Genomic DNA, 358,674 nt, shown 5'->3' with positions numbered 1-358,674 from the left:
TTTTTTCTTTCTTTTTCTTCTTCTTTCGAATGTTTTTTTGTTCTTGGCGCGGCCCGCGTGCCCCCCCCCCCCACGACCCGTTTCATCAGCCCGCGGCCGCTGCGGCCTTGCGACGCTTGCGGCGACGCCACAGCGCCACGACCACCGCACTGACCGCCCACACCACCACGCTGACCGGCAGCAGGGCCGCCACCGCGCGGATCACGAAGGCGATGCTGGTGGTGAAGATCGCCCCGAACTCGCTGAACGCCTTGCCGATCTCATTGCGGCTGCGCTGCCCGGCCGGGCCTTCGAAGTTCATCGTCACCAGCTGGGTATCGATCCGCCGGCGTTGCTGTGCCGCGTCCTTGTTGGCCTGCTCCAGCCCCGCCTCGATCTCCGCCATGCGCTGCGAGACCGCCAGCAGGTCGGCCACCTTCATGTCGCTGCGCTGCTGATACGCCTGCAGCTGCGCGTGTTCCTTCTGCAACCGCGCCTGGGTCAGCGCGGTATCGGCCACCTGCTGGGCCAGATCTTCGGCATGCGTGTTGCGCGAAGCCACATCGCCGCCTTCACCGGCCAGGGCGATGATCGGTTCCACGCCCTTCGGCGCGATGCGCACGCGGATCGAGCCGGACCGGGTTTCACCGCCCTCCTCGCCCACCTGCAGGACGGCGCAGTCACCGAAGCGATTGCTCTGGCAGGCCTCGGAGACCGCCTTGACCCGCGCGCTGATGCGCTGCGCATCGAGCTGGATGCGGATGTCGTGTTCGTAGGCCAGGAACGCGCCTTCCGGCGACGCGACGGCCCCGGCAGCCGCATCGGCGGCGTAGTTCGGCCCGCTGCGGCCACAGGCCACCAGGCCCAACAGCAGCATCCCTGCCAGCCCGGCGCGGGCCCCTCCTCTCCATCCAGTCACAGTGCAGCTCCATCAACGGCGGTGAATTTCACAGCGCATGGTAATCCAATGGCACGGGGACAAAGGGGGCCATCGGCCCTATGCTCGGGGATTGTCCCCAGTACAGGAACACCGATGCGCCAGCATCTGCTTGCCCTCGCCCTGATCGCCGCCCTTGGTGGCTGCCAGCAGGCCGACTCCCCGACGCCCGCCACCGGCACCGAAGCGGCCACCCCGGCCGGCGATGCCGCGGTCGATGCGGCCTTCGCCGACCTGTCCAAGCGCGCCCTGGACACCTGGATGCAGCTGTCCCCGATCAGCGCCACGCAGATCGGCGACCACCGCTACGACAGCGAGATCGACGACCTCAGCGCCGCCGGCCAGCAGAAGGTGCTGACCGTGTACAAGGCGCTGCTGGGCGACCTGGACAAGATCGATGTCAGCAAGCTCTCGCGCGAAAACCAGGTGGATGCGGCGATCCTGCGCAACCAGCTGCAGTCCGAAGTCTGGACCGCGGAAGTGCTGCAGTCGCCCAAGTGGGATCCGCAGATGTACAACGGCATGGCCGGCAGCGCGCTGTACGGCCTGATGGCGCGTGAGTTCGCGCCGCTGCCCGACCGCCTGAAGTCGGCGACCGCGCGCATGGAGAAGCTGCCGCAGATCTTTGCCCAGGCCCGCGAGAACCTGGACCCGGCCCGCGTGCCGAAGATCCATGCCGAGACCGTGGCCAAGCAGAACCGCGGCATCCTCAGCATCGTCGATACCTTCATCACCCCGCACATCGGTGAACTGCCGGCCGAGGACCAGAAGCGTCTGCAGGCCGCGATCGACGGCCTGAAGAAGGCCGTCGACGAACAGCAGACCTGGCTGGACAAGACCCTGGTGCCGAACGCCAAGGGTGACTTCCGCATCGGCGCCGACCTGTACGACCAGAAGCTGAAGTTCGCCCTGAACTCCTCGCTCTCGCGCGCCGAGATCGGCGAGCGCGCGCGTGCCGAGCTCAAGCGCGTACGCCAGGACATGTACGGCATCGCGCAGACCGTGCTCAAGGACAAGCCGGGCGCCCCGGCGCTGCCGGCCAACCCGAGCGACGAGCAGCAGCAGGCCGCGATCGAAGCCGCGCTGGAGCTGGCGTATGCCGACAAGCCGGCCCGCGACAAGGTCGTTGAAGACGCCAAGGCCGCGCTGGAGCAGTCCACCGAATTCGTGCACAAGCACGACCTGATGACGCTGCCCGATTCCCCGGTCGACATCATCCTGATGCCGGAATTCCAGCGTGGCGTGGCCGTGGCCTACTGCGATTCGCCGGGCCCGCTCGACAAGAACCTGAAGACCTTCTACGCAGTCTCGCCGATTCCGGACGACTGGACCGACAAGCAGGTCGATTCGTTCCTGCGCGAATACAACAGCCGCATGATCCACCTGCTGAGCATCCACGAAGGCACGCCGGGCCATTACCTGGAAGGCTGGCACTCGGGCAAGTTCCCGTCGACGCTGCGCGCGGTGCTGCGTTCGGGCCTGTTCGCCGAAGGCTGGGCGGTCTACACCGAGCGGATGATGCAGGAGCAGGGTTACCTGGACAACGATCCGCTGTTCCACCTGGTGCAGCTGAAGTTCTACCTGCGCACCATCTCCAACGCGATCCTGGACCAGGGCGTGCACGTGGACAACTGGACGCGTGAGCAGGCGATGCACCTGATGACCCATGACGCCTTCCAGCAGGAAAGCGAAGCCTCGGGCAAGTGGGTGCGTGCACAGCTGACCTCCGCGCAGCTGCCGACCTACTTCGTCGGCGCGCAGGAACACTTCGACACGCGCAAGGCCGTGCAGGACAAGCAGGGGGCGAAGTTCAACCTGAAGGCCTACCACGACCAGATGCTGTCCTACGGCGCTCCGCCGGTGCGCTTCGCGCGCCAGCTGATGCTGGACCAGCCGATCGAGTAAATCCACGCCATGCGTGGATGAGCCTGCAGACGGCCCGGGGACCCCGGGCCGTTTTTTTTGTCACGGAACCAGATGCATCCACCCAGGGCGTGGATCTACGCGTCGGCGGCCACGAATCCACCGGTCTGCCGCGCCCACAAGCGTGCATACAACCCGCCCGCCGCGATCAGCTCGGCGTGCGTGCCGGTCTCCACGATGCGGCCCTGGTCCATCACCACCAGCCGGTCCATGCGCGCGATGGTGGACAGCCGGTGCGCGATCGCGATCACCGTCTTGCCGGTCATCAGTTCGTCCAGGTTGTCCTGGATCGCCGCTTCCACTTCCGAATCCAGCGCCGAGGTGGCTTCGTCCAGGACCAGGATCGGCGCATCCTTGAGCAGCACCCGCGCGATCGCGATGCGCTGGCGCTGGCCACCGGAGAGCTTCACCCCGCGCTCGCCGACGTGCGCGTCATAGCCACGACGCCCTTCCCCGTCCACCAGCGTGTCGATGAAAGCCGAGGCACGCGCCTTGGCCACCGCCGCATGCAGCTGGTCCTCGGTCGCATCGGGGCGCCCATAGAGCAGGTTGTCGCGGATCGAACGGTGCAGCAGCGAGGTGTCCTGGGTGACCACGCCGATCTGCCGGCGCAGGCTCTCCTGGGTAACCCCTGCGATGTCCTGGCCGTCGATGCGGATCTGCCCGCTTTCCAGGTCGTACAGGCGCAGCAGCACGTTGACCAGGGTCGACTTGCCGGCACCCGAGGGACCGACCAGGCCGATCTTCTCGCCCGCTTTCACGTTCAGATCGAGTCCGGCGATCACCCCGCCGCTCTTGCCGTAATGGAAATGGATGTGATCGAAATGCACGGCGCCCTGGCTGACCAGCAAAGGCACGGCATCGGCACGGTCCTGCACGGTCAGCGGCTGCGAGATGGTGGTGATGCCGTCCTGCACCGTACCGATATCCTCGAAGATGCCGTTGATCGTCCACATGATCCAGCCGGACATGTTGTGGATGCGGATCACCAGGCCGGTGGCCAGGGTGATCGCGCCCACCGTGATGTGCCCACCGTTCCACAGCCACAGCGCCAGCGCGCACGTGCCCACGATCAGGAAACCGTTGACGACGGCGATGGTCACTTCCAGCCCGGTGGTGACACGGGTCTGGCCGCGGTGCTTGGTCGCCAGTTCCCCGATCGCTTCGGCCACGTAGGCCTGCTCGCGCCCGCCATGGGCAAACAGCTTCAGCGTGGGCACGTTGGTGTAGCCATCCACGATGCGGCCCATCGCCTTGGAACGCGCCTCCGAGGCAAGCCAGGCCCGCTCCTTGGCGCGCGGCACGAAGTACCACATGATCACCACGTAGCTGCCCATCCACAGCGCCAGCGGGATCATCAGCCGCCAGTCGGCCTGTGCGAACAGGTACAGCGCGGTGCCGGTGTAGACCAGGATGTACCAGACCGAATCGACCATCTGCACCGCCGACTCGCGCAGCGAGGTGCCGGTCTGCATCACCCGGTTGGCCATGCTGCCGGCGAAGTCGTTCTGGAAGAAGCTCAGGCTCTGCCGCACCACGTAGTTGTGCATCAGCCAGCGCGAACGGTTGCTCAAGCCCGGCACGATCGCCTGGTTGACCAGCAGGCTGTGCAGCGATACCAGCAGCGGCCGTGCGATCAGCGTGATGCCAGCCATCCACATCAGCGTGTTGGCATGCCGTGCAAAGAAATCACTGCCGGGCTGTTCGGCGACCATGTCCACGATGCGGCCCAGGAAATCGAACATCGCCACTTCGACCAGTGCCAGCAGCAGGCCGGCGATCAACGTGGCCAGCAGCACCGGCCAGACCGGGCGCAGGTAATGGATATAGAACGGCACCACCTTGCGGGGTGGCATGCGCGCGTCGATCGGCGGGAAGACCGGAATAATCGATTCGAACCAGCGGAACATCGCAGTGCACCAAAAACAAAACAGGCCGCGATTATCCCACCGCGGCCTGCCCTTTTACTCTCACCCCCATCACAGGCTGGCGACGGGGTTCAGCCCTTGGCCTCCACGGCGATCGGCATCAGCAGCAGGTCCTGGAAATCGAAACTGAAATCGGTGAGCGAGGACACCGCCTGCATGCGCACCTCGCGGACCTTGCCGTCCGGATCGAGGCTGAAATTCACGAAGGCGTCGGCATTGAGCGAACGATCATCCCAGCGCACCAGGAAGGTATCGTGCTGCCAATGCTCCAGCGTACCGATCAACTGCGCGGTCTTGCCGAAGCGCAGGCGCAGCTTGCCGCCCTGCTGTTCGACGAACACATCGCCGTACCACGCATCGCGGTAACCACCGGCATAGCGCGACAGCGGCAGCGACGGCCTGGATTTCGCATCGCGCGCGGCCTGGTGCCTGGCCCAGCCTTCGTCTGCTTTCTCCTGTGACTTGGCAACGGCAGCGGCATAGGCGGCGACCCAGTCGGTAGCCGGGGCCTGCAGGTAAGCGTCCAGCGCTTCCATCGTGATGGCGTTGAAGGCCGCGCCGACTTCCTGGTTGGTGAGCACCACGATGCCCAGCTTGTGCTCCGGCACCAGGGTCACGCGCGACACCATCCCCGGCCAGCCGCCGGTATGCCAGACCAGCTTCTGGCCGCGGTAGTCGCTGAGGCTCCAGCCTTCGCCATAGCCGGCGAAGTTCGGCCGCGCCGCGGCCAGCTGCGGCACGCTCGGCTCGGGCACGACCTGCGGCGTGATCATCTGCCACATCGCCTGCTGGGTCTTGGCGGTGAACAACGGCTGCCCGTTCTCCAGCGTGCCGTGGGCCAGCTGCACGTTCATCCAGCGCGCCATATCGTGGACGTTGGAATAGATGCCGCCGGCGCCGGCATTGTTGGACCAGGTCAGCGGCGCGACGGTGCGCAGCTGGCTGAAATCGAACTTGGCGTGTCCCACCGCGGCGTTGTCGCCGGGCTGCAGATGGTCGGCGTTGTAGCGGGTGCCGCGCATCCCGACCGGCGTGAAGATGTGCTGCTGCAGGAAGTCCGCATAGGTCTGCCCGGACACCTGCTCGATCACCTGCTGGGCGACCGCGTAGAGAATGTTGTCGTAGGCATAGCGATCACGGAAACCCGCCTTCAGCGGCACCTTGCCCAGACGCTGCACCACCTCTTTGTTGCTGTAGGAGGTGGTCGGCCAGAACAGCAGGTCGCCCGCCCCCAGGCTCAGGCCACTGCGGTGCGAAAGCAGATCGCGGATGCGCATCTCGCCGGTGACGTACGGATCGGACATGCGGAAGCCGGGCAGATGATCGATCACCCGGTCGTCCATCTTCAGCTTGCCCTGCTCGGCCAGCAGGTTCAGCGAGGTGGCGGTGAACGCCTTGGTGTTGGAGGCGATCGCGAACAGCGTATCGGCCTGGACCGGGTCCGGCTTGCCCAGTTCGCGCACGCCGTAGCCGCGTTCCATCACCACCTTGCCATCCTTGACCACCGCCACGGCAATGCCGGGAATGTCGAACTCGGTGCGAGCGCGTTCGATGGTGGCGTCCAGCCGCTGCAGTTCGGCCGGCACGGCGGCCGATGCCAAGGGTGCGCATGCGAGCAGCACGGCGCCTCCGATCCAGGATGTGTTCAAGCAGTGTCTCCGGTTGCGTGTGGCGGGGGCGTCGAGGGTCGCGATGCCCCGGTTTCGCACGATGGTAACGCGGCCCGGATCAGGCTCGCCTGTGCCAGAAGGAGGCCCGTCATGACCGCGCCCGCCGCGACCACCGCCACCATCATTCCCTGCCTGCGCTACCGCGATGCCCACGCCGCGATTGCCTGGCTGCAGCAGGCGTTCGGCTTCCAGAAACACGCGGTGTACGCCGATGGCGATACCGTCCACCACGCCCAACTCGTGTACGGCCACGGCATGATCATGCTGGGCTCGGTGGACAACGCCAGCGAATGGGGCCGTTACAGCGTCCACCCCGATGAGGTCGACGGCCGCCAGACGCAGACGGCCTGCGTCATCGTCGCCGACCCGGACGCGCACCACGCGCGTGCCATCGCCGCTGGTGCGCGGATCGTGATCGAGATCGCCGACCAGCCTTACGGCGGTCGCGGTTACGCCTGCCGGGATCTGGAAGGCTATCTGTGGTGGTTCGGCAACTACGATCCGTGGGCCGACCCCGCGGGCGGCGCATGAGCACACCGCCCGGCGCCATCCGCACCGGCATCGGCGGCTGGGTGTTCCCGGCGTGGCGCGGCGGTACGTTCTATCCCGCCGGGCTGCCGCAGCGCGAGGAACTGGCCTACGCCAGCCAACAGCTGGGCTGCATCGAGATCAACAGCACGTTCTACCGCGCGCAGAAGCCGGCCATCTATGCGCAGTGGCGCGAACAGACGCCCGAAGGTTTCCGCTTCTCGGCCAAGGCGCCGCGCACGATCACCCAGACCCATGACCTCACCACGGTCGGCGAACGTGCCGAGCGTTTCATCGATGGCATCGCAGCGCTGGAAGACCGGCTTGGCCCGTTGATCTGGCAGTTCGGCGACAGCCATCCGGCCGGTGCGGCCGAGTTCGATCGCTTTCTGGCGATGCTGCCGCGCAAGGTCGATGGCCACCGCCTGCAGCACGCACTGGAGGTGCGCAATCCCGCGGCGTGGACGCCCGGGCTGCTGACCGCCGCCCGTGCGCATGGCGCCGCGCTGGTGTTCAGTGGCTCGGACGAGCATCCCAGCTTCGCCGACCCCACGGCGGACTTCCTCTATGCGCGGTTGATGGGCTCGCGCGCCAACCTGCGTGCCGGCTACCCGGCACGTGCGATGGAGCAGTGGTGCCTGCGTGCGATGCGTTGGGCCCGGGGCGAGGACAATCCGGACCTGCCCCATCTCGGCGCCGAGGTGCCTGCCTCGCCGCCGCGCGAGGTCTATGTGCTGTTCATCGGGGCGGCCAAGCAGCGCAATCCCGGCGCGGCGATGGCCCTGCGCGACCAGCTGCAGCAGCTCGGCGGCGGCTGACGCGCTTATCCGCGCCGGCGGCGTTGCGCCAGCGCGCCATCCAGCCACCACAGCAGCCCGCCGCACACGACGAACACCACCGCCACGGCCAGCACGTTGCGCAGGACCAGCACGAGGCCCAGCGTGCCCAGGTCGAGGAAGGGGTACGGGTACTGGCCACTGACCCGGCCGACCAGCAGCGCCCAGCCGAGATAGACCGTCGGAAACGCCAGCGCGCCGAGCAGCCCGCGCCGGTGCAGGCCACCGTGCGTCCCGCTCAGCCAGCCCAGCAGGTACAGCGCCGGCACCGCGTAATGCAGTCCCGCGTCTGCCCACCATTGCGCGCCCTGCGGGTGCCACAACGGGCGCAGGATGATCACGTAGATCAACCCGGTGATGCCGATGAACAACGCCACCGCCGCGCGCGGGACGGGGCCGGCCAGGCCGTCGCCACGGCCGCGGGCCAGCGCCAGGCAGACCGCCGCCACCCCGATGTTGCTGAGGATGGTGAAGTAGCCCAGGTAACGCAGCGTCGCGTCCGCCGCGCCCAGGCCGGGCGTGCGCAGCAGCAGGTGGTACTGCAGCAGCAGGGAGGCCACGGCAATGACCGCGGTCAGGCCGGCCCAGGCGCGCAGCGCGGGGGTCGGTGCGGCACGGACGGGATCGGTGCGGAGGCGTGTCATCGCCGCAGGATGCCACGGCCATGCAGAGGATCGCGTGGAAGGCATCCTTCGCGGCGCGGCTTGCCGCACAATATGCGGATGCCGATGACCGATACCCGCAGAGCCCTGCTGCAAATCCATTTCTGTGTGCTGCTGTGGGGCGTCACTGCCATCCTCGGCAAGCTGATCACCCTGCCCGCCCTGCCGCTGGTGTGGTGGCGCATGCTGCTGGTGGTGGCGATGCTGGCGCTGGTGCCACGCGTGTGGCGCGGTCTGCGCCAGCTGTCGCCGCGTCTGGTGGCCGGCTACTGCGGCGTGGGCGCCCTGGTCGCCCTGCACTGGCTGACCTTCTACGGCGCGGTGAAGCTGGCCAATGCCTCGGTGGCGGCCACCTGCATCGCGCTGGCGCCGGTGTTCACCGCGGTGATCGAACCCTGGGTGGCCAAACGGCCCTTCCAGTTCCGCGAGCTGGCCTTCGGCCTCCTGGTGCTGCCGGGCGTCGCGCTGGTGGTCGGTGGCGTGCCGGACGGCATGCGCCTGGGCGTGCTCATCGGCGCGTTGTCGGCGCTGCTGGTGGCGATCTTCGGCTCGTTCAACAAGCGCTTGGTCAGCCACGCCGACCCGCTGACCGTGACCGCGCTGGAACTCGGTGCGGGTACCCTCACCCTGACCCTGCTGGCGCCGGCGCTGCCGTTCCTGCTGCCGGCCCTGGCCAGCCCGTTGTGGGTGATCCCGGACCTGCACGACGGCCTGCTGCTGCTGGCCCTGGCGGGGCTGTGCACGCTGCTGCCGTTCGCGCTCGCGCTGGTGGCGCTGCGCCATATCAGCGCCTATACCTCGCAGCTGGTGACCAATCTCGAACCGGTCTACGCGATCCTGCTGGCGATGGTGCTGCTCAGCGAGCAGCGCGAGTTGACGCCGCTGTTCTATGCGGGCGTGGCGATCATCGTCGGGGCGGTGTTCCTGCACCCGCTGCTCAACCGCCGCAGGAAGGTCCAGCACCCGGAAATCCTGGCGACCTCCGAGGCGCGCAACATCGCCGAGTGAGGCGAAGGCCCCTCAGTCGGCGCGGATGACCCGGTTGCGGCCGTCGCCTTTGGCCCGGTACAGCGCCGCGTCGGCGCGGGCCAGGGTCTGCTCGATCGCGTCGCCATGGCGGTGCGCGGCCACCCCGATGCTGATGGTCAGCGGCAGGCCCAACGGCAGATCGGCCACCGCCATGCGCAGGAAGTCGCACTGCAGTTCGGCCGTGGCCAGCGGGGTATCCGGCATCAGCACCACGAACTCTTCGCCACCGTACCGCGCGGCCAGGCCGTGCCCGGCGAAATGCGCGCGCAGCAGCCGCGCCAGTTCCGCCAGGACATGGTCGCCGGTGGCGTGGCCGTAGAGATCGTTGACGGTCTTGAAGTGATCGATGTCGAGCAGCGCCACCGCGGTCGCACGCGGTTGGCCATCGGCATCGACCACGGCCGCTTCCAGCGCGGCGCTCATCGCGCGGCGGTTGGGCAGGCCGGTGAGTGGATCGGTCCGGCTCTGCTCGGCCAGGTCGGCGTTCTGCTGTTCCAGCAGCTCGTTGTATTCGGCCAGGCGCTGCTCGTACCAGGCGCGGTCGGTCATGTGCTGCTGGATCTCATGGGCGTAGCGGCGCAGCTCCATCACCAGCGAGACCTGCCGCGACAATGCCGACAAGGCCTCGCGCTGGCCCACGCTGAGGTGCCCCGGGCGGGCATCGAACACGCACAGCGTGCCCAGCGGCAGCCCTTCGCTGCTCAGCAGGGGGGCGCCGGCATAGAACCGTACATGCGGTTCGTCGACCACCACCGGATTGTCGAAGAAACGCGGATCGGCAAGGGCGTCCTCGACCACCATCACCTGGTCCGGCTGCAGGATGGCGTGGCCACAGAAGGAAATGTCCCGGTGCGTTTCAGCCGCCTCGAGCAGCTGACGCGACTTGAACCACTGGCGGTCCTGGTCGACCAGGGTCACCGCGCCCATGCGGGTGCCGCACAGCGCGGTGGCGATCGTGACCAGATCGTCGAAGGAGCGCTCGCGGGGCGTGTCCAGGATCTGGTACCGCTGCAGCGCCAACAGGCGCTGCGCTTCGTTGTCCGGTTTGGACGGCTTGATCATCGTGGCAGGCGGTAGCGTGTGCCTGCGCAGTCTAGCCCGGGTGGCGTCAACACGTGACGCCCGGCATCACCAGTCCAGCTGTTTGGGCAGCAGGCCCTTGAGCTCGGCATCGGTGAGGTTGCGCCACTGGCCCGGCTTGAGCGCGCCGAGCTTGATGTTGTCGATGCGCACGCGGCGCAGCTGGGTGACGCGGAAGCCGAACGCGGCGGCCATCAGGCGGATCTGCCGGTTCAGGCCCTGCTGCAGGGTGATCCGGAAGCCGAACTTGGCCAGTTTGCTGGTCCGGCACGGCAGCGTCACTTCATCACGGATGCGCACGCCACGGGCCATGCCGCGCAGGAACTCATCGGTGACGGCCTTGTTGACCGCGACCATGTATTCCTTCTGGTGGCCGTTCTCGGCGCGCAGGATCTGGTTGACGATGTTGCCGTTGCTGGTGAGCAGGATCAGGCCTTCCGAATCCTTGTCCAGGCGGCCGATCGGGAAGATGCGCTGTTCGTGGCCGACGAACTCCACGATGTTGCCCTTCACCGAGCTCTCGGTGGTGCAGGTGATGCCCACCGGCTTGTTCAGCGCGATGTAGACGTGCTTGCGGCCACCGGCCTTCTTCGCTTCGCGCGCGCGCAGCGGCTGGCCGTCGACCAGCACCACGTCCTGTTCGCCCACCACCGCACCGGTGCCGGCCGGATGGCCGTTGACGGTGACGCGGCGCTCGCCGATCAGGCGGTCGGCTTCGCGCCGGGAACAGAAGCCGGTGTCGGCAATATGCTTGTTGAGTCGGGTTGTCATCGGCCCATTATCGGGCAAAAGGCGGCCGCCGCTGCGTTTTTCCGCGCGCGGGCGGTTCAGGCCGGTACCGGCTCGCCGGCCGTCGTGGTGCGCGCGCCATCATGGATCTGGTTGCGGCCGTTGCGCTTGGCGCAGTACATGGCGTGGTCGGCCCGGCGCAGCAGCCCGGCCAGGTCATCGCTGCCGGGCCTGAGCACCGCCAGGCCGATGCTGGCCGAGACCGTCAGGCCGGGGATGCCGAGCGCCTGGGTGACCGCCGCCACCTGCTGGCGCACCGTCTCCAGCCGCGCCACGGCTGCCGCATGCCCGGCCCCGGGCAGCAGCACCAGGAATTCTTCCCCGCCCATCCGGATCACGTCGTCGTGGTTGCGCACCGACCCGCGCAGCGCGCGCGCCACCGCGACCAGGACCTGGTCGCCCACGTCGTGGCCGAACTGGTCGTTGATGTCCTTGAACAGATCGATGTCGAGGAAGCCGATCGCCAACGCATGCGGCTGCTGATGCGCACGCGCCAGGTACTCGGCCAGCAGGCGCAGGCCGGCGCGGCGATTGGGCAGCCCGGTCAGCATGTCGGTGTCCGCCAGCTGGCGCATTTCATCGCGCTGGCGACGCAGGCGCCCGAGCCGCAGGTTGAGCGCATAGGCGGCCATCATCAGGAACCAGGTGGCCGCCAGCTGCAGCGCTTCGATCCGGTAGGCCACCAGCCAGCGCGCATCCAGCACATCGGCCCCGATCATGATCCACCACGGGGCCAGTGCGGCCAGGCCCGGGAGTGCGTGCGCATCGCGCCGCCACACGCCCCACAGGCCCGCGCCGAGGCACAGCGTGCAGACCGCCAGGAAGCTCCACTCCAGCACGAACGCCACCGCGCCCAGCCCCTCCAGCCCCCACAGCGGTACGCTCAGCCCGATCGCGACCAACCCCCACAGCACGAGATGCTGCGCCGGACGCGAACGCGGCCAGCGCCGGTCGCCGCCACTGAGCCGCCACAGGATCGGCAGCAGCAGCGCCTCGCTGAACGCCGTGAGGGCGACCAGCCACCAGGAGGCACGGTCCTGCACCGGCAGCCAGGGCTCGGGATAGCCGCTCAGACCGCCGAGCACGGCCTGCCACAGCACGAACACGGCACAGGCACCGACATAGACCAGGAAGGATTGATCGCGGGTGGTGGCCCAGCCCATCAGCGCCGACAGCGCCAGGGCGATCGCGACCGCGATGCAGGCCGCGCGCACCAGCAGGCGGGCGGTGTCGTTCTGCTGGACCGGACTGGGCGCGCCGAGCTGGATGGTCGGCACCCAGCGGGCCTTGAGCGGGCGGGTCCAGGAGACCACGATCGGCTCGTGATCGCCGCCCTCGGGCACCACCACCAACCCGACCCCGGCGCGGAAGCGCGAATCGCGCGTGCGGGCATCGTGCATGCTGCCGCAGATCTCGCGGTCGCCGTGGCTGATGCGCACTTCGCCGGTCAGCACCCCGAACACATCCACGGCCTGCGGCTTGCCCGACCAGCCGGCGGCGGGCGCGGGGATCGAGAGCACTTCCTGGTGGCGCGCCAGTACATCCGGCGTGCAGGCACGCTGCGGCGTCACTTCATCGGTCGCCCCGCCGAGCAACAGGAAATCCTGGCCCACGCGCGGGGCCGCCTGCAGGCTCCATGGCAACAGCCACAGCAGCACCATGATCAGCGCCGCCCACCCGATTGAATACCCGCCCCCGTTGCTCACACCTGCGCCCTGCCCGCCCGTGATCGCCCGCGGACACCCTGTCCGCTGCCGCCGGTGGCGATTATCGCATCATGGCATGCCCCGCCAGGCGTCGGACGAGCGCCCTGCCCGCACCGGCCGTATCGCCAGCTGCGTCATCCTTTCCAGCGGAATCGGCCGTTCGATCGCATACCCCTGCAGGCCTTCCACGCCCATCTGGGCCAACTGGTCGGCCACCACCGCCGATTCCACCCATTCGGCGACCACCATCATGTGCAGCTCGCGGCCGACCTCGGTGATCGCCCGGACGGCGGCACGGTTGACCGGATCCACGTTCATGTCGCGCACGAATACGCCGTCGATCTTGAGCATGTCCGCCGGCAGCTGGCGCAGATAGCCGAACGAAGAAAGCCCGGAGCCGAAATCATCCAGGGCCATGCGGCAGCCACGCGCTTTCACCGCATCGATGAAGGCGCGCGCCTGGGCCAGGTTGCTGACCGCTGCGGTCTCGGTGATCTCAAAGCAGAGCTTGCGGGCCAGGCCGCGGTTGCGCTCGAGCAGGTCGGTGACGAACGCCAGGAAGCTCGGCTCGGCGATCGACTGCGCCGACACGTTGACGTTGCACAGGCCCAGCTGCTGCACATGGTTCGGGCACACCTGCAGATGCCGGAACAGCAGCGACAGCACGTGCCGGTCCAGCGCCATGGCCATGCCGTAACGTTCCACCGCGCCCATGAACTCGGCCGGCCCCTGCAACGCCCCTTCCGGGCTGCGCATGCGTACCAGCACTTCGTAATGCAGGAACTCCGGGTCGCCGACCCGCTCGATACGCTGGGCATACAGCAGCATGCGGTTCTCGGCGATCGCGCTGGAGACATTGGCCAGCCGTTCCGCTTCGTGGCGGCGCTCGTCCAGCGCCATGCGGCTCTCGTTGTAACAGTGCACGCGGTTGCGGCCGGCTTCCTTGGCCGCGTAGCAGGCACTGTCGGCCGCGCTCATCAACCAGTTCACGTCCGGTGCCTCGGCGGTCACTTCAACGACGCCGATGCTGCAGCTCACCTTGGGCGCGCCGTCCCCATGCTGGAAGCTGACCTGGCCGAGCGTGCGGATCACCCGCTGCAGCACCTGCTTGGCTTCGTCCTGGCTGGCGTTGGCCAGGAACAGGGCGAATTCGTCGCCGCCCAAGCGGCCGACCCAGTCGCCGTCGCGCACCGCTCCCACCAGGTAGTCGGCGAAGCTGCGCAGGAGCTGATCGCCGGCGGCATGACCGAGCCCGTCGTTGACCAGCTTGAAGTAGTCCAGGTCGATGTAGCACAGCGCGTGGGTACCGCCTTCGGCACGCACCGCCGCCAGCGCCTGGTCCAGCAGCCGCTCGATTTCGCGGCGGTTGATCAGGCCGGTCAGGGGATCGTGGCTGGCATGGTGTTCCACCTCGCGCGCCAGCGCATGGTTCTGCGACACGTCCTCGACCAGCGCGAACACGGTCGGTGCCCGCGCCCGGGTGTGTACCACGGTCCCGCTCCAGCGCCCCCACATCAGGCTGCCGTCGGAACGCAGGAAACGCAGCTCGCCCGGGCGCAGCTGGCGTGGCCAGTCGATCCGCCCGTGCGCGTCCAGGATCAGCTCGCCCTCCACCAGCAGGTCGGCCAACGACAGCCCGAGCAGCGCCTCGCGGCGATGGTCGAGGATATCGGCCATCGTCTGGTTGGCCTCGACGATGCGGCCGCCCTCGTCGAGTTTGAGCATGCCCACCGTGGCCTGGTAGAAGGCCGCTCGGAAGCGGCTCTCCTGCTCGGTCAGGTCGTTGCGCACGCGTCGCGCCAGCAGCACTGCGATCAGGGTGATCGCCAGCACCGACAATCCGCCCACGATGAAGGTCGTCATCCGCACCATCGCCGCGGTGTGCAGCAATGCACTGGAGAATGCACGCGCCTGGTTCTGCATGCCCACGTCCAGCGCCTGCACCCGGCGCAGCAGGGCCTGCTCCACCGCCGGGGTCAGGCTGCCGGCGGCATGCCCGGCCTGGACCCGGTCGGTGATGGCGGCCAGTTGCAGCAGATCGTCATCGGTCCCGCGCCACACGCGGACCGCATCGCGGAAATACGCCTGATCACGCAGGTAGCGGTAGGAGAGGATCAGGCGGTTGATGTCACCGCGGGCGTTGCCGCCTTCGATGAAGCCCTGGCGTGCCGCGGCAATGTCCGGTTGGGCCTGTTCGAGGGCGCGGCGGGCATGCAGATCGCCCAGCGGCACCCGCAGTGCCTGCCGCGTCGCGGCCAGGTCGGCGGGATCGCCGGAGGTGATGTACCGCGACAGCGCATGGGTCGCCTGCTGCTGGCCACGCGACCAATGGCTCTGGCCCATGATCCACGCCGTGGAGGCCGCCTGCAGCTCCTGGATCAGCGCGGAGATGCCAACCAGCCCGATCGCCATGCCGGTCAGCAAGACGAAGCGCAGGGTCAAGCCCCGCGTCGAATACGGTATCGCGGTGCCGACACTCTCCCTGCGACCTCCAGACATCGCCGATCCCCCCGGGGCTGCGGATGTGGAAACTCATTCCATTGGAGCATGGTCCAATCCGCAGGCTAGGGCCAGCACTGTTGAGACCGTGCGAAACCGGCACGGCGGGGATGCGGACCCCGGAAACGACGACGCCAGCCCGGAGGCTGGCGTCGAGGCGATCACCCGGGGGCGATCAGAAGTTGCGCGGACCGCGCGGCTTGAAGCCGTCGCGACGCGGCGGGCGGTCGTTGCCACCCGGGCCACTGCGCGGGCCACCCGGACCACGCGGCTTGCCCTGGCCGAACTTCGGCTTGAACGGCGGACGCGCCGACGGGGTCAGGTCTTCACCCGGCTCGACCTTGCGCATCTGAAGCTGCTGGCCCGAGACCCACACCTTCTTCAGGTGGGTCAGCAGGTCCTGCGGCATTTCGGCCGGCAGGTCCAGCACCGAGAAGTCGTCATGGATGTCGATGCGGCCGATGAAACGGCTTTCCAGGCCGGCTTCGTTGGCGATCGCGCCGACGATGTTGCCCGGCTTCACGCCGTGGACGTGGCCGACTTCGATACGGAAGGTTTCCATGCCCGCCTCGGCGGCACCGCGCGGGGCGATGTCACGGCGCGGGGCGCGCTCGAAACCACCCTCGCTGTTGCCGAAGTCGCCTTCCGGACGCGGCGGACGCGGGCCGCGGTCGTCTTCACGGCGCGGGCCACGCTCGAAGCGCGGCTCGAAACGGGCCGGGCGTTCGCCACGGTCGTTGCTGCGCTCGTTGCGCTGGTGCGGGGCACGCTCTTCACGCGCACCACGGACCGGCGGGGTCAGCAGGAACGGCGAATCGCCCTGCAGCAGCTTGGCCAGCGCGGCGGCGATCTCGATCGCCGGCACGTTCTTCTCGCCTTCCAGGCGCTGCAGCAGGTCGCGGTAGAACTCGGTGCCGCCGGCATCGAGCACATCGCTGATGCGGCTCATGAACTTGGTGATGCGGGTGTCGTTGACCGCGTCCACGCTCGGCAGCTGCATTTCTTCGATCGGCTGGCGGGTAGCGCGCTCGATCGCACGCAGCATGCCCTTTTCGCGCGGGGTGGCGAACAGGATCGCGTCACCGGTGCGGCCGGCACGACCGGTACGGCCGATGCGGTGGACGTAGCTTTCGGTGTCGTACGGGATGTCGTAGTTCAGCACGTGGCTGATGCGCTCCACGTCCAGGCCGCGGGCGGCCACGTCGGTGGCGACCAGGATGTCCAGCTTGCCTTCCTTCAGCATGCCGATGGTGCGCTCGCGCTGGGCCTGCTGCATGTCGCCGTTGATCGCGGCCGCGGCCAGGCCACGGGCCTGCAGCTTTTCGGCCAGCTCTTCGGTGGCGGCCTTGGTGCGCGAGAAGATGATCATCGCGTCGAACGGTTCCACTTCCAGGATGCGGGTCAGCGCGTCCAGCTTGTGCATGCCGCTCACCCACCAGTAACGTTGGCGGATGTTGGCCGAGGTCGTCGTCTTGCTGACGATGGTGACTTCGGCCGGGTTCTTCAGGTAGGTCTGCGCGATGCGGCGGATCTGCGACGGCATGGTGGCCGAGAACAGGGCGACCTGGCGGGTCTCCGGCAGCTTCTTCAGCACGGCTTCGACGTCGTCGATGAAGCCCATGCGCAGCATTTCATCGGCTTCGTCAAGCACCAGCGTCTTCAGCTCGGACAGGTCCAAGGTGCCGCGCTCGAGGTGATCGATCACGCGGCCCGGGGTGCCGACGATGACGTGCACGCCACGGCGCAGGGCCGACAGCTGCTGGCCGTAGGGCTGGCCGCCGTAGACCGGCAGCACGCGGAAGCCGGGGATGCCCGACGAATAGGTCTGGAAGGCCTCGGCGACCTGGATGGCCAGCTCGCGGGTCGGCGCCAGCACCAGCACCTGCGGCTTGGTCTGGTTGAAATCGAGGTTGGACAGCACCGGCAGCGCGAACGCGGCGGTCTTGCCGGTACCGGTCTGGGCCTGGCCCAGCACGTCGCGACCTTCCAGCATGGCGGGAATGGTGGCGGCCTGGATCGGCGAGGGGGTTTCATAGCCGACGGTGGCGACCGCCTGCATGACGGCGTCGGACAGGCCGAGGTCTGCGAACAGCAGCGGCGTGGTGGTTTCTTGGGACATGGGGAACTCCGAAACACTGCCGTTTACAGGCAGTGAGATAAAAAAGGGGGATGGTCCGCGCTTTGGGCGCCCTTTCTTATCGCGTGCCCTAGCGCTGCTCGGTCGGAGGAGAATTCACTCGCTCAGGGCGCGATGATACCGCATCGTTCCTGAACAACGCGTACAGATTCCCGGATGGATGCCGTCCTGCCCCGCGCTGGCGCACAATACGCGCCCTCTTACGGCCCGGCCCAGCGGCCGCGCCCCTTCCCTAGGATACCCGTTCCATGCAGACCCTCGAATTTGAACTGGACCGCGACTATGTCGAGCTCAAGCAGCTGCTCAAGCTGGCCGACCTGGTCACCAGCGGGGGCGAAGCCAAGACCGTGATCGGCGACGGCCAGGTCCTGGTCGATGGTGGAGTCGAACTGCGCAAGGCGTGCAAGATCCGCGCGGGCCAGCAGGTGCAGTTCGCCGACACCGTCATCCATGTGATCGCCGACAGCGACGCGCCCTGACCCTGTGTGACGACCAACGGTCGTCACCTGCCGGTGAGGTGGGCCGCGATCAGCTGGCGGAACGGGGCCACCCCGTGCGCGAGCCGCAGCCCGGCCCGGCGCAGCAGCCGCGCCGGCAGGCGGTCATCGGTATACAGCGTGGTGATCGCATTGGTCGCCTCGTACAACGGGCGCGAGGCCAGACGATGGCCGCGTTCGTAAGCGGCCAGTCCGGACGGTGCGCCGATGTCGCGCCCCTGCCCCGCGGCCTTGCGCAGGATGCCGGCCAGCCGGTGCTGGCTCTGCAGGCCCAGGTTGAATCCATGCGCGGTGACCGGGTGCATGCCGACGGCGGCATCGCCGATCAACGCGCAGCGATCGCCAGCGAACGCGTGGGCATACACACCCACCAGCGGATAGGCCACCGGTGTGGCGACCGGCCGCATCGCGCCCAGCCGATGCGCGAAGAACGTGCTGATGCTGCGGCCGAATCCGCCCTCGTCCTGGGCCATCAGGCCGGCGATCTCGCGCGGCGGCAGGGTGATCACCGCCGAGGCCTGGTCACCGTTGAGGGGCAACAGCGCCATCGTGCGGCCATAGCCGAACCATTCCCAGGCGGTGTGCTGGTGCGGCACCTCGATCTGCATGCGGCAGACCAGCATGGACTTGCCGAAGTCGCGCATCTGCGCACCGATGCCGAGCAGGCGACGGGTCGAGGAGAAGCGGCTGTCGGCCGCGACCACGAGCCTGGCGGCCCATTCGCGGCCATCGGCCAGGGTCACCGTGCTGTGCGTCCTGCCGGGTGTCACGGCCGTCACGCTGGCCTGGTCGACGATCTCCAGCCCGGCCTGGCCCTGCACGCTCTGCCACGCCGCACGGCGGAGCAGATGATTGGGCACCAGCCAGCCCAGGTCGTCACCCGTGCGCGGGTCCGCCGCGAAGGTCAACGCGAACGGCGAGCCGCCGTCCATCACCTTGGCATCGCGCAGCGGCGAGATCTCGGCCGGATCCAGCCGCGCCCACAGGCCCAGCGATTCCAGGATCTGGCGTGAGGCATGGGTCAGCGCGATCTCGCGGCCATCGAACGCGGGCTCGGCCAACGCGGCACGCGGCTGCTGTTCGATCAGGGTGACGCTGAGGCCGGTATCGGCCAGCGCGCGGGCGAAGGACAGCCCGGTCGGGCCGGCCCCCACCACCACCACATCCACTGACTGCATGATTCCCTCCTGCCGTTACGTGTCCGCTGCAGCTTACCGCCGCGGCACCGGCAGCGTCCTTGATCTGGATCAGGGGCGCCAGCGGCGGTTCACAGCAGCGCCCACAGCAGCATCAGAATCCCGAGCAGGGAGACCAGCCAGACCAGGCTGCGCACGTACGGCACGCCGGCCGCGTACAGCGGCAGATAGATCAGGCGCGCCCAGAAGTACAGCTGCACGGCCACGGCGGTCATCCCGTCCTGGCGCTGGGTCAGCACCACCGCCAGCACCGCGGCGGCGAAGAACGGGAACGTCTCCATGAAGTTGCTCTGCGCACGCTGCAGCCGCCCGGCCAACGGCCCCGGCGGCGGCATCGGTTGATCGCGCGCCGACGCATTCCAGCCGATCCCGCGCTCGCGGGTGATCAGCGTGGAAGGGGCGAAGACATGCACGATGCCCAGCAGCATCGACCACACCAGCATCTGGATTTCGATACTCATCTACGCAGGCTCCGGCAATCAGGGGGTGGCGGCACGCACGCTGTAACCGGCCAGGCGCCAGATGCGGTCTTCATCGAACCGGAAGGAGACCAGTTCGCGGACCGGCTGGGCACTGTTGGCGAAGCGCGTGGGGAAACTGACGTTGATGTAGAGGCCCTCGGGCACGGTCGCGCCGGCGGCGTACTTGACCCGGGTCACCACCGGCTGGCCACGCGAGGCCAACGCACCGAGGCGCTGGCGATCCGCGCTGAGCTGGCTGACGAAGGCCTGCTCGGTCACCGATTTCTTCGCCACGGCGGAGGCACCCTTCCAGGCCTCGCCGGCACGGTTGGCGTCGATCAGGCGGGCCACCTGCAATGCGGCGGCGGTCATCTCCGCATCCTGCTTCTGCACCTGCGCCTGCTGCGCCGGACTCAGTGCCGGGCGTGCCGCAGGAGCGGCGGCGGGCGCGGCGGGCGCGGGGCGCGCCGGGGCCGGTGCAGGCGTGGGCGGCGTCTGCGCCAGCGTGGCGAAAGGCAGCAGAGCGGACAACAGCAGCAGCGGAACACGCATCAGGGACACCGTTGGCTGGAAGGAACTGCGCTCCAGTCTACGGGAAGGACGTGAGTCCTCCGTCAGTTGCGCTCGGCCGCGTCCGCCGGTGCCGGGCGGGCATCGCCCAAGGTCTGCTCCACCGCCTCCGGCTGGCCCGGTGCGGTCGTCTCCGGCAACAGCGTGGAGACATCGATCTCCGACAGCGGGCTCTCATCCGGGCAGGTCTCATCCGGGAAACCGAAACGCTGCTTCAGCGCCTGCCCGCAGCTGTTGACGGCGTCCAGCTCGCTGCCCTCGCGCTTGCACTCCTGATCGAAGGCGACCAGGAACGCATCCTTGCGGCGGACGAAGGCATCGCCGCATTTGCGCATCTGCTTGATCCGCTCCAGATCGTCCTGCACCGCATTGGTGCCATCCAGACCGAACTGACGCAGCTCCTCGGCGGTCAGCAGGCGCAGGCTGCGGTTGGGCACGGTCATCATCAGGTCGGCCACGCCCACCGCCACGCCATTGCGCTGCAGGTAATCCTTGACGTTGTCGTAGACCTCGTGGAGCTCGCGGTTGAGCTCGGCGCGCGAGGTCGCCTTCGAGCTGATCCGCATCATGCGATGGATACCGACCTTGCCCGACACCAGCCGGTTGTCGCCGGCCGCCAGCACGAACACGCAGGCGCTGTGGCAGACCGAGCCTTCGCGCACCCAGATCGTCCAGTTGGATTCGCCGATGCGGTCGCCGGCCACGATGGCGGCTTCGACCTGGCCACCGCTGGAATCCAGATCGAGGATGCGGCGGGAAATACGATGCGCATCGGCGACCACGGCCAGCCGCGCCACCAGCTCGGAGAAACCGGGGTTGATCTTGCCCACGTAGCGCACGCGCACCAGGCCGCGTTCCGCACAGGGCTGCAGGGCGGCATCGATGCTGGCCCGATCCAGCGCCTCCAGCGGTGCACCATCGCCCGCATCGCCGGCGTAGTCGGTATCGCAGCTGATCCACGCCTTGCCGTTTTCCAGGGCGGCGCCCGGCCAGTTCAGGTCGCCGCGCTTGGGCGCGGGCGGCGGCGGTGGCGGCGCATCGGCCGCATTGATCGACACCATGTGGTCGCCATCGGCGGTCTGTGCCCGCACGGCCTTGTCGGCGGCAGTGACATTGCCTGGGTTTTCCAGCTGGCTGCAACCGGCCAGGCCCAGGCAGAACAACGGCAACCACCACGACTTGAGCAACATGGACAACCCGGAATCCTTGCGAGGGGGAATGCGCGGCAGAACGAGCGCGGATGCACAGTCTAGTGCGCGGCCGCCACGCCGCGGCAACCTGTCCTGAACCGGGCGGCGCGGGGCTGGCATTGCTGTCCGAAAATGGCGAGCCTGCACCAGCCGGCAGGCATAGACTGGCCCCCATGGAGACCGCCCTGCCCCTGGATCATGCCGCCTGCGAAAGCGCCCGCCTTGCCCGCGATGCGCGCTTTGACGGGGTGTTCTTCACCGCCGTGCGCAGCACCGGCATCTATTGCCGGCCGGTCTGCCCGGCCCCCGCGCCGAAGCCGTCCAACGTGACCTACTACCCGACCGCCGCCGCTGCGGCCGCCGCGGGTTTCCGCCCCTGCCTGCGCTGCCGCCCCGAGCTCGCGCCGGAGGCGCAGGACGCACTCAACAATGAAACCCTGCAGCGCGCGTTGGCGCTGATCCAGGATGGCTACCTGCAGGACCAGCCGGTCGCCGATCTGGCCGCGCACGTCGGCCTGAGCGCCCGCCAGCTGCAGCGCCTGTTCGTCGCCCGGCTCGGCGCGGCGCCGGCGCAGATCCACGCCACGCGTCGGCTGCTGCTGGCCAAGCAGCTGCTGACCGAAACCGCACTGCCGGTCACCGATGTCGCGATGGCCTCGGGCTACAACAGCCTGCGCCGTTTCAACGCGGCGTTTCTGGAGGGCTGCGGCATGCCCCCCACCGCGATCCGCCGCCAGCGCGGCGCGCTCACCGAAGGCGCATTGACCCTGCGCCTGGGCTATCGGCCGCCGCTGGATTTCCCCGCGATGCTCGGCTTCCTGCGTCGCCGCGCGATTCCCGGCATCGAACAGATCGACACCACCAGCTATCAGCGCGTGATCGGCCCGCCCGAGCGTCCCTCGCTGCTGCGCGTCACCGCGGACCCGCGGCGCCCGGAGCTGCTGCTGCAGCTGGGCCAGGTCGACCCGCGCGCGATCCCGGGCATCGTGCGTCGCGTGCGCCGCATCTTCGATCTCGATGCGGACCTGCGCATGGTGCACGCGACACTGGGGCAGGAACCCCTGCTCGCCACGGGTATCGCGCAACGCCCCGGGCTGCGCGTGCCCGGCGGCTGGGACGGGTTTGAAGTCGCCGTGCGCGCGGTGCTCGGCCAACAGGTCAGCGTCGCGGCCGCAGCCACCCTCGCGCGACGGGTGGTGGATCGCTTCGGCGCCACCCTCGAGGGCATGCCGGAGGGGCTGGACCGTCAGTTCCCCTCCCCCGGGATGCTGGCGCAGGCCCCTCTGGAAATGATCGGCCTGCCGCGTACCCGTGCCGCCACCGTGCGTGCCGTCGCCCAGGCGGTGGTCGATGGCCGGCTCGATTTCCGTGCCGGCCAGTCGCTGGCCGGCTTCGTCGACCGCTGCGTGGCGCTGCCCGGGATCGGCCCGTGGACCGCGCATTACATGGCACTGCGCGCGCTGGCCCTCCCCGATGCCTTCCCGGCCGGCGACCTGGTCCTGCAACAGGTGCTCGGCGGTGATGCGCGCTTGAGCGAACGCGCCACCGAGGCACGTTCGCAACCCTGGCGTCCGTGGCGCGCCTACGCCGTTCTCCACCTGTGGCATCTGGCCACACCCTCTTCCGGAGTGACCTCATGAGCCTGCTCTACGACACCTTCGACAGCCCGATCGGCGCGCTCACCGTGGCCGGTGACAGCCAGGGCATCCACCACATCCTGTTCGAGAACAATCGTTACGACGCCAAAGGGCGCGAGCACTGGCAGCGCGATGCCCATGCACTGCGCGACGCACGCGGACAACTGCTGGAGTACCTGCGCGGCGAGCGCGTGCGCTTCGATCTCCCGTTGGCGCCGCACGGCACGCCGTTCCAGCTGCGGGTGTGGAAGGCGCTGGCCGATATCCCGTTCGGCCAGACCTGGAGTTACGTGGCGCTGGCGCGGCATATCGACCACCCCACCGCCAGCCGCGCGGTCGGGGCCGCCAATGGCCGCAATCCGCTGCCGATCGTGCTGCCCTGCCATCGCGTGATCGGCAGCAGCGGTGCGCTGACCGGGTTCGGTGGCGGGCTGGAAACCAAGGCGGCCCTGCTGCGCCTGGAAACGCGGCGCGATTCGCTGTTCGCGTAGGGCATCACGCGTCACCGCAGGCCTGTGCCATCGGTTGTCTTCGACGCGTCACCGCCACGCACTATCATGTCGCGATGATTTCTGTCCGCCTTCCGCTGGCGCTTGCCGCCGCTCTTTCGCTGGCCGCCTGCGCCACGACACCGTCCTCCCCAGCTGCCGCGACGAGCGCGGCGACAGCCCCGAACGTGGCTGCGCAGCAGCAGCAGCAGAAGCTGCTGCTGATCTCCATCGACGGCCTGCGTGCGGACATGCTTGATCGGGGCATCACCCCGAACATCAGCAGGCTGGTCCGCGAGGGCGTGCGCGCGCAATGGATGACGCCGTCCTATCCATCGCTGACCTTTCCCAACCACTACACGATCGTGACCGGCCTGCGCCCGGACCACCACGGCATCATCCACAACAGCATGCACGAGGACGCACTGGGCCAGTTCCAGCTGCACGTGCGCGAATCGGTGGCCGACGCACGCTGGTGGGGGGGCGAGCCGATCTGGGTGGGCGCGGAAAAGGCCGGCGTGCGCACCGCGGTGTGGTCCTGGCCGGGCAGCGAGGCCGCCATCCAGGGCGTCCGCCCCAGCCAGCTGCACGGCTACGACGAACGTGTGAGCCTGCCGGACCGCGTCGATCAGGTGCTGGGCTGGCTGGACCAGCACGGACCGCAGTCGCCGCGCCTGGTCACGCTGTACATGGAGCAGGTCGACAAGGCCGGGCACAATCACGGCCCGGAATCGTCCGAGTACACCGACGCCGTGGCAGTCGCCGACAGCGCGGTCGGTCGCCTGCTGGATGGCCTGCAGGCGCGTGGGTTGGCCGATACCACCAACGTCATCCTGGTCTCCGATCACGGCATGGCGGGCGTGCCGGCCGGCCAGGTGGTGGCCACCGAAGACATGATCGATCCCGCCATTGCCCGGGAAATCTCGGTGGGCCAGTCGATCGGCTTCGCGCCGCTGCCGGGCAGACAGGCGCAGGCCGAACAGATCCTGTTGGGCGCGCACGCCCACTACGACTGCTGGACCCGCCAGACCCTGCCGGCGCGCTGGAAGTACGGCAGCAACCCACGCATTCCGCCGATCATCTGCCAGATGCATGAAGGCTGGGATGCCCTGACCCGCGATCGCATCGCAAAACGTGGCCCGGGCGATCGCGGCTCGCACGGCTATGACAATGCCCTGCCCTCGATGCGCGCGGTATTCGTGGCGCGCGGCCCCGCGTTCAAGCAAGGGCAGAGCCTGCCCGCGTTCGACAACGTGGATGTGTATCCGCTGCTGACCCGCCTGCTCGGGATTCCGACGGCACCCAACGATGGCGACGCCGAGCGACTGCTGCCTGCGCTGCGCTGAGCACGCAGCGGCTTCGTCGCCGGAACGCGGGCACAAAAAAAACGCGGCGCAAGCGCCGCGTTTTTCATGACCCGCCTGGCTGGATCAGCCGGCCTTGGCCACCGCTTTCTTGGCAACGGCCTTCTTGGCCGGCGCCTTCGTCACGGTCTTCTTGGCAACCGGCGCAGCTGCGCCCACGGCCGCCTTGCTCACGACGTGCGAACGCGAATTGCCGTAGCTGGCATTGAAGCGCTTGCCCTTGGCGGTCTTGCGGTCACCCTTACCCATGTCGTAACTCCTTAGTCTGAATGCTGCGAAATCTGATTACCCCGTACTGACACGGGTTCGGCGGGGCCGCCCTCTCAGGCGCCCCCGCGCACGATCGGAAAGCCTACCATGCGCGCTCTCAATGAGCACAGCTGGCGTCATGGACGTGGCCGTGGTTCAGCCGCAGATTCACCAGATGGGCCACACCCACCAGCACGCCACCGAGGGTCATCACCACGGCATGCGGCACCGCCGAATGGTGCAGCGGGCCGTACAGCAGCCCGGCCCACAGCGCGGTCAGGCCGGGAATGAGGAAGCCCAGCGCACGCAGCGCGCCATGCCGGCGCCAGCCCCAGACCAGGCTGAACAGGCCCAGCAGGGTCACGAAGCTCACCAGCGCCAGCTCCACCCCGTCACTCATCCAGACCGACAGGCCCAGCGAGGGCGCAGCGGCCAGCAGCACCGGGAGCACGGCGCAGTGCACGGCGCACAGCAGCGAACCGGTGGCACCGAAACGATCGATCAGATGGCGGAGGCGAGGGAACAAGGGCATGACTTCCAGCAGGGTCGGCGAAGCGTTATGGAATAATATAACATCAATCCTGACGCGCACCCTGCCTCCCCTGACTTGCCCTCCCCCGTTCCGCTACGGGATTCGCGCGCCCCACCATTGATATATTGTAACAATTGACCGAAGGCCCTTGCCCTATGCGCTCCAGCTCCCTCCTGCTCACCCCCCACGCCCTGTCCCTGGCCCTTGCCGCCGCGATGCTGCCCTCGCTGGCAAGCGCCGCCGACGCCCCCGGCAGCCATCGCGACGGCCACCTGACCGAACTGTCCACCGTGAAGGTCACCGCTTCGCCGCTGCAGGGCGATGCCGAATCGCTGGCCCGCCCGGTCGACGTGCTGGCCGGTGAACGCCTGGACGAGCAGAAGGCCGGCACCCTCGGCGACACCGTGGCCAAGCTCCCCGGCGTGCAGAGCACCTTCTTCGGCCCCGGCGTCGGCCGCCCGATCATCCGCGGCCAGGAAGGCCCGCGCGTGGCGGTGCTGTCCAACGGCATGGGCAACATGGATGCCTCGACCGTCAGCGCCGACCATGCCACCAGCATCGAGCCGTTCCTGGCCGACCAGATTGAAGTGCTGAAGGGCCCGGCCACGCTGCTGTTCGGCAGCGGCGCGATCGGCGGCGCGGTCAACGTGGTCGATGGCCGCATCGCGCGCGAACTGCCGGACCGTCCGCTCAGCGGCCGCGCCGAACTGCGTGGCAATTCGGTCAATGACGAGCGCAGCGGCATGTTCCGCCTGGACGGTGTCAGCGGCAACGTGGTGCTGCATGTCGACGGACTGGTCCGCAACGGCGATGACTTCCGCATTCCCGGCTACGCCGTGATCGATGGCCTGGAAGACCACAGCGGCCACGACCATGAGGAAGGCGACACCGACGAACCGCGCCGCGGCCGCCTGGACAACAGTTCGATCCGCACCCGCGCCGGCGGCGTCGGTGCCACCTGGCTGGGCGACGAGGGCTACTTCGGCGTGTCCGCCAGCACCTACCGCACCAACTACGGCATTCCCAACGGCGCGCACGTGCATGCCGACGACGACCATGATCATGACCACGATCACGACCATGGCGACGAGGAAGAAGGCGACGAGCATGACGTCCGCATCGACATGGTGCAGAACCGCTTCGAAGCCAAGGGCGGCATCTACCAGCCGACCTCGTTCCTGAAGAACATCAATCTGCGTACCGCCTACACCGATTACGAGCACACCGAACTGGAAGCCGGCACGCCGGCCACCCGCTTCACCAACCGCGGCATCGAAGGCCGCCTGGAAGCGGTCCAGGAACAGATCGGCGGCTGGGACGGCGCGTTCGGCCTGCAGTTCGGCAACAGCGACTTCGGCGCCAAGGGCGAAGAAGCCTTCGTGCCGGACACCGGGACGAAGAACATCGGCCTGTTCGTGCTGCAGGAAAAGCAGTTCGGCCCGTTCAAGCTGGAACTCGGCGGCCGCCATGACCAGGTCAAGCTCGACCCGACCGGTGACTACCGCGCCCGCAAATTCGATGCCACGAATCTCTCCGCGGCCGGCATCTGGACGCTCAATGACGCCGTCGACCTGCGCTTCGGCATCGACAGCTCCGAGCGTGCCCCGACCAACGAAGAGCTGTACGCCGCCGGCGCGCACATCGCCACCCGCTCGCTGGAAATCGGCGATGCCAACCTGAAGACCGAACGCGGCCAGCGCGTCGAACTGGGCATCCACACCCACAGCGACCGCGTCGATTTCTCGGCCTCGATCTACCAGACCAGGTTCAAGGACTTCATCTACCTGGCCGACACCGGCGTGGTCGAATCGCTGCCGGTCCGCCTGTGGACCCAGCAGGACGCCACCTTCAAGGGGGCCGAAGCCGAAGCCCTGTTCCATCTCTTCGAAGGCAACGCCGGCGACTGGGACCTGCGCGTGTTCGGCGACTACGTCAAAGCCGAACTGGATGGCAGCGGCAGCCGCAGCGTCGATATCGCCGTCCCGCACGGTGACCACAACCACAACTACACCGTGGACCTGGCCAACACCGGCTACCTGCCGCGCATCGCCCCGGGCCGCGTCGGCGCCGACCTGCGCTGGTCCAGGGACGGCTGGCGCGCCTCCGTCGGTGCCGTGCGCTACAGCAGCCAGAAGGATGTCGCCCAGAATGAGGACCCGAGCAACGGCTACACCCTGGTCGATGCCCACCTCGCTTACCGCTGGGACCGGACCGACAGCAACAGCTACGAAGTCTTCCTGGATGGCAACAACCTGACCAACCGCGAGGTCCGTCCGCACACCTCCCTGCTGCGCGACTATTCCCCGCTGCCGGGCCGCGGCGTCGCGTTCGGCATCCGCGCTTACTTCTGATCGTTTGATCGGGCGTTGGTTTTACCCGAGGGGGGCCGCAAGGCCCCCTTTTTTGGTGCGCGGCCATCGGCGTGCTATGCCCTGCCCGCACACTGTGGCAACGTGCATGCCGAGCGTGCCGTTCGGCCACGCCCTGCCTGCCGGAGCCGACGCATGAGCATGTCCACCGCCGCGACCCGCGCGCCTTCCATGCATTGGGGCCTGCTGGTCGCCGCCTCCGCCATCCTCATGGTCACCATGGGCGTCCGCCAGACCTCCGGGCTCTATGTCGACCCCATCCACCGCGGCACCGGCGTCAGCATCGTCGAGATCAGCTTTGCGCTGGCCATCGGCCAATTCGTGTGGGGCGCGGTGCAACCGGTGTTCGGGGCCGTCGCCGATCAGCGCGGCGCCCTGCCCGTGCTCATCTTCGGTGCGCTGCTGCTGGCGGCCGGGCTGCTGCTCGCACCGCTGCTGACCAGCCCGCTCGGCATGACCTTCACCCTCGGCCTGCTCATGGCCGCCGGTGCCGGCGCCGGCAGTTTCTCGGTGCTGATCGGCGCCACCGCCCACCGCCTGCCCGCCGAAAAGCGGTCGTTCGCCGCCGGCCTCATCAATGCCGGCGGCTCGCTGGGCCAGTTCGTGTTCGCACCGCTGGTCCAATGGATCATCGGCACCGCCGGCTGGGCGCGCGCCATGATCACCATGGCGGTGATCACCCTGCTCTCGGTTCCTCTGGCCTGGCCGCTGCGTCGTCGCAGCGGTGACCACGCACCCGCCGTCGGCGCCACCGATGAAGGTGGCCTGCGCGCACAACTGCGCGTCGCCCTGCGCGATCGCAGTTACTGGTATCTGCATCTGGGCTTCTTCACCTGTGGCCTGCACATCGCCTTCCTGGTCACCCATCTCCCCGGCGAGATCGCGCTGTGTGGCCTCTCGCCCACCGTCGCCTCCTCCTCCATCGCGCTGATCGGCCTGTTCAACGTCGCCGGCAGCCTGATTGTCGGCGCCCTTGGCCAGCGCTACCGCATGAAGTACCTGCTGTTCTGGATGTACGCCAGCCGCGCCGTGATGATCGGGGTCTACCTCGTCGCCCCGCCCACACCGCTCACGTTCTACGTCTTCTCCGCCGCGCTCGGCTTCACCTGGCTGGCGACCGTTCCGCCCACCGCAGGCCTGGTCGGCAAGCTGTTCGGCCCGCGTTACCTCGGCACCCTGTTCGGCCTGACCCTGCTCTCGCACCAGCTCGGTGGCTTTTTCGGCGCATGGCTGGGCGGGCTCGCCCTGGCCCACACCGGCAACTATCTGTGGATGTGGTACGCCGACATGGGCCTGGCCGTGCTCGCCGCGTTGATCAACTTGCCGATCCGCGAAGCCCGGATGGGCGGCTGTCACGGCGTGCCCGCCCCGCGCTGAGCTCACCCGCCGTCGACATTGCCCAGCGCGCGCCAACCCGCCCGCGCCAAACCCGACACGCCCCCCTTCCGCGCCGGACAGTTGTGTCCGATGATGCGCGCATGCCTACCCAACGTGCCGACGCGGCCGCCCGCCGCGCCCAGATCCTCGACGCTGCCGATGCCGTGTTCGGCCAGCACGGCGTGACCGCCCCGTTGGACCTGGTCGTCGAGCGTGCCCAGGTCGGCCGCGCCACCCTGTACCGCAACTTCCCCGACCGCAGCGCGCTGGTCGAGGCCCTGCTCCAGCGCACCGTCAACCGCATCGCCCGGCAGGTACAGACCCTGGGCGACCGCGACGACGCGCTGTTCGAGGTGCTTGAGAGCATGGCCAACCGCATCGTGCAGTCACCGGCCCTGTCGGACTACTGGCGCGCCGTCGATCCCGACCAGATTCCGATCCGGGCCGCGCGCGAGACCATTTACGAACTGCTGCGCGAGCCGATCGCGCGCGCGATCGCCGCGGGCCTGTGCCGGCCGGATCTGGAAACGACGGACATTTCACTCATCTCAGGCATGCTGGGAGCCGCGCTGCGTGGCAAGACGCGTGACGAACGCGCCCGGCTGGTCACGCGCGCCCTGCAATTGCTGCGTGGCGGATTGCGGGGGCCTGCCGACGGGGAGGGATGATGTCGCAGTACCTCAAGCCGGTTCCGGACTGGGAGGAGCACGAAAAACCGACCCTGCCGGGCTCGGCCTCGATGCCGTGGCATCCGCCGCACCGACGCGTGGCCTATGCGCTGGTCGCCCTGCTGGTCGGCATCACCGGCGGCCTGGGCAATGCACTGGTCAGCGCCAACCTGCCGTTCCTGCAGGGCCAGCTCGGGCTCACCCCGGCACAGGGCAGCTGGCTGGTGGCGGCCTATGCGATGGTCAACGTGACCGCCAACCTGCTCGCCTTCAAGTTCCGCCAGCAGTACGGCATCCGCCTGTTCGCCGAGATCGGGCTGGGCCTGTATGCCGCCCTCGCGGTGCTGCATCTGTTCGTCGGCACGTTCGAGACCACCGTGCTGATGCGCGCGGCCAGCGGCTTCGCCGGCGCGGCCTGTACCACCCTGGGCACCCTGTACATGCTGCAGTCGCTGCCGCGCAGATACACGGGCAACCTGCTGGTGATCGGCGTCGGCATCTCGCAGCTCGCGGTGCCGATCGCCTGGCTGGTCTCGCCCGGGCTGGTCGACACCGGGCAGTGGCACAACCTGTATCTGTTCGAAGCCGGCCTGGCCCTGTGTGCGTTCGCCGCCGTGGTCGTGCTCAAGCTGCCGCCCGGCGCGCAGATCAAGGCGTTCGAACCGCTCGACTTCCTGACCTTCGCCCTGCTCGCCCCCGCCGTCGGCCTGCTGGTGGTCGTGCTCGCACAGGGGTATACGCGCTGGTGGCTGGACACCCCGTGGCTGGGCTGGGCGCTGGTCGCCTCGATCGCGCTCTCCACCACCGCCTTCATCATCGAGCATTACCGCCGCAACCCGTTGCTGCAGACGCGCTGGCTGGCCAGCCTGCCGGTGATCCACTTCATCATCGGCGCGTTCCTGATCCGCTTCCTGACCACCGAGCAGTCCTACGGCGTGGTCGGCCTGATGCGCACGCTCGGCATGGGGCCGGACCAGATGCGCCCGTTGTTCGCGGTGATCCTGGCCGGGGTGATCACCGGCATGGCCGCCAGCTCGCTCACCTTCGGCCCGAAGCGGCTGATCCCGCAGTTGTTGATGGCGATCCTGCTGCTCGGCAGCGCCGCCCTGCTCGACCAGAGCCGCACCAGCCAGGACCGGCCACACGATTTCTTCGCCAGCCAGTTCCTGGCCTCGGTCGGCGCGGGCATGTTCATGGGCCCGCTGATCATGCTTGGCATCACCCAGGCCTTGAAGCAGGGTGTGGACCACATGATCACCTTCCTGGTCACCCTCTCGATCACCCAGACCCTCGGCGGCCTGGCCGGCTCGGCGGTGCTGGGCACCTACCAGCTGCACCGCGAGCAGGTGTACTCCAGCGCGCTGGTCAGCCAGCTGGACCCGGCCGACAACGTGGTCGCCCAGCGCCTGAAGCAGCAACAGCAGCTCTACGGCCGGCTGATCACCGACCCGGTCCAGCGCAGCGCACAGGGCACCGCACAGCTGGCCCAGATCACCCGCCGCGAAGCCAACGTGCGCGCCTTCAATGATGTGTTCGCGCTCAGCGGCCGGGTCGCCCTGATCTTCCTCGGCTGGTTGCTGCTGCTCGCGGTACGCACCGCCGTGCTCAAGCAATGGCGCAAACGCCACGCGCCGACACCTCCCCTTTCCGCGCCGACGCCTGGCAGCGTCGCGCCCCGATGAGCCCGCCCATGTCGACCCAACCGCCGCACGACGACGCCGCCCCGGAAAACGTCAACCCACCGCCGCCGACCGACGCCGCGCCCGCCCCTGCGCCGCCGCCGACGGCCGCGCCGTCGGGCGTGCCCAAGTACCTCAAACCCAGCCTGCGTGCCGTGATCATCATGATCGTGGTCGCGTTGATCGGCATCGCACTCATCCTCCGCGCCTGGTCACTGTGGCCGTTCGAAACGGCGCGGGTGACCACCGACAATGCCTACGTGCGCGGCCAGATCACCGTGCTCGCGCCGCAGGTCAACGGTTACGTCACCGAGGTGCTGGTCAAGGACTTCCAGCACGTCAAACAGGGCGAGCCGCTGCTGCGCATCGACGACCGCATCTACCGCGAGAAAGTGGTCCAGGCCGAAGCCGACCTGGACAGCGCGAAGGCCGCACTGGCCAACTCCGACCAGTCGCAGGCGCAGAACCGCGCTCAGATCCAGGCCGCCCAGGCCAACCTCTCCGCCGGCCAGGCCGAGCTGTCCCGCTCGCGTACCGAGCTGAAGCGCTACGAGGAACTCGCCGCCCAGCAGCTGGTCGCCCTCAACGACCGCGACAAGTTCCGCACCACCACGCAATCCGCGCAGGCCAGCGTGCAGCAGTCGCAGGCGCAGATCCGTATCGCCGAGGAAACCCTCACCTCCACCCAGGTCGCCCGCAAAGGACTGGAGGCCCGCGTCGAGACGGCCCAGGCCCAGCTGGAACTGGCCAGGATCGACCTCGCCAACACGGTGATCCAGGCCCCACGCGACGGCCAGGTCAGCGAAGCCTCGGTGCGCCTGGGCCAATACGTCACCGCCGGCTCGCAGCTGCTGTTCCTGGTGCCGGACACGCTCTGGGTGGTCGCCAACTTCAAGGAAGGCCAGACCTGGAAGATGCGCATCGGGCAGCCGGCCACCTTCACCGTGGATGCCTTCGATGGCCAGAAGCTGCACGGCCATATCGAACAGATCGCACCGGCCACCGGCTCGGAGTTCAGTGTGCTGCGTCCGGACAACGCCAGCGGCAACTTCACCAAGGTCGTCCAGCGCCTGCCGATCCGCATTTCGATCGACCCCGATCAGCCGCTGGCACCGCGTCTGCGTCCGGGCATGTCGGTGATCGTCAAGGTGGATACCGCCGCGGAAGGACGTGAGCCGGTCGAGGCGACGCCGTGATGCGGCTGCGATGAAGTTCAACGCACTCGCACAGAAGGCCGCCAAGGGCAGCGCACCGGCCTTCAAAGGTGGCGCGCTGGAGGTCGAACACCTGATCATCTTCGCCCTGGCCCACGGCGAGGAAGGCGCGGCGGAAATCGAGCGGCTGTCGGCACTGCATGGCTGGCTGGACGACGGCCTGCTGCCCGATGGAAGCCGCGTCGTGCCCTTTGGCCGATGGGCACGCGCCTGCGCAGCGTTCGCAAGGGGCGGCGTACCCGCAGTGCAGCCACTGCTCGCGGAACCGGCAATGGCAGACATCGCGATCGGCGTGCTCGAAAGCGTGCGGAGCGTCGACGCCGTGGAGGCGCTGCTCGCCTTTGGCGAAGACAGCGACTGGCGTGGCGATGACCCCACGCATCCCGCATGGAAGGCCGTGAGCGGACTGAACCTGCTGCTGTCCTTCGACGACGGGGTGCAGGTACCCGAAACAGCCCGGCAACGATTGCATCGAATCCTCGTGCGCGCCTGGAACGACGCGCCTACCGATCAGCTGCGCAGCCTCTGCCTGTATGCCCTGCGCGGCGCGACCACGCCCGAGGCACTCGCATGGGCACAGGCGCTGGTGTTGGACGCTCCCACACTCATCGCAGCGCGGAAGATGGCCGTCAAAACGATCAAGCGCCGCCTCGATCCAACGTACACGGCGCCCAACGCAATGCAGAAATGGCAGATCAAGCGCGCACGGAACAGCGCAACGTAGCCGACAGGCGTGACGTCGTCCGGCGCGTACGGGTCGAATGCCCTGCGCCCTTCCCCACCCCCATTCCGAAACCGTCGGGAAGCGAGCCGGGCAGCCTGGACCGGGACCGTTGGAGCGGCATGGGCCCGACGCATGCGTCGGGCGGGTTGGGCAGGACGCCCAACCCCGGTCTTGCCGTGTACGCAGGACTGCGTATACGCGCAAGCCGCTCACGAGCCCCCAGGGATGGGTTTACGGCGCGTCCAGCTCCAGGCTGCCCGGCTCGCTTCCGCAGTGGGAAACAGAGTGGCTGCTTTACAGCTGATCTCGCGCAAAAACAAAAAGCCGCGCAGGTGCGCGGCTTTTCAACATCGACAGCGTACCGACCAACGGTCGGTACCTACCCCGCACAGCGCGCGCACAGGCCATGCACTTCCAGCGTCTGCGCCTGCGGCTGGAACCCGAGCTCCTTCGCCCGCTTCTCCAACTGGCTGACAATCTCCTTGTCCTCCAGCTCCACCGCACTGTGGCAGCTGTTGCAGATCAGGAACGGCACCGAATGCTGCGCACTGCTCGGATGGTGGCACGCCACGAACGCGTTCACCGATTCCAGCTTGTGCACGAAGCCATTGGCCATCAGGAAATCCAGCGCGCGGTAGACGGTCGGCGGCGCGTCGGCACCGACGCCCTTGCCATTGCGTACCCACTCCAGCAACTCATACGCCTTGACCGGTTTCCCGGCCTCGGCGATCAGGCGCAGCACGTTCGCGCGGATCGGCGTCAGCCGCAGCCCGCGTTCCGAGCACACGCGTTCGACCACCTTCACGAAGTCGGAGGCATCGTGAACATGATGGTGCGGAGCGGTACAAGCGGTCTTTGCGGACATGCGCGGTCTCCTGTGGTCAGGCCGTCGGTACTTTAGTGAGTGCGACGTCGATGCGTTTCAAGGCCTCTTCACGCCCGGCCAGGAACACCGTCTGCGAAATGTCGGGGCTGACCTGGGTGCCGGTGATGGCCACGCGCAGCGGCTGGGCGACCTTGCCCATGCCGATCTCCAGCGCCGTTGCGACATCGTGCAGGGCGGCCGACACACTCTCCACCGTCCACTCCCCCGCCGCGCCCAACAGCTCGCGCGCCTTGCCCAGCGCCAGTTCCGCGCCCGGCTTGAAGTGCTTGGCCACGGCGGCCTCGTCGTACTCGGTCAGCGGCTGGTACCAGACCACCGCCTTCTCGGCCATTTCCTTCAGCGTCTGCACACGGTCGCGCAGCGCCACCACCACGTCCGCCGGCGCCGGACCGGCGTTCAGATCCAGGCCCAGCTTGTTCAGCTGGTAGACCAGGTGCGGGGCGATGCTGGCGGGGTCTTCCGTCTTCAGGAAGTGCTGGTTGACCCAGCCCAGCTTGGCCATGTCCAGGCGCGCGGCCTTGGAATTGCAGTGGGTCACATCGAACAGATCGATCAGCTCCTGGCGGCTGAACAGCTCCTGGTCACCATGCGACCAGCCCAGGCGGGCCAGATAGCTCAGCAGCGCATCGGGCAGGTAACCGGCGTCCTTGTACTGCATCACGTCGGCCGCACCGGTGCGCTTGGACAGCTTGGCGCCCTGCTCGTCCAGGATCATCGGCATATGGCCGAACTTCGGCACCGGCGCACCGATGCCTTCATACAGATTGATCTGGCGCGGGGTGTTGTTGATGTGGTCGTCGCCGCGGATGACCTCGCTGATGCGCATGTCCCAATCGTCCACCACCACCGCGAAGTTGTAGGTGGGGAAGCCGTCCGGACGGAAGATCACCATGTCGTCCAGCTCGCTGTTGGCGATCTCGATGCGGCCCTTGATCAGGTCGTCGAACACCACCGTGCCCTCGAGCGGGTTCTTGAAGCGGATCACGCGGTTCGGGTCGTCCCTGTACGGCAGGGCCAGATCGCGCGCGGCGCCGTTGTAACGCGGCTTTTCCTGCTTGGCCATGGCGGCCTCGCGCATGGCGTCCAGTTCTTCCCTGGTCTCGTAGGCGTAGTAGGCCTTGCCGTCGGCGACCAGCTGCTCGGCCACTTCCAGGTAACGGGCCACGCGCTGGGTCTGGTAGATCGGGCCTTCGTCATAGCCCAGGCCCAGCCACTCCATCGCCTCCAGGATCGCGTCGATCGCCCCCTGGGTGCTGCGTTCGCGGTCGGTATCTTCGATGCGCAGCACGAACTCGCCGCCGCGGTGGCGGGCCTCCAGCCAGCAATACAGCGCAGTGCGGGCGCCACCGATGTGCAGGTAGCCGGTGGGACTGGGGGCAAAACGGGTGCGGCAGGTCATGGAGGGCTCAGGGCGGGAAACGGAATCCCGGCAATTTTACCCCGCCCCGGCCGCAAACCGGGCACTCGTCGCCCGGCATGGCCGGGACCGCCCTCTCCGGGCGGTCCCGCGGTGCCTCTCAGGGCGCCAGCAACGGCTTGCGCGGCAGCTTTTCATCGCGCATCGCCGCGTTGTACACGAACGAGGCGACGATGGCGGCGGCCTGCTTCAGGTCTTCCGGCTCGGCGTGGTCCCAGGTGTCCAGGTTGCTGTGGTGGACGTTGGTGAAGTAATCCAGCCGATCCTGGATGAACTGGAACCCGGGAAGGCCGACGCGATCAAACGCGATATGGTCGGTGCTGCCGGTATTGCGGGTCGCCACGGTGGTCGCGCCGACATCATGGAACGGGGCCAGCCATGCCTCGAAGATCGGCACCGCGGCCAGGTTCTCCTGCGCATAGATGCCGCGGAAGCGGCCCGAGCCGTTGTCCATGTTGAAGTACGCCGAGAATCTGTCGTAATCGCGCTGGCGCTGCAGGGCGCCGGTCGGCTCACGCATCGAGGCCGGCAGCGTGAGCTGCGCCGGGTCGGTCGGCTCCGGGTAGCGCGCGAAGTGTTTGGACACGTAGTCCTGCGAGCCGATCAGGCCCTGCTCCTCGCCGCTCCACAGCGCCACGCGGATGGTGCGCTTGGGCTTGGCACCCACCGCCTTGAGGATGCGCATGGCTTCCATCATCACCGCCACGCCGGCGGCGTTGTCGGCCGCGCCGGTGCCGGTGTGCCAGGAATCCATGTGCGCCCCCAGCATCACGATCTCGTCGGCCTTGCTGCTGCCGCGGATCTCGGCCAGCGTGTTGTAGCCCGGCTGGTCCTGCGCATCGGTGAAACGCGCCTCGACATTCACGCGCAGCTTGACCGCCTGCTTCTGGTCGACCGCCCGCACCAGCTGGTTGTAGTGCTCGGCCATCATCGCCAGTTCGGGCACGCCGACCGGTTCACCGGCCTTGCGCGAGCCACCGCCGCCGACGCGGATGATGCCGTTGTCCCAACCGCTGATGCTGATCGTGGCCAGCACCCCCTGCTCGGCGAAGAAGGCGTTGGTGGCGCGGGTCAGCGCCTGCTTCTCCAGGTATTCCTTGGCCTTCTTGGCCCGGTCGGCCTTGGCATCGGCGACATCCTTGGGTACCACGAACACCTGCAGCTCGGCCAGGCCGGCGTCATCGTGGCGGTGCGAATCGGACGTGGTAGCCCGCTCGTAGTCACGCGCATCGTTGAGCAGCAGAATCTTGCCGGCCAGCTTGCCCTTGTACTGATCCAGGTCGGCCAGCTTCTTGATTTCGACCTTGATCACCTCGCCTTCGACCGGACCGCTGGTGCCCGGCGTCCAGGCCTTCGGCAGCGCATACAGCGGCGCCACGCGCGGGCTCAGCAGTTCCACGCTGGCGTTGCTGAATTCCCAGCCGCGGCCGAACGCGTCGAACGCCTCGTCGTGCACATTGACCAGGCCCCACTCGTTGAACTTGCTGCGGGTCCAAGTGTTGGCCTCGCCCATCGCGGGGGAGTTGGTCAGGCGCGGGCCGATCTGCTCGGTCAGATGGCTGAAGGTCGCCATCACCTGCGATCGGTGGAAGGCTTCCTGACGGATGCGGCTGACCATGTCCAGGTCCACCGTTTCCTTCGTCTGTGCATCGGCGACGCCGCTCAATGCCAATGCCACGCTCAACATGCCCCACTTGAACACGATTACCCCCGCCTTTCGGCCAGACCACGAACAATCCCCGAGTCTATCGAGCGCTGGCCCGGTACCCCCGGGCCAAGAGTCATGGTCCGTCCATCCAGCCGTACCAGAGCTGGCCGCGGGTCGGTAGCACCAGCAACCAGCGGCTGCGGTCCAGGGAGGCGCTGGCGTAGACCGGCGCATGCTCGGGCCAGTCGCCGGGCAAGCCGCGGATGCCGATCTCGCGCAGGGCCTGGGCACCTTCGCGCCACGGCCGATACTCGCCACACCACTGCGGCAGCGGCAGGCGCCCGCGCGCCTGCCGTGCCTGTTCCAGAAAGCGCAGTCCCTGCGCTGCGATCGCCTCGCAGGTGACCGGGGCCAGCCCGAAGCGGACCAGGCCCGGTGCCCCCTGCGCGCCCGGCAATGCCATCAGCGGCGACGGCCATCCCGGCGCCTCGCCGTCCAGCAGCGAGGCCACCTCCAGCCGGGCGGGGAGCGCCCGGCGCATACGTTCCTGAAGACAACGACGCCAGCTCATGGTCGGTCCTTACTTCAGGCTCGCGCCGAGTTCGTACCAGTCGACCCGGCGGGTCACCCACATCACCGCGGCCAGCACGCCGAACAGCAGCAGCGAGCCCATCAGCAAGGCGTTGTTCTCCGAGATCAGCAGTCCGTAGAGCGCGCCGTACAGTGCGCTGAGCATCAGCGCGAAGCCCAGGCCACGTTTCCAGCTTTTCAACACCCCGGCCAGGTACACGGTCTGGATGCCGATGCACGCCAGTGCCGAGAGCGCGTAGGCCTGCCAGAAGGCGATGTGCTCGGAGAGGCTGAGCAGCAGCAGGAAGAAGATCGCCAGTGCCAGGCCGACCATCAGGTACTGCAGCGGGTGGATGCGCAGCTGCTTGATCAGCTCGAACAGGATGAAGCCGACGAAGGTGAGCAGGATGAAGAGGATGCCGTACTTGCTGGCGCGGTCGGCCTGGGTATACACATCGACCGGATTGACCAGCTCCACGCTGACGGCTTCGGCGTCGATGTCCGGCCGGTTGCGCAGCTGGTGCTGGGCACGCGAGGCCAGCGAAGACACCGCCCACTGCGCGTCGAAACCCTGCGCGTCGACCCTGCGCTCGTTGGGCAGGAAACTGCCACCGAACAGCGGATGCGGCCAGGGCGAGCGCAGCGCGATGCGGCTGTCATCGCCGACCGGCACCACCGACAGCGACCGGGTGCCATCCAGCACCAGCTCCAGCTCGACCTTGCTGCCCTTGAGCAGCCCGCCGCGTGCATCCTCCAGGCCCGGCAGGCCGACATGCAGGCCGGTGCCGATGCCACTGACGCCGCCGGCATCGGGCAGCAGGTTCAGGGCATCGCCATCCACCCGCAGGTTCGGCGAACCCACCAGGCCGCGCACGTCGGCGATGCCCACGGTCAGGAACGGGGCGCCGTAGACGCGGCCCGCCTTCACCGGGTAATCGTCATCGGCGAATTCGGCGGTGACCGTGGCCTTCCAGCTGTAGACCGGCACGCGGAACAAGCCGACGCGGCGCTCGTCCGGCTGCATCACGCCGTCCACCTTCAGCGTCGCCGGCATCTGCAGCCACTGGCCCTGCTCGACCTGCTTCTCCTTCTTCTTGGTGCCGGCCGCATCCACCACCTCGACTTCGCGGGTCTCGGTCCACGGCACCACGCGGATCGGGCCGGTCAGGATCTGCGCGCCGGCGCGGCTCTGCGCCACGCGCTGGTATGCCTCGTCGCGGTACGCCTCGCGTTCGCGGATCACGCCCTTGATCAGGCTCAGCGGAATCAGCAGCAACAGGATCAGCCCGCCCACGATGGCGAACCGCAACAGCATCTTCAGGGATTTCATGACCCGTCCTCGGTTGGGAGGGGGCCAGCTTCCCGCGCGCCGGTGTGCGGGGTTTGTGCCGGGTTTGAAGTCTGTGTGAAGTGTGGCGCGGTGGTCAGCGCCGCGGCGGGACCGCGGGCAGCCGCGACGGCAGCCACAACACCGCCTGCGCGCCGCCGTAATCGCGGTTGCGCAGGCTCACGCGGCCGCCGTGCAGGCGCGCCACTTCCTGCACGAAGGACAGGCCGAGGCCGGAGCTGCGCTGGCCGGTGCCGGGACGCGCCAGCGAATAGAAGCGTTCGAACACACGGTCGAGCGCGTAGTCCGGCACGCCGCTGCCGCGATCGGCCACGGTCAGTGCGATGCCCTCGCCTTCCACACCCGCACCGAGGGTGATGGCGCTGCCGGCCGGCGAGAAAGCCACGGCATTTTCGAGCAGGTTGTTGAGCGCCTGGCGCAGCAGGTAGCCATCGCCCTGCACGCTGTCGGCCCGCACGTCGATCGCGATCCCAACCCCGGCCGCCTGCGCGCGTACCGCCACGGCGTCGGCGGCGGCCTGCAGCAACGGTGCCAGCGCGAGCCGCTCATGCTTCTGCAGCCAGCCGTACTGCTCCACCTCGGCCAGCGCCAGCAGTTTGTCGATGGTTTCGGTCAGGCGCTGCGCCTGGCCTTCGATGCTGCGTGCGAAGTGCGCGCGATCGGCATCCGGCAGCGGCTCCTGCAGCAGTTCCGCCGCGCCGCGGATCGCGGCCAGCGGGCTCTTCATTTCATGCGTCAGCGACTGCACGTACTGCTCGACGTAGGCCTTGCCTTCCAGCTTGCGGCGCATGGTTTCCAGCGCCTGGCCCAGATCGCCGATCTCATCGCGGCGCGGCTTGGGGGGCGGCACCGGCTCACCGGCACTGACCGCCTTGGCATAGCGGTTGAGCCGGCTCACGCCATGCATCAGCCACGCAGTCATCAGCAGGCCGATCAGTGCCGACAGGCCGATCAACCACGCGCCACGTTTCATGATGGCGCGCTGGCTGGCCGCGATGAACGGATCGATGCTGCGGTTGGGCTGGGCCAGGCTCAGCACGCCGATCAATCGTTGCCCATCGGCCGGATCGAAGATCGGCGCGGCCACGTGCATCACCGAGTGGGTATCGTCGCCCGGGGTTTCCGGGCTGGAACGCGCGCCGTATTCGCCACGCAGCGTGCGGTAGACGTCATTCCAGCGCGAGTTGTCGCGGCCGACATCGCGGCCGGTCGAGTCGTACACCACGATGCCCTTGGCATCGGTGATGGTGACCTGATAATCCAGGGTGCGTTTGGGGAACCGCCATACCATCGCCTTGGGGTCGCGCCGCTGCGCCCGGGCCAGGTCGGCGACGAAGCGGCCCTGGCGGATCTGCCCGGCCTTGAGATCGGCCGCGGCCATTTCCGCCAGCACGTTGGCCGCATCGACCAGCGTCGACTCCATCGCCTGGCGCACGCCCGGCTTCACTTCGTTGACGAAGATGCGCATCACGAAGAACGCGGCGATGCCCACGATCAGGAAGAAGCCCAGGAACAGTTTCAGGCCCAGCCGCATGCCTACACCTCCAGTGCGTAGCCCAGGCCACGGTGGGTGCGGATCGGGTCGGTCGCGGCGCCAGCGGCACGCATCTTGGCGCGCAGCGTTTTCACGTGCGTATCCACCGTGCGGTCGGCGCTGTCGGCGTCACTGTCCCACCCGCGGTCCATCAGCTGGGCGCGGCTGAGGATCGCGCCGGGGCGCTGCAGCAGGGCCGCCATCAGCGCGTACTCGTAACGGGTCAGGTCCAGCGGCTGGTCGCCGAAGCGGATCCGGCTGCCCTCGCGGTCGATCGAGAAACGGCCGTATTGCTGCCAGCCCGAGGTCTCCGCGGGCGCCGCCGACCGGCGCAGGCGCGCACGGACCCGCGCCACCAGCTCGCGCGGCGAAAAGGGCTTGGCCATGTAATCGTCCGCGCCCAGTTCCAGCCCGAGCACGCGGTCGAACTCGTCATTGCGGGCGGTCAGGAAGATCACCGGCACCTCGCTGAAGGTACGCAGCGTGCGGCAGACCTCGAAGCCGCTCATGTCCGGCAGGCCGACGTCCAGCACCACCACGTCGAACGCCTGCTGGCGCAGCCGGACCAGCGCCTCCCCGCCGAGCAGGCTGTGGTGGGCACCGTAGCCTTCGCTGCGCAGCGCATACAGAACGGTGTCGGCGATGGCGGTTTCGTCCTCGACCACCAGGACGTTGTGCAGGGGGTGGTTCATGCGCGCAGCATAGCCGCTGGGCCCGCCGCCCCGTACACTGCCCCGATGAATTACCGCCACGCCTTCCATGCCGGCAACCATGCCGATGTGCTCAAGCACATCGTGCAGCTTGCCCTGCTCGACACCTTCAAGCGCAAGGACAGCCCGTTCTTCGTGCTGGACACCCACGGCGGCGCTGGCCGCTACCTGCTGGCCAGCGAGGAAAGCCGCAAGACGCTGGAGGCCGAGGACGGCGTGATGCGCCTGATGGCCCAGCCGCAGCTGCCGGCGGTGGTCGAGCGCTATCTCAAGGCGGTCCAGGCCGACAATCCGGTCGGGGCGATGATCAGCTACCCCGGCTCGCCGTTGCTGACCGCCCAGACCCTGCGCGAGCAGGACCGCATGGCGGTCTGCGAGGTCCAGGATGCCGAAGCCGCCGCGCTGAAGGCGCTGTTCGCCCATGACAGCCGCGTCGCGGTGTACCACGCCGACGGCTACGCCCAGAACAGGAAGCTGCTGCCGCCCAAGGCCAACGGCGTGAAGATCGGCCGCGGGCTGGTCCTGATCGACCCGCCCTACGAGGGCCAGGACGCCGAATACCAGGCCATCATCGCTTCGGTGACGGAGATCCTGGGCCGCTGGCCGCAGGCGAGCTTCGCGATCTGGTTCCCGATCAAGCAGCGCCGGACCATCCTGCATTTCCTCCGCAAGGCCTGCGCCCTGCCGGTGAAATCGGTGCTGACCGCCGAGCTGTTGATCCGCCCGGACGACTCCCCGCTGCGGCTCAACGGCAGCGGCATGCTGCTGCTCAACCCGCCGTGGCAGTTCGACCAGGTCCTGGCCCCGGCGATGCCGGCGCTCAAGCAATACCTGGGCGAGGCCGGCGCCTCGACCCGCCTGCAGTGGCTCAAGCAGGCCGAATGACCCCTCCAGGCCAGACCGGAACCCCGGCCTGGCCGGCTCCTCCCGGCCGGATCGGCGTGAGTGATCCGTTCACGGAACGCTGCCCCCGGGATGCGAGAATCCTGAGACCACCAAGGAATCACCGGTATGGCTACCCGTAACCGCATGCCGCCCTGGCACGAGATTTTCAAGGCACCCAGTGGCCACGAGCTGCTGATCCGCCCGATCCGGCCGGAAGACGGCCCGCCGCTGCATGCTGCCTTCAGTCTGTTCGGTCCCGAAGAGATCCGCGACCGTTTCCTGCAGTCGGTGACCGAGCTGTCGCCGGAAACGACGCAGCGCCTGACCCACCCCAATCCCAAGAGCGAGATCACCCTGGTCGCGGCCGAATCCCTGCCCGCCGGTGAAGCCGTGGTGGGCGCGGTGGCGCGCGCCTCCATCATCCCCGGCACCCGCGAAGCCGAATACGCGATCCTGGTCAGCCGCTTCCTGGTCGGCCAGGGCCTGGGCCGGCAGTTGATGCGCAAGCTGGTGAAGTGGGCGCGCGGCAAGTACCTGGATCGCCTGTACGGCGATGTCGCCGAAGAGAACGAGCCGATGAAGCAGCTGGCCGCCTCGCTGGGCTTCCAGCCGATCCCGCACCCGAACGGTACCCCGGGCCTGGTGCGCATGGTGCTTGAACTCGACAGCTGAAACAGGGCGGATGTCCGCGCCCTGATGGGTAGAGCCGGCCGCTGGCCGGCTCCCCTGAACATCACGGATCGCGTGCAGCCGGCCAGCGGCCGGCACTACCGTTGACTGCCAGCGGCCTGCACGACCGGCAACGTGGCACGGGCCGTGCGTTTGCCCGCCACCGGATGACGCGGCCCGCACGCTGCGGTCTGCTAAAATCGACGGTTCATGTCACGCACCTCCTATCCCGTACCGCCGCTGCCACGTCCTGGACAGCTCCGCGCCTGGTGGCGCGCTCCCGCTTCGGCGACAGCGCTGGCGTGGTACATCGCCCGCGCGGCGCAGTCGCACGACGGGCCGTTGCTGGTGGTCGCGCGCGACAACCACGGCGCGAACCAGATCGAAGCGGACCTGCACACCCTGCTGGGCACGGCCGGCGACGTGCCGATCGTGGCGTTCCCGGACTGGGAAACCCTGCCCTACGACGCCTTCAGCCCGCACCCGGACATCATTTCCCAGCGCCTGGCCGCGTTGCACGCCCTGCCTGCGCTCAAGCGCGGCATCGTGGTGGTGCCGGTGCAGACGCTGCTGCAGCAGCTGGCCCCGCTCAAGTACGTCATCGGCGGCAGCTTCGACCTGACCGTCGGCCAGCGCCTGGATCTGGATGCGGAAAAACGGCGCCTGGAATCGGCCGGTTACCGCAACGTGCCGCAGGTGATGGACCCGGGTGATTTCGCCGTGCGTGGCGGCCTGCTCGATGTCTACCCGATGGGCGCCGACGCGCCGCTGCGGGTGGAACTGCTCGACGAAGACATCGATTCGATCCGCGCCTTCGATCCGGAATCGCAGCGCTCGCTGGACAAGGTCGAGGCCGTGCACATGCTGCCTGGCCGTGAAGTGCCGCTGGATGATCTCAGCGTCTCGCGCGTGCTCAACACGCTGCGCGAACGCTTCGACGTGGATACCCGGCGCAACGCGCTGTACCAGGATCTCAAGGCCGGTATCGCGCCGGCCGGCATCGAGTACTACCTGCCGCTGTTCTTCGACAGGACCGCGACCCTGCTCGATTACCTGCAGCCCAACGTGCTGCCGGTACTGGCGCCGAACGTGTTCGATGCTGCGGCCGCCTTCTGGGCACAGACCCAGAACCGCTACGAGCAGCGCCGTCATGATGTCGAACGTCCGCTGCTGGCGCCGGAAGAGCTGTATGCCAGCCCCGAGCAACTGCGCGGCACGCTCAACGGCCTGGCCCGCGTGGAAGTCTGGCCGCCGGATCACGATCGCATCGGTGATGCACAGCCGCTGGGCGACCAGCCGCTGCCCCCGCTGCCGGTGGCCGCGCGCGATGCCCCGGCCGCCGAGGCACTGAAATCCTTCATCGGTCACTACCCGGGCCGGGTACTGATCGCCGCCGATTCCGCCGGGCGCCGCGAAGCCCTGCTGGAAGTGCTGCTCGCCGCCGAGCTGAAGCCGCCGGTGGTCGCCGATCTGCCCGGCTTCCTGGCCGACGACAGCGTGCGCTTCGGCATCACCGTGGCGCCGCTGGAAGATGGTTTCGCGCTGGAAAATCCGCCGATCGCGGTGCTGACCGAGCGCCAGCTGTTCCCCGAACGTGCCGGCCAGCAGCGCCGCAGCCGCCGCGCCGGGCGCGAGCCCGAAGCGATCATCCGCGACCTCGGCGAGCTCAGCGAAGGCTCGCCGATCGTGCATGAAGACCACGGTGTCGGCCGCTACCGCGGCCTGATCGTGCTGGATGCCGGCGGCATGCCCGGCGAGTTCCTGGAAATCGAATACGCCAAGGGCGACCGCCTGTATGTGCCGGTCGCCCAGCTGCACCTGATCAGCCGCTATTCCGGCGCGTCGCCGGAAACCGCGCCGCTGCATTCGCTCGGTGGCGAGCAGTGGACCAAGGCCAAGCGCAAGGCGGCCGAAAAAGTCCGCGACGTCGCCGCCGAGCTGCTGGAAATCCAGGCGCGTCGGCGTGCGCGTGCCGGCCTGGCGCTGCACGTGGACCGCGCGATGTACGAGCCGTTCGCGGCCGGCTTCCCGTTCGAGGAAACGCCGGATCAGCTCGCCGCGATCGACGCGACGCTGCGCGATCTGGCCAGCAGCCAGCCGATGGACCGCGTGGTCTGCGGCGACGTCGGCTTCGGCAAGACCGAGGTCGCCGTGCGCGCCGCGTTCGCCGCCGCCAGCGCCGGCAAGCAGGTCGCCGTGCTGGTGCCGACCACCCTGCTGGCCGAACAGCATTACCGCAATTTCCGCGATCGCTTCGCCGATTGGCCGCTCAGGGTGGAGGTGCTGTCGCGCTTCAAATCCACCAAGGAGATCAAGGCCGAACTGGAGAAGGTCGCCGCCGGCACCATCGACGTCATCATCGGCACCCATCGCCTGCTGCAGCCGGACGTGAAGTTCAAGGACCTCGGTCTGGTCGTGGTCGATGAGGAGCAGCGCTTCGGTGTGCGCCAGAAGGAAGCGCTGAAGGCGATGCGCGCCAACGTGCATCTGCTGACGCTGACCGCCACCCCGATTCCGCGCACGCTCAACATGGCCATGGCCGGGTTGCGTGATCTGTCGATCATCGCCACGCCGCCACCGAACCGGCTGGCGGTCAAGACGTTCATCACCGCCTGGGACAACGCACTGCTGCGCGAAGCGTTCCAGCGCGAGCTGGCCCGTGGTGGCCAGCTGTATTTCCTGCATAACGACGTGGAGAGCATCGGCCGCATGCAGCGCGAGCTGTCCGAGCTGGTACCCGAAGCGCGCATCGGCATCGCGCATGGGCAGATGCCCGAGCGCGAGCTGGAGCGGGTGATGCTGGACTTCCAGAAGCAGCGTTTCAACGTGCTGCTGTCGACCACGATCATCGAATCGGGCATCGACATCCCCAACGCCAACACCATCATCATCAACCGCGCCGACCGCTTCGGCCTGGCCCAGCTGCACCAGCTGCGCGGCCGCGTCGGTCGCTCTCATCACCGTGCATACGCTTACCTGGTGGTGCCGGACAAGCGCGCGATGACGCCCGATGCCGAGAAGCGCCTGGAGGCGATCGCCTCGATGGACGAGCTCGGCGCCGGCTTCACCCTGGCCACCCACGATCTGGAAATCCGCGGTGCCGGCGAGCTGCTCGGTGAGGACCAGAGCGGCCAGATGGCCGAGGTCGGCTTCAGCCTGTACACCGAACTGCTGGAACGTGCGGTGCGCAGCATCCGGCTCGGCAAGCTGCCCGACCTGGATGCGGGTGAAGAGGCGCGCGGTGCCGAAGTCGAACTGCATGTGCCCGCGTTGATCCCCGACGCCTACCTGCCCGACGTGCATACCCGCCTGACCCTGTACAAGCGCATCAGCAGCGCGCGGGATACCGGCGAGCTGCGCGAACTGCAGGTGGAGATGATCGACCGTTTCGGCCTGCTGCCGGACCCGGCCAAGCACCTGTTCGCGATCGCCGAACTCAAGCTGCAGGCCAACGTGCTCGGCATCCGCAAGCTGGAACTGGGCGAGAACGGCGGCCGCATCGTGTTCAACCCCAAGCCGGAAATCGACCCGATGGCGGTGATCCAGCTGATCCAGAAGCAGCCCAAGCTGTATACGATGGATGGGCCGGACAAGCTGCGCATCAAGCATCCGCTGCCGCTGCCCGAAGACCGCTTCAGTGCCGCCAAGGCGTTGCTGCTGACCCTGTCCCCGCGCTGATTTCACGCCTGGCGCCGGTCGCCAGGCGGTATCTTTCCACCGGCATGGGCGGCATGCCGTCCTGCCAGGATGGCGGTCTTCCGGCCGCCCACTACCGGACGCCCCCATGTTCGAGTCCCCCCGGTTCGACGATGCCCATCCGCAGGCGTGTTCCATCGATGCCCTGTCGATGTCGCTGCAGATGCGCGACCAATACACCCGTTTCCACTGCGACCGCGTCGGCCTGCTGGGCGAACAGCTCGGCCGCCTGTGCGATCTGGATGCGGCGGAGCGCACGCATCTGGCGCTCGCCGCACGCTTCCACGACATCGGCAAGATCGGTATTCCCGACAACGTCCTGCTGCATCCGGCCCGCCTGGATGACAAGCAGCGCGCGATCATGCGCACCCATCCGGAGCGTGGCGAACGCATTTTCGCCGCGACCGGACGCAGCGACGCGGCGGCGGTGGGTCGCCTGATCCGCGCGCACCACGAAGCCTTCGATGGCGGCGGGTATCCGGACGGCCTGAAAGGCAGCGAGATCCCGCTGGGCGCCCGTGTGCTCACCATCGTCGACGGTTACGACGCGATGACCAGCAACCGCCCCTATCGTGGCCCGATGCCCCACGCCAAGGCCATGGGCATCCTCGCCGAGCAGCAGGGCGGCCTGATCGATCCGGACGTGTTCGCCACGTTCACCCGCATGATCTCCACGGCTGTCTAGCGCCACACCCTGCATGGCCCACAAAAAACCCGGCGAATGCCGGGTTTTTTGTTTCACTCAGCCGCGTGCGATCACCAGATCACGACGCGCTTGTCGTCGGCCCGCACCATCGCGTCGCCCGCCTTGCACTCGAACGCCTGCGCGTACGCCGGCATGTTCGACGGCGCGCCGTTGGCACGGAAGTTGGCCGGGGCGTGCGGATCGGTGTTCAGACGCACGCGCAGCTCGCCTTCATTGAAGTTGCGGCGCCACACGGTGGCCCAGTTCATGAAGAAGCGCTGGTCCTGCGAATAGCCGTCGACTTCGACGTTGGCCTTCGGGTCTTCCTTCAGCGCCATCTGCAGCGCGTCATACGCCACGGTCAGGCCACCCAGGTCGCCGATGTTCTCGCCCAGCGTCAGCTTGCCCTTCACGTTCACGCCCGGCAGCGATTCATAGCCGTCGAACTGCGCGACCAGCTGGTCGGTACGCTGGGTGAAGGCGGCACGGTCGCTGTCGGTCCACCAGTTGTCGAAGTTGCCGTTGGCGGCGAACTGGCTGCCCGAGTCGTCGTAGCCATGCATCATCTCGTGGCCGATGACCGCACCGATGCCGCCGTAGTTCAGCGCCGGATCGGCCTTGGCGTCGAAGAACGGCGCCTGCAGGATCGCCGCCGGGAACACGATCTCGTTCTTGGTCGCGTTGTAGTAGGCGTTGACGGTCTGCGGGGTCATGCCCCACTCGGTCTTGTCGACCGGCTTGCCGATCTTGTTGAGCATGTAGCGGTAGTTGAACGTGCGCGCCGCCTGCATGTTGCCCAGGTAGCTGTCGCCGTTGGTTTCCAGGCCCGACCAGTCACGCCACTTGTCCGGATAGCCGATCTTCGGGGTGAAGCTGGCCCACTTTTCCAGTGCCTTCTTGCGGGTGTCTTCGCTCATCCACTCCAGCTTCTCCAGGCGCGCCTTCAGCGCCACCGAGAGGTTCTCCACCAGGTGCTGCATCTGCACCTTGGACTCGGCCGGGAACACAGCGTCGACATACATCTGGCCCAGGCCTTCGCCGATGGCGCCGTTGACCGACTCCAGCACGCGCTTCCAGCGCGGCTGCATTTCCTTCTGGCCACGCAGGGTGGTGCTGTAGAAATCGAAGTTGGCCTTTTCGAAGGCGCTGCTCAGGTACGGCGAGGCGTCATCGATGGTGTGGAAACGCAGGTAGGCCTGCCAGGTGGCGGCCGGGACATCGGCCAGCATCTTGTCCACTTCACCGAAGAAGCCCGGCTGGGCCATCGAGAACTTCTGCGCGGCCGGCACCTTCAGGGTGTCGAACAGGGCGGTCCAGCTGAAGTTCGGGGTCAGCTTGTCCGCGTCAGCGGCGCTGACCGGGTTGTAACGCTTGGCCGGGTCACGCATGTCGATGCGCGACATCGAGGCCTTGGCCAGACGCGTTTCGAAGTCCATCACGGCCTTGGCCTGGGTCTTGGCCTGCGCGGCATCGACGCCGGACAGGGTCAGCACCTGCGCGATGTAGGCAACGTACGCATCGCGGATCTTGGCCTGCGCGTCGTCGAAGTAGTAGCCCTTCTCCGGCAGGCCCAGGCCGCCCTGGCCGACGTAGGCGATGACGTTGGCCGAGTCCTTGTAATCCGCATTGGCGAACAGCGAGAACAGCACGCCCTGGCCCTGTGCCTGGCTGTCGCGCAGATACTGGGTGATGGCGGCGGTGTCATTCAGCGCGGCGATCTTGTCCAGCTGCGGCTGCAGCGGGGTGATGCCGGCGGCCTCGATCTTGGCTTCATCCGAGCCGGTCTTCCAGATATCGCCGATCTTGGCTTCCACCGTGCCGGCCTTGGCCTGGCTGGCGGCGGCCTGCTGGACCAGCGCGTGCTGCACTTCCAGCGAGCGCTCGCGCAGGATTTCGAAGCTGCCCCAGGTGGTCTGGTCGTTCGGCACCGGGTTGGCCGTGAGCCACTTGCTGTTCACGAACCCATTGAGGTCGGTACAGGCGGCGATGGCGGTATCCAGATCGGCAGTGTTGAGCGAGATCAGCGCGGTCTTGATCTGCGACTGGTCAAACGCCGGCTTGGCCGCATCGGCGGTGGCGGCAGGCGCGGTATCGGTCTTGCCGCAGGAGGCAAGCGACACGGCGATGGCGACGGTCAGGCCCAGCGGGACCAGCTTGGAAAACTTCATTCGACTCTCCGGCTACAGATGGATGCATCACCCGGATCACGGGCAATCGGGCAGCGTAGCGCGGGAGGGGCCGGGGCGGACCGGCCAAAGGTCACAGGAGGGAGCGCCTGCGGTCGGTGTGTGCGGACCGTGGGTCCGCACACGCCAGGCAGATGCATCCCTATCGACGGGATGCATCCCCATCAAGGGAATGCATACCCATTAGCGGAATGCACACCCACCAACGGTGGGTATCTACCGCGCTTTACCCTGGTTCGCCACGGCCTCGGCGGCCTTGCGTGCCGCCTCCGGGTCGCCCAGGTAGCGGAACGACTGCACCGTCAGGTCGTCGTTGAGTTCGAACAGCAGCGGGATGCCGGTCGGGATGTTGAGCTCCAGGATCGCTTCCTGCGAAACGTTGTTGAGGTACTTGTACAGCGCGCGCAGCGAATTGCCGTGCGCGGTGACCAGCACGGTCTTGCCGTCCTTGAGCTGCGGGGCGATCGCATCGAACCAGTAGGGCAGCACGCGGTCCAGCGTGGTGGCCAGCGATTCGGTGCCCGGCAGCGCATTGCGGTCCAGCCCGGCATAGCGACGGTCGTGGATCGGGTGGCCCGGGTCTTCGATGTCCATCGCCGGCGGCGGGATGTCGTAGGAGCGGCGCCAGATCTTGACCTGGTCCTCGCCGTGCTTGGCGGCGGTCTCGGCCTTGTCCAGGCCCTGCAGCCCGCCGTAATGGCGCTCGTTCAAGCGCCAGCTCTTGCTGACCGGCAGCCAGTCCTGGTCCAGCTCGGCCAGGGCACCCTGCAGGGTGTGGATGGCGCGCTTGAGCACCGACGTGTGGGCGACATCGAACTGCAGCCCTTCTTCACGCATCAGGCGGCCGGCGGCGACGGCCTCGCGGCGGCCCTGTTCGGTCAGTTCCACGTCCACCCAGCCGGTGAAGCGGTTGTCCAGGTTCCACTGGCTCTGGCCGTGGCGCAACAGTACGAGTTTCCGGGTCACTGCAGTATCTCCGACAGATGGCAAGGCAGGCCCGCATTGTAGCGGCAACCCTGCCCTGCCCGTCCGCCGTGGGGCCCATAAGACAGCCCTCAGGGATGCGGATGCCCGTGATGGCCCTGCGCGTCCGGTGCAGCGCGGCGGCGGACGTCGCTGCCGGCGTGCGCGTGGCCGGCATGATCATGGGCGGCGTGGTCGTGCCCGGCATGGTCATCGGCATGCCGGTCGCGCGGGCTGCCGACGCTGCAGGGATCCCCACAGTGGTCGGCCTCGATCTGCAGGGTCACGTGGTCGATGCCGTACTGCTCGTGAAGATCGGCACCCAGCTCGCGGCGCAGGCGGTCCGCATCCACGCCGGTGCCCATCACCACGTGCGCGGTCAGTGCCGGCGTACTGGAGGCCAGCGCCCACACGTGCAGATCGTGCACGTCCACCACGCCATCGTGCGCGCACAGCGTGCGCCGCACCGCGGCGACATCCATGCCCTTGGGCACGCCTTCGAGCATCACGTTGATCGCTTCGCGCATCAGCACCCAGGTGCGCGGCAGCACCCACAGCCCGATCAGCACGGCCAGGATCGGATCGATCGGCTTCCAGCCCGTCCAGCGGATCAGCAGCGCGCCGAGGATCACCGCGACCGAGCCGAGCATGTCCGCCCAGACTTCCAGATACGCGCCCTTGACGTTGAGGCTCTCGCCGCTGCCCGCGCGCAGCAGGCGCATCGAGATCAGGTTGATGACCAGCCCGAACACCGCGATCACCAGCATGCCGGTGGACGCGATCTCCTGCGGGGCGCGGAAGCGCTGCACGGCTTCCCAGAGAATGTAGCCGGCCACCACGAACAACATGCCACCGTTGATCATCGCGCCGAGCGCTTCCAGCCGTGCGTAGCCGTAGGTGCGCTTGGCATCGGGCGGGCGCCGGCTCAGCCGGACCGCGACCAGCGCGATCATCAGCGCGAGCGTATCGGTGGCCATGTGCGCGGCATCGGACAGCAGCGCCAGGCTGTTGGTCCAGAACGCGCCGGCCACCTCCACCAGCAGGAACGTGGTGGTCAGCCCCAGCGCCCACCACAACGGTTTTTCGTGGCGGATCTCGCTGGGCAGATGGTCGTGGTCGTGACCCATGAAAGCTCTCCTGGACAATGCCCGCAGGTTAAGCAGCGCCTCGTGCGGAGACTATTACACTTACCGCAGCGTTCAGTTTGCAACTCAATAACAACAGCGCCCGGCCGCTACCTCTCGACGGCCTGTGTGGCGGGAAGACAATCGTGCATAACGTTCCAAACCTTGATGATGCCAGCCAGCCGCTCGCGCTGGCCTGGAGCCAGACGCTGGCGCAGACGCCGGCCGCCGCGGCGGCACTGTTGGCGGGCCTGTCGGCGGAAAGCCCGCCCGAGCTGGCCCACCACTTCTACGATGTGCTGCTTGAAGACCCGCGCGCGGGCCGCTTCCTCTCGCACGACCAGGTGCGGCTGCGCCTGAAGCCGGCGATGCAGCGCTGGCTGCAGCAGATCCTCACCGCCACGCCGGACAGCATCAACGCACTGGTCGCCGCGCAGCGGGTGATCGGTGACGTGCACGCCCGTGTCGGCATCCCGGTGGATCTGGTCGCCCGCGGCGCGCGCGTGCTCAAGCACCGCCTGTTCGACCGCATCATCGCGCAGGCCGAGGAAAGCGCCACCGCGTTCGCGGCGATCCACTGTCTCAGCGCGTCGATGGATATCGCACTGGAGGGCATGACGCTCGCCTATACCCATGCACGTGAGCGCTCCTCGCGTACCGATGCGGCATATCGCCTGTTCTCGCTGGTGCAGAACGTCAGCACCGAGCGCGAACGGCAGCGTGCCCTGCTGCTCGACTGGGAAAACGCCCTGCTCTACGCGATGGCCAGCCAGAATGCCGAGGCGGAGCTCACCGGACTGGCGCAGTCCGAGTTCGGCCTGTGGTTCACCCACAAGGGCATTCCCAGTTTCGGCGAAAGCAGCGAGACCGGCCAGGTCGGCGCGTTGGTGGCCGCGGTCGATACGCAGCTGCAGGAAGCCCTGGCGCATGCCGATTTCGCGGCACGCTTCGGCGCCCTGCAGGGCATCCGCGAGCGGCTGGCGCAGATCCGTACGTTGATGGGCATGTTGTTCGAGCGGATCGGCGAACTCGATGCCGGCAGCGATGCGTTGACCAACCTGCTCAACCGACGCTTCCTGCCGACCGTGCTGCGCCGCGAAATCGAACTGGCCAATTCCACGCAGACGCCGTTCTCGGTGCTGCTGCTCGATCTGGATCACTTCAAGGCGATCAACGATGCGCACGGCCACGACGGCGGTGACCGCGCCCTGCAGCACGTGGCCGCCCTGCTGGGCCAGCTCACCCGCGGCAGCGATTATCTGTTCCGCTATGGCGGCGAGGAGTTCGTGGTGGTGCTGGTGGCCGCCACCGACGTGCAGGCCGAAGTGATCGCCGAGAACCTGCGCAAGCACATCGCGCAGAGCCCGGTGCAGCTGGCCAGTGGCCTGACGCTGTCGCTGACCACCAGCATCGGCGTGGCGGCTCATGATGGCCATCCCGACTACGAGCGCCTGATGGCGCGTGCCGATGCGGCGATGTACCAGGCCAAGAAACGCGGTCGCGACCGCGTGGTGCTGGCCAGCGACGACCTGCCCGATGCACCCGGACGGCAGGCCCTGCAGCGCGGGTGAGGCACCTGTTGCGGCATACCGGGCTGACCAATGGCGCATGCCCGGGGCGGCGCAGGCGGCGTAGCATCGCCGCATTGCACTCCGCCACAGGAACACCTCGATGTCGATCCGCCGCGCCCTGACCCGCCCTGCCGTGCTGCTGCTCCAGTCGGCGCTGCTGATGGCACCGCTGCCGGGCGCCGCGCGCGAGGTGGCCGCACCGGCCGAGCACGTCGATGCCGACGGCCCCTATGTGTTCCGCACCGCCACGGGGCTGGAAGCGGCCTGGGTATGCAAGGACCAGGTGATCCGCCGCACACTGCCGGCGCGCGGCGAGGCCACGGTGATCGCGCCCGCGTGCGGCTATCCGCACCCGCTGACGGTACTGCCGCCGCGCACCGCGGAGATCGCCCGGTTCCCGGCCACGCCGCGGATCGTCGCGCTGTCGGACATCCACGGCCAGTACGGCCTGCTGGTGAGGCTGCTGCGGGCGCACCACGTGATCGACAACGAGGACCACTGGGCGCTGGGCGACGCCACGCTGGTGGTGGCCGGCGATGTGTTCGACCGCGGCCCGCAGGTCACCGAGGCCTTCTGGCTGCTGTACAGCCTGCAGCAGCAGGCCGCGGCCGCCGGTGGTGCGGTGCACTTCGTGCTCGGCAACCACGAGACGATGGTGCTCTACAACGACCTGCGCTACGTCAACCCGAAGTACCTCAAATCCGCGCAGCTGCTCGGCCGCTCCTATCCGGCGCTGTATGGCCCGGATTCGACGATCGGCCAGTGGCTGCGCACCCGCCCGGTCCTGCTGCGCATCGGCGATACCCTGTTCCTGCACGGCGGCATCGCGCCGGAGAACCTGGACCTGGTCCGCGGGATGGACGCGACCAATGCCGGTTATCAAGCGGCGGTCGGCCTGCCCAAGGAGCAGGTCAAGGCCGCGCCGGACACCGCCCGCCTGTTCGACGGCAAGACCAGCCCGATCTGGTACCGCGGCTACTTCGATGGCCGCATGGACACCGCCCAGGTGGAGAGGCTGCTGGAACAGCTGGACCTCGCCCGCATCGTGGTCGGCCACACCTCGATGCCGCATGTCAGCAGCTTCCACGGCGACCGCATCATCGCCATCGACAGCAGCATCAAGAACGGCGAGAACGGCGAGCTGCTGTTCATCGAGCACGGCACGCTCAGCCGCGGGCTGCTGGACGGCTCCCGGGTGCCGTTGGCCGAAGGCAGGATCGGCGAGAGCGACTGACCGGTCGTCGACGGCATTGATCCACTTCAGTAACCGCCCTGTTGCATCGTGTGCGACATATGTCGCACACTTGCGACACCTCGCCGAACTTGGAGTCTCATGTCCGCGCTGCCTACCCCCTCCAATGCCGAGCTGGAACTGCTCAAAGCGCTCTGGCGCCAAGGCGCCTGCAGCGCGCGCGAAGTGCACAACGGTGCGGTGGCCACGCTGGACTGGTCCTATTCCTCCACACGCAAGACCTTGGAACGCATGGTCGACAAAGGTCTGGTCGAGGAAACCGTCGAGCACGGCTTGAACATGTACCGCGCGAAGGTGGGCAAGGTCGCCACGCTGGCCGCGCTCAGCACCGACTTCGCGCGCCGGGTGCTGGAGCTCGACGGCGCGTTGCCGGCGCAGGCCTTCGCCGACAGCCGCCTGCTCAGCGAGCAGGAACTTCAGCAGCTCGATGCCCTGCTGCGCGCGCCTGCCCAGGATGACCCGGCATGACCCTGCCGACGCTCGGGTTCTGGGTGGTGCATGGGGCCGGCGCCTTGGCCGGTGGCTGGCTCGCGTGGGCCGCCGGCCAACGTCTCCACCGGCGGCTGGGTCTCTCCCACGCCGCGCAGGGCTACTGGATGGGGCTGTGGCTGCTGGCGGTGATGCCGGTGCTGCTGTCGGCAGTACTGGCGCTGTGGGCGCCCGCACCGCTCGTCTCATTGCCAACGGCGTTGAGCATGCCCTTGCCGCTCGCGCTGGACCTGGGCGATTCCGGTGCGACAGACCGGACCGTAATGGCGTCCGGCTGGACGCGTCCGGCCACCGCCACGTTGCTGGCCGCGCTCTACCTGATCGGCGTGGGTGTCGCATTGCTGCGCGTCCTGCTCGGCACGCGGGCGACGGGCCGGCTGTGCCGCGCGACTACGCCGATCGCGCCGGAAGCCTGGCCAGGCCCGCGCAGTCGGGCTTCAGCGCTTCGGCTGCGGTCGGCCGGCATCGCCTGCCGGCTCAGCACGTTGCCGGTGAGCCCGTGCGCGGTGCGCTGGCCTCGGCCCTTGATCGTGCTTCCGGCCTCGGCACTGCAAGCGCTGGATGATCGCGCCCTGTGCCTGATCCTCGGCCATGAAGCTGCTCACCTGATGCGCTGCGATCCCCAACGCGCCGGGCTGATGGCGGTGTTCAATGCGCTCCTGTGGTTCAACCCGTTCCTGGCGCGGATCGGTGCGCGTGTGCAGCTGGCGGCAGAGCTGCGCTGTGATGCACATGCACTCGCCGGTGATGCCCACGGCGGGCGCGAGTTCGCTGCAGCCTACGTACGCATGCTGCGACTTTCCACGGCGGCCCACAGGCCCTCCACCGCACTGACCCACCGCGATCTGGCCGGGCATGAGATCCGCATCCGCCACATGCTGCATGGCGATGCTGCAAGGCCACTGTCGGGATCACGAGGTGCCATGCTGCTGGGCAGCGCACTGATCATCGGCTGCGCGCTGATGGTGATGCAGGCCAGCACCGCGCGACCGCTGCAAGGCCCTGCCGCCTCGAGTGCCCCGGCGTTGAGCTCGACCACCCACGCCGCATTGCCGCTGCCGCCGATGGGCAACACCCCCATCGAGATCCTGTTCCAGGCGCCATTGGTCACCCCGCGGATCACGGGTCGCTTCGGCGATACCGGCAGCATCCGTCAGCGCCCGCATCGCGGCACCGATTTCGGTGCGCGCCCGGGCACGCCAGTGCTGGCGCCGGCGGACGGCCGCGTCGTGGCCGCAACGACCACCTACCCCGATGGCCCGCAGTACGGCACGGTGGTGGTGATCGACCACGGCCAGGGGTGGCAGACGCTGTACGCCCACCTGCAGAGTGCCGATGTGGCGGTCGGCCAGCAGGTACATGCCGGCGAGCAGATCGCACGGGTCGGCAGCACCGGGCGCGTGACCGGCCCGCACCTGCATCTGGAAATGCTGCGCAACGGTGAGCGCGTCGATCCGCAGGCGCACCTGCCATGACCCGCTAAGCCGCTCCCCCGAAACCACCGCTGCATTTCGTTTTCCTGGCCACAGGAGGGGCGCGTGTTGCCCGGCGAAATGCGTACCTGGCCCTTCTGCACGGATCGCCCATGACTTCTTCGTTCCGCATCGCCCTGGCCCTGGCCCCGCTATGCACCGCGTTCCCGAGCGCTGCGCAGTCACTCCCCGCGCCAGCGACTCCGCCGACCACCGCGCTGGACACCGTACAGGTGCAGGCGCAGGCCTACGACATCCGCCGCGACGACACCGCCACCCGGATCGTGATCGGCGCCGCGGCGCTGCGCCAGTACGGCGACCCCGGCCTGGTCGATGCGCTCAAACGCCTGCCGGGCATCACCGTCGGCACCGGCGCCCCCGGTCGCAGCGGCGCGCTGTCGCTGCGAGGGTTGGGCGCGGGCTACACCCAGATCCTGCTCAATGGCCAGAAAGCGCCCACCGGCTTCGATCTGGATTCGCTCACGCCGGAGATGGTCGAGCGGGTGGAGATCATCCGCGCGCCGACCGCCGACCAGCGTGGCGAAGCGATCGCCGGCTCGATCAACATCGTGCTGGCCGCCGGTGCACGCACGGATGCCGACCAGCTGACGGTGGCCTGGGGCAGTAGCAATGGCCGCAACACGCCCTCGGCCAGCTGGCAGCGCAACCGGCGCGCCGGACATCGCAGCAGTGCGATCACGGCGACCGCATCGCGTCGCGAGTTCCTCGTCGAGGAAACCGGCACCGAACGCGCGTGGGACCCGGAGGGAACCCCGACCGTGCTGCGCGACACCACCCTGCGCGCGGGCGGGAACCGCGATGTGCTCTCGCTGGCCCCCAGCCTGGAAGCCACGCTGGAGAACGGTGACACGCTTGCGTTGCAGGGCCTCGTCGATGCCAGCCGGTTCAACCGCGTCACTGACATCGACTGGATCAGCACACTCGGCGCGCCACTGCGGACGAGTCGGTATCAACAACGCACGCGCATCGATGTCGCCCAGGCCAACGGCAGCGTGACGTGGACGCGCGCCTTCGAACAGGGCGGCACATTCACCACCAGACTGCGCCTCGGCGGCAACCGCGAGCGCTATGCCTACCGCGAGCAGGGTCGGTCACCGGAGGGGCAACAGAACCTGGACGACCACACCAATGCGCGGCTGAGCGTGCGCGACCTCAACAGCACCGGAAAATACACGCTGCCATCCCGCGGGCGTCATGCGCTGCAGCTCGGTTGGGAAGGCAGCGAAGACCGTCGTGACGAGTCGCGGGTGCAGCACCTGCTGCCGGTCGGCGGGGAAGCGGAGTGGTTCAGTGACCTGGCCTTCGACGCCCGCATCCGGCGGCTGGCGCTCTATGCCCAGGACGACGTCACCCTCAGCGAGCGCTGGTCGGTCTATGCCGGGGCGCGTTGGGAGCAGATCGATACGCGTAGTGAAGGCAGCGGATTCAGCGGCATCCATCGGCGCGAGCAAATACTGTCGCCTGTGCTGCAGTCGCTCTGGAAAATCCCCGGCACCACGAGCGATCAGCTGCGCGTCGCGCTCACCCGCACCTACCGCTCGCCCACGCTGGCATCGCTGATCCCCCGTCCGTACACCTCCACCAACAACCGCCCGCTCAATCCCGACGAACGCGGCAACCCTGCGCTGCGCCCGGAGCTGGCGACCGGGCTGGACCTGTCCTACGAGACCTACGGCAAGGAAGGCGCGCAGCTGAGTGTGGGGGGCTATGTGCGACGGATCACGGACGTGATCCGCACCGAGACGCATCTGCAGGACGGGCGCTGGGTGGCCTCGCCGGTGAACGGCGGCACCGCGATGACCTGGGGCGTGGAGATGGATACCGCGTTGCGCCTGGCGCAGGTGATCGCCGCTGCGCCGGATGTAGCGCTCCGCTTCAATGCGACCGCCAACGATTCGCGCGTGGACGATGTGCCCGGTCCGGACAACCGCCTCGATGAGCAGGTGCGCTTCAGCAGCACGCTGGGCGCGGACTATCTGATCCGCACCGGCTGGACGGTCGGCGGCAGTTACACCTACCGGACCGGCGGTTCGGTGCAGGTCAGTCCCGGACAGTTCGAGACCAGCGCCTACGCACGCGAGCTGGACCTGTATTCGCTGTGGTCGCTGCGCGCAGGCAGCAAACTACGGCTGAGCCTCAACAACACGCTGCACCCGTCGCTGCACACCGGGCAATCGCGGATCAGCGACGAAGGCACCGAGCAGCTGCGGCGGCAACGCAGGGCTTCGCCGCTGCTGCGCCTCCAGCTCGAACTCCCTCTCTGATCAGCCCGGCTGGCGACTCGCCTCGCCTACCGCCGGCAGCGCACGCGCGCGGCCCGGCCTGCTCGGGAAGGCATGGCGCACGATCCGCCACATCACCTGGCCGAACTGGCGCGGCAGCGAACCGGTGTTGTAGTGCTGGCCGTAACGCGCGCAGATCTCCTTCACCTCGACCGCGACCGCGGCGTAGCGGTTGGCCGGGATATCCGGGTAGAAGTGATGTTCGATCTGGTGGCTGAGATTGCCCGACATGACGTTCATCAGCTTGCCGCCGGTCAGGTTGGACGAGCCGCGCAGCTGGCGCAGGTACCAGTGGCCGCGGCTTTCATCGCGCACGCATTCCTTCGGGAAGGTCTCCGCGTCCGCGGTGAAATGACCGCAGAAAATGATCACGTAGGTCCACACGTTGCGGATCAGGTTGGCCGCCACGTTGCCCAGCAGCACCGGCAGGAAGAACGGGCCGGCCAGCGCCGGGAACAGCAGGTAGTCCTTGAACATCTGCTTGCCCATCTTGCGGCCGACCGGGCGGAACTGCGTCCCCAGCTGGCGCAGCGTCATCTTGCCGGCGAACACGCGGCCCAGGCGCAGGTCCTGTATCGCGATGCCCCACTCGAACAGCAGCGCGAACACCACCGCGACCACCGGCTGCATCAGGTAGAACGGGCGCCAGCGCTGCTCGGGGAAGATGCGCAGCAGGCCATAGCCGATATCGTCGTCCAGCCCGCGCACATTGGTGTAGGTGTGATGGCGGAAGTTGTGGGTCTTGCGCCAGGCGTCGGCGGTGCCGACGATGTCCCATTCGTAGGTGCTGCCCTGCAGCTGCGGATCGCCCATCCAGTCGTACTGGCCGTGGATGACGTTGTGCGCCAGCTCCATGTTCTCCAGGATCTTGGACAGCGCCAGCATCACCACGCCGGCGATCCACGCCGGGATCAGCACGCTGTGCACGAACGCACCGAGGAACAGCAGCGCACGGCCGGCCACGCCGGTCCAGCGTACGGCGGCAACGACGCGGCGGATGTAGCGCGCGTCGCGCGCACCGAGCGTGGCCAGCTGGCGCGCGCGCAGTGCATCGAGTTCATCGCCGAAAGCCTGTAGTTCGGCCGGGGACAGCGCGCGGTTGTGCACGGAAGACATGGTCACAGCTCCAGGATCAGGTCGGTGCTGGCGCTGTTCACGCACAGCTTTACTTGCGTGGCCGGTTCGGCCGCGTGCTCGCCGGTCAGGGTGTGGCGGGTGACGCCGGACACCTTGCCGCAGACACAGGTATTGCAGATGCCCATGCGGCAGCCACTGGCCGGGCGCAGCCCTTCGGCTTCCAGCGCCTGCAGCAGCGAGGTGCCCCGCGGCAGGGAAAGTGTGCGGCCGCTGCGACGCAGCTCGACCTGCACGGTGCCCGTTTCCGCCGCCGGCAGGACGGGCGGGGTAAAGGCTTCGGACTGCAGCGAGGCGACACGGCCCTGCAGGCGGGCCTGGGCGGCGTCGACAAACCCGCCGGGGCCGCACACCAGGGTACGGGCACTGCCCAGGTCACCCAGCGCCTCGAACGCGAACGCATCCACGCGCGGGGCGGGCGCGGCCGGGTCGCGGGTCAGCGCGATATGCAGCGAGAACGAGGGATGCCGTGCGGCGAGCGCTGCCAGCTCCTCGGCGAAACACAGTTCCTCGCGGCGGCGCGCCCAGTACACCAGGTCCACCGGCGCCGACATGCCGGAGGCGTCGAGTTGGCGCAGCAGGGCGCGCATCGGGGTGATGCCGCTGCCGGCTGCCAGCAGCAACAGGCGCTCGCCGTGCGCTGCGGGCAGGGTCATCTCACCGAACGCCTGGCCGAGTTCGAACACGTCTCCGATCACCGCGGCCCGGGCCAGGTGCTGGCTGACAGCGCCGCCGGCGATCGCCTTGACGGTGATCGCCAGCCGGCCATCGGCCAGCGCGGTGGGGCTGTAGCTGCGCGACAGCCGACGGCCGTCGACCTCCACGCCCAGGGTGATGTGCTGGCCCGGCAGCAGGCCGCGGAAATGGCGGTTGGGTTTGAGCACCAGGGTGACGGCATCCGCGCTCTCGGCGGTGCGCGACACCAGCCGTGCCAACGGGCGACGCAGGGTCCACAGCGGATGCAGGCGGGTGCCCCAGAAGTCGAACAGCTCCTCGGAGACCCAGCGGCGGGGGCTGGCGGCGTGACGGCGGGCGGCGATGCGCGGGACGGTGCTCATGCTGCGCACTATACGGCCGAGCATACGACTGTGTATACAGCTGTATATAGTCGGGACGGGCTATGATTCAGGGACTTGACTCCCCTGCCCCCGATGACCTCCCCAGACCTGCCCCTGCCCGCCTCCGACGACGCCCATCCCGCGCGCAAAGCCTCGATCTCACGCGATGATCTGCTGGCCGCGGCATTGGCCCTGATCGGGCCGCACCGCAGCGTCTCCACGCTGAGCCTGCGCGAGGTCGCGCGTGAAGCCGGGATCGCCCCGAACTCGTTCTACCGTCAGTTCCGCGACATGGACGAGCTGACCGTAGCGCTGATCGACCTGGCCGGGCGTTCGCTGCGCACCATCATCGGCGAGGCCCGCCAGCGCGCGGCCTCCTCCGATCGCAGCGTGATCCGGCTGTCGGTGGAGACCTTCATGGAACAGCTGCGTGCCGACGACCGCCTGCTGCACGTGCTGCTGCGCGAGGGCACGGCCGGCTCGGATGCGTTCAAGCACGCCGTCGATCGCGAGCTGAATTATTTCGAAGACGAACTGCGGGTCGATCTGATCCGCCTGGCCGCCGCCGATGGTGCGCGGCTGCACGAGCCGGCCCTGGCCTCCAAGGCGATCACCCGCCTGGTGTTCGCGATGGGGGCGACCGCGGTCGACCTGCCGCCGGAGAAGGATCCGGAGCTGATCGAACAGCTGACCCAGATGCTGCGGATGATCATCACCGGCGCACGGACGCTGGCCGGCAGTCCGCCGCTGCGCTGATCCGCCCTCGCCTCGATATACGCGGGAACGTGCGCAGACGTACGAGGGATGCTGCAACCGGGTGGCAGAGAAGGCAAAACGAAATGGCGGCCCGGAGGCCGCCATCTCATTCTGCACTTCCCCTTCCCTCAACCGTCGCCCCCATGTGGGGATCGATCAGGACAGGGATGGATCAGCGGTACTGGCGCTCGCAGCGGCGCTCGACCACGCGGTCGCCATTCTTGGACTGCTGGTTGCCCTGGATCTGGCGCCCGGCGGCGCCACCTGCAACCGCACCGGCGACCGTGGCCAGTTTCTTGCCGTTGCCGCCGCCTACCTGGTTGCCCAAGAGACCGCCCACCACCGCGCCGGTCGCGGTGCCCGTGATGCGGTTGGGATCCTTGGAATTACGCTGGACCTCGACGTTATGGCAGACAACCTTGCTGCCGTCGTTGAAGCGGCGTCCTTCGTCCTTGGGGCCGTAAGTCTGTGCGCCGGCAACGGCCGACACCGCCAGCAAACTGCCCAGGCACAACACGCGGATGCTCGTCTTCATGGTCGATCCCTGTTTATGGAACATGGACCAAGTGTCTGCCTGCCGGTGCCAAGCCCGGGTGAATTCAGGTGGAGGCCGCGTCAAGGCCGTTACATTGGTTCAGGAGGCAGCCAGAGAGCGGATGACCGCTTACAGCCGCTCGCGGATCGTCTGGCGCAACGCCTCCAGATCCTTGGCGAACGCATCGATGCCGCTCGCCAGCTTCTCCGTCGCCATCGGGTCGGCTGCCAGATCCGCCGCAAACCGCGCGCCATCGATCGGCGTCACCTGGACGGATTCCGCCGCACCGGCCACCAGCCTGCGCGGCAGTTCGCCGTGATCCGCGTCCAGCTTCTCCAGCAGCTCCGGCGAGATCGTCAGGCGATCGCAGCCCGCCAGTGCCTCGATCTGCGCCGTCGAACGGAACGACGCGCCCATCACCACCGTCGGCGAGCCGCGGCGCTTGAACTCGGCATACACGCCGCGCACGAACACCACGCCCGGGTCCTCATCGATGCTGGCCGGCGCCTGGCCATTGGCTACATACCAGTCCAGGATGCGGCCAACGAAGGGCGAAATCAGGAACGCACCGGCCTCGCTACAGGCCAGCGCCTGGGTCGGGTTGAAGATCAGCGTCAGGTTGCAGTCGATCCCCTCGGCCTGCAGCTGGCGTGCCGCTTCCACGCCGGCCCAGGTCGCCGCGATCTTGATCAGCACCTTGCTGCGCGGCACGCCGGCCGCTTCGTACATCGCGATGAACTGGCGCGCCTTGGCCACCGTCGCCGCCGTATCGTGCGCCTGGTCCGCATCGACCTCGGTCGAGACCCGGCCCGGTACCAGCGTGCTGAGCAGCGTACCCACGCCCACGGTCAGCCGATCCGCCACCGCGTGCACGATGGTCTCGCGCTCACCGCCCTGCTCGCGGCCCCAGGCCAGCGCGCTGTCGATCAGATCGGCGTACACCGGCAGATCCAGCGCCTTCTTCACCAGGGTGGGATTGGTCGTGCAGTCGACCGGCTTCAAGCGCTTGATCGCTTCGTAATCGCCGGTATCGGCAACCACCACGGACAGATCGCGCAGCTGGGAGAGTTTGGACAGCGAAACGGTGCTCATTGCAACTCCTGGGACGAATCGGTGGAACCTGCGCGACGACGCAGCAGGCGGGATCAGGCGTGGGACTGGTGATGGACGGCGGTCACCCGCAGGCGCAGCTTGCGCCCACCCGGGGCCACCCAATCCATGGTCTGGCCGATCGACAGGCCCAGCAGGGCGGTACCCACCGGTGCCAGGATCGAGACCTTGCCCTGTTCAACATCGGCCTCACGCGGATAGACCAGCGTCAGAACGTGCTTTTCGTTCTGCAGCTCATCTTCGCACTCCACGCGCGAATGCATCATGACGGTGCCCTCGGGAACCTCGTCCGGCGCCACGACGGTCGCGCGGTTGAGCTCCTCGGCCAGGGCGATCCCGGCGGGCGTCTGGCTGACAGCGGGAGACTCGAGCATGGCGTCCAGGCGGTCCATGTCGTGGCTTGAAACGATGATCGAGGGGGGCAGTCCGCTGGAAGTGGACATGGTGTAGCTCCTTGCGTTTGTGGAAGACCCATGCAAAAAGGCGGCGCCTGCTGGCACCGCCTCGTTCTATTGTGCTGACAATCGTAGACGGATGCGACCCGTCCGGCGTATCGGCCGCGTCGGCCGGTTCAGGCAGGCTCAGCCGGCGCGTGGCAACGGCGTGGCGGCGGCCACCGGGACATCGGTGGACTCCAGCGCGAACAGGCCCTGCGGCAGCCGTTTGAACTGCTGGGCCAGCTGCTCCAGGAAGCCGGTCATCGCCGAACTGCGGCGCCATGCCATCGCGATGCGGCGGCTGGGGCGGTCATCGCCGCTGAAATCCAGCAGGCGGATGTTGTCCGAGCGGGGCACCGGCGGCTTGACCGAGAGCGTCGGCAGCAGGGTGATGCCCACATCGGCGGCCACCATCTGCCGCAGCGTTTCCAGGCTGGTCGCGCGGAACTCGGATTTCTCGTTGGCCCCGAACAGCCGGCACACCGCCAGCGCCTGGTCGCGCAGGCAGTGCCCGTCCTCGAGCAGCAGCAGCTTCTGCGACGACAGCTCCTGCACGTCCAGGTGCTGGCGGCGCGCCAGCGGGTGCTGCTGCGAGACCGCCAGCAGGAAGGGCTCTTCGAACAGGAATTCGGCATGCAGCTGGTCATCGTCCAGCGGCAACGCCAGCAGGGCGGCGTCCAGCTTGCCCTCGCGCAGGCGGGTCAGCAGCTCGTCGCTCTTTTCCTCGACCAGCAACAGCTCCAGCTGCGGGAAGCGCTCGCGGATGTTGGGGATCACATGCGGCAACAGGTACGGACCCAGCGTCGGGAAGATGCCGAGCCGGACCGTGCCGGCCTCGGGATCGCGACTGCGTCGCGCAGCTTCTTTCATCTGCTCCACTTCGGCCACGATCGTGCGTGCACGCGCGGCGGCCTCCACCCCGGCCGGGGTCAGCATGACTTTGCGCGGTGCGCGCTCCACCAGCGGCAGACCCAGCTCATCCTCGAGCTTGCGGATCTGGGTGGACAGGGTGGGTTGGCTGACGAAGCAGGCAGCGGCGGCCTTGCCGAAATGGCGATGGTCGGCCAGCGCCACCAGATATTTCAAATCACGTAGGTTCATTTCCTTGGACCTCTCACGGCAATGGACCGGGTGATGGCGTGGCTACCCAGCAGACAGACAAGGTTCCCGGCGAACCGGGAACCGGACGTTTCAGGCAGCTTCGGCGACAGCGCCGCTGCTCTTGGGAACGGAGGTGCGGATCAGGTGATCGAAGGCGCTCAGTGCCGCAGTGGAACCGGCGCCCATCGCGATGACGATCTGCTTGTACGGAACGGTTGTGCAATCACCTGCGGCGAAGACACCCGGCACGCTGGTCTGGCCGCGGTCGTCGATCAGGATCTCGCCACGCGGTGACAGGGCCACCGTGTCCTTCAACCATTCGGTATTCGGCAGAAGACCGATCTGCACGAAGATGCCTTCCAGTTCCACCCGGTGCGAGTCGCCCCCGACGCGGTCCTGGTAGACCAGGCCCGTCACCTTCTGGCCATCGCCCAGCACTTCCTGGGTGAGGGCGCTGGTGATGATGGTGACGTTGCCCAGACTGCGCAGCTTCTTCTGCAGCACTTCATCGGCCCGCAGTTTGTCATCAAATTCCAGAAGGGTCACATGCGTCACCAGACCCGCCAGATCGATCGCCGCTTCCACGCCGGAGTTGCCCCCGCCGATCACCGCGACACGCTTGCCCTTGAACAACGGACCGTCGCAATGCGGGCAGTACGCTACGCCCTTGTTGCGGTACTGGTCTTCGCCGGGCACGTTCATCTGGCGCCAGCGTGCGCCGGTGGACAGGATCACCGAACGCGACTTCAGCGACGCGCCGTTCTCCAGCTTGATCTCCACCAGACCATCTTCGCCTGCCGGCACCAGTGCGGTGGCGCGCTGCAGGTTCATGATGTCCACCTCGTACTCGCGCACATGCTGTTCCAGCGCCGCGGCCAGCTTCGGACCTTCGGTTTCCTTGACCGAGATGAAGTTCTCGATCGCCATCGTATCCAGCACCTGGCCACCGAAACGTTCGGCCGCCACACCGGTGCGGATGCCCTTGCGCGCGGCATAGATCGCCGCGGCCGCGCCGGCCGGACCGCCGCCCACCACCAGCACGTCGAACGGTGCCTTGGTGCTGAGCTTTTCGGCATCGCGCCTGGACGCACCGGTGTCCAGCTTGGCGACGATCTGCTCGAGCGTCATGCGGCCCTGGTCGAACACTTCACCGTTGAGGTACACGGTCGGCACGGACATGATCTGGCGCGCTTCGACCTCGGCCGGAAACAGCCCGCCATCGATCGCCACGTGCTGGATGCGCGGGTTCAGCACCGCTGCCAGGTTCAGCGCCTGGACCACGTCCGGGCAGTTCTGGCAGGACAGCGAGAAGTAGGTTTCGAAGCGGTACTCGCCCTCCAGGTTGCGCACCTGCTCGATCAGCTCGGCCGTGGCCTTGGAGGGGTGGCCGCCGACCTGCAGCAGTGCCAGCACCAGCGAGGTGAACTCATGGCCCATCGGCAGGCCCGCGAACGCCAGGTGGATGTCCTGGCCCGGCGTGGTCAGCGCGAACGAGGGCGTGCGCTCGCTGCTGTCGCGACGCACGTCCAGGCTGATCTGCGTCGACAGCGAGGTCAGCGTGTTCAGCAGCTCGAGCATCTCCTGCGACTTGGCGCCGTCATCCACGTGCGCCGTGATCTGGATCGGACGGGTGACACGTTCCAGATAGGTTTTCAGCTGGGACTGGAGGTTGGCATCCAACATCGAAAAACTCCTTGATTCAGGCAAGGGAACAGCGTCGACGAACCCCGCGGGTGCATCTGCGCGACATGGGGGTGAACCGAAACCGGCGCGTGGGGCACCGGCTTGGGTTCACCCCCACCCCCGGCGGGCGGGGATGGGGATGAGAAGCGGCTTAGATCTTGCCGACCAGGTCCAGCGACGGGGTCAGGGTCTTTTCGCCTTCCTTCCACTTCGCCGGGCACACCTGGTTCGGGTTGGCGGCGGTGAACTGGGCAGCCTTCAGCTTGCGCAGGGTCTCGGAGACGTCACGGGCGATCTCGTTGGAGTGGATCTCCAGGGTCTTGATCACGCCTTCCGGGTTGATGATGAAGGTGCCGCGCAGGGCCAGGCCTTCTTCCGGAATATGCACGCCGAAAGCGTTGGTCAGCTGGTGGGTCGGGTCGCCGACCAGCGGGAACTGCGCCTTGCCGACGGCCGGCGAGGTTTCGTGCCACACCTTGTGCGAGAAGTGCGTATCGGTGGTGACGATGTAGACCTCGGCACCGGCCTTCTGGAATTCGGCGTAATGATCGGCGGCGTCTTCGATCTCGGTCGGGCAGTTGAAGGTGAACGCGGCCGGCATGAAGATCAGCACGGACCAGTGACCCTTCAGGGTGGCGTCGGAGACCTTGATGAACTCGCCGTTCTGGTAGGCGTTGGCTTCAAACGGCTGGATCTGGGTGTTGATGAGCGACATCGTTGTTCCTCTTGGTGAAGGGGGTGGGTGAAGCGACCAACACAGGTTAGCGGCTCCGTTCCCATAAGGACAATCCATTGATTGCATCTATGCGATAGCCATAGACTATCAAAAGCAGCTGATCCTGCGATGAAGGGTGGCGGCGCTATCCGTCAGAACCGTTGCAGCGCAATGACCACGCCCGAACAGGCGGCGGGCGGTGCCATAGCTTCTGCATATCCGGGGACACGGCAACCTGAACGGTCGCGCGGCTCGGCTGGCCGGCACCCTCGGATTTCGTGGCGAAATCGATAGCGGCTACAAATCCATATATGAGTGTCGATGCGTGGATTCAATCGGTTGCCGGTCGCGGACAGCCCCGGCGCGGGGCCGGCCCCCAGGGCCCCGTGGACTACACTGCGCGCCCCACCGCTGTTCCGTCCCGCCATGACCGCCGCCGCCCCTGACATCCGCCAGCTGCTCGCCGATGCCGCCGCCCGCCTGCCCGGCGTGGAAGGCCGGCACGAAGCGGAACTGCTGTTGCTGCACGTCCTGGAGCGCGAGCGCAGCTGGCTGTTCGCGCACGCCACCGATCCGGTCGAGCCGGCGCATGCCGCGGCGTTCGAGGCCCTGCTCGCCAAGCGCGTGGCCGGCGCGCCGGTGGCCTACCTGCTGGGCCGCCGCGGTTTCTGGACCCTGGATCTGGAGGTCAGCCCGGCCACCCTGATCCCGCGCCCGGAGACCGAGCTGCTGGTCGAGCTGGCGCTGGCGCGGTTGCCGGAGAACCGCCCGCTGCGGATCGCGGATCTGGGCACCGGCAGCGGCGCAATCGCCTTGGCGCTGGCCAGCGAGCGGCCGCAGGCCACTGTCATCGCCACCGACTTCAGCGAGGCCGCATTGGCGGTCGCGGCGCGCAACGCGCAGCGTCACGCGCTGGGCAACGTCAGCTTCCGGCAAGGCGCGTGGTATGCCCCGCTGGCCGGTGAGCGGTTCGATCTGATCGCGACCAACCCGCCGTATATCGCCAGCGACGACCCGCACCTGGTGCAGGGTGACCTGCGTTTCGAGCCGGCCACCGCGCTGGCCTCCGGCCTTGATGGGCTGGACGACATCCGGCTGATCATCGCCGGTGCGGCAGCGCACCTGCTTCCCGGCGGTTGGCTGCTGATCGAACACGGCTGGGACCAGGGCGCGGCGATCCGCGCGCTGCTGCGGGACGCCGGTTTCCAGTCGGTCGCCACGGAGCGCGATCTGGAACAGCGCGACCGGGTGAGCCTGGGCTGTCTGCCGGCCTGACCGCGTGCCGTCCCTGCGGTGACCCCGAGGCTAGAATGACCTGTCCACCGGGCCGCCGCGCAGCGTGATGCGGCGACTGTCATTCCACATGGAGTTCCTGTCATGCGTACGCTGTATCCCGCCATCACCCCTTACGACGTCGGCACCCTGAAGGTCGATGACCGCCACACGCTGTACTTCGAGCAGTGCGGCAATCCCGACGGCAAGCCGGTGGTGATGCTGCACGGTGGCCCGGGCGGCGGCTGCAGCGACAAAATGCGCCAGTTCCACGACCCGGCCAAGTACCGGATCATCCTGTTCGACCAGCGCGGTGCCGGCCGTTCCACGCCGCATGCGGACCTGGTCGACAACACCACCTGGGACCTGGTCGCCGATATCGAAACACTGCGCGAGCACCTCAAGGTGGATCGCTGGCAGGTCTTCGGCGGCAGCTGGGGCTCGACCCTGGCGCTGGCCTATGCCCAGACCCGACCGCAGCGCGTGACCGAGCTGGTCCTGCGCGGCATCTTCATGCTGCGCCGCTGGGAGCTGGAATGGTTCTACCAGGAAGGCGCCAACCGCCTGTTCCCGGATGCGTGGGAGCACTACCTCGAGCCGATCCCGGCCGTGGAGCGCCACGACCTGATCTCCGCCTTCCACCGCCGCCTGACCAGCGACGATGAAGCCACCCGCCTGGCCGCGGCCAAGGCGTGGAGCGTGTGGGAAGGCGCAACCAGCTTCCTGCACGTGGACGATGACTTCGTGAACAGCCACCAGGATCCGCAGTTCGCGTTGGCCTTCGCCCGCATCGAGAACCATTACTTCGTCAACGGCGGTTTCTTCGAGGTGGAAGAACAGCTGCTGCGCGACGCGCACCGCATCGCCGATATTCCGGGCGTGATCGTGCACGGCCGCTACGACGTGGTCTGCCCGCTGCAGAGTGCGTGGGAACTGCACAAGGCGTGGCCGAAATCGACGCTGGAGATCAGCCCGGCGTCGGGTCACTCCGCGTTCGAAGCCGAGAATGTCGACGCGCTGGTGCGTGCGACGGATCGCTTCGCGGGTTGATGGTGGTGTGCCGACCAACGGTCGCCACCTACCGGGCTGCCCCGTGCGTCGCCCGGCCGATCACGACCGTTGGTCGTGATCCGGCGGGTTACCAATCACCGCCCAACAACGCCTCCGCCAACACCTGCAGCTTCGGCGAGGCCTGCCGCGAGGGCGGGTATACCAGCGACAGCACCCGGCTGCGCCCCTCGAACGGTTGCAGCACCCGCTGCAGCCGGCCGTCGGCGAGCGCATCGGCCACCGCGAAATCCATCACCTGCACGATGCCGATCCCGGCAAGCGCGCCTTCCACCAGCGGGTCGCCGCTGTCGAACACCATCCGCGCCGGCGGGGTGAACTCGCGCAGCTGACCGTCGGCCTCGCGGAACTGCCAGTCCACCAACCGCCCGCTGCGCAGATTGCGCACCGCCAGGCAGGCGTGATCGTGCAGTGCATCGACGCTGGCGGGTTCTCCGTGCCGCGCGATATAGGCCGGCGAGGCGACCGTGACCCAGTTCAACGGGCGCAGGGGCCGCGCCACCATGCGCACATCGCTGATCGGCCCGGTGCGCAGCGCCGCATCGAAACCTTCCTCGACCAGATCGACCAGCCGGTCATTGAGCACCAGCTCGAACTGCAGCTGGGGATGGGCGGCCATCAGTTGCCCCGCCAAGGGCACCAGCACCTTGCGCCCGAACATTGACGGCGCGGTCAGCTTCAACACGCCCGACGGCGTGGACGGCCGATCGCCCAGGCGCCGCTCGGCATCCTCCAGCCCGCTCAGCAGCGGCGCGCAATGTTCGACGAACTGGCGGCCATCCGGGGTCAGGCTGACGTTGCGCGTATTGCGGTGGAGCAGGCGCACACCGAGCGCGCTTTCCAGCCGCCCGATCGCCCGCGACAGCCCGGACTGGCTGATCCCCAGCTGGCCGGCGGCGACCGTGAAGCTGCGCGCTTCGGCCACCTGCACCAGCATGCGCACGGCGTTGAGGTCCATCGCTCCTCCGATTCATGCGGATATACATGACAGATATCGAAGTATCCGGGTTTATTTATGCAGCGTCATCAATGAGACTGCCCACCTTCTTACGTCCCACCGAGTCGGCATGACCTCCCCCCTGTCTCCCGCTGGCGCCCCGGCGCTGGCGTTCCCCCGCCTGGCCCTGGCCCTGCTCGCCACCGCCCAGCTGATCATTGCGCTGGATTCCACGATCATCTTCGTCGCCCTGCACGAGATGGGCGCGCAGCTGCACATCAATGCCCAGCAGCTGCAGTGGATCGTCAGCGGTTACACGGTGGCGTTCGGCGGCTGCCTGCTGCTCGGCGGTCGCGCGGCCGATCTGCTGGGGCGCCGCCGGATCTATCGGCTGGGCATGGCGCTGTTCGCGCTGGCCTCGCTGGTCGGCGGCTTCAGCAACAGCGCCTGGCTGCTGATCGCCGCCCGCGCGGTACAGGGCATCGGTGCGGCATTGCTGTTCCCGGCCACGCTGGCGCTGATCAATACCCTCTACGCCGAAGGCGCGCCGCGCAACCGCGCGCTGGCGATCTGGTCGATGGCCAGCGCCGGCGGCCTGGCCCTGGGCACGTTGCTCGGTGGCGTGCTGACCCAGAGCTTCGGCTGGGCCTCGGTGCTGCTGGTGATCGTGCCGTTCGCCGGCGGCTGCGCGCTGCTCGGTGGCTGGTGGCTGCCGCGCGACCCCGCGCCGCTGGCCGGCCGCTCGTTCGATCTGGCCGGCTGTATGACGGTGACCGTCGGCGGCAGCCTGCTGGTGACCACGCTGGTGCAGGGCCCGGAGTGGGGCTGGCTGGCGCCACGCACGCTGATCTGCCTGGTCGTGTCGGCCGTGATGCTGGCGGCCTTCGTGCAGATCGAACGCCGCAGCCGCGACCCGCTGATGCAGTTCGCGCTGCTGCGCCTGCGCAGCCTGCGTGCGGCGATGCTGCTGACGATGCTGTTCATGAGCAGCTACGGCGTGCAGTACTACTTCCTGGCGCTGTACTACCAGGATGGCTATGGCTGGAGCGCGCTGCAGGCGGGCCTGGCGTTCCTGCCACCGACCCTGGTGTGCACGTTCGGCATCCGCATCGCCGAGCGCATGCTCGCCCGGCGTTCGCCGCGCCAGGTGCTGACGGTTGGCATGCTGGCCGGCGCGGTCGGCATCGCCGCGGTCGCCGTCGCGCTGCCCCATGGCGCGACCTACTGGGCGCTGCTACCGGGCATCGTGGTGCTCAGCCTGGGCCAGGGCATCACCTGGACCTCGATGTGGATCGTGGCCGGGCAGGGCGTGCCGGCCGCGCAGCAGGGCGTGGCCTCCGGCATGGCCGCCACGGCACAGCAGATCGGTGGCGCGCTGGGCCTGGCGCTGCTGGTAATGGTGGCCAATGCCGGTCGTGGCAGCGCGGGTGCCAGCAGTGACGCGGCCCTGCAGGGCATGATCCACGCGCAGTACGGCGCGGCGCTGTTCGCGCTGCTGGGCGTGGGCGTCGCGCTGTGGCTGCGGCCGCAGGAAGATGCCGCGACGCCGGCGCCGACGCCGGTGTGCGCGGGTGAAGGATAAGCCGATGACCGACCTTCTTGCCTTGGGCCAGGCACTTGAGGCCATCGCGGGATGCAGCAACGATCGTGACGTGTGGGACCGGTATGGCTGGGTCTACGCAACCGACGGCGACGAACGTGATGCCCGGTTCTGGTTGTCCGACCATGACGCTGAGCATGACGAGCCCAGCGTTGAGGCCTTCGCCGCCCAGCATGCGCTGAGCACGTACCTGGAGGCCGCCACCTTCGCCGATGTGCTGGACGTGCAGAAGCGCCAGCGTCCGTTGTCCACGCTGGACGACTACGCGCAGGCGCTGGCGTACTACAGCGAGTACGACGCGTTCCTGCAGGTGGCGGGCATCGATGAGGCCCTGGGCGAGGCGACGGCCGAGGCACGACAGGCCGCGCGTGCGCTGGGCGTGGGGCGCGGGATTTTCGCCGCGTTCGACGTGGCGCTGGTGCAGTGCCCGGCATCGAAGGTGAAGGACGCTGCCCGCATCGTTGCAGCGGTGCTGGATGTCCCGGTGGGCCGGGCGTTGGCGTTGTGCCGTGACCTGCCTGTGGAACTCGGTCGTGACCTGGAGCGCCCGCGTGCCGCTGCGATTGTGGCTGACTTCCAGGCGGTCGGCATCACGCTGGAGATGCGGGGATACCGCGCGTTTCCGTGGATGGAGGCGCCTGCGCTGGGCTGATGTCCGGGTGCCGGCCAGCGGCCGGCACTACCCGGGGTGAACGCGTGTCATGCAGGCGGCAACGCGACCAGCTGCGGCTGCAGGGCGGTGAAGATGCGCGCCAGGCGCTGCGCCCAGGCCTGCTGGCCGGCGGCATCGGCAATCAGGTCCTGGCGGATTTCCAGCTCCACGTGCAGCAGCCCGCGGCCTTCGCCATGCACCGGCACGGCATAGTCGCTGGTGCTGCTGACCGCGTAGGGCTGGTTGTCGCCCACCACCAGGTCGCCTTCATCGCGCAGCGCATCCAGCAGGCGATGTGCGAACCGCGTGTCGCGGTGGTACAGCACGCCGGCATGCCACGGCCGCTCGGCGTCATTCATGACAGGGGTGAAGCTGTGCATCATCACCAGCAACGTCGGCCGGGCCTGCGCCTGGCGCGTGTCCAGCTCGGCATCGATGCGCGCATGGTAGGGCGCATGGATCGCCGCGACGCGCTGTTGCCGCTGCAGCGCCGACAGGCCCTGGTTGCCGGGCACCACGGTGAGGTCGCTGACCGCCGGCATCAGCGTGGGGGAGGCCAACGGCCGGTTGCAGTCGATCACCAGCCGCGAGTACGTCTGCGTGATCGCCCAGGCATCCAGCAGGCGCGCCAGTTCCACGGTGACCCCTGCGATACCGATGTCCCAGCCGATGTGGCGGTCCAGTTCGGCCTGCGGCAGGCCGAGCCCGGCCAGTGACGCCGGCACCTGCTGCCCGGCATGGTCGGCGATCAGCAGGAACGGTGAGTGGCCCTGCGCCTGGTGCACGGTGAACGGCGCCGGATCGGCCGGCCCCAGCAGGGCCGTGGCGGTGTCCGGATGGGCGAACGAATCAGCCACGCGGGGTGCCGTCCAGGTGATGTTCGATCATCCACAGGCCGGCCCACAGCTTGGCATCCAGCTCGTAACCCTGGCCCATCTTCTCGACCAGCCATGCCGCGGCGCGGGCGCGCGGAATCTCGTGCACGGTGATGTCTTCGCTGGCATCGCCACCGCCCTCACCCACCTTGCGCAGGCCGGTGGCGCGCACGAAGGCGATCTTCTCGCTGCTCGCACCGGAGGAGGTCGGGCCGATCATCAGCACCTCGGCGTGCTCGGCGGTCCAGCCGGTTTCTTCCTCCAGCTCGCGCACGGCGGAAACCTCGATCGACTCGCCGGCATCGATGTCGCCGACCAGCCCGGCCGGCATCTCGATGGTCCTGGCCTGCAGCGGGATGCGGAACTGTTCGACGAACAGCACGGTGTCTGCCGGGGTGACCGCGATGATGATCGCGGCCAGGCCGCCGGCGTGGGTGCGCTCGCTGTACTCCCAGGTGCCGCGCACGACCATGCGCTGGTACTTGCCTTCAAACACAACCTTCGGGTCTTGCGTAGTAGGGCTCATGCGAACTCGCTGGCAACGGAAGAGGAATCGGACAGGCCGGCGGCGGTGAACAGGCGGCGACGGGTCAACGGCCCGAACCGCAGTGCATCGCACAGGCCCTGCAGCATCTGCGCGTCGGCCACGCCGCGGCTGAAATCAACGGCAGCACCCTCCAGCGGGGCATCCAGCGCGATGGTGGTCAGCTGGCGCCACAGCAGCGCATGCTCGCGCTGTTCGCGCAGCCGCACCGCCATCTGCGCCGCACCGCGCAGGCGCAGGAAGGGCACTTCGTCCAGGCGCTCATACAACACGTCCATGCTGCCGAAATGCGCCAACAGAACGGCGGCCGATTTGGCGCCCACGCCGGTCACGCCCGGGATGTTGTCGACCGCATCGCCGCACAGCGCCAGGTAGTCGGCGATCTGGTGCGCATGCACGCCGTGGCGGGCTTTGACACCGGCCATGCCCCAGCGCTGGTTGCGCGCGTAATCCCACTGCTCGTCATGCTCGAACAGCAGCTGCGAGAGGTCCTTGTCGGCGGAGATGATCACCCCGCGCATGCCGGCGTCGCGGCGCGCGTGCAGGGCGCTGCCGATCAGGTCGTCGGCTTCGTATTCGTGGTGGGCCAGCACCGCCAGGCCGAGCGCGGTGCACAGCGCCTTGCAGTGCGCGAACTGGCGGCGCAGCGCTTCCGGCGCGGGATCGCGGTTGGCCTTGTAGGCGGCATAGATGCGGTGGCGGAAGCAGCTGTCCAGCGCTTCATCGAACGCGATGGCGATGTTCGCCGGCCGCTCGCGCTCGAGCAGGTCGAGCAGGAAGCGCGCGAAGCCGTGCACGGCATTGGTCGGCCAGCCCTGCTGGTCCTGGAACTCATCCGGCATCGAATGCCAGGCGCGGAACACGTACAGGCTGGCATCGACCAGGTACAACGGCGCACGCAGCGGCGGCGGGGCCATGCCGGGGCCGGCAGCAAGGGCGGACATCTCAGCCCTCCCAGTCCTGCAGCAGCGCGGCGGGATCCGGGCGCTCGCGCTCGGGAACCGCGGTCTTCGGTGTGCCGATGTGGATGAAGCCGGCGATCTGCTCGTCCTCGGCCAGGCCGAGGTGGGCGTGCACGGCGGGGTCGAAGGCCATCCAGGCGGTCAGCCACTGGGCGCCGAAGCCCAGCGCCTGCGCGGCCTGCAGCAGGGCGAAGCAGACGCAGCCGGCGGTCATCAGCTGTTCGGCCTCCGGCACCTTGGGGTTCGGGCGCGGGCTGGCGATGACGGTGATGACCAGCGGGGCATGGGAGAAACGCTGGCGGTCCTTGTCCAGCTGGGCCGGCGACACCTGGGGGTCGCGCTGGACGGCGCGCGCGGCCAGGAACGTGCCCAGACTGTGACGCGCATCGCCGGCGATCCGCAGGAAGCGGTAGGGCACCAGCTTGCCGTGGTCGGGCACGCGCACGGCCGAGGCCAGCATCCGCAGCAGGGTCGCCGGGTCGGGGCCTGGCTCGCCGAGTTGCTTGGCGGGGACCGAACGGCGGGCGTCCAGGGCATGCAGCGCGGGGGGAACGGACATGGGCTCTCGATCTGGCTTCACGGTGCCCCGATTATAGTCGCGACCGTTTGTGACACGGTCCTGGGTATCTCGGTGCAATTTGCGACAAAGCGTGATGAACATCACCTAATCAGCGGACTTCCTTCACGTGGCTGTACTCGCTTCCCGGGCCTGCTGCGCTTACGATACAAAGCCTGCCGGGCCACCGGTAACGAGGTTTAAAGTGTCGACTGTTTCACTGTCTCTGACCGGTCGGCCGGCCTACCATCCGAACGTGGGCGCATGGGGTGCGCCGGCGATCGTTGTTTCCATGCTGTACTCAGTGCCTGCGAGGGTGGGGAGCCTTTTCGCATGATTGCCACGCCCAATGTAGGGGGGCACCCGGGCCGTGACCCGGCGTTGTTGAAGATGGCCCGCGAGGCCGTGCTGCCGGGGCTGGTCGAGTCGTTCTCGACGGTGCTGGCGCGCTTCGATGATGTGCTGTTCGACCGTGCCGGCACCGCCGGCGCGTCGCAGTTGCTGTTCCTGGATGGCATGCGCGAACTGCGCCGCCGCCGGGAGGACATCGTGTCCGGCTTCCGCGCCCACCTGGCCCAGGCCTGGGACGCGCTGGAGCGGGGCGAGCCGCTGTCGGCCGAGGCCACCCTGGCCGGCCAGATCGAGGACGGGCTGAGCCTGGTGCCCGAACACGTGCTGGAATCCCGGCTGGCGGTGCGCAACTTCGCCACCGTGCTGCTGCGCGACTTCAAGCCGGTGCTGTCGCGGCTGGACCGCCGCCTGGGCGTGATCGCCGGCGGCCTGGAACTGCAGGCCGATACCAACCCGATCAGCCCCGAGCACCTCGGCGTGGCCATCCATGAGGCCTTCGCCGACTGTGAACTGGCCCCGGAAGTGCGGCTGGTGCTGATCAAACTGTGCGAGCGCGACCTGCAGCAGCCGATCGGCAAGCGGTACGACTATCTGGACGAACAACTGGCCGCGGCCGGCGTGATGCCGCAGATGGCCGCGCGTCGGCCTGCGCCGCGCGCACCGTCGCCGCCACAGCGCGATGACCGCGACGCCTTCGATGGGTTCGAGACCGAGGCCGGGCTGGGCGCGGCGGGCGACGAGGGGCAGGCACCGGCCTGGGCCCGTCGTTTCGCCGACCGCTGGGCCGAGAGCCGTGGCCGCCTCCAGGGTAGCGGAGGCGCGCAGGCCGCGCAGGACGCGCATGGCGAGGGCGGTGAGAGCCTTGGCGGCAACCAGGGCATGCTGCTCGATGCCCTGCATGAACTCCTGCAGCAGACCCGTCACGTGCGCGAGGACGCCACCTCGGCGGCCAGCGTCGCGGTGGGCCAGCAGCGCCCGTTGAGCCAGCGCGAGATGATGTCGGTGCTCTCGCTGCTGCAGGCCACGCCGAGCGCGACCCTGCGCGCGGCGATCGGCGAGGACGGCGAATCGCTGGCGCAACGCCTGAAGAGTGAAGTGCTGTCCGGCGCGACCCGGCTCGGGGTCGATCCCGCGCAGGCGCGGCTGGACCCCCAGGACGAGGATGCGATCGACCTGGTCGGCATGCTGTTCGACGTGATGCTCGACGAGCGCGACCTGGAGGGCCGCTCGCGTGAGCTGATCGGCCGGCTGGTGGTGCCCTTCGTCAAGGTCGCCATGCTCGATCGCCGCATGTTCGTGCAGAAGACCCACCCGGCGCGCAAGCTGCTCAACTCGCTGGCCGAGGCCTGCGAAGGCAATACCGGCGAGAGCCAGGCCGAGCGCGTGCTGATGGGCAAGGTCGAGGAAATCATCGAGCGCCTGGTCGCCGAGTTCAACGAGAACCTGGCGATCTTCCTGACCCTGGAAGAAGAATTCCGCGATTTCCTGACCCAGCACCGGCGCCGGATCGAGATCGCCGAGCGGCGTGCCGCCGAAACCCAGCGCGGTCAGGAAAAGCTCGAAATGGCCCGCCAGCGCGCCAGTGCCGAACTGGACCGCCGCATCGGCGATACCACCTTGCCGCAGGCGATCGGTGAGTTCCTGCGCCAGCCGTGGCAGCACCATCTGACCCTGACCGTGCTGCGCGAAGGCGAAGACGGGGCGTCGGTCGGCGAGGCACTGAGCCTGGCCGATGGCATGCTGGAAGAAGTAGCCGAGGCGCGCCGCCATATCGTCGGCAAGCCTTGGCTGCAGGCCTGGCATCCGGCGCTGCGCAAGGTGTTTGCCAGTGTCGGCGTACATGCCGATGCGGCGACCAGCGCCATCGATGCGCTGCACGACACCCTGCAGGGTATCGCCGAATCGCGCCCCGAGCTGGAACGCGCGCTGCCCGAACTGCCGCAGGTGGCGCTGCCGTCGCCGCCGACGCAGGAATCGGCGGCGGTCGAGCTGGGCAGCAAGGTTGATGTCAGCGATTTCGACAATGCCGATGCCGACCGCTTCCGCGGCCTGGAGATCGGCACCTGGCTGGATTTCGTCGACAAGGACGGCAAGGTCCAGGCCGGCAAGCTGTCCTGGGTGAGCCCGATTTCCCAGCGCCTGCTGTTCGTCAACCGGCGCGGGGTGCGCTTCTGCGTGGCCTCGCCGGAAGAACTGGCGGTGATGGTGCGCCTGGGTCGCCTGCGGGCGCATATCGACGATGGCGCGTTCGACAGCGCCATGCAGGGCGTGATCGATCGGCTGGATACCAGGAACGCCACCGTGCATTGAGCCCCCGGGCCACGCTGGCCCGGCGATCAGGTTACGATCAGCCCACAATCCGCTGATCGTCGGGGACAGGCATGGCTGTCGAGGTGTTGGTGGTAAAGGAACATGCGCCGGGGGAACGGCGCGTGGCAATGACGCCGGAAACGGCGCGCAAGCTGATCGCGCTCGGCGCGGGCGTGTCGTTCGAGCCAAATGCCGGGTTGGCTGCCGGCTTCCCCGATGCGGTGTATCAGGAGGTGGGTGCGCAGCCCGCCGATGACACCCGCCTGGGCCAGGCCGACATCGTGCTGTGCGTGCAGCCACCGTCCAACGACCGCCTTGCGCGGTTGAAATCCGGCGCCAGCCTGATCGGCATGCTGCACCCGCAGGCCGATGCCGAGCGGGCTGGCCTGATCCAGTCGCGCGGCCTGCAGGCGTTTCCGCTGGAACGCTTGCCGCGCACTACGCGGGCGCAATCGATGGACGTGCTCAGTTCGCAGGCCGGCATGGCCGGTTATAAAGCCACGTTGATCGCCGCCCAGCGCGCGCCGCGCTTCTTCCCGATGCTCACCACCGCTGCCGGCACGATCCGTCCCTCCAAGGTGCTGGTGGTCGGCGCCGGCGTGGCGGGCCTGCAGGCGATCGCCACGGCGCGTCGCTTGGGCGCGCAGGTGGAAGGCTTCGATGTGCGCCCGGAAACCCGCGAGCAGATCGAATCGCTGGGCGGCAAGTTCCTCGACCTGGGCGTCAGCGCGGTCGGCGAAGGTGGCTATGCGAGGCCGTTGACCGATGAAGAACGTGCCGAGCAGCAGCGTCGCCTCGGCGAGCATCTGCGTACGGTGGATGTGGTCATCTGTACCGCCGCCGTGCCGGGGCGGCCGGCGCCGAAGATCGTCAGCACCGCCATGGCGCGTGGCATGAAGCCGGGCAGCGTGATTGTCGACCTCGCCGCGGAAACCGGCGGCAATTGCGAGGCCACGCAACCGGGCGAGGTGGTGGACCTGGACGGCGTGCTCATCGATGGCCCGCTCAACCTGGCCAGCCAAGGCGCGGTGCATGCCAGCGAGATGTACGCCCGCAACGTCTACAACTTCGTCGCCCTGTTCCTGAAAGAGGGTGCCGTCACCTTCGACTGGGACGACGAACTGCTCGCGAAAACCCGCTGGGTCGCCGCCTGAAAAAACGGGGACGGAGGTAGTTAATAATCCCCTCCGTCCCCGTTAATTGCCGCCTGAAAAAACGCTCAGCGCTTGGGCGGCGGGGCGGGGTTCGCCTTGAGCCAGGCCTTGCGTTCGTCCGGGGTCATCCGCGCCCAGCGGTCGCGCAGGTCCTGGCGCTGTTCCGGGGTCATGCTGCGCATCTGACCGAACAGTGCGCGCGCCTGCTCGCGCTGCTCCGGCGTCATGTTCTCGAAACGGTGCCGGCCCCGGTGCGCCTGCGCGCGCTGTTCCGGGGGCATGCTCAGCCAGCGCTGGCCGTGCTGCAGCATGCGCTCGCGCTGCGGCGCCGGCGCGTCGTTCCAGCGGTCACGCACGGGCGCGATCAACGCCTCGCGCTGCTGCGGGCTGAGTTTGTCCCAGTCCGGCAGCGGGGCGGTCTGGGCCCAGCCGGCCGCACTCAGCGTCAGCAACACCAGCCCCAGGGGCAGTCGCAGTTTCATCATCACTCCATTGCCAGGTCGGTACTGCCCAGCCACACATACAGATCGGGATTCTCGTCGAGGACATCGCTGCCGTCATCGGCCGCGCTCGCCACGACCGCTGGCGGCGGGGCGGTCGATTCGCCGAGGAGGAAACTGTAGCCCAACGCGAGCGCGACCACCGCCGAACAGGCGGTGGCCATCCACCAGGAGGGGTCATGCCGCCTGGCCGGTGAGGCGGCATGACGCGCGCCGCGCAGCCGCGCCAGCGTAACCGGCGAGAGGGTATCCAGCGCCTGCGCATGCAGCTGCCGCAGGGCGGCATCGTCATGCATCGAAGGGGGTAGGGGGCGGTTCACAGGGCGATCTCCAGAGACTGCTGCAGCGCCTGGCGGGCGCGCGAAAGATGGGTTTTGACCGCGCCTTCGCTGCAGCCCATGGCCTTGGCCGTGGTGGCGCCGTCCAGGTCCTGCAGCACGCGCAGGGTGAAGGCCTCGCGCTGGCGGGCGGGCAGCTCCCGCAGCGCCTGCACCAGCTGCGCGTACTGGTCGCGCTGCTCATGGGCCTGGGCCGGGCCGGGCGCGTGGTCGGCCCAGTCGATGTCATGCTCGCCGCCGGTATCGTCGCTGCTGCGCCAGAACTTCAGGCGGAATCCGCGGCGGCGCTGCAGGTCGACCACGCGGCGGCGCAGGATGCTCCAGAACAGTGGCGCCCACTCGGCGGCGGGTCTGTCGCGGTAACCGAGCATCTTCAACATGCTGTCCTGCACCGCATCCAGCGCGTCGTCGCGCTGGCGCAGGCCGGCCTCGGCGAAACGGAACGCGCGCGGGCCGATCCCGGCCAGGAACGCATCCAGCGACACCGCCAGCGCCACCTCGGGCGTGGCAGGCAGGTCGGCATCCGTCGACGGTAGGGGAGAGCTCACCAGCACAGGGTAGCGTTCCGGCAGGGGGATACCGTGAGAACGCGCCAGGGCGGCTGCGGTTGACCGGCCTGCCCGATTGGTTCAGCGCATGGTTATGATGCAGGGGACGGGATGACCGCCTGGGAGAGTGACTGCAATGAGCGACGGGTTCGTGGCGTTGTACATCTTCATGCTGGCCGCCATTGCCGGCCACGTGATCATTTCACGGGTGCCGGTGATCCTGCATACCCCTTTGATGTCCGGCTCCAACTTCATCCACGGCATCGTGCTGATCGGCGCGATGGTGGTGCTGGGGCACGCACAGACCCCGCTGGAGAAGATCATCGGCTTCATCGCGGTGGTGCTCGGCGCGGGCAACGCGGCCGGCGGCTACGTGGTGACCGAACGCATGCTCGACATGTTCAAGCCCAGCGCCAAGCGCGACGCCGGGGAGAAGACGCCTTGAACGTGACTACCGCGCAACTGCTGCAGTGGCTGGTCCAGGTGAGCTATCTGGTCGCCGCGACCCTGTTCCTGCTTGGCCTGCAGCGCATGGCCTCGCCGATGACCGCGCGCAGCGGCATCCGCTGGGCCGGCCTGGGCATGCTGATCGCCACGGTGGCGACGTTCTTCCTGCCCGAACTGCACAACATCCCGCTGATCCTGGCGGCGGTGGCGATCGGCACCGGCGTGGCGTGGTGGTCGGCCAAGCGCGTGGCGATCACCGACATGCCGCAGATGGTGGCGCTCTACAACGGCATGGGCGGTGGCTCGGCGGCGGCGATCGGCGCGGTCGAACTGCTGCGCTTCTCGTTCCTGGCCAACCGCGATACCACCCATTGGAGCGAGCAGGCGCTGGCTGATCTCGCCGCGCGCCAGCCGTCGGCCACCGTGCTGGCGCTGGCCGTGATTGGTTCGGCGATCGGCGCGGTCTCGCTGTCCGGCTCGATCATCGCCTGGGCCAAACTCGATGGTCGGCTCGACCGCCGCGTGACCTTCCCGGGGCAGCAGGTGTTCAACCTGCTGGTCGCGCTGGCGATGGTGGTGCTGGGCATCTGGGCGGCGGTGACGCTGAGCCCGGTGGCGATCATCAGCTTCTTCGTGGTCGCGCTCGCACTCGGTGTGCTGATGACGCTGCCGATCGGTGGCGCCGACATGCCGGTGGTGATCTCGCTGTACAACGCGTTCACCGGCCTGGCCGTGGCCTTCGAGGGCTACGTGCTCGGCAACGAGGCGCTGATCATCGCCGGCATGATGGTCGGCGCGGCCGGCATCCTGCTGACCCGCCTGATGGCCAAGGCGATGAACCGCCCGATCAGCGGCGTGCTGTTCTCCAACTTCGGCGGCGGCGGGGTCGCGCAGGAAATCAGTGGCGCGCAGAAGCCGATCGAGGCCAGCGATGTCGCCGCGATGCTGGCCTTCGCCGAGCGCGTGGTGATCGTGCCCGGCTACGGCATGGCGGTGGCCCAGGCACAGCACAAGGTATGGGAGCTGGCGCAGCGCCTGATCGATCGCGGCATCAAGGTGAAGTTCGCGATCCACCCGGTCGCCGGGCGCATGCCGGGGCACATGAACGTGCTGCTGGCCGAAGCGGGCGTGCCCTACGACCTGATCGCCGACATGGACGACATCAACCCAGAGTTCCCGAACACCGACGTGGTGCTGGTGATCGGCGCCAATGACGTGGTCAATCCGGTCGCGCGCACCGACCCGGCCAGCCCGATCTACGGGATGCCGATCCTGGACGTGGTCAACGCCCGCAACGTGGTGGTGATCAAGCGCGGCAAGGGCACCGGCTTTGCCGGCATCGAGAATGCGCTGTTCTACGCCGACAACGCCCGGATGCTGTACGGCGATGGTGCCGGTGCGGCGAGCGCGCTGGTGAGCGAACTGAAGGCGCTCGACGGCGGGCATTGAGGCGGATGCAAGGGTCACGACCAACGGTCGTGACCTGCCGGCGTCCGTGCGCGGTCATCCGGTCATCGGTAGCCCACGACCGTTGGTCGTGGGGCGATTACCTCGCCACCCACCAGCCCACGACCAGCGCCACGCCCAGCCACAGCCATTCGACCGCGCCGTTGGCCAGGCCGCTCAGGGTCCAAGCCAGATAGGGCCCCATGCGCAACGCTGATTCCCACGGCGTGAGCCCCATCGCACCGCCGAGGTAGGCCGAGGCGATGCCCCAGTTGGCGGCCAGCGCCACCAGCACGGTGGCCAGCAGGGTCAGTGCCACCCGGGCGGCACCCGCGCGCAGGGTCCCCAGGCGCAGCATGAATGCGATCTCCAATGCCGCAATAACCGCCATCCAGCCGGCCTGGCGGCCGGTGAGCAGGGCGATGAACAACCAGGCCAGCGTGGCCGTGACGACACCAAGCAGAAACAGCGGGGGCCAGAGCCAGTGGCGGCTCCGGACAGGCACGGACGTGGGCGACATGCAATCTTCCTGTAAGTCCGGACAGGATACCGGCTTGCGGCGTGACCGGCGCATGGGCGGCCACTGGGCTAAAATGGTCGCCTTGCGGGAATTGGCCGCGACCCCCATATCGATCCACATGTATTCCCGTAGCAGTGAACCTGTCCACTTCGAACGCGACTGCGAGGCCGTCATGGTCCCGCAGGGCGAAACGGTCACGCTGCCGGCTGGCAGCTATGGCTATATCACCCAGGCCCTGGGTGGCAGCTATACCGTCTTTGTCGAAGGCAATCTGTTCCGCATCGCCGGCAAGGATGGCGATGCCATCGGCAAGGAAGCGCCCCCGGCGCTGGAACTGCCCGCCGATGCCTCCGACGAGGAGGTCGAAAAACTGGTGTGGCAGCAGCTGCGCACCTGCTTCGACCCGGAAATCCCCTTCAACATCGTCGATCTGGGTCTGGTCTATGAAGTGGACCTCAAGCACCTGGACGACGGCCAGCGCGAGGTCGAGATCAAGATGACCCTGACCGCGCCCGGCTGCGGCATGGGCGAGATCCTGGTCGATGACGTGCGCAGCAAGCTGGAAATGATCCCGACGGTGGCCGAGGCCGACGTCGAGCTGGTGTTCGACCCGCCGTGGGGCCGCCACATGATGTCCGAGGCCGCCCGGCTCGAAACCGGCATGCTGTAACCGCCCATCGCCAGCCGGCGTCACGGCGTTCCCCGTAACCAGAACAGGAAATATCCGGTGTCCCAGTCTTCCGTGAGCTTCAACACCACCCGTTCCGCCCAGCCGCGCAGCAGCGAGGAGCGTGAGCGCATCCTGGCCGCCCCCGGTTTTGGTCTGCACTTCACCGATCACATGGTGGAAGTGCGCTGGGACAAGGACACCGGCTGGCACGATGCGGTGGTGCGCCCGTACGGCCCGCTGCAGCTGGACCCGGCCGCCGCGGTGCTGCATTACGGCCAGGAGATCTTCGAAGGCATCAAGGCCTACCGCCACGCCGACGGTTCGATCTGGACCTTCCGCCCGGAGGCCAATGGCCGCCGCCTGCAGCGTTCGGCGCAGCGCCTGGCGCTGCCGGAACTGCCGGTCGAGATCTTCGTCGAATCGCTCAAGCAGATGATTGCCGTGGACGCCAGCTGGGTGCCGTCGGCCGACGAATCCAGCCTGTATTTCCGTCCCTTCATGATCGGCGATGAAGCCTTCCTCGGCGTGCGCGGCGCGCACAAGGCCGGCTACTACGTGATCGCCAGCCCGGCCGGCCCGTACTTCGCCAAGGGCGTGGCCCCGGTGTCGATCTGGCTGTCCACCGAATATGCACGCGCGGGCAAGGGCGGCACCGGCGCGGCCAAGTGCGGTGGCAACTACGCCGCCTCGCTGCTGCCGCAGCAGAAGGCGCAGGCGCAGGGCTGCTCGCAGGTGCTGTTCCTGGATCCGGTCGAGGGCAAGTACCTGGAAGAACTGGGTGGCATGAACGTGTTCCTGGTCTACAAGGACGGCACCCTGGTGACCCCGTCGCTGTCGGGCAGCATCCTGGAAGGCATCACCCGCGAAAGCATCCTGCAGCTGGCGCGCGACCGCGGCATGAAGGTCGAAGAGCGCAAGGTCACCCTTGAAGAGTGGAAGGACGGCGTGACCTCCGGCGAGATCGTGGAAGCGTTCGCCTGCGGCACCGCTGCGGTGGTCACCCCGATCGGCCAGCTCAAGGGCGAAGGCTTCTCGGTGGGCGACATCAACGCCCCGGCCGGCGAAGTGACGATGTCGCTGCGCAAGGAACTGACCGACATCCAGTACGGCCGCCTGCCGGACCGTCATGGCTGGCTGGTCCGCCTGGACGCCTGAGTCCTCGGGGTCTGAGCTGAAGCATCGAAACCCGCCTGGCGACAGGCGGGTTTTTTGTTGCCGGCACTAGTGTCCTGCGGTGGCAGCGGCGTAAGTCATTGATGCGCAAGTGGTGTCCCGGTTTTGTCGCGCGTGACAGCCATTTCAGACAATCCGTGGCGCAATCGGACCACCCGAAAGGCCGTGAGGTCCTTCACTTTCACAAACCCTCGACCCGGAAAGTCTCAGATCCGACATTTCATGTGACTGAAGTGCAGCTGAAACGTTGTTGATCGGCCAGCCAGCCACTAGCGTCGGGTTGGGCGGTTTGATTCAGGGGAACCGATCCACTCACCCGGCCGATCCGCGCCATCGATTTCAGCAGCCCCCGGATCGGACCTGGATTCTCAGCCGCGACGACGGCATTCACTGTCTGAAAGGGAAATCCGATGTCTCATGTCTCGCAACACCGTTTGCGTCACCGTGCATTGGTTGTACTGGGCGCGTCCGTTCTGTCGACCCTGCTGCTGGCCACCCCGGCGTTCGCCGGCGATGTGCAGTTGAGCGGCCTGTCCTCGGCGCCGACCCATCAGCGCTTCATCGTGAAGTACAAGGACGGCAGCACCGAGGTCGCCACCCCGACCGCGCTGGCCAGCTCGCTCAAGGCCGCCGCCGCGGCGGTGCCGGCCGCACAGGGCCGCGCGCTGGGGCTGCAGAAGCTGCGTCAGCTGGCGATCGGCCCGACCGTGGTCAAGGCCGACCGGCCGCTGGACCGTGCCGAAGCCGAGCTGCTGATGCGTCGCCTGGCAGCCGACCCGAGCGTGGAATACGTCGAGGTCGACCAGCTGATGCAGGCCACGCTGGTGCCCAACGACACGCGTTTCTCCGAGCAGTGGGGCTTCGGTACCAGCAATGCTTCGATCAACGTGCGCCCGGCATGGGACAAGGCTACCGGCACCGGCGTGGTGGTCGCGGTGATCGACACCGGCATCACCAACCATCCCGACCTCAACGCCAACATCCTGCCCGGCTATGACTTCATCAGCGACGCGGCGATGGCGCGCGACGGCGGTGGCCGCGACAACAATCCCAACGACGAAGGCGACTGGTACGCCGCCAACGAATGCGGCTCCGGCATTCCGGCCTCCAACTCGAGCTGGCACGGCACCCACGTGGCCGGCACCATCGCGGCGGTGACCAACAACAGCACCGGTGTGGCCGGCACGGCGTTCAATGCCAAGGTCGTCCCGGTGCGCGTGCTCGGCAAGTGCGGCGGCTACACCTCCGACATCGCCGACGCGATCGTCTGGGCGTCCGGGGGCACCGTCAGCGGCGTCCCGGCCAACGCCAATCCCGCCGAAGTGATCAACATGTCGCTCGGCGGTGGTGGCAGCTGCTCCACCACCTACCAGACCGCGATCAATGGCGCCATCTCGCGCGGCACCACCGTGGTGGTCGCCGCGGGCAACAGCAACACCAACGTCTCGTCCTCGGTGCCGGCCAACTGCGCCAACGTCATCGCCGTCGCCGCGACCACGTCGGCCGGCGCCCGTGCCAGCTTCTCCAACTACGGCCCCGGCATCGACATCTCGGCGCCGGGGCAGGCGATTCTCTCCACCCTCAACAGCGGCACCACGGTCCCGGGCAGCGCCTCGTACGCGTCCTACAACGGCACCTCGATGGCGGCCCCGCATGTCGCCGGCGTCGTGGCCCTGGTCCAGTCCGTCGCCCCCACCGCGCTGAGCCCGGCCTCCATCGAGAGCCTGCTCAAGAGCACGGCGCGTCCCCTGCCGGGCGCCTGCTCGGGTGGCTGCGGCGCAGGCATCGTCGACGCCGATGCGGCGGTGACGGCAGCGCTCAACGGCACCGGCCCGGGACCGGGCACCGGCACCGTGCTGCAGAACAACGTCCCAGTCACCGGCCTCGGTGCCGCCAGCGGTGCCTCGCTGGCCTACACCGTGACCGTGCCGTCGGGCAGCAGCCAGCTGAAGGTCACCATCGCCGGCGGCAGCGGCGATGCCGATCTCTACGTCCGCTCCGGCAGCGCCCCGACGGATACCGTCTATACCTGCCGCCCGTACCTCAGCGGCAACAACGAAACCTGCACGATCAGCGCCCCCGCGGCCGGCACCTGGCATGTGCGGGTGAAGGCCTACTCGACCTTCTCCGGGGTCACCCTCACCGCGCAGTACTGATCGCTTTCCCATCGCACCAACGCAGAACGCCCCGGCATGCCGGGGCGTTCGTTCGATCAACATGCTGCGCCAGGGATTACGCCGCTTCGAACCGGTTGGCGGCCACGTTCTTGCGCACCTGCTCCGGATTCCAGATGCGGCCGTTCATCGCAATGTACACACCGCTCGGCAACGACTGCACCGCACCGATCGCACACCCGATGTTGAACTCCGCATCCGAGCCACGGAAGCGCGCCGGGCTCAGCGCACCGGTCATCACGATCGTCTTGTCGGTGATCGACTTCAGCACCTGGCCGGTCTGCACCATGGAGTCGGTCCCGTGCGTCACCAGCACATGCCGCGTCGGCTGCGCCGCGATCGTCGCGCGGATCAGCTCGCGGTCATCGTCGGTGATGTGCAGCGAATCCTTGCGCAGGATCGGAATCACATTGAAACGGAAGGTCACGCCCAGCTCGCGCAGGATCATCCCGATCTGCGGATCACCGATCTGATAGTCCGACTTGTCGTCGAAGTAGATCTTGTCGATCGTGCCACCGGTGGTGATGATCAGTAGTTCTTCCATTGCAAGCATCCTGGGTACCAGACAGAAGGGCACGGAACCGCCGCGCCGACCCGTAGATGATACGGCTGCCGCCCGTCGGATGCAGGCCCGCGACGCCGGACGGTCAGCCAGCCGTTCGCTTCTGCCCGAAGCGCCGCCGCAGCCCGGGCGTGCTCGCCACCGCGATCACGGCCAGTGCAAGCCCGAGCTCGATCCAGGCCCACAGCGCCACCTCCGGATGGCTCCAGGCGCTCATCACCCCGTGGCTGAACCAGAACAGCGCCAGCACCCCGGCCCAGAACATCGCCTTGCCGCGCCGCACCAGCACCCCCAGCGCCAGCAGCAGCGGCGGCAGGGTGAACACCAGCTGGGTGGCCAGCCAATGCTTGTCCTGCGCGAACCAGACCGCGAACAGCACCGCCAGCGCGACCAGCAGCAGGGCAAGCACGATCTCCTGCGCCCGCGTGCTCACGCCAGCCGCCGTGCGATATCGGCCACCCGCCGCCCCAGCGCCCGCGCCAGGATGCTTTCATCCTCGCTCGGCACCGGATTGTCGTCCGCGCCGGCGACATGGCTGGCGCCATACGGCGTGCCGCCGGTGGTGGTGTGGCTCAGCGCCGGCTCGGTGAAGGGAATGCCCACGATCAGGCAACCGTGGTGCAGCAGCGGCACCTGCATCGAGAGCAGGGTCGATTCCTGGCCCCCGTGCAGCGACGCCGTCGAGGTGAATACCCCCGCCGGCTTGCCGGCCAGCGTGCCGTTCACCCACTCCGCGCCCAGCCCGTCCAGGAAATGCTTCACCGGCGCGGCCATGTTGCCGAACCGGGTCGGGCTGCCCAGCAGCAGCCCCGTGCACTCGGCCAGGTCGGCCACGCTCACATACGGTGCGCCATCCTCGGGCACCGGCGGCAGCGCCGTCTGGGTCACCGCCGCCACCGGCGGCACCGTGCGCAGGCGCGCGCTCATGCCCGGCACCTCACCGATGCCGCGGGCAATCTGGCGGGCAAGCCGTGCCACTGAACCGCCACGGCTGTAGTACAGCACCAGGATCTCCGCCATTTCGCTTCCATCTCGTTGAGTCCGATGCGGCCAGTATGGCAACGCAGCCCGCTCAGGGCGAGGTCCGTGCATGCCGCACACCCGTCATCGGGTACCCTTGCGCCGATGGAACCTCTCGATACGATCAACCTGTGGATCGAACGCGTCCGGGACCGCGCGCGCGCGACCAGCTTCGGCCGCTTCCTGTGGCGCCGCTTCCTCGATGACCGCCTGTTCCAGGCGGCCGCCTCGCTGGCCTACACCACGGTGTTCGCGCTGGTGCCGCTGGCCATCGTCGTGTTCGGGGTGCTCTCGGCGTTCCCGGTGTTCGATCGCTGGAGCGATACCCTCAGCGACTACGTGTTCTCGAACTTCGTGCCCAACGCCGCGCGCGCCGCCGAAGGCTACCTGCGGCAGTTCTCGGCCAGTGCCGGGCAGCTGACCGCCGCAGGCTTCATCGCCCTGGTGGTGTCGCTGCTGATCACCCTCAACAGCGTGGAGGAAACCTTCAACCAGATCTGGCGGGTGAGCTCCACCCGGCCGAAGCTGACCCGCTTCCTGGTCTACTGGACCGTGCTCACCCTCGGCGCGATGCTGGCCGCCGCCTCGCTGGCGGTCTCGGCGCGGGTGTTCGCGCTGCCCCTGTTCGGCACCAGCGAAGGCCGCTGGCTGGCCAACGTGTCGTTGACGGTCGCCCCGATCCTGATCGAGTTCATCTGCATCACGTTGGTCTACCGCGTGGTGCCGCACCACACGGTCAAATGGCGGCATGCCATTCCCGGTGCGATCCTGGCCGCGCTCATGCTCGAGCTGGTGAAGTGGGGCATGGGCGCCTATCTGGGCAGCTTCCAGTCCTATCAGAAGCTGTACGGCACGGTCGCCTTCGTGCCGATCCTGCTGCTGTGGATCTACCTGTGCTGGGTGTCGGTGCTGCTCGGCGCCTCGCTGGCCTCGTCGATCGCCGCGTTCCGCTATCAGCCGGCCGACCTGCGCCTGCCGGTGGGCTATGAGATCTACGGCCTGCTGCGCCTGATCGGCCGGTTCCACCAGGCACGCGCCGAAGGCCGCAGCCTGGATGACGACGAAATCCTGAGGCTGGAGCCGATGCTGACCGATTCACTGCTGCAGACCCTGCTCTGCGACCTTGAAGCGATCCGCGTGGTCCGTCGCGACGAGCGCGGCGAATGGCTGCTGGCACGCGATCTGGACAAACTCACCCTGGCCGACCTGTACGAGACCACGCAGATGCGTATCCCGATCAAGGAAGCCTACCTGCCGTATCGCGACGACAGCCTCGGCACGGCCTCGGTGGCCGCGCTGGACACGCTGCGCCTGCCGCTGCGCGAACTGCTCAAGCGGCGCGTCAGCGACATCTACACGATCCCTGGAGAAAAGCCATGACCGCCAAGCCCCTGCTGCTGGCCCTGGGCCTGCTGACGCTGGCCGCCTGCAACAAACCCGCCGCCCAGAGCGAGGCCACCGCGCCCGCCGCCCCGGCGCCGATCGAAGAACCAGCCGCGCCGCCGACGGAGGCCGTCCCGGCCACCGAGCGCAAGACCGTCGAACAGCCCACGCTCAAGGCCAAGGCGCTGGATGGCACCGAGTACGACCTGGCCGCGCACCGCGGCAAATGGGTGGTGGTGAACTTCTGGGCGACCTGGTGCGCGCCGTGCCGCAAGGAAATGCCCGAGCTGTCCGCGCTGCACGCGATGCGCAGCGAGATCGAAGTGGTCGGGCTGGCCTTCGAGGACATCGAACCGGCCGAGATGAAGGCCTTCCTGGAGAAGCGTCCGGTCACCTATCCGATCGTGATCGTGGATACCTACAACCCGCCGGAAGACTTCGCGATCCCGCGCGGCCTGCCGATGACCTACCTGATCGCGCCGGATGGCAAGGTCGCCAAGGAGTTCCTCGGCCCGGTCACCGCGCATGACATCGAAGCGCGGATCAAGGAAGGCTGAGCCTCACGGGCGTGCCGGCGGATACCCGGCACGCCTGTGCCTCGCTGTGCGCGGTAGATCCACGCCATGCGTGCATACGGAATGCATGAAAGCATCCACGCATGGCGTGGATCTACCCGACGACGAAGGGTTCAATCGGCTTCAAGACCCCGAAGTGCTCCTTGTGCAGCTTGCCCTTCAGCGGCGGCAGCGCCAGCACCGGTTCGTCCACGCGGGTATCGGGCAGGCGGTCGAGCAGGTTGCGGATCAGGCCCAGGCGCCCGCGTTTCTGGTCATTGAAGTCGACCAGGGTCCACGGCGCCGCGTCGTTGTGGGTCGCGCGCAGCATCGTTTCGCGGCTCTCGGTATAGGCGCTGTACTTGCTGCGTGATTTGAGATCCACCGGCGACAGCTTCCAGCCCTTGAGCGGATCGAGGTGACGCTCGGCGAAGCGCTTTTCCTGCTGCACCTGGTCCACGCTCAGCCAGTACTTGAACAGCACGATGCCATCGTCGATCAGCAGCTTCTCGAACACCGGCGCTTGCGCCAGGAAGCTGCGGTACTGCGCTTCGGTGCAATAGCCCATGACATGCTCGACGCCGGCACGGTTGTACCAGCTGCGGTCCATCAGCACGATCTCGCCGGCCGCAGGCAGGTGGGAGACATAGCGCTGGAAATACCATTGCGTGCTTTCGCGGTCGGTCGGCTTGGGCAGCGCGACCACCTTGCACTGGCGCGGATTGAGATGCTCGGCGATCGCCTGGATCGCGCCGCCTTTGCCGGCCGTGTCGCGGCCTTCGAACAGCACCAGCACGCGCTGCCCGGTGTGCTGCACCCAGCGCGCCATCGCCGCCAGTTCCAGTTGCATCGGTTCCAGCAGGGCCTGGTACTCCTTGCGCTTGAGCTTGCCCATCGGCGTGCCTCGGTGATCCACGGGGAAGCCCGAGCCTAGCGCAGCCGATGCTCAGGCGATGTGTGGGCCATGCCAGCCACGCTCACGGGCAAGCGCTTCAATCATCTCGGCGATGTCATGCGCGAAGCCGGCCATGTCGAACAGCCCACTGTCCTCGCGCCGGTAGGCCAGCGTGGCGCGCGCCGCCTCCAGTGCAGCCGGATCGTTGCCGAGCCGGACGGCGGTGGCCACGAAGGCCGCGTCGTCGGCCACGTTGAAATCGTGCATGCCCAGGTGATGGTTGAGGCTGCCGGCCACCCGCGAGGCGAACGTCGTACCGGGGCAGGTCAGCACCGGGCAGCCGGCCCACAGCGCATCCGAGGCGGTGGTGTGGGCGTTGTACGGATGCGTGTCCAGGAACAGGTCGGCGTGCTGGTAACGCGCCAGATACTGCGGGTGCGGCAGGCGTGGCATGAACACCAGCCGCGCCGGATCCAGCTGTGCCTGGCGGGCCGCGCTGCGCAGCCGCGCATCCGCATCGCCCGGGCCGGACAGCAGCCACAACACGCTGCCGGGCACGCCCTGCAGCACCGCGAACAGCCGCTGCATGCTGCGCGGGTTGAGTTTGTAGCTGTTGTTGAAACAGCACAGCACCACGCCCTGCGCGGGCAGGCCACAGGCCTCGCGCGCCGGCACCGGCTTCAGCACCCGGGTGTTGTCCGACGGCTGGAACGCACGCGGCAGCCGCCGCACGTTCTCACTGAAGGCCGACGCCAAAGCGTCGGGGAGCACGAAGGCATCGGCCAGCACGTGATCGATCCACGGCGCGCCGGAGGTGCCCGGGTAAGCCAGCCAGTTGATCTGCACCGGGGCCGGGCGCATCGCCAGGACCTGTGGGGTGCCGCCGCCACCCCAGCCGCGCAGATCGAACAGCACATCGATGCCGGCCTCGCGGATGCGCCGGGCGACGATCTGGTGCGGCTGCGTGCTGACATCGTGCAGCGTGTTGGCCGCCTGCTGCAGGCGCTGTCGGATGGGACTGCCGTCGTCGCCAGTGAGCGCGAACAGATGCAGCTCCAGCGTGCCGAGCGCACGCAGCTGCTCGAACAACGCGACGGTCAGCAGGCCGGTCGGATGTGCGCCGAAGCCGTTGGAGAGAAAGCCGACCCGCAGCGTGCCCTGCGGGCGCACCGTGATCGGGGGCAGGCGGACAATGCCCTCGGCGAGGGCGGCGGCGCGCTGGCGGGCGCAGGCGAGCTGCTCGGCGGCGCTGCTGTCTTCGCTGAGGAAGGCGAACGGTTCGACCACCGCCTGGCCCTGCGCGACGGCCTGGTGGACCTGCGCCGACAGCCGCTCCAGATCGCGCCAGTCGCACAGGCGGCGCTGCCAGTTGAGCAGCTGCGCGGTGATGTAGGGCTCGCCCGGCAGCAGGCGATGTGCATGGCGATAGGCATCGGCGGCCGCTTCGGGCTGTCCGGCATCTTCCAGGGCGTGGCCGAGCCACAGGGTGATGCCGGGATGCTGTGGGGCGCGATCCGCCGCTTGGCGCAGCAGCGTGGCCGCTTCGCCGTGGCGGCCCTGCATCCAGCGTGCGCGACCCAGCCGGGCCAGCGCTTCGGGATGGTCGCCGCGCAGCTGCAAGGCGCGCGTGGCGGCCTGTTCGCCCGCCCGCACATCGCCGGCCTCCAGCTCCGCGTCGGCCAGCATCACCCAGGCGATGAAGTCCGCCGGTTGCCGCTGCACGGCCTGGCGCAGCTGCAGGCGCTGCGGATCGACACTCATCGTTGCCGCTCGGCGGCCGCCATGCTCAGTTGCCTTCCGCGAGCCGGGCCAGCTCGTCGGCCTGGTGTTCGTGGGTCAGGCGGCTGACCAGTGCATCCAGATCGCCGGTCAGGATGTTGGGCAGGTCGTACAGGGTCAGGCCTTCCACGCGGTGGTCGGTGATCCGCCCCTGCGGGAAGCTGTAGGTGCGGATGCGCTGGCTGCGGTCGCCACTGCCGACCTGCAACCGGCGGCTTTCGGCCTGGGCTGCGGCCTGCTTGCTGCGCTCGGTATCCAGCAGCTGCGCCTTGAGGCGCTTCATCGCCTTGTCGCGGTTGGCGTGCTGGCTGCGTTCGGTCTGGCACTCCACCACCACGCCGCTGGGCAGGTGGGTGATGCGGATCGCCGATTCGGTCTTGTTGACGTGCTGGCCACCGGCGCCGGAGGAGCGGTAGGTGTCCACGCGCAGGTCGGCCGGGTTGATCACCACGTCCTCGACATCGTCCGCTTCGGGGATGATCGCCACGGTCGCGGCCGAGGTATGGATGCGCCCCTGCGACTCGGTCGCCGGCACGCGCTGCACGCGGTGCGTGCCCGATTCGAACTTCAGCCGCGAGAACGCGCCACGGCCCACCACGCGCGCCACGACTTCCTTGTAGCCGCCGTGTTCGCCCGGGTTGTCCGATTCGATCTCGACCTTCCAGCCCTGGCGCTCGGCATAGCGGGCGTACATGCGGAACAGGTCGCCGGCGAAGATCGCCGCCTCGTCGCCGCCGGTGCCGGCGCGCACTTCCAGGAACAGGTTGCCGTCATCGCGCGGATCGCGCGGTACCAGCAGCAGGGCCAGTTCTTCGTCCAGCTGCTGCAGGCGCTGCTGCGCGGCGGTGATTTCCTCGTCGGCCAGCTCGCGCAGGTCCGGATCGTCGCGCATCGCCTCGGCGGCGGCGAGATCGGCCTTGGCCCGGCCTTCGTCGGCCAGCGCGGTGGCGACCGGCTCCAGCTGCGAGAACTCGCGCGAGAGCGCGCGGAAACGGTCGTTGTCGCCGACCACGGCCGGGTCGGACAACAGGCGTTCGAGTTCTTCGCGGCGCTCGGCCAGCGCTTCGAGCTTACGGCGCAGGGTCGGCGTCATCTTTCCTCGCTGCATCATTACGCACGGCAGGGTGCTGGTAACCCGGCTTGGCCGGGAACAGGCGCTCGGCGGCGCGGGTGAGTTCAGTATCGCCGCTGAGCGCGGCCGCGCGCAGGGCGGCGGTCGGCGGGTGCAGCAGGCGGTTGGTCAGGCCGTGCGCGAGCAGCTCAAGCACTTCCTCCGGCGATTTGCCGTGCGCCAGCTGCTGGCGGGCTTTCTCCAGCATCTCCACGCGGGTCGCTTCGCCATAGGCGCGCAGCTGCCGCAGCGGGGCCTGGTGCGCGCTTGCCTGCAGGGTTTCAACGAAGCGCGCGACCTGCAGTTCGATGATCGCCTCGGCCTCGGCCGCGGCTTCCCGACGGCTGCGGCGGTTGTCTTCGACCGCGCGCTCCAGATCGTCGACGGTGTACAGGAAGGCGTCGGCCAGTTCGCCCACGCCGGCCTCGATGTCGCGCGGCACGGCCAGATCGAACAGCAGCATCGGCTTGTGCTTGCGGGTCTTCAGCGCGGCGGCCACCTGCGCCCGGGTGATCACCGGCTCACGCGCGGCCGTGGCCGAGAACACCACGTCGGCCTCGCCCAGATGGCGGTCCAGCTCGCTCAGCGGCAGGGCGACCCCGCCGTGGCGGCTGGCCAGCTCCTGCGCATGCGCGAGGGTGCGGTTGGCGATCAGCAACCGGCGCACGCGCCCTTCGCTGAGGTGGCGCGCGGCCAGCTCGATGGTCTCGCCGGCGCCGACCAGCAGCACGGTGGAATCCTCCAGCCGCGCGAACGAGTTCTGCGCCAGGCGCACCGCGGTGGAAGCCACCGAGACCGGGTTGGCGCCCACGCGGGTATCGGTGCGGGCGCGCTTGGCCACGGAGAAGGTCTGCTGGAACAGCCGGTCCAGGCGCTGGCCGAGCAGGCCGTGATCGCGTGCCAGGGCCCAGGCATCCTTCACCTGCCCGAGGATCTGCGGCTCGCCCAGCACCATCGAGTCCAGCCCGGTGGCGACCCGGAACAGGTGGCGGACCGCATCGGCGTCGGCGTGCTGGTAGAGGTAGCCGTGCAGGGTGCCGGCGTGCGACTCCAGCCACTGTGCCAGCGCGTCACCGGATTCGGCCACCGCGTACAGCTCGGTGCGGTTGCAGGTGGAGAGCAGGACCGCCTCGGCCACCTGCGGGGTATCGCGCAGCGACGCCAATGCCTGGGGCAGGGCGTCGCCGCCAAAGGAGGCGCGTTCGCGCAGTTCCACTGGCGCGGTCTGGTGATTCAGTCCGAGCACCCACAGGGTCATTGTTCAGTTGCTTGCGATAAGCTGCTGGCCATTCAAGTCGTCATTTTAAGGCTCAGATGCCCCCGATGCCCGCATTGATTCGCATCTCCAGCGTTCTGCTGCTGTCTTTGTTCACCGCCAACGCCTTGGCCGCCCCTCCGGCAGCCCCGGCCAAAGCCAAGGACAGCGCGGCCGAGGCGATCCCCCTGGCCCCGGTCATGGCGGGCGAATTCGCCCTGCAGGCCGGCAAACTGGGCGATGCCGCACGCTGGCATCTGGAGGCGGCCGAGGCCAGCGACGGCGATGCCGGGCTGGCCGAGCGCGCCGCCCGGATCGCCATGCTGGCCAACGATGACAAGCGCGCCGCCCGCGCGCTGGCCCTGTGGGAGCAGCGCGCACCGCGCTCGCTGGCCATGCGCAGCAGCACGGCCGCGCTGGACATGCGCCAGAACAAGGTGAAGGCCGCCCGCACCGAGCTGCAGGCCCTGCTCAGGGATCCCGACCCGACCGCGTGGAAGTTCGCGATCGGTGCCCTGATCAGCGGCGGCAGCGATCCGAAGGTGCCGGCCCAGGTGCTCGGCGAGCTGGTCGATGCCAATGCGATTCCCGACCGTCTGGAGGTCTGGCAGGAGTTCGGCCGCCTGGCGATGCGCATGGAGCAGCCCGAGCTGGCCCGGCGCATGGTCGATGAGGTGGTCAGACGTTTCCCCGATGAACCGCGCGTGGCCCTGCTGCATGCCAGCCAGCTCAACCAGGCCGGCAAGACCGATGAGGCCCTGGCCCTGTTGAAGGGCGTGGAGCCCAAGACCACCCGGGACCCCGAGCTGCGCAACGCGGTGGCGATCTCCTACGACCTGATGGGGCAGCCTGCGGCGGCCGAGCGCGTGCTGGCGGTCGGCCCGCAGGACGTGCAGACCTACGGCATGCGCGCCTCGCTGCTGGCCAAGCAGAAGGACGATCCGGGCCTGCTGGCGCTGTATACCGATATCTCGAAGCAGGCGACCAAGCCGGATCCGGCCCAGCGCCTGCTGCTGGGCAAGATCGCCGAGTACCTCAAGCGCTATGAGGAGGCGGTCAACTGGTACCACAGCGTGCCCGGTGGCCCGGAACGCGATGAGTCGCGCCTGCGCGCGGCCAATGCGCAGAACGAACTGGGCCGCACCGACAAGGCGCTGGCCGAGGTGCACGCGATCCAGTCCGATGCGACCGTCGATGACGATGCCCGCCGCGATGCCTATCTGTTGGAAGCCGAGCTGCGCCAGCGCGGCAACGACGATGCCGGCGAGCTGGATGCGCTGGCCCGTGGTCTGGCCGCGTATCCGGACGAGAACGCGCTGCTGTATGCCCGCGCGCTGGCCTGGGAACGCCGCGATGACATCCCGCGTGCCGAGGCCGACCTGCGCAAGGTGCTGGTCACCGACCCGGAGAACATCGCCGCGCTCAACGCGCTCGGCTACACCCTGGCCGACCGCACGCAGCGTTATCAGGAGGCACTGGAGCTGATCGACCGCGCGCGCGTGGCCGAGCCGGACAACGCCGCCATCGTCGACAGCTACGGCTGGGTGCTGTATCGCCTGGGCCGCAATGAAGAAGCGCTGGTGCAGCTACGCCGCGCCTGGACCCTGTCCAAGGACCCCGAGATCGCCGCGCATGTGGGCGAGGTGTTGTGGGTGTTGAACAAGAAGGACGAGGCGCGCCACTTCTTTGAAGAGGCCCGCAAGCTCGACCCGGACAACCGCGCCCTGCAGCGCGTGATAGAGAAATACGGCGTATGAATCTGGTGTCCCTGAAGGCCGCGTTCGCCGCGGCCGTGGCGTTGTCGCTCTCCGCCTGCGTGTCGCTGGATGAGCGCAAGGCCCCCTCCGCTCCGACCGTGGTCAACACCGTCTCGGCCGCTGCACAGCAGGCCGAGACCGAACGCGTCGCCGCCGTGCGCGCGCAGCCGGCCTGGTCATTCCAGGGCCGGGTGGCGATCAGCAAAGGTCGCAACGGCGGCAGTGGTCGCATCGACTGGCAGCAGCAGGCGGCCGGGTATGTGGTCGAGCTCAGCGCGCCGGTCACAAGGCAGAGCTGGAAGCTGACCGGCGACAGCCATCACGAGGGCGGCCGCCTGGAAGGTCTGGAAGGCGGCACGCGCGAGGGCGAGGATGCCCAGCAGGTGCTGCTGGACGCCACCGGCTGGGATATCCCGGTCAACCAGCTGCCGGATTGGGTGCGCGGCCTGGTCGCCGACGCGGCCCCGGCCGAGCGCATCGAACGCGATGGCGACGGGCGCCCGCGTCGCGTGCAGCAGATGGGCTGGGAGATCCAGTACCTCGACTGGTACCCGGCCGAAGCCGGTCGCCCGGTGCTGCCGCGCCGGATCGAAGCGGTCAATGGCGACGCGAAGGTGCGCCTGGTGGTCGACAGCTGGGTACTGGCCGGCCCATGAGCATGCTGGATGCGGTCGATGGCGGGTCGACCTGGCCGGCCCCGGCCAAGCTGAATCTGTTCCTGCACATCACCGGGCGGCGCCCGGACGGCTATCACCAGCTGCAGACCGTGTTCCGGCTGCTCGACTGGGGCGATCGCATCCGCCTGCGGGTGCGGGACGATGGCCGGATCCGGCGTGAAGGCATCTCGGTCGCCGGGGTGGCCGAGGCCGATGATCTGGCGGTGCGTGCCGCCCTTCTGCTGAAAAATGCGGCGAATGTCGCCCAAGGTGCCGACATCGGCATCGAAAAAGTGGTTCCTGCGGGTGGCGGCTTCGGCGGCGGTTCGTCCGACGCCGCTACCGTCCTGGTTGCGTTGAACCGCCTCTGGAACGCCGGCCTGGACGTGGATGCGCTTGCCGCGCTGGGTCTGCAGCTGGGCGCGGACGTGCCGGTCTTCGTGCGCGGCCACAACGCCTGGGCCGAAGGCGTGGGCGAACTGCTCACCCCGATGGCGTTGCCGCCGGCCTGGTTCGTGCTGGTCCATCCGGGCGTTCACGTGCCGACACCGGCACTTTTCGCATCACCGGATTTGACGCGGGATGCCCCAGTGGCGAAAATAGCGGACTTCGCTTCCGGGTCTTTGCTCGGGAATGCGTTCGAGCCGGTCCTGCGCCGCCGCGAACCTGCCGTAGAGGCAGCGCTCGCAGCGTTGAGCAGTATCGGCCGGGCACGACTCACCGGGTCGGGAAGCGGTTGTTTCGTCGAGTTCGCCACGCGCGCTGCTGCAGAGCAGGGCCTGGCGCAATTGCCGAAGGAACTGCGGGCATGGGTGGCTGCGGGCGTGGAGCGCTCGCCACTGCTTGATGTACTCGAGCGTTACTGATTTTGATGCAGGGGCGTCGCCAAGAGGCCCAAGGCACCAGGTTTTGATCCTGGCATTCGGAGGTTCGAATCCTCCCGCCCCTGCCACTAGCGGATATCTGCCGCGACTCCATGCGCATGTCTGCGCGGGCGCGGTGCATACGCCGCGGTGTTGTCACCGCAGACACCTCCGGGTGCCGGCGGCCCAGTTCTCCGCCAATCGCTCCCGCCCGAGACCGTCATGATGCAAGAACACCCCAACCTGCTGGTATTTTCCGGCAACGCCAACAAGCGCCTTGCGCAGAGCATCTGCAAGGAACTGGGGGTGCGGCCTGGCAAGGCATTGGTGTCGCGCTTCTCCGATGGTGAGGTGCAGGTCGAGATCGAGGAAAACGTCCGCAAGCAGGACGTCTTCGTCATCCAGCCGACCTGTGCGCCCAGCGCCGAGAACCTGATGGAACTGCTGGTCCTGATCGATGCGCTCAAGCGCGCCTCGGTCAACAGTGTCACCGCCGTGGTGCCGTATTTCGGCTACTCGCGCCAGGATCGCCGCATGCGCTCCTCGCGCGTGCCGATCACCGCCAAGGTGGCTGCAAAGATGTTCAGCGCTGTCGGGGCTGACCGGGTACTGACGGTGGATCTGCACGCCGATCAGATCCAGGGCTTCTTCGACATGCCGGTGGACAATGTGTACGCCTCGCCGCTGCTGCTCGCCGATATCTGGCGCGCCTACGGCACGGAGAACCTGATCGTGGTGTCCCCGGACGTGGGTGGTGTGGTGCGCGCGCGCGCCGTCGCCAAGCGCCTGGACGATGCCGATCTGGCGATCATCGACAAGCGCCGCCCGCGCGCCAACGTCTCCACCGTGATGAACATCATCGGTGACGTCGAAGGCAAGACCTGCGTGATGGTCGATGACATCGTCGATACCGCCGGCACCCTGTGTGCGGCCGCTGCAGCCCTGAAGGCGCGTGGCGCCCTCAAGGTCGCCGCGTACTGCACCCACGCCGTGCTCTCGGGCCCGGCGGTGGACAACATCAACAACTCCCAGCTCGATGAGCTGGTGGTGACCGACACCATCCCGCTGCGTGAAGAGGCGCGGGTGTGCAGCAAGATCCGCCAGCTCAGCGTGGCGGAAATGCTGGCCGAGACGATGCGCCGCATCGCCTTCGGTGAGTCGGTCAGCTCGTTGTACGTGGATTGATTTTTCCGCCCGCCGGCAACGGCGGGTGGTTTCCCGGGGACATCTGGTCGCGGATGTTTCCTCATCGCTTCGCCATCACGGCGGGGCAAACAACGAAGGTAGTAAACCAGCATGGCCAAGAATCATGAAATCAAGGTCGTCCAGCGCGAACTGCAAGGCAAGGGTGCGAGCCGCCGCCTGCGTGGCGCTGGCCAGATCCCGGCGATCATCTACGGCGGCGACGTCGAGCCGAGCGTCATCCAGCTCAACCACAACGAAATCTGGCTGGCCCAGCAGAACGAGTGGTTCTACTCGTCCATCCTGGACCTGAACCTGGACGGCAAGGTCACCAAGGTGCTGCTGCGTGACATGCAGCGCCACCCGTTCAAGCAGCTGATCCTGCATCTGGATTTCCTGCGCGTGAACGAGAACGAAGCGCTGACCGCCAACGTCCCGCTGCACTTCATCAACGAAGACACCTCGCCGGCCGGCAAGGCTGCCGACGTCGTGGTCACCCACGAACTGAAGGAAGTGAGCATTACCTGCCTGCCGAAGGACCTGCCGGAATCGATCGACGTCGACCTGGCCGACCTGAAGGCTGGTGACGTGATCTACCTGTCGGACATCAAGCTGCCGAAGGGCGTCGAGATCCCGGCCCTGGCCCAGGGCAAGGACCATGACGACGCGATCGTCACCGCCAAGCTCGGCAAGGAAGAAGCTGCCGACGAAGCGCCGGCTGCAGAGTAAGTGATTGCGGCGCCTGTCCTTCGGGGCAGGCGCCGTTTCTGTATGTACCGGCACAGGGCTGGTACCGACGAAAGAAGAGTAATGACAGGATTGCGATTGATCGTTGGTCTGGGCAACCCCGGACCCGAGCACGCCCAGACCCGGCACAATGCCGGGTTTCGTTTCATTGACGCCCTGGTCGAACAGGCCGGCGCGCGCTGGAGCGTGGACAGCAAGTTGTTCGGCGAGACCGCCAAGGTCGACATCGCCGGCCAGCCGGTATGGCTGCTCAAGCCCGCCACCTTCATGAACCTCAGTGGCAAATCGGTCACCGCGGCGCAGCGCTTCTGGAAGATCGAACCGGAAGAAACCCTGCTGGCGCACGACGAGCTCGACCTGCCGCCCGGCGTGGCACGGCTCAAGTTCGACGGTGGCCACGGCGGCCAGAATGGCCTGCGCGACACCATCCGCCTGCTAGGCCATGGCCGGTTCCACCGCCTGCGCATCGGCATCGGCCATCCCGGCCACAAGGACCGCGTGGTCCCGTGGGTGCTGGGGCGTGCCAGCAAGGATGATGATGTGCTGATCGGGCATGCGGTCAACGATGCGATCGACGTCCTGCCGCTGGCAGTACGCGGCGATTTCAGCGAAGCGATGAAGCGGCTGCACACCCCGAAGTAGCGTGGCCGGTAACTGACGTGACCGGTAGGTACCGACCGTTGGTCGGTACGGAGACGTGACCGGTAGGTACCGACCGTTGGTCGGTACGGAGAATGATTGGAAAAGCAGCGCCGAACGTCGCTGTTTCCCCAATCACTTTCACCCCAGAGGTTGTCAAAGATGGGTATCAAATGCGGCATCGTCGGTCTGCCCAACGTCGGCAAATCGACCCTGTTCAATGCGCTGACCAAGGCGGGCATCGCGGCGGCCAACTTCCCGTTCTGCACGATCGAACCGAACGTCGGCATCGTGCCGGTGCCGGATCCGCGCCTGAACGAGCTGGCTGCCATCATCAACCCCCAGAAGGTCATCCCGACCGCGGTCGAGTTCGTGGACATCGCCGGCCTCGTCGCCGGCGCGGCCAGTGGTGAAGGCCTGGGCAACAAGTTCCTGGCCCACATCCGCGAAGTGGATGCGATCACCCACGTGGTGCGCTGCTTCGAGAATGCCGACGTCATCCACGTCAACAACAAGGTGGACCCGCTCTCGGACATCGACACCATCGATACCGAACTGGCCTTGGCCGATCTGGACAGCGTCGAGAAGGCCCTGAACCGCGCCGAGCGCGCTGCCAAGGGGGGCGACAAGGAAGCGGCCGCCCGCAAGCCGGTGCTGGCCAAGCTGCAGGCCGCGCTGGCCGACGGCAAGGCCGGTCGTACCGCCGGCCTGGACGAGGAAGAGAAGGCGCTGGTCCGTGACCTGTTCCTGCTGACGCTCAAGCCGGTGATGTACATCGCCAACGTGCTGGAAGACGGCTTCGAGAACAACCCGCACCTGGATGCCGTGCGTGCCCGTGCCGCCGAAGAGGGCGCGCAGGTCGTGCCGGTCTCGGCTGCGATCGAAGAAGAGCTGTCCCAGCTCGACGACGAAGACCGCGATACGTTCCTGGCCGACCTGGGCCTGTCCGAGCCGGGCTTGAACCGCGTGATCTACGCGGCCTACCAGCTGCTGGGCCTGCAGACCTACTTCACCGCAGGCGTGAAGGAAGTCCGCGCGTGGACCGTGCGCAAGGGCGCCACCGCCCCGCAGGCCGCCGCCGTCATCCACACCGACTTCGAGAAGGGCTTCATCCGCGCCGAAACCATCGCGTATGACGACTTCATCAAGTACAAGGGCGAAGCCGGTGCCAAGGAAGCGGGTCGTCTGCGTCTGGAAGGCAAGGAATACCGCGTCCAGGAAGGCGACATCCTGCACTTCCGCTTCAACGTCTGACTGCATCGAGCGTTGAGGATGGACAGGAAGGGCCCCGCACTGCGGGGCCCTTCTTCATTCGTCGGAACCCAGCTTCCGCACGGAGCCAGGAAGCACTCGCGCGCACCCTACGCAGCCATGATGTCCTGCGCGGCCAGCCGGCCCAGCCATGGCGCCAGCATCACACCCGGGTGGGCGATGGCTGCATAGAGGCCGTCAACGCCAGACAGGAAACCCCGCACCGGCATGCTGTCCGCGGTCATGGGACGTTGGACGGCCCGCGCGGATCGCAGTGCCAAACCCGCAGGGCTCTTGAACAGGGCCTGCGTGTCTGCCAGGCACTGACGGGCAAGACTGTCGAGGCCTGTCTCGCCTTCGATGGGCATGTCGGCCGCCAGCAGCAGGCCGCCGCCGAGGCGCGGCCGGAGTTCGTGGTCAGCGGCACAGAGCAGGTGATGGAGACAGCCGGGGAGTGCGTCGAACGCCATCAGCACCGCGGGTGCCTCGTGCACGGAAAGGTCGATATCGAACCGTGCTGCCAGGGGAATGGCGCTGGCGGCATTGGCCAGAACGACGGCATCCACGGCATGCGACCTGTGTGGAGTCGCCACGGCTGTGACCCGGCCATGCCGTGTTTCGATGGCCAGTACCTCCTGATTGAAACCGACACGCGCGCCCGACGCCTGTGCACCGGCCAGCAGCTGCGCGGTCAGCAGGTCAGGCTCGACGGCGAAATCCCCGGGTAGCCACGCAGCCAGCGCGGGCGAGTTCAGATGCGGCTCCAGGGCCACCGCCCGGGCCCGATCCAGCCGATCGATGCCGATGCCGGCGCCTTGTTGTTCGGCCACGAACGCTTCGGTGTCCGCGTCCGTCCCGGACCACACCACTGCACCGCGCGCGGCGATCGGCAGGGGGCCAAGTTCCGTGCCCAGCCGCGCGAACTCCGGCAATGCGTCGCGGATCAATGCAAAGCGTGGCAGCGCGTCACTCGGAAGCATGCTGCCCGTGCCCACCCAGCCATACGAGCCGCCGGTGGCACCGCTCGATGCAGTGGCGCTGCGTTCGAACACGGTAACTGCGGCACCGGCACGCGCCAGGTGCCACGCCACGGACGCTCCGGTAATGCCGGCCCCGACGACAGCGACTCGGGGGATACCTCTACGCATTGTGGTCTCTCCATGTAACCGGCGCGGGGGTGCAGGATAGTCTGGAGGCTGGCATCGGTCTGCGGCCACCGGCATCGCAACCGGTGGTGATTAATTGACCATGCCTGGAAATGCTTGCCGCGTAAGCGTCCTGCCCACTTGTCCACAGCAAACCCCCACGCCTCTCCACGCACCGTGTGGAAAACCCCGGCGCGGTAGTGCCGGCCACTGGCCGGCACCCCGACGCACCCGCCCGCAAGCGACGTGGTCAATTTATGACCACCACTGAAAACCGTTGCAGTGCATCGCTCACCGGGGTTGTCCACAGCAAACCCCCATCGCTTTCCACGGTATGTGTGGAAAACCGCGACGGATGGCTGGACAAAATATCGCCACGCCCTGAAAGCGTTGCGCTGCATGGCTTGCATGCACTTGTCCACATCAAACCCCCATGGGTTTCCACGGTGTGTGTGGAAAACAGGAAGGGCGCACCCGCAACGCGAGGAGCCGGCCAGTGGCCGGCCCCACCGGGGCCCACGGAACGACGCCTACAGCGCCGAGCCGCCAAACTTGTGCGTGTACTGCAGGTTGATCGTCCGGCCCACCGTATCGAACCAGGACACGTCGTAGTACGGATACGGCGTATACGTCGCATCCTTCGGCGGCAGCTTGTTGGCGATGTTGACCACCGACAGCGACAGGCGCGAATGATCGTCGAAGCGGTACTGCAGCGACACGTTGTAACGGTACGTCGCGCCGATCCAGGGGCTGTCGCCGCTGTCCGGATCGAAGCTCTGGTCGTAGCTGTCGAAGGTCGGCAGTTTGCCCAGGCGCGAGCCGTACAGCGTGGCCGACCACGCCGCGTTCTCCCAGGTCACGCTCGCACTGGTCTTGGTGCGCGGGATATCGAAACCGCTGTTGACCGCGAACTGGTCTTCGACCACATCGCCCTCGAACTGCTGGAAATCGTGCGTCTTCACCCAGGTGTGGTTGCCACTGAAGATGAAGTCGCCGATCCCGGTGCCCAGGCGGTAGCGCAGGCCCACGTCGATGCCGCGCGTGGTCTCGCGCGCGATGTTGATCGGGCTCACATGCACGCCGTAGAGGCGGCCATCGCTGGTGCGGGTGACCCGGCTGATCGCATCCACGCAGGTCGGCGAGGCCGCATCGGCGTCGCCCAGGCGGCAGGCCGCCTCATCGCGCAGGATGGTGCTCACGTCCATGTCCTGCACCTGGTCGCGCATGTCGATGTCGAACCAGTCCACCGACAGGTCCAGCCCCAGTGCAGGCGACCACACGAAGCCGGCACTCCACGAGGTGCTGGTTTCCGGATCCAGCGTGCGATTGCCTTCGCGCGTGCGGATGAGGTTCTCTTCGTAATCCGAGCAGTCATCACCGCCGTCCACCGCACAGGCGTAATAGTCGTTGGCGCTGGTTTCGTCATTGCCCGGGCCGGCATACACGTAGTGCAGGTCCGGCGCGCGGAAGGCGGTGCCGTAGGAGCCGCGCACCAGCAGGGTCTCGATCGGGCGCCATTCCAGGCCGCCGCTCCAGGTCGCCTTGCCGATGGTGTTGCCCGAGTAGCGATACTGGTCGAAGCGGCCGGCCACGCTGAGGTTGAACGTGTCGTGCAGCGGCAGGCGCAGCTCGGCCGCGGTCGCCCAGCGGTTGCGGCTGCCGTGCCCGTCCGAATCCTTCCAGCTGTAGTAGTAGTACTGCGTCGCCAGCGGGTCCGGATTCAGTGCATAGGACTGGTTGCCGAACTCGGCCGTCGCCGCGAAGCCGGCCTTGCCGCCCGGCAGCTCGAACAGCTCGCCGTTGGTCAGGGTCAGCGCGGCGGTATCGGTGCGCGACTTCGGCGTATAGGTGGTGCGTGCGGCGATCGCGTCGTACTCGCTGCGGCTCAGCGGCCGGTACAGGCGCGCCGGGTTGGCGTTGAAGACCGGGAACACGTTGTCGTCGTCATCGGTGTACTCGCCCAGCTGCTCGCCCAGGAACAGCGCATTGGCCTTGGCAGCGATGATCTGCGGCCAGCGGATGCGGGACTGGTACTGCGAGTGGCTCAACGACGCCTCGTACTCCCAGTCCGCACCGAGCGCGCCCTTGAAGCCGGTGGTCACGCTGAAGGTCTTCTGCGTGCTGCGCACCATGCCGTTGTTCAACCCGCCCATCTCTTCCGGAGAGAACTGGCGCTGCCAGAACTCCACCTGGTCGGTGGCCTGGTTGTAGAAGTAGCCGTCTTCATTGCCGTCGGCGGCCATGCGGCCCCATTGGGTCACATCGCGCATCAGCGCCAGGTCGTGGTAACCCATCTGCACATCGGCGAACCATTCCGCGCCGTTGTCGAAGGCGTAGCGCAGCGCGGCATAGCCGTTGGCGCCGCGGCGCTTGCTCAGGATCGTGCCGTAGCCGATCGACCGGTCGCTGCCGCAGTAGAAGCCGTAGCGCGCACGCTCGGCGTACTGGGTGCTGCCATTGTTCTGGCCGGCCAGCGCATCGCAGGTGGCCTGGCCGGGATCGAGGTAGTCATCGTTGTAGTCGGTGCGCAGGTAGGCGCGCCGCGCGGCACGCGCGCTTTCGGTCGGTGCATCCAGGGTGGAATCCTGCTGGCTGCGCTCATACGCCCACAGCGGCGTCTGCGACTGCAGTTCCAGGCTGTAGACCGCGCTGAAGCGGCCGGCGTCGAAGCCACTGGCGATGCTCATGTCGAAGGACTCACCGCCGCCTTCGCTGGTGGTGCCCATGCGCATGTCGACCGTGGTGCCATCGACCTGCTTCTTCAGGATGAAGTTCACCACGCCGGCGATGGCGTCCGAGCCGTAGATCGCCGAGGCACTGCCGGTCAGCACTTCGATGCGCTCGATCATCCCGATCGGGATGTTGGAGACGTCGGTGAAGTTGCTGCGGCCCTGGAAGGGCATCGGGAAATCGGCGATGCGACGGCCGTTGACCAGCACCAGGGTGTGGTTGGGGCCGAGGCCGCGCAGGTCGACCTGCTGCGCACCGGGGGAGAAGTCCGCGCCGCTGGAGGACTGCTGGCTCTGGGTCTCACCCCCGTTCTGGGTCATCGAGCGCAGCACGTCCGGCACGCTGGTGAAGCCGCTGGCCTGGATCTGCTCGGCGGTGATGACGGTGACGGGGGCCGGCCCCTCCACCTGCGCGCGCGGGATGCGAGAGCCGGTGACCTGCACCGTATCCAGTTGCTGCACCCCGGGGGCGGAGGTCTGGGCAGCCGCGGTTGCGGCCACACCCATCAACGCCAGCTGGATCGACCACGCCATCGCCTGTTTACGCATGAGAATTCTCGAGAAGAAAGTGTCGGCCTCGAGGGAGGCCTGTCCCCCATTCACATTTCGTGAATGGACGGCGCGCATTTAACGCCTTTTTTACGGGGTTGACCACTGCCAATTTCTCTGGCAAAGAGTGAAAGCGCTTACAGGCCCGCTTTATTCAGGGAGGTCAACGTGCACAAGGGTTTCCGGCCGATCCATTCTTTCCTGTGGCTGCTGCTCGCCGCGCTCTCGCTCCCCCTCCACGCCCAGGATTCGCGCAGTCTGCAGGACCCGGGCTATCGCTATTACGAGGTGGGCGCCCTGGATGCCCCGCGCGCCACCCATACCGAGCCGGCGATGATGCTGATGGGCGGTGGCGAGTGGGTGCCGGCCGCCTTTCAGTGGTGGCTGGCGCGTGCCGGTCACGGCCGGGTGGTGGTCCTGCGCGCCTCCGGCGCCGATGAGCTGCAGGACCGGCTCTACCGGGAGATCGGCGGGGCGGCCGCGGTACAGACTCTGGTGTTCAACAGCCGGCGCGCGGCCGACGACCCGGCGGTGCTGGGGGTGATCGCCGCTGCCGATGCGATCTTCATCGCCGGCGGCGACCAGTCGCGCTATATCCGCTTCTGGAAGGGCACGCCGGTGAACGAGGCGCTCAATGCGCACGTCCGCGCCGGGCGGCCGATCGCCGGGACCAGTGCCGGGTTGGCCATCCTGGGGGGCTACAGCTACGGCGCCCTGGATGGCGGCAGCGTGACGTCCCGCCGCGCCCTGCGCGATCCGATGGGCCGGGCGGTGACGCTGGACAGCGATTTCCTGACCATGCCGTACCTGGCCAACGTGGTCACCGATACCCATTTCGGCAAGCGCGACCGGCTCGGGCGTCTGATCGTATTCGTGGCCCGTGCCGCCCAGCGCAGCGGGCAGCAGGACATGGTCGGCCTCGGCGTGGATGAAGACACCGCGCTGTGCGTGGAAGCCGACGGCACCGGGCAGGTGTTCAGCCGCGACGGCGGCTATGCGTGGCTGGTGACGCCGCAGCACACCGCCGATCGCCTGCACGTCGGTAAACCGCTGGATTTTCTTGCCGTTCCGGTGACCGGGGTCGGCGAGGGCAGTCGCCTGCATATGGACGGCTTCCGGGTGGACGACGCGGCGTTCGAGATCACGGCAGACATCCGTGCGGGGCGCCTGCAGCTGCGCCGGTAGATCCACGCCATGCGTGGATGCTGTTGCGCGCGTTGTGACGTCACGGACACGCGCGTGGGTGGCCCGCCGCGCGTGCCATGATGCGGCCTCGTCCCTTGAGAGTGCCTGCCCATGTCGCGTTCTGCTGTGGTGGTGTTGTCGCTGTGCCTGTCGCTCCCGCTGGCGGCCACCGCCGCCGAGCCGGTGCTGGTCATCCATGGCGGAGCGGGGGTGGAGCGCAAGGATCTCTCGCCCACCGAGGAAAAAGCCGCGCGCGCGGCCCTGCAGCAGGCGCTGTTGAAAGGGCATGCCGCACTGGCGGCGGGCAGGCCGGCGCTGGAGGCCGTCACCGCGGCGATCACCGTGCTCGAGGACGATCCCACCTTCAATGCCGGCAAAGGGGCGGTATTCACCCACGACGGTCGCAATGAACTGGATGCCTCGCTGATGGATGGCGCCACGCTCAAGGCCGGTGCCGTGGCCGGCGTGCAGCGCGTGCGCAATCCGATCCTGCTCGCCGAAGCGGTGATGCAGCATTCTCCGCACGTGATGATGGTCGGGCAGGGCGCCGAGGCGTTCGCCAGCAGCCAGGGCATCCCCCTGGTGGATCCGTCCTACTTCCGCACCGACAAGCGCTGGCAGCAGCTGCAGAAGGCGCTGAAAGAAGAGGCCGGTGGCCAGGCCCATGCGGATCTGGAAACGGCGCGCCATTTCGGCACGGTTGGCGCGGTCGCACTGGACAAGGACGGCAAGCTCGCCGCGGGCACCTCCACCGGCGGCATGACCAACAAGCGCTATGGGCGTGTCGGCGACTCACCGATCATCGGCGCCGGCACCTACGCCGATGCGGGGTGTGCGGTGTCCGGCACGGGCTGGGGCGAGTACTACATCCGCACCGCGGCCGCGCACGATATCTGCGCGCGCATGCAGTACCTCAAGCAGGGGCCGGTGGAAGCCGGGCGTGCGGTGATCAACGAGCGCATTCCCGCCCTTGGCGGCGATGGTGGTGCGATCGTGCTCTCCGCCGATGGCCGCGCCGCGACGCCGTTCAACACCCAGGGCATGTATCGCGGCTGGATCGGTGCCGATGGCGTGCCGCACGTGGCCATCTTCGCCAGCGAAACCCTGGCCTTGCCGGGCCAATAGCCCGTCCCGGCAGGGCAATTCGAAATTCATGTGAAAAAATTCAAAAAGGTTGTTGACAGAACCCCCGTTTATCCCCAAAATTCACGGCTCTTCCACCCCACACCGAAAACGCTTCGGCGCCACGGGACAGGGTGGTAAGGAGGGATACCCAAGCGGCCAACGGGGGCAGACTGTAAATCTGCTGGCTTACGCCTTCGGTGGTTCGAATCCACCTCCCTCCACCAGTTTCATGTTGTGGCAAGAGCTTCCGATGCGGGAGTAGTTCAATGGTAGAACCTCAGCCTTCCAAGCTGATGGTGCGGGTTCGATCCCCGTCTCCCGCTCCATTGAATGAGTTTGAATATATTCAAATTCGTGCCATAATACAAAACTCGCTCACGTAGCTCAGTCGGTAGAGCACCTCCTTGGTAAGGAGGAGGTCGAAGGTTCGATTCCTTTCGTGAGCACCATCTAAGTGCCACCAATTCAGACGATTTCGAGATAAGCAGCCATGGCCAAGGGTAAGTTCGAGCGCACCAAGCCGCACGTCAATGTCGGCACCATCGGTCACGTTGACCACGGCAAGACCACGCTGACCGCCGCACTGACCAAGATCGGTGCCGAGCGCTTTGGCGGTGAGTTCAAGGACTACTCGTCGATCGACGCCGCGCCGGAAGAAAAGGCGCGTGGCATCACGATCTCGACCGCACACGTCGAATACGAATCCACCGAACGTCATTACGCCCACGTCGATTGCCCGGGCCATGCTGACTACGTCAAGAACATGATCACCGGTGCTGCCCAGATGGACGGCGCGATCCTGGTCTGTTCGGCTGCTGACGGCCCGATGCCGCAGACCCGTGAGCACATCCTGCTCTCGCGTCAGGTCGGCGTGCCGTACATCGTCGTCTTCCTGAACAAGGCAGACATGGTCGATGACGCCGAGCTGCTGGAACTGGTCGAAATGGAAGTCCGCGAGCTGCTGAGCAAGTACGACTTCCCGGGCGACGACACCCCGATCATCTCGGGTTCGGCCCGCCTGGCGCTGGAAGGCGACCAGAGCGAGATCGGCGTGCCGTCCGTGATCAAGCTGGTCGAGGCTCTCGACAGCTGGATCCCGACCCCGGAACGCGACATCGACAAGCCGTTCCTGATGCCGGTGGAAGACGTGTTCTCGATCTCGGGTCGCGGCACCGTGGTGACCGGTCGTATCGAGCGCGGCGTGATCAAGGTCGGCGAAGAAATCGAAATCGTCGGTATCCGTCCGGTCCAGAAGACCACCGTCACCGGCGTGGAAATGTTCCGCAAGCTGCTCGACCAGGGTCAGGCAGGCGACAACGCCGGTCTGCTGCTGCGCGGCACCAAGCGTGACGACGTCGAGCGTGGCCAGGTCCTGGCCAAGCCGGGTTCGATCAAGCCGCACACCACCTTCGACGCCGAAGTGTACGTGCTGTCCAAGGACGAAGGCGGCCGTCACACCCCGTTCTTCAAGGGCTACCGTCCGCAGTTCTACTTCCGCACCACCGACATCACCGGCGCTTGCGAGCTGCCGGAAGGTGTGGAAATGGTGATGCCGGGCGACAACGTGAAGATGGTTGTCACCCTGATCAACCCGGTTGCCATGGATGAAGGCCTGCGCTTCGCGATCCGCGAAGGCGGCCGTACCGTCGGCGCCGGCGTGGTCTCCAAGATCATCGCGTAATTTTTGCACTACCGGCGGTTGCTTAGCGCTGCCGGTCTCGCGAAAGGCGGGCCGGGAACCTCGGTCCGCCTTCGCCGTCTAAGGGAAGGCAAGTTTTTTCAGTACGCCAGTAGCTCAATTGGCAGAGCAGCGGTCTCCAAAACCGCAGGTTGGGGGTTCGAGTCCCTCCTGGCGTGCCACTTCTCCCTTCCAGCGGCTATGCCGCCACAGTAGCCAGAGCCGGATGAACAGCAAGATCGAGCATTCCAAAGACAACGCCTCCACGGGGGGTGACATCGTCAAGTACGCCGTCGCAGCGATCCTGGTGCTGGCGGGTCTTTTTGCTTGGTATTGGTTCGGTGCTCCTGAGCATGCCTCCCAGAGTGCATGGGCCGGTCCGCTTCGCGGTCTGGCCGTTGTCGTTGGCCTGGTGGCCGGCCTCGGCGTGTTCCTGCTGACCGGCAAGGGTCGCGACACGCGGGAATTCCTTTCCGAATCGCGTTTCGAACTGCGCAAGGTGGTCTGGCCGACGCGCCAGGAAGCCATTCGCATGACCTGGGTGGTGATCGTTGTCGTGATCATCCTCAGCCTGCTGCTGGGCGGATTTGACTTCGTGATTCAGAAATTGACCCAGTGGTTCCTGGGTCGATAAGGAGAAACCAGTGAAGCGTTGGTACGTCGTTCACGCCTATTCGGGCTTCGAAAAGTCGGTTGCGCAGGCTCTGCGCGATCGCATCGTGCGTGACGAGATGCAGGAGCGCTTCGGTGACGTCCTGGTCCCGACCGAGGAAGTGGTTGAGATGCGCGCCGGCCAGAAGCGCCGTTCCGAGCGCAAGTTCTTCCCGGGTTACGTGCTGGTCCAGATCGAGACCCACGAAGAAAACGGGATCCCGCGCATCGACAACGAAAGCTGGCACCTGGTCAAGGACACCTCCAAGGTGATGGGCTTCATCGGCGGCACCGCCGATCGTCCGCTGCCGATCCGTGATGAAGAGGCTGCCGCCATCCTGGACCGCGTTCAGGAAGGTGTGGAAAAGCCCCGTCCGAAGGTGCTGTTCGAGCCGGGCCAGATGGTCCGCGTCACCGAAGGTCCGTTCAACGACTTCAACGGCGTGGTCGAGGAAGTCAACTACGAGAAGAGCCGTCTGCGCGTCTCGGTGCTGATCTTCGGTCGTGCCACCCCGGTGGAGCTCGAGTTCGGCCAGGTCGAAAAGGCCGTCTGAGCCTGGGGCAGCAGGGTTCCGGGCGGCCGCCCGGAACCTGAACGGCCTGCGCCCGCCAGCCTTGAGGCAAGGGCGGAAAAAACCTGATATAGTGCGCGGCTTCCTGCCAGGAAGCTGGCAAAAAGCAAGGGCCGCCGCGAGGTGGCCTTCTGCGTGAATTCAAAACGCGATGCCGGGACGCGTGATTCCCGGTCCGATGGGGAGCCTGTTGTCGTAAGGCGCTAGCACCCGGAGAGCATACTCATGGCAAAGAAAGTTGTCGGTTATATCAAGCTGCAGGTGAAGGCCGGTCAGGCCAACCCCTCGCCGCCGGTCGGTCCTGCGCTGGGTCAGCGTGGCCTGAACATCATGGAATTCTGCAAGGCCTTCAATGCCGCCACGCAGAAGCTGGAGCCGGGTCTGCCGGTGCCGGTCATCATCACGGCCTACTCGGACCGTACCTTCACCTTCATCACCAAGAGCACCCCGGCCGCCGTGCTGCTCAAGAAGGCTGCAGGCATCTCGTCGGGCTCCAAGCGCCCGAACACCGAGAAGGTGGGCAAGGTGACCCGCAAGCAGCTCGAAGAGATCGCCAAGACCAAGGAAGCAGACCTGACGGCTGCCGATCTGGATGCCGCGGTGCGCACCATCGCCGGTTCTGCCCGTTCCATGGGCCTCGTGGTAGAGGGTTAAGAAGATGGCACAGACCAAGCGTGAGAAGGCCATCAAGGCCGCCGTCGTCCCGGGCAAGGCATATGCCTTCGAGGACGCCATCAAGATCCTGAAGACCGCTACCAAGGCCAAGTTCGTCGAGTCCTTCGACGTCGCTGTGCGCCTGGGCGTGGACGCCAAGAAGTCCGACCAGCAGGTGCGCGGTTCCACCGTGCTGCCGTCCGGTACCGGCAAGAGCGTGCGCGTTGCCGTCTTCGCACCGGCTGGTGCCAAGGCTGACGAAGCCCTGGCCGCTGGCGCCGAAGCCGTGGGCATGGACGACCTGGCCGAGAAGATGCAGGCCGGCGATCTGAACTACGACGTCGTCATCGCGACCCCGGACGCCATGCGCGTCGTGGGCAAGCTGGGCACCGTGCTCGGCCCGCGCGGCCTGATGCCGAACCCGAAGGTCGGCACCGTGTCGGCCAACCCGGGCGAAGCCGTCAAGAATGCCAAGTCGGGTCAGGTGCGTTACCGCACCGACAAGGCCGGCATCATCCATTGCACCATCGGCAAGGCCGACTTCGCCGAAGACGCGCTGAAGTTGAACCTGCAGGCGCTGCTGATGGATCTGGTCAAGGCCAAGCCGGCCACCTCGAAGGGCACCTACCTGCAGAAGGTTTCGGTCAGCTCGACGATGGGCCCGGGCGTGACCATCGACCAGTCCTCGCTGTCGCTGAAGTAATCGTTTCAAGCGGGTACCGGGCCCCGGTCCGGTACCCGCGATATTTGAAGGCAATCCGAGTGGGGCTCGCCCTGCGGAGATAGCCGTCAAAGACCGCAGGCGCGGTCAGTACATACCGGCGACGGGCAGGGATGCTCACATTGGCAGGGAGTCGCCGCCGGCGCAGTACCGATCGCTTAATCGATTCCCCCGGGAATCACCCTGCGTAGATGGTGCCCTTCTGGAGTTTTTCTGGTTTACGCACGTCTGGGTTCTCCCAGGTTGGCCATCCAGGTCTAGAACGGCCCACCCTTGGAACATCAACCCGATGTTCCCGGCGTCCAGGACGGATGCTGCCCAGGACCGCAAACGGCAGGAGCCGTAAGCGGAGTTCAATTGGAGGAGTGCAATGGCTCTCAATCTGTCCCAGAAGCAAGAAGTAGTCGCCGAGCTGGCAGACGTCGCCGCCAAGGCCCACTCCTTGATCGCAGCCGAATACGCTGGCACCACGGTCTCCCAGATGACCGCGATGCGCAAGCAGGCACGCGAAACCGGCGTTTTCTTGAAAGTTGTCAAGAACACGCTGGCGGCACGTGCAGTGGAAGGTACCGAATACGAATGCGCCAAAGACGCACTCGTCGGTCCGCTGCTGTACGCGTTCTCGCTCGAGGAGCCCGGCGCAGCCGGTCGCCTGATCAAGGATTTTGCCAAGACCAACGACAAGCTGCAGGCAAAGGTCGTGGCCATCGGCGGGGAACTGTTCCCGGCTGGCCATGTCGACGTGCTGGCCTCGCTGCCGACCCGTGATCAGGCCTTGGCCATGCTGGCCCGCGTCCTGGCCGAGCCGGTCACGATGTTCGCCCGTGCCGTCAAGGCCGTGGCCGACAAGCAGGGTGGCGGTGAAACCGCTGACGCTGCCGAGCCGGTCGCCGAAACCGCCTGAGTCGACGTTTCCGTGGTTCCGAACGGAACCTCAACCCAGAAAATTATCCAAAGGTAATCAAAATGTCCCTTACCAACGAACAGATCGTCGACGCCATCGCCGAGAAGTCCCTGATGGAAGTGATGGAGCTGGTCAAGGCCATCGAAGAGAAGTTCGGCGTCTCTGCCGCTGCTCCGGTCGCCGCAGCTGCTGCTGCTGGCCCGGCTGCCGCTGTTGAAGAGCAGACCGAATTCGACGTCATCCTGAAGTCGGCCGGCGACAAGAAGGTCGAAGTCATCAAGGCTGTCCGCGCCATCACCGGCCTGGGCCTGAAGGAAGCGAAGGATCTGGCTGAAGCCGGCGGCATGATCAAGGAAGCCGCTTCGAAGGACGACGCTGCCAAGTTCAAGAAGGACCTGGAAGCTGCTGGCGCGACTGTCGAAGTCAAGTAAGCAGTTCCTTGCCTCGCCATCGAATCACGGCGATGCAGCCAAGGCTGGGGGCGTAAGCCCCCGGCCTTTGGTCGTTTCACGCAACACCCGAAATACGAGCCCAACACGGGCTGCGGTCATCCCCGGTCACAGCGGCGCCCAGGCGCGCGGGCAGGGGAGTGGATGCAGACGAGTTGGCAGTTGGAAGTAGCGGGAGAAGGCGTGCTGGTGCCGGCAATACCAGCGACTTCCAACTGACAATTTCAGTTTCCCCTCGGGTCGTGGACGCACGATCCGCACAGCCAAGGTGATACCTCATGACGTCTTATTCGTTCACCGAAAAGAAGCGTATCCGCAAGGATTTCGGCAAGCAGCGCTCGATCCTCGAAGTGCCGTTCCTGCTTGCCATCCAGGTCGATTCCTACCGTGAATTCCTGCAGGAAAACGTCGATCCGGCCAAGCGCACGGACCACGGCCTGCACGCGGCCCTGAAGTCGGTGTTCCCGATTTCCAGCTACAGCGGCAACGCCGCCCTGGAATACGTCGGCTACAAGCTCGGCGACCCGGTGTTCGACGAGCGCGAATGCCGCCAGCGCGGCATGAGCTACGGCGCGCCGCTGCGCGTGACCGTGCGCCTGGTGATCTACGACCGTGAGTCGTCGACCAAGGCCATCAAGTACGTGAAGGAGCAGGAGGTCTACCTCGGCGAAATCCCGCTGATGACCGACAACGGCACCTTCATCGTGAACGGTACCGAGCGCGTGATCGTCTCGCAGCTGCACCGTTCGCCGGGTGTGTTCTTCGACCACGACCGTGGCAAGACCCACAGCTCGGGCAAGCTGCTGTACAGCGCCCGCATCATCCCGTACCGCGGCTCCTGGCTGGACTTCGAGTTCGACCCGAAGGACGCCCTGTTCACCCGTATCGATCGTCGCCGCAAGCTGCCGGTCTCGATCCTGCTGCGTGCGCTGGGTTACAGCAACGAAGAGATGCTGGCCGAGTTCTTCGAGATCAACACCTTCCACATCAACCCCGATGAAGGTGTGCAGCTCGAACTGGTGGCCGAGCGTCTGCGCGGCGAAACCCTGAACTTCGACCTGGCCGATGGCGACAAGGTCATCGTCGAAGCCGGCAAGCGCATCACCGCGCGCCACGTCAAGCAGCTGGAAGCCTCGGGCATTGCCGCCCTGGCCGTGCCGGACGATTACATCGTCGGCCGCATCCTGTCGCACGACGTGGTCGATGCCAACACCGGTGAACTGCTGGCCCAGGCCAACGACGAAATCACCGACGAGCAGCTGCAGGCCTTCCGCAAGGCCGGTGTGGATGCCGTGGGCACCCTGTGGGTGAACGATCTGGATCGTGGCCCGTACCTGTCCAACACCCTGCGCATCGATCCGACCAAGACCCAGCTGGAAGCCCTGGTCGAGATCTACCGCATGATGCGTCCGGGCGAGCCGCCGACCAAGGACGCCGCGCAGAACCTGTTCCACAACCTGTTCTTCACCTTCGAGCGCTACGACCTGTCCACGGTCGGCCGCATGAAGTTCAACCGCCGTGTCGGCCGCAAGGCTGTCACCGGCGAAGCCGTGCTGTACGACCGCAAGTACTTCGGCGAGCGCAACGACGAAGAGTCCAAGCGCCTGGTCGCCGAGCATGCCGACAGCTCCGACATCCTGGAAGTGATCAAGGTCCTGACCGAGATCCGCAACGGTCGTGGCGTGGTCGATGACATCGATCACCTGGGCAACCGTCGCGTGCGTTCGGTCGGTGAAATGGCCGAGAACGTGTTCCGCGTGGGCCTGGTCCGCGTCGAGCGCGCGGTCAAGGAACGCCTGTCGATGGCCGAATCCGAAGGCCTGACCCCGCAGGAGCTGATCAACGCCAAGCCGGTCGCCGCAGCCATCAAGGAGTTCTTCGGCTCCTCGCAGCTGTCGCAGTTCATGGATCAGAACAACCCGCTGTCGGAAGTGACGCACAAGCGTCGCGTCTCGGCCCTGGGCCCGGGCGGTCTGACCCGTGAGCGTGCCGGCTTCGAAGTGCGCGACGTGCATCCGACCCATTACGGCCGCGTCTGCACCATCGAAACGCCGGAAGGCCCGAACATCGGCCTGATCAACTCGCTGGCCGTGTACGCCCGCACCAACCAGTACGGTTTCCTCGAGACCCCGTACCGCAAGGTCGCTGACGGCAAGGTCTCCGACGAGATCGAGTTCCTGTCGGCCATCGAAGAAAACGAGTACGTCATCGCCCAGGCCAACGCCCTGACCGATGCCAAGAGCATGCTCACCGAGCAGTTCGTACCGTGCCGCTTCCAGGGTGAATCGCTGCTCAAGCCGCCGGCTGAGGTCCACTTCATGGACGTCTCGCCGATGCAGACCGTGTCGATCGCTGCCGCGCTCGTCCCGTTCCTGGAGCACGATGACGCCAACCGCGCACTGATGGGCGCCAACATGCAGCGTCAGGCCGTGCCGACCCTGCGTGCCCAGAAGCCGCTGGTGGGTACCGGTATCGAACGCGCCGTGGCCCGTGACTCCGGTGTGACCGTGAACGCCCGTCGTGGCGGCGAGATCGTGCAGATCGACGCCGGCCGCATCGTGGTCAAGGTCAACGAAGTGGAGATCACCGACGCGACCGACGCCGGCGTGGATATCTACAACCTGATCAAGTACACCCGTTCCAACCAGAACACCTGCATCAACCAGCGTCCGCTGGTGGAAGTGGGCAACGTGGTGGCGCGTGGCGACGTGCTGGCCGATGGTCCGTCCACCGACATCGGCGAACTGGCCCTGGGCCAGAACATGCTGATCGCCTTCATGCCGTGGAACGGCTACAACTTCGAAGACTCCATCCTGCTCTCCGAGCGCGTGGTGGAAGAGGATCGTTACACCACGATCCACATCGAAGAACTGACCTGCGTTGCGCGTGACACCAAGCTGGGGCCGGAGGAAATTTCCGCCGACATCCCGAACGTCTCCGAGCAGGCACTGAACCGCCTGGACGAGAGCGGCGTGGTGTACATCGGTGCGGAAGTCCGCGCCGGCGACATCATGGTCGGCAAGGTCACCCCGAAGGGCGAAAGCCAGCTGACCCCGGAAGAGAAGCTGCTGCGCGCGATCTTCGGCGAGAAGGCTTCGGACGTGAAGGACAGCTCGCTGCGCGTGCCCCCGGGCATGGACGGCACCGTCATCGACGTGCAGGTCTTCACCCGCGACGGCATCGAGAAGGACAAGCGCGCCCGTCAGATCGAAGAGTCTGAAATCAAGCGCGTCAAGAAGGACTTCGACGACCAGTTCCGCATCCTGGAAGGCGCCATCTACGCCCGTCTGCGCTCGCAGATCGTGGGCAAGGTGGTCAACGGCGGTGCCAACCTGAAGAAGGGCGACACCGTTACCGACGCCTACCTGGATGGCCTGAAGAAGGCCGACTGGTTCGTGCTGCGCATGAAGGACGAGGACGCTTCGGAAGCCATCGAACGCGCCCAGAAGCAGATCCAGGCGCACGAGAAGGAATTCGAGCGTCGCTTCGCCGACAAGCGCGGCAAGATCACCGCGGGCGACGACCTGGCGCCGGGCGTGCTGAAGATGGTCAAGGTGTTCCTGGCCGTGAAGCGTCGCATCCAGCCGGGTGACAAGATGGCAGGCCGCCATGGCAACAAGGGTGTGGTCTCCAACGTGGTGCCGGTCGAAGACATGCCGTACATGGCCTCGGGCGAGACCGTGGACATCGTGCTGAACCCGCTGGGCGTGCCGTCGCGTATGAACATCGGCCAGATTCTGGAAGTGCATCTGGGCTGGGCCGCCAAGGGCCTGGGTCGCAAGATCCAGGGCATGCTGGAAGCCCAGGCCGCGATCAGCGACCTGCGCAAGTTCCTGGACGATGTCTACAACCACGACAAGACCCAGCACGCCAACCACGTCGACCTGACCCAGTTCAGCGACGAGGAGCTGCTGCGCCTGGCCGACAACCTGACCGACGGCGTGCCGATGGCAACGCCGGTGTTCGACGGTGCGACCGAAGCCGAGATCAAGCACATGCTTGCCCTGGCCGACCTGCCGCTGAGCGGCCAGACCCAGCTGTATGACGGCCGCACCGGTGAGGCATTCGATCGCCACACCACCGTGGGCTACATGCACTACCTGAAGCTGAACCACCTGGTCGACGACAAGATGCACGCCCGTTCGACCGGCCCGTACTCGCTCGTTACCCAGCAGCCGCTGGGCGGCAAGGCGCAGTTCGGTGGCCAGCGCTTCGGTGAAATGGAAGTCTGGGCGCTGGAAGCCTACGGCGCGGCCTACACCCTGCAGGAAATGCTGACGGTGAAGTCCGATGACGTGCAGGGCCGCAACCAGATGTACAAGAACATCGTCGACGGTGAGCACGAGATGGTCGCGGGCATGCCGGAATCCTTCAACGTGCTCGTGAAGGAAATCCGCTCGCTGGCCATCAACATGGAACTGGACGGCAACTGATCGTGCAGGCGCGGCTGCCCCGGCAGCCGCGCCGCCGGATCTGAACCGACAGCCCCATCGACAAGATTTCCTCCTTTCGGAGAAACACCATGAAAGACTTGCTCAACCTCTTCAACCAGCAGCGCCAGACGCTGGACTTCGACGCGATCAAGATCGCGCTGGCTTCGCCGGACCTGATCCGTTCGTGGTCCTTCGGCGAAGTGAAGAAGCCGGAAACCATCAACTACCGTACGTTCAAGCCGGAACGTGACGGCCTGTTCTGCGCCGCCATCTTCGGACCGGTCAAGGACTACGAGTGCCTGTGCGGCAAGTACAAGCGCATGAAGCACCGCGGCGTGGTCTGCGAAAAGTGCGGCACCGAAGTCACCCTGGCCAAGGTGCGCCGCGAGCGCATGGGTCACATCGACCTGGCCTCGCCGGTCGCGCACATCTGGTTCCTCAAGTCGCTGCCGTCGCGCATCGGCCTGATGCTGGACATGACCCTGCGTGACATCGAGCGCGTGCTGTACTTCGAAGCGTACGTGGTGACCGAGCCGGGCCTGACCGCCCTGGAGCGCCGCCAGCTGCTGACCGAAGAACAGTACCTGCAGGCCCGCCAGGAACACGGCGACGACTTCGATGCCGCCATGGGCGCCGAGGCCGTGTACGAGCTGCTGCGCACGATCGACCTGCAGTCGGAAATGACCCGCCTGCGCGAAGAAATCGCCAGCACCGGTTCGGAAACCAAGCTCAAGCGACTGACCAAGCGCATCAAGCTGGTCGAGGCCTTCCTCGAGTCGGGCAACCGCCCGGAGTGGATGGTCATGACCGTGCTGCCGGTGCTGCCGCCGGACCTGCGTCCGCTGGTGCCGCTGGACGGTGGCCGCTTCGCGACCTCCGATCTGAACGACCTGTACCGCCGCGTCATCAACCGCAACAACCGCCTGCGCCGCCTGCTCGAGCTGAACGCGCCGGACATCATCGTGCGCAATGAAAAGCGCATGCTGCAGGAATCGGTCGATGCGCTGCTGGACAACGGCCGTCGCGGCCGTGCCATCACCGGCACCAACAAGCGCCCGCTGAAGTCGCTGGCCGACATGATCAAGGGCAAGCAGGGTCGCTTCCGCCAGAACCTGCTGGGCAAGCGCGTCGACTACTCGGGCCGTTCGGTCATCGTGGTCGGTCCGTACCTGCGCCTGCACCAGTGCGGCCTGCCGAAGAAGATGGCGCTTGAGCTGTTCAAGCCGTTCGTCTTCGCCAAGCTGCAGCGTCGTGGCCTGGCCACCACCATCAAGGCCGCCAAGAAGCTGGTCGAGCGCGAAGAAGCCGAAGTCTGGGACATCCTGGAAGAGGTCATCCGCGAACATCCGGTGATGCTGAACCGTGCGCCGACCCTGCACCGTCTGGGCATCCAGGCGTTCGAGCCGGTCCTGATCGAAGGCAAGGCCATCCAGTTGCACCCGCTGGTCTGCACCGCGTTCAACGCCGACTTCGACGGTGACCAGATGGCCGTCCACGTGCCGCTCTCGCTGGAAGCCCAGCTGGAAGCGCGTGCGCTGATGATGTCCACCAACAACATCCTGTCGCCGGCCAACGGCGAGCCGATCATCGTGCCGTCGCAGGACGTCGTGCTGGGTCTGTACTACATGACCCGCTCGCTGGTGAACAAGAAGGGCGAGGGCATGGCCTTCGCCAACATCGCCGAAGTGAAGCGCGCCTACGACAACCGCGTGGTGGAACTGCACGCACGCGTCAAGGTCCGCATCACCGAAGTGGTGACCGACGAGGAAGGCAACAAGCAGAACAAGACCTCGATCGTGGACACCACGATCGGTCGCGCCCTGCTGGCTGAAATCCTGCCGGAAGGCCTGCCGTTCGCGCTGGCCAACACCGAGCTGACCAAGAAGAACATCAGCCGCCTGATCAACTCCAGCTACCGTCAGCTGGGCTTGAAGGACACGGTCGTGTTCGCCGACAAGCTGATGTACACCGGCTTCGCCTACGCCACCCGCGCCGGCGTGTCGATCGGCATCGACGACATGCTGATCCCGGACGAGAAGAAGGGCATCCTCACCGAGGCGGAAGCCGAAGTGCTGGAAATCCAGGAGCAGTACCAGTCGGGCCTGGTCACCGCCGGCGAGCGCTACAACAAGGTGGTCGACATCTGGTCGCGCACCAATGAGCGCATCGCCAAGGCGATGATGGACACCATCGGTACCGAGAAGGTGGTCAATGCCGAAGGCGAGACCATCGACCAGAAGTCGATGAACTCGCTGTACATCATGGCCGACTCCGGTGCGCGTGGTTCGCAGGCGCAGATCCGTCAGCTGGCTGGTATGCGCGGCCTGATGGCGCGTCCGGATGGCTCGATCATCGAAACGCCCATCAAGGCGAACTTCCGTGAAGGCCTGAACGTGCAGGAGTACTTCAACTCCACCCACGGTGCCCGTAAGGGTCTGGCCGATACCGCGCTGAAGACGGCGAACTCGGGTTACCTGACCCGTCGTCTGGTCGACGTGGCGCAGGACGTGGTCATCACCGAAGTGGATTGCGGTACCACCGAAGGCCTGACCATGACCCCGATCGTGGAAGGCGGCGACGTCGTGGAGCCGTTGAAGGACCGCGTGCTGGGTCGTGTCGTGGCCGAGGACGTGTTCCTGCCGGGCAACGACGAAGATCCGATCGTGACCCGCAACACCCTGCTCGACGAAGCCTGGGTGGCCAAGCTGGAAGACGCGTCGGTGCAGTCGGTCAAGGTCCGTTCGACCATCAGCTGCGCCTCGCCGTTCGGCGTCTGCGCACACTGCTACGGTCGCGATCTGGCCCGTGGCCACATCGTCAACATCGGCGAAGCGGTCGGCGTCATCGCCGCGCAGTCGATCGGTGAGCCGGGTACCCAGCTGACCATGCGTACGTTCCACATCGGTGGTGCGGCGTCGCGAGCTGCTGCGGTCGACAACATCACCGTCAAGACCACCGGTTCGGTGAAGTTCAACAACCTGAAGTCGGTCGAGCACGCCAGCGGTTCGCTGGTGGCGGTCTCGCGTTCGGGCGAAATGTCGGTGCTCGATGCCCACGGCCGTGAGCGTGAGCGTTACAAGCTGCCGTACGGCGCGACCATCACGTCCAAGGACGGCGATGCGGTCAAGGCTGGCCAGACCGTGGCCAACTGGGACCCGCATAACCACCCGATCGTGTCGGAAGTGGCGGGTTTCATCCGCTTCATCGACTTCATCGACGGCGTCACCGTCATCGAGAAGACCGACGAACTGACCGGCCTGGCATCGCGTGAAATCACCGATCCGAAGCGTCGTGGTTCGCAGGCGAAGGACCTGCGCCCGATCGTGCGCATCGTGGACAAGAACGGCAACGATCTGACCATCCCGAACACGGATCTGCCGGCGCAGTACCTGCTGCCGCCGCGCTCGATCGTCAACCTGCAGGACGGCGCCGCCGTCGGCGTGGGTGACGTGGTCGCCAAGATCCCGCAGGAAGCGTCCAAGACCCGCGACATCACCGGTGGTCTGCCACGCGTCGCCGATCTGTTCGAAGCACGCAAGCCGAAGGATCCGGCGATCCTGGCCGAGCGTTCGGGCATCATCAGCTTCGGCAAGGACACCAAGGGCAAGCAGCGCCTGATCATCAAGGACACCGATGGTTCGGAACACGAAGAGCTGATCCCGAAGTACCGTCAGGTGATCGTCTTCGAAGGCGAGCACGTGACCAAGGGCGAAACCATCGTGGACGGCGAGCCGAGCCCGCAGGACATTCTGCGTCTGCTGGGTGTCGAACCGCTGGCGGCCTACCTGGTCAAGGAAATCCAGGACGTGTACCGCCTGCAGGGCGTGAAGATCAACGACAAGCACATCGAGGTGATCACCCGCCAGATGCTGCGCAAGGTCGAGATCACCGACCAGGGCACCAGCAAGTTCCTGAATGGCGAGCAGGCCGAGCGCCAGCGCGTCATCGAGGAAAATGCCCGCCTGGCCACCCGCAACGAGCTGCCGGCCCGTTTCGATCCGGTCCTGCTGGGTATCACCAAGGCCTCGCTGGCGACCGAGTCGTTCATCTCGGCGGCGTCGTTCCAGGAAACCACCCGCGTGCTGACCGAAGCGGCCGTTCGCGGCACCTCGGACAACCTGCGCGGCCTGAAGGAAAACGTCATCGTCGGCCGTCTGATCCCGGCCGGTACCGGCCTGGCGTACCACGCCAACCGTCGTCGCAACGCCTCCGGGCTGACCGACTCGGAAATGCAGACCCTGTCCGGCAGCACGCCGGCCGTGGCTGAAGTGGCCGCAGTGGCCGCCGTGGCGGTCGAGCCGACCGAAGCTGAACAGGCTCCGGGCAGCGACGAGTAATACGCAGTCCCGGCTTCGGCCGGGACCGCGGCAGGGCAGGGCGCCGACTCCGGTCGGCCCCTTCCCGGCAAATCGACGGCACCGGCCACTGGCCGGATGCCTGCCGATGAGGTAGGATGCCCGCCGGTCTTTCAACGGACCGGCTTGACAACCTGAACGGGGGGCATGGAAAAGGCTCCCCTGTAACGGCCCGGGATCAGGGCTGGCTTGGCGCGTGCGCATTTGACTGCGTTTTCGCCGGGTTGCTACAATCGTCTGTCTCAGCAGGCCGGTCTTTCGCCTGCTCGCACATTTCCGCATTCATGGCCAGTTTTTTCATTGGCCTCTCTCAGAAGAACATACTGATGGCGACGATCAATCAGCTTGTCCGCAAGCCGCGGCAGGCAACCACTTATAAGAGTGCCTCTCCGGCGCTCGATAAGTGCCCCCAGCGCCGTGGCGTCTGCACGCGCGTGTACACCACCACTCCGAAGAAGCCGAACTCGGCGCTTCGCAAGGTTGCCAAGGTTCGCCTGACCAACCAGGAAGAAGTGATTAGCTACATCGGCGGCGAAGGCCACAACCTGCAGGAACACTCCGTGGTCCTGATCCGTGGCGGCCGCGTCAAGGATCTGCCGGGTGTGCGTTACCACACCGTGCGTGGCTCGCTGGACGCCTCCGGCGTTGCCAAGCGTCGCCAGGGCCGTTCCAAGTACGGCGCCAAGCGTCCGAAGAGCTAAGGGAAAGTACACATGTCTCGTAAAGGTAATACGCCGCAGCGCTCTGTCCTGCCGGATCCGAAGCACGGAAGTGAAACCATCGCTCGTTTCATCAATATGGTGATGCTGAGCGGCAAGAAGTCGGTCGCTGAAAAGATCGTCTACGGTGCCATGGACGTGATCGGCGAAAAGAACCCGAATTCCGTCGAGCTGGTTCAGAAGGCTCTGGAAAACGTGGCTCCGTCGGTCGAAGTCAAGTCCCGCCGTGTCGGTGGTGCGACCTACCAGGTGCCGGTCGAAGTGCGTTCGTCGCGCAAGATGGCCCTGGCCATGCGTTGGCTGATCGACTCGGCTCGCAAGCGTGGTGAGAACACCATGCCGAAGAAGCTGGCTGCCGAACTGCTGGACGCCTCGGAAAATCGTGGTGGCGCCATCAAGAAGCGCGAAGAAACCCACCGCATGGCCGAAGCCAACAAGGCATTCGCCCACTACCGCTGGTGAGTTTGACGGCCTTGCAAAACAGGCACGGCAGCACCATCTAGGTGCTGCCCCGCGGCACCTGGGGTGTCGCGCCAATCCGAAGGCCGCCGAAAGGCGGCGTTCGGCCATCCGAATTCCAAGAAATCGAGAGGCTCCCGTGGCCCGCACCACTCCCATCGAGCGTTACCGCAATTTCGGCATCATGGCCCACATCGATGCCGGCAAGACCACCACGTCCGAGCGCATCCTGTTCTACACCGGCAAGAGCCACAAGATCGGTGAAGTGCATGACGGCGCTGCCACCATGGACTGGATGGAGCAGGAGCAGGAGCGTGGCATCACGATCCAGTCCGCTGCCACCACCGCGTTCTGGAAGGGCATGGACAAGTCCCTGCCGGAGCACCGCTTCAACATCATCGACACCCCCGGACACGTCGACTTCACCATCGAAGTGGAGCGCTCGCTGCGCGTGCTCGACGGTGCCGTCTTCGTGCTGTGCGCCGTCGGTGGCGTGCAGCCGCAGTCGGAAACCGTGTGGCGCCAGGCCAACCGTTACAAGGTGCCGCGCATCGCGTTCGTCAACAAGATGGACCGCACCGGCGCGAACTTCACCAAGGTCGTTGGCCAGCTGAAGGCCAAGCTGGGTGCCGTCGCGGTGCCGATGCAGCTGCCGATCGGCGCCGAAGACAACTTCAAGGGCGTGGTCGACCTGATCAAGATGAAGGCCATCCATTGGGATGAAGCCTCGCAGGGCATGAAGTTCGAGTACCTGGAAATCCCGGCGGACATGCAGGCGGAGGCCGAAGAGGCCCGCACCTACATGATCGAAGCCGCGGCTGAAGCCAGCGAAGAGCTGATGGAAAAGTACCTGGGCGGCGAAGAGCTGACCGAGGCCGAAATCGTCGAAGCCCTGCGCGTGCGCACCCTGGCCACCGACATCGTGCCGATGTACTGCGGCTCGGCGTTCAAGAACAAGGGCGTGCAGGCCATGCTGGACGGCGTGGTGCAGCTGCTGCCGTCGCCGATCGACGTCCCGGACGTGACCGGTACCGACGTGGACGATGAATCCATCGCCCTGAGCCGCAAGTCCGATGACAAGGCACCGTTCTCGGCGCTGGCCTTCAAGATCATCACCGACCCGTTCGTCGGCGCGCTGACCTTCTTCCGTGTCTACTCGGGCACGCTGAATGCCGGCGACCAGCTGCTGAACTCGGTGAAGGGCAAGAAGGAGCGCATCGGCCGCATCCTGCAGATGCATTCCAACGATCGCGAAGAGATCAAGGAAGTGCTGGCCGGTGACATCGCCGCGGCGGTGGGTCTGAAGGACACCACCACCGGTGACACCCTGTGCTCGCAGGACCACCCGATCATCCTGGAGCGCATGGTGTTCCCGGAGCCGGTCATCTCGATGGCCGTCGAACCGAAGACCAAGTCCGACCAGGAAAAGATGGGTCTGGCCCTTGGCCGTCTGGCCCAGGAAGATCCGTCGTTCCGCGTCAAGACCGACGAAGAATCCGGCCAGACCATCATCTCGGGCATGGGCGAGCTGCACCTGGACATCATCGTGGATCGCATGAAGCGCGAGTTCAACGTTGAAGCCAACGTCGGCAAGCCGCAGGTTGCGTACCGCGAAACCATCCAGGCCGCGGACGTCAAGTCGGACTACAAGCACGCCAAGCAGTCCGGTGGTAAGGGTCAGTACGGTCACGTCGTGATCGAGCTGTCGCCGATCACCGCCGAAGATCGTGCCGACCCGAAGATCGGGCCGCTGATCAAGGACGACTTCCTGTTCATCAACGACATCACCGGTGGCGTGATTCCGAAGGAATTCATTCCGTCGATCGAAAAGGGCCTGCGCGAAACCATCACCAGCGGTCCGCTGGCGGGCTTCCCGGTCGTGGACGTCAAGGTCAAGCTGGTGTTCGGCTCGTACCACGACGTCGACTCCTCGGAAATGGCGTTCAAGCTGGCCGCCTCGATGGCCTTCAAGCAGGGCTTCTCCAAGGCCAAGCCGGTCCTGCTGGAGCCGATCATGAAGGTCGAGATCGTGACCCCGAGCGACTATCAGGGTGACGTGATGGGCGACGTCAGCCGTCGTCGCGGCATGCTGCAGGGTTCGAGCGTGACCGGTGACGGTTCGGCTGAAATCATCAATGCGATGATTCCGCTGGGTGAAATGTTCGGCTACGCGACCTCGCTGCGTTCGCAGACCCAGGGTCGTGCAACGTTCACGATGGAATTCGACCATTACGAGCCGGCTCCGTCGAACATCGCCGAATCCGTGGTCAAGAAGTCCTGAGCATAAGCTCAGGACTCCACCTCATTCTTTTCTGATATCCAAGGTATACAACAATGGCAAAGGGTAAGTTCGAGCGCACCAAGCCGCACGTCAACGTCGGCACCATCGGTCACGTCGATCACGGCAAGACCACGCTGACCGCTGCACTGACCAAGATCGGTGCCGAGCGCTTCGGTGGCGAGTTCAAGGATTACTCCTCGATCGACGCCGCGCCGGAAGAAAAGGCACGTGGCATCACGATCTCGACCGCACACGTCGAATACGAATCCACCGAACGTCATTACGCCCACGTCGATTGCCCGGGCCATGCTGACTACGTCAAGAACATGATCACCGGTGCTGCCCAGATGGACGGCGCGATCCTGGTCTGTTCGGCTGCTGACGGCCCGATGCCGCAGACCCGTGAGCACATCCTGCTCTCGCGTCAGGTCGGCGTGCCGTACATCGTCGTCTTCCTGAACAAGGCAGACATGGTCGATGACGCCGAGCTGCTGGAACTGGTCGAAATGGAAGTCCGCGAGCTGCTGAGCAAGTACGACTTCCCGGGCGACGACACCCCGATCATCTCGGGTTCGGCCCGCCTGGCGCTGGAAGGCGACCAGAGCGAGATCGGCGTGCCGTCCGTGATCAAGCTGGTCGAGGCTCTCGACAGCTGGATCCCGACCCCGGAACGCGACATCGACAAGCCGTTCCTGATGCCGGTGGAAGACGTGTTCTCGATCTCGGGTCGCGGCACCGTGGTGACCGGTCGTATCGAGCGCGGCGTGATCAAGGTCGGCGAAGAAATCGAAATCGTCGGTATCCGTCCGGTCCAGAAGACCACCGTCACCGGCGTGGAAATGTTCCGCAAGCTGCTCGACCAGGGTCAGGCAGGCGACAACGCCGGTCTGCTGCTGCGCGGCACCAAGCGTGACGACGTCGAGCGTGGCCAGGTCCTGGCCAAGCCGGGTTCGATCAAGCCGCACACCACCTTCGATGCCGAAGTGTACGTGCTGTCCAAGGATGAAGGCGGCCGTCACACCCCGTTCTTCAAGGGCTACCGTCCGCAGTTCTACTTCCGTACCACCGACATCACCGGCGCTTGCGAACTGCCGGAAGGTGTGGAAATGGTGATGCCGGGCGACAACGTGAAGATGGTTGTCACCCTGATCAACCCGGTCGCCATGGATGAAGGCCTGCGCTTCGCGATCCGCGAAGGCGGCCGTACCGTCGGCGCCGGCGTGGTCTCGAAGATCATCGCGTAATCTGCTAGAATCTGCGCCCCGATGTTGCCTGGGTAGGGCATCGGGGTGTAACCAAACGGGAAAAGAGGCGCAGGATGCTCCTCGTGTTCCCCAGACCAGGAAGGGTCGCGCCATTCAGGCTTTGTCAACAGCACCCCTGTTGACTGCCAACTTGTATGCGCGCTATACTTTTTGTCTGGGCAGATCGGGAGACCGGTCTGCCTCGATTTTTGAGGTCTACGGAAAGATCTTGTCGCCGCGCAGGAATGTGCGGCGTCTGCATTCAGGATATTCATGGGACAAGGCAACCCAGAGGCCTTGTCCGTCGCTCTTTTAACGAAGGAACCCACCGTCATGGCGGACCAAAAGATCCGGATTCGGCTGAAGGCGTTCGATCATCGTTTGATCGACCGTTCGGCCAGCGAGATCGTAGAAACGGCAAAGCGGACCGGCGCGCAAGTGCGTGGCCCGATCCCCCTGCCGACCAAGATCGAGCGTTACACCATTCTCGTCTCGCCGCACGTCGACAAAGACGCGCGTGACCAGTACGAGACCCGCACGCATAAGCGCGTGCTCGATATCGTTGACCCGAACGACAAGACCGTGGACGCGCTGATGAAGCTCGAACTGGCTGCCGGCGTCGACGTTCAGATCAAGCTGACCTGAGGACTACGACCATGACGAAGAAATATTCGTTGGGCTTCGTGGGCCGCAAGGCTGGCATGAGCCGCGTGTTCACCGAAGATGGCCAGGCCATCCCGGTAACCCTGATTGAAGCTACCCCGAACCGCATCGCGCAGATCAAGACCGTCGAAGCTGACGGCTACAGCGCCGTGCAGGTGACCGTCGGCGCGCGTCGCGCTGCCCTGGTCAACAAGCCGGAAGCCGGTCACTTCGCCAAGGCGAAGGTCGACGCGGGCCGTGGCCTGTGGGAATTCCGCGTTGAAGACGCGCAGCTCGGCGATTTCGCCGTTGGCGGCGAAGTCAAGGCGGACATCTTTGAAGTTGGCCAGAAGGTCGACGTCCAGGGTGTCACCAAGGGTAAGGGCTTCCAGGGCACCATCAAGCGCTACAACTTCCGTATGGGCGATGCAACCCACGGTAACTCGCTGTCGCATCGCGCGCCGGGTTCCTTGGGTCAGCGCCAGACGCCGGGTCGTGTTTTCCCGGGTAAGAAGATGTCCGGCCACATGGGTTCGGTGCAGCAGAGCACCCAGAACCTTGAAGTGGTGAAGGTCGATGTCGAACGTGGTCTGATCGCAATCCGTGGTGCCGTTCCGGGCGCAGCGGGTGGTGACGTGATCGTTCGTCCGGCTAGCAAGGCATAAGGAGAGATGACGATGGAACTCGTTATCACGGGTAGCAACAACAAGGTCTCGGTCTCCGATGCCGTGTTCGGTCGCGATTTCAGCGAAGATCTGGTTCACCAGGTCGTCGTTGCTTACCGCAACGCCGGTCGCGCCGGCACCAAGGCACAGAAGACTCGCTCTGAAGTGGCTGGTACCACCAAGAAGTCGAAGAAGCAGAAGGGCGGCGGCGCGCGTCATGGCGCACTGACGGCTCCGATCTTCGTCGGCGGTGGTGTCACCTTCGCGGCCAAGCCGCGCAGCTTCGAGCAGAAGGTCAACCGCAAGCAGTACCGTGCAGCCATGTGCGCGATCCTGTCCGAGCTGAACCGCCAGGGCCGTCTGACGATCGTGGAGTCCTTCGATGTCGAAGCGACCAACACCAAGTCGTTGATCGCCAAGCTGGCCGGCCTGGAAGTGGGCAAGCGTCCGCTGATCGTCACCGAAGATGCTTCCGAGCACCTGTACCTGTCGGCCCGCAACATTCCCTACGTGGAAGTGCGTGACGTGCAGGGCCTGGACCCGGTGTCGCTGGTCGGTGCCGACACGGTCGTCATCACCGCTGATGCGGTCAAGAAGGTCGAGGAGTGGCTGGCATGAGCAGCAACGAAAAAGTCTTCAGCGTGCTGCGCGCTCCGCGAGTCTCCGAAAAGACCGCGCGCCTGCAGGAACATTCCAACCAGTATGTCTTCGAAGTTTCGAACGAAGCCACCAAGGCCGATGTAAAGGCCGCGGTTGAGCAGCTGTTCGACGTCAAGGTCGAGTCGGTCAACGTGCTGAACGTGAAGGGCAAGAACAAGTCCTTCCGTAACCGCACCGGCCGCCGCGGCGATTGGCGCAAGGCGTACGTGCGTCTCGCCGATGGCCAGTCCATCGATGTAACGGCCAAGGCCTGAGGTCCATCCCATGCCATTGATGAAATTCAAACCCACTTCTCCCGGCCGTCGTTCGGCCGTGCGCGTGGTCACGCCCGATCTGCACAAAGGCGCGCCGCATGCTGCGCTGCTGGAGCCGCAGAGCAAGTCCGGTGGTCGTAACCACCACGGCCGCATCACCACCCGTCACGTGGGTGGTGGTCACAAGCAGCACTACCGTGTCATCGACTTCAAGCGCAACAAGGAAGGCATTCCGGCGCGCGTGGAACGCATCGAATACGATCCGAACCGCACCGCCCATATCGCCCTGCTGTGCTACGTCGACGGCGAACGCCGCTACATCATCGCACCGAAGGGCCTGAAGGCCGGTGACCAGGTGATCGCGGGTTCGGATGCGCCGATCAAGACCGGTAACACCCTGCCGCTGCGCAACATCCCGGTCGGTACCACTGTCCACGGCATCGAACTGAAGCCGGGCAAGGGTGCCCAGATCGCGCGTGCCGCCGGCGCTGCCGTGCAGCTCGTCGCTCGTGAAGGCATCTACGCCACCCTGCGCCTGCGCTCGGGTGAAATGCGTAAGGTGCCGGTCGAGTGCCGCGCCACCATCGGTGAAGTCGGCAACGACGAACACAACCTGGAAAAGCTGGGCAAGGCTGGCGCCAAGCGCTGGCGCGGTGTCCGCCCGACCGTTCGTGGTGCTGCCATGAACCCGGTTGACCATCCGCACGGTGGTGGTGAGGCGAAGGCCGGCCAGGGCAACCCGCATCCGGTCACCCCGTGGGGTGTCCCGACCAAGGGTTACAAGACGCGCCATAACAAGCGCACCCAGCAATTCATCGTCCGCGATCGTAGGGGCTAATCGACCATGGCACGTTCACTCAAGAAGGGCCCGTTTGTCGATCACCACCTCATCAAGAAGGTGGAAGCCGCTGCGGGTAGCAAGAAGCCGATCAAGACCTGGTCGCGCCGTTCGATGATCCTGCCGGAAATGGTAGGCGTCACCATCGCCGTTCATAACGGTAAGAACCACGTTCCGGTGCTCGTCAACGAGAACATGGTCGGCCACAAGCTCGGCGAATTTGCCATCACCCGGACCTTCAAGGGTCACGGTGGTGACAAGAAGTCGGGGAAGTAAGGAGAGATGACAATGGAAGCGAAAGCAATCCTGCGCTCCGCGCGCATCTCTGCGCAGAAAGCCCGCCTGGTCGCTGACCAGGTGCGTGGCCTGCCGGCCGAGCGTGCGGTCAACCTGCTGAAGTTCTCGGACAAGAAGGCTGCCCACCTGATCAAGAAGGTGGTGGAGTCGGCTATTGCAAACGCCGAGAACAACCAGGGCGCCGACGTCGACGAGCTGAAGGTACAGACCATCATGGTAGATGAAGGTCCGACCCTGAAGCGTTTCATGGCGCGGGCGAAAGGCCGCGGCACCCGCATCCTCAAGCGCACCAGCCACATCACTGTGGTTGTGGGCGCCGGCAAGTAAGCGGAAAGGAAAACACCATGGGTCATAAAGTTCATCCGATTGGTATCCGCCTCGGCATTTCCAAGGACTGGAACTCCAAGTGGTACGCCAACAAGGCCGAGTTCGCTGGTTATCTGGCAGCCGACCTGAAGGTGCGGGAAATGCTGCGCAAGAAGCTTGCGCAGGCCGGCATCAGCAAGATCCTGATCGAGCGTCCGGCAAAGACCGCTCGCGTGACGATCCACACCGCCCGTCCGGGCGTGGTGATCGGCAAGCGCGGTGAGGACATCGAGAAGCTGCGCAAGGAAGTGAGCGAAATGATGGGCGTCCCGGCGCACATCAACGTCACCGAAGTGCGTAAACCCGAGCTGGACGCACAGCTGGTTGCCGAGTCGATCGCGCAGCAGCTGGAGCGTCGCATCATGTTCCGCCGCGCGATGAAGCGTTCGGTCGGCAATGCGATGCGCCTCGGTGCCCTGGGCATCAAGGTCAACGTCGGTGGCCGCTTGAATGGCGCGGAAATCGCCCGTTCGGAGTGGTACCGCGAAGGCCGCGTGCCGCTGCATACGCTGCGTGCCGACATCGACTATGGCTTCGCTGAAGCCAAGACGACCTACGGCATCATCGGCATCAAGGTCTGGATCTACAAGGGCGAAGTCTTCGATTTCTCCCAGGTTGGCCAGGAAAAGCAGGACGACTCCCCGCGCAACGATCGTAACGATCGCGGCGACCGCGGTGACCGTCCGTCGCGCCCGGCTCGTGAAGCGAGGTAACGACAATGTTGCAACCCAAGCGAACCAAATACCGCAAGGTACACAAGGGCCGTAACGATGGTCTGAGCTGGAGCGGCAACGCTGTCAGCTTCGGCGAATACGGCCTGAAGGCAACCGCTCATGGTCAGCTGACCGCGCGTCAGATCGAAGCGGCCCGCCGCTCGATCAGCCGCTACGTCAAGCGCGGCGGCAAGATGTGGATCCGAGTGTTCCCCGACAAGCCGATCACCAAGAAGCCCATCGAAGTCCGAATGGGTTCTGGTAAGGGCAACGTGGAGTACTGGGTAGCCCAGATCCAGCCCGGCCGCATGATCTATGAAATCGAAGGCGTCGCGGAAGACGTGGCACGTGAGGCGTTCCGCCTGGCTGCCGCCAAGCTCTCCGTGACCACCACTTTCGTGACCCGGACGGTGCTCTGATGGATATCAAACAACTTCGCGAAAAGTCGGCTGACGACCTGAAGAGCCACCTGATCGACCTGCGTAAGGAGCAGTTCTCGCTCCGTATGCAGCAGGTCACTGGCCAGCTGCCGAAGACCCACGAAACCCGCCGGGTTCGCCGCGAGATTGCTCGCGTCAAGACCCTGCTCGGCAGCACCAAGTAAGGATGGCCGCGATGAGCGAAAATACTGAAAACAAAACGCTGCGTACGGTCGAAGGCCGTGTCGTCAGCAACAAGATGGACAAGACGGTCACCGTGCTGGTGGAACGCCTGGTCAAGCACGCCCTGTACGGCAAGTACATCAAGCGTTCGACCAAGCTCCATGCACACGACGCCGACAACGCCTGCAACGAAGGCGATGTCGTCCGCGTGACCGAGATTGCTCCGATGTCCAAGACCAAGAACTGGCGCGTGGTGGAAGTCATCACGCGTGCGGCTCAATAAGGAGATCTGAATCATGATCCAGATGCAGAGCTACCTCGAGGTCGCGGACAATTCCGGTGCCAAGGAAGTGATGTGCATCAAGGTGCTGGGCGGCTCCAAGCGTCGCTACGCCCACATCGGTGACATCATCAAGGTCACCGTGAAGGATGCGATCCCGCGCGGCAAGGTCAAGAAGGGTGAAGTGTTCGACGCCGTCGTGGTGCGTACCCGCAAGGGTGTGCGTCGCGCCGACGGTTCGCTGATCCGTTTCGACGCCAACGCTGCGGTCCTGCTCAACAACAAGCAAGAGCCGATCGGCACCCGCATCTTCGGACCGGTGACGCGTGAACTTCGTACCGAGAAGTTCATGAAGATCGTCTCGCTCGCTCCCGAAGTGCTGTGAGCGACAGGAGATAATCATGGCTAACCGTATCAAGAAGGGCGACCAGGTCGTCGTCAACACCGGCAAGGACAAGGGCAAGCAGGGCGAAGTCGTCCGCGTCGACGGCGATCGTGTGATCGTCGCCAACGTGAACATCGTCAAGCGCCACACCAAGCCGAACCCGCAGGCAGGCGTTGCCGGCGGCGTGGTCGAGCGTGAAGCGTCGATCCATATCTCCAACGTGAATGTGCTGAACCCGGCTTCGGGCAAGGGCGAACGCGTTGGTTTCAAGGTGCTGGAGGATGGACGCAAACTGCGTGTGTTCCGCTCCAGCGGTGAGGCGCTCGACGCCTGAGGATGCGCTGATGAATACCCGTCTCGAAAAGTTTTACAAGGAAGAAGTGGTGCCGGCGCTGATGAAGCAGTTCGGCTACACCAATCCGATGCAGGTTCCGAAGCTGGTCAAGGTCACCCTGAACATGGGTGTCGGCGAAGCAGCCACGAACAAGAAGATCCTGGAAAATGCCGTCGCCGACATGGCCAAGGTCTCCGGTCAGAAGCCGATCGTGACCAAGTCCCGCGTCTCGGTGGCATCGTTCAAGATCCGCGATGGTTGGCCGATCGGCTGCAAGACCACGCTGCGTCGTGAAAAGATGTACGAGTTCATGGACCGTCTGATCAACATCTCGTTGCCGCGCGTGCGCGACTTCCGTGGTGTCTCGGGTCGTTCCTTCGACGGTCGTGGCAACTTCAACATGGGTGTGAAGGAACAGATCATCTTCCCGGAAATCGACTTCGACGCTGTCGACGCGATCCGCGGCATGGATATCGCCATCACCACCACCGCCAAGACCGATGCGGAAGCGAAGGCGCTGCTCGCAGCGTTCAAGTTCCCGTTCCGTAACTGATACGTCGAGGAATCCGAAATGGCAAAGACCTCCATGGTCAACCGCGACCTCAAGCGTGCGAAGCTGGCCGTCAAGTACGCCGGCAAGCGTGAAGAGCTGAAGAAGATCATCTCCAGCGCGACCGCGTCGTACGACGAAAAGGCCGAGGCCGTCATCAAGCTGCAGAAGCTGCCGCGCGATTCGTCGCCGAGCCGTCACCGCAACCGTTGCGAGCTCTCGGGCCGCCCGCGTGGCGTGTACAGCAAGTTCGGCCTGGGCCGCAACAAGCTGCGCGAAGCCACCATGCGTGGTGACGTGCCGGGCCTGCGCAAGGCCAGCTGGTAAGGGATTCGTCCCTTCAACTGCCCGGCGCCTCCACGGTGCAGGGCAGGGGAGAGGGGCCGGTTTGCCGGCCCTGATCCCGGATTAAGGGAGCCCGACGCAAGTCGGGCTCTTTTTGCCGTATACTTCCGCGTCTTGCTCGCCCGCAAGGCGTGAGCAGTGTGTGAAGACGGGCCCTGGCCCATTCCAGGTAGACACAAGATTTTCGCGAAAGCGGATATCGGTGCACTCAAAGGTATCGACTATGAGCATGACTGATCCCATCGCCGACCTGCTGGTACGCATCAAGAATGCGGCCGCGGTTGGCAAGCAGACGGTGAAAGCACCGTCGTCCAAGATCAAGGTGGCAATCGCAGAGGTGTTGAAGGCCGAAGGCTACATCACCGATCTGCGCGTGACCAAGATCGAGAACAACAAGGCCGAGCTTGAAATCGTCCTGAAGTATTTCGAGGGCAAGCCGGTCATCGAGACCCTGAAGCGCTTCTCGCGTTCGGGTCTGCGCCAGTACCGTGGCAAGTCCGAGCTGCCGAAGGTCCTCAACGGCCTGGGTATCTCCATCATCTCCACCTCCAAGGGCATCATGACTGATGCGCAGGCGCGCCAGTTGGGCGTCGGCGGCGAAGTCCTGTGCTTCGTGGCCTAAGGCGAGAAGGAACCAACTATGTCCCGCGTAGCCAAGAAGCCAGTCAACCTGCCCAAGGGCGTTGAACTGAACATCCAGCCGGAATCCGTCAGCGTGAAGGGCCCGAAGGGCACCCTGTCGCTTGTCAAGGTTGCCGGCGTTGAAATCACTGTCGACAACGGCGTTGCCACCCTGGCCGCCAACGATGCCTCGCTGGTCGCCCTCACCGGCACCGTGCGCGCCATCCTGGCCAACATGGTCAAGGGCGTCACCGAAGGCTTCGAGCGCAAGCTTGAGCTGGTCGGCGTCGGTTACCGTGCCGCCATGCAGGGCAAGGATCTGAACCTGTCGCTCGGGTTCTCGCATCCGGTCCTGTTCGTGGCGCCGGAAGGCATCACCATCTCGACCCCGACCCAGACCGAAGTGCTGGTCCAGGGCACCGACAAGCAGCGCGTTGGCGAAGTTGCCGCCAAGATCCGTGGCTTCCGTCCGCCGGAGCCCTACAAGGGCAAGGGTGTGAAGTACGCCGGCGAAGTCATCATTCGTAAGGAAGCCAAGAAGGCCTAATTCAGGTCCTCAGCTTTCCAAGGAAAAAGATCATGAACAAGAACATCGCTCGTCTGCGTCGTGCCAAGTCGACCCGTGCACACATCCGTGTGCTCGGCGTGCCGCGCCTGTCGGTGCTGCGCACCGGCCAGCACCTGTACGCCCAGGTCTTCACCGCCGATGGCTCCAAGGTGCTGGCTTCGGCCAACACCACCCAGGCCGACGTCAAGGAAGGCCTGAAGAACGGCAAGAACAGCGACGCCGCCACCAAGGTCGGCAAGCTGGTCGCCGAGCGCGCCAAGGCTGCGGGCATCGAGAAGGTCGCTTTCGACCGCTCGGGCTACCGCTACCACGGTCGCATCAAGGCACTGGCTGATGCAGCCCGCGAAGGCGGCCTGCAGTTCTAAGGGATAAGGAAGCGGGGCTGGTCCCCGCTTCCGCCTGCCTGCCGGCGCGGGTTGCGCCGGGCGACGTCCTTCTTCTGCAGGGGCTCTCGAATCACCGCTCCATCTCACAGCTATAAGCGGCCCTGAGCCGTACATACTCAATCAATCAAGGAATCAACATGGCAGAAGAACGTCAGCAGCGGGGTCGCGATCGCGATCGCCGCGAAGAGAAAGTCGACGACGGCATGATCGAGAAGCTGGTCGCGGTCAACCGCGTCAGCAAGACCGTCAAGGGCGGTCGCCAGTTCACCTTCACCGCACTGACCGTGGTCGGTGACGGCGCAGGCAAGGTCGGTTTCGGTTACGGCAAGGCGCGCGAAGTGCCGGTCGCCATCCAGAAGTCGATGGAGCAGGCTCGCAAGAACCTGGCCAACGTCGATCTGAACAACGGCACGTTGTGGCACCCGGTGAAGTCCGGCCACGGCGCAGCCCGCGTGTTCATGATGCCGGCCTCCGAAGGTACCGGTGTGATCGCCGGTGGTGCCATGCGCGCCGTCCTGGAAGCCGTTGGCGTCAAGAACGTGCTGGCCAAGGCCGTCGGCTCGCGCAACCCGATCAACCTGGTTCGCGCCACGCTGAAGGGTCTGAGCGAAATGCAGTCGCCGGCCCGCATCGCGGCCAAGCGCGGCAAGAAGGTGGAGGATCTCAACCATGGCTAATGACACCACCAAGACCATCAAGGTCCGTCTGGTTGGCGGCCTGCGCGGCGCCCAGGCACGTCACCGCCTGTCGGTGAAGGCGCTTGGCCTCGGCAAGCTCAATAGCGTACGTGAACTGAAGGACAGCCCGCAGGTTCGCGGTCTGATCAACAAGGTCCACTACCTCGTCAAGGTTGAGGAATAATCCAATGACCATGCATCTCAATGAACTGAGCCCGGCGCCGGGCGCGCGCAAAGAGCGCACCCGCGTGGGCCGTGGTATCGGCTCCGGCCTGGGCAAGACCTGCGGCCGCGGCCACAAGGGTTCGTTCGCCCGTAAGGGTGGCGGCAAGATCAAGGCGGGCTTCGAAGGCGGCCAGACCCCCATGCAGCGTCGTCTGCCGAAGGTCGGTTTCCGTTCCAAGATCGCCAAGGACACTGCTGAAGTGCTGTCCTACCAGCTTGAGCGTCTGGAAGCTGGCGAGATCGACTTTGCCGCGCTGCGCGCTGCCAAGCTGGTCCCGAGCACCGCTAAGCGTGCCAAGATCGTCATGAAGGGTGACCTGACCAAGGCCTTCACCCTGAAGGGCGTCGCTGCAACGGCCAGTGCCAAGGCCGCGATCGAAGCTGCCGGCGGCAGCGTACAGGAGTAAGACATGGCGCAAGCTGGCATTGGTAACCTCGGCGGCGGGCTCGGCAAGTTCACGGAACTCCGCCAGCGACTGCTGTTCGTCATCGGGGCATTGATCGTCTACCGCATCGGCTGTTATGTGCCGGTGCCTGGCGTCAATCCCGATGCCATGCTTGCGCTCATGCAGGCGCAGGGCGGCGGCATCGTGGACATGTTCAACATGTTCTCGGGCGGCGCCCTGCACCGTTTCAGCATTTTCGCGCTGAACGTGATGCCGTACATCTCGGCATCCATCGTGATGCAGCTGGCGGTCCACATCTTCCCGGCATTGAAGTCGATGCAGAAGGAAGGTGAGTCGGGTCGTCGCAAGATCACCCAATATTCCCGCATCGGCGCCGTGTTCCTGGCGGTGGTGCAGGGCGGCAGCATCGCGCTGGCGCTGCAGAACCAGGTGTCCCCGGGCGGTGCCCCGGTCGTCTACGCACCGGGCATGGGCTTCGTGCTCACCGCCATCGTCGCGCTGACCGCCGGTACCATCTTCCTGATGTGGGTCGGTGAGCAGGTGACCGAGCGCGGCATCGGCAACGGTGTGTCGCTGATCATCTTCGCCGGCATCGTCGCCGGCCTGCCGGGCGCGGTCATCCACACCGTGGAAGCCTACCGCGACGGCAACATGAGCTTCATCGCCCTGCTGCTGATCGTGCTGGTGGTGCTGGCCTTCACCTACTTCGTGGTGTTCGTCGAGCGCGGCCAACGCCGCATCACGGTGAACTACGCACGTCGCCAGGGTGGCCGCAACGCGTACATGAACCAGACCTCGTTCCTGCCGCTGAAGCTGAACATGGCGGGCGTGATCCCGGCCATCTTCGCCTCGAGCATCCTGGCATTCCCGACGACGCTGGCCATGTGGTCCGGCCAGGCCAGTTCGGCCACGTGGCTGCAGAAGGTCGCCAATGCCCTCGGGCCGGGCGAGCCGCTGCACATGATCGTGTTCGCCGCGCTGATCAGTGGTTTCGCGTTCTTCTACACCGCGTTGGTGTTCAACTCGCAGGAAACCGCCGACAACCTGAAGAAGTCGGGCGCGCTGATTCCGGGCATCCGTCCGGGCAAGGCCACCGCCGACTACGTGGATGCCGTGCTGACCCGCCTGACCGCGGCCGGTTCGCTGTACCTGGTGATCGTCTGCCTGCTGCCGGAAATCCTGCGCACCCAGCTCGGCGCCTCGTTCTACTTCGGCGGCACCTCGCTGCTGATCGTGGTGGTGGTGGTGATGGACTTCATTGCCCAGATCCAGGCGCACCTGATGTCGCACCAGTATGAGAGCCTGTTGAAGAAGGCCAACCTGAAGGGCGGCAACCGCGGCGGTTTTGCCCGCGGCTGATTGACCTGTTACACTAGTCTTCTTGTTGCGAAGGCCCTCCGGTTCCCGGACTGGCCTTCCAAATCGAAGGGCGGCCCCTGCAGCGGTTTCGGGTGGGGGTGTGATGTGGTGGTCCTGCGCGGGAGTAGCGCAGGCGACGGCGAGGGCAACCTCTGCAGTCAACGACATCCGGCGCCGGAGCATGGGCACACTCCCCACGCCGGGTCCATGGAACCGCCAGGTTCCACGGGCTTCAAAGTAAACCGAGACCTTGATAGAATCGCACGTTCATTTTTTGATCCATCCTGCCGGATTGGCGCGCCGTTGGTGCGCTGTCGGCCATCACTCAGCTGGAGAACCGCGTCATGGCGCGTATTGCAGGCGTCAACCTGCCAGCCCAGAAGCACGTCTGGGTCGGGTTGCAAAGCATTTACGGCATCGGCCGTACCCGTTCGAAGAAGGTCTGCGACGCCGCAGGCGTGACCTCGACCACCAAGATCCGCGATCTGTCGGAGCCGGAAATCGAGCGTCTGCGTCTCGAAGTCGGCAAGTACATCGTGGAAGGCGATCTGCGCCGTGAAATCGGTATCGCGATCAAGCGCCTGATGGATCTGGGCTGCTACCGCGGTCTGCGTCACCGTCGCGGTCTGCCGCTTCGTGGCCAGCGCACCCGTACCAACGCCCGCACCCGCAAGGGCCCGCGCAAGGCGATCAGGAAGTAAGGGACCTAAGAAATGGCTAAGCCCGTCGCTAAGACCAAGAAGAAGATCAAGCGCGTCGTCACTGACGGCGTCGCCCACGTCCACGCTTCTTTCAACAACACCATCGTGACCATCACCGACCGTCAGGGCAATGCTCTGTCGTGGGCGACCTCCGGTGGCGCTGGCTTCCGCGGTTCGCGTAAGTCCACCCCGTTCGCTGCCCAGGTGGCTGCCGAGAAGGCCGGCCGTGCCGCGCTCGACTACGGCGTCAAGTCCCTGGAAGTCCGCATCAAGGGCCCGGGTCCGGGTCGTGAGTCGGCCGTGCGCTCGCTGAACAACGTGGGCTACAAGATCACCAACATCATCGACGTGACGCCAATCCCGCACAACGGGTGCCGTCCGCCGAAGAAGCGTCGCGTCTAAAGGAGCGATAAGAAATGGCTCGTTATATCGGTCCTACCTGTAAGCTCGCCCGCCGCGAAGGCGCCGACCTTTCCCTCAAGAGCCCGGCGCGCGCGCTGGACTCCAAGTGCAAGCTGGAGCAGAAGCCCGGCCAGCACGGCGCTACTGCCCGTAAGGGCAAGCTGTCCGACTACGCTACCCAGCTGCGTGAAAAGCAGAAGGTCAAGCGTATCTACGGTCTGCTGGAGCGTCAGTTCCGCAACTACTACAAGAAGGCCTCGACCAAGAAGGGCAATACCGGCGAGAACCTGCTGCAGTTGCTGGAAACCCGTCTTGACAACGTCGTTTACCGCATGGGCTTCGCAGTGACCCGTCCGGCTGCCCGTCAGCTGGTCTCGCACCGCGGTGTCACCGTGAACGGCAAGTCGGTCAACCTGGCTTCGTACCAGGTCAAGGCTGGCGACGCCGTCGCTCTGTCCGAGAAGGCTGCCAAGCAGCTGCGCGTCCAGGAAGCCCTGACCGTGTCTGCCACGCATGACCTGCGTCCGTCGTGGGTTGAAGTGGATTCCGGCAAGTTCGCCGGCATCTTCAAGGCCGTGCCGGATCGTTCGGACCTGCCTGCGGATATCAACGAAGCGCTGATCGTCGAGTTGTATTCGAAGTAATTCACATTGGAGAACCTCCGGGTCACACCGGAGGTTCGCAGGAGAACCCGCAACATGACGGTTACCGCCAACCAGGTTCTGCGTCCTCGCGGTCCGCAGATCGAACGCCTTACCGATACCCGCGCCAAGGTCGTCATCGAACCCTTGGAGCGTGGTTACGGGCATACGCTGGGCAACGCCCTGCGTCGCGTGCTGCTGTCGTCCATCCCGGGCTTCGCCATCACCGAAGTGGAAATCGATGGCGTACTGCACGAGTACACCACGCTTGAAGGCTTGCAGGAGGACGTGCTGGAAGTCCTGCTCAACCTGAAGGATGTGGCCATCCGCATGCATACCGGTGACAACGCTACGCTGTCGCTGTCCAAGCAGGGTCCGGGTGTCGTGACCGCTGCCGATATCAAGATCGACCATAACACCGAGATCCTCAATCCGGATCATGTGATCTGCCATCTCACCAAGGATGTGGCGATCAACATGCGTCTGAAGGTCGAGCGCGGTTTCGGCTATCAGCCGGCTGCTGCTCGTCGTCGTCCGGATGAAGAAACCCGTGCCATCGGCCGTCTGGTTCTGGACGCCTCGTTCTCGCCGGTCCGTCGCGTCGCCTATTCGGTGGAAGCGGCCCGCGTTGAACAGCGTACCGATCTGGACAAGCTGGTGCTGGACATCGAAACCAACGCCACGATCGATGCCGAGGAAGCCGTGCGCACTGCCGCCGACATCCTCAGCGATCAGCTGTCGGTCTTCGGTGACTTCACCCACCGCGACCGCGGTGCAGCCAAGCCGGCCAACAACGGCGTGGATCCGGTGCTGCTGCGCCCGATCGACGACCTGGAACTGACCGTGCGTTCGGCCAACTGCCTCAAGGCAGAGAGCATCTATTACATCGGCGATCTGATCCAGAAGACCGAAGTGGAGCTGCTCAAGACCCCGAACCTCGGCAAGAAGTCGCTGACCGAGATCAAGGAAGTCCTCGCACAGCGCGGTCTTTCGCTCGGCATGAAGCTGGAGAACTGGCCGCCGGCCGGTGTCGCCCAGCACGGCATGCTCGGCTGATCCACCGCTACGCAAGATGCTTGACCCCGCACCTTCGGGTGCGGGGGCTTCACCCGCAACACCCCGCACCGACAGGTCGATAGCCTGCGGTGACGGCCAGCCAGGACGGCTGGCACCGGACCATCCGCAGTCCAAGCAGCAACGCCAGGATGGCGACAGCGATACCCAACCGATCCAACATTCACTTCAGGAATCACCGTCATGCGTCATATGAAGTCCGGTCGTAAGTTCAACCGCACCAGCGCCCATCGCGAAGCGATGTTCAAGAACATGGCTGCGTCGCTGTTCAAGCACGAGCTGATCAAGACCACCCTGCCGAAGGCCAAGGAACTGCGCCGCGTTGCCGAGCCGCTGATCACCCTGGCCAAGGTTGATTCGGTTGCCAACCGTCGTCTGGCGTTCGCTCGCCTGCGCGACAACGAAGCCGTCGGCAATCTGTTCACCACCCTGGGCCCGCGTTACGCGACCCGTCCGGGCGGTTACCTGCGTCTGCTGAAGTGCGGTTTCCGCGCTGGCGACAATGCGCCGATGGCTTACGTGGAGCTGGTCGATCGTCCGGCTGCCGTGGCTGAAGCCGTCGAAGAGTAATCTTCGAGCTACACCCGTAATTCGGTGAAGAACCCGGCCTTGTGCCGGGTTTTTCCGTTTCTGGGGGTTGGATCATCGCGACGGCGACGGCGACGGCGACGGCGACGGCAACCGCAACCGCAACCGCAACCGCAACCGCATGGTGCCGTGAGCGATGCGGGGGGCGTCGGCGCGGGTGGGTTGGCGGGACACGCCGTGAATCCGTCCATGGAGGCTCATGTCGCGCCATCCATGGCGCTCATGGTCCCGCCAACCCACCCGCGCCAACGCCTGCACACATGGTCGGTGCGCATGGGGGTGAAGCGGAGCCGGCGCCTGTCTCGGTGCGTGGGTAGTGCCGGCCGCTGGCCGGCAGCCCGGCAGCGTCGCTACGTTCGGGTGGTTCCGCTTGATGTACGGAACACGCTGTCCGGTCCGCTGCGCCGATGGTCGGCAGGCGCGCATGGACGTGGGCGGTCACGGCCCTGTTAATCTTGGGGCCTGGACTTTCACGAGTGTTGGCAATGAATCCATTGCGTTGGAGTTTCCGCGCCCAGTTCCTGCTGGGGTTCCTGGTCTGCGCGGCGCTGTTGGGGTATGCGATCTTCCTGCAGTTGAAGATGGGGCTGGAGCCGTGTCCGTTGTGCATTTTCCAGCGGATTGCGTTCGCGGCGCTGGGCCTGCTGTTCCTGATCGGGGCGCTGCATGGTCCGCGGGATCCGGCTGGGCGGAAGACGTATGGGGTGCTGGCTTTCATCGCGGCGGCGGTCGGGATCGGCATTGCCGGCCGGCATGTGTATGTGCAGTTGCTGCCGCAGGACATGGGCTCGAGCTGTGGGCCGCCGTTGAGTTTCCTCAGTGAGACGATGGGGCCGTTCGAGGTGTTCCGGACGGTGCTGACCGGTACCGGCAACTGCGGCAATATCGATTGGCAATTCCTGGGCCTGACGATGCCGATGTGGAGCCTGGTGTGGTTTGCGGCGTTGGCGGTGTGGGCGCTGGTGACGGCGTTCCGTGCACGTCGGCGTCACTGAGGCCGGTCAGGTCCGTGACCCGACCTGACACGCGTTGCGCGGCCAGGTCGGATGCTGCGGTCAGGGCTCCGCTCAGAAGTCCTGCTGCAGGCTGAGGTAGGCGCCGCGGCGGGGGCCCCATTGCGGGGCGAAGACGCCGATGCCGCCGCCGTCGCGCAGTTGGTAGCTGCGGTCCAGTGCGTTGACCAGGGCGAGCTGTGCGTGCAGCGGGTGGCCGCTGTCGGCGTTGAAGTCGTGGGCCGCGCTGAGGTTGAGCTGGAGGTAGGCGGGGAGTTCGCCGCCGTTCGGGACGCCGTCGGTGTCCGAGCGCAGGCCGCTGCCGAACACGTAATCGGCGCCCAGGCGGTTGTGGCCGGCGAAGGCGTAGCTGACGCCGCCCGACGAGGTCAGTTTCTGGTCGTGGTCCAGGTGGATCCAGTTGTTCTGGACGTAAGCCAGTGCCTCGGGATCGAGGTTGTACTGGCCGGTGATGACCTGCTTGCCCATGGCCTTGTTGTAGGCGGCGTTGACGTAGGCGCTGAGCGGGCCGTGGCTGTAGTCGGCGCTGAACTCCACGCCGTGGATGTGGCCCAGGCGGTAGTTGAAGGTGGAGTAGATGTAGGCGGCGCCGAACTGGCCTTCGTCCTGCAGGCGGTCGACCTTGCGGTCGTAGGCGTCCAGGCCGAGGGTGAGGTGTTCGCCGACCTGCTGGGAGACGCCGATGTCGTAGTAGTCGCTGCGCTCGGAGAGCGGGGTGGTGCTGCCACCGGCCGGTTGCTGGTTGGTGGTGCCGTCGTAGAGGCCGATGTCGCTGCTGGCCACCAGTTCGCTCGCCGGCGGGGTGAAGTAGCGCGCGTAGCCGGCATGCACGGTAGTGCTGTCGCTGGCGTTCCAGACCACGCCCAGACGCGGGCTGAGCTGGCCTTCGGTGCCACCGAAGGCCGTGTAGCGGTCGCCGCGCAGGCCGTAGTTGACGGTCCAGTCCGCGCCGATGCGCCATTCGTCCTGCAGGTAGACCGCGGTGGTGGTGGCGTTGAAGGCGCTCGCCTCCGGGATGCGCCGTGGCGTGGTGTTGGCCTGCTGGCCGTCGGCGTCGACCGGGAACACCCAGGTGTCGCTGCCGGCGCGGGCGCGTTCGGCGTTGACGTACAGGCCATAGCGCAGCGTGTGGTTTTCACCGAGCGGGGTGGAGACATCGGCCTGCACGGTGTTGGCGCGGTTGCTGCGCTCCACCTGCGAGGCGACGCCGTTGAAGATCAGGTCGCCGGCGAGGTCCGGGCGGAAGGACAGGTCGCTGTACCGCTGGCCGGCCGAGACCTGGTAGGCCGTATCGCCCAGCGTGCCCTGCAGCACCAGCATGCCGAAGCGGGTGGTCTCGCGCTGATTTTCATCCAGTGCCGCCGAGTCCGCGTTGACGGTATCCAGGTAGCCGAACTGCGGCGTCTGGCCAGGGTTGACCGGGATCTGGAAGCGGTTGTTGGAGAAGCCGGCGAACAGGCTCAGGCGCGTGTCTTCGTTGATCAGGTAGGTCAGGTCGGCGAACGCCTTGCCCTGGTGGGTGTCATCGTGGTCCGGCCGGCGCGAGGCGGTGGGGTTTTCCATGCCGGCCTGGTTCTGGTCGTAGTTGCCGGTCAGGTATCCGCTCCAGCGGCCCTGGCTGCCCCACCACGAGGCGTTGGGGTTGAGCTTGCCGTAGGAGCCGGCGGTGAGGCCGGCGCTGCCGCCATTCCCCAGCTCGGCGCCGCTGCGGGTGGTGATGTCCACCACGGCGGCGGTGCGTTCGCCGAACTGCGCGGGGAGGGCGCCGTCCATCAGGCGGATGCTCTTGATCGCGCGGGCGTCCAGGGTCTGGCCGAAGCCGGAGATCGATTCGGGCAGCAGGACGCCGTTGAGCCGGTACTGGAGATTGGCGTGGTCGCCGCGCACGTGGACGCCGCCGTAGGAGTCCTGGACCACCCCTGGCGCCTGCAGCAGCACCTGGTTCAACGGGGTGGACGCGCCCAGCGGCAGGTGCTGGATGTCTTCGGCGGTGATCTGGTACTGGCTGCTGCCGATATCCGGCGACAGCGCGTTGCGCGCCTGGTCGAGCTGGGCGCTGACGGTGACCGCGTCCAGATCGGTGACCGCGGGGGCGGGGGCGCCGCTGGCAGGGGCGGCGGCGAGGGCGGGCAGGCCGGTCAGGGCCAGGGAAACAGCGATACCGGTAGCAAGCAGGGAAGGCTTCATGGGAATGGCTTGGCTGGGCAAAGGGAGAAGGGGCCGGCCTGGCGAGTGTTACTCCGTAACAAATCATGCGCCTGTCCCACGCCGGTGGACCATGCGCGATCTGGCTGATCGCCGTGGCCTTTCTTCGGCGTTCAGCCTGGGCCGGCATGACCGCCCCTTTGCGTCGGGGGCGCGCTCTGCGACCATGACCGGCCCCACACCCCGGAAGTCCGTGATGAGCCTGTCCGCCCCGCCCGTAGCCGATCCCGCCGCGACCGCTGTCGACGCTGCCTGGTCGCCGGAGAGCTGGCGTGGCAAGCCCGCGTTGCAGCTGCCGACCTATCCGGACCCGCTGGCGCTGGATGCCGCCCTGCACGAGCTGAAGCGGCTGCCGCCGCTGGTGACCTCCTGGGAGATCCTGGCGCTCAAGCAGCAGCTGGCCGAGGCCCAGGAGGGCAAGCGCTTCCTGCTGCAGGGCGGTGATTGCGCGGAGAACTTCAGCGACTGCGAATCCACCACCATCTCCAACCGGCTGAAGGTGCTGCTGCAGATGAGCCTGGTGCTGGTGCACGGCATGCGCAAGCCGGTGATCCGGGTCGGGCGCTTCGCCGGGCAGTACGCCAAGCCGCGCTCGGCCGATACCGAAACCCGCGACGGCGTGACCCTGCCGAGCTACCGCGGCGACGTGATCAATGCGCCGGAGTTCACCGAAGCGGCCCGCCTGCCGGACCCGCGCAGGATGCTGCAGGCGCACGCGCATTCGGCGATGACGATGAACTTCGTGCGCGCGCTGATCGATGGCGGCTTCGCCGATCTGCACCACCCCGAGTACTGGAACCTGGAGTGGGTGCGGCATTCGCCGCTGGCCACCGATTACCAGAAGATGGTGTCCTCGATCGGCGATGCGGTGCGTTTCATGGAGACGCTGTCCGGCGCGCAGGTGTACAACCTCAACCGGATCGACTTCTACACCTCGCACGAAGCGCTGCTGCTGCCGTACGAGCAGGCGCTGACGCGCCAGGTGCCGCGCCAGCAGGGCTGGCTGAACCTCAGTACGCATTACCCGTGGATCGGCATGCGCACCGCCGCACTGGATGGCGCGCACGTGGAATACCTGCGTGGGGTGCGCAATCCGATCGCGATCAAGGTCGGGCCGTCGGTGCAGCCGGACCAGCTGCTGCGCCTGATCGATGTGCTCAATCCAGATGACGAGCCGGGCCGCCTGAGCTTCATCCACCGCATGGGCGCGGCGCAGATCGCCGAGAAACTGCCGCCGCTGTTGAACGCGGTCAAGCGCGATGGCCGGCGGGTGCTGTGGGTGTGCGATGCGATGCATGGCAATACCGAGAGCACCAGCAACGGCTACAAGACGCGTCGTTTCGACAACGTGCGTGGCGAGGTCGAGATGTCCTTCGACCTGCACGCTGCGGCCGGCACCCGGCTGGGCGGCGTGCATCTCGAGCTGACCGGTGAGGACGTGACCGAATGCACCGGCGGTGCGCGCGAGCTGACCGAGCGCGATCTGGAGCGTGCCTACCGATCCTCGGTGGATCCGCGGCTGAACTACGAACAGTCGCTGGAGATCGCGATGGCGATCGTGCGCAAGCAGGCGCACTACGCCAACTGATATCGGTGCGTGTCCTCGACACGCACCTTACATTCGCCTGACACCATGGTCATGGCGGCATCGGCATCCTGTGGACTCCCCCCGCGAAGAACACAGGAGCGTGCCGTGACCGTCGACTGGCAGCAGGCAGCGCTGTATCTCTGGCCCATCTCGATCGCGCTGGCGATCGGGATCAGTGGCTGGTGGTTGCTGATGGCGTTGACGCGTCGTCTGAAAGACCGTGATTACCGCCGTGCCCGCATCGCGCGGGTGATCAGCCGGCCCTTGGCGTTCGCGCTGCCGCTGTTGCTGCTGATTCCGGCCCTGGAGGCCACGCCGCTGCAGGAGCACCGGCTCGAGCAGGCACTGCGGCTGCTGCATATCGGCCTGACCGGCTGCTTCATCTGGCTGCTGGTACGCGCGGTGGCCGCGGGCGAGCAGGCGATCCTGCGCGATCACCCGATGGAGGTGGCCGACAACCTCGAGGCACGCCGCATCCAGACCCAGACCCGGGTGCTGAGCCGTGTGCTGATGGGCGCGATCATCCTGGTGGGTGTGTCGCTGATCCTGCTGACGTTTCCGATGGTGCGCCAGATCGGCACCGCGCTGCTGGCCTCGGCCGGCATCATCGGCCTGGTCGCCGGCATCGCGGCCAAGCCGGTGTTCGGCAACCTGATCGCCGGTCTGCAGATCGCGTTGACCCAGCCGATCCGGCTGGACGATGTGGTCATCGTCGAGGGCGAATGGGGCCGCGTGGAAGAGATCAACAGCAGCTACGTGGTGGTGCGGATCTGGGATGCGCGGCGGATGGTGGTGCCGCTGACCTGGTTCATCGAGCACCCCTTCCAGAACTGGACCCGGCGCAGCGCCGATCTGCTTGGCACTGCGTTCCTGTGGCTGGATTACACCGCGCCGATCCCGGCGATCCGCGCCGAACTGGAGCGGATCTGCAAAGGCGAGGCGCTATGGGATGGCCAGGTCTGCGTGACCCAGGTGACCGAAACCAGCGAACACACGCTGCAGGTGCGTCTGCTGGTGAGCGCGCGCAACTCCGGTGATGCCTTCGACCTGCGCTGCATCGTGCGCGAGCGCATGCTCGACTTCCTGGCGCGCGAGCATCCGCAGGCACTGCCGCGCACCCGTGCCGAGCTCAACCAGGAAGCCACGCCGACGCGCCGCGCGCGTTCGCAGCCGGCCGAGGATGTGCGCTCCCCCGGCGCCGAGGATGGTGAGCCGGCGATCCTGCCGGACCCGGGCGATGCGACCCGGTAGGTACCGACCGTTGGTCGGTACACGCCCTCAGGGTGCGACGCCGTTCGTCAGCAGGGTATCGGTCTGGAACCGCGGCGGACGGCGTGCGCGGGTCCGTTGCTCGTAGGCGTAGCCCAGCTCGATCAGGCGCGGCTCGCTCCACGCGGTCCCCATGAACAGCAGCCCCAGCGGCAGGCCGTCCACGTGCGCCATGGGCACGGTCAGGCTCGGGTAGCCGGCCACCGCCGCGGCGCTGTAGCTCTCGCCGGGGAAGTCATCGCCGCTGCCCGGCCGGATCGGCCATGCCACGCCGGTGGTCGGTGCCACCAGCGCATCCAGCTTCTGTTCGCGCAGCACCGCATCGATGCCTTCCGGGCCGGCCAGCCGGCGGGCATCGCTGCGCGCGCGGATGTACTCGGGCGTACCCAGGCCGCCCATCGTCGCGGCGGTGTCCATCAGGTCCTGGTCGAACAGCGCCAGTTCCTTGCCCGCATGCTGGCGGTTCCAGGCGATCACGTCGTCCAGGCTGCGCACCGGCGCGCGGTAGGTCGTGAAGTAACGCTGCAGCCCGGCCTTGAACTCGTGCATCAGGACGATCCGTTCGGCGTCCTGCCACTGGCCCTGGGTCGGCAGCTGCACCGGCACCACGGTCGCGCCGGCATCGCGCAGCACGGCCACGGCATGCTGCAGGGCCGGCGCGATGCCTGGCTTCTGCATCAGGTCGCCATACAGCACGCCGATCCGCGCGCCGCGCAGGCTGTCGGCGTTCAAGCGCGAGGTGTAGTCGTAGACCGCACGTCCGGGCATGGTCGCGGTGGCTGGGTCGGCCTCGTCGCGGCCGGCCATCGCGGTCAGCAGGGCGGCTGCGTCGGCCACGCTGCGGGTCATCGGGCCGGCGGTGTCCTGGCTGAAGGAGATCGGGATGATGCCCTCGCGGCTGACCAGTCCGACCGTCGGCTTCAAGCCGACCACGCCATTGACCGCGGCGGGGCAGACGATGCTGCCGTCGGTCTCGGTGCCGATCGCCGCCACCGCGAGATTGGCCGAGACCGCCACCGCGCTGCCGCTGCTGGAGCCGCACGGGTTGTGGCTGAGCCGGTACGGATTGCGGGTCTGGCCGCCGCGGGCACTCCAGCCGGAAATCGATCGGCTGGAGCGGAAGTTGGCCCATTCGCTCAGGTTGGTCTTGCCGAGGATCAGCGCGCCGGCCGCGCGCAGGCGCTGGACCAGGAACGCATCGTCCGGGCGGAACCCTTCCAGGGCCAGCGAGCCGGCGGTGGTGCTCATGGGGCTGGCGCCGATGTTGTCCTTGAGCAGCAGCGGGATGCCGTGCAGCGGGCCGCGCAGCTGTCCCTGGCGACGCTCGGCGTCCAGCTGTGCGGCCTCGCGCAGCGCATCGGGGTTGAGCTCGATGACCGCGCGCAGGCGCGGGCCGGCCCGGTCGAGGCGGGCGATGCGGTCCAGGTAGGCGCGGGTCAGGGTGACACTGTCCAGCTCGCCGCTGGCCATGCGCGACTGCAGGTCGCTGATGCCGGCTTCGGCAAAGGCGAACGGGAGCGTGGCGCTCGGCGAGGGGGGCGGCGCAGGCGATTCACGGGCATGCAGGGGCGCCGGGCCCGGGCTGCAGCCGGCCAGCGCGATGAGCATCAGCGATGTCAGTGTCAGGCGCATGCCTGTCCCCCCGAACCGGCCGTCAGGCTAACCACCGCGGGCGCCGCTTGGCAACTCAAGCCGTTTGGGCGGCCTTGCCATGGCGTTTGCGGATATCGCGGGCGAGCACGCCGACCACGATCAGATTGATCACCAGCACCGACCACGAGGCCCAGCCCGGGTGACGGAGGATGGCGTAGATATCGAACGGCAGGTAGATGCCGGCAGTGACGCAGCCCAGCCAGGAGGCCCAGGCCTTGGCGCGCCAGAGGCCCCAGGCCTCGAAAAGGTGCAGGACGCCGTAGGCGACCATTGCAGCAGCCGCCAGATGCACCGCATCGGGGCTGATCATGTTGAGCAGCGAGGGCAGGGTGCCGTGATCCGGGTCCAGACTGAAACGCCGGATCAGGGCATTGACCGCATCGCGCAGGGGCTGCGGGCCGAGCATTTCCAGCCCGGTCGCAGCCAACAGCGCCAGAACCGCCTTGCTGGCTTCCAGCAAGGCGATCAGGTGAAGCCCCGGATGCTTGTGAGGATCCGGGTTGTAGGGCTTGTCGATCACGACAATGGGTCCGATCAGCCGCCGCGCGATGCCTTCTTGCGGTCGCTTTCGGTCAGGCCCTTCTTGCGCAGGCGGATTTCCTTCGGGGTGATCTCGACCAGCTCGTCGTCTTCGATGAAGTCCAGGGCCTGCTCCAGCGAGTACTTGATCGCCGGGGTCAGCTGGATCGCATCGTCCTTGCCCGAGGCGCGCATGTTGGTCAGCGGCTTGGTCTTGATCGCGTTGACGGTCAGATCGTTGTCCTTGGAGTGGATGCCGACCAGCTGGCCTTCATACACGTTGTCGCCTTCAGCAGCGAACAGCTTGCCGCGTTCCTGCAGCGGGCCCAGGGAGTACGCCGGGGTGGCACCCGGGGCATTGGCGATCATCACGCCGTTCTGGCGCTTGGCGATCGAACCCTGTTCCTTCGGACCGTAATGGTCGAACACGTGGAACAGCAGGCCCGAACCCTGGGTCAGGGTCTTGAACTCGTTCTGGAAACCGATCAGGCCACGGGCCGGGATCTGGTATTCCAGGCGGACACGGCCCTTGCCGTCCGGCTCCATGTTCTTCAGCTGGCCCTTGCGGGTACCCAGCTTTTCCATCACGCCGCCCTGGTGCTGTTCTTCGATGTCCACCACCAGCTGCTCGATCGGCTCCATGGCCTGGCCGTCGATCTGCTTGATGATCACTTCCGGACGCGACACGGCCAGCTCGTAGCCTTCACGACGCATGTTCTCGATCAGCACCGACAGATGCAGTTCGCCACGGCCGGAGACCAGGAACTTGTCGGCGTCTTCCAGCTGTTCGACCTTCAGGGCGACGTTGTGGACCTGCTCGCGATCCAGGCGGTCCTTGATCTGGCGGCTGGTCAGGAACTTGCCACCGGACAGGTCCTTGTTGCCGGCGAACGGCGAGTTGTTGACCTGGAAGGTCATCGAGATCGTCGGTTCATCGACGGTCAGCGCCGGCAGGGCTTCCGGGGTATCCGGGTGGCACAGGGTGTCGGAGATGGTCAGTTCCGGAATACCGGAGATGGCGACGATGTCGCCCGCTTCGGCGGTGTCCTGCTCGATGCGCTCCAGGCCCAGGAAGCCCAGCACCTGCGCGACCTTGCCGTTGCGCTTCTTGCCTTCACGATCGATGACCGCGACCTGCATGTTCTTCTTCAGGGTGCCGCGCTGCACGCGGCCGATGCCGATCACGCCCACGAAGTTGTTGTAGTCCAGCTGGCTGATGCGCATCTGGAACGGACCTTCCGGGTCCACTTCCGGCATCGGCGCGTGCTGCATGATCGCTTCGTACAGCGGGGTCATGTCGCCGTCGCGCACGGTGTCTTCCAGGCCAGCGTAGCCGTTCAGGGCCGAGGCGTAGACGATCGGGAAGTCCAGCTGCTCATTGGTGGCGCCGAGCTTGTCGAACAGGTCGAAGACCTGGTCGATCACCCAATCCGGACGCGAGCCCGGACGGTCGACCTTGTTGACCACGACGATCGGCTTGAAGCCCATCGCGAAGGCCTTCTGGGTCACGAAGCGGGTCTGCGGCATCGGGCCGTCCATCGCATCGACGAGGATCAGCACGGTGTCGACCATCGACAGCACGCGCTCCACTTCGCCGCCGAAGTCGGCGTGTCCCGGGGTGTCGACGATGTTGATCCGGTTCTTGATACCGGTCTTCTTGTCTTCCCAGGTGATGGCCGTGTTCTTGGCCAGGATGGTGATGCCGCGTTCCTTTTCCTGGTCATTGCTGTCCATCACGCGCTCGGCGAGCACGGTGCGCTCGGAGAGGGTGCCGGACTGCTTGAGCAGCTGGTCGACGAGGGTGGTCTTACCGTGGTCGACGTGGGCGACGATGGCGATGTTGCGAAGATTTTCGATAGACATGCGAAAGGGGGCCAGTCGGCGCCGGATTTGGAAAAAGAAGTCCAACATTATACGGCCAAGATGACCAATCGCGAAAAGTGCCTCGCAGGCCTTGCCGGACGGGCATTCAGCTGTGTGAGGGACGCCTGTCCGGGTGGCCGCGATGATGCAGGAAGCACCACCGCCCCCTGAGTCAGGGGGCTGCCGCGAAGCGGCGGGGGTGTGGGTGCTGGTAAGAGGGGCCCGCGGTTCGCGCAGCGAAGCGTGGGGCGGCAGCGCGCATGCGGTGGCGCATACCACGGGTGTATCCTATGGGGCTAACGACAAACCCCCGTACTCCAAGGATTTGCATGTCCCTCATCGCCACTTTCGACACCACCCAGGGCCCGATCAAGGTCGAGCTGTTCGCCGACAAGGCCCCGCTGACGGTCGCCAACTTCGTCAACCTGGTCAAGCACGGCTTCTATGACGGCCTGGTCTTCCACCGCGTGATCCCGGACTTCATGATCCAGGGCGGCTGCCCCAAGGGCCAGGGCACCGGCGGCCCGGGCTACAAGTTCGAAGATGAAAAGAACGGCGTGAAGCACCAGGTCGGTTCGCTGTCGATGGCCAATGCCGGCCCGAACACGAACGGCAGCCAGTTCTTCATCACCCACATCAAGACCGATTGGCTGGACGGCAAGCACACCGTGTTCGGCCAGGTCCTCGACGGCCAGGCCATCGTGGACTCGGTCAAGCAGGGCGACGTGATCCATTCGATCACCCTGGAAGGCGACACCGACGCCGTGCTGGCCGCCCAGGCCGAGCGCGTGGCGGAGTGGAACAAGCTGATCCCCACCGCCTGATCCGATCCCGACGGCCCCCTGTGAAGGGGGCCGTTTTTACGTTTCTTAGCAGAGGAAATCCCCATGAAAGCACCTGTTCGTGTTGCCGTGACCGGCGCCGCCGGCCAGATCGGCTACGCCCTGCTGTTCCGCATCGCCTCCGGCGACATGCTGGGCAAGGACCAGCCGGTCATCCTGCAGCTGCTCGAGCTGCCGGTCGACAAGGCCCAGGCCGCCCTGCGCGGCGTGATGATGGAACTGGAAGACTGCGCCTTCCCGCTGCTGGCCGGCATGGTCGGTACCGATGACGCCGAAGTGGCCTTCAAGGACGCCGATATCGCCCTGCTGGTCGGCGCGCGTCCGCGCGGCCCGGGCATGGAGCGCAAGGATCTGCTGCTGGAAAACGCCAAGATCTTCACCGCCCAGGGCGCGGCGCTGAACAAGGTCGCCAAGCGTGACGTCAAGGTGCTGGTGGTCGGCAACCCGGCCAACACCAACGCCTACATCGCCATGAAGTCGGCGCCGGACCTGAACCCGCGCAACTTCACCGCCATGCTGCGCCTGGACCACAACCGTGCGCTGAGCCAGCTGTCGACCAAGCTCGGCAAGCCGGTCGGTGGCATGGAGAAGCTGATCGTGTGGGGCAACCACAGCCCGACCATGTACCCGGACTACCGTTTCGCCACCGCCGACGGTGCCTCCATCGCCGAGGCGATCAACGACCAGGAATGGAACGCATCGACCTTCATCCCGACCGTGGGCAAGCGCGGCGCGGCGATCATCGAAGCCCGTGGCTCGTCCTCGGCGGCCTCGGCCGCCAATGCCGCCGTCGACCACATCCGTGACTGGGTGCTGGGCAGCAACGGCAAGTGGGTCACCATGGGCGTGCCGTCCGACGGCTCCTACGGCATCCCGGAAGGCGTGATCTTCGGCTTCGCGGTCACCACCGAGAACGGCGAGTACACCCTGGTCAAGGATCTGCCGGTCGACGACTTCAGCCAGAAGTACATCGACAAGACCCTGGCCGAGCTGGAAGAAGAGCGCTCCGGCGTCGCCCACCTGCTGGGTTGATCACTCATACGGATGGGTGCCGAAGAGAACGGCAGGAGCCGTTCTCAACGGTGCGAAGCGCCGGCCCGAAGGGTGAGCGCCAGGATGGCGCGAATACCGTTGGTCGGTACGGACTGGAAAAAACGCCGGGCATTGCCCGGCGTTTTTTTTGGTCTCCCTACGACCAAGGTCGGACGGCCCGCGCCTCACCATCGGACTATGCTCGATCCCATGGCTTTGTCTGGGAGGGCTGTCATGCGTTACGAAGATGTCTATCGACGTTCGGTCGATGAACCCGAGGCGTTCTGGGGCGAAGAGGCCCAGCGCATCTACTGGCATACACCGCCGCAGCGGATCCTCGATTACAGCACCCCGCCGTTCCGGCGCTGGTTCGTCGGCGGGGAAACCAACCTCTGCTACAACGCGGTCGACCGCCATCTGGTCGATCGCCCGGATCAGCTCGCGCTGGTCGCGGTCTCCAGCGAAACCGGCGTCACCCGCGAGGTCACCTATCGCGAGTTGCACCGCGAAGTGAATGCCTTCGCCGCCGTGCTGCAGCGGCTGGACGTACAGCGTGGCGACCGCGTGGTGATCTACATGCCGAACATGGCCGAAGCCGTGTTCGCGATGCTGGCCTGCGCGCGCATCGGGGCGATCCATTCGGTGGTGTTCGGCGGCTTCGCCGCGCACAACCTGGCACTGCGCATCGATGACGCCGAACCGAAGCTGCTGATCGCCGCCGACGCCGGCAAGCGCGGCGGCAAAGTGATTCCTTACAAGGCGATGGTGGATGCCGCCTGCGCCGAAGCCGCTTCGCCGCCACCGCACGTGCTGATCGTCTCGCGCGGTCTGGACCCGGCCGAACCGAAGGTGCCCGGCCGCGACGTCGACTACGCCACGCTGCGTGCCGAAGTGGGCGACCAGGATGTGCCGGTGGTGTGGCTGGAATCCAGCGAGCCGAGCTATCTGCTGTACACCTCCGGCACCACCGGCAAGCCGAAGGGCGTGCAGCGCGATGTCGGCGGCTACGCAGTGGCGATGGCGCAGTCGATGGAGACCGTGTTCGACTGCAAACCCGGCCAGGTGATGTTCTCCACCTCGGATGTGGGCTGGGCGGTCGGGCATTCCTACAACGTCTACGGCCCACTGATCGGCGGCTGCACCTCGCTGCTGTACGAAGGGCTGCCGACCAACCCGGACCCGGGCATCTGGTGGGCGCTGTGCGAACAGTACGGCGTGCGCACGCTGTTCTCCTCGCCGACCGCGATCCGCGTGCTCAAGAAACACGACGCCGACTTCATCCGCCGCCACGATCTGGAAGCACTGAAGTACGTGTTCCTCGCCGGCGAACCGCTCGACGAGCCGACCGCGCACTGGATCAACGACGCACTCGGCAAGCCGATCATCGACAACTACTGGCAGACCGAAACCGGCTGGCCGGCACTGACCCTGCTGCCGGGCGTGGACATGAAACCGGTGCGCTTCGGCTCGCCCGGTTTCCCGAACCTCGGCTACCGGATGAAGGTCATCGATGAGAACACCGGCGAGACTGTCGCGCCGGGGCAGAAGGGCGTGCTGGTGATGATCCCGCCGCTGCCGCCGGGCTGCATGACCACGGTCTGGAAGGACGATGCGCGCTTCATCCAGAGCTATTTCAGCCACTTCAAGGAACTGCTCTACAGCTCGCTCGACTGGGCGATCCAGGACGAAGACGGCTACACCTTCATCCTGGGCCGCACCGACGATGTCATCAACGTGGCCGGGCACCGCCTGGGCACGCGCGAGATCGAGGAGTGCATCGCCGGCCATCCGCTGGTGGCCGAGGCCGCCGTGATCGGGGTCAAGGATGAACTCAAGGGCCAGGTGCCACTGGTGTTCGTCACCCTCAAGCAGGCCCTGCAGGGAGACGGCAGTGCCGTGGCGGCCGAGATGATGCAGCGGGTGACCAACACCCTCGGCGCGGTCGCGCGGCCGGCCCACATCCATATCGTCAACGCGCTGCCCAAGACGCGCTCGGGCAAGCTGCTGCGGCGCTCGCTGCAGGCGCTGGCCGAGGAGCGTGATCCGGGCGATCTGTCGACCCTGGATGACCCGGCGGCCTTGGACGAGATCCGGCGCGCGCTGGGAACCTGAGGTGCTGCAGGTCAGCCCGGTCGTGTAATGCCGCGCCATGCGTTGTCGCGACGCGCACCGGCATTCGAAGCGTTCCCCAAGGCCCGTCCTCCTCGGAGAGACGGGCCTTTTTCCTGCCTGTGCGGGGCGCCTCCAGGACCATGCTGCAGTGCATTACCGAGGACGCGAGCGCTCGGGTAAGCTCCGGTGGTGATCGCTGGGGACGCGGCGCGCCTGGGGCGGCCACCGACGCCGATCGGCCTGGAAGATGGGCAAGGGGGCGCGTACGAGTCGGCGAACGGCCGGCGCGACGCGCGATGATGCACCACGTGAAAGGGGGAGCACATGGCGTACATCCATGCCAAGACGGCCGCTGGCCGTCAGGAAATCGAGGATCGTGCACGGCGCCTGCCGCCGGCGCTGCGATCCATTCTGCTGATGGTCGATGGTCAGCGCGATGACACCGCGTTGACCGCGCTGCTGCCGGGCCTGCGTGCGCCGGACGATGCGCTGGCGCAGCTCTCGGCGATGGGCCTGATCGAGATCGTCGGCGGCAGTGCCGCACCGGTCGTCGCCGCGGCACTGACCGCCGGGCGCGAGCAGGACCCGGAGCTCTACAAGCGTCTGTACGACTGGATGAGCGAATCGGTGCGCAGGCACCTTGGTCTGAAGGGCTACTTCATGCAGTTGAAAGTCGAACGCTGCACCGATGCCGGCAGCCTGGAGAAACTGTGGCCGGACATGGCCGCCGCGATCAGCAAGGCGAAAAGCCCGGCGCTGGCCAACCGCTGGCTGGAAGAGACGCGCGCGCTGCTGCAGAGCGAGCCCGTGATCGCCTGAGACGATACGTCGACGGCGGCCAGGCAGCACGCTGTTTAGAATGCGTGCTGTTTCGTGTGCGGGAGAGTAGCGATGGTGGATGAGATCGAGGACGACGGCGCACCCGGGTGGGAGGCCATCGATGCCGCGTTGAAGGCGGTGTATCCCACGCAGGCGCCGCAGCATTACGGCCCGGTGCTGCGCTCGCTGCTCGGTGGCGAGGATCCGCTGGACGGCATCAGCGCGTATTGGAACGATGCGCCGCTGCCGCACTGGCACTTCGTCAGCTACGGCTTCTCCGAGCTGTATGAAAAGGAGAGCGATGATCCGGCCACCAGTGGCTACGGCTTCGAGCTGAGCTTCCGGGTTGCCGCTGCGGCGGGCAGCGAGCCGCCGGCGTGGGCGATGAACTTCCTGCAGAACCTGGCGCGCTACGTGTTCGCCAACGGCAAGGTGTTCCAGCAGGGCCACTACCTCAACGCAGGCGGGCCGATCGCCGCCGACACCGATACGTTGCTGCGGCACATCGCCTTCCTGCGCGACCCGCAGCTGCCGCCGCGCGAGACGCCCAACGGTTCGCTGGAGTTCCTGCAGGTGATCGGGCTGACCGATGACGAGATGGATGCGGTGAAGCGCTGGTCGACCACCGGCGTGCTCGAGACGCTGCTGCCGAAGATGCCGCTGTGGATCACCGATATCGCGCGTGGCTCGTTGCTGGACGACCCCGCGCTCGCTGCCGCGGTGGCCGAGGGCGCGGCACGCGAAGGCTCACAGACGGCCTATCTGTTCCTGGAGAAGTTGGGTTGGTCGGTGCGGGGCGAGGGTGCCGGACAGCAGTTGACCATGACGCTGGGCGCGCGCCAGGTGGAATCGCTGCTCGCGCTGCTGCCGGCGCGGTTGCTGTTCGGGCAGCCGTTGACGCTGGTGAGCAACGATAGTCAGATCACGCTGTCGCCGGCCGCGGTCAATGCGCTGGTGGTCGACGACGAAGCGCTGGACTGCCAGCTGGCACCGGCCACGGTGCAGGCGCTGGTCGCCACGGTCATGCCACGCCGCGGGACCTATGCGATCCCGGGCTGGCCGACGCTGCAGGTGGTGGTGGAGCTGAGCGAACTGCGCGATGCCGAGGGCAATGTCGTGCGTACGATCGGGTAGAGCCACGCCATGCGTGGCTCCTTTTCGACGGGACCGCGCGTTCCGGCCGGACGCGTGTGTTCCGGCCGGACCGCCTGCAGCCACCCATGGGGTGGCTCTACAGGAGGCCTTCCGCCTTCAGTGCCGCCTGCACGCCGGTATCGGCTTCCATGCGCTGCTTGAAGGCGGCGAGGTTGTCCAGGCCGCTCAGGTCGATCTTCGCGCCCGCGGCCCAGCGCAGGGTGATGTAGAAGTACGGATCGGCGAAGCTGCGGAAGCCGGCCAGCCAGGGGCGGTCGGCCAGCTGTGCATCGGCGCGCTCGAACAGGGCGCGCAGACGCTTGCGGGCGGCGGCGCGGAGCGCGTCGTACTGGGTGTCGTCTTCGATGAAGGTGCCCGGCCCGAACAGCGGCTTGAACGCCGGGTGCAGGTCGGAGTTGACGAAGGACAGCCAACGGGTGGCTTCGGCGCGCTGCTTGGGGCTGCCGTCACCGGTCAGGCCGGCCTGCGGGTAGGTATCGGCGATGTAGCCCATGATGGCTGCGTTCTGGGTCAGCACGAAATCGCCATCGACCACCACCGGGACCGAACCGGCCGGATTGAGGGCCAGGAACGGCGGCGCCTTCAGGGTGTCCTTGTCGAGCAGTTCCACCTCGAACGGCTGGCCGGTCCACTGCAGGGCGATGTGATCGGCGGTGGAGCAGGCTCCGGGCTTGCTGTACAGCTTCATGGGAACTCCGTTGCGGATGGGTGGAAGGTGAGCCGCCCACTATTCCAGAGCCGGCCCCGCATCCTCAACGGTATGGCCGTAACAGATCGTTACGACGCGCGCGGCTTGAGTTTCTGCACGCGGTAGAAGGTGTGATCGCCGATCGTGGCCACCTGGTAGGCATTGCGCCAGCTCGGGTTGGCGATCGCCAGGGCCGCGAAGTGGCTGGCGCCGGGCACGATCTCCTTGCGCTCACCGGCCGGCAGGGCCCAGTTGCGTTCGGCGTCGAAGGCGACGGTCATCGCTTCCTGCCAGGCATCGGCGTTGCCGAGCTGGGTGCCGGGCGCAACGATGGTCGGGGCGAACTGCTTGCGCGCGGTCACCACCTGGCACATCGAGTCGCCCCAGAGGCCGCTGTCCAGGCGGCGCAGCGCCACTTCCGCGACGGCTTGCTGGCCGCGCAGGGTCTGGTCACGCGCTTCGAGGTAGACGGTCGTGCTCAGGCACAACGAATCGGCGGCAGGCTGCGGCAACAACTGTGACAGCCAGAGAATCCAGGCCAGTTTCATAAATCTCCTTGCTCCGTGTGGGCCGCACCTGGCTGTTCCATCCGATCGTGCGGACGGGGCGTGGGTACGACTTGGCGTCATGGGGAGGCGGCCATCGGGGCCGCCCGGGGGCGGACCCGAAAGAAGACGTGGGGTCCGCGCGCTCACTCGAACTGGGTGGTGAGCGGGAAAGTTGGCGCACGATAGGGGGGGATTTCCCAATACATCCTGAACCCGAAAGCTTGACATTCAGGTTCGGAGGCAGGGCTGAATCGGCGGTTCAGCCCCGTATTCAGGTCCGTTTGGACCCGGGTCAGAGGGCAGCGGCGACCCGGCTGCCCTGATCGATCGCGCGCTTGGCGTCGAGTTCGGCGGCCACATCCGCGCCGCCGATCAGCTGTGCGTGGATGCCGGCTGCCTGCAGCGCGGCGTGCAGATCACGGCGCGGTTCCTGGCCGGCGCAGACCACCACATGGCTCACCGGCAGCAGCTGTTCCTGACCGTCCACGCGGATGCGCAGGCCGCTGTCATCCACGCCCAGGTACTCAACGCCACCGAGCATGCTCACGCCCTTGGCCTTGAGCGTGGCGCGGTGGATCCAGCCGGTGGTCTTGCCCAGGCGGGCGCCGGGCTTGCCCGGGCTGCGCTGCAGCAGCCAGACCTTGCGCGCAGGGGCTTCAGGTGCCGGTTTGGCGAGCGCGCCGCGGCCCTCGAACGTCGGGTCCACGCCCCACTCGGCCATCCAGCGCGCCGGATCCAGCGCGGAGGAGGGTCCTTCGTGGACCAGGAACTCGCCGACATCGAAGCCGATGCCGCCGGCGCCGATGATCGCGACCTGCTCGCCTACCTGGACCCTGCCGAGCAGCACATCCAGGTAGGTAACCACCTTGGGATGGTCGGCGCCGGGGAAATCGACCCGGCGGGGGGTGATGCCGGTCGCGATCACCACCGCGTCGAAACCGGCCAGCTCGGCCACGTCGGCCACGGTATCCAGCTTCACCTCGACACCGGTCTCGTCCAGCTTGTGGCGGAAATAGCGCAGCGTCTCGTGGAATTCTTCCTTGCCCGGGATGCGCTTGGCGACGTTGAACTGCCCGCCGATCTCGCTGCCGGCATCGAACAGCGTCACCACGTGGCCACGCTCGGCAGCCACGGTCGCGCAGGCCAGCCCGGCCGGACCGGCGCCGACCACGGCGATGCGGCGCGGGGCGGTGGTCGGGCGGTAGACCAGCTCGGTCTCGTGCACGGCGCGCGGATTGACCAGGCAGCTGGCCGTCTTGTTCTCGAACACGTGGTCCAGACAGGCCTGGTTGCACGCGATGCAGGTGTTGATCGCCTCGGGGCGGCCGGCGCGCGACTTGTTGGCCCACTGCGGATCGGCCAGCAGCGGCCGCGCCAGCGAGACCATGTCGGCACCGCCCGCGGCGAGGATGCGCTCGGCGACGTCGGGCATGTTGATGCGGTTGGTCGCGATCACCGGCACGCGGACATGCGGCTTGAGCTTGGCGGTGACCCCGGCAAAGGCGCCGCGCGGGACCGAGGTGGCGATGGTCGGGATGCGCGCCTCGTGCCAGCCGATGCCGGAGTTGATCAGGGTCGCGCCCGCCGCTTCGATGGCCTGCGCCTGCTGCACGATCTCGGCCCAGTTGCTGCCGTCGGGTACCAGGTCCACCAGCGAAAGCCGGTAGATGATGATGAAGTCCGGCCCACAGGCCTCGCGGATGCGGCGCACGATCTCCACCGCGAAGCGCATGCGCTGTGCCGCGTCGCCGCCCCAGCGGTCGGTGCGCTGGTTGGTACGCGGCGCGATGAACTCATTGATCAGATAGCCTTCCGAGCCCATCACCTCGACGCCGTCGTAGCCGGCTTCGCGGGCCAGCCGCGCGCTGCGTGCGTAATCGGCGATATGGCGGTCCACGCCGCGCGCGGACAGCGCCCGCGGGGTGAACGGGTTGATCGGCGCCTTCAGCTTGGAAGGTGCCACGGAGAGGGGGTGGTAGGCGTAGCGGCCGGCATGCAGCAGCTGCAGGCAGATCTTGCTGCCGTTGTCGTGCACGGCCCGGGTGACCTGGCGATGCGGTCGCACCTCCCAGGGCCAGGACAGCTTGCCGCCGAACGGCTTGAGCCAGCCGACCACGTTGGGCGCGAAGCCGCCGGTGACGATCAGGCCGACGCCGCCCGCGGCCCGCTCGGCGAAATACGCCGCCAGCCGCGGAAAATCGCGCGCGTGGTCTTCCAGGCCGGTGTGCATGGACCCCATCAGGACCCGGTTGCGCAGCTGCGTGAAGCCCAGATCGAGCGGGGCGAACAGATGCGGGTAGGCGGTGGATTCGGCGGCTGGCGACATGTGGATACGCTTGCGTACGGAAGCGCGCAGGGTGCCGCGAATGCCTCTGAAGAGCAAGCGCAGGTGCCCCGGTCGGTGCCGATCGCCGGTCCGGCACCGGCGCTGTTACGGCGCGACGGCGGCCGGGGCGGGCTTGCGGATGCCGAACAGCGGCAGGGTGACCCCGCATAGCGGGCCGATCAGCAGGGCGAAGGCGAGGGTGCCCACGCCGACGTTGCCGCGCAGCCACCAGCCGATCAGCAGCACGGTGCCTTCGATCGCGCTGCGCACGATCCAGATCGGCCAGCCGGTGCGGGCATGCAGGCCGGTCATCAGGCCGTCGCGCGGGCCGGGTCCGAAGCGCGCGCCGATGTACAGGCCGGTGGCGAGCGCGACCAGCAGCAGGCCGCAGACGAACATCGGGATCTGCCAGGCCAGGCCATGCACCTCCGGCAGCAGCCACAGCCCGAACTGCGCGCTGGGGCCGATCAGCATCACGTTGAGTACCGTGCCCAGCCCGGGCTTCTGCCGGATCGGCCACCACAGCAACAGCACCAGCGCGCCGATCACATTGGTGGCCACGCCGAAGGACAGCGGCGTCTGCAGCGCGATGCCCTGGGAAAGCACATCCCAGGGCGCCACCCCGATCGCCGCGCGGATCATCACCGCCGCGCCGAAGCCGTACAGGAACAGACCGAGCAGGAGTTGCAGCAGGCGCAGGGGCAGGGACGTGGGCATGGCGGATTCACCGGAAGGGCCACTGACTGTAGGCGGCACCGGGCGCCGCCGACAGATACAGATGAAGGCGAATGCGCGCTGACACGTTGCCGCGCGACTACCCCCAGCCGGACAGCACCAGCTTGCCGATCACGCCGCCACCTTCCAGCTGGCGATGCGCTTCGCGCAGGTTTGCGGCATTGATCGTGCCCAGATGCGTGTGCGCGGTCGTGCGCAGCTCGCCGGCGTCGATCAGGCTGGCCGCGCGGCTGAGGATGCGGTGCTGCTCGATCATGTCCCCGGTCTGGAACCGGGCGCGCGCGAACATGAATTCCCAATGGATGCCGATGCACTTGGCTTTGTAGGGATCGCCGACGCGCAGCGGCCCGCGGGGCTCGACGATCAGGCCGACATGCCCCTGCGGTGCCAGCAGCTCGCCCAGGGTCTCCCAGTAGTGATCGGTATCGGCAAGGTTGAGCGCGACCTGCACCTGCGCGATGCCCAGTGCCTGCAGCTGGGCGGCCAGTGGCTGGCGATGATCGATCACGTGGTCGGCGCCCATCTGCAGGCACCACGCGCGGGTTTCCTCGCGCGAGGCGGTCGCGATCACGGTGAAGCCGGCATGCCGTGCCAGCTGGATGGCGATCGAACCGACACCGCCGGCGCCGCCGATGATCAGCAGGTGCTGGCCACGATGGCGGCTGTCTTCAAAGTGCAGCGGCATGCGCTGGAACAGCAGTTCCCATGCGGTCAGCGTGGTCAACGGCAACGCCGCGGCCTCGGCGAAATCCAACGTGGTGGGTTTGCGTCCGACCAGGCGCTCGTCCACCCAGTGATATTGCGCATTGCAACCGGAACGGGTGACATCGCCGGCGTAATACACCTCGTCGCCCGCGGCGAAGGCGGTGACGTCAGGACCGACGGCTTCAACGACGCCGGCCGCGTCATAGCCCAGCACGCGCGGCGGATCCTCCTGCTGCGCGCGCGGCGCGCGCTGTTTGGTGTCCACGGGATTGACGGAAACAGCGTGTACCCGCACCAGCAGGTCACGTCCCCGCGGCGTGCCGGGCGGGGCGATGCTGAGGTCCTGCAGCGCGGCGGGGTCTTCAATCGGCAGATACTGGGTCAATCCCACGGCTTTCATGTCGGCTCCGGATCGGGGGAATCCTCTCCATCATACGGATCACGCCGTCGCTGTTTCTGCGCTGAATCAAGGGGCGAACCCGATTTGAACCCTACCGTGAAAAATGTGTCGCGACGCCGCCTGAATTGCGCAAAACCCTTGTCATTGCTGGGTCTTGCGGAATTTCATCAACCTGTATAGGGTGCCACCAGCTGGACCCGGTAGAGGTCTGGCGGTCGTCTTCACATGTTACGGGACTGTTAACATCACCTTCACTCGCCTGAGCATAATGTTCGCGGCGGTGGCGTGCTGAATCGGCAGTCTGAAAACGACGCAGTAGTGCTGGCCCATGCCTCTACCGGTTTCATACCCCCGAAATAGGAGCTGTACTCAATGAACAAGAAGATCCTTACTGCCGCGCTGCTGGGCGGTCTGGCTTTCGCCCAGGCTGCATCGGCGCAGGATTTTGACGACCGCTGGTACCTGACCGGTTCGGCCGGCTTCAACTTCCAGGATAGCGACCGTCTGACCAACGACGCTCCGTTCGTTACCCTGGGCCTCGGTAAGTTCATCAGCCCCAACTGGTCGCTGGACGGCGAGCTGAACTACCAGAACCCGAACTTCGATGCCAACCAGGATCTGAACTGGAGCCAGTACGGCGCGTCCGTCGATCTGCGTCGCCACTTCATCCAGGAAGGCCGCGGCTGGAACCCGTACCTGCTGTTCGGCCTGGGTTACCAGAAGTCGGAAGAAGAGTACGCAGCGCTGAACACCAATGGTCCGCGTGAGCGCAAGGACGGCAACTTCGCCGCCAAGCTCGGCGTCGGTCTGCAGACCACCTTCGAAAAGCGCGTCGCCGTGCGTGCCGAAGTGGCCTACCGCGCTGACTTCGACGACCAGAGCGTTGCTGCTCCGAGCGAAGACTGGTTCGGCGACGTGCTGGCTTCGGTCGGTGTCGTGATCCCGCTGGGCCCGGCCCCGGTCGCTGCCGTGCCGGCTCCGGCTCCGGTTGCTCCGAGCTGCGCCGATCTGGATGACGACGGTGACGGCGTCAACAACTGCGACGACAAGTGCCCGAACTCGCAGCCGGGTCAGACCATCGGTCCGGACGGTTGCCCGGTCCCGGTGTCGATCGATCTGAAGGGCGTGAACTTCGACTTCGATAAGTCGAACCTGCGTCCGGACGCGGTTGCGATCCTGAGCGAAGCTTCGGAAATCCTGAAGCGTTACCCGGATCTGCGCGTTGAAGTCGCCGGTCACACCGATTCCAAGGGTTCCGACGCTTACAACCAGAAGCTGTCCGAGCGTCGTGCCACCTCGGTGTACAACTACCTGACCCAGAACGGCGTTGACGCTTCGCGTCTGGTCGGTCCGATCGGTTACGGCGAGAGCCGCCCGATTGCGCCGAACACCAACTCGGATGGTTCGGATAACCCGGAAGGCCGCGCCAAGAACCGTCGTACCGAGCTGAACGTCCAGAACTAATCCTTCTGGCGGTACAGTCTCACCAAGCAGGGCCCGGCATTGCCGGGCCCTGTTTTTTTGTGTGTCCGGGGCGGTTGGATCCCGGAAATCGACAATAAATCCAACAAGTTGCCGTATTCATTGAAGGTGGCGCTTGAAAGACGTTGTGGCGCTGTTAAACTCGCCGCGTCGACCCCTTCCTGGATGCATCCCATGCAGCGTTTTGCACTGGCCGCCGCGCTTGGCCTGGCCCTGGTTCCCGCCGCCCACGCTGCCGTGGACTGTTCGGCACCTGCCAGCGCATCACCGCTGCCGCTGCCGGCCACCGCGATCGCACCGGTTGCCGAAGAGCTGTACATCCGCAACGTCCAGCTGGGCATGCCCGCCGGGGTGCTGACCTCCAGCTTCGACCGGGAACAGTCGCTGGACAGCGTGCTGCAGCGCCTGCGCATCGACGGCTGCCAGAACATCGCCAAGGCGATTCCCAGCGCACCGGTGATCAATCCGAACGATCCGGCCGCCTACAAGCCGCAGACCGAGTTCGACAACACGCCGTGGCGCTTCGACATGAGCCAGAACGGCAAGCGCATGACCGCCGAAGAATTCGACGCGTGGATGAAGGCGCGTGGCGTGCGCGTGGTCAAGGCACGCCCGGCACCGGCTGCCGTGCCGGCCGCCGCCGCCGAAGCACCGGCTGAGACCAAGCCGGCGGACAAGAAGTAAGCCGCCCGGGCGGAGCACGATGACGACACGCCGGCCACCCGCCGCGACCGCGTCCCGACCACGCCGCCCCGAGCGGCGTGCGAGCCCCGCAACAGGCACCCGCAGCACCGCCGCGAAGGCAACTCCAACCACACCGCGCCATGGCCTGGCGCGTGTGCTGTCCAAGGCCGGGCTGTGCTCGCGCACCGAAGCCGCGCGCTGGATCGCCGACGGCCGGGTCACGGTCGACGGCCGTGTCATCAACAACCCCGAATTTCCGATCATCGACGGTCGCCATCACGTGCGCGTCGATGGTCAGCCGCTGGATGCGCCCAAGCGCGTGCACCTGATGCTCAACAAGCCGCGCGGCCTGGTCACCACCGCGCAGGACGAGCGCGGCCGCGACACCGTATACCGCTGCTTCGATGCAGCCGGCCTGCCGTGGATCGCGCCGGTCGGGCGCCTGGACAAGGCCAGCGAAGGGCTGCTGCTGTTCAGCAATGATCCGCAGTGGGCCGCGCGCCTGACCGACCCGGCCACCGGCCCGGACAAGACCTATCACGTCCAGATTGACGCCATCCCCGATGCCGCGCATCTGCAGGCGTTGTGCGCGGGCATCGAGGACGAGGGCGAGCTGCTGCGCGCGCGCCGCGCCACGCTGCTGCGCAGCGGCGACAAGACCGCCTGGCTGGAAGTGGTGCTGGAGGAAGGCCGCAACCGGCATATCCGCCGCCTGCTGGCCGCCTTCGACATCAACGTGCTGCGCCTGGTGCGCGTGGCGATCGGCCAGCTGCCGCTGGGCGAGCTGGGCAAGGGCGCCTGGCGCGAGCTCAGCCAGCACGATCTGGATCTGCTGTACGCCGTGGCCGACAGCGCCGCGGCCACACCGTGACCTCGTGGCCTGCCGGCATGTGGCAGGCCAATCGACCCGGGCAATGGATGGCCTTCGAAGGGACGTTCCGTTCAACACCGGGAGTAAGACCATGCACATCCGTAGCCTCACCCGTTCCCTGTTCCGCGGCGCCTGCCTGTTGTTGCCGGCCGCGCTGCTGACCGCCTGTGGCGGCCACAAACAGATCGCCAAGCAGGATCCGCCGGTGACCGACAAGGTGGTGGAGATCAAGATTCCCGAACTGGACGGCCGCGGCAGCTACCGCTTCATGATGAGCGATGGCGACAAGCGCATGAGCGCCGACGAGTTCGACGCCTGGATGAAGGCCAACGGCATCCGCGTGGCCAAGGGCAACGGCCAGGACGGTCCGGTCGCCGCGCCGGTGGTGGTGGCGAGCAAGGAATCGGCCAAGGACAAGAAGAAAAAGAAGAAATAAAAAAACGCCGGGCATGGCCCGGCGTTTCGGGGAGACGGCGCGCCAGGCGCCGTCGTCCGCTCACCCCTTGATGACGCCCAGCTCAAGGCCGATCCGGGTGAAGGCATCGATCGCACGGTCCAGGTGCGCACGGGTGTGCGCGGCGCTGATCTGGGTGCGGATGCGGGCCTGCCCCTTGGACACCACCGGGAAGAAGAAGCCGATCGCGTAGATGCCTTCTTCGAGCAGGCGTTCGGCGAACTTCTGCGCCAGCGGCGCGTCGTACAGCATCACCGGGCTGATCGGGTGCACGCCCGGCTTCACGTCGAAACCGGCGGCGGTCATCTTCTCGCGGAAGTAGGCGGTGTTCTGCGCCAGGGTGTCGCGCAGGTCGTCGGCGGCGGCCAGCATCTCGAAGGCCTTGATGCCGGCGGCGACCACGTGCGGCGGCAGCGAGTTGGAGAACAGGTACGGGCGCGAGCGCTGGCGCAGCAGTTCGATCACTTCGGCACTGGCGCAGGTGAAGCCGCCGAGCGCGCCGCCCATGGCCTTGCCCAGGGTGCCGGTGATGATGTCGATCTTCTCCAGCACGCCCTTGACCTCGGCCGAGCCGCGGCCGGTGGCGCCAAGGAAGCCGGTGGCATGGCATTCGTCGATGTGCACCAGCGCGTTGTACTTCTTCGCCAGCGCGGTGATCTCGTCCAGCGGGGCGATGAAGCCGTCCATCGAGAACACGCCGTCGGTGGTGATCAGCTTGGTCTTGCAGCCGGCGGCATCGGCGGCCTGCAGCTGCGCTTCCAGATCGGCCATGTCGCAGTTGGCGTAGCGGAAGCGCTTGGCCTTGCACAGGCGAACGCCGTCGATGATCGAGGCATGGTTGAGCGCATCGGAAATGATCGCGTCGTGCTCGCCCAGAAGGGGCTCGAACAGGCCGCCGTTGGCGTCGAAGCAGGCCGCGTACAGGATGGTGTCCTGCTTGCCGAAGAAGTCGGCGATCTGCTTTTCCAGCTGCTTGTGCAGGTCCTGGGTGCCGCAGATGAAGCGCACCGAGGCCATGCCGAAGCCGTGGGTATCCAGGGCGTCCTTCGCGGCCTGGATCAGGTCCGGATGGTCGGCCAGGCCCAGATAGTTGTTGGCGCAGAAGTTCAGCACCGTGCGGCCGTCGTCCAGGGTGATCTCGGCCGACTGCGGGCTGGTGATGATGCGTTCGGACTTGAACAGGCCCTGGGCGCGGATCGCCTCCAGTTCTTCAACGTAGTGCTGGGTCAACGAGGCGGTGGTGGCGTCGGTCATGGCAGGCAGTCTTCGGCACGGGAAACCCGGGATTTTACCTGTCGGGCGCGACGGCGGGGTTGCCGCGGGCGGTGGATGGGTGGGGCAGGGCGGGAGACGGTTGCAGACGTGATTGTTGCATCGCAATATCAATCAGGTTAAAAAACTGTAAACCGCGCCGTTCCGCCCACCCCCACCCACGTCTGGAGAGACCCCGCATGAACCACGCCACGCGCTGTACCGCCGCCGCTGTGCTCTGCGCCGCCCTGCTTGCCCCGTTCGCCGCCAGTGCCCAGGACGAGGCCGCCTCTCCCTTCAGCTGGAACGTCACCGCGGTATCGGACTACGTGTTCCGTGGTGTGTCCCAGACCGACGAGGACCCGACGATCCAGGCCGGCTTCACCTATACCTCCCCGGTGGGTCTGTACGCCGGTGTCTGGGGCTCGGGCGTGGATTTCGGTGATGGCGGCCCGGATGCCGAGGTCGACTACCTGATCGGCTACGCCTTCGACGTGACCGACAACGTCAACCTCGACCTGCTGCTCAACCGCTACACCTACCCCGGTTCCAGCGAGCTGGCCTACAACGAGTTCATCACCAAGACCACGTTCGCCGAGCAGTACAGCCTGACCGTGACCTACACCAATGACGTGTTCAATTCGGGCACCGATGGGTGGTACTACGCCTTGGGCGGCGAGTGGGCCCTGCCGCAGGACTTCGCGCTGAGCGCGAACGTCGGCCGCAGCACCTTCGAAGAAGGCATCTCCAAGGATTACACCGACTGGAACGTCGGCGTCAGCCGCCAGTTCGGCCTGTTCAACCTGGGCCTGGGCTACTACGGCACCGACGGCAACGGCCGCGACAACTCCGGCAAGCTCGCCGACAACCGCGTGGTGTTCACCGTGGCCGTGGGCAAATGACCTGACGCTGCGATGGACATGAAAAAGGCGCCGAAAGGCGCCTTTTTCGTTTGCCGCGCGCGTACCGACCAACGGTCGGTACCTATCGGGTAGGTCACGACCGTTGGTCGTGACACCGGCCGGCGCGCCAACGGCACGACGCCTCAATTCCAGCTCAGTACGACCTTGCCGGCCTTGCCCTGTTCCATCAGGTCGAAGCCCTTCTGGAAATCGTCGATCGGCAGCTGGTGGGTCAGCACCTTGCCGAGCGGGAAACCGGACAGCACCAGCTGGGTCATCTTGTACCAGGTCTCGTACATCTTGCGGCCGTAGATGCCCTGCACGGTCAGGCCCTTGAAGATGATCTTGTCCCAGTCGCAGCCGGCGCCCTTGGGCATGATGCCGAGCATGGCGATCTTGCCGCCGTGGTACATGCAGTCGAGCATGTCGTTGAACGCGCGCGGGTTGCCGCTCATTTCCAGGCCGACGTCGAAGCCCTCCATGTGCAGGTCCTTCATCACGTCCTTGAGCGAGGTGTTGGCCACGTTGACCACGCGCGTGGCGCCCATGTCGGCGGCCAGCTTCAGGCGGAAATCATTGACGTCGGTGACCACCACGTTGCGCGCACCGATGTGCTTGCAGATGCCCGCGGCAATGATGCCGATCGGGCCGGCGCCGGTGATCAGCACGTCTTCGCCGATCACGTTGAACTCGAGCGCGCAGTGCGCGGCGTTGCCGTACGGATCGAAGAAGGCGGCCAGCTCGGACGGGATCTGGTCGGGGATCGGCCACAGGTTGCTGGCCGGCATCACCATGTACTCGGCGAAGGCGCCGTTGACGTTGACGCCGATGCCGACGGTGTTCGGGCACAGGTGCGGGCGGCCGCCACGGCAGTTGCGGCAATGGCCGCAGACGATATGGCCTTCGGCCGAGACGCGCTGGCCGACTTCATAGCCGGTCACGCCCGGGCCGATCTCGGCGATGCGGCCGACGAACTCGTGGCCGATGGTCAGGCCCGGCTTGATCGTGCGCTGGCTCCACTCGTCCCACAGGTAGATGTGCAGGTCGGTACCGCAGATGGCGGTCTTTTCCAGCTTGATCAGGACCTCGTTGGGGCCGGGGGTGGGGACCGGAACCTCTTCCAGCCAGATGCCCTTGGCGGCTTCGCGTTTGACCAGGGCCTTCATTGTTTGCTGCGCCATCGGGGTGGAACTCGTCTGGGGGAAAACGCGGATTATAGAGCCGCCGGCGGTTTTCCCATGTTGCAGCGCGGGTGGTTTGGCGGCGCAGCGGCTGGGCTAGAATCGGCGGTTCTTTCACCAGGGGCTGCTCTATGCGCTCGAACCTGCTTGCTTTCTCCGTCGTCGCCAGCCTTGGGCTGGTCCAGGTCGCCCATGCCGCAGAAGGCATGTGGGTGCCGCAGCAGCTGCCGGAAATCGCCGGTCCGCTCAAGCAGGCCGGCCTGAAGCTGTCCCCGGAGCAGATCTCCAACCTGACCGGCGACCCGATGGGCGCGGTCGTGGCGCTGGGCGGCTGCACCGCCAGCTTCGTCTCCCCGCAGGGCCTGGTGGTCACCAACCACCACTGTGCCTACGGTGCGATCCAGCTGAACTCGACGGCCGAGAAGAACCTGATCAAGGACGGCTTCAACGCGCCGACCCTGAAGGACGAGCTGAGCGCCGGCCCGAACGCCCGCGTGTTCGTGCTGGACCAGATCACCGACGTGACCGACCAAGCCAAGGCCGCGATCGCTGCCGCGGGCAAGAACCCGCTGGCCCGCACCCGCGCGCTGGAGGCCTTCGACAAGGCCCAGACCGCCGCCTGTGAAGCCGATGCCGGCTTCCGCTGCCGCCTGTACAGCTTCTCCGGCGGCAACACCTACCGCCTGTTCCGCAACATGGAAATCAAGGACGTGCGCCTGGTCTACGCGCCCCCGGGCAGCGTCGGCAAGTTCGGTGGCGACATCGACAACTGGATGTGGCCGCGCCACACCGGCGACTTCTCGTTCTACCGCGCCTACGTGGGCAAGGACGGCAAGCCGGCCGCCTTCTCCGCCGACAACGTGCCGTACCAGCCCAAGCACTTCCTGACGTTCGCCGACCAGCCGCTGGGCGCCGACGACTTCGTGATGGTGGCCGGCTACCCGGGTCGTACCAACCGCTACGCCCTGGCCGGTGAGTTCAATGAAACCGCCAGCTGGACCTACCCGACCATCGCGCGCCACTACAACGCCGTGCTGAAGATGATCGACGAGGCCGGCAAGGCCGATCCGGACGTCAAGGTGAAGTACGCCGCCACCGCGGCCAGCATGAACAACGTGGCCAAGAACTACGCCGGCCAGTTGGAGGGTTTCAAGCGCATCGACGCGGCCGGCCAGAAGCAGGCCGAAGAGGCCGCCGTGCTGGCCTGGCTGAAGAAGCGCGGCGCCGCCGGCAAGCCGGCCCTGGCCGCGCATGCGCAGCTGATCCAGCACCTGGACACCAGCAAGGCGACGCGTGAGCGCGACCTGTTCGTCAGCCAGTTCAACAGCACCTCGGCGGTGGGGGCGGCGATCAGCCTGTACCGCCTGTCGATCGAGCGCAGCAAGCCCGACGCCGAGCGTGAAGCCGGTTACCAGGAACGCGACCTGCCGTCGATCGAAGGCGGCCTGAAGCAGATGGACCGCCGCTATGTCGCGCGCATGGACCAGCAGCTGCAGACCTACTGGCTGAGCCAGTACGTGGCCCTGCCGGCCGCGCAGCGCAGCAACGAGGTGCTCAACCAGTGGCTGGCGGGCAGCGACGCGGCCGCCGTGCAGGGTCTGGTCGGCAAGCTCTCGGCCACCAGGCTGGGCAGCCTGGATGAGCGCCTGACGTGGTTCAAGGCCGACCGTGCCGCCTTCGAAGCCAGCACCGATCCGGCGATCCAGTACGCGGTGGCGGTGATGCCGGCGCTGCTGAAGCAGGAAGAGCAGAAGAAGACCCGCGAAGGCGAGTCGCTGGTCTCGCGCCCGCTGTACCTGCAGGCCGTGGCCGACTACAAGAAGAGCAAGGGCGAGTTCGTCTATCCGGACGCCAACCTGTCGCTGCGCATCACCTTCGGCAACGTCATGGGCTACGGCAAGGACGGCGTGAATTACACCCCGTTCACCACCCTGGAAGGCGTGGCGGCGAAGGAAACCGGCGAAGATCCGTTCGATTCGCCGAAGGCGTTGCTCGATGCGGTCAAGGCCAAGCGTTACGGCGGTCTGGAAGACAAGCGCATCGGCTCGGTGCCGGTGAACTTCCTGTCCAACCTGGACATCACCGGCGGCAACTCCGGTTCGCCGGTGCTGGATGCCAACGGCAAGCTGGTCGGCCTGGCCTTCGATGGCAACTGGGAGTCGGTGAGCTCGAACTGGGTGTTCGATCCGGTGATGACCCGCATGATCGCGGTCGACAGCCGCTACATGCAGTGGATCATGCAGGAAGTGGCGCCGGCGCCGCAGCTGCTGAAAGAGCTGAACCTGAGCAAGTAAGCCGACACGTCGGTTTCGATGACCCCGCAGCGAAATCTGCGGGGTTTTTTGTTGTGGCTGAGCAGGAGATCCAGGCGTGGCGTCTTGCCTCTGGATCCAAGCGCGGCGTCTCGTCTTTCCCGGAGGGAGCGCGCCGGGCAGGGCTGGGCGAGACGCGCCGTGAACCCATCCATGGGGGCTCGTACGACCGCATCCATGCGGTCGAACGGTCTCGCCCAGCCCTGCCCGACGCGCTCTGGACACATATCCGCGTGCGGACAGAAAGGCGAAGCGGCACTGCACTTGCTCTTTGCATCCGCGCCAGCGACGGAAACCTTGGTGGCTGAGGCCGGGCAGCCTCTGGCAGGACCGTTCGACGGAAGGGAAAAGCAGCGGCAGTGCATTTGCCTTTGTGTCCGCGTCAGCGACGGAAACCTTGGTGGATGAGGCGGGGTAGCCTCTGGCAGGACCGTTCGACGGCATGGATGCCGTCGTACGAGCCCCCAGGGATGGGTTCACGGCGCGTCCTGCCAGAGGCTGCCCCGCCTCAGCCTGCGCGGGCCAACAAGGCGCCACGCTCCAAAAGCCATCCGTCAAAGACCAAAGAGCCGCGCAGCTTCACAGCCGCGACCGGGTATGATCCCCGTTCGGTGTGGTTTCACAGGATGTGAACGAAACGCCGCCACCTCCTCCCCCCAAGGAACCCTTGTCCGCATGCGCATCCTGCTTGCCCGTCACGGCGAAACGCCGTGGAATGCCGAAGGCCGCTACCAAGGCCAGATCGATATCCCGTTGTCGCCGATCGGCGAAGCCCAGGCCAGCGCGCTGGGCGAACGGCTGAAGTCCGTGGACATCACCCGCGCCGTCGCCTCGCCGCTGGTGCGCGCCCAGCTCACCGCCCAGCTCGCCCTTGGCGCCGAGCGGGCCCCGATGCTGCTGACCGAACCGGACCTGCAGGAAATCGCCCACGGTGAATGGGAAGGCCTGCTCGCCAGCGAAATCCATGACAAGGATCCCTCCCGCCTGCGTGCCTGGCGCGAAGAGCCGGACACCGTGCTGATGCCCGGCGGCGAATCGCTGCGCCTGGTGCTCGAGCGCAGCTGGCGTGGCCTGGCGCGTGCCGCCGAAGGCCTGGGTGAACATGACACCCTGCTGGTCGTCGCCCATGACGCCGTCAACCGCGTGATCCTGTGCCGCATCCTCGGCCTGCCGATCTCGCGCCTGTGGACCTTCCGCCAGGCACCGACCACCCTCAACCTGCTTGAAGGCCCCGACCTCGACCAGCTCGAAGTGGTGCGCCTGAACGACTGCGCCCACCACACCCCGTTCTTCGGCGAAGCCAAGCACCGCGCGCTGTAAGCGGTGTGCATCTGGACGCGACGGCTCGGCCACTGGCTGGCGAGCCGCGCAGGGCCGCCTGTTCCACCCCATCGCGGGGTGCCGTGGGCGACCGGTGGGCTGGCCGTGGCGTCGCTGCTGGGGTGGTGGGTCGAGTTCCTGCCGCGTCCCGTCCTGTATTCCCCGGCCTGCGTGGCGGCGTCTGCGGTACTCGGCGCCGGCAGCGCGTTCTGGCTGTGCCGCCGCGCACTGACCACGGACGAGGTGCAGCGCACGCTCCGCGCAACCCCCGGGCGATTGCTGCTCGGGTATCTGGCCACGCCGTTCCTGCTTGCCGCGATGTACTGGTGCACCGCCACGCGCACGCTGCCCTGGCTGTATACCGCAGTGGCCGGCCAGCCCTATGCCGAGCTGCACCAGGCACGCACCGACCACGGCGGTCGCCGCTGCGCCTCGATCCGCGGTGAGAGCCTGAAGCAGGGCCTGCGCGATCGTGTCTGCATCGGCCGCAGGCTTTATCATCGCTATCCGCATCAACCCGTCACTGCCCATCTGACCGGCAAGCGCTCCTGGCTGGGGGCCACGGTCAAGCAGATCCACCTGGAACCACCGTCGTGCCCCAACGTCCCCTGACCCTCTCCGATTGGCTCGGCTACATCGAGCAGCAGCACCCCGCCACCATCGACATGGGGCTGGACCGGGTGCGTACCGTGGCGCAGGCGATGGGACTGGGCGCACCAGCCGAGCGCAGCATCGTGGTCGGTGGCACCAACGGCAAGGGCTCCACCGTCGCCTTCATCGAAGCGATCGCCCGTGCCGCCGGCTGGAAGGTCGGCGCGTACACCTCGCCGCACTTGCTGCGCTACAACGAGCGCGTGCGCATCGATGGCGAGGATGCCAGCGATGAGGCACTGATGGCGGCGTTCAATGCCATCGAAGATGCCCGTGGCGACACCACGTTGACCTACTTCGAATACGGCACGCTGGCCGCGCTGCACCTGTTCGCGCAGGCCGGGCTCGACCTGGCCGTGCTGGAAGTCGGCCTCGGCGGCCGCCTGGATGCCGTCAACATCGTCGACAGCGACGTCGCGGTGATCACCACCGTGGACATCGACCACAGCGACTGGCTGGGCGAGGACCGTGAAGCGATCGGCACCGAGAAGGCCGGCATCATCCGCGGCTGGAAGCCGGTCATCCTCGGCGAAATCGACCCGCCCTCGAGTGTGCTCGCGCGTGCCTATCTGGTGGGGGCCAACGCCATCCGGGGGGGCAGCGACTTCTTCGCCGACGACATCGATGGCGAACACTGGCGCTGGCGCGATGTCGGCTTCCGTCTCGAACTGCCGTACCCGACGCTGCGCGGTCCCATCCAGCGCGCCAATGCCGCCACCGCGATCGCCGCCCTGCGCGCGCTCGATCGTCCGCTGCCGCGCACCGCCTTCATCGAAGGCGTTGCCGCCGCGCGTATCCGCGGCCGTCTGCAGGCCTTCGATCGTGACGGCGTCGAGGTCCTGGTCGATGTCGGCCACAACCCGCAGGCCGCCCGCGAACTGGCGGGCGCACTCAAGGCCGCCCGCGTCACCGGCAGTACCCTCGCCGTGTTCGCCGCGCTGCAGGACAAGGACGCGGCCGGCGTCGTCGATGCCCTGGCCGACCAGGTCCAGCAGTGGCATCTGGCCGGGCTGGCCGGTGCCCGTGCGCAGAGCGCGGGGGAACTGCAGGCCCGCCTGGACGGCACGGCAGCGGTCGGCGCCACGCTCCACGCCACCGTCGCCGACGCCCTGCGGCACGCCCTGCAGCAGGCCAAGGCCGGTGATCGGGTGCTGGTGTTCGGCTCCTTCCACACCGCCGCCGAGGCACTGCAGACCCTGGATCCCGGCGCCTGAGCGGCCTTTGCAGCGCCGTTCAGCCGCATCAGCCGCCGCACACGCGCGCACCCGTATAATCCCCGTGGCATTCCGCCGCGCCGCCTGCCTGCCTTCACGTGGATACTCCTCTGAAACAGCGACTGATTGGTGCCATCGTCCTGGTGGCGTTGGCCGTGATTTTCCTGCCCATGCTCGTCAAGGGTCCCGCGCCTGACAGTGGCGTTGCCAACGTGCCGATCAGCGCACCGGCCGCGCCATCCGATGGCCAGTTCGAAACCCGTGAGCTGCCGCTGGTCGCACCGACCGGTGGCGCCACCGGCCTGCAGAGCGGGGCATCGACCACCCAGCCACTGGCCGACAGCGCCGCCGCCGCCGATCCGGCGCCGGCCGATACCTCGCCGGCCGTGGCCGCGGGCAACTACGCCGTGAGCTTTGGCGCCTATGCCAGCGAAGCCGATGCCGACCGCGTCATCGCCACGCTGAAGAGCGCCCAGCTGGCGGGCTTCCGCGAGCCGGCCACGATCAATGGGCGCCAGGCCTGGCGTGTCCGCGTGGGCCCCTATGCCGACCGCGCGCTGGCCGAAGCCGGCCGCCTGCAGGCGGTGAAGGTGCGCAACGACGTCAAGGCCGAAGTCATCACCCTGGATGCGCGCGCCGATACCGCGGTCGCCGCCACCCCGGCGGCCGCTGCACCCGCTGTGACGGCGCCGACCGCCTCCAGCGCCGCCGCTGCGCCGTCCGGCAACACCGTGAAGACCGAATCCCTGCCGGCCGAACCGGTCGCGGCTGCCCCGAAGCCGGAACCGAAGCCGGCCGCGCCGAAGCCAGAGCCCAAGCCGGCCCCGGCGCCCAAGCCCGAAACCGCTGCCGCGCCGCCGGTGGCGGCCCCGGCTGCGCCGGCCGCCAGCAGCGTCGGCTTCGCCGTGCAGCTGGGTGCCTTCGGCCAGGCAGCCGAGGCCAACGCACTGCGCGACAAGGTCCGTGCCGCCGGCTTCAGCGCCTTCGTCGAGCAGGTCCGCACCGAAAAGGGCACCCTCAACCGGGTCCGCGTCGGGCCGGTCGCCAACCGCGGCGATGCGGAGAACCTCAAGGCCCAGGTGGCTGCCAAGGTCGGCGTCGCCGGCATGGTCCGGCCGCATCCCTGATGCCGGCCATGCGCCCGTGCCTTGAGGCCCGAACGTTCCTCCCCGGAGGAGGCGCGTGATCGATTTCGTACTGTTGGCGGTGATCGGCATCTCGACCCTGCTCGGGGTGATGCGCGGCTTCGTCAGCATCCTCATCAGCACCCTGTCCTGGCTGCTCGGCAGCTGGGCGGCGCTGATGTTCGGCACGGCGGCCGCAGGCTGGTGGTCGGCGCCGGCGGCGCCCGGTACCGGGCACCTCTTCGCGGGCTACCTGAGCGTGTTCCTGCTGGTGATGGTGGCGGTGTGGGCCATCGGCCTGGTGATCCGGCAGGCCGTGCGTTCGACGAGCCTCAACGGCGCCGACCGGATGCTGGGCGGCGTGCTGGGCCTGGCCCGGGGCGGCCTGATCGGTTGTGTGCTGCTGCTGATCGCCTCGTATACGCCGTTGCCGCGCGAGGCGGCTTGGCGTGATTCCAACCTGCGCGCGATGCTCAGCCCCGGCGTGGGCTGGATGCAGGCCAGGATGCCGCAGATGCCCGACATGCCGCAGCTGCCCGACCTCCAGGGCATGCCGATGGCGCTGCCTGACGTGAACATGGCGCAACTTCCCGGCTCGGAGTTGGGCAAGCCGCTGCTGACAGGCGATAATGGTGTGCTTGACGGCCTGCTGGCCGGGCGCGGATGGCCGCGACCGCTGGACGAGACGCCAGAGCAGGGGGGAGACCCCGCCGACGTATCGGCGCGTGGGTCCCGCCCAGGTACCCCCGACAACATCGATCCGGCGCTCGTGCGCCCGGATCCCACCGATCCGGCACGGAGCGGTTCCCCCGGCCAGGCACGGCCACCTTCACAGTAAATGGGCGCAGCCCAGCGGAGATTCGCACCATGTGTGGCATCGTCGGAATCGTCGGCAACCAGAACGTCGCCGGGCAGTTGTATGACGGCCTGACCGTCCTCCAGCATCGTGGCCAGGACGCGGCCGGCATCGCCACCGCCGACGGCACCCGCCTGCGCGTGCAGAAGGCCAATGGCCTGGTACGCGATGTGTTCGATGCCAAGCGGATGTCCACGCTGGAAGGCCGCGTTGGCATCGCGCACGTGCGCTATCCCACCGCCGGTTCGGAAGGCATGGACGAGGCGCAGCCGTTCTACGTGAACTCGCCGTACGGCATCGCGCTCGCCCACAACGGCAACCTGATCAATACCGAAGCCCTGCGCCAGCAGGTGTTCGAGCAGGACCGCCGCAACGTCAACACCGATTCGGACAGCGAAGTGCTGCTGAACGTGTTCGCCTTCGAACTGGATGCGCAGCGCCAGCTGACCCCGGAAGCGGCGATCCGCGCCGTGGCCGCCGTGCACCGTCGCGTCAAGGGTGGCTATGCGGTGATCAGCGTGGTGCTGGGCCTGGGCCTGGTCGCCTTCCGCGATCCGCACGGCATTCGTCCGCTGGTGCTGGGCAAGCGCGCCCACGCCGAAGGCGACGAATACATCGTGGCCTCCGAATCGGCCGCACTCGACGTGCTCGGTTTCCAGCGCGTGCGCGACGTGCGCCCGGGCGAAGCGCTGGTCATCACCGCGCGCGGCGAGCTGTTCTCCGAAGTCTGCGCCGAGCCGGTCGAGCACAGCCCGTGCATCTTCGAGTATGTGTACTTCGCGCGCCCGGACTCGATGATCGACAACGTCTCGGTGCACAAGGCGCGCATGCGCATGGGCATCAAGCTCGGCGAGAAGATTCTGCGCCTGCGCCCGGACCACGACATCGACACCATCATCCCGATCCCGGATACCTCGCGCGATGCCGCGCTGGAGATTTCCAACACGCTCGGGGTGAAGTACCGCGAAGGCTTCATCAAGAACCGCTACATCGGCCGCACCTTCATCATGCCGGGCCAGGGTGAGCGGGTGAAGTCGGTGCGCCGCAAGCTCAATCCGATCCACCTGGAGTTCCGCAACCGCGTGGTGCTGCTGGTCGATGATTCGATCGTGCGTGGCACCACCAGCCAGCAGATCGTGCAGATGGCGCGCGACGCCGGTGCCCGCAAGGTCTACCTGGCCAGCGCGGCGCCGCCGGTGCGCTACCCGAACATCTACGGCATCGACATGCCGGCCGCCGAAGAACTGGTCGCGCACAACCGCAGCATCGAGGAAATCGAGAAGCACCTGGGCTGCGACTGGCTGATCTACCAGGACATCGAGGACATGGAAGCGGCGGTGAGCGAAGGCAACCCGGAGCTGAAATCGTTCGATTCCTCGTGCTTCAACGGCGTCTATCCGACCGGCATCGAGCCGGGCTATTTCGAGCGCATCCAGCAGCTGCGTTCGGACGATGCCAAGCACAAGCGTCGCGCCTGAGGGCAGGGCATGAGTGATGTGTTGGATACCGCGGCCGGCGATCTGCTGCAGGCCGCGCAGCACTGCCTGGCCGAGCCGGATCCGCTGCGCAAGGTTGCGTTGACCCAGCACTACGCCGTGCAGTTCCGCGCCGGTCGCCTCAAGGCACCGGCCGATGCGCCGGCACCGGACCCGATCCGGATGCCGGGGCGCCCCGCCAGGCCGATCCTGGTCCACCCGCGCGATCTCCCGCGGCGTGGCCTGGGCAGCGTGGAAGGGCGTGCGGCGTTCGTGCACGCCATCGCGCATATCGAACTCAACGCGATCGACCTGGCCTGGGATGCGGTCTACCGCTTCCGTGGCCTGCCGACCTCCTTCCATGCCGACTGGGTCAGCGTGGCCGATGACGAATCGCGCCACTTCATGCTGCTGCACGATCGGCTGCAGGCCAACGGCTATGCCTACGGCGATTTCGACGCGCACAACGGCCTCTGGGAAATGTGCGAGAAGACGGCGCACGACGGACTGGCCCGCATGGCGCTGGTGCCGCGCGTGCTCGAAGCGCGCGGGCTGGATGTCACACCGGGCATGATCGTGAAACTGCGCGCCGGGGGCGACCACGCCACCGCCGATGTGCTGGAGATCATCCTGCGCGAAGAAGTGGCGCACGTCGCCGCCGGCTCGCGCTGGTACCGCTGGTACTGCACGCGCGAAGGGGTCGAGCCGCGCCCGCGCTTCATGGCGCTGCTGAAGGAGTACGCCGGCGGCTTCCTGTATGGCCCGTTCAACCTGGAAGCGCGCCTGCTGGCCGGCTTCGACGAGGAAGAACTCGCCGAGATGATCGAACAGACCGAACTGCGCGGTCAGGTGTTGGCCAGCACCACGCGCTGACCGCTTGCGGTCGGCCGGTTGATGTAGAACAACCCGGGACCCGGCCGATAAGGCAGTTCCCGGGTGCCCGCATCGGCGGCATAGAGCAGGGCGGTGTCGCCCAGCGCATCGAAGTTCCAATGCGCCGACTGCATCAGGTAGCGCTGGCGCAGCAGGCCTTCCTGCGCGGGATCGAGCGGCGTACCGGCCAGCAGCCGGGCGGCGATGGGCTGCAGTTCCGCCGGCAGCGCCAAGGCAGGCAATGCGTCCGGAGAGGTTGTCCACGCCACGCCGGCGGCCGCGGCACGCTGGTGCAGCAGCCGCAGCGCGATGAACTGGTAACGCGCATCGATCTCGCGGCGCAGCACCACCGCCGCATACGCACGCAGGGTGGGCTGTGGCAGGACGCTGCGGCTCTCGACGCGGCGTTGCGGCTGCCACTGATGCCACACGTCGACCCAGATCGCGTCATCGCCCAGGCCGAGTGCACGCTGCCAGCGACGGCACGTGGCCTGTGCGTTGCGGTACACCGTGGTCGCGCGCAGCAGGTCCAGCGGCGGCACCGCGCCGGGCGCCAATCCGTTGCCACGCAGCAGCTGCCCCTGCGGACGGCTGAGCAGCTTGGGGCCTTCGATGCGCTGGTCGTAGCCGCCGCCGATGTTGGCGTGCACGCCCGGCAGCGCGATCTCTTCATGTTCGGGGGCGACGCTGGTGAGCGCGAAGTGCTCACGGTGTTCGTCGCGCGCCACCAGCTGCACGACCTTGTCCGCGCACCCGGCGGGAAGCGCGACCGAGGGCATCTCATCGCGATGCTGGCGGCCGATCGCCACCACCGTATCGAGCAGCCCCACGAAGCGCACCGGGCGGGCGGTGCCGGGAAATGCCGGTGCCAGCGCCCAGCCCGACCGCACCAGCTGTTCGCGCAGCCATGCGGCGGCCGCTGGCGCGTTGAGCACGTTCACCGCATCGCGCGCGCTGGCCGCGCCGCGCGAGTAGCCGAACAGATCCATCCGCACGCTGCCCAGCGTGCGCCCGGGCTGGGCGCGGGCGAGCTCGCGCAGCGCCCCGGGCAGCAGCTGCTCCAGCGCCTGGCGGCGTTTGGCGCGCACGCCCGTGCGGCCGATCCCGAATGCCAGCCCCATGAGGTCGTCTTCCTCACCGGTGCGGGTGCCCACCCCTTCGATGTAGATCGACAGCGCCAGCGTGTCGCCCACCGGCGGCATCTGCCGGTGATCGGGGTACAGCGCCTGCAGCCGCGCGATGTTGGTCAGGCCATTGCTGTAGCTGCTGGTCAACCGGCTCTGGTAGGGCGATGCATCATCGGCGATCACGGCGGGCGGCCGCGGTGCGGGCGTGGTGGCGCCGGCCGGGCGCGACGCGCGCTGCAGGTTGTCGGCGTTGTTGCGGGTGCCGTCGAAGAACAGGCCGATATGCAGCGACACCGTGGTCGCCGTTGCGGGTTGGGTAGGTGCCACCGCGATGTCGTCCCTGTTCCCCGAGGATGCCTGGCTAAGGTAGCGCGGAATCCACACGCCGCGACAGCACCGGTGGGCCGTCCTGACCTCCCTGAACCAAGATGCGGTCGATCACAGTTCCGGAATCCCATCTGCAATTGCTATTGAATTCACACGACCGCGTCGCGCCAGATGGGCAGGCCGGCTCGCCGGCGGATTGCAGCAAACCGACTCCACTCCGTTTTTCACTCAAAGAGAGGCGACATGATGTCCAGTTCGATGAGCAAGGCCGCAGGTGTGATCGCGTTGTGTCTGTTGGGCGCCGGTCGCGCCGCCGCCGCCCCGTTGTTCGAGCCGGTCACGGTGCTGACCCGGGCCGGCACTGCCCAGCAACCCGCCCTGCAGGCGCTGATGGGCGCGCCGTCGACCAGCGCGGTGCAGGAGGTGCGCGTGGATGCGGCGGCGGTGGCGTCGGCGCAGAAGCAACTGGAGTTCGAACTGCTGGGGCAGCCGGTGCAGGCCCTGCAGAGCCGGGTGGAGACGCTCGCCGACGGCGGCAGCATCTGGTACGGCCAGATCGGCACGCGCGCCGGCGCACGGCTGCTCAAGGCCGGCGCCCCGGATCCGATGAACTCCGTGATCCTGGTGCGCAACGGCGACACGGTGACCGGCTCGATCCGCAGGGACGGCCAGCTGTACCGGCTGCGTCCGGTCAGTGATGGGCGGCATGTGCTGGTGGAAGTGGATGAGGCGCGCATGCCGGCCGACCATCCGGCCGACTACAACAGCCTGCCCACCATCGCGATGCCGGCCAGCGACCGGGCCGGTATCGCCGCGGCTTCCTCAGGCACCCCGGCCACCATCCGTGTGCTGGTGGTGGCCACCAACGGTGCGGTCGCGGCCTACGGCGGCAACATGCAGTCGCTGGTGCAGCTGGCCGTCGCGGAATCCAACCAGGGCTACAGCAACAGCAATGTCGGCATCACCCTGCAGCTGGCCGGGTACGAGACCACGCCCTATGTGGAATCGAGCAGCTTCTCCACCGACCTGTCGCGCTTCCGCAGCACCACCGACGGGGTGATGGACAGCATCCATACCAGCCGCAACACCACCCGCGCCGATGTCGCCGTGCTGGTGATCAACAACGCCAGCTCGTGCGGGCTGGCCTCGGGCATCGGCTCCACCGCGGCCACCGCGTTCGCGGCGGTGCATTGGGACTGCGCGACCGGCTACTACTCCTTCGCGCACGAGATCGGCCATCTGCAGAGCGCGCGGCATGACCTCGCCACCGACTCCAGCACGTCGCCGTATGCCTACGGCCATGGCTACCGTTACGAGCCGGCGACCGGCACCGGCTGGCGCACGATCATGGCCTACAACTGCACCCGCAGCTGCCCGCGCCTGAACTACTGGTCCAACCCGAACATCACGTACAACGGGATTCCGACGGGCATCGCCAGCAGCGCCGACAACCAGCGCGTGCTGGTCAACACCAAGGCGGCGGTGGCCGCCTTCCGCTGACCCTGGCCAATGCCCTGCCTGCCACCGCACGCTGCGGTGGCAGGCAGGGCACTTTGGGTCAGGTCGTCTCTGCTGCGTCCGGACGACAGCGCCGCAGTGCGGTCTGGCCATCGTCGGCCTCGATCCGGCCGGCGGCTTTGTCGCCCCCGGCGGCGGTGCTGTCGGCGTCGATGAAGAGCAGCAGGTTCACGATCGCACTGGTGGCCGCGTACCCGGTGTCGCCTTCGGCCGTGGTCACACCGCGATACAGGCGCGGGGTTTTGCCACAGACCACCAGCTCGTAGGCCATCGCGCCAACGCCCTCGCCATCACCGGCCAGCAGCTGCATGCGTTCGCCATAGGGGCCGCTGCCGAAGCGCTCCAGCAGCACCCACCCCTGCGCGGGAGGCGCCTGTTCGAACGCGAATACGGGCGTGCGACCCTGCGCATCGGTGATGCCCTGGTAGACATCCTTCTCTGCGGCCACGAACGGCAGGTCGAACGCCGTGTGCGACAGCGCGAACGGCCGCAGCGCGGCCGGCGCGGTGCTGACCGTATCGCGCAGCACGAACTGGTACCGGTACGGGCCGCTGCCGACCTGCGGTGCGTGCGGGTCGGGGCGGATCTGTTCCACCTGGGGTGACGTAGCGGCTTCGGCCGGGGCGGCGCTGGCTGCCACCGGCGCGCCCAGCGAAAGCAGCGCGGCCAGCAGCAGGGCCGGTGTGCGGTCGATCATCCGTGATCCTCTATCTGCTCAGCGCGCCAGCGTGTCCAGGCTCCAGCCCTGCGCGGTCACGCGCAGTACCGAGCCCTGCTCGTACCAGTCGCCCAGCACGATGCGGGTGCAGTCGCGGCCGCCGGCCTGCAGTGGATGGATGGCCGGGCGATGGGTGTGGCCGTGGATCATCGTGTCCACGCCATAGCGGCCGAAAGTGGCATCGACCTCCGCGGGGGCAACGTCGGTGACGGTTTCGAACTGGGCGCGGTCGCCCTGCTTCATTTCCGACTGCCGCGCCTGGCTGGCGTCGCGCGCCTTCTGTGCGAACGCGATGCGCGAGGCCAGCGGCTGCGACAGGAACTGCGCCTGGAACACCGGATCGCGGGTCTGCGCGCGGAACTGCTGGTAGGCGACATCGTCCGTGCACAGCAGGTCGCCGTGCTGCAGCAGCACCGGACGGCCATACAGATCGATCACGCTCGGGTCGGGCAGGATCGTGAACCCCGCGCGCCGCGCATAGTCCTCGCCGACCAGGAAATCGCGGTTGCCGCGGATGAAATACACCGGCACGCCGGCATCGGCCACGGCATGCAGCGCGATCGCCACCGCATCGGCGGCCGGGGAGGGCGTGTCATCGCCGATCCAGGCTTCGAACAGATCGCCCAGGATGTACAGGGCATCGGCCTGCATCGCTTCATCGCGCAGGAAGGCCAGGAACAGGTCGGTGATGGCTGGACGACTCGGGTCCAGGTGCAGATCGGAGATGAACAGCGTGGTCATGCCCACATTGTAAAACGGGATCACGGGACGAGGCATCGCTGCAGGGTGAAGAGCCCGCGTGATTCAAGGGCGCGCGGCGACAGCCGCTACAACGGCAGCCACTGGAGGCTGGCGGCGGCCAGCAACGCGGCGATCCCGGTCGCGGCCAGCACATCGCTGGGATAGTGCAGGCCGAGCACCACCCGCGACAGCCCGATCAGCGCGGTGAACGGCACCAGCAGCGGTGCCAGCCACGGGTAGTAGGCGAGCGCCACGATCGTGAAGGACACCGCATGCAGGGTGTGCCCGGACGGGAAGCTGAACTCGTCCAGCGGCGCCACCCAGGCACGGATGCGCAGATCGGCGGCGAACGGCCGCGGGCGTCGCGTCCAGCGCTTGAGCCCCTTGTACAGCAGCAGCGCCATCAGGCCGGTGGCGGCCATGTGCAGCGAGGCGCGCAGACCGTCGAAGCCGTCCAGCAGCACCAGCCCGGCCATCAGTGCGTACCAGAACACGCCATCGCCCAAGCGGCTGATCACCGCAAAGGCATGCCGGACACGGCGGCGCCGGCAGTAGTGGTTGGCACGTCGGCACCAGCGTGTTTCGTGTCCGCGCAGGGCATCAAGCGGCGTGGTCGGCATGCGGCCTCCGGGCCTGGGCCAGTTCGGCGAGCAGGGCATCGAACTCGGCGACCACCTGCTGTGGATGCAGCCGCTTCATCGCGGTGGCGGCGTTGCGGCCGAGCCGGTGGCGCAGGGCGTCATCGCCGGCCAGCTGCACGGCGGCGGTCACGAATTCGGTGTCGTCGCTCACGGCGATGCCGTTGTCATCGGTGCGCAGGTACTCGCGGGCGGCGCCGTAGTCGAAAGCGACCGTGGCCACGCCACTGGCCATCGCTTCCAGGGTCACGTTGCCGAAGGTCTCGCTGCGGCTGGGGAACAGGAACAGATCGCCACTGGCGAAGTGGCGCGCCAGCGCATCGCCGCGCTGCACGCCGCAGAAAATGAAGTCCGGGTTGTCGTGGGCAAGCTTGGCCCGCGCCGGTCCATCGCCGACGAACACGAAGCGCGCCTTGGGCCGCACCTGCTGCAGCCGGCGGAACGCCTTGACCGCCAGCCCGAGATTCTTCTCCGGCGCGATGCGGCCGACGTAGATCGCGGCGAAGCCGTTGCCATCGATACCCCATTCCTCGCGCAGGGCCGGGTCGCGGCGCTCAGGCTCGAACTGGCTGCTGTCCACCGCGCGTGCCAGCAGGCGGACCCGGTCGAAACCCTGTTCGCCGAGGAACTGCTGGAGTTCCTGGGTTGGCACCAGGGTCGCATCGGCCTGGTTGTGGAAGCGCCGCATCCAGCGCAGCGCGGCGGCCTGCAGCCAGGCCACGCCGTAGTCGGGGAGGTATTCGTCGAAGCGGGTATGGAAGCCGGTGGCGACCGGAATTCCCAATCGGCGTGCGGTGCGCAGGGCCGACCAGCCCAGCGGGCCTTCGGTCGCGATGTAGATCGCATCCGGTCGCTGCTGCTGCCATTGGCGGGTCAGGCGGGACGGCGCGGGCAGGCCGAAGCGCAGGCCGGGGTAGCGCGGCAGGTTGGCACCGGTGACCAGGACGGTGCCCTCGGCCGCGTCGACATCCGATGACTGCCGCGGGCGGACCAGATCGACCTGGTTGCCGGCGGCACGCAGGCCCAGTTCCAGGCCCTGCACGGTCAACGCAACGCCGTTGACTTCAGGGGGATAGGTTTCGGTGACGATGGCATAGCGCATGGCGGGCCTCCGGTATGCCATGCATGCTGGGGCCGGGCGATGTAGCCGACATGACCGCCGTATGACGCCGGCATGACGCCGCTCCCTGGCCGGCAGCCTCACGGCCCCGCAGGGCCGTGTCAGTCACGCGGTCAGGCGACGAAGGGGCGGAACTGTACGCCGAGCCCCGCCATGCCCTCGGTTTCGCCGATCAGATCCGCGCGCAGCAGCGGACGCGCGTCGATGTACGCCTGCGGCAGGATCAGCGACAGCCGGGCGTCATCCGCGGTCAGTTCCAGCGCGGGCATCGGCGTGTCTTCGTGCGCGCGGTTGAGCAGGACCGCCAGGCGCAGCAGCGCGGTCATGCGCCGTGCCGGCTGCAGCAGGCGCTCGGGCAGCGCGTCGAAGGCGGATTTGGAAATATTGCGGCGATGGCTGCGCACCAGTGCGGCGAGCAGCTGCTGTTCCTGCCGCGAGAACCCGGCGATGTCCGAGTTCTCCAGCACGTAGCTGCCGTGCACGTGATACCCGCTGTGCGCGATCATCAGGCCGAGCTCGTGCAGGCGCGCGGACCAGCCGAGCATGCGCGCATCGTCCGGGTCCAGCTGCCAGCTTTCCTCGACCTGGGCGAGCAGGTTCATCGCGGTGTTTTCCACGCGGTCGGCCTGCACGGTGTCGATGCCGTAGCGCTGGGTCAGTGCGGCGACCGACTCGTCGCGCAGGTCGTTCTCGCTGGCGCGGCCCAATATGTCGTACAGGATGCCTTCGCGCATGGCCGCCTTGCTGACCAGCAGCTTCTGCAGCCCCAGCGCCTGGAAGGCCGCTTCCAGCACCAGGATGCCGCCGGCGATGATCGGGCGGCGATCGGCGGACAGGCCGGGCAGGTCGATGTCCTCGATGCGCTTGGCCTTGAGCAGTTCATCGCGCAGCTGCGGCAGGGCTTCGGCGGTGATCGCGCCCTTGCTCAGCTTCATGGTGGCGCAGATTTCACTGATCGCCTTGTGGGTGCCCGACGAGCCCAGCGCTTCGTGCCAGCCCAAGGCGCGGTATTTGTTGGCGAACTGTTGGAACTCCGCGCCGATTTCGGTCAGCGCATCCTTCCAGCGCTTCTTGCTCAGCTTGCCGCCGGGGAAGAAGCGGCGCGTGCTGGCGATGCAGCCGGCCTGCAGGCTTTCGCGCTCCAGGGTCTGCATGCCCTGGCCGATGATGAATTCGGTGGAGCCACCGCCGATGTCGATCACCAGCCGGCGCTGGTCCGGCTTGGGCGGCTGCGCATGCGCCACGCCCAGGTAGATCAGGCGCGCCTCTTCGCGGCCACTGACCACTTCGATCGCATGCCCGAGCGCGGTTTCGGCCGGCATCAGGAAGGCCTGCGGCGAGCGCAGCTGGCGGACCGTATTGGTGGCCAGGGCGCGGACCCGCACCGAGGGGATGGCGCGGATGCGCTGGCCGAACCGGGCCAGGCATTCCAGCGCGCGCTGACGGGCCTCGGCGGACAGGCCGCCCTTGCCATCCAGGCCATCGGCCATGCGCACGGTCTCGCGCAGGCGGTCGACCACCCGCAACTGCCCGAGGGTGTATCGCGCGATGACCATGTGGAAGCTGTTCGATCCGAGGTCGATGGCGGCGAGCAGGTCGCCATCCTGCAAAGCGGGCGGAGTCGTGGAGGTATGCGGCATTTGCGAATGTTAGCCGAAGGGTGGGGCCTCGCGTCACCGCGCGCCCTTCACATGGGCAGGCTGCGACGACCGGTCGCATCGAAGGGGCAGGCGGCTGCCCGGCAAACGGCAGAACCGGTAGGTGCCGACCGTTGGTCGGCACGCGAAAACGTACCGACCAGGGCAATCAACGCGTACCGACCAAGGCAATCAACGCGTACCGACCAACGGTCGGTACCTACAGGCCCTGCAGCAGGGCCATCTGCGCCGCGTGTGGCGGCTCGTCATGGCCCGGCGTGCACTTGATGTAGCTGCCGTCGGCCTGCAGTTCCCAGGCGTTGAGGTTGTCGTCCAGGTAGTTCTGCAGCACGTCGCGGTAGACCTTGCGCGCCAGTTCCGGGTCCAGGATCGGGAAGCAGGTCTCGACCCGGCGCAGCAGGTTGCGCTCCAGCCAGTCCGCGCTGGCGCAGAACAGCTCGGAGGCGCCGTCGTTGCCGAACCAGTAGACCCGGCTGTGCTCAAGGAAGCGGCCGACGATCGAGCGCACCCGGATGGTGTCCGACACGCCGGGGACGCCCGGTCGCAGCGTGCACGCGCCGCGCACGATCAGGTCGATCTGCACGCCGGCCTGCGAGGCTGCATACAGGGCGCGGATCATCTGCGGTTCGTTGAGCGCGTTCATCTTGGCGATGATCCGCCCCGGACGGCCACTGGCGGCCAGGCGGGTCTCGCGTTCGATCCGCTGCAGCAGGCCCGGGTGCAGGGTGAAGGGCGACTGCAGCAGGCGCTTGAGCTTCATCCGCGGGGCCAGCCCGGAGAGCTGCTGGAACAGCAGGTGCACATCGTTGCCGATGTCCGGATCGGCGGTGATCAGGCTCAGGTCGGTGTAGGCCCGTGCGGTACCACTGTGATAGTTGCCGGTGCCCAGATGCACATAGCGGCGCAGCTTGCGGCCTTCGCGGCGCACGATCAGCAGCATCTTGGCGTGGGTCTTGAACCCGACCACGCCGTAGACGACCTGCACACCGGCCTCCTGCAGGCGGTCGGCCAGGCCGAGGTTGGCTTCCTCATCGAAGCGCGCGCGCAGCTCGACGACGACGGTGACGTCCTTGCCATTGCGTGCGGCCTGGATCAGCGCATCGACGATCAGCGAATCCTTGCCGGTGCGGTACAGGGTCTGCTTGATCGCCAGCACGTTCGGGTCGACCGCGGCCTGCTTGATCACATCCAGCACGGCGGTGAACGCATCGAAGGGATGGTGCAGCAGCACGTCCCGGCGCGCGACGATCTCGAAGATGCCATCGCTGTCGCGCAGGACGCGCGGGCTCAGCGAGGGGTATTTCAATTCCGGCCGCTGGATCACGTCGTACAGCTGGATCACGCGGTTGAGGTTGACCGGGCCGTCGATGCGATAGACCGCGTTCTCGGTCAGGCCGAAGTTCTGCAGCAGGGTGCGCACGATGTCGCGCGGGCAGTCCTGTGCGATCTCCAGCCGGACCGCCGGGCGGTAGCCGCGGTCGACCAGTTCGTCGCGCAGCGCCAGGGCCAGGTTCTCGACTTCTTCCTCGTCCACCACCAGTTCGGAATTGCGGGTCACGCGGAACTGGTAGGCGCCCTGGACTTCCATGCCCGGGAACATTTCATCGACGAAGGTCGACAGCACCGAGGACAGGAACACGAAGGTCTGCGGGCCGCCGAGTTTCTCCGGCAGCTGGATGATGCGCGGCAGCGACCGCGGCGCCCGCACGATCGCCAGATGCCCGGCGCGACCGAACGCGTCGGTGCCCTTGAGCACCACCACGATGTTCAGCGACTTGTTGAGGATCTTCGGGAACGGATGCGACGGATCCAGGCCAAGCGGCGACAGCACCGGCATGATCTCGTTGCGGAAGTACGCACGCAGCCAACGCTTCTGGCGGTGGTTCCAGGAGTGCCGGCCGAGCACGTCGATGCCGGCCTCGTGCAGCGCCGGGCGCAGTGTCTCGTTCCAGCAGCGGTATTGCTGGTCGACCAGCTGTGCGGCGCGGTCGTGGATCGCGTTGAGGATCGCCTGCGGGGTCATGCCGTCCGGTGCGGGCGGCAGGCCGAACTCCTGCGCATGGCGCACCGCGGCCGCGCGGATCTCGAAGAACTCATCCAGGTTGGTGCAGGAAATGCACATGAAGCGCAGGCGCTCCAGCAGCGGCACCTGCGGGTCCATGGCCTGGGCCAGCACGCGGAAATTGAAATCCAGCTGGGACAGTTCACGGTTGATGTACAGCGCGGGATCGCGCAGCGGATCGCCGTCCACAGGCACGGCGACGGGAACAGGAGTGCTCATGCGGAAAAGTCTTCAGAAGAAGGAAGGGAGACGGCCTCGGTGCGCGCACGCACCTGGTCGGCATCGAAATGGCAGGAGAACGTGCTGCCTTTACCCACCTCGCTCTGGATCTCCAGGCGGGCATGGTGCAGGCCGAGGATGTGCTTGACGATCGACAGCCCCAGCCCGGTGCCGCCGCTCTCGCGCGAGCGGCTGCTGGAGACGCGGTAGAAGCGTTCGGTCAGGCGCGGCAGATGGTTGGCCGGGATGCCGTAGCCGGTGTCGCGCACCGACAGCACCACGCCATCGCCTTCGCGCGCGAACTCGACTTCCACGCGGCCCCCGGCGGGCGTATAGCGCACCGCGTTGGTGACCAGGTTGGAGAACGCGCTGTGCAGTTCCTTGTTGGAGCCCTGCAGGTCCACGCCGGCGGTGTCGATGATGCTGATCTGGTGGCGGCCCTGGCTGTGCGCTTCGGCTTCGCGGCGCAGCGTGGCCAGCATCGGGGTCATCGCCACGGCTTCGGCTTCGGTGTGTTCCTGCGATTCGAGCCGCGACAGGGTGAGCAGGTCTTCGACCAGCTGCGCCATGCGCTGGGATTGCTTGCGCATCTCCCCCAGCATCGGGCCGGTGCCGGGGAAGTCCTCCGGATCCATCATGTCCAGGTAACCGTGCACCACGGTCAGCGGCGTGCGCAGTTCATGCGAGACGTTGGCGACGAAGTCGCGGCGCACCTGCTCCAGCCGCAGCAGCTTGCTGACGTCGCGTGCGATCAGCAGCCAGTAGTCGGGCGAGTAGGGAATCAGGCGCAGGTTGAGGCGGATCGCCGGGTCGACCGGCGAGGGCACATCCAGGATCGGTTCGGCGTTGCGGCCACCGGCCAGCCAGTGCGCCAGCGGCATCGGCTGCAGGCGTTCGACCAGTGCTTCGCCGAGATCGCCCGGATGGTGCAGGCCGAGCAGCGAGGTCGCCGATTCGTTGAACCACTGCACGCGCTGGCTGTTGCGGTCGACCACCACCACCGCGTCGGGCAGGGCCGCGGCGGCGGCGCGATAACTGCGCAGCATGTCCAGCAGGCGCCGCTTGCGCGTGCGCATTTCCCACTGGTTGCGGTAGAGCAGGCGGTCCAGTTCGTTCCACACACCGGTGCCGTCACCCATGTCCCAGCGATGGCGCGCGGTGAGCCCGCGCAGCACCCGGCGCAACCGCCAGTAATGCCAGGTCAGCGCCCCGATCGAGGCCAGTGCGATGCACATCCAGACATGTCCGACCGCCAGGCCCAGCAAGCCGGCCGCGAGCAGCAGGGCGGCGAGGGTGGCCAGCGTTTTCAACCAGGCAGAACGGATGTGGCGGGGCATTGCGGTCTCGCAGAAAGTGCGGGCCTCGGAATCGATCCAAGGTTATAGCAGGAGTGGCCGGAACCGGGAATGCGCGCCCGGTTCCGGCCCGGCGAGACTCAGGTCGAGGTGGAGAACCGGTAGCCGGCGCCACGCACGGTCTGCACCATGTTCTCCGCGGCGAACGGCTCCAGCGTCTTGCGCAGGCGGCGGATGTGCACGTCGATGGTGCGCTCCTCCACGTACACGCTGCCGCCCCACACGTGGTCCAGCAGCTGGGCACGGGTGTAGACACGCTCGGGATGGGTCATGAAGAAGTGCAGCAGGCGGTATTCGGTCGGACCGATCGGGACCGGCTGGTCGCCGGCGAAGACGCGGTGTGCGGCGCCATCGATGCGGATCGTACCGACCGCCACGCTGCCGTCTTCGTCATCGTCGCGGGCACGGCGCATCACCGCACGGATGCGGGCCAGCAGTTCGCGCGCCGAGAACGGCTTGACCACGTAGTCGTCGACACCGGCCTCCAGGCCACCGACGCGGTCGTTCTCTTCGCCGCGCGCGGTCAGCATGATGATCGGCACCTCGCGGGTGAGGGCTTCTTTGCGCCAGCGCCGGGCCAGGTCCAGGCCGCTGGTGCCCGGGAGCATCCAGTCCAGCAGGATCAGGTCCGGGACGCGATCGGCGATGGCGGTCTGCGCCTCGCGGGCGTCGCCGGCATGGATCGGGTCGTAATCGCCCTTGCGCAGGGCAAAGGCGACCATTTCGCGGATCGCGGGTTCGTCATCGACGATCAGGATGCGTTTCTGCACATGCCCACCGTATTACTCATCAGATCGGGATTGAGCCCAGTAGACTACGGTTTCATGACAGGTTTGTGACGGGGTGCCGGACAGCCCTCAGCGGCGGTCCAGCTCCGGGTCGTCGATGCCCTGGCGGCGCATCTCCAGCACGGTCGGAGTAATGCTCTCGATCCGGGCGTCCACACGGGCGCGGCCCACATAATCCAGGTTCGGCTGCCGCTTCAGCGCCTGCAGCTGGATCAGGGCCTGTTCCGGGCGGCCGCTCAGGAAGGCGGCCTCGGCGTAGGCCTCGCTGGCCCGGGTGGTGTCGCCGGCCAGCTCGCTGGCGCGGGCGAACCGCTGCTGGAAGACCGGATCATTGCCGCTTTGCGACAGCATCGGGCGCAGCATCGCCTGCGCGCGCTGGCCGGCCTCGCGTCCGCCCTGTTCATTGAGGATGGCCGCGTAGGTCAGCGCCACCGGCCGACTGCCCGGATGCTGGCGCATCAGGGTTTCGAAACGGGCGTTGGCCTGCGCCGGCTGGCCGCTGCGCGACTCCGCCTCACCCAGCGCCAGCGCCACCCAGACATTGTCCGGGTGGTCGCGCAGCAGCTCGCCCAGGTCGCGGCTGGCCTGGGCGGCCGCGCTGTTGCGCAGCCGGCCCAGGGCCAGGCCGTAGCGCTGGGGCTCGGTCAGCCCGTTTTTCTGCGCGCGCTGCAGGCTCTCGTACTCACGGATCACATCGCCAGGCGTGTCTGCACTGAGCACGCGCAGGCGCTCGCGCGCCCATTCGAACTGGCCGGTGCTGCCGCGGCTGAGTGAATTGACCGAAATCTGCATGGAGGCGGGCAGCAACGGGTTGCTCCGCCGCACCAGCGGGTCCGACAGCGCCGGATCGGCCGGGTTGACCCGCTCCTGGCGAACCCCGCCGGGCACTTCCGTGGTGAGCAGCACCGTGTCCTTCTTCATCTGCTCGGCGCGGGCCTTGGCCTCGCTGATGCGGGTGGTCGTGACCGGGTGAGTCTGCAGGAAGTCGGGGACGCTGTAGCCGCCCTGGTTGCCGCGCATCGAGGCCGACATGCGCTCGAAGAAGCCGGCCATGGCATCCACGTCGTAGCCGCTGCGGGCCAGGGTGCGGATGCCCAGGCGGTCGGCCTCGGATTCGTTGGACCGGGTGTAGTTGATCTGGCGCTGCTGCATCAGCCCCATGCCGGAGGTGATCGCGGCCATGGTGGCGTCGCCGGAGGAATTGCCGCCGGCCTGCTGCGCGGCCACGATCGCGGCGAGCATGCCCAGCAGGATCGGAATCTGGTCGCGCTGGGCCCGCTCGACCCCGCGCAGCACGTGCTGCTGGGTGACGTGGGCGATTTCGTGGGACAGCACCGCGGCCACCTCGTCTTCGCGTTCGGCGGTCAGCACCAGGCCTGCGTTCACGCCGATATAGCCGCCCAGGGTCGCGAAGGCGTTGATCTGCCGGTCCTTGAGCATGAAGAAGGTGTAGGACTGGCGCGGCTGGGCGCTGTTGGAGCCCAGCCGGGCGCCCATGGTCTGCAGCCAGTCATCGACCAGGGGATCGTCGAGCAGATAGCCGTAGTTGCGCAGTTCGCGCAGCATCATCCCGCCGTACTCGGCCTGCCGGGCCGGGGTCAGCAGCTCGCCGGCCGAGGAGCCGATGTCCGGCAGCTTGTTTTCCTGCGCCCCGGCCAGCGGCACGGCCAAGGCCAGGGTCAACGCGGCAGAGAGCAGCAAGGGGCGCAAACGAAGCTCCTGGGGGGAAGGCGGGCGACAGCGTGACAGAGCGACGGCAACCTGCAGTTAAACCACAGTGTTGCGACGGTGACGTGGAAAATCCAGCGGACCGCTACCATATACAGACCAACGTTCCGCTGTGGAGTTTCCCGTGAGCCAAGATGCTGTTTCCACCACCGGTGGCGCACCCGCCATCACCATCTACTCGACCGCGGTGTGCCCGTACTGCGTGGCCGCCAAGAACTTCCTGAAGAGCAAGGGCCGCGACTGGACCGAGGTCCGGATCGACCTGGACCCGGTCGAGCGCGAGAAGATGATGGCCAAGACCCGCCGCACCAGCGTCCCGCAGATCTTCGTCGGCGAGGTCCATGTGGGCGGCTACGACGACATGATGGCCCTGCACCGCGCCGGCAAGCTGGAGCCGCTGCTGGCCGGGCAGGACCCGGCATGAGCGCGGCCGACGACGGCAGCAAGGACCGCATCGCCGAATTCACCGAGTTCCGCCAGCGCATGAACCAGCGCATCCTGGGCGAACCCAACCAGGTCGTGCGCCGCTTCTTCGCGCTCGACACCCAGACCTACCAGGCCGGCGCGCTGGACGTGAAGACCAAGGAGCTGCTGGGCCTGGTCGCCTCGATGGTGCTGCGCTGCGATGACTGCATCAGCTACCACGTGGCCCAGTGCAAGGACGCCGGCGTGACCCGCGAGGAGTTCTTCGAGACCTTCTCCGTGGGCCTGGTGGTCGGCGGCTCGATCGTGATCCCGCACCTGCGCCGCGCCGTGGATTTCCTGGACCAGCTCGAAGGCGGCGCCGAAGCGCCGGCCGTTCACGAGCATTGAGGTCGGGGCCGTGATGGCCCCACCCCGGTAGCAGCCGACCGTTGGTCGGCTGCTTGTGCGCCCCAGCGATGTCGGCGCCCCAGCAGTGCGCCGTTCATGTTCGAGACCCCGTTCCCACCGACCAACGGTCGGTGGCTACCCATCGTTCAGCCCCTCTGGTTGCCGGCCAGCGGCCGGCACGACCGATGCCGTGTCTGGAGAAGAGCCCCCTTCTGTTGAAGGGGGCGCGCCAACGGCGCGGGGTAGAGGAGGAATGCGCGGGCAATTCTGCCTTACCCGCCTTGGACCAATGGCCCATTTGGGGTCCATTGGGCGGGTAAGGCATAATTGCCGATGAAACTTCCCTTGCGCCCGCGCTTCGCGCACCTCACGGACGGCGCTCCCCCTCGGTTCGGAATACACATCAATGACGCAGAAAATCACGGTCATCCGCGGTGACGGCATCGGCCCGGAGATCATGGACGCTACCCTGTTCGTGCTCGGCAAGCTGGACACCGGCTTTGAATACGAAGACGCCGACGCGGGCCTGGTCGCGCTGGAAAAGCACGGCGATCTGATGCCGGCGTCCACCCTGGAGTCGATCGCACGCAACAAGATCGCGCTGAAGAGCCCGCTGACCACGCCGGTCGGTGGTGGCTTCACCTCGATCAACGTCAGCCTGCGTCGCCACTTCGACCTGTACGCCAACGTGCGTCCGGCCGTCTCGTTCCCGAACACCAAGTCGCGTTTCGGCGACGGCGTGGACCTGATCACCGTCCGTGAGAACACCGAAGGCGCGTACCTGGCCGAAGGCCAGGAAGTCTCGGCCGATGGCGAGACCGCCTTCTCCGGCACCCGCATCACCCGCAAGGGCTCCGAGCGCATCGTGCGCTACGCCTTCGAGCTGGCCCGCAGCACCGGCCGCAAGAAGGTCACCGCCGTGCACAAGGCCAACATCATCAAGTCGACCTCGGGCCTGTTCCTGGCCGTGGCCCGCGAAGTGGCGGCCAAGTACCCGGAGATCGAGTTCCAGGAAATGATCGTCGACAACTGCTGCATGCAGCTGGTGATGCGTCCGGAACAGTTCGACATCATCGTGACCACCAACCTGTTCGGCGACATCATCTCCGACCTGTGTGCCGGTCTGGTCGGCGGCCTGGGCCTGGCCCCGGGTGCCAACATCGGTGAGAACGCGGCGATCTTCGAAGCCGTGCACGGCACCGCACCGGACATCGCCGGCCAGGGCAAGGCCAATCCGTGCGCGCTGCTGCTGGCCGCCGCACAGATGCTGGACCATGTCGGCCAGGTCGAGAACGCCGAGCGCCTGCGCAAGGCCATCGTGGCCACGTTGGAAGCCAAGGATTCGCTGACCGGCGACCTGGGCGGCACCGGCAACACCATGGGCTTCGCCCAGGCCATCGCCAGCCGCCTGTAAGCGCGCGGCTCGGTTGATTGTCCAGAAAGCGGGGCGCTTCGGCGTCCCGCTTTTTTGTTGCCTGTTGTGTGTGTCGCGACACGCGGCGGAGACATGAAAAAGGCGCCTTGCGGCGCCTTCGTCATGTCACTGCGGGTGCGTGGATCAGCGCTGCTGGATCTTGGACAGCAGGCGCAGGAATTCCACGTACAGCCACACCAGCGTGACCATCAGGCCGAACGCGCCGTACCACTCCATGAACTTCGGCGCGCGCGCCTCGGCACCGGTTTCGATGAAGTCGAAATCCAGCACCAGGTTCAAGGCCGCCACTACCACCACGAACAGGCTGAAGGCGATGCCCAGCCAGCCACCTTCGTGGATCATCGGCACGTTGATGTTGAAGAAGCTCAGCACGAACGAGGCCAGGTACAGCAGCGCGATGCCGCCGGTCGCGGCCACCACGCCCAGTTTGAAGTTCTCGGTGACCTTGATCAGGCCGCTGCGGTAGACCGCCAGCATCACGAACAGGGTGCCGAAGGTCAGCATCACCGCCTGCATCACGATGCCGGGGAACTTGGCATTGAACATCGCCGAGATCGCGCCGAGGAACAGGCCTTCCACCAGCGCGTACATCGGCGCGGTGACCGGCGACCATTCCTTCTTGAACACCGTCACCAGCGCCAACACCAGGCCGCCGATCGCACCGACCAGCGTGTACAGCATGGCGCTGGAGGTGGGCAGGCCGTTCGCATCGACCGACTGGCTCCACGCGAACGCGGCCGTCAGCACGGTGAGCAGCAACAGCAGGCCGGTCTTGTTGACGGTGCCGTTGATGGTCATCGCCTGGTCGGGGCGGGCCACGACCGAGCCGCTGGCCAGGTCGAGGAAGGTCGACTCGGAAAGTGCGGGATTGCCGCTGCGCATTGCCAATCTCCTTGTAGGGGTAGGGGGTTCGGCCATCCGGCCGCTGACCCGAGCATAGCCCAAGCCGCCATCGGCAATGACGGGATGTGAATTGATGTGTGAAAACCGTTGACAGATGCCACACCGATTCCCACAATAGGCGGCTCTTTCGGGGGGAACCCCGGAGGGAAACAAACCGCCGGGGTATAGCGCAGTCTGGTAGCGCGCCTGCTTTGGGAGCAGGATGTCGGGGGTTCGAATCCCTCTACCCCGACCAAGCCCGCTGCTCAAATCGGGATTGGAGTGCGACAATCCGGACCGAGCGCCCGTAGCTCAACTGGATAGAGCACCGGCCTTCTAAGCCGGCGGTTACAGGTTCGATTCCTGTCGGGCGCACCATCCGGTGCAAGCGGTAGGAGACAAAGGTTTTCAGTGGTGGCTGTAGCTCAGTTGGTTAGAGTTCCGGATTGTGATTCCGGTGGTCGGGGGTTCGAGTCCCCTCAGCCACCCCACTGATTCAAACTGGTTCACCGAAAGTGAATCAGGGTTGCAAAAGGCAGCACACACGCTACAATGTGCGCCTGAGTTTTCAGGGCTGTTAGCTCAGTTGGTAGAGCAGTTGACTCTTAATCAATAGGTCCAAGGTTCGAATCCTTGACAGCCCACCAAGACAGAAGCCATCGGGTCCGCCCGGTGGCTTTTTTCTTGTTCGAGACATCGCGTTGAACGAGGGGGTCGTTGAGCGTCCGCGGACGCCATTCGCCCTCCATTCAAACAAAACGCTTGCGTCGCGTGCAGGAAACCCTGCATAATTCGCCTCCCGATTTTCGGGCTGTTAGCTCAGTTGGTAGAGCAGTTGACTCTTAATCAATAGGTCCAAGGTTCGAATCCTTGACAGCCCACCAAGACAGAAGCCGCCTGGTCCGCCAGGCGGCTTTTTTCTTTTCAAGGCGCTTCTGCTTTCGGCCCGGGCCTGCAACAATGCGCGCCTGAGTGGAAAACTCGCGAAAGTGGCGGAATTGGTAGACGCCCTGGATTTAGGTTCCAGTGCCGCAAGGCGTGGGGGTTCGAGTCCCCCCTTTCGCACCAGTGCAGGGCGTTTTCGCCGGCACCATGACCATGGGCACGTCCCGGATCGGGGAGACGGCCACATGCTGGGCCCGTGGTGGCCCGGGACGTTCTCGGCCCGCGCTGGCGGCGCTGGCGTTTATCGGCGAAACTACAGGGCTGCGGCGGGCATGCGCGTCCACGACCCCGCGTCCAAAACCCGTTTCATCCATCACATCGTGCCGGGGCCCATGCCGCCGGTGGCAGGAGTCAACATGCAAGCTTCGATCGAATCCACTGGCTATCTGGAACGCCGCCTGACCTTCTCGCTGCCGGAAGACCGTCTGCAGACGCACATCAGCGGCCGTCTGGGCGAGATCGCCCGCACCACGCGCATCAAGGGCTTCCGCCCGGGCAAGGTGCCGGCCAAGGTGATCGAACAGCGTTTCGGCCAGCAGGTCCGCAGCGAAGCCGTCGACGGCCTGCTGCGTGAAACCTTCGATGCCGCCCTGCGCGAGCACGAACTGCGCATCGCCGGTACCCCGCGCATCGACAAGGGCGAGGGTGAGCTGTCCTTCGTGGCCACCGTCGAGCTGGTGCCGGACTTCGGCGACGTGGACGTCAGCAAGCTCACCGTGGTCCGCCACACCGCCGAGATCAACGACGCCGACATCGACCAGATGATCACCAACCTGCGCGAGCAGCGCCGCAGCTGGAGCCCGGTCACCCGTGGCGCCCAGGACGGCGATCTGGTCGCCCTGGAAACCTGGTCGCAGGCCGGCGATGAGCGCCTGCCGGCCGAAGGCGCCGAAAAGGGCAGCGTGATCGTGGGCCAGGGCATGATGTTCGAGCAGATCGAGCAGGGCCTGGTCGGTCTGGCCGCCGGTGAAGAAAAGACCCTGGACGTCGAGTTCCCGGCCGATTGGCGCGTTCCCGCGCTGGCGGGCAAGCAGGTCAAGGTCACCGTCAAGGCGGTGGACGTGTCCGCGCCGGTGCTGCCGGAGGTGGATGCCGAGTTCATCAAGAGCTTTGGCGTGAAGGGCGGCGACGTCGAGCAGTTCCGCAAGGACATCCGCGCCAACCTGGAGCGCGAGCTCAAGGGTGCCCTGATGAACCGCCTGCGCCGCGAAGTCGGTGAGCAGCTGATCGCCGCCTACGCCTCGGTGGAAATGCCGCCGCGCCTGGTCGAGAACGAAGCCCGCGCCATGCTGGCCCAGCAGATCGAGCAGATCCGCCGCAGCGGCCGCAACCCGGGCGACGTCCCGGCCGACGCCCATGAAGGCTTCAAGGACGCCGCCGCCAAGCGCGTGCTGGTCGGCCTGCTGGTCGGTGAAGTGGCCCGCAAGAACGACCTGCGCCTGGACCCGAAGCGCCTGAATGAAACCATGCGCCTGATCGCCTCGACCTACGAAGAGCCGGAGCAGGTCATTGAGATGTACCGCAATGACCCCCAGCTGATGACTGGGCTTCAGAATCGCGTGATGGAAGAGCAGGTGATCGATTGGATCGCCGAGCGCGCCCAGCACACCGAAGAGAAGCTGTCGTTCCAGGACGCGATCCGCCAGTAAGCGGCCCGCGTTTTACGCCCCGCGCCCCGGCGCGGGGTCGTTCCCCCCAAAATAGGTGCCTCACTAATGGACAACCGAACCACAGCCCTGAACATGGTTCCGATGGTGGTCGAACAGACCAGCCGCGGCGAGCGCGCCTATGACATCTATTCGCGCCTGTTGAAAGAGCGTCTGATCTTCCTCGTGGGCCCGATCGACGATCACATGGCCAACGTGGTGGTGGCGCAGCTGCTGTTCCTGGAAGCGGACAACCCGGAAAAGGACATCAGCATCTACATCAACTCGCCCGGTGGCGTGGTCACCGCCGGCATGGCGATCTACGACACCATGCAGTACATCAAGCCGGACGTGAGCACCATCTGCGTCGGCCAGGCGGCCTCGATGGGCGCCCTGCTGCTGGCATCGGGCGCGGCCGGCAAGCGCTATGCGCTGCCGAATTCGCGCGTGATGATCCACCAGCCGCTGGGCGGCTACCAGGGCCAGGCCTCGGACATCGACATCCATGCCCGGGAAATCCTGACCCTGCGTTCGCGCCTGAACGAAGTGCTGGCCAAGCACACCGGCCAGTCGCTGGAGACCATCGCCCGGGATACCGAGCGCGACAACTTCAAGAGCGCGGCCGATGCGGTGGCCTACGGCCTGGTCGACCAGGTCCTGGAGCGTCGTCCGGAAGAGTCGATCCAGCCGGCGTAAGGTTGCACCAGGCCGGGAAACCGGCTTGTTTCCACCGGGTCGGGCAGGACTGGCGTCCTCCTGACCCTGTGCTATTCTCGAATCGAACCCCCGTTCAGTCGGGTGGGGTAACTGGGTAAGCGAAGCATGAGCGAAGACCGCCAAGGTCGTTCCACGGACACCGGCAAGATCCTCTACTGCTCCTTCTGCGGAAAGAGCCAGCATGAGGTGCGCAAGCTGATTGCGGGTCCGAGCGTATTCATCTGCGATGAATGCGTCGAGCTGTGCAACGACATCATCCGTGAGGAGCTGGAGGAGAAGGCGCAGTCGGCCCGCAGTTCGCTGCCCAAGCCGCGCGAGATCCTCGAGGTCCTGGACCAGTACGTGATCGGGCAGAACCGCGCCAAGCGGACCCTGGCCGTGGCCGTATACAACCACTACAAGCGCATCGAGAGCCGTCAGAAGAACGACGAAGTAGAACTGGCGAAGTCGAACATCCTGCTGGTCGGTCCGACCGGTTCGGGCAAGACGCTGCTGGCCGAGACCCTGGCCCGCCTGCTCAACGTGCCGTTCACCATGGCCGACGCCACCACGCTGACCGAAGCCGGTTACGTGGGCGAGGACGTGGAGAACATCATCCAGAAGCTGCTGCAGAAGTGCGACTACGACGTCGAGAAGGCACAGCAGGGCATCGTCTACATCGATGAAATCGACAAGATCTCGCGCAAGAGCGAGAACCCGTCGATCACCCGCGATGTGTCCGGCGAAGGCGTCCAGCAGGCCCTGCTGAAGCTTATCGAAGGCACCGTGGCCAGCGTGCCGCCGCAGGGCGGTCGCAAGCACCCGCAGCAGGAATTCCTGCAGGTCGACACCAAGAACATCCTGTTCATCTGTGGCGGCGCGTTTGCCGGCCTGGACAAGGTGATCCAGCAGCGCTCCAACGATTCGGGCGGCATCGGGTTCGGTGCCAAGGTGAAGAGTTCCGAGCGCAAGCAGGAAGTGGGCAAGATCCTGGCCGAAGTCGAGCCGGAAGATCTGATCAAGTTCGGCCTCATCCCGGAGTTCGTCGGCCGCCTGCCGGTCGTGGCGACCCTGGAAGAGCTGGACGAGGCCGCCCTGGTGCGCATCCTGACCGAGCCGAAGAACGCCATCACCAAGCAGTTCAAGAAGCTGTTCGAGATGGAGCACGTCGAGCTGGAGTTCCGTCCGGACGCCCTGGCCGCCATCGCCCGCAAGGCGCTCAAGCGCAAGACCGGTGCCCGTGGCCTGCGTACGATCGTCGAATCGGTCCTGCTGGACACCATGTATGACCTGCCCTCGGCAGAGAACGTCAGCAAGGTGGTGGTGGACGAATCGGTGATCGAACACAAGTCCGAACCGTACCTGATCTACCAGACGCCACCGGCGCCTGAACAGAAGGCGGCTGGTGCTGAATAATCAGTTCAAGTAATTGAATTGAAAGAAATTTTTCAGAACAGCTTGCATCTAGAAGCCGATGGCCCCATAACGAGGCCATCGGCTTTTTTTGTATCCGGGCGAGGCGCCCGGAGGCCATCCCCACTGTTCCACTGGAGCCCACATGGCCCGTTCCCCAACTGAGACTCTCGACCTGCCGGTACTGCCGCTGCGTGACGTGGTGGTGTTCCCGCACATGGTCATTCCGCTGTTCGTCGGCCGTGACAAGTCCATGCATGCGCTGGAGCAGGCGATGGAGGCCGACAAGCGCATCCTGCTGCTAGCGCAGAAGTCCGCCGAGACGGATGATCCGTCCGCCGCCGATCTGTACCAGGTCGGTACGCTCGCCCAGGTGCTGCAGCTGCTGAAGCTGCCCGATGGCACCATCAAGGTGCTGGTCGAAGGCCTGTCGCGCGTCAACGTGACCGAAGTGACCGAGCGCGATGGCTCGCTGCACGGCGTGGGCATGGAAATCGAATCGGACGAGTCGCGCGAGCCGCGCGAGATCGAGGCGATCGCCCGTTCGCTGATGTCGCTGTTCGAGCAGTACGTCAAGACCAACCGCAAGCTGCCGCCTGAGCTGCTGCAGACCCTGGCCGGCATCGACGAGCCCGCGCGCCTGGCCGACACCATCGCCGCGCACATCAGCGTGCGCCTGGCCGACAAGCAGCGGCTGCTGGAAACGCTGCAGATCGGCGACCGCCTGGAAATGCTGGTCGGCCTGGTCGATGGCGAGATCGACGTGCAGCAGATGGAAAAGCGCATCCGCGGCCGCGTGAAGTCGCAGATGGAAAAGAGCCAGCGCGAGTACTACCTCAACGAGCAGATGAAGGCCATCCAGAAAGAACTGGGTGACCTGGACGATGCACCGGGCGAGATGGACGAGCTGGCCCGCAAGATCGCCGAGGCGGGCATGCCCAAGCCGGTGGAGACCAAGGCCAAGGCCGAGCTCAACAAGCTCAAGCAGATGTCGCCGATGTCCGCCGAAGCCGCCGTCGTGCGCAATTACCTGGATTGGCTGCTGGGCGTGCCGTGGAAGAAGCGCAGCAAGGTCCGCAAGGATCTCAAGGCCGCGCAGGACACGCTGGACGCCGATCATTTCGGGCTGGACAAGGTCAAGGACCGCATCCTGGAATACCTGGCGGTGCAGTCGCGCGTGAAGCAGATGAAGGGCCCGATCCTGTGCCTGGTCGGCCCGCCCGGCGTGGGCAAGACCTCGCTCGGCCAGTCCATCGCCAAGGCGACCAACCGCAAGTTCGTGCGCATGAGCCTGGGTGGCGTGCGCGACGAGGCCGAGATCCGCGGGCACCGTCGCACTTACGTCGGCTCGATGCCGGGCCGCATCGTGCAGAACCTCAACAAGGTGGGCAGCAAGAACCCGCTGTTCGTGCTCGATGAGATCGACAAGATGTCGATGGACTTCCGTGGCGATCCGTCCTCGGCGCTGCTGGAAGTGCTCGACCCCGAGCAGAACAACGCGTTCAACGATCACTACCTGGAAGTGGACCTGGACCTGTCTGAAGTGATGTTCGTGGCGACCTCCAACTCGCTCAACATCCCCGGCCCGCTGCTGGACCGCATGGAAGTGATCCGCATCCCCGGCTACACCGAGGATGAGAAGCTCAACATCGCCATGCGTTACCTGGTGCCCAAGCAGATCAAGGCCAACGGCCTGAAGCCGGAAGAGCTGGAGATCGAGGCGGACGCCATCCAGGACATCGTGCGCTATTACACGCGCGAGTCCGGCGTGCGCAACCTCGAGCGCGAAGTCGCCAAGATCTGCCGCAAGGTGGTCAAGGAGATCGCGCTCGCCGGTCCGGTCGCGCCGGCCAAGGCTGCGAAGCCGGCCAAGGCCGGCAAGAAGGCCAGCGCGAAGAAGAAGGCGCTGGTGGTGGTCAACGGCAAGAACCTGGACAAGTATCTGGGCGTGCGCCGTGTCGATTTCGGCCGTGCGGAAGAACAGAACGAAGTGGGCCTGGTCACCGGCCTGGCCTGGACCGAAGTCGGCGGCGACCTGCTGCAGATCGAATCCACGCTGGTGCCGGGCAAGGGCCAGCTGATCCTGACCGGCCAGCTCGGCAACGTGATGAAGGAGTCCGCCTCGGCGGCCCTGTCGGTGGTGCGTTCGCGTGCCGAGCGGCTGGGCATCGACAACGAGTTCCTGCAAAAGCACGACGTGCACGTCCACGTGCCCGATGGCGCCACCCCGAAGGACGGTCCCAGCGCGGGCATCGCGATGGTGACCTCGCTGGTCTCCACGCTGACCAAGGTGCCGATCCGGGCCGAAGTCGCGATGACCGGCGAGATCACCCTGCGGGGCCGTGTCACGGCCATCGGCGGCCTCAAGGAGAAGCTGCTGGCGGCGCTGCGTGGCGGGATCACCACGGTCATCATCCCCGAGGAGAACCGCAAGGATCTGGCCGATATCCCCGCCAATGTCACCCGTGATCTGAAGATCGTGCCGGTGAAGTGGATCGAGGAAGTGCTCGACCTGGCGCTGGAGACGCCGCTGACCGCGCCGAAGCCCAAGAAAGATGGGCAACGTGTCACGGTACGCGGCAAGTCCAAGACAGCTTCCACCACGCGCGTCAAGCATTGACGCGCGCTGTCCAACTGCCCGAAACCCGCGTCGTTATTGGCTTTTCAGCTTGCGCGGGTAGGGGGGCACTGGTATAAAAGCACCACTCGCGAGTCAGCGTAAATCTGAATTCGGCGAACAGAGAACTTCACTGGCATCCGGCGGCGTATCGTCGTCGGGTGTCTCAATGTTGAATCCGCGGAATCCCCGCCAAAGGAGCTGTAGAGAATGAACAAGACCGAATTGATCGACGCCGTTGCTGAAGCCGCCGACCTGACCAAGGCCGAGTCCAGCCGCGCCGTTGATGCCGTCATCGCTTCCGTCACCAAGGCCCTGAAGGGCGGTGATGCGGTGACGCTGGTGGGCTTCGGCACGTTCCAGGTCCGCGACCGCGCTGCCCGTACCGGCCGCAACCCGAAGACCGGCGACACCATCAAGATCGCTGCGTCGAAGAATCCGTCGTTCAAGGCTGGCAAAGCCCTGAAGGATGCCGTAAACTAAGCGGCTTGCTGGGGTGCTTAGCTCAGCGGTAGAGCGTCTCCTTTACACGGAGAGGGTCGGGGGTTCGAAACCCTCAGCACCCACCAGGCACTGCCAGTAAAAAGTTTTGAAATGTGGAGCGGTAGTTCAGCTGGTTAGAATGCTGGCCTGTCACGCCGGAGGTCGCGGGTTCAAGTCCCGTCCGCTCCGCCAGTTTCAATAGGGCCCCTGAGCGATCGGGGGCCTTGTTTTCTCCAGCGACGCAGGTCGCGGCGGAAACAAAAGCGGTTTAGTGCGGAGCGGTAGTTCAGCTGGTTAGAATGCTGGCCTGTCACGCCGGAGGTCGCGGGTTCAAGTCCCGTCCGCTCCGCCAGTTTTACAAAAACCTCGAAAAAAGCAGTATTTCGGGGTGGGCAATCTGAATATCTTCGGATAGAATGAGCGCCTGCAAAGTTTCAAGTGCGGAGCGGTAGTTCAGCTGGTTAGAATGCTGGCCTGTCACGCCGGAGGTCGCGGGTTCAAGTCCCGTCCGCTCCGCCAATCTTTGAAGAGCCCTTGGTGAAAACCAAGGGCTTTTTTTTTGCCCTCGATCCAGCAGGTCGATCAGCGCCGCACTGCCAGTCGTCCGCCAGCCGCCGATCCGCTGGCGTGGCACCGGGCGGATCGTGCGCCGGGGCGGGGCGCGCGGACTTTTGGAGCCTGCCGCGAAGCGGGTTACACTGCCGGGCTCGCCAATCAGGCCTTGATTTTTCCCATGCTGCAGAAACTTCGCGACAAGACCTCGGGCTGGATCGTTACCGTGATCCTGGGGCTGCTGATGATTCCGTTCCTGTTCGTGATCGACTCCAGCTACCTCGGTGGCGTCGGCTCGCAGAACGTGGCCAAAGTGGCCGCACCGCCGACCTGGTGGAAGTCCGCCCCGTCGTGGTGGCCGGTCTCGTTCCTGTGGCAGCACCATGAGATCAGCTCCAACGATTTCCGCGTGCGCTTCGAGCAGGCGCGCCAGCAGGCACGCCAGGAACAGGGCGAGGACTTCGATCCGCGCCAGTTCGAAAGCACGGAAAGCAAGCTGGCCGTGCTGGACCAGATGATCGACGAGCAGGTCGTGCGCCTGGCCGGCGAGCAGTCCGGCATCGTGATCGGCGATGGTGCCGTGCGCGAGTACATCGCCTCGATCCCGGCCTTCCTGGATGCGAACGGCAAGTTCAACCAGGACAACTACCGCATCGCGCTGGCCAGCGGCAATCCGCCGCGCACGCCGACGCAGTTCGAAGCGCTGGTGCGCGAGAGCATCCAGCAGTCGATCATTCCGTCGGCCCTGCAGCGTTCCGGGTTCACCACCCAGAGCGAAGCCGAGCGCCTGATGAAGCTGCTGGGTGAAACCCGCGACGTCGAGCTGGCCGCGCTGCCGGAAATCCCGGCCGATACCGCCGAAGTGACCGACGCGCAGATCAAGCAGTGGTATGACGGCCACACCAAGGATTTCCGCCAGCCGGAAACCGTGTCGCTGGAATACGTCGAGATCAATGGCGCGAACCTGCCGGCTGCCGCCGCGGCCGACGAAGCCACGCTGCGCAAGCGCTATGCGGACGAGAAGGCGCGCTTTGCCACGCCGGAACAGCGCCTGGCCTCGCACATCCTGATCGCCGTCGACGGCAGCGATCCGGCCAAGCTGAAGGCAGCCGAAGAAAAGGCCACGCGCATCGCCGCCGAAGCCAAGGCACCGGGTGCCGATTTCGCGGCACTGGCCAAGGCCAACTCCGAAGATCCGGGTTCCAAGGACACCGGCGGTGACCTGGGCTGGGTCGAGCGCGGCGCGATGGTGAAGCCGTTCGAAGACGCGCTGTTCGCCATGAAGGCGGGCGAGATCACCGGTCCGGTCAAGACCGACTTCGGTTTCCACGTGCTCAAGCTGCGCGAGACCAAGGGCGGTGAAGGCCGTTCGTTCGAAGACGTGCGTGACCAGCTGGCGGCCGAGCAGGCCAAGGCCGATTCAGATCGCGTGTTCACCGAGCTGAGCGGTCGCCTGGTCGACCTGGTCTACAAGAACCCGACCTCGCTGGAAGGTCCGGCCAAGGACATGAGCCTGCCGGTGCAGACCCTCGGCCCGTTCACCCGCACCACCGCCAGTGGCATCGCCGCCAACCCGGCCGTGCTGCGCGCGGCGTTCTCCGACGTCCTGACCCAGGACGGCACGGTGAGCGACCCGATCGAGCTGGGCCCGAACCACTCCGTGATGATCCGCGTGACCGAGCACAGCCCGGAGCAGGCGCTGCCGCTGGCCAAGGCCCGTGAGCAGGTGATCGCTGCGATCCATGCCGACCGCACCCGCCAGGCTTCCGAGAAGGCCGTGGACGCCGTGCTGGCCAAGCTGAAGGCCGGTCAGACCCTGCAGGCGCTGGCCGCCAGCGAGAAGCTGCAGATCAGCCCGCTGCCGGGCCTGCCGCGCACCCAGCCGGTGCCGACCCCGGAGATCAACCGCGCCGTGTTCAGCGCGCCGCTGCCGGCCGAAGGCAAGCCCAGCTACGGCAAGGTCGCCGTGCAGGGCCGCTACGTGATCTATGCGGTCACCAAGGTCAGCCCGGGCAACGTCGCCGAAGTGGACGCCGCCCAGCAACAGCAGCTCAAGGAACAGCTGAGCCAGATCGACGGCATGGCCGCCGCCAAGGCCTACGTCGACGCGATGCGCAAGCACTTCAAGGTGCAGACCGAAGAAGCCAACCTCTAACCGGGTCGGCTTCTGCAGGACAACAAACAGCCCGGCACTGCCGGGCTTTTTGTTGTGCGTGCCTCGTCCGCCATCCAGGCCCCGCCGGAGCCGGGGACAACGCCCTGAAACGACAATGCCCGGCAGAACCGGGCATTGTCGTCACCTGCAATGCGGACCGGGGTCAGTCTTCGACGCGCAGTACCGCACCCGGCTTGAGCACGCTGCTGCCGCTGAGCCCATTGAGCGACAGCAGGGCCTTCAGCGGCATCCCGTAGCGGCGGGCGATCGCCCAGGCCGACTCGCCATCCCGCACGGTGTGGCGGCGGCTGCGCGGGCGATCCGCGCTCGCCACGGCGCGGGTGGCCACCGGACCGGGCGCGGTACGCGCGGCCGTGGTGTCCGTCGGCGGGCTCGGCGCCACCGCGATGGCGGCCACGCTGGCGCTGGCATCCACCGGCGCGTGCGCGATAGGGGCCAGAACCGTCACCTGGCCGGCCGGACGGCCCTTGCCACTGGCCAGGGCCGGATTGAGGCGGGCGATCCGTGCCGGATCCAGGTCGCGCTGCTGGGCCCACTGCTGGACGCTGGTGCCGGCCGGCAGGGTATGACCCTTCAGCACCGGCACGGTGCGGTCCAGCGAGGCCATCACCGCCGGCTCGGTTTCCGCGTCTTCCAGCACGCAGGCCAGCGCATGCAGCTTCTCGACGTAGGCATAGGTGACCGGCGAGAGCCCCGGCAGTTCGGCCGGACGCGCGTTCTGCGCATTCATGCCGGCCTTGCGCAGCGACTGCAGCACCCGGTACTCGCCGGCGTTGTAGGCCATCGTGGCCAGGCGCCAGTCGCCGCCGAACATGCCGTGCAGGGTCTTCAGGTAGCGCACCGCGGCCTGGGTCGAATCCACCGCCGACAACCGGCCGTCATAGCCCGGGGTCATCTGCACGCGGTGGTTCTTGGCGGTGGTGGCGATGAACTGCCACAGGCCGGCCGGGCCACCGCCGTTGCGGGCGTTGGGCCGGTAGCCGCTTTCCACGAAGGGAATCAGCGCGAATTCGGTCGGCAGGTCGGATTTGCGCAGCTCTTCGACCACGTAGCCGAACAGCACCAGGGCGTCATCGTCCTGGTTGGCCAACCGCGAGGGGGCATGCGCGAACTGCTTCTGCCAACGCGGGCTGGTCGCCTCGGCGTCGCAGGTGGGTTCGGCCAGGCCAGCGCGGAAGCTGGCGAAGATATCCTGCCCGTTGCGCACCGAGGCCGGCGGCAGGGCCGCAGCGGTCAGGGGAAGGGAGGACAGGCCGGCCACGTTCTGCGACATGCCGGCGGTCAACGACTGGGCGCCCGCGCTGCCGGCCACGGCGATCGCCAGGCCAAGCGCGAGCGGCAACAATCGCCGACTCATGTTCGAAATCCGTCTTTCCAGTGTCGCAGGCCTGCGACAACATCGACTTCATCGGTAACGGGACGCCCGAGATGGGCGCTGACGGCCGCCTGGATGGCGGGGGTGTTCGTACGCAGGAACGGGTTGCATTCCAGCTCGCTTGCCAGTGAAACCGGCAGCGTGGGCAGGTCATCGCGGCGCATGGCCAAGGCCTCCTCATGGCGCTGCGACAGCGCAGCGTTGGTGGGGTCTACATGCCGCGCGAAGACGGCATTGGACAGGGTGTACTCGTGGGCGCAACAGACCATCAGTTGCGCTGGCAGGGACGCCAGCTTCCGCAGGGATGCCAGAAGCTGGGGAGGCGTACCTTCGAACATGCGCCCACAGCCCAGGCTGAACAACGCATCGCCACTGAAAAGGTGTTCAGCGGTGTGAAACGCGATATGGCTCCGGGTGTGCCCGGGCACGGATACTACGTGGAACCCCAGCCCCAATGCCTGAACGCATTCACCTTCAGCCACCCGGTGGGCAGGGACCGCGATGCGCGGTTCCACCGGTGCGTACACCTCCACCGCGGGAAAACGGGCCTGCAGCTCGGCCACGCCGCCGATGTGGTCGTCGTGGTGGTGGGTCAACAGAATGCTGTGGGGAACCCATCCCTGCTGCGCTGCGGCGGCCAGAACGGGGTCGGCCTGGCCGGGGTCGATGACGATGGCGCGGCCGTTGTCGGCGACCAGCGCCCAGATGTAATTGTCCGCAAACGCGGGTAGGGCGGTCAGTCGCATAGAATTGGACCATGCCCCTCGTGCCGAGCCCCCGTCAAGCGACAGTCGCATCCTGGTTTGATACTGAACCGGCACAAGCCTTGTGCCGTCTGGAATCCGAGCGGTTGCGCAGCCTGCTTGCCGAGCGCCCGGTGAACCCCTGGCTGTGGGTGGCACCGACGCCCGGCTGGCTGGAGCGTGTCGAACTGCCCGGCCGCGGCCTGCGCCTGTTCCGGGACGGGGCGGCCTACGCCGGAGATGTGCACTGCGGCCTGCCGCTGCCGCTGCCGGACGAGAGCGTCAATGCGATCGTCCTGCAGCACGTCACCGCGCGCGATGCCGAGCAGCTGATCGCCGACTGCGCCCGCGTGCTGATGCCGGGCGGCCGCCTGTGGCTGTCCACCCTCAACCCGTTCAGCCCGTACCGCCGCCAGTGGCGCCATCACGGGCTGGTCGTGCGCAGCCCGCAGCGGCTGCGCCACACCCTCACGCAGGCCGGCCTGAGCTTCGAGGACCTGCAGTACCTCGGCCCGATGTGGCGCGACCGCTCGCCGGCCCGGCGCGACCTCGCCCCGTTGCGGGCCGCCTGTCTGTTCACCGCTGAAAAACGCACTCTGGCCCTGCCGGGACCGACGCCCGTGGCCGTGCCACGCTGGCACGGGACCGTGGCCACCTGATCTGGAATGGAATGAAGACGATAGAAATCCACACCGACGGTTCCTGCCTCGGCAATCCCGGCCCCGGCGGCTGGGCGGCGTTGCTGCGCTACAACGCGCACGAGCGTGAGCTGAGCGGTGGTGAAGCGCATACCACCAACAACCGCATGGAACTGATGGCGGCCATCTCGGGGCTGGAAGCGCTCACCGAGCCGTGCAACATCGTGCTGTTCACCGATTCGCAGTACGTGCGCCAGGGCCTGACCGAATGGATGCCCGGCTGGATCCGCAAGAACTGGAAGACCGCCGGCGGCTCGCCGGTCAAGAACCGGGAGCTGTGGGAGCGCCTGCACGCGGCCACGCTGAAGCACACCATCGACTGGCGCTGGGTGAAGGGCCACTCCGGCGACCCGGACAACGAGCGCGTGGACCAGCTGGCGCGCGACGCCGCGATCCGGATCCGCGCCGCCGGCCCGGTACACTGAGCCCATGCGTCAGATCATCCTTGATACCGAAACCACCGGCCTGGAATGGCGGAAGGGCAACCGCATCGTCGAAATCGGCTGTGTGGAACTGCTCGAGCGCCGCCCCAGTGGCAACAATTACCACCAGTACCTCAAGCCGGACTGCGAGTTCGAGCAGGGCGCGCAGGAAGTCACCGGCCTGACCCTGGAGTTCCTGGCCGACAAGCCGGACTTCGCCCAGGTCGTCGATGATTTCCTCGCCTACATCGATGGCGCCGAGCTGATCATCCACAACGCGGCGTTCGATCTGGGCTTCCTGGACAACGAGCTGTCGCTGCTCGGCGACCACTACGGCAAGATCACCGACCGCTGTACGGTGATCGATACGCTGAAGATGGCGCGCGAGCGCTTCCCCGGCCAGCGCAACTCGCTGGACGCGCTGTGCCGGCGCCTGGGCGTGGACAACGCGCACCGCCAGCTGCACGGCGGCCTGCTCGATGCCCAGATCCTGGGCGATGTGTACATCGCGCTGACCTCGGGCCAGGAAGAAATCGGCTTCGGCTCGGCGGACGACCACAAACCCGGCAGCGCCCACGCGCAAACCTTCGACACCTCGCGCCTGCTGCCACGCCCGCGCGTGGTCGCCACGGCCTCGGAGCTGGAAGCGCACGAAGCGCGCCTGGCCAAGCTGCGCAAAAAGGCCGGCCGCGCGATCTGGGATGGTGAACCCAAAGCGGTAGAAGCGGTCAGCGCCTGACGAAACAACGCCGGCGGTAGGTCCCGACCGTTGGTCGGGACGGTTGTATCAGTGGCACCGCACCAGGATCACGGTGATGTTGTCCGAGCCGCCGCCATCCAGCGCGGCGGCGACCAGGGTATCCACACATTCCTGTGCACTGGCATCGTCGAAGGCGAGGGTACGGGCGATGCCCTTGTCCTCCACCTCCTCGGTCAGCCCGTCACTGCACAGCAGCAGCTGCATGCCCGGGCGCAGCTCACCGGTGGTGGTCGCCACATTCAGGTGCGCCGGATCGGTCACGCCGAGCGCCTGGGTCACCACATTGCGGTGCGGATGCGCGCGGGCCTGCTCGGCGGTCAGGTTGCCCTGTGCGACCAGTTCCTGGACCACGCTGTGATCCTGGCTGAGCTGGGCCAGCGTGCCGTCGCGCCACAGATACGCGCGGCTGTCACCGACCCACGCCACCTCGTACCGATTGCCCTGTACCCGGGCCGCCACCACGGTGGTCCCCATCGGCAGGCTGTCGTTGCGGCGGCGCGAGGTGCGAATGATCTCCTCATCGGCGACCCGGATCGCATGCGCCAGCGTCGCGCCGCGGCGGATCTCGCGCACGATGGTCTCGCGCGCCAGCGCACTGGCCACCTCGCCACAGGCGTGCCCGCCCATGCCATCGGCGACCAGCCACAGCGCCAGTTCGCCATCGCCGTAATACGTATCCTCATTGAGGTCACGGCGCAGGCCGGGGTGGGTCAGGTGTCCGAATTCGATCATGGGAAGGCGCGGGCCGGTGAGGATTGCGAGGGATAACGGCATGATCGCGGCCCGCCGGACATCCGGCAAGGCATCCATACAGAAGAAATTCACTTCTTTGCCCGCAATGACTTGTCGCCAGCGCGTCCTGCCCGTATCATTCGCGTCCCGGTTCGCCGGGACCATCTGGAGAGGTGGCAGAGCGGTTGAATGTACCTGACTCGAAATCAGGCAGGCGTTTATAGCGCCTCGGGGGTTCGAATCCCCCCCTCTCCGCCAGATAAAAAGAAAAGGGCTGCCCATCGGGCAGCCCTTTTCTTTTTATCTGCCTGATGGGCGGATGAGAACCCCCGACGGGGGTTCGACGGATCTGCAGGAGCAGATCCGGACAGACGAACGTCTGGCCCTGGAGCGCGAAGCGCGGAAGGGCTGGGCCCATGGATGGGCCCAGCAATCCCGGCAATGAAGCGGCCACCCCGCAGGCCACGCGACGCCATCACGGTAGAGCCACGCCATGCGTGGCTGCCTTCCGCCGACCATCGCGCAGCCACGCACGGCGTGGCGCTACCGGGGTGTCGCGCGCAGCCACACACGGCGTGGCTCTACCCGAGGGCCGCACCCGCAGGCCACACCCCTCCAACATACGGTCCGCTAAACTGCCCACCTCACGTAACGGATCCCCACCATGACCGCTGAAATCCTCGTCCCCGTGTCCTTCGGTGAACTGCTCGACAAGATCTCGATCCTGCAGATCAAGTCCGAGCGCATCAGCGACGAGGCCAAGCTGGCCAACATCCGCACCGAGCTGAGCGCGCTGGAAAAGACCTGGATGGCGCACCCGGCCGGGGTCAAGGACATCGCGCGCCTGCGTGCCGAGCTCAAGGCCGTCAACGAGCGCCTGTGGGACATCGAAGACAACATCCGCCTGCAGGACAAGGCGCAGGCCTTCGACGACCATTTCGTCGAACTGGCCCGCAGCGTCTACCAGCAGAACGATGAGCGCGCCCGCATCAAGAAGGACATCAACCTGGCGCTGGGCTCGCTCTACGTGGAAGAGAAGTCGTACAAGGACTACGCGCCGCGCGGTGCGTAATCGGCGACATAGCGTTCGAAGGCGGCAATGCCGTCCTCGACCGTGATCAGCTGCATCACGTCGTCGAACTCGACCTTCGCGCCCCACTTCAGTTCGCTGGCCGGCTTGCCCAGGAATCGGCGCGCGGCATCGTCGTAGCGGTCCACGCAGTAGCGGCGGTCGGAGTAGGGGCCGCTGCGGTGCGGGTTGCTGGCCGCATGCAGGCCGAGCACCTTGGTGCCCATCGCGTTGGCGATATGCATCGGGCCCGAATCGGGCGTCATCACCAGCGCGGCGCGCGCCAACAGGGCGGGCAATTGCTTGAGCGTGTCCTTGCCGACCAGATCCAGCGCCGGCGTGGTGAGCTGTGCCTGGATGGCATCGGCCATGCCGCGTTCGAGGTCGCTGCGCCCGCCGCACAGCACCACGCGCCAGCCGCGTGAGGTGGCGTGGTTGGCCACGGCCGCATAGCGGTCGGCATACCAGTTGCGGCGTACGTGGCTGGAGCAGGGCGAGATCATCAGCACCGGGCGGCCGTCGTCGGCCCACTGGGCGTTGGCCCACTCGAACGCCGCCGGCGGCACGGCCAGATCCCAGCTGACCTCGGTCTGTTTCAGGCCCAGCGGCTCGCAGAAGCTGCCGATCGCGTCGAGCACGTGGATGCCCGGGCGGTCGGGAATGCGCTCATTGATGAAAAGCCCGTGAAGGTCCTTGGAGCGCGATCTGTCGTAGCCGATGCGGCGTTTGGCGGGTACGAAGGCCGAGAGCACGTTGGCGCGGAAGGCGACCTGCATCTGCAGCAGCGCATCGAAACGCCCGGCGGGAAGGCTGTCGCGCAGGGCCCGCATGCCCGGCAGGCCGGTCTTCTTGTCGTAGCTGTGGAAGGTCACGCCAGGCAGCCCGTCGAGCAGCTTGTGGCCGGCCTTGTCGATGATCCAGTGCAGCGACACCCCGGGATCGGCCTGCTGCAGCGTGCGCACCAGCGGCACCACATGGGTCACGTCCCCCAGCGCGGACAAACGCAAAAGACACAAGGAAGAGGACGTTGGTGCCATGGTGTTGTTAGACTCGAAGGAATGGTCGCATTCGACGCCACTGAAGCGCTGACGCCCTGCCGCGATGGACGCGGTATCGGTGCCATTCTGTTCGACCGCGAAGCCCTGCGGCAAGCCGAGATGAGCCTGTTCTCGCCGGCGCACTGGGGCGAGCGGGCGCGGCCGGTCGGTGATGGCGGCCGGGGCGGCGCCTGGTTCGTCGATGCGCCCTTCGGCCACGCCGTGCTGCGCCAGTACCTGCGCGGCGGCCTGGCGGCCAAGCTGAGCCGGGACCACTACATCTGGCGCGGCGCCAACCGCACCCGCAGTTTTGCCGAATTCCGGCTGATGCGTGCCCTGCACGCGCAGAAGCTGCCGGCGCCGCGACCGATCGCCGCGTTCTACATGCGCGAAGGCCTGCGCTACAAAGCAGCGATCCTGATGGAGCGGCTGGAGGGCGTGCGCTCGCTGGCCGACCGCGCGCTGGTCGCCGGGCGCGGCGCCCCCTGGGAAGAGACCGGCCGGCTGATCGCGCGCTTCCACCGCGCCGGCCTGGATCATGCCGATCTCAACGCCCACAACATTCTGTTCGACGCCAACGGCCATGGCTGGCTGATCGATTTCGATCGTGGCGTGCTGCGCATCCCCGCCACCCGCTGGCGCGAGCGCAATCTCAAGCGGCTGCTGCGTTCGCTGATCAAACTGCGTGGTGAGCGCAGCCATGACGACGTCGAGAAGGACTATGCACGGCTGCGCCGCGCCTACGATCTGGCCTGGAACCGGGGTTACTGATGGACTGGGCATTGCGTTTCATGGGGGTCGGCAATGCGTCGGCCGTGCAGCTGGGTTCGCCGATGGCGGTGATCGAGCGCGATGGCCGCCCGTGGCTCACCATCGACTGCGGCGGGGAAGGGCTGACCGCCTTCCAGGCGCACTACGGCCAGGTGCCGCAGGCCGTGTTCGTCACCCATGTGCACCTGGACCATGTCGCCGGTTTCGAGCGCCTGTTCGTGGATGCGTACTTCTCGCCGCAGCGCCGTGGGCGCATCCGCGTCTACGTGCCGGCGAGCGTGGTGCCACTGCTGCACAAGCGCGTGGCCGATTACCCGAACGTGCTGGCCGAGGGCGGTGCGAATTTCTGGGACGCCTTCCAGCTGATCGTCGTCGGCGACGCGTTCTGGCATGACGGCGTGCGCCTGGAGGTGTTCCCGGTGCGCCATCACTGGCCGGAAACCGCCTATGGCCTGCGCCTGAAGGGGGCGGTCACCTGGAGCGGGGATACCCGTCCGATTCCGGAAATGCTGGCGCGCTACGCCGACGACAACGAGCTGATCGCCCACGACTGCGGCCTGCACGGCAACCCGTCGCACACCGGCGTGGATGACCTGGAGCGTGAGTACACGGCCGAGCTGCAGGCGCGGATGATGCTCTATCACTACGCCAGCGAGGCCGACGGCGAGGCATTGCGCCAGCGTGGCCATCGCGTGGCGCTGCCCGGTGAACGTGTGGCGCTGGCCACCCCGACCGCGATGCACGTGCTGGCGCAGGATCCTCCCTGAGCATGGATGACGCGCTGGCCGCCCATCTGCAGGCGCTCGAACGCGCGTTGCATGCGCCGGCGGTCCGCGGTGATGTCGCACAGTTGGCGGCGCTGCTGGATGACGACTTCAACGAGATCGGCAGCTCGGGTGCGTGCTTCGACCGTGCGGCTGCGTTGGCCGAGATTCCGCGCGAGCGCGCGCAGGTCGAGATCGTGTCCACCGACTACCACGTCGTGTTGCTGGCCCCGACCTTGGCACAGGTGCGCTATCGCAGCTGGTATGTGATCGAGGGCGAGCGCCAGCGCGAGGTGCTGCGCAGTTCGCTGTGGCGACGGCATGGCGAGGCGTGGCGGATGGTGTTCCACCAGGGCACGCCTGCGGCGCCTTGAGCGGCAGCATCGCGAAGGAAAACAGGGGGGCCAAAAAGGTGGCGGCCCCGCCGGCTGACCTCGGCGCCCGCGTCGATCGATACCGTTGCTGCCTTCCGGCCCTGGCGGGATTTTCGACCTAGCGTCGCGAGGGGCCGACGGGGCCACCATAGAGACGTTCCGGCTGCCGGGCGATCAAGGATCAGCCAACCGCAGGCGGAAGCTGCAGCGCAGGAACAGGTCCGGCAGTGCAGTCGCGTATTCTAGCGCATGCGCGGCACGCAGTGCCAGACGCCCAGCCTGAATCCCGTGTAGCCCGTTGCCGCAGGCAGCGGCCACTGCGCGGGCGGGTTGCTAAAATACGCGGCACAGGAGGAACGGCCTCCCCCACTCGGGACCCACTGACCAGGACGGCCTGGCCCCCATCAAGGAGGGCCACATGGCCTGGATCTATCTGTTGGCAGCTGGTGTACTGGAAATCGTCTGGGCGTTGTCGATGAAGCAGTCCGAGGGGTTCAGCAAGCTCACCCCCTCGATCATCACCCTCGTCACCATGATCGCCAGCTTCTGGCTGCTGTCGCTGGCGATGCGCACGTTGCCGCTCGGCACCGCGTACACGATCTGGACCGGCATCGGCGCGGTCGGCGCGTTCGTGATCGGCATTACCTTCCTCGGCGAGCAGGTCAGCGCGATGCGGATTGCCGCAGCGGTGTTGATCGTGAGCGGTTTGGTGTTGATGAAGCTGTCGAGCAGCTGAGGCGTTCAAAACGCACGCTGCGCGCTCGGGGGTAGAGCCACGCCATGCGTGGCTGACGTAACCCTGACGCGCTCCAATCACTGGCGCCGCTCAACGCGGCGCCAGTTCGAGCACCATTTCCACCGCATCCAGCCCGGGGCCATGCCCCTCGGGGGTGATGTGGGTGACGACGAAGCCGAGTCCGGCGTAGAACGCCTGCGTGTGCTGGCTGGTGCTGAGCGTTACGCGCTGGGCACCGAGCGTTGTTGCGTGGGCCAGGCGTGCGCGGGAGAGCTGCTTGCCCAGGCCTTGGCGATGCCGGGTGCGGTCGACCATGCCCCAGCAGAAGGCGGCGGTGTGTTCGTTGTCCAGGGCGAGGCCACCGCAGGCGACGATAAGGCCGTTGTGGTGGATCACGAGGTAGTCGTGGGTGCGGTCCGGGTGGAGCAGGTACGCGGCGAAGTCCTGGCGTTCGTGTGGGGCGAAGTAACGCGGCACGTTGGTGTCGAACAGCGCGAGGCAGGCGGGGGCGTCTGTTGGGGTGTAGGGGCGGAGGGTGGGCATGGGGACGACTTTGGCATGGGTGGGCTGCGTTTGGAGCAGCCGGACAGCGGTCCGGTGTATGTGCGCAGATGGGGCAGGGGCGCAGCCGGACGGCTTCGGATGCAGGCTGGCCGCTTCATTGGGATTGCTGGGTGCATCCATGCACCCAGCCCTTCCGCGCTGACGCGCTCCAGGGCCAGCCGTTCGGCTGTCCGGATTCGCTCCGGGCGAATCCGTCGAACCCGTTGGGGTTCTCGGCCCCCATGCTGTCCGTCGCACAAATAAAAAGGCCGCCCCTGAGGGCGGCCTTTTTATTTGTGTGGCGGAGAGAGGGGGATTCGAACCCCCGAAGCGCGGTTTAGACGCTTACACACTTTCCAGGCGTGCTCCTTCAACCGCTCGGACACCTCTCCGGACCTGCTGCGATAACCCGCTGCAGGGGCGCAGATTCTAGCGGGGGAATTGGATTCGCACAAGCGGTTCGTCACAGAGGGCAGGGGGGCTGGACAGGCGTGGCACAATGGTCGTCCCGATGAAGACGGTGGCCTGATGTCCTATCTCGTCCTTGCCCGCAAGTGGCGTCCGAAGCGTTTTGCCGAGCTGGTGGGCCAGGAACACGTGGTCCGTGCGCTCAGCAATGCGCTGGACAGCGGCCGTGTGCACCATGCGTTCCTGTTTACCGGCACCCGCGGGGTCGGCAAGACCACCATTGCCCGTATTTTCGCCAAGTCGCTGAACTGCGAGCAGGGCACCAGCGCCGATCCGTGCGGTCAGTGTCCGGCCTGCCTGGACATCGACTCCGGCCGCTACATCGATCTGCTCGAGATCGATGCCGCGTCCAATACCGGTGTGGACGATGTCCGCGAGGTGATCGAGAACGCCCAGTACATGCCCTCCCGCGGCAAGTACAAGGTCTACCTGATCGACGAAGTGCACATGCTGTCCAAGGCGGCGTTCAATGCGCTGCTGAAGACGCTGGAAGAGCCGCCGGAGCATGTGAAGTTCCTGCTGGCCACCACCGATCCGCAGAAGCTGCCGGTGACGGTGCTCTCGCGCTGCCTGCAGTTCAACCTGAAGCGGTTGGACGAGGACCAGATCCAGGGCCAGATGACGAAGATCCTGGCCGCCGAGGAGATCGAGTCCGACCCGACCGCGATCGTGCAGCTGGCCAAGGCGGCCGATGGCAGCCTGCGTGACGGCCTGTCGCTGCTGGACCAGGCGATCGCCTATGCCGGCGGCGCGCTGCGCGAGGATGTCGTGCGCGCGATGCTGGGCACGGTCGACCGCACGCAGGTCGCGGCGATGCTGGATGCGCTGGCCGATGGTGATGGCCCGCGCCTGCTGCAGACCGTGGCCCTGCTGGCCGAGTTCTCGCCGGACTGGAGCGGGGTGCTCGACGCCCTGGCCGAAGCCCTGCACCGTATCCAGGTGCAGCAGCTGGTGCCGGGCGCCGCGACGGCAGGCGAGGGGATCGATGCCGAGGCCTTCGCCCAGCGCCTGCGCCCGGAAGTGGTCCAGCTCTGGTATCAGATGGCCCTGGGCGGTCGCCGTGACCTGCACCTGGCCCCGAGCCCGCGTGCCGGGTTCGAGATGGCCGTGCTGCGCATGCTGGCGTTCCGTCCGGCCGCCGCCGTACCGCCCGTCCCCCGCGATCCGGGCACCGGTACCGAAGTGAACAGTGGTGGCCAGGCCAGCGGCCAGTGCACCGGCATGGCCGCTGCGTCAGCGAGCGCCGCTCCGGCCGCAGCGTCGACCAGGGCCAGTGCCCCCGTCGCTCAGGCGGCCACTGTGGCCCCCGTCGTTGCCCCGGTCTCCGAGGCGCCCGAGGCGCCGGCACCCAGGAAGCCTGCCCCGGCGCCGGCAGCCGCCGAACCGGTGAAACCGGCCAAGCCTGCCGTCTCAGCCCCCGCGGCCGACGACGATCTGCCGCCGTGGCACCGTGAAAGCGACGCGGCCGATCGCGACGAAGCGCTGGCCGCTGAAATGGCCACCCCGGATGCGGCCATGGTCGCCCCATGGGAAGCGCCGCCCGAGCGGACCGTGGCACCTCCTGCTCCCGCGCCTGTACGGGAAGCCCCGGCCCCGGTGGCCCGCCCGGAGGGCATCGCCATCGCACCTTCGGCGCCGGAGACCGCGCCCTCGGAGGCACAGGGCGACCTGACCGCCGATGCGTGGCTGGAACTGGTCGCCGGCAGCCAGCTCAATGGCCCGTCCAAGCAGCTGGCGGCGCACTCGGCGTTCATCAGCTACCAGCATGGCGTCTTGAAACTGGCGATTTCGCCCGGATTTGAGTATTTGAGTTCGGACCGCTCGCAGGCGGCGCTGATCGCGGCGTTGACCGGCCCTCTGGGGCAGGCCCCGCGCCTGGTGATCGATACCGGCGCGGCCGGTGCCGAGACCCTGCATCAGCGCGCTGACCGCCAGCGTGGCGAACGCCAAACGGCGGCGGAAGCCGCTTTCATGGCCGATCCGTCGGTGCAGTTGCTGGTCCAGCAACACGGTGCCCGGGTCGTCGCCGATTCCATTCGTCCTTTTGAAGAGTAAAGACCCATGCGCGGCAATATCGCCCAACTGATGCAGCAGGCCCAGAAGATGCAGGAAAACCTGCAGAAGGCCCAGGAAGACCTCGCCAAGCTGGAAGTGACCGGCAGCGCCGGCGGCGGCATGGTCAGCGTGACCCTGACCGGCACCAAGGAATGCCGCAAGGTGCGCATCGATCCGTCGGTGCTGGCCGATGCGGAAATGACCGAAGACCTGGTGGCGGCGGCGTTCAACGATGCTTCCAACAAGATCGATGCCGAGTCGAAGAACCGCATGGGTTCGGCGACCGCCGGCATGCAGCTGCCCCCGGGCATGAAGCTGCCGTTCTGACCCACCGCCTGCGCCGGGTGCCCGCCTGGCGCGACCGTGGTGACCGCGCCGCGAAGCCTTCGGGCTTCGCGCGCTTGTTTCTGAGATGAGCGATCCGCCATGAGCCTGCCCCTGCTCGAACAATTGATCGAGGCCTTCCGCGTGTTGCCGGGCGTGGGCCAGAAGACTGCCCAGCGCATGGCGTACCACGTGCTCGAGCGCGAGCGCGAGGGCGGCCAGAAGCTGGCCGAGGTGTTGGCCAAGGCGATCGAGCGGATCGGGCACTGCGAACAGTGCCGGGATTTCAGCGAAACCGAGATCTGTGCGGTCTGCGCCAACGGCAGCCGCGAGCGCCAGCAGCTGTGTGCGGTGGAATCACCCGCGGATCGCCTGGCGATCGAAACGGCCACCGGCTACCGCGGGGTGTACTTCGTGCTGCAGGGGCGGCTGTCGCCGCTGGACGGCATCGGCCCGCGCGAACTGGGCCTGGATCAGCTGGAGGCGCGCCTGAAGCAGGGCGAGGTCAACGAGTTGATCATCGCCACCAGCGCCACCGTCGAAGGAGAAGCCACCGCGCATTACCTCGCGCAGATGGCGCGCGGCTACAAGGTGCGGCCGAGCCGCCTGGCGCAGGGCCTGCCGCTGGGCGGCGAGCTGGAATACGTGGATCGCGGCACGCTGTCGCACGCGTTCGGCACGCGGACCGAAGTCCAGGAGTGACGCCGCGCAGCGCGCGGCAATGATCGAAACCGGACGCGCATCCGCGCTACTCTCCAAGGCCCTGTTCCACGAGGTGCCCTCATGAGCCACGACACCCTGTTCGGCAAGATCATCCGCCGCGAAATTCCGGCCACCATCGTCTACGAGGACGAGGAGGTGCTCGGCTTCAAGGACATCGCGCCGCAGGCGCCGGTGCACGTGTTGTTCATTCCGAAGCACGAGGCGATCCCGACCCTGGATGATGTGCGGCCGGACCAGGCGCACCTGATCGGCAAGCTGGCCATGGCCGCCGCCGAATACGCGCGCCGCGAAGGTTTCGCGCAGGACGGCTACCGCATCGTCATGAACTGCCGCGAGCATGCCGGGCAGACCGTGTTCCATATCCACCTGCACCTGCTGGCCGGCGCGCAGTTGGGTCACTTCGGTACGCCGAACGGCTGAGCCGGCCAGGCGCAAACAAAAACGCCGCCCGAGGGCGGCGTTTCTGCGTCAGCGTGTTACCACCAGCCCCAGCCGCGGTAGCCCCAGCCCGGACCCCAGCCCGGGCCCCACGGGCCGTACGGGTAGGCGGGCACCACATCGACCTGGCGCTGTTCCGGCCACAGATAGATCACGTCGGCGTCCAGCTTCGGCAGGCGGTAGTCGTACTCGCCGATACGGGTGTTCTCGTAGCCGCCGATCTTGCCGATGAAGGTCACGTCGCGGCCCGGCTCGAACACCGCCGGATCGTAGAAGCCGGCGCGGCAGGCGATGAAGCGGCCGTCACTGGCGTCGGCCGAGGTGGTGCTCGGGCGGCCGCTGCCGTTGAGCGGGCGCGAGATCATCTGGAAGCAGGTCTGGCCCTGGCCCGGATTGGTTTCGATGATGCGACCACCCCACCGTACCGGAGTGCCCACCTGCTGGGTGGGAACCGCGTCGCGCGGGCTGACCATACTGAACTGCCCCTGCAACGGCTTCGGCGCGGTGGCGCAGGCAGCCAGTGCCAGAGAGGCAGCAAGGGGAAGCAGGATTTGAATCTTCATGGGGATGCTCCGGAGGTCGGGCGATGCCTGCGCAGGTCGCGCAATAATGAAGTGAGGTCGACGTCAGCGCCAGCGTAGCGCGCCTGGACGAAACGCGCGCTGAGCGACAACAGCGCAGGATCGGGTCGCTGCCGGTCCACCCGGCGCGCCCACTCGCCAGCGGGTTCGGCGCTGGCGCGGGACAGCCCATAGCGTGCGTAACGGCGTCCCAGCCGATGCCAAGCCCGCAACAGCGGGTCGCGCTCGCGTTCGCCGCGGGCCAGCAGCCATGCCATCCAGCCTAGCGCGGCCAGCGCGAAGACGATGAAAATTCCGACCAGTTGGCCCGGATCCAGCCGTTTGAAACCAAACGGTTCAAGAAGCTGCTGCTGGCGGTTGGCGTCGAAGGACAGGACCAGGTCGTTCCAGCCCCGGCGCAGCCAATCGCCCATCTGTCCGATCTGCAGCCAGCGGCTGTCGAACGTGGCGCCGGCCGCGCCGGCGGCCAGCCGGTCGTCGAGCGTGTCGTAGACGCGCTCGGGCGCCACGGCCGCCGTCGGGTCGACCCGCACCCAGCCACGCCCGGGCAGCCACACTTCGGCCCAGGCGTGCGCGTCCATCCGGCGCAGCACCCAGTAGTTGCCGTAGGGATTGCGCATGCCGCCAGCGAAGCCGGTCACCACCCGCGCGGGGATGCCGGCATTGCGCATCAACACGACGAACGAAGAGCTGAAGTGCTGGCAGAAGCCGGCCTGCTGATCGAACAGGAAGTCGTCCACGCCATCGCGGCCCGGCTCGGGCGTATCCAGGGTGTAGACGAAGCTCGCCCGGACCCAGTCGAGCGCGCGCTGTACGATCACCGCATCGTTGCTGCCGGCCTCCTGTCGCCACTGGCGGGCCAGCACGGCCGTGCGCGGGTTCACGCCGGCGGGCAGCTGCAGCGCCAGTCGGCGCTCGTACGGCGTCAACGCTTCGGTATAGGCCACGGCCGGCGCGGAGGTCAGCCGCCAGCGGGTCAATGCGCTCAGCGGCGCGCGACTGCGCAGGCTGTGGTTGGCATCCAGTTCGCTGCCGGGCGGCGCCTGCAGCGGCAGGTCCAGCGCGACCAGCTGGCGGCGGTCGGTCGGCTCGTAATCGATCTGGTACTCCCACTGGGTGGCGGCATGGGTCACCGCGGCGGGCGCGCGTTCGCTCTGTCGCGTGTCCTGTTCCCAGCGCTGGCCATCGAAACGGGTCAATACCGGGCCGCGCCAGTACCGCTGCTGCGGCGCCGGGATCGCACCGAAGAACTGCACGCGCAGCGCCGGGGTGTCATCGGCCATCAGGTCCAGCCACTGTCCGGGCTCCATCGTGTCCGACAGGCCGGGCTTGCCGACCGCGCGGTCCGGGATGCCCCACAGCGGTTCACTCAACCGCGGGAACAGCCAGAAGCCGGCCAGCGCCAGCGGCAGGCCGAGCAGGACCAGCCGGCCGATGCCGCGCAGTTGGCGCTTGAGCGGCGCCGGCGGTGCCTGGCCCTCCACATGCGCCAGCCGCTGCAGCGCGAGCAGGGCGACCAGGCCAGCCAGTACCGCCAGCGCCATGGTCAGCGGGCCCTGGTCGAGCAGGAACGCGGCGAACGGGCCGAACAGGCCGAAGCCGACAAGGCTGCGGGCATCGCGCAGGCTGCGCAGCTCGCTGGATTTCAGCGCGAGCATGGCTGCCAGCAGCGCGCAGCCGGTGTCGCGGCCGGGACGCGGGCCCATCTGCCAGTAGATGGCGGCAAGCATGCCGAGCACCAGCAGCAGGCGCAGCGCGCCCGGCAGCAGGCGCTGGCGTGAGGCGGCGGCGGTGAGCAGGGCGACGCCGGCGATGACGGCGGCCAGCACGGTGGGCAGCTGCAGCAGCAGCGGCGCCAGGCCCAGCGCCGCGCTGGCCAGCGTCCAGGCGCGCGCCCCGGGGCTCAGCAGGGCGGCGGGCGTGTCAGTCATGAGGCAACAGCGCCAACGCGCGCTGGCACAGATGGTGATGGGCGCTGCCGTTGCCGGGGCCGAGTACCGGTTGGCCCGGCAGCTTGAGCGTGTAGCGGCGGCCTTCGCGTTCGGCCAGGTCGACCCAGCGCGCCATCCGCGCGATCCGTGCTTCGGTGCCCAGCGGCGCCAGGCGCCACCAGTCCAGCACGATCTCCACCCCGACCGGTTTTTCGTACTCGCGCACCAGCAGGGTGTCGCGCCGCGCCGAGTGCTTCCACGCGATGCTGCGGGTGGGGTCGCCGGCGCGATAGGGGCGCAGCTGATGCAGCTCGTCGCCGCTGGCGTGCACGCGGGTATGCAGCGGATCGCCGCCGCTTTCCGGCAGTGCGGGGGCGTGCGATTCCGGTGCGGCATAGACCAGCAGCGGCGTCTCCGGCCACACCCAAGACCACGCCCGCACCAGGCCGAGCGGTTGGGTGGTGGCGAGGCGGATCCGCGCCAGGTCGAACCAGCCGCGCTGGTGGGTGGGCAGGTCGAGATCGACTTCGATCTGATCGCTGTCGACCAGATGCCCGAACGCGCTGACGCCGGCGTGCTCCACCTGCAGTCCGCGACGGGCGCGGGTATCGGCGCGGGACAGGCTGATGCGCAGCCGCAACGGCGCGCCCGCCGTCACCGGTTCGGCCGAGACCGCATCCACCTGCAGGCCGGACAGCTGCAGGTGCGCGCTGATCGCACTGGCGATGCTGACGGTGGCCAGCAGCAGCGCCAGCAGCAGGGCCGGGTTGTTGTTGTAGTTCAGTGCGCCGATCAGCATCGCCGACAGCAGCGCGGCGACGAACAGGCCGAAGCGCGTCGGCAGCACATAGATGCGGCGCCGGTCGAACCGGCACGGCAGGTGCTCCGGTCGGCGCGGCCGCGCCAGGTGTTGCAGTTGCTGCCAGCGGGCTCCCCAGCCGCGGCGCATCTCAGTCGACCTGCACGGTCTGGAGGATGGCGCGGGCCAGCGCGGGCCCGTTGCCGGCTTCGGCCTCCGGCACCAGGCGATGCCCGGCCACCGCGACGAACAGCGTCTGCACGTCCTCGGGCACGACGTGCGCGCGGCCCAGCAGCAGCGCATGCGCCTTCGCCGCGCGCAGCAGCGCCAGGCCGGCGCGTGGCGACAGGCCGACGCGCACCCCGGCGTGCTGGCGGCTGCGCGCGAGCAGGGCCTGCACGTAGGTGATCAGGGCTTCGCTGGCATGTACCTGGCCGACCGCCTCGCGCAGCGTGCGCACCTCGATCTCGCTCAGGCGCGCGGTGGCCTGCGCGATCAGATGACGGCGATCGGTGCCGCGCAGCAGCTCGCGCTCGGATTCCGGATTGGGGTAGCCCAGCGCCAGCCGCAGCAGGAAGCGGTCCAGCTGGGAGTCCGGCAGCGGGAAGGTGCCGGAGAGGTCGACCGGGTTCTGGGTGGCGATGACGAAGAACGGATCCGGCAGCGGATGGGTCACGCCATCCAGGGTCACCTGCTGCTCGGCCATCGCTTCCAGCAGCGCGCTCTGGGTGCGCGGTGGCGCGCGGTTGATCTCGTCGGCCAGCAGCACATGGGTGAAGACCGGGCCGGGGTGGAACTGGAACTGGCGGCTGCCGGCGTCGTACACCGAGACGCCGAGCACATCGGCAGGCAGCAGGTCGGAGGTGAACTGCACCCGCTGGAAGCCCAGCCCGAGGCTGGAGGCCATGGCATGGGCGAGGGTGGTCTTGCCCAGCCCGGGCAGGTCCTCGATCAGCAGATGGCCACCGGAGAGCAGCGCCACGAAGGCCAGCCGCACCTCCTGCGCCTTGCCCAGCACCAGCCCGTTGACCTGATCCTGGGCGGCGCGAAGGGACTGTCGCAGTACATCGGTTAGCATGGCTGGCACGGGGGGCGAATGATCCATGTCCGTCTCGATTCGATGATTCCACTGATTCTATAGAGCAATGCAGGGCGAACAACGCGCACGCACCATATTCCTGTTGTTGTGGACGCTGGTCACCGCCGTCAAATTGGTGGTGGCCGCACGTCTGCCCTTGTTCGTGGACGAAGCCTTCTACTGGCAGGAAGGCCAGCACCTGGCCGCGGCCTATTCGGACCTGCCCGGGCTGACCGCATGGCTGGCGCGCCTGGGCGTGGAAGTGGGCGGCAACCATGTGCTCGCGCTGCGCCTGCCGTTCCTGGCGATCGGTGCGTGGCTGCCATGGCTGGTCTCGCGCATCGCCACGCGCTGGTTCGGTGCGGTGGCCGGCTGGCAGGCCGGCAGCCTGACGTTGTTGATGCCGCTGTCGGCGACGCTGGGCATGCTGGCCGTGCCGGATGTGCCGATGGCGCTGGCCGCGGTGCTGTGCCTGGATGCCGGCGCGCGGCTGCTGCGCAGTGTCGATGCGGCGGCGGCAGTGAAGCTGGCCGCCGGCCTGGCGATCGGCGCGCTCAGCCATTACCGCTTCATCGGCGTGATCGTGGTCGGCTTCATCGCGCTGCTGGTGCTGCCGCAGGGCCGGCGCATGCTGCGCGATCCGCGCGTGTGGGTCGCACTGGCGGTGGGCGTGCTGGCGTGGTTGCCGCTGTTGTCGTGGAATGCCGACAACCATGATGCGGGCCTGAAATTCCAGGTGGTCGAGCGCCACCCGTGGGCGTTCGAATGGAGCGGGCTGTGGTTCCTGGTGATCCAGCCGATGCTGGTCACCCCGATCCTGTGCATCGCGATGTGGAAGGTGGCCCTGGCCGGTACCCGCTCGGGCGGTGGCGCGCGCGCGCAGTGGCGCTATTTCGGCCTGATCGGTGCGGTATCGACGCTGTCCATCTTCGGCCTGGGCTTCTTCACCGATGTGGAGCGCATCAGTTTCCACTGGCCGCTGCCGGGTTACCTCGCGCTGCTGATCGCGGTGCCGGTGGTGCTCAACGGCTGGCCGCGCTGGCTGCGCCGCACCGGCTGGTGGCTGGCCGGTGCCGGGCTCGCCCTGGCCTTCGGCTACTACCTGATGGTCTCCATTCCGAGCGTGCGCGAGCAGCTGGCGGGCTACAAGTATTACCCGCGCAACTTCGCCGGCTGGGAACCGCTGGCCGGCGCGGTACGCGAAGAACTGAAACGCATGCCGCCCGGTACGCGCGTGCTGGCCGGCAACTTCAAGGTCGGCGCGGAACTGGGGTTCCAGCTGCGCGATCCCTCGATCGAGGTGCTGCGCCATCCATTGAACGACAAGCATGGCCGCAGCGCACAGCTCGGCCTGTGGGGATTGCTGCACGACGGCCAGCGCGATACGCCGATGCTGCTGGTGCTCTCGCCCAGCGATCAACGCTATCGCGATCTGCTGGAGCGTTACCACGCGGTCTGCGAGCAGGTGGGGCCGCTGCCGCCGCCGCGCGTGGTCAGCAACGATCACGGCTATCAGCGCTTCCTGCTTTTCAGGCTGCCGGCCGAGCGCGCCGAAGGGCCGTGCGTGACCCCGGCGATGGCCTGGGTGGATGCGCCGCAGCCCGGCGCCGCGGTCGGCGATACGCTCGAGGTGCGGGGCTGGGCCTTCAAGGATGGCGTCGGCATCGACCGGGTCGAGCTGCTGATCGATGGCACGCCGGTTGGCGATGCGGTCTATGGGCGCGCGTATGACATCACCGGCGCCTGGAAGATTTCCACGGATCCGCAGCACCCCAACGTGGCCTTCGATGCCACGCTGAAGACCGACCACCTCGCGCCCGGCCGCCATTGGCTGGGCATGACGCTGCACGGCAAGGACGGCAGCGTGGAGCAATGGCAGGAACAGGCCTTCACCCTCCCCGCGCGCTGAGCGCACATGCTCTTCCATGGATGACACCCTCATGCGCACTGCGTCGCAGGAATCTGCCCCCTTGTCTGCTGTCCGCCCGCCTGCCGCGGAGGTGTCGCCCGTGCTGACGCGCCTGCTGTGGTGCGCGGTCGCGGCCGTCGTCGGGGTGGGCCTCGCGGCCATGGCCTGGCTCTCGCCGCGCGTGCTGTACGCCGATCCGTGGCGCTTCACCCAGAAGCTGCTGGAGATGCCCTGGCCGTCCAACGTGCTGGTGTCGGACAACGGTCACCGCGAAATCCTGCCGAACCTGGTGCGCTACGCCGAGCTGTGCTGGCTGCACGGCAATCAATGGCTGCAGATCGGCACCGGCATGGCGTTGGCGCTGGTGACGGTGTGGCTGCTGGCCCGCATCCTCAAGGCCGATGCGCTGGCGCCGTCGGTGCGCGCCGCGGCAACCCTGGTCGGCGTGTTGTCGATCTTCTGGCTGGGCAGCCAGCGCGCGCTGACCCATGGCAACGAGTCCGTGCATGCCTACCTGATCACCGTCGCGCTGATGGCCGGTGTCGCCCTGCTGCTGCGTGGGTATCGCCGCGGTGCGGTGCTGGCCGCCGTGTGTGGCGTGGCGGCGACGTTCTCCTTCGGCAGTGGCGTGGCGGTGTTCGTCGGGCTGGCCGCGGTGCTGGCGGTGCGTCGTGCACCGGTGTCGCACTGGCTGCCCTTGATCGCCGGGCTGCTCGTGGCGGTCGGCCTGCACCTGGGCATGGGGCGCACGGGCATGCCCTCGCAGATGGGGCTGATGCCGTTGGCACAACTGGACGTGCTGCTGCGCTGGCTGGCCTCGCCCTTCATCTATCTGGCGTGGCCGGCACTGGATCCGGCGGCGGCCCAGCAGCTGCCGTTCGCGCCGGTGCGCAGTGCGGTGCATGCCGTGGCCAGCGCATACCAGTCGCTGTTCGGACCGGTGATGACCTCGCGCTGGCCGCATCTGCTGATCGGCGCGGCCGGCGTGGTCGGCCTGCTTGGCATGAGCTGGCACAGCGGGCAGCGCGGGCGCAGCGCCGGGGCAGGGGAATCCGTCGCGCTGGCGATGGCCTGGTTCGGCCTCGCCGTGGGCGGCCTGGTCGCCCTCAGCCGTTGGTCGTATTTCGCCGACTTCCCCGCCCAGTTGGCCGCGCCGCGCTATGTGCCCTGGTCGTGGCTGTTCTGGTCCGGCCTGCTGCTGTGGACGATCGTGCGCGTCGGCCCGCGCCGTCCCCGCGCGGTGGCTTGGGCGGCGCTGCTGCTCGCCGTGGCGGCCCTGCCGAGTACGGCATGGATGGCCTACCTGGGCGCCAGCATGCAGCGCGTGGCCAGCATGACTGCCACGGCCGCGGCGGCGGGCGTGGTCGATCCGGACCAGATCCATGGCGAGAGCGTACCCGCCGAAGTGCAGGCCGCGCTGCCCAGCCTGCGCGCGCACGGCAGCGCGATGTTCGCCTGGCCGGAAACCGTCTATCTGCAGGAGGCGCGAACGGCGTCAACGGCCGTGGCCGTCCCGATCCGCGATGTGTCCCTGGTGGCCGTGCGCAACACGCTCGGTGGCACGGCGTGGCGCATCGACTTCGCCGCGCAGAGCAGGGCGCCGCGGCTGGTCCTGCACTGTGCGGGACGGCCGGTGGGCCTGGCCATGCCCCTGGCCGGGCGCTGGGTTGGCTGGGCGACCGGCGACCTCGATGCGGGCTGCCTGCAGGCGCGGCAGCTGCGCTGAGACTCAGGGCAGGGTGTAGCCGGCCTGGCGCAGCAGCTGGCTCAGCGCGATCAACGGCAGCCCGATCAGGGCGGTCGGATCGCGGTTCTCGATCGCCTCGAACAGGGTGATGCCCAGGCCCTCGCACTTGAAGCTGCCGGCGCAGTCCAGCGGCTGCTCGGCGGCCACGTAGCGGGCGATCTCGGCCGCGCCCAGGGCCCGGAAGTGGACCCGGGTCAGGTCGCAGGTCTCCAGCGCCTCGCCATCGCGAACCAGGCTCACCGCAGTGTGGAACGCCACCACCTGCCCGGACATCGCGGCCAGCTGTGCATGGGCGGCGTCGACCGTACCTGGCTTGCCCAGCGGGGCGCCGTTCAGTTCCGCGACCTGGTCCGAGCCGATCACCCAGCGGCCGGGGTGGATCCGGGCCACGGCCTCGGCCTTGGCCCGCGCCAGGCGCACCGCCACGGCGCGTGGGGCCTCGCCGGCGGCGGGCGTCTCATCCACCTCGGGGCGGGCGGTCTCCAGGGGCAGGCCGAGCCGCTCCAGCAGGTCGCGGCGGTAGCGGGAAGTGGAGGCAAGCAGCAGTGGGGTCATGCGACAATACCGGGCACGGAAGGCCGGCAGTCTGGGCCCTTCGGGCGGGGATCGGCAACCTGACTGCGCAGGTATTTGACAGCAGCCCGGACGATCCTTAACATTCAGCGGCTTATGTCCGCAAACGTGCCCGAAATGCTGGATGCTTGGCGGATGGTCGCAGCACGCAGGTGCTTCGACGGCCAGGTGGATCTAGCGGAATTGACCCGCCTCCAGGGCCTTGTCGCCGATACCGAAGGAACGTGCACCTATGCACTGGAATTCGCGCACGACGACATCCTGCAGGTATCCTATGTTGAACTGTCCATCGACACCGCGCTGCCGCTGATCTGTCAGCGCAGCCTGCAGCGTTTCCTGTTGCCGGTTTCGATGGTGCAGCGGCTCGGCCTGATCCGCAGCGAAGAGGAAGAGTCCTCGCTGCCGGAAGGCTGGGAACCGTGGCTGGTGCCGGAAGATGGCATGCTGCGACCGCTGGAACTGGTCGAGGACGAACTCGTCCTGGCCGTGCCCGTCGTGCCGCTGTCTCCCGATGGTGAGGCCGTGGACAAGGACTGGGCACCGACCGAAGAAGAAATCAGCAAGGCCAATCCGTTCGCGGCATTGGCGGCACTGAAAAAACAATAGCAGCCGGATTGTCGTCGGCGGCTGCGGCGAAAGCGAAAACTGTGCTGGGCGCTGGCGTCCTGCGCGACGATACGACGAAGCAAAACGAACCGAGTTTGGAGCAATCCCATGGCTGTGCAGAAATCCCGTGTCACCCCGTCCCGCCGCGGTATGCGCCGTGCGCATGACGCCCTGAGCGCCAAGCAGCTGTCCACCGATCCGACCACCGGTGAAGTGCATCTGCGTCACCACATCACCGCTGACGGTTTCTACCGCGGCAAGAAGGTGATCACGACCAAGTCGAACTCGGCCGTCGAAGAAGATTGATTTGTGAAGGCCGCTGCCCGGTCGGGCGGCGGCCTTTACCCCATTCTTCCCGATCACCACGTTTGGTGATCGTGCTACAGGACATGTAATGAGCAAGCGGATCTACTCGAGGATCGCGGGCACTGGTAGTTATTTGCCCGAAAAAGTGTTGACCAACCAGGATCTGGAGAAAATGGTCGACACCAGCGATGAGTGGATTCAATCGCGCACGGGTATCCGCGAACGGCACATTGCGGCCGAAGGCGAGACCACCAGCGACCTCGGCTACCACGCCGCGGTACGTGCGCTTGAAGCGGCCGGGATCGACGCTTCGCAGCTCGACATGATCGTTGTGGGTACCACCACGCCTGACCTGATTTTCCCGTCCACCGCGTGCCTGATCCAGGCCAAGCTCGGTGCGACCGGCTGCCCCGCCTTCGACGTCAACGCCGCCTGTTCGGGCTTCGTGTTCGCGTTGAGCGTGGCCGACAAATTCATCCGCTCCGGTGATGCACGCCACGTGCTGGTCATCGGTGCGGAAACCCTGACCCGTATCGTCGACTGGACCGAGCGCACCACCTGCGTGCTGTTCGGCGATGGCGCGGGCGCCGTCGTGCTCAAGGCCGACGAAGACACCGGCATCCTCAGCACCCACCTGCACTCGGATGGCAGCAAGAAAGAGCTGCTGTGGAACCCGGTCGGCGTCTCGGCCGGCTTCGGCGAGGGCGAGAATGCCCGCGGCGCGATCCTGATGAAGGGCAACGACGTGTTCAAGTACGCCGTCAAGGCGCTGGACTCGGTCGTCGACGAAACCCTGGAAGCCAACGCGCTGACCAAGGACGACCTGGACTGGCTGATCCCGCACCAGGCCAACCTGCGCATCATCGAAGCCACCGCCAAGCGCCTGGATATGTCCATGGACCAGGTCGTGGTGACGGTGGACAAGCACGGCAACACCTCCTCGGCCTCGGTGCCGATGGCGCTGGACCACGCGGTCCGCTCCGGCCGCGTCGAACGTGGCCAGCTGCTGCTGCTGGAAGCCTTCGGCGGCGGCTTCACGTGGGGTTCTGCTCTGCTGCGCTATTGATAGCGTCAGTTACGACAACGTGACGCTGTCGTTACGGCCCCATTACGGGGCCGTATGCATTTCAGGAGAACTGTCATGGTTGAGCCCATCGTCATTGAAGGGCAGCGCGCCTGGCTGAAGCAGTACGGCGAAGGAAGCCGCGTGGTCGCGCTGGGCCTGCTGAACTTCATCGCCCGCCGCTTCCAGCTCGATGCCCTGCGCCCGCCGCCGCACCGCGGTGGCGACGCCGCACGCGAAACCGAAGCCCGCCGTCTGTCCGAACTGCAGGCCCAGGGCGTCAACGTCCCCAGCGTGATCGGCAGTGGCCACGCGGCCCTCGTGCTGGGCGACAACGGCTCCTCGTTCAACACCTGCCTGCGCGAAGCCGACGACGCTGGCCGCGACCGCCTCGTGTCCGCGGCCATGCATGCGATCGCCCAGGCGCACAGCAAGGGCGCCTATTTCGGCCAGCCCCTGCCGCGCAACCTCACCTGGGATGGCAGCGCCATCGGCTTCATCGATTTCGAGGAAGACCCGCTGGAAGTCATGGACCTCGCCCAGGCCCAGGCCCGCGACTGGCTGATGTTCGGCTACGGCGTCGCCAAGTACTACGAGGACCGCCCGCAGCAGCTCCAGGCCCTCATGGCCCAGGCCATGGACGGTGCCGAAGCCCCGGTCCTCGCGCATGCCCACGACGTCACCGGCCGCCTTCAGGGCCTGGCCCGCGCCAGCCTGAAGATGGGCCGCTCCGCCCGTGCACTGGCCCACTCCATCCTGATCGTCCACGGCGCCACCACGCTGGGCGTGCTGATGGTCGTGGCCCTCTGCTTCGATTTCTTCACCGACGGCGACCTGGACATCCTCCAGCTGTTCACCTGACGAAGGGCCCGACATACGCGGCAGTACAGACGAAGGGCGACGTTCCCCTTTATCATTCGCCGTTCGATTTTTGCAGGCGGATGATCGCGTGACCGATACCAATCTCGCATTCGTGTTCCCGGGCCAGGGCTCGCAGTCGCTGGGCATGCTGGCCGAACTGGCCGAGCTGCACCCGCAGATCCGCGAGGCCTTCACCGAAGCCTCCGACGGCGCCGGTGTCGACCTGTGGGCGCTGTCGCAGGGCGGTCCCGAGGAAATGCTCAACCGCACTGAATACACCCAGCCGGCCCTGCTTGCGGCCAGCATCGGCGTGTGGCGCGCCTGGAACGCCGTGGGTGGCACCCAGCCCGCCGTGCTGGCCGGTCACAGCCTCGGCGAGTACACCGCCCTGGTCGCCGCCGGCGCGCTGACCCTGCGTGACGGTGCGCACCTCGTGCGCCTGCGCGGGCAGCTGATGCAGGAAGCCGCCCCGACCGGCGTCGGCGCCATGGCCGCCGTGCTCGGCGCTGAAGACGCCCTGGTCGTGGAGGTCTGCGAGCAGGCCGCCGGCAGCCAGGTCGTGGTGCCCGCCAATTACAACTCGCCCGGCCAGATCGTCATCGGTGGCGACGCCGCCGCCGTGGACCGCGCGCTGGCCCTGCTGGCCGAGAAGGGCGTCCGCAAGGCCGTCAAGCTCGCCGTCAGCGTGCCCTCGCACACCCCGCTGATGCGCGAAGCCGCCAACCGCCTGGCGGAAACCATGGCCGGCCTGGACTGGCGCGCTCCGGCCCTGCCGGTGGTGCAGAACGTCGATGCCCGCGTGCATGACGGCGTCGACGCCATCCGCCAGGCGCTGGTGCAGCAGCTCTACCTGCCCGTCCAGTGGACCGGCTGCGTGCAGGCCCTGGCCGCCCGTGGCGTCACCCGCGTGGCCGAATGCGGCCCGGGCAAGGTGCTGAGCGGATTGATCAAGCGCATCGACAAATCGCTGGACGCGCGCACACTGTCCACGCCCGCCGATTTCGAGACGGCCCGCGAGACCTGGGCCGCCTGATGTCTTCCGATCGCGTCCGTGCTGGAATGGCTTCGTGCCAGGCCGGCCGGACCGGTCCCGTTCGAGGAAATGAGATGAGCAAGCCCCTTCAGGGTGAAATCGCACTGGTCACCGGCGCCAGCCGGGGTATCGGTGCCGCGATCGCCGACGCACTGGCCGCGCAGGGCGCGACCGTCATCGGCACCGCCACCACCGACGCCGGTGCCGCCGCCATCGGCGAACGCCTGGCCGCCGTGGGTGGCCACGGCCGCGCGCTGAACGTCACCGACGCCGCTGCGCTCGAGGCCGTGCTCGACGGTATCGCCAAGGAATTCGGCGCCATCAGCATCCTGGTCAACAATGCCGGCATCACCCGCGACAACCTGTTGCTGCGGATGAAGGAAGAAGACTGGCAGGCGATCCTGGACACCAACCTGACCAGCGTCTTCCGCACCTCCAAGGCCGTCATCCGCGGCATGATGAAGGCGCGCAAGGGCCGCATCATCAACATCGCCTCGGTGATCGGCGTGACCGGCAATGCCGGCCAGGCCAACTACGCCGCGGCCAAGGCCGGCATCATTGCCTTCTCCAAGTCGCTGGCCAAGGAAATCGGCTCGCGCGGGATCACCGTCAACGTGGTCGCGCCGGGCTTCATCGATACCGACATGACCAAGTCCCTGCCGGAAGAGCAGCGCACCGGCCTGGTGAAGTCGATCGCCCTGGAGCGGCTCGGCGAGCCGTCCGATATCGCCAACGCGGTGGCGTTCCTGGCCGGTCCTTCGGCCAGCTACATCACCGGCGAAACCCTCCATGTGAACGGCGGCATGTACATGCCGTAAGCATGTGGCGCATGGATTGCGCCGCAAGTGGTTGATCCGTTTGATGTTTTGCTGCAATGCAAGGTGTCGCTGGTTTCCACTACACTATCCCACGGTCATCCCTCACCGGATGGCGTCATTTTTGAACCACTACTCCATCTGGAGCGATATCCAATGAGCACCATCGAAGAACGCGTCAAGAAAATCGTCGTCGAACAGCTTGGCGTCAAGGAAGAGGAAGTCACCAACAGCGCATCGTTCGTCGATGACCTGGGCGCTGACTCGCTGGACACCGTTGAACTGGTGATGGCGCTGGAAGAAGAGTTCGAGTGCGAAATCCCGGACGAAGAAGCCGAAAAGATCAGCACCGTGCAGGCTGCGATCGACTACATCAACGCCCACGTCAAGGCTTGATGTCAGGCGGCTCGCGCGCGGCCGTGGCGATTGCCGCGACCGCGTGCGGCAAACCCATGGGGCCGCGCTTGCGGCCCTGTGCTTTTGAGCGTTATACCGCGTGATACCCGCAACACCCGGGTCAGGAGAATCTGCAATGAAGCGTCGCGTCGTCGTTACCGGCATGGGCATGGTCTCGCCATTGGGCAATGATATGGCCAGCAGTTGGAAGGGCATCACCGAAGGCCGTTCCGGCATCGGTCCGCTGACCAACGTTTCGCAGTCCTACCTGGACCGTTTCACCACCAAGATCGCAGGTGAGGTCAGGGACTTCGACATCACCGCCGACAACGAACAGTTCGGCAAATTCCGGGTCACTGGCAAGGATGCCAAGAAGATGGACCCGTTCATTCATTACGGCCTCGGTGCCGCCTTCATGGCCTTGAACGATTCGGGCCTGGAAATCACCGACGGCAACGCCGAGCGCATCGGCGCCATCGTGGGCGCGGGCATCGGCGGCCTGCTGGGCATCGAAGAGCAGACCATCGATTTCCACGAGGGCAAGAAGATTTCCCCCTTCTACGTGCCCAAGACCATCATCAACATGCTCCCGGGCCAGCTGAGCATCATCACCGGCCTGAAGGGTCCGTCGTTCTCGGCGGTCTCCGCCTGCGCGACCTCGAACCATTCGATCGGCACCGCGATGCGCATGATCCAGTACGGCGATGCGGACGTGATGGTGGTCGGCGGTGCCGAGCGCGGTTCCTCGCCGACCGCACTGGGCGGCTTCTGCGCGATGAAGGCGATGAGCACCCGCAACGATGCCCCGGCAGAAGCCTCGCGCCCGTGGGACAAGGAACGCGACGGCTTCGTGCTCGGCGACGGTGCCGGCATCCTGATCCTGGAAGAGTACGAACACGCCAAGGCGCGTGGCGCGCGCATCTATGCGGAACTGGCCGGTTTCGGCGCCAGCTCGGACGCGTACCACATGACCGCCCCGAGCGAGAACGGCGAAGGCGCGGCACGCTGCATGACCATGGCGTTGAAGGACGCAGGCGTGACCCCGGACCAGGTCGGTTACCTCAACGCGCACGGCACCTCCACGCCGCTGGGCGACCTGGGCGAAACGATGGCCATGAAGACCGCGTTCGGCGACCACGCCTACAAGATGATGGTCAGCTCCACCAAGTCGATGACCGGCCACCTGCTCGGCGCGGCCGGCGGCGTGGAAGCGATCTTCTCGGTGCTGGCGCTGCGCGACAACATCATTCCGCCGACCATCAACCTGCATGAAGCGGGCGAGGGCTGCGACCTGGATTACGTGCCGAACACCGCACGCGAGGCCAAGGTCGATGTGGTGATGTCCAACGGCTTCGGCTTCGGCGGCACCAACGGCACGCTGGTGTTCAAGCGCGTCTGACCGCCCGTTCCGTGTCCTCCCACCCGGGCCGCCATCATGGCGGCCTTGGTGTATCTGGCCCCCGCGCACGCTGCGCGCCCTTCCGGTGTCCTTTCATGTTCCAGACGCTTCCGCTGCCTGCCACCACCGACCTGCTGGCCCTGCAGCGCCTGGCCCCGCAGCGCTACCCGCTGCTGATGGAGTCCACCGCCTCGGGCACCGCCCAGGGCCGCTGGGACCTGCTGCTGATGGGCAACGGCGAGGCGCTCGCACTGCACGCCGACGGCGTGGTGCGCGACGCGGACGGCGTCGCCCATGACGGCCGCTTCCTCGACGTGCTGGACGCGCACTGGGCCGCGCTGCGGCTGCCGCGCGAAGAGACGACGCTGCCGTTCCGTGGTGGCTGGGCACTGATGCTGGATTACGAACTGGCTGGCCAGATCGAGGACGTGCTGGCCTTGCCGGCACGCGCGGATGGGCTGCCCGCCGCGCTGGCCCTGCGCTGCCCGGCGGCGGTGCTGCATGACCGCGTGCTCGGCCAGTTCCACGCCGTCTGCGAGACCGGGCAGGCCGCGCTGCTGCAGACCCTGCAGGACGACCTCGCCGCGGCCGCCACATTGGCTCCGCTGCCGACGTGGCAGCCACCGGTCGCGATCGGTGAGGACGCGCCGCAGCGCTTCACCGACGGCGTCGGCAAGGTGATCGACTACCTGCGTGCGGGTGACGTGTTCCAGGTGAATCTCTCGCGGCGCTGGAATGCGCAGTTCGCCGGGACGCTCTCGCCGCAGGCGCTGTACGCGCAGCTGCGCGTGGCCAATCCCGCGCCGTTCGCCGGCCTGTTCATGGCGCAGGGCAGGGCGGTGGTCAGCTCCTCGCCCGAGCGGCTGGTCTCGGTGCACGGCGATGGCGTGCAGACCCGCCCGATCGCCGGCACCCGCCCGCGCTTCGCCGGCGATGACGATGCCGCGCGCATCCAGGAGCTGGTCGGCCATCCCAAGGAGCGCGCCGAGCACGTGATGCTGATCGATCTCGAGCGCAACGACCTCGGCCGCATCTGCGCGCCGGGCAGCGTGGAGGTGGATGAGCTGATGACCGTGGAGAGCTACGCCCACGTGCACCACATCGTCAGCAACGTGCGTGGCCGCCTGCGCGAGGACGTGAGCCCCGGCCAGGTGATCGCCGCGACGTTCCCTGGCGGCACCATCACCGGCTGCCCCAAGGTGCGCTGCATGCAGATCATCGCCGAGCTGGAGCAGACCGCGCGTGGCGCCTACACCGGCGCGTTCGGCTGGCTGAACCGCGATGGCGACCTGGACCTGAACATCCTGATCCGCACCGCCGAAGTGGCCGCCGACACCGCCAGTTTCCGCACCGGGGCCGGGATCGTGGTCGATTCGGTCGCCGACAAGGAACTGGACGAAACCCGTGCCAAGGCCCGTGGCCTGCTGCGTGCGCTGGGCAGCGATGCCTGAGCCGTTTGGCGGTGTGCAGTACCCGCGCGGTATGCTGCGCGGCGAAGAATTTCATTCGAGGTGACCATGGCGGGTGCGAAACGCGGATGTCTGGCCGTACTGGCCGTGCTGCTGGTGGTGGCCCTGCTGGTCGCGGCCGCAGGCGCATGGTTCTGGCATCGCCAGGGCGCGTTTGCCGATGCGCCGGTCACCCCCAGCGCGGAGAGCGTGGTGATCGCCTCCGGCGACGGCTTCAGCACCGTGCTCGGCAAGCTGCGCCAGGCCGGCGTGGACGAGGGCAGCGACACCCAATGGCAGCTGCTGGCACGCCAGCTCGATGCCGCCGGCAAGCTCAAGGTCGGTGAATACGCGCTCGATCCCGCGCTGACCCCGCGCGAGCTGCTGACCCGCATGCGCCAGGGCCGCGTCCTGCAGCACCGCGTCACCATCGTGGAAGGCTGGAACATCCGCCAGCTGCGCGCCGCGCTCAAGCGTGCCGATCCGCTGGTGCACACCACCGATGCGCTGGACGATGCCGCGCTGATGAAGGCGCTTGGTTTCCCCGGCGAACACCCGGAAGGCCGCTTCCTGCCCGAGACCTACGTCTACCAGCGCGGCGACAGCGACATCGACGTGCTCAAGCGCGCGCATGCCGCCATGGAAAAAGAACTCACCGCCGCGTGGGACAGCCGCGTGGACGATCTGCCGCTGAACTCGCCGTATGAGCTGCTGATCCTCGCCTCGATCATCGAGAAGGAAACCGCGCTGCCCAGCGAGCGCCCGCAGATCGCCGGCGTGTTCATGCGCCGCCTGAAGATCGGCATGCGCCTGCAGACCGACCCGACCGTGATCTACGGCATCGGCAGCAGCTACGACGGCAACATCCGCAAGCGCGACCTCACCACCGATACGCCGTACAACACGTACACGCGCGCCGGCCTGACCCCGACCCCGATCGCCATGCCCGGGCGCGATGCGCTGCATGCCGCCGCGCAGCCGGCCAAGGGCGATGCGCTGTACTTCGTGGCGGTCGGCGATGGCAGTGGCGCGCACATCTTCTCGGCCAACTACACCGACCACAACGCCGCCGTTGCCCGCTACCTGCAGCAGCTGCGCAGCAAACGTACCCAAGAGGCCGCACCCCGATGAGTCCCGCGCTGCACCGGCACCCGCATTTCGTCAGCCTGGAAGGGGGCGAGGGCGCCGGCAAGACCACCGCCATCAACGCGATCCGCGAAGCCCTGCAGGCGCGCGGGCATGAGGTGGTGCTGACCCGCGAACCCGGCGGGACCGCGCTGGCCGAGCGCATCCGCGCGCTGGTGCTCAAGCCGGACGAGGAGATCGCCGCCGAGCCGCTCTCGGCCGAGGCCGAGCTGCTGCTGGTGTTCGCCGCCCGCGCCCAGCACGTGCGCCAGGTGATCGCCCCGGCGCTGCAGCGCGGTGCCTATGTGCTGTGCGACCGCTTCACCGATTCCAGCTACGCCTACCAGGGCGGTGGCCGCGGCCTGGACCCGGCGTGGATCGCCGATCTGGAGCGCCGCGCCGTCGGCCTGCTGCCCGGCCTGACCCTGCTGCTGGATGTGGACGTAGCCGTCGGCCGCGCGCGCGCCAACGGCCGCGACATGTGGCCGGACCGGATCGAAAGCGAGCACGATGATTTCTTCCAGCGGGTGCGCGCGGTGTTCCGCCAGCGTGCCAGCGAAGACCCCGCACGTTACCGCCTGATCGACGCCGGCCAGGACCAGGCCGGCGTCGCCGGTGCGGTGGTGGCGGCCGTGGATGCATGGTTGGCACAGGAGCCGGATCGTGGCTGAACCCTTTTCCCCCTGGCAGCAGCGCGCCTATGACCAGACCGTGGCCGCGCTCGACGCCGGTCGCCTCGGCCATGGCCTGCTGTTCTGCGGCCCGGCCGGCCTGGGCAAGCTCGGCGTCGCGCTGCGGCTGGCCGAGCACGTGCTGGGGCAGGGCGAGCCGGCCGCGGCCAAGCGCAGCGCCCAGCTGCTGGCCGCCGGCACCCACCCGGACCTGCAGCGGATCTCGTTCATCCCCAACAAATCCGGCGACAAGCTGCGCACCGAGATCGTGATCGAGCAGATCCGCGAGGTCTCGCAGAAGCTCTCGCTGACCCCGCAGTACGGCGTGGCCCAGGTGGTGATCGTCGATCCCGCCGACGCCATCAACCGCGCCGCCTGCAACGCCCTGCTCAAGACCCTGGAAGAGCCGCAGCCCGGCCGCTACCTGTGGCTGATCAGCGCCGACCCCGCGCGCCTGCCGGCCACCATCCGCAGCCGCTGCCAGCGCCTGGAGTTCAAGCTGCCGCCGCGCGAGGAAGCGCTCGCCTGGCTGCAGACCCTGGGCCACAGCGAGGCCAGCGCCCGCGAAGCGCTGGACGCCGCCCGCGGCCACCCCGGGCTGGCCGACCAGTGGCTGCGCGAGGATGGGCTGGCCCTGCGCCGCCAGGTCGCCACCGACCTGGAGGCCCTCGTCGCCGGCCGCTCCGGCGCGGTCGAACTGGCCCAGCGCTGGACCGCCGACGACAACGCCGCCCTGCGCCTGCGCCACGCCGCCGATCTCGCCCTGGCCCAGGCCACCGGCGGTGGCTTGACCGATCCCGATCGATTGCACAAGCTGGCCGCCTGGTTCGATGCGGCCAACCGCACCCGCGACCTGCTGCGCACCACGGTGCGCGCCGATCTTGCGGTGGTTGAGCTGCTGCTGGCCTGGGGAAAGGTCAACGAACGGCACGCCAAGGGGAATAGAGCATGAGCGCCACCAACGCCCGACAGGGCATCCTGTCCCTTGCCGTCAAGGACAAGGCCGCGCTGTACAGCGCCTACATGCCGTTCGTGAAGAACGGCGGCATCTTCGTGCCCACGCCCAAGCGCTACTTCCTGGGCGATGAGGTGTTCCTGCTGCTCACCCTGCCGGACTCCAGCGAGCGCCTGCCGGTGGCCGGCAAAGTGATCTGGGTGACCCCGGCCGGGGCCCAGGGCAACCGCGCGGCAGGCATCGGCGTACAGCTGGCCGATGGGGCGGAAGGGGAGACCGTCCGCCACCGGATCGAGACCCTGCTGGCCGGCATCCTGACCGCGGACAAGCCCACGCACACGATGTGAAGAAATTTCGGCGAAACCGTTGACGTCGAAATTTGCCGCCCTATAATGAGCGGCTCAGCAGCATCGGGCGGTTAGCTCAGCGGTAGAGCATTGCCTTCACACGGCAAGGGTCACAAGTTCGAACCTTGTACCGCCCACCACGCTGCAACATGAAGAAGCCGGCCGTTTGGTCGGCTTTTTTGTTTGCGGCGCCCGGCGATCCCGGGGGCACATGCCCGGTCAAGGAAGATCCATGCAGCCACGCCAGTCCCCGCTCGAAGCGAAGCACTACGCGCAGTTCCTGGAAGACCGCCAAGCGACGATCGCCTTTTTCCAGGAACACCGCTTCCAGTCCGATTCGGACACGGAAGAACGCTCGCTGCGCGCGCGCTGGTTCCAGCGGTTGGCTGCCGAGCACCTGTACATCACCTACACCGCCGGCCACCCGGTCGAGTCGCTGCCGCCCCTGCTGGAAGCACTGGTGGAACACGTGGAGCATCGCCAGCAGATGCTTGCCCAGTACGAGCGGCAACCGCTGATTGCGCCGTTTGCGATCGATCACTGGCCGGATGAGTACCTGGAATGCACGCAGTTGTTCGCGCTGTGCATCCTGTTGGGGCGTCCGGACCTGCTGGCGCGCGTGGCCGCCTTGATGGACCAGGCCAACTTCGTCGCCAGCGATACGCTGTATGAAGACCTGCTGATGCGCGTGCTGCCGGACCGGCATGATGTCGACGAGTGGTTCCACGACTACTGCACGCCGCTGGTCCAGGCCATCTACGCCGATACACCGGAAGAGGCCAGCACGCTGCTTGCCACCTACTGCGAGGGCTGGTACGCCGCCTTCGAGCACGCGCCCTGGCGTGACAGCCATGTGGACGACGATGGCCGCTTCGTCGGCTACTGGGCGTTCGAGGCGGCCGCCATCGCGTATCTCTACGATATCGACGACAGCGCCATCGACCATCGCGTCTATCCGCGCGACCTGGTGGACTACGCGCGCCGCCAGCGCCCGCGCTGAGGCCGGCCAGTCATGCGCAAGACGTTGATCTGGACGATCACGCTGCTTTCGCTGGGGCTGGTCGCGTGCGCGCCGCGCGCGCCTGAAGCGCCGGCGAGCACACCCTGGCCTGGTACGGTTGACGAAGCCGTCGATCAACTTCTAAGCGATCTGCCCGTCGATGGCGTCGATTGGATGCGGCGAAACCCAAAGGACGCTGTCATCAGCCAGCTCTACATGGGATACGGCACAGGCGTGCGCAACCAGTTCGGCTTGTGGGGTGGCAACGACGCCCTGCTCACGTCCTGCGGAACGGACGATCCAGAGGGGTGTTCGATCGTCATCCTCGAGGGAATGTGGGACAGCGTGCAGGCGAAGACAGATCCCCTGTTACGCGCCTCCCTGCAGTGCCAGTTCGCAACGATGCACAAGATCCGGATCGACACCACGGGTTGGTATCTGCTCACCGTGGGAGAAATGCTTGACGCCATGCAGGCGCAGATCGATCGCCAGGTGGCCGCCGCGGCTGCACCGGGCTGCCCCACTCAGTTGCACATCGTGCCCATGGCCGACCTGAACCGCCAATGCTTCGTGCGTGCGGAATTCGAGCAGGAACAGCCGCTGGACACGGCGCTGATGTGGCTCGGGTTCCGAAACGGACTCACCCCTCGCCATGCACCGCCGAATCTGGAGTTCAGGTTCAACAAGGCATGCGCGTGGCCCGAGCGGCCGATGCAGTTTGTGCCCGAGGCCGACACGTCCACTCGCTGAACTGTGACCACGGCCTGGGCAACTCAGCGTCGTCGCGTTGCGCGACGTGGCTCGCGGAGGCCGCTGACGGAATCCGCGACGCGACTCCGGGCTTCTCCTGTTCAAACCCGACCCAGGCGGCTGCCAACGTTCTCGGTTCGGCGGTAAGCTCACGCCAGGACCTGCAGCCCTTGGTCGAGAAATAGAAAACGCGATGAACAGAGTTTATAAAGAGATCGCAAAGACGGTGGGCATTTACTACCTGCAGGCGATTGCTTTCGCGCTTGCGGGTTACCTCATCATGCATTTGGCTTACGGCGGCGTGCGGCTTTCCCTCTTGGCATGGTCGGCGATCGTGGTTGCGGTGTTTACCTTGTTCTATCTGCCGGTGTTGGTGCGGAACATCCGGGTGGCCAGGGCTATTGACAAGCATCGGGAAGAGGGTGGGACGCCCTAGCGGGCGTCGACGCGGTCCTGACATGCATCGGCTATGATCGTTTGCCATCGCCGCCATCGCCGCCATCGCGGGCAGGAACCCACCGCATGCCCTCCGCCCAAACGCGTACGCAATGCGCGCTGTGCCGTGACGCCGAGCCGTTGCCGTTCGCGTTCAGCTACGCGTTCCAGCCTATTGTCGACGTGCGCGCAGGACAGATATTCGCTCATGAGGCACTGGTGCGTGGCCCGGACGGTGAGCCTGCCAACTCGGTGCTGTCCCGAGTCACCGCGGACAACTGTTACCGGTTCGACCAGGCATGCCGTGCCAAGGCTATCGAGATCGCCGCGCGGTTGAAGATGCGTTCGCGTCTGTCGATCAACTTCCTGCCCAACGCGATCTACCGGCCCGAGCTGTGCATCCGCTCTACCCTGGAGGCTGCGCAACGACACGACTTTCCGGTCGAGCAGATCATCTTCGAGACCGTTGAAGGCGAGCAGATCAGTGATGGGAAGTGGCTGGCCGAGATCCTCACCGAGTACAAACGGATTGGCTTCAAGACGGCCATCGATGATTTCGGTGCCGGCTTTGCCGGTCTGAACCTGCTGGCCGACTTCCAGCCCGACCTGGTCAAGCTGGACATGGGCTTGATCCGTGGCATCGACCAGAGCGCCTCGCGACGTGCGATCGTTACCGGTGTGGTGTCCATGTGTACAGCGCTGGCCATTGATGTGATCGCCGAAGGCATAGAAACCGCTGACGAGGCGCGCTGTCTTTCCGATCTCGGAATAAGACTGATGCAGGGGTACTGGTTTGGTCGACCGCGGTTTGAGGGCGTAGTGACCGAGGACGAGCTTCCCTTGGCGATGTAAGGCGGCGGGTGTCGGCGTCGGCGGAACAGTTGGGCGCCGCCCTTAGTGCTGTGGGATGATGGAATGACCAAAAGAGCAGAGCCTTCAGATTGGGTGCAGCGCGCCGCCCAGCCAGGAAGAATTGAGCGCATTGAGGCCTATTTTGCCGGGCATGGTTACAGCCCGCATCGGCACGGCACCTATGCTGTTGGTTTCACCTTGGCGGGCGTGCAGAGTTTCCAGTATCGCCGCGCCCAACGGCATAGCCTGCCGGGTACGGTGATGGTATTGCATCCCGATGAGCTCCATGACGGGCAGGCAGGCACGGCAGCAGGGTTCCATTACCGGATGGCGTACATCGAACCCTCGCTGATCCAGAAGATTGTGGGGGACAGGCCATTGCCATTCATTGAAGGGGGGCTGTCGGGAGACTCCCGCGTACAGGCGGCATTGACTCCATTGCTGCAGGACATTGCTACACGGATCGACTCGATGGAAGAAGAAGATGCGCTGCATGACCTGGCACACGCTCTGCTCGGTGCCGCTGCGCAGCGGCCCATTCGGCGCCGCCCTGATTTCGTCGCACTGGAGCGTGCCCGTGCCCATATCCATGACTCGCTGGACTCTGCCATCACGATTGACGCCCTTGCAGAGTCCAGCGGCCTGGACCGCTGGCAGCTCAGTCGGGATTTTCGCGCGCTCTATGGCACCAGCCCCTATCGCTACCTCACCATGCGTCGGCTGGACGTGGCGCGACGGTTGATGCTGGCAGGAGAGAGCATCAACCAGTCAGCACTGATGGCCGGCTTCTTTGACCAGAGTCACATGGCGCGCCACTTCATCTCCACCTACGGCGCTACTCCAGCACGGTGGCTTAAGCGGATGCGGCCCTCGCCGTAGGCCGTTCGCGACGCGTTGCACGATCGTGCAAGACCGGCAGGCAAGGGCACTTCAACATACGGATTCCCATTACGACAGGATTCCCCCATGTTGGAACTTCCACCTCCACATCCCCACAACGCCATCAATCTTGAAGAGAAGTTCAATCTCGTCAGCGAACGGTGGTCGCCCAGGGTCATCGCCGAGATGAATGACTACCAGTTCAAGATCGTTCGCTTGCTGGGGGACTTTGTCTGGCACAGCCATGCAGATTCCGATGAAGCGTTCTTCGTTATCGAGGGCGAGCTGCGAATCGACTTCCGTGATCGCAGCGTCCGACTGCGGAAAGGTGAGTTGTATGTCGTTGCCAAGGGCGTCGAGCACAAACCCTACGCCGAGCATGAGGTGAGGTTGATGCTGATCGAGCCTCGAGGTGTTCTGAATACGGGTGAAGCGCTTGGCGAAAGAACTGCGCGGAATGATGTGTGGATATAGAACCTCGCAGGCATAAACGGAAACCCTGGCATGAACCGGTACCTTGCTTTGCAGAATGCAGCCTCACGACCAGGCGAAACGCATGATCAGGGCCGGGAGGCCGCGGCCACGGCAAAGCTGTCCTCAATCATCATGAATTTGGAGATCTCGCCCCCTGCAAAGGTCAATACGATCACAAAGGGTGACTCGATCGTCTTACCGGTGGCGATGATCCGCGTAACAAGCTCACCCAGGACGACGGCGCGGTCGTCGCTGCTCATAACCTCATGCACCTCCAGTCGAATGCGCTCCATCAACCTGCTCGAGTCACGCATAAAGTTTTCCACCGCGCGGCGCCCGGATTGTCGACCAATCCAAGGCAGCGCGGCGCTGTCGCCAGGAATGTGCCACTCCAGGTCCGCGCTGAACAGCGACGCGATCTCCTCGGGCGCCGCGCCGGAACCAATCTTCTCCAGGAACCGGTGCGCAATCTTCAGATTGTCCTGCATGGCCATTCCATCTATCTCAGTGGGTTGGGTGGGTACTGTGGTGTCCTGCATTGCTTTTTCAGATCTGGGTCAGGCCGCCGTCAACTGTCAGCTCAACGCCGGTGATGTAGGACGCATCCTGCGACGCCAGGAAAGACATTGCCTTCGCAATCTCATCCGGGCTGCCCGCACGGCCGAGTGGGGCCTTCTGCGCGATATCGGCAAGATAGGCGTCGATGTCCTGGTCGCTCATGCCGAGCTCGGATTTGTAGGCCGGGGTAAGCACTACGCCGGGTCCTACCAGGTTGACCCGAATGTTCCGTCCCTTGAGGTCGGAGGCCCACGTCCTCACGAACGACCGCAGTGCAGCCTTCGACGCCGCATACACACCGAACGCGGGTATGCCCTGATTGGCCGCAATGGAACCCGTCACCACGATGGCACCGCCAGCGGTCATCAGCGGTAGCGCTTTCTGCACTGTAAACAGCGTGCCTTTGACATTGATGCCGAAGTACTTTTCGAACCCTGCCTCGGTGATCGAATCCAGGGGGGTAAAGTCGCCACCGCCTGCGTTGGCGATAAGAAGATCCAGTCGACCGTGCGCCGTGCCGATGGTGTCCATGATGACGTCCAGGTCTGTGGCGACAGAAATGTCACCGCGGACTGCGATCGCGCCATGTCCTATCTCGGCTGTCGCGCGGTCAAGCTCCTGCTGCCGCCGCCCGCTGATGACCACCGACGCTCCCTCCAGCGCAAGACGCTTGGCGGCCGCCAGGCCAATCCCCGAGCTGCCGCCGGTGACCAAGGCCACCTTTTCGGCATGTTTCGCGTTGTGGACGTTGAACAGATCCTCGATGTGCATGACGTTGCCTGCCTGGACGGCTGATGCCGCGGTGGTGCAAGTCTATTGGGGCGCCATGACGGGATAAACGCGCTGATTGTTGATTCTTTATTTCCCGGTGTGAATAATTGACCGTCATCCGGAGCCTACAATGGACCATCTACAGGCCATACGTGCTTTTGCTCGTGTCGTCGAGACCGGCGGCTTCAATCGGGCTGCTGAATCGCTTCAGATGCCCAATGCCACGTTGAGCAAGTCGATCAGCGCGCTGGAGAAACACCTTGGGGTGAAGCTGCTTGAGCGTAGTACGCGCCGCGTCAGGGTCAGCAACGATGGAGCTGCGTATTACGAGCGCATCAGGCACCTGTTAACCGAGCTGGATGACGTTGAGGCGACCTTGGGCCGTGCCCAAGGCAGCCCGAAGGGCAGGTTGCGTGTGGACACCGGCGGCTCTACCGCCAGTGGGCTGTTGATCCCTGCACTGCCCGAGTTTCGCGCGAGGTATCCGGACATACAGCTGCTCCTGGGCGTTACCGACCGGACGGTAGATGTCATCGGCGAGAATATTGACTGTGCCATTCGCAGCACGGCAGACGACGGTGCACTGATCTCCCGCAAGATCGGGAGTCTTGAATGGACCACCTGCGCGAGTCCGGCGTACCTCTCACGCTATGGGGTACCTGCCCACCCTGAACAATTGCTTGAGCCTCGGTTTCCGGTAGTCGGGTACTTTTCCGCGCACAGCGGCAAGGCGCCTCCGCTCCATTTTCTCGGCGGCGGAGTACCGGTGGAGATCGTTCCCGAGTGTGCGGTCCTGGTCAATGAAAGCAATGCCCATCTGGCAACGGGGTTGGCCGGGCTCGGGCTGATCCACACGCTTGATTTCATGGTGCGACCGGCAATTGATCGCGGCGAGCTGATACCTGTACTCCAGGACTGGCGGCCTGCGCCACTTGATGTTTTCATCGCCTATGCCCCAAGCCGGCAGCTGAGTACTAAGGTTCGCGTCTTTGTGGAGTGGGTGAGCGAGATCTATGCCCGTATCTGAGCGATCACATCGGGGCAACTTCCTCGGCGGGCTGCAGACCCTCTTCGGCGGCAACATCACCATCTACACGCAGCTGTGCGAGCAGGCGCGCGAAGAGACCTACCGGGACATGTCCAACCATGCGCGGCTGCTCGGCGCCAACGCGATCATCGCGATGCGCTATGACGCCACCGACGTGATGACCGGCCTGACCGAAGTGCTGTGCTACGGCACGGCGGTGATCGTCGAGCCCACGCACGTCTGAGCATCCCGCATGTGATACGCGCTGCGTATCGCAGCAAGCTGTCATCGGTATTGGCATCCGCGCGGCCCAGGGCGGATGCTGTCCGCATGACGATCAACGACACACTTTCTTTCGCCGGGCAGGTCGCCCTGGTCACCGGCGCCGCGGGTGGCCTCGGCTTCGCTTATAGCCGGCTACTGGCGCAGCGCGGCGCACACGTGGTGATGCAGGACGTGGGCGCCATGCTGGACGGTACCGGCCGCGATCCGCAACGGATCGATCACGCTGTTGCGCGTCTGCGTGCAGAGGGGCTCTCTGTCGAGGCCAGCCACCAGGACATCCAGCCCCGTTCCCTGGCCGCCGCACTGGTCGCCGATATCCTGCAGCGGCATGGCCGCCTGGACGTGATCCTGCACAACGCGGGCTGGGTCGAATACCAGCGGATCGATGCGGTGGACGAGGATCGTTTCGACCACATGATGGCGGTCGCGGCCAAGGCGCCGTTGTGGCTCGCCCAGGCCGCGTGGCCGGCGATGCAGGCGCAGGGGCATGGCCGCATCGTGCTGACCACCTCCGACCGCGCGCTGTATCCGCAGTACGTGCAGCACGGGCTGACGGCCTACGCGGCAGCGAAGTCGGCCGCGGTCGGCATCGTCAATGTGCTGGCTGCCGAAGGCGCCGCGCATGGGATCGTGGTCAACGCGGTTTCGCCCGTGGCCAAGACCCGCATGTGGGGCGTGGACGGCGAGCCGGACGAGCTGCACCCGGAGGCCGTGGCGCCGGGCGTCGTGTTCCTGGCCTCGCGCGCCTGCATCGAGGGCGGCTGGATCCTGCGCGCCAGCAACGGCCAGTTCCATGCCACGCGGCTGAGCGAGGCCGAGGGCGTGCGCTATCCGCGTGATCTGCAGGCCGTAGTGGCCGACAACATCGAGGTGGTCGCCAGGCAGTGGCCGCAGATCGCCAGGCCGGCAGTCGAACCACGCTGACGGCCGCACACGTCCTGGCGTCCTGCGCGTGCCGGATTTCCCGACGCGGCAAGCGGGTGGCAGCCGTCGAGCGTCAGCGCGTCAGCACGGCCTCCAGTGCGGCCATGGCCTCACGTGCCACCGCATGCGGATCACGTGCTTTCAGCGCGTCGTTGAACACCTCCAGCCCGATCGGCCCGCGGTACCCCATCGCGGCCAGCGCATCGATCAGTGTCTCCAGCGGCCAGAGGCCATCGCCCGGCAGGCAGCGGTGATGCCGCGCCTGCGTGGTCACTTGTCCAGGCAACGGCTGGGTGAGCACATCCGACAGCTGCACCAGCGCGATGCGCTCCACCGGCACGTCGCGCAGATCGTCGGCGGTGCGCCCGGCCGCGAACAGGTGGAAGGCATCGACCACGATGTCCAGGTTCGGCGCGCCGACCTGCTCGATCTGCTGCCATGTCGAGGGCAGGGTGGAATGCAGGCGGCTCCACGCCATGCCTTCGTAGGCGATGCGCAGGCCACGTTCGGCAGCGCGCGCGCACAGCCAGCGCAGGTCGTCGGTGAGGCGGTCGGGCACGTAGTCGGTCGCGGTGCAGGCCGGTACCAGCACCGTGCCTGCGCCCATATCGTGCGCCAGCGCGAGCAAGGACAGTGCCTCTGCACGCTTGCCCTCGCGGGTGGCAGCCGAAGCACCATCAAAATCCAGCAGCACCTGCACGTCGGTGAGCTGCAGGCCGGTGCGTGTCAGGGCTGCATGTACGTCGGCGACGGAGGAGGACTCCACATCCTCACGCCACAGCTCCACTTGTGTGAAACCCGCCGCGGCGGCGGCGTCGAGTTTCCCGGCCGTGTCGCCGCCCAGCAGGATGGTGTTGAGGAAGCGGGGGCCAGACAGCCGGTTCATCGGGGCAACGCCTTTGCACGAAGTGGATGTCGCCCTCCATGCTATCGACCCGGGCATCCGCGTTCTGTGCAGATGCGCCCGCGCCTCTCATCGCGTGCGCTGCACCCACGCCCGCACCACCAGCGCGATCAGCGCCGCGAACACCAGCCAGGAGATGACGTCGAACAGCCCGTCACCGATCAGCGCGCTGACCAAGCCCACCACGCTGGCCAGCGCGATCCAGGCCGGAGCGATGAACGGGCTGCGCGGTGGTTTCACCGGTGCGCTCATGCGGCACCCCCGTGCTGCGCGGCGCGCTCGATCTCGGTGACGCGCGCTTCGGTGCTTCCCCGCTTCACCCACAGGTACAGGCCGCTGATCAGCACCGTGATGGTGAGCAGGTCCAGCAGCGCCCACAGGATCTTCAATGGCAGCTTGCCGTAGTCGCCGAAGTGCAGCGGCTGGCTCAGCAGCAGCACGCTCATGTAGGTCGGCAGCTGCGGCTGCGCGGTGAGCTCGCCGGTCTTGGCATCGATCAGCACCGGCCGATACAGGCGCTCGGTCAGCGCGGTATTGCCCTGCATGAACACCCCATAGTGATGGTCACCGCTGTAGCCGGTGCCGGGGAAACTGATGAAGGCCGGGCGCATGCCGGGCTCGGCGGCGCGTGCGGTGTCCACGGCGGCCTGCAGCGAGGCCAGCGTGGTGGGCCGTGGCTGGCCGGCGTAGCGGGCCGCGAACTCGCCGAGCTGCTCGCTCTGCCACGCCTGTTCCAGCGGCTTGGCGATGGTGTTGATGGCGCCGGTGATGCCCACCACCAGCGCCCAGCCGAGGGTGACGATGCCGAGCACGTTGTGCAGGTCCAGCCAGGCCAGGCGGCGGTTGCGACCGGTGCGCAGCGTGCCGAAGCGCTGCTTGCGCATGAAGGGGCCGTACAGCACCAGGCCGGAGATGATCGCCACCGCGAACAGCAGCCCCATCGCGCCCATGAACAACATGCCGGGCAGGCCGAGGAACAGATCGGTGTGCAGGCGGTACAGGAAGTACATCACGCCTTCGTTGAACTGCGCGGCCGGCAGCACCTCGCCCGTCGTCGCGTGCAGCAGCGCAGTGTGCATCTGCGGGGGCGGCGTGTCCGTGCGGGCACCCGTGTTGACGTACACGGTGGGCGCGTCCGGATCCCAACCAACGAACAGCGGCACATCGCCGGGGTATTGCGCCAGTGCGGTGCGCACCTGCGCGTCCAGATCACGCGGGGTGGCGTCGGCGACCGTGGTCGCCACCTCCGGCTCGCTGAGGTGCGCGATCTCTTCGGCGAACACCAGAGGCAGGCCGGTCAGGCACAGCAGCAACAGGAACAGGGTGCAGACCAGGCTGGTCCACTTGTGGATCACGAACCAGGCTTTGATGGTGGCACGTTGCATGAAGGCTCTCTGGCGATGGCTGGAGGCACGCGGTGGCGCTGAAGGGCGGGCAGGTCGCGACGGATTATCCGGATGCGGCGCGGGAATACCAAGGATTCTCACCCCTGCTGCAACGCGGTCGCTCGTTCAGCGAAGCCCTTCCGCCGCGCAGCGGATGCTCAGCCACGCCCCGCCACCCGGGGCGTCCCCGGCACGGACCCGGAACCCGTGCAGGCCGGCGATGGCGGCGACGATCGACAGGCCCAGCCCGAAGCCTTCCGTGGGCGTGCCACTGCTTTCGCCGCGGAAGAACCGCTGGTAGATCAGGCTGCGGTCCTGCGGTGGAATGCCCGGGCCGTTGTCGATCACATCGATGCGCGCAGCACCGTGGTCGTCGACCGCACGCAGCACGATCCGGCCCTGCGCCGGGGTGAAGTGCAGCGCGTTGGAGAGCAGGTTGGCCAGCGCCTCGAACAGCAGCTCGCGGTCGCCCCACAGGGTGCCCACCTGCGCATCGATCTCCAGCAGCAGCTGCTGCTCTTTCTCCTCGGCCAGCGGCAGGTAGAACGCATGCAGCTCCCGCAGCAGCTCGGCGGCATCGAGTTCGACGAAGGCCGAGCGGCGCTGGTGGCTTTCCAGCTCGGAAATGCGCAGCAGCGCACCGAAGCGCGCCATCAGCCGGTCGGTTTCGGTCAGCGCCTTGTCCAGCTGGGCGGCACGCGGATCGTCCTCTTCCAGCCCGACACGGGTGCGATAGAGATGCGCGCGCAGGCGGGTGAGCGGGGTCCGCAGATCGTGCGCGATGCTGTCGCACACGCCCTTGACCTCGGTCATCAGCTGCTCGATGCGTTCGAGCATGGCATTGACGATGCTCGAGAGACGGTCGATCTCATCCGGACGGCCGGAGACGGGCAGGCGCTGGCCGAGATCGCCGGCGATGATGCGGTTGGTCGCGGCCTCGATCTCCTGGATCCGTCTGAGCGGCCGCCGGCGCAGGATGTGCCAGCCGGCCAGGCCGGGAAGGACGGTCAACGAGACGCCCCACAGCAGCGCATCGAGGATGATGCTGTTGACCGCCGTCAGCTTGCCGCTCTGGCGCACGAACACCAGCAGGCGGCCGTCCTGGGTTTCCACGCCGAGCGCGCGCCCGGGCGCGTTGATCGGCCCACTGCGCAGGGACCAGCGTTCCACCGCCTGCGCGTGTCCGTCGATGCGCAGCCCATCGGGAATCGCCAGCAGCGGGCCGGACAGCGGCTGCCCGTTGCGGCTGAAGATGCCGTAGGCATACGCCCCGTGCAGGTCGTAGCGCAGGCTGTCGCGCAGCGCATCGTCCAGCGCCTGCCCCTCGAACTTCTCGAACAGGTGCGCGCGCTGCTGCAGGCCGGATTCGGCGAGGTCGTTGAGGTAGTCCGAGACGCGCCAGTACATCACTCCCAGCAGTACGCTGGACCAGGCCACGAACAACACGCAGTACAGCCCGAGCAGCCGGCTGCTGGACGAGCGCCAGTGATCAGACATGGTCGTCCAGGACATACCCGGTGCCCCGCACGGTGCGGATCGGCTGGTGGCGCCCGGGCTGGTCGATGCGCTTGCGCAGGCGGCCGATGTGGACGTCGATCAGGTTGGTGCCGGGGTCGAAGTGGTAGCCCCACACGTCCTGGAACAGCATGGTGCGGGTGACCACCTGGCCGGCGTTGCGGACGAGGAATTCCAGCAGCTTGAACTCGGTGGGCAGCAGCGCGATCTCCTCGCCGGCACGGCGCGCGGTGCGGGTCATCAGGTCCAGTTCCAGGTCGCCGGCGCGCAGCTGGTTCTCCGCCACGGCGGGCTGGCCGTGGCGACGGATCAGCACCTCCACGCGGGCTGCCATTTCATCGGAGGCGAACGGTTTGGTCAGGTAGTCATCGCCGCCGGCGCGCAGGCCACGCACCCGCTCATCCACGTCCGACAACGCGCTGATCATCAGCACCGGCGTGGTGATGCCCTGGCGGCGCAGCGCGGTGACCAGGGCCAGGCCGTCGATCCCGGGCAGCATGCGGTCCAGGGTGATCACCGCGTAGTCGCCGCGGCAGGCCATCGCCAGGCCGTCCTCGCCGTTGCCCACCCGGTCCACCTCGAAGCCGTGGCTGCGCAGTTCCGTGGCGATTTCCTCGGCGGTGACGAGGTCGTCCTCGATGGTGAGTACGCGCGGCATGGGCCACTTTGACAATGGGGACCGGTGCATCGTCGCAACCCCCCGGAGCGACTGCAAATGAAAAATGTTTCATGCGGTTTTCGCCGGATCGTCCCCCCGGTTCTCCTATATTCGCCTCGAGCAGTGGCCCTGCCGCCCGAGCCGCGTGCCCCGTTCACGCCTGGAATACCGTCCCCCATGACCGACCCGCTCCCGTCCTCCCCGGCCCTTGCCCCGTTGCCCCGACTCTGGCGCCTGCCACTGCTGGGGCTGGCCGTGGCGTTGGCGCTGGCTGCCTGCAGCCGGGAGGCGCCGAAGGCGAAGGGACCGGCGCCGGAGGTGACGGTGCTCACCCTGCAGGCCCGATCGCTGGCGCTGGCCCAGGAGCTGCCCGGGCGTACCGTGGCCTCGCAGGAGTCGGATGTACGCCCGCAGGTCTCCGGGGTGCTGCAGGCGCGGCTGTTCGAGCAGGGCGAGATGGTGAAGGCCGGGCAGCCGCTGTTCCAGATCGAACCGGCGCTGTACCAGGCCTCGGTGAACGAGGCACAGGCCAACCTGCGCACGGCCGAGGCCACCGCGGTCGCGGCGCGGCTGCGGGCCCAGCGCATGCAGCAGCTCGGCGTCGGTCAGTTGGCGGCGCAGCAGGATGTGGATGATGCCGTGGCCACCCACCAGCAGGCCGAGGCCGCCGTGCAGGCGGCGCAGGCGGTCCGCGATACCGCGCGCACCAACCTGGGCTTCGCCCGCGTGACGGCGCCGATCAGCGGGCGGATCGGCCGCGCACTGTTCACCCCGGGTGCGCTGGTGACCAACGGCCAGGCCGAGCCGCTGGCGCGGATCCAGCAGGTGGATCCGATGAACGTGGACATCACCCAGTCCAGCAACGAGTACCTCGCGCTGCGCCGCGCGATCGCCGACGGCGGCGTGGAAGCGACCACCGCGCCGGTGCAGCTCACACTGTCCGACGGCACCGATTACCCCGTGACCGGCACGCTGGAATTCGCCGACATCGATGTCGACCAGGAAACCGGCAGCATCACCCTGCGTGCGCAGTTCCCGAACCCGCAGGGCCAGCTGCTGCCCGGCATGTACGTGCGCGCCCAGGTCGGGCAGGGCACCCGCCAGCAGGCCTTGCTGGTTCCGCAGGCCGCGGTGGACCGCAGCCCGAAGGGCGAGGCGCTGGCGTGGGTGGTGGGCGCGGACGGCCGCGTGCATCAACGGACCTTCACCACGGCGCGTGCGGTGGGCGACCAGTGGCTGGTGCTCGACGGGCTGCGTGCCGGTGAGCAGGTCGTACTCAGTGGCCGCCAGGGCCTGAGCGAGGGGGCCACGGTGCGGATCAAGCCCGCGGGTGCAGCCGCACCGGCCGCAGCACCCGCCACCGTGCCGGCCGGCGAAGGCTGAGCCGATGCTGCCGCGCTTCTTCATCCACCGCCCGGTCTTCGCCTGGGTCCTGGCCATCTGCATCATGGCGCTGGGCACCATCGCGGTGACCCAGTTGCCAGTGGAGCAGTACCCGGACATCGCGCCACCGCAGGTCAACATCACCGCCAACTACACCGGTGCGTCGGCGCAGACGGTGGAAGACAGCGTCACCCAGGTGATCGAACAGCAGATCAAGGGCATCGACCACCTGCTGTATTTCTCCTCCACCAGTTCGTCCTCGGGCCAGGCGCGGATCACGGTCACCTTCGACCAGCGCGCCAACCCGGACATCGCCCAGGTGCAGGTGCAGAACAGCGTCAACCAGGCGATCAACCGGCTGCCGCAGGAAGTGCAGCAGCAGGGCGTCACCGTGGCCAAATCGCAGGGCGATTCGCTGATGGTGGTGTCGCTGTACGACACCCACCGGCGCATGGAGCGGGTGGATGTCTCCGATTTCCTGGTCAGCAACGTGCAGGACCCGATCAGCCGCATTCCGGGCGTGGGCGAGATCAACGTGTTCGGTTCGCCGTATGCGATGCGCATCTGGCTGGACCCGCACAAGCTGCGCGCCTTCGATCTGATGCCCTCGGATGTGCGCATCGCGATCCAGGCGCAGAACACCCAGGTCACCGCGGGTGAGTTGGGTGCGCTGCCCACCGGGCCGGAGCAGGCGCTCAACGCTACCGTCACCGCACAGTCGCGGCTGCAGACCGCCGAGCAGTTCCGCGCGATCATCCTGCGCACGCTACCCAGCGGCGCCGCGGTGCACCTGGGCGATGTCGCGCGGGTGGAGATCGGCGCGGAGAACTACCAGACCAGCAGCTTCCTCAATGGCTATCCCGCGGCCGGCTTCTCGGTGACGCTGGCCTCCGGCGCCAACGCACTGGAAACCGCCGATGCGGTGCGTGCCGAAATCGAGCGTCTGCGGCCGAGCTTCCCGCCGGGGCTGGAAGTGGCCTATCCGCGCGACAGCACGCCGTTCGTGCGGGTCTCCATCGAGGGGGTCATCCACACCCTGATCGAGGCGATCGTGCTGGTCGTGGTGGTGATGTTCCTGTTCCTGCAGAACCTGCGCGCCACCTTGATCCCGGCGATCACCGTGCCGGTGGTTCTGCTGGGCACGTTCGGCGTGCTGGCGGTGGCCGGGTTCACCATCAACACGCTCACCCTGTTCGCGATGGTGCTGGCGATCGGTTTGCTGGTGGACGATGCGATCGTGGTGGTGGAGAACGTCGAACGCATCATCCACGAGGAACACCTGCCGCCGCGCGAGGCGACCGAGAAGTCGATGGGCGAGATCACCGGTGCGCTGGTCGGCATCACCGTGGTGCTCGGTGCGGTGTTCCTGCCGATGGCCCTGTTCGGCGGTTCGACCGGCATCATCTACCGGCAGTTCTCGATCACGATCGCCTCGGCGATGGCGCTGTCGGCGCTGGTCGCGCTGACGCTGACCCCGGCGCTGTGCGCGACCCTGCTCAAGCCGGCCAGCGCAATGAAGCCGCCCGGCCGCTTCTTCGCCGCGTTCAACCGCGGCGTGGAGCGCAGCCAGAACGCCTACCGCGGCAAGCTCGGCGGCATCGTGGCGCACCCGCGGCGCTGGATGGCGTTCTACGTGCTGCTGGTGATCGGCGTGGTCGTGTTGTACGCACGCATGCCGACCGGCTTCCTGCCGGTGGAAGACCAGGGCCAGGTGACGTTCCAGTTCTCCACGCCGGAAGGCACGCCGATGGCGCGCACCGAGGCGCTGGGCGAGCAGATCAGCCGTTACTTCATGGAGCACGAGAAGGACAGCCTGGACGTGGTGTTCGTGGTGGTCGGCCGCAACAACGCCGGCACCGGGCAGAACGCAGGGCAGGGGTTCATGGCGCTCAAGCCGTGGGCCGAACGCGATGCCAAGCACAGTGCCGGCGCGATCATCGCCCGCGCCAACGCCTGGTTCCGCCACCTGCCCGATGCGAAGGTCAACGTGCTGGCCCCGCCGGCGGTGCGCGGGCTGGGGCAGTCCAGCGGCTTCGAGCTGTGGTTGCAGGACAACAGCGCCGCCGGCCGCCCGGCGCTGCAGGCCGCACAGGAAAAAGTGGTGCAGGCCGCCGGCGATGACGACCGGCTCACCTCGGTGCGGTTGAATGGGCTCGGCGACAAGGCCGAGCTGCATCTGGACATCGACCAGGCGCAGGCCAGCGCGCTGGGCCTGGCCCAGGCCGACATCAATTCAACGCTGTCCTCGGCGTGGGGTGGCACCTACGTCAACGACTTCCTCGACCGCGGCCGGGTCAAGCGCGTGTATGTGCAGGGCGACCAGCCCTACCGCAGCGTGCCCGACGACATCGGCCAGTGGTACGTGCGCGGCAGCAACGGACAGATGGCGTCGTTCGCCAGTTTCGCCAGCAGCCACTGGTCGCGCGGGCCGCAGCTGCAGCAGCGTTTCAACGGCCTGCCGGCGATGCAGGTGCAGGGCAGTGCCGCCGAAGGACGCAGCTCGGGCGAGGCGATGCAGACCATGCAGGCGCTGGTGGCCGAGCAGCCCGGATTCGCACTGCAGTGGAGCGGGTTGTCCTATCAGGAGCAGCTGTCCAGCAACCAGACGTTGTGGCTGTACGCGGCCTCGATCGCCTTCATCTTCCTGTGCCTGGCCGCGCTCTACGAGAGCTGGACAGTGCCGGTGGCAGTGATGCTGGTGATCCCGCTGGGGGTGATCGGCACGGTGATCGCCACCACCGCGGCGGGCTTCGTCAACGACATCTACTTCCAGGTGGGGCTGCTCACCACGATCGGCCTGTCGGCCAAGAACGCGATCCTGATCGTCGAGTTCGCCGAGGCCGAGTACCGCGCGGGCAGTTCGGCGGTGGACGCGGCGCTGAAGGGCGCGCGGCTGCGCCTGCGGCCGATCGTGATGACCTCGCTGGCCTTCGTGGCCGGCGTGATCCCGCTGGCGCTGGCGACCGGCGCCGGTGCGGTCAGCCGGCGCGAGATCGGCGTCAGCGTGATCGGCGGCATGCTCTCCGGCACGCTGCTGGCCATCCTGCTGGTGCCGCTGTTCTTCGTGCTGGTGCGGCGGCTGGGCAAGGCGAAGCCGGTGTCACCGCCAACGCCCTGAACGGTGGGGCGTTGGCCGCGCGATTTCATCTTTCTGACCCATTCCATTCACGGTTTCCATGCCGGCGCGGCAGTAGCGTAGATCGTCCCCACACCGGTTGGAGACATGCCATGAATCCCCTGCAGACGGCGGCCCGCGCCATGCGTAATGGACTGGAAGAAGTGGCAGCGCTGCTGGTCGGCCAGCGCGCCGAGTCGCTGCGCGAGGACGATACAGCCGCACCCGGGGTGGGCATCCCGATGCCGCGCCGGCTGCCGCTCAAGCGCCCGCTGCTGCATGGGCGCAAGGGCATGGCCCCGTGGCAGAAGATCGGTCCGGGCCGCGAGCGCCGTTAAGCGCGGGTGGCATCGGACGGGTGGTTGACCCCGTCGTTGACCGGCACCTCGCCGATATCGAACGGATTGACCCCGTCCAGGCAGCCGACGTTGTAGCCGTACTCGTCCGGCGACGAGCGGCGCTGATGATGCGTGTAGATGCCGCACACGCTGCAGAAGTGATGGCGCGCGACATGCGTGTTGAACTGGTACAGGCGCAGGACGTCATGGCCCTGCACCACCTCCAGATCGGCCAGCTTGACCGAGGCGACGATCGCGCCACGTCGCCGGCACATCGAACAGTCGCAGCGGCGAGGCGACACCACGCCGTCGGGCAGGTGCAGGCGCAGGACCACGGCCCCGCAATGGCAGCGCAGCAGATGGTGGCGCTGGATGGGCACCCCGCCCACGGTGGTCAGACCCTGCATGCCTGGCGCTTCCTTGATGGCCGTTGATCGCGCAAGTATGCGACCGGCCCGGGGGGCGGAGCCAGCCCGTGCGGGGTCCCGGGGTGAACGGCGGCCCGAAGCTGAACAGGCTCGACATGCGGCGCACACAGGGGTTATGGCTAACTAGCGCCCCGGATAGACGACGGATCGATGCGTGAAGAAGGCAGGACGATGGGGGCTGGCGCTGCTGATGCTGCTGGCGGCGCTGTGGATCACCGGCTTGCTGGCCTACCAGCTGCCGGGTCCGGGGTGGGTGCGGTATCTGCTGGTCGGGCTGTGGGTCGTGTTCGCCGTCACCGGGGCGATCGGCGTGGCGCGCGCGCGCGCCGGGCGCTGGCCGGGCGTGCTGTACGGCGTGGCGCTGGTGCTCTCGGGCATCTGGTGGCTGCTGCTGACCCCGCGCCAGGACCGGGTCTGGGCCGATGACGTCGCCCAGCGCCTGAAGGTGGTGCAGGTCGATGGCTCGCGCGTGGTGCTCGACAACGTGCGTGACTTCACCTGGCGCAGCGAGACCGACTACGACGCGCGCTGGGTGCGCCGCGAGTACAACCTGGACCAGCTGCGCTCGGCCGATCTGATCCTGTCCTACTGGATGGGCCCCATGATCGCGCACACGCTGATCTCGTTCGGCTTCGATGACGGCCGTTACCTGGTGTTCTCGCTGGAGATCCGCAAGGAGCGCGGCGAGTCCTTCTCCGCGCTCGGCGGCTTCTTCCGCAAGTTCGAGATGACCCTGGTCGCCTCGGAGGAAACCGACATCGTGCGCACGCGTACCAACGCACGCGGCGAAGATGTGTATCTGTACCGCCTGCACGGCATGACCCAGGAGCAGCTCAAGGCACTGTTCGTCTCCTACCTCGGCGAGGCCCGCAAGTTGGATGCCGCGCCAGCGTTCTACAACACGCTGACCAGCAACTGCACGACCATCGTGTACGAACTGGCCAAGCAGATCGCCCCGGGCCTGCCGATGGACTACCGGCTGCTGGCCTCGGGCTACTTCGCCGAGTACGCGCTCGATCTCGGTGTGCTCACGCCGGGCGTGCCGTTCGAGACGCTGAAGGCGCGCGGGCGGATTACCGATCGTGCGCGGGCGAGCAATGAAAACGATGATTTTTCACAGGTGATCCGCCGGGATGTTCCGGGGACAGGGCAGGGAAGCGTTCCATGAGGTCGATTGTGAAACTGCTCGCGCACCGCGCGTTGCCGATGACGGCCGTGGTGCTCTCGCTGCTGCTCTCCAGCGGCTGTGCGATGGTCACCATGAAGCAGGTGGCCCCGACCGAGTACCTCGCCAACAAGCGTGGCGACGTGCTCACCTCGGGCAAGCTCAGCGCCGCCTCGCAGGAAACGCTGAGCGTGATCGGCATGGACGTGGCGCAGTGCGAAAAGGATGTCACCGCCTGCCAGAAGACCCTCGCCGACACCGATGTCCTGCCCGAGGAGCAGCGCTTGTCGGCGCAGTCCGAGCTCTGGGTGAAGACCGCGCTCGCGCTGACCCCCAAGCCCAAGGACCGCGAGAAAACGCCGATGTCCGATGCCGCGCTGGATGCGTGGCTGGAAGCGGCGCGTTATGCCTATGCGTACCTGTTCTTCAGTGGCCGTACGCCGTCCGACCGCGCCTTCGAGGATCGCCAGACCCAGGTCCGGGATTACTACAACTACGCCGCCGAGCAGACCGCCGCGGTGGTGTTCAAGCGCAGCCGCGAAAGCGCGCTCGAGGGCGAGGATTACAACGCCGCCGTGGCCGGTGAGCGCTGGACGCTGACCTCCGATTTCGATGAGCTGCGCATGCAGAGCATCCCGACCCGGATGGTGTCCGCCTCGGCGGTGAGCTTCGCCGGCCTGCGCAGCACCTATCGGCGCGATGGCTTTGGTGCGGAGCTGGTGGTGATCATGGATCCGCCCAAGCTGGTGGCCCCGGCCGATGGCGAGAAGGCGGAGATTCCGCAGTACAGCGAGATGTCGGCGATCAACGCCACCGCGCTGCTGCGTTTCAAGGGCAACGACCTGCGGCAGGTGCTCGATACCACCCAGGTGCTGTTCGATGTGTATTCGCCCGAGTCCACCGAAAGCGTGGACCTGCACGGTGAGAAGGTGCCGCTGGCCGGCAACTTCACCGCCGCCTACGGTATGTGGCTGGCGCAGTCCGGCTTCGCCACGCAGTCGCTGCGTACGCTGTTCGGCCTGAGCGAAGGCATCGGCGCGCCGCACATGTACCTGATGCAGCCGTGGGATCCGAACCGCCGCATCATCTTCATGCTGCACGGCTTGGGCAGCAGCCCGGAAGCGTGGGTGAACGTGGCCAACGAGATCATGGGTGATCCCGAGCTGCGCCGGCATTTCCAGGTCTGGCAGGTGTATTACCCGACCAATGCCCCGATCGCGCTCAACCGCTACGAGATCAACCAGGCCTTCGACAACACGCTCAAACACTTCGATCCGACCGGCAGCACGCCGGCATCGAAGGACATGGTGTTCATCGGCCACAGTATGGGCGGCGTGCTTGCGCGCCTGCTGGTGACGTCTTCCGGTGATGTGCTCTGGAACGACCTGCTGGCCAACTACGACCTCAAGGGCGAGCGCCTCAAGCGGGTCGAAACCAAGCTGGGCCCGCTGCTGCACTTCACGGCCGAACCGAACGTGGAGCGGGCGATCTTCATCGCCGCCCCGCACAAGGGCACGGATATCGCGGGCAATCGGGTAGGGCGCCTGATCGGCCGGCTGGTGCGGCTGCCGATCACCATCCTGGGCAAGTTCGAGGATGTGTTCCTGACCCTGCAGGAATCCGAATCGGCCAACACCACCACGAAGCTGCAGGTGCCCAACAGCATCGACAACCTCAAGGCCAGCGATCCGTTCGTGAAAGCGGCCGGTGCGCTGCCGATCACCCCGGGGCTGAAGTACCACTCGATCATCGCCCAGCGCAAACCGGAGGTGCCGCTGCTGCAGTCCGACGATGGCCTGGTGCCGTACTGGAGCGCGCATCTGGATGGCGCGGTCTCGGAGAAGGTGATCATCTCCGGGCACAGCGTGCAGGAAACCCCGCAGGCCGTGCTGGAGATCCGCCGCATCCTGCGCGAGGATCTGAAAGAGGTCGGCGACACGCACCCGTAAGGGGCGTGTCCCGCTGAGGGTCAGATCCGCCGCGCGACCCCCACGCTGAGCATCGCCAAGACCAGCATGATCGCAAAGGTCAGCAGGTAGCCCAGCGCTTCCCGGCCGTCCAGGAACAGCGCGAACAGCGAGCCGGACACGGCCAGCGTGGTCGCCACGGCCAAGGCCTCGCTGAGCTGCAGGGCGGACGTGTTGGCACCCTGCTGTGCCGGCGGGGACAGCGACAGGGTGAGCACCGAGAGGCTGGGATAGATCAGGCCCATGCCCAGCCCGGTCAGCACCCAGCCGACCATCGCCGACCACAGCGGCATGCCCGGCTGGATCGCCAGCGACGTGGCCAGGATGCCCACGCACATCAGCAGCGCGCCGGCCAGCAGCAACTGTCGGCGCGACCAGCCGCGCTGCTGGTGGCCCTGCAGCCACGAGCCGGAGAACCAGCCCAGCGCGCCCAGGCTCAGTGCGATACCGGCCACGACGGGCGTCAAGCCACGTTCGCGCTGCAGCAGCAAGGGCAGGAATGCTTCGCAGCCGAAGAACGCGGAGGCCGCGATCCCGCGCAGCGCGATCACGCTGGGTAGCCCGCGGCGCAGGGTCAGCGTGCCGGTCGGCAACAGTTTCCAGCTGCACAGCGCCAGCACGCCCAGCGCCGGCATCAGCAGCGCCACGGCATGCCATCCCTGCTGTTGCCCGCCGATGTAAAGGGCCAGCGCGCCCAACGAAGCACCCACTGCCCACGGCACGACGTTGCGGCCGGTGCTGCCCGCGGTCACTACGCCGACCTGCCGCAGGGCAGGGCGCAGCAGCAAGGCGGCCGGGATCGCCAGCAGCGGCACGATCAGGAACACCCAGCGCCAGCCGAGGTGCTGCACGATCAGGCCGCTGATGCTGGGGCCGATCAGCGAAGGCACCACCCAGCCGGCGGAGAACGCCGCGAAGACGCGGGGTCGCATCGGCTCGGGAAACGAGCGCCCGACCAGCACGTACAGCGCGACCGAAATCGCACCGGCGCCCAGGCCCTGCATCAGGCGCCCGAGCACCAGCACCGGCATGTGCTGGGCGAAACCGGCCACCAGCAGGCCCGCGATGAAACAGGCCAGGCCCAGCCACAGCGGCCGGGCCGGGCCGCGCTGGTCACTCCAGCGCCCGGACAGCGTCATCCCGATCACGCTGGTGGCCAGGGTGCCGCCGAACGCCAGGGCGTACAGGCGCAGTCCGTCCAGGTCGTGTGCCACGGTCGGCATCGCCGCGGCCACGGCCAGCGCCTCGAACCCATGCAGCGAGACCAGCGCGACCATCCCGATCGTGGTCGCGCGATAGGCCGGCGACAGGATCGACGGGATCGGGGCGTCCTCCACCGGAGCGGTGGCGGGCGGGGAGGAAGCTTCAACGGACATGCGGATTCCAGACATCGGGAGGAGGGCCGGGCTTGCAGTACACCCCCGGCGGCGCGCAGGATGCCACCTGAACCATGGTTGAGGTCAAGCAGTGATCGCGCAGGAATTGAGTGTAGGCGAAGTCGCCAAACGGAGCGGCGTGGCCGTCTCGGCGTTGCATTTCTACGAGCGCAAGGGCCTGATCCGCAGCCTGCGCACCGCCGGCAACCAGCGTCGTTTCGCCCGCGATGTGCTGCGCCGGCTGGCGGTGATCCGCGTGGCCCAGCGGGTCGGGATGCCGTTGGAAGCGGTGGCGACCGCCTTTGCCGCCCTGCCCGAGAACAAGACGCCGACCAAGGCCGAGTGGGCGAAGATGTCGGCGCTGTGGCGTAGCGAGCTGGACCAGCGCATCGAGCAGTTGCTGCTGCTGCGCGACCAGCTCACCGACTGCATCGGCTGTGGGTGCCTGTCGTTGAAGCGCTGTCGCCTGACCAATCCTGGCGACACGCTGGGCGATCAAGGCGACGGCCCCCGCCGCTGGGAGTAGTGCCGGTCGCTGGCCGGCACCGCCCTCACCAGACGGTGAACACCTGCCCGCTCTGTATGCCTTCCACGCTGCGCTGGTACGCCAGCGACGCGCGCTGTGCCGTCACCGGTTCGAAGCCCGGGAAATACGCGCCGTAGTCGTCCATCGACTCGGCCAGCACGTTCGGGCTGACCGCATTGATGCGCAGTCCGCGCGGCAGCAGTTCGCAGGCGGCCGCACGCACGAACCCTTCCAGCGCGGCGTTGGCGGCCGTGGCGTTGGCACCGTCGCGAATCGGCTGGGCACTGATGATGCCGCTGGTCAGGGTGATCGAGCCGCCGGTGTTCAGGTGATGCTGGGCGGCCAGGCTCAACCGCACCTGGCCGAGCAGCTTGTCCTGCAGCCCCAGGTTGAAGTCGGCCGGCCGCATCTGCGCCAGCGGACCGAAGTGCACCTGGCCGGTGGTCGCGATCACCGCATCGACCTTGCCCACCTTCGCGAACAGCGCGTCCACGCTGGCGTCGTCGGTCAGATCGACCTGCACGTCGCCGCCGTGGCGACCGGCGCGGATCAGTTCGTGGTGGACGCCGAGGGTGTTGGCGACCGCCTGGCCCAGGGTGCCGCTGGCACCGACAAGCAGGATCTTCATGTGCATGTCTCCGTAAACATAGAGGGTAGTGCCACGCCATGCGTGGCTGCGTCTGGTCGTCAATCATTCGCCGCCGACAATGCCTGCCCGCGCGTCGTCGCCGCGTCGATCGCGCGCGCGACCATGGCTTCAAAGCCGTCGGCCTGGAAACGCTCGATCGCGGCCTGGGTGGTGCCGTTCGGCGAGGTCACGCGGCGACGCAGCTCGGCCGGGGCTTCGCCGGATTCATCCAGCATGCGCGAGGCACCGAGCAGGGTCTGCACGACCAGCGTGCGGGCCGCGTCGGCGGGCAGGCCCTGGGCGATGCCGGCGGCTTCCATCGCTTCGGCCAGCAGGAACACGTAGGCCGGGCCACTGCCGGAGACGGCGGTGACCGCATCCATGCGCGCTTCGTCGTCGATCCACACGGTGCGCCCGGCGCTGGCCAGCACGGTATCGGCCTGCGCGCGCTGCGCGTCGCTCACCGCGGCGGTGGCGAACAGCCCGGTGACGCCGGCGCCGAGCAGGGCCGGCGTGTTGGGCATTGCACGGACCACGGCCTGGCCGCCGCCCAGCCAACGGTCCAGCTGGCTGCTGGTGATGCCGGCGGCGATGGAGACCACCAGCGGCTGCCTGCCGTGCGCGATATCGGTCAGCGACGCGCAGACATCGCGCAGCACCTGGGGCTTCACTGCCAGCACCCAGACCGTGCCCTGCGCGGCGGCCTCGCTCGCGCTGGCGTAGGTCCTGATGCCGAACTCGGCGGTCAGCTGCTCGCGCAGTCCGGTCACCGGCTCGGCGACGTGGATGCTGGCCGGGGCCACGCCCTGGCGGACCAGGCCGGCGATCAGGCTGCGGGCCATGTTGCCGCCGCCGATGAAGGTGATGGGGGACGTGCTCATGAACTCTCCTTGGAACGGGCGGGGCGCTCAGGCCGGTCGCGGGCGGGCGCCGAACAGCGCGGTGCCGATGCGGACCATCGTGGCGCCATGGGCGATGGCTTCAGGGTAGTCGCTGCTCATCCCCATCGACAGCGTATCCACCTGTGGATGCGCTGCGGCCAGCGTGGCGAACAACGCGGCCATGTTGGTGAAGGCCGCTTGCCGGCGGTCCGCCTCCGGCCAGGGCGCCGGGATGGCCATCAGCCCGCGCAGGCGCAGCTGCGGTGCGGCGGCGATGGCAGCGGCGAGGGTCTGGATGTCCTGTGGGGCGCAGCCGTGCTTGCTGTCCTCGTCATCGATGTTGACCTGGATCAGCACGTTCAGCGGCGGCTGGCCGGGCGGGCGGTGCGCGGCCAGCGCGGTGACCAGCTTGGGCCGGTCCACGCTCTGCACCCAGTCGAAATGGCGGGCGGCCAGCTCGGCCTTGTTGGACTGCAGGTGGCCGATCAGGTGCCATTCCAGGCCCAGTGTCGCCAATGCCTCGATCTTGGCCACCGCTTCCTGCACGTAGTTCTCGCCGAAGGCCCGCTGGCCCTGCGCGGCCAGGGCCTGCACGGCCTCGGCCGGCTGGGTCTTGGAGACCGCCAGCAGGACGGGATCTGGCCGCCCGGCGGCCACCGCCGCGTTGTGCAGGTTCGTCAGGATGGCAGGCAGGGTCTGGGCGGTCACGGCGGGTCCGGTGATCAGGGGCTGGAGCGTATTGTGCACATCTCGCTCTATACTGCCGCCCGGGGAAAGAACCTTCCAGTCGCAGCAGTCATGGGGAGTAGCAGCGCATGGATATCGCCGAACTATTGGCGTTTTCTGTAAAGAACAAAGCGTCGGATCTTCATCTGTCGGCCGGCCTGCCGCCGATGATCCGCGTCGACGGCGATGTCCGCCGCATCAACATTCCGGCCCTGGACCACAAGCAGGTCCACGCGCTGGTGTACGACATCATGTCGGACAAGCAGCGTCGCGATTACGAAGAATTCCTCGAGGTCGATTTCTCGTTCGAGATTCCCTCGCTGGCGCGCTTCCGTGTCAACGCCTTCAACCAGAACCGCGGCGCGGGTGCGGTGTTCCGTACCATTCCGTCCGAGGTGCTCACGCTGGAAGACCTGGCCGTGCCGCCGATCTTCCGCGAGCTGATCGACCAGCCGCAGGGCCTGATCCTGGTGACCGGCCCGACGGGTTCGGGCAAGTCGACCACGCTGGCGGCGATGATCGACCACATCAACAAGAACGAATACGGTCACATCCTCACCGTCGAGGATCCGATCGAATTCGTGCACACCTCGCAGAAGTGCCTGATCAACCAGCGCGAAGTGCATCGCGATACGCACGGCTTCAACGAAGCGCTGCGCTCGGCCCTGCGTGAAGACCCGGACATCATCCTGGTCGGCGAACTGCGCGATCTTGAAACGATCCGCCTGGCGCTGACCGCTGCGGAAACCGGCCACCTGGTGTTCGGTACGCTGCACACGAGCTCGGCGGCCAAGACCATCGACCGCATCATCGACGTGTTCCCCGCCGGCGAAAAGCCGATGGTGCGCTCGATGCTGTCCGAGTCGCTGCGCGCGGTGATCTCGCAGGCGCTGCTGAAGAAGGTCGGTGGCGGGCGTACCGCGGCCTGGGAAATCATGGTCGGCACCCCGGCCATCCGCAACCTGATCCGCGAAGACAAGGTCGCGCAGATGTATTCGGCGATCCAGACCGGCCAGCAGATGGGCATGATGACTCTGGACCAGCACCTGCAGGATCTGGTCAAGCGCAGCCTGATCACCCGCAACCAGGCGCGCGAGTACGCCAAGGACAAGCGGATTTTCGAATAGTGGTAGTGCCGGCCGCTGGCCGGCTCCTGAAAACCTTCGGAGTACACCGCGATGAGCACCACCACCATCGACTTCACCTCGTTCCTCAAGCTGATGGCGCACCAGAAGGCGTCGGACCTGTTCATCACCGCGGGCATGCCGCCGGCGATCAAGGTCAACGGCAAGATCTCGCCGATCACCCAGACCCCGTTGACGCCGCAGCAGAGCCGCGACCTGGTGCTGAACGTGATGACGCCGGCGCAGCGCGAAGAGTTCGAGAAGACCCACGAATGCAACTTCGCCATCGGCCTGTCCGGTGTCGGCCGCTTCCGCGTGAGCTGCTTCTACCAGCGCAACCAGGTCGGCATGGTGCTGCGCCGGATCGAGACGCGCATTCCCACCGTGGAAGAGCTCAACCTGCCGCCGATCATCAAGACGCTGGCGATGACCAAGCGCGGCATCATCCTGTTCGTGGGCGCCACCGGTACCGGCAAGTCCACCTCGCTGGCGGCGATGATCGGCTACCGCAACCACAACTCGACCGGCCACATCATCACCATCGAAGACCCGATCGAATTCGTGCACAAGCACGAGGGCTGCATCATCACCCAGCGTGAAGTCGGCATCGATACCGACAGCTGGGAAGCCGCGCTGAAGAACACGCTGCGCCAGGCACCGGACGTGATCATGATCGGCGAAGTACGTACCCGCGAGGGCATGGACCACGCCATCGCCTTCGCCGAAACCGGCCACCTGGTGCTGTGCACGCTGCACGCCAACAACGCCAACCAGGCGATGGACCGCATCATCAACTTCTTCCCGGAAGACCGCCGCAACCAGCTGCTGATGGATCTGTCGCTGAACCTCAAGGGCGTGGTCGCCCAGCAGCTGATTCCTTCGCCGGATGGCAAATCGCGCAAGGTGGCGATGGAGATCATGCTGGGTACGCCGCTGGTGCAGGATTACATCCGCGACGGCGAAATCCACAAGCTCAAGGAAGTGATGAAGGAGTCGGTGCAGCTGGGCATGCGCACCTTCGACCAGAGCCTGTTCGAGCTGTACCAGGCGGGCGAGATCAGCTACGAAGACGCGCTGCGCTACGCCGATTCGCAGAACGAAGTACGCCTGCGGATCAAGCTCTCCCAGGGCGGCGATGCGCGCACGCTGTCGCAGGGGCTGGATGGGGTGGAGATCTCGGAAGTCCGCTGAGCGGGGCGGTGGGGCGCACGACCAACGGTCGTGCGCTACCGGTGCCACGCATCCCCGGTAGGTGCCGACCGTTGGTCGGCACACGCGATACGTGCCGGCGCATGCCGGGTCGGCACACGCGACACCGGCCAGGGCATTCAGGTAGGTGCCGACCGTTGGTCGGCACACGCCTCACCCGCGGATGAACGCCAACAGGTCCGCGTTGATCACGTCCGCATGCGTCGTACACATCCCATGCGGATAGCCTTTGTAGACCTTCAGCGTGCCGTGCCTGAGCAGCGTGATCGCCAGCTCCGCCGAATCGGCGATCGGCACGATCTGGTCGTCGTCGCCATGCATCACCAGCACCGGGACGTCGATCTTCTTCAGGTCTTCGGTGAAGTCGGTTTCCGAGAAGGCCTGGATGCAGTCGTAGTGCGCGTTGATCGCGCCCATCATGCCCTGCCGCCACCAGTTGTCGACGATGCCCTGCTGCGGGGGCGTGCCCTCGCGGTTGAAGCCGTAGAACGGAATCGGCACCTCGCGGTAGAACGCGGCACGGCCGGCCACCAGTGCCTGCCGGAAGCCATCGAAGACCTCCTTCGGCGTGCCGCCCGGGTTGGCGTCACTCTTGACCATGATCGGCGGCACCGCCCCGATCAGCACGGCCTTGGCCACGCGACCGGGTTTGGCCTGCGCCACGTAGTGCGCGACTTCGCCGCCCCCGGTGGAATGCCCGATGTGGATCGCATCGCGCAGGTCCAGGTGGTCGGCCAACGCATTGACGTCGGCGGCGTAGGTGTCCATGTCATGCCCACCACTGGTCTGTGATGAGCGGCCATGGCCGCGGCGGTCGTGGGCGATCACGCGATAGCCCTGCAGCAGGAAGAACTGCAGCTGGGTATCCCAGTCATCGGCGCTGAGCGGCCAGCCGTGATGGAACACGAGGGGCTGACCCTTGCCCCAGTCCTTGTAGAAGATCTCGGTGTTGTCGGCGGTGGTCACGTAGGGCATGGCACGGAACTCCTGAGGGAGGGAGGGGCACAGCGGGGGTACCCGTGCATGCTGCAGCTGGAGGGTGTTCAGCCGGGATGAACGGCGGATGTCGATTTCGCGTCCCTGGGCCGGCTGAATAGATTTCACCAGCATCTGTCACGCCGATCGTGTCTAATACCGCTCCCCACGTCACACCCCCCACCCCCATGTCCCTTGATTCCCATGGCCCCGCGCCGTGCGACGACGCTGACGGCCACCTGGTCACCGCAGGTCCGCTGACCCCGCCACCGGACAGCGCCGGCACCGTGGCCGACGAGAAAGCCCTGCGCCATTCCGTGGCCGAGGACGTGCAGGGCATGGTCCTGGCGACCCTGGTCGCTTCGCTCGGCCTGGCGATCTTCGCCAAGGGCGGGCTGATGATCGGTGGCATGGCCGGGCTGGCGTTTCTGGCCCACTACGCCTTCGGCTGGAACTTCGGCCTGGTATTCGTGCTGGTCAACCTGCCGTTCTACTGGGTGGCCGTGCGGCGCATGGGCTGGGAGTTCACCCTGAAGACCTTCGCCGCGGTCACCGCCTGCGGCGTGCTGACCGACCTGCTGCCGCGCTGGGCCGATTTCGCCCACATGAGCTCGCTGTACTCGGCGATCGTCGGTGGTGCGCTGGCCGGCCTGGGCATCCTGTTCTACATCCGCCACCGGGCCAGCCTCGGCGGCATCGGCATCCTGGCGGTCTACCTGCAGCGCACCCGCGGCTGGAGCGCCGGCAAGGTGCAGATGTCCTTCGATACGCTGCTGATGTGCGTGGCGTTCTCGGTGCTGTCACCGTCCAAGGTGATGTACTCGGCGATCGGCGCGGTGGTGCTCAGCCTGGTGCTGATGTTCAACCACCGCCCGGGCCGCTACATGGGCGTCTGACGCCCGGTCATTCCCCCTGCGGCGGGACCGGCACGAGGGTCACGCCGGAGACCCAGCGGCGGCTGCGCAGGTCCAGCGTGGCCACCTGCTCGCCGGGGCCGCGGTACAACCACAGCTGGCAGCACAGCGCATGGTCGCCGGCATAGCTGCTGCGCAGGGCGATGAGGGTGGCGCTGTAGCACTGTCGGCCCGAGCGGATCACGGTGTCCGCAGCGGTGTCGAAGGTGTAGCTGCCCGCGCCCCGCCACGGCCAGATCTCCGCTTCACCGGGGTCGGTGCCGGCCGGAACCGGGCAGCGTCCCTGTTCTTCGCCGAAATGCGCGACGCCGTCGCCGTCGATGGTCAGCGCGCCCAGCAGGCGCTCGATGTGCCGGAGCAGGCGGCGGTCGGTGGCGATCGCCGTGGCCCGGGCATCCAGCGGATCGCCGTCGACATGCATCACCGGATCGGCCAGCCGATGCTCGCGGCCGTAGCGCACCTTCAACTGCTGCGTGGGGCTGCGCTCGCGCGGGTCGGCCGACAGCGGCCGGTTCAGCAGCAGGGTGTCGCCGTAATAGTCGCCGTCGCGGTAGGCGACATAGCTGACCCCGTCGATGCGCAGCCAGTACAGGCCCTGGTCGCCGCCGCGCCCACTGAGGCCGTATTGGCCCTGTGCCCACGGGCGCTGCGGGTCCAGGCTGTCCGGCACGACGAAGCCGCGCTGCGGATCCCGCCGCAGCATGTCCACCTGCGTGTACAGGCCGGTGCCGCCGCTGTAAGCGCTCTGCACCAGGTCGCGCTGGCCGTCGCCATCCAGATCGAGCAGGGACAGCGACAGCTCGCCCATCTCCACCGGCACGGTGTGCTGGGCATCGGTCTCGCGCAGGTAGCGGCTCACCGCGTCCCAATCGGCCGGGGTGACGGTGGGCGGGCGCACCAGCGCGGGCAGCGGCGCATCGCTGTCGCCGGCCACCGGGATCTGCAGGTCGATGCCGGTCTCGTCGCGGTAACGGGCCAGCACGGTGTCGATCGGGGCGGGGTCGTCGGCCGGCATCGCGGCGATTTCCGCGCGCAGGCGCGCCAGCACGTCGTCCAGGCCGGTGGCGCTGGCCAGCGAGGGCAGGGCGAGCGCGGCGAGCAGCGCGGCCCGCAGTGCGGTGTGCCTCATGCCCGGCGCCACGCGGGCTTGAGGGTGTCGATGCGCTTGAACACGGGGCAGTCCGGGCTGTGCGCGCCGGGCAGGTAGCCCAGGCTCATCAGGAACTCGCCGGTGATCTCCCCGCCGGTGAAGCGGAAGGTCTTCTTGAACAGCTTCACCCAGCCGGCCTTGTCCAGCGGATGGTGGGCGTCCAGCCAGGCGACGAAGCTGCCGTGGCTGGCCCGCAGCTGCTGGATCACCTGGGCGTTGTGGACCGCCGCATGGACCTTGAGCCGGTTGCGGATGATCCGGGCATCGTTGAGCAGGCGCTCGATGTCGCGCTCGCCATAGGCGGCCACCGTGTCCACGTCGAAGCCGTCGTACGCGGCGCGGAAGCCCTCGCGCTTCTTCAGGATGGTCTCCCAGCTCAGGCCGGCCTGGTTGATCTCCAGGATCAGCCGCTCGAACAGCTCGCGCTCCTCGCGCTGCGGGAAGCCGTACTCGTGGTCATGGTAGTGGCCGTGGACCGGATGACCCGGGGCGATGAGGCAGTAACCGGACACGTGCAGCTCCTTGCGATGGCGGATCAGGCGCGCGGGCCGGGGCACGCGCGCAGGCCTGCATTATGTCAGCGCGAAAGCGCACATCACGGCCAGCGGCTAGAATGGGGCCATGTCTGAACTGTCCACTTCGCTTGCCCACCACCTGCTGGTCGCGCTGCCGTCGCTGACCGACCCCACCTTTGCCCGTACCGTGGCGCTGATCTGCCAGCACGACGAGAACGGCGCGATGGGCGTGCTGGTCAACCAGCCCTCCGAGTACACCCTCGGCGAGGTGCTGGCCCAGATGGAAATCACCACCACCAGCGACACCCTGCGCAGCCAGGTCGTGCTCAACGGCGGCCCGGTGCACCCCGAGCGCGGCTTCGTGATCCATGACGACGCGCGCAGCTGGGATTCCAGCCTGGCCGTGGGCGAGGGCGTGTTCCTCACCACCTCGCGCGACATCCTTGAAGCGATGGCCCGCGGCGAAGGCCCGCGCAATGCGCTGGTCACCCTGGGTTGCGCCGGCTGGAGCGAAGGGCAGCTGGAAACCGAACTCGCCGAGAACAGCTGGCTGGCCGTGCCGGCCGATGCCGAGCTGCTCTTCAGCACCCCGTTCGACGAGCGCTGGCAGGGCGCGGCGGCACGCATCGGCGTGGACCTGTTCCGCCTCACCGATTACAGCGGCCATGTCTGAGCCGGCGACGCCAGCGCCCGCCGCGGCCGCGCCGCCGACCATCCGCCGGGATGGCACGGTGCTCGGTTTCGACGTCGGTTCGCGTCGCATCGGCGTGGCCATCGGCAGTTCGTTCGGCACCCATGCGCGCGCGATCGCGGTGGTGGATGTGCACGGCAACGGACCGGACTGGACCGCAGTCGAGCGCCTGATCAAGGAGTGGCGGCCGGACGGCCTGGTGGTCGGCGATCCGCTGACCCTGGACGGCCAGGACCAGCCCAACCGCAAGCGTGCGCAGGGCTTTGCCCGCCAGCTGCGGGAACGTTTCAAACTGCCGGTGGTGCTGGTCGACGAGCGCTCCAGCTCGGTCGAGGCGGCACGCCGGTTCGCGGTCGAGCGCGCCGAAGGCCGCAAACGCCGCCGCGATGCCGATGCGCTGGACGCCGTCGCCGCGGCGGTCATCATCGAACGCTGGCTCTCCAGCCCGGATGACGCCACCCCTGTTTCCTGACCCTCAGACCCTGCCCATGACCGCCTCGCAACTCGATTCCGATGGACGCCTGCGCCACCTGCTGACCCTGGAAGGTCTGCCCCGCGAAACCCTGCTGCAGCTGCTCGACCGCGCCGGCCAGATCCGCGATGCGGCCGTTGGCCGGGTCGGCAACAAGCGCCACGTGCTCGGCGGCTCGGCGGTCTGCACGCTGTTCTTCGAACCCTCCACGCGCACCCGCAGCTCGTTCCAGCTGGCCGCGCAGCGGCTGGGCGCGGACGTGCTGAACTTCGATGCCTCCACGTCCTCCACCCGCAAGGGCGAGACCGCCTGTGACACGCTGAAGAACCTGGAAGCGATGGGCGTGCGCGGCTTCGTGGTGCGCCATCCCGATGATGGCGCGGTGGCGGCGCTGGCGGCGGCGGCGGGCGAGGGCACGGCCCTGGTCAACGCCGGCGACGGCCGCAGCTCGCACCCGACCCAGGGCCTGCTGGACATGCTCACCCTGCGCCAGGCCAAGGGCAGTGATTTCTCGAAGATGAAGGTCATCATCGTCGGCGACGTGAAGCACTCGCGCGTGGCCCGCACCGATCTGCATGCCCTGCGCACGCTGGGCGTCGGCGAGATCCGCGTCTGCGGCCCGCAGTCGCTGCTGCCGGACGATGACACGCTCAAGGGCTGCATCGTCGGCGATGATTTCGACGCCATGCTGGAAGGCGCCGACGCGCTGATGATGCTGCGCCTGCAGCGCGAGCGCATGGAAGAAGGCCTGGTGCCCTCGCTGGAGCAGTACCACGCGCAGTACGGCCTGGATGCCGCGCGCCTGAAGCGTGCGGGCACCGATGCCGCCGTGCTGCACCCGGGCCCGATCAACCGCGGTGTGGAAGTCACCGACGAGGTCGCCGACGGCCCGCAGTCATGGGTCCTGCGCCAGGTCGCCAACGGCGTCGCGGTGCGCATGGCAGTGCTGGAAACGTTGCTGGGGTGAATTACCCGGTATGAGAACGAAGACAGCCGACCATTGCTCGGCTGTCTTCGTTCCGTCTCAGCTGGTGTGGCAGACCGGGCTGCACCAGCGGCAACCATTGGACTGCCGGAAGTGGCGCTTCGCCTGAGTCACGGCACTGGCGCAGCCGGCGTGCATGCCGAGATCGACGCGGTTTTGAAGCGACGGCAGATAAACGCAGGTACTGGTATGCACTTCATGGTCGCCGTTGATCTGGGCGACACGATTGACGTAATACTGAGCCATGGCGATCTCTCCTCGCGGAACCATTCCGCCCGGAAAGAATGCGGGCGCGGTGTCTCAGGATCCGCGACCGCGTGCGGCAGCCGTGATGCGCTCTCCAGGAGAGGTGGCACCCAGCGCGTTCATCATCGACTGGGCCATGCCCATTGCCAATGGCGGCACCACCACGGCAAAAACGCTGAACCATTTTTCCGCGCGGATCGGTTTCAATCGCTGTCGGCGCATCTCGCGGTAAAGATTGCTGCCCAGTGACAGCAGCAGGAGTGGTCCACCCAGCGGCATCAGAAGATAGATCCAAAGCGCCGCACGGGCGGTGAACAGAGTGTCCACCGCAGACAGCGTAGCGGCCTCGGCATGGATATGGTGGAACCAGCGGGCGCTGTACCAGATGCTGAAAAGGGCCAGCAGGGACGCCAAGCCAATCCAGATCACAGGAACGGAGCCCCGCGCGCTGGTCAGAGTGATGCCGAGAATGGCGAGGGGATACACGATCCACAACAACGCTCCTACCCCGGCAACGTCCAGGCTGAGGCGGTGTTTCGGTGCACGGCGCAAGACGCTCCGCTCGGGCGCACGTCTAAAGTGGAGAGTGCGGTTCGGCAGCACGACGCAGGCTGCTGCTATCAGCATGCAGAAGGCGGATGCCTTCATGGCTGTGCTGTCGCCGCCTGCCAGGAGCGGCATGATCGGCCACGACACCACCAACAGTTGAATGCCGACCTGCGTAAGCGACAGCACTGCGAACGCGCTGGTGATGGCGAGCACACTGCGCATGCGGGTGGCAATGAGCGCCGGGATCGCTACGGTCAGTACCGACAGCAGCGCCTCGGAAGAAACGAAGCTCAACCACTGCAGCGGTGTGGACCAGCTCTCGCCGATCAGCAGTGTCAGCAGACAGGCAAGCGCACAGCCACTGATTCCGGTCACCAAGCCTCTGACCGAGATCCATCGGCTCAGGCCCGCGCCGAGAGCCAGTCCACCCAGCTGGATGACAAGTCGCATCTGGAAGTAAAACTCGCCTGCATCGCCCTTACCGTCGTAGGTGTGATGTTCGCGATCCCGGAGAAATTGGAGGTGCCCCTCTCGGATCAGGACGACTGCAAGCATGACGAACATCACCATGAGCAGCAGCGACCAGAAGCGGTAAGTGCTCAGCAGCTGTGGAAAGCTCCACCGTTGGCGATCGGGGGTAATGATCATGAGGAAATGAGTTCCGGCGAGGATTTTCGCAGGACAACGTCGTCCAGCAGGCCTGCCATGATGTCGGCCCGGTTCATCTCATGGAATACAACTAATCGGAAAAATGTCCTCGCAGGCACTCACGTGCCTGAGCATCTCAGTCAAAGAGACCTTGGCTGTGCAACAGATAGGCTTCCCAGAACGCACGGCGCTTCGCGGGATCTCCGCTTTCAAACAACCTGCCTGCGAAGGCTGAGGCGACAAGAAAGCTCGGCTCGAATGCCTCTGATTCCAAGTCCACGTCCTCTCGGCCATCGTCGGCATCGTGGACGGACGTGGTTGTCCCCGTGAGGATCGTATTCGCCGCTGCATGAGCGACAAACATGGCCGGGTATTCGGAAGCGGCGTAATCAATGTCTTCTATCGTAGTGACGTAAAATTCATCCCGGATCGCCAGCGCTTCCGCGGGATCCAGGCGGCCACTCGAAGCGCGCACCGCGACGTCCAGCATGTTGGACAATAAGTCACCGCAGCCAAATGCCCTTCTCCAGATAGGCATTCCGGACTCGACGCACCACACATCCAGCGCTGTAAGCAGACGCTTTCCATCCTCTTCGATACGACCGTCGACCAAGCTAATCCAGAGTCGCTTACGTGCCTGAAGCGACAGCGTTCCTGCTGGCGACCTTCTGACTTCGCTCAGCAGTTCTTGAATAAGTGTTTGATAATGTTGAGTCATTGACAGGCAGTGGGCATGTGTTTACCCAACACCCTACCGCCGCTGCGCCCACAGCCACTCCCACATCGCGGCATCGGCATACGTGGCGTCCCACGCGTTGTGGTTGCCGTCGGGGTACTCGGTGTAACGCACATCCTTCGCCCCGGCCTGCTGGAAGGCGGCGTGCAGCTTGCGGTCGTCCTCCGGCGGCACCACGTCGTCCAGCGCGCCATGGAACATCCAGATCGGGACGTTGCGCAGGCGCTGGGCAATGGCCGCGTACGGATCCGCCTCGTGGGCGACGTCCTCGACGAACAGGGTGGGGCGCACCGCGCGCGGGGCCAGCACCGCGCCGCACACCGGCACGATCGCGGCGAAGCGCTGTGGCGCGTCCAGCGCGATGTTCCAGCTGCCGTAGCCGCCCATCGACATGCCGGTCAGGTACTGCCGCCGCGGATCAGCGCCGAATTCGGCGATGGCGGCATCCAGCGCGGCCAGCGCGATGCGGTTGTTCCCGCCCGACCACTCCTGGTCGTCCGGGGTCTGCGGCAGCACGACCAGCGCGGGGAAGGTGGCGGCGTGCTGGCGCAGGTAAGGCCCGAGACCGGCCTGGGTCTGGCGGCGGCCGTCGCGACCCCGTTCGCCGGAGCCATGCAGGAACAGCACCACCGGCAGTTCGCCGCGCGAGGCGGCTGCCGTGCGCGGTACGAACACTTGGTAGTAGGCGGTCTGGCCATCGACCTTGACCGCACGGCCGACGAACCGGCCCCCTGACGTATCGGGGCTGCTCGCACAGCCAGCCACCGTCATCATCGCCACCGCCCACAGCAGCCATCCACCCCAGCGTCGCGCCATTGTCGTGCCTTGATTGAAATCGATTTCAGTCTAGGCCCGGTGGTGCGCCGGGGCATCTTGCAGTGCATCAGTGCGGGCGCGGTACCGAGGCGAGGATGTCCAGCTGTTCGATCGCCTCGGGGTGCCCGTCGGCGGCGGCGGCCTGCACCTGGGCCAGGCTGGGGTGGACCACCAGCAGGATCGGGTTCTCGCACTGCGGGCAGTCGAACTGCGCTTCGTCTTCGTGCAGTTCCATCGGCATCTGCCGCGCGCTGCCCTGCCATTCGCAGGCGGCGCAGGTATAGGTCGCGTCGCGCCAGCCGGGGACGAAGTAATTGTCGAGGGTCACGGCCATGCGGGCGTCCAGGGTCAGTGCAGCAGGATCAGGCTGGCCAGGCCAAGGAAGCTGAAGAAGCCCATGACGTCGGTGACGGCGGTGACCACCACGGTACCGGCCACGGCCGGATCGACGTTCATGCGCTTGAGCAGCAGCGGCAGCAGGACGCCGGCCAGGGCGGCCGCGCAGAAGTTGATGATCAGCGCCATCGTGATCACCAGCGAGAGCAGGAAGCTGTGGAACCAGAGGTAGGCGATGATGCCGACCACGGTGCCGATCAGGGTGCCGTTGATCAGCGCGACCCGCGATTCCTTCCACAGCAGGATGCGCGCGTTGCTCTGGCCGACCTGGCCCAGCGCGATGCCGCGCACCATCAGGGTCAGCACCTGCACGGCCGCATTGCCGCCGACGCCGGCGACGATCGGCATCAGCACGGCGAGGGCGACCACCTTCTGCAGGGTCAGCTCGAACTGGCCGATCACGCTGGCTGCCAGGAACGCGGTGCACAGGTTGATGCCGAGCCAGACCACGCGGCCGCGCACGGCGCGCTTGATCGGCGAGAACAGATCTTCTTCTTCGTCCAGACCGGCCGCGCCCAGCGCCTGGTGCTCGGCCTGCGACCGGATGATGTCGACCACGTCATCGATGGTGATGCGGCCGAGCAGGATGTTGTTGTCGTCCACCACCGGGGCGGAGACCCAGTCATGATCGGAGAACTGGCGCGCGACTTCCTCGGCGCTCTCGCCGACGTCGATCGCCGGCTGTTCGTCATCGATCAGGCGGTTGATCGGGGTGTTGTCCTCGTGCGTCACCAGCGCGGCCAGCGACAGCCGGCCCAGGTACTGATGGCGGCGGCTGACCACGAACAGGTGATCGGTGTGGTCCGGCAGTTCGCCGCGCAGGCGCAGGTAGCGCAGCACCACATCGACGTTGACGTCGGCGCGCACGGTCACCACGTCCGGGTTCATCAGGCGGCCGGCGCTGTCCTCGGGATAGGAGAGCACCTGCTCGAGCCGCTCGCGGTTCTCGCGGTCCATCGACTTGAGCACTTCATCGATGACCGTGTCCGGCAGGTCTTCGACCAGGTCGGCAAGGTCATCGATGTCCAGGTCTTCGACCGCGGCGATGATCTCGTCCGGGTCCATGTCGGCCAGCAGGCTTTCGCGCACTTCCTCGCCGACGTGGACCAGTACCTCGCCGTCGTCTTCCGGATCGACCAGGCCCCAGACGATTTCGCGCTTGCCCGGGGGCAGCGATTCGAGCAGGTTGCCGATCTCCGCCGGCGCCAGGGTGTTGACCAGCCGGCGCACCGGACCCAGTCGCCCGCTGTCCAGTGCATCGGACAACAGCCGCAGCTGGCGTGCCGTCTTGTCGTGGCGTACGGCTTCGGCCATGCACAGCTCCTGCGGGAAAAGAAAAAGGCCGCTATCCAGTAGAGGATGCGGCATGGGCGGTGGTCACCGCGTCATTATCGCGTGCTTGTGTGTCAATCGGGTAGGGCACGACCGTCGGTCGTGCTGCAGGCGACGCCACGCGGTCAGGCGCGTATCGACCAACGGTCGATACCTACCGGTCCAGGCTTGCCTTCTCGATCCAGCGTTCGATGCCGCGGCGGTCGCGCGCCTGCAGCAGCTTGGGCGCCATCGCCTGCAGCACGGACAGGTCGCTGTCGCGAACCGCGCGGCGCACTTCCAGCAGCGTGCCCGGATGCAGGCTGAATTCCGTCAGGCCCAGCGCCAGCAGCAGGCGCGTCATCATCGGGTCGCCCGCGATTTCGCCGCAGACCGCTACCGGGATGTCGTAGGCCTGGCCGGTGCGCAGGATATGTGCCAGCAGTCGCACCACCGCCGGGTGCAGGGGCGAATACAGCTCGCCCACGGCTTCGTTGTTGCGGTCGGCGGCGAGCAGGTACTGGACCAGATCGTTGGTGCCGATTGAGAGGAAGTCGACCAGGTCGATGAAGCTCTCCAGCGCGATCGCCGCGGCCGGGACTTCGATCATCGCGCCGAACGGGATGTGCTCGGCGACCTCGTGGCCCTCGGCGCGCAACAGCTCGGCCTGCTTGTGCAGGCGCCGGCGCACGGCGAGGATTTCCTCGCGGGTGCTGACCATCGGGATCAGGATGCGCAGCTTGCCGTAGGCCGACGCACGCAGGATCGCGCGCAGCTGGGTGTCGGCCACTTTCGGCCGGGCCAGCGACAGGCGCACGCCGCGCAGGCCCAGCGCGGGATTTTCTTCATTGCTCAGGGTCAGCCCGGTGCGGTCGGCCTTGTCCGCGCCCAGGTCCAGGGTGCGGATGGTGACCGGCCGTCCGCTCATGCCGAGCGCGGCATCGCGGTAGGTCTCGAACTGTTCCTGCTCGTCCGGCAGCTCGTTGCGCTGCAGGAACAGGAATTCGGTGCGGTACAGGCCCAGCCCGTGTGCGCCCAGCGCATGCGCCTGGGTGACGTCCTCGCTGGATTCGGCATTGGCCAGCAGGGCGATGTCGACGTTGTCGCGGGTGCGGCTCGGCTTGGTGCGCAGGCGTCCGAGCTCGCGCTGTTCGCGCGCGTGTTCGCGCAGCCGCACGCGGTAATCGCGCAGGTCCGGTGCCTGCGGGTTGATGGTGACCGTGCCGTCGCTGCCGTCCATGATCAGCACGTCGCCGTCGGCGACCTTCTGCAGCACGTTGGGGACGTTGACGATCAACGGCAGATGCAGGCTGCGCGCCAGGATCGCGCTGTGCGACAGCGCGCTGCCCCCGGCGGTGACGATGCCGACCACGCCGTGGGCCTGCAGCTGGGCCAGCTCGGAGGGGGCGATGTTGTCGCAGATCAGGATCTCGCCGGCCATGCCTTTGACGTCCGGCGGGCGCTTCTGCAGGAAGGCATGGATGCGCCCGATCACATGGTCCAGGTCGTCCATGCGGCTCTTCAGGTAGGCATCGTCCATCCCATCGAAGACCTTGGCCAGGCGATCGCGCTGCACGCGCAGGGCGTAGCCGGCGCTGTACGGGCCACTGCGGATCAGCTCGTCCAGCCCGAACAGCAGCTCCGGGTCATCGAGCAGCAGGGCATGCAGGTCGAGGAACTCGCCGACCTCCTGGTTGAGCGCGCCATGCAGGCGCTGCCGCAGATCGTGCATTTCGCCGCGTGCCGCTTCCACGGCCACATGCAGGCGCGTCAGTTCGGCGTCGATCTTCGACGGCGGAATGCGCTGCTCGGCGACTTCCAGGGCATGTGGCAGGCGCACCCGGGCACGGCCCAGGGCATTGCCGCGCGAGGCACCGTGGCCGGACAACAGCATCGCCCCGGACGCGGTCCGGGCCGGTGCGGAGGATCCCGATCGCGGTTGCCCCCCCATGCTCAGTTGTCCTCGTCGAAACGCCGTTCGAACAGGGCCACCACCGCGTCCATCGCGGCGGCTTCGTCTTCGCCGTCGATGCGCACGGTGACCGGGGTGCCCTGGCCGGCGGCCAGCAGCATGACGCCCATGATGCTCTTGGCATTGATCTCACGGCCTTTGGCGGCCATGGTCACGTTGCAGCGGAACGGCGCCAGCTCCTGCACCAGCTTGGCAGTGGCGCGGGCATGCAGGCCCAGGCGGTTGGATACGGTGAGTTCACGTTCAAGCATCGTCGACAATCGCTCCATTGCGAGTGCCTGCCGCGGCTGTGGCAGGCAGTTGATCCAGTCCCTGTTCCGGATAATTCATCACCCGCATCAACATCGGCAGGCTCAGCGCCGAAACCCGGCGTGCCGGGGTGCCCAGACGCGCCAGTTGCCCGGCCAGATTGCTGGGGCTGGCGCCGTACAGGTCGGTCAGGATCAGCACGCCCTGTCCACTGTCCACCCGGCGCAAAGCGGCCGAGGCGAGCGGGAGCAGGACGTCCATATCTGCGTCGAACGGTACTTCGAAAGCTTCGGTCTTCAGCGGCAGGTGCCGCAGCAGCCGTGTCGCCACGTCCAGCAGGGCCGTGCCGACACCGGGATGAGTTACGAGGAGAATGCCACAGGTCATTCCCGAACGTTAACAGGTCAACATGAATTGGCGATAGCACGCGTGAAAGACTGCTGTGTTCCGCGGTTCAGCGTGCCGATGGCCTGTCCCGGCTCGGGGCGGGACAGGGCGGTCCGGAAGCGACGGATTCAGTCCAGTTCCCGGTGGAAGGTGGCCACTTCGGGCCAGCCCTGGTCGCGGGCATGGCGGGCCATGCGCTCGGCCATGTAGACCGAGCGGTGCTTGCCGCCGGTGCAGCCGAAGGCGACGGTGACATAGCTGCGGGTGTCATTGCCCAGCCGCGGCAGCCAGGTATCGAGAAAATCGACGAGCTGGGCGGCGTAGCGCTGTACATCGGGCTGTTCGTCCAGATGCTCGCGCACGCCGGCATCGCGGCCGGACAGCGGGCGCAGCTCCGGGTCCCAGTGTGGATTGGGCAGCACGCGCACATCGAACACGAAGTCGGCTTCGGCCGGGACGCCGCGCTTGTAGGCGAACGATTCGAACAGCAGCGACAGTTTGTTGCCGTAGGCGAGCGCGAATTCGGTCACCACCTTGCGGCGCAGCTGGTGCACGTTGAGGCTGGTGGTATCGATCACCGCATCGGCGGCGCGGCGCAGCGGCGCGGTGAGTTCGCGTTCGCGGGCGATCGCTTCGGGCAGCGACAGGCCAAGCTGGCTCAGCGGATGGCGGCGACGGGTGTCGGCGTAGCGCTTGAGCAGGCTTTCATCGGTGGCATCGAAGAACAGCAGCTGCGCATCCAGGCCGGCGGCCTTGGCGTCTTCGCGCCAGTGCGAGAGCTGGGTCAGGTCGCTCTGCGCGCGCACGTCGATGCCGACCGCGAGCCGTCGCGGGGCTTCGCGGCCGGGATCGCCGAGCAGGCTGCGCACGAAATCCGGCAGCAGGTCGATCGGCAGGTTGTCCGAGCAGTAGTAGTCGAGGTCTTCGAAGGTCTTCAGCGCGACCGTCTTGCCGGAACCGGACAGGCCACTGACGATGATCAGGGTGGCGGCGGTCGGGACGGAGGCGGGGGCGGGGGTGTTCATGGCGTGCGGCGTTCCAACATGTTGCTGTGGCGGGCGATGAACATCGCGGCCGGGTCGATGCCCTTGGTCCGCAGGATGTGCAGGCGCGTGGCGGCTTCGGTCAGCACGGCCAGGTTGCGGCCGGGCATCACCGGCAGGGTGATCAGCGGCACGTCCAGGTCCAGCACGTGGCGGGTACCCGAGTCGCCGGTCAGGCGTTCATAGCCGTAGGGGGTGGGCTCGGTCATCGGCTTGGTCAGGTGGACGATCAGCCGAAGGTACTTGTTCTTCTTTACAGCGGTGTCACCGAACATCTCGCGCACGTTGAGCACGCCCAGGCCACGGACTTCCAGCAGGTCCTGCAGCAGCTCCGGGCAGGTGCCGTCGAGCACGTCCGGGGCGATCTGGGTGAACTCGGGGGCATCGTCGGCGACCAGCCGGTGGCCGCGGCTGAGCAGTTCCAGCGCCAGCTCGCTCTTGCCCGAGCCCGCCTCGCCGGTGATCAGCACGCCGATCGAGTAGATCTCCATGAACACGCCATGCAGGATTACCCGAGGCGCGAGCGTGCGCGCCAGGTGGTAGGACAGGTGGTTGAGCAGCTCATGACCGCGCTTGGGCGAGATCCACAGGGGCGTCTGCGATTCGTCCGCGGCCGCGCGCAGGTCTTCCGGGCAGGACTGGTTGCGGGTGATCACCAGCGCCAGCGGATGCGACTGCATGATCCGCTCGATGGTCTCCCAGCGCTGGCGCGAGTCCAGCGAGTCCAGCCAGGACAGCTCCTCGGTGCCCAGGATCTGCACCTTGTTCGGGTAGATCGCGTTGAGGTAACCGGCCAGCGAGGGGCGGCGCGAGACCTTGTTGCCGGCTTCCAGCTCACGGCGCTCGCCTTTCTGCCCCGCGATCCAGCGCAGGGCGAGACGGTCGCGCTGCTGTTCGAACAGTTCGCGCGCGGTGATGCTGGTATTCATGCGGCACTCGCCGGCGGGGGAAATTCGATGACCCGACGCAGTTCGTCGCCGTCGCGCGCTTCGCGCAGCGCCTGGCGGATGGCCGGCTCGGAGAACAGCTCGGCCAGCTCGGACAGCAGCATCAGGTGTTGATGGGTGTAATGCGCGGGAACGGCAATCGCGAAGACCAGGTCGACCGGCTCATCTCCGCCGAACTCCACCGGCGACTCCAGCCTCAGCAGCGCGCCGCGGGGGCGTTCGAGCAGGGGCGCACGGCCGTGCGGGATGGCGATGCCATGGCCGATGGCGGTGCTGCCCAGCGTCTCGCGCTGGCACAGGTTCTGGTACAGCAGCTCGGCGTTGGCTTCGCGGCAGGCCAGAAGACGGGCTGCGGCCTTCAGCACGCTGTCGCGATCGGCGGCCGGCAGCACTTGCGTGCGGACGGCCGCCAGAAGATCAGTCAGAGGCATGTCGGGGTGGAAACGAGGGCATCAGCCCTCATTGTCGCCCACCGGCAGCGGTTGCGGTGCGTGCTGCTGCTTTTTCTCTTTGTGCTTGATGACCAGTCGGTCGAGCTTGTCGGCCAGGATGTCGATCGCGGCGTACATGGTGGGGCCGCTGGCGTCCGCGTGCAGAGTCTGCCCGGGAACATTCACACTCGCATCGGCATGGTGCTCCGGCTTGCGGATCGACAGTTGCACGCGAACCTCGCAATGCTGGTCGAAGTGCTTCCTCAGCCGTTCCAGCTTGGTCTCCACGTACTCGTTCAGAGCCGGGGTGATCTCAAGGTGGTCCTTGCCAAACGTCTCGATGTGCATCGGGTTTCTCCTTTGTTCGGATGTGCCAATGAACCTTCCCGCCGGGCGCGGTGGAGCGTCAGACGATTCTTACCCTTTCGTGCGAGGCGGAAATGTTCATGGCTTCACGATACTTCGCCACGGTGCGTCGCGCCACCGGTATTCCCGATGTCTTGAGCAGGTCAGCCAGCTTGGCGTCAGAAAGCGGCTTGCGCGGGTTCTCGTCATCGATCAGGCGGCGCAGCATGGCCTGGATGGCGGTACTGGAGGCTTCGCCACCGCTGTCGGTATCGATGCCCGAGGCGAAGAACCCGCGCAGCGGCAGGGTCCCGCGCGGCGTGCGCACGTACTTGCGGGCGATCGCCCGGGAAATGGTCGATTCGTGCAGGCCGAGCTCGCCGGCCACTTCACGCAGGGTCAGCGGGCGCAGCGCCTGTTCGCCGAACTCCAGGAAGGCGGCCTGCTGGTCGAGCAGGCAGCGCATGACCCGCAGCAGGGTCTCGCCGCGGGCCTCCAGGCCCTTGAGCAGCCAGCGCGCCTCCTGCAGGTGGGCGCGCATGTAACCGGCGTCGGCCTCCCCGCAGCGGCGGATCATCTGTTCATAGCCCCGGTGGATGACCACCCGGGGCCCGGCATGGCCGGCCAGGGCCGCGCGCCAGACGCCGTTCTGGCGCCAGACCACGCAGTCCGGCACCACGTAGCTGTCGTGGGAGAGCTCGCCGATCTGGGTGCCCGGGCGCGGGTCCAGCGAGCGCAGCAGCTGCACGGCGACCTCGACCTCGGCCACCGGCTCGCGCAGCTCGTGGGCGATGCCCGCCACGCCGCTGCGCGGCAGGCGCTCCAGTGGCCCATCGGCGATGCGCCGGGCCAGGGCCAGCCCGGGGGTGTCGGCGGGCAGCACCAGCAGCTGCAGGTCCAGGCATTCGCCCAGCGAGCGCGCACCGACCCCGACCGGGTCGAAACGCTGGATCTGGTGCAGGACGGTCAGGATCTCGGCCTCGTCGGCCTGGATGCCCGGACGCAGGGTCTCGGCGATGGCCGCCAGCGGCTCGCGCAGGTAGCCGTCGTCTTCGAAGGCGTCGATCAGGGCCGCGCCGATGCTGCGGTCCCGGGCCGAGAGGTGGGACAGGTGCAGCTGCCAGAGCAGGTGGTCGGCCAGCGATTCGGTCTCGGCCACGCGCTCGGCGGCGCTGCCGTTGTCGTCATCGTCGAACGAGCCGCCGCTGCTGCCGCTGGTCCAGTCGCCTTCGCCGGGCGACCAGTCATCGCTGGCCGAGACCTGGTGCTCGCCGTCGGCGTGGGTATCGGTGGGAGCGGGCGGGGGTGTGTCCTCGCCGGGACTGGCCTCGAGCGCCGGTTCAGCGTTCTCGGCCCAGTCCAGCAGCGGGTTGGTCTCCACCGCCTCGTTGATCTCCAGCTCCAGCTCGGCGCTGGACATCTGCAACAGCTTGATCGCCTGACGCAGCTGCGGCGTCATGACCAGATGTTGTCCCATCGATGTCTGCAGCCGTGCTTTCATGCCTGTGCCGAACGGAAGGAAGGCGTTGCGGCGGCCGCTGGATCAGAGCTTGAAGGTGTCCCCAAGGTAGACGCGGCGGACGTCGGCGTTGGCCAGGATCTCGTCCGGCGCGCCCTGTGCCAGCACGCTGCCCTCGTTGAGGATATACGCGCGGTCGCAGATTCCCAAGGTTTCGCGGACATTGTGGTCGGTGATCAGTACCCCGATCCCGCGCTGCTTGAGGTGGGTGACGATGCGCTGGATTTCACCGACGGAGATCGGGTCGACGCCGGCGAACGGTTCATCGAGCAGGATCAGGCGCGGCTTGGCGGCCAGCGCGCGGGCGATTTCACAGCGGCGGCGCTCACCGCCGGACAGGCTCGCACCGAGCTGGTCGGCCACGTGGTTGATCTGCAGCTCGTCCAGCAGGCTGGCCAGTTCCTTTTCGCGGCCGGCCTTGTCCAGGTCCTCACGCAGTTCCAGCACCAGGCGCAGGTTGTCGGCCACGGTCAGCTTGCGGAACACCGAGGGTTCCTGCGGCAGGTAGCCCACGCCCTGCTTGGCGCGGGTGTACATCGGGTCGCTGGTGATGTCCTTGCCGTCCAGCACGATGCTGCCGGCGTCGGTCTCGACCAGGCCGACGATCATGTAGAAGCAGGTGGTCTTGCCGGCACCGTTGGGGCCGAGCAGGCCGACCACTTCACCGGCCTCCAGGGTCAGCCCGAAATCCTTGACGACTTCACGCTGCTTGTAGCGCTTGCGCAGGCCTTTGGCGACGAGCATTACTTCTTGCTCCCGGGGGTCGGTACGGTGGTCTTGGCGGCCGGCGTGGCCGGCGCCGCGGTCTTGTTCTTGGGCTGGATCACGGTGCGCACGCGGGTGCCGTCGCCACCGCTGTTCATCTCGCCGGTGCGGGTGTTGTACGTCATCTTCTGGCCGGCATTGGTGCCGCGCGCGCTCTTGACCTGGTAGTTGCCGGTCATGGTCAGCACTTCGGCCTTGATGTCGTAATCGATGCGGTCGGCGCTGGCGTCCATCCAGCTGCCGTCATCGAGCTGCTGCTTGAGTTTGGCCTGCTTGCCGGTGAACACGGCGCGCACCGCTTCGCCGTCCTTCATGTAGATCTCGGCATCGGCGCTGCGCAGATCGAGCGTGCCCTGGGTGACCACCACGCCCTGGGACAGCGTGGTCTTGCCATCGCCCACCAGCGTGCCCGACTGGGTGCCGGCATCGATGGTCATCGGTTCATTGCGGTCGGTGGACTTCGCGCTGGCCGCGAACGCGGGGGCGAGAAGACTGATCGCGCATGCGGCTGCAAATAGGATCTTCATTGAATGGGTCTGTCCTGCCAGAGTAGGGGTCGTGACCAGCGGTAAGCCTGGCCGGTGAATCGGGGTTCCTGTGCAGCCGGCGCCGGTCGGTGGACGTCGCCGGGGCTGCCGTGGCTCAGCGCTGGGGCGTGTAACGGCCCTTGGCCTGGCTCAGGAAATGGTAGGTCTTGGTTTTGGAATCCAGCTCGAAACCAACGCCGGACTGGCTCATGCCCGGGCGGGTCATGGTGACCAGGGCATCGGTCTTGGCGCGGCTTTCGTTCGGGAAAACATCCAGGTGATCGGTGCGGAAGGTGGTGGGCGGCACGCTGGCGATCTTCGGGCTGTCGCCGCTGACGTTGCCGACCAGCTTCAGCTGATCGCCCTTCGCGCTGACCCAGCCGGTATCACTGCGCAGTTCCCAGTGATTGCCGTCCTGATCGGGCAGCAGGAACAGGGGCGTGGTGATGTTCATCGTCTCATCGCTGCGCGCACGTTCCAGCAGCGGGGCGCGCAGGGTGGTGGATTCCTTGCCCTGTTCGTCCAGCGCCACGATCTGGAAATCATGCAGCACGTAATCCTTGGTGGCGTCGTCCCCCACCTCGGCCGTGCCTTTGTCGCGATCATGCAGCGCCAGCCAGCCGGTGAAGGCGGCAGCCACCAGCAGACCGATGCCGAGAGCGGTACGCATGTTCATGCGCCGAACCTCGCCAGCACCGCGTCCACATGGCCCTGCGCGGCCAGCAGCACATCGCAGAGCTCGCGCGCCGCGCCCTGGCCGCCGTCGCTGCGGGTCTGCCAGTGCACGCGTTCGGCGATCCACGGGTGGGCGTTGGCCGGGGCGACCGCCAGGCCGACCGCGCACAGCGGCGCCAGGTCGGGCAGGTCATCGCCCATGAAGGCCACCTGGTCCAGGCCGATGCCGTGCTGCCCGCACAGCGCCTTGACGCTGGCCAGCTTGTCGCCGACCGCGATCTGGGTATCGATGCCCAGGTCCGCGCCGCGCCGGAGCGCGGACTGGCTGTTGCGCGCGGTGATCAGCACCGGGTGGATACCCTGCTGCTGCAGTAGTTTCAGGCCGAGTCCGTCCTGCACGTAATACGCCTTGCTCTCGTTGCCGTCCTTGTCGTAGTAGAGCCGACCGTCGGTGAGCGTGCCGTCCACGTCGAAGCAGGCCAGCCGGATACGGCCGGCGGCGGCATGCAGGTGGGACGGAAAACCGGGCAACGGGGAGTAAGGCATCGTCTGGGGGGAGCTCAGCTGAATGGAGGAAGACAACTGTGGTTTAAACCACCCTGGCCCGCAACAGGTCATGAATGTTGAGTGCGCCGACCAGGTGGCCCTCGGCATCGACCACCAGCAGGCCGGTGATCTTGTGGGCTTCCATCAGCTGCGCCGCCTCGGCGGCCAGCTGATCGGCGCCGATCGTGCGCGGGCCACGGGTCATCACATCGGCGATCCGCGCGCTGCGCACGTCCAGGTCGGTATCCAGCGCGCGGCGCAGGTCGCCATCGGTGAACAGACCGATCAGGCGGTTGTCCGCATCCACCACGGCGGTCATGCCCAGGCGCTTGCGGCTCATTTCCACCAGGGCCTCGCTGAGGCTGGCATCGACGCCCACGCGCGGCAGCTCATCGCCGCTATGCATGACATCGGTGATGTGCAGCAGCAGGCGGCGGCCCAGGCTGCCGGCCGGGTGCGAACGCGCGAAATCGTCGGCGGTGAAGCCGCGGGCATCCAGCAGGGCCACGGCCAGCGCATCGCCCATGGCCAGCGAGGCGGTGGTGCTGGAGGTCGGGGCCAGGGCCAGCGGGCAGGCCTCGGCCGGCACGCTGACATCCAGGTGAACGTCGGCGGCGGTGGCCAGGCTGGACTGCGGCCGCCCGGTCATCGCGATCAGGCGGTTGCCCTGGCGCTTGAGCACCGGCAGCAGCATCAGCAGCTCGTCGGACTCGCCCGAGTAGGACAGCGCCAGCACCACGTCGGCGCTGGTGATCATGCCCAGGTCGCCATGCCCGGCTTCACCGGGATGCACGTAGAAGGCCGGGGTCCCGGTCGAGGCCAGCGTGGCGGCGATCTTGCGCGCCACATGGCCGGACTTGCCCATCCCGGTGGCGACCACGCGGCCCTTGCTCAGCAGCATCAGCTGGCAGGCCTGGCTGAACGCTTCGCCCAGCCGGTCGGCGACCGCGCCCAGCGCATCGCGCTCGATCTCGAACACGCGGCGGCCGCTGGCGACCAGTGCCGCCGCGTCGGCCGGATGGGGGAGTTGGGGCGAGACAGCCATGCGAGCGCCACGTGGAAGAGTAGAATGAGCGCTCATTTTATTAGGAAAGCCCGTTGGACGCCGAGACCATCCGCAATCTGATCGAAACCGGCCTGCCTGGCGCCCGCGCGGACGTGCAGGGTGACGACGGCGTGCACTTCGAGGCCACCGTGGTCTGCGACGCCTTTGCCGGCAAAATGCCGCTGGCGCGCCACCGCATGGTCTACGCGACCCTGGGCGATCTGATGGGCGGGGCGATCCACGCGCTGGCGCTGAAGACCGTCACCCCGGCCGAAGCCGGTCGGTAAGCCGACCCACCAAGCCCCCCCTTCTTTTTCTTATTGCGCAGACTCCATGGCCAAGATCGTAGTGACCGGCGGCAAGCCGCTGCACGGTGAAGTGAACATTTCCGGCGCCAAGAACGCTGTCCTCCCCATCCTGTGCGCCACCCTGCTGGCCGATGCGCCGGTGGAGATCACCAACGTGCCCCACCTGCACGACGTGGTCACCACCGTGAAGCTGCTCGGCGAGCTGGGTGCCAAGGTCACCATCGACCAGGGCACCCTGTCGCGCGGCAGTGCGATCGTGGTCGACCCGCGTTCGGTGGACCAGCACGTGGCCCCGTACGAGCTGGTCAAGACCATGCGCGCCTCGATCCTGGTGCTGGGCCCGCTGTTGGCCCGCTTCGGCGCGGCCGAAGTGTCGCTGCCGGGCGGCTGCGCGATCGGTTCGCGTCCGGTTGACCAGCACATCAAGGGCCTGCAGGCCCTGGGGGCGGAAATCACCGTCGAGAACGGCTTCATCAAAGCCCAGGCCAAGCGCCTGAAAGGTGCGCACTTCACCTTCGACATGGTCAGCGTCACCGGCACCGAGAACGTGCTGATGGCCGCCGTGCTGGCCGAAGGCACCACCGTGCTGGACAACGCGGCGATGGAACCGGAAGTCACCGACCTGGCGCACTGCCTGATCGCGCTCGGTGCGAAGATCGAAGGCCTCGGCACCGCCCGCCTGGTGATCGAAGGCGTGGAGAAGCTCTCCGGCGGCCGTCATGAAGTGCTGCCCGACCGCATCGAAACCGGCACCTTCCTGGTGGCCGCGGCGATGACCGGCGGCAAGGTCACGGTCAACCGCGCGCGCCCGAACACCATGGATGCGGTGCTGTCCAAGCTGGTCGAGGCCGGTGCGAAGATCGAGACCACCGAAGACAGCATCACCCTGGACATGGAAGGCAAGCGCCCGCGCGCGGTCAACCTGACCACCGCGCCGTACCCGGCGTTCCCGACCGACATGCAGGCGCAGTTCATGGCGCTCAACTGCGTGGCCGACGGGGTGGGCGTGATCAACGAGACGATCTTCGAAAACCGTTTCATGCACGTCAACGAACTGCTGCGCCTGGGCGCGGACATCCAGGTCGAAGGGCATACCGCGATCGTGCGCGGCACCGAACAGCTCAGCGGTGCGCCGGTGATGGCGACCGACCTGCGCGCATCGGCCTCGCTGATCCTGGCGGGCCTGATGGCCGAGGGGGATACCACCATCGATCGCATCTACCACCTGGACCGCGGCTACGAGAACATCGAAGAGAAGCTGTCTTCGCTGGGCGCCACCATCCGGCGCGTCGCGGCATGATCCTGCGCGGCCGGTTCACCCGCCGCCGCAAGGCGCTGCTGGTCCTGGTGCTGATCGTGCTGGCGTGGCTGGGCTATGCCTGGTACGCCGGCATCGCGATCACCCAGGGCATCCAGCAGGAAGACATGGACTGGAACGCGGACGGCACGGTCAGCCGTACCGAGGTGTTCCAGTCGTTCTATGCGGTCGGCGTGGAGAAGAAGGTCGACGGCAACCGCCACTGCAGCACCTACTACTGGCGCGACACGCGCCAGCAGATCCGGGTGGACTGCAGGACGGTGTTCGGCGAAGCCAAGCCGGAATGAAAAAACGCCCGCGCAAGCGGGCGTTTTTCTTGGTCAGTTCATGCCCTTGATCGTCAGATCCAGCGCATCCTTGCCGCTCTCACGCTGCAGCAGGCGCGCCGGCACCGGGAACTCCGGCACGATCCAGGCGATCAGTTCCTTGTTGCCATCCACGCGCGACACCTTGGTCGCGTCGTAGGACTTGCCGCCCACCGTGATCTTTTCCTTGCCGACCACCTTGTAGGACATCGGCTTGATCCGGCCTTCGTCGACCATGCGGTAATTCAGCGGCTTGCCGGCGGCCAGGTCGCGCGCGATCGCCAGGTTGATCAGCAGGGCATCCATGTCACCGGCCTTGAGCGCGACCGGACCACGGCGGTCCGGCTTCACGTCGCCGGTCCAGGTGGCCTGGTTGCTGCTCCAGTTGTAGGTGGCATCCACGTTGCGCTTCTTGACCAGCAGCACCGAGCGGTCGTTGCTGCTCAGCGGGCGCAGGCGGCCGTTGGCTTCCTCGAACACGGTGTTCTGGCTGAGGTCGGCCAGCTGGTTCTTGACGTTGAGGCTGTAACGCCACTTGTTGGCGCCTTCGCTGGTGAGGGTCATGGTGCCGTTGGCCTGCATGCCCATGTAGCTGGCCTGGTAATCGGCCTTGAACGGCTGCAGTGCCATCGCGGGCAGGCTCACCACGGCAAGCGCGCCAGCGGCGATCCAGGTCAGCGGACGATTCAGTGTGGTCATGCTCAGACTCCTTGGTATTCGATCAGGCGCAGATCAATCCGATCTTCGCCGTCTTCGCGTTGCAGGATGCGCACCGGCGTGGGGACACCGTTGGCGATCCAGAGGATGGTTTCGTCATTGCCGCCGTTGGTGCGATACACCCGCAGCGCGTTGTAGGACAGATCGCCGACCGGCACGGTTTCGGTGTCCGGCGCGGCCTGGTAGTCGTGCTGGCGGACGCGGCCCACGTCCACATAGCGGTAATGCATCTGCCCGCCGGGGCGGGCGTCGCGCATGATCGCCAGGTTCAGCAGCAGCGCGCTCTGGTCGCCGGGCTGCAGCGGAATCGGCTGGCGGCGTTCCTTCTTCAGGTCGCCCAGCCACTGCGCGGTGCCGGCCTTCCAGTCGTAGGTGCCGGTGACCTTCTTGCCGAGGAACAGGCCTTTGCGCACCGTGCTCTGGCTCAGCGGCACATAGGTGCCGTTGCGGTTCTCGAAGACGGTGCTCTGTTCCAGGTTCAGCCCGAGCACGCTGGCAAAGCCGCTGCGGCCGATCACCTGCATGTCCACGCGCCACTGGTCGCCGCCGGTGTGGGTGACGCGCATGGTCGCATCGCCGGCCTGCTTGCCCTTGTAGAGGGCCTGGTAGGTGGCGGTGAACGGCTGCAGCGGCGGCGCCTCCCAGTCCATGGCAGGCAACGCGGGCAGCGGTGGCGTGGGCGTCTCCTGCGCGTGGGCAAGAGCAGCGGTGCACAGCAGGGATGCCATCAGCAGCACGGGCTTGAACACAGGCGTTCTCATGCGGGCCGGTCGGTGGAGGAGGGGAAAGAATGCCAGCGCCGGGATCAGCGGCGCGTGTGCGCGGCGCTTATCGGTTCAGCTGTCCGGCGCAATCTAGGCGCAGCGGGCTAAACAGGGGGTGACCATCGAGCTGGAGCTGACCTGCCTGTTCAGTTACGCGGCCGCTGACCAGCAGCGAGAGGCTCGCAATCAGCAGCGGATGCTCCACCGCCAGCACCCGCAGGGCCAGCGCTTCGGCGGTGTCGCCCGACCGCACGGGCACCCGGGCCTGGGCCAGCACGGTGCCGGCATCGAGTTCGGGCACCACGAAGTGCACGCTGGCGCCGTGCTCGGCATCACCGGCCTCTAGCGCGCGGGCATGGGTGTGCAGGCCCTTGTACAGCGGCAGCAACGAGGGATGGATATTGACCAGGCGCCCGTCGAAACGCGCCACGAAGGCCGGCCCGAGGATGCGCATGTAGCCGGCGCAGACGATCCAGTCCGGGGCGAAGGCCTCCAATGCCTCGGCCATCGCCGCGTCGAAGGCGGCGCGGTCGGCGAAGTCCCTGGGCGAGCGTGCCCAGCGCTGCGCCGGGCCGACCTTGAGCAGGGCCGAGGCCTCGGGTTTGTCCGAAAGCACGGCCACAACCTGCGCATCCAGCCGCTGCGCGGCGATGGCGTCGAGGATGGCCTGCAGATTGCTGCCCCGGCCGGAGGCGAGTACGGCGATACGGCTGCTCATGCGGTTTCGAAGGCTGCCTTGACGGCCGGGCGTGACAGCACCACTAGGGTGAACACCCCCAGCGCGGTGCCGAACGGCATGAAGATGCAGGCGATGCCGGCCACGACCATGCACAGCAGGTAGCGTCGGCGCTGCGCCAGGCAGCGCCCGGCGTAGGCCATGTAGCCGGCCAGGACCAGTCCGGTCGCGCAGCCGAGGCCGCCGATCAGCACGAACACCCAGCCGATCAGGCGCGGATCGAACGGCGGCGGCGCCTCACCGGGCGCCAGCGGCGTCGGCGCGGCGAACATCACCGCCAGCCCCATCAGCAGGTAGATCAGCGGGAACAGCGAGAACAGGGCGGTCAGGCCCGCCACCACATAGTGGAAGACCGACAGCAACTGCAGCTGCGAGGTGTCACCCGCGGTGGCCGGCAGGGCCGGCGCCGCTGCGACGGGCAGCGACGGCGGTTGAGCAGCGGCCTCCGGGCGGGGCTCCATGACCGGGCTCAGCCGATCTTGACGCGTTCGGCGCCGTCGGCGGTGGTCACTTGACCGATCGTCCAGTGCTCCAGGCCCTGCGCGGCCACGGCCGCACTGACCGCGGCGACCTGCTCGGCGGCCACGATCAGCACGAAGCCGATGCCGCAGTTGAAGGTGCGCCACATTTCGCTGTCGGCCACGGCGCCTTCCTTCTGCAGCCACTGGAAGACCGGCGGCAGGGTCCAGGCATTGGCCTGGATGTCCAGCCCCAGGCCCTCGGGCACCACGCGGATGATGTTCTCGGTCAGGCCGCCACCGGTGATGTGGGCCATGCCGTGGATGGCCGCGCCGTGGGTCTTCAGCAGCGCCAGGATCGGCTTGACGTACAGGCGGGTCGGCGCCATCAGCGCATCGACCAGCTTGACCCCGCCCTCCAGCTCCAGCTCGGCCGGCTGGCCGGCGCGGTCGTAGATGCGGCGCACCAGCGAGTAGCCGTTGGAGTGCGGGCCGGAGGAGGCGATGCCGATCAGCACGTCGCCGGCCGCCACGCTGGCGCCGTCCTTCAGCTCGCTTTTCTCGACGCCGGCGACGGTGAAGCCGGCCAGGTCGTACTCGCCCGGGGCATACATGTCCGGCATTTCCGCGGTTTCACCGCCGATCAGCGCGCAACCGGCCTCGGTGCAGCCGTTGGCGATGCCGCCCACGACCGCCGCAGCGGTGTCGATGTCCAGCTTGCCGGTGGCGAAATAATCCAGGAAGAACAGCGGCTCGGCGCCCTGCACCAGCACGTCGTTCACGCACATGGCCACCAGATCGATGCCGATCGTGTCGTGGCGGCCCAGCTGTTGTGCAAGCTTCAGCTTGGTGCCCACGCCGTCCGTACCCGAGACCAGGACCGGCTCGCGGTACTTGTTGGAGAGGTCGAACAGGGCGCCGAAGCCACCCAGCCCGCCCATGACTTCCGGGCGGAAACTGCGCTTCACCAGCGGCTTGATGCGCTCGACCAGCTCATTGCCCGCGTCGATGTCGACACCGGCGTCGCGGTAGGTCAGGGGAGAGGGATGGGACGGGGAATTGGTCACGGGCGTCGGCGCTGCGCTGGGGTGAAAGCGCGATTTTAACAGGCCACGTTGGCGCGCAGGCCCTATTCGGGCAACAATTCCCCCCGGATACGCTCAATGGAAGTCCTGATGCGCCGCAGCCTCTTTTTCATGATGTTCCTCGCGTTGTGCCTGCCGGTGGCCTCGATGGCCCAGAGCGGCCTGCGCACCGAAGGCGATGTGGCCAGTGCCAGTGGCGCTTACGAGGCCGAGGTCCCGGTCAACAGCCAGGCCGATTCGGACCGCAACGGTGCCCTGGCCAGGGCGCTGGGCAATGTGCTGGCCAAACTCTCGGGCGACCGCAGCGTGATGAGCCGCCCGGGGGTGATGCAGGCCCTGCGCAATGCCAAGGATTACGTGGCCAGTTATGACTACCGCCAGGACCAGAGCACCTCGGCCGGTGGCGCGCCGAGCTACCGCACGATCCTGGTCGCCCGCTTCCGCGAGGATGACGTTGACGGCCTGATCTCGGCCCTCGGCCTGCCGCTGTGGCCGCAGCCGCGTCCCAAGCCGGTGATCTGGCTGGCCATCGACGACGGCTCCGGCCCGCGCCTGGTGACCGTCCAGCAGGCCAATGCAGCCCGCCCGCTGCTGAATCGCGCCATCGAGCGCGGCTACAAGCTGGGCCTGCCCTCGGGCAGCGCGGCCGAGCAGGCGCTGGTCGGCGCGATCTGGCGCCAGGACACCGCGTCCGTGGCCCGCGCCTCGGCGCGCTACGCCCCGCCGATGCAGCTGATCGGCAAGCTCTACCGCGATGGCAGCGGCTGGGTGGCCGACTGGGTATTCGTCGACGGTGGCAAAGAACTCAACAAGTGGACCACCAAGGACAGCGACGCCCGTCGCGCCATGGCCAGTGGCGCCGACGGTGCCGCCGATGCGCTGGTGCGCCGGTACGCCAAGGCCGGTGCCGCCACCGGTGCGGCCGGCACGTACACCATCGTGGTGCTGGGCCTGAACAGCGCCGAGGACTACATGCGCCTGGCCGCTGGCCTGCGCGAGACCGCCGTGGTCCGCAACGTCACCCCGGTGCGCGCCTCGGGTGACCGCCTGGAGCTGTCGCTGGAGATGACCACCGGCCTGGCCGGCCTGAACCGCATGCTGGGCGACAACGGCGTGATCGCGCCGACCGCGCCGCTGCCGGTGCCGATCGATGAAACCAGTCCCTCGGCCCTGCCGCCGCCTGCCAGCAACGAGTACCGCCTGCGATGATCCTCACCCCCGAAGCAGAAATCGCGCAGTTCCTCCGACGGTTGAAATTCGTACTGGTGGCGCTTTTCGCCGGATGGGTGATCTGGCTGCTCGGCCCGATCCTGACGCCGTTCGTGCTGGCGTTGGCGCTGGCATGGCTGGGCGACCCGCTGGTCGACCGGATCGAGGCCACCGGCCGCTCGCGCAACACCGGCGTGGTGCTGGTGTTCGTGGCCATGATCCTGCTGATCACCGCCGCGCTGCTGATCCTGGTGCCGATGATCGAACGCCAGATCGCCACCCTGGTGGCGGCGATCCCGCAGGCACAGCAGTGGCTGATGGAGAAAGGCATCCCGTGGTTCGAGCAGAAGACCGGGCTGGAGATCATGCAGTGGATGGACCCGGACCGCCTGATCGAATGGGTGCGCAGCCACTGGCAGCAGGCCGGCGGGTTCGCCAAGACCTTCTTCGGCTACGTGCAGCGCTCGGGCTTCACCATGGTCACGTGGGTGGTCAACCTCCTGCTGCTGCCGATCCTGGCGTTCTACTTCCTGCGCGACTGGGACAAGCTGGTCGAGCGCGTGGCCTCGATGATTCCGCGCAACCATGTCGGCACCATCACCAAGCTGGCGCGTGAGTCGGACGAGGTGCTCGGTGCGTTCATCCGTGGCCAGTTCCTGGTGATGATCGCGCTGGGCGTGGTGTACGCCGCGGGCCTGTCGCTGGTCGGCCTGAAGCTGGGCCTGTTGATCGGCCTGGTTGCCGGCCTGATCAGCTTCATCCCGTACCTGGGCGCGACCACCGGCATCGTGATGGCGGTGGCGGCGGCACTGGTACAGGCGCAGGGCTTCGATCTGAAGCTGCTGATCCTGGTCGGCGTGGTGTTCACCGTGGGCCAGCTGCTGGAAAGCTACGTGCTGACCCCGCGCATCGTCGGTGACAAGATCGGCCTGCACCCGGTGGCGGTGATCTTCGCAGTGATGGCCGGTGGCCAGTTGTTCGGCTTCCTCGGCATGCTGCTGGCGCTGCCGGTGGCGGCGGTCAGCAACGTGCTGCTGCGTTACGCGCACCAGCGCTATCGCCAGAGCGATCTGTATGCCGGTGAAAAGTCGGCGATCGTGCTCGATGCCTATGTCGACAAGCCCGAGATCGTGATCGTGGGCAACCCGAAGGGGCCGGACGCGCAGTGAGTGTCGTTCCGCAGTTGCCGCTTGCCCTGCGCTACCCGCAGGACGAGCGGTTGGAGACGTTCATCGGTGCGCCGGATGGTGCGCTGGCGCAGCTGCGCGCCATTGCCGTGGGCGCCGCGCATGACTGGGTGTACCTGGAGGGCGCGCCGGGCACCGGCAAGACCCATCAGGCGCTGGCAATGTGCTCGCTGGCCGAACAGGCCGGCCGCCAGCCGACCTACCTGCCGCTGAAGGCGGTGGTGGGGCGCACGCGCGCCGCGCTGGAATCACTGGAAGGCCGCGACCTGGTCGCGCTGGATGGGCTGGATGCCGTGGCCGGGCAGCGCGACGACGAAGTGGCGCTGTTCGATTTCCACAACCGCGCGCGCGCGACGGGGATCACCCTGCTGTACACCGCGCAGCACGCACCGGACCAGCTCGGGCTGGTGTTGCCGGACCTGCGCTCACGCCTGCAGCAGTGCGTGCGCGTGGTGCTGCAGCCGCTGGACGACGAAGGCCGTGCGGCGGTGCTGCGCGAGCGTGCGGCGCGACGTGGGCTGGCGATCGATGAGGCGGCGATCGAATGGCTGCTGACCCGCACCGGTCGTGAACTGGGCAGCCTGGTCAGCCTGCTGGACTGGCTGGACCGCGAATCACTGGCGGCGCAACGCCGCATCACCGTGCCGTTCCTGCGGCAGGTTCTGGAAGACGGTCCGCACCTGTTGTAAGGGCGGGGTCAGGCGTTCAGTTCCGCATCCAGCTGTGCCAGGCGTTCGGGCGTGCCCACATCGGTCCATCGCCCGCGATGGTGCTGGCCGGTCACGCGGCCCTGCGCCATGGCGTGCCGCAGTAGCGGGGCCAGGCCGAATTGCGGCGGGGTTGCGGCGGCGCCGACGGTCGCGCCGATCACCGCGCGCCACCCGTCGATGATCGCCGGGCGGTATACGCCCACACCGGCATAGGTGAGTCGCGCGCTGTCGCCGTCATCGCTGACGCGACTATCGGCGTGCAGGATGAAATCGCCGCGCGGGTGCTGCGCGGGATTGTCGACCAGCACCAGATGCGCATCGCCGGCGGGCATACGCGGGAGCGTGGCGACATCCACATCCGTCCACACATCGCCGTTGATCACCAGGAACGGTGCCTCGCCGAGGATCGGCAGCGCGTTGAGAATGCCGCCGCCGGTTTCCAGCGGCACCGCGCCTTCGTCGATGAAGTGCAGCCGCAGGCCCCAGCGCGCACCGTCGCCGAGCGCGGGCGCGAACTGGTCGCCGAGCCACGCGGTATTGATCACCACCTCATCGATGCCGGCCGCGGCGAGCCGTTCCAGGTGCCAGACGATCAGCGGCTTGCCACCGGCGACCAGCAGCGGCTTGGGCGTGTGCAGGGTCAGCGGGCGCATGCGCTCGCCCTTGCCGGCCGAGAAGATCATCGCTTTCATGGGCGCGCCAGCACCGGCTCGGCGATGTGGGCCAGGGCCGGTTTGATCCGCAGCTCGAACAGGGCGTGCAGCGGTGCCAGTTCGGGATGGCGGGGCAGCACCTCGTCGAGATACTGGATGAAACGGGGGGCGTCCTCGAAGTAATGGCCCTTGCCATCACGGTCGCGCAGGCGCACGAACAGGCCGAGGATCTTCAGGTGCCGCTGCACGCCCATCCAGTCGGCATCACGCAGGAACTGCGGCCACGGCCGCACCGGCAGGCCGGCCGCCAGCGCTTGTGCGTGATAGCGCGCCAGCCAGGTATCCACCCGCGCGATCGGCCAGCTCAGGAACGCGTCCTTGAACAGGCTGACCGGGTCGTAGGCGATCGGCCCCCGCACCAGATCCTGGAAGTCCAGCACCGCCGGGCCACCGTCGATCGGCATCAGGTTGCGCGGCATGAAATCGCGGTGGGTCAGCACCTGCGGCTGCTGCAGCGCGTTGTCCATCAGCAGGCGATGCATGCGCTGCAGGTTCTCGATCTCGCCGCAGTCCAGCTCCAGGCCCAGATGACGCTGCAGGAACCATTCGTCGAACAGGCCGGCGTCGCGCTGCAGCAGCGCCTCGCCGAAGCTGCCCATGCCCTCCGGCACCGGAATCGACTGCAGCCGGATCAGCTGTTCGAACGCGGCATCGAACCAGGCATCGGCGTTGTTGGTGTCGATATGGCGGGCCAGGGTGGGGCCGCCCAGGTCTTCCAGCAGCAGGAAACCGTTGTCCTCATCGCGCGCCAGTACCTGCGGCACGCGCACGCCATGGGGCTCGAGCAGGTCGTGCATGCGCAGCCACGGCCGCACGTCCTCCAGCCCCGGCGGGGAGTCCATCACGATGTGGCTGCCGCGCGCGCTGGTGGCGCGCCAGTAGCTGCGGAAACCGGCGTCGACCGAGGCACGGTCGAGCGCGGTGGCCGGGTCGCCGAGGGCGGCGCAGGTCCACTGCCGGCGGAGTTCGGCGCGCAGCGGATCGGAAGCAGGATCGTTCATGGACGGGTACGTCGAAGCGGCGCCGGGGGGCGCGCGGGAAAGAAGAGAGGGGCGGTGCTCAGCGCTTGCTGCTGAACAGCCGGAGCACGGCCAGGACCACGACCGCGCCGAGGATGGCGCCGATGAACCCGGCGGGCTCGCCGCGCGCATACCAGCCCATGTACTGGCCGAACCAGCCGGCCAGCAGGGCGCCGACGATGCCGAGCACGATGGTCAGCAGGCAGCCCATGCGGTTGTTGCCGGGCATGAAGAAACGCCCGAGCAGGCCGACGACGAAGCCGACCAGGATGATGTAGAGCCAGCTGGTGCTGCCAAACAGTCCGTTCATGCCAAAGACGTCAGTAGAGGGTGGACGCAGCCTAGCAAGGCCAGGCTGCGTCCGCCAACGTCAGCAGCAGCCGTGGCCGCCGTGACGGGTGCCGCTGTCGGCGGCGACCGGCGAACCGCTGGTCTCGCCACGCAGGCTGGCCGCGTAATGCTCGCTGATCACCTTGGACACGCACGAGGTCACGCGCTTGCCCATCGGGATGTGCAGGAACTCGTTCGGGCCGTGGGCATTGGAGTGCGGGCCGAGCACGCCGGTGATCATGAACTGCGCGCCCGGGAACTTCTCGCCGAGCATGCCCATGAACGGGATCGAGCCGCCTTCGCCCATGTACATCGCCGGCTTGCCGAAGAAGGTCTGGCTGGCATCGTCGATCGCCTGGGTCAGCCACGGCGCCATCGCCGGAGCGTTCCAGCCGCTGGAGGCCTTTTCCAGATCCAGCTTCACTTCCGCGCCGTTCGGCGGATCGCGCAGCAGGGCTTCCTTGAGCAGCTCGCCGCAGGCCTTGCCGTCCGCGGTCGGGGGCAGGCGCAGCGACAGCTTCACCGCGGTATGCGGACGCAGCACGTTGCCGGCAGACGCCAGCGGCGGCAGGCCGTCCACACCGGTGACCGACAGCGCCGGGCGCCAGGTGCGGTTGAGCACCAGTTCGGCCAGGTCATCGTTCATCGGGCGCAGGCCGTCGACCATCGGGAATTTCTCGAAGATCGCGGTGTCCACCACTTCGGCGGCACGCTTGGCCTGTTCCTGGCGCTCGGCCGGGATCTCGACGTTCATGCCGTCGATCAGGATGCGGCCGGTGTTCTCGTCCTCGATGCGCGAGATCAGCTGGCGCAGCAGGCGGAAACTGGACGGGATCACGCCGGAGGCATCGCCGGAATGCACGCCTTCGTTGAGCACCTTGACCGAGAAGTTGCCGCCGGTCAGGCCGCGCAGCGAGGTGGTGCACCACAGCTGGTCATAGTTGGCGCAGCCCGAATCCAGGCAGACGACCAGCGACGGCTTGCCGATGCGGTCGGCCAGGTGGTCGACGTAGGCGGGCAGGTCGTAGCTGCCGGATTCTTCGCAGGCTTCGATCAGGATCACGCAGCGTGCGTGCGGCAGGCCCTGTTCCTGCAGCGCCAGCACGGCCGCCAGCGAACCGAACATCGCATAGCCGTCATCGGCGCCACCGCGGCCATACAGCTTGTCGCCGCGCAGCACCGGGATCCACGGGCCGAGATCGTCGTCCCAGCCGGTCATTTCCGGCTGCTTGTCCAGGTGGCCGTAGAGCAGGATGGTGTCGTCGCCGGTCTCGGCGCCGGAGGCCGGGATTTCCAGCAGCAGTAGCGGGGTGCGGCCTTCCAGGCGCACGACCTCGACGGTCAGGCCCGGCAGCTTCTGGGCCTTGGCCCAGGTTTCCATCAGGGTGACGGCCTGTTCCATGTAGCCGTTGGCGACCCAATCGGCGTCGAACATCGGCGATTTGTTGGGGATACGGATGTAATCGACCAATTGCGGGACGATCTCGTTGTCCCACTTTTCACTGACGAATTGGCCGAGCTTGGCGCTGTCCATCTGAACTCCGGAGTGCTTTTGACAAGTCCCGCCATTCTACGCCTGCGCTGGGGTAGGTATTTCCCTACACCACGTCGGGTGTTAGGCCTGCTGTGTGAAGGTGCCGTGGACGATAGGCTGTGTGTATGTGGCGAGGGACGCTGGAACCTTCGACAGGAGTGCCGGCAGGGGCCGGTTCCGAGCCACAAGGAGTTACACAGTGGGACCTTGGTTTTCGTGCAGGGCGCTGGTGCTGGGACTGCTGTTGAGCGGAATGGCCTTCGCGGCCGATCGGATCAACATCAATACGGCGGATGCGTCGACGCTGCAGCAGGGATTGGCGAACGTGGGGCCGATGAAGGCCGAAGCGATCGTCGCGTACCGGCGACAACACGGACCCTTCGAACGCGTCGAGGATCTGGCGCGGGTGAAGGGGATAGGGACAGCGACCGTCGAACGGAATCGACAACGGATGACGACCGGCGCCAGGCAGGCACCGGTCGAGGCACCGCCCAGGAGGGCAGCGCCGGCCTCCGTACCAAGGCGCTGAACAACAGGACGGGTCGGGACAGGCAGGACGCCGGTCACTGGTCGCCACGGCAGGACGCCGCGGCGGCACCGACAGCTGCAGGACGCAGCACGCACGGAAGCGGCGCGGAAGGATTGGCGCGGACCCACCAGGACGGTGGCATCCAGACCCCGGGAAGGGCTGAGATGGCGGAAGCATATACGGCCGAGTGCATGGAGCATGGCCGGCACCCAGACTGGGCAGGATGCACAGGGGGAAGGCGGGATGCCGACAAGGATGTATCGATTGCCCGGTCTGCACAGGGATGTGTGGCCGGGCAATTACTTTTTGTGCTCCCTTGTTTTCGCGAACGCATGCAGGCACTTCGTGTAGCGTGGCGGCATCTCTTTGAATGGATGCACGACATGGCAGTACGCAGCACGCTGTTGAGTCTGGCGCTCGGGACGCTGCTGGCGACCGGGCTGCTTCCCGCCACCGCCGCCAACACTGCGCCGACGGCCACCAGGACCACCGAGGCCCCGCGCGGCCCGACCGATCTCAAGCCCGGCGAATTCCTCTGGCACCCCGAGATTTCCCCGGCCGGCCCGATCGTGCTGGTGGTCAGCCTGGATGAGCAGCGCGCCTACGTCTACCGCAACGGCATCGCGATCGGCATGAGCACGATCAGCTCGGGCAAGACCGGGCATGAAACGCCGACCGGTGTGTTCACGATCCTGCAGAAGGACAAGGACCACAAGTCCAACCTCTACAACAGCGCGCCGATGCCTTACATGCAGCGCCTGACCTGGGATGGCATCGCGCTGCACGGCGGCAGCCTGCCCGGGCATCCCGCCTCGCACGGCTGCGTGCGGCTGCCCCAGGCGTTCGCGCAGAAACTGTTCGGTGAGACCCATCGCGGCGATACCGTGGTGGTGGCCGATGCCAAGAGCGCACCGATGACGCTGGCCTATCCGGCGGTGCTGGCGCCGGTCAGCAGCACCGGCAAACCGCTGGTCGAGAGCACCGACGCCCCGGCGCATTACTGGAACGATGCGGCGGCCCCGGCCGGCCAGGTGGGCATCCTGGTCAGCCTGCACGACCAGCGCCTGTACGTGCTGCGCGACGGCGTGCTGATCGGTGAGTCGCGGTTGGAAGCCAAGGCCCTGCCGGCCTTCGAGGGGACGACCCTGTTCGTGATGGGCCAGGGCTACCAGGACAACCCCAGCCCGCTGGACCCGCACCGCCCGCTGCACCGCTGGACCGCCTATCCGCTGCTGGGCCAGACCGCCGCCAATGCGACGCCGGACCTGCTCGCCACGCCGAGCCTGCCGATGGCGCTGCCGCCGGAATTCGCCGAGCAGCTGTACAGCGTGCTGGTGCCTGGCACCACGCTGCTGGTCACCAGCCTGCCGGCGGTACGCCCGGTGGCCGATGAACAGAACCTGCAGCCTGTCTTGGAATCCGACGCCGGTGGGTCCACTTTGTAAAGGTTGCCTCCGGTTGGCGTGCTGCCCATGTCCGTTGTGAAATTGCTGCCTGCCGCGTTCTGCGGCCTGATCGCGTCCGCCACGGCGGGCGCGGCCAGCCCTGCGCCGGCCCCGACCACCAGCCCGGTGCAGATGGCCGAGATGCTGGCCAAGGCCGCGCCGGCCGCGGACAAACAGGTACTGCAGCTGGCGGCCCGTGCGATGCGCTGCGCGCTGCGTCGTCCGGAACTCGGCATCGACCCGGGCAAACTGAGCGTGATCGATTACTCCCGGCCCTCGACCGAGCCGCGCATGTGGATTTTCGATCTCACGCGCCAGCGGCTGCTGTTCGAGGAGTGGGTCGCGCATGGCCGCAACAGCGGTGACAACCGTACCCAGCATTTCTCCAACAAGGACGGCAGCTTCATGTCCAGCCTGGGCGCGTTCACCGCCAAGGAAACCTACATGGGCGGCAACGGCTATTCGCTGCGGCTGGAAGGGCTGGAACCGGGCTTCAATGATCACGCCCGCGACCGCGCGATCGTCATCCACGGCGCGCCGTACGTGAATCCCGCGATCGCGCGCCTGCAGGGGCGCCTGGGCCGAAGCCTGGGCTGCCCGGCGGTGCGCCTGTCCGTGGCCCGGCCCCTGATCGACAGCCTGCGCGGCGGCACGATGGTGTTCGCGTATTACCCCGACAAGGACTGGCTGGCGCGTTCGCGCCTGCTCGAACCCGATTGCGGCGGCGTGTCCTGAGGGCACTGCGGTGCGCCGCTCAGGCACACTGGGCGCATGTCGACCGATACCGTCCTGGGCGCGGCCAGCCGCGTCATTCCTTCCTTCGAGTACCGCCGCGAACGCTGGCGCAATGGCCTCGGCTGGACCCGCGAGATCCTGCGCCTGCCCGACAACGACGACTGGCAGGTACGCCTGTCGATCGCCGAGATCGAGCAGGACGCCGCGTTCTCCGCGTTTCCCGGCATCGACCGCGAACTGGTGCTGCTGCGTGGCGAAGGCCTGCGCCTGCGCTTTGCCGATGGCGCCGTGCACACGCTGATGCCGCCGCATGAGCGCCTGCGCTTCGCCGGCGAAGCGCAGGTGACCGGCGAACTGGTCGATGGCGTGACCCACGATTTCAATCTGATGTGGCGGCGCGATGCCGTGCAGGCCGAGCTGCTGCACCGGCCGCTGGTGGGCAGCATGTTCTTCTTCACCGAACCCGAGGCGGCGTGGGCGATCCATCTGCTTGCCGGTCAGGCCGAATTCGAGGGCGAGCCGTCGCTGGCACCGCTGGCCGCCGGTGATACCGCCTGGTTGGCGGCCGGTGAGCGCCGTCGGTTTGCATTGCACGGCGGCGGCGAGTTGTTGGCGATACGCGTGAGTGCAGGCGGCCGCGCTGCCTGAGCAGCGGCACGCAACCTCAGTACACGTCGCGCCGGTAGCGACCGGCCACGATCAGCGCTTCTTTGCGGTCGCGACCCAGCGCCTGCTCGATCACCGCATCCACCGCCGGCGCCATGCCCTGCAGGCTGCCGCAGACCAGGATCGTGGCCCCGTCATGCACCCACTGCTGCAGTTCGCCGATGTGCGCCTGCAGACGGTCCTGGATGTAGTGATGCTCGCCACCATCGCGACTGAACACCGTATCCAGCCGCGCGATCCAGCCATCGCGCTGCCAGGCGCGCAGGTCGTCGCCGAAGAAGAAATCGTGCGCGGCCGTGCGTTCGCCGAACAGCAGCCAGTTGCGACGCGCGCCGGCGCTGATGCGCTCGCGCAGGTGGGCACGCAGGCCGGCGATGCCGGTGCCGTTGCCGATCAGGATCAGCGGCATCGCGGCGGCGACACCGTGGAAATTCGGGTTGCTGCGGAAGCGCAGATCGATCCGACCCTCCAGCGCAGCGTGATCGCACAGCCACCCGCTGCCCAGCCCCGGCGTGCCATCCGGACGCAGCTGGCGGCGCAGCAGCAGCTGCACCTGGCCTTCGGCGGGCAGGCTGGCGATCGAGTACTCGCGGTGCGGAAGCGGGCGGAGTGCGGCCACCAGTGCGGCCGTGTCGGCCGATGCCGGGATTTCATCGGCATCCGGGAGGTGCGCACGCGCGAGATGCGCGCGCAGCGGCCGCCCATCGATGTCCGCGTCGCCCTCCCACCCGGTATCCCGCAGCCAGGCCTCGACCTCGGCCGGTGCATGCTGCGGTCCGATCTCGACCACGTCGCCGGCCTGCCACACCGGCAGCACGCCGTCGGCCGGCACCAGCGTGATGCGGTAGGTCGGTGCGCCCAGGCTGCCCGGGTTTTCCAGATGCCGCGCCTGCAGTTGCCACGGCAGGTACTCGGCCGGCGCCCAGTCCGGCAGTTCGGCGGCTTCGCCGCCCAGCTGACCGAGCAGTTGCTGCCAGTGGCGCAGTGCGCCGGGATCGGCGTTGTCCACCTCGACGGTATCGAACAGCGGATGCGCGCCGTGCTGGCGCAGCCACGCATCGAGCTGGTGGCCGAACGCGCAGAAGTGCCCATAGCTGCGGTCGCCCAGCGCCAGCACGCCGTACTGCAGCTGTGGCAGGGCCAGCGCCTGCGGCATCACGTTGCGCAGGAAGGGCAGCGCATGATCCGGCGCATCGCCTTCGCCGGTGGTGCTGACCACGAACAGCACCTGCCCGCTGCGCTGCAGAAGCTCGGCCGTCACCGCATGCAGCGCGCGGATGCGGACCGGCAGTCCGGCAGCGCGCAACGCGTCCGCACTGCGTTCGCACAGCTGCTGCGCGAAGCCGGTCTGGCTCGCCCAGACCAGCAGGATCGGGGCCGGTCCGTCATCGGCCACGCGCGCCTCGCGCGGTCGTCCACGCCACCAGATCAGCGCGCAGAACGCCGCATACAGCAGCAGGCTGCCGGCGGCCCAGCGCCACTGCGCGGCCAGGGGGGCGCTCTGCCACCACGCTTCACCCAGGTGCAGGCGCAGCAGCGCCCAGGCGATGGCCGCCAGCACCAGCATCACCCCCAGGTTGCCCAGCCACGCACGGGAAGGACGCAGGCTCATGCCGCGTCCACGCGGTCGTCGGCGAGCAGGTGCTCGAATGCGGGACTCATGTGTTCCTCGATACCGTGCGTCCCCCGGCTGACAAAGCGTGCGGCCAGCGCATGGGTGCGCGCAAATGCCATGCCGTCGTCGGCGCCCATCACCGTCAATGCGGTGGCCCAGGCATCGGCCTGCATGGCGCTGTCGGCAACCACGGTGACCGCGGCCGCGGCGCGTGCGACCGGCGCACCGATGCGCGGATCCAGGGTATGGCTGTACTGCTCACCGCCGTGCTCGAAATGGTGCCAACGATCACCGGAGGTGGCGACCGCGCGCTCCGTCAGCGCGAGCACGCGCGGCGGATGGTCTGCCTGCGCATCGTCTTCCGGAGCGGATTCCACCAGCACGCGCCACGGCTGACCGTCGGGCTTGCGTCCGAACCCGTGCAGCTCGCCGCCGACTTCCACCAGCGCTGCGTGTACGCCGTTCTGGCGCAGCCACGCGCTGACCTGGTCGACCGCAAAGCCCTTGGCGATCGCCGAGAGATCCAGCGCCAGCCCACCGGGCTGCCGCAGGCGACCGGGCTGCCACTGCAGGCGTTGCCAGCCACACCGCGCACGGGTCGCGGCGAGGGTGCCCGCATCGGGAATCTGCCGGGCCTGCGCCTGCGCGCCGAACCCCCACAGCGCCACCAGCGGACCCACGGTCGGATCGAAGGCGCCGCCGCTGCGCTGTGCGATCTCCAGCGCGCACTGCATCACCGTGTCGAACAACGGCGGCAACGCCTGCCATTCACCGGCGGGCGCCCGGTTGAAACGCGCGATATCGCTGTCGGCCTCCCACGTGCTCATCTGCGCCACGATGGCGTCCAGCTGCGCCTGGATGCCGGCGTGAAGCGGGTGCAGGTCGCGGCTGCGCGCCACGGCGAGTTTTACCTGCCAGGTGGTGCCCATCGTGTGGCCGCCGAGGCTGGCGATGTCGAGATCCGGGTTGTTCATGGAGGTGGGCACGTCGGGGCCTAGTAAGCCCGATGGCCGGACTGCGTCGGGTGAAAAGCCCCCGTCGTGTCGACAGGGGCGGGTGAGGTGGAGGGCGCGTGCAGCGCCCGCGCCGCAGGCGGTTACTCCGGCAGCACTTCCAGCGTGGCCACGTAGCTCAGGCGACGCTTCTTGGCTTCCTTGATCGAGGTCTTGCTGTCCTCGGTGCCGGTTTCCAGCCAGTACATGCCCGCTTCCGGCCAGGTGACGGCGAACTCGCCCTTGGCATCGGTGCTGACCTTGATCTCGTCCTGCGCGTTGCGGTACCGGGTGCCGCCGCGGGTGATCTCGAACGCCAGGCCGGCGGTCGGCTTGCCGTCGACCAGCACGCGGAAGCGCGCGGCTTCACCGGCGACCAGATCGTTCGGGTGGGCCAGCGCGATCATCTCGATGCCCTGGTTGGTCGGCTTGAGCGCGGTGTCGTTCGGGGTGCCGTTGGTGACGAAGGTCTCCACGCGGCCGACCGACTGCGAGACCTGCAGGTTCTTCGCGTTCTTCGGCACCTCGGTGGCGAAGGTGGCCGGGGTACCACGCCAGCGCTTGGGCTTGCCGTCTTCTTCCCAGCTGGCCGACAGGCCGTTGTTGATCGTGGCCAGGCGGTAGGTGCCCTGCTGGGTCAGCTCGACATCGAACACGCTGCGGAACTTGCCGGTCGCCGCGTTCTGCGGCTGCACGGTGCTGCCGTCGGGCGCGGTGATGACCAGGTTGTCCAGGCGCAGCGGCACGTGGTTGAAGTAGAACAGGTCGTTGGAGACCGCCGCATCGACCGTGATCCACGGGTTGGTGCCCGCGATCACGGTCTGCGAGGGCTGCAGCCAGGCCTTGTGGGCCAGGGCGGAGAACGGAAGTGCGGCGGCCATGGCGGCGGCGAGGACGAGCGTGCGCTTCATCGAAAAACTCCAGGTGGATGGGGTATCAGGGCTTGGCGGACAGGGTGACCAGACCGAGTTCGGTCGCGCCCTGGGCCTTGCCCGTCTGTGCGGCCGTGACCGGCCAGGTGAAGGGGATCTTGAGCAGTTCGCGGCCGCCGACTTCGCGCACCGCTTCCACCACCAGGGTGTAGTTGCCCGGCGCCAGTGCCTTGAGCGCCGGCTGCTTGTCGTTGAACGAAAGCGCATGCTTGCCGACCGGGCGGGTCGGACCGGTCACGCCGTCCACCGGCACCTCCAGGGTGCGGCCGCTCTTGCGCCACCACTGGCGCAGGTCAGGCAGCCACTTGGTGCCATGGCCTTCGCTGTTGCCGGTCTGCTGGTACCAGACCGACAGGTTGGCGGCGACCTTCTGGTCGGCACCTTCCAGCCACACGGCCACATACGGGCGGTGGTACTCGGCCACGTTGAGCTTGGGCACCTCGACATTGATGTCCAGGGTGGTGGCGTAGGCCGGCGAGGTGGCCAGCAGGCCGCTCAGGGCGATGGTCAGGGTGACGCGCATGGTGCGGCTCCGGGAAGGGAAGGTCAGTGGATGAGGATCAGGACGATCAGCAGCGGGATCAGCAGGCCCAGGCCGACCAGCGGCCAGGTCATGCGGCGCTGGCGGGCATGCAGGTGCAGCAGGAACAGGCCGGTGATGCAGAACACCAGGCAGGCCACGGCGAAGATATCCAGGAACCAGCCCCAGGCTGGCCCGGCGTTACGCCCTTTGTGCAGATCGTTGAAATAGGACACCCAGCCGCGCGCGGTGGATTCGTACTCCACGGCGCCCGATTCGCGGTCGATGCTCAACCAGGCATCGGCCCCCGGGCTGGGCAGGGACAGGTAGATTTCGCCATCGGACCATTCGGCCGGGCGGCGCCCGATCGAGATGCCGAGCTGCGCATCCAGCCAGCGGGTGGCCACGCGGGGAAGCGGTGCGTTGCCATCGGCGCGGTCGCCGAGCTTGCCGAGCAGGTCGGCAGGCAGCTCCAGCTGGCGGCTGACCACCTCCGGCCTGGCTTCGATCCTGGACGCGTGGTTCAAGGTGATGCCGGTCGCGGCGAACAGCAGCATGCCGATCAGGCACACCGCGGAGCTGATCCAATGCCACTGGTGCAGCGTGCGCAGCCAGAAGCCGCGGCGTTGTTGTTGCACGCTGGAAGAGGGAGCGCTGGTGGCCACGGTCGCAGGAGGAAGTGCTGAGGGGCGAATTACACCATTGATGAGAATGATTCGCAATTTGTGGGCAAAAAAAAGGCAGCGGACCGTTGCCGGCGCGCTGCCCGAGGTCAAGGCCCGCGGCGGCGTCACTCGGGACGCCACCACGGGGTGCCTCAGAACCTGGCGTTCACTGAAATCCAGTAGCTGCGACGCTGGTCCTTGGTGGCGTAGTCGTCCACGCAGTTGAATTCGCTGTCGCTGATCAGCACGCAGGACTGCGAGACGAAGTCCTTGTCGAACAGGTTGTTGACCCGCGCGTTGACCGTCAGCCAGGTGTTGATGTCCCAGCTGCCGCCGAGGTGGAAGGTCGTGTAGTCCTCGTAGTAGCGGGTCTGCGAGCTGCTCACGCCGCCGACGTTGCTGACCAGCGTGTCGCGGTAGCGGTCGTAGCGGCCTTCGCCGATCAGCGACAGGCTGACCGCTTCGTTGATCTGCCAGTTCAGGCTGGCATTGGCCATGTGCCTGGCCGGGTTGCCGGTGATGGGCAGGCCCTTGCCGGTGCCGCTGGTCTGCTCGCTCCTGGTCCAGGTGTAGTTGCCGCGCAGCTGGAGGGTGTCGAGCAGATCGACCTGGGCGGCCGCTTCCACGCCGCGGGTTTCGGCCTTGTCGATGTTCACGCTCTGGCCGAAGGTGCTGTAGCCCAGCTCGGCCCAGCCCGGGCCGATGTCCACGCAGTAGCTGCCATCGTCCGGGGCGACTTCGCAGTTGGCGAAGGTGCCGCCGCTGGCGATCTTGTCATCGAACTTGTTGAGGAAGCCGGTGACGTTGAAACCCCAGCGATCGCCCTCGTAGTACGCGGCGATTTCGTAGTTGGTGCTGGTTTCCGGCTTCAGGTTGGGCGAGCCGACCAGCGGGGTGACGCCCTGGCCACCGAAGCCGACGATGCCCGGGAACAGCTGGTCCGGACGCGGGGTCTTGTAGCCGGTGCTCACGCCGCCCTTGAGGGTCCAGGCATCGTTGGCGTTCCATACCAGGTAGGCACGCGGGCTGACGTGGCTGCCGAAGATGTTGTGGTCGTCATAGCGCACGCCGACGGTGGCGGTCAGGGTGTCGGTCAGCGACCAGTTGTCCTCGGCGAACAGCGCCCACATGCGGTGCTGCTGCTTGACGTTGGTCTTGTAGCCGTTGCCGTCCATGCCGAACACGCCATCGACCATGTCGGTGTCGTTGTACTGGCCGCCGACGGTCAGCTTGTGCGCGCCGAATGTGAGATCAAGCATCGTGTCCAGCACGTTGCCCTTCAGTTCCATGGTGCGCAGCGGGCGCGGCAGGAAGGCCTGCAGGCGCGCCAGCTCGGCGGCGTTGAGCGCGCCCAGCCCGTTGCGCGCGCCGGCCGCGCAGTTGGCGGCGGCGCCGGTGCGGCGGCAGACGTCGTTCCACAGGCCCTGCAGATCCGCGCGCTCGTCCAGCGTCAGCGGCAGCGAGCGGCCGAGGTTGTTGCTGGTGATGTGGGTCAGCGTGGTCTGCCAGGTGCCGAATTCATAGCGGCCCTGGTGGGTCAGCGCCAACTGGTCGCGCTCGTAGCGCTGGTAGGCGGTGTAGCCCACGCGCGGCTGCACCACGCGGCGGCTGACGGTGCCGCTGCCGTTCGGGTTGGGGATCGTCGCGTTGCCGACGCGCCACAGGCTGGCGAGGCTGTCTAGGGTGCCGGTCTGGCCTTCGCTGTTATCGTACTTCTGGCGCGACACGTCGTAGTCCAGCCACAGCTCGTGGTCGTCGTTGACGATGAAGTTCAGGCGCAGGCCGGTGTTCCAGTTGGTGTTGGCCACCGCCTTGCCGCCGCCACCGAAGCCGATGCTGCGCGACCACATCGTGCCGTCGGGCAACTGGAGGTCGTCCCATTCCGGGTTGGAGGCTTTGGCGTCGTAGTAGCTGCCGCGCACCGACAGGCCCAGTCGGTCCTTGATCAACGGGCCGCTCAGGTAGACATCGGTGCTGCGCGCGTCACCGAACTGATCGTCCTGCTGCAGGGTGAAGCCCTGGGTGACCGCGCCATGCCACTCGGTCTGGTTGCGACGGGTGATGATGTTGATCACCCCGCCCATCGCATCCGAGCCGTACAGGGTCGACATCGGGCCGCGTACCACTTCGATGCGTTCGATCGCATCCAGCGGCGGCATGTAGGAGAACTGGCCGCCACCGAAATTGTTCGGATACAGGTTGCCGGCGTTGCTCTGGCGGCGACCGTCGATCAGCACCAGGGTGTAGTCCGACGGCATGCCCCGCATGGAGATGGTGGCGCGGCCGTTCTTGTCGGTCGGCTCCATGCCCACGTCGATGCCTTCCACGTCGCGCAGCGCATCCACCAGGCTGGTGTACGGGCGCTTGCTCAGTTCTTCGCGGCTGATCACGCTGATGCTGGCCGGGGCATCGGCGATCTTCTGCTCGAAGCCGGCGGCGGTGACCACCACCTTGTCCAGCGTGGTCGGACCGGCGGCGTCGCCGTTGGCGAAGGCCGGGGCGCTCAGCGCACCGAGCAGGGCGAGGGACAGGGTGCAGCGGGACAGGGACGTGCGACGACGATGGCGCTGGGCCATGGGGGCAACCTCGGAAAGGAGAAAACGAACGCGACGTGGCAGGCCGCAGGGCGGCAGCACGCGCAGGTATCAGGGACGCCCTGGGCGGGCGGAACACGCAGGACCGGAGGCGGGCGCGATGGCGCCGCCGGGGGTCCGAATCAGCCCTGCGGTGGGGCTTGGCCGCGCTGGACGCGCAGGCCGGGTGCGGCAGGCAGCGGCGTGGCCGGTGCCGAATCGATGGCGGGCACGATCCGCGGCGGCTGTGCCACCAGGGTGGCCATCAGCGAATCCAGGGATTCCACGACCGGCGGCAGTGAAGGCGGCTGCGGCGGCGTCGCGGCAGGGCGCGCGCTGGCGACCCGGCGCGGCTTGGCCGGGGCTTCTTCCTGCGGGGTGGTCTCGCCACCGCCGGCCGGGCGCTCGTCCATCGGCATCTGCAGGACCATGACGGTGCTGCCGGGAGCTGCCCGTTCCAGCACCGGCAGGCCGGTAAAGAGCATCGCCAGCACTGCCAGCCACGCCAGCACCACGGGCAGCTCAGGGCGTTGCCCGCGCATGGCGGTGGCGAAGCTGCGATGGCGGTGAGGGTGGCGCAAAAGAAGGCCCGGTAGCGGCGGACCGGATGTCCGGTGCGCAACGCGCCGAGATTGTAGTGAGATATGTTCCCAAGCGCAAATGGGAATGATTTGCGATTGCGGAAGCCTATGGCGCCAGGCTCAGATCTCGCTCCAGCGTCGCAGGAGGTTGTGATATACGCCGGTCAGCTGCAGTACGGCCGCGCTGTCGGCACCGGTGGTGCGCAGCGTTTCGATCGCACTGTCCATCTCCAGCAGCGTGCGCCGCGCGCTGTCATCGCGCACCATGCTCTGCACCCAGAAGAATGAGGCCAGCCGCGACCCACGGGTGACCGGATTGACGCGGTGCAGGCTGCTCGAGGGATACAGCACCAGATCGCCGGCGGGGAGCTTCACCTCGTGCTCGCCGTAGGTATCGCTGATCACCAGCTCGCCGCCGTCATAGTCGTCCGGCGCGGTGAGGAACAGCGTGCACGATACGTCCGAACGCAGATGGCTGCGCTGTCCGTCCAGCGGGGTGATCATCACCGCCCCATCCACGTGGAAGCCGTACTCGCCGCCGCCCTGGTAGCGGTTGAAGCGGGGCGGCAGAATCCGCAGCGGCAATGCCGCCGCGAAGAACAGCGGATGCCGGTCCAGGGCGCCCAGCACGATCCGGCCCAGCTCGGCCTTCAGCGGCGAGGCGTCGGGCAGTTGTTCATTGCGCTTGACCTGTGCGCCCTGCGCGCCGACGGTCTCGCGCCCATCGGCCCATGCCGCCTCGGCCAGCGCGCGCTGGAGGTGGGCCAGTTCATCGGCGCTCAGTACGTCGGGAACATGCAGCAACATGACAGGGTCCTTGTACGACGCAGGGGAGGGCTTCCCTGCGCCGGCCGGTGGTCAGAAGCGGAAGTCCGCACTGAACAGGACGGTGCGCGGGGCACCCGGGGTGTAACGGTAGCCGCTCTTGTTGATCGCAGCCACGTACTGCTTGTCGAACAGGTTGTATGCGTTCAAGCGCAGCACCAGATGCTCGTTGATCGCATACGAAGCCACCGCATCGTAGACCGTGTAGGACTTGGTGAACGCCGGGGTACCGACCGCACCGTCCGTGCCGCGATGCATCTGGCCGGCGTAGCGCACGCCGCCGCCGATCGTCAGGCCGGACGGGAAGGCATAGCTGGTCCAGCTGGTGAAGGTGTCGCCCGGGGTGTAGGTCAGGTTGCGGGTGCCGTCGGCGGCGACGTTGGCGCCTTCGTCCACCTCGGTATCCAGATGGCTGTAGCCCGCGGAAACCGACCAGTTGTCGGTGATGCGGCCCACGGTGGAGACCTCGATGCCCTGCACCGACTTCTTGCCGGTCTGGGTCGGGTTGCCCGCATCATCCAGGACCTGCGTGTTGATCTCGTTGCTGACCTCGGTCTTGAACAGCGCCACGTTGAAGGCGAGTGCGTCATCGAGGAAGGCCCACTTGGTCCCCAGTTCAATGGTCTTGGCCTTCTGCGGATCCAGGCTCGGGTTGTCGGCGCTGCTGGCGGAGCTGCTCAGCTGGAAGTTGCTGCCGCCCGGCGGCTGCTGGGAGAGGGCGTAGTTGGCGTACAGGCTGACGATGTCGTCGACCTTGTAGACCGCGCCGAGCTTCCAGTTGAGCAGGGTGTCCGAATGTTCCAGCGAGGGATTGGCGATCACCGTGCCGACCGGGTTGGCGCCACAGGCCGGACCACGGCCGCCGCACACCGATGCACTCTGGTACTCGGTCGTGTAGTGGTCGGCGCGCAGGCCCGCGGTGACCAGCAGGCTTTCGCCGAAGTTGAGGGTGTCGAACAGATAGACCGAGGAGGTGGTGGTCTTGCCGTGGCTGTCGGCGCCGTTGTGTGCCCAGGTCAGTCCGGTCGCGTTCCAGTCCGGGGCATACAGGTTGGCCGGCGACCAGGTGGTGCCACCGGTGGCGGCCTGGCCGAAGCTCTTGAGCTCCTCGCGGGTGAATTCCAGGCCGGCGCTCAGGTTGTGCACGATCGCCCCGGTGGTGAGGTCCGCGCGCAGGTTGAGCTGGTCGGTCAGGATCGTGTTCTGCTGGTCCTTGAAGGTCGGCAGGCTGCGCGCGATGGTGTAGGTGGCTGGATCGGCCGGGTTGGTGAAGCGGATGTTGCCGGTCGGTGCGCCATTGGCACCGCGCGTGCCGGTACCCATGAACGCGGTCAGCAGGTAATCCTGGTCGGTGCGGCCCCAGCGGGCGGTGTTGGTCACGCGCACGGCGTCGTTGACGTCGTGCTCGATGCGGAACGTCGCCATCTTCGCGGTGACATCGTCGTGGTCGGCGCGGGTGCCGTAGAAATTCTCCGGATCGACCGGCTGCCCGGCCAGCCGCTCCAGGCTGGGCTGCGGCGTCCAGCCCGGCAGGCCCAGGGTCGGCACGCCGCCGTCGGGCACGTTGTCCTGGTCCACGTAGAGCAGGTTGAGGAAATAACGGGTGCTGGTGCCGAGGCCGAACGCCAACGACGGTGCGATGCCCCAGCGGCGGTTGTTGACGTGGTCGCGGCCGGGCTGGTCGCTGTCCTGCCACATCGCATTCACGCGCAGCGCACTGGTCGCGCCGAGCGCCTGGTTCCAATCGGCGGTGCCGCGCTGCTGGCTGTCGGTACCGGCCGAGACCGTGCCCGACACGGCGTTGTGCAGGTTGGCCTGTTTGCTGACCATGTTGATCGCACCCGTGGGTGCCGAGCGGCCGTTGTCAGTGCCGGCCGGGCCCTTGGCTACCTCCACCTGCTCGGTATTGAACACATCCCGCGAGATCGAGCCGAGGTCGCGCACGCCATCGACGAAGATGCTGCTGGAGGTGTCGAAGCCGCGCATGAAGATGCTGTCGCCGGTGTTGGTGTTGCCGTTCTCACCCACGTAGAACGTACCCACCCCCGGGCTGTTGCGCAGCGCATCGGTCAGCGTGGTCGCACCCTGCTGGTTGAACAGGTCGCTGGTGATCACCTGGATCGTCTGCGGGGTGTCCTGCAGCGACTGGGTGAACTTCGGGGAAGCGACCTTGTCGGCCTTGAAGCCGCGCACGCCGCGCACATCGATCTGATCCAGGGTCTGCGGCGTGTTGCCGCTGGACTGTGCGTGCGCGATGACTGGCAGGACAGCCAGGCTCAGCCCGGTGACCAGGCCGGCAGTGGCGCGGCCGGCAACGGTGCGCGGAAAGGAAGAATGCTTGCGGCTCTTGATCATGGTGTGGACGATCCGGAAAGGGAAAGACGGGCGGCGCGGTGTGCGCGGGGCACAGCGACAGGCAGTGGAGAAGCGGGCACGCGAAGCCGTTCGCACTGCGCACAGGCGCAGGCACGCCCCACGCGGTGCGCGGGGCAGGGATCAGGCGTGGGGAGGCGCGTGGCCGGGGTTGAGCCGCAGCGAAGGTTCCAGCCGCTGCCGCCGCAGCGCATCGGACGGCCACGACGGGACCAGGGCCGTCCAGGCGGTACGCCGCTGACGCAGGGGCATGCCGACGTGGCTGAGTTCGGGATCGGGACCGAACTCGGCGGCCGACAAGGGCTCTGCCGCCGGGAGTTCGGGCAGCGGCGTATCCGGGGCGGTCGCCGTCGGCGAGAGGTCCCAGGCGAGCAAGGTCTTTGCCGGCGCGTTGCCTGGCTCAGCGCCGACCGGCGTTCCGCTCAGCCCGCGGCACGCCAGCAGCACCACGCAGAGCGTGGTCCACAGGGCGAGAGCACCAAGAAGAGAGCGGTGGGCGGACACGGGCTACCGGACAGGCGCGACCGGCTGGCCGCAATGCCTATCGTAATAGCAATAATTCGCGTTTTCAAAACGCCGGCGTTCAGCCCGGGTCAGTCGCGGTCGTCGCGGGCCCAGACGGCGTCGTGTTCGCGCTTGACCGGGAACTTCGCCACCGGTGAGTAGGCCGGGGCGCACAGCGCGGCGCCGTCGCGGATGTCGAAGCGGGCCCCGTGCAGGACGCACTCGATGCTGGCCTCGCCGGTATCGAAGGTGCCCGAGGACAGCTCGAACTCGTCGTGGGTGCACTGGTCTTCCAGCGCGTACAGCTCACCGTCCAGGTTGAACACCACGATCGGCGTGCCGGTCACTTCATCGAAGGTGCTCTTCATTTCGCCGGGCAGCAGCTCGGCGCTGGCGCAGACGAAGGTCCAGGTTTCGCTCACGCGGGCACCACCAGCGGCTTTTCCAGGATCTCGAAGCGCAGATCGTCGCGCTTGGGAATGCCGAAGCGCTCGTCGCCGTAGGGGAAGGGCTTCTTGATCCCCGTGCGCTGGTAGCCCCGGCGCTCATAGAAGGCGATCAGCTCGTCGCGGATGTCGATCACCGTCATCTGCATGACTGATACGCCCCACTCGCGTGCGGCGTGGGCTTCGGCGGCCAGCATCACCTGCTTGCCGATCCCGCCGCCCTGCTGGGCCGGATCCACCGAGAACATCCCGAAGTAGCCCTTGCCGTGGTCATCGGCCACATGCGCGCACGCCAGCAGCTGGCCGTCGCGCTCGGCGAGCAGGATGGTGCTGCGCGGGCGCTCGAGGTCGGCCTGCAGGCCCTGCGCGTCGATGCGGGCGCCATCGAGGATGTCGGCCTCGGTGGTCCAGCCGGCGCGGCTGGCATCACCCCGGTAGGCGGAAGTGACAAGGGTGATCAGGGCGGGGATGTCGGCCGGCGTGGCGGCGCGGTAGGTCAGGGTGCTCATGCCGACATTCTAGGCGCGGCAGGCCGACACGGGGAGGGGGCGGTGTGCCGCAACAGCGGCCGCTCATGGGTGACGGTAGTGCCGAGCCATGCTCGGCAGCCTCCGACATTTCAACCCCCGTATCCAATCACCACGCACCACTAACCGAGCGATAAAAAAGAAACGTCAGAGAATGCCTACATTCTGAGATGCAGTTATCGAATTTTACAACGCCGCTTGTAAGAATCATTGAAATACGCCCGATATTTTGATTAAGCGCTTGACCCATCGCGTAGCGTCATTCATAACTGCGCAACATCGGGTCGCCGGTATCTGCGCTGTCGAATACAGAAATGTATCCGCATCAGCGAAGTCCCAAGATGCCCAACGCACCGCTCAGGTTTCCATCCAGGAAGGAAGGAGTACAGGGATGTTGAGTTTGATCATGGCTGGTGGCCGCCACGTGTCGTGGCTGCTGATCGTCTGCGCCGCGCTCCCGCTTGTCGCGCACGCGCAAGAGGTCGAGAAGAAGTGGACCAGCATGGCGTCATTCGGTCAGACGCGCAGCACGGAGAAGGCGGTCCAGGCCGATATTGAGAAAGCGTTTGAATCCTACCAGGCTGCGGGGCCGTTCAGCTGGTACGTCAAGAGCCAGGCATTCGCGAAGAACAAGGCGATCTATGCCTATCGCGTGAAGCCTGCTCCGTTGATCCGCACGGAGTGGAAGTACAAGCTCAGTCAACAGGAATACCTGACTGAAGAGGCGATGATCAATGCAATCAAATCGTCGGTCTCCAACGCCCCTCAATGTCCTGCGGCGAAGGTCACGCCCGGTCCTTGGACTGGCATGCCGGGCGGTGGGGCGGGCGCGGGTGCCGACGGCAGCAATACCGGTGAAGACGCGAATTATCGGGTCGAGTTCAACGTCTATGACAGTGCAGCCGCAACCTGCACCCCGCTCGAGTCCAATCAGTACGTGCAGAGAACCAGGACGGTCAAGTGCCCAAACACGACCGTCATGAAATGGAGCGCGGCGGAAAACGCCTGCACGATGGCCCCGGCAATGGAGCAGTCCGGCGCGCAGTTGATGAGCTACTCATCAGGCCGGGTCACTCAGCAATGCCCTGTCGGCAACCCTTGTGAGCCGACCACCGGCGACAAATCGCAGCCCGAGCCGGATCTCGATCTGGGCTGGATTCGCTTCGCGCGCCACTATCATTCCATGACCACCACTGCAGGCGGTGCGTTCGGGCATGGCTGGACGCACTCGCACAACCTGCGGTTGGCGATCGGTACCGATCCGACCGTTTACCCGCCACCCGCCGAACCGTTTGTTGGTCTGATCGGCGCGGACGGGGGGCAGATAGCGTTCCAGAAGGTCGGGACAGACTACGAGGCCGATGACGGTAGCGGCGACCGCTTGGCGAAGCAGGGTCAGGCATGGCGCCTGTTCCGCGCGACCGAGGTACTCGACTTCGGGACCAATGGTCTGCTGCAGGCGCGCACCCTTGAAGACGGAACCACGTTGAGCTACGTGTATGACGGCCGTGGAAGGTTGCTCTCGATCACACACTCCAGTGGCCGCAGCCTGCTGTTCCACTACGAGTCCGCGGCCGGCGATGACCTCATCAGCGGACTGTCCGTGGCCGGCCAGCTCCTCGCCAGTTACAGCTACACCGCCAACGGCCAGGTCGCGTCGGTGACCTATGCCGGCGACGGCACCCGCAGCTACCACTACGAAGACAGCCGGTTCCCGAACTACCTGACCGGTGTCACCGCTGAAGACGCGCGTCGCTACAGCTGGTTCGGCTATGACGCCAAGGGCCGTGTCACCTGCAGCCGCCACTCCGGCGACTGCACCCAGAGCGATGTCGGCATCGATGGCGTGCGCCTGGAATACACCACCGCCGGCACCACCATCGTCACCGATGCACTGGGCAAGGTGTCGACATTCGCGCTGACGCCCTCCGGCAGCAGCGGCCTACCGCGCAAGGTCAGTGGCATTGCCGATGTGCAGGGCGCCGAAAGCCGCACGCATTACACCGAGGCGCAGGATTTCCGCCGCCGCCTGGACACCGTGACCGACCGTCGCGGCACGCAGACCAAGTACGCCTACGCGGCAGCCAATGATCCGGTCAGCGGTCAGCCGGTCAACATCCAGACCACAACCGAAGCGTTGGGCCTGCCTGAGCAGCGCATCAGCCAGACCCACACCGATGCGGCCAGCAATCGGGCGGTCCTCAGTCGTGTGGGAAACCGCGAAACCCGCATCACCCGCAACGCACGCCTGCAGCCAACGAGCATTGCCGTGCGCGACGTGGCGAGCAACGACGTGCGCATCACCACACTGACGTACTGCGAAGCAGATGACGTAGGTGCCGTCGGCAGTTGCCCCGTGCTCGGCTTGCTCAAGGCCGTGGATGGTCCGCGCACGGACATCGCGGATACTGTCACGTATGCGTACTACGCCGCTGACGACGCAGGCTGCAGCGATCCCGCCGCGGGCAGTTGCCAGTTCCGCAAAGGCGACCTGCACACCTTGACCAACGCGCTCGGCCACAGGGCAGAGACCCTTGCCTACGATGCGCTTGGTCGCCCGATGTCGATCAAGGATGCCAACGGCGTCGTCACCGACTACACCTACCATCCGCGCGGCTGGCCGACCTCGGTCACCGTGCGTGGCGCCGATGCCGCCGGCGACCGCAGCACGCAGATCAGCTACTGGCCCACGGGTCAGGTCCAGCAGGTCACCGAACCCGATGGTGCTGCGGTCACCTATGTCTACGCCGCCGCCCAGCGCCTGACCGACATCGCGGATAACGTTGGCAACACCGTCCACTACACGCTGGACAATGCCGGCAACCGCCTCAAAGAGGACACGCTGGACAGCAGCGGCACCCTGCGCCGCACCCTGGCCCGGATCTACAACACGCTGGGCCAGCTGACCACGCTCAAAGACGCCGGCAACCACGCCACCGGCTTCAGCTACGACGCCAATGGCAATCCGCAGACCGTCACCGACGCGCTGCAGCGCATCACCCAGCAAAATCATGACCCGCTCAACCGGCTGGCGCGTACCCTGCAGGATGTCGACGGCGTCGCCGCCGAGATCCGCTCCACCTACAACGCCCTGGACCAGGTCACCCAGGTCACCGATCCCAAGGGCCTGCACACCCGCTATGCCTACAACGGCTTCGGCGACCTGACCGCGCAGACCAGCCCGGACAGCGGCAGCACCAGCTTCACCACCGATGCCGCCGGCAACCGCGCCACTCGCACCGACGCACGCGGCGTCACCACCAGCTACCAGTACGACGCCCTCAACCGGCTGACCGGTATCGGCTACCCGGACCCGAACCTGGATGTCGGCTACCAGTACGACACCGCGCCGGCCGTCTGCGCCGCAGAGGAGCGCTTTGCGAAGGGTCGCCTGGCCACGGTCCTGCATGCGGGCGGCAGCACCGCCTACTGCCACGACCGCTTCGGCCAGCTCACCCGCAAGGTGCAGACCGTCAATGGCGTGGCCAGCACGCTGCGTTATGCCTACACCAAGTCCGGGCGGCTGGCTGCGCTGACCTATCCGGACGGCAGCGTGGCCGACTATGTCCGCGATGCCCAGGGCCGCATCAGCCAGATCGGCCTGACCCGACCAGGGCAGGGCCGGCAGATCGTCATCAGCCAGGTCAGCCACGCCGCCTTCGGCCCGGCCACCGGCTGGACCTACGGCAACGGTCGGCAGCTGCAACGCCCGCTGGACCTTGATTACCGCCCGCAGGCCGTGCATGACCCTGCCGCCGGTGGCCTGTCGCTGGGCTACGTCTTTGATCCGGTCGGTGCGATTACCGAACTCAAGAACGGTACCGGCAGTGCCACCCTGGCCAAGTACGCCTACGACAGTCTGGGGCGTTTGACCCAGACCCAGGACGGTCCCACCGGAACGCCGATCGAAACCTATGCCTACGACGCCACCGGCAACCGCACTGCGCTGACCACGGCGACGGGCACCGCCAGCTATACCTACCCGACCGACAGCCATCGCTTGATCGGCGTTGATGGCGAGGCCCGCAATCACGATGCGGCAGGTAACACGATCAGCATTGGCGGCAGGGAGTTCAGCTACAGCGATGCCAACCGCATGAATGCGGTGAAGCAGGCAGGGGCGGTTGTTGAGAGCTATACCTACAACCATCGCGGTGAGCGTGTGTTGCGCGTACCGGCGTCAGGCGAGACCCAGCTCACCGTGTATGACGAAGCGGGGCAGTGGATTGGCAACTACAGCGCCACCGGCCAGTCGCTGCGACAGGCCATCTGGCTGGACAGCTATCCGGTTGCGCTGATCAGTTCGCCAAGTGCTGGCGTGCCGGAAGTGGCGTACATCCAGCCGGATCACCTGGGAACCCCGCGCGTGGTGATCGACCCGATGCGTGATGTCGCGATCTGGGAGTGGAGCAGCAAGAGCGAGGTGTTTGGCAACCAGGCGCCCAGCAACGATCCGGATGGCGATGGCGTGGCGTTCGAGCTGGCGCTGCGTTTCCCGGGGCAGCAGGCGACCGCTGCCAGTGGGATGTTCTACAACTACCAGCGCGAGTACGACCCGGCGGTGGGGCGGTACTCGCAGAGTGATCCGATCGGGTTGCTGGGAGGAATCAGTACGTACAACTACGCTGAAGCACGCCCGACCAGTCACGTGGACAGCGCGGGCCTTCAGGCCACCTCAACGAGCCAGTCCATGCGGCCCATCCCGCAGCCGGGATATGTCAGGCCCGGCGGGTATCAGCAATATGACTCCGACCATCCAGATTTCTACAGCGGTAGCAACGGCGGACCATACATCTACCCTGACAGGATTGCTGAACAGGCTCTGGCGGGGCTTGTATCCCATGCAAGCCAGGTACTGCCGTTGTTGAAGCCATTTTGGATGCAGAATCAGAAGGACGGCTCTGCGTCTAAGCCAAACAACTGTCCCACTGGAACGTTGCCAATAGACAAAGCCAAGAAGCCATTTGGCTTGGATCATGATGCCGTTGAGACGATCAAGGAAGGTGCTGGCGCGAGCCCGGCTACCTGGACCGGAATCGCTCCGAATGGCGACATTTGGGTTGGAACCAATGACGGAAGGGGACGCCAAGAAGGTAATATTGGCGACTACGGATATGGAAATATAAAGTGAGCAAAATTCTGCTAAATATTTCGTTGCGGGTGTGGCATCCAGCTCTCCCGCATGATTCGATCTCTGATCGGATAGGTCTTCCTGAAAGATTCGCTCATACCGCAGGGGACGCGAGAACTTCGCCCTCTGGATCTCCCTTGGATGGAGTCTATGAGGATACTTATGTATCAATGCAGATGGTGAGAAAAAAAACGGTAGAGCTCGGTGATGAGATCGAGAGTTGCTACCGCATCATCGAGGTGCATGCCGATTTCATCAAGAGCATTGTGGATACTGGAGGAAAGGTGGAGTTTTATGTAAGTGCTTTCCTCAAGGATCTTGGTGGATTTGAGCTCGATTCGCTGCTACTCAAGCGATTGGCAGACACGGGAATAGGATTTGCTATTGAGCTTTATCCCGAAGAAGCTTAATACGCCCAAAATGGGCGCAAGCCGGGTGCGTTCTGCCGTATAGCACTGCATTGCTACGGCACCATCGATATCGCCGTCGTTCCGGGATGGGGATGGCAGCGCCGATGGCGTCGTAGCAAACTGAGCGCCTGTGCTCGGTGCGCCGCCACACCGCACCCATTAAAAAGATGCGCGCACCCAACGCGATTGGAATGGCGTGATGAATCGACCAACGATAGTTGATTGAAACACTGCGTTGGCGCAGGGCCTTCAAGCGCGCCTACGATGGCTTGGCTGCCTTTAAAACACGGTGGGTGACGCAATCGCATCGCTTACATCGTGGCACTGGCGAGGCGTCGCGTGGTGCTGCCATTCCCTTCCACCTCTCTGGTGCCTTATCGATGAAACGGTACTCGCTGCTGTGTCTGTTGTGGCCTGCCCTGGTCGCGTGCCAGAACGCCCCGCCCAGCGATTCTGTCTACTTGTCTGCCAATGAAAAGGCGGCGGTGCTCGCAATGGCGAAGACCGATGACCTGGCGGCGATCAAGCGCTTGATCGCCCATTACGAAGCCGGCCCTGCCGAAGCGGTGGCGGTGGAGAACTGGCGGGCGCGGGCGCGCAAGCTGGGCGATCCGCAGGAGCTGTACCATCACGCGGCGCGCCGTTTCGCGCAGGCGCAGGATGAGCCCGATCCGGAGCAGCGCGCGGCATTTCTTGCAGAAGCACTGGCCGCGGCGCACAAGTCGCATGCCGGCAGTGGCGATCCGTCAACGATGCTGTTGGTCGCGCAGATCGAGCGTGCGCAGGAGCAGGACGCAGTGCCGAGGCCCTCACCCGACGTGAATCGAAGCTAATAACCAATGGGTTGTCTGCGCAGGCGATGGCGAAGCGACGCAGGTCGTGCGGCGTGGCGCCAATGCAGAACGCCGCGATCTCTCGCGGCGTTCTGCAGGGTCCAGCCCGGTGCCGCCAGCTCACCCCAACAGCTTGCGCACCTTGTTCAGCGCTACGATGAAGCGTTCGATTTCTTCATGCGTGTTGTAGAACGCCAGCGACGCCCGGCAGGTCGCCGCCACGCCGTAGTACTGCAGCAGCGGGTGTGCGCAGTGCTGGCCGGACCTGACCGCGACGCCTTCCAGGTCGAGCAGGGTGGCCAGGTCGTGCGAATGCGCGCCGTCCACCAGGAAGGAGACCACCGCCGCCTTGTCCGGCGTGGTGCCGAAGATGCGCAGGCCGTCGATCTTGTTGAGCTCTTCGGTGAAGTGCGCCAGCAGTTCGCCTTCGCGGGCTTCCACGTGGTCCAGGCCCAGCGACTCCAGGTAGTCCACCGCCACGCCCAGTCCGATGAAGCCGGCGATGTTCGGAGTGCCGGCTTCGAACTTGTGCGGGGCATCGTTGAACACGGTGCCCTCGAAACTGACTTCCTTGATCATCTCGCCCCCGCCGAGGAACGGCGGCATGGCATCCAGGTGCTCGCGCCTGGCCCACAGCGCACCGGTGCCGGTCGGGCCGCACATCTTGTGGCCGGTGATGGCGTAGAAGTCGCAGCCGATCGCGGGGATGTCGACCTTGCGGTGCGGGACGGCCTGCGAGCCGTCGACCACGGTGATGATGCCGCGCTTGCGGGCCTCGCGGCAGATCTCGCGGACCGGGTTGACCGTGCCCAGCACGTTGGACACGTGGGCGACCGCCAGCAGCTTGACCTCGGGGGTCATGGCCCTGCGCAGCGCGTCCAGGTCCAGCGCGCCGTCCGGGGTGATCTCGGCCACGCGGAGGGTCGCGCCGGTGCGCTGGGCGACCAGCTGCCACGGCACGATGTTGGCATGGTGCTCCATGCGCGAGACCAGGATGACATCCCCGGCCTTCAGCCGCGGCAGCGCCCACGAATACGCGACCAGGTTGATCGCGAAGGTGGTGCCGCTGCACAGCACCAGCTCGCTGGCGCGCACGTTGAGGAAGCGCGCCAGCTTGTTGCGCGCGCCCTCGTAGGCATCGGTCGCTTCGGTGCCGAGCGCATGCACCGCGCGGCTGACGTTGGCGTTGTAGCGGCGGTAGAACTCGTCCACCGCGCCGATCACCTGCACCGGCTTCTGGCCGGTGTTGGCGTTGTCGAAGTACACCAGCGGCTTGCCATGCACTTCGCGCATCAACAGCGGGAAGTCCAGGCGCACGCGGTCCCAGTCGGGCGCGGCGCCGGTATCGGCGACCGGGCGCGGCGTGGACAGGTTCATGCGACGCCCGCCAGGGTCAGCGCGCGGCTGAGCTGGGCGGTGAGCTGCTCGGTCAGGCGTGCGTCGAGGACGTTCAGCGGTTCATGGCAGAACGCCGCGCTCAGCAGCTGCTGCGCGCGATCGGCCGGCAGGCCGCGCGAGCGCAGGTAGAACAGGGCATTCGCATCGAGCTGGCCAACCGTGGCGCCGTGCGCGGCCTTGACCTCGTCGGCATCGATCACCAGCGTGGGCTGGGTATCGATCTCGGCATCCGCGGAAAGCAACAGGTTCTTGTTGGACAGGTTGGCGTCGGTGCCATCGGCGCCTTCGCGGATGTGGATGCCACCGTGGAAGACCACGCGGCTGCGGTTGGCCGCCACGCCACGCCAGACCATTTCCGAGCTCGTGTCGCGCGCGATGTGTTCGATGCCCAGGCGGGTGTCGACATGGCGACGACCGTTGCCGAGCAGCACGCCGTTGGCGGTCAGCTGGGCGTTGTCGCCTTCCAGGCGGACGTTGAGCTCATGGCGGCTCAGCGCGGCGCCAAGCTCCAGATCGACGCGGCGGTACTGCGCGTTGCGGGCCAGCACGGCGTCGGTGCGCAGCAGCGAGGTGGCGCGGGTGGCGTCGGCCTGCACGCGGGCATGCGAGAGCACGGCGTCCTGCGCGAGGTGGACGTGCACCAGGGTGTTGTCCAGGTGTGCGGCATCCCCGACATGCAGGTGATGCTCGACCACGCCCAGCGCGGCACCGCTGCGCAGTTCGATCAGGTGGCGGTGGTGCCAGGACAGATCGGTATCGCCGGCCACGCTGATGAAGACCAGCTGCAGCGGCGCTTCGACCTGCACGCCTTCCTCCACGCGCAGCAGCACGCCTTCATCGGCAAGCGCGGCGTTGAGGCGGGCAAACACTTCCTCGCTGCGCTCGAATCGGCGGCCAAGGAAGCGCGCGGCTTCATCGCCGGCGGCCAGCGCCGAGGACAACGTGGCCACCTGTACGCCGGCCGGCACTGCCGCGACATCGCTCAGCGCGCCGGACGGACGGCCGTTGACGAACACCAGCCGCGGCGACGGAATGTCGGCCAGCAGGGCGGCATCGACCACGGCCGGGGCGAGCGGCGCGGGCTGGAAGCTGCGGCGTTCCAGCTGGCGCAGCGAGGTGTATTTCCAGGCTTCGGTACGCGGGCCGGGCAGGCCGGCCTGCAGGGCGGCGTCCAGCTCGGCGCGACGTGCATCGCTGCCGCAGAAGCCGCTGGCGAGGGAATCGAGCAGGGCGCTCATCAGACCGCTGCCTCCGGCACCACGCGGTCCTTCAGGAAGTGGTAGCCGTGGGCTTCCAGTTCCAGGGCCAGTTCCGGGCCGCCGCTCTGCACGATCCTGCCGTCGGCGAGCACATGCACCACGTCCGGCTTGATGTAGTCGAGCAGGCGCTGGTAATGGGTGATCACGATGAACGAACGGTCCGGCGAACGCAGCGCGTTGACGCCGTCGGCCACGCTCTTGAGCGCATCGATGTCCAGGCCGGAGTCGGTTTCATCCAGGATCGCCAGCTTCGGCTCGAGCACGGCCAGCTGGAAGATCTCGTTGCGCTTCTTTTCGCCGCCGGAGAAGCCTTCGTTGACGCCACGGTGCAGCAGCTCGTCCTTCAGGTGCAGCACGGCCAGCTTCTGGCGGACCAGTTTGAGGAACTGCATCGAATCCAGCTCTTCCTCGCCGCGCGCCTTTCGCTGGGCGTTGAGCGCGGCGCGCAGGAAGTAGGTGTTGTTCACGCCGGGGATTTCCACCGGGTACTGGAAGGCCAGGAACAGGCCGGCGGCGGCGCGTTCTTCCGGGGCCAGGCCGAGCAGATCCTTGCCTTCGAACTGCACGCTGCCTTCGCTGACGTCATAGCCTTCGCGGCCGGCCAGGACATTGCCCAAGGTGGACTTGCCGGCGCCGTTGGGACCCATGATGGCGTGCACCTGGCCCGGCTTCACGTCGAGCGAGAGGCCCTTCAGGATGTCTTTTTCGCCGATGCGTGCGTGGAGGTTGTCGATCTTCAACATGTCGATAATCGTCTTGTCAGATAGGGGAACTGGAGGCAGCGCGACTCAGAGGTCGTATTCGCTGCGCTCGAGGAATTCGTTGCGCAGGTAAGCGGTACGCGCGGTGGTCAATGCCGCCTTGGCGCCGGAGTACAGCATCGGGTACATCGAGCCGTACAGGAAACGCGGATTCTCATCCGCGCCCACCGGGTAGCGCGCTTCCAGGTCGGCGTCACGCAGCTGCACCCACAGCCGCTGTGCCGCTTTCACCTTCGCCAGCGCCACGGGCTCGCCGGCAAGCCGGGTCACGATCTGGCGGTAGACGGCATTCAATTCGGCATCGGCCTTCTTGAACTCCTGATCGGCGCAGGCATTGAGTTCGAGCTGATTGCCGCCGGGATTGCACACCACGTCCTGCGCGAACGCCGGTGCCGCCGCGCACAGCAGCACGGCCAGGGTGAGCAGGCGCTTCATCCGACCGAGCCTTCCAGGCTGACGTCCAGCAGCTTCTTGGCTTCCACCGCGAACTCCATCGGCAGCTCGCGGAAGACCTGCTTGCAGAAACCGTCCACGATCATCGAGACCGCGTTTTCCTGGTCGATGCCGCGGGCGCGGCAATAGAACAGCTGGTCGTCGGAGATCTTGGACGTGGTGGCTTCGTGCTCGACCGTCGCGCTGGGATTCTTCACCTCGATATAGGGGAAGGTGTGCGCGCCGGACTTCTTGCCGATCAGCAGCGAATCGCACTGGGTGTAGTTGCGCGCACCCTCGGCGCCGCGCTCCATCTTGACCAGGCCGCGGTAGGTGTTCTGCCCGTGGCCGGCGCTGATGCCCTTGCTGACGATCTTGCTCTTGGTGCGCTTGCCGATGTGGATCATCTTGGTGCCGGTATCGGCCTGCTGACGGTGGTGGGTCAGCGCGACCGAGTGGAACTCGCCGACCGAATCATCGCCCAGCAGCACGCAGGACGGGTACTTCCAGGTGATCGCCGAGCCGGTCTCGACCTGGGTCCAGGTGACCTTGCTGCGCGCGCCACGGCATTCGGCACGCTTGGTGACGAAGTTGTAGATGCCGCCCACGCCGTTCTCATCGCCCGGATACCAGTTCTGCACCGTCGAGTACTTGATCTCGGCATCTTCCAGCGCGACGAGTTCGACCACCGCGGCGTGCAGCTGGTTCTCATCGCGCATCGGCGCGGTGCAGCCTTCCAGGTAGGACACGTACGCCTTGTCCTCGCAGATGATCAGCGTGCGCTCGAACTGGCCGGTATGGCCGGCGTTGATGCGGAAGTAGGTGCTCAGCTCCATCGGGCAACGCACGCCCTTGGGGATGAACACGAAGCTGCCATCGGAGAACACCGCCGAGTTGAGCGCGGCGAAGTAGTTGTCGCCGACCGGGACCACGGTGCCCAGGTACTGCTTGACCAGTTCCGGGTGTTCCTTGATTGCCTCGGACATGGAGCAGAAGATCACGCCCTTCTCGGCCAGTTCCTTGCGGAACGTGGTGCCGACCGAGACCGAATCGAACACCGCATCCACGGCCACGCCGGCCAGCCTGGCGCGCTCATGCAGCGGCACGCCGAGCTTGTCGTAGGTGTCCAGCAGTTCCTTGGGCACATCGTCCAGCGAGGCGTACTTCGGGCCCTTCGGCGCGGAGTAATAGCTCAGCGCCTGCAGGTCGATCTGGGCGATCTGCAACTTGGCCCAGTCCGGCATCGGCATGGTCAGGAAGTGGCGGTAGGCATCCAGGCGCCACTGCGTCATCCATTCCGGCTCTTCCTTCTTGGCCGAGAGGGCACGGATGGTGTCCTCGTCCAGGCCGGGCGGCAACGAGTCCGATTCGATGTCCGTGATGAAGCCCGCCGAATACTTGCGGCCGAGCTGCTCATGGATCTCGCGGTTGGGGGTATCGCCGGTGGCGACGGTATCAAGGGTATCGGTGGCCATGGGGGCTGCCTGATCAGGAGACGACATCCGCCGCGATCGCGCGGCGGTGGGCGTCAACAAGGGGAAGAGGGGGCAGGATCTGCGCCAGGGTGACCGCGCGCAGCGCTTCGGACACCACGTCGTTGATCATCCGCCAGCTGCTGCGCGCGCCACATTGCAGCTCGCGGCCGCACTGGCTGTGGTCGTGGGCGCACTCGGTCAGGCCGAGCGGCCCTTCCATGGCTTCCACGATCTCGAACAGCGTGATCTGGTCCGCCGCGCGGGTCAGCCGGTAGCCGCCGCGGACGCCGCGCAGGCCTTCGACCAGACCGGCCTGGGCCAGCGGCTTGAGCAGTTTGCTGACAGTCGGCGGTTCCAGACGGGCAAACTCGGCCAGTTCAGTCGCACTGAGCACCTCGCCCGGACGGGCGGCGAGCACGGTCAACACGACGGTGGCGTAATCGGTAAGCTTGGTGACGCGGAGCATGGTGGGGTGCAGAACCATAAAGCGGACTGAAATTGTACGCTTTTCTCCGGCGGCATCCAACCCGCCCGTTCAGGCGCCCGCAGGGCGGCCTTGGACGCCTATTGGACCGCATCGCTTTGGCAATCACAAAGATTAAGCGAGAATCGGGGCTTCCCACCGCAACGGTCAGCCAGATGCCCAAGAAGATCCAGGCCCGCAAGTCCACCATCCATGGCAATGGCGTGTTCGCGCTGGCGCCGATCAAGAAGGGCGAGCGGGTCATCCAGTACAAGGGTCTGCTGCGCAGCCACGCCGACGTGGATGCCGACGACACCGGGGATGTGGAGAGCGGTCATACCTTCCTGTTCACCCTCAATGACGACTACGTCATCGATGCGAACTACAAGGGCAACGACGCGCGCTGGCTCAACCACAGCTGCGATCCGAACTGCGAGGCCGTGATCGAAGAAGCCGAGGGCGACAACCGGCGCGAGGACAAGGTCTTCATCGAGGCGATCAAGGACATCAAGCCGGGCGATGAGCTGACCTACAACTACGGCATCACGCTGGCCGAGCGTCACACCGCGCGCCTGAAGAAGATCTGGGAATGCCGCTGCGGCTCGAAGAAGTGCACCGGCACGATGCTGCAGCCCAAGCGCTGATCCCGCTGGCAGCCACCGACCGTGGGTCGGTGGCTGCGCCGACACGCTGTGCACATCGTGGTCACCGTCGCCCAATGCGCGCGTGGCCACACTGGGCGCTCCCACTTACTGGAGCCGCTCCATGGCACACGCACTCAACGGCAAGCACATCGCGATCCTCGCCACCGATGGTTTCGAGCAGTCCGAGCTGCAGGAACCCAAGCGCCTGCTGGAATCCTGGGGGGCCTCGGTCAAGGTGATCGCGCCCGGCGACACCAGCCAGATCCGCGGCTGGAAAGACAAGGACTGGGGTGAGGACGTGAAGGTCGATGCGCCACTGAAGGGCGCCAAGGCCGACGACTACGACGCGCTGGTCCTTCCCGGCGGCGTGATCAATCCCGACAAGCTGCGCATCGACACCGACGCGGTTGCCCTGATCAAGGCATTCGGTGCGGCAGGCAAGCCGGTCGCGGCGATCTGCCACGGCCCGTGGCTGCTGGTCGAGTCGGGCCTTGCCAAGGGCCGCAAGGTCACGTCCTGGCCCTCGTTGAAGACCGATCTGGGCAACGCCGGCGCCGAATGGACCGATGCCGAGGTTGTCGTGGACGGTGGCCTGATCACCAGCCGCAAGCCGGGTGACATCCCGGCGTTCGCCGATGCGGTGGCCAAGGCGTTGGCCGGTTGAGTGTGCAGGCACCGGTTGAGCGTGCAGGCACGGATTTAGCGTGTAGGCACCGACCGTTGGTCGGTGCCATCCCGGTTACTTGCCCAGCACCCCGGCCGGCACGAGTGCGCCGAGATCCTGGTTGAAGGTGACCACCAGCTTGCCGTTCTCCACCTGGGCCGACTGCACCTGCAGCGCGCCGAGGAGGGCGCCCACGCTCGGGTCGATCTTGTAGATCGGCTCGCGCTGGGCGTAATCGGCGAGCCAGGCATTTAGCAGGCTGCGCGTGCGTGAATCCAGCTTGCCGCCGTTGTTGGCCGGGGTGAAGTCATCGACCGTCGGCTCCTGCAGATGGAAGCCCTGGGTCTGCGCGTCATAGCGCAGGCCGCTGCTGAGCTTCACCTTGCCCAGCGGTGCCGGGCTGCTGCCGGCGGTGGCCATGGCCACATCGAAGCCCAGGTCCAGTCGGCTGCCCTGCGGCAGGGTAAGCTGCGGGTGACTCATCGTCATCGCGATCAACCCGCCCAGCGCGTTCTGGGTACGCGGGAAGCTGCCATCGAGATACTGCTGCACATCGGTGGCACCGACCGACAACTGGCGGCCGGAGACGCTGGGCGCGGCCTGCGCGCCGATGGCGGCGGCGAGCAACACGGTGCAGGCGGCGAGGCGGGACAACAGCGGGCGAACATTCATGGCGGCAGGCCGTGGGGAGTGAGAGCCCAACAATAGCGCGTGCGGCTGAATCCAGCTTTGACGTACGCGCCCGCAGATCAACGTCCTTTCCGCTGCGGTCAGTTCATCACCGGCTGGATCGAGGCGCCATGGATTTCCCAGCCGCTGCCATCCACGCGGGGCTGCAGCCGATACCAGCCCTCGAAGCGCAGCGTGCCGGTTGCCGTGCCGACCCGGATCTGGACCGGCACTTCGCGCAGCCGCGAGGGCGTGGCCGTGTCGCGGGCGATCGGTGCCTGGGTCTTGATGCGCAGCCCGCGGAACCCGGGCAGTGCACGCAGGACCGCATCGTCGGGATGGCCACCCGGTCCGCCGCCGGTCCAGTGGGCATCGGCGGTGGCGAGGTCGCCCTGCGCCAGGGCGCTGATGTAGCGGTGGACCACCGAGGGCTCATCCAACGCGTCGGCAGCCACCGCGCTGGGGGCGGCAGCGATCGGCGTGGAGAGGGGCGGTGATGGCGACGCGTCCTCGTCCGACGCCTCTGGTGCGGCGGCGTTGTCCGCCGTCACGACGGCATCGGGCGCAGGGGCATGCGGCTGGCAGGAGCAGCCGTGCAGGATCAGCAGCGGCAGTAACAGGACGGCACGGCGCATGCAGGAGTCTCCCCGGAGAGCGCCGAGTGTAGCGCCGCAGCGGGCGCCTGGTTCAGGGCGCGCCCTGGATCGATTCCAGCGCGGCCAGCACCTCGTCCAGCTGTGGCTGCAGAACGGTCAACGGATGGTCGGGTTCGTCGGCGTGGCGCCGGGCGAGATCGCGCAGCAACTGGGTGGCGACGATCGCCGCGGCACGCTCGTCACCGCTTAGCCCGGTGGTGCGCCGCGCGGTTTCCAGCAGCCGCATCCAGTCCTGCTGCGCGCGATGTTCCAGCTCGATGGTGCAGCGCCCGCTGCACTGCAGGCCGTCCTTTTCGATCGGGGTGACGGTGATGCGGTAACGCTGGGAAGAAGAGCTGGCCATGGCTGCCTGCACGGTGGGGGACAAGCCCACCATAGGCTGCGATCCGTACCGCGACGACAGGCGCGGTCGCACGCAGTGTTCCACCCTGTGCGTTCCGGTCGGTTCTGCCATGCCGTGGATCGCGGCAGGACAGGCATCTGCGCAGGAAGCAGGCGGCGCGAACGTCTTTGGAAACGCTGTGTTTCGCTGCGGGGCTCGGCTTGCTGCAAGCGTGCTGCGAACCGGAGCTTGGTTTGCGGCGCCAATGGTCTCCAGACGTGGGTCGTGATGCCCTTGTGGGCGAAATCAAGGAGGAGGCCGTCGCCGCCAGGCGGCGGCCGGGGGACATTCGCCGGCAAGGGCATCACGGCCCAGCGCCCGACCCACCAACCGCCGCGATTCGAATGGCAGAACAGTCAAAAAAAGACGGGACGGCGTGAGCCGTCCCGTCCGGGTGCTGCAGGAAGCGCGCGGATTAGAGCGCAGCGTCCTTGAGCTTCTTGAGCGGACGCACCTTCAGCTTGGTGGAGGCCGGCTTGGCGGCGAACCACTGCTCTTCCTTGGTGAACGGGTTGATGCCCTTGCGCTTCGGCTTGGCCGGCACGCTGACGGTGGAGATCTTCAGCAGGCCCGGCAGGGTGAAGCTGCCAGCGCCCTTCTTGTGCACCGAAGCGGCGACGGCGCCTTCCAGCGAGGCGAGCACGGCGCGCACGTCCTTGGCGACAACGCCGGACGCTTCAACGATGTGTGCAACCAGACCAGACTTGCTCAGCACTTCCTTGATCGGCTTGGGAGCGGCCGGCTTCGCGGCTGCCTTCGTAGCGACTTTCTTTACTGCCTTCTTCGGGGCAGCCTTCTTAGCGGTCTTTGCCATGGTTTCCTGTTCCGTGAACGGTTGGTTGTTTGGTCGCGCCGAACCCCGTCGGCAAGCGAAATGTAGGGCAACTATGGGGCGCCGCCAATAGGCAAACGCATAAAAATTCGTGATTTCCACGCCCTTCGTTACCGCAGTGCATCAGGTCATAGCCAAAAAACAGGGTCCGCCCTCGCGGCGGAGGCCATCGGTCATGGACCGTCGCACCCCGACTGTCGCACGAAAACCACTTGAAAACAGCATCCGTCTTGAGATCCGATTCAGCTGGGGGCGGCGCCTGCCGATCGCCTGACGGCAGCCAGACACGGTGCTAACGCGGACCGGTCTAGGCTGGCCAGGCCATTCATCCCGCAGGAGATCAACGATGGGTATTTCGCGTCATGCCACCGCGCATTGGGAAGGTGACCTCAAGACAGGCAAGGGACAATTGAGTACGCCCCAGAGCGGCTTGATGGACAAAACCCGCTATGCCTTCAGCAGCCGCTTCGGCGACGAGAAGGGCACCAACCCGGAAGAACTGATCGCCGCCGCGCACGCCGGGTGCTTCACCATGGCGCTGTCGGCCAAGCTCACCGAGGCCGGTTTCGTGCCCACTTCGCTGGATACCGAAGCCAAGGTCGACCTCTCGATGGAAGGTGGCCCGCAGCTGTCGCAGATCACGTTGAAGGTGAAGGCCGTGGTGCCGAACATCGAGGCCACCCAGTTCCGCGCCATCGCCGATGACGCCAAGCAGAACTGCCCGGTGTCCAAGGCACTCAGCGCGGTACCGATCACGCTCGAGGCCGAGCTGGCCGGCTGATCCGCGCAGACGGATTGGTGCACAGCAGATTGTGATGGGAAAGCGGCGGCCGCATAGTCGCCGCTTTCCTGTTGTGGGGTCTCTGCATGCGTCCGACCGCTCTTGCCGCCCTGATCGCCTGCCTGCTGGCCGGCACCGCGCAGGCCGATGTCCGCCTGCTGACCGCTGCGACGATCCACACCGGCGATCCCGACGCACCGGCCGCCACTGCCCTGGCCTGGGATACCGATACCGGGCGCGTGCTTGCCGTCGGTGACCGGCAGGCGATGCTCACGCTGTATCCACTCGCGGCATTGACCGACGTCGGCCAGGCGACCGTGATTCCGGGCCTGATCGACGCGCATGCTCACCTGATGTTCCTCGGCGGCACCCTGATGCAGGCCGACCTCACCGGCGCGACCAGTACCCGGGACATCGTCGCGCGGCTGCAGCGCTTCGCGGCTGACAATCCCGAGGGCTGGCTGCTGGGCAGCGGCTGGGACCAGAATCGCTGGCCGGGCAAACAGTTCCCGACGGTGGCCGATCTCGACGCGGCGTTCCCGGACCGGCCGGTCTGGCTGGGTCGCATCGATGGCCATGCCGGCTGGGGCAACAGCGCGGCACTGCGCGCCGTCGCACGGCAACCCGGGCAACGCGGATTGAAGGGCAGCTGGCAACCGGCCGGCGGGCGCATCGTGCGCGATGCCAACGGGCAGCCGAGCGGGGTGTTCGTCGATGAAGCGATGTCGCTCGTGCAGGCCGCGATCCCGGCGCCGAGCGAGGCCGCGCGCGAGCAGATGCTGGCCCGCGCGCTGGACAAGGCGGTCAGCCAGGGCCTGACCGGTGTGCATGACATGGGCGTATCGCGCGCCGATCTGGCCCTGATGCGCCGCTTCGCCGATGCCGGCAGGCTGCCTCTGCGCATCGATGCGTATGCCGATGGCAATGGCGATGCCCTGGCGGATCTCTGTGCACAGGGCGCGTACCAGCACGCCGGTGGCCGCCTGGAAATGCGCGGGGTGAAACTGTTCATGGATGGGGCGCTGGGCAGCCGCGGGGCCGCGCTGTTGGCCGATTACAGCGACGACCCGCACAACCGTGGATTGCTGGTGACCTCACCCGACGACTTTGAAACGGCGGTTCGCAGGGCCGATACCTGTCATGTCCAGGTCGCCACGCATGCGATCGGCGACCGCGGCAACCGGATCGCGCTGGACACCTATCAGAAGGTGCTGGGCGAGCGTCGCGGCACGGATCATCGCTGGCGGATCGAGCATGCGCAGGTGGTCGCGCTGGAGGACATTCCGCGCTTCGCCCAGCTCGGCGTGATCGCCTCGATGCAACCCACCCATGCCACGTCGGACATGGGCTGGGCGCAGGACCGGGTCGGTCCCGAGCGCATCCTCGGTGCCTATGCGTGGCGACGGATGCTGGCCTCCGGTGCGCGGCTCGCGCTCGGCTCGGATTTCCCGGTCGAGCAGGTCGATCCACGGCTGGGCCTGTATGCCGCGGTTACCCGCCAGGACCGTGCCGGCCAGCCGCCAGGGGGCTGGCAGCCGGATCAGCGCCTGAGCGCGGCGGAAGCACTGCGGGGTTTCACCGCCGATGCCGCCTGGGCAGGGCATGACGAAGCCCAGGTCGGCCGGTTGCAGCCGGGACTGCGCGCGGACTTCGTCGTGCTCGACCGCGACCCGCTCAGCGTTCCGCCGGCCGGGCTGGCCGACCTGCAGGTGCGCTCGACCTGGGTCGATGGCGCACCGGTATACGAGGCGGCGCGCTGAGGCGCGGCGGGTTTACCAGTCCAGCGTGCCGCGGATGACGGTCTGCACCTGGCCGCCGGACCAGACGTCACCATGGTCATCGATGCGCAGGGTCAGGCGCGCATCGTGGCCGACTTCCCGGCCCTGGCTGACCACGTACCCGTGCGCGGTACCCGGCAGCGCGTCGCGGCTGTCCAGCCAGGCGGCGAGCACGGCATTGGCCGCACCGGAGGCGGCATCTTCAAAGCGACGGCCATTGCCGACGAAGGCGCGGACCGCGAGATCCCAGGCCTGGCCCTGGCTGCGCGCATAAGCGAACACACCCATGCTGTCGGTCGCCTCGGCCAGCGTTGCCACGGCGTCCCAGTCGGGGGTGAGCGCGCGCAGGGCGGCTTCGTCAGCCAGTTCCACTACCCACCAGCTGCGGCCACCGGCCATGCGCGCCGGCGGCAGGCTGCCCAGCGGCCAACCGGCCAGGACGGCCTGCAGGCGGGGATCGGCGGCGGTGGTCACTTCGGCCACGGCGGCGCGCGGGGTGCGGATTGCGATGGTGCGGGCCTCACCGGTGCCGTCCACGCGCAGCGGCAGGGCCCCGGCGATGCCGTCCTGGATCAGCACGCCCTCCACCGGCGCGGCCAGGCCCAGTTCCAGCACCGCATGGGCGGTGCCCACGCTGGGATGGCCGGCGAACGGCACTTCCTTCTGCGGACTGAACATGCGGATGCCGTAGCTGGCGCCCGGGGCCTGCGGTGGGAACACGAAGGTGGTCTCGGGCAGCCGGGTCCAGCGGGCGATGGCCTGCATCGCCGCCTCGTCCAGGCCCTGCGCATCGAGCACCACGGCCAACGGGTTGCCGGCGCCGGGGTAGGGCGAGAACACATCCAGCTGCAGGAAACGACGGGAGGTCATGGCGGTACGCTCGACGAAAACGGGCGGGCAGCTTACCAACCGGCGCCGCCTCCCGGGCCGTGTACGGCGGCGCGTGGACCGGTGTCGGCACAAATCCGGCCCGCCTGGGCCGCCCGGGCCCTGCAACGGCCAGGCTTGGCATAGAATCGGGGGTTCGGCCCGGCGTGCCGGGCGATCCCCCTCACTACCCAAACCTCCACCTCCATGTCAGCTTCCCCCCTTGTCGATCGCTGGATCGTACTGAAGTTCGGCGGCACCTCCGTGTCGCGTCGTCACCGCTGGGACACCATCGGCAAACTGGCGAAAAAACGGGCGGAAGAGACGGGCTCGCGCGTGCTGGTGGTGGTGTCGGCGTTGTCCGGGGTGACCAATGAACTCACCGCGATCGCCGATGGCGCCGCCGACAGCCGCGACCGCGTCGCCGCGCTGGTCGCGCGCCACCGTGAATTCCTGACCGAGCTCGAGCTGGACGCCGCCGCGCTGGATGTCCGCCTGGCCGCGCTTTCCGGGCTGCTGGACGATCCGCGCGCCGCCGGCCGGCCGTTGGAGTGGCAGGCCGAGGTGCTGGGCCAGGGCGAGCTGCTGTCCTCGACCGTTGGCGCCGCCTACCTGCGTGCCAGCGGCCTGGATTTCGGCTGGATGGACGCGCGCGAATGGCTTGATGCGCTGCCGCCGCAGCCCAGCCAGAGCGAGTGGTCGCAGCGCCTGTCGGTGAATTGCCAGTGGCGTGCCGAGACCGACTGGGCCACGCGTTTCCGCGCCCAGCCGACCCGCATGCTGATCACCCAGGGCTTCATTTCCCGTCATGCCGATGGTGGCACCGCCATCCTCGGTCGCGGTGGTTCGGATACGTCCGCGGCGTACTTCGGTGCACTGCTCGGCGCGAGCCGCGTGGAGATCTGGACCGATGTGCCGGGCATGTTCAGCGCCAACCCGAAGGACGTGCCCGATGCGCGCCTGCTGACCCGCCTGGACTATTACGAAGCGCAGGAAATCGCGACCACCGGCGCCAAGGTGCTGCACCCGCGCTCGATCAAGCCGTGCCGCGATGCCGGCGTGCCGATGGCGATCCTGGATACCGAACGCCCCGAGCTGCCGGGCACCAGCATCGATGGCAACGCCGCGGCGGTGCCGGGCGTGAAGGCGATCAGCCGCCGCAACGGCATCGTGCTGGTCTCGATGGAAGGTATCGGCATGTGGCAGCAGGTCGGCTTCCTCGCCGACGTCTTCGGGCTGTTCAAGAAGCATGGCCTCTCCGTCGACCTGATCGGTTCGGCCGAAACCAACGTGACCGTCTCGCTGGATCCGTCCGAAAACCTGGTCAGCACCGATGTGCTGGCCGCGCTGTCGGCCGACCTGTCGCAGATCTGCAAGGTCAAGATCATCGTGCCGTGCGCGGCGATCACCCTGGTCGGCCGCGGCATGCGCTCGATGCTGCACAAGCTCTCGGACGTGTGGGCCACCTTCGGCCGCGAACGCGTGCACATGATTTCGCAGTCGTCCAACGACTTGAACCTGACCTTCGTCATCGACGAGGCCGATGCGGATGGGCTACTGCCGATCCTGCACGCCGAGCTGATCGACAGCGGCGCGATGCCGGTGGAAGAGGGCGAAGTGTTCGGCCCGCGCTGGCGTGAAATCGCGGGCACCATCCGCCCGCGCGAAACCGCCTGGTGGCGCGGCCAGCGCGAGCACCTGCTGACCCTCGCCCAGGCCGGCACGCCGCGTTACGTCTACAACCTGGCCACGGTGCGGGCGCGTGCGCGCGCGCTGAACGCGATCAAGGCGATCGACCAGCGCTATTACGCGATCAAGGCCAACTCGCATCCGGCCATCCTGGAAGTGCTGGAGCAGGAAGGCTTCGGCCTGGAGTGCGTCTCGCACGGCGAGCTCAAGCACGTGTTCAACACGCTGCCGACGCTGTCGCCCAAGCGCGTGCTGTTCACCCCCAGCTTCGCGCCGCACGCCGAGTACGATGCCGCGTTCGCGCTGGGGGTGACCGTCACCTTGGACAACGTGGAAGCCCTGCAGCGCTGGCCGGAACTGTTCAGCAACCGCGAGTTGTGGCTGCGCGTGGACCTGGGCCGTGGCGAAGGCCACCATGCCAAGGTCCGCACCGGTGGCAAGGACTCCAAGTTCGGCCTGCCGATCGCCCGCGTGGATGAGTTCGTGCGCATCGCCGGCGAGCTGGGCACCCGCGTGGTCGGCCTGCATGCGCACCTGGGCAGCGGCGTGGAAACCGCACAGCACTGGCGCCTGATGTGCGATGAACTGGCCGGGTTCGCCCGCCGCATCGGCAGCGTCGAGACCATCGACATCGGCGGTGGCCTGCCGATCCCGTACAGCGCCGATGACGAGCCGTTCGATCTGGAGGCCTGGGCCGTTGGCCTGGCCGAAGTGAAGGCAGTGCATCCCGCGTTCCGGCTGGCGATCGAGCCGGGTCGTTACCTGGTGGCCGAGTCCGGCGTGCTGCTGGCGCGGGCCACCCAGGTGGTCGAGAAGGACGGCATCCGCCGTGTCGGACTGGATGCGGGCATGAACACCCTGATGCGTCCGGCCCTGTACGACGCCTGGCATGACATCGAGAACCTGAGCCGCCTGAGCGGCTACTCCGAAGCGATGTTCGATGTGGTCGGACCGATCTGCGAATCCAGCGATGTGTTCGGCAAGCGCCGCCGCCTGCCGGCCTCGACCGCGCCGGAGGATGTGATGCTGATCGCCGACGCGGGCGCGTACGGCTACGTCATGGCCAACACCTACAACCAGCGCGAGCTGCCGCGCGAGGACGTCATCGATGAGGGTCCTTGAGTGCTGCCAGCCGCCTTCCAAACCGGATACACCATGACTGCTTTTGATAAACACCAGGTTGCCGTCTTCCGCTTCGTCCGCTGCGAATTCGCTGCGGATACCGGCGTGGCGCAGCTGGTCTACGCCTTCGATGACGGCCCGGAGCTGATCGAGACGGTGACCATCCCGGGCGCGCCGTTCGTGCTCGAGGGTGACCGTGCCGAGGCGGTGCAGCGCGCCCTGCGCCTGCTGCACCTGATCGCCGGCGTGAGCTACTACAAGGCCGGCGTGCCCGAGCAGGTGCGCATCGACAGCTACACGATCGATGCGGCGACCGCGGCGCTGGTCGAGACCGTGTACCTCAACGGCCTGGGCGAATTCGCCTACCGCAATGGCCTGAACCTGCGTGGCCGCTTCCGCCTGCCGGTGGAGGGCGAGGCCTTCGCTGCGCCGGCGCTGGGCCTGCGCGAACACGCGCTGGTCGCCATCGGCGGCGGCAAGGATTCGCTGGTCAGCATCGAAGCGCTGCGCAGCCTGGGCATCGCCGAAACGGTCACGTGGATCGGCGGCTCGCAGCTGATCCGTGCCTGCGCCGAGCGCACCGGCCTGCCGATCCTCAACATCGGCCGCACGCTGGCCCCGGAGTTGTTCGAGCTCAACCGCCAGGGGGCCTGGAACGGTCATATCCCGGTCACCGCGGTGAACTCGGCGATCATGGTGCTGGCCGCGCTGCTGCAGGGCGTGGACCAGGTGGTGTTCTCCAACGAGCGCTCGGCCAGTTATGGCAGCCAGATTCCGGGCACGGGCGAGGTCAATCACCAGTGGTCGAAGGGCTGGGCGTTCGAGCAGGCCTTCGGCGAGCATCTGGAACGGCACGTCGCCGCGGACCTGCACTATTACTCGCTGCTGCGCCCGCTCTCGGAGCTGGCAGTGGCGCGTCAGTTCGCCAAGAGCGATGTCTACGACGCGCATTTCTCCAGCTGCAACCGCAATTTCCACATCCTGGGCGAGCGCCCGGTGAACCGCTGGTGCGGCGTCTGCCCGAAGTGCCACTTCGTGTTCCTGGCGCTGGCCCCGTTCATGCCGAAGATGCGCCTGGTCGGCATCTTCGGCCGCAACCTACTCGACGACATCGAGCAGGCCCCGGGCTTCGATGCACTTCTGGAATTCCAGGACCACAAACCGTTCGAGTGCGTGGGCGAAGGCCGCGAATCGCGCGCCGCGATGGCGACCCTGGCCGCGCGCCCGGAATGGAATGAAGACGCGCTGGTGAAGCGCTTCGTCCACGAGATTCGCCCGCAGCTGGATGCCACCGAACTGCAGATCGAGCCGCTGCTGGCGCTGGAAGGCGAACACCGCATCCCGCCGGCGATCTGGGAGCGTCTGCGTGCGAATTTCGCAGCTTGAGGGCAAGCGCGTTGCGTTGTGGGGATGGGGACGTGAGGGACGCGCGGCGTTCCGCGTCCTGCAGCAGCGGCTGCCGTCGCTGCCGCTGACCTTGTTCTGCCCGGAGGCCGAGGCCGCCGGCGCGCACGGGGAAACCCACGGCGCGCTGACGGTCCGTTCGGATGTCACCGGCGAGGCACTGGCCGCGTTCGAGGTGGTGATCAAGTCGCCGGGCATCAGCCCGTATGGCGAAGCTGCGTTGCACGCCACGGCGCAGGGCACGCAGTTCATCGGCGGCACCTCGTTGTGGTTCGCCGACCAGGCCGCCGCCGACGGCATCGTGCACGACACCGTGTGCGTGACCGGTACCAAGGGCAAGAGCACCACCACCGCGCTGCTGGCGCATCTGCTGCGTGCCTCGGGCGCGCGCACCGGGCTGATCGGCAACATCGGCCTACCGCTGCTGGAAGTGCTGGACCCGCAGCCGGTGCCGCGGTACTGGGCGGTGGAGCTCTCCAGCTACCAGACCGGCGAGGTCGCGCGCAGTGGCGCGCACCCGCAGGTCGCCATCGTGCTGAACCTGTTCCCCGAGCACCTGGACTGGCACGGCAGCGAGGCACGCTACATCGAGGACAAGCTGCGGCTGGTCACCGAGGCCGCGCCGCGGATCGCGGTGCTCAATGCCGCCGACCCGCACCTGGCTGGGTTGTCGCTGCCGGAGAGCGAGGTCATCTGGTTCAACCAGCCGCAGGGCTGGCATATGCGTGGCGATGTCGTGCATCGCGGTGAGCAGGCGGTGTTCGACACCTCACATACGCCGCTGCCGGGCCGGCACAACCGCGGCAATCTGTGCGCGGTGCTGGCGGCGATCGAGGCCTTGGGCCTGGACGCGGTGGGGCTGGCGCCGGCGGTGCAGGATTTCCGCCCGCTGCCGAACCGCCTGCAGACGATCGGCATGCGCGACGGCATCACCTTCGTCAACGATTCGATCAGCACCACGCCGCACGCGAGCCTGGCCGCACTGGAGTGCTTCGCCGGGCGTCGCATCGCGCTGCTGGTCGGCGGACATGATCGTGGTCTGGATTGGCAGGACTTCGTCGCGCACATGGCGCACGACGTGCCGCCGGTGGAGATCGTCACGATGGGGGCCAACGGGCCACGCATCCACGCGCTGCTGCAGCCGCTGGCCGATGCCGGCCGCTTCGGGCTGCATGCCGCTGCCGACCTGCCCGAGGCCATGGAGCTGGCCGGCAAGGCGCTGGGCGGGCAGGGTGGGGTCGTGCTGCTGTCGCCGGGCGCGCCGAGCTATGGCGTATACCGCGACTACGTCGCCCGTGGCCGCCACTTCGCTGAACTGGCCGGCTTCGATCCGGACCAGATCACTGCGATCCCGGGGATCGGGATCGCCTGAGTCACGTCAGACCTCTTCCTCATCGATGAAGGCGTAGTCGTTTTCGATGAGATGCTGCAGGTACGCATCGAAGCTCGGCGCGATCACCCGGTAGCTGTCGGGGTCGTGCAGATAGCGCACCACCTGGCCGACCGTGCCACCGGGGGCGGGATCGAAATCCAGGTACAGCATCGAGCTGCCGCCGTTGTTCATGCAGTGCGAGAAGCACAGGCGTTTGCCCATCGGCAGGTCGGCATCGATGCCGTCGCCGAGAATCTCGGGGTCTTCCTCCAGCCATTCCTCGTAGATCGAGCGGATGCTGTCATCCCACTGCGCGCTGTCCTCGAACACCTGTTCCACCGAGCGCAGGTAGTAGGGGTAATGCCCTTCTTCGACGTCCGAGCCCAGCATCAGCACCACGACCTCGCCACCCGGGTAGGCGCGGAAATGCGCGCCATCGACCCGCGCCAGCAGTGCGAGCAGGCTCTCGGGCACCTGCGGCCAGCGCTCGCGCAGGCGCTGCAGATCGGCTGCACTGGCGCCCTCGACCCAGGCCCACATCCGCGCATCGTCTTCGGGCAGGCGCGGCACCAGGCCGGACAGGAAGCGGTCGACAAGACTCATGAAGTGTTCCGTAAACAGGGCCGGCCAGCCTGCCATAACAGGGACGGAGGTGGTTAATTCAGATGAGGCGCTGCGTACCTCGGGCGCGGCCCGCCTGCCGGATCACGGCGGGCACGCGGACCGGGCGCTTCTACACGGTCCCGTCAACCGGCCGTCATACACTCGGGGCTCTTTCTGTCGGGAGCAGACGCATGAACAGGCAATGGCGGTGGGGTGCGGCGGTGCTGTTGGGGATGACGGCGCTGCCCGCGCTGGCGGCGATGCAGGCCAAGCCGGTGGAGTGGACCCAGGATGGCACCACCTTCAGCGGCGTGCTGGTCTACGACGACGGTGACAACGACAAGCGTCCGGGGCTGGTGATGGTGCCCAACTGGAAGGGCGTCAACGACTCGGCCATCGCCAAGGCCAAGCAGCTGGCTGGCGACGACTACGTGGTGCTGGTCGCCGATGTGTACGGCAAGGGCGTGCGCCCGAAGACCGATGCCGAGGCCGGGCCGGTGGCGACCAAGCTGCGCAATGACCGTCCGGTGCTGCGGGCGCGTGCGCTGAAGGCGATCGAGGTGCTCAAGGCCCAGGCAGGGAAGGCGCCGCTGGATGCCAGCCGGATCGGCGCGGTCGGCTTCTGCTTCGGCGGCACGACCGTGCTCGAGATGGCGCGCGCCGGTGCGCCGCTGGCCGGTGTGGTCAGCCTGCATGGCGGGCTGGGCTCGCCGCTGCCGGCCAAGGCCGGTGGCACGCATCCGTCCGTGCTGGTGCTCAATGGCGCCGACGACAAGAGCGTGAGCAAGGATGACATCGCCAGCTTCGAGGAGGAAATGAACGCGGCCAAGATCGACTGGGAATTCACCAATTACAGCGGCGCGGTGCACTGCTTCGCCGAATCGGACGCCAACAGCCCGCCGGGCTGCGTGTACAACCCGCGTGCGGCCAAGCGCGCGTGGAAGGCACTGGATGAGTTCTTCGACGAGCGGTTCGAGAAGCGCTGAGACGTAATGAGACGCGGGGTATCGGCCAGCGCTCGGTGGGTAGTGCCGGCCGCTGGCCGGCAGCCCTGCGGAGCCGGCCAGCGGCCGGCACTACCGGAATGCGCGCGTCAATGCCGATCCGCCCGGTAGGTGCCGACCGGGGGTCGGCACGCTTCCAATCAATGCGAGCGCTGTACCGCGTAACGGGCAAGCCCGCGCAGGGCGGCGACCGCATCGTTGTCGGCCAGGCCGTCGAGCGCACGCTCGGCGGCGTCGGCGTATTCCTCGGCACGGGCGCGGCTGTAGTCCAGCCCGCCGGTGGCGTGGATGGCGGCCAGGACTTCCGGCATCGCCGTCGCATCGCCGTTCTGCACGATCTCGCGCAGGCGCTCGCGGGTGGTCGCATCCGAGTGCGCCATCGCGTGGATCAGCGGCAGGGTGGCCTTGCCCTCGGCGAGGTCGTCGCCCAGGTTCTTGCCCAGCTCATCGGCATTGGCCGAGTAGTCCAGCACGTCGTCGGCGATCTGGAAGGCGTAGCCCAGGTGCATGCCGTAGTCGTACAGCGCCTGCTGGGTGGCCTCATCGACGCCACTGGCCAGGGCGCCCAGACGGGTGCCCGCGGCGAACAGCACCGCGGTCTTGCGCTCGATCACGCGCAGGTAGGCGGCCTCGTCGGTATCCGGGTTGTGGACGTGCAGCAGCTGCAGCACCTCACCCTCGGCGATCCGGTTGGTGGTGTCGGCGAGGATGCGCATGACCGGCATGCGGTCCAGCTCGACCATCAGCTGGAAGCTGCGCGAGTAGAGGAAATCGCCGACCAGCACGCTCGGGGCGTTGCCCCACAGCGCATTGGCGGTGCTGCGGCCGCGCCGCAGGCTGGATTCGTCCACCACGTCGTCGTGCAGCAGGGTCGAGGTGTGGATGAACTCGATGATCGCCGCCAGCTGGTGGTGTTCGGGTCCGGCCTGGCCGACCGCGTGGCCAGCCAGCATCACCAGCATCGGCCGCAGGCGCTTGCCGCCTGCCGAGATGATGTGGTCGGCGATCTGGTTGATCAGCACGACATCCGAGGACAGTCGGCGACGAATCAGCGCATCGACGGCGTCCATGTCGGGCGCGGCGAGCGTCTGGATCTGGGGCAGGCCCAGCGCGGGGCGGGTGTCTTCGGTGATGGTCATGCGGTCTGACTTTCAGGCTTGGGTGGAATTATAGGCGGTGCCGTCGTATTCCGCCCGCGAAGACGTGCCGGGGCGCTGGATCGATGGGGACGGCCGCAGGCGGACGGGACGGAACCGTGCCGATCCGGGGCGCCGCCACGCCGTCCCGCGCGCGACGGGCGGCCGCATCACGGGGGGCAGTTGCGCCCGGAGGTGCCCCGCCCGGCGTGAATACGTATGCAAGCAACCCCACCACCGGAGGCGCGCAGCTAAGCTTGTCGGGTTCGTTTCTGGCCCCGCTCGCGGGTGCCGTGGAAGCCCGAAGGGGGGCCCCAATGTCGCAGTCTCCATGGTGGCGCGGTGCCGTCATCTATCAGATCTACCCGCGCAGTTTCCTGGACGCCGACGGCGATGGCGTGGGCGACCTGCCCGGCATCATCGAACGCCTGGACTATGTCGCCGCGCTCGGCGTCGACGCGATCTGGGTCTCGCCGTTCTTCAAATCGCCGATGGCCGACTTCGGCTATGACATCGCCGACCACCGCGACGTCGATCCGATGTTCGGCACGCTCGCCGATTTCGACCGGCTGCTGGCCGAGGCCCATGCGCGGGGCCTGAAGGTGATGATCGACCAGGTGTTCAGCCATACCTCGATCGACCATGCCTGGTTCCAGGAGAGCCGGCAGGACCGCACCAATCCCAAGGCGGACTGGTACGTGTGGGCCGATCCGCGCGAGGACGGCACCCCGCCCAACAACTGGATGTCGATCTTTGGGGGCGTGGCCTGGCAGTGGGAGCCGCGCCGCGAGCAGTATTTCCTGCACAACTTCCTGGCCGACCAGCCCGACCTGAACTTCCACAACCCGGCGGTGCAGCAGGCCACGCTGGATTACGTGCGGTTCTGGCTGGACCGTGGGGTGGATGGCTTCCGGCTGGATTCCATCAATTTCTGCTTCCACGACGCCCAGTTGCGCGACAACCCGGCCAAGCCGCTGGAGAAGCGCCTGGGCCGTGGCTTCAGCGCGGACAACCCGTACGCTTACCAGTACCACTACTACAACAACACGCAGCCGGAGAACATCGGCTTCATCGAGCGGCTGCGCGTGCTGCTGGATGAGTACGCGGGATCGGTCAGCCTGGGCGAGATTTCCGCGGAAGATTCGCTGGCGACCACGGCCGAATACACCGCGCCGGGCCGCCTGCACATGGGCTACAGCTTCGAGCTGCTGGTGAAGGACTTCAGCGCCGGTTACATCCGCGACACGGTGTCGCGGCTGGAAGCGACGATGACCGAAGGCTGGCCGTGCTGGGCGATCTCCAACCACGACGTGGAGCGCGCGGTGACGCGCTGGGGCGGGCACCCGGCGCAACCGCGCCTGGCGCGGTTGCTGGTGGCGATGCTGTGTTCGCTGCGCGGTTCGATCTGTCTGTACCAGGGCGAGGAGCTGGGGCTGGGCGAGGCGGATGTGCCCTTCGAGGCGCTGCAGGATCCGTATGGGATCACCTTCTGGCCGAACTTCAAGGGCCGCGATGGCTGCCGCACGCCGATGCCGTGGCTCGATGCGCCGAAGGCGGGGTTCACGACCGGTGAGCCGTGGTTGCCGATTCCGGCGGAGCATCAGGCTGCGTCGGTGGCGACGCAGGAACATGATCCGCAGTCGGTGTTGAACGCGTTCCGTCAGTTCCTGGCGTGGCGGCGGACGATGCCGACGCTGTTGGTGGGGGAGATCCGTTTCCTGGATTCGGCCGAGCCGGTGTTGATGTTCGAGCGGGTGCACGGCGAGGAGACGTTGCTGTTGGCGTTCAATCTGTCGGCTGAGCGCGCTCAGGTGTCGCTGCCGGCGGGGGCGTGGCAGGCGATGCATGTGCCGGGTCCGGATGTGGGCGAGGTGGTGGATGGCGAGCTGGTGTTGCCTGCGCAGTCGATGTATTGCGCGCGACGCGGCTGATTCGATTTCCGGTGGTATTGAGAGGGCGGGGCCGAGTGCCTCGCCCTTTTTTTGTTTTGCGCTCGTGCGTTGGAGTGCGTCAATCGCAGCGGCAACGGCAACGGCAACGGCGCTTGGGGCCGCGCTTGTCGCGGTTTGGGCGGGCACGGGTGGGTTGGCGGGACCCGCCGCAAGTACGTCCATGTAGCAACTGTGTTGCTGGAGGGACTTCGGTCCCTCCAGTAGACGGACGCGGTAGTGCCGGCCGCTGGCCGGCAGCCTTTGGAGATGTGCCCGTGCGCGCTTCAGGCCGGGATTGGTCCGCTTTGAGCGTCGCGCACGCGGGCGTTGAGGATCACCAGCATCTTCCGCATTACCGCCACGATCGCCACTTTGCCCTCCTTGCCGCGAGCCCGCAGCGACCGGTAAAAGTCTCGTAATCGAGGTTCGTGCTGCAGCGCCGACATGCTGGCCATGTAAAGCACCTGACGGATCTCGGCTCGACCGCCGTGGATGCTTCGTTTTCCGCGTATCGTCCCGCTGTCGTGGGACATCGGTGCCACGCCAACCAGGCTGGCGATGGCCTTGCCACTGATCTGGCCCAGCTCAGGCAGATAGCTGGCCAGCACCGCCTGTAGCCCCGGTCCCACGCCCTTCATCGACTTCAGAATCGTGAGCTGGGGCTGTTGAGCGACTTGCTCGGCAATCTGCTTTCCCAGGCGTTCTACCAGTGTCTGCAAGCGGGTGATGTTGGTCTGCAAAAGCCGTCGCAATTCACGATCACGCACCATTTCCTGCTGCTGTCGCGCTACGGTCAGGGCCTGCATCATCTGTCGACGTGCCCGCACAAATTCCCGCAGTTTCTGCTGCCAAGGCTCTAGTGGCTGGTAGGCCGGCAGTGTCACCAGCGCGGCCATCTGTGCCAATGCATAGGCATCCAAGCGGTCTGTCTTGGCTATTTGACCCAGCCCCTGAGCTAGTTTCCGCGCCCGAAAGGCATTGGCGCGCACCACCCGATGGCCTGCCTTGTGCAGGAAATCCAGCACGGGCTGCTCATATCCGCCGGTGGCCTCCAGCACGATCTGGATCGCTGGGCGTTTCTTCAGCCAGGCGTCCAATTCAACAAAGCCAGAGGGGCTATTGCTGACCTGCAGGGTCTCTCTGTCCGTCGTGCCGACATCCAGCTGGCGCTTGCTTACATCAATCCCGATCCCGTTCATCGCCCGACTCCGTATAGTCTGGAAGGGTCGAGAGCTCCCCCGCTTGCCCAGTCTTATCGCTTCGAGTGCCAGCTCCAGCAACTGTTCGGGCGGATCAAGGGAGATTCCGGCGTGGGCGCCAAGCTACATGGCGATCGCTCAGATCCAGGCTCGTACGGCGGCCCACGCCGGCTCTCGGCACCTAAGCTGCCAGATTCCGAACAGATAAGGCTCATGTCGCGCCATCCATGGCGCTCATGGTCCCGCCAACCCACCCGTGCCCGCCCTTTGACAATGTGCTGGTGCGGAAGGGAAAAGCGCGCTTCCGCGGTGGCTCAGGCAGGCTGCGCAGTCTTCGGGGACCTGGATCGAGACTCTAGAGTTGTTGCGACGATCATAGCCGTTGATGTGGTTGGAGCGTGCGCAATGATTCGAACATCCGGCGCGATGACAGTGATGGGTCTGATCGGAGCTGTCTGAACGGTCAAAGCGATCGGGACGCTCGAGGTAGTTGGCATGGTTGAATGAGTCGAGCTGCTCGAAATAGTCGAGATCCGGTAAGCGGCAGATGCCCTGCTCGATGCTGGTTACGTTGCCTTTCCCTGCCTTTCCATGGCCACCAGCCAAGTGTCGAAGGGCGGGGGTGTGGGGGTTGGCGGGACCGTTGTGCCGCATGGATGCGGCTCACGAGCCCCCATGGATGGGTTTACGTCGCGTCCCGCGAACCCCCACACCCCCGACCAGCCCATGGAAGGCCAGCGCTGCTGCTTCTGCACCCGCACTACAGCTTCTACACTGAGAGAAAAGCCAACAAAAAACCCGCTGCATAAGCAGCGGGTTCCTTGGGTTTTCGATATTGCCACCAGGCCGCTGATGCAGGCCCAATCAGAACTTGTAGTTCACGCCCAGCATGTAGGTGCGGCCCCATTCCACGTATTCCAGCGGGCGGTCCTTCGTGCCGGCGTACGTGCGGTACGGCTCGTTGGTCAGGTTGCTTCCCTGCAGCAACAGCGTCAGCCCATGCAGGCTGCTGCTGTCGGCGAAGGTGTAGCTGACCTGCGCGTCGGTCACGTTCTCACCGACCACATAACGCAGCGTCCGGTTGCCGTTGAAATTGCCGATCTCACCGATGAAGTCCGAACGACGACGCTGGCTCACGCGTGCCTCGAACCCACTGCGCTCGTAGTAGGCCGTGAAGTTGTACACGCGCTCGGACAGGCCCGGCAGGCTGATCGGATCGCTGCCGACGCTGGACGCGCTCTCCGGGTCCAGGATCTTGATGTCGCTGTCGTTGAAGGTCGCACTGGCCTGCACGCCGAAACCACGCAGGCTGTCGGTCAGCATGTCCAGCGGGAACGAGGCGGTCAGCTCCAGGCCCTTCAGCTTGCCACCCTGGCCGTTCTGCGGGGCCGAGAAGGTGCCGGTCGGCAGGACCGGGACGATCATGCCCGGCGGCGGCACGTAGCTGGCCAGCAGGTCGCTGAAATCGTAGTCATCGCGCGACTGCGTGTAGACGTAGGACTTCAGGTCCTTGAAGAATACCGCGGCGGCCACGTAGGCCTTCTCGCCGAAGTACTTCTCGTACGACAGGTCGATCGCGTTGGCGCGCCACGGATCCAGCAGCGGGTTGCCGCCACTGCCGCCCGGCTTGCCGGTGGCGGTGTCCACACCGAACTCCAGGCCCGCACGCATCTGGTCCACGCGCGGGCGTGCGACCTGCTTGGCCACGGCGAAGCGCAGCGTCTGCTGGTGCGGGAACATGAAGGCCAGGTTCAAGCTGGGCAGCCAATCGGTGTAGGTCTTGCCGTCATCGATCGGCAGGATGTTCTGGCCATCGGGGCGCGAACGGTCGAAGTAGTTGGACTGCGAACTCTGGTCGGTGCGCACCATCTGCACACCGATGTTGCCGCGCAGGCCGACTTCGCCGAGATCGGTGTTGATGTTGGCGCGGATCCAGGCGGTGCTGGTCTTTTCCTGCACCGTCCACGCCTTGGGAATCAGGTAGTCCAGGTTGGTGACCGGATTGAAGACCATGTAGCGGTCCACGGCGGCCGGCACGTTCCAGGCGGGGATGTAGCCGATGCCGGCGAAGCCCAGGTTGACCGGTGCGTACTGCAGGTCACCGGCGATGTTGGCATCGCCCTGGTCGCCGAGCAGGATGTTGCCCTCGGCCTGGGTCTTGTCCTTGCGGCGGTCGGCGTAGTTCACGCCCACGTCCACGTCGGAGAACCACGGCAGCGAATCGGGCATCGCGAAGGTGGCCTGCAGACGGGCACCCTTCAGGCGGTCTTCGACCATCGGCACCTTGCCGTAGCCGGAGCCGTAGATGGTGTTGGTCAGGAACAGCGCGTCCGGGTTGGCGTAGTCCAGGCCCGGGCGGATCTGCGAGAACCCGTCCGGCTTGACCACCACGCCGACCGAATCCAGCTGCGGCATCGGGGTGAGCTGCAGGTTGTTTTCCAGATTCAGTTCGTTGCGCGTGGCCTTGGAGTAGTTCACGTCGGCGACGACCTTGACCCGCTCGAAGTTGAACTCGTTGTTCCAGCCGAACGCGTCGATCTTGTCCTTGCGCTTGTTGTACATGCCGCGCACCAGCGGATACACGCCGGTCGCCACGCCGCCGGCGAAGGTGCCATCGGCATTGATCTGCGGGTTGGTGATCAGCAGGCCCGGGGTATAGCCGCCGTTGTAGTTGCTGAGGTTGACCTCGAACTGGTTGGCGGTATCGATCTGCTCGGCTTCGGTATGGAACGCATCCAGCGTGCTGGTCCACACATTCGACGGGCGGAACTGCACGGTCGCCATCACGCCGTCGCGCTCGTTGTTGCCGGTGCGGCGCAGGGCCTTGATGCCGTCGGAGAACACGGTGCCCGGGGCCAGGCCGGGGCGGTTGCCCTGGTCGGTCTGTTCGGTGGTCCACGGTTCGTACAGGCCGACCTGGTTTTCCTGGATGGGCATGTCGCTGTGCGCGTAGCCGATCGAGATGCCCAGCGTGTTGTCGAGGAACTGGTCGATGTAGCTGGCGCTGAAGCGGTTGCCGTACGGGTCGACATTGGCGGCCTTGCCCAGCGAACTCTTCTGGTAGCGGCCGCTGATCGCGATCACGCGCTCGGCAAAGCTCAGCGGACGCACGGTCTGCATGTCGATGGTGCCGGACAGGCCCTGGCCGACCAGGGCCGCGTCCGGGGTCTTGTACACGGTCACGCCGTTGACCAGTTCCGAGGGGTACTGATCGAACTCGACGCTGCGGTTGTCACCGGTGCTGACCACTTCGCGCCCGTTGAGCAGGGTGGTGGCGAAGTCCGGGGACAGGCCGCGCACGCTGATCACCTGGGCACGGCCGGCGACACGCTGGGCGGCCAGGCCGGGCAGGCGGCCCAGCGATTCGGCGATGCTCACGTCGGGCAGTTTGCCGATGTCTTCGGCCGAGATCGCTTCGACCACCGAGGTGGCGTCCTGCTTGATGGCGATCGCGTTCTCGATGCCGCGGCGGATGCCGGTGACCTGGACGGTGTCCAGATTGGTCGCCGTGGTGCCGGTCGGTGCGGTGGTGGTACTGGATTCGGCGGTCTGCGCCGACGCCATCAACGGCGTCAGGGCGACGGCCAGCGCGAGACTCAGCGCGCTGCGCTTGCGGTTCAACATTTTCCCCTCCCAGGCAATGTTGCCAATCGATTTTTTGGTTGCCCGGAGGACCCGGGAGCGTCATGGCGCGGTGGCCGTTGACTGCGTGGCTATGGTAGGCAGCGCGCCCGCCGCGGGAATCACCCTGCATACGTATTCAATGATGTTTGCAGCGTTGGAAGCGATTACAGGTGCGTTATCGCAGCCGCACCGACGCACGCGCGCCCGGTAGGTGCCGACCGTTGGTCGGCATGCCGCATCCACGCACGGATGCGTCGGCGCCGGGTGCGTCGCCCGACCAACGGTCGGGCGCTACCCGGCGCTGGCTGAGCGACTTACAACGGGGTGAAGCGGATCGCCTGCCCGCCACCCGGCGCCAGGGTGAGCACCAGCGCATCGGCGCTGGTTACCTCCCGCACTTCGCGCACGAAGGCGAACGGGTTGCTGCGGAAATCGGCGCCGTCTCCATCGCGGTAGATTTCCGCGCGGTAACGCACGCCCGGTTCCAGGAAGCCCAGTGACACCGGCAACACGCGCCCATGTTCGTCGGTGATGCTGCCCAGGAACCAGTCGCGGCTGTGGCGGTCCCTGCGCACGATGGTCACGTAGTCGCCCACCTCGCCGTTGAGCACGCGGGTATCGTCCCAGTCCACTGCCACGTCTTCGATGAAGCGGAAGGCCTCACGGTGCTGTTCGTAGTGCTCGGGCAGGTCGGCCGCCATCTGGATCGGGCTGTAGATCGTCACGTACAGGGCGAGCTGGCGGGCCAGCGTGCTGGGAATCGCCTGGCCGCCTCGGCCCTTCAGGCTCAGGATGCCGGGGGTGTAGTCCATCGGCCCGGACAGCATCCGGGTGAAGACGAGATTGACCTCGTGCTCGGGCGGATTCGGTGGCTGGCCCCAGGCGTTGTACTCCATGCCACGCGCGCCTTCGCGGCTGATCCAGTTCGGGTAGGTGCGGCGCAGGCCGGTGTCCTTGATCGGCTCGTGCGGGTTCACCGCGATGTGCCGTCTGGCCGCCTCCTGCACGACCTTGAGATGGTGGCGGGCCATGAACTGGCCGTCATGCCACTCGCGCCACAGCGGCCCACCGGCGGGGTTGCGGCGGTCAACCTGGCCGTCATCGCAGACGTAGCCGCTCTTGAACGCATCCACGCCCAGCCGCGCATACAGGTCCAGCGCCGCGCCAAGCTGATCTTCGTAGTGCTCGATCGCACACCCTGTTTCGTGGTGGCCGATCAGGTGCACGCCCTTCTTCGCGCCGTAGGCGGACAGCGCTTCGATGTCGAAATCGGGGGTGGGCCGGGTGAAGTCGAACGCATAACCATTGCCCACCCAGTCGCCGTCCCAGCCCGGATTCCAGCCTTCCACCAGCACGCCGCGGAATCCATGCCTGGCGGCGTAATCGATCACGCGTTTGGTTTTCGCCGTGGTCGCGGCATGTCGCGGGCCGGTCGCCCAGCTCTCCTCGTCCAGGTGCATCGACCACCACACGCCCAGGTACTTGGAGGGCTTCACCCAGCTGACGTCGCCGAGCACGTTGGGCTCGTTGAGGTTGAGGATCAGGCTGGACTCGACCAGTCCGCCGGCGGTGTCGCTGATCTGCAGCGTGCGCCACGGGGTATCGAACGGCAGGCTCCGTCGCACCTTCCAGCCCTCGGCCGAGGGCGACAGCTGCGCGCGCAGGCGCTGGCCCTCGGTGCGGCGCAGCCACATGCCGGCGTAGTCCACCAGCGCGGCTTCGTGGATGGAAACATGCAGGCCATCATGGCTGCGCAGCGTCATCGGCGTGTGTGCGAGCGGCACCTGGTCCAGCGGCGTGCGCTGGTAGAGATACTCGTAGTGAATCGGTTCACCGGCCGGAATCCACCAGGCGGTGGAGGCCGGGGCGATCGCGAACTCGGTCAGCTCATCGTCGATGATCGCCTCGCGCATGCCCGGCTGTTGCGGGAAGTGGTAACGAAAGCCCAGGCCGTCGTCATAGACCCGGAACACCACATCGATGCGACGCTTGGCGCCGCTGCGTTCGGCCAGCTGCACGACCACTTCGTTGAAGTGATTGCGGGTCAGCCGGCGCTCGCCCCACGGCTGCTCCCAGGTCTCATCGACGCTGCGCGACTGCTGGCTGACGATGGCAAGATCACGGTCCAGCCGGCCATCACGCAGCTGGAAGCCAAGCCTGGAGGTGTCCACCACGGCCTCGCCGAAGCGTTCGACCCGGTAGCTGGGGGCGCCGCCGTCCAGCTGCAGCGATACGCGCAGCACCTTGCCGGGTGACTCGACGCTGGCCACGATGACCGGCTCGGCAACCGCGGTGGCGCTGAACGCGCAGAGGATCCCGCCGAGCAGGGACAGGCGACGACGTGCGCAACGCCCGTCCGTTGGATACGACAGTGACGGCATTTCCCCTCCCAAGGTGGCCGAAAACACACCGGGACTATAGCGACGCCCTCACGCCTGCCGACCGCCGTGCCGATGAATACGTATGCAGGTCGATGCAGGCTGCGGTGCGCCGTCTACCATGGGGCCAAGGCACCCTGGGAGGGGGCCGCGAGCGCATTGCCGCGAGGCGGTGCGGACCTACAACGCGAGCAAAGGGGAGGGAGGCAACGGGCGCGAGCCGGTTCGCCACTTCGATGCTGAAGATGATCTGCCTGACCGCTGCCCTCGGGGCAGCGATGGGGTCCACCGCGGGCGCGGCGGACCTGGAGTTTGATGGTCGCCATGCGCGCGCCGAAACCGCCGCCGCGGGTGGCTATCGTCTGCATGCGCCGCAGGGCGAGGTGCGCGTCAGTGCGCAGCCGATGCGCAGCGAGACCGCCAGCGTGCTGTTCGATGCGCTGTTCGGGCTGGCCCAGCAGGAGATGGCCGACGACCGCGTGGATGCGATCCGCGACCCGGCCTTCAATCACGGCAAGCCGGTTCCCTGCGCGTGTTTCCAGACCGGCGAGCGCTGGCCCTATGTGTGGACGCGCGATGTCAGCTTCGCCGCGGATCTGGCGCTGTCGCGGCTGGATCCCGTGCGTACGCGGCAGTCGCTGCAGTTCAAGCTGTCCACGGCGCGCGATGGACATACCCCGGGACTGTTCGTGGCGCAGGACACCGGCTCCGGTGGCAGCTGGCCGATCAGCAGCGACCGCGTGGTCTGGTTCCTGGCCGCACGTGGGCTGCTGGAGGACGCGGCATTCGCCGACCAGGTCTGGCAGGCGCTGCAGGCGACCCTGGCGCAGGATCGCGAGGCGGTGTTCGATGCACGGATCGGCCTGTATCGCGGCGAAACCTCGTTCCTGGATTGGCGCGAGCAGACCTATCCGGACTGGACCCGCGAGGACGTGCGCTTCATCGGCGAATCCTTCGCGCTGTCCACCAATGTGCTGCATTACGAAGCGCTGCGCCTGGCCGAGCGGTTGGCCCGCCAGCACGGCGATGCACGCGCTGCCACGTACGGCCAATGGGCGGATGCGCTGGCCCGCCAGATCGACGCGCGTTTCTGGCGCGAGGATGCCGGGCAGTACATGAGCTACATCGGCGAGGCGGCGCACCCGGTGCCGTACGCCAAGTACGACCTGCTCGCGCTGTCGCTGGGCGTGCTGGCCGATGTGTTCCCGGCCGATCGCGCACGGCGCGCGCTGGCGAACTACCCGGCCGTGGCCGGTGGCAGCCCGGTCGTCTGGCCGCAGGAAGCGCAGCAGCCGATTTACCACAACCGCGGCATCTGGCCCTTCGTCAGTGCGTACTCGCTGCGTGCGGCGCGGCGGTTGGATGATGCCCCGCGCATCGCCATGGAGATCGAGTCGCTGATGCGCGGCACCGCGCTGGCTGGCTCGAACATGGAGAACTATGAGATGCGCACGCTGGCCGTGCATGTCGATGAAGGCGTGCTCAGCGGTCCGGTGGTCAATTCGCCGCGCCAGTTGTGGTCGGTGGCCGGTTACCTCTCGATGGTGCTGGAAGGTGTGTTCGGCGTGGAAGACGATGGCCGCATCGCGCCGAAGCTGCCGGTGTCACTGGTGCCGACGTTGTTCGGCGAGCGCGACCGCATCCGCCTGGACGATGGCAAGCAGCGTTACGTGCTGGTGCGGCCGAAGCAGGTCGCCGGCGAACTGCTGGTGGCGGGCGCCATCCAGCGCGACGGCACTACCACCACGGTGCAGCTGGTCCCGTTGGCGGGTCGTGCGGCGATGCCGTCGCCGGCGATTGTCCGCCCGGCAGCGGTCTTCGCCCC

The 358,674-nt window shown here is 67.0% G+C and carries 341 protein-coding genes, 18 tRNA genes, 1 other RNA gene and 1 pseudogene (1 of these 361 running past the window's edge); 205 read left to right on the top strand and 156 right to left on the bottom strand.

What is annotated here, in order from left to right; all coding sequences use genetic code 11:
* Positions 1–85: 85 nt before the first annotated feature.
* Entirely contained in the window at positions 86–856 is a 771-nt protein-coding gene (locus tag ABE424_RS02070) for a DUF4349 domain-containing protein (RefSeq protein ID WP_346492747.1), read from the bottom strand.
* Between the two features lie 156 nt (positions 857–1,012).
* Between ABE424_RS02070 and ABE424_RS02065 the strand changes: the two genes are divergently transcribed.
* Entirely contained in the window at positions 1,013–2,821 is a 1,809-nt protein-coding gene (locus tag ABE424_RS02065) for a DUF885 domain-containing protein (protein WP_346492746.1), read from the top strand.
* 95 nt (positions 2,822–2,916) lie between these two features.
* Here the strand turns inward: ABE424_RS02065 and smrA are convergent, their stop codons facing one another.
* Entirely contained in the window at positions 2,917–4,749 is a 1,833-nt protein-coding gene (gene smrA / locus ABE424_RS02060) for a multidrug efflux ABC transporter SmrA (protein WP_346492745.1), read from the bottom strand.
* Between the two features lie 89 nt (positions 4,750–4,838).
* Positions 4,839–6,416: a serine hydrolase gene (locus ABE424_RS02055; RefSeq protein ID WP_346492744.1), complete on the bottom strand. Its 1,578-nt coding sequence runs from the start codon at positions 6,414–6,416 to the stop codon at positions 4,839–4,841.
* Positions 6,417–6,527: 111 nt separating this feature from the next.
* Between ABE424_RS02055 and ABE424_RS02050 the strand changes: the two genes are divergently transcribed.
* A complete protein-coding gene (locus tag ABE424_RS02050) occupies positions 6,528–6,968 on the top strand; it encodes a VOC family protein (protein WP_346492743.1) in 441 nt (146 codons plus the stop codon).
* A complete protein-coding gene (locus tag ABE424_RS02045) occupies positions 6,965–7,783 on the top strand; it encodes a DUF72 domain-containing protein (protein ID WP_346492742.1) in 819 nt (272 codons plus the stop codon). Before ABE424_RS02050 ends, ABE424_RS02045 begins: the two co-directional genes overlap by 4 nt.
* A gap of 5 nt (positions 7,784–7,788) precedes the next feature.
* Here ABE424_RS02045 and ABE424_RS02040 read toward each other — a convergent pair whose 3' ends face one another.
* The gene (locus tag ABE424_RS02040; RefSeq protein ID WP_346492741.1) at positions 7,789–8,445 is read right to left on the bottom strand and encodes a Pr6Pr family membrane protein; all 657 of its coding nucleotides are present in this window, start codon (positions 8,443–8,445) and stop codon (positions 7,789–7,791) included.
* A gap of 78 nt (positions 8,446–8,523) precedes the next feature.
* Here ABE424_RS02040 and ABE424_RS02035 point away from each other — a divergent pair, with 78 nt between their 5' ends.
* Positions 8,524–9,471, top strand: coding sequence for a DMT family transporter (locus tag ABE424_RS02035; RefSeq protein WP_179459402.1), 948 nt, complete (start codon positions 8,524–8,526; stop codon positions 9,469–9,471).
* 12 nt (positions 9,472–9,483) lie between these two features.
* Here ABE424_RS02035 and ABE424_RS02030 read toward each other — a convergent pair whose 3' ends face one another.
* The 5 genes from ABE424_RS02030 to ABE424_RS02010 all read right to left on the bottom strand — a co-directional run bounded on the left by ABE424_RS02030 (position 9,484) and on the right by ABE424_RS02010 (position 17,685).
* Positions 9,484–10,554 carry a sensor domain-containing diguanylate cyclase gene (locus ABE424_RS02030; RefSeq protein WP_346492740.1) on the bottom strand — a complete coding sequence of 357 codons (1,071 nt, stop codon included), beginning with the start codon at positions 10,552–10,554 and terminating at the stop codon, positions 9,484–9,486.
* Between the two features lie 66 nt (positions 10,555–10,620).
* A complete protein-coding gene (locus ABE424_RS02025; RefSeq protein WP_019184431.1) occupies positions 10,621–11,343 on the bottom strand; it encodes a pseudouridine synthase in 723 nt (240 codons plus the stop codon).
* A gap of 56 nt (positions 11,344–11,399) precedes the next feature.
* Entirely contained in the window at positions 11,400–13,022 is a 1,623-nt protein-coding gene (locus tag ABE424_RS02020) for a diguanylate cyclase (RefSeq protein WP_346492739.1), read from the bottom strand.
* A 114-nt stretch (positions 13,023–13,136) separates the two neighbouring features.
* Positions 13,137–15,566: an EAL domain-containing protein gene (locus tag ABE424_RS02015; RefSeq protein ID WP_346492738.1), complete on the bottom strand. Its 2,430-nt coding sequence runs from the start codon at positions 15,564–15,566 to the stop codon at positions 13,137–13,139.
* Between the two features lie 175 nt (positions 15,567–15,741).
* Positions 15,742–17,685, bottom strand: coding sequence for a DEAD/DEAH box helicase (locus ABE424_RS02010; RefSeq protein ID WP_346492737.1), 1,944 nt, complete (start codon positions 17,683–17,685; stop codon positions 15,742–15,744).
* 266 nt (positions 17,686–17,951) lie between these two features.
* On the opposite strand from ABE424_RS02010, the gene ABE424_RS02005 reads away from it, so the two are divergent.
* Entirely contained in the window at positions 17,952–18,182 is a 231-nt protein-coding gene (locus ABE424_RS02005) for an RNA-binding S4 domain-containing protein (RefSeq protein WP_346492736.1), read from the top strand.
* A 23-nt stretch (positions 18,183–18,205) separates the two neighbouring features.
* Here ABE424_RS02005 and ubiM read toward each other — a convergent pair whose 3' ends face one another.
* From ubiM to ABE424_RS01985, 4 genes are all read right to left on the bottom strand, one after another.
* On the bottom strand, positions 18,206–19,378 hold the full coding sequence (gene ubiM / locus ABE424_RS02000; protein WP_346492735.1) for a 5-demethoxyubiquinol-8 5-hydroxylase UbiM: 1,173 nt from the start codon (positions 19,376–19,378) through the stop codon (positions 18,206–18,208).
* Positions 19,379–19,467: 89 nt separating this feature from the next.
* Positions 19,468–19,857: an MAPEG family protein gene (locus ABE424_RS01995; protein ID WP_346479472.1), complete on the bottom strand. Its 390-nt coding sequence runs from the start codon at positions 19,855–19,857 to the stop codon at positions 19,468–19,470.
* A gap of 18 nt (positions 19,858–19,875) precedes the next feature.
* Entirely contained in the window at positions 19,876–20,409 is a 534-nt protein-coding gene (locus ABE424_RS01990) for a DUF4019 domain-containing protein (RefSeq protein WP_346492734.1), read from the bottom strand.
* A 62-nt stretch (positions 20,410–20,471) separates the two neighbouring features.
* Positions 20,472–21,614: a hypothetical protein gene (locus ABE424_RS01985; RefSeq protein ID WP_346492750.1), complete on the bottom strand. Its 1,143-nt coding sequence runs from the start codon at positions 21,612–21,614 to the stop codon at positions 20,472–20,474.
* A gap of 176 nt (positions 21,615–21,790) precedes the next feature.
* Between ABE424_RS01985 and ABE424_RS01980 the strand changes: the two genes are divergently transcribed.
* From ABE424_RS01980 to ABE424_RS01970, 3 genes are all read left to right on the top strand, one after another.
* Positions 21,791–23,257 (top strand): AlkA N-terminal domain-containing protein, encoded by a 1,467-nt coding sequence (locus ABE424_RS01980; protein ID WP_346492733.1) that lies wholly within the window; start codon positions 21,791–21,793, stop codon positions 23,255–23,257.
* Positions 23,254–23,745 carry a methylated-DNA--[protein]-cysteine S-methyltransferase gene (locus ABE424_RS01975; RefSeq protein WP_176989998.1) on the top strand — a complete coding sequence of 164 codons (492 nt, stop codon included), beginning with the start codon at positions 23,254–23,256 and terminating at the stop codon, positions 23,743–23,745. Before ABE424_RS01980 ends, ABE424_RS01975 begins: the two co-directional genes overlap by 4 nt.
* 74 nt (positions 23,746–23,819) lie before the next feature.
* On the top strand, positions 23,820–25,088 hold the full coding sequence (locus ABE424_RS01970) for an ectonucleotide pyrophosphatase/phosphodiesterase (RefSeq protein WP_346492732.1): 1,269 nt from the start codon (positions 23,820–23,822) through the stop codon (positions 25,086–25,088).
* Between the two features lie 84 nt (positions 25,089–25,172).
* Here the strand turns inward: ABE424_RS01970 and ABE424_RS01965 are convergent, their stop codons facing one another.
* The gene (locus tag ABE424_RS01965; RefSeq protein WP_019184443.1) at positions 25,173–25,355 is read right to left on the bottom strand and encodes a 30S ribosomal protein THX; all 183 of its coding nucleotides are present in this window, start codon (positions 25,353–25,355) and stop codon (positions 25,173–25,175) included.
* A gap of 118 nt (positions 25,356–25,473) precedes the next feature.
* Positions 25,474–25,887, bottom strand: a complete 414-nt coding sequence (locus ABE424_RS01960) for a MerC domain-containing protein (RefSeq protein ID WP_176990000.1) — start codon at positions 25,885–25,887, stop codon at positions 25,474–25,476.
* Positions 25,888–26,042: 155 nt separating this feature from the next.
* Here ABE424_RS01960 and ABE424_RS01955 point away from each other — a divergent pair, with 155 nt between their 5' ends.
* From ABE424_RS01955 to ABE424_RS01930, 6 genes are all read left to right on the top strand, one after another.
* Complete coding sequence (locus ABE424_RS01955; RefSeq protein WP_346492731.1) at positions 26,043–28,238, top strand: TonB-dependent receptor; 2,196 nt, start codon at positions 26,043–26,045, stop codon at positions 28,236–28,238.
* Between the two features lie 159 nt (positions 28,239–28,397).
* Entirely contained in the window at positions 28,398–29,633 is a 1,236-nt protein-coding gene (locus ABE424_RS01950; RefSeq protein WP_346492749.1) for an MFS transporter, read from the top strand.
* A gap of 101 nt (positions 29,634–29,734) precedes the next feature.
* A complete protein-coding gene (locus ABE424_RS01945; RefSeq protein ID WP_346492730.1) occupies positions 29,735–30,301 on the top strand; it encodes a TetR/AcrR family transcriptional regulator in 567 nt (188 codons plus the stop codon).
* On the top strand, positions 30,298–31,983 hold the full coding sequence (locus ABE424_RS01940; RefSeq protein WP_346492729.1) for an MFS transporter: 1,686 nt from the start codon (positions 30,298–30,300) through the stop codon (positions 31,981–31,983). Before ABE424_RS01945 ends, ABE424_RS01940 begins: the two co-directional genes overlap by 4 nt.
* Positions 31,984–31,991: 8 nt before the next feature.
* A complete protein-coding gene (locus ABE424_RS01935) occupies positions 31,992–33,176 on the top strand; it encodes an HlyD family secretion protein (protein ID WP_346492728.1) in 1,185 nt (394 codons plus the stop codon).
* Between the two features lie 10 nt (positions 33,177–33,186).
* Positions 33,187–33,918 (top strand): hypothetical protein, encoded by a 732-nt coding sequence (locus ABE424_RS01930; RefSeq protein ID WP_346492727.1) that lies wholly within the window; start codon positions 33,187–33,189, stop codon positions 33,916–33,918.
* A gap of 379 nt (positions 33,919–34,297) precedes the next feature.
* Here the strand turns inward: ABE424_RS01930 and ABE424_RS01925 are convergent, their stop codons facing one another.
* From ABE424_RS01925 to creB, 7 genes are all read right to left on the bottom strand, one after another.
* Positions 34,298–34,783 carry a Fur family transcriptional regulator gene (locus ABE424_RS01925; RefSeq protein ID WP_019184450.1) on the bottom strand — a complete coding sequence of 162 codons (486 nt, stop codon included), beginning with the start codon at positions 34,781–34,783 and terminating at the stop codon, positions 34,298–34,300.
* A gap of 16 nt (positions 34,784–34,799) precedes the next feature.
* Positions 34,800–36,203 carry a glutamate--tRNA ligase gene (gltX, locus tag ABE424_RS01920; protein ID WP_346492726.1) on the bottom strand — a complete coding sequence of 468 codons (1,404 nt, stop codon included), beginning with the start codon at positions 36,201–36,203 and terminating at the stop codon, positions 34,800–34,802.
* A 118-nt stretch (positions 36,204–36,321) separates the two neighbouring features.
* A complete protein-coding gene (locus ABE424_RS01915) occupies positions 36,322–37,908 on the bottom strand; it encodes a M20/M25/M40 family metallo-hydrolase (RefSeq protein ID WP_346492748.1) in 1,587 nt (528 codons plus the stop codon).
* Between the two features lie 94 nt (positions 37,909–38,002).
* Positions 38,003–38,440: a hypothetical protein gene (locus ABE424_RS01910; protein WP_179459424.1), complete on the bottom strand. Its 438-nt coding sequence runs from the start codon at positions 38,438–38,440 to the stop codon at positions 38,003–38,005.
* Between the two features lie 9 nt (positions 38,441–38,449).
* The gene (gene creD, locus ABE424_RS01905; RefSeq protein WP_346492724.1) at positions 38,450–39,769 is read right to left on the bottom strand and encodes a cell envelope integrity protein CreD; all 1,320 of its coding nucleotides are present in this window, start codon (positions 39,767–39,769) and stop codon (positions 38,450–38,452) included.
* A 94-nt stretch (positions 39,770–39,863) separates the two neighbouring features.
* A complete protein-coding gene (gene creC / locus ABE424_RS01900; protein ID WP_346492723.1) occupies positions 39,864–41,321 on the bottom strand; it encodes a two-component system sensor histidine kinase CreC in 1,458 nt (485 codons plus the stop codon).
* A 2-nt stretch (positions 41,322–41,323) separates the two neighbouring features.
* Entirely contained in the window at positions 41,324–42,013 is a 690-nt protein-coding gene (gene creB / locus ABE424_RS01895; protein ID WP_346492722.1) for a two-component system response regulator CreB, read from the bottom strand.
* 45 nt (positions 42,014–42,058) lie between these two features.
* Between creB and rlmJ the strand changes: the two genes are divergently transcribed.
* The 4 genes from rlmJ to ABE424_RS01875 all read left to right on the top strand — a co-directional run bounded on the left by rlmJ (position 42,059) and on the right by ABE424_RS01875 (position 47,966).
* Complete coding sequence (gene rlmJ, locus ABE424_RS01890; protein WP_346489978.1) at positions 42,059–42,916, top strand: 23S rRNA (adenine(2030)-N(6))-methyltransferase RlmJ; 858 nt, start codon at positions 42,059–42,061, stop codon at positions 42,914–42,916.
* 126 nt (positions 42,917–43,042) lie between these two features.
* Positions 43,043–43,588, top strand: a complete 546-nt coding sequence (locus tag ABE424_RS01885; RefSeq protein ID WP_019184458.1) for a GNAT family N-acetyltransferase — start codon at positions 43,043–43,045, stop codon at positions 43,586–43,588.
* A gap of 207 nt (positions 43,589–43,795) precedes the next feature.
* Complete coding sequence (gene mfd, locus ABE424_RS01880) at positions 43,796–47,263, top strand: transcription-repair coupling factor (protein ID WP_346492721.1); 3,468 nt, start codon at positions 43,796–43,798, stop codon at positions 47,261–47,263.
* A 106-nt stretch (positions 47,264–47,369) separates the two neighbouring features.
* On the top strand, positions 47,370–47,966 hold the full coding sequence (locus ABE424_RS01875) for an HD domain-containing phosphohydrolase (protein WP_346492720.1): 597 nt from the start codon (positions 47,370–47,372) through the stop codon (positions 47,964–47,966).
* 71 nt (positions 47,967–48,037) lie between these two features.
* Here the strand turns inward: ABE424_RS01875 and ABE424_RS01870 are convergent, their stop codons facing one another.
* The 3 genes from ABE424_RS01870 to ABE424_RS01860 form a co-directional block, all read right to left on the bottom strand.
* Positions 48,038–50,134 carry a M13-type metalloendopeptidase gene (locus ABE424_RS01870; protein WP_346492719.1) on the bottom strand — a complete coding sequence of 699 codons (2,097 nt, stop codon included), beginning with the start codon at positions 50,132–50,134 and terminating at the stop codon, positions 48,038–48,040.
* A 234-nt stretch (positions 50,135–50,368) separates the two neighbouring features.
* Positions 50,369–51,118, bottom strand: coding sequence for a 2,3-diphosphoglycerate-dependent phosphoglycerate mutase (gene gpmA / locus ABE424_RS01865; protein ID WP_346492106.1), 750 nt, complete (start codon positions 51,116–51,118; stop codon positions 50,369–50,371).
* Between the two features lie 89 nt (positions 51,119–51,207).
* Positions 51,208–52,242 (bottom strand): cation diffusion facilitator family transporter, encoded by a 1,035-nt coding sequence (locus ABE424_RS01860; RefSeq protein WP_346492105.1) that lies wholly within the window; start codon positions 52,240–52,242, stop codon positions 51,208–51,210.
* A 143-nt stretch (positions 52,243–52,385) separates the two neighbouring features.
* On the opposite strand from ABE424_RS01860, the gene ABE424_RS01855 reads away from it, so the two are divergent.
* From ABE424_RS01855 to ABE424_RS01835, 5 genes are all read left to right on the top strand, one after another.
* Positions 52,386–53,810 (top strand): GGDEF domain-containing protein, encoded by a 1,425-nt coding sequence (locus ABE424_RS01855; protein WP_346492104.1) that lies wholly within the window; start codon positions 52,386–52,388, stop codon positions 53,808–53,810.
* A 160-nt stretch (positions 53,811–53,970) separates the two neighbouring features.
* Positions 53,971–55,044 (top strand): metallophosphoesterase, encoded by a 1,074-nt coding sequence (locus ABE424_RS01850; protein WP_346492113.1) that lies wholly within the window; start codon positions 53,971–53,973, stop codon positions 55,042–55,044.
* Positions 55,045–55,143: 99 nt separating this feature from the next.
* Positions 55,144–55,530, top strand: coding sequence for a type III secretion system needle length determinant, SpaN/EivJ family (locus tag ABE424_RS01845; RefSeq protein WP_346492103.1), 387 nt, complete (start codon positions 55,144–55,146; stop codon positions 55,528–55,530).
* Positions 55,527–57,026, top strand: coding sequence for a M23/M56 family metallopeptidase (locus tag ABE424_RS01840; protein WP_346492102.1), 1,500 nt, complete (start codon positions 55,527–55,529; stop codon positions 57,024–57,026). Before ABE424_RS01845 ends, ABE424_RS01840 begins: the two co-directional genes overlap by 4 nt.
* 110 nt (positions 57,027–57,136) lie before the next feature.
* Entirely contained in the window at positions 57,137–59,308 is a 2,172-nt protein-coding gene (locus ABE424_RS01835) for a TonB-dependent receptor (RefSeq protein ID WP_346492101.1), read from the top strand.
* On the opposite strand, the gene ABE424_RS01830 is transcribed toward ABE424_RS01835, so the two are convergent.
* Complete coding sequence (locus ABE424_RS01830; RefSeq protein ID WP_346492100.1) at positions 59,309–60,442, bottom strand: acyl-CoA desaturase; 1,134 nt, start codon at positions 60,440–60,442, stop codon at positions 59,309–59,311.
* A 2-nt stretch (positions 60,443–60,444) separates the two neighbouring features.
* The gene (locus tag ABE424_RS01825) at positions 60,445–61,518 is read right to left on the bottom strand and encodes a ferredoxin reductase (protein WP_346492099.1); all 1,074 of its coding nucleotides are present in this window, start codon (positions 61,516–61,518) and stop codon (positions 60,445–60,447) included.
* Between the two features lie 93 nt (positions 61,519–61,611).
* Here ABE424_RS01825 and fabR point away from each other — a divergent pair, with 93 nt between their 5' ends.
* Positions 61,612–62,274: an HTH-type transcriptional repressor FabR gene (fabR, locus tag ABE424_RS01820; RefSeq protein ID WP_346492112.1), complete on the top strand. Its 663-nt coding sequence runs from the start codon at positions 61,612–61,614 to the stop codon at positions 62,272–62,274.
* A gap of 172 nt (positions 62,275–62,446) precedes the next feature.
* On the opposite strand, the gene ABE424_RS01815 is transcribed toward fabR, so the two are convergent.
* The 6 genes from ABE424_RS01815 to ahpC all read right to left on the bottom strand — a co-directional run bounded on the left by ABE424_RS01815 (position 62,447) and on the right by ahpC (position 67,855).
* Positions 62,447–62,809, bottom strand: a complete 363-nt coding sequence (locus ABE424_RS01815; protein WP_019184476.1) for a glycine zipper 2TM domain-containing protein — start codon at positions 62,807–62,809, stop codon at positions 62,447–62,449.
* 129 nt (positions 62,810–62,938) lie between these two features.
* A complete protein-coding gene (locus ABE424_RS01810; protein WP_176990333.1) occupies positions 62,939–63,901 on the bottom strand; it encodes a transaldolase in 963 nt (320 codons plus the stop codon).
* A 53-nt stretch (positions 63,902–63,954) separates the two neighbouring features.
* Positions 63,955–64,362 (bottom strand): nucleoside diphosphate kinase regulator, encoded by a 408-nt coding sequence (rnk, locus tag ABE424_RS01805; protein WP_346478248.1) that lies wholly within the window; start codon positions 64,360–64,362, stop codon positions 63,955–63,957.
* A 138-nt stretch (positions 64,363–64,500) separates the two neighbouring features.
* A complete protein-coding gene (gene oxyR / locus ABE424_RS01800) occupies positions 64,501–65,457 on the bottom strand; it encodes a DNA-binding transcriptional regulator OxyR (RefSeq protein ID WP_346478247.1) in 957 nt (318 codons plus the stop codon).
* Between the two features lie 90 nt (positions 65,458–65,547).
* Entirely contained in the window at positions 65,548–67,140 is a 1,593-nt protein-coding gene (ahpF, locus tag ABE424_RS01795) for an alkyl hydroperoxide reductase subunit F (RefSeq protein ID WP_346491309.1), read from the bottom strand.
* Between the two features lie 151 nt (positions 67,141–67,291).
* Entirely contained in the window at positions 67,292–67,855 is a 564-nt protein-coding gene (ahpC, locus tag ABE424_RS01790) for an alkyl hydroperoxide reductase subunit C (protein ID WP_176990330.1), read from the bottom strand.
* A gap of 426 nt (positions 67,856–68,281) precedes the next feature.
* On the opposite strand from ahpC, the gene prmC reads away from it, so the two are divergent.
* Together prmC and pip are read left to right on the top strand one after the other, a co-directional pair.
* On the top strand, positions 68,282–69,130 hold the full coding sequence (gene prmC, locus ABE424_RS01785; RefSeq protein ID WP_346491308.1) for a peptide chain release factor N(5)-glutamine methyltransferase: 849 nt from the start codon (positions 68,282–68,284) through the stop codon (positions 69,128–69,130).
* Positions 69,131–69,232: 102 nt separating this feature from the next.
* Positions 69,233–70,177: a prolyl aminopeptidase gene (pip, locus tag ABE424_RS01780; protein WP_346491307.1), complete on the top strand. Its 945-nt coding sequence runs from the start codon at positions 69,233–69,235 to the stop codon at positions 70,175–70,177.
* Between the two features lie 88 nt (positions 70,178–70,265).
* Here the strand turns inward: pip and ABE424_RS01775 are convergent, their stop codons facing one another.
* Positions 70,266–71,153 (bottom strand): LysR family transcriptional regulator, encoded by an 888-nt coding sequence (locus ABE424_RS01775; RefSeq protein ID WP_346491306.1) that lies wholly within the window; start codon positions 71,151–71,153, stop codon positions 70,266–70,268.
* Positions 71,154–71,262: 109 nt separating this feature from the next.
* Between ABE424_RS01775 and ABE424_RS01770 the strand changes: the two genes are divergently transcribed.
* The gene (locus ABE424_RS01770; RefSeq protein ID WP_346491305.1) at positions 71,263–72,714 is read left to right on the top strand and encodes an MFS transporter; all 1,452 of its coding nucleotides are present in this window, start codon (positions 71,263–71,265) and stop codon (positions 72,712–72,714) included.
* A gap of 4 nt (positions 72,715–72,718) precedes the next feature.
* Entirely contained in the window at positions 72,719–73,384 is a 666-nt protein-coding gene (locus ABE424_RS01765) for a hypothetical protein (protein WP_346491304.1), read from the top strand.
* Positions 73,385–73,431: 47 nt separating this feature from the next.
* Here ABE424_RS01765 and ABE424_RS01760 read toward each other — a convergent pair whose 3' ends face one another.
* The 4 genes from ABE424_RS01760 to ABE424_RS01745 are packed head-to-tail and all read right to left on the bottom strand — an operon-like array spanning position 73,432 to position 76,324.
* On the bottom strand, positions 73,432–74,241 hold the full coding sequence (locus tag ABE424_RS01760; protein ID WP_346491303.1) for an N-formylglutamate amidohydrolase: 810 nt from the start codon (positions 74,239–74,241) through the stop codon (positions 73,432–73,434).
* Positions 74,234–74,785 carry an NUDIX hydrolase gene (locus tag ABE424_RS01755; protein ID WP_346478239.1) on the bottom strand — a complete coding sequence of 184 codons (552 nt, stop codon included), beginning with the start codon at positions 74,783–74,785 and terminating at the stop codon, positions 74,234–74,236. Before ABE424_RS01755 ends, ABE424_RS01760 begins: the two co-directional genes overlap by 8 nt.
* A complete protein-coding gene (locus ABE424_RS01750; RefSeq protein ID WP_346491386.1) occupies positions 74,782–75,720 on the bottom strand; it encodes a 5'-3' exonuclease H3TH domain-containing protein in 939 nt (312 codons plus the stop codon). Before ABE424_RS01750 ends, ABE424_RS01755 begins: the two co-directional genes overlap by 4 nt.
* 28 nt (positions 75,721–75,748) lie before the next feature.
* Entirely contained in the window at positions 75,749–76,324 is a 576-nt protein-coding gene (locus tag ABE424_RS01745) for a nitroreductase (protein WP_346491302.1), read from the bottom strand.
* Positions 76,325–76,654: 330 nt separating this feature from the next.
* On the opposite strand from ABE424_RS01745, the gene ABE424_RS01740 reads away from it, so the two are divergent.
* Together ABE424_RS01740 and ABE424_RS01735 are read left to right on the top strand one after the other, a co-directional pair.
* Positions 76,655–78,982 carry a DUF1631 domain-containing protein gene (locus ABE424_RS01740; protein WP_346478238.1) on the top strand — a complete coding sequence of 776 codons (2,328 nt, stop codon included), beginning with the start codon at positions 76,655–76,657 and terminating at the stop codon, positions 78,980–78,982.
* A gap of 71 nt (positions 78,983–79,053) precedes the next feature.
* Complete coding sequence (locus tag ABE424_RS01735) at positions 79,054–80,136, top strand: NAD(P) transhydrogenase subunit alpha (RefSeq protein ID WP_346491301.1); 1,083 nt, start codon at positions 79,054–79,056, stop codon at positions 80,134–80,136.
* A 65-nt stretch (positions 80,137–80,201) separates the two neighbouring features.
* Here ABE424_RS01735 and ABE424_RS01730 read toward each other — a convergent pair whose 3' ends face one another.
* Genes ABE424_RS01730 through ABE424_RS01720 form a run of 3 tightly spaced genes read right to left on the bottom strand, consistent with a single transcriptional unit; the run spans position 80,202 to position 81,528 of the window.
* A complete protein-coding gene (locus ABE424_RS01730) occupies positions 80,202–80,621 on the bottom strand; it encodes a DUF3106 domain-containing protein (RefSeq protein ID WP_346491300.1) in 420 nt (139 codons plus the stop codon).
* Positions 80,621–80,932 (bottom strand): hypothetical protein, encoded by a 312-nt coding sequence (locus ABE424_RS01725; RefSeq protein WP_346491385.1) that lies wholly within the window; start codon positions 80,930–80,932, stop codon positions 80,621–80,623. Before ABE424_RS01725 ends, ABE424_RS01730 begins: the two co-directional genes overlap by 1 nt.
* Positions 80,933–80,952: 20 nt before the next feature.
* Positions 80,953–81,528, bottom strand: a complete 576-nt coding sequence (locus tag ABE424_RS01720; protein ID WP_346491299.1) for an RNA polymerase sigma factor — start codon at positions 81,526–81,528, stop codon at positions 80,953–80,955.
* A gap of 130 nt (positions 81,529–81,658) precedes the next feature.
* Here ABE424_RS01720 and ABE424_RS01715 point away from each other — a divergent pair, with 130 nt between their 5' ends.
* Entirely contained in the window at positions 81,659–81,967 is a 309-nt protein-coding gene (locus tag ABE424_RS01715; protein ID WP_121044596.1) for an NAD(P) transhydrogenase subunit alpha, read from the top strand.
* A complete protein-coding gene (locus ABE424_RS01710) occupies positions 81,964–83,418 on the top strand; it encodes an NAD(P)(+) transhydrogenase (Re/Si-specific) subunit beta (RefSeq protein WP_019182395.1) in 1,455 nt (484 codons plus the stop codon). Before ABE424_RS01715 ends, ABE424_RS01710 begins: the two co-directional genes overlap by 4 nt.
* A 97-nt stretch (positions 83,419–83,515) precedes the next feature.
* Here ABE424_RS01710 and ABE424_RS01705 read toward each other — a convergent pair whose 3' ends face one another.
* On the bottom strand, positions 83,516–83,935 hold the full coding sequence (locus ABE424_RS01705; RefSeq protein WP_346491298.1) for a hypothetical protein: 420 nt from the start codon (positions 83,933–83,935) through the stop codon (positions 83,516–83,518).
* 118 nt (positions 83,936–84,053) lie between these two features.
* Between ABE424_RS01705 and sufT the strand changes: the two genes are divergently transcribed.
* The 3 genes from sufT to ABE424_RS01690 all read left to right on the top strand — a co-directional run bounded on the left by sufT (position 84,054) and on the right by ABE424_RS01690 (position 87,934).
* On the top strand, positions 84,054–84,605 hold the full coding sequence (gene sufT / locus ABE424_RS01700) for a putative Fe-S cluster assembly protein SufT (RefSeq protein WP_313212203.1): 552 nt from the start codon (positions 84,054–84,056) through the stop codon (positions 84,603–84,605).
* A gap of 57 nt (positions 84,606–84,662) precedes the next feature.
* The gene (locus ABE424_RS01695) at positions 84,663–85,760 is read left to right on the top strand and encodes a branched-chain amino acid aminotransferase (protein ID WP_346491297.1); all 1,098 of its coding nucleotides are present in this window, start codon (positions 84,663–84,665) and stop codon (positions 85,758–85,760) included.
* A gap of 428 nt (positions 85,761–86,188) precedes the next feature.
* On the top strand, positions 86,189–87,934 hold the full coding sequence (locus ABE424_RS01690) for a S8 family peptidase (protein WP_346491296.1): 1,746 nt from the start codon (positions 86,189–86,191) through the stop codon (positions 87,932–87,934).
* Between the two features lie 76 nt (positions 87,935–88,010).
* Here ABE424_RS01690 and ABE424_RS01685 read toward each other — a convergent pair whose 3' ends face one another.
* The 3 genes from ABE424_RS01685 to wrbA all read right to left on the bottom strand — a co-directional run bounded on the left by ABE424_RS01685 (position 88,011) and on the right by wrbA (position 89,534).
* Entirely contained in the window at positions 88,011–88,496 is a 486-nt protein-coding gene (locus tag ABE424_RS01685; protein ID WP_121044584.1) for an asparaginase domain-containing protein, read from the bottom strand.
* A 103-nt stretch (positions 88,497–88,599) separates the two neighbouring features.
* A complete protein-coding gene (locus ABE424_RS01680) occupies positions 88,600–88,947 on the bottom strand; it encodes a DUF2069 domain-containing protein (protein WP_346491295.1) in 348 nt (115 codons plus the stop codon).
* The gene (wrbA, locus tag ABE424_RS01675) at positions 88,944–89,534 is read right to left on the bottom strand and encodes an NAD(P)H:quinone oxidoreductase (protein WP_019186096.1); all 591 of its coding nucleotides are present in this window, start codon (positions 89,532–89,534) and stop codon (positions 88,944–88,946) included. The genes ABE424_RS01680 and wrbA overlap by 4 nt, the downstream gene beginning before the upstream one ends.
* A 105-nt stretch (positions 89,535–89,639) precedes the next feature.
* Here wrbA and ABE424_RS01670 point away from each other — a divergent pair, with 105 nt between their 5' ends.
* Both ABE424_RS01670 and ABE424_RS01665 read left to right on the top strand, forming a co-directional pair.
* Entirely contained in the window at positions 89,640–90,914 is a 1,275-nt protein-coding gene (locus ABE424_RS01670; protein ID WP_346491294.1) for a YihY family inner membrane protein, read from the top strand.
* Positions 90,911–91,474, top strand: a complete 564-nt coding sequence (locus tag ABE424_RS01665) for a TlpA disulfide reductase family protein (RefSeq protein ID WP_346491293.1) — start codon at positions 90,911–90,913, stop codon at positions 91,472–91,474. Before ABE424_RS01670 ends, ABE424_RS01665 begins: the two co-directional genes overlap by 4 nt.
* Before the next feature lie 112 nt (positions 91,475–91,586).
* Here the strand turns inward: ABE424_RS01665 and ppk2 are convergent, their stop codons facing one another.
* The 4 genes from ppk2 to hemA are packed head-to-tail and all read right to left on the bottom strand — an operon-like array spanning position 91,587 to position 96,514.
* The gene (ppk2, locus tag ABE424_RS01660) at positions 91,587–92,366 is read right to left on the bottom strand and encodes a polyphosphate kinase 2 (RefSeq protein WP_346491292.1); all 780 of its coding nucleotides are present in this window, start codon (positions 92,364–92,366) and stop codon (positions 91,587–91,589) included.
* Between the two features lie 51 nt (positions 92,367–92,417).
* Complete coding sequence (locus ABE424_RS01655; RefSeq protein WP_346491291.1) at positions 92,418–94,127, bottom strand: tetratricopeptide repeat protein; 1,710 nt, start codon at positions 94,125–94,127, stop codon at positions 92,418–92,420.
* Positions 94,128–94,152: 25 nt separating this feature from the next.
* Positions 94,153–95,238 carry a peptide chain release factor 1 gene (gene prfA, locus ABE424_RS01650; RefSeq protein ID WP_176990860.1) on the bottom strand — a complete coding sequence of 362 codons (1,086 nt, stop codon included), beginning with the start codon at positions 95,236–95,238 and terminating at the stop codon, positions 94,153–94,155.
* A complete protein-coding gene (hemA, locus tag ABE424_RS01645; RefSeq protein ID WP_346491290.1) occupies positions 95,216–96,514 on the bottom strand; it encodes a glutamyl-tRNA reductase in 1,299 nt (432 codons plus the stop codon). Before hemA ends, prfA begins: the two co-directional genes overlap by 23 nt.
* 65 nt (positions 96,515–96,579) lie before the next feature.
* Here hemA and ABE424_RS01640 point away from each other — a divergent pair, with 65 nt between their 5' ends.
* The 8 genes from ABE424_RS01640 to ychF all read left to right on the top strand — a co-directional run bounded on the left by ABE424_RS01640 (position 96,580) and on the right by ychF (position 103,609).
* Positions 96,580–98,268, top strand: coding sequence for a tetratricopeptide repeat protein (locus ABE424_RS01640; protein WP_346491289.1), 1,689 nt, complete (start codon positions 96,580–96,582; stop codon positions 98,266–98,268).
* Positions 98,265–98,924, top strand: coding sequence for a lipoprotein insertase outer membrane protein LolB (gene lolB, locus ABE424_RS01635; protein WP_346491288.1), 660 nt, complete (start codon positions 98,265–98,267; stop codon positions 98,922–98,924). Before ABE424_RS01640 ends, lolB begins: the two co-directional genes overlap by 4 nt.
* A 2-nt stretch (positions 98,925–98,926) precedes the next feature.
* Positions 98,927–99,790, top strand: coding sequence for a 4-(cytidine 5'-diphospho)-2-C-methyl-D-erythritol kinase (gene ispE / locus ABE424_RS01630; protein WP_346491384.1), 864 nt, complete (start codon positions 98,927–98,929; stop codon positions 99,788–99,790).
* A gap of 9 nt (positions 99,791–99,799) precedes the next feature.
* Positions 99,800–99,876, top strand: a tRNA-Gln gene (locus tag ABE424_RS01625).
* Between the two features lie 136 nt (positions 99,877–100,012).
* The gene (locus ABE424_RS01620; protein WP_026070235.1) at positions 100,013–100,972 is read left to right on the top strand and encodes a ribose-phosphate diphosphokinase; all 960 of its coding nucleotides are present in this window, start codon (positions 100,013–100,015) and stop codon (positions 100,970–100,972) included.
* Between the two features lie 111 nt (positions 100,973–101,083).
* Positions 101,084–101,698, top strand: a complete 615-nt coding sequence (locus tag ABE424_RS01615; RefSeq protein ID WP_102789571.1) for a 50S ribosomal protein L25/general stress protein Ctc — start codon at positions 101,084–101,086, stop codon at positions 101,696–101,698.
* Positions 101,699–101,779: 81 nt separating this feature from the next.
* On the top strand, positions 101,780–102,358 hold the full coding sequence (gene pth, locus ABE424_RS01610) for an aminoacyl-tRNA hydrolase (RefSeq protein WP_179460844.1): 579 nt from the start codon (positions 101,780–101,782) through the stop codon (positions 102,356–102,358).
* Positions 102,359–102,517: 159 nt separating this feature from the next.
* Positions 102,518–103,609, top strand: a complete 1,092-nt coding sequence (ychF, locus tag ABE424_RS01605; RefSeq protein ID WP_088434937.1) for a redox-regulated ATPase YchF — start codon at positions 102,518–102,520, stop codon at positions 103,607–103,609.
* 107 nt (positions 103,610–103,716) lie between these two features.
* On the opposite strand, the gene ABE424_RS01600 is transcribed toward ychF, so the two are convergent.
* Together ABE424_RS01600 and ABE424_RS01595 are read right to left on the bottom strand one after the other, a co-directional pair.
* A complete protein-coding gene (locus tag ABE424_RS01600; RefSeq protein WP_346491287.1) occupies positions 103,717–104,754 on the bottom strand; it encodes an FAD-dependent oxidoreductase in 1,038 nt (345 codons plus the stop codon).
* A gap of 527 nt (positions 104,755–105,281) precedes the next feature.
* A complete protein-coding gene (locus tag ABE424_RS01595; protein ID WP_346491286.1) occupies positions 105,282–108,029 on the bottom strand; it encodes a TonB-dependent receptor in 2,748 nt (915 codons plus the stop codon).
* Positions 108,030–108,197: 168 nt separating this feature from the next.
* On the opposite strand from ABE424_RS01595, the gene ABE424_RS01590 reads away from it, so the two are divergent.
* The 47 genes from ABE424_RS01590 (at position 108,198) to ABE424_RS01360 (ending at position 145,034) form a co-directional block, all read left to right on the top strand.
* Positions 108,198–109,214: a cyanophycinase gene (locus tag ABE424_RS01590; protein ID WP_346491285.1), complete on the top strand. Its 1,017-nt coding sequence runs from the start codon at positions 108,198–108,200 to the stop codon at positions 109,212–109,214.
* 111 nt (positions 109,215–109,325) lie between these two features.
* Positions 109,326–110,339, top strand: a complete 1,014-nt coding sequence (locus tag ABE424_RS01585; protein ID WP_346479642.1) for an isoaspartyl peptidase/L-asparaginase — start codon at positions 109,326–109,328, stop codon at positions 110,337–110,339.
* A gap of 138 nt (positions 110,340–110,477) precedes the next feature.
* Positions 110,478–110,563 (top strand) — tRNA-Tyr (locus tag ABE424_RS01580).
* A 28-nt stretch (positions 110,564–110,591) separates the two neighbouring features.
* Positions 110,592–110,665 (top strand) — tRNA-Gly (locus ABE424_RS01575).
* Positions 110,666–110,712: 47 nt separating this feature from the next.
* Positions 110,713–110,788: transfer RNA gene (locus ABE424_RS01570), tRNA-Thr, on the top strand.
* A gap of 41 nt (positions 110,789–110,829) precedes the next feature.
* On the top strand, positions 110,830–112,020 hold the full coding sequence (gene tuf / locus ABE424_RS01565; RefSeq protein WP_176990870.1) for an elongation factor Tu: 1,191 nt from the start codon (positions 110,830–110,832) through the stop codon (positions 112,018–112,020).
* Positions 112,021–112,123: 103 nt separating this feature from the next.
* Positions 112,124–112,199 (top strand) — tRNA-Trp (locus ABE424_RS01560).
* A gap of 44 nt (positions 112,200–112,243) precedes the next feature.
* Positions 112,244–112,651 (top strand): preprotein translocase subunit SecE, encoded by a 408-nt coding sequence (gene secE, locus ABE424_RS01555; RefSeq protein WP_121044666.1) that lies wholly within the window; start codon positions 112,244–112,246, stop codon positions 112,649–112,651.
* A 10-nt stretch (positions 112,652–112,661) separates the two neighbouring features.
* Positions 112,662–113,222 carry a transcription termination/antitermination protein NusG gene (gene nusG / locus ABE424_RS01550; RefSeq protein WP_019186115.1) on the top strand — a complete coding sequence of 187 codons (561 nt, stop codon included), beginning with the start codon at positions 112,662–112,664 and terminating at the stop codon, positions 113,220–113,222.
* A 243-nt stretch (positions 113,223–113,465) separates the two neighbouring features.
* Positions 113,466–113,894 (top strand): 50S ribosomal protein L11, encoded by a 429-nt coding sequence (gene rplK / locus ABE424_RS01545; protein WP_019186116.1) that lies wholly within the window; start codon positions 113,466–113,468, stop codon positions 113,892–113,894.
* A gap of 4 nt (positions 113,895–113,898) precedes the next feature.
* On the top strand, positions 113,899–114,597 hold the full coding sequence (rplA, locus tag ABE424_RS01540) for a 50S ribosomal protein L1 (RefSeq protein ID WP_121044663.1): 699 nt from the start codon (positions 113,899–113,901) through the stop codon (positions 114,595–114,597).
* Positions 114,598–114,985: 388 nt separating this feature from the next.
* Positions 114,986–115,519 carry a 50S ribosomal protein L10 gene (gene rplJ / locus ABE424_RS01535; RefSeq protein WP_123728446.1) on the top strand — a complete coding sequence of 178 codons (534 nt, stop codon included), beginning with the start codon at positions 114,986–114,988 and terminating at the stop codon, positions 115,517–115,519.
* Between the two features lie 62 nt (positions 115,520–115,581).
* Positions 115,582–115,950, top strand: coding sequence for a 50S ribosomal protein L7/L12 (rplL, locus tag ABE424_RS01530; protein WP_019186119.1), 369 nt, complete (start codon positions 115,582–115,584; stop codon positions 115,948–115,950).
* Between the two features lie 296 nt (positions 115,951–116,246).
* Positions 116,247–120,401 (top strand): DNA-directed RNA polymerase subunit beta, encoded by a 4,155-nt coding sequence (gene rpoB, locus ABE424_RS01525; protein ID WP_346479643.1) that lies wholly within the window; start codon positions 116,247–116,249, stop codon positions 120,399–120,401.
* Positions 120,402–120,490: 89 nt separating this feature from the next.
* Entirely contained in the window at positions 120,491–124,738 is a 4,248-nt protein-coding gene (gene rpoC, locus ABE424_RS01520) for a DNA-directed RNA polymerase subunit beta' (protein ID WP_176990872.1), read from the top strand.
* A 344-nt stretch (positions 124,739–125,082) separates the two neighbouring features.
* Positions 125,083–125,457 carry a 30S ribosomal protein S12 gene (rpsL, locus tag ABE424_RS01515; protein WP_017356008.1) on the top strand — a complete coding sequence of 125 codons (375 nt, stop codon included), beginning with the start codon at positions 125,083–125,085 and terminating at the stop codon, positions 125,455–125,457.
* Positions 125,458–125,469: 12 nt separating this feature from the next.
* Positions 125,470–125,937, top strand: a complete 468-nt coding sequence (gene rpsG, locus ABE424_RS01510) for a 30S ribosomal protein S7 (RefSeq protein WP_019186122.1) — start codon at positions 125,470–125,472, stop codon at positions 125,935–125,937.
* A 136-nt stretch (positions 125,938–126,073) separates the two neighbouring features.
* Positions 126,074–128,215, top strand: a complete 2,142-nt coding sequence (fusA, locus tag ABE424_RS01505) for an elongation factor G (protein WP_346479644.1) — start codon at positions 126,074–126,076, stop codon at positions 128,213–128,215.
* Between the two features lie 53 nt (positions 128,216–128,268).
* On the top strand, positions 128,269–129,459 hold the full coding sequence (tuf, locus tag ABE424_RS01500) for an elongation factor Tu (RefSeq protein ID WP_176990870.1): 1,191 nt from the start codon (positions 128,269–128,271) through the stop codon (positions 129,457–129,459).
* 333 nt (positions 129,460–129,792) lie between these two features.
* Entirely contained in the window at positions 129,793–130,104 is a 312-nt protein-coding gene (gene rpsJ / locus ABE424_RS01495) for a 30S ribosomal protein S10 (protein ID WP_010341589.1), read from the top strand.
* An 11-nt stretch (positions 130,105–130,115) separates the two neighbouring features.
* Positions 130,116–130,766: a 50S ribosomal protein L3 gene (gene rplC, locus ABE424_RS01490; protein ID WP_019186145.1), complete on the top strand. Its 651-nt coding sequence runs from the start codon at positions 130,116–130,118 to the stop codon at positions 130,764–130,766.
* Between the two features lie 12 nt (positions 130,767–130,778).
* The gene (gene rplD / locus ABE424_RS01485; RefSeq protein WP_128095571.1) at positions 130,779–131,384 is read left to right on the top strand and encodes a 50S ribosomal protein L4; all 606 of its coding nucleotides are present in this window, start codon (positions 130,779–130,781) and stop codon (positions 131,382–131,384) included.
* On the top strand, positions 131,381–131,680 hold the full coding sequence (gene rplW, locus ABE424_RS01480) for a 50S ribosomal protein L23 (RefSeq protein ID WP_019186147.1): 300 nt from the start codon (positions 131,381–131,383) through the stop codon (positions 131,678–131,680). Before rplD ends, rplW begins: the two co-directional genes overlap by 4 nt.
* A gap of 10 nt (positions 131,681–131,690) precedes the next feature.
* Positions 131,691–132,518, top strand: a complete 828-nt coding sequence (gene rplB / locus ABE424_RS01475) for a 50S ribosomal protein L2 (protein ID WP_017355408.1) — start codon at positions 131,691–131,693, stop codon at positions 132,516–132,518.
* 6 nt (positions 132,519–132,524) lie between these two features.
* Positions 132,525–132,794 (top strand): 30S ribosomal protein S19, encoded by a 270-nt coding sequence (rpsS, locus tag ABE424_RS01470; RefSeq protein ID WP_019186148.1) that lies wholly within the window; start codon positions 132,525–132,527, stop codon positions 132,792–132,794.
* 12 nt (positions 132,795–132,806) lie between these two features.
* Entirely contained in the window at positions 132,807–133,142 is a 336-nt protein-coding gene (gene rplV / locus ABE424_RS01465; protein WP_017355410.1) for a 50S ribosomal protein L22, read from the top strand.
* A gap of 17 nt (positions 133,143–133,159) precedes the next feature.
* Positions 133,160–133,894 carry a 30S ribosomal protein S3 gene (rpsC, locus tag ABE424_RS01460; RefSeq protein WP_121042874.1) on the top strand — a complete coding sequence of 245 codons (735 nt, stop codon included), beginning with the start codon at positions 133,160–133,162 and terminating at the stop codon, positions 133,892–133,894.
* 5 nt (positions 133,895–133,899) lie between these two features.
* A complete protein-coding gene (gene rplP, locus ABE424_RS01455; RefSeq protein ID WP_019186150.1) occupies positions 133,900–134,313 on the top strand; it encodes a 50S ribosomal protein L16 in 414 nt (137 codons plus the stop codon).
* Entirely contained in the window at positions 134,313–134,498 is a 186-nt protein-coding gene (gene rpmC, locus ABE424_RS01450; RefSeq protein ID WP_019186151.1) for a 50S ribosomal protein L29, read from the top strand. Before rplP ends, rpmC begins: the two co-directional genes overlap by 1 nt.
* Positions 134,499–134,509: 11 nt before the next feature.
* Positions 134,510–134,779: a 30S ribosomal protein S17 gene (gene rpsQ, locus ABE424_RS01445; protein ID WP_346479645.1), complete on the top strand. Its 270-nt coding sequence runs from the start codon at positions 134,510–134,512 to the stop codon at positions 134,777–134,779.
* A gap of 13 nt (positions 134,780–134,792) precedes the next feature.
* Positions 134,793–135,161 (top strand): 50S ribosomal protein L14, encoded by a 369-nt coding sequence (rplN, locus tag ABE424_RS01440; RefSeq protein WP_038690286.1) that lies wholly within the window; start codon positions 134,793–134,795, stop codon positions 135,159–135,161.
* 16 nt (positions 135,162–135,177) lie between these two features.
* On the top strand, positions 135,178–135,495 hold the full coding sequence (rplX, locus tag ABE424_RS01435) for a 50S ribosomal protein L24 (RefSeq protein WP_017355416.1): 318 nt from the start codon (positions 135,178–135,180) through the stop codon (positions 135,493–135,495).
* A 10-nt stretch (positions 135,496–135,505) separates the two neighbouring features.
* On the top strand, positions 135,506–136,048 hold the full coding sequence (rplE, locus tag ABE424_RS01430; protein WP_176990876.1) for a 50S ribosomal protein L5: 543 nt from the start codon (positions 135,506–135,508) through the stop codon (positions 136,046–136,048).
* Positions 136,049–136,066: 18 nt separating this feature from the next.
* On the top strand, positions 136,067–136,372 hold the full coding sequence (gene rpsN, locus ABE424_RS01425; protein WP_121042878.1) for a 30S ribosomal protein S14: 306 nt from the start codon (positions 136,067–136,069) through the stop codon (positions 136,370–136,372).
* A 241-nt stretch (positions 136,373–136,613) separates the two neighbouring features.
* Entirely contained in the window at positions 136,614–137,012 is a 399-nt protein-coding gene (gene rpsH / locus ABE424_RS01420; RefSeq protein ID WP_019186156.1) for a 30S ribosomal protein S8, read from the top strand.
* An 18-nt stretch (positions 137,013–137,030) separates the two neighbouring features.
* A complete protein-coding gene (rplF, locus tag ABE424_RS01415) occupies positions 137,031–137,558 on the top strand; it encodes a 50S ribosomal protein L6 (protein WP_176990877.1) in 528 nt (175 codons plus the stop codon).
* Between the two features lie 32 nt (positions 137,559–137,590).
* Complete coding sequence (gene rplR, locus ABE424_RS01410; RefSeq protein ID WP_121042882.1) at positions 137,591–137,944, top strand: 50S ribosomal protein L18; 354 nt, start codon at positions 137,591–137,593, stop codon at positions 137,942–137,944.
* A gap of 158 nt (positions 137,945–138,102) precedes the next feature.
* The gene (gene rpsE, locus ABE424_RS01405; RefSeq protein ID WP_121042884.1) at positions 138,103–138,642 is read left to right on the top strand and encodes a 30S ribosomal protein S5; all 540 of its coding nucleotides are present in this window, start codon (positions 138,103–138,105) and stop codon (positions 138,640–138,642) included.
* Complete coding sequence (gene rpmD, locus ABE424_RS01400) at positions 138,635–138,826, top strand: 50S ribosomal protein L30 (protein ID WP_121042886.1); 192 nt, start codon at positions 138,635–138,637, stop codon at positions 138,824–138,826. The genes rpsE and rpmD overlap by 8 nt, the downstream gene beginning before the upstream one ends.
* 4 nt (positions 138,827–138,830) lie before the next feature.
* Positions 138,831–139,274, top strand: coding sequence for a 50S ribosomal protein L15 (rplO, locus tag ABE424_RS01395; RefSeq protein ID WP_019186161.1), 444 nt, complete (start codon positions 138,831–138,833; stop codon positions 139,272–139,274).
* Between the two features lie 3 nt (positions 139,275–139,277).
* Entirely contained in the window at positions 139,278–140,633 is a 1,356-nt protein-coding gene (secY, locus tag ABE424_RS01390) for a preprotein translocase subunit SecY (protein WP_176990879.1), read from the top strand.
* A 344-nt stretch (positions 140,634–140,977) separates the two neighbouring features.
* Positions 140,978–141,334, top strand: a complete 357-nt coding sequence (rpsM, locus tag ABE424_RS01385; RefSeq protein WP_019186163.1) for a 30S ribosomal protein S13 — start codon at positions 140,978–140,980, stop codon at positions 141,332–141,334.
* Positions 141,335–141,346: 12 nt separating this feature from the next.
* On the top strand, positions 141,347–141,736 hold the full coding sequence (rpsK, locus tag ABE424_RS01380; RefSeq protein ID WP_017355427.1) for a 30S ribosomal protein S11: 390 nt from the start codon (positions 141,347–141,349) through the stop codon (positions 141,734–141,736).
* Positions 141,737–141,750: 14 nt separating this feature from the next.
* Positions 141,751–142,380, top strand: coding sequence for a 30S ribosomal protein S4 (gene rpsD / locus ABE424_RS01375; protein ID WP_019186164.1), 630 nt, complete (start codon positions 141,751–141,753; stop codon positions 142,378–142,380).
* Between the two features lie 54 nt (positions 142,381–142,434).
* Positions 142,435–143,433 carry a DNA-directed RNA polymerase subunit alpha gene (gene rpoA / locus ABE424_RS01370; RefSeq protein WP_176990880.1) on the top strand — a complete coding sequence of 333 codons (999 nt, stop codon included), beginning with the start codon at positions 142,435–142,437 and terminating at the stop codon, positions 143,431–143,433.
* A gap of 201 nt (positions 143,434–143,634) precedes the next feature.
* The gene (gene rplQ / locus ABE424_RS01365; protein WP_123728453.1) at positions 143,635–144,021 is read left to right on the top strand and encodes a 50S ribosomal protein L17; all 387 of its coding nucleotides are present in this window, start codon (positions 143,635–143,637) and stop codon (positions 144,019–144,021) included.
* Between the two features lie 503 nt (positions 144,022–144,524).
* The gene (locus ABE424_RS01360; protein ID WP_070426690.1) at positions 144,525–145,034 is read left to right on the top strand and encodes a disulfide bond formation protein B; all 510 of its coding nucleotides are present in this window, start codon (positions 144,525–144,527) and stop codon (positions 145,032–145,034) included.
* A 72-nt stretch (positions 145,035–145,106) separates the two neighbouring features.
* On the opposite strand, the gene ABE424_RS01355 is transcribed toward ABE424_RS01360, so the two are convergent.
* Positions 145,107–147,239 (bottom strand): TonB-dependent receptor, encoded by a 2,133-nt coding sequence (locus ABE424_RS01355; protein ID WP_346491284.1) that lies wholly within the window; start codon positions 147,237–147,239, stop codon positions 145,107–145,109.
* A gap of 214 nt (positions 147,240–147,453) precedes the next feature.
* On the opposite strand from ABE424_RS01355, the gene ABE424_RS01350 reads away from it, so the two are divergent.
* Both ABE424_RS01350 and ABE424_RS01345 read left to right on the top strand, forming a co-directional pair.
* The gene (locus ABE424_RS01350; protein ID WP_346491283.1) at positions 147,454–148,845 is read left to right on the top strand and encodes a 3-deoxy-7-phosphoheptulonate synthase class II; all 1,392 of its coding nucleotides are present in this window, start codon (positions 147,454–147,456) and stop codon (positions 148,843–148,845) included.
* A 105-nt stretch (positions 148,846–148,950) separates the two neighbouring features.
* Positions 148,951–150,096, top strand: coding sequence for a mechanosensitive ion channel domain-containing protein (locus tag ABE424_RS01345; RefSeq protein WP_179460854.1), 1,146 nt, complete (start codon positions 148,951–148,953; stop codon positions 150,094–150,096).
* Positions 150,097–150,123: 27 nt separating this feature from the next.
* Here the strand turns inward: ABE424_RS01345 and ABE424_RS01340 are convergent, their stop codons facing one another.
* From ABE424_RS01340 to typA, 3 genes are read right to left on the bottom strand one after another with little or no spacing between them, the layout of a single operon-like run.
* Positions 150,124–151,746, bottom strand: coding sequence for an amidase (locus ABE424_RS01340; RefSeq protein WP_346491282.1), 1,623 nt, complete (start codon positions 151,744–151,746; stop codon positions 150,124–150,126).
* Positions 151,747–151,801: 55 nt separating this feature from the next.
* Positions 151,802–152,287, bottom strand: coding sequence for a DUF2127 domain-containing protein (locus ABE424_RS01335; RefSeq protein ID WP_313209644.1), 486 nt, complete (start codon positions 152,285–152,287; stop codon positions 151,802–151,804).
* Between the two features lie 14 nt (positions 152,288–152,301).
* Positions 152,302–154,149: a translational GTPase TypA gene (gene typA, locus ABE424_RS01330; RefSeq protein ID WP_121042902.1), complete on the bottom strand. Its 1,848-nt coding sequence runs from the start codon at positions 154,147–154,149 to the stop codon at positions 152,302–152,304.
* Positions 154,150–154,478: 329 nt separating this feature from the next.
* Here typA and ABE424_RS01325 point away from each other — a divergent pair, with 329 nt between their 5' ends.
* From ABE424_RS01325 to ABE424_RS01305, 5 genes are all read left to right on the top strand, one after another.
* The gene (locus ABE424_RS01325; protein WP_088435214.1) at positions 154,479–154,973 is read left to right on the top strand and encodes a peptidylprolyl isomerase; all 495 of its coding nucleotides are present in this window, start codon (positions 154,479–154,481) and stop codon (positions 154,971–154,973) included.
* A 63-nt stretch (positions 154,974–155,036) separates the two neighbouring features.
* Positions 155,037–156,023 (top strand): malate dehydrogenase, encoded by a 987-nt coding sequence (locus ABE424_RS01320; protein ID WP_088435213.1) that lies wholly within the window; start codon positions 155,037–155,039, stop codon positions 156,021–156,023.
* A gap of 234 nt (positions 156,024–156,257) precedes the next feature.
* Positions 156,258–158,135, top strand: coding sequence for a propionate--CoA ligase (prpE, locus tag ABE424_RS01315; RefSeq protein ID WP_346491281.1), 1,878 nt, complete (start codon positions 156,258–156,260; stop codon positions 158,133–158,135).
* A gap of 324 nt (positions 158,136–158,459) precedes the next feature.
* Complete coding sequence (locus ABE424_RS01310; RefSeq protein ID WP_346491280.1) at positions 158,460–158,954, top strand: hypothetical protein; 495 nt, start codon at positions 158,460–158,462, stop codon at positions 158,952–158,954.
* Between the two features lie 72 nt (positions 158,955–159,026).
* Positions 159,027–160,088, top strand: a complete 1,062-nt coding sequence (locus ABE424_RS01305) for a suppressor of fused domain protein (protein WP_346491279.1) — start codon at positions 159,027–159,029, stop codon at positions 160,086–160,088.
* Positions 160,089–160,185: 97 nt separating this feature from the next.
* Here ABE424_RS01305 and ABE424_RS01300 read toward each other — a convergent pair whose 3' ends face one another.
* From ABE424_RS01300 to ABE424_RS01280, 5 genes are all read right to left on the bottom strand, one after another.
* Complete coding sequence (locus tag ABE424_RS01300) at positions 160,186–160,797, bottom strand: glutathione S-transferase N-terminal domain-containing protein (RefSeq protein WP_346479841.1); 612 nt, start codon at positions 160,795–160,797, stop codon at positions 160,186–160,188.
* Between the two features lie 89 nt (positions 160,798–160,886).
* Positions 160,887–161,345: a cell wall hydrolase gene (locus ABE424_RS01295; RefSeq protein WP_088435200.1), complete on the bottom strand. Its 459-nt coding sequence runs from the start codon at positions 161,343–161,345 to the stop codon at positions 160,887–160,889.
* A gap of 292 nt (positions 161,346–161,637) precedes the next feature.
* Positions 161,638–163,671: an NADPH-dependent 2,4-dienoyl-CoA reductase gene (locus ABE424_RS01290; RefSeq protein ID WP_346491278.1), complete on the bottom strand. Its 2,034-nt coding sequence runs from the start codon at positions 163,669–163,671 to the stop codon at positions 161,638–161,640.
* Between the two features lie 105 nt (positions 163,672–163,776).
* On the bottom strand, positions 163,777–164,388 hold the full coding sequence (locus tag ABE424_RS01285) for a hypothetical protein (RefSeq protein WP_346491277.1): 612 nt from the start codon (positions 164,386–164,388) through the stop codon (positions 163,777–163,779).
* Between the two features lie 97 nt (positions 164,389–164,485).
* A complete protein-coding gene (locus ABE424_RS01280; RefSeq protein WP_346491276.1) occupies positions 164,486–165,511 on the bottom strand; it encodes a zinc-binding alcohol dehydrogenase family protein in 1,026 nt (341 codons plus the stop codon).
* 372 nt (positions 165,512–165,883) lie between these two features.
* Between ABE424_RS01280 and ABE424_RS01275 the strand changes: the two genes are divergently transcribed.
* From ABE424_RS01275 to ABE424_RS01260, 4 genes are all read left to right on the top strand, one after another.
* On the top strand, positions 165,884–166,975 hold the full coding sequence (locus tag ABE424_RS01275) for an OmpA family protein (RefSeq protein ID WP_346491275.1): 1,092 nt from the start codon (positions 165,884–165,886) through the stop codon (positions 166,973–166,975).
* 192 nt (positions 166,976–167,167) lie between these two features.
* Positions 167,168–167,677: a hypothetical protein gene (locus ABE424_RS01270; protein WP_176990712.1), complete on the top strand. Its 510-nt coding sequence runs from the start codon at positions 167,168–167,170 to the stop codon at positions 167,675–167,677.
* Between the two features lie 19 nt (positions 167,678–167,696).
* Positions 167,697–168,548, top strand: a complete 852-nt coding sequence (locus tag ABE424_RS01265; protein WP_346491274.1) for a pseudouridine synthase — start codon at positions 167,697–167,699, stop codon at positions 168,546–168,548.
* Between the two features lie 91 nt (positions 168,549–168,639).
* On the top strand, positions 168,640–168,984 hold the full coding sequence (locus ABE424_RS01260) for a hypothetical protein (RefSeq protein ID WP_176990714.1): 345 nt from the start codon (positions 168,640–168,642) through the stop codon (positions 168,982–168,984).
* Positions 168,985–169,044: 60 nt separating this feature from the next.
* Here the strand turns inward: ABE424_RS01260 and kbl are convergent, their stop codons facing one another.
* Positions 169,045–170,256 (bottom strand): glycine C-acetyltransferase, encoded by a 1,212-nt coding sequence (kbl, locus tag ABE424_RS01255; protein ID WP_346491273.1) that lies wholly within the window; start codon positions 170,254–170,256, stop codon positions 169,045–169,047.
* A 197-nt stretch (positions 170,257–170,453) separates the two neighbouring features.
* Here kbl and ABE424_RS01250 point away from each other — a divergent pair, with 197 nt between their 5' ends.
* Positions 170,454–171,155: a TorF family putative porin gene (locus ABE424_RS01250; protein ID WP_346491272.1), complete on the top strand. Its 702-nt coding sequence runs from the start codon at positions 170,454–170,456 to the stop codon at positions 171,153–171,155.
* Between the two features lie 143 nt (positions 171,156–171,298).
* Here the strand turns inward: ABE424_RS01250 and tdh are convergent, their stop codons facing one another.
* Positions 171,299–172,321 carry an L-threonine 3-dehydrogenase gene (gene tdh, locus ABE424_RS01245; RefSeq protein ID WP_176990742.1) on the bottom strand — a complete coding sequence of 341 codons (1,023 nt, stop codon included), beginning with the start codon at positions 172,319–172,321 and terminating at the stop codon, positions 171,299–171,301.
* Between the two features lie 146 nt (positions 172,322–172,467).
* Between tdh and ABE424_RS01240 the strand changes: the two genes are divergently transcribed.
* The 8 genes from ABE424_RS01240 to ABE424_RS01205 all read left to right on the top strand — a co-directional run bounded on the left by ABE424_RS01240 (position 172,468) and on the right by ABE424_RS01205 (position 182,161).
* On the top strand, positions 172,468–174,630 hold the full coding sequence (locus ABE424_RS01240) for a S46 family peptidase (protein ID WP_346491271.1): 2,163 nt from the start codon (positions 172,468–172,470) through the stop codon (positions 174,628–174,630).
* Positions 174,631–175,323: 693 nt separating this feature from the next.
* Positions 175,324–175,968 (top strand): histidine phosphatase family protein, encoded by a 645-nt coding sequence (locus ABE424_RS01235; protein WP_346491270.1) that lies wholly within the window; start codon positions 175,324–175,326, stop codon positions 175,966–175,968.
* Positions 175,969–176,073: 105 nt separating this feature from the next.
* Positions 176,074–176,580 (top strand): hypothetical protein, encoded by a 507-nt coding sequence (locus tag ABE424_RS01230; protein ID WP_346491269.1) that lies wholly within the window; start codon positions 176,074–176,076, stop codon positions 176,578–176,580.
* Positions 176,562–177,833 carry a bifunctional tetrahydrofolate synthase/dihydrofolate synthase gene (folC, locus tag ABE424_RS01225; protein ID WP_346491268.1) on the top strand — a complete coding sequence of 424 codons (1,272 nt, stop codon included), beginning with the start codon at positions 176,562–176,564 and terminating at the stop codon, positions 177,831–177,833. The genes ABE424_RS01230 and folC overlap by 19 nt, the downstream gene beginning before the upstream one ends.
* A 98-nt stretch (positions 177,834–177,931) precedes the next feature.
* The gene (locus ABE424_RS01220; protein WP_346491267.1) at positions 177,932–178,960 is read left to right on the top strand and encodes an SPOR domain-containing protein; all 1,029 of its coding nucleotides are present in this window, start codon (positions 177,932–177,934) and stop codon (positions 178,958–178,960) included.
* Between the two features lie 55 nt (positions 178,961–179,015).
* Positions 179,016–179,795: a CvpA family protein gene (locus ABE424_RS01215; protein WP_346491266.1), complete on the top strand. Its 780-nt coding sequence runs from the start codon at positions 179,016–179,018 to the stop codon at positions 179,793–179,795.
* A 29-nt stretch (positions 179,796–179,824) separates the two neighbouring features.
* Positions 179,825–181,291, top strand: a complete 1,467-nt coding sequence (gene purF / locus ABE424_RS01210) for an amidophosphoribosyltransferase (RefSeq protein WP_019185825.1) — start codon at positions 179,825–179,827, stop codon at positions 181,289–181,291.
* Between the two features lie 9 nt (positions 181,292–181,300).
* A complete protein-coding gene (locus ABE424_RS01205; RefSeq protein ID WP_346491265.1) occupies positions 181,301–182,161 on the top strand; it encodes a ferritin-like domain-containing protein in 861 nt (286 codons plus the stop codon).
* On the opposite strand, the gene ABE424_RS01200 is transcribed toward ABE424_RS01205, so the two are convergent.
* Complete coding sequence (locus tag ABE424_RS01200) at positions 182,134–183,615, bottom strand: DUF2235 domain-containing protein (RefSeq protein WP_346501816.1); 1,482 nt, start codon at positions 183,613–183,615, stop codon at positions 182,134–182,136. The genes ABE424_RS01205 and ABE424_RS01200 overlap by 28 nt on opposite strands.
* A gap of 243 nt (positions 183,616–183,858) precedes the next feature.
* Here ABE424_RS01200 and ABE424_RS01195 point away from each other — a divergent pair, with 243 nt between their 5' ends.
* The gene (locus tag ABE424_RS01195) at positions 183,859–185,115 is read left to right on the top strand and encodes a zinc-dependent metalloprotease (RefSeq protein WP_346491263.1); all 1,257 of its coding nucleotides are present in this window, start codon (positions 183,859–183,861) and stop codon (positions 185,113–185,115) included.
* A 58-nt stretch (positions 185,116–185,173) separates the two neighbouring features.
* On the opposite strand, the gene ABE424_RS01190 is transcribed toward ABE424_RS01195, so the two are convergent.
* The 9 genes from ABE424_RS01190 to ABE424_RS01150 all read right to left on the bottom strand — a co-directional run bounded on the left by ABE424_RS01190 (position 185,174) and on the right by ABE424_RS01150 (position 196,142).
* The gene (locus ABE424_RS01190) at positions 185,174–185,830 is read right to left on the bottom strand and encodes a hypothetical protein (protein WP_346491262.1); all 657 of its coding nucleotides are present in this window, start codon (positions 185,828–185,830) and stop codon (positions 185,174–185,176) included.
* Between the two features lie 18 nt (positions 185,831–185,848).
* Complete coding sequence (lpxH, locus tag ABE424_RS01185) at positions 185,849–186,592, bottom strand: UDP-2,3-diacylglucosamine diphosphatase (RefSeq protein WP_346491261.1); 744 nt, start codon at positions 186,590–186,592, stop codon at positions 185,849–185,851.
* Between the two features lie 86 nt (positions 186,593–186,678).
* Positions 186,679–187,212, bottom strand: coding sequence for a phosphatase PAP2 family protein (locus ABE424_RS01180; protein WP_176990725.1), 534 nt, complete (start codon positions 187,210–187,212; stop codon positions 186,679–186,681).
* Positions 187,193–188,332, bottom strand: a complete 1,140-nt coding sequence (locus tag ABE424_RS01175) for a glycosyltransferase family 1 protein (protein ID WP_346491260.1) — start codon at positions 188,330–188,332, stop codon at positions 187,193–187,195. Before ABE424_RS01175 ends, ABE424_RS01180 begins: the two co-directional genes overlap by 20 nt.
* Before the next feature lie 131 nt (positions 188,333–188,463).
* Entirely contained in the window at positions 188,464–189,990 is a 1,527-nt protein-coding gene (ppx, locus tag ABE424_RS01170; protein ID WP_179460880.1) for an exopolyphosphatase, read from the bottom strand.
* 217 nt (positions 189,991–190,207) lie between these two features.
* The gene (gene ppk1 / locus ABE424_RS01165) at positions 190,208–192,289 is read right to left on the bottom strand and encodes a polyphosphate kinase 1 (protein ID WP_176990728.1); all 2,082 of its coding nucleotides are present in this window, start codon (positions 192,287–192,289) and stop codon (positions 190,208–190,210) included.
* Entirely contained in the window at positions 192,286–193,626 is a 1,341-nt protein-coding gene (gene phoR / locus ABE424_RS01160; protein ID WP_346491259.1) for a phosphate regulon sensor histidine kinase PhoR, read from the bottom strand. Before phoR ends, ppk1 begins: the two co-directional genes overlap by 4 nt.
* Positions 193,627–193,724: 98 nt before the next feature.
* Positions 193,725–194,414: a phosphate regulon transcriptional regulator PhoB gene (gene phoB, locus ABE424_RS01155; protein WP_123728486.1), complete on the bottom strand. Its 690-nt coding sequence runs from the start codon at positions 194,412–194,414 to the stop codon at positions 193,725–193,727.
* An 87-nt stretch (positions 194,415–194,501) separates the two neighbouring features.
* Positions 194,502–196,142, bottom strand: a complete 1,641-nt coding sequence (locus tag ABE424_RS01150; protein ID WP_346479276.1) for a M48 family metalloprotease — start codon at positions 196,140–196,142, stop codon at positions 194,502–194,504.
* Positions 196,143–196,284: 142 nt separating this feature from the next.
* On the opposite strand from ABE424_RS01150, the gene grxC reads away from it, so the two are divergent.
* The 3 genes from grxC to ABE424_RS01135 all read left to right on the top strand — a co-directional run bounded on the left by grxC (position 196,285) and on the right by ABE424_RS01135 (position 198,387).
* Positions 196,285–196,584 (top strand): glutaredoxin 3, encoded by a 300-nt coding sequence (grxC, locus tag ABE424_RS01145; RefSeq protein WP_346491258.1) that lies wholly within the window; start codon positions 196,285–196,287, stop codon positions 196,582–196,584.
* Positions 196,581–196,973 (top strand): carboxymuconolactone decarboxylase family protein, encoded by a 393-nt coding sequence (locus ABE424_RS01140; protein WP_019185812.1) that lies wholly within the window; start codon positions 196,581–196,583, stop codon positions 196,971–196,973. The genes grxC and ABE424_RS01140 overlap by 4 nt, the downstream gene beginning before the upstream one ends.
* Before the next feature lie 406 nt (positions 196,974–197,379).
* A complete protein-coding gene (locus ABE424_RS01135) occupies positions 197,380–198,387 on the top strand; it encodes an isocitrate dehydrogenase (protein ID WP_176990731.1) in 1,008 nt (335 codons plus the stop codon).
* A 144-nt stretch (positions 198,388–198,531) separates the two neighbouring features.
* On the opposite strand, the gene ABE424_RS01130 is transcribed toward ABE424_RS01135, so the two are convergent.
* Positions 198,532–199,290 carry a Bax inhibitor-1/YccA family protein gene (locus ABE424_RS01130; RefSeq protein WP_346491257.1) on the bottom strand — a complete coding sequence of 253 codons (759 nt, stop codon included), beginning with the start codon at positions 199,288–199,290 and terminating at the stop codon, positions 198,532–198,534.
* 179 nt (positions 199,291–199,469) lie between these two features.
* On the opposite strand from ABE424_RS01130, the gene ABE424_RS01125 reads away from it, so the two are divergent.
* The 16 genes from ABE424_RS01125 (at position 199,470) to ABE424_RS01050 (ending at position 209,797) form a co-directional block, all read left to right on the top strand.
* Positions 199,470–199,546 (top strand) — tRNA-Pro (locus ABE424_RS01125).
* A 45-nt stretch (positions 199,547–199,591) separates the two neighbouring features.
* A tRNA-Arg gene (locus ABE424_RS01120) sits at positions 199,592–199,668 on the top strand.
* Between the two features lie 36 nt (positions 199,669–199,704).
* Positions 199,705–199,781, top strand: a tRNA-His gene (locus ABE424_RS01115).
* Positions 199,782–199,861: 80 nt separating this feature from the next.
* Positions 199,862–199,937 (top strand) — tRNA-Lys (locus ABE424_RS01110).
* A 161-nt stretch (positions 199,938–200,098) separates the two neighbouring features.
* Positions 200,099–200,174: transfer RNA gene (locus ABE424_RS01105), tRNA-Lys, on the top strand.
* Between the two features lie 99 nt (positions 200,175–200,273).
* Positions 200,274–200,358 (top strand) — tRNA-Leu (locus ABE424_RS01100).
* Positions 200,359–200,591: 233 nt separating this feature from the next.
* Positions 200,592–201,884, top strand: coding sequence for a trigger factor (tig, locus tag ABE424_RS01095; protein ID WP_346491256.1), 1,293 nt, complete (start codon positions 200,592–200,594; stop codon positions 201,882–201,884).
* Positions 201,885–201,950: 66 nt separating this feature from the next.
* Entirely contained in the window at positions 201,951–202,577 is a 627-nt protein-coding gene (clpP, locus tag ABE424_RS01090) for an ATP-dependent Clp endopeptidase proteolytic subunit ClpP (RefSeq protein WP_176990734.1), read from the top strand.
* Positions 202,578–202,703: 126 nt separating this feature from the next.
* The gene (clpX, locus tag ABE424_RS01085; RefSeq protein WP_019185803.1) at positions 202,704–203,993 is read left to right on the top strand and encodes an ATP-dependent Clp protease ATP-binding subunit ClpX; all 1,290 of its coding nucleotides are present in this window, start codon (positions 202,704–202,706) and stop codon (positions 203,991–203,993) included.
* Between the two features lie 142 nt (positions 203,994–204,135).
* On the top strand, positions 204,136–206,610 hold the full coding sequence (gene lon / locus ABE424_RS01080; RefSeq protein WP_176990735.1) for an endopeptidase La: 2,475 nt from the start codon (positions 204,136–204,138) through the stop codon (positions 206,608–206,610).
* A gap of 207 nt (positions 206,611–206,817) precedes the next feature.
* Positions 206,818–207,090 (top strand): HU family DNA-binding protein, encoded by a 273-nt coding sequence (locus ABE424_RS01075; RefSeq protein WP_019185801.1) that lies wholly within the window; start codon positions 206,818–206,820, stop codon positions 207,088–207,090.
* A gap of 11 nt (positions 207,091–207,101) precedes the next feature.
* Positions 207,102–207,176: transfer RNA gene (locus ABE424_RS01070), tRNA-Val, on the top strand.
* Positions 207,177–207,205: 29 nt separating this feature from the next.
* A tRNA-Asp gene (locus tag ABE424_RS01065) sits at positions 207,206–207,282 on the top strand.
* Between the two features lie 83 nt (positions 207,283–207,365).
* Positions 207,366–207,442: transfer RNA gene (locus tag ABE424_RS01060), tRNA-Asp, on the top strand.
* Positions 207,443–207,532: 90 nt separating this feature from the next.
* Positions 207,533–207,609, top strand: a tRNA-Asp gene (locus ABE424_RS01055).
* A 214-nt stretch (positions 207,610–207,823) separates the two neighbouring features.
* Entirely contained in the window at positions 207,824–209,797 is a 1,974-nt protein-coding gene (locus ABE424_RS01050; protein WP_346491255.1) for a peptidyl-prolyl cis-trans isomerase, read from the top strand.
* Positions 209,798–209,960: 163 nt separating this feature from the next.
* On the opposite strand, the gene ABE424_RS01045 is transcribed toward ABE424_RS01050, so the two are convergent.
* On the bottom strand, positions 209,961–211,175 hold the full coding sequence (locus tag ABE424_RS01045; RefSeq protein ID WP_346491254.1) for a transglycosylase SLT domain-containing protein: 1,215 nt from the start codon (positions 211,173–211,175) through the stop codon (positions 209,961–209,963).
* Positions 211,172–211,939 (bottom strand): hydroxyacylglutathione hydrolase, encoded by a 768-nt coding sequence (gene gloB / locus ABE424_RS01040; RefSeq protein ID WP_346491253.1) that lies wholly within the window; start codon positions 211,937–211,939, stop codon positions 211,172–211,174. Before gloB ends, ABE424_RS01045 begins: the two co-directional genes overlap by 4 nt.
* An 11-nt stretch (positions 211,940–211,950) precedes the next feature.
* Between gloB and ABE424_RS01035 the strand changes: the two genes are divergently transcribed.
* From ABE424_RS01035 to dnaQ, 3 genes are read left to right on the top strand one after another with little or no spacing between them, the layout of a single operon-like run.
* Positions 211,951–212,595: a methyltransferase domain-containing protein gene (locus tag ABE424_RS01035; RefSeq protein ID WP_346491252.1), complete on the top strand. Its 645-nt coding sequence runs from the start codon at positions 211,951–211,953 to the stop codon at positions 212,593–212,595.
* Positions 212,596–212,606: 11 nt separating this feature from the next.
* The gene (gene rnhA / locus ABE424_RS01030) at positions 212,607–213,059 is read left to right on the top strand and encodes a ribonuclease HI (RefSeq protein ID WP_121042991.1); all 453 of its coding nucleotides are present in this window, start codon (positions 212,607–212,609) and stop codon (positions 213,057–213,059) included.
* 4 nt (positions 213,060–213,063) lie between these two features.
* Entirely contained in the window at positions 213,064–213,795 is a 732-nt protein-coding gene (gene dnaQ / locus ABE424_RS01025; RefSeq protein WP_346491251.1) for a DNA polymerase III subunit epsilon, read from the top strand.
* Between the two features lie 48 nt (positions 213,796–213,843).
* Here the strand turns inward: dnaQ and ABE424_RS01020 are convergent, their stop codons facing one another.
* On the bottom strand, positions 213,844–214,548 hold the full coding sequence (locus tag ABE424_RS01020) for a protein phosphatase 2C domain-containing protein (RefSeq protein ID WP_346491250.1): 705 nt from the start codon (positions 214,546–214,548) through the stop codon (positions 213,844–213,846).
* Positions 214,549–214,715: 167 nt separating this feature from the next.
* Here ABE424_RS01020 and ABE424_RS01015 point away from each other — a divergent pair.
* A tRNA-Ser gene (locus tag ABE424_RS01015) sits at positions 214,716–214,806 on the top strand.
* A 406-nt stretch (positions 214,807–215,212) separates the two neighbouring features.
* Complete coding sequence (locus tag ABE424_RS01010; protein ID WP_019185792.1) at positions 215,213–215,620, top strand: DUF6165 family protein; 408 nt, start codon at positions 215,213–215,215, stop codon at positions 215,618–215,620.
* On the opposite strand, the gene ABE424_RS01005 is transcribed toward ABE424_RS01010, so the two are convergent.
* The gene (locus tag ABE424_RS01005) at positions 215,599–216,654 is read right to left on the bottom strand and encodes a glycosyltransferase family 9 protein (RefSeq protein WP_346492716.1); all 1,056 of its coding nucleotides are present in this window, start codon (positions 216,652–216,654) and stop codon (positions 215,599–215,601) included. The genes ABE424_RS01010 and ABE424_RS01005 overlap by 22 nt on opposite strands.
* A gap of 21 nt (positions 216,655–216,675) precedes the next feature.
* Here ABE424_RS01005 and ABE424_RS01000 point away from each other — a divergent pair, with 21 nt between their 5' ends.
* Genes ABE424_RS01000 through ABE424_RS00990 form a run of 3 tightly spaced genes read left to right on the top strand, consistent with a single transcriptional unit; the run spans position 216,676 to position 218,563 of the window.
* A complete protein-coding gene (locus ABE424_RS01000; RefSeq protein WP_346492715.1) occupies positions 216,676–217,425 on the top strand; it encodes a 3-deoxy-D-manno-octulosonic acid kinase in 750 nt (249 codons plus the stop codon).
* Positions 217,425–218,192, top strand: a complete 768-nt coding sequence (locus tag ABE424_RS00995; RefSeq protein WP_346492714.1) for an MBL fold metallo-hydrolase — start codon at positions 217,425–217,427, stop codon at positions 218,190–218,192. Before ABE424_RS01000 ends, ABE424_RS00995 begins: the two co-directional genes overlap by 1 nt.
* A 2-nt stretch (positions 218,193–218,194) precedes the next feature.
* Positions 218,195–218,563 (top strand): nuclear transport factor 2 family protein, encoded by a 369-nt coding sequence (locus tag ABE424_RS00990; protein ID WP_346492713.1) that lies wholly within the window; start codon positions 218,195–218,197, stop codon positions 218,561–218,563.
* 44 nt (positions 218,564–218,607) lie between these two features.
* Here the strand turns inward: ABE424_RS00990 and ffs are convergent.
* An RNA gene (ffs, locus tag ABE424_RS00985) (signal recognition particle sRNA small type) lies at positions 218,608–218,704 on the bottom strand.
* A gap of 277 nt (positions 218,705–218,981) precedes the next feature.
* Here ffs and ABE424_RS00980 point away from each other — a divergent pair.
* Positions 218,982–219,299, top strand: a complete 318-nt coding sequence (locus ABE424_RS00980) for a multidrug efflux SMR transporter (RefSeq protein ID WP_346492712.1) — start codon at positions 218,982–218,984, stop codon at positions 219,297–219,299.
* Positions 219,300–219,389: 90 nt separating this feature from the next.
* Here ABE424_RS00980 and ABE424_RS00975 read toward each other — a convergent pair whose 3' ends face one another.
* Positions 219,390–219,842: a GNAT family N-acetyltransferase gene (locus ABE424_RS00975; protein WP_346492711.1), complete on the bottom strand. Its 453-nt coding sequence runs from the start codon at positions 219,840–219,842 to the stop codon at positions 219,390–219,392.
* A gap of 299 nt (positions 219,843–220,141) precedes the next feature.
* A tRNA-Ser gene (locus ABE424_RS00970) sits at positions 220,142–220,234 on the bottom strand.
* A gap of 136 nt (positions 220,235–220,370) precedes the next feature.
* On the opposite strand from ABE424_RS00970, the gene dnaX reads away from it, so the two are divergent.
* From dnaX to ABE424_RS00950, 4 genes are all read left to right on the top strand, one after another.
* Positions 220,371–222,365, top strand: a complete 1,995-nt coding sequence (gene dnaX / locus ABE424_RS00965) for a DNA polymerase III subunit gamma/tau (RefSeq protein WP_346492710.1) — start codon at positions 220,371–220,373, stop codon at positions 222,363–222,365.
* 6 nt (positions 222,366–222,371) lie between these two features.
* Entirely contained in the window at positions 222,372–222,692 is a 321-nt protein-coding gene (locus tag ABE424_RS00960) for a YbaB/EbfC family nucleoid-associated protein (protein ID WP_179460902.1), read from the top strand.
* 99 nt (positions 222,693–222,791) lie between these two features.
* Complete coding sequence (recR, locus tag ABE424_RS00955) at positions 222,792–223,391, top strand: recombination mediator RecR (RefSeq protein WP_176990968.1); 600 nt, start codon at positions 222,792–222,794, stop codon at positions 223,389–223,391.
* An 81-nt stretch (positions 223,392–223,472) separates the two neighbouring features.
* Positions 223,473–223,832, top strand: a complete 360-nt coding sequence (locus ABE424_RS00950; protein ID WP_019185337.1) for a histidine triad nucleotide-binding protein — start codon at positions 223,473–223,475, stop codon at positions 223,830–223,832.
* A 56-nt stretch (positions 223,833–223,888) separates the two neighbouring features.
* On the opposite strand, the gene ABE424_RS00945 is transcribed toward ABE424_RS00950, so the two are convergent.
* Genes ABE424_RS00945 through ABE424_RS00930 form a run of 4 tightly spaced genes read right to left on the bottom strand, consistent with a single transcriptional unit; the run spans position 223,889 to position 228,266 of the window.
* Entirely contained in the window at positions 223,889–224,413 is a 525-nt protein-coding gene (locus ABE424_RS00945) for a Slp family lipoprotein (protein ID WP_019185338.1), read from the bottom strand.
* Positions 224,410–226,362 (bottom strand): DUF3488 and transglutaminase-like domain-containing protein, encoded by a 1,953-nt coding sequence (locus tag ABE424_RS00940; protein WP_346492709.1) that lies wholly within the window; start codon positions 226,360–226,362, stop codon positions 224,410–224,412. Before ABE424_RS00940 ends, ABE424_RS00945 begins: the two co-directional genes overlap by 4 nt.
* Positions 226,355–227,311, bottom strand: coding sequence for a DUF58 domain-containing protein (locus ABE424_RS00935; RefSeq protein WP_346479291.1), 957 nt, complete (start codon positions 227,309–227,311; stop codon positions 226,355–226,357). The genes ABE424_RS00940 and ABE424_RS00935 overlap by 8 nt, the downstream gene beginning before the upstream one ends.
* Before the next feature lies 1 nt (position 227,312).
* Positions 227,313–228,266 (bottom strand): MoxR family ATPase, encoded by a 954-nt coding sequence (locus ABE424_RS00930; RefSeq protein WP_179460906.1) that lies wholly within the window; start codon positions 228,264–228,266, stop codon positions 227,313–227,315.
* Positions 228,267–228,306: 40 nt separating this feature from the next.
* Here ABE424_RS00930 and ABE424_RS00925 point away from each other — a divergent pair, with 40 nt between their 5' ends.
* Together ABE424_RS00925 and ABE424_RS00920 are read left to right on the top strand one after the other, a co-directional pair.
* Positions 228,307–230,148 (top strand): glycosyltransferase family 39 protein, encoded by a 1,842-nt coding sequence (locus tag ABE424_RS00925; RefSeq protein ID WP_346492708.1) that lies wholly within the window; start codon positions 228,307–228,309, stop codon positions 230,146–230,148.
* A 61-nt stretch (positions 230,149–230,209) separates the two neighbouring features.
* On the top strand, positions 230,210–231,874 hold the full coding sequence (locus tag ABE424_RS00920) for a hypothetical protein (protein ID WP_346492707.1): 1,665 nt from the start codon (positions 230,210–230,212) through the stop codon (positions 231,872–231,874).
* A gap of 3 nt (positions 231,875–231,877) precedes the next feature.
* Here the strand turns inward: ABE424_RS00920 and ABE424_RS00915 are convergent, their stop codons facing one another.
* Positions 231,878–232,450, bottom strand: a complete 573-nt coding sequence (locus ABE424_RS00915) for a Maf family nucleotide pyrophosphatase (protein WP_346492706.1) — start codon at positions 232,448–232,450, stop codon at positions 231,878–231,880.
* Between the two features lie 114 nt (positions 232,451–232,564).
* Between ABE424_RS00915 and ABE424_RS00910 the strand changes: the two genes are divergently transcribed.
* The 20 genes from ABE424_RS00910 to ABE424_RS00815 all read left to right on the top strand — a co-directional run bounded on the left by ABE424_RS00910 (position 232,565) and on the right by ABE424_RS00815 (position 247,883).
* Positions 232,565–233,074 (top strand): YceD family protein, encoded by a 510-nt coding sequence (locus tag ABE424_RS00910; RefSeq protein ID WP_121043054.1) that lies wholly within the window; start codon positions 232,565–232,567, stop codon positions 233,072–233,074.
* Between the two features lie 108 nt (positions 233,075–233,182).
* Complete coding sequence (rpmF, locus tag ABE424_RS00905; RefSeq protein WP_017357626.1) at positions 233,183–233,380, top strand: 50S ribosomal protein L32; 198 nt, start codon at positions 233,183–233,185, stop codon at positions 233,378–233,380.
* Between the two features lie 88 nt (positions 233,381–233,468).
* Entirely contained in the window at positions 233,469–234,446 is a 978-nt protein-coding gene (locus tag ABE424_RS00900) for a beta-ketoacyl-ACP synthase III (RefSeq protein ID WP_176990974.1), read from the top strand.
* A gap of 75 nt (positions 234,447–234,521) precedes the next feature.
* Positions 234,522–235,304 carry a serine/threonine protein phosphatase gene (locus ABE424_RS00895; RefSeq protein WP_346492705.1) on the top strand — a complete coding sequence of 261 codons (783 nt, stop codon included), beginning with the start codon at positions 234,522–234,524 and terminating at the stop codon, positions 235,302–235,304.
* Positions 235,305–235,392: 88 nt separating this feature from the next.
* Positions 235,393–236,337: an ACP S-malonyltransferase gene (fabD, locus tag ABE424_RS00890; RefSeq protein WP_346488701.1), complete on the top strand. Its 945-nt coding sequence runs from the start codon at positions 235,393–235,395 to the stop codon at positions 236,335–236,337.
* A 74-nt stretch (positions 236,338–236,411) separates the two neighbouring features.
* Positions 236,412–237,155 carry a 3-oxoacyl-ACP reductase FabG gene (gene fabG, locus ABE424_RS00885; protein WP_346479297.1) on the top strand — a complete coding sequence of 248 codons (744 nt, stop codon included), beginning with the start codon at positions 236,412–236,414 and terminating at the stop codon, positions 237,153–237,155.
* 153 nt (positions 237,156–237,308) lie between these two features.
* Complete coding sequence (gene acpP / locus ABE424_RS00880) at positions 237,309–237,548, top strand: acyl carrier protein (protein ID WP_017357544.1); 240 nt, start codon at positions 237,309–237,311, stop codon at positions 237,546–237,548.
* Positions 237,549–237,684: 136 nt separating this feature from the next.
* A complete protein-coding gene (gene fabF, locus ABE424_RS00875; protein ID WP_176990978.1) occupies positions 237,685–238,947 on the top strand; it encodes a beta-ketoacyl-ACP synthase II in 1,263 nt (420 codons plus the stop codon).
* 95 nt (positions 238,948–239,042) lie between these two features.
* Positions 239,043–240,398, top strand: a complete 1,356-nt coding sequence (locus ABE424_RS00870; protein ID WP_346492704.1) for an aminodeoxychorismate synthase component I — start codon at positions 239,043–239,045, stop codon at positions 240,396–240,398.
* A 66-nt stretch (positions 240,399–240,464) separates the two neighbouring features.
* Positions 240,465–241,526, top strand: coding sequence for an endolytic transglycosylase MltG (gene mltG / locus ABE424_RS00865; protein WP_346488698.1), 1,062 nt, complete (start codon positions 240,465–240,467; stop codon positions 241,524–241,526).
* Entirely contained in the window at positions 241,523–242,191 is a 669-nt protein-coding gene (gene tmk, locus ABE424_RS00860) for a dTMP kinase (RefSeq protein WP_346492703.1), read from the top strand. The genes mltG and tmk overlap by 4 nt, the downstream gene beginning before the upstream one ends.
* Complete coding sequence (locus tag ABE424_RS00855) at positions 242,184–243,143, top strand: DNA polymerase III subunit delta' (RefSeq protein WP_176990982.1); 960 nt, start codon at positions 242,184–242,186, stop codon at positions 243,141–243,143. The genes tmk and ABE424_RS00855 overlap by 8 nt, the downstream gene beginning before the upstream one ends.
* Positions 243,140–243,493, top strand: coding sequence for a PilZ domain-containing protein (locus ABE424_RS00850; RefSeq protein ID WP_088432861.1), 354 nt, complete (start codon positions 243,140–243,142; stop codon positions 243,491–243,493). Before ABE424_RS00855 ends, ABE424_RS00850 begins: the two co-directional genes overlap by 4 nt.
* A gap of 65 nt (positions 243,494–243,558) precedes the next feature.
* Positions 243,559–243,633, top strand: a tRNA-Val gene (locus ABE424_RS00845).
* Positions 243,634–243,725: 92 nt separating this feature from the next.
* Positions 243,726–244,493, top strand: coding sequence for a PoNe immunity protein domain-containing protein (locus ABE424_RS00840; protein ID WP_346492702.1), 768 nt, complete (start codon positions 243,726–243,728; stop codon positions 244,491–244,493).
* Positions 244,494–244,505: 12 nt separating this feature from the next.
* The gene (locus ABE424_RS00835; RefSeq protein WP_346492701.1) at positions 244,506–245,243 is read left to right on the top strand and encodes a DUF6794 domain-containing protein; all 738 of its coding nucleotides are present in this window, start codon (positions 244,506–244,508) and stop codon (positions 245,241–245,243) included.
* Positions 245,244–245,436: 193 nt separating this feature from the next.
* Positions 245,437–245,679 (top strand): hypothetical protein, encoded by a 243-nt coding sequence (locus ABE424_RS00830; RefSeq protein ID WP_346492700.1) that lies wholly within the window; start codon positions 245,437–245,439, stop codon positions 245,677–245,679.
* An 86-nt stretch (positions 245,680–245,765) separates the two neighbouring features.
* Positions 245,766–246,530: an EAL domain-containing protein gene (locus ABE424_RS00825; RefSeq protein WP_319210742.1), complete on the top strand. Its 765-nt coding sequence runs from the start codon at positions 245,766–245,768 to the stop codon at positions 246,528–246,530.
* Between the two features lie 63 nt (positions 246,531–246,593).
* The gene (locus ABE424_RS00820; protein WP_346492699.1) at positions 246,594–247,409 is read left to right on the top strand and encodes an AraC family transcriptional regulator; all 816 of its coding nucleotides are present in this window, start codon (positions 246,594–246,596) and stop codon (positions 247,407–247,409) included.
* A gap of 87 nt (positions 247,410–247,496) precedes the next feature.
* A complete protein-coding gene (locus ABE424_RS00815) occupies positions 247,497–247,883 on the top strand; it encodes a cupin domain-containing protein (protein ID WP_346492698.1) in 387 nt (128 codons plus the stop codon).
* 86 nt (positions 247,884–247,969) lie between these two features.
* Here the strand turns inward: ABE424_RS00815 and ABE424_RS00810 are convergent, their stop codons facing one another.
* On the bottom strand, positions 247,970–248,377 hold the full coding sequence (locus tag ABE424_RS00810) for a nuclear transport factor 2 family protein (RefSeq protein ID WP_346492697.1): 408 nt from the start codon (positions 248,375–248,377) through the stop codon (positions 247,970–247,972).
* A 52-nt stretch (positions 248,378–248,429) separates the two neighbouring features.
* Positions 248,430–249,212 carry an SDR family oxidoreductase gene (locus tag ABE424_RS00805; protein WP_346492696.1) on the bottom strand — a complete coding sequence of 261 codons (783 nt, stop codon included), beginning with the start codon at positions 249,210–249,212 and terminating at the stop codon, positions 248,430–248,432.
* Positions 249,213–249,342: 130 nt separating this feature from the next.
* On the opposite strand from ABE424_RS00805, the gene ABE424_RS00800 reads away from it, so the two are divergent.
* The 3 genes and pseudogenes from ABE424_RS00800 (at position 249,343) to ABE424_RS00790 (ending at position 251,448) form a co-directional block, all read left to right on the top strand.
* A complete protein-coding gene (locus ABE424_RS00800; RefSeq protein ID WP_346492695.1) occupies positions 249,343–250,239 on the top strand; it encodes a LysR family transcriptional regulator in 897 nt (298 codons plus the stop codon).
* A 13-nt stretch (positions 250,240–250,252) separates the two neighbouring features.
* Positions 250,253–250,483 (top strand): annotated as a pseudogene (locus ABE424_RS00795) (heavy metal-binding domain-containing protein); the annotation flags it as partial.
* An 86-nt stretch (positions 250,484–250,569) separates the two neighbouring features.
* Entirely contained in the window at positions 250,570–251,448 is an 879-nt protein-coding gene (locus tag ABE424_RS00790; protein ID WP_346492694.1) for an SDR family NAD(P)-dependent oxidoreductase, read from the top strand.
* A gap of 73 nt (positions 251,449–251,521) precedes the next feature.
* Here the strand turns inward: ABE424_RS00790 and ABE424_RS00785 are convergent, their stop codons facing one another.
* The 5 genes from ABE424_RS00785 to ABE424_RS00765 all read right to left on the bottom strand — a co-directional run bounded on the left by ABE424_RS00785 (position 251,522) and on the right by ABE424_RS00765 (position 255,910).
* Positions 251,522–252,334, bottom strand: a complete 813-nt coding sequence (locus ABE424_RS00785; RefSeq protein WP_346492693.1) for a sugar phosphate isomerase/epimerase family protein — start codon at positions 252,332–252,334, stop codon at positions 251,522–251,524.
* A gap of 87 nt (positions 252,335–252,421) precedes the next feature.
* A complete protein-coding gene (locus ABE424_RS00780) occupies positions 252,422–252,592 on the bottom strand; it encodes a hypothetical protein (RefSeq protein ID WP_346492692.1) in 171 nt (56 codons plus the stop codon).
* Positions 252,593–252,600: 8 nt separating this feature from the next.
* A complete protein-coding gene (locus ABE424_RS00775; RefSeq protein ID WP_346492691.1) occupies positions 252,601–253,737 on the bottom strand; it encodes a PepSY-associated TM helix domain-containing protein in 1,137 nt (378 codons plus the stop codon).
* A gap of 126 nt (positions 253,738–253,863) precedes the next feature.
* Positions 253,864–255,234, bottom strand: coding sequence for an ATP-binding protein (locus ABE424_RS00770; RefSeq protein ID WP_346492690.1), 1,371 nt, complete (start codon positions 255,232–255,234; stop codon positions 253,864–253,866).
* The gene (locus ABE424_RS00765; RefSeq protein ID WP_176990992.1) at positions 255,227–255,910 is read right to left on the bottom strand and encodes a response regulator transcription factor; all 684 of its coding nucleotides are present in this window, start codon (positions 255,908–255,910) and stop codon (positions 255,227–255,229) included. The genes ABE424_RS00770 and ABE424_RS00765 overlap by 8 nt, the downstream gene beginning before the upstream one ends.
* A gap of 177 nt (positions 255,911–256,087) precedes the next feature.
* On the opposite strand from ABE424_RS00765, the gene ABE424_RS00760 reads away from it, so the two are divergent.
* The 3 genes from ABE424_RS00760 to ABE424_RS00750 all read left to right on the top strand — a co-directional run bounded on the left by ABE424_RS00760 (position 256,088) and on the right by ABE424_RS00750 (position 260,746).
* Entirely contained in the window at positions 256,088–257,293 is a 1,206-nt protein-coding gene (locus tag ABE424_RS00760; RefSeq protein WP_346492689.1) for an efflux RND transporter periplasmic adaptor subunit, read from the top strand.
* A gap of 4 nt (positions 257,294–257,297) precedes the next feature.
* Positions 257,298–260,411, top strand: a complete 3,114-nt coding sequence (locus ABE424_RS00755) for an efflux RND transporter permease subunit (protein ID WP_346492688.1) — start codon at positions 257,298–257,300, stop codon at positions 260,409–260,411.
* Between the two features lie 110 nt (positions 260,412–260,521).
* Positions 260,522–260,746, top strand: coding sequence for a hypothetical protein (locus ABE424_RS00750; RefSeq protein WP_241696635.1), 225 nt, complete (start codon positions 260,522–260,524; stop codon positions 260,744–260,746).
* Here ABE424_RS00750 and ABE424_RS00745 read toward each other — a convergent pair.
* The gene (locus ABE424_RS00745; protein ID WP_346479318.1) at positions 260,743–261,153 is read right to left on the bottom strand and encodes a GFA family protein; all 411 of its coding nucleotides are present in this window, start codon (positions 261,151–261,153) and stop codon (positions 260,743–260,745) included. The two genes, ABE424_RS00750 and ABE424_RS00745, sit on opposite strands and share 4 nt — an antisense overlap.
* A gap of 211 nt (positions 261,154–261,364) precedes the next feature.
* On the opposite strand from ABE424_RS00745, the gene ABE424_RS00740 reads away from it, so the two are divergent.
* Both ABE424_RS00740 and ABE424_RS00735 read left to right on the top strand, forming a co-directional pair.
* The gene (locus tag ABE424_RS00740) at positions 261,365–262,342 is read left to right on the top strand and encodes a DUF4105 domain-containing protein (protein WP_346492718.1); all 978 of its coding nucleotides are present in this window, start codon (positions 261,365–261,367) and stop codon (positions 262,340–262,342) included.
* A gap of 38 nt (positions 262,343–262,380) precedes the next feature.
* Positions 262,381–264,288 (top strand): alpha/beta fold hydrolase, encoded by a 1,908-nt coding sequence (locus ABE424_RS00735; RefSeq protein ID WP_346492717.1) that lies wholly within the window; start codon positions 262,381–262,383, stop codon positions 264,286–264,288.
* A 20-nt stretch (positions 264,289–264,308) separates the two neighbouring features.
* Here the strand turns inward: ABE424_RS00735 and ABE424_RS00730 are convergent, their stop codons facing one another.
* Entirely contained in the window at positions 264,309–265,682 is a 1,374-nt protein-coding gene (locus ABE424_RS00730; RefSeq protein ID WP_346492687.1) for an MFS transporter, read from the bottom strand.
* A gap of 91 nt (positions 265,683–265,773) precedes the next feature.
* Here ABE424_RS00730 and soxR point away from each other — a divergent pair, with 91 nt between their 5' ends.
* A complete protein-coding gene (soxR, locus tag ABE424_RS00725; protein WP_176990998.1) occupies positions 265,774–266,208 on the top strand; it encodes a redox-sensitive transcriptional activator SoxR in 435 nt (144 codons plus the stop codon).
* Positions 266,209–266,233: 25 nt separating this feature from the next.
* Here soxR and ABE424_RS00720 read toward each other — a convergent pair whose 3' ends face one another.
* From ABE424_RS00720 to ABE424_RS00710, 3 genes are read right to left on the bottom strand one after another with little or no spacing between them, the layout of a single operon-like run.
* A complete protein-coding gene (locus tag ABE424_RS00720) occupies positions 266,234–266,836 on the bottom strand; it encodes a short chain dehydrogenase (RefSeq protein ID WP_176991069.1) in 603 nt (200 codons plus the stop codon).
* 59 nt (positions 266,837–266,895) lie between these two features.
* Positions 266,896–267,717 (bottom strand): pyrroline-5-carboxylate reductase, encoded by an 822-nt coding sequence (gene proC / locus ABE424_RS00715; RefSeq protein ID WP_346492560.1) that lies wholly within the window; start codon positions 267,715–267,717, stop codon positions 266,896–266,898.
* A 27-nt stretch (positions 267,718–267,744) separates the two neighbouring features.
* Positions 267,745–268,425: a YggS family pyridoxal phosphate-dependent enzyme gene (locus ABE424_RS00710; protein WP_346479492.1), complete on the bottom strand. Its 681-nt coding sequence runs from the start codon at positions 268,423–268,425 to the stop codon at positions 267,745–267,747.
* Positions 268,426–268,532: 107 nt separating this feature from the next.
* Between ABE424_RS00710 and ABE424_RS00705 the strand changes: the two genes are divergently transcribed.
* Both ABE424_RS00705 and ABE424_RS00700 read left to right on the top strand, forming a co-directional pair.
* Positions 268,533–269,570, top strand: a complete 1,038-nt coding sequence (locus ABE424_RS00705; RefSeq protein ID WP_038690018.1) for a type IV pilus twitching motility protein PilT — start codon at positions 268,533–268,535, stop codon at positions 269,568–269,570.
* A gap of 51 nt (positions 269,571–269,621) precedes the next feature.
* The gene (locus tag ABE424_RS00700) at positions 269,622–270,758 is read left to right on the top strand and encodes a PilT/PilU family type 4a pilus ATPase (RefSeq protein ID WP_179460932.1); all 1,137 of its coding nucleotides are present in this window, start codon (positions 269,622–269,624) and stop codon (positions 270,756–270,758) included.
* Positions 270,759–270,929: 171 nt separating this feature from the next.
* On the opposite strand, the gene ABE424_RS00695 is transcribed toward ABE424_RS00700, so the two are convergent.
* Positions 270,930–271,751 (bottom strand): alpha/beta hydrolase, encoded by an 822-nt coding sequence (locus ABE424_RS00695; RefSeq protein WP_179460933.1) that lies wholly within the window; start codon positions 271,749–271,751, stop codon positions 270,930–270,932.
* A 188-nt stretch (positions 271,752–271,939) separates the two neighbouring features.
* Here ABE424_RS00695 and ABE424_RS00690 point away from each other — a divergent pair, with 188 nt between their 5' ends.
* A complete protein-coding gene (locus tag ABE424_RS00690; protein WP_179460934.1) occupies positions 271,940–272,647 on the top strand; it encodes a YitT family protein in 708 nt (235 codons plus the stop codon).
* Positions 272,648–272,654: 7 nt separating this feature from the next.
* Here the strand turns inward: ABE424_RS00690 and ABE424_RS00685 are convergent, their stop codons facing one another.
* Together ABE424_RS00685 and ABE424_RS00680 are read right to left on the bottom strand one after the other, a co-directional pair.
* Positions 272,655–273,794 (bottom strand): hypothetical protein, encoded by a 1,140-nt coding sequence (locus tag ABE424_RS00685; protein ID WP_346492559.1) that lies wholly within the window; start codon positions 273,792–273,794, stop codon positions 272,655–272,657.
* A complete protein-coding gene (locus tag ABE424_RS00680; protein ID WP_346492558.1) occupies positions 273,791–274,327 on the bottom strand; it encodes a DNA-3-methyladenine glycosylase I in 537 nt (178 codons plus the stop codon). The genes ABE424_RS00685 and ABE424_RS00680 overlap by 4 nt, the downstream gene beginning before the upstream one ends.
* Positions 274,328–274,436: 109 nt before the next feature.
* Between ABE424_RS00680 and ABE424_RS00675 the strand changes: the two genes are divergently transcribed.
* The 3 genes from ABE424_RS00675 to ABE424_RS00665 are packed head-to-tail and all read left to right on the top strand — an operon-like array spanning position 274,437 to position 276,460.
* Complete coding sequence (locus ABE424_RS00675) at positions 274,437–275,003, top strand: YqgE/AlgH family protein (RefSeq protein WP_346492557.1); 567 nt, start codon at positions 274,437–274,439, stop codon at positions 275,001–275,003.
* Entirely contained in the window at positions 274,996–275,493 is a 498-nt protein-coding gene (gene ruvX, locus ABE424_RS00670) for a Holliday junction resolvase RuvX (protein ID WP_346492556.1), read from the top strand. The genes ABE424_RS00675 and ruvX overlap by 8 nt, the downstream gene beginning before the upstream one ends.
* Positions 275,494–275,509: 16 nt before the next feature.
* Entirely contained in the window at positions 275,510–276,460 is a 951-nt protein-coding gene (locus ABE424_RS00665) for an aspartate carbamoyltransferase catalytic subunit (RefSeq protein WP_123728554.1), read from the top strand.
* Positions 276,461–276,517: 57 nt separating this feature from the next.
* Here ABE424_RS00665 and ABE424_RS00660 read toward each other — a convergent pair whose 3' ends face one another.
* The 19 genes from ABE424_RS00660 to ABE424_RS00570 form a co-directional block, all read right to left on the bottom strand.
* Positions 276,518–276,724 (bottom strand): hypothetical protein, encoded by a 207-nt coding sequence (locus ABE424_RS00660; protein ID WP_346492555.1) that lies wholly within the window; start codon positions 276,722–276,724, stop codon positions 276,518–276,520.
* 54 nt (positions 276,725–276,778) lie between these two features.
* Positions 276,779–277,921: a hypothetical protein gene (locus tag ABE424_RS00655; protein ID WP_346492554.1), complete on the bottom strand. Its 1,143-nt coding sequence runs from the start codon at positions 277,919–277,921 to the stop codon at positions 276,779–276,781.
* A gap of 136 nt (positions 277,922–278,057) precedes the next feature.
* A complete protein-coding gene (locus ABE424_RS00650; protein WP_346492553.1) occupies positions 278,058–278,639 on the bottom strand; it encodes an Imm5 family immunity protein in 582 nt (193 codons plus the stop codon).
* Positions 278,640–278,672: 33 nt separating this feature from the next.
* Positions 278,673–279,473, bottom strand: a complete 801-nt coding sequence (locus ABE424_RS00645; RefSeq protein ID WP_346492552.1) for a prolyl oligopeptidase family serine peptidase — start codon at positions 279,471–279,473, stop codon at positions 278,673–278,675.
* 67 nt (positions 279,474–279,540) lie between these two features.
* Positions 279,541–279,807, bottom strand: coding sequence for a hypothetical protein (locus tag ABE424_RS00640; RefSeq protein ID WP_346492551.1), 267 nt, complete (start codon positions 279,805–279,807; stop codon positions 279,541–279,543).
* A gap of 14 nt (positions 279,808–279,821) precedes the next feature.
* Positions 279,822–281,183, bottom strand: a complete 1,362-nt coding sequence (gene mgtE / locus ABE424_RS00635; protein WP_176990845.1) for a magnesium transporter — start codon at positions 281,181–281,183, stop codon at positions 279,822–279,824.
* Positions 281,184–281,355: 172 nt separating this feature from the next.
* Entirely contained in the window at positions 281,356–283,074 is a 1,719-nt protein-coding gene (gene ptsP, locus ABE424_RS00630) for a phosphoenolpyruvate--protein phosphotransferase (protein ID WP_176990844.1), read from the bottom strand.
* A 59-nt stretch (positions 283,075–283,133) separates the two neighbouring features.
* Positions 283,134–283,403: an HPr family phosphocarrier protein gene (locus ABE424_RS00625; RefSeq protein ID WP_019185400.1), complete on the bottom strand. Its 270-nt coding sequence runs from the start codon at positions 283,401–283,403 to the stop codon at positions 283,134–283,136.
* The gene (locus ABE424_RS00620) at positions 283,396–283,788 is read right to left on the bottom strand and encodes a PTS sugar transporter subunit IIA (RefSeq protein ID WP_019185401.1); all 393 of its coding nucleotides are present in this window, start codon (positions 283,786–283,788) and stop codon (positions 283,396–283,398) included. The genes ABE424_RS00625 and ABE424_RS00620 overlap by 8 nt, the downstream gene beginning before the upstream one ends.
* Positions 283,789–283,916: 128 nt before the next feature.
* Positions 283,917–284,813, bottom strand: coding sequence for an RNase adapter RapZ (gene rapZ / locus ABE424_RS00615; protein WP_346492550.1), 897 nt, complete (start codon positions 284,811–284,813; stop codon positions 283,917–283,919).
* Complete coding sequence (hprK, locus tag ABE424_RS00610; protein WP_176990842.1) at positions 284,810–285,760, bottom strand: HPr(Ser) kinase/phosphatase; 951 nt, start codon at positions 285,758–285,760, stop codon at positions 284,810–284,812. Before hprK ends, rapZ begins: the two co-directional genes overlap by 4 nt.
* Positions 285,757–286,209: a PTS sugar transporter subunit IIA gene (locus ABE424_RS00605; protein ID WP_121043141.1), complete on the bottom strand. Its 453-nt coding sequence runs from the start codon at positions 286,207–286,209 to the stop codon at positions 285,757–285,759. The genes hprK and ABE424_RS00605 overlap by 4 nt, the downstream gene beginning before the upstream one ends.
* Before the next feature lie 21 nt (positions 286,210–286,230).
* Positions 286,231–286,557, bottom strand: a complete 327-nt coding sequence (raiA, locus tag ABE424_RS00600; RefSeq protein ID WP_046274055.1) for a ribosome-associated translation inhibitor RaiA — start codon at positions 286,555–286,557, stop codon at positions 286,231–286,233.
* Positions 286,558–286,615: 58 nt separating this feature from the next.
* Positions 286,616–288,055, bottom strand: a complete 1,440-nt coding sequence (locus ABE424_RS00595) for an RNA polymerase factor sigma-54 (RefSeq protein ID WP_346492549.1) — start codon at positions 288,053–288,055, stop codon at positions 286,616–286,618.
* Positions 288,056–288,097: 42 nt separating this feature from the next.
* Positions 288,098–288,817 (bottom strand): LPS export ABC transporter ATP-binding protein, encoded by a 720-nt coding sequence (lptB, locus tag ABE424_RS00590; RefSeq protein ID WP_019185407.1) that lies wholly within the window; start codon positions 288,815–288,817, stop codon positions 288,098–288,100.
* Positions 288,817–289,365 carry a lipopolysaccharide transport periplasmic protein LptA gene (gene lptA, locus ABE424_RS00585; protein ID WP_179460945.1) on the bottom strand — a complete coding sequence of 183 codons (549 nt, stop codon included), beginning with the start codon at positions 289,363–289,365 and terminating at the stop codon, positions 288,817–288,819. Before lptA ends, lptB begins: the two co-directional genes overlap by 1 nt.
* A 115-nt stretch (positions 289,366–289,480) precedes the next feature.
* On the bottom strand, positions 289,481–290,041 hold the full coding sequence (gene lptC / locus ABE424_RS00580) for an LPS export ABC transporter periplasmic protein LptC (protein ID WP_346492548.1): 561 nt from the start codon (positions 290,039–290,041) through the stop codon (positions 289,481–289,483).
* Positions 290,038–290,586 carry an HAD hydrolase family protein gene (locus ABE424_RS00575; protein ID WP_179460947.1) on the bottom strand — a complete coding sequence of 183 codons (549 nt, stop codon included), beginning with the start codon at positions 290,584–290,586 and terminating at the stop codon, positions 290,038–290,040. Before ABE424_RS00575 ends, lptC begins: the two co-directional genes overlap by 4 nt.
* Positions 290,587–290,629: 43 nt before the next feature.
* Positions 290,630–291,631, bottom strand: coding sequence for a KpsF/GutQ family sugar-phosphate isomerase (locus ABE424_RS00570; protein ID WP_346492547.1), 1,002 nt, complete (start codon positions 291,629–291,631; stop codon positions 290,630–290,632).
* 53 nt (positions 291,632–291,684) lie between these two features.
* Between ABE424_RS00570 and ABE424_RS00565 the strand changes: the two genes are divergently transcribed.
* Genes ABE424_RS00565 through ABE424_RS00555 form a run of 3 tightly spaced genes read left to right on the top strand, consistent with a single transcriptional unit; the run spans position 291,685 to position 293,544 of the window.
* Positions 291,685–291,918: a BolA family protein gene (locus ABE424_RS00565; RefSeq protein ID WP_176990835.1), complete on the top strand. Its 234-nt coding sequence runs from the start codon at positions 291,685–291,687 to the stop codon at positions 291,916–291,918.
* A 46-nt stretch (positions 291,919–291,964) separates the two neighbouring features.
* The gene (gene murA, locus ABE424_RS00560; protein ID WP_176990834.1) at positions 291,965–293,239 is read left to right on the top strand and encodes a UDP-N-acetylglucosamine 1-carboxyvinyltransferase; all 1,275 of its coding nucleotides are present in this window, start codon (positions 291,965–291,967) and stop codon (positions 293,237–293,239) included.
* Positions 293,236–293,544 carry an EF-hand domain-containing protein gene (locus ABE424_RS00555; protein WP_176990833.1) on the top strand — a complete coding sequence of 103 codons (309 nt, stop codon included), beginning with the start codon at positions 293,236–293,238 and terminating at the stop codon, positions 293,542–293,544. The genes murA and ABE424_RS00555 overlap by 4 nt, the downstream gene beginning before the upstream one ends.
* A 33-nt stretch (positions 293,545–293,577) precedes the next feature.
* Here the strand turns inward: ABE424_RS00555 and ABE424_RS00550 are convergent, their stop codons facing one another.
* The 5 genes from ABE424_RS00550 to purM all read right to left on the bottom strand — a co-directional run bounded on the left by ABE424_RS00550 (position 293,578) and on the right by purM (position 297,304).
* The gene (locus tag ABE424_RS00550; protein WP_176990832.1) at positions 293,578–294,261 is read right to left on the bottom strand and encodes a DUF3108 domain-containing protein; all 684 of its coding nucleotides are present in this window, start codon (positions 294,259–294,261) and stop codon (positions 293,578–293,580) included.
* Positions 294,262–294,263: 2 nt separating this feature from the next.
* Positions 294,264–295,040 (bottom strand): DUF3108 domain-containing protein, encoded by a 777-nt coding sequence (locus ABE424_RS00545; protein WP_346492546.1) that lies wholly within the window; start codon positions 295,038–295,040, stop codon positions 294,264–294,266.
* A 67-nt stretch (positions 295,041–295,107) separates the two neighbouring features.
* On the bottom strand, positions 295,108–295,761 hold the full coding sequence (gene purN, locus ABE424_RS00540) for a phosphoribosylglycinamide formyltransferase (protein ID WP_346492545.1): 654 nt from the start codon (positions 295,759–295,761) through the stop codon (positions 295,108–295,110).
* Positions 295,758–296,240 carry a hypothetical protein gene (locus tag ABE424_RS00535; protein WP_346492544.1) on the bottom strand — a complete coding sequence of 161 codons (483 nt, stop codon included), beginning with the start codon at positions 296,238–296,240 and terminating at the stop codon, positions 295,758–295,760. The genes purN and ABE424_RS00535 overlap by 4 nt, the downstream gene beginning before the upstream one ends.
* Positions 296,241–296,248: 8 nt before the next feature.
* On the bottom strand, positions 296,249–297,304 hold the full coding sequence (gene purM, locus ABE424_RS00530) for a phosphoribosylformylglycinamidine cyclo-ligase (protein WP_346492543.1): 1,056 nt from the start codon (positions 297,302–297,304) through the stop codon (positions 296,249–296,251).
* Between the two features lie 108 nt (positions 297,305–297,412).
* On the opposite strand from purM, the gene ABE424_RS00525 reads away from it, so the two are divergent.
* From ABE424_RS00525 to hda, 3 genes are read left to right on the top strand one after another with little or no spacing between them, the layout of a single operon-like run.
* The gene (locus tag ABE424_RS00525) at positions 297,413–298,531 is read left to right on the top strand and encodes a DUF2066 domain-containing protein (protein WP_241696618.1); all 1,119 of its coding nucleotides are present in this window, start codon (positions 297,413–297,415) and stop codon (positions 298,529–298,531) included.
* Positions 298,528–299,700 carry an AI-2E family transporter gene (locus ABE424_RS00520; RefSeq protein WP_346479511.1) on the top strand — a complete coding sequence of 391 codons (1,173 nt, stop codon included), beginning with the start codon at positions 298,528–298,530 and terminating at the stop codon, positions 299,698–299,700. The genes ABE424_RS00525 and ABE424_RS00520 overlap by 4 nt, the downstream gene beginning before the upstream one ends.
* On the top strand, positions 299,697–300,407 hold the full coding sequence (gene hda / locus ABE424_RS00515) for a DnaA regulatory inactivator Hda (protein WP_176990827.1): 711 nt from the start codon (positions 299,697–299,699) through the stop codon (positions 300,405–300,407). Before ABE424_RS00520 ends, hda begins: the two co-directional genes overlap by 4 nt.
* Positions 300,408–300,415: 8 nt before the next feature.
* On the opposite strand, the gene murU is transcribed toward hda, so the two are convergent.
* Genes murU through ABE424_RS00495 form a run of 4 tightly spaced genes read right to left on the bottom strand, consistent with a single transcriptional unit; the run spans position 300,416 to position 304,024 of the window.
* Positions 300,416–301,120, bottom strand: a complete 705-nt coding sequence (gene murU / locus ABE424_RS00510; protein WP_346492542.1) for an N-acetylmuramate alpha-1-phosphate uridylyltransferase MurU — start codon at positions 301,118–301,120, stop codon at positions 300,416–300,418.
* The gene (locus tag ABE424_RS00505) at positions 301,117–302,142 is read right to left on the bottom strand and encodes a phosphotransferase (RefSeq protein WP_346492541.1); all 1,026 of its coding nucleotides are present in this window, start codon (positions 302,140–302,142) and stop codon (positions 301,117–301,119) included. Before ABE424_RS00505 ends, murU begins: the two co-directional genes overlap by 4 nt.
* Before the next feature lie 58 nt (positions 302,143–302,200).
* Positions 302,201–302,470: a GlsB/YeaQ/YmgE family stress response membrane protein gene (locus tag ABE424_RS00500; protein ID WP_176990824.1), complete on the bottom strand. Its 270-nt coding sequence runs from the start codon at positions 302,468–302,470 to the stop codon at positions 302,201–302,203.
* Between the two features lie 60 nt (positions 302,471–302,530).
* Entirely contained in the window at positions 302,531–304,024 is a 1,494-nt protein-coding gene (locus ABE424_RS00495) for a M20 family metallopeptidase (RefSeq protein ID WP_346479514.1), read from the bottom strand.
* A gap of 253 nt (positions 304,025–304,277) precedes the next feature.
* On the opposite strand from ABE424_RS00495, the gene ABE424_RS00490 reads away from it, so the two are divergent.
* The 4 genes from ABE424_RS00490 to ABE424_RS00475 all read left to right on the top strand — a co-directional run bounded on the left by ABE424_RS00490 (position 304,278) and on the right by ABE424_RS00475 (position 307,381).
* The gene (locus ABE424_RS00490) at positions 304,278–304,553 is read left to right on the top strand and encodes a ComEA family DNA-binding protein (protein WP_179461006.1); all 276 of its coding nucleotides are present in this window, start codon (positions 304,278–304,280) and stop codon (positions 304,551–304,553) included.
* Positions 304,554–304,936: 383 nt separating this feature from the next.
* On the top strand, positions 304,937–305,998 hold the full coding sequence (locus ABE424_RS00485; protein ID WP_346492540.1) for a L,D-transpeptidase: 1,062 nt from the start codon (positions 304,937–304,939) through the stop codon (positions 305,996–305,998).
* Positions 305,999–306,025: 27 nt separating this feature from the next.
* Entirely contained in the window at positions 306,026–306,733 is a 708-nt protein-coding gene (locus tag ABE424_RS00480) for a murein L,D-transpeptidase catalytic domain family protein (protein WP_179460961.1), read from the top strand.
* A 36-nt stretch (positions 306,734–306,769) separates the two neighbouring features.
* The gene (locus tag ABE424_RS00475) at positions 306,770–307,381 is read left to right on the top strand and encodes a HutD family protein (RefSeq protein ID WP_346492539.1); all 612 of its coding nucleotides are present in this window, start codon (positions 306,770–306,772) and stop codon (positions 307,379–307,381) included.
* A 16-nt stretch (positions 307,382–307,397) separates the two neighbouring features.
* Here the strand turns inward: ABE424_RS00475 and ABE424_RS00470 are convergent, their stop codons facing one another.
* The 12 genes from ABE424_RS00470 to ABE424_RS00415 form a co-directional block, all read right to left on the bottom strand.
* Positions 307,398–309,011, bottom strand: coding sequence for a flavodoxin domain-containing protein (locus ABE424_RS00470; protein WP_346492538.1), 1,614 nt, complete (start codon positions 309,009–309,011; stop codon positions 307,398–307,400).
* On the bottom strand, positions 309,008–309,988 hold the full coding sequence (locus tag ABE424_RS00465) for an FAD:protein FMN transferase (protein WP_346492537.1): 981 nt from the start codon (positions 309,986–309,988) through the stop codon (positions 309,008–309,010). Before ABE424_RS00465 ends, ABE424_RS00470 begins: the two co-directional genes overlap by 4 nt.
* A 122-nt stretch (positions 309,989–310,110) precedes the next feature.
* Positions 310,111–310,917 (bottom strand): DUF4198 domain-containing protein, encoded by an 807-nt coding sequence (locus ABE424_RS00460; protein WP_346479520.1) that lies wholly within the window; start codon positions 310,915–310,917, stop codon positions 310,111–310,113.
* 25 nt (positions 310,918–310,942) lie between these two features.
* Positions 310,943–311,461 (bottom strand): DUF2271 domain-containing protein, encoded by a 519-nt coding sequence (locus tag ABE424_RS00455; protein WP_102789113.1) that lies wholly within the window; start codon positions 311,459–311,461, stop codon positions 310,943–310,945.
* 23 nt (positions 311,462–311,484) lie between these two features.
* Positions 311,485–312,123: a PepSY-associated TM helix domain-containing protein gene (locus ABE424_RS00450; protein ID WP_346492536.1), complete on the bottom strand. Its 639-nt coding sequence runs from the start codon at positions 312,121–312,123 to the stop codon at positions 311,485–311,487.
* 152 nt (positions 312,124–312,275) lie between these two features.
* Positions 312,276–314,699 (bottom strand): TonB-dependent receptor, encoded by a 2,424-nt coding sequence (locus tag ABE424_RS00445; protein ID WP_346492535.1) that lies wholly within the window; start codon positions 314,697–314,699, stop codon positions 312,276–312,278.
* Between the two features lie 140 nt (positions 314,700–314,839).
* Positions 314,840–315,238, bottom strand: a complete 399-nt coding sequence (locus tag ABE424_RS00440; RefSeq protein ID WP_346492534.1) for a hypothetical protein — start codon at positions 315,236–315,238, stop codon at positions 314,840–314,842.
* A gap of 159 nt (positions 315,239–315,397) precedes the next feature.
* Positions 315,398–316,084: a Fe2+-dependent dioxygenase gene (locus tag ABE424_RS00435; RefSeq protein WP_179460970.1), complete on the bottom strand. Its 687-nt coding sequence runs from the start codon at positions 316,082–316,084 to the stop codon at positions 315,398–315,400.
* 51 nt (positions 316,085–316,135) lie between these two features.
* Positions 316,136–318,457: a catecholate siderophore receptor Fiu gene (locus ABE424_RS00430; protein WP_346492533.1), complete on the bottom strand. Its 2,322-nt coding sequence runs from the start codon at positions 318,455–318,457 to the stop codon at positions 316,136–316,138.
* Positions 318,458–318,598: 141 nt separating this feature from the next.
* Positions 318,599–318,979, bottom strand: a complete 381-nt coding sequence (locus tag ABE424_RS00425; protein WP_346492532.1) for a hypothetical protein — start codon at positions 318,977–318,979, stop codon at positions 318,599–318,601.
* Positions 318,980–319,068: 89 nt separating this feature from the next.
* Positions 319,069–319,401 carry a non-heme iron oxygenase ferredoxin subunit gene (locus ABE424_RS00420; protein WP_176990811.1) on the bottom strand — a complete coding sequence of 111 codons (333 nt, stop codon included), beginning with the start codon at positions 319,399–319,401 and terminating at the stop codon, positions 319,069–319,071.
* Positions 319,398–319,934: a GNAT family N-acetyltransferase gene (locus ABE424_RS00415; protein WP_179460972.1), complete on the bottom strand. Its 537-nt coding sequence runs from the start codon at positions 319,932–319,934 to the stop codon at positions 319,398–319,400. Before ABE424_RS00415 ends, ABE424_RS00420 begins: the two co-directional genes overlap by 4 nt.
* 520 nt (positions 319,935–320,454) lie before the next feature.
* On the opposite strand from ABE424_RS00415, the gene ABE424_RS00410 reads away from it, so the two are divergent.
* The 3 genes from ABE424_RS00410 (at position 320,455) to ABE424_RS00400 (ending at position 326,326) form a co-directional block, all read left to right on the top strand.
* Positions 320,455–325,083 (top strand): RHS repeat-associated core domain-containing protein, encoded by a 4,629-nt coding sequence (locus ABE424_RS00410; protein WP_346492561.1) that lies wholly within the window; start codon positions 320,455–320,457, stop codon positions 325,081–325,083.
* A complete protein-coding gene (locus tag ABE424_RS00405; RefSeq protein ID WP_346492531.1) occupies positions 325,080–325,493 on the top strand; it encodes a hypothetical protein in 414 nt (137 codons plus the stop codon). The genes ABE424_RS00410 and ABE424_RS00405 overlap by 4 nt, the downstream gene beginning before the upstream one ends.
* Positions 325,494–325,711: 218 nt before the next feature.
* Positions 325,712–326,326, top strand: coding sequence for a hypothetical protein (locus ABE424_RS00400; protein ID WP_346492530.1), 615 nt, complete (start codon positions 325,712–325,714; stop codon positions 326,324–326,326).
* Between the two features lie 120 nt (positions 326,327–326,446).
* Here ABE424_RS00400 and ABE424_RS00395 read toward each other — a convergent pair whose 3' ends face one another.
* The 6 genes from ABE424_RS00395 to ABE424_RS00370 are packed head-to-tail and all read right to left on the bottom strand — an operon-like array spanning position 326,447 to position 332,117.
* Complete coding sequence (locus ABE424_RS00395; RefSeq protein WP_346492529.1) at positions 326,447–327,703, bottom strand: cysteine desulfurase; 1,257 nt, start codon at positions 327,701–327,703, stop codon at positions 326,447–326,449.
* The gene (sufD, locus tag ABE424_RS00390; protein WP_346492528.1) at positions 327,700–328,962 is read right to left on the bottom strand and encodes a Fe-S cluster assembly protein SufD; all 1,263 of its coding nucleotides are present in this window, start codon (positions 328,960–328,962) and stop codon (positions 327,700–327,702) included. The genes ABE424_RS00395 and sufD overlap by 4 nt, the downstream gene beginning before the upstream one ends.
* A complete protein-coding gene (sufC, locus tag ABE424_RS00385) occupies positions 328,962–329,726 on the bottom strand; it encodes a Fe-S cluster assembly ATPase SufC (RefSeq protein ID WP_346492527.1) in 765 nt (254 codons plus the stop codon). The genes sufD and sufC overlap by 1 nt, the downstream gene beginning before the upstream one ends.
* Positions 329,727–329,771: 45 nt before the next feature.
* Positions 329,772–330,179, bottom strand: coding sequence for a lysozyme inhibitor LprI family protein (locus ABE424_RS00380; protein ID WP_346492526.1), 408 nt, complete (start codon positions 330,177–330,179; stop codon positions 329,772–329,774).
* Positions 330,176–331,651 carry a Fe-S cluster assembly protein SufB gene (gene sufB, locus ABE424_RS00375; RefSeq protein WP_176990805.1) on the bottom strand — a complete coding sequence of 492 codons (1,476 nt, stop codon included), beginning with the start codon at positions 331,649–331,651 and terminating at the stop codon, positions 330,176–330,178. Before sufB ends, ABE424_RS00380 begins: the two co-directional genes overlap by 4 nt.
* 13 nt (positions 331,652–331,664) lie before the next feature.
* Entirely contained in the window at positions 331,665–332,117 is a 453-nt protein-coding gene (locus ABE424_RS00370) for an SUF system Fe-S cluster assembly regulator (RefSeq protein ID WP_026070170.1), read from the bottom strand.
* A 173-nt stretch (positions 332,118–332,290) separates the two neighbouring features.
* On the opposite strand from ABE424_RS00370, the gene ABE424_RS00365 reads away from it, so the two are divergent.
* Both ABE424_RS00365 and ABE424_RS00360 read left to right on the top strand, forming a co-directional pair.
* The gene (locus ABE424_RS00365; protein WP_176990804.1) at positions 332,291–332,758 is read left to right on the top strand and encodes an SET domain-containing protein-lysine N-methyltransferase; all 468 of its coding nucleotides are present in this window, start codon (positions 332,291–332,293) and stop codon (positions 332,756–332,758) included.
* Between the two features lie 121 nt (positions 332,759–332,879).
* Positions 332,880–333,422: a type 1 glutamine amidotransferase domain-containing protein gene (locus ABE424_RS00360; protein ID WP_346492525.1), complete on the top strand. Its 543-nt coding sequence runs from the start codon at positions 332,880–332,882 to the stop codon at positions 333,420–333,422.
* A 75-nt stretch (positions 333,423–333,497) separates the two neighbouring features.
* On the opposite strand, the gene ABE424_RS00355 is transcribed toward ABE424_RS00360, so the two are convergent.
* From ABE424_RS00355 to ABE424_RS00340, 4 genes are all read right to left on the bottom strand, one after another.
* Positions 333,498–334,094, bottom strand: coding sequence for a DUF1439 domain-containing protein (locus tag ABE424_RS00355; RefSeq protein ID WP_179460981.1), 597 nt, complete (start codon positions 334,092–334,094; stop codon positions 333,498–333,500).
* A gap of 98 nt (positions 334,095–334,192) precedes the next feature.
* Positions 334,193–334,726, bottom strand: coding sequence for a hypothetical protein (locus ABE424_RS00350; RefSeq protein ID WP_346492524.1), 534 nt, complete (start codon positions 334,724–334,726; stop codon positions 334,193–334,195).
* A gap of 52 nt (positions 334,727–334,778) precedes the next feature.
* Positions 334,779–335,123: a DUF3861 family protein gene (locus ABE424_RS00345; RefSeq protein ID WP_346492523.1), complete on the bottom strand. Its 345-nt coding sequence runs from the start codon at positions 335,121–335,123 to the stop codon at positions 334,779–334,781.
* Positions 335,124–335,544: 421 nt separating this feature from the next.
* On the bottom strand, positions 335,545–335,943 hold the full coding sequence (locus ABE424_RS00340) for an HU family DNA-binding protein (RefSeq protein ID WP_019185677.1): 399 nt from the start codon (positions 335,941–335,943) through the stop codon (positions 335,545–335,547).
* Between the two features lie 364 nt (positions 335,944–336,307).
* Here ABE424_RS00340 and ABE424_RS00335 point away from each other — a divergent pair, with 364 nt between their 5' ends.
* Positions 336,308–336,742: an OsmC family protein gene (locus ABE424_RS00335; RefSeq protein WP_176990800.1), complete on the top strand. Its 435-nt coding sequence runs from the start codon at positions 336,308–336,310 to the stop codon at positions 336,740–336,742.
* Positions 336,743–336,828: 86 nt separating this feature from the next.
* Complete coding sequence (locus tag ABE424_RS00330; RefSeq protein ID WP_346492522.1) at positions 336,829–338,502, top strand: amidohydrolase; 1,674 nt, start codon at positions 336,829–336,831, stop codon at positions 338,500–338,502.
* 12 nt (positions 338,503–338,514) lie between these two features.
* Here the strand turns inward: ABE424_RS00330 and ABE424_RS00325 are convergent, their stop codons facing one another.
* The gene (locus ABE424_RS00325; RefSeq protein ID WP_346492521.1) at positions 338,515–339,390 is read right to left on the bottom strand and encodes a PhzF family phenazine biosynthesis protein; all 876 of its coding nucleotides are present in this window, start codon (positions 339,388–339,390) and stop codon (positions 338,515–338,517) included.
* A 204-nt stretch (positions 339,391–339,594) separates the two neighbouring features.
* Here ABE424_RS00325 and ABE424_RS00320 point away from each other — a divergent pair, with 204 nt between their 5' ends.
* Genes ABE424_RS00320 through murD form a run of 3 tightly spaced genes read left to right on the top strand, consistent with a single transcriptional unit; the run spans position 339,595 to position 344,974 of the window.
* Positions 339,595–342,198: a bifunctional aspartate kinase/diaminopimelate decarboxylase gene (locus tag ABE424_RS00320; RefSeq protein WP_346492520.1), complete on the top strand. Its 2,604-nt coding sequence runs from the start codon at positions 339,595–339,597 to the stop codon at positions 342,196–342,198.
* Between the two features lie 33 nt (positions 342,199–342,231).
* A complete protein-coding gene (gene murL / locus ABE424_RS00315) occupies positions 342,232–343,584 on the top strand; it encodes a UDP-N-acetyl-alpha-D-muramoyl-L-alanyl-L-glutamate epimerase (RefSeq protein ID WP_346492519.1) in 1,353 nt (450 codons plus the stop codon).
* Positions 343,565–344,974, top strand: a complete 1,410-nt coding sequence (murD, locus tag ABE424_RS00310) for a UDP-N-acetylmuramoyl-L-alanine--D-glutamate ligase (protein ID WP_346492518.1) — start codon at positions 343,565–343,567, stop codon at positions 344,972–344,974. The genes murL and murD overlap by 20 nt, the downstream gene beginning before the upstream one ends.
* A gap of 6 nt (positions 344,975–344,980) precedes the next feature.
* Here the strand turns inward: murD and ABE424_RS00305 are convergent, their stop codons facing one another.
* The gene (locus tag ABE424_RS00305; protein ID WP_346492517.1) at positions 344,981–345,577 is read right to left on the bottom strand and encodes an SMI1/KNR4 family protein; all 597 of its coding nucleotides are present in this window, start codon (positions 345,575–345,577) and stop codon (positions 344,981–344,983) included.
* A 191-nt stretch (positions 345,578–345,768) separates the two neighbouring features.
* On the opposite strand from ABE424_RS00305, the gene ABE424_RS00300 reads away from it, so the two are divergent.
* Positions 345,769–346,563 (top strand): dienelactone hydrolase family protein, encoded by a 795-nt coding sequence (locus tag ABE424_RS00300; protein WP_346492516.1) that lies wholly within the window; start codon positions 345,769–345,771, stop codon positions 346,561–346,563.
* Positions 346,564–346,721: 158 nt separating this feature from the next.
* Here the strand turns inward: ABE424_RS00300 and ABE424_RS00295 are convergent, their stop codons facing one another.
* Positions 346,722–347,720 (bottom strand): polyprenyl synthetase family protein, encoded by a 999-nt coding sequence (locus ABE424_RS00295; protein ID WP_176990793.1) that lies wholly within the window; start codon positions 347,718–347,720, stop codon positions 346,722–346,724.
* A 314-nt stretch (positions 347,721–348,034) separates the two neighbouring features.
* Here ABE424_RS00295 and ABE424_RS00290 point away from each other — a divergent pair, with 314 nt between their 5' ends.
* Positions 348,035–349,648 carry an alpha-glucosidase family protein gene (locus ABE424_RS00290; protein ID WP_346492926.1) on the top strand — a complete coding sequence of 538 codons (1,614 nt, stop codon included), beginning with the start codon at positions 348,035–348,037 and terminating at the stop codon, positions 349,646–349,648.
* A 284-nt stretch (positions 349,649–349,932) separates the two neighbouring features.
* Here the strand turns inward: ABE424_RS00290 and ABE424_RS00285 are convergent, their stop codons facing one another.
* From ABE424_RS00285 to ABE424_RS00275, 3 genes are all read right to left on the bottom strand, one after another.
* Positions 349,933–350,847: an IS110 family transposase gene (locus ABE424_RS00285; RefSeq protein ID WP_346501810.1), complete on the bottom strand. Its 915-nt coding sequence runs from the start codon at positions 350,845–350,847 to the stop codon at positions 349,933–349,935.
* 864 nt (positions 350,848–351,711) lie between these two features.
* Positions 351,712–354,471 carry a TonB-dependent receptor gene (locus ABE424_RS00280; protein WP_346492751.1) on the bottom strand — a complete coding sequence of 920 codons (2,760 nt, stop codon included), beginning with the start codon at positions 354,469–354,471 and terminating at the stop codon, positions 351,712–351,714.
* Positions 354,472–354,785: 314 nt separating this feature from the next.
* Entirely contained in the window at positions 354,786–356,852 is a 2,067-nt protein-coding gene (locus tag ABE424_RS00275) for a glycoside hydrolase family 97 protein (RefSeq protein WP_346492752.1), read from the bottom strand.
* Between the two features lie 233 nt (positions 356,853–357,085).
* Between ABE424_RS00275 and ABE424_RS00270 the strand changes: the two genes are divergently transcribed.
* Positions 357,086–358,674, top strand: partial view of a Six-hairpin glycosidase-like protein gene (locus ABE424_RS00270; RefSeq protein ID WP_346492753.1) — the 5' portion only. It continues 613 nt past the right edge of the window; the window shows 1,589 of its 2,202 coding nt (coding positions 1–1,589); its start codon is at positions 357,086–357,088; its stop codon lies beyond the right edge, outside the window.

The sequence above is a fragment of the Stenotrophomonas sp. TWI1149 genome, from assembly GCF_039673155.1.
GTDB classification, from domain to species: Bacteria; Pseudomonadota; Gammaproteobacteria; order Xanthomonadales; family Xanthomonadaceae; genus Stenotrophomonas; species Stenotrophomonas maltophilia_AA.
The sequence above is the reverse complement of the archived record's forward strand: the minus strand, read 5'-3'. Positions and strand labels throughout refer to the sequence as shown.

What these genes read in the sequence shown, in the direction of transcription:
- rplO (WP_019186161.1), top strand. Translation starts at nt 138,831, where the DNA reads ATGACCATGCATCTCAATGAACTGAGCCCGGCGCCGGGCGCGCGCAAA.
- ABE424_RS01915 (WP_346492748.1), bottom strand. Translation starts at nt 37,908, where the DNA reads ATGTTGAGCGTGGCATTGGCATTGAGCGGCGTCGCCGATGCACAGACG.
- ABE424_RS00660 (WP_346492555.1), bottom strand. Translation starts at nt 276,724, where the DNA reads ATGGCTCAGTATTACGTCAATCGTGTCGCCCAGATCAACGGCGACCAT.
- rplC (WP_019186145.1), top strand. Translation starts at nt 130,116, where the DNA reads ATGACGAAGAAATATTCGTTGGGCTTCGTGGGCCGCAAGGCTGGCATG.
- ABE424_RS01735 (WP_346491301.1), top strand. Translation starts at nt 79,054, where the DNA reads ATGGCTGTCGAGGTGTTGGTGGTAAAGGAACATGCGCCGGGGGAACGG.
- rplA (WP_121044663.1), top strand. Translation starts at nt 113,899, where the DNA reads ATGGCACAGACCAAGCGTGAGAAGGCCATCAAGGCCGCCGTCGTCCCG.
- rplF (WP_176990877.1), top strand. Translation starts at nt 137,031, where the DNA reads ATGTCCCGCGTAGCCAAGAAGCCAGTCAACCTGCCCAAGGGCGTTGAA.
- ABE424_RS00520 (WP_346479511.1), top strand. Translation starts at nt 298,528, where the DNA reads ATGATCCTCACCCCCGAAGCAGAAATCGCGCAGTTCCTCCGACGGTTG.
- tuf (WP_176990870.1), top strand. Translation starts at nt 110,830, where the DNA reads ATGGCCAAGGGTAAGTTCGAGCGCACCAAGCCGCACGTCAATGTCGGC.
- ABE424_RS00370 (WP_026070170.1), bottom strand. Translation starts at nt 332,117, where the DNA reads ATGCTCCGCGTCACCAAGCTTACCGATTACGCCACCGTCGTGTTGACC.
- ABE424_RS01600 (WP_346491287.1), bottom strand. Translation starts at nt 104,754, where the DNA reads ATGCGTAGAGGTATCCCCCGAGTCGCTGTCGTCGGGGCCGGCATTACC.
- ABE424_RS01770 (WP_346491305.1), top strand. Translation starts at nt 71,263, where the DNA reads ATGACCTCCCCCCTGTCTCCCGCTGGCGCCCCGGCGCTGGCGTTCCCC.
- ABE424_RS01275 (WP_346491275.1), top strand. Translation starts at nt 165,884, where the DNA reads ATGAACAAGAAGATCCTTACTGCCGCGCTGCTGGGCGGTCTGGCTTTC.
- ABE424_RS01010 (WP_019185792.1), top strand. Translation starts at nt 215,213, where the DNA reads ATGACCGCTGAAATCCTCGTCCCCGTGTCCTTCGGTGAACTGCTCGAC.
- rapZ (WP_346492550.1), bottom strand. Translation starts at nt 284,813, where the DNA reads ATGAACACCCCCGCCCCCGCCTCCGTCCCGACCGCCGCCACCCTGATC.
- ABE424_RS00935 (WP_346479291.1), bottom strand. Translation starts at nt 227,311, where the DNA reads ATGCGCCGCGGCTGGGGAGCCCGCTGGCAGCAACTGCAACACCTGGCG.
- ppk1 (WP_176990728.1), bottom strand. Translation starts at nt 192,289, where the DNA reads ATGAGCACTCCTGTTCCCGTCGCCGTGCCTGTGGACGGCGATCCGCTG.
- rplP (WP_019186150.1), top strand. Translation starts at nt 133,900, where the DNA reads ATGTTGCAACCCAAGCGAACCAAATACCGCAAGGTACACAAGGGCCGT.
- ABE424_RS01075 (WP_019185801.1), top strand. Translation starts at nt 206,818, where the DNA reads ATGAACAAGACCGAATTGATCGACGCCGTTGCTGAAGCCGCCGACCTG.
- ABE424_RS01715 (WP_121044596.1), top strand. Translation starts at nt 81,659, where the DNA reads ATGAGCGACGGGTTCGTGGCGTTGTACATCTTCATGCTGGCCGCCATT.
- rpmC (WP_019186151.1), top strand. Translation starts at nt 134,313, where the DNA reads ATGGATATCAAACAACTTCGCGAAAAGTCGGCTGACGACCTGAAGAGC.
- ABE424_RS01005 (WP_346492716.1), bottom strand. Translation starts at nt 216,654, where the DNA reads ATGGCACCAACGTCCTCTTCCTTGTGTCTTTTGCGTTTGTCCGCGCTG.
- ABE424_RS00455 (WP_102789113.1), bottom strand. Translation starts at nt 311,461, where the DNA reads ATGCGCGTCACCCTGACCATCGCCCTGAGCGGCCTGCTGGCCACCTCG.
- ABE424_RS00290 (WP_346492926.1), top strand. Translation starts at nt 348,035, where the DNA reads ATGTCGCAGTCTCCATGGTGGCGCGGTGCCGTCATCTATCAGATCTAC.
- rpsK (WP_017355427.1), top strand. Translation starts at nt 141,347, where the DNA reads ATGGCTAAGCCCGTCGCTAAGACCAAGAAGAAGATCAAGCGCGTCGTC.
- ABE424_RS00340 (WP_019185677.1), bottom strand. Translation starts at nt 335,943, where the DNA reads ATGGCAAAGACCGCTAAGAAGGCTGCCCCGAAGAAGGCAGTAAAGAAA.
- ABE424_RS01745 (WP_346491302.1), bottom strand. Translation starts at nt 76,324, where the DNA reads ATGTCCGTTCCCCCCGCGCTGCATGCCCTGGACGCCCGCCGTTCGGTC.
- ABE424_RS01620 (WP_026070235.1), top strand. Translation starts at nt 100,013, where the DNA reads ATGCAAGAACACCCCAACCTGCTGGTATTTTCCGGCAACGCCAACAAG.
- murU (WP_346492542.1), bottom strand. Translation starts at nt 301,120, where the DNA reads ATGAAAGCGATGATCTTCTCGGCCGGCAAGGGCGAGCGCATGCGCCCG.
- ABE424_RS01860 (WP_346492105.1), bottom strand. Translation starts at nt 52,242, where the DNA reads ATGGGTCACGACCACGACCATCTGCCCAGCGAGATCCGCCACGAAAAA.
- ABE424_RS01955 (WP_346492731.1), top strand. Translation starts at nt 26,043, where the DNA reads ATGCGCTCCAGCTCCCTCCTGCTCACCCCCCACGCCCTGTCCCTGGCC.
- rplW (WP_019186147.1), top strand. Translation starts at nt 131,381, where the DNA reads ATGAGCAGCAACGAAAAAGTCTTCAGCGTGCTGCGCGCTCCGCGAGTC.
- ABE424_RS01270 (WP_176990712.1), top strand. Translation starts at nt 167,168, where the DNA reads ATGCAGCGTTTTGCACTGGCCGCCGCGCTTGGCCTGGCCCTGGTTCCC.
- rpoA (WP_176990880.1), top strand. Translation starts at nt 142,435, where the DNA reads ATGACGGTTACCGCCAACCAGGTTCTGCGTCCTCGCGGTCCGCAGATC.
- ABE424_RS00280 (WP_346492751.1), bottom strand. Translation starts at nt 354,471, where the DNA reads ATGTTGAACCGCAAGCGCAGCGCGCTGAGTCTCGCGCTGGCCGTCGCC.
- ABE424_RS00870 (WP_346492704.1), top strand. Translation starts at nt 239,043, where the DNA reads ATGTTCCAGACGCTTCCGCTGCCTGCCACCACCGACCTGCTGGCCCTG.
- ABE424_RS00960 (WP_179460902.1), top strand. Translation starts at nt 222,372, where the DNA reads ATGCGCGGCAATATCGCCCAACTGATGCAGCAGGCCCAGAAGATGCAG.
- ABE424_RS01870 (WP_346492719.1), bottom strand. Translation starts at nt 50,134, where the DNA reads ATGAAGTTTTCCAAGCTGGTCCCGCTGGGCCTGACCGTCGCCATCGCC.
- ABE424_RS02010 (WP_346492737.1), bottom strand. Translation starts at nt 17,685, where the DNA reads ATGTCCCAAGAAACCACCACGCCGCTGCTGTTCGCAGACCTCGGCCTG.
- ABE424_RS01340 (WP_346491282.1), bottom strand. Translation starts at nt 151,746, where the DNA reads ATGCGCCTGACACTGACATCGCTGATGCTCATCGCGCTGGCCGGCTGC.
- ABE424_RS00505 (WP_346492541.1), bottom strand. Translation starts at nt 302,142, where the DNA reads ATGAACGATCCTGCTTCCGATCCGCTGCGCGCCGAACTCCGCCGGCAG.
- ABE424_RS01825 (WP_346492099.1), bottom strand. Translation starts at nt 61,518, where the DNA reads ATGAGCACCGTCCCGCGCATCGCCGCCCGCCGTCACGCCGCCAGCCCC.
- ABE424_RS00605 (WP_121043141.1), bottom strand. Translation starts at nt 286,209, where the DNA reads ATGCCTCTGACTGATCTTCTGGCGGCCGTCCGCACGCAAGTGCTGCCG.
- ABE424_RS00745 (WP_346479318.1), bottom strand. Translation starts at nt 261,153, where the DNA reads ATGCAGGGTCTGACCACCGTGGGCGGGGTGCCCATCCAGCGCCACCAT.
- ABE424_RS01655 (WP_346491291.1), bottom strand. Translation starts at nt 94,127, where the DNA reads ATGAGTGTCGATCCGCAGCGCCTGCAGCTGCGCCAGGCCGTGCAGCGG.
- ABE424_RS01840 (WP_346492102.1), top strand. Translation starts at nt 55,527, where the DNA reads ATGACCCTGCCGACGCTCGGGTTCTGGGTGGTGCATGGGGCCGGCGCC.
- ABE424_RS02045 (WP_346492742.1), top strand. Translation starts at nt 6,965, where the DNA reads ATGAGCACACCGCCCGGCGCCATCCGCACCGGCATCGGCGGCTGGGTG.
- ABE424_RS01910 (WP_179459424.1), bottom strand. Translation starts at nt 38,440, where the DNA reads ATGAGCTGGCGTCGTTGTCTTCAGGAACGTATGCGCCGGGCGCTCCCC.
- ABE424_RS01885 (WP_019184458.1), top strand. Translation starts at nt 43,043, where the DNA reads ATGGCTACCCGTAACCGCATGCCGCCCTGGCACGAGATTTTCAAGGCA.
- raiA (WP_046274055.1), bottom strand. Translation starts at nt 286,557, where the DNA reads ATGCACATCGAGACGTTTGGCAAGGACCACCTTGAGATCACCCCGGCT.
- ABE424_RS00495 (WP_346479514.1), bottom strand. Translation starts at nt 304,024, where the DNA reads ATGGACAGCGCCAAGCTCGGCCAATTCGTCAGTGAAAAGTGGGACAAC.
- rplV (WP_017355410.1), top strand. Translation starts at nt 132,807, where the DNA reads ATGGAAGCGAAAGCAATCCTGCGCTCCGCGCGCATCTCTGCGCAGAAA.
- rlmJ (WP_346489978.1), top strand. Translation starts at nt 42,059, where the DNA reads ATGAATTACCGCCACGCCTTCCATGCCGGCAACCATGCCGATGTGCTC.
- creB (WP_346492722.1), bottom strand. Translation starts at nt 42,013, where the DNA reads ATGAACCACCCCCTGCACAACGTCCTGGTGGTCGAGGACGAAACCGCC.
- ABE424_RS00800 (WP_346492695.1), top strand. Translation starts at nt 249,343, where the DNA reads ATGGACCATCTACAGGCCATACGTGCTTTTGCTCGTGTCGTCGAGACC.
- ABE424_RS01285 (WP_346491277.1), bottom strand. Translation starts at nt 164,388, where the DNA reads ATGCCCACGTCCCTGCCCCTGCGCCTGCTGCAACTCCTGCTCGGTCTG.
- ABE424_RS01290 (WP_346491278.1), bottom strand. Translation starts at nt 163,671, where the DNA reads ATGTCGCCAGCCGCCGAATCCACCGCCTACCCGCATCTGTTCGCCCCG.
- ABE424_RS00820 (WP_346492699.1), top strand. Translation starts at nt 246,594, where the DNA reads ATGACCAAAAGAGCAGAGCCTTCAGATTGGGTGCAGCGCGCCGCCCAG.
- ABE424_RS00770 (WP_346492690.1), bottom strand. Translation starts at nt 255,234, where the DNA reads ATGTCTGATCACTGGCGCTCGTCCAGCAGCCGGCTGCTCGGGCTGTAC.
- fabR (WP_346492112.1), top strand. Translation starts at nt 61,612, where the DNA reads ATGACCTCCCCAGACCTGCCCCTGCCCGCCTCCGACGACGCCCATCCC.
- mltG (WP_346488698.1), top strand. Translation starts at nt 240,465, where the DNA reads ATGGCGGGTGCGAAACGCGGATGTCTGGCCGTACTGGCCGTGCTGCTG.
- ABE424_RS00435 (WP_179460970.1), bottom strand. Translation starts at nt 316,084, where the DNA reads ATGTTGCTGCATGTTCCCGACGTACTGAGCGCCGATGAACTGGCCCAC.
- rplL (WP_019186119.1), top strand. Translation starts at nt 115,582, where the DNA reads ATGTCCCTTACCAACGAACAGATCGTCGACGCCATCGCCGAGAAGTCC.
- secE (WP_121044666.1), top strand. Translation starts at nt 112,244, where the DNA reads ATGAACAGCAAGATCGAGCATTCCAAAGACAACGCCTCCACGGGGGGT.
- ABE424_RS01775 (WP_346491306.1), bottom strand. Translation starts at nt 71,153, where the DNA reads ATGGACCTCAACGCCGTGCGCATGCTGGTGCAGGTGGCCGAAGCGCGC.
- rpsC (WP_121042874.1), top strand. Translation starts at nt 133,160, where the DNA reads ATGGGTCATAAAGTTCATCCGATTGGTATCCGCCTCGGCATTTCCAAG.
- recR (WP_176990968.1), top strand. Translation starts at nt 222,792, where the DNA reads ATGAGCCTGCCCCTGCTCGAACAATTGATCGAGGCCTTCCGCGTGTTG.
- ABE424_RS01810 (WP_176990333.1), bottom strand. Translation starts at nt 63,901, where the DNA reads ATGAGCACCGTTTCGCTGTCCAAACTCTCCCAGCTGCGCGATCTGTCC.
- ahpC (WP_176990330.1), bottom strand. Translation starts at nt 67,855, where the DNA reads ATGTCGCTCATCAACACCCAGATCCAGCCGTTTGAAGCCAACGCCTAC.
- ABE424_RS00685 (WP_346492559.1), bottom strand. Translation starts at nt 273,794, where the DNA reads ATGAGGCACACCGCACTGCGGGCCGCGCTGCTCGCCGCGCTCGCCCTG.
- ABE424_RS02020 (WP_346492739.1), bottom strand. Translation starts at nt 13,022, where the DNA reads ATGGTGCTGCTGTGGCTGTTGCCATGGAGCCTGCAGGCGGCCCCGCGC.
- murL (WP_346492519.1), top strand. Translation starts at nt 342,232, where the DNA reads ATGACTGCTTTTGATAAACACCAGGTTGCCGTCTTCCGCTTCGTCCGC.
- ABE424_RS00490 (WP_179461006.1), top strand. Translation starts at nt 304,278, where the DNA reads ATGGCCTTCGCGGCCGATCGGATCAACATCAATACGGCGGATGCGTCG.
- ABE424_RS00575 (WP_179460947.1), bottom strand. Translation starts at nt 290,586, where the DNA reads ATGCCTTACTCCCCGTTGCCCGGTTTTCCGTCCCACCTGCATGCCGCC.
- ABE424_RS00760 (WP_346492689.1), top strand. Translation starts at nt 256,088, where the DNA reads ATGACCGACCCGCTCCCGTCCTCCCCGGCCCTTGCCCCGTTGCCCCGA.
- ABE424_RS00645 (WP_346492552.1), bottom strand. Translation starts at nt 279,473, where the DNA reads ATGGCGCGACGCTGGGGTGGATGGCTGCTGTGGGCGGTGGCGATGATG.
- ABE424_RS00330 (WP_346492522.1), top strand. Translation starts at nt 336,829, where the DNA reads ATGCGTCCGACCGCTCTTGCCGCCCTGATCGCCTGCCTGCTGGCCGGC.
- ABE424_RS01850 (WP_346492113.1), top strand. Translation starts at nt 53,971, where the DNA reads ATGGCACCGCTGCCGGGCGCCGCGCGCGAGGTGGCCGCACCGGCCGAG.
- ABE424_RS01690 (WP_346491296.1), top strand. Translation starts at nt 86,189, where the DNA reads ATGTCTCATGTCTCGCAACACCGTTTGCGTCACCGTGCATTGGTTGTA.
- ABE424_RS02050 (WP_346492743.1), top strand. Translation starts at nt 6,528, where the DNA reads ATGACCGCGCCCGCCGCGACCACCGCCACCATCATTCCCTGCCTGCGC.
- ABE424_RS00930 (WP_179460906.1), bottom strand. Translation starts at nt 228,266, where the DNA reads ATGGATCATTCGCCCCCCGTGCCAGCCATGCTAACCGATGTACTGCGA.
- ABE424_RS01350 (WP_346491283.1), top strand. Translation starts at nt 147,454, where the DNA reads ATGAGCCTGTCCGCCCCGCCCGTAGCCGATCCCGCCGCGACCGCTGTC.
- ABE424_RS00300 (WP_346492516.1), top strand. Translation starts at nt 345,769, where the DNA reads ATGAACAGGCAATGGCGGTGGGGTGCGGCGGTGCTGTTGGGGATGACG.
- ABE424_RS01140 (WP_019185812.1), top strand. Translation starts at nt 196,581, where the DNA reads ATGAGCGCGGCCGACGACGGCAGCAAGGACCGCATCGCCGAATTCACC.
- rplB (WP_017355408.1), top strand. Translation starts at nt 131,691, where the DNA reads ATGCCATTGATGAAATTCAAACCCACTTCTCCCGGCCGTCGTTCGGCC.
- ABE424_RS00720 (WP_176991069.1), bottom strand. Translation starts at nt 266,836, where the DNA reads ATGAAGATCCTGCTTGTCGGTGCCAGCGGCACCCTGGGCCAGGCGGTC.
- rpmF (WP_017357626.1), top strand. Translation starts at nt 233,183, where the DNA reads ATGGCTGTGCAGAAATCCCGTGTCACCCCGTCCCGCCGCGGTATGCGC.
- ABE424_RS01595 (WP_346491286.1), bottom strand. Translation starts at nt 108,029, where the DNA reads ATGCGTAAACAGGCGATGGCGTGGTCGATCCAGCTGGCGTTGATGGGT.
- ABE424_RS01935 (WP_346492728.1), top strand. Translation starts at nt 31,992, where the DNA reads ATGTCGACCCAACCGCCGCACGACGACGCCGCCCCGGAAAACGTCAAC.
- ABE424_RS02070 (WP_346492747.1), bottom strand. Translation starts at nt 856, where the DNA reads ATGCTGCTGTTGGGCCTGGTGGCCTGTGGCCGCAGCGGGCCGAACTAC.
- ppk2 (WP_346491292.1), bottom strand. Translation starts at nt 92,366, where the DNA reads ATGGGCAAGCTCAAGCGCAAGGAGTACCAGGCCCTGCTGGAACCGATG.
- kbl (WP_346491273.1), bottom strand. Translation starts at nt 170,256, where the DNA reads ATGACCGACGCCACCACCGCCTCGTTGACCCAGCACTACGTTGAAGAA.
- ABE424_RS00825 (WP_319210742.1), top strand. Translation starts at nt 245,766, where the DNA reads ATGCCCTCCGCCCAAACGCGTACGCAATGCGCGCTGTGCCGTGACGCC.
- lpxH (WP_346491261.1), bottom strand. Translation starts at nt 186,592, where the DNA reads ATGACCACGCTGTTCATCTCCGATCTGCACCTGGACCCGAGTCGTCCA.
- clpP (WP_176990734.1), top strand. Translation starts at nt 201,951, where the DNA reads ATGGACAACCGAACCACAGCCCTGAACATGGTTCCGATGGTGGTCGAA.
- typA (WP_121042902.1), bottom strand. Translation starts at nt 154,149, where the DNA reads ATGTCTATCGAAAATCTTCGCAACATCGCCATCGTCGCCCACGTCGAC.
- ABE424_RS00755 (WP_346492688.1), top strand. Translation starts at nt 257,298, where the DNA reads ATGCTGCCGCGCTTCTTCATCCACCGCCCGGTCTTCGCCTGGGTCCTG.
- ABE424_RS00765 (WP_176990992.1), bottom strand. Translation starts at nt 255,910, where the DNA reads ATGCCGCGCGTACTCACCATCGAGGACGACCTCGTCACCGCCGAGGAA.
- rpsJ (WP_010341589.1), top strand. Translation starts at nt 129,793, where the DNA reads ATGGCGGACCAAAAGATCCGGATTCGGCTGAAGGCGTTCGATCATCGT.
- ABE424_RS00735 (WP_346492717.1), top strand. Translation starts at nt 262,381, where the DNA reads ATGACGGCCGTGGTGCTCTCGCTGCTGCTCTCCAGCGGCTGTGCGATG.
- pth (WP_179460844.1), top strand. Translation starts at nt 101,780, where the DNA reads ATGACAGGATTGCGATTGATCGTTGGTCTGGGCAACCCCGGACCCGAG.
- ABE424_RS00355 (WP_179460981.1), bottom strand. Translation starts at nt 334,094, where the DNA reads ATGAATGTTCGCCCGCTGTTGTCCCGCCTCGCCGCCTGCACCGTGTTG.
- ABE424_RS00275 (WP_346492752.1), bottom strand. Translation starts at nt 356,852, where the DNA reads ATGCCGTCACTGTCGTATCCAACGGACGGGCGTTGCGCACGTCGTCGC.
- oxyR (WP_346478247.1), bottom strand. Translation starts at nt 65,457, where the DNA reads ATGAACCTACGTGATTTGAAATATCTGGTGGCGCTGGCCGACCATCGC.
- ABE424_RS00655 (WP_346492554.1), bottom strand. Translation starts at nt 277,921, where the DNA reads ATGATCATTACCCCCGATCGCCAACGGTGGAGCTTTCCACAGCTGCTG.
- purF (WP_019185825.1), top strand. Translation starts at nt 179,825, where the DNA reads ATGTGTGGCATCGTCGGAATCGTCGGCAACCAGAACGTCGCCGGGCAG.
- smrA (WP_346492745.1), bottom strand. Translation starts at nt 4,749, where the DNA reads ATGTTCCGCTGGTTCGAATCGATTATTCCGGTCTTCCCGCCGATCGAC.
- gltX (WP_346492726.1), bottom strand. Translation starts at nt 36,203, where the DNA reads ATGACCTGCCGCACCCGTTTTGCCCCCAGTCCCACCGGCTACCTGCAC.
- pip (WP_346491307.1), top strand. Translation starts at nt 69,233, where the DNA reads ATGCGTACGCTGTATCCCGCCATCACCCCTTACGACGTCGGCACCCTG.
- ABE424_RS00535 (WP_346492544.1), bottom strand. Translation starts at nt 296,240, where the DNA reads ATGGAGCCCCGCCCGGAGGCCGCTGCTCAACCGCCGTCGCTGCCCGTC.
- ABE424_RS00650 (WP_346492553.1), bottom strand. Translation starts at nt 278,639, where the DNA reads ATGACTCAACATTATCAAACACTTATTCAAGAACTGCTGAGCGAAGTC.
- ABE424_RS00940 (WP_346492709.1), bottom strand. Translation starts at nt 226,362, where the DNA reads ATGACTGACACGCCCGCCGCCCTGCTGAGCCCCGGGGCGCGCGCCTGG.
- ABE424_RS01925 (WP_019184450.1), bottom strand. Translation starts at nt 34,783, where the DNA reads ATGTCCGCAAAGACCGCTTGTACCGCTCCGCACCATCATGTTCACGAT.
- ABE424_RS01195 (WP_346491263.1), top strand. Translation starts at nt 183,859, where the DNA reads ATGATGTCCAGTTCGATGAGCAAGGCCGCAGGTGTGATCGCGTTGTGT.
- clpX (WP_019185803.1), top strand. Translation starts at nt 202,704, where the DNA reads ATGAGCGAAGACCGCCAAGGTCGTTCCACGGACACCGGCAAGATCCTC.
- ABE424_RS01240 (WP_346491271.1), top strand. Translation starts at nt 172,468, where the DNA reads ATGCGCTCGAACCTGCTTGCTTTCTCCGTCGTCGCCAGCCTTGGGCTG.
- phoR (WP_346491259.1), bottom strand. Translation starts at nt 193,626, where the DNA reads ATGCCCCGCCACATCCGTTCTGCCTGGTTGAAAACGCTGGCCACCCTC.
- rpsL (WP_017356008.1), top strand. Translation starts at nt 125,083, where the DNA reads ATGGCGACGATCAATCAGCTTGTCCGCAAGCCGCGGCAGGCAACCACT.
- rpoB (WP_346479643.1), top strand. Translation starts at nt 116,247, where the DNA reads ATGACGTCTTATTCGTTCACCGAAAAGAAGCGTATCCGCAAGGATTTC.
- ABE424_RS02005 (WP_346492736.1), top strand. Translation starts at nt 17,952, where the DNA reads ATGCAGACCCTCGAATTTGAACTGGACCGCGACTATGTCGAGCTCAAG.
- ABE424_RS00415 (WP_179460972.1), bottom strand. Translation starts at nt 319,934, where the DNA reads ATGAGCACCCTGACCTACCGCGCCGCCACGCCGGCCGACATCCCCGCC.
- ppx (WP_179460880.1), bottom strand. Translation starts at nt 189,990, where the DNA reads ATGCCGCATACCTCCACGACTCCGCCCGCTTTGCAGGATGGCGACCTG.
- ABE424_RS00830 (WP_346492700.1), top strand. Translation starts at nt 245,437, where the DNA reads ATGAACAGAGTTTATAAAGAGATCGCAAAGACGGTGGGCATTTACTAC.
- ABE424_RS00740 (WP_346492718.1), top strand. Translation starts at nt 261,365, where the DNA reads ATGCTGCTGGCGGCGCTGTGGATCACCGGCTTGCTGGCCTACCAGCTG.
- lptA (WP_179460945.1), bottom strand. Translation starts at nt 289,365, where the DNA reads ATGAAGATCCTATTTGCAGCCGCATGCGCGATCAGTCTTCTCGCCCCC.
- ABE424_RS00380 (WP_346492526.1), bottom strand. Translation starts at nt 330,179, where the DNA reads ATGAAGCGCCTGCTCACCCTGGCCGTGCTGCTGTGCGCGGCGGCACCG.
- ABE424_RS01050 (WP_346491255.1), top strand. Translation starts at nt 207,824, where the DNA reads ATGCTGCAGAAACTTCGCGACAAGACCTCGGGCTGGATCGTTACCGTG.
- ABE424_RS01640 (WP_346491289.1), top strand. Translation starts at nt 96,580, where the DNA reads ATGCCCGCATTGATTCGCATCTCCAGCGTTCTGCTGCTGTCTTTGTTC.
- ABE424_RS00465 (WP_346492537.1), bottom strand. Translation starts at nt 309,988, where the DNA reads ATGAACAACCCGGATCTCGACATCGCCAGCCTCGGCGGCCACACGATG.
- creD (WP_346492724.1), bottom strand. Translation starts at nt 39,769, where the DNA reads ATGAAATCCCTGAAGATGCTGTTGCGGTTCGCCATCGTGGGCGGGCTG.
- ABE424_RS01830 (WP_346492100.1), bottom strand. Translation starts at nt 60,442, where the DNA reads ATGTCTTCCGTGCACAACCGCGCGCTGTCCCCGGCCGAACTACAGGCT.
- ABE424_RS00285 (WP_346501810.1), bottom strand. Translation starts at nt 350,847, where the DNA reads ATGAACGGGATCGGGATTGATGTAAGCAAGCGCCAGCTGGATGTCGGC.
- rpsG (WP_019186122.1), top strand. Translation starts at nt 125,470, where the DNA reads ATGTCTCGTAAAGGTAATACGCCGCAGCGCTCTGTCCTGCCGGATCCG.
- ABE424_RS01990 (WP_346492734.1), bottom strand. Translation starts at nt 20,409, where the DNA reads ATGCGTGTTCCGCTGCTGCTGTTGTCCGCTCTGCTGCCTTTCGCCACG.
- rpsM (WP_019186163.1), top strand. Translation starts at nt 140,978, where the DNA reads ATGGCGCGTATTGCAGGCGTCAACCTGCCAGCCCAGAAGCACGTCTGG.
- ABE424_RS01325 (WP_088435214.1), top strand. Translation starts at nt 154,479, where the DNA reads ATGTCCCTCATCGCCACTTTCGACACCACCCAGGGCCCGATCAAGGTC.
- ABE424_RS00840 (WP_346492702.1), top strand. Translation starts at nt 243,726, where the DNA reads ATGCAGCCACGCCAGTCCCCGCTCGAAGCGAAGCACTACGCGCAGTTC.
- ABE424_RS02025 (WP_019184431.1), bottom strand. Translation starts at nt 11,343, where the DNA reads ATGACAACCCGACTCAACAAGCATATTGCCGACACCGGCTTCTGTTCC.
- ABE424_RS01950 (WP_346492749.1), top strand. Translation starts at nt 28,398, where the DNA reads ATGTCCACCGCCGCGACCCGCGCGCCTTCCATGCATTGGGGCCTGCTG.
- ABE424_RS02065 (WP_346492746.1), top strand. Translation starts at nt 1,013, where the DNA reads ATGCGCCAGCATCTGCTTGCCCTCGCCCTGATCGCCGCCCTTGGTGGC.
- ABE424_RS01260 (WP_176990714.1), top strand. Translation starts at nt 168,640, where the DNA reads ATGCACATCCGTAGCCTCACCCGTTCCCTGTTCCGCGGCGCCTGCCTG.
- ABE424_RS01730 (WP_346491300.1), bottom strand. Translation starts at nt 80,621, where the DNA reads ATGATGAAACTGCGACTGCCCCTGGGGCTGGTGTTGCTGACGCTGAGT.
- ABE424_RS00850 (WP_088432861.1), top strand. Translation starts at nt 243,140, where the DNA reads ATGAGCGCCACCAACGCCCGACAGGGCATCCTGTCCCTTGCCGTCAAG.
- rpoC (WP_176990872.1), top strand. Translation starts at nt 120,491, where the DNA reads ATGAAAGACTTGCTCAACCTCTTCAACCAGCAGCGCCAGACGCTGGAC.
- ABE424_RS00665 (WP_123728554.1), top strand. Translation starts at nt 275,510, where the DNA reads ATGACCGCCTCGCAACTCGATTCCGATGGACGCCTGCGCCACCTGCTG.
- gloB (WP_346491253.1), bottom strand. Translation starts at nt 211,939, where the DNA reads ATGCGACTGACCGCCCTACCCGCGTTTGCGGACAATTACATCTGGGCG.
- hemA (WP_346491290.1), bottom strand. Translation starts at nt 96,514, where the DNA reads ATGACCCTGTGGGTGCTCGGACTGAATCACCAGACCGCGCCAGTGGAA.
- rpsS (WP_019186148.1), top strand. Translation starts at nt 132,525, where the DNA reads ATGGCACGTTCACTCAAGAAGGGCCCGTTTGTCGATCACCACCTCATC.
- tig (WP_346491256.1), top strand. Translation starts at nt 200,592, where the DNA reads ATGCAAGCTTCGATCGAATCCACTGGCTATCTGGAACGCCGCCTGACC.
- ABE424_RS02015 (WP_346492738.1), bottom strand. Translation starts at nt 15,566, where the DNA reads ATGTCTGGAGGTCGCAGGGAGAGTGTCGGCACCGCGATACCGTATTCG.
- ABE424_RS00950 (WP_019185337.1), top strand. Translation starts at nt 223,473, where the DNA reads ATGAGCCACGACACCCTGTTCGGCAAGATCATCCGCCGCGAAATTCCG.
- ABE424_RS01755 (WP_346478239.1), bottom strand. Translation starts at nt 74,785, where the DNA reads ATGAGCCCTACTACGCAAGACCCGAAGGTTGTGTTTGAAGGCAAGTAC.
- ispE (WP_346491384.1), top strand. Translation starts at nt 98,927, where the DNA reads ATGCTGGATGCGGTCGATGGCGGGTCGACCTGGCCGGCCCCGGCCAAG.
- sufT (WP_313212203.1), top strand. Translation starts at nt 84,054, where the DNA reads ATGTATTCCCGTAGCAGTGAACCTGTCCACTTCGAACGCGACTGCGAG.
- ABE424_RS01740 (WP_346478238.1), top strand. Translation starts at nt 76,655, where the DNA reads ATGATTGCCACGCCCAATGTAGGGGGGCACCCGGGCCGTGACCCGGCG.
- ABE424_RS00410 (WP_346492561.1), top strand. Translation starts at nt 320,455, where the DNA reads ATGGCGTCATTCGGTCAGACGCGCAGCACGGAGAAGGCGGTCCAGGCC.
- ABE424_RS00295 (WP_176990793.1), bottom strand. Translation starts at nt 347,720, where the DNA reads ATGACCATCACCGAAGACACCCGCCCCGCGCTGGGCCTGCCCCAGATC.
- ABE424_RS00460 (WP_346479520.1), bottom strand. Translation starts at nt 310,917, where the DNA reads ATGAAGCGCACGCTCGTCCTCGCCGCCGCCATGGCCGCCGCACTTCCG.
- ABE424_RS00430 (WP_346492533.1), bottom strand. Translation starts at nt 318,457, where the DNA reads ATGATCAAGAGCCGCAAGCATTCTTCCTTTCCGCGCACCGTTGCCGGC.
- rplN (WP_038690286.1), top strand. Translation starts at nt 134,793, where the DNA reads ATGATCCAGATGCAGAGCTACCTCGAGGTCGCGGACAATTCCGGTGCC.
- ABE424_RS01320 (WP_088435213.1), top strand. Translation starts at nt 155,037, where the DNA reads ATGAAAGCACCTGTTCGTGTTGCCGTGACCGGCGCCGCCGGCCAGATC.
- ABE424_RS01835 (WP_346492101.1), top strand. Translation starts at nt 57,137, where the DNA reads ATGACTTCTTCGTTCCGCATCGCCCTGGCCCTGGCCCCGCTATGCACC.
- tdh (WP_176990742.1), bottom strand. Translation starts at nt 172,321, where the DNA reads ATGAAGGCCCTGGTCAAACGCGAAGCCGCCAAGGGCATCTGGCTGGAA.
- rplE (WP_176990876.1), top strand. Translation starts at nt 135,506, where the DNA reads ATGAATACCCGTCTCGAAAAGTTTTACAAGGAAGAAGTGGTGCCGGCG.
- rnhA (WP_121042991.1), top strand. Translation starts at nt 212,607, where the DNA reads ATGAAGACGATAGAAATCCACACCGACGGTTCCTGCCTCGGCAATCCC.
- ABE424_RS01875 (WP_346492720.1), top strand. Translation starts at nt 47,370, where the DNA reads ATGTTCGAGTCCCCCCGGTTCGACGATGCCCATCCGCAGGCGTGTTCC.
- sufD (WP_346492528.1), bottom strand. Translation starts at nt 328,962, where the DNA reads ATGAGCGCCCTGCTCGATTCCCTCGCCAGCGGCTTCTGCGGCAGCGAT.
- mgtE (WP_176990845.1), bottom strand. Translation starts at nt 281,183, where the DNA reads ATGGCCGAAGCCGTACGCCACGACAAGACGGCACGCCAGCTGCGGCTG.
- ABE424_RS00305 (WP_346492517.1), bottom strand. Translation starts at nt 345,577, where the DNA reads ATGAGTCTTGTCGACCGCTTCCTGTCCGGCCTGGTGCCGCGCCTGCCC.
- ABE424_RS01175 (WP_346491260.1), bottom strand. Translation starts at nt 188,332, where the DNA reads ATGCGCTATGCCATCGTCACCGAAACCTATCCCCCTGAAGTCAACGGC.
- ABE424_RS00445 (WP_346492535.1), bottom strand. Translation starts at nt 314,699, where the DNA reads ATGGCCCAGCGCCATCGTCGTCGCACGTCCCTGTCCCGCTGCACCCTG.
- ABE424_RS01280 (WP_346491276.1), bottom strand. Translation starts at nt 165,511, where the DNA reads ATGAAAGCCGTGGGATTGACCCAGTATCTGCCGATTGAAGACCCCGCC.
- ABE424_RS01965 (WP_019184443.1), bottom strand. Translation starts at nt 25,355, where the DNA reads ATGGGTAAGGGTGACCGCAAGACCGCCAAGGGCAAGCGCTTCAATGCC.
- ABE424_RS00815 (WP_346492698.1), top strand. Translation starts at nt 247,497, where the DNA reads ATGTTGGAACTTCCACCTCCACATCCCCACAACGCCATCAATCTTGAA.
- ABE424_RS01355 (WP_346491284.1), bottom strand. Translation starts at nt 147,239, where the DNA reads ATGAAGCCTTCCCTGCTTGCTACCGGTATCGCTGTTTCCCTGGCCCTG.
- ABE424_RS00810 (WP_346492697.1), bottom strand. Translation starts at nt 248,377, where the DNA reads ATGGCCATGCAGGACAATCTGAAGATTGCGCACCGGTTCCTGGAGAAG.
- secY (WP_176990879.1), top strand. Translation starts at nt 139,278, where the DNA reads ATGGCGCAAGCTGGCATTGGTAACCTCGGCGGCGGGCTCGGCAAGTTC.
- ABE424_RS01250 (WP_346491272.1), top strand. Translation starts at nt 170,454, where the DNA reads ATGAACCACGCCACGCGCTGTACCGCCGCCGCTGTGCTCTGCGCCGCC.
- ABE424_RS01295 (WP_088435200.1), bottom strand. Translation starts at nt 161,345, where the DNA reads ATGAAACTGGCCTGGATTCTCTGGCTGTCACAGTTGTTGCCGCAGCCT.
- ABE424_RS01960 (WP_176990000.1), bottom strand. Translation starts at nt 25,887, where the DNA reads ATGCCCTTGTTCCCTCGCCTCCGCCATCTGATCGATCGTTTCGGTGCC.
- ABE424_RS00695 (WP_179460933.1), bottom strand. Translation starts at nt 271,751, where the DNA reads ATGCCCTACGTGACCACCGCCGACAACACCGAGATCTTCTACAAGGAC.
- ABE424_RS00785 (WP_346492693.1), bottom strand. Translation starts at nt 252,334, where the DNA reads ATGAACCGGCTGTCTGGCCCCCGCTTCCTCAACACCATCCTGCTGGGC.
- ABE424_RS00555 (WP_176990833.1), top strand. Translation starts at nt 293,236, where the DNA reads ATGATCCTGCGCGGCCGGTTCACCCGCCGCCGCAAGGCGCTGCTGGTC.
- ABE424_RS00925 (WP_346492708.1), top strand. Translation starts at nt 228,307, where the DNA reads ATGCAGGGCGAACAACGCGCACGCACCATATTCCTGTTGTTGTGGACG.
- ABE424_RS00995 (WP_346492714.1), top strand. Translation starts at nt 217,425, where the DNA reads ATGGACTGGGCATTGCGTTTCATGGGGGTCGGCAATGCGTCGGCCGTG.
- ABE424_RS00835 (WP_346492701.1), top strand. Translation starts at nt 244,506, where the DNA reads ATGCGCAAGACGTTGATCTGGACGATCACGCTGCTTTCGCTGGGGCTG.
- ABE424_RS01205 (WP_346491265.1), top strand. Translation starts at nt 181,301, where the DNA reads ATGAGTGATGTGTTGGATACCGCGGCCGGCGATCTGCTGCAGGCCGCG.
- ABE424_RS01130 (WP_346491257.1), bottom strand. Translation starts at nt 199,290, where the DNA reads ATGCGCAGCGGCAATCCCGCACTTTCCGAGTCGACCTTCCTCGACCTG.
- rpsN (WP_121042878.1), top strand. Translation starts at nt 136,067, where the DNA reads ATGGCAAAGACCTCCATGGTCAACCGCGACCTCAAGCGTGCGAAGCTG.
- ruvX (WP_346492556.1), top strand. Translation starts at nt 274,996, where the DNA reads ATGTCTGAGCCGGCGACGCCAGCGCCCGCCGCGGCCGCGCCGCCGACC.
- ABE424_RS00485 (WP_346492540.1), top strand. Translation starts at nt 304,937, where the DNA reads ATGGCAGTACGCAGCACGCTGTTGAGTCTGGCGCTCGGGACGCTGCTG.
- proC (WP_346492560.1), bottom strand. Translation starts at nt 267,717, where the DNA reads ATGAGCACGTCCCCCATCACCTTCATCGGCGGCGGCAACATGGCCCGC.
- ABE424_RS01930 (WP_346492727.1), top strand. Translation starts at nt 33,187, where the DNA reads ATGAAGTTCAACGCACTCGCACAGAAGGCCGCCAAGGGCAGCGCACCG.
- creC (WP_346492723.1), bottom strand. Translation starts at nt 41,321, where the DNA reads ATGCGGCTGGGCCTGAAACTGTTCCTGGGCTTCTTCCTGATCGTGGGC.
- prmC (WP_346491308.1), top strand. Translation starts at nt 68,282, where the DNA reads ATGACCGCCGCCGCCCCTGACATCCGCCAGCTGCTCGCCGATGCCGCC.
- ABE424_RS00500 (WP_176990824.1), bottom strand. Translation starts at nt 302,470, where the DNA reads ATGAACGGACTGTTTGGCAGCACCAGCTGGCTCTACATCATCCTGGTC.
- ABE424_RS00525 (WP_241696618.1), top strand. Translation starts at nt 297,413, where the DNA reads ATGCGCCGCAGCCTCTTTTTCATGATGTTCCTCGCGTTGTGCCTGCCG.
- tmk (WP_346492703.1), top strand. Translation starts at nt 241,523, where the DNA reads ATGAGTCCCGCGCTGCACCGGCACCCGCATTTCGTCAGCCTGGAAGGG.
- rpsQ (WP_346479645.1), top strand. Translation starts at nt 134,510, where the DNA reads ATGAGCGAAAATACTGAAAACAAAACGCTGCGTACGGTCGAAGGCCGT.
- hprK (WP_176990842.1), bottom strand. Translation starts at nt 285,760, where the DNA reads ATGAATACCAGCATCACCGCGCGCGAACTGTTCGAACAGCAGCGCGAC.
- ABE424_RS00335 (WP_176990800.1), top strand. Translation starts at nt 336,308, where the DNA reads ATGGGTATTTCGCGTCATGCCACCGCGCATTGGGAAGGTGACCTCAAG.
- ABE424_RS01975 (WP_176989998.1), top strand. Translation starts at nt 23,254, where the DNA reads ATGAGCCTGCTCTACGACACCTTCGACAGCCCGATCGGCGCGCTCACC.
- ABE424_RS00990 (WP_346492713.1), top strand. Translation starts at nt 218,195, where the DNA reads ATGGATGACGCGCTGGCCGCCCATCTGCAGGCGCTCGAACGCGCGTTG.
- ABE424_RS00640 (WP_346492551.1), bottom strand. Translation starts at nt 279,807, where the DNA reads ATGGCCGTGACCCTCGACAATTACTTCGTCCCCGGCTGGCGCGACGCG.
- dnaQ (WP_346491251.1), top strand. Translation starts at nt 213,064, where the DNA reads ATGCGTCAGATCATCCTTGATACCGAAACCACCGGCCTGGAATGGCGG.
- ABE424_RS01725 (WP_346491385.1), bottom strand. Translation starts at nt 80,932, where the DNA reads ATGCATGACGATGCCGCCCTGCGGCAGCTGCATGCGCAGGCGCTGGAT.
- ABE424_RS00690 (WP_179460934.1), top strand. Translation starts at nt 271,940, where the DNA reads ATGTCCCTTGATTCCCATGGCCCCGCGCCGTGCGACGACGCTGACGGC.
- ABE424_RS00620 (WP_019185401.1), bottom strand. Translation starts at nt 283,788, where the DNA reads ATGACCTGTGGCATTCTCCTCGTAACTCATCCCGGTGTCGGCACGGCC.
- ABE424_RS00945 (WP_019185338.1), bottom strand. Translation starts at nt 224,413, where the DNA reads ATGAAGATTCAAATCCTGCTTCCCCTTGCTGCCTCTCTGGCACTGGCT.
- ABE424_RS00790 (WP_346492694.1), top strand. Translation starts at nt 250,570, where the DNA reads ATGACGATCAACGACACACTTTCTTTCGCCGGGCAGGTCGCCCTGGTC.
- ABE424_RS02040 (WP_346492741.1), bottom strand. Translation starts at nt 8,445, where the DNA reads ATGACACGCCTCCGCACCGATCCCGTCCGTGCCGCACCGACCCCCGCG.
- ABE424_RS01665 (WP_346491293.1), top strand. Translation starts at nt 90,911, where the DNA reads ATGACCGCCAAGCCCCTGCTGCTGGCCCTGGGCCTGCTGACGCTGGCC.
- mfd (WP_346492721.1), top strand. Translation starts at nt 43,796, where the DNA reads ATGTCACGCACCTCCTATCCCGTACCGCCGCTGCCACGTCCTGGACAG.
- fabG (WP_346479297.1), top strand. Translation starts at nt 236,412, where the DNA reads ATGAGCAAGCCCCTTCAGGGTGAAATCGCACTGGTCACCGGCGCCAGC.
- ABE424_RS00775 (WP_346492691.1), bottom strand. Translation starts at nt 253,737, where the DNA reads ATGCAACGTGCCACCATCAAAGCCTGGTTCGTGATCCACAAGTGGACC.
- ABE424_RS01585 (WP_346479642.1), top strand. Translation starts at nt 109,326, where the DNA reads ATGTCGCGTTCTGCTGTGGTGGTGTTGTCGCTGTGCCTGTCGCTCCCG.
- ABE424_RS01940 (WP_346492729.1), top strand. Translation starts at nt 30,298, where the DNA reads ATGATGTCGCAGTACCTCAAGCCGGTTCCGGACTGGGAGGAGCACGAA.
- ABE424_RS00470 (WP_346492538.1), bottom strand. Translation starts at nt 309,011, where the DNA reads ATGAGCCTGCGTCCTTCCCGTGCGTGGCTGGGCAACCTGGGGGTGATG.
- ABE424_RS00700 (WP_179460932.1), top strand. Translation starts at nt 269,622, where the DNA reads ATGAGCACCACCACCATCGACTTCACCTCGTTCCTCAAGCTGATGGCG.
- rplX (WP_017355416.1), top strand. Translation starts at nt 135,178, where the DNA reads ATGGCTAACCGTATCAAGAAGGGCGACCAGGTCGTCGTCAACACCGGC.
- ABE424_RS01310 (WP_346491280.1), top strand. Translation starts at nt 158,460, where the DNA reads ATGGCGTACATCCATGCCAAGACGGCCGCTGGCCGTCAGGAAATCGAG.
- ubiM (WP_346492735.1), bottom strand. Translation starts at nt 19,378, where the DNA reads ATGCAGTCAGTGGATGTGGTGGTGGTGGGGGCCGGCCCGACCGGGCTG.
- ABE424_RS00975 (WP_346492711.1), bottom strand. Translation starts at nt 219,842, where the DNA reads ATGCCCACCCTCCGCCCCTACACCCCAACAGACGCCCCCGCCTGCCTC.
- ABE424_RS01945 (WP_346492730.1), top strand. Translation starts at nt 29,735, where the DNA reads ATGCCTACCCAACGTGCCGACGCGGCCGCCCGCCGCGCCCAGATCCTC.
- ABE424_RS00730 (WP_346492687.1), bottom strand. Translation starts at nt 265,682, where the DNA reads ATGTCCGTTGAAGCTTCCTCCCCGCCCGCCACCGCTCCGGTGGAGGAC.
- rpmD (WP_121042886.1), top strand. Translation starts at nt 138,635, where the DNA reads ATGGCTAATGACACCACCAAGACCATCAAGGTCCGTCTGGTTGGCGGC.
- ABE424_RS00900 (WP_176990974.1), top strand. Translation starts at nt 233,469, where the DNA reads ATGAGCAAGCGGATCTACTCGAGGATCGCGGGCACTGGTAGTTATTTG.
- ABE424_RS00805 (WP_346492696.1), bottom strand. Translation starts at nt 249,212, where the DNA reads ATGCACATCGAGGATCTGTTCAACGTCCACAACGCGAAACATGCCGAA.
- fabF (WP_176990978.1), top strand. Translation starts at nt 237,685, where the DNA reads ATGAAGCGTCGCGTCGTCGTTACCGGCATGGGCATGGTCTCGCCATTG.
- rplD (WP_128095571.1), top strand. Translation starts at nt 130,779, where the DNA reads ATGGAACTCGTTATCACGGGTAGCAACAACAAGGTCTCGGTCTCCGAT.
- ABE424_RS00365 (WP_176990804.1), top strand. Translation starts at nt 332,291, where the DNA reads ATGCCCAAGAAGATCCAGGCCCGCAAGTCCACCATCCATGGCAATGGC.
- ABE424_RS00475 (WP_346492539.1), top strand. Translation starts at nt 306,770, where the DNA reads ATGTCGACCGATACCGTCCTGGGCGCGGCCAGCCGCGTCATTCCTTCC.
- lolB (WP_346491288.1), top strand. Translation starts at nt 98,265, where the DNA reads ATGAATCTGGTGTCCCTGAAGGCCGCGTTCGCCGCGGCCGTGGCGTTG.
- lptC (WP_346492548.1), bottom strand. Translation starts at nt 290,041, where the DNA reads ATGAACATGCGTACCGCTCTCGGCATCGGTCTGCTGGTGGCTGCCGCC.
- ABE424_RS01670 (WP_346491294.1), top strand. Translation starts at nt 89,640, where the DNA reads ATGGAACCTCTCGATACGATCAACCTGTGGATCGAACGCGTCCGGGAC.
- ABE424_RS00360 (WP_346492525.1), top strand. Translation starts at nt 332,880, where the DNA reads ATGGCACACGCACTCAACGGCAAGCACATCGCGATCCTCGCCACCGAT.
- ABE424_RS00750 (WP_241696635.1), top strand. Translation starts at nt 260,522, where the DNA reads ATGAATCCCCTGCAGACGGCGGCCCGCGCCATGCGTAATGGACTGGAA.
- ABE424_RS01265 (WP_346491274.1), top strand. Translation starts at nt 167,697, where the DNA reads ATGACGACACGCCGGCCACCCGCCGCGACCGCGTCCCGACCACGCCGC.
- ABE424_RS01815 (WP_019184476.1), bottom strand. Translation starts at nt 62,809, where the DNA reads ATGAAGACGAGCATCCGCGTGTTGTGCCTGGGCAGTTTGCTGGCGGTG.
- ABE424_RS01135 (WP_176990731.1), top strand. Translation starts at nt 197,380, where the DNA reads ATGACGCAGAAAATCACGGTCATCCGCGGTGACGGCATCGGCCCGGAG.
- rplK (WP_019186116.1), top strand. Translation starts at nt 113,466, where the DNA reads ATGGCAAAGAAAGTTGTCGGTTATATCAAGCTGCAGGTGAAGGCCGGT.
- acpP (WP_017357544.1), top strand. Translation starts at nt 237,309, where the DNA reads ATGAGCACCATCGAAGAACGCGTCAAGAAAATCGTCGTCGAACAGCTT.
- wrbA (WP_019186096.1), bottom strand. Translation starts at nt 89,534, where the DNA reads ATGGCGGAGATCCTGGTGCTGTACTACAGCCGTGGCGGTTCAGTGGCA.
- rplJ (WP_123728446.1), top strand. Translation starts at nt 114,986, where the DNA reads ATGGCTCTCAATCTGTCCCAGAAGCAAGAAGTAGTCGCCGAGCTGGCA.
- ABE424_RS01980 (WP_346492733.1), top strand. Translation starts at nt 21,791, where the DNA reads ATGGAGACCGCCCTGCCCCTGGATCATGCCGCCTGCGAAAGCGCCCGC.
- rplR (WP_121042882.1), top strand. Translation starts at nt 137,591, where the DNA reads ATGAACAAGAACATCGCTCGTCTGCGTCGTGCCAAGTCGACCCGTGCA.
- ABE424_RS00480 (WP_179460961.1), top strand. Translation starts at nt 306,026, where the DNA reads ATGTCCGTTGTGAAATTGCTGCCTGCCGCGTTCTGCGGCCTGATCGCG.
- lptB (WP_019185407.1), bottom strand. Translation starts at nt 288,817, where the DNA reads ATGCTCGTCGCCAAAGGCCTGCGCAAGCGCTACAAGCAGCGTGAAGTC.
- ABE424_RS01020 (WP_346491250.1), bottom strand. Translation starts at nt 214,548, where the DNA reads ATGATCGAATTCGGACACCTGACCCACCCCGGCCTGCGCCGTGACCTC.
- ABE424_RS00915 (WP_346492706.1), bottom strand. Translation starts at nt 232,450, where the DNA reads ATGACCCCACTGCTGCTTGCCTCCACTTCCCGCTACCGCCGCGACCTG.
- ABE424_RS00595 (WP_346492549.1), bottom strand. Translation starts at nt 288,055, where the DNA reads ATGAAAGCACGGCTGCAGACATCGATGGGACAACATCTGGTCATGACG.
- ABE424_RS01685 (WP_121044584.1), bottom strand. Translation starts at nt 88,496, where the DNA reads ATGGAAGAACTACTGATCATCACCACCGGTGGCACGATCGACAAGATC.
- ABE424_RS00675 (WP_346492557.1), top strand. Translation starts at nt 274,437, where the DNA reads ATGTCTGAACTGTCCACTTCGCTTGCCCACCACCTGCTGGTCGCGCTG.
- ahpF (WP_346491309.1), bottom strand. Translation starts at nt 67,140, where the DNA reads ATGTTGGATGCCAACCTCCAGTCCCAGCTGAAAACCTATCTGGAACGT.
- dnaX (WP_346492710.1), top strand. Translation starts at nt 220,371, where the DNA reads ATGTCCTATCTCGTCCTTGCCCGCAAGTGGCGTCCGAAGCGTTTTGCC.
- rpsH (WP_019186156.1), top strand. Translation starts at nt 136,614, where the DNA reads ATGAGCATGACTGATCCCATCGCCGACCTGCTGGTACGCATCAAGAAT.
- rplQ (WP_123728453.1), top strand. Translation starts at nt 143,635, where the DNA reads ATGCGTCATATGAAGTCCGGTCGTAAGTTCAACCGCACCAGCGCCCAT.
- ABE424_RS01180 (WP_176990725.1), bottom strand. Translation starts at nt 187,212, where the DNA reads ATGCCGACCACGCCGCTTGATGCCCTGCGCGGACACGAAACACGCTGG.
- ABE424_RS01045 (WP_346491254.1), bottom strand. Translation starts at nt 211,175, where the DNA reads ATGAGTCGGCGATTGTTGCCGCTCGCGCTTGGCCTGGCGATCGCCGTG.
- purN (WP_346492545.1), bottom strand. Translation starts at nt 295,761, where the DNA reads ATGAGCAGCCGTATCGCCGTACTCGCCTCCGGCCGGGGCAGCAATCTG.
- ABE424_RS00705 (WP_038690018.1), top strand. Translation starts at nt 268,533, where the DNA reads ATGGATATCGCCGAACTATTGGCGTTTTCTGTAAAGAACAAAGCGTCG.
- ABE424_RS01035 (WP_346491252.1), top strand. Translation starts at nt 211,951, where the DNA reads ATGCCCCTCGTGCCGAGCCCCCGTCAAGCGACAGTCGCATCCTGGTTT.
- ABE424_RS01300 (WP_346479841.1), bottom strand. Translation starts at nt 160,797, where the DNA reads ATGAAGCTGTACAGCAAGCCCGGAGCCTGCTCCACCGCCGATCACATC.
- ABE424_RS01305 (WP_346491279.1), top strand. Translation starts at nt 159,027, where the DNA reads ATGGTGGATGAGATCGAGGACGACGGCGCACCCGGGTGGGAGGCCATC.
- tuf (WP_176990870.1), top strand. Translation starts at nt 128,269, where the DNA reads ATGGCAAAGGGTAAGTTCGAGCGCACCAAGCCGCACGTCAACGTCGGC.
- ABE424_RS00395 (WP_346492529.1), bottom strand. Translation starts at nt 327,703, where the DNA reads ATGAACCTGTCCACGCCGCGCCCGGTCGCCGATACCGGCGCCGCGCCC.
- ABE424_RS01615 (WP_102789571.1), top strand. Translation starts at nt 101,084, where the DNA reads ATGGCCAAGAATCATGAAATCAAGGTCGTCCAGCGCGAACTGCAAGGC.
- ABE424_RS00325 (WP_346492521.1), bottom strand. Translation starts at nt 339,390, where the DNA reads ATGACCTCCCGTCGTTTCCTGCAGCTGGATGTGTTCTCGCCCTACCCC.
- ptsP (WP_176990844.1), bottom strand. Translation starts at nt 283,074, where the DNA reads ATGCTGTTGTCCGGCCACGGTGCCTCGCGCGGCAATGCCCTGGGCCGT.
- prfA (WP_176990860.1), bottom strand. Translation starts at nt 95,238, where the DNA reads ATGACGCCGACCCTGCGCCGTAAGCTCGAAGCGCTGGCCGAGCGCCGC.
- ABE424_RS01360 (WP_070426690.1), top strand. Translation starts at nt 144,525, where the DNA reads ATGAATCCATTGCGTTGGAGTTTCCGCGCCCAGTTCCTGCTGGGGTTC.
- lon (WP_176990735.1), top strand. Translation starts at nt 204,136, where the DNA reads ATGGCCCGTTCCCCAACTGAGACTCTCGACCTGCCGGTACTGCCGCTG.
- ABE424_RS01705 (WP_346491298.1), bottom strand. Translation starts at nt 83,935, where the DNA reads ATGTCGCCCACGTCCGTGCCTGTCCGGAGCCGCCACTGGCTCTGGCCC.
- ABE424_RS01750 (WP_346491386.1), bottom strand. Translation starts at nt 75,720, where the DNA reads ATGGCCCCGCCGCCGCTGCGTGCGCCGTTGTACCTGGTCGATGCCAGC.
- ABE424_RS00910 (WP_121043054.1), top strand. Translation starts at nt 232,565, where the DNA reads ATGTCCGCAAACGTGCCCGAAATGCTGGATGCTTGGCGGATGGTCGCA.
- ABE424_RS00980 (WP_346492712.1), top strand. Translation starts at nt 218,982, where the DNA reads ATGGCCTGGATCTATCTGTTGGCAGCTGGTGTACTGGAAATCGTCTGG.
- ABE424_RS01235 (WP_346491270.1), top strand. Translation starts at nt 175,324, where the DNA reads ATGCGCATCCTGCTTGCCCGTCACGGCGAAACGCCGTGGAATGCCGAA.
- ABE424_RS01765 (WP_346491304.1), top strand. Translation starts at nt 72,719, where the DNA reads ATGACCGACCTTCTTGCCTTGGGCCAGGCACTTGAGGCCATCGCGGGA.
- ABE424_RS02030 (WP_346492740.1), bottom strand. Translation starts at nt 10,554, where the DNA reads ATGATCAAGCCGTCCAAACCGGACAACGAAGCGCAGCGCCTGTTGGCG.
- ABE424_RS01995 (WP_346479472.1), bottom strand. Translation starts at nt 19,857, where the DNA reads ATGAGTATCGAAATCCAGATGCTGGTGTGGTCGATGCTGCTGGGCATC.
- prpE (WP_346491281.1), top strand. Translation starts at nt 156,258, where the DNA reads ATGCGTTACGAAGATGTCTATCGACGTTCGGTCGATGAACCCGAGGCG.
- rnk (WP_346478248.1), bottom strand. Translation starts at nt 64,362, where the DNA reads ATGTCCACTTCCAGCGGACTGCCCCCCTCGATCATCGTTTCAAGCCAC.
- ychF (WP_088434937.1), top strand. Translation starts at nt 102,518, where the DNA reads ATGGGTATCAAATGCGGCATCGTCGGTCTGCCCAACGTCGGCAAATCG.
- murA (WP_176990834.1), top strand. Translation starts at nt 291,965, where the DNA reads ATGGCCAAGATCGTAGTGACCGGCGGCAAGCCGCTGCACGGTGAAGTG.
- ABE424_RS00350 (WP_346492524.1), bottom strand. Translation starts at nt 334,726, where the DNA reads ATGCGCCGTGCCGTCCTGTTACTGCCGCTGCTGATCCTGCACGGCTGC.
- sufB (WP_176990805.1), bottom strand. Translation starts at nt 331,651, where the DNA reads ATGGCCACCGATACCCTTGATACCGTCGCCACCGGCGATACCCCCAAC.
- ABE424_RS00345 (WP_346492523.1), bottom strand. Translation starts at nt 335,123, where the DNA reads ATGGTGGGCTTGTCCCCCACCGTGCAGGCAGCCATGGCCAGCTCTTCT.
- ABE424_RS01845 (WP_346492103.1), top strand. Translation starts at nt 55,144, where the DNA reads ATGTCCGCGCTGCCTACCCCCTCCAATGCCGAGCTGGAACTGCTCAAA.
- ABE424_RS00570 (WP_346492547.1), bottom strand. Translation starts at nt 291,631, where the DNA reads ATGGCTGTCTCGCCCCAACTCCCCCATCCGGCCGACGCGGCGGCACTG.
- ABE424_RS01970 (WP_346492732.1), top strand. Translation starts at nt 23,820, where the DNA reads ATGATTTCTGTCCGCCTTCCGCTGGCGCTTGCCGCCGCTCTTTCGCTG.
- ABE424_RS01190 (WP_346491262.1), bottom strand. Translation starts at nt 185,830, where the DNA reads ATGATCGACCGCACACCGGCCCTGCTGCTGGCCGCGCTGCTTTCGCTG.
- ABE424_RS00440 (WP_346492534.1), bottom strand. Translation starts at nt 315,238, where the DNA reads ATGCGCGGGCAACGCCCTGAGCTGCCCGTGGTGCTGGCGTGGCTGGCA.
- ABE424_RS01000 (WP_346492715.1), top strand. Translation starts at nt 216,676, where the DNA reads ATGGTCGCATTCGACGCCACTGAAGCGCTGACGCCCTGCCGCGATGGA.
- sufC (WP_346492527.1), bottom strand. Translation starts at nt 329,726, where the DNA reads ATGTTGAAGATCGACAACCTCCACGCACGCATCGGCGAAAAAGACATC.
- ABE424_RS00545 (WP_346492546.1), bottom strand. Translation starts at nt 295,040, where the DNA reads ATGAGAACGCCTGTGTTCAAGCCCGTGCTGCTGATGGCATCCCTGCTG.
- rpsD (WP_019186164.1), top strand. Translation starts at nt 141,751, where the DNA reads ATGGCTCGTTATATCGGTCCTACCTGTAAGCTCGCCCGCCGCGAAGGC.
- ABE424_RS00625 (WP_019185400.1), bottom strand. Translation starts at nt 283,403, where the DNA reads ATGCTTGAACGTGAACTCACCGTATCCAACCGCCTGGGCCTGCATGCC.
- ABE424_RS00550 (WP_176990832.1), bottom strand. Translation starts at nt 294,261, where the DNA reads ATGACCACACTGAATCGTCCGCTGACCTGGATCGCCGCTGGCGCGCTT.
- ABE424_RS00320 (WP_346492520.1), top strand. Translation starts at nt 339,595, where the DNA reads ATGTCAGCTTCCCCCCTTGTCGATCGCTGGATCGTACTGAAGTTCGGC.
- rpsE (WP_121042884.1), top strand. Translation starts at nt 138,103, where the DNA reads ATGGCAGAAGAACGTCAGCAGCGGGGTCGCGATCGCGATCGCCGCGAA.
- ABE424_RS00895 (WP_346492705.1), top strand. Translation starts at nt 234,522, where the DNA reads ATGGTTGAGCCCATCGTCATTGAAGGGCAGCGCGCCTGGCTGAAGCAG.
- ABE424_RS02035 (WP_179459402.1), top strand. Translation starts at nt 8,524, where the DNA reads ATGCCGATGACCGATACCCGCAGAGCCCTGCTGCAAATCCATTTCTGT.